The 450,363-nt window shown below is 73.5% G+C and carries 395 protein-coding genes and 12 pseudogenes (2 of these 407 only partly in view); 192 read left to right on the top strand and 215 right to left on the bottom strand.

Annotation, left to right across the window (positions count from 1 at the left end; all coding sequences use genetic code 11):
* Positions 1-340, bottom strand: the 5' portion of a protein-coding gene (locus ACFQZ6_RS03015) for a TetR/AcrR family transcriptional regulator (protein WP_381604782.1). 338 nt of this gene lie to the left of the window's left edge; the window shows 340 of its 678 coding nt (coding positions 1-340); it begins with the start codon at positions 338-340; its stop codon lies beyond the left edge, outside the window.
* A 260-nt stretch (positions 341-600) separates the two neighbouring features.
* Between ACFQZ6_RS03015 and ACFQZ6_RS03010 the strand changes: the two are divergent.
* Positions 601-1,928 (top strand): annotated as a pseudogene (locus tag ACFQZ6_RS03010) (MFS transporter).
* An 80-nt stretch (positions 1,929-2,008) separates the two neighbouring features.
* Here ACFQZ6_RS03010 and ACFQZ6_RS03005 read toward each other — a convergent pair.
* The 4 genes and pseudogenes from ACFQZ6_RS03005 to ACFQZ6_RS02990 form a co-directional block, all read right to left on the bottom strand.
* Positions 2,009-2,491, bottom strand: a pseudogene (locus ACFQZ6_RS03005) (proton-conducting transporter transmembrane domain-containing protein); the annotation flags it as partial.
* Positions 2,398-2,715, bottom strand: coding sequence for a hypothetical protein (locus tag ACFQZ6_RS03000; RefSeq protein ID WP_381618906.1), 318 nt, complete (start codon positions 2,713-2,715; stop codon positions 2,398-2,400). The pseudogene ACFQZ6_RS03005 and the gene ACFQZ6_RS03000, both read right to left, overlap by 94 nt.
* Positions 2,712-2,849, bottom strand: coding sequence for a hypothetical protein (locus tag ACFQZ6_RS02995; protein ID WP_381604781.1), 138 nt, complete (start codon positions 2,847-2,849; stop codon positions 2,712-2,714). Before ACFQZ6_RS02995 ends, ACFQZ6_RS03000 begins: the two co-directional genes overlap by 4 nt.
* Positions 2,850-3,209: 360 nt before the next feature.
* Entirely contained in the window at positions 3,210-3,617 is a 408-nt protein-coding gene (locus tag ACFQZ6_RS02990) for an arsenate reductase ArsC (RefSeq protein ID WP_381604780.1), read from the bottom strand.
* A 63-nt stretch (positions 3,618-3,680) separates the two neighbouring features.
* Between ACFQZ6_RS02990 and ACFQZ6_RS02985 the strand changes: the two genes are divergently transcribed.
* The 4 genes from ACFQZ6_RS02985 (at position 3,681) to ACFQZ6_RS02970 (ending at position 7,233) form a co-directional block, all read left to right on the top strand.
* Positions 3,681-3,989 (top strand): ArsR/SmtB family transcription factor, encoded by a 309-nt coding sequence (locus tag ACFQZ6_RS02985; RefSeq protein WP_381604779.1) that lies wholly within the window; start codon positions 3,681-3,683, stop codon positions 3,987-3,989.
* A 37-nt stretch (positions 3,990-4,026) separates the two neighbouring features.
* A complete protein-coding gene (locus ACFQZ6_RS02980) occupies positions 4,027-4,794 on the top strand; it encodes an aquaporin (protein ID WP_381604778.1) in 768 nt (255 codons plus the stop codon).
* A 116-nt stretch (positions 4,795-4,910) separates the two neighbouring features.
* Positions 4,911-5,783, top strand: coding sequence for a trypsin-like serine protease (locus ACFQZ6_RS02975; RefSeq protein WP_381604777.1), 873 nt, complete (start codon positions 4,911-4,913; stop codon positions 5,781-5,783).
* 298 nt (positions 5,784-6,081) lie between these two features.
* Positions 6,082-7,233, top strand: coding sequence for a serine/threonine-protein kinase (locus tag ACFQZ6_RS02970; protein ID WP_381604776.1), 1,152 nt, complete (start codon positions 6,082-6,084; stop codon positions 7,231-7,233).
* Positions 7,234-7,243: 10 nt separating this feature from the next.
* On the opposite strand, the gene ACFQZ6_RS02965 is transcribed toward ACFQZ6_RS02970, so the two are convergent.
* On the bottom strand, positions 7,244-7,564 hold the full coding sequence (locus ACFQZ6_RS02965; protein ID WP_381604775.1) for a DUF2795 domain-containing protein: 321 nt from the start codon (positions 7,562-7,564) through the stop codon (positions 7,244-7,246).
* Between the two features lie 211 nt (positions 7,565-7,775).
* Here ACFQZ6_RS02965 and ACFQZ6_RS02960 point away from each other — a divergent pair, with 211 nt between their 5' ends.
* Positions 7,776-8,177 carry an SseB family protein gene (locus ACFQZ6_RS02960; protein ID WP_381604774.1) on the top strand — a complete coding sequence of 134 codons (402 nt, stop codon included), beginning with the start codon at positions 7,776-7,778 and terminating at the stop codon, positions 8,175-8,177.
* A gap of 113 nt (positions 8,178-8,290) precedes the next feature.
* Here ACFQZ6_RS02960 and ACFQZ6_RS02955 read toward each other — a convergent pair whose 3' ends face one another.
* The 6 genes from ACFQZ6_RS02955 to ACFQZ6_RS02930 form a co-directional block, all read right to left on the bottom strand.
* Complete coding sequence (locus tag ACFQZ6_RS02955) at positions 8,291-8,692, bottom strand: MarR family winged helix-turn-helix transcriptional regulator (protein WP_381604773.1); 402 nt, start codon at positions 8,690-8,692, stop codon at positions 8,291-8,293.
* 43 nt (positions 8,693-8,735) lie between these two features.
* On the bottom strand, positions 8,736-9,083 hold the full coding sequence (locus ACFQZ6_RS02950) for a VOC family protein (protein ID WP_381604772.1): 348 nt from the start codon (positions 9,081-9,083) through the stop codon (positions 8,736-8,738).
* A gap of 133 nt (positions 9,084-9,216) precedes the next feature.
* On the bottom strand, positions 9,217-10,251 hold the full coding sequence (locus ACFQZ6_RS02945) for a LacI family DNA-binding transcriptional regulator (RefSeq protein ID WP_381604771.1): 1,035 nt from the start codon (positions 10,249-10,251) through the stop codon (positions 9,217-9,219).
* The gene (locus ACFQZ6_RS02940; protein WP_381604770.1) at positions 10,248-11,153 is read right to left on the bottom strand and encodes a carbohydrate ABC transporter permease; all 906 of its coding nucleotides are present in this window, start codon (positions 11,151-11,153) and stop codon (positions 10,248-10,250) included. Before ACFQZ6_RS02940 ends, ACFQZ6_RS02945 begins: the two co-directional genes overlap by 4 nt.
* Positions 11,150-12,076 carry a carbohydrate ABC transporter permease gene (locus tag ACFQZ6_RS02935; protein ID WP_381604769.1) on the bottom strand — a complete coding sequence of 309 codons (927 nt, stop codon included), beginning with the start codon at positions 12,074-12,076 and terminating at the stop codon, positions 11,150-11,152. The genes ACFQZ6_RS02940 and ACFQZ6_RS02935 overlap by 4 nt, the downstream gene beginning before the upstream one ends.
* A complete protein-coding gene (locus tag ACFQZ6_RS02930; protein WP_381604768.1) occupies positions 12,073-13,392 on the bottom strand; it encodes an ABC transporter substrate-binding protein in 1,320 nt (439 codons plus the stop codon). Before ACFQZ6_RS02930 ends, ACFQZ6_RS02935 begins: the two co-directional genes overlap by 4 nt.
* Positions 13,393-13,577: 185 nt before the next feature.
* Between ACFQZ6_RS02930 and ACFQZ6_RS02925 the strand changes: the two genes are divergently transcribed.
* From ACFQZ6_RS02925 to ACFQZ6_RS02880, 10 genes are all read left to right on the top strand, one after another.
* Positions 13,578-15,599, top strand: coding sequence for a beta-galactosidase (locus ACFQZ6_RS02925; RefSeq protein ID WP_381604767.1), 2,022 nt, complete (start codon positions 13,578-13,580; stop codon positions 15,597-15,599).
* Positions 15,600-15,748: 149 nt separating this feature from the next.
* A complete protein-coding gene (locus ACFQZ6_RS02920) occupies positions 15,749-17,308 on the top strand; it encodes a glycoside hydrolase family 53 protein (RefSeq protein ID WP_381618022.1) in 1,560 nt (519 codons plus the stop codon).
* Between the two features lie 140 nt (positions 17,309-17,448).
* Positions 17,449-17,736, top strand: a complete 288-nt coding sequence (locus tag ACFQZ6_RS02915) for an ArsR family transcriptional regulator (RefSeq protein WP_381604766.1) — start codon at positions 17,449-17,451, stop codon at positions 17,734-17,736.
* A gap of 232 nt (positions 17,737-17,968) precedes the next feature.
* Positions 17,969-18,430: a fluoride efflux transporter CrcB gene (crcB, locus tag ACFQZ6_RS02910; RefSeq protein WP_381604765.1), complete on the top strand. Its 462-nt coding sequence runs from the start codon at positions 17,969-17,971 to the stop codon at positions 18,428-18,430.
* On the top strand, positions 18,427-18,774 hold the full coding sequence (locus ACFQZ6_RS02905) for a DUF190 domain-containing protein (RefSeq protein ID WP_381604764.1): 348 nt from the start codon (positions 18,427-18,429) through the stop codon (positions 18,772-18,774). The genes crcB (ACFQZ6_RS02910) and ACFQZ6_RS02905 overlap by 4 nt, the downstream gene beginning before the upstream one ends.
* Positions 18,771-19,145, top strand: coding sequence for a fluoride efflux transporter CrcB (gene crcB / locus ACFQZ6_RS02900; protein ID WP_381604763.1), 375 nt, complete (start codon positions 18,771-18,773; stop codon positions 19,143-19,145). Before ACFQZ6_RS02905 ends, crcB (ACFQZ6_RS02900) begins: the two co-directional genes overlap by 4 nt.
* A 146-nt stretch (positions 19,146-19,291) precedes the next feature.
* Entirely contained in the window at positions 19,292-20,014 is a 723-nt protein-coding gene (locus ACFQZ6_RS02895) for a FadR/GntR family transcriptional regulator (protein ID WP_381604762.1), read from the top strand.
* Between the two features lie 63 nt (positions 20,015-20,077).
* On the top strand, positions 20,078-21,094 hold the full coding sequence (locus tag ACFQZ6_RS02890) for an asparaginase (RefSeq protein WP_381604761.1): 1,017 nt from the start codon (positions 20,078-20,080) through the stop codon (positions 21,092-21,094).
* Positions 21,095-21,254: 160 nt separating this feature from the next.
* A complete protein-coding gene (mptB, locus tag ACFQZ6_RS02885) occupies positions 21,255-22,649 on the top strand; it encodes a polyprenol phosphomannose-dependent alpha 1,6 mannosyltransferase MptB (protein ID WP_381604760.1) in 1,395 nt (464 codons plus the stop codon).
* Positions 22,646-24,016: a glycosyltransferase 87 family protein gene (locus ACFQZ6_RS02880; RefSeq protein WP_381618019.1), complete on the top strand. Its 1,371-nt coding sequence runs from the start codon at positions 22,646-22,648 to the stop codon at positions 24,014-24,016. Before mptB ends, ACFQZ6_RS02880 begins: the two co-directional genes overlap by 4 nt.
* A 35-nt stretch (positions 24,017-24,051) precedes the next feature.
* Here the strand turns inward: ACFQZ6_RS02880 and ACFQZ6_RS02875 are convergent.
* The 3 genes and pseudogenes from ACFQZ6_RS02875 to ACFQZ6_RS02865 form a co-directional block, all read right to left on the bottom strand.
* A pseudogene (locus ACFQZ6_RS02875) lies at positions 24,052-24,933 on the bottom strand (D-alanyl-D-alanine carboxypeptidase family protein); the annotation flags it as partial.
* 95 nt (positions 24,934-25,028) lie between these two features.
* Positions 25,029-26,171: a transcription termination factor Rho gene (gene rho, locus ACFQZ6_RS02870; RefSeq protein ID WP_381604759.1), complete on the bottom strand. Its 1,143-nt coding sequence runs from the start codon at positions 26,169-26,171 to the stop codon at positions 25,029-25,031.
* A 279-nt stretch (positions 26,172-26,450) separates the two neighbouring features.
* The gene (locus ACFQZ6_RS02865; RefSeq protein WP_381604758.1) at positions 26,451-27,281 is read right to left on the bottom strand and encodes a class I SAM-dependent methyltransferase; all 831 of its coding nucleotides are present in this window, start codon (positions 27,279-27,281) and stop codon (positions 26,451-26,453) included.
* Positions 27,282-27,484: 203 nt separating this feature from the next.
* Between ACFQZ6_RS02865 and ACFQZ6_RS02860 the strand changes: the two genes are divergently transcribed.
* Positions 27,485-28,018, top strand: coding sequence for a GNAT family N-acetyltransferase (locus tag ACFQZ6_RS02860; protein WP_381604757.1), 534 nt, complete (start codon positions 27,485-27,487; stop codon positions 28,016-28,018).
* Here the strand turns inward: ACFQZ6_RS02860 and ACFQZ6_RS02855 are convergent.
* Positions 27,985-28,407, bottom strand: coding sequence for a nuclear transport factor 2 family protein (locus tag ACFQZ6_RS02855; RefSeq protein ID WP_381604756.1), 423 nt, complete (start codon positions 28,405-28,407; stop codon positions 27,985-27,987). The genes ACFQZ6_RS02860 and ACFQZ6_RS02855 overlap by 34 nt on opposite strands.
* Positions 28,408-28,503: 96 nt before the next feature.
* Here ACFQZ6_RS02855 and ACFQZ6_RS02850 point away from each other — a divergent pair, with 96 nt between their 5' ends.
* Positions 28,504-29,259, top strand: a complete 756-nt coding sequence (locus ACFQZ6_RS02850) for a class I SAM-dependent methyltransferase (RefSeq protein WP_381604755.1) — start codon at positions 28,504-28,506, stop codon at positions 29,257-29,259.
* On the opposite strand, the gene ACFQZ6_RS02845 is transcribed toward ACFQZ6_RS02850, so the two are convergent.
* The 6 genes from ACFQZ6_RS02845 to ACFQZ6_RS02820 all read right to left on the bottom strand — a co-directional run bounded on the left by ACFQZ6_RS02845 (position 29,237) and on the right by ACFQZ6_RS02820 (position 34,645).
* Entirely contained in the window at positions 29,237-29,992 is a 756-nt protein-coding gene (locus ACFQZ6_RS02845; protein ID WP_381604754.1) for a GntR family transcriptional regulator, read from the bottom strand. The genes ACFQZ6_RS02850 and ACFQZ6_RS02845 overlap by 23 nt on opposite strands.
* Before the next feature lie 162 nt (positions 29,993-30,154).
* Positions 30,155-31,324 (bottom strand): serine hydrolase domain-containing protein, encoded by a 1,170-nt coding sequence (locus tag ACFQZ6_RS02840; protein ID WP_381604753.1) that lies wholly within the window; start codon positions 31,322-31,324, stop codon positions 30,155-30,157.
* A 132-nt stretch (positions 31,325-31,456) separates the two neighbouring features.
* Positions 31,457-32,425, bottom strand: coding sequence for an acetylxylan esterase (locus ACFQZ6_RS02835; RefSeq protein ID WP_381604752.1), 969 nt, complete (start codon positions 32,423-32,425; stop codon positions 31,457-31,459).
* Between the two features lie 116 nt (positions 32,426-32,541).
* Positions 32,542-33,129 (bottom strand): Rv1733c family protein, encoded by a 588-nt coding sequence (locus ACFQZ6_RS02830; protein ID WP_381604751.1) that lies wholly within the window; start codon positions 33,127-33,129, stop codon positions 32,542-32,544.
* Between the two features lie 150 nt (positions 33,130-33,279).
* Positions 33,280-34,053: a ferredoxin reductase gene (locus ACFQZ6_RS02825; RefSeq protein ID WP_381604750.1), complete on the bottom strand. Its 774-nt coding sequence runs from the start codon at positions 34,051-34,053 to the stop codon at positions 33,280-33,282.
* Positions 34,040-34,645 (bottom strand): sulfite oxidase-like oxidoreductase, encoded by a 606-nt coding sequence (locus tag ACFQZ6_RS02820; protein ID WP_381604749.1) that lies wholly within the window; start codon positions 34,643-34,645, stop codon positions 34,040-34,042. The genes ACFQZ6_RS02825 and ACFQZ6_RS02820 overlap by 14 nt, the downstream gene beginning before the upstream one ends.
* A gap of 285 nt (positions 34,646-34,930) precedes the next feature.
* On the opposite strand from ACFQZ6_RS02820, the gene ACFQZ6_RS02815 reads away from it, so the two are divergent.
* A complete protein-coding gene (locus ACFQZ6_RS02815; RefSeq protein ID WP_381604748.1) occupies positions 34,931-35,725 on the top strand; it encodes a putative protein N(5)-glutamine methyltransferase in 795 nt (264 codons plus the stop codon).
* A gap of 162 nt (positions 35,726-35,887) precedes the next feature.
* Here the strand turns inward: ACFQZ6_RS02815 and ACFQZ6_RS02810 are convergent, their stop codons facing one another.
* Positions 35,888-37,873 carry a SpoIIE family protein phosphatase gene (locus tag ACFQZ6_RS02810; protein ID WP_381618016.1) on the bottom strand — a complete coding sequence of 662 codons (1,986 nt, stop codon included), beginning with the start codon at positions 37,871-37,873 and terminating at the stop codon, positions 35,888-35,890.
* Between the two features lie 508 nt (positions 37,874-38,381).
* Here ACFQZ6_RS02810 and ACFQZ6_RS02805 point away from each other — a divergent pair.
* From ACFQZ6_RS02805 to ACFQZ6_RS02790, 4 genes are all read left to right on the top strand, one after another.
* Positions 38,382-39,257, top strand: coding sequence for a hypothetical protein (locus tag ACFQZ6_RS02805; RefSeq protein ID WP_381604747.1), 876 nt, complete (start codon positions 38,382-38,384; stop codon positions 39,255-39,257).
* Positions 39,258-39,389: 132 nt separating this feature from the next.
* The gene (locus tag ACFQZ6_RS02800) at positions 39,390-39,779 is read left to right on the top strand and encodes a hypothetical protein (RefSeq protein WP_381618013.1); all 390 of its coding nucleotides are present in this window, start codon (positions 39,390-39,392) and stop codon (positions 39,777-39,779) included.
* A gap of 91 nt (positions 39,780-39,870) precedes the next feature.
* On the top strand, positions 39,871-41,886 hold the full coding sequence (locus ACFQZ6_RS02795) for an FAD-dependent oxidoreductase (RefSeq protein ID WP_381604746.1): 2,016 nt from the start codon (positions 39,871-39,873) through the stop codon (positions 41,884-41,886).
* Between the two features lie 22 nt (positions 41,887-41,908).
* Positions 41,909-42,451: a PadR family transcriptional regulator gene (locus tag ACFQZ6_RS02790; protein WP_381604745.1), complete on the top strand. Its 543-nt coding sequence runs from the start codon at positions 41,909-41,911 to the stop codon at positions 42,449-42,451.
* A 7-nt stretch (positions 42,452-42,458) separates the two neighbouring features.
* Here ACFQZ6_RS02790 and ACFQZ6_RS02785 read toward each other — a convergent pair whose 3' ends face one another.
* Both ACFQZ6_RS02785 and ACFQZ6_RS02780 read right to left on the bottom strand, forming a co-directional pair.
* Positions 42,459-43,004, bottom strand: a complete 546-nt coding sequence (locus tag ACFQZ6_RS02785) for a hypothetical protein (RefSeq protein WP_381604744.1) — start codon at positions 43,002-43,004, stop codon at positions 42,459-42,461.
* A 194-nt stretch (positions 43,005-43,198) separates the two neighbouring features.
* Positions 43,199-44,176 carry a fibronectin type III domain-containing protein gene (locus ACFQZ6_RS02780; protein ID WP_381604743.1) on the bottom strand — a complete coding sequence of 326 codons (978 nt, stop codon included), beginning with the start codon at positions 44,174-44,176 and terminating at the stop codon, positions 43,199-43,201.
* A gap of 391 nt (positions 44,177-44,567) precedes the next feature.
* Here ACFQZ6_RS02780 and ACFQZ6_RS02775 point away from each other — a divergent pair, with 391 nt between their 5' ends.
* On the top strand, positions 44,568-45,323 hold the full coding sequence (locus ACFQZ6_RS02775) for a glycoside hydrolase family 75 protein (protein WP_381604742.1): 756 nt from the start codon (positions 44,568-44,570) through the stop codon (positions 45,321-45,323).
* Positions 45,324-45,446: 123 nt separating this feature from the next.
* Here ACFQZ6_RS02775 and ACFQZ6_RS02770 read toward each other — a convergent pair whose 3' ends face one another.
* From ACFQZ6_RS02770 to ACFQZ6_RS02750, 5 genes are all read right to left on the bottom strand, one after another.
* Positions 45,447-45,857: a PTS-dependent dihydroxyacetone kinase phosphotransferase subunit DhaM gene (locus ACFQZ6_RS02770; protein ID WP_381604741.1), complete on the bottom strand. Its 411-nt coding sequence runs from the start codon at positions 45,855-45,857 to the stop codon at positions 45,447-45,449.
* Positions 45,850-46,458, bottom strand: coding sequence for a dihydroxyacetone kinase subunit DhaL (gene dhaL, locus ACFQZ6_RS02765; protein ID WP_381604740.1), 609 nt, complete (start codon positions 46,456-46,458; stop codon positions 45,850-45,852). Before dhaL ends, ACFQZ6_RS02770 begins: the two co-directional genes overlap by 8 nt.
* A gap of 46 nt (positions 46,459-46,504) precedes the next feature.
* A complete protein-coding gene (gene dhaK, locus ACFQZ6_RS02760; RefSeq protein ID WP_381604739.1) occupies positions 46,505-47,497 on the bottom strand; it encodes a dihydroxyacetone kinase subunit DhaK in 993 nt (330 codons plus the stop codon).
* Positions 47,498-47,933: 436 nt separating this feature from the next.
* Entirely contained in the window at positions 47,934-50,243 is a 2,310-nt protein-coding gene (locus tag ACFQZ6_RS02755) for a beta-L-arabinofuranosidase domain-containing protein (RefSeq protein WP_381604738.1), read from the bottom strand.
* 69 nt (positions 50,244-50,312) lie between these two features.
* Entirely contained in the window at positions 50,313-50,567 is a 255-nt protein-coding gene (locus tag ACFQZ6_RS02750; protein WP_381604737.1) for an AbfB domain-containing protein, read from the bottom strand.
* Positions 50,568-51,278: 711 nt separating this feature from the next.
* Between ACFQZ6_RS02750 and ACFQZ6_RS02745 the strand changes: the two genes are divergently transcribed.
* The 4 genes from ACFQZ6_RS02745 to ACFQZ6_RS02730 all read left to right on the top strand — a co-directional run bounded on the left by ACFQZ6_RS02745 (position 51,279) and on the right by ACFQZ6_RS02730 (position 57,596).
* Positions 51,279-52,664: a cellulase family glycosylhydrolase gene (locus ACFQZ6_RS02745; protein WP_381604736.1), complete on the top strand. Its 1,386-nt coding sequence runs from the start codon at positions 51,279-51,281 to the stop codon at positions 52,662-52,664.
* Positions 52,665-52,927: 263 nt separating this feature from the next.
* Positions 52,928-53,995, top strand: coding sequence for a cellulose-binding domain-containing protein (locus tag ACFQZ6_RS02740; protein WP_381618010.1), 1,068 nt, complete (start codon positions 52,928-52,930; stop codon positions 53,993-53,995).
* 256 nt (positions 53,996-54,251) lie between these two features.
* Complete coding sequence (locus tag ACFQZ6_RS02735; protein WP_381604735.1) at positions 54,252-55,676, top strand: non-reducing end alpha-L-arabinofuranosidase family hydrolase; 1,425 nt, start codon at positions 54,252-54,254, stop codon at positions 55,674-55,676.
* Positions 55,677-55,772: 96 nt separating this feature from the next.
* On the top strand, positions 55,773-57,596 hold the full coding sequence (locus tag ACFQZ6_RS02730) for an ABC transporter ATP-binding protein (protein WP_381604734.1): 1,824 nt from the start codon (positions 55,773-55,775) through the stop codon (positions 57,594-57,596).
* A gap of 62 nt (positions 57,597-57,658) precedes the next feature.
* Here the strand turns inward: ACFQZ6_RS02730 and ACFQZ6_RS02725 are convergent, their stop codons facing one another.
* A complete protein-coding gene (locus ACFQZ6_RS02725; protein ID WP_381604733.1) occupies positions 57,659-58,684 on the bottom strand; it encodes a LacI family DNA-binding transcriptional regulator in 1,026 nt (341 codons plus the stop codon).
* A gap of 224 nt (positions 58,685-58,908) precedes the next feature.
* Here ACFQZ6_RS02725 and ACFQZ6_RS02720 point away from each other — a divergent pair, with 224 nt between their 5' ends.
* The 5 genes from ACFQZ6_RS02720 (at position 58,909) to ACFQZ6_RS02700 (ending at position 65,954) form a co-directional block, all read left to right on the top strand.
* Positions 58,909-60,270, top strand: a complete 1,362-nt coding sequence (locus tag ACFQZ6_RS02720; protein WP_381604732.1) for an ABC transporter substrate-binding protein — start codon at positions 58,909-58,911, stop codon at positions 60,268-60,270.
* On the top strand, positions 60,267-61,193 hold the full coding sequence (locus ACFQZ6_RS02715; protein ID WP_381604731.1) for a carbohydrate ABC transporter permease: 927 nt from the start codon (positions 60,267-60,269) through the stop codon (positions 61,191-61,193). The genes ACFQZ6_RS02720 and ACFQZ6_RS02715 overlap by 4 nt, the downstream gene beginning before the upstream one ends.
* Before the next feature lie 3 nt (positions 61,194-61,196).
* Entirely contained in the window at positions 61,197-62,060 is an 864-nt protein-coding gene (locus tag ACFQZ6_RS02710) for a carbohydrate ABC transporter permease (RefSeq protein ID WP_381604730.1), read from the top strand.
* 105 nt (positions 62,061-62,165) lie between these two features.
* On the top strand, positions 62,166-64,250 hold the full coding sequence (locus ACFQZ6_RS02705; protein WP_381604729.1) for a glycoside hydrolase family 2 protein: 2,085 nt from the start codon (positions 62,166-62,168) through the stop codon (positions 64,248-64,250).
* Positions 64,251-64,292: 42 nt separating this feature from the next.
* On the top strand, positions 64,293-65,954 hold the full coding sequence (locus ACFQZ6_RS02700; protein WP_381604728.1) for a ricin-type beta-trefoil lectin domain protein: 1,662 nt from the start codon (positions 64,293-64,295) through the stop codon (positions 65,952-65,954).
* A 16-nt stretch (positions 65,955-65,970) separates the two neighbouring features.
* Here the strand turns inward: ACFQZ6_RS02700 and ACFQZ6_RS02695 are convergent, their stop codons facing one another.
* A complete protein-coding gene (locus ACFQZ6_RS02695; RefSeq protein ID WP_381604727.1) occupies positions 65,971-66,816 on the bottom strand; it encodes an MmyB family transcriptional regulator in 846 nt (281 codons plus the stop codon).
* 173 nt (positions 66,817-66,989) lie between these two features.
* Between ACFQZ6_RS02695 and ACFQZ6_RS02690 the strand changes: the two genes are divergently transcribed.
* On the top strand, positions 66,990-67,778 hold the full coding sequence (locus ACFQZ6_RS02690; protein ID WP_381604726.1) for an SDR family NAD(P)-dependent oxidoreductase: 789 nt from the start codon (positions 66,990-66,992) through the stop codon (positions 67,776-67,778).
* Between the two features lie 61 nt (positions 67,779-67,839).
* Here the strand turns inward: ACFQZ6_RS02690 and ACFQZ6_RS02685 are convergent, their stop codons facing one another.
* From ACFQZ6_RS02685 to ACFQZ6_RS02675, 3 genes are all read right to left on the bottom strand, one after another.
* Positions 67,840-68,907 carry a DUF1996 domain-containing protein gene (locus ACFQZ6_RS02685; protein WP_381604725.1) on the bottom strand — a complete coding sequence of 356 codons (1,068 nt, stop codon included), beginning with the start codon at positions 68,905-68,907 and terminating at the stop codon, positions 67,840-67,842.
* A 35-nt stretch (positions 68,908-68,942) separates the two neighbouring features.
* The gene (locus ACFQZ6_RS02680; protein ID WP_381604724.1) at positions 68,943-69,443 is read right to left on the bottom strand and encodes a discoidin domain-containing protein; all 501 of its coding nucleotides are present in this window, start codon (positions 69,441-69,443) and stop codon (positions 68,943-68,945) included.
* A 120-nt stretch (positions 69,444-69,563) separates the two neighbouring features.
* Positions 69,564-71,762, bottom strand: a complete 2,199-nt coding sequence (locus ACFQZ6_RS02675) for a discoidin domain-containing protein (RefSeq protein WP_381604723.1) — start codon at positions 71,760-71,762, stop codon at positions 69,564-69,566.
* A 147-nt stretch (positions 71,763-71,909) separates the two neighbouring features.
* Here ACFQZ6_RS02675 and ACFQZ6_RS02670 point away from each other — a divergent pair, with 147 nt between their 5' ends.
* Entirely contained in the window at positions 71,910-72,929 is a 1,020-nt protein-coding gene (locus ACFQZ6_RS02670; RefSeq protein WP_381604722.1) for a LacI family DNA-binding transcriptional regulator, read from the top strand.
* A 286-nt stretch (positions 72,930-73,215) separates the two neighbouring features.
* Here ACFQZ6_RS02670 and ACFQZ6_RS02665 read toward each other — a convergent pair whose 3' ends face one another.
* Complete coding sequence (locus ACFQZ6_RS02665; RefSeq protein WP_381604721.1) at positions 73,216-74,112, bottom strand: NAD(P)H-binding protein; 897 nt, start codon at positions 74,110-74,112, stop codon at positions 73,216-73,218.
* 68 nt (positions 74,113-74,180) lie between these two features.
* Between ACFQZ6_RS02665 and ACFQZ6_RS02660 the strand changes: the two genes are divergently transcribed.
* Complete coding sequence (locus tag ACFQZ6_RS02660; protein ID WP_381604720.1) at positions 74,181-74,990, top strand: LysR family transcriptional regulator; 810 nt, start codon at positions 74,181-74,183, stop codon at positions 74,988-74,990.
* A gap of 387 nt (positions 74,991-75,377) precedes the next feature.
* Here the strand turns inward: ACFQZ6_RS02660 and ACFQZ6_RS02655 are convergent, their stop codons facing one another.
* The gene (locus tag ACFQZ6_RS02655; RefSeq protein ID WP_381604719.1) at positions 75,378-76,166 is read right to left on the bottom strand and encodes a DUF2249 domain-containing protein; all 789 of its coding nucleotides are present in this window, start codon (positions 76,164-76,166) and stop codon (positions 75,378-75,380) included.
* Positions 76,167-76,265: 99 nt separating this feature from the next.
* On the opposite strand from ACFQZ6_RS02655, the gene ACFQZ6_RS02650 reads away from it, so the two are divergent.
* From ACFQZ6_RS02650 to ACFQZ6_RS02635, 4 genes are all read left to right on the top strand, one after another.
* Positions 76,266-76,976, top strand: a complete 711-nt coding sequence (locus tag ACFQZ6_RS02650; protein WP_381604718.1) for a helix-turn-helix transcriptional regulator — start codon at positions 76,266-76,268, stop codon at positions 76,974-76,976.
* Positions 76,973-78,313 (top strand): hypothetical protein, encoded by a 1,341-nt coding sequence (locus ACFQZ6_RS02645; protein ID WP_381604717.1) that lies wholly within the window; start codon positions 76,973-76,975, stop codon positions 78,311-78,313. The genes ACFQZ6_RS02650 and ACFQZ6_RS02645 overlap by 4 nt, the downstream gene beginning before the upstream one ends.
* Positions 78,310-80,997 carry a multicopper oxidase domain-containing protein gene (locus ACFQZ6_RS02640; RefSeq protein ID WP_381604716.1) on the top strand — a complete coding sequence of 896 codons (2,688 nt, stop codon included), beginning with the start codon at positions 78,310-78,312 and terminating at the stop codon, positions 80,995-80,997. The genes ACFQZ6_RS02645 and ACFQZ6_RS02640 overlap by 4 nt, the downstream gene beginning before the upstream one ends.
* A gap of 74 nt (positions 80,998-81,071) precedes the next feature.
* On the top strand, positions 81,072-81,458 hold the full coding sequence (locus tag ACFQZ6_RS02635) for a putative zinc-binding protein (protein WP_381604715.1): 387 nt from the start codon (positions 81,072-81,074) through the stop codon (positions 81,456-81,458).
* 91 nt (positions 81,459-81,549) lie between these two features.
* Here the strand turns inward: ACFQZ6_RS02635 and ACFQZ6_RS02630 are convergent, their stop codons facing one another.
* Positions 81,550-82,749 carry a globin domain-containing protein gene (locus ACFQZ6_RS02630; protein WP_381604714.1) on the bottom strand — a complete coding sequence of 400 codons (1,200 nt, stop codon included), beginning with the start codon at positions 82,747-82,749 and terminating at the stop codon, positions 81,550-81,552.
* 297 nt (positions 82,750-83,046) lie between these two features.
* Here ACFQZ6_RS02630 and ACFQZ6_RS02625 point away from each other — a divergent pair, with 297 nt between their 5' ends.
* A complete protein-coding gene (locus tag ACFQZ6_RS02625) occupies positions 83,047-84,663 on the top strand; it encodes a right-handed parallel beta-helix repeat-containing protein (protein WP_381604713.1) in 1,617 nt (538 codons plus the stop codon).
* A 34-nt stretch (positions 84,664-84,697) separates the two neighbouring features.
* Positions 84,698-85,360 (top strand): dienelactone hydrolase family protein, encoded by a 663-nt coding sequence (locus ACFQZ6_RS02620; protein ID WP_381604712.1) that lies wholly within the window; start codon positions 84,698-84,700, stop codon positions 85,358-85,360.
* Positions 85,361-85,365: 5 nt separating this feature from the next.
* Here the strand turns inward: ACFQZ6_RS02620 and ACFQZ6_RS02615 are convergent, their stop codons facing one another.
* The 4 genes from ACFQZ6_RS02615 to ACFQZ6_RS02600 all read right to left on the bottom strand — a co-directional run bounded on the left by ACFQZ6_RS02615 (position 85,366) and on the right by ACFQZ6_RS02600 (position 89,861).
* Positions 85,366-86,826 (bottom strand): FAD-dependent oxidoreductase, encoded by a 1,461-nt coding sequence (locus ACFQZ6_RS02615; RefSeq protein ID WP_381604711.1) that lies wholly within the window; start codon positions 86,824-86,826, stop codon positions 85,366-85,368.
* A gap of 79 nt (positions 86,827-86,905) precedes the next feature.
* Positions 86,906-88,147 (bottom strand): polysaccharide pyruvyl transferase family protein, encoded by a 1,242-nt coding sequence (locus tag ACFQZ6_RS02610; protein ID WP_381604710.1) that lies wholly within the window; start codon positions 88,145-88,147, stop codon positions 86,906-86,908.
* Between the two features lie 97 nt (positions 88,148-88,244).
* The gene (locus tag ACFQZ6_RS02605; protein WP_381604709.1) at positions 88,245-88,697 is read right to left on the bottom strand and encodes a YbhB/YbcL family Raf kinase inhibitor-like protein; all 453 of its coding nucleotides are present in this window, start codon (positions 88,695-88,697) and stop codon (positions 88,245-88,247) included.
* A 33-nt stretch (positions 88,698-88,730) separates the two neighbouring features.
* A complete protein-coding gene (locus ACFQZ6_RS02600; RefSeq protein WP_381604708.1) occupies positions 88,731-89,861 on the bottom strand; it encodes a CapA family protein in 1,131 nt (376 codons plus the stop codon).
* Positions 89,862-90,261: 400 nt separating this feature from the next.
* Here ACFQZ6_RS02600 and ACFQZ6_RS02595 point away from each other — a divergent pair, with 400 nt between their 5' ends.
* The 6 genes from ACFQZ6_RS02595 to ctaF all read left to right on the top strand — a co-directional run bounded on the left by ACFQZ6_RS02595 (position 90,262) and on the right by ctaF (position 97,265).
* Positions 90,262-91,281 (top strand): ATP-grasp domain-containing protein, encoded by a 1,020-nt coding sequence (locus ACFQZ6_RS02595; protein ID WP_381604707.1) that lies wholly within the window; start codon positions 90,262-90,264, stop codon positions 91,279-91,281.
* A gap of 10 nt (positions 91,282-91,291) precedes the next feature.
* Complete coding sequence (locus ACFQZ6_RS02590) at positions 91,292-91,693, top strand: luciferase domain-containing protein (RefSeq protein ID WP_381604706.1); 402 nt, start codon at positions 91,292-91,294, stop codon at positions 91,691-91,693.
* Between the two features lie 149 nt (positions 91,694-91,842).
* Positions 91,843-94,212: a glycoside hydrolase family 65 protein gene (locus ACFQZ6_RS02585; RefSeq protein WP_381604705.1), complete on the top strand. Its 2,370-nt coding sequence runs from the start codon at positions 91,843-91,845 to the stop codon at positions 94,210-94,212.
* Positions 94,213-94,237: 25 nt separating this feature from the next.
* On the top strand, positions 94,238-95,155 hold the full coding sequence (locus ACFQZ6_RS02580; protein WP_381604704.1) for an NAD(P)-dependent oxidoreductase: 918 nt from the start codon (positions 94,238-94,240) through the stop codon (positions 95,153-95,155).
* 59 nt (positions 95,156-95,214) lie between these two features.
* Positions 95,215-96,825, top strand: a complete 1,611-nt coding sequence (ctaD, locus tag ACFQZ6_RS02575) for an aa3-type cytochrome oxidase subunit I (RefSeq protein WP_449334070.1) — start codon at positions 95,215-95,217, stop codon at positions 96,823-96,825.
* On the top strand, positions 96,825-97,265 hold the full coding sequence (gene ctaF, locus ACFQZ6_RS02570) for an aa3-type cytochrome oxidase subunit IV (RefSeq protein ID WP_381604703.1): 441 nt from the start codon (positions 96,825-96,827) through the stop codon (positions 97,263-97,265). The genes ctaD and ctaF overlap by 1 nt, the downstream gene beginning before the upstream one ends.
* Here ctaF and qcrB read toward each other — a convergent pair.
* From qcrB to ACFQZ6_RS02545, 5 genes are all read right to left on the bottom strand, one after another.
* Positions 97,214-98,746 (bottom strand): cytochrome bc1 complex cytochrome b subunit, encoded by a 1,533-nt coding sequence (gene qcrB, locus ACFQZ6_RS02565; protein ID WP_381604702.1) that lies wholly within the window; start codon positions 98,744-98,746, stop codon positions 97,214-97,216. The two genes, ctaF and qcrB, sit on opposite strands and share 52 nt — an antisense overlap.
* Before the next feature lie 57 nt (positions 98,747-98,803).
* Entirely contained in the window at positions 98,804-99,154 is a 351-nt protein-coding gene (locus tag ACFQZ6_RS02560; RefSeq protein WP_381604701.1) for a hypothetical protein, read from the bottom strand.
* 48 nt (positions 99,155-99,202) lie between these two features.
* Positions 99,203-99,553, bottom strand: a complete 351-nt coding sequence (locus ACFQZ6_RS02555; RefSeq protein ID WP_381604700.1) for a DUF6479 family protein — start codon at positions 99,551-99,553, stop codon at positions 99,203-99,205.
* A 37-nt stretch (positions 99,554-99,590) separates the two neighbouring features.
* Complete coding sequence (locus tag ACFQZ6_RS02550) at positions 99,591-99,995, bottom strand: ChaB family protein (protein WP_381604699.1); 405 nt, start codon at positions 99,993-99,995, stop codon at positions 99,591-99,593.
* Positions 99,996-100,067: 72 nt separating this feature from the next.
* On the bottom strand, positions 100,068-100,547 hold the full coding sequence (locus tag ACFQZ6_RS02545) for a hypothetical protein (protein ID WP_381604698.1): 480 nt from the start codon (positions 100,545-100,547) through the stop codon (positions 100,068-100,070).
* Positions 100,548-100,705: 158 nt separating this feature from the next.
* Here ACFQZ6_RS02545 and ACFQZ6_RS02540 point away from each other — a divergent pair, with 158 nt between their 5' ends.
* The 6 genes and pseudogenes from ACFQZ6_RS02540 to ACFQZ6_RS02515 all read left to right on the top strand — a co-directional run bounded on the left by ACFQZ6_RS02540 (position 100,706) and on the right by ACFQZ6_RS02515 (position 106,543).
* Positions 100,706-101,077 (top strand): ferredoxin, encoded by a 372-nt coding sequence (locus ACFQZ6_RS02540; RefSeq protein WP_381604697.1) that lies wholly within the window; start codon positions 100,706-100,708, stop codon positions 101,075-101,077.
* Positions 101,078-101,112: 35 nt separating this feature from the next.
* Positions 101,113-101,316 (top strand): annotated as a pseudogene (locus ACFQZ6_RS02535) (acyl-CoA dehydrogenase family protein); the annotation flags it as partial.
* 58 nt (positions 101,317-101,374) lie between these two features.
* Positions 101,375-102,319, top strand: coding sequence for an oxygenase MpaB family protein (locus ACFQZ6_RS02530; protein ID WP_381604696.1), 945 nt, complete (start codon positions 101,375-101,377; stop codon positions 102,317-102,319).
* On the top strand, positions 102,301-104,613 hold the full coding sequence (locus ACFQZ6_RS02525) for a serine/threonine-protein kinase (RefSeq protein WP_381604695.1): 2,313 nt from the start codon (positions 102,301-102,303) through the stop codon (positions 104,611-104,613). Before ACFQZ6_RS02530 ends, ACFQZ6_RS02525 begins: the two co-directional genes overlap by 19 nt.
* A 59-nt stretch (positions 104,614-104,672) precedes the next feature.
* Positions 104,673-106,241, top strand: coding sequence for a phytoene desaturase family protein (locus ACFQZ6_RS02520; RefSeq protein WP_381604694.1), 1,569 nt, complete (start codon positions 104,673-104,675; stop codon positions 106,239-106,241).
* A 110-nt stretch (positions 106,242-106,351) separates the two neighbouring features.
* Entirely contained in the window at positions 106,352-106,543 is a 192-nt protein-coding gene (locus ACFQZ6_RS02515; RefSeq protein ID WP_381604693.1) for a DUF2795 domain-containing protein, read from the top strand.
* Positions 106,544-106,614: 71 nt separating this feature from the next.
* On the opposite strand, the gene ACFQZ6_RS02510 is transcribed toward ACFQZ6_RS02515, so the two are convergent.
* Positions 106,615-107,412 carry an SDR family NAD(P)-dependent oxidoreductase gene (locus tag ACFQZ6_RS02510; RefSeq protein WP_381604692.1) on the bottom strand — a complete coding sequence of 266 codons (798 nt, stop codon included), beginning with the start codon at positions 107,410-107,412 and terminating at the stop codon, positions 106,615-106,617.
* Positions 107,413-107,499: 87 nt separating this feature from the next.
* Between ACFQZ6_RS02510 and ACFQZ6_RS02505 the strand changes: the two genes are divergently transcribed.
* Positions 107,500-108,354, top strand: coding sequence for a helix-turn-helix transcriptional regulator (locus ACFQZ6_RS02505; RefSeq protein WP_381604691.1), 855 nt, complete (start codon positions 107,500-107,502; stop codon positions 108,352-108,354).
* A gap of 69 nt (positions 108,355-108,423) precedes the next feature.
* Here the strand turns inward: ACFQZ6_RS02505 and ACFQZ6_RS02500 are convergent, their stop codons facing one another.
* Complete coding sequence (locus ACFQZ6_RS02500) at positions 108,424-110,172, bottom strand: serine hydrolase (protein ID WP_381604690.1); 1,749 nt, start codon at positions 110,170-110,172, stop codon at positions 108,424-108,426.
* Between the two features lie 176 nt (positions 110,173-110,348).
* Between ACFQZ6_RS02500 and ACFQZ6_RS02495 the strand changes: the two are divergent.
* Positions 110,349-110,555 (top strand): annotated as a pseudogene (locus ACFQZ6_RS02495) (acyl-CoA synthetase); the annotation flags it as partial.
* A gap of 6 nt (positions 110,556-110,561) precedes the next feature.
* On the opposite strand, the gene ACFQZ6_RS02490 reads toward ACFQZ6_RS02495, so the two are convergent.
* On the bottom strand, positions 110,562-112,973 hold the full coding sequence (locus ACFQZ6_RS02490; protein ID WP_381604689.1) for a penicillin acylase family protein: 2,412 nt from the start codon (positions 112,971-112,973) through the stop codon (positions 110,562-110,564).
* Between the two features lie 112 nt (positions 112,974-113,085).
* Between ACFQZ6_RS02490 and ACFQZ6_RS02485 the strand changes: the two genes are divergently transcribed.
* Genes ACFQZ6_RS02485 through ACFQZ6_RS02475 form a run of 3 tightly spaced genes read left to right on the top strand, consistent with a single transcriptional unit; the run spans position 113,086 to position 117,880 of the window.
* Positions 113,086-114,588, top strand: a complete 1,503-nt coding sequence (locus ACFQZ6_RS02485; RefSeq protein WP_381604688.1) for an acyl-CoA synthetase — start codon at positions 113,086-113,088, stop codon at positions 114,586-114,588.
* Positions 114,589-114,623: 35 nt separating this feature from the next.
* Complete coding sequence (locus ACFQZ6_RS02480; protein ID WP_381604687.1) at positions 114,624-115,634, top strand: trypsin-like serine peptidase; 1,011 nt, start codon at positions 114,624-114,626, stop codon at positions 115,632-115,634.
* A complete protein-coding gene (locus ACFQZ6_RS02475; RefSeq protein ID WP_381604686.1) occupies positions 115,631-117,880 on the top strand; it encodes a TCP-1/cpn60 chaperonin family protein in 2,250 nt (749 codons plus the stop codon). Before ACFQZ6_RS02480 ends, ACFQZ6_RS02475 begins: the two co-directional genes overlap by 4 nt.
* On the opposite strand, the gene ACFQZ6_RS02470 is transcribed toward ACFQZ6_RS02475, so the two are convergent.
* On the bottom strand, positions 117,862-120,246 hold the full coding sequence (locus ACFQZ6_RS02470) for a hypothetical protein (RefSeq protein ID WP_381604685.1): 2,385 nt from the start codon (positions 120,244-120,246) through the stop codon (positions 117,862-117,864). The two genes, ACFQZ6_RS02475 and ACFQZ6_RS02470, sit on opposite strands and share 19 nt — an antisense overlap.
* Positions 120,247-120,373: 127 nt before the next feature.
* Here ACFQZ6_RS02470 and ACFQZ6_RS02465 point away from each other — a divergent pair, with 127 nt between their 5' ends.
* A complete protein-coding gene (locus ACFQZ6_RS02465) occupies positions 120,374-121,627 on the top strand; it encodes a hypothetical protein (RefSeq protein WP_381604684.1) in 1,254 nt (417 codons plus the stop codon).
* Here the strand turns inward: ACFQZ6_RS02465 and ACFQZ6_RS02460 are convergent.
* Both ACFQZ6_RS02460 and paaK read right to left on the bottom strand, forming a co-directional pair.
* Entirely contained in the window at positions 121,601-121,771 is a 171-nt protein-coding gene (locus tag ACFQZ6_RS02460) for a hypothetical protein (RefSeq protein WP_381604683.1), read from the bottom strand. The two genes, ACFQZ6_RS02465 and ACFQZ6_RS02460, sit on opposite strands and share 27 nt — an antisense overlap.
* Before the next feature lie 26 nt (positions 121,772-121,797).
* Complete coding sequence (gene paaK / locus ACFQZ6_RS02455; protein ID WP_381604682.1) at positions 121,798-123,093, bottom strand: phenylacetate--CoA ligase PaaK; 1,296 nt, start codon at positions 123,091-123,093, stop codon at positions 121,798-121,800.
* A gap of 192 nt (positions 123,094-123,285) precedes the next feature.
* Between paaK and ACFQZ6_RS02450 the strand changes: the two genes are divergently transcribed.
* From ACFQZ6_RS02450 to ACFQZ6_RS02435, 4 genes are all read left to right on the top strand, one after another.
* Complete coding sequence (locus tag ACFQZ6_RS02450) at positions 123,286-124,167, top strand: alpha/beta fold hydrolase (protein WP_381604681.1); 882 nt, start codon at positions 123,286-123,288, stop codon at positions 124,165-124,167.
* A gap of 145 nt (positions 124,168-124,312) precedes the next feature.
* Complete coding sequence (locus ACFQZ6_RS02445; RefSeq protein ID WP_360223179.1) at positions 124,313-124,555, top strand: DUF397 domain-containing protein; 243 nt, start codon at positions 124,313-124,315, stop codon at positions 124,553-124,555.
* 128 nt (positions 124,556-124,683) lie between these two features.
* On the top strand, positions 124,684-125,586 hold the full coding sequence (locus tag ACFQZ6_RS02440; protein ID WP_381604680.1) for a universal stress protein: 903 nt from the start codon (positions 124,684-124,686) through the stop codon (positions 125,584-125,586).
* 38 nt (positions 125,587-125,624) lie between these two features.
* Positions 125,625-126,122 carry a hypothetical protein gene (locus tag ACFQZ6_RS02435; RefSeq protein WP_381604679.1) on the top strand — a complete coding sequence of 166 codons (498 nt, stop codon included), beginning with the start codon at positions 125,625-125,627 and terminating at the stop codon, positions 126,120-126,122.
* Between the two features lie 7 nt (positions 126,123-126,129).
* Here the strand turns inward: ACFQZ6_RS02435 and ACFQZ6_RS02430 are convergent, their stop codons facing one another.
* Together ACFQZ6_RS02430 and ACFQZ6_RS02425 are read right to left on the bottom strand one after the other, a co-directional pair.
* On the bottom strand, positions 126,130-128,043 hold the full coding sequence (locus tag ACFQZ6_RS02430; RefSeq protein ID WP_381618004.1) for an N-acetylmuramoyl-L-alanine amidase: 1,914 nt from the start codon (positions 128,041-128,043) through the stop codon (positions 126,130-126,132).
* A gap of 310 nt (positions 128,044-128,353) precedes the next feature.
* On the bottom strand, positions 128,354-129,526 hold the full coding sequence (locus ACFQZ6_RS02425; protein ID WP_381604678.1) for an aminoglycoside phosphotransferase family protein: 1,173 nt from the start codon (positions 129,524-129,526) through the stop codon (positions 128,354-128,356).
* A gap of 245 nt (positions 129,527-129,771) precedes the next feature.
* Here ACFQZ6_RS02425 and ACFQZ6_RS02420 point away from each other — a divergent pair, with 245 nt between their 5' ends.
* Entirely contained in the window at positions 129,772-131,265 is a 1,494-nt protein-coding gene (locus ACFQZ6_RS02420; protein WP_381604677.1) for a DNA-binding protein NsdB, read from the top strand.
* A gap of 48 nt (positions 131,266-131,313) precedes the next feature.
* Here ACFQZ6_RS02420 and ACFQZ6_RS02415 read toward each other — a convergent pair whose 3' ends face one another.
* From ACFQZ6_RS02415 to ACFQZ6_RS02400, 4 genes are all read right to left on the bottom strand, one after another.
* Positions 131,314-132,705, bottom strand: a complete 1,392-nt coding sequence (locus ACFQZ6_RS02415) for a PP2C family protein-serine/threonine phosphatase (RefSeq protein WP_381604676.1) — start codon at positions 132,703-132,705, stop codon at positions 131,314-131,316.
* 264 nt (positions 132,706-132,969) lie between these two features.
* Positions 132,970-133,998, bottom strand: coding sequence for a Gfo/Idh/MocA family protein (locus ACFQZ6_RS02410; protein WP_381604675.1), 1,029 nt, complete (start codon positions 133,996-133,998; stop codon positions 132,970-132,972).
* A gap of 61 nt (positions 133,999-134,059) precedes the next feature.
* On the bottom strand, positions 134,060-135,154 hold the full coding sequence (locus ACFQZ6_RS02405) for a baeRF3 domain-containing protein (RefSeq protein ID WP_381604674.1): 1,095 nt from the start codon (positions 135,152-135,154) through the stop codon (positions 134,060-134,062).
* Between the two features lie 76 nt (positions 135,155-135,230).
* Positions 135,231-136,838: an alpha/beta hydrolase gene (locus ACFQZ6_RS02400; protein ID WP_381604673.1), complete on the bottom strand. Its 1,608-nt coding sequence runs from the start codon at positions 136,836-136,838 to the stop codon at positions 135,231-135,233.
* Positions 136,839-137,094: 256 nt separating this feature from the next.
* Between ACFQZ6_RS02400 and ACFQZ6_RS02395 the strand changes: the two genes are divergently transcribed.
* Positions 137,095-137,847: a chaplin gene (locus ACFQZ6_RS02395; RefSeq protein WP_381604672.1), complete on the top strand. Its 753-nt coding sequence runs from the start codon at positions 137,095-137,097 to the stop codon at positions 137,845-137,847.
* 16 nt (positions 137,848-137,863) lie between these two features.
* Here the strand turns inward: ACFQZ6_RS02395 and ACFQZ6_RS02390 are convergent, their stop codons facing one another.
* Positions 137,864-138,610 (bottom strand): class I SAM-dependent methyltransferase, encoded by a 747-nt coding sequence (locus ACFQZ6_RS02390; protein ID WP_381604671.1) that lies wholly within the window; start codon positions 138,608-138,610, stop codon positions 137,864-137,866.
* Between the two features lie 403 nt (positions 138,611-139,013).
* Positions 139,014-143,336, bottom strand: a complete 4,323-nt coding sequence (locus ACFQZ6_RS02385; RefSeq protein WP_381604670.1) for an aminotransferase class I/II-fold pyridoxal phosphate-dependent enzyme — start codon at positions 143,334-143,336, stop codon at positions 139,014-139,016.
* A 151-nt stretch (positions 143,337-143,487) separates the two neighbouring features.
* Here ACFQZ6_RS02385 and ACFQZ6_RS02380 point away from each other — a divergent pair, with 151 nt between their 5' ends.
* Complete coding sequence (locus tag ACFQZ6_RS02380; RefSeq protein WP_381604669.1) at positions 143,488-144,279, top strand: GNAT family N-acetyltransferase; 792 nt, start codon at positions 143,488-143,490, stop codon at positions 144,277-144,279.
* 22 nt (positions 144,280-144,301) lie between these two features.
* Here the strand turns inward: ACFQZ6_RS02380 and ACFQZ6_RS02375 are convergent, their stop codons facing one another.
* The 3 genes from ACFQZ6_RS02375 to ACFQZ6_RS02365 form a co-directional block, all read right to left on the bottom strand.
* On the bottom strand, positions 144,302-144,565 hold the full coding sequence (locus tag ACFQZ6_RS02375; RefSeq protein WP_381604668.1) for a GlsB/YeaQ/YmgE family stress response membrane protein: 264 nt from the start codon (positions 144,563-144,565) through the stop codon (positions 144,302-144,304).
* Positions 144,566-144,715: 150 nt separating this feature from the next.
* Positions 144,716-145,156, bottom strand: coding sequence for an SPW repeat protein (locus ACFQZ6_RS02370; RefSeq protein ID WP_381604667.1), 441 nt, complete (start codon positions 145,154-145,156; stop codon positions 144,716-144,718).
* A 187-nt stretch (positions 145,157-145,343) separates the two neighbouring features.
* Positions 145,344-145,919, bottom strand: coding sequence for a sigma-70 family RNA polymerase sigma factor (locus tag ACFQZ6_RS02365; RefSeq protein ID WP_381604666.1), 576 nt, complete (start codon positions 145,917-145,919; stop codon positions 145,344-145,346).
* Between the two features lie 134 nt (positions 145,920-146,053).
* On the opposite strand from ACFQZ6_RS02365, the gene ACFQZ6_RS02360 reads away from it, so the two are divergent.
* Positions 146,054-147,040, top strand: a complete 987-nt coding sequence (locus ACFQZ6_RS02360; protein WP_381604665.1) for a MerR family transcriptional regulator — start codon at positions 146,054-146,056, stop codon at positions 147,038-147,040.
* 7 nt (positions 147,041-147,047) lie between these two features.
* Here ACFQZ6_RS02360 and ACFQZ6_RS02355 read toward each other — a convergent pair whose 3' ends face one another.
* Together ACFQZ6_RS02355 and ACFQZ6_RS02350 are read right to left on the bottom strand one after the other, a co-directional pair.
* Positions 147,048-148,424: a cryptochrome/photolyase family protein gene (locus ACFQZ6_RS02355; RefSeq protein WP_381604664.1), complete on the bottom strand. Its 1,377-nt coding sequence runs from the start codon at positions 148,422-148,424 to the stop codon at positions 147,048-147,050.
* A gap of 97 nt (positions 148,425-148,521) precedes the next feature.
* Positions 148,522-150,051, bottom strand: a complete 1,530-nt coding sequence (locus tag ACFQZ6_RS02350) for an SDR family oxidoreductase (RefSeq protein ID WP_381604663.1) — start codon at positions 150,049-150,051, stop codon at positions 148,522-148,524.
* Between the two features lie 111 nt (positions 150,052-150,162).
* Here ACFQZ6_RS02350 and ACFQZ6_RS02345 point away from each other — a divergent pair, with 111 nt between their 5' ends.
* From ACFQZ6_RS02345 to ACFQZ6_RS02335, 3 genes are all read left to right on the top strand, one after another.
* On the top strand, positions 150,163-150,606 hold the full coding sequence (locus ACFQZ6_RS02345; protein WP_381604662.1) for a MarR family winged helix-turn-helix transcriptional regulator: 444 nt from the start codon (positions 150,163-150,165) through the stop codon (positions 150,604-150,606).
* 144 nt (positions 150,607-150,750) lie between these two features.
* On the top strand, positions 150,751-152,850 hold the full coding sequence (locus tag ACFQZ6_RS02340) for an MMPL family transporter (protein WP_381604661.1): 2,100 nt from the start codon (positions 150,751-150,753) through the stop codon (positions 152,848-152,850).
* Positions 152,851-152,907: 57 nt separating this feature from the next.
* Positions 152,908-153,102 (top strand): hypothetical protein, encoded by a 195-nt coding sequence (locus tag ACFQZ6_RS02335; protein WP_381604660.1) that lies wholly within the window; start codon positions 152,908-152,910, stop codon positions 153,100-153,102.
* Positions 153,103-153,114: 12 nt separating this feature from the next.
* Here ACFQZ6_RS02335 and ACFQZ6_RS02330 read toward each other — a convergent pair whose 3' ends face one another.
* Genes ACFQZ6_RS02330 through ACFQZ6_RS02305 form a run of 6 tightly spaced genes read right to left on the bottom strand, consistent with a single transcriptional unit; the run spans position 153,115 to position 161,632 of the window.
* Positions 153,115-154,305 (bottom strand): fumarylacetoacetate hydrolase family protein, encoded by a 1,191-nt coding sequence (locus ACFQZ6_RS02330; protein ID WP_381604659.1) that lies wholly within the window; start codon positions 154,303-154,305, stop codon positions 153,115-153,117.
* A gap of 32 nt (positions 154,306-154,337) precedes the next feature.
* Entirely contained in the window at positions 154,338-156,074 is a 1,737-nt protein-coding gene (locus ACFQZ6_RS02325) for an IlvD/Edd family dehydratase (protein WP_381604658.1), read from the bottom strand.
* Between the two features lie 34 nt (positions 156,075-156,108).
* Positions 156,109-158,484: a beta-xylosidase/alpha-l-arabinosidase gene (locus ACFQZ6_RS02320; RefSeq protein ID WP_381604657.1), complete on the bottom strand. Its 2,376-nt coding sequence runs from the start codon at positions 158,482-158,484 to the stop codon at positions 156,109-156,111.
* Positions 158,485-158,518: 34 nt separating this feature from the next.
* Positions 158,519-159,415 (bottom strand): carbohydrate ABC transporter permease, encoded by an 897-nt coding sequence (locus ACFQZ6_RS02315; RefSeq protein WP_381604656.1) that lies wholly within the window; start codon positions 159,413-159,415, stop codon positions 158,519-158,521.
* A gap of 1 nt (position 159,416) precedes the next feature.
* Positions 159,417-160,319 carry a carbohydrate ABC transporter permease gene (locus ACFQZ6_RS02310; RefSeq protein ID WP_381604655.1) on the bottom strand — a complete coding sequence of 301 codons (903 nt, stop codon included), beginning with the start codon at positions 160,317-160,319 and terminating at the stop codon, positions 159,417-159,419.
* Positions 160,316-161,632 carry an extracellular solute-binding protein gene (locus ACFQZ6_RS02305; RefSeq protein WP_381604654.1) on the bottom strand — a complete coding sequence of 439 codons (1,317 nt, stop codon included), beginning with the start codon at positions 161,630-161,632 and terminating at the stop codon, positions 160,316-160,318. Before ACFQZ6_RS02305 ends, ACFQZ6_RS02310 begins: the two co-directional genes overlap by 4 nt.
* A gap of 278 nt (positions 161,633-161,910) precedes the next feature.
* On the opposite strand from ACFQZ6_RS02305, the gene ACFQZ6_RS02300 reads away from it, so the two are divergent.
* On the top strand, positions 161,911-162,921 hold the full coding sequence (locus ACFQZ6_RS02300) for a LacI family DNA-binding transcriptional regulator (protein ID WP_381604653.1): 1,011 nt from the start codon (positions 161,911-161,913) through the stop codon (positions 162,919-162,921).
* A gap of 130 nt (positions 162,922-163,051) precedes the next feature.
* Here ACFQZ6_RS02300 and ACFQZ6_RS02295 read toward each other — a convergent pair whose 3' ends face one another.
* Positions 163,052-163,765 (bottom strand): SDR family oxidoreductase, encoded by a 714-nt coding sequence (locus ACFQZ6_RS02295; protein ID WP_381604652.1) that lies wholly within the window; start codon positions 163,763-163,765, stop codon positions 163,052-163,054.
* 142 nt (positions 163,766-163,907) lie between these two features.
* Here ACFQZ6_RS02295 and ACFQZ6_RS02290 point away from each other — a divergent pair, with 142 nt between their 5' ends.
* Positions 163,908-164,816 carry a helix-turn-helix transcriptional regulator gene (locus ACFQZ6_RS02290; RefSeq protein ID WP_381604651.1) on the top strand — a complete coding sequence of 303 codons (909 nt, stop codon included), beginning with the start codon at positions 163,908-163,910 and terminating at the stop codon, positions 164,814-164,816.
* Between the two features lie 28 nt (positions 164,817-164,844).
* Here ACFQZ6_RS02290 and ACFQZ6_RS02285 read toward each other — a convergent pair whose 3' ends face one another.
* Positions 164,845-165,120, bottom strand: a complete 276-nt coding sequence (locus ACFQZ6_RS02285; protein WP_381604650.1) for a hypothetical protein — start codon at positions 165,118-165,120, stop codon at positions 164,845-164,847.
* Positions 165,121-165,370: 250 nt separating this feature from the next.
* Between ACFQZ6_RS02285 and ACFQZ6_RS02280 the strand changes: the two genes are divergently transcribed.
* Together ACFQZ6_RS02280 and ACFQZ6_RS02275 are read left to right on the top strand one after the other, a co-directional pair.
* On the top strand, positions 165,371-165,766 hold the full coding sequence (locus ACFQZ6_RS02280; RefSeq protein WP_381604649.1) for a VOC family protein: 396 nt from the start codon (positions 165,371-165,373) through the stop codon (positions 165,764-165,766).
* A 40-nt stretch (positions 165,767-165,806) separates the two neighbouring features.
* Positions 165,807-166,925, top strand: a complete 1,119-nt coding sequence (locus tag ACFQZ6_RS02275; RefSeq protein WP_381604648.1) for an adenosine deaminase — start codon at positions 165,807-165,809, stop codon at positions 166,923-166,925.
* Here the strand turns inward: ACFQZ6_RS02275 and ACFQZ6_RS02270 are convergent.
* Positions 166,907-167,422, bottom strand: coding sequence for a mycothiol transferase (locus ACFQZ6_RS02270; protein ID WP_381604647.1), 516 nt, complete (start codon positions 167,420-167,422; stop codon positions 166,907-166,909). The two genes, ACFQZ6_RS02275 and ACFQZ6_RS02270, sit on opposite strands and share 19 nt — an antisense overlap.
* A gap of 27 nt (positions 167,423-167,449) precedes the next feature.
* Positions 167,450-168,340, bottom strand: coding sequence for a LysR substrate-binding domain-containing protein (locus tag ACFQZ6_RS02265; RefSeq protein ID WP_381604646.1), 891 nt, complete (start codon positions 168,338-168,340; stop codon positions 167,450-167,452).
* Between the two features lie 118 nt (positions 168,341-168,458).
* Here ACFQZ6_RS02265 and mgrA point away from each other — a divergent pair, with 118 nt between their 5' ends.
* From mgrA to ACFQZ6_RS02240, 5 genes are all read left to right on the top strand, one after another.
* Positions 168,459-169,451 (top strand): L-glyceraldehyde 3-phosphate reductase, encoded by a 993-nt coding sequence (gene mgrA, locus ACFQZ6_RS02260; protein WP_381618001.1) that lies wholly within the window; start codon positions 168,459-168,461, stop codon positions 169,449-169,451.
* Between the two features lie 234 nt (positions 169,452-169,685).
* A complete protein-coding gene (locus ACFQZ6_RS02255) occupies positions 169,686-170,096 on the top strand; it encodes a hypothetical protein (RefSeq protein WP_381604645.1) in 411 nt (136 codons plus the stop codon).
* A gap of 123 nt (positions 170,097-170,219) precedes the next feature.
* Positions 170,220-172,556 (top strand): ABC transporter ATP-binding protein/permease, encoded by a 2,337-nt coding sequence (locus ACFQZ6_RS02250; protein WP_381604644.1) that lies wholly within the window; start codon positions 170,220-170,222, stop codon positions 172,554-172,556.
* 9 nt (positions 172,557-172,565) lie between these two features.
* Positions 172,566-173,360: a hypothetical protein gene (locus tag ACFQZ6_RS02245; RefSeq protein WP_381604643.1), complete on the top strand. Its 795-nt coding sequence runs from the start codon at positions 172,566-172,568 to the stop codon at positions 173,358-173,360.
* Entirely contained in the window at positions 173,360-174,334 is a 975-nt protein-coding gene (locus ACFQZ6_RS02240) for a serine/threonine-protein kinase (protein ID WP_381604642.1), read from the top strand. The genes ACFQZ6_RS02245 and ACFQZ6_RS02240 overlap by 1 nt, the downstream gene beginning before the upstream one ends.
* A 9-nt stretch (positions 174,335-174,343) precedes the next feature.
* Here the strand turns inward: ACFQZ6_RS02240 and ACFQZ6_RS02235 are convergent, their stop codons facing one another.
* Positions 174,344-175,615 (bottom strand): streptophobe family protein, encoded by a 1,272-nt coding sequence (locus tag ACFQZ6_RS02235; protein ID WP_381604641.1) that lies wholly within the window; start codon positions 175,613-175,615, stop codon positions 174,344-174,346.
* 153 nt (positions 175,616-175,768) lie between these two features.
* Between ACFQZ6_RS02235 and ACFQZ6_RS02230 the strand changes: the two genes are divergently transcribed.
* Both ACFQZ6_RS02230 and ACFQZ6_RS02225 read left to right on the top strand, forming a co-directional pair.
* Positions 175,769-176,950, top strand: a complete 1,182-nt coding sequence (locus tag ACFQZ6_RS02230; protein ID WP_381604640.1) for a DUF6777 domain-containing protein — start codon at positions 175,769-175,771, stop codon at positions 176,948-176,950.
* A gap of 131 nt (positions 176,951-177,081) precedes the next feature.
* Positions 177,082-177,546, top strand: coding sequence for an ATP-binding protein (locus ACFQZ6_RS02225; RefSeq protein WP_381604639.1), 465 nt, complete (start codon positions 177,082-177,084; stop codon positions 177,544-177,546).
* A gap of 15 nt (positions 177,547-177,561) precedes the next feature.
* Here ACFQZ6_RS02225 and ACFQZ6_RS02220 read toward each other — a convergent pair whose 3' ends face one another.
* Positions 177,562-178,449, bottom strand: a complete 888-nt coding sequence (locus tag ACFQZ6_RS02220; RefSeq protein ID WP_381604638.1) for an RNA polymerase sigma factor SigF — start codon at positions 178,447-178,449, stop codon at positions 177,562-177,564.
* A gap of 334 nt (positions 178,450-178,783) precedes the next feature.
* Here ACFQZ6_RS02220 and ACFQZ6_RS02215 point away from each other — a divergent pair, with 334 nt between their 5' ends.
* Entirely contained in the window at positions 178,784-179,257 is a 474-nt protein-coding gene (locus tag ACFQZ6_RS02215; RefSeq protein ID WP_381617998.1) for a helix-turn-helix domain-containing protein, read from the top strand.
* A 30-nt stretch (positions 179,258-179,287) separates the two neighbouring features.
* Here ACFQZ6_RS02215 and ACFQZ6_RS02210 read toward each other — a convergent pair whose 3' ends face one another.
* Positions 179,288-179,890 carry a ClpP family protease gene (locus ACFQZ6_RS02210; protein ID WP_381604637.1) on the bottom strand — a complete coding sequence of 201 codons (603 nt, stop codon included), beginning with the start codon at positions 179,888-179,890 and terminating at the stop codon, positions 179,288-179,290.
* A gap of 2 nt (positions 179,891-179,892) precedes the next feature.
* Positions 179,893-180,546, bottom strand: a complete 654-nt coding sequence (locus tag ACFQZ6_RS02205; RefSeq protein ID WP_381604636.1) for an ATP-dependent Clp protease proteolytic subunit — start codon at positions 180,544-180,546, stop codon at positions 179,893-179,895.
* A gap of 221 nt (positions 180,547-180,767) precedes the next feature.
* Here ACFQZ6_RS02205 and ACFQZ6_RS02200 point away from each other — a divergent pair, with 221 nt between their 5' ends.
* Entirely contained in the window at positions 180,768-181,250 is a 483-nt protein-coding gene (locus tag ACFQZ6_RS02200; protein WP_381604635.1) for a VOC family protein, read from the top strand.
* A 35-nt stretch (positions 181,251-181,285) separates the two neighbouring features.
* Here ACFQZ6_RS02200 and ACFQZ6_RS02195 read toward each other — a convergent pair whose 3' ends face one another.
* From ACFQZ6_RS02195 to ACFQZ6_RS02185, 3 genes are all read right to left on the bottom strand, one after another.
* Positions 181,286-182,416: a hypothetical protein gene (locus ACFQZ6_RS02195; RefSeq protein WP_381604634.1), complete on the bottom strand. Its 1,131-nt coding sequence runs from the start codon at positions 182,414-182,416 to the stop codon at positions 181,286-181,288.
* Positions 182,413-183,561, bottom strand: a complete 1,149-nt coding sequence (locus ACFQZ6_RS02190; RefSeq protein ID WP_381604633.1) for a hypothetical protein — start codon at positions 183,559-183,561, stop codon at positions 182,413-182,415. The genes ACFQZ6_RS02195 and ACFQZ6_RS02190 overlap by 4 nt, the downstream gene beginning before the upstream one ends.
* Before the next feature lie 138 nt (positions 183,562-183,699).
* Positions 183,700-184,428 carry an SDR family oxidoreductase gene (locus ACFQZ6_RS02185; protein ID WP_381604632.1) on the bottom strand — a complete coding sequence of 243 codons (729 nt, stop codon included), beginning with the start codon at positions 184,426-184,428 and terminating at the stop codon, positions 183,700-183,702.
* Positions 184,429-184,503: 75 nt separating this feature from the next.
* Here ACFQZ6_RS02185 and ACFQZ6_RS02180 point away from each other — a divergent pair, with 75 nt between their 5' ends.
* Complete coding sequence (locus ACFQZ6_RS02180; RefSeq protein WP_381604631.1) at positions 184,504-184,887, top strand: MerR family transcriptional regulator; 384 nt, start codon at positions 184,504-184,506, stop codon at positions 184,885-184,887.
* A 95-nt stretch (positions 184,888-184,982) separates the two neighbouring features.
* Here the strand turns inward: ACFQZ6_RS02180 and ACFQZ6_RS02175 are convergent, their stop codons facing one another.
* A complete protein-coding gene (locus ACFQZ6_RS02175) occupies positions 184,983-185,438 on the bottom strand; it encodes an NUDIX hydrolase (protein ID WP_381604630.1) in 456 nt (151 codons plus the stop codon).
* An 81-nt stretch (positions 185,439-185,519) separates the two neighbouring features.
* Here ACFQZ6_RS02175 and ACFQZ6_RS02170 point away from each other — a divergent pair, with 81 nt between their 5' ends.
* The gene (locus ACFQZ6_RS02170) at positions 185,520-185,999 is read left to right on the top strand and encodes an HIT family protein (protein WP_381604629.1); all 480 of its coding nucleotides are present in this window, start codon (positions 185,520-185,522) and stop codon (positions 185,997-185,999) included.
* 61 nt (positions 186,000-186,060) lie between these two features.
* Here ACFQZ6_RS02170 and ACFQZ6_RS02165 read toward each other — a convergent pair whose 3' ends face one another.
* From ACFQZ6_RS02165 to ACFQZ6_RS02155, 3 genes are all read right to left on the bottom strand, one after another.
* Positions 186,061-186,966 carry an alpha/beta fold hydrolase gene (locus tag ACFQZ6_RS02165; RefSeq protein ID WP_381604628.1) on the bottom strand — a complete coding sequence of 302 codons (906 nt, stop codon included), beginning with the start codon at positions 186,964-186,966 and terminating at the stop codon, positions 186,061-186,063.
* Between the two features lie 35 nt (positions 186,967-187,001).
* On the bottom strand, positions 187,002-188,267 hold the full coding sequence (locus ACFQZ6_RS02160; protein WP_381604627.1) for an FUSC family protein: 1,266 nt from the start codon (positions 188,265-188,267) through the stop codon (positions 187,002-187,004).
* 114 nt (positions 188,268-188,381) lie between these two features.
* On the bottom strand, positions 188,382-191,345 hold the full coding sequence (locus tag ACFQZ6_RS02155; protein ID WP_381604626.1) for an AAA family ATPase: 2,964 nt from the start codon (positions 191,343-191,345) through the stop codon (positions 188,382-188,384).
* A gap of 190 nt (positions 191,346-191,535) precedes the next feature.
* On the opposite strand from ACFQZ6_RS02155, the gene ACFQZ6_RS02150 reads away from it, so the two are divergent.
* The 3 genes from ACFQZ6_RS02150 to ACFQZ6_RS02140 all read left to right on the top strand — a co-directional run bounded on the left by ACFQZ6_RS02150 (position 191,536) and on the right by ACFQZ6_RS02140 (position 194,420).
* Complete coding sequence (locus tag ACFQZ6_RS02150; RefSeq protein ID WP_381604625.1) at positions 191,536-192,450, top strand: MBL fold metallo-hydrolase; 915 nt, start codon at positions 191,536-191,538, stop codon at positions 192,448-192,450.
* 22 nt (positions 192,451-192,472) lie between these two features.
* The gene (locus ACFQZ6_RS02145; protein WP_381604624.1) at positions 192,473-193,972 is read left to right on the top strand and encodes a carboxylesterase/lipase family protein; all 1,500 of its coding nucleotides are present in this window, start codon (positions 192,473-192,475) and stop codon (positions 193,970-193,972) included.
* Between the two features lie 61 nt (positions 193,973-194,033).
* A complete protein-coding gene (locus ACFQZ6_RS02140) occupies positions 194,034-194,420 on the top strand; it encodes a RidA family protein (RefSeq protein ID WP_381604623.1) in 387 nt (128 codons plus the stop codon).
* Positions 194,421-194,732: 312 nt separating this feature from the next.
* Here the strand turns inward: ACFQZ6_RS02140 and ACFQZ6_RS02135 are convergent, their stop codons facing one another.
* On the bottom strand, positions 194,733-195,113 hold the full coding sequence (locus ACFQZ6_RS02135; protein WP_381604622.1) for a winged helix-turn-helix transcriptional regulator: 381 nt from the start codon (positions 195,111-195,113) through the stop codon (positions 194,733-194,735).
* Between the two features lie 90 nt (positions 195,114-195,203).
* On the opposite strand from ACFQZ6_RS02135, the gene ACFQZ6_RS02130 reads away from it, so the two are divergent.
* Together ACFQZ6_RS02130 and ACFQZ6_RS02125 are read left to right on the top strand one after the other, a co-directional pair.
* The gene (locus ACFQZ6_RS02130; RefSeq protein ID WP_381604621.1) at positions 195,204-196,133 is read left to right on the top strand and encodes an NADP-dependent oxidoreductase; all 930 of its coding nucleotides are present in this window, start codon (positions 195,204-195,206) and stop codon (positions 196,131-196,133) included.
* Positions 196,134-196,308: 175 nt separating this feature from the next.
* Positions 196,309-196,689, top strand: coding sequence for an SH3 domain-containing protein (locus ACFQZ6_RS02125; protein ID WP_381604620.1), 381 nt, complete (start codon positions 196,309-196,311; stop codon positions 196,687-196,689).
* 86 nt (positions 196,690-196,775) lie between these two features.
* On the opposite strand, the pseudogene ACFQZ6_RS02120 reads toward ACFQZ6_RS02125, so the two are convergent.
* A pseudogene (locus ACFQZ6_RS02120) lies at positions 196,776-197,003 on the bottom strand (SAM-dependent methyltransferase); the annotation flags it as partial.
* A 324-nt stretch (positions 197,004-197,327) separates the two neighbouring features.
* Between ACFQZ6_RS02120 and ACFQZ6_RS02115 the strand changes: the two are divergent.
* The 5 genes from ACFQZ6_RS02115 to ACFQZ6_RS02095 all read left to right on the top strand — a co-directional run bounded on the left by ACFQZ6_RS02115 (position 197,328) and on the right by ACFQZ6_RS02095 (position 201,888).
* Complete coding sequence (locus ACFQZ6_RS02115) at positions 197,328-198,128, top strand: VOC family protein (protein ID WP_381604619.1); 801 nt, start codon at positions 197,328-197,330, stop codon at positions 198,126-198,128.
* 32 nt (positions 198,129-198,160) lie between these two features.
* Positions 198,161-198,889, top strand: a complete 729-nt coding sequence (locus ACFQZ6_RS02110) for a ribonuclease H family protein (RefSeq protein ID WP_381604618.1) — start codon at positions 198,161-198,163, stop codon at positions 198,887-198,889.
* A 176-nt stretch (positions 198,890-199,065) separates the two neighbouring features.
* Complete coding sequence (locus ACFQZ6_RS02105; protein ID WP_381604617.1) at positions 199,066-200,313, top strand: FAD-dependent monooxygenase; 1,248 nt, start codon at positions 199,066-199,068, stop codon at positions 200,311-200,313.
* 4 nt (positions 200,314-200,317) lie between these two features.
* On the top strand, positions 200,318-201,301 hold the full coding sequence (locus ACFQZ6_RS02100) for an aldo/keto reductase (RefSeq protein WP_381604616.1): 984 nt from the start codon (positions 200,318-200,320) through the stop codon (positions 201,299-201,301).
* 89 nt (positions 201,302-201,390) lie between these two features.
* Complete coding sequence (locus ACFQZ6_RS02095; RefSeq protein ID WP_381604615.1) at positions 201,391-201,888, top strand: DUF6328 family protein; 498 nt, start codon at positions 201,391-201,393, stop codon at positions 201,886-201,888.
* 35 nt (positions 201,889-201,923) lie between these two features.
* Here the strand turns inward: ACFQZ6_RS02095 and ACFQZ6_RS02090 are convergent, their stop codons facing one another.
* The 9 genes from ACFQZ6_RS02090 to ACFQZ6_RS02050 form a co-directional block, all read right to left on the bottom strand.
* Complete coding sequence (locus ACFQZ6_RS02090) at positions 201,924-202,349, bottom strand: SsgA family sporulation/cell division regulator (protein WP_381617995.1); 426 nt, start codon at positions 202,347-202,349, stop codon at positions 201,924-201,926.
* A 75-nt stretch (positions 202,350-202,424) separates the two neighbouring features.
* Positions 202,425-203,411 (bottom strand): LLM class F420-dependent oxidoreductase, encoded by a 987-nt coding sequence (locus tag ACFQZ6_RS02085; RefSeq protein WP_381604614.1) that lies wholly within the window; start codon positions 203,409-203,411, stop codon positions 202,425-202,427.
* A 40-nt stretch (positions 203,412-203,451) separates the two neighbouring features.
* On the bottom strand, positions 203,452-205,080 hold the full coding sequence (locus tag ACFQZ6_RS02080; RefSeq protein ID WP_381604613.1) for a serine/threonine-protein kinase: 1,629 nt from the start codon (positions 205,078-205,080) through the stop codon (positions 203,452-203,454).
* 128 nt (positions 205,081-205,208) lie between these two features.
* Positions 205,209-206,171: a threonine/serine dehydratase gene (locus ACFQZ6_RS02075; protein ID WP_381604612.1), complete on the bottom strand. Its 963-nt coding sequence runs from the start codon at positions 206,169-206,171 to the stop codon at positions 205,209-205,211.
* Positions 206,172-206,214: 43 nt separating this feature from the next.
* Positions 206,215-206,892: an AIM24 family protein gene (locus ACFQZ6_RS02070; RefSeq protein WP_381604611.1), complete on the bottom strand. Its 678-nt coding sequence runs from the start codon at positions 206,890-206,892 to the stop codon at positions 206,215-206,217.
* Between the two features lie 97 nt (positions 206,893-206,989).
* Complete coding sequence (locus ACFQZ6_RS02065; protein WP_381604610.1) at positions 206,990-208,333, bottom strand: CAP domain-containing protein; 1,344 nt, start codon at positions 208,331-208,333, stop codon at positions 206,990-206,992.
* Between the two features lie 115 nt (positions 208,334-208,448).
* Entirely contained in the window at positions 208,449-208,808 is a 360-nt protein-coding gene (locus tag ACFQZ6_RS02060) for a UBP-type zinc finger domain-containing protein (protein ID WP_381604609.1), read from the bottom strand.
* Complete coding sequence (locus ACFQZ6_RS02055) at positions 208,805-210,295, bottom strand: ATP-binding protein (RefSeq protein ID WP_381604608.1); 1,491 nt, start codon at positions 210,293-210,295, stop codon at positions 208,805-208,807. Before ACFQZ6_RS02055 ends, ACFQZ6_RS02060 begins: the two co-directional genes overlap by 4 nt.
* Positions 210,292-211,968: an FAD-dependent oxidoreductase gene (locus ACFQZ6_RS02050; RefSeq protein WP_381604607.1), complete on the bottom strand. Its 1,677-nt coding sequence runs from the start codon at positions 211,966-211,968 to the stop codon at positions 210,292-210,294. Before ACFQZ6_RS02050 ends, ACFQZ6_RS02055 begins: the two co-directional genes overlap by 4 nt.
* A 165-nt stretch (positions 211,969-212,133) precedes the next feature.
* Between ACFQZ6_RS02050 and ACFQZ6_RS02045 the strand changes: the two genes are divergently transcribed.
* Entirely contained in the window at positions 212,134-213,009 is an 876-nt protein-coding gene (locus ACFQZ6_RS02045; protein WP_381604606.1) for a universal stress protein, read from the top strand.
* A gap of 10 nt (positions 213,010-213,019) precedes the next feature.
* Here ACFQZ6_RS02045 and ACFQZ6_RS02040 read toward each other — a convergent pair whose 3' ends face one another.
* The 3 genes from ACFQZ6_RS02040 to ACFQZ6_RS02030 all read right to left on the bottom strand — a co-directional run bounded on the left by ACFQZ6_RS02040 (position 213,020) and on the right by ACFQZ6_RS02030 (position 215,704).
* Complete coding sequence (locus ACFQZ6_RS02040) at positions 213,020-214,240, bottom strand: DUF4032 domain-containing protein (protein ID WP_381604605.1); 1,221 nt, start codon at positions 214,238-214,240, stop codon at positions 213,020-213,022.
* Positions 214,241-214,249: 9 nt separating this feature from the next.
* Positions 214,250-214,996, bottom strand: a complete 747-nt coding sequence (locus tag ACFQZ6_RS02035) for an MBL fold metallo-hydrolase (RefSeq protein WP_381604604.1) — start codon at positions 214,994-214,996, stop codon at positions 214,250-214,252.
* A gap of 78 nt (positions 214,997-215,074) precedes the next feature.
* Positions 215,075-215,704, bottom strand: coding sequence for an alpha-ketoglutarate-dependent dioxygenase AlkB (locus ACFQZ6_RS02030; protein ID WP_381604603.1), 630 nt, complete (start codon positions 215,702-215,704; stop codon positions 215,075-215,077).
* 114 nt (positions 215,705-215,818) lie between these two features.
* Here ACFQZ6_RS02030 and ACFQZ6_RS02025 point away from each other — a divergent pair, with 114 nt between their 5' ends.
* Both ACFQZ6_RS02025 and ACFQZ6_RS02020 read left to right on the top strand, forming a co-directional pair.
* On the top strand, positions 215,819-216,457 hold the full coding sequence (locus tag ACFQZ6_RS02025) for a TetR/AcrR family transcriptional regulator (RefSeq protein ID WP_381604602.1): 639 nt from the start codon (positions 215,819-215,821) through the stop codon (positions 216,455-216,457).
* 48 nt (positions 216,458-216,505) lie between these two features.
* Positions 216,506-218,179 carry an FAD-binding dehydrogenase gene (locus ACFQZ6_RS02020; protein ID WP_381604601.1) on the top strand — a complete coding sequence of 558 codons (1,674 nt, stop codon included), beginning with the start codon at positions 216,506-216,508 and terminating at the stop codon, positions 218,177-218,179.
* A 37-nt stretch (positions 218,180-218,216) separates the two neighbouring features.
* Here the strand turns inward: ACFQZ6_RS02020 and ACFQZ6_RS02015 are convergent, their stop codons facing one another.
* Complete coding sequence (locus ACFQZ6_RS02015; protein ID WP_381604600.1) at positions 218,217-218,567, bottom strand: DUF488 domain-containing protein; 351 nt, start codon at positions 218,565-218,567, stop codon at positions 218,217-218,219.
* A 101-nt stretch (positions 218,568-218,668) separates the two neighbouring features.
* On the opposite strand from ACFQZ6_RS02015, the gene ACFQZ6_RS02010 reads away from it, so the two are divergent.
* Positions 218,669-219,118 (top strand): DUF6098 family protein, encoded by a 450-nt coding sequence (locus ACFQZ6_RS02010; RefSeq protein ID WP_381604599.1) that lies wholly within the window; start codon positions 218,669-218,671, stop codon positions 219,116-219,118.
* Positions 219,119-219,137: 19 nt separating this feature from the next.
* On the opposite strand, the gene ACFQZ6_RS02005 is transcribed toward ACFQZ6_RS02010, so the two are convergent.
* The 3 genes from ACFQZ6_RS02005 to ACFQZ6_RS01995 all read right to left on the bottom strand — a co-directional run bounded on the left by ACFQZ6_RS02005 (position 219,138) and on the right by ACFQZ6_RS01995 (position 223,730).
* Positions 219,138-221,207 (bottom strand): hypothetical protein, encoded by a 2,070-nt coding sequence (locus ACFQZ6_RS02005; protein ID WP_381604598.1) that lies wholly within the window; start codon positions 221,205-221,207, stop codon positions 219,138-219,140.
* A gap of 96 nt (positions 221,208-221,303) precedes the next feature.
* Positions 221,304-222,518, bottom strand: a complete 1,215-nt coding sequence (locus ACFQZ6_RS02000) for a metallophosphoesterase (protein ID WP_381604597.1) — start codon at positions 222,516-222,518, stop codon at positions 221,304-221,306.
* A gap of 306 nt (positions 222,519-222,824) precedes the next feature.
* Positions 222,825-223,730 (bottom strand): LysR family transcriptional regulator ArgP, encoded by a 906-nt coding sequence (locus ACFQZ6_RS01995; protein ID WP_381604596.1) that lies wholly within the window; start codon positions 223,728-223,730, stop codon positions 222,825-222,827.
* A 101-nt stretch (positions 223,731-223,831) separates the two neighbouring features.
* Here ACFQZ6_RS01995 and ACFQZ6_RS01990 point away from each other — a divergent pair, with 101 nt between their 5' ends.
* Positions 223,832-224,443, top strand: coding sequence for a LysE/ArgO family amino acid transporter (locus tag ACFQZ6_RS01990; protein WP_381604595.1), 612 nt, complete (start codon positions 223,832-223,834; stop codon positions 224,441-224,443).
* Between the two features lie 19 nt (positions 224,444-224,462).
* On the opposite strand, the gene ACFQZ6_RS01985 is transcribed toward ACFQZ6_RS01990, so the two are convergent.
* Together ACFQZ6_RS01985 and ACFQZ6_RS01980 are read right to left on the bottom strand one after the other, a co-directional pair.
* Positions 224,463-224,918, bottom strand: a complete 456-nt coding sequence (locus ACFQZ6_RS01985) for a cyclic nucleotide-binding domain-containing protein (protein WP_381604594.1) — start codon at positions 224,916-224,918, stop codon at positions 224,463-224,465.
* A gap of 283 nt (positions 224,919-225,201) precedes the next feature.
* Positions 225,202-225,420, bottom strand: a complete 219-nt coding sequence (locus tag ACFQZ6_RS01980; RefSeq protein WP_381604593.1) for a 3-deoxy-D-manno-octulosonic acid transferase — start codon at positions 225,418-225,420, stop codon at positions 225,202-225,204.
* A gap of 143 nt (positions 225,421-225,563) precedes the next feature.
* Here ACFQZ6_RS01980 and ACFQZ6_RS01975 point away from each other — a divergent pair, with 143 nt between their 5' ends.
* Both ACFQZ6_RS01975 and ACFQZ6_RS01970 read left to right on the top strand, forming a co-directional pair.
* Entirely contained in the window at positions 225,564-226,004 is a 441-nt protein-coding gene (locus tag ACFQZ6_RS01975; RefSeq protein WP_381604592.1) for an ATP-binding protein, read from the top strand.
* A 250-nt stretch (positions 226,005-226,254) separates the two neighbouring features.
* Positions 226,255-227,088 carry an RNA polymerase sigma factor SigF gene (locus ACFQZ6_RS01970; RefSeq protein ID WP_381604591.1) on the top strand — a complete coding sequence of 278 codons (834 nt, stop codon included), beginning with the start codon at positions 226,255-226,257 and terminating at the stop codon, positions 227,086-227,088.
* A gap of 85 nt (positions 227,089-227,173) precedes the next feature.
* Here ACFQZ6_RS01970 and ACFQZ6_RS01965 read toward each other — a convergent pair whose 3' ends face one another.
* The 4 genes from ACFQZ6_RS01965 to ACFQZ6_RS01950 form a co-directional block, all read right to left on the bottom strand.
* Positions 227,174-228,550: an NAD(P)/FAD-dependent oxidoreductase gene (locus tag ACFQZ6_RS01965; RefSeq protein ID WP_381604590.1), complete on the bottom strand. Its 1,377-nt coding sequence runs from the start codon at positions 228,548-228,550 to the stop codon at positions 227,174-227,176.
* Between the two features lie 82 nt (positions 228,551-228,632).
* Positions 228,633-229,034 (bottom strand): STAS domain-containing protein, encoded by a 402-nt coding sequence (locus ACFQZ6_RS01960; RefSeq protein WP_381604589.1) that lies wholly within the window; start codon positions 229,032-229,034, stop codon positions 228,633-228,635.
* A 107-nt stretch (positions 229,035-229,141) separates the two neighbouring features.
* Complete coding sequence (locus tag ACFQZ6_RS01955) at positions 229,142-229,576, bottom strand: ATP-binding protein (protein WP_381604588.1); 435 nt, start codon at positions 229,574-229,576, stop codon at positions 229,142-229,144.
* 160 nt (positions 229,577-229,736) lie between these two features.
* Positions 229,737-231,644 (bottom strand): AMP-dependent synthetase/ligase, encoded by a 1,908-nt coding sequence (locus ACFQZ6_RS01950; RefSeq protein WP_381604587.1) that lies wholly within the window; start codon positions 231,642-231,644, stop codon positions 229,737-229,739.
* 165 nt (positions 231,645-231,809) lie between these two features.
* On the opposite strand from ACFQZ6_RS01950, the gene ACFQZ6_RS01945 reads away from it, so the two are divergent.
* Entirely contained in the window at positions 231,810-232,043 is a 234-nt protein-coding gene (locus ACFQZ6_RS01945; RefSeq protein WP_381604586.1) for a DUF6480 family protein, read from the top strand.
* Positions 232,044-232,088: 45 nt separating this feature from the next.
* Here the strand turns inward: ACFQZ6_RS01945 and ACFQZ6_RS01940 are convergent, their stop codons facing one another.
* From ACFQZ6_RS01940 to ACFQZ6_RS01915, 6 genes are all read right to left on the bottom strand, one after another.
* Positions 232,089-233,177, bottom strand: a complete 1,089-nt coding sequence (locus ACFQZ6_RS01940) for a glutamate--cysteine ligase 2 (protein ID WP_381604585.1) — start codon at positions 233,175-233,177, stop codon at positions 232,089-232,091.
* A 50-nt stretch (positions 233,178-233,227) separates the two neighbouring features.
* Positions 233,228-235,453, bottom strand: a complete 2,226-nt coding sequence (glgB, locus tag ACFQZ6_RS01935) for a 1,4-alpha-glucan branching enzyme (RefSeq protein WP_381604584.1) — start codon at positions 235,451-235,453, stop codon at positions 233,228-233,230.
* Between the two features lie 4 nt (positions 235,454-235,457).
* Positions 235,458-236,888, bottom strand: a complete 1,431-nt coding sequence (locus ACFQZ6_RS01930; protein ID WP_381604583.1) for a maltokinase N-terminal cap-like domain-containing protein — start codon at positions 236,886-236,888, stop codon at positions 235,458-235,460.
* A 28-nt stretch (positions 236,889-236,916) separates the two neighbouring features.
* Entirely contained in the window at positions 236,917-238,635 is a 1,719-nt protein-coding gene (treS, locus tag ACFQZ6_RS01925; RefSeq protein WP_381604582.1) for a maltose alpha-D-glucosyltransferase, read from the bottom strand.
* On the bottom strand, positions 238,632-240,629 hold the full coding sequence (locus ACFQZ6_RS01920; protein ID WP_381604581.1) for an alpha-1,4-glucan--maltose-1-phosphate maltosyltransferase: 1,998 nt from the start codon (positions 240,627-240,629) through the stop codon (positions 238,632-238,634). Before ACFQZ6_RS01920 ends, treS begins: the two co-directional genes overlap by 4 nt.
* 70 nt (positions 240,630-240,699) lie before the next feature.
* Positions 240,700-240,996, bottom strand: coding sequence for a DUF5133 domain-containing protein (locus tag ACFQZ6_RS01915; protein ID WP_381604580.1), 297 nt, complete (start codon positions 240,994-240,996; stop codon positions 240,700-240,702).
* Between the two features lie 239 nt (positions 240,997-241,235).
* Here ACFQZ6_RS01915 and ACFQZ6_RS01910 point away from each other — a divergent pair, with 239 nt between their 5' ends.
* Both ACFQZ6_RS01910 and glgX read left to right on the top strand, forming a co-directional pair.
* Positions 241,236-241,781, top strand: coding sequence for a pep a2 (locus tag ACFQZ6_RS01910; protein WP_381604579.1), 546 nt, complete (start codon positions 241,236-241,238; stop codon positions 241,779-241,781).
* Positions 241,778-243,922 carry a glycogen debranching protein GlgX gene (gene glgX / locus ACFQZ6_RS01905; protein WP_381604578.1) on the top strand — a complete coding sequence of 715 codons (2,145 nt, stop codon included), beginning with the start codon at positions 241,778-241,780 and terminating at the stop codon, positions 243,920-243,922. The genes ACFQZ6_RS01910 and glgX overlap by 4 nt, the downstream gene beginning before the upstream one ends.
* A gap of 42 nt (positions 243,923-243,964) precedes the next feature.
* Here the strand turns inward: glgX and ACFQZ6_RS01900 are convergent, their stop codons facing one another.
* The gene (locus tag ACFQZ6_RS01900; RefSeq protein WP_381604577.1) at positions 243,965-244,768 is read right to left on the bottom strand and encodes a VOC family protein; all 804 of its coding nucleotides are present in this window, start codon (positions 244,766-244,768) and stop codon (positions 243,965-243,967) included.
* Positions 244,769-244,894: 126 nt separating this feature from the next.
* Between ACFQZ6_RS01900 and ACFQZ6_RS01895 the strand changes: the two genes are divergently transcribed.
* Entirely contained in the window at positions 244,895-245,224 is a 330-nt protein-coding gene (locus ACFQZ6_RS01895; protein WP_381604576.1) for an ANTAR domain-containing protein, read from the top strand.
* 51 nt (positions 245,225-245,275) lie between these two features.
* Here the strand turns inward: ACFQZ6_RS01895 and ACFQZ6_RS01890 are convergent, their stop codons facing one another.
* Positions 245,276-246,094 (bottom strand): SigB/SigF/SigG family RNA polymerase sigma factor, encoded by an 819-nt coding sequence (locus ACFQZ6_RS01890; protein ID WP_381604575.1) that lies wholly within the window; start codon positions 246,092-246,094, stop codon positions 245,276-245,278.
* A 396-nt stretch (positions 246,095-246,490) separates the two neighbouring features.
* On the opposite strand from ACFQZ6_RS01890, the gene ACFQZ6_RS01885 reads away from it, so the two are divergent.
* On the top strand, positions 246,491-247,012 hold the full coding sequence (locus ACFQZ6_RS01885; protein ID WP_381604574.1) for a hypothetical protein: 522 nt from the start codon (positions 246,491-246,493) through the stop codon (positions 247,010-247,012).
* A gap of 6 nt (positions 247,013-247,018) precedes the next feature.
* Here ACFQZ6_RS01885 and ACFQZ6_RS01880 read toward each other — a convergent pair whose 3' ends face one another.
* Positions 247,019-247,492, bottom strand: coding sequence for an MSMEG_6728 family protein (locus tag ACFQZ6_RS01880; RefSeq protein WP_381604573.1), 474 nt, complete (start codon positions 247,490-247,492; stop codon positions 247,019-247,021).
* A gap of 146 nt (positions 247,493-247,638) precedes the next feature.
* Here ACFQZ6_RS01880 and ACFQZ6_RS01875 point away from each other — a divergent pair.
* Both ACFQZ6_RS01875 and ACFQZ6_RS01870 read left to right on the top strand, forming a co-directional pair.
* Positions 247,639-250,103, top strand: a pseudogene (locus ACFQZ6_RS01875) (molybdopterin oxidoreductase family protein).
* Positions 250,100-250,582: a hypothetical protein gene (locus ACFQZ6_RS01870; protein WP_381604572.1), complete on the top strand. Its 483-nt coding sequence runs from the start codon at positions 250,100-250,102 to the stop codon at positions 250,580-250,582. Before ACFQZ6_RS01875 ends, ACFQZ6_RS01870 begins: the two are co-directional and overlap by 4 nt.
* Here the strand turns inward: ACFQZ6_RS01870 and ACFQZ6_RS01865 are convergent.
* The 6 genes from ACFQZ6_RS01865 to ACFQZ6_RS01840 form a co-directional block, all read right to left on the bottom strand.
* Complete coding sequence (locus ACFQZ6_RS01865; protein WP_381604571.1) at positions 250,548-251,453, bottom strand: SDR family oxidoreductase; 906 nt, start codon at positions 251,451-251,453, stop codon at positions 250,548-250,550. The genes ACFQZ6_RS01870 and ACFQZ6_RS01865 overlap by 35 nt on opposite strands.
* Before the next feature lie 58 nt (positions 251,454-251,511).
* Positions 251,512-253,131 carry a phytoene desaturase family protein gene (locus ACFQZ6_RS01860; protein ID WP_381604570.1) on the bottom strand — a complete coding sequence of 540 codons (1,620 nt, stop codon included), beginning with the start codon at positions 253,129-253,131 and terminating at the stop codon, positions 251,512-251,514.
* Positions 253,124-253,624 carry an SRPBCC family protein gene (locus tag ACFQZ6_RS01855; RefSeq protein ID WP_381617993.1) on the bottom strand — a complete coding sequence of 167 codons (501 nt, stop codon included), beginning with the start codon at positions 253,622-253,624 and terminating at the stop codon, positions 253,124-253,126. The genes ACFQZ6_RS01860 and ACFQZ6_RS01855 overlap by 8 nt, the downstream gene beginning before the upstream one ends.
* Before the next feature lie 106 nt (positions 253,625-253,730).
* Complete coding sequence (gene hemC / locus ACFQZ6_RS01850) at positions 253,731-254,666, bottom strand: hydroxymethylbilane synthase (RefSeq protein WP_381604569.1); 936 nt, start codon at positions 254,664-254,666, stop codon at positions 253,731-253,733.
* 61 nt (positions 254,667-254,727) lie between these two features.
* The gene (locus ACFQZ6_RS01845) at positions 254,728-255,501 is read right to left on the bottom strand and encodes an NPP1 family protein (RefSeq protein ID WP_381604568.1); all 774 of its coding nucleotides are present in this window, start codon (positions 255,499-255,501) and stop codon (positions 254,728-254,730) included.
* A gap of 166 nt (positions 255,502-255,667) precedes the next feature.
* On the bottom strand, positions 255,668-256,648 hold the full coding sequence (locus ACFQZ6_RS01840; RefSeq protein ID WP_381604567.1) for an ATP-dependent DNA ligase: 981 nt from the start codon (positions 256,646-256,648) through the stop codon (positions 255,668-255,670).
* Between the two features lie 93 nt (positions 256,649-256,741).
* Between ACFQZ6_RS01840 and ACFQZ6_RS01835 the strand changes: the two are divergent.
* Positions 256,742-257,067 (top strand): annotated as a pseudogene (locus ACFQZ6_RS01835) (MarR family winged helix-turn-helix transcriptional regulator); the annotation flags it as partial.
* A gap of 87 nt (positions 257,068-257,154) precedes the next feature.
* A complete protein-coding gene (locus ACFQZ6_RS01830) occupies positions 257,155-257,541 on the top strand; it encodes a DoxX family protein (protein WP_381617990.1) in 387 nt (128 codons plus the stop codon).
* A gap of 89 nt (positions 257,542-257,630) precedes the next feature.
* Here ACFQZ6_RS01830 and ACFQZ6_RS01825 read toward each other — a convergent pair whose 3' ends face one another.
* Together ACFQZ6_RS01825 and ACFQZ6_RS01820 are read right to left on the bottom strand one after the other, a co-directional pair.
* Positions 257,631-259,298, bottom strand: coding sequence for a SpoIIE family protein phosphatase (locus ACFQZ6_RS01825; protein ID WP_381604566.1), 1,668 nt, complete (start codon positions 259,296-259,298; stop codon positions 257,631-257,633).
* Positions 259,299-259,462: 164 nt separating this feature from the next.
* Positions 259,463-260,068: a DNA polymerase ligase N-terminal domain-containing protein gene (locus ACFQZ6_RS01820; RefSeq protein ID WP_381604565.1), complete on the bottom strand. Its 606-nt coding sequence runs from the start codon at positions 260,066-260,068 to the stop codon at positions 259,463-259,465.
* A 140-nt stretch (positions 260,069-260,208) separates the two neighbouring features.
* On the opposite strand from ACFQZ6_RS01820, the gene ACFQZ6_RS01815 reads away from it, so the two are divergent.
* Positions 260,209-261,189: a TauD/TfdA dioxygenase family protein gene (locus ACFQZ6_RS01815; RefSeq protein WP_381604564.1), complete on the top strand. Its 981-nt coding sequence runs from the start codon at positions 260,209-260,211 to the stop codon at positions 261,187-261,189.
* Positions 261,190-261,267: 78 nt separating this feature from the next.
* Here the strand turns inward: ACFQZ6_RS01815 and ACFQZ6_RS01810 are convergent, their stop codons facing one another.
* Both ACFQZ6_RS01810 and ACFQZ6_RS01805 read right to left on the bottom strand, forming a co-directional pair.
* A complete protein-coding gene (locus ACFQZ6_RS01810) occupies positions 261,268-262,467 on the bottom strand; it encodes a glycoside hydrolase family 64 protein (RefSeq protein ID WP_381604563.1) in 1,200 nt (399 codons plus the stop codon).
* A 211-nt stretch (positions 262,468-262,678) separates the two neighbouring features.
* The gene (locus ACFQZ6_RS01805; RefSeq protein ID WP_381604562.1) at positions 262,679-263,299 is read right to left on the bottom strand and encodes an L-threonylcarbamoyladenylate synthase; all 621 of its coding nucleotides are present in this window, start codon (positions 263,297-263,299) and stop codon (positions 262,679-262,681) included.
* 123 nt (positions 263,300-263,422) lie between these two features.
* Between ACFQZ6_RS01805 and ACFQZ6_RS01800 the strand changes: the two genes are divergently transcribed.
* The 3 genes from ACFQZ6_RS01800 to ACFQZ6_RS01790 all read left to right on the top strand — a co-directional run bounded on the left by ACFQZ6_RS01800 (position 263,423) and on the right by ACFQZ6_RS01790 (position 267,248).
* Entirely contained in the window at positions 263,423-263,896 is a 474-nt protein-coding gene (locus ACFQZ6_RS01800; RefSeq protein ID WP_381604561.1) for a MarR family winged helix-turn-helix transcriptional regulator, read from the top strand.
* Positions 263,897-263,963: 67 nt separating this feature from the next.
* Positions 263,964-265,550: an MFS transporter gene (locus ACFQZ6_RS01795; RefSeq protein WP_381604560.1), complete on the top strand. Its 1,587-nt coding sequence runs from the start codon at positions 263,964-263,966 to the stop codon at positions 265,548-265,550.
* Positions 265,551-265,685: 135 nt separating this feature from the next.
* Complete coding sequence (locus tag ACFQZ6_RS01790) at positions 265,686-267,248, top strand: helix-turn-helix domain-containing protein (RefSeq protein WP_381604559.1); 1,563 nt, start codon at positions 265,686-265,688, stop codon at positions 267,246-267,248.
* 138 nt (positions 267,249-267,386) lie between these two features.
* On the opposite strand, the gene ACFQZ6_RS01785 is transcribed toward ACFQZ6_RS01790, so the two are convergent.
* Entirely contained in the window at positions 267,387-267,881 is a 495-nt protein-coding gene (locus ACFQZ6_RS01785; RefSeq protein WP_381604558.1) for a hypothetical protein, read from the bottom strand.
* 233 nt (positions 267,882-268,114) lie between these two features.
* On the opposite strand from ACFQZ6_RS01785, the gene ACFQZ6_RS01780 reads away from it, so the two are divergent.
* Complete coding sequence (locus tag ACFQZ6_RS01780) at positions 268,115-268,351, top strand: hypothetical protein (protein ID WP_381604557.1); 237 nt, start codon at positions 268,115-268,117, stop codon at positions 268,349-268,351.
* A 57-nt stretch (positions 268,352-268,408) separates the two neighbouring features.
* Here ACFQZ6_RS01780 and ACFQZ6_RS01775 read toward each other — a convergent pair whose 3' ends face one another.
* The 3 genes and pseudogenes from ACFQZ6_RS01775 to ACFQZ6_RS01765 form a co-directional block, all read right to left on the bottom strand.
* Entirely contained in the window at positions 268,409-269,290 is an 882-nt protein-coding gene (locus ACFQZ6_RS01775; RefSeq protein WP_381604556.1) for a fructosamine kinase family protein, read from the bottom strand.
* Positions 269,291-269,483: 193 nt separating this feature from the next.
* Complete coding sequence (locus ACFQZ6_RS01770; RefSeq protein ID WP_381604555.1) at positions 269,484-272,216, bottom strand: SpoIIE family protein phosphatase; 2,733 nt, start codon at positions 272,214-272,216, stop codon at positions 269,484-269,486.
* Positions 272,217-272,305: 89 nt separating this feature from the next.
* Positions 272,306-274,827 (bottom strand): annotated as a pseudogene (locus ACFQZ6_RS01765) (SpoIIE family protein phosphatase).
* A gap of 174 nt (positions 274,828-275,001) precedes the next feature.
* On the opposite strand from ACFQZ6_RS01765, the gene ACFQZ6_RS01760 reads away from it, so the two are divergent.
* From ACFQZ6_RS01760 to ACFQZ6_RS01750, 3 genes are all read left to right on the top strand, one after another.
* Positions 275,002-276,531: an FAD-dependent oxidoreductase gene (locus ACFQZ6_RS01760; protein ID WP_381604554.1), complete on the top strand. Its 1,530-nt coding sequence runs from the start codon at positions 275,002-275,004 to the stop codon at positions 276,529-276,531.
* Between the two features lie 135 nt (positions 276,532-276,666).
* Positions 276,667-276,849, top strand: a complete 183-nt coding sequence (locus tag ACFQZ6_RS01755; RefSeq protein WP_381604553.1) for a hypothetical protein — start codon at positions 276,667-276,669, stop codon at positions 276,847-276,849.
* 42 nt (positions 276,850-276,891) lie between these two features.
* Positions 276,892-277,754 (top strand): IS5 family transposase gene (locus tag ACFQZ6_RS01750; RefSeq protein WP_381604552.1). Its coding sequence is split into 2 segments (ribosomal slippage): positions 276,892-277,261 and positions 277,261-277,754, totalling 864 coding nucleotides; the frame shifts between segments, so codons are not numbered across the junction.
* 89 nt (positions 277,755-277,843) lie between these two features.
* Here the strand turns inward: ACFQZ6_RS01750 and ACFQZ6_RS01745 are convergent.
* Positions 277,844-278,491 carry a TetR/AcrR family transcriptional regulator gene (locus tag ACFQZ6_RS01745; protein ID WP_381617987.1) on the bottom strand — a complete coding sequence of 216 codons (648 nt, stop codon included), beginning with the start codon at positions 278,489-278,491 and terminating at the stop codon, positions 277,844-277,846.
* Positions 278,492-278,712: 221 nt separating this feature from the next.
* Between ACFQZ6_RS01745 and ACFQZ6_RS01740 the strand changes: the two genes are divergently transcribed.
* Positions 278,713-280,173: an MFS transporter gene (locus ACFQZ6_RS01740; protein ID WP_381604551.1), complete on the top strand. Its 1,461-nt coding sequence runs from the start codon at positions 278,713-278,715 to the stop codon at positions 280,171-280,173.
* Between the two features lie 23 nt (positions 280,174-280,196).
* On the opposite strand, the gene ACFQZ6_RS01735 is transcribed toward ACFQZ6_RS01740, so the two are convergent.
* Complete coding sequence (locus ACFQZ6_RS01735; protein WP_381604550.1) at positions 280,197-281,126, bottom strand: GNAT family N-acetyltransferase; 930 nt, start codon at positions 281,124-281,126, stop codon at positions 280,197-280,199.
* An 87-nt stretch (positions 281,127-281,213) separates the two neighbouring features.
* The gene (locus ACFQZ6_RS01730) at positions 281,214-281,951 is read right to left on the bottom strand and encodes a D-Ala-D-Ala carboxypeptidase family metallohydrolase (protein ID WP_381604549.1); all 738 of its coding nucleotides are present in this window, start codon (positions 281,949-281,951) and stop codon (positions 281,214-281,216) included.
* A 366-nt stretch (positions 281,952-282,317) separates the two neighbouring features.
* Between ACFQZ6_RS01730 and ACFQZ6_RS01725 the strand changes: the two genes are divergently transcribed.
* The 3 genes from ACFQZ6_RS01725 (at position 282,318) to ACFQZ6_RS01715 (ending at position 285,148) form a co-directional block, all read left to right on the top strand.
* Entirely contained in the window at positions 282,318-282,848 is a 531-nt protein-coding gene (locus tag ACFQZ6_RS01725) for a hypothetical protein (protein ID WP_381604548.1), read from the top strand.
* A 162-nt stretch (positions 282,849-283,010) separates the two neighbouring features.
* Complete coding sequence (locus ACFQZ6_RS01720; protein WP_381604547.1) at positions 283,011-284,111, top strand: NAD-dependent epimerase/dehydratase family protein; 1,101 nt, start codon at positions 283,011-283,013, stop codon at positions 284,109-284,111.
* Positions 284,099-285,148, top strand: coding sequence for a glycosyltransferase family 9 protein (locus ACFQZ6_RS01715; protein WP_381604546.1), 1,050 nt, complete (start codon positions 284,099-284,101; stop codon positions 285,146-285,148). Before ACFQZ6_RS01720 ends, ACFQZ6_RS01715 begins: the two co-directional genes overlap by 13 nt.
* Before the next feature lie 3 nt (positions 285,149-285,151).
* Here ACFQZ6_RS01715 and ACFQZ6_RS01710 read toward each other — a convergent pair whose 3' ends face one another.
* Positions 285,152-286,396 carry an MFS transporter gene (locus tag ACFQZ6_RS01710; RefSeq protein ID WP_381604545.1) on the bottom strand — a complete coding sequence of 415 codons (1,245 nt, stop codon included), beginning with the start codon at positions 286,394-286,396 and terminating at the stop codon, positions 285,152-285,154.
* 410 nt (positions 286,397-286,806) lie between these two features.
* A complete protein-coding gene (locus ACFQZ6_RS01705) occupies positions 286,807-287,370 on the bottom strand; it encodes a hemerythrin domain-containing protein (RefSeq protein ID WP_381604544.1) in 564 nt (187 codons plus the stop codon).
* Positions 287,371-287,568: 198 nt separating this feature from the next.
* On the opposite strand from ACFQZ6_RS01705, the gene ACFQZ6_RS01700 reads away from it, so the two are divergent.
* Positions 287,569-288,870 carry a phytase gene (locus tag ACFQZ6_RS01700; RefSeq protein ID WP_381604543.1) on the top strand — a complete coding sequence of 434 codons (1,302 nt, stop codon included), beginning with the start codon at positions 287,569-287,571 and terminating at the stop codon, positions 288,868-288,870.
* 9 nt (positions 288,871-288,879) lie between these two features.
* Here the strand turns inward: ACFQZ6_RS01700 and ACFQZ6_RS01695 are convergent, their stop codons facing one another.
* Positions 288,880-289,629 (bottom strand): carbonic anhydrase, encoded by a 750-nt coding sequence (locus ACFQZ6_RS01695; RefSeq protein WP_381604542.1) that lies wholly within the window; start codon positions 289,627-289,629, stop codon positions 288,880-288,882.
* Between the two features lie 146 nt (positions 289,630-289,775).
* On the opposite strand from ACFQZ6_RS01695, the gene ACFQZ6_RS01690 reads away from it, so the two are divergent.
* Both ACFQZ6_RS01690 and htpG read left to right on the top strand, forming a co-directional pair.
* Complete coding sequence (locus ACFQZ6_RS01690) at positions 289,776-291,452, top strand: tetratricopeptide repeat protein (protein ID WP_381604541.1); 1,677 nt, start codon at positions 289,776-289,778, stop codon at positions 291,450-291,452.
* Positions 291,453-291,505: 53 nt separating this feature from the next.
* Positions 291,506-293,401, top strand: coding sequence for a molecular chaperone HtpG (gene htpG / locus ACFQZ6_RS01685; RefSeq protein WP_381604540.1), 1,896 nt, complete (start codon positions 291,506-291,508; stop codon positions 293,399-293,401).
* 52 nt (positions 293,402-293,453) lie between these two features.
* Here htpG and ppk2 read toward each other — a convergent pair whose 3' ends face one another.
* Positions 293,454-294,257, bottom strand: coding sequence for a polyphosphate kinase 2 (ppk2, locus tag ACFQZ6_RS01680; RefSeq protein WP_381604539.1), 804 nt, complete (start codon positions 294,255-294,257; stop codon positions 293,454-293,456).
* 148 nt (positions 294,258-294,405) lie between these two features.
* Between ppk2 and ACFQZ6_RS01675 the strand changes: the two genes are divergently transcribed.
* From ACFQZ6_RS01675 to ACFQZ6_RS01645, 7 genes are all read left to right on the top strand, one after another.
* Entirely contained in the window at positions 294,406-294,813 is a 408-nt protein-coding gene (locus tag ACFQZ6_RS01675; RefSeq protein ID WP_381604538.1) for a four-helix bundle copper-binding protein, read from the top strand.
* Between the two features lie 62 nt (positions 294,814-294,875).
* The gene (gene proP / locus ACFQZ6_RS01670) at positions 294,876-296,390 is read left to right on the top strand and encodes a glycine betaine/L-proline transporter ProP (RefSeq protein ID WP_381604537.1); all 1,515 of its coding nucleotides are present in this window, start codon (positions 294,876-294,878) and stop codon (positions 296,388-296,390) included.
* Between the two features lie 119 nt (positions 296,391-296,509).
* Positions 296,510-296,698 carry a hypothetical protein gene (locus tag ACFQZ6_RS01665; protein ID WP_381604536.1) on the top strand — a complete coding sequence of 63 codons (189 nt, stop codon included), beginning with the start codon at positions 296,510-296,512 and terminating at the stop codon, positions 296,696-296,698.
* A 21-nt stretch (positions 296,699-296,719) separates the two neighbouring features.
* Positions 296,720-297,433, top strand: a complete 714-nt coding sequence (locus ACFQZ6_RS01660; protein WP_381604535.1) for a hypothetical protein — start codon at positions 296,720-296,722, stop codon at positions 297,431-297,433.
* Positions 297,430-298,428 carry a DUF6895 family protein gene (locus tag ACFQZ6_RS01655; protein ID WP_381604534.1) on the top strand — a complete coding sequence of 333 codons (999 nt, stop codon included), beginning with the start codon at positions 297,430-297,432 and terminating at the stop codon, positions 298,426-298,428. Before ACFQZ6_RS01660 ends, ACFQZ6_RS01655 begins: the two co-directional genes overlap by 4 nt.
* A complete protein-coding gene (locus ACFQZ6_RS01650; RefSeq protein ID WP_381604533.1) occupies positions 298,425-299,345 on the top strand; it encodes a DUF6895 family protein in 921 nt (306 codons plus the stop codon). The genes ACFQZ6_RS01655 and ACFQZ6_RS01650 overlap by 4 nt, the downstream gene beginning before the upstream one ends.
* A complete protein-coding gene (locus ACFQZ6_RS01645; protein ID WP_381604532.1) occupies positions 299,342-300,418 on the top strand; it encodes a serine hydrolase domain-containing protein in 1,077 nt (358 codons plus the stop codon). Before ACFQZ6_RS01650 ends, ACFQZ6_RS01645 begins: the two co-directional genes overlap by 4 nt.
* Before the next feature lie 27 nt (positions 300,419-300,445).
* Here ACFQZ6_RS01645 and ACFQZ6_RS01640 read toward each other — a convergent pair whose 3' ends face one another.
* A complete protein-coding gene (locus ACFQZ6_RS01640) occupies positions 300,446-301,834 on the bottom strand; it encodes an alpha-lytic protease prodomain-containing protein (RefSeq protein ID WP_381604531.1) in 1,389 nt (462 codons plus the stop codon).
* A gap of 166 nt (positions 301,835-302,000) precedes the next feature.
* Positions 302,001-303,227: a saccharopine dehydrogenase family protein gene (locus ACFQZ6_RS01635; protein WP_381604530.1), complete on the bottom strand. Its 1,227-nt coding sequence runs from the start codon at positions 303,225-303,227 to the stop codon at positions 302,001-302,003.
* Between the two features lie 132 nt (positions 303,228-303,359).
* Between ACFQZ6_RS01635 and ACFQZ6_RS01630 the strand changes: the two genes are divergently transcribed.
* The 3 genes from ACFQZ6_RS01630 (at position 303,360) to ACFQZ6_RS01620 (ending at position 308,025) form a co-directional block, all read left to right on the top strand.
* On the top strand, positions 303,360-304,085 hold the full coding sequence (locus ACFQZ6_RS01630) for a TetR/AcrR family transcriptional regulator (protein ID WP_381604529.1): 726 nt from the start codon (positions 303,360-303,362) through the stop codon (positions 304,083-304,085).
* A 94-nt stretch (positions 304,086-304,179) separates the two neighbouring features.
* Positions 304,180-307,191 carry a glycosyl hydrolase gene (locus ACFQZ6_RS01625; protein ID WP_381604528.1) on the top strand — a complete coding sequence of 1,004 codons (3,012 nt, stop codon included), beginning with the start codon at positions 304,180-304,182 and terminating at the stop codon, positions 307,189-307,191.
* Between the two features lie 192 nt (positions 307,192-307,383).
* Positions 307,384-308,025, top strand: a complete 642-nt coding sequence (locus ACFQZ6_RS01620) for a class I SAM-dependent methyltransferase (protein WP_381604527.1) — start codon at positions 307,384-307,386, stop codon at positions 308,023-308,025.
* A gap of 81 nt (positions 308,026-308,106) precedes the next feature.
* Here the strand turns inward: ACFQZ6_RS01620 and ACFQZ6_RS01615 are convergent, their stop codons facing one another.
* On the bottom strand, positions 308,107-308,571 hold the full coding sequence (locus ACFQZ6_RS01615) for an SRPBCC family protein (protein WP_381604526.1): 465 nt from the start codon (positions 308,569-308,571) through the stop codon (positions 308,107-308,109).
* 147 nt (positions 308,572-308,718) lie between these two features.
* On the opposite strand from ACFQZ6_RS01615, the gene ACFQZ6_RS01610 reads away from it, so the two are divergent.
* From ACFQZ6_RS01610 to ACFQZ6_RS01600, 3 genes are all read left to right on the top strand, one after another.
* On the top strand, positions 308,719-310,380 hold the full coding sequence (locus ACFQZ6_RS01610) for a catalase (RefSeq protein ID WP_381604525.1): 1,662 nt from the start codon (positions 308,719-308,721) through the stop codon (positions 310,378-310,380).
* A gap of 90 nt (positions 310,381-310,470) precedes the next feature.
* Positions 310,471-311,916, top strand: coding sequence for a glyceraldehyde-3-phosphate dehydrogenase (locus tag ACFQZ6_RS01605; protein ID WP_381604524.1), 1,446 nt, complete (start codon positions 310,471-310,473; stop codon positions 311,914-311,916).
* 117 nt (positions 311,917-312,033) lie between these two features.
* Positions 312,034-312,243 carry a hypothetical protein gene (locus ACFQZ6_RS01600; protein ID WP_381604523.1) on the top strand — a complete coding sequence of 70 codons (210 nt, stop codon included), beginning with the start codon at positions 312,034-312,036 and terminating at the stop codon, positions 312,241-312,243.
* Positions 312,244-312,265: 22 nt separating this feature from the next.
* Here ACFQZ6_RS01600 and ACFQZ6_RS01595 read toward each other — a convergent pair whose 3' ends face one another.
* Positions 312,266-313,459, bottom strand: a complete 1,194-nt coding sequence (locus tag ACFQZ6_RS01595; protein ID WP_381604522.1) for a cytochrome P450 — start codon at positions 313,457-313,459, stop codon at positions 312,266-312,268.
* A gap of 233 nt (positions 313,460-313,692) precedes the next feature.
* On the opposite strand from ACFQZ6_RS01595, the gene ACFQZ6_RS01590 reads away from it, so the two are divergent.
* From ACFQZ6_RS01590 to ACFQZ6_RS01565, 6 genes are all read left to right on the top strand, one after another.
* The gene (locus ACFQZ6_RS01590) at positions 313,693-317,607 is read left to right on the top strand and encodes a metallophosphoesterase (protein WP_381604521.1); all 3,915 of its coding nucleotides are present in this window, start codon (positions 313,693-313,695) and stop codon (positions 317,605-317,607) included.
* Positions 317,608-317,713: 106 nt separating this feature from the next.
* Positions 317,714-318,847: a HupE/UreJ family protein gene (locus tag ACFQZ6_RS01585; protein WP_381604520.1), complete on the top strand. Its 1,134-nt coding sequence runs from the start codon at positions 317,714-317,716 to the stop codon at positions 318,845-318,847.
* A gap of 53 nt (positions 318,848-318,900) precedes the next feature.
* Positions 318,901-319,731: a PP2C family protein-serine/threonine phosphatase gene (locus ACFQZ6_RS01580; RefSeq protein ID WP_381604519.1), complete on the top strand. Its 831-nt coding sequence runs from the start codon at positions 318,901-318,903 to the stop codon at positions 319,729-319,731.
* A 357-nt stretch (positions 319,732-320,088) separates the two neighbouring features.
* On the top strand, positions 320,089-321,159 hold the full coding sequence (locus ACFQZ6_RS01575; protein ID WP_381604518.1) for an MASE1 domain-containing protein: 1,071 nt from the start codon (positions 320,089-320,091) through the stop codon (positions 321,157-321,159).
* Positions 321,156-321,383: a hypervirulence associated TUDOR domain-containing protein gene (locus ACFQZ6_RS01570; protein WP_381604517.1), complete on the top strand. Its 228-nt coding sequence runs from the start codon at positions 321,156-321,158 to the stop codon at positions 321,381-321,383. Before ACFQZ6_RS01575 ends, ACFQZ6_RS01570 begins: the two co-directional genes overlap by 4 nt.
* Before the next feature lie 6 nt (positions 321,384-321,389).
* Complete coding sequence (locus ACFQZ6_RS01565) at positions 321,390-321,731, top strand: DUF3140 domain-containing protein (RefSeq protein ID WP_381604516.1); 342 nt, start codon at positions 321,390-321,392, stop codon at positions 321,729-321,731.
* 162 nt (positions 321,732-321,893) lie between these two features.
* On the opposite strand, the gene ACFQZ6_RS01560 is transcribed toward ACFQZ6_RS01565, so the two are convergent.
* The 4 genes from ACFQZ6_RS01560 to ACFQZ6_RS01545 all read right to left on the bottom strand — a co-directional run bounded on the left by ACFQZ6_RS01560 (position 321,894) and on the right by ACFQZ6_RS01545 (position 326,580).
* Positions 321,894-323,096: a cysteine desulfurase-like protein gene (locus tag ACFQZ6_RS01560; protein ID WP_381604515.1), complete on the bottom strand. Its 1,203-nt coding sequence runs from the start codon at positions 323,094-323,096 to the stop codon at positions 321,894-321,896.
* A 120-nt stretch (positions 323,097-323,216) separates the two neighbouring features.
* Positions 323,217-323,696, bottom strand: a complete 480-nt coding sequence (locus ACFQZ6_RS01555; protein ID WP_381604514.1) for an ATP-binding protein — start codon at positions 323,694-323,696, stop codon at positions 323,217-323,219.
* Between the two features lie 107 nt (positions 323,697-323,803).
* Entirely contained in the window at positions 323,804-324,991 is a 1,188-nt protein-coding gene (locus ACFQZ6_RS01550) for a PP2C family protein-serine/threonine phosphatase (RefSeq protein WP_381617984.1), read from the bottom strand.
* A gap of 23 nt (positions 324,992-325,014) precedes the next feature.
* The gene (locus ACFQZ6_RS01545; protein WP_381604513.1) at positions 325,015-326,580 is read right to left on the bottom strand and encodes a sensor histidine kinase; all 1,566 of its coding nucleotides are present in this window, start codon (positions 326,578-326,580) and stop codon (positions 325,015-325,017) included.
* A 157-nt stretch (positions 326,581-326,737) separates the two neighbouring features.
* On the opposite strand from ACFQZ6_RS01545, the gene ACFQZ6_RS01540 reads away from it, so the two are divergent.
* The 3 genes from ACFQZ6_RS01540 to ACFQZ6_RS01530 all read left to right on the top strand — a co-directional run bounded on the left by ACFQZ6_RS01540 (position 326,738) and on the right by ACFQZ6_RS01530 (position 327,863).
* Positions 326,738-327,073: a hypothetical protein gene (locus ACFQZ6_RS01540; protein ID WP_381604512.1), complete on the top strand. Its 336-nt coding sequence runs from the start codon at positions 326,738-326,740 to the stop codon at positions 327,071-327,073.
* Positions 327,070-327,507, top strand: coding sequence for a response regulator (locus ACFQZ6_RS01535; protein WP_381604511.1), 438 nt, complete (start codon positions 327,070-327,072; stop codon positions 327,505-327,507). The genes ACFQZ6_RS01540 and ACFQZ6_RS01535 overlap by 4 nt, the downstream gene beginning before the upstream one ends.
* Positions 327,508-327,674: 167 nt before the next feature.
* Positions 327,675-327,863 carry a hypothetical protein gene (locus ACFQZ6_RS01530; protein WP_381604510.1) on the top strand — a complete coding sequence of 63 codons (189 nt, stop codon included), beginning with the start codon at positions 327,675-327,677 and terminating at the stop codon, positions 327,861-327,863.
* 90 nt (positions 327,864-327,953) lie between these two features.
* On the opposite strand, the gene ACFQZ6_RS01525 is transcribed toward ACFQZ6_RS01530, so the two are convergent.
* The 3 genes from ACFQZ6_RS01525 to crtI are packed head-to-tail and all read right to left on the bottom strand — an operon-like array spanning position 327,954 to position 331,500.
* Positions 327,954-328,958: a DUF5914 domain-containing protein gene (locus ACFQZ6_RS01525; protein ID WP_381604509.1), complete on the bottom strand. Its 1,005-nt coding sequence runs from the start codon at positions 328,956-328,958 to the stop codon at positions 327,954-327,956.
* Positions 328,955-329,974 carry a phytoene/squalene synthase family protein gene (locus tag ACFQZ6_RS01520; protein ID WP_381604508.1) on the bottom strand — a complete coding sequence of 340 codons (1,020 nt, stop codon included), beginning with the start codon at positions 329,972-329,974 and terminating at the stop codon, positions 328,955-328,957. Before ACFQZ6_RS01520 ends, ACFQZ6_RS01525 begins: the two co-directional genes overlap by 4 nt.
* Positions 329,971-331,500: a phytoene desaturase family protein gene (gene crtI, locus ACFQZ6_RS01515; RefSeq protein WP_381604507.1), complete on the bottom strand. Its 1,530-nt coding sequence runs from the start codon at positions 331,498-331,500 to the stop codon at positions 329,971-329,973. The genes ACFQZ6_RS01520 and crtI overlap by 4 nt, the downstream gene beginning before the upstream one ends.
* A gap of 373 nt (positions 331,501-331,873) precedes the next feature.
* Between crtI and ACFQZ6_RS01510 the strand changes: the two genes are divergently transcribed.
* Genes ACFQZ6_RS01510 through ACFQZ6_RS01500 form a run of 3 tightly spaced genes read left to right on the top strand, consistent with a single transcriptional unit; the run spans position 331,874 to position 335,402 of the window.
* Positions 331,874-333,070 (top strand): lycopene cyclase family protein, encoded by a 1,197-nt coding sequence (locus ACFQZ6_RS01510; RefSeq protein WP_381604506.1) that lies wholly within the window; start codon positions 331,874-331,876, stop codon positions 333,068-333,070.
* Positions 333,071-333,114: 44 nt separating this feature from the next.
* Complete coding sequence (locus tag ACFQZ6_RS01505) at positions 333,115-333,840, top strand: class I SAM-dependent methyltransferase (RefSeq protein WP_381604505.1); 726 nt, start codon at positions 333,115-333,117, stop codon at positions 333,838-333,840.
* A complete protein-coding gene (locus ACFQZ6_RS01500) occupies positions 333,837-335,402 on the top strand; it encodes an FAD-dependent oxidoreductase (RefSeq protein WP_381604504.1) in 1,566 nt (521 codons plus the stop codon). Before ACFQZ6_RS01505 ends, ACFQZ6_RS01500 begins: the two co-directional genes overlap by 4 nt.
* A 36-nt stretch (positions 335,403-335,438) precedes the next feature.
* Here ACFQZ6_RS01500 and ACFQZ6_RS01495 read toward each other — a convergent pair whose 3' ends face one another.
* Positions 335,439-336,479 (bottom strand): NAD(P)-dependent alcohol dehydrogenase, encoded by a 1,041-nt coding sequence (locus ACFQZ6_RS01495; protein WP_381604503.1) that lies wholly within the window; start codon positions 336,477-336,479, stop codon positions 335,439-335,441.
* 149 nt (positions 336,480-336,628) lie between these two features.
* On the opposite strand from ACFQZ6_RS01495, the gene ACFQZ6_RS01490 reads away from it, so the two are divergent.
* Complete coding sequence (locus tag ACFQZ6_RS01490; protein WP_381604502.1) at positions 336,629-337,069, top strand: hypothetical protein; 441 nt, start codon at positions 336,629-336,631, stop codon at positions 337,067-337,069.
* On the opposite strand, the gene ACFQZ6_RS01485 is transcribed toward ACFQZ6_RS01490, so the two are convergent.
* From ACFQZ6_RS01485 to ACFQZ6_RS01470, 4 genes are all read right to left on the bottom strand, one after another.
* Positions 337,070-337,978, bottom strand: a complete 909-nt coding sequence (locus tag ACFQZ6_RS01485; RefSeq protein WP_381617982.1) for an endonuclease/exonuclease/phosphatase family protein — start codon at positions 337,976-337,978, stop codon at positions 337,070-337,072.
* Between the two features lie 123 nt (positions 337,979-338,101).
* Positions 338,102-340,186, bottom strand: a complete 2,085-nt coding sequence (locus ACFQZ6_RS01480) for an MMPL family transporter (protein WP_381604501.1) — start codon at positions 340,184-340,186, stop codon at positions 338,102-338,104.
* Positions 340,187-340,407: 221 nt separating this feature from the next.
* Complete coding sequence (locus tag ACFQZ6_RS01475) at positions 340,408-340,722, bottom strand: hypothetical protein (protein ID WP_381604500.1); 315 nt, start codon at positions 340,720-340,722, stop codon at positions 340,408-340,410.
* Positions 340,719-341,069 (bottom strand): ArsR/SmtB family transcription factor, encoded by a 351-nt coding sequence (locus ACFQZ6_RS01470; protein ID WP_381604499.1) that lies wholly within the window; start codon positions 341,067-341,069, stop codon positions 340,719-340,721. Before ACFQZ6_RS01470 ends, ACFQZ6_RS01475 begins: the two co-directional genes overlap by 4 nt.
* 270 nt (positions 341,070-341,339) lie before the next feature.
* Here ACFQZ6_RS01470 and ACFQZ6_RS01465 point away from each other — a divergent pair, with 270 nt between their 5' ends.
* Positions 341,340-344,096: a helix-turn-helix transcriptional regulator gene (locus ACFQZ6_RS01465; protein WP_381604498.1), complete on the top strand. Its 2,757-nt coding sequence runs from the start codon at positions 341,340-341,342 to the stop codon at positions 344,094-344,096.
* 69 nt (positions 344,097-344,165) lie between these two features.
* Positions 344,166-344,900: a class I SAM-dependent DNA methyltransferase gene (locus tag ACFQZ6_RS01460; RefSeq protein WP_381604497.1), complete on the top strand. Its 735-nt coding sequence runs from the start codon at positions 344,166-344,168 to the stop codon at positions 344,898-344,900.
* Between the two features lie 18 nt (positions 344,901-344,918).
* Here the strand turns inward: ACFQZ6_RS01460 and ACFQZ6_RS01455 are convergent, their stop codons facing one another.
* Positions 344,919-345,317 carry a hypothetical protein gene (locus tag ACFQZ6_RS01455; protein ID WP_381604496.1) on the bottom strand — a complete coding sequence of 133 codons (399 nt, stop codon included), beginning with the start codon at positions 345,315-345,317 and terminating at the stop codon, positions 344,919-344,921.
* 263 nt (positions 345,318-345,580) lie between these two features.
* Between ACFQZ6_RS01455 and ACFQZ6_RS01450 the strand changes: the two genes are divergently transcribed.
* The 5 genes from ACFQZ6_RS01450 (at position 345,581) to ACFQZ6_RS01430 (ending at position 351,248) form a co-directional block, all read left to right on the top strand.
* Positions 345,581-346,099 (top strand): (2Fe-2S)-binding protein, encoded by a 519-nt coding sequence (locus tag ACFQZ6_RS01450; protein WP_381604495.1) that lies wholly within the window; start codon positions 345,581-345,583, stop codon positions 346,097-346,099.
* Positions 346,100-346,101: 2 nt separating this feature from the next.
* Complete coding sequence (locus tag ACFQZ6_RS01445) at positions 346,102-347,091, top strand: FAD binding domain-containing protein (RefSeq protein WP_381604494.1); 990 nt, start codon at positions 346,102-346,104, stop codon at positions 347,089-347,091.
* Positions 347,088-349,298 (top strand): xanthine dehydrogenase family protein molybdopterin-binding subunit, encoded by a 2,211-nt coding sequence (locus ACFQZ6_RS01440; RefSeq protein WP_381604493.1) that lies wholly within the window; start codon positions 347,088-347,090, stop codon positions 349,296-349,298. Before ACFQZ6_RS01445 ends, ACFQZ6_RS01440 begins: the two co-directional genes overlap by 4 nt.
* Before the next feature lie 120 nt (positions 349,299-349,418).
* Positions 349,419-350,603 (top strand): XdhC family protein, encoded by a 1,185-nt coding sequence (locus ACFQZ6_RS01435; protein WP_381604492.1) that lies wholly within the window; start codon positions 349,419-349,421, stop codon positions 350,601-350,603.
* Between the two features lie 9 nt (positions 350,604-350,612).
* Entirely contained in the window at positions 350,613-351,248 is a 636-nt protein-coding gene (locus tag ACFQZ6_RS01430) for a TetR/AcrR family transcriptional regulator (RefSeq protein WP_381604491.1), read from the top strand.
* On the opposite strand, the gene ACFQZ6_RS01425 is transcribed toward ACFQZ6_RS01430, so the two are convergent.
* The 3 genes from ACFQZ6_RS01425 to ACFQZ6_RS01415 all read right to left on the bottom strand — a co-directional run bounded on the left by ACFQZ6_RS01425 (position 351,221) and on the right by ACFQZ6_RS01415 (position 354,086).
* A complete protein-coding gene (locus tag ACFQZ6_RS01425; protein WP_381604490.1) occupies positions 351,221-351,826 on the bottom strand; it encodes a hypothetical protein in 606 nt (201 codons plus the stop codon). The two genes, ACFQZ6_RS01430 and ACFQZ6_RS01425, sit on opposite strands and share 28 nt — an antisense overlap.
* Entirely contained in the window at positions 351,823-353,262 is a 1,440-nt protein-coding gene (locus tag ACFQZ6_RS01420) for a sensor histidine kinase (protein WP_381617979.1), read from the bottom strand. Before ACFQZ6_RS01420 ends, ACFQZ6_RS01425 begins: the two co-directional genes overlap by 4 nt.
* Before the next feature lie 122 nt (positions 353,263-353,384).
* Positions 353,385-354,086 (bottom strand): response regulator, encoded by a 702-nt coding sequence (locus ACFQZ6_RS01415; protein ID WP_381604489.1) that lies wholly within the window; start codon positions 354,084-354,086, stop codon positions 353,385-353,387.
* 140 nt (positions 354,087-354,226) lie between these two features.
* Here ACFQZ6_RS01415 and ACFQZ6_RS01410 point away from each other — a divergent pair, with 140 nt between their 5' ends.
* Positions 354,227-355,117 carry a DUF3152 domain-containing protein gene (locus ACFQZ6_RS01410; RefSeq protein WP_381604488.1) on the top strand — a complete coding sequence of 297 codons (891 nt, stop codon included), beginning with the start codon at positions 354,227-354,229 and terminating at the stop codon, positions 355,115-355,117.
* 4 nt (positions 355,118-355,121) lie between these two features.
* Here ACFQZ6_RS01410 and ACFQZ6_RS01405 read toward each other — a convergent pair whose 3' ends face one another.
* The 6 genes from ACFQZ6_RS01405 to ACFQZ6_RS01380 all read right to left on the bottom strand — a co-directional run bounded on the left by ACFQZ6_RS01405 (position 355,122) and on the right by ACFQZ6_RS01380 (position 362,144).
* Positions 355,122-355,838: an FAD binding domain-containing protein gene (locus ACFQZ6_RS01405; RefSeq protein WP_381604487.1), complete on the bottom strand. Its 717-nt coding sequence runs from the start codon at positions 355,836-355,838 to the stop codon at positions 355,122-355,124.
* 220 nt (positions 355,839-356,058) lie between these two features.
* Positions 356,059-357,483, bottom strand: a complete 1,425-nt coding sequence (locus ACFQZ6_RS01400; RefSeq protein WP_381604486.1) for a cellulose binding domain-containing protein — start codon at positions 357,481-357,483, stop codon at positions 356,059-356,061.
* A gap of 13 nt (positions 357,484-357,496) precedes the next feature.
* Positions 357,497-359,077: a beta-N-acetylhexosaminidase gene (locus tag ACFQZ6_RS01395; RefSeq protein ID WP_381604485.1), complete on the bottom strand. Its 1,581-nt coding sequence runs from the start codon at positions 359,075-359,077 to the stop codon at positions 357,497-357,499.
* A 42-nt stretch (positions 359,078-359,119) separates the two neighbouring features.
* Positions 359,120-359,971, bottom strand: a complete 852-nt coding sequence (locus ACFQZ6_RS01390) for a carbohydrate ABC transporter permease (protein WP_381604484.1) — start codon at positions 359,969-359,971, stop codon at positions 359,120-359,122.
* Positions 359,968-360,912, bottom strand: a complete 945-nt coding sequence (locus ACFQZ6_RS01385) for a carbohydrate ABC transporter permease (RefSeq protein ID WP_381604483.1) — start codon at positions 360,910-360,912, stop codon at positions 359,968-359,970. The genes ACFQZ6_RS01390 and ACFQZ6_RS01385 overlap by 4 nt, the downstream gene beginning before the upstream one ends.
* A 2-nt stretch (positions 360,913-360,914) precedes the next feature.
* A complete protein-coding gene (locus ACFQZ6_RS01380) occupies positions 360,915-362,144 on the bottom strand; it encodes an extracellular solute-binding protein (RefSeq protein ID WP_381617977.1) in 1,230 nt (409 codons plus the stop codon).
* Between the two features lie 303 nt (positions 362,145-362,447).
* On the opposite strand from ACFQZ6_RS01380, the gene ACFQZ6_RS01375 reads away from it, so the two are divergent.
* The 3 genes from ACFQZ6_RS01375 (at position 362,448) to ACFQZ6_RS01365 (ending at position 365,204) form a co-directional block, all read left to right on the top strand.
* A complete protein-coding gene (locus tag ACFQZ6_RS01375) occupies positions 362,448-363,293 on the top strand; it encodes a GntR family transcriptional regulator (protein ID WP_381604482.1) in 846 nt (281 codons plus the stop codon).
* A gap of 85 nt (positions 363,294-363,378) precedes the next feature.
* Positions 363,379-364,614 (top strand): cytochrome P450, encoded by a 1,236-nt coding sequence (locus ACFQZ6_RS01370; protein WP_381604481.1) that lies wholly within the window; start codon positions 363,379-363,381, stop codon positions 364,612-364,614.
* 452 nt (positions 364,615-365,066) lie between these two features.
* Entirely contained in the window at positions 365,067-365,204 is a 138-nt protein-coding gene (locus tag ACFQZ6_RS01365; protein ID WP_381604480.1) for a hypothetical protein, read from the top strand.
* Positions 365,205-365,342: 138 nt separating this feature from the next.
* Here the strand turns inward: ACFQZ6_RS01365 and ACFQZ6_RS01360 are convergent, their stop codons facing one another.
* From ACFQZ6_RS01360 to ACFQZ6_RS01340, 5 genes are all read right to left on the bottom strand, one after another.
* Entirely contained in the window at positions 365,343-366,131 is a 789-nt protein-coding gene (locus tag ACFQZ6_RS01360; RefSeq protein WP_381604479.1) for a lasso peptide biosynthesis B2 protein, read from the bottom strand.
* Positions 366,128-368,005 carry an albusnodin/ikarugamycin family macrolactam cyclase gene (locus tag ACFQZ6_RS01355; protein WP_381604478.1) on the bottom strand — a complete coding sequence of 626 codons (1,878 nt, stop codon included), beginning with the start codon at positions 368,003-368,005 and terminating at the stop codon, positions 366,128-366,130. Before ACFQZ6_RS01355 ends, ACFQZ6_RS01360 begins: the two co-directional genes overlap by 4 nt.
* Positions 368,006-368,022: 17 nt before the next feature.
* Positions 368,023-368,235: a lasso RiPP family leader peptide-containing protein gene (locus tag ACFQZ6_RS01350; protein WP_381604477.1), complete on the bottom strand. Its 213-nt coding sequence runs from the start codon at positions 368,233-368,235 to the stop codon at positions 368,023-368,025.
* Between the two features lie 258 nt (positions 368,236-368,493).
* The gene (locus ACFQZ6_RS01345; protein WP_381604476.1) at positions 368,494-369,711 is read right to left on the bottom strand and encodes an ROK family transcriptional regulator; all 1,218 of its coding nucleotides are present in this window, start codon (positions 369,709-369,711) and stop codon (positions 368,494-368,496) included.
* Positions 369,712-369,908: 197 nt separating this feature from the next.
* A complete protein-coding gene (locus ACFQZ6_RS01340; protein ID WP_381604475.1) occupies positions 369,909-370,502 on the bottom strand; it encodes a TetR/AcrR family transcriptional regulator in 594 nt (197 codons plus the stop codon).
* 155 nt (positions 370,503-370,657) lie between these two features.
* Between ACFQZ6_RS01340 and ACFQZ6_RS01335 the strand changes: the two genes are divergently transcribed.
* Positions 370,658-371,674 (top strand): aldo/keto reductase, encoded by a 1,017-nt coding sequence (locus ACFQZ6_RS01335; RefSeq protein WP_381604474.1) that lies wholly within the window; start codon positions 370,658-370,660, stop codon positions 371,672-371,674.
* Between the two features lie 7 nt (positions 371,675-371,681).
* On the opposite strand, the gene helR is transcribed toward ACFQZ6_RS01335, so the two are convergent.
* From helR to ACFQZ6_RS01315, 4 genes are all read right to left on the bottom strand, one after another.
* Positions 371,682-373,835 (bottom strand): RNA polymerase recycling motor ATPase HelR, encoded by a 2,154-nt coding sequence (helR, locus tag ACFQZ6_RS01330; RefSeq protein ID WP_381604473.1) that lies wholly within the window; start codon positions 373,833-373,835, stop codon positions 371,682-371,684.
* Between the two features lie 150 nt (positions 373,836-373,985).
* Positions 373,986-374,819 carry a glutaminyl-peptide cyclotransferase gene (locus tag ACFQZ6_RS01325; protein ID WP_381604472.1) on the bottom strand — a complete coding sequence of 278 codons (834 nt, stop codon included), beginning with the start codon at positions 374,817-374,819 and terminating at the stop codon, positions 373,986-373,988.
* A gap of 32 nt (positions 374,820-374,851) precedes the next feature.
* Positions 374,852-375,475: a dihydrofolate reductase family protein gene (locus ACFQZ6_RS01320; RefSeq protein ID WP_381604471.1), complete on the bottom strand. Its 624-nt coding sequence runs from the start codon at positions 375,473-375,475 to the stop codon at positions 374,852-374,854.
* Positions 375,476-375,552: 77 nt separating this feature from the next.
* Positions 375,553-377,829, bottom strand: coding sequence for an LLM class flavin-dependent oxidoreductase (locus ACFQZ6_RS01315; protein WP_381604470.1), 2,277 nt, complete (start codon positions 377,827-377,829; stop codon positions 375,553-375,555).
* 159 nt (positions 377,830-377,988) lie between these two features.
* Between ACFQZ6_RS01315 and ACFQZ6_RS01310 the strand changes: the two genes are divergently transcribed.
* From ACFQZ6_RS01310 to ACFQZ6_RS01300, 3 genes and pseudogenes are all read left to right on the top strand, one after another.
* Positions 377,989-378,594 carry a MarR family winged helix-turn-helix transcriptional regulator gene (locus ACFQZ6_RS01310; RefSeq protein ID WP_381604469.1) on the top strand — a complete coding sequence of 202 codons (606 nt, stop codon included), beginning with the start codon at positions 377,989-377,991 and terminating at the stop codon, positions 378,592-378,594.
* 209 nt (positions 378,595-378,803) lie between these two features.
* Positions 378,804-380,699 (top strand): LamG-like jellyroll fold domain-containing protein, encoded by a 1,896-nt coding sequence (locus tag ACFQZ6_RS01305; RefSeq protein ID WP_381604468.1) that lies wholly within the window; start codon positions 378,804-378,806, stop codon positions 380,697-380,699.
* 81 nt (positions 380,700-380,780) lie between these two features.
* Positions 380,781-385,088 (top strand): annotated as a pseudogene (locus ACFQZ6_RS01300) (GH92 family glycosyl hydrolase).
* A 56-nt stretch (positions 385,089-385,144) separates the two neighbouring features.
* On the opposite strand, the gene ACFQZ6_RS01295 reads toward ACFQZ6_RS01300, so the two are convergent.
* Positions 385,145-385,645, bottom strand: a complete 501-nt coding sequence (locus ACFQZ6_RS01295; protein ID WP_381604467.1) for a molybdenum cofactor biosysynthesis protein — start codon at positions 385,643-385,645, stop codon at positions 385,145-385,147.
* A gap of 54 nt (positions 385,646-385,699) precedes the next feature.
* Positions 385,700-386,374 carry a Type 1 glutamine amidotransferase-like domain-containing protein gene (locus ACFQZ6_RS01290; protein WP_381604466.1) on the bottom strand — a complete coding sequence of 225 codons (675 nt, stop codon included), beginning with the start codon at positions 386,372-386,374 and terminating at the stop codon, positions 385,700-385,702.
* A gap of 241 nt (positions 386,375-386,615) precedes the next feature.
* Here ACFQZ6_RS01290 and ACFQZ6_RS01285 point away from each other — a divergent pair, with 241 nt between their 5' ends.
* Positions 386,616-387,428 (top strand): class II aldolase/adducin family protein, encoded by an 813-nt coding sequence (locus tag ACFQZ6_RS01285; protein WP_381604465.1) that lies wholly within the window; start codon positions 386,616-386,618, stop codon positions 387,426-387,428.
* 87 nt (positions 387,429-387,515) lie between these two features.
* The gene (locus tag ACFQZ6_RS01280) at positions 387,516-388,349 is read left to right on the top strand and encodes a hypothetical protein (protein ID WP_381604464.1); all 834 of its coding nucleotides are present in this window, start codon (positions 387,516-387,518) and stop codon (positions 388,347-388,349) included.
* A gap of 30 nt (positions 388,350-388,379) precedes the next feature.
* Here ACFQZ6_RS01280 and ACFQZ6_RS01275 read toward each other — a convergent pair whose 3' ends face one another.
* Positions 388,380-389,231 carry a LysR family transcriptional regulator gene (locus tag ACFQZ6_RS01275; protein ID WP_381604463.1) on the bottom strand — a complete coding sequence of 284 codons (852 nt, stop codon included), beginning with the start codon at positions 389,229-389,231 and terminating at the stop codon, positions 388,380-388,382.
* Positions 389,232-389,312: 81 nt separating this feature from the next.
* On the opposite strand from ACFQZ6_RS01275, the gene ACFQZ6_RS01270 reads away from it, so the two are divergent.
* Complete coding sequence (locus ACFQZ6_RS01270) at positions 389,313-389,807, top strand: cupin domain-containing protein (RefSeq protein WP_381604462.1); 495 nt, start codon at positions 389,313-389,315, stop codon at positions 389,805-389,807.
* A gap of 126 nt (positions 389,808-389,933) precedes the next feature.
* On the opposite strand, the gene ACFQZ6_RS01265 is transcribed toward ACFQZ6_RS01270, so the two are convergent.
* The 5 genes from ACFQZ6_RS01265 to ACFQZ6_RS01245 form a co-directional block, all read right to left on the bottom strand.
* On the bottom strand, positions 389,934-390,470 hold the full coding sequence (locus ACFQZ6_RS01265; protein ID WP_381604461.1) for a DUF4240 domain-containing protein: 537 nt from the start codon (positions 390,468-390,470) through the stop codon (positions 389,934-389,936).
* A gap of 260 nt (positions 390,471-390,730) precedes the next feature.
* The gene (locus ACFQZ6_RS01260; protein ID WP_381604460.1) at positions 390,731-391,171 is read right to left on the bottom strand and encodes an SRPBCC family protein; all 441 of its coding nucleotides are present in this window, start codon (positions 391,169-391,171) and stop codon (positions 390,731-390,733) included.
* A gap of 30 nt (positions 391,172-391,201) precedes the next feature.
* Positions 391,202-391,567: an ArsR/SmtB family transcription factor gene (locus ACFQZ6_RS01255; protein ID WP_381604459.1), complete on the bottom strand. Its 366-nt coding sequence runs from the start codon at positions 391,565-391,567 to the stop codon at positions 391,202-391,204.
* Positions 391,564-392,034, bottom strand: coding sequence for an SRPBCC family protein (locus ACFQZ6_RS01250; RefSeq protein ID WP_381604458.1), 471 nt, complete (start codon positions 392,032-392,034; stop codon positions 391,564-391,566). The genes ACFQZ6_RS01255 and ACFQZ6_RS01250 overlap by 4 nt, the downstream gene beginning before the upstream one ends.
* A gap of 80 nt (positions 392,035-392,114) precedes the next feature.
* The gene (locus ACFQZ6_RS01245; RefSeq protein WP_381604457.1) at positions 392,115-393,068 is read right to left on the bottom strand and encodes a helix-turn-helix domain-containing protein; all 954 of its coding nucleotides are present in this window, start codon (positions 393,066-393,068) and stop codon (positions 392,115-392,117) included.
* Between the two features lie 98 nt (positions 393,069-393,166).
* Here ACFQZ6_RS01245 and ACFQZ6_RS01240 point away from each other — a divergent pair, with 98 nt between their 5' ends.
* A complete protein-coding gene (locus ACFQZ6_RS01240; RefSeq protein WP_381604456.1) occupies positions 393,167-394,198 on the top strand; it encodes a saccharopine dehydrogenase family protein in 1,032 nt (343 codons plus the stop codon).
* 61 nt (positions 394,199-394,259) lie between these two features.
* On the opposite strand, the gene ACFQZ6_RS01235 is transcribed toward ACFQZ6_RS01240, so the two are convergent.
* Positions 394,260-395,606: a cytochrome P450 gene (locus ACFQZ6_RS01235; RefSeq protein WP_381604455.1), complete on the bottom strand. Its 1,347-nt coding sequence runs from the start codon at positions 395,604-395,606 to the stop codon at positions 394,260-394,262.
* A 216-nt stretch (positions 395,607-395,822) separates the two neighbouring features.
* Positions 395,823-397,205: a macro domain-containing protein gene (locus tag ACFQZ6_RS01230; RefSeq protein ID WP_381604454.1), complete on the bottom strand. Its 1,383-nt coding sequence runs from the start codon at positions 397,203-397,205 to the stop codon at positions 395,823-395,825.
* A 92-nt stretch (positions 397,206-397,297) separates the two neighbouring features.
* Between ACFQZ6_RS01230 and ACFQZ6_RS01225 the strand changes: the two genes are divergently transcribed.
* The gene (locus tag ACFQZ6_RS01225) at positions 397,298-398,227 is read left to right on the top strand and encodes a macro domain-containing protein (RefSeq protein ID WP_381604453.1); all 930 of its coding nucleotides are present in this window, start codon (positions 397,298-397,300) and stop codon (positions 398,225-398,227) included.
* 481 nt (positions 398,228-398,708) lie between these two features.
* Here the strand turns inward: ACFQZ6_RS01225 and ACFQZ6_RS01220 are convergent, their stop codons facing one another.
* Genes ACFQZ6_RS01220 through ACFQZ6_RS01210 form a run of 3 tightly spaced genes read right to left on the bottom strand, consistent with a single transcriptional unit; the run spans position 398,709 to position 401,673 of the window.
* A complete protein-coding gene (locus ACFQZ6_RS01220) occupies positions 398,709-399,464 on the bottom strand; it encodes a TIR domain-containing protein (protein WP_381604452.1) in 756 nt (251 codons plus the stop codon).
* On the bottom strand, positions 399,461-401,014 hold the full coding sequence (locus ACFQZ6_RS01215; RefSeq protein ID WP_381604451.1) for a hypothetical protein: 1,554 nt from the start codon (positions 401,012-401,014) through the stop codon (positions 399,461-399,463). The genes ACFQZ6_RS01220 and ACFQZ6_RS01215 overlap by 4 nt, the downstream gene beginning before the upstream one ends.
* 8 nt (positions 401,015-401,022) lie before the next feature.
* Positions 401,023-401,673, bottom strand: coding sequence for a hypothetical protein (locus ACFQZ6_RS01210; RefSeq protein ID WP_381604450.1), 651 nt, complete (start codon positions 401,671-401,673; stop codon positions 401,023-401,025).
* A 346-nt stretch (positions 401,674-402,019) separates the two neighbouring features.
* On the opposite strand from ACFQZ6_RS01210, the pseudogene ACFQZ6_RS01205 reads away from it, so the two are divergent.
* The 3 genes and pseudogenes from ACFQZ6_RS01205 to ACFQZ6_RS01195 form a co-directional block, all read left to right on the top strand.
* Positions 402,020-402,608 (top strand): annotated as a pseudogene (locus tag ACFQZ6_RS01205) (MFS transporter); the annotation flags it as partial.
* A 91-nt stretch (positions 402,609-402,699) separates the two neighbouring features.
* Positions 402,700-403,482 carry a hypothetical protein gene (locus ACFQZ6_RS01200; protein WP_381617974.1) on the top strand — a complete coding sequence of 261 codons (783 nt, stop codon included), beginning with the start codon at positions 402,700-402,702 and terminating at the stop codon, positions 403,480-403,482.
* A gap of 231 nt (positions 403,483-403,713) precedes the next feature.
* On the top strand, positions 403,714-404,937 hold the full coding sequence (locus tag ACFQZ6_RS01195; RefSeq protein WP_381617972.1) for a hypothetical protein: 1,224 nt from the start codon (positions 403,714-403,716) through the stop codon (positions 404,935-404,937).
* Between the two features lie 273 nt (positions 404,938-405,210).
* Here ACFQZ6_RS01195 and ACFQZ6_RS01190 read toward each other — a convergent pair whose 3' ends face one another.
* The 3 genes from ACFQZ6_RS01190 to ACFQZ6_RS01180 form a co-directional block, all read right to left on the bottom strand.
* Positions 405,211-406,053: a DUF1206 domain-containing protein gene (locus ACFQZ6_RS01190; protein WP_381604449.1), complete on the bottom strand. Its 843-nt coding sequence runs from the start codon at positions 406,051-406,053 to the stop codon at positions 405,211-405,213.
* Positions 406,054-406,299: 246 nt separating this feature from the next.
* Positions 406,300-406,842 carry an FAD-dependent monooxygenase gene (locus tag ACFQZ6_RS01185; RefSeq protein ID WP_381604448.1) on the bottom strand — a complete coding sequence of 181 codons (543 nt, stop codon included), beginning with the start codon at positions 406,840-406,842 and terminating at the stop codon, positions 406,300-406,302.
* A gap of 36 nt (positions 406,843-406,878) precedes the next feature.
* Positions 406,879-407,736 (bottom strand): alpha/beta fold hydrolase, encoded by an 858-nt coding sequence (locus ACFQZ6_RS01180; protein ID WP_381604447.1) that lies wholly within the window; start codon positions 407,734-407,736, stop codon positions 406,879-406,881.
* Between the two features lie 76 nt (positions 407,737-407,812).
* On the opposite strand from ACFQZ6_RS01180, the gene ACFQZ6_RS01175 reads away from it, so the two are divergent.
* Positions 407,813-408,733 carry an AraC family transcriptional regulator gene (locus ACFQZ6_RS01175; protein WP_381604446.1) on the top strand — a complete coding sequence of 307 codons (921 nt, stop codon included), beginning with the start codon at positions 407,813-407,815 and terminating at the stop codon, positions 408,731-408,733.
* Between the two features lie 28 nt (positions 408,734-408,761).
* On the opposite strand, the gene ACFQZ6_RS01170 is transcribed toward ACFQZ6_RS01175, so the two are convergent.
* The 4 genes from ACFQZ6_RS01170 to ACFQZ6_RS01155 form a co-directional block, all read right to left on the bottom strand.
* Positions 408,762-409,640 carry a GNAT family N-acetyltransferase gene (locus ACFQZ6_RS01170; protein WP_381604445.1) on the bottom strand — a complete coding sequence of 293 codons (879 nt, stop codon included), beginning with the start codon at positions 409,638-409,640 and terminating at the stop codon, positions 408,762-408,764.
* 190 nt (positions 409,641-409,830) lie between these two features.
* Positions 409,831-410,424, bottom strand: coding sequence for a TetR/AcrR family transcriptional regulator (locus ACFQZ6_RS01165; protein ID WP_381604444.1), 594 nt, complete (start codon positions 410,422-410,424; stop codon positions 409,831-409,833).
* Between the two features lie 61 nt (positions 410,425-410,485).
* Positions 410,486-411,871: an amidase gene (locus ACFQZ6_RS01160; RefSeq protein ID WP_381604443.1), complete on the bottom strand. Its 1,386-nt coding sequence runs from the start codon at positions 411,869-411,871 to the stop codon at positions 410,486-410,488.
* Positions 411,858-412,073 carry a hypothetical protein gene (locus ACFQZ6_RS01155; RefSeq protein ID WP_381604442.1) on the bottom strand — a complete coding sequence of 72 codons (216 nt, stop codon included), beginning with the start codon at positions 412,071-412,073 and terminating at the stop codon, positions 411,858-411,860. The genes ACFQZ6_RS01160 and ACFQZ6_RS01155 overlap by 14 nt, the downstream gene beginning before the upstream one ends.
* A gap of 101 nt (positions 412,074-412,174) precedes the next feature.
* Here ACFQZ6_RS01155 and ACFQZ6_RS01150 point away from each other — a divergent pair, with 101 nt between their 5' ends.
* The 3 genes from ACFQZ6_RS01150 to ACFQZ6_RS01140 all read left to right on the top strand — a co-directional run bounded on the left by ACFQZ6_RS01150 (position 412,175) and on the right by ACFQZ6_RS01140 (position 415,168).
* Complete coding sequence (locus ACFQZ6_RS01150) at positions 412,175-413,482, top strand: MFS transporter (RefSeq protein ID WP_381604441.1); 1,308 nt, start codon at positions 412,175-412,177, stop codon at positions 413,480-413,482.
* Positions 413,466-414,389: an MBL fold metallo-hydrolase gene (locus ACFQZ6_RS01145; RefSeq protein WP_381604440.1), complete on the top strand. Its 924-nt coding sequence runs from the start codon at positions 413,466-413,468 to the stop codon at positions 414,387-414,389. Before ACFQZ6_RS01150 ends, ACFQZ6_RS01145 begins: the two co-directional genes overlap by 17 nt.
* Positions 414,390-414,526: 137 nt before the next feature.
* Positions 414,527-415,168: a carbonic anhydrase gene (locus ACFQZ6_RS01140; protein ID WP_381604439.1), complete on the top strand. Its 642-nt coding sequence runs from the start codon at positions 414,527-414,529 to the stop codon at positions 415,166-415,168.
* 60 nt (positions 415,169-415,228) lie between these two features.
* Here ACFQZ6_RS01140 and ACFQZ6_RS01135 read toward each other — a convergent pair whose 3' ends face one another.
* A complete protein-coding gene (locus ACFQZ6_RS01135; protein WP_381604438.1) occupies positions 415,229-416,215 on the bottom strand; it encodes an L-threonylcarbamoyladenylate synthase in 987 nt (328 codons plus the stop codon).
* Between the two features lie 121 nt (positions 416,216-416,336).
* Positions 416,337-417,890 (bottom strand): FG-GAP-like repeat-containing protein, encoded by a 1,554-nt coding sequence (locus ACFQZ6_RS01130; RefSeq protein ID WP_381604437.1) that lies wholly within the window; start codon positions 417,888-417,890, stop codon positions 416,337-416,339.
* Between the two features lie 487 nt (positions 417,891-418,377).
* Between ACFQZ6_RS01130 and ACFQZ6_RS01125 the strand changes: the two genes are divergently transcribed.
* Both ACFQZ6_RS01125 and ACFQZ6_RS01120 read left to right on the top strand, forming a co-directional pair.
* The gene (locus tag ACFQZ6_RS01125; RefSeq protein ID WP_381604436.1) at positions 418,378-419,262 is read left to right on the top strand and encodes a glycoside hydrolase family 19 protein; all 885 of its coding nucleotides are present in this window, start codon (positions 418,378-418,380) and stop codon (positions 419,260-419,262) included.
* A gap of 386 nt (positions 419,263-419,648) precedes the next feature.
* Positions 419,649-419,861, top strand: coding sequence for a hypothetical protein (locus tag ACFQZ6_RS01120; protein ID WP_381604435.1), 213 nt, complete (start codon positions 419,649-419,651; stop codon positions 419,859-419,861).
* Positions 419,862-419,963: 102 nt separating this feature from the next.
* On the opposite strand, the gene ACFQZ6_RS01115 is transcribed toward ACFQZ6_RS01120, so the two are convergent.
* Together ACFQZ6_RS01115 and ACFQZ6_RS01110 are read right to left on the bottom strand one after the other, a co-directional pair.
* A complete protein-coding gene (locus ACFQZ6_RS01115; protein ID WP_381604434.1) occupies positions 419,964-420,671 on the bottom strand; it encodes a S1 family peptidase in 708 nt (235 codons plus the stop codon).
* A 239-nt stretch (positions 420,672-420,910) separates the two neighbouring features.
* Positions 420,911-421,861, bottom strand: a complete 951-nt coding sequence (locus ACFQZ6_RS01110; RefSeq protein ID WP_381604433.1) for an NAD(P)-dependent oxidoreductase — start codon at positions 421,859-421,861, stop codon at positions 420,911-420,913.
* 138 nt (positions 421,862-421,999) lie between these two features.
* Between ACFQZ6_RS01110 and ACFQZ6_RS01105 the strand changes: the two genes are divergently transcribed.
* Positions 422,000-422,617, top strand: coding sequence for a TetR/AcrR family transcriptional regulator (locus ACFQZ6_RS01105; protein WP_381604432.1), 618 nt, complete (start codon positions 422,000-422,002; stop codon positions 422,615-422,617).
* A gap of 138 nt (positions 422,618-422,755) precedes the next feature.
* Here ACFQZ6_RS01105 and ACFQZ6_RS01100 read toward each other — a convergent pair whose 3' ends face one another.
* Positions 422,756-423,268, bottom strand: a complete 513-nt coding sequence (locus tag ACFQZ6_RS01100) for a hypothetical protein (RefSeq protein ID WP_381604431.1) — start codon at positions 423,266-423,268, stop codon at positions 422,756-422,758.
* 558 nt (positions 423,269-423,826) lie between these two features.
* On the opposite strand from ACFQZ6_RS01100, the gene ACFQZ6_RS01095 reads away from it, so the two are divergent.
* Both ACFQZ6_RS01095 and ACFQZ6_RS01090 read left to right on the top strand, forming a co-directional pair.
* Positions 423,827-424,708, top strand: coding sequence for a sigma-70 family RNA polymerase sigma factor (locus ACFQZ6_RS01095; RefSeq protein WP_381604430.1), 882 nt, complete (start codon positions 423,827-423,829; stop codon positions 424,706-424,708).
* A 91-nt stretch (positions 424,709-424,799) separates the two neighbouring features.
* On the top strand, positions 424,800-425,270 hold the full coding sequence (locus ACFQZ6_RS01090) for a carboxymuconolactone decarboxylase family protein (protein WP_381604429.1): 471 nt from the start codon (positions 424,800-424,802) through the stop codon (positions 425,268-425,270).
* Between the two features lie 217 nt (positions 425,271-425,487).
* On the opposite strand, the gene ACFQZ6_RS01085 is transcribed toward ACFQZ6_RS01090, so the two are convergent.
* Entirely contained in the window at positions 425,488-426,501 is a 1,014-nt protein-coding gene (locus ACFQZ6_RS01085) for a LacI family DNA-binding transcriptional regulator (RefSeq protein WP_381604428.1), read from the bottom strand.
* 207 nt (positions 426,502-426,708) lie between these two features.
* Between ACFQZ6_RS01085 and ACFQZ6_RS01080 the strand changes: the two genes are divergently transcribed.
* Positions 426,709-427,674 (top strand): glycoside hydrolase family 6 protein, encoded by a 966-nt coding sequence (locus ACFQZ6_RS01080; RefSeq protein ID WP_381604427.1) that lies wholly within the window; start codon positions 426,709-426,711, stop codon positions 427,672-427,674.
* A gap of 146 nt (positions 427,675-427,820) precedes the next feature.
* Here the strand turns inward: ACFQZ6_RS01080 and ACFQZ6_RS01075 are convergent, their stop codons facing one another.
* The 4 genes and pseudogenes from ACFQZ6_RS01075 to ACFQZ6_RS01060 all read right to left on the bottom strand — a co-directional run bounded on the left by ACFQZ6_RS01075 (position 427,821) and on the right by ACFQZ6_RS01060 (position 431,077).
* Positions 427,821-428,108, bottom strand: a complete 288-nt coding sequence (locus ACFQZ6_RS01075) for a DUF6510 family protein (protein ID WP_381604426.1) — start codon at positions 428,106-428,108, stop codon at positions 427,821-427,823.
* A gap of 224 nt (positions 428,109-428,332) precedes the next feature.
* Positions 428,333-428,413: pseudogene (locus ACFQZ6_RS01070) on the bottom strand (molybdopterin-dependent oxidoreductase); the annotation flags it as partial.
* Between the two features lie 237 nt (positions 428,414-428,650).
* Positions 428,651-429,628, bottom strand: coding sequence for an alpha/beta hydrolase (locus ACFQZ6_RS01065; RefSeq protein ID WP_381604425.1), 978 nt, complete (start codon positions 429,626-429,628; stop codon positions 428,651-428,653).
* Between the two features lie 489 nt (positions 429,629-430,117).
* The gene (locus ACFQZ6_RS01060) at positions 430,118-431,077 is read right to left on the bottom strand and encodes a quinone oxidoreductase family protein (protein ID WP_381604424.1); all 960 of its coding nucleotides are present in this window, start codon (positions 431,075-431,077) and stop codon (positions 430,118-430,120) included.
* Between the two features lie 143 nt (positions 431,078-431,220).
* Here ACFQZ6_RS01060 and ACFQZ6_RS01055 point away from each other — a divergent pair, with 143 nt between their 5' ends.
* Positions 431,221-431,841 (top strand): TetR/AcrR family transcriptional regulator, encoded by a 621-nt coding sequence (locus ACFQZ6_RS01055; RefSeq protein ID WP_381604423.1) that lies wholly within the window; start codon positions 431,221-431,223, stop codon positions 431,839-431,841.
* Between the two features lie 27 nt (positions 431,842-431,868).
* On the opposite strand, the gene ACFQZ6_RS01050 is transcribed toward ACFQZ6_RS01055, so the two are convergent.
* On the bottom strand, positions 431,869-432,555 hold the full coding sequence (locus tag ACFQZ6_RS01050; protein ID WP_381604422.1) for a response regulator: 687 nt from the start codon (positions 432,553-432,555) through the stop codon (positions 431,869-431,871).
* Positions 432,527-433,834: a sensor histidine kinase gene (locus ACFQZ6_RS01045; RefSeq protein WP_381604421.1), complete on the bottom strand. Its 1,308-nt coding sequence runs from the start codon at positions 433,832-433,834 to the stop codon at positions 432,527-432,529. The genes ACFQZ6_RS01050 and ACFQZ6_RS01045 overlap by 29 nt, the downstream gene beginning before the upstream one ends.
* 276 nt (positions 433,835-434,110) lie before the next feature.
* On the opposite strand from ACFQZ6_RS01045, the gene ACFQZ6_RS01040 reads away from it, so the two are divergent.
* Positions 434,111-434,899 (top strand): ABC transporter ATP-binding protein, encoded by a 789-nt coding sequence (locus ACFQZ6_RS01040; protein ID WP_381604420.1) that lies wholly within the window; start codon positions 434,111-434,113, stop codon positions 434,897-434,899.
* Entirely contained in the window at positions 434,899-437,463 is a 2,565-nt protein-coding gene (locus tag ACFQZ6_RS01035) for an FtsX-like permease family protein (RefSeq protein ID WP_381604419.1), read from the top strand. The genes ACFQZ6_RS01040 and ACFQZ6_RS01035 overlap by 1 nt, the downstream gene beginning before the upstream one ends.
* 129 nt (positions 437,464-437,592) lie before the next feature.
* On the opposite strand, the gene ACFQZ6_RS01030 is transcribed toward ACFQZ6_RS01035, so the two are convergent.
* Both ACFQZ6_RS01030 and ACFQZ6_RS01025 read right to left on the bottom strand, forming a co-directional pair.
* Complete coding sequence (locus ACFQZ6_RS01030) at positions 437,593-438,351, bottom strand: RICIN domain-containing protein (protein WP_381604418.1); 759 nt, start codon at positions 438,349-438,351, stop codon at positions 437,593-437,595.
* A 356-nt stretch (positions 438,352-438,707) separates the two neighbouring features.
* Positions 438,708-440,102: an amidohydrolase family protein gene (locus tag ACFQZ6_RS01025; RefSeq protein WP_381604417.1), complete on the bottom strand. Its 1,395-nt coding sequence runs from the start codon at positions 440,100-440,102 to the stop codon at positions 438,708-438,710.
* Positions 440,103-440,474: 372 nt separating this feature from the next.
* Between ACFQZ6_RS01025 and ACFQZ6_RS01020 the strand changes: the two genes are divergently transcribed.
* Complete coding sequence (locus tag ACFQZ6_RS01020) at positions 440,475-441,902, top strand: FAD-dependent oxidoreductase (RefSeq protein WP_381604416.1); 1,428 nt, start codon at positions 440,475-440,477, stop codon at positions 441,900-441,902.
* Between the two features lie 153 nt (positions 441,903-442,055).
* Here the strand turns inward: ACFQZ6_RS01020 and ACFQZ6_RS01015 are convergent, their stop codons facing one another.
* Positions 442,056-442,832: an SDR family oxidoreductase gene (locus tag ACFQZ6_RS01015; RefSeq protein WP_381604415.1), complete on the bottom strand. Its 777-nt coding sequence runs from the start codon at positions 442,830-442,832 to the stop codon at positions 442,056-442,058.
* Positions 442,833-442,884: 52 nt separating this feature from the next.
* The gene (locus ACFQZ6_RS01010) at positions 442,885-443,721 is read right to left on the bottom strand and encodes an SDR family NAD(P)-dependent oxidoreductase (protein WP_381604414.1); all 837 of its coding nucleotides are present in this window, start codon (positions 443,719-443,721) and stop codon (positions 442,885-442,887) included.
* A gap of 169 nt (positions 443,722-443,890) precedes the next feature.
* On the opposite strand from ACFQZ6_RS01010, the gene ACFQZ6_RS01005 reads away from it, so the two are divergent.
* On the top strand, positions 443,891-444,361 hold the full coding sequence (locus tag ACFQZ6_RS01005; RefSeq protein ID WP_381604413.1) for a MarR family winged helix-turn-helix transcriptional regulator: 471 nt from the start codon (positions 443,891-443,893) through the stop codon (positions 444,359-444,361).
* Between the two features lie 23 nt (positions 444,362-444,384).
* Here ACFQZ6_RS01005 and ACFQZ6_RS01000 read toward each other — a convergent pair whose 3' ends face one another.
* Complete coding sequence (locus ACFQZ6_RS01000) at positions 444,385-445,260, bottom strand: helix-turn-helix transcriptional regulator (protein ID WP_381604412.1); 876 nt, start codon at positions 445,258-445,260, stop codon at positions 444,385-444,387.
* Positions 445,261-445,487: 227 nt separating this feature from the next.
* On the opposite strand from ACFQZ6_RS01000, the gene ACFQZ6_RS00995 reads away from it, so the two are divergent.
* Positions 445,488-446,504 carry an NADP-dependent oxidoreductase gene (locus ACFQZ6_RS00995; protein ID WP_381604411.1) on the top strand — a complete coding sequence of 339 codons (1,017 nt, stop codon included), beginning with the start codon at positions 445,488-445,490 and terminating at the stop codon, positions 446,502-446,504.
* A gap of 32 nt (positions 446,505-446,536) precedes the next feature.
* Here ACFQZ6_RS00995 and ACFQZ6_RS00990 read toward each other — a convergent pair whose 3' ends face one another.
* Both ACFQZ6_RS00990 and ACFQZ6_RS00985 read right to left on the bottom strand, forming a co-directional pair.
* The gene (locus tag ACFQZ6_RS00990) at positions 446,537-449,851 is read right to left on the bottom strand and encodes a family 78 glycoside hydrolase catalytic domain (RefSeq protein WP_449334069.1); all 3,315 of its coding nucleotides are present in this window, start codon (positions 449,849-449,851) and stop codon (positions 446,537-446,539) included.
* Between the two features lie 274 nt (positions 449,852-450,125).
* Positions 450,126-450,363 carry the 3' portion of a S8 family peptidase gene (locus tag ACFQZ6_RS00985; protein WP_381604409.1) on the bottom strand. 3,068 nt of this gene lie beyond the right edge of the window, so 238 of the gene's 3,306 nt are visible here — the last part of the coding sequence; its start codon lies beyond the right edge, outside the window; it ends in the stop codon at positions 450,126-450,128.

Here is a 450,363-nt window from a genome sequence, read left to right as displayed (position 1 = left end):
CGTCCTCGTCGTCCCGGACGGCGTGCACCCAGGAGCGGGCGGCCTCCAGAAGGGCCGCGCGCAGGTCCTCGGCGTCGGGGAGCCGCTCCAGGGCGGCCGACGACTCCCCGGCGAGGGGCTCGTCGAGGGCGCCCGCGATGACCGCCGAGAACAGCGCCTCCTTGCTGCCGAAGTGGTTGTAGACGGTCACCTTGGACACGCCCGCGGCGGTGGCGATGGCGTCCATGCCGACGCCGAACCCGGCGCGCAGGAACTGCTCCCGGGCGGCCCGGACGATGGCCCGTCGCTTCTGTTCGGCACGGGGGCCGCTGGGCGGGGGTTTGGGGGTGTCCACGCTCATGGGGGCGAGGCTAGCAGCCGACTGAACTGTACCGTTGAGTTCAACTGTACTGTGCCGTACAGTTCAGTTCTGTCGACCTGCCTTGTCCCTTTTGCCGAGGACCCGCCATGACCCAGCCCGATTCCCCCGCCCACTCCCACGCTCACGCTCACGCCGCCCACCCGCACGGGCATCCCGCCCACCCGCACGGGCATCCCGCCCCGCCGCCGCCCGACCCGCGCCGCTGGGCGGCCCTCGCGCTGCTCTGCGTCGCCCAGTTCATGCTGATCCTCGACGTGACCGTCATCAACGTCGCGCTGCCCGACATGGCCGCCGACCTGGACCTCGGCCGTACCACCCTGACCTGGGCCGTCACCGCGTACACCCTCTGCTTCGGCGGGCTGATGCTGCTCGGCGGGCGGCTCGCCGACGCCCTCGGCGCCCGCCGCACGCTGGGCGCCGGGCTCGCCGTGTTCACCGCGGCCTCCCTGGTGACGGGGCTGGCGCAGGGCGCGCCCGCGCTGCTCGGCGGGCGCATCGCCCAGGGCGTCGGCGCCGCGCTGCTCTCCCCGGCCGCGCTGTCCCTGGTCACCACCGCCTTCCACGGCGCCGAACGCACCCGGGCGCTCGGCGTCTGGGCCGCCCTCGGCGGCAGCGGCGCGGCGGCCGGGGTGCTGCTCGGCGGCGCGCTCACCGAGGGCCCCGGCTGGCGGTGGGTGTTCTACGTCAACGTGCCCGTCGGCCTCGCCGTCCTGGCCGCGCTGCCCGCCCTGGTCCCGGCCCGTCCGCCGCGCCCCGCCCGCCTCGACGTCCCCGGCGCGCTGCTGGTCACCTCGGGCACGGCCGCGCTGATCTACGGCCTGGTCGAGGCCGGTGACTCCGGCTGGACCGGCCCCGGCACGCTGCTGCCGCTGGGCGCCGCCGTCGTGCTGTACGCCGTCTTCGGCGCCGTGGAGCGCACCAGCCGGGCCCGCTGATGGACCTCAGGATGTTCACGCGGCGGCCGGTGCAGGCGGGCGCGTTCCTGATGCTGGTCGCCACCGCGCTGCTCATCGCCTTCTTCTTCCTCGGCTCGGTCTACCTCCAGCACGCCCGCGGCTTCGGACCGCTGGAGACCGGCCTGGTCTTCCTGCCCGTGGCCGTCGCCACCGGCCTCGGCGCCCACCTCGGCTCCCGGCTCGTCGGCACGCTCGGCAGCCGTCCGACCGCGGTCGCGGGCCTGCTGGTCGCCGCCGCGGGCTGCGCCCCGCTGACCCGGCTCTCCGACACCGGCAGCGTCTACGCCGTGCTGCTGCCCGGCTTCGCGGTCGCCTCGCTCGGCATCGGCGCGGTCTTCGTCACCGCGACCACCACCGCGCTCGCCCTGGTCGACCACGGGGAGGCGGGCCTCGCCTCCGGAGTCGTCAACACCTTCCACGAGGTGGGCGGTTCGATCGGCGTGGCGGTGGTCTCCACGGTCGCCGCGACCGGCATCGACCAGGGCACGGCGGGCGGCTTCACCGACGCCTTCACCCTGTGCGCGGGGGCGGCGGCCGTCGCCGCGGTCGCCTCCCTGGCGGTCGTACCGAAGGGGAAGCCGCAGCCGACCGGGGGGCCGCACGTGCACTGACGGACGCCGGGGCGCTGATCGGCTGTCTGGGCGGGGCGCCGGTCGGCCGCCTGGGTGGTGCGCGGTCGGCCGCCTGGGGGTGCCCCGGTCAGCAGGATTCCCGGCACGGCCAGCGCGATCGCGACCGGCCGGGGCCCCAGGCTCCCGGCGAGGATCTGGAACTCCGCGATGAACCCGGAGAACCCGGGCAGCCCCAGCGACGCGAACGCCGCGACCCCCGTGCACGCGGCGAGCACCGGCGCCCGCCCGGCGCCCCCGGAGTAGGCGGCCATGTCGTAGGTGCGGCCCCGTTCGTACAGCGCCCCGGCGAGCAGGAACAGCGCCCCGGTGAGCAGACCGTGACTGACCATCTGCACCACGGAGCCGGTCAGCGCGAGCTGCCGCGCCGCGTCCCGCCCGCCGCCGACGGACCCGGCGGCGCCCACGGCCAGCGCGACGTACCCCATGTGGTTGACCGAGGTGTAGGCGATCATCCGCTTGAAGTCGCCCTGCGCGAGCGCCACCAGCGCCCCGTACAGCACGGAGACCACCCCGACCGCCACGAAGACCAGGGCGTACGCGCGCCGTGGTGGCTCACGCCCGCGCTGGGAATCCAGCGGGCCCGGGTCTCGTACTGAAGACCGTCCTCGTAGCCCGCCCACACGGCGACGGCGAGTCCCAGCTCGACGGCGGCGACCGCCACCCAGGCCCAGCCAAACAGCCCACGCGGCGCCGTGCCCGGCACGCACAGCAGCAGCGCGGCGGCGACGGTCGGCAGCAGGACGAGGACGGTGAGCACGGCGGTCACCTCACCAGGACGAGGACGACGGCGAGCACGGTGAACGCCGCGACCGCCTGGGCGAGGTACTGGTGCAGTTGCCCGGTCTGCGGGCGCCGCGCCCACCGCCCGAGCGCCCCGGCGGCCGACGCGACCCCCTCCACGGCCCCGTCGACGACGCCCCGCTCGGCACGCCGGTCGGTCCGCGCGGCGAGCCCGACGACGTGCTCCCGGTGACGACCAGCAGGCTGGCGGCGGCGGGCGTCTGGGCCAGCGGCCAGCCGGGGTGCCGCAGTTCGGCCTCGGCGGCCAGCCGCACGGCGGTCGCCCCGGGCAGCGGCACGAGCAGGACGGCCGGGCGGGCCAGGACCGTACGCCACAGGGCGGACCTCAGGCCCATCGGAACGCCCCCTCACGCCAGGCGTACAGGAGCGCGACGCCCCCACGGTCACGCCCAGGAGGACCGCTACCGGCTGCCCTCCGCTCATCGGGCCATGGTCCCGCCGGACCCGGGTCACGGCGGGTCAGGCGCGCGGGGCGATCTCCTCGATCAGGCCCTCGACGAGCTTTTTGATCTCGTCCCGGATGGGGCGCACCGCCGCCACGCCCTGACCGGCCGGGTCGTCGAGCCGCCAGTCCAGGTAGCGCTTGCCGGGGAAGACCGGGCAGGTGTCGCCGCAGCCCATGGTGACGCAGACGTCCGACTCCCGTACGGCGTCCACGGTGAGCAGCTTCGGGACCTCGGCGGAGATGTCGACGCCGACCTCGCGCATCGCCTCCACCGCGGCCGGGTTGACCTCGGCGCCGGGCGCGGAGCCCGCCGAGCGGACCTCGACGCGGTCCCCGGCGAGATGGGTGAGCCAGGCCGCGGCCATCTGGGAGCGGCCCGCGTTGTGGACGCAGACGAACAGCACGGAGGGCTTGTCGGGCATCGGGGTCTCTCTCGTCTCACGGCTCGCTGGTGTCAGCCGCCACTGATATGACAGTATCAGCGCATGATGACGTCAGTCGACACTGACCTGGTCCGGGTGCTGGCCGACCCGCTCAGGCTCCGTATCGTGACCCTGCTCGCCCGGGAGACGCTCTGCACCACCCACCTGGTGACGGAGACCGGCGCCCGGCAGACCAACCTCTCCAACCACCTGAGAGTGCTGCGCGAGGCCGGGGTGGTCGAGACGGAGCCGTGCGGCCGGTACACGTACTACCGGCTCCGCCCGGAGGTCATCGCCTCGCTCGCCGGTCAGTTCGCCGCACTGGCCGAGTCCGCCCGCACCGCCGCGGGCAACAAGCGGTCCTGCCCCTGATCCGCCGGGTACGGCGGCCATCCCCGAGGAGTCATCGTTGAGCGTCACCGAGGAGACCGCCGGGCAGCCCGCGGCACCGGCCGCCGAGTCCCACCCCGCCCCGCCGCCCGGCGCGACCCCGGCGCCCGCGCCCCTCGCCGCCCGCGCCGCCGCCGAACTGGTGGGCACCGCCGCGCTCGTGGCGGTGGTGGTCGGCTCCGGCGCGCAGGCCACCGGGCTGACCGACGACGTGGCGGTGCAACTGCTGGCCAACTCGCTGGCCACGGTGTTCGGGCTCGGCGTCCTGATCACGCTGTTCGGCCCGGTCTCCGGGGCGCACTTCAACCCCGCCGTCACGGTGGCCGAGTGGTGGACCGCCCGCCGTGGCGGCGCCGGGATCGGCCCGCGCGAGGTGGCCGCCTACGTCGCCGCGCAGACCGTGGGCGCGATCGCGGGCGCCGTGCTGGCGAACGCCATGTTCGGGGAGCCGCTGGTCGCCTGGTCCACGCACGACCGCTCGGCGGGACGGCTGCTGCTCGGTGAGGTGGTCGCCACCGCGGGACTCGTCCTGCTCGTCTTCGGGCTGGCCCGCACCGACCGGCTGCGGTTCGCCCCGGCCGCCGTCGCCTCGTACATCGGCGCCGCCTACTGGTTCACGTCCTCCACCTCGTTCGCCAACCCCGCCGTGACCGTCGGGCGCGCCTTCAGCGACACCTTCGCGGGGATCGCCCCGGCGTCCGTGCCCGGGTTCGTCGCGACGCAGGCGGTGGGCGCGGTGGCCGGGCTCGCGCTGGTGTCGGTGGTCTTCAGGACCGCGCGCCGTTGAGGGGTGTGGGCGACGGATCGGGCGGCGACCCCTTGCCGTAGATCATTCCAGGCGCTTCACTTGGCGCACCTCCCACAGGAGAACACCCCGATCCACCAGCAGAAGGGTCCGTTCTTTTGTCAGCCATACGCGCCACCGCCGTCACCGCGGCGGCAGCCGCGGCCGTGCTCGCCACCGCGCTGCCGTCCTCGGCCGTCAACTCCTACAACGCGACGCCCGCCCCGGAACGCACCGAGGTCGGCGCGCTCATCGCCACCTGGGACAACGACGGCGATCCCGCGACCCCGGACCGGGTCGACTGGGTGTGCTCCGGCACCATGATCGACGCCGACACCTTCCTGACCGCCGCGCACTGCACCACCGACTGGCCGGACAACGTCCGGTTCTACGTGTCGCTCGACCAGGACGTGCAGTCCGGGCTCGACGCCGCCGCCGGACGCCACCCGGGCGACCCCGCCGCCCAGGCCCGCGCCGTCGCCGTCGAGGGCACCGCCCACAGCCACCCCGACTACCCGGGTCCGGCCTCCGACACCCGGGACATCTCGGTCGTCGAACTGCCCGCCGCCCAGGTCGCCGCGCGCTGGAGCTTCACCCCGGCCACCCTGCCCACCGCGGGCCAGCTCGGCGCCCTCGGCCCGCGCGGCCTCAACTCCACGGACTGGTTCGTCGCGGGCTACGGCACCCAGGAGGCCGCCCGCGGCCCCGGCGGCCACACCCACCCCGGCGGCGGCGTCCGCATGAAGGCGCCCGTCACCTTCGACGCCCTCAACAACGCCTGGGTGCGGCTGGCGATGACCGCCCCGCAGGGCAACGGCGGCGCCTGCTACGGCGACTCCGGCGGCCCCAACTTCGCGGTCCTCGACGGGCGTACCGTGCTCGCCGCCACCACCATCACCGGCGACTCCCCGTGCTACGCCACCAATGTGACGTACCGCCTGGACACCCCCGGCGCCCGCGCGTTCCTGGCGCCGTACACGCAACTGCCGTAACACAGGCTCTCGTCCAGCACGGATTGTCGTTCCGCGAGGGGCCGCCGTGGTCCGGAAACCGTCGGCCCGACGGGGTCCGGACCACGGGCGGGGTTTGCGCGGCGCCGGGTGTGACACCCGTATCTGCCGGTGCGCTGTACCGGGTGGGCCCGTGACCACGGTCCCGCGGGGCCCGCGTCCTCCCTCCCAGCGGGTCCTCCCGCACGGGGTGGGCAGGGGACAACCCCCCTCGTCCGCCTGCCCATCCCGCGCGCCCCGACGCCGTCCGCACGGCTTCAGGAACGAGGTGGGTGTACGCGTGCTCGTGGCGAAGCGGTACCACTTGGACCGGGCGCTGGGACGCGGCGCGATGGGGGAGGTGTGGGGCGCCACCGACCAGGTCCTGGGGCGGCCCGTCGCCGTGAAGCTGCTCTCCCCGGAGGGCACCGCGGAGGCCGACGCCAAGGACGCCGAACGGTTCCGCCTTGAGGCGCAGACGGCGGCCCGGGTCAGCCATCCCAACCTGGTGCGCGTCTACGACGTCGGCTCCCACCAGGGACAGCCGTACCTGGTCATGGAACTCGTCGACGGGCGCAGCCTCGCCCAGGAACGCGACGAGCGCACCGTCCTCGCCCCCGAGGAGGCCGCGGACATCGCCGCGCAGATGGCCGCCGGGCTGGCCGCCGCGCACCGGGGGCAGGTCGTCCACCGGGACATCAAGCCCGGCAACGTCATGCTCACGTCCGACCACACCGTGAAGATCACGGACTTCGGGATAGCCCGCTTCACCGACACCGCCGCCCGCACCCTCACCGCCACCGGCAAGATCATCGGCTCCGCGGCCTATCTGGCGCCGGAACGCGCCGTGGGCGGCCCCAGCAGGCCCGCCTCGGACGTGTACGCGCTCGGCTGTGTGCTGTACGAGCTGCTCACCGGGCGTCCGCCGTTCGTCGGGACGTCCCTGGCGGTGGTGCAGCAGCACGTCGAGGCTGATCCCGTGCCGCCCGGCGAGATGCGCCCCGGGATCGGCGGCCCGCTCGCCGACTACGTGCTGCGGCTGCTGGCCAAGGACCCCGAGGCGCGGCCCACGGCGGAGGAGGCGGCGGCGTGGCTGGCCGCCCTGCGGCACGGCGCACCTGATGGCCTCGCGCAGGAGACGACGGCCGTCCTGCCCCGGCCGGGGCCGCCCGCCCCGACCGCCGTGCTGTCGGCGCCGGTGCCAGCGGCCCGCCCGGCCCGGCTGGCCCGGCCGCTGAAGGGCGTCGCCGGTCTCGCCGGTGCCGCGGTGCTGACGGCGGGCCTCGCCCTGGGCGCCTCGTTCGCCACCGGCGACGCCCCCGACACCCCGCACGCCCCGCCCTCGACCTCGGAACCGACGCCGAAGGACGACCACAAGGGCGGCGAGCGCTCCCGTCAGGACGGGGGCGGCAAGGGCAAGGGCGACCAGGGCAAGGGCAGGGCCGGGGACTGAGGGGGACCGTCTAGCGGTCCAGTTCGTCCTGTACCGGTGGCTTCGGCGCGTCCCGCAGGTGCTGGGACTGGCCGGGCCTGCCGCCCTTGCGGGCCTGCTCGGCGCGCTGCGCCTCGCTCAGGTGGAGGTCGGAGTCGGGGTCGACACGCACCGACCGGGCGACCTCCTCCCGGTTGGCGTACGACTCCCGCGGCATCCCGCGCAGCGCCGCGACGACGTCCTGCGGGGCACCGGCCCGCTTGGCCGCGTCGATCAGGTCGTCCTTGCCCGCGGGGAAGTCGGCGTCCTTGACGGCGTTCACGACGTCCCGGGCACTCGTCGTGCGGTCCATGAGTGCCACCTCCTGTCTCTCGGGTCACTCCTCCCCGGGTAACCACCCGCGCCCCGCCCTCACGGCGCCCCCCGTCCGCGGACGGCACGATTGCCCGGCGTGGGACGAGAGGATTGCCCGGCGTGCGACCGGGTACGCGTCGGGCACCGCACCGGGCGGCGATCTTCGCCCGCGCGGTGGCCGTACGACCGCCACGAGCAGGGAACCCACCATGGAGACACCCGCGAACGACCCGCACGCCACCCCGGCCCAGCAGGCGCTGGACGCGCTGGTCGTCAACACCGAGGACCAGGAGGCGCTGGACACGCTCGCGAGCAGCGAGGTGCTGGTGCCGGTGCCCGACGACATCGGTGACGAGGACGCCGCCGACCCGACCGCCGTGGCGCTGCCGGTCCTCGAACAGCCGGGCGGCGAGCCCGTGGTGCCGGTGTTCACCTCGGAGCCGGAGATGGCCGAGCTGCTGCCGTTCGTCTCCCGCTACCGCATGGTGCCGCTGGGCGCGCTCGCCTCGCAGTGGCCCTCCGACGACCTGTCCCTCACCATCGACGCCAGCTCGGCGCACGGTCTGACCCTCACGTCGGAGGGCGTGCGCAATCTGCTGGCGCGACCGTGAGAGGTTCTAACGGGCGCGAACGCATCTAATAGACGCAATCCTAAGAGCCTCTAACAGGTGCGACCGTCTCTAACAAGCGCGACCCTGAGAGCCTCTAACAGGCGTGAGAAGACCTAGGGTGCGGGCCGCTCGCCGAGCATCCGTTCCAGTACCGCCCGCTGCACCGGCAGCGCCTCGGCGTGCAGAGCCCGCCCCTTGTCGGTCGGCCGTACCCACACGCCGCGCCGGTCGTCGGCGCAGACGGAGCGCTCGACGAGGCCCTCCTTCTCCAGACGGCCGATGAGCCGGGACAGCGCGCTCTGGCTCAGATGGACCCGCCCGACCAGGTTCTGCACCCGGCACTGGCTCTCGTCGTCCGGGGCCTCCGTGGTGAGCGCGTCGAGCACCTCGAAGTCGCTGGTGCCGATGCCGTACGGATGCAGGGCCCGGTCGATCTCGGCCACGGTGCGCGCGTGCACGCCGAGGATCTCCCGCCACCGTTGCGCAAGGCCCGCGTCGGCCGTTTTCGCTGCCATACCCGCACGGTAACACCGATTCCACTAATCGTTGAGCGTGCAACTACTGTGGGTTCTGCGTCAGTCCCACCAGGTTGCCGTCGGCGTCCTTGACGAAGGCGATCAGCTTGCCGCCGCCCACGTCCCGCACGTCCTGCACGGGCTCCGCCCCGGCGGCCAGCAGCGCGGCGAGGCTCTCCCGGATGTCGGCCACCGGCCAGTACGGCACCGGGCCGGTCATGCCCTTGGCGTGCCCGTTGGGGTCGAGCCCGACGTCCTGCCCGCCGACCCGGAAGCCGACGTAGTAGGACTCGTCCGCGTAAGGCTCGACCCCCAGCAGCGCGCTGAACAGCGCCTTCGCGCGGTCCAGGTCCTTGACGGGGTAGATGATGGCGTTCGCGGCCTCGGTCATGGCGTACTCCTCAGGTAGGAGAAGGTGAGCTGCCCGGCGCGTTCCTCGCGCCGGTGACCTCACGCTAGGCCGGGGCGGCGGGGGCCGGCTTCTCGAATCCTGACCGGTTGCCGTACCGCCGACGGGGCACCCCTCAGGTCGACTCCCGCACCACCAGCTCCGTCGGCAGGATCACCGCCGCCTGGTCCTCGCCGCCCATCTGGGCGATCAGCACCCGCACCATCTCGGCGCTGATGCGGTCCCACGGCTGCCGGATGGTCGTCAGCTCGGGGCTGGCGGAGACCGCGGCGGGGGAGTCGTCGAAGCCGCCCACCGCGACGTCCTCCGGCACCCGCCGCCCCGCCCGCTGGAGCGCCGCCAGCACGCCCTGCGCCATCAGGTCGGAGGCGACGAACACCGCGTCCACGTCCGGCGCCCGCTCCAGCAGCCGCTCCGCCCCCGCCTCCCCGCTGGCCCTGCTGTAGTCACCGGGGACGACGAGCCGCTCGTCGGCCTCGATGCCCGCCTCCGCGAGCACCTCCCGGTACCCGGCGAGGCGCTCCACACCGCCCGGCGTGTCCAGCGGCCCGGTGACCACGCCGATCCGGCGCCGCCCCAGCGACAGCAGGTGCCGCACCATGTCCCGGGCCCCGTCCCGGTCGTCGGCGGCGACATAGCTGACCTTGGAACCGAGCCCGATCGGCTTGCCGCACGCCACCAGCGGCACCCCCGCCTCGCGCAGTTCCTGCGCCACCGGATCGCCGGAGTGGCTGGAGACCAGCAGCACCCCGTCGACGTGCCCGGCGGTGATGTACCGGGTGATGCGCCGCCGCTCGTCCTCCGTGCCCGCCAGCATCAGCAGCAGCGCGATGTCGTGCGCGGCCAGCGCCTGGGTGCAGCCGCGCAGCAGCACGTTGAAGTTGGGGTCCTCGAAGAACCGCTCCTGCGGCTCGGTGAGCAGGAAGCCCACCGAGTCGCTGCGCCCGGTGATCAGCGAGCGGGCGTGCCGGTTGACGACGTAACCCGTCTTGCGGATGGCCGCGTTGACCGCTTCCTGCGCGGCCGGGCTGACGTAGTGGCCGCCGTTGAGGACCCTGGAGACGGTGCCGCGCGAGACGCCCGCCTCGCGCGCCACGTCATGGATCGTCGGCGGTCTGCGCCGACCCCCCGTGGTGTTGCTCATGGTCATGACTTTACGGCCCCGGAGAGCAGGTCCAGGCTCCAGAACCGTTGCACGACCAGGAAGAGCGCGACCAGCGGCAGCACCGCGAGGAACGCCCCCGTGATCACCAGCGTGTACAGCGCGGGCGTGTTCGCGCCCTGTTCGAGCAGGGTGTGCAGACCCAGGGTGATCGGGAACTTCTCGTCGTCGCTGAGCATGATGTACGGCAGCAGGAAGTTGTTCCAGACCGCCACGAACTGGAACAGGAACACCGTCACCAGACCCGGGACCATCATCGGGAGCGCGATCCGGGTGAAGATCCGCCACTCGCCCGCCCCGTCCATCCGCCCGGCCTCCACCACGTCGGCGGGCACGGCGGCGGCGGCGTAGATCCGTGACAGGTAGACGCCGTACGGCGACAGGATCTGCGGCAGCAGCACCGACAGGTAGGAGTCCGTGAGGTCCGCCTTCGCCAGCAGCAGGTACTGCGGGATGGCGAGGATCACCGGCGGCATCAGCACCCCGGCCAGCAGCACGTTGAACATCGCCTCCCGGCCGCGGAACCGGTAGGTCGCCAGCGCGTACCCGCTGACCGCCGACACGACCGTGGACAGCAGTGCGCCGAGTCCGGCGTAGAGGGCGGAGTTGCCCATCCACTGCCAGTACACGCCGTCGCGGTAGGCGTTGAGGTCCGTGAGGTTCTCGGTGAAGCCGCTGCCCGGCAGGAACGTGAACGTGGAGAACAGCTCGCTGCCCGACTTGGTGGACGCGATCACCACCCACGCCACCGGGAGCAGGCAGTACAGCGCGCCCAGCAGCAGCGTGAGGGTGGGGACCAGCGCGACGCGGCGGCGTGGCGGCGGCCCCTGGGCGGTGCCCGGGGTGGTACCGGCGGCCGGGGCGGCCTTGCGGACGGCGACGGAACTCATCGCGTGGCCTCCTGCCTGTTGCGGCGGTTCGCGGCCCGCAGGAAGCCGAAGGACAGCACCAGCGTGACCAGCGCGATCAGCGTCGCCTGCGCCGCGGCGGCGTAGATGTCACCCTTGCCGAAGGCGTCCTGGTACACCTTCATCAGCGGACTCCAGGTGGTGGACACCGAGTTGGTGAGCGGTTTGAGGGTGGTCGGCTCGCTGAACACCTGGAGCGTCGCGATGATCGAGAAGAAGAAGGTCAGCACCAGCGACGGCGCCACCATCGGGATCTTGATCCGCAGCGCGATCTGGGTCGGTGTGGCACCGTCCAGCTTCGCCGCCTCGTACACCTCGACCGGGATGGCCTGGAGCGAGGTGTAGATGACGATCATGTTGAAGCCGGTGCCGCCCCACACCGCGATGTTCGACAGCGCGAGGTACAGCGGCCCGCCGTCCAGCAGGTCCGGCTGCGGCAGCCCCAGCTTGTCCAGCACGAAGTAGAACGGGCTGACGTCCGGCAGGTACAGGAAGCCCCACAGCAGCGCCGCCACCACCCCGGGGATGGCGTACGGCAGGAAGATCGCGAGCCGCGTGAACGGCGCGAGGCGGACCCGGTCGGAGTCCAGCATCAGCGCGAACAGCAGGGCCAGACCGAGCATGACGGGGACGACGACGCAGCCGTACCCGAGCACGCGCAGCGCCCCGTCAAGGAGTTCGCTGTCCCCGAAGGCGTCGGTGTAGTTCTGGAACCCCGCCCAGACCTCGCGGCGCGCGCCCGATCCGAGGCCGAGCCCGGACACCTTCACCTTTCGGAAGCTGAGCCAGACCGCGTAGCCGATGGGGAGCGCGAAGAAGAGGAGGAACAGGAGCGTCGCCGGGAGGAGGAAGGCGTACGGGGCCCCCTTGACCCCGTACGACCTCCGGGTGGCCGCGGTTCTCACTCCGCGACCTCGAAGCCCTGCTTCTTCAGGTCGGCGACCGTGTCCTCCTGCATGGTGTCGAGGGCGGCGGTGAAGTCGGACTTGTTCTTCGCGGCGGCGCCGAACGCGTCCTTGAAGGTGGTGTAGGCGACGTTCACGTTGGGGCCCCAGGCGGAGGGCGCGGTGGTCTTCGCGATCTCGGCGGCCTTGGTGTAGAAGTCCGACTGGTTGGAGAAGTACTCGGGCGGCGTGGTGAAGGCGCCGCTGAGCTGCGCGGACGTGGAGGCCGGGTAGATGCCGCTCTCCTTGGCGAGGGCGTTGAGGGCGTCGCCGTCGGTGTTCAGCCAGGTGGCGAACTCGGCGGCGGCGTCCTGGTGCCCCGAGTCGGTGGTGACGGCGGTGGAGGAGCCGCCCCAACTGCCGGTGACGTCCTCGCTGGTGGACCACTGGGGGAGCGGGGCCATGGCCCACTTGTTCTTGGTGTCCGGCGCGGCGGTGGTGAGGGTGCCGGGCGCCCAGACCGCGCTGACCCAGGCGATCTGCTGGCCCGTGTTGAGCGCCTTGTTCCAGGCCGGGGTGTACATCGGCTGGTTGTCGATGGCGCCCTCCTCGACCAGGCCGCCCCAGAAGTCGGCGACCTTCTTCGTCGCCGCGTCGTTGATGCCGACCTTCCACTTCTCGCCCTCGGTGGTCCACCACCTGGCGCCCGCCTGCTGGGCGAGGCCCGCGAAGAGGCCGGAGTCGTTGGCGGAGAACGTGGTCAGGTCCTTTTCGGGGGCCTTCTTCTTCAGCGCGCGGGCGGTCTGCGCGAACTCCTCCCAGGTGGTGGGGACCTTCAGGCCGTACTCGTCGAACAGGTCCGCGCGGTAGTAGAACATCATCGGCCCGATGTCCTGCGGCACCGCGTAGACCGCGTCCGTGCCCAGTGTGGTCTGCTGCCAGACGCCCTCCGCGAACTTGCCCTTGGCGTCCCCGACCTGGTCGGCTATGTCGGCGAGGGCGTCGTTGCTGACCAGGGTGGGCAGCGCCTGGTACTCCGCCTGCACGAGGTCGGGCGCCTTGCCCGCCTTGTGCGCGGTGAGGATCTTGGTGACGAGGGTGTCGCCGGACGCCTGCTTCTTCACCGTGACGGTGATCTGCCGCTCCTTGCCGGGTCCCTTGTTCCACAGGTCGACGACCTTGTCCATCCCGGGCGTCCAGGTCCAGTACGTCAGCGAGACGGGACCGGACTGGGCGTCGCCGTCGTCGTCGGACGAGCCGCACGCGGTGAGGGCGGTGGCGCCGAGGGCGACGGCGACGGACATGGTCACGAGGCGACGGCGCGTCGTGTTGGGCATGGATCTCTCCCCTGGCCTGGGGCCCTCCGCCTGCTGCGGGGGCCTGCCATGCTTCTGTGAGCGTTCACAGTAGAGAAACATCCCGGACACTTGTCAATGGTTGTTGCTGTGCGGTTATGTTGGCATCGCACGGCCGCCGCTGTGTGTGCACGTTCCCAAATGATCGAATTAATCGGGAGAGATCCATGCCGGAGACCACGCCCCAGGGCCTGACGAGGCTCGCCTTCGGTGGGGACTACAACCCCGAGCAGTGGCCGGAAAGCGTCTGGCGGGAGGACGTCCGGCTGATGCGGGAGGCCGGGGTCTCGATGGTGAGCGTCGGGATCTTCTCCTGGGCGCTCCTCGAACCGGAGCCCGGGAGGTACGACTTCGGCTGGCTCGACCGCGTCCTCGACCTGCTCCACGAGAACGGCGTCCGCGTCGACCTCGGCACCCCCACCGTCGTACCGCCCGCGTGGTTCTACCGCGCCCACCCCGACGCCCTGCCCGTCGCCGCCGACGGCACCCGCCTCGCCTTCGGCTCGCGCGGGGCGATCTGCCACAGCAACGCCGACTACCGCGCCGCCGCCGCGCACATCACCACCCGGCTCGCCGAGCGCTACGCCGACCACCCGGCGCTCGCGATGTGGCACGTCCACAACGAGTACGGCGTCCCCGTCTCCGCCTGCTACTGCGACTCCTGCGCCGCCCACTTCCGCCGCTGGTTGACCACCGTGTACGGCGGTGTCGACGCGGTCAACGACGCATGGGGGACCGCCTTCTGGGGCCAGCGCTACTCAACTCTTGACGAGATCAACCCGCCCCGGCTGGCCCCGACCGTCGGCAACCCCGCCCAGACGCTGGACTACCGCAGGTTCGCCGACGCGACCATGCGCGAGAACTTCCTGGCGGAGCGGGACATCCTGCACCGGCTCTCCCCGGGCGTCCCGGTCACCACCAACTTCATGACCGCCCTCAGCCAGTGCGACTCCGTCGACTACTGGGCCTGGGGCCGCGAGGTCGACCTCGTCACCAACGACCACTACCTGATCACCGACGGCCGCCGCACCCACGTCAACCTCGCCATGGCCGCCGACCTCACCCGCTCCGTCGCGGGCGGCGCGCCCTGGCTGCTCCTCGAACACTCCACCTCGGGCGTCAACTGGCAGCCCCGCAACCCGGCCAAGGCGCCCGGACAGATGGCCCGCAACTCCCTCGCCCACGTGGCGCGCGGCTCCGACGGCGCCATGTTCTTCCAGTGGCGGCAGTCCCGGCGCGGCGCCGAGAAGTTCCACTCCGCGATGGTCCCGCACGGCGGCACCGACACGCGCGTGTGGCGCGAGGTCGTCGCACTCGGCGCCGCCCTGGAATCGTTGAACGAGATCCGCGGCACCCGCACCGTCGCCGACGCGGCCCTGCTGTGGGACTGGCACTCCTGGTGGGCGCAGTCCCTGGACTGGCGGCCCAGCGAGGACGCCGACGCCCGCGAACGCGCCGACACCTTCTACGAGGCCCTCTACGACCGCCACCTCACCGTCGACTTCGCCCACCCGGAAGCCGACCTGTCGGCCTATCCCCTTGTCGTCGTCCCCGCCCTGTACCTGATGACGGAGGCGGCCGGTGCCAACCTGAAGCGGTACGTCGAGGGCGGCGGCACGCTCGTGGTGTCGTACTTCTCCGGCATCGTCGACGAGCACGACGCCGTGCACGAGGGCGCCTACCCGGGCGCGCTGCGGGACGTCCTCGGGCTCACCGTCGAGGAGTTCTCGCCGCTGCTCGCCGGGGAGCGGGTGCGGCTGACCGGGCCGGACGGCGCCGAGCTGGACGCCGACGTGTGGACGGAGTTCGTGGTGCCGCGCGGCGCCGAGACCGTGTGGACCTACGCCGACGGACTCACCGCGGGCCGCCCCGCCGTCACCCGGCACCGCCTCGGCGACGGCACCGCCTGGTACGTCTCCACCCGCCTCGGCACCGAGGGCCTCGACGCCGTGCTCGCCCTCGCCGGGGCGGACGCGCGCATCGCCCCGCGCGCCGACCTGCCGCGGGACGTGGAGGTCGTGCGCCGCGCGGGGGAGCAGGGCAGCTACCTGTTCGCCCTCAACCACACCGCCGTCGACGCGAAGGTGCCGCTGGACGGGTCCGGCACCGAACTGCTGACGGGAGAGCGCGCCGCGGGCCGCCTGGCGGTCCCCGCGGGAGCCGTACGGGTCGTGCGACTCGACGGCTGAGCCGACTCCCCTCCGCCCGTGCGAGCCGTGCGAGCCGCGGGCGGAGGGGCCGCCTCCGTCACCCGTGCGCCGCCCCCTGCCAGGGGCCGCGCCCCGGAACGTGACGGAGGTCCTTCATCCCCACCACGTCGAAGGGACGACGGACGATGATGTTCCATCCCAGACGCACACTCAAGGCCCTGCTGCCGCCCCTCGCGGCCGGGCTCGCCCTCACCGCCCTGCCCGCGCAGAGCGCCCAGGCCGCCAGCACCCTCACCAACGGCGGCTTCGAGGCCGACGGCACGGGCGCCGCCGTACCCAGCGGCTGGTCCGAGTACGGCTCGACGGCGGCCTCCTACACCGAGGCCGGTGGCCACAGCGGCGGGTACCGGCTCAGCCACTGGTCGTCGTCCGCCTACAAGGTGGAGACCTACCAGTACCTGTCCGGGCTGGCCAACGGCAGCTACCAGCTGACCGCGTGGGTCCGCTCCGGCGGCGGCCAGAACGCCGCGTACATAGCGCTGAAGAACTGCGGCGGCGCGGAACAGCGCACGGACCTGCCGGTCTCCTCGACGGGGTGGATCCGTATCGTCGTGCCGGTCAATGTCACCGGCAACCAGTGCACCATCAGCGTCAACAGTGACGCGAACGCGGGCAACTGGATCAATGTTGACGACCTGACCCTCACATCCGGTTCGTCAAGTACAGCGATCAAGGGTGCCGACATCTCCTCACTCGCCAAGAGCGAGGCCAAGGGCGGCGTCTACCGCACCGCCTCCGGCACCGCGGGCGACGCCCTCACCATCCTGCGCTCCGCCGGGATGAACTACGCGCGCCTGAAGGTCTGGGTGAACCCCGCCGACGGCTACAACAACAAGGCGCGCGTGCTGGCCGTCGCCAAGCGCGTCAAGGCGCAGGGCATGAAGCTCCTGGTCGACTTCCACTACTCCGACACCTGGGCCGACCCCGGCACCCAGACCAAGCCCGCCGCCTGGGCAGGCCACTCCTACGGCCAGCTCAAGACGGACGTGTACAACCACACGTACGACGTGCTGAACGCGCTGAAGGCGCAGGGCACCACCGCCGACATGGTGCAGGTCGGCAACGAGATCAACGGCGGCATGTTGTGGAGCGAGGGCTCCACCGACAACTGGACCCAGCTCGCCGGGCTGCTCAACTCCGGCTACGACGCCGTCAAGGCGGTCAGCCCCGCCACCACCGTCGCGCTGCACCTGGCCAAGGGCGGCGACCTCGCCGGAACCCGCTGGTGGTTCGACAACGCGGTGGCCAAGGGCGTCAGGTTCGACGTCATCGGGCTGTCGTACTACGGCTACTGGCACGGCACCCTGTCCGACTTCCAGACCACCCTGGACGACGCCGCCACCCGCTACGGCAGGCCCGTCTACGTCGCCGAGACGGCCTACCCGTTCCGGCTGGACAGCGAGGACGCGCTGGAGAACATCATCGACGTCAGCGGCGAACTGGTCCCCGGCTACCCCGCCAGCACGGCCGGGCAGACCCGCTGGATGAACGACGTCACCAGCATCGTCGAGGCCGTCCCGAACGGCCGCGGCCTGGGCGTCTTCTACTGGGAGGCCACCTGGACCGCCGTCAACGGCAACGGCTGGGACCCCGCCGACCCCGGCTCCGGCAACGGCTGGGAGAACCAGGCGCTGTTCGGGTACGACGACCGGGCGCTCCCGGCGATGGCGTGGTTCCGCCACCGCTGACCCCACCCAGCGGATGACGGCCCGCGCGTCAAGAGCCCGTCCGGTCCCGGACAAGGACCCCCGAGTCCGGGACACGGGGGTCTGCCGGGCGGCACAGTGGGAAGCCGTCTATGCAGAGCCGGACCGAGAGGGACGACGAGATGCTGAGGACTCCCGTCACTGGCGTGCGCCTGGACATCCTGGAGTGGCTGAAGGACCCGGCCGCCCACTTCCCCGCCCCACGGCACGCGGATCCCGTCACGGACGGCGTCACCGCCGCCGCGGTCGCCGCCCGGCTCGGCGTCCCCCGCCCCGTCGCGGAGCGCCACCTCGCCCTCCTCACGGCGATCGGCGTCCTGCGCACCAAGCGGATCCGGCGCCGTACGCACTACCGCCGCGACGAGGTCCGCATCGCCGAGGTCGCCCGGATGTTCGAGAAGGGGTGGTGAACGCGAGGATCGGGAGCCTGCCCGGGAGGGCGGTTCACCGACAGGCGCCGGGGCGGGCCCTCCCGAAGTGACCGTTCCCCGGGCCCGGAGTTACGCTGTTGCCCGGCCGCGATCACCCGCGCGGCGCGGCGGTGGGGCCCGCCGTACCCGAACCGCGGCACCGGTGCCGCCAACGGTCCCTCCCGCGACGACAGGCGCCCGTCCGGGCCCGGCGAGGAGGAGACGTACGACGATGACCGCCCCCGAGGCCGACAGCCTCCCCCTGGACCGCCGCCCCGCACGCGGGTCGGCCCGGCGCGCACAGCTCCCCGTCGTCGCGGTCGTCGCGCTCGGCGGCGGCGCGGGCGCGGCGGCCCGCTACGCGATGACCCTGCGCTGGCCCGCCGACCCGGGCGGCTTCCCCTGGGCCGTCTTCTGGGCCAACGCCGTCGGCTGCGCCGTCATCGGCGTGTTCCTGGTGGCCGTCACCGAGGGCCGCCCCGCCCACCCGCTGCTGCGGCCCTTCTTCGGCACCGGCGTCCTCGGCGGCTTCACCACCTTCTCCACCTACGCCGTCGGCATCCACGACCTGCTGGACGCGGGCCGCCCCGGCACCGCCCTCGCCTACCTCGCCGCCACCCTCCTCACGGCGCTCACGGCGGTGTGGCTCACGGCGACGGCGGCCCGCCGCGTCCTGACCCGGAGGCGGCGATGACCCGGCTGACCGGGCGCGCCCTGCGCCTGACCGTCCTCGTCGGTGAGAACGACATCTGGCACCACCGGCCGCTGTACTCCGAGATCGTGCACCGCGCGCGGGAGGCCGGACTCGCGGGCGCCAGCGTCTTCCGGGGCGTGGAGGGCTTCGGCGCGTCCTCCCTGATCCACACCTCCCGGCTGCTGTCCCTCAGCGAGGACCTGCCGGTGGCCGTGGTGATCGTCGACACCGAGGAGCGGGTACGGGCGTTCCTGCCACGGCTCGACGAACTCGTCACCGAGGGCCTGGTCACCCTCGACGCGTGCGAGGTCATCCGGTACGTGGGCCGTGAGGGCGCCGGGTGAACTGGTTCCTCGTCGTCGCGGGCGGCATGGTCGGCGCCCCGCTGCGCTATCTGACCGACCGCGCGGTGCAATCCCGGCACGACTCCGTCTTCCCGTGGGGCACCCTCACCGTCAACGTCGTCGGCAGCCTGCTCCTCGGCCTCCTCACCGGCGCCGCCGTCGCCGGAGCCGCCGACTCCCACCTGCTGCTGTTCCTCGGCACGGGGCTGTGCGGCGCCCTGACGACGTACTCGACCTTCTCCTACGAGACCCTGCGGCTCGCCGAGTCCGGCGCCCGGCTGTACGCCGCCGCGAACGCGCTGGTGAGCGTGGCGGCGGCGCTGGGCGCGGCGTTCGCGGGGGTGGCGGTGGCGCGGGCGGTGTGGGGCTGACCCCGGGCGGTGTGGGGCTGGCACCGGGCGGTGTGGGGCTGACCCCGGGCGGTGTGGGGGTCACACCGGGCCGTGTGGGGCTGACCCCGGGCCCCCGCACGATCCGTTCTTGACACCGCACCGACCAGCGCCGCACCATCGCTCCCGTGAACCTGTCAGACAGCCAGACAGCCGCCGCGCAGGGGGCCGCCCCGGCGCCGCCGCGTCGCGTCAGCGCGATGGAGGCCGTGCTCGCGCACCTGCGCGGCGCGATAGAGCGCGGTGAGTACGAGATCGGGGACAAGCTGCCCTCCGAGGCGGAGCTGTGCCGCACCCTGGAGGTCTCCCGGCCCGTGCTGCGGGAGGCCCTGCGCGCGCTCCAGACCATGGGGCTGACCGTCTCCAGGACCGGCAAGGGCACCTTCGTCGTCGCCGCCACGGTCGAGGACCCGACCTTCGGCGACTACGCGGCCAGCGACCTGCTGGAGGTCCGCCGCCACGTGGAGATCCCCGTCGCCGGGTACGCGGCGGCCCGCCGCACCCCGGAGGACCTGGACCACCTCGCCCACCTGCTGGACCGGATGGAACGGGAGACCGACACCACGGCCTGGGTCGCCATGGACACCCTCTTCCACCTCGCCGTGGCCGAGGCGGCCCAGAACCCCGTCTTCCGCCGGGTCATCGAGGAGATCCGGGACGCGCTGGCCCGCCAGTCGGCGTTCCTCAACCAGCTCGGCGGCCGACGCGAGCAGTCCAACCGCGAGCACCGCGCCATCGTCGAGGCGCTGACCGACGGCAGCGAACAGGACGCGCGGGACGCCATGGCCCACCACATCGACCGCGTCGAGACCACCCTCACCGCCATCGTGCGCGCCACGGGCACCGACTGAACCACCAGTCGCCCCCGTCACCCTTCACCCTTCACCACCCGTCGAAGACAGAAACAGGCACTGATGCACCACATCTCCGCCGCGGCGGCACCCCCCGTCCGCGAACCCCGCCACGCCCCCGTCGCCCACCTGATACGCGGCGGGGTCGTCGAGGGCGTCCACTACGGCTCCGTCGTCGTCCTCGGCGCCGACGGCCGGACCGAGTTCCAGCTCGGCGACACCGACGCCGCGTGCTACCCGCGCTCGGCGCTCAAGCCCGTGCAGGCCGTCGCCATGGTCCGCGCCGGTCTCCCGCTCGACGGCGCGCTGCTGTCGCTCGCCGCCGCCAGCCACTCCGGCGAGGAGCGCCACCTCACCGGCGCCCGCCGCATCCTCGAACTCGCCGGGCTCACCGAGGCCGACCTGCGCAACGTGCCCGACCTGCCGCTGGACCCGGAGGTCCGGGACGGCTGGGTCCGCGCGGGCCGGGCACCCTCCCGGCTCGCCCAGAACTGCTCCGGCAAGCACGCCGCGATGCTGCACACCGCCCGCCTCAACGGCTGGACCCTCGACGACTACCTCGACCCCGCGCACCCCCTCCAGCGGGCCGTCGCGGAGACCGTCGAGGACCTCACCGGGCAGCGCGTCGCCCACGTCACCGTCGACGGCTGCGGCGCCCCGCTGTTCGCCGTCTCCCTGACCGGGCTGGCCCGCGCCGCCGCCCGGCTCACCACCGCCGCGCCGGGCACTCCCGAGGCACGGGTCGCCGACGCGGTGCGCGCCCACGCCGAGATGGCCTCCGGCGCCGGGCGCGACGTCGCCGCGCTGATGCGGGCCGTGCCGGGACTGCTAGCCAAGGACGGCTACGAGGGCGTCCAGGTCGCCGCGCTGCCCGACGGCCGGGCCGTCGCCGTGAAGATCGCCGACGGTGCCCGCCGGGCCCGCGTCCCCGTCACCGCCGCCGCCCTCGCCCTCGCCGGGGTCGACCCGGACCTCCTCACCCCGTTCACCGGCGAGACGGTCCTCGGCGGCGGCGCACCAGTGGGCACGGTCCGCGCGGCCCCCGCCCTCACCGGCGCACCGGTCGCGGCGTCGGCCTGAACGAGTCCCGCCCAGCGGGAGGGGCCGCCTCACGGACTCCGGGGGGGGTCCCACAGGCCCCTCCCCGCGATCACACGTCCGACACGCAGCCGCTCCCGCCCGGCGACCCCGCCGTCGCTTTCCGGCCACCCGTCCTCGCCACGCTGGCCGGGTGCTGGCCATGGCCCCTCCCGTCGACCTCCGCCGCTGCCAGGTGCTCGGCCTGGCCGGAACCGCCGTCCTCGCGGCGGGCGGTGAGACCGCCGGAGCCCTGCCCGCGCGCGAGCTGCTGGCGCCGTCCTCCGCCGGGGCCGCGCTCGGCCTGGTCGGCGTGTACTTCGGCGTCGTCCTGCTGATCGCCGCCTGGGCGCTGCTCGGCCGTCTGCTGCGCGGCCCCGAACCGCCCTCCCCGCGCGCGCTGCTGCTGGTGCTCGCGCTGTGGGCGGCCCCGCTGCTGCTCGCGCCGCCGCTGTTCAGCCGCGACGTGTACAGCTACCTCGCGCAGGGCGCCATGGTGGACGCCCGGCTCGACGTCTACACCTACGGCCCGTCCCACCTCGGCGGCCCGCTCGCCGACGAGGTCGCCCCGCTGTGGCAGCACACGGCGGCCCCCTACGGCCCGGTCTTCCTCACCGCCGCCGCCGCGCTGTCCGCGCTCACCAGCGGCGAACTCCCCGCGGGCCTGCTCGGGATGCGGCTGCTCGCGCTGCTCGGCGTGGCGCTGATGGCCGTAGCCCTGCCCCGGCTCGCCCGGCACACCGGCGCCGACCCGGCCGCCGCGCTGTGGCTCGGCGCCCTGAACCCGCTGGTGCTGCTGCACCTGGTCGCCGGTGCGCACAACGACGCGCTGATGCTGGGCCTGCTCGGCCTCGGACTGGTCGCCGCGCTCGGCCGCTGGCCCGCCCTGGGCGCCGTACTCGTCACCCTCGCCGCGCTGGTGAAGGCGCCCGCCGCGCTGGGCCTGGCCGCGGTCGTCGTCCTCCAACGGCGCGCGGGCCGCCGTCCCGCGCGGGCGGTGCTGTCGACCGCCGGCGCCGCCGCCGTCACCACGGTCGCCGCGACCGCCGCCGCGGGCACCGGCTACGGCTGGATCGCCGCCCTCGACACCCCCGTCTCCCCGCAGAACTGGGCCCTCACCAGCCTCCTCGGCCGCGCCACCCGCGCCCTGCTGGAACACCTCGGCAGCGATCTCGCGCCGCTCGCCGTGCCCGCCTGGCACGCCCTCGGCCTCGCCCTGACCGCCGGTCTGCTCGTCGCCATCTGGTGGCGGTTCAGGCCGAGCCCGGTCTACGCGCTCGGCCTGAGCCTGGCCGCGGTGGCCGCCCTCGGCCCTGCGATCCGCCCCTGGTACGCGCTGTGGGGCCTGTTCCTCATTGCCGCCGCCGCGCCCGACTCCGCGCCGCGCCACCGCCTCACCGCCGTCCCGTGCGTGCTCGCGCTGGCCGCGCTGCCCAGCGGTGGTCCGGCCCACACGGGACAGCTCGTCCTCGCCGTCTCCGGCGGGGTGCTCGCCGTGGTCGTCCTGTGGCAGGCCCACCAGGCGGCCAGCGCGCCGGTGCTGGGCCGTACCGCGTGACCGGCGCCCGCAGGCCGCCGCGCACCGACCGCGGACGGCTGCTCCTCGTCCTCGCGCTCGCCGCCGCCGTGACCGCGTTCACCGCGACCGTGCCGCTCCTGCGGGACTGGTTCGACCTGCGCGTCTACCACGGCAGCGTCGACCACTGGCTGCGCCGGGGAGGCGCCCTGTACGACTACCGGGTGCCGGGGACGCCGTACGGCTTCACCTACCCGCCGTTCGCCGCCGTCGCCATGTCCCCGATGGCCCTCGTCGGGCTGCCCGTCGCCATCGCGCTCACCCTGCTGCTCGACCTGGCCGCCCTCGCCGTGGCCGTGCACGTGCTGACCGAGGGGGCGTGGCGGCGGTACGGCTGGTACGGCTGCGCCCTGGGCTGCTGTCTGCTCGCGCTGTACGAACCCCTGCGCGACACCCTCAGCTTCGGCCAGGTCAACCTGCTGCTGCTGGCCCTCGTCCTGGCCGACGCCCGGCTGCTCGGCACCGGCCGGGACCGCTGGGCGGGCGCGGGCATCGGACTCGCGGCGGCGGTCAAGCTGACGCCCCTGGTCTTCGTCGGCCTGCTGCTGCTCGCCCGGCGCTGGCGGGCGGCGGCCAACGCCACCGCGGTCACCGTCGCGGCGACCGCGTGCGCGGCGCTGGTCGCGCCCGACGCCTCCCGCTCCTACTGGACGCACGCCCTGTGGGACACCTCCCGCGTCGGCCGCCTGGACTACGTCTCCAACCAGTCGGCGCAGGGCGTCCTCGCCCGGCTGGCGGAAGGCGAGCCGAGCCGCGCGCTGTGGGCGGTCGCCGTCCTCGGCGTGCTGGCCGGGTGGGCGTGGCGGGCCCGGCGGGCGGCGGCGGCCGGTGACTGGCAGGGGGCGTTCGCGCTGACCGGGCTGACGGCCTGCCTGGTCAGCCCGGTCACCTGGGTGCACCACCTCGTCTGGCTGCTCCCGTCGTTCGCGGTCCTGCTGCGCGCCGGACGCGTCCGGGTCGCGGGCGCGCTGTACGCGGTGCTGTGTACGAGCGTGGTGTGGCTGTGGGCTGACGACGCCTCCGGCATCGACGGCTTCCTCGGCTCCAACGCCTACGCCTGGATCACCCTGGGCCTGCTGCTGTGGCTGCCGGTGCGTCAGACGGACGTCCAACGGCGCGTCAGGAGCCGTAGCGCCAGCGCCATGGCGGCGCCGCCCACCGCCGCAGCGCCCGCGATCGCCGCCGTCTCCGGCCAGCCGGGCCCGGCGTCCGACGCGGCGGCGGCCACGGGTGTCGCCGCGGGGCCGGGCAGCGCCCTGGCGCGTGGCGGCACCGCGAGCGAACCCACCGGCAGCACCCGCCCGACGGCGCCGAACCCCCAGTCGAGCAGCGCGCGGGCCTCCTCGTAGACGGCGTGCGGGCCGCCCGCCCGCGGGTTCATCACGGTGACGACCAGCGTGCGACCGGCGCGCCGCGCGGCGGCGATCAGGGTGTGCCCCGCCTTGCTGGTGTAGCCGTTCTTCACCCCGACGAGCCCCGGGTAGCGGGCCACGCCGTCGGCCCCGGTCAGCAGCCGGTTGGTGTTCCTGATGGGGTACGGCCGTCCGTCGCGCCCCGGGAAGCGGGCCGTCACGGTGGCGCAGTACCGCGCGAAGTCGGCGTTGCGCAGCCCCGCCCGGCCGAACACCGCGAGGTCGTACGCCGACGACACCTGGCCCGGCGCGTCATAGCCGTCCGGTGACACCACGCGCGTGTCCCGCGCCCCCAGCGACCGCGCCCTGGCCTGCATCCGCGCCGCCGTACCGCGCCAGCCGCCGGTCATCCCGGCCAGCACGTGCACGGCGTCGTTGCCGGAGCTGAGGAAGACACCGCGCCACAGGTCCGCCACCCGGTAGGCGTGCCCCTCGGTGACCCCGACCAGGCTGCTGCCCGCGCCGATCCCCTTCAGCTCCCCGGCGCGCACGGTGTGCCGCACGCCGCCGGGCAGCACCGGCAGCACGGTCAGCGCGAACAGCGTCTTCAGGGTGCTGGCGGGCGGCAGCGCGCGGTGGGCGTCCCGGGCGGCGAGGACGGCGCCGCTGTCGGCGTCGGCCACCACCCAGGACAGCGCCGACACCCGGGGCAGCGGGCGCACCCCGGCGGGCGCCCGTACCTGGGGGCCGGGGCGCAGCAGTGGGTCCGGGCGCGGTGCCGTGCTCCGTGGGCCGTCGGTCGGGCCGGGGTCGGCGCCGCCCGGGGTGCCCGCCGCGTGCGGCGCGATCCCCAGCACGCCCGTCGCGCAGAGCGCGCAGGTGGCCGCGACCGCCCGGAAAGAGAATCTGATCATCATATGAGCAACGTAGGAACGGTCCCGTCCCGCTCCTTGCTGGCCGGGCCGGGGACCCGGCGCGAGCACCCGGATGGCGGTCCGGCGGCGGGCGGTCAGCCGCTGGGCAGCGTCGGCTGGACGCGCCGCAGGAAGGTGGCGTTGTCCGGGGTCTCCCGCATCCGCTTGAGCAGCGTCTCCACGGGGGCGTCGCCGTCCCGGGGCGTCAGCGCGCGGCGCAGCCCGCGTACGGCGGTGGACTCGGCGGGGGAGAGCAGGAGTTCCTCGCGGCGGGTGCCGGACGCGGCGATGTCGACGGCGGGGAAGACCCGGCGGGAGGCGAGTTCGCGGCTCAGGCGCAGCTCCATGTTGCCGGTGCCCTTCAGCTCCTCGAAGAAGAACTCGTCGGCGCGGGAGCCGGTTTCGACCAGCGCGGTGGCGAGGATCGTCAGCGAGCCGCCCTCCTCGGCGAGCCGCGCGGCGCCGAACCACCGCTTGGGTCCCTGGAGCGCGGCGGCGTCGACACCGCCGCTGAGGGTGCGGCCACCGGAGCCCGCCGCGTTGTTGTGGGCCCTGCACAGCCGGGTGAGGGAGTCGAGCAGGATGACGACGTCCTCACCGGCCTCGACGAGCCGCTTGGCCCGCTCGACGACCAGCTCGGCCAGCGCGATGTGCTGCCTGGGCGTCCGGTCGAAGGTCGAGGCGTACACCTCGCCGCGCACCGAGCGCCGCATGTCGGTGACCTCCTCGGGCCGTTCGTCGAGCAGCACCACCATCAGACGGCACTCGGGGTGGTTCCCGGCGACGGCGGCGGCGAGCTGCTGGAGCAGCACGGTCTTGCCGGTCTTGGGCGGGGCGACGACCAGGCCGCGCTGGCCCTTGCCGACCGGGGCGAGCAGGTCGGTGACGCGCCCGGTCAGCCCGGACGCGGGGTGTTCGAGCCGCAGCCGCTCACGCGGGTGCAGCGGGGTGAGGTCGTGGAAGTGCCGCCTGCCGCGCAGCGCGTCGGGGGTGCGGCCGTTGACGCGGGCGACGCCGGTCAGTTCCCGCCGCTCGCCGCGGACGGCCTCGACGAGGTCGCCCTTGCGCAGCCCGTGACGGCGGATCAGCGCGGCGGAGAGCTGCGGGTCGTCGGGGGACGGGTGCAGGCTCACGGGCCGCAGTCGGCCGCCCTTCCCGCCCGCGTCGACGTCGAGGACGCCGGTGACGATCCGGGTGGACTGCTGTTGCCCCACGGGGGGTTCGAGGGTGGTGGTCATGCGGTGGGTCCTTTCACGGACGGAAGCAGGGAGGTCGTACGGACGAGACGCGGAGAAGGAAGGGGAAGGCCGCGACGAGCGGAGGGCCCAGGGGCACGCCTCCGGGCGGCGGGAACACCACCTCGGACACGCCGTCGACGTGGAGGAGGCGAGGTGCGAAAAGCCGGTACGCCCGGCCGGAGAAACAGCGGGCGGTTCGGCTGGAGGAGAGGAGAACACGCACCGGCGCCGGAGAGCCGGGCGCCAGACAGGTGCTTTCAGCACCGTACCACGCGGGACTCAGCGTTCGGCGAGGAGTCCGTACAGCAACGGGATACGGGGCTCGGGGAGCCGCCACCAGCCGGACGGCGTACGGACCATCTGCGGCCAGCGCGGCCACGGCAGTTCGTCGCTCTCCCGCAGGGAGCGCACGGTGAGTCCCGCCGCCGTCAACGCGCCGAGGACCTCTCCTATTCCGTGCATCCACTCGTAGCTGTCGGTGGCGCCCTCGACGGCCGGGCCGTCGGTGTAGGTGTGGGTGCCGTCCCGGTGCACGGGCCCGGCCCCGCCCAGGTAGTCGTGGCGCAGCAACAGTTCGGGACCCTCGCCGGGGCCGGGCTTGGGGCCCAGCGCGTTCAGCAGGGGGTGGAACTCGACGACGTACAGCAGGCCCCCGGGCCGCAGCAGCCGGGCCACCACGTCGGCCCAGCGGTCCAGGTCCGGCAGGTAGCACAGGGCGCCCTTGCCGGTGTAGACGACGTCGAAGCGCCGCCCGCCGAGCGCCCGCACGGCGTCGTACACGTTGGCCCGCACGTAGTCGACGTCGACGCCCGCGCGGGCCGCGACCCCGGTCGCGGCGGCGACGGACGCCGCCGAGAAGTCGAGGCCGACGGCGCGGGCGCCGCGCCGCGCGAAGGCGATGGTCTCGGTGCCCAGGTGGCACTGGAGGTGGAGCACGTCCCGTCCGGAGACCTCGCCCAGGTCCCGCCACTCCCAGGGCGCGAACCAGCGGGACGGGTCAGGGTCGCCGTCCAGTCCGTAGAAGCGGCTGGCCAGGTGGACGGGGGTGCGGGCGTCCCAGTTCGCCTGGTTGGCCCGCATCAGCCGGTCGTCCCGCTCGTCGCTGGTCATGGGGACATCCAAGCGCACCCGCGCCCGGTCGCGCCGGGAAGGGAACGGATCCGGCCGGTGTTGCACGAACAGGACACCGACTGCACGCAACCCGCCCCCGGCGGCCCGATCCGGGGCCGTGCCCGAACGGCGCACGGTACGACCTGACACCGTAGGGACGGCTCCGCTCCCGCCGTCCGGCACCCACCCAGGAGAGACGCGGCATGGACATGCCTTTGACCACCGAACGGCTCGTGATCCGCGACTGGAGACTCGACGACGCCGACGCCGCCCTGGAGATCTACGGCTCCCCGGACGTCGCGCACTGGCTCACCCCCGCGATGGAGCGGGTCCGGGACGCCGACGCCATGCGCGCGGTGCTCCAGGCGTGGCAGGAGTGCCAGCCCAACCTGCCCCCGCCCCGGGGCCGCTGGGCGATCGAACGGCGCGCGGACGGCGCGGTCGTCGGCGGCCTCGGCATCCGGCTGCTGCCGCCGTACGAGGACGACCTGGAACTGAGCTGGCAGCTCGCCCCGAGCGCCTGGGGCCAGGGGTACGCCGTGGAGGGCGCCCGCGCGCTGGTCGAGTGGGCGTTCACCCACGACACCGACGAGCTGTTCGCCGTCGCCCGCCCCGCCAACCAGCGGGCCGTCGCCACCGCCAAGCGGCTCGGGATGCAGTGGGTCGGTGAGACCGCCAAGTACTACGACCTGCGCCTCCAGGTCTACCGCGTCCGCCCCGCCGACCTGGTCTCCTGACCGGCCTGCGCCTGCCGGGCGATCGCGTCGAACCGCGCGCCCATGGCCGCCGCCAGCGCCTGCGCGCCCGACAGCGGGCGGACCATCACGGTGAGGGCGTCGATCAGACCGTCCTCACCGACGTGGAGGAAGTCGCAGCCCTCGATCTCCCGGTCGCCGACCCGCGCGGTGAACACCAGCGCGTGGTCGCGGCCGTCACCGCCCTCCAGTTCGCGCGCGTACCGGAAGTCCTCGAAGACCTCGATGACCTCGCGCAGGATCGCCGCCGTCATCGCCTTGCCGGTGTACGGCTTGAACACGACCGGGCTGCTGAAGACGACGTCCTCGGCCAGCAGCGCCTCCACGGCGTCCAGGTCCCGCTTCTCGACGGCCTCACGGAAGGCTCGCATCGCCACCCCCACAGTTGGATAGTCAATTTGGTGAATAGGTGCGGATGACAGTAGCCAGCCTTCGGGGGGCTGTCCAGATGCCGTAGGGTGACGCCGGTGTTCAGCCCCGAAGGTCCCACGCTCCGTGAACTCGCGGTGCAGGCGCTGTCCTCCGTCGAGCGCGGCTACGACCTGCTCGCGCCCAAGTTCGACCACACGCCCTTCCGTACGCCGGACGCGGTGCTCGACGCCGTCGCGGCGGCCCTCGGGCGCCTCGGGCCCTTCGACGCGGGCCTCGACCTGTGCTGTGGGACGGGCGCCGGGCTGCGCGCGCTCGCCCCGGTGTGCCGGGAGCGGATCACCGGCGTCGACTTCAGCGCGGGGATGCTCGACGTCGCCCGGGAGCGGACGCCCGACGAGGCCGACGGGCCGCGCGTGTCCTGGGTGCGGGCGGACGCGCGGGCGCTGCCGTTCGGGCCCGCCTTCGACCTGGTCGTCAGCTTCGGGGCGTTCGGGCACTTCCTGCCCCGGGAGCTGCCGGGACTGTTCACCGGGGTCCGCTCCGTGCTGCGGCCCGGCGGCACCTTCGCCTTCCCCGTGGTCGCGCCGCCCGGCCCCGCGTCGCCCGCCTACTGGATGCTGCTGGGCTTCGACGCGGCGATGCGGGTGCGCAACGCCGTGTGGCGGCCCCCGTTCGTCATGTACTACCGCGCCTTCCGCCTCGCTGACGTCCTGCGGGAACTCCGGGCCGCCGGGTTCCGTACCGAGCTGTACGCCCTGCCCGAGTTCGGGCGGCGGCGCGACGGGAGCCCGCGGGTGCGCCTGGTCGCCGCCCGCGGGCTCGCCGGGGTCAGCCAGCGGCGGGCTGGGTGAACTCGTAGACCAGCGTGTCCTGTCGGGCGTCCACGACCAGCTCGGTGATCTCCAGGGGGCGCGCGTACTGGTCGTGCACCAGCCGGGTCACCCGCACCGAGGGCCGGTCCGGGAGGCGGGTGATGGCGTCCCGGTGGTGCAGGGCCAGGCCCGCCCTGCGCATCCAGTCGTAGGCCCGGCCGAGTTGGGCCGCCGCGGTGCCGTCGGCGCGCTCGCGGTACCGGCCCAGCTCGTCGACCTCGGCCAGCGCCACCGCCGAGAACGACGTCACCGCGGTGCGCAGTCCCGTGCCGTCGGCCGCGAAGGACTCGTAGTGGTGCATCAGCGTCGGCCGGTGCGGGGCCAGGCCCAGCGCCGTCGCGTGCTCGACCGGGGGCGCCTGCCAGGTGACGGTGGACCGGTCGACGGCGGCCGGGTCGGCGGCGCGGGCGCCCACCGGGAAGGTGAGCGGGGAGAGGTGCTCCACGGGCGGTCCGGGCAGCGCGGCGTGGCTGCCGCGCCGGTCGGTGGCGACCAGGCCGCCTCTGCGCAGCAGCTCCAGCGCCTGGCGGACGGTGTCCCGGCTGACGCCGAAGCGCTCGGCCAACCGCCGCTCGCCCGGCAGCCGTTCGCCGGGCGGCACACTGCCGTCGCGCAGCCCGTCGAGCAGCTCCGAGGCGACCTGCCGGTACCGGGGCCGCAGTCGCGGGGGTTCCTCGTCGAGAGGGTGGTCGTGCGGGGTGGTGCGGGCCATGCCGCGCCTCCTGTTGGTGACGTGCCGTAGCCGTGCGGGCTCATTGCGCCACCAGATCTAGCATTGGTCTAAACCACTTGGGAAGGGCGGTCCGGCGATACGGCCGAAACCGGACGGCGCGGCGGGCCGTCGCTGGCTCCCACAAGGGCGCCCCCCCGCCGCTCACAGGGCGGCGTACACCGCCTCCACCAGCGCCATCTTCCGCGGGTCGTCGGCGATGTGCGGGCCCATCCGGTTCATCACATAGCCCAGCGACACCCCCGCGTCCGGGTCCGCGAGACCGCAGGAACCGCCGAAGCCGTCGTGGCCGAACGCCCTCGGGTTGGGCCCGTAGCCGCCGCGCGGCCCGCTCAGCCACACCCCGAGCCCCAGCTCCGTGTCGGCGCCGAGCCCCGCCCCGAGCACCAGGTCGCGGCAGCTTCCCTGCCCCTCGCGCGCCCGCTCGACGGCCTCCGGGGACAGCACCCGGTGGCCACGGTAGGAGCCCCGCCCGGCGAAGATCCCGTACAGCGCGGCGACGGCCCGCGCGGTGCCGTGCCCGTTGGCGGCGGGTATCTCCGCGGACCGCCACTCGGGCGTGCCCGTCTCCGCCGCGCCGACCACGGGGTTGGCGATCGCGGCGAGGACCAGCGGGGGCAGCCCCGGGGAGGCGTCGGGGCGTTCGCCCGAGGCCGGGGGCGCCGCCTGGACCAGTTCCGCCGCCCGGTCCCACTCCGTCTTCGGCAGCCCCACGGTGAAGTCGATGCCGAGCGGTCCGGTCACCTCGCGCTCCAGGAAGGCGCCGGGCCGCAGCCCGCTGACCCGGCGCACCACCTCGCCGACGAGGTGGCCGTAGGTCAACGCGTGGTAGCCGGACCGGGTGCCCGGCTCCCACCAGGGCTCGGTCGCGGCGAGCCGGGCCGTCGTCAGCTCCCAGTCGCACAGCTCCTCGAAGGAGTGCCGCTCACGCAGGCCCGCCAGGCCCGCCCGGTGCGACAGCAGGTGGCGTACCAGGACGTCCTCCTTGCCCGCCGCGGCGAATTCCGGCCAGTACGCGGCCACTGGGGCGTCGAGATCGAGCAGCCCCCGGTCCGCGAGGAGGTGCGCGCACAGCGCCACCGGGCCCTTCGTCGTCGACCACACGTTGACGAGCGTGTCCCGCTCCCAGGGGCGGGTGCGCGCCGCGTCCGCCCAGCCGCCCCACAGGTCGACCACCGTCTCGCCGCCGACCGTGACGGCGACGGCGGCGCCCAGCTCACCCCGGTCCCGGAAGTTCTCCTCGAACGCCGTGCGCACCGCCGCGAAACGGGGGTCGCAGTGACCGTGCACGGCCTCGGCTGCGGACTCGGACATGGGCCCTCCCTGGGTCGGCGGAAAGCCCGGACGCGACACCGCGACCCGGGCTCCCCAGAACGTACCGACTGGTCGGACTGGAGGGAAGGGGTGGTCAGCCGCCCGGCGGTCCCGCCCCCGCTTTCCGCCCGCTCAGCCGTGCGAACGCAGCCAGCGCAGCTTGGCCGCCTCGTGGTAGGCCCCGCCGCCCTCGTGGTCGTTGAACTCGTACACCTCGATCGCGCGGTCCTCGTGCGCCCAGGCGTTGAACGCCGCGAACACCGTCGACGGCGGGCAGGTCTGGTCCTCCAGGGCCACCGAGAACAGCGTCGGCGCCTGCGCGCGGGCGGCGAAGTGCACGCCGTCGAAGTACGACAGGGTGCGCCGGACGTCGTCCGCCCGGCCGCGGTGGATCTTCAGGTAGCGGCCGATCTCGCGGTACGGGTCGCGGTCGGTGAGCGTCGTCGCGCGCGGGAAGTCGCACAGGAACGGCACGTCGGGCGCGGCGCCGACCAGGTCGGGGACCAGGCCCGCGACCGCGATGGTGATGCCGCCGCCCTGGCTGCCGCCCGTCACCACGGTCCGGGACGCGTCCGTCAGCGGGTGCGAGCGGGCCGCCTCCACCGCGCGCACGGCGTCCGTGAACACCCGCCGGTAGTAGTAGTTCTCCGGCGCGTCGATCCCCCGCGTCATGAACCCCGGGTGGGAGGGCGCCGCGCCCGCCGGGTCGGGGGTGTCGCCGCCCGCGCCCCAGGCGCTGCCCTGGCCGCGGGTGTCCATCAGGAAGTGCGCCCGCCCGGCGGACGCCCACAGCAGGTGCTCGTGCGGGAGGCCGCGTCCGCCGCCGTAGCCGACGTACTCCACCAGCAGGGGAAGCGGTTCCCGTGCGGCGGCGGGCAGGGTCAGCCAGCCCTTCACCGGGTGCCCGCCGAACCCGGCGAACGTCACGTCGTGGACCTCGACCGTGGACAGCCCCGTGTCGACCGGCTCGAACCGTGCGTCCAGGTCGAACTCGCGCGCCTCGGCCAGGGTCTTCGCCCAGAAGACGTCGAAGTCGTCGGGCTCGGTGGAGTCGCTCCGGTACTCGCGGAGCTCCTCGATCGGTAGGTCGAACAGGGCCATGAATGACCGCCTTTGTGCTGGTGCCGGTGGTGATCACACCGTACGTGGCCGCACCCGCCGATCGCCAGAGTCAGGCGTAGAAAGCGCTGTCATCGCGCAGGGTGTGACACGGTCGCTCACACCCCCCGGCGCGTCCACTCCGGCTCGGTGCGCGCCCACTCCCGCTCCCACTCGGCCAGCCGCCGCCGGGTGGCGGCCCGGCGCATCGCCGCGTGCCCGAGGAGGACGACGGCGACGGCGCCGCCCGTGGCGCACACGCCCATCGCGAACGCGTGCTCCCGGACCGCGGAGCCGTCCGGCGGCGGGGGCACGGGACGGCTGCGCGCGTCGACCCAGAGCGGCACCGTGTCCCCGGCGCGGGTGCCGCCGGGAACCCGCGCGGTGGCCGTACGCGGCTGCCCGCCTGGCCGCTCCACCCAGCGCACCGTCGCCCGGAACGCGTCCTCCCCACCGCCCTCCGCCGTCCCCAGCGACCGCGTGGCCCGGCCGACCACCTCCGCGTCGACCTGCCGCCGCTCGGCGCGCAGCGCCGCCGCCGCGGCCCGCGCCTCGCCGTGCGCCCACCGGGCCGCCGCCAGCCCCGCCAGCGGCGCGCCCACCAGCAGCAGGACGACGACCGCCAGCACCGTCCACGCCTCGACGACGTCCGACCTGCGACGCAGCGGGTTGCGGCGCCACCGCCAGCCCCGCACCTGGGTCCGCATGTCCGCCTCCGCGCGGTGTGTACGCGTGGAATTCCTACCCCGCTCGCGTACCCCGTGCGGCGCACCTCGCTCACGGTGACGGCGACCGGAGCGGGACCGGCCCGCGGGACGGCCGAACCGACCCGCGGGACGGCCGGGGGCGTCCTCGGATCAGCCGAAGCGTTCGATCCGGATGCGGTCCACCGGCTGCCCGGCCGCGACCAGCAGCCGGGAGGCGTGCTCCGCGAACCCGTTGGAGCCGCACACGTACGCCTCCCAGCCGCCCGCCGGGCGCTTGGCCAGCAGCGGCGCGAGGTGGGCCGCGGACAGACGGCCCACCGGCACGCCCTCGGGCGCGGTGCGGGTGAACACCGGCGTCGTCTCCGGGCCGTACTCGCGCGCGTAGATCAGGTCCTCGGGGCCGCGCGCCGACACCAGCAGCCGCAGCGGCACGGTGAGGCCGCGCGCCCGGTGGTGGCGCACCATCGACATCAGCGGTACGACGCCGGAACCCGCGCCGAGCAGCAGCGCGGGGCGGTCGCCGGGCCAGGCGAAGAAGCCGCTCACCGGGCCGCGCACCTCCACCTGGTCCCCGGGACGGGCCTCGGTGTGGAACCAGCCCGACACCTCGCCGCCCGCGACGTGGTCGAGGGTCAGCTCCACGTGCCCGGAGCCGTCGTCCGCGGAGGCGATGGAGTAGTGCCGCTGGGCGGTGTAGCCGTCGGCGGCGGTCAGCCGCAGCATCAGGTGCTGGCCCGGCACGTGCCCCGGCCAGCCGGGCACCGCGAACCGGAAGGTGGCCGCGCGCGGCGTCTCCCGGCGGACCTCGGTGAGGGTCGCCGTCCGCCAGTGGGCCGCGGCGGGCGCGGTCACCTCGATCCGGCCGGGCACGGCGAACCGCGCGGGCGGCGCGAACGCGGGGGCCGTGGCGTCAGTCGCCCGCATAGCGCTGCTCCTCCCAGGGGTTGCCGCGGTGGTGGTAGCCGTTCTTCTCCCAGAAGCCGGGCTCGTCGTGGTCGAGGAGGCGCAGGCCCGCGATCCACTTGGCGCTCTTCCAGAAGTACAGGTGCGGCACCAGCAGCCGCGCCGGGCCGCCGTGCTCGGCGGGCAGCGGCTGGCCGTCGTACTCCCAGGCGATCCAGGCGCGTCCGCCGGTCAGGTCGGCGAGCGGGAGGTTGGTGGTGTACCCGGTGTGCGACCAGGCGACGGCGTGCGTGGCGGTCGGCAGCGGGCGCGCCGCGGCCAGGAACGCGTCCAGGGAGACGCCGCCGAAGCGCACCCCGAACTTCGACCAGCTCGTCACGCAGTGGATGTCGCCCTCGTACGCCGACCGGGGCAGCGCGTGGGCCTGCGCCCAGTCCCAGGTGCGGGGCGCCTCGACGAGGCCGTCGACGCGGAAGGTCCACTCCTCGGGCGTCAGCTCGGGCGTGACCTCCGCGGACAGGACGGGCCAGTCGTCGCCCGCGTCGTACTGCCCGGGCGGCAGCCCCGGGTTGGGGACGCGCGGGCGCCCGGTGAAGCCTCGGGTGACGTTCATACGGGTGGTGCCTCCAGGCCGTCGTACGGCGGCCCGACTCTCGGTGCGGTGGGTGGTGACGCGGGTTCTTGCAGGTTCAACCGTACGGGGCCGGGGGTGGCGCGCGGAAACCACCTGCGGTGTTCGAGCGGTGGGGGTACAGTGACGCCCGGCCGGGGCGGTCCCGGCGCTGACCTTTGGAGGTGAGACCCATTACCGCTGTATCGGCTCGGGCCCTCTCACCTCGTCCCCGGCGGTAGCCGGATCCGAGAGCGCCCTTCGGCACCCGAAAGGCCACCGGCTCCCATGCCCGTCCCACCTCGTTCCCCCTCCCACTCTCCTGCCTCCGTCGTGGCCGCGCTGCGCGCCGCGGGCTGCGTCTTCGCCGAGGAGGAGGCCGAACTGCTGCTCGCCGCCGCCCGCACCCCGGACGAGCTGACGTCCCTGGTGGACCGGCGCGCCCGCGGCCTGCCCCTCGAACACGTGCTGGGCTGGGCCGGATTCCGCGGTCTGCGGATCGCCGTCGAACCGGGCGTGTTCGTACCCCGGCGGCGCACCGAGTTCCTCGTCGAGCAGGCCCTCGCGCAGGCCCCGGACGCGTCCGTCGTCGTCGACCTGTGCTGCGGCTCCGGCGCGGTCGGCGCGGCCCTCGCGGACGCCCTCGGCCGGGTCGAGCTGCACGCCGCCGACATCGACCCGGCGGCCGTGCGCTGCGCGCGGCGCAACATCGCCGGCTACGGCGGTCAGGTCCATGAGGGCGACCTGTTCGCCGCGCTTCCCGACGGGCTGCGCGGGCGCGTCGGCCTGCTCGCCGCGAACGTGCCGTACGTCCCCAGCGGCGAGGTCGGCCGACTGCCCGCCGAGGCCCGCGACCACGAGCCGCTGACCGCCCTGGACGGCGGCGCGGACGGCCTCGACGTGCTGCGCCGGGTCGCGGCCGGGGCGGCGCGGTGGCTGGCGCCCGGCGGCTGCGTGCTGGTCGAGACGAGCGGACGCCAGGCACCGGAGGCCGTACGGATCTTCGCCGCGGCGGGGCTCTCCGCGCGGGTCGCCGTCTCGGAGGAGTGGAGCGCGCACGTGGTGATCGGGACGTGTGCCTAGGGGCGGGTGCGTCTGAGAGGTGCGTGCGGGTGAGGGGTGCGTGTGGCTGAGGGCCGTATGCGGCTGAGGGATGCGTGCGTCTGAGGGCCGTATGCGTCTGAGGGCCGCGTGCGTCTGGGCGGCGCCTGTGTCTGGGCGGCGCCTGCGTCGGAGAGGCGCCGCTCAGGTTCCCGCGCGGGCGATGAGCACTGCCACGTCGTCGTGGTTGTCGGGGTGGTGCAGGGTGCGCAGCAGCAGGTCGCAGACGTCGTCTAGGGCGCGGGTGGGGTCGGACAGCAGCCCCAGCAGGGTGTCGAGCCGTTCGTCGAGGGAGTGGCAGCGGGTCTCCACCAGACCGTCGGTGTAGAGCACCAGCTCGTCGCCGGGCGCGAAGTCGAACGCGGTCGTGCCGAACGGGACGCCCCCGACGCCGAGCGGCGCCCCGGTCGGCAGGTCGAGCAGCTCCGGCGCGTGTCCGGGCCGGACCAGGGCGGGCGGCAGGTGCCCGGCGTTGGCGATGCGGAGCTGCCGCAGCGCGGGGTCGTGGACGGCGTAGAGGCAGGTGGCGATGGAGTGGTCGAGGTCGGAGGTGATGCGGTCCAGGTGCTCCAGGAGCCGGGCCGGGTCGAGGTTGAGGGAGGCCAGCGTGTTGGTGGCGGTGCGCAGCCGCCCCATGGTCGCGGCGGCGCCGATGCCGCTGCCCATCACGTCGCCCACGACCAGCGCGGTCCGGCCGCCGTCCAGCTCGATCACGTCGAACCAGTCGCCGCCGACCTCGGTGGTGGCCCCGGCGGGCTGGTAGCGCGAGGCGACCTCCAGGCCGCCCACGACCGGCGGATGGCTGGGCAGCAGGCTGCGCTGGAGGGTCAGGGCGGTGTCGCGGGCGTTCTGGTACCAGCGGGCGTTGTCGATCTGCACCGCCGCGCGGGACGCCAGCTCCCGGGCGAGCAGCACGTCGTCGCGGCTGAACGGCAGCGGGTTGCGGGTGCGGGTCAGGTCCAGGGCGCCCAGCACCTCGCCGCGGGCGATCAGCGGGACGGCGAGGTAGGAGTGCACGCCCGCCCGCGCGAGCAGCTCGGCCGCCTCGGGGGAGTGGGCGATGCGGGCGAGGTCCTCGGCGCCCACCCGGGCCACCAGGACCGGCTCCCCGGTGCGCACGCACTCGGTGACCAGCCGGTCGGCGTCGTAGCGGGCGATCTGGCCGGGCGGGTCGGCCGCGCCCAGCACCTCCGAGGCGTGGTCGGCGTGGATCGCCATGGCCCGGAACACCGCCCCCTCGGCCGGGCCGAGGCTGCTGCTACGGCCCTCCAGCACCGCGTCCAGCAGGTCCACGGCGGCCACGTCCGCCAGCTCCGGCACCGCCACGCTGGCCAGTTCGGCCGCGGTGCGCTCCAGGTCCAGGGTGGTGCCGATGCGGGCGGAGGCGTCCGCGACGAGGGCGAGACGGCGCCGCGCGGCCTCCGCCTCCACGCTCGCCCGGTGCTGCTCGGTGACGTCCACCACCGACACCGCGACGCCCAGCACGGTGCCGTAGGCGTCCTCCAGGCGGTACAGGGAGGTCTGCCAGGCGTGGTCGTGGTCGGGGTCGGCGGGGGTGCGCCCGGCCACGGGCTGGTCGACGAGCGGGCGGCCGGTGTCGAGGACCTCGCGGGCCGCGTCCTCCAGCGGACCGGTGTCCAGCAGCGGCAGCACCTCGTGGACCCGGCGGCCGGTGTGCTCCTCGGCCGGGAGGCCGTTGATCCGCTCCAGCGCCGGGTTGACCGACACGAACCGCAGACCGGTGTCGAGCAGGGCCAGCCCGATCGGCGACTGGGACACCATCCCGGTGGACAGCGCCACGTCCCGGTCAAGGCGCCGTACGGTCTCCTGGTCGGCGGCGAGCATCAGGGCGTAGATCTCGCCCCGGTCGTCCAGCAGCCGCATGTTGCGGAACTCCACCAACCGGGTGGAGCCGTCCTTGTGCCGGACGGGGAACGCCCCGGCCCAGCCCTGGCCGGTGGACATGACGTCGGCGAAGAGCTTGGTGACCAGATCCCGGTGCTGCTCGTGCACCATCAGCCGGGCGGCGTAGCGGCCGAGCGCCTCCCGCGCGGGGTAGCCGAAGAGGTCGTCGGCCTGCGGGCTCCACAGCACGATGCGGCCCTTGGCGTCCAGGACCACCGAGGCCATGCCCAGCACGTCGAGCAGCCCACTAGGCCGCGCGGGCTGCTCGACGTGCGGTCCGTTCGCCTGCGCGGGCTGCTCGACGTGCGGTCCGTTCGCCTGCGCGGGCTGCTCGACGTGCGGTCCGTTCGCCTGCGCGGGCTGCTCGACGTGCCGCCCGTTCGGCCGCGCGGGCCCGTGGACCGGCCCGTCGTTCCCGGCCACTGGTGGCCCGGCTGAACCCATTCCACGCACCGCCCTTGTCCGTCCGCCCCGGCACGCCGGGCGCCGTGTCGCTTTCTGCCAGTTGTATCGCGCTCAACGAGCTCTTTCAGGCCACTTCCGCTCACTTCCACCATCCCTCAACACGGCGGTGTCCGTCGGGATATGTCCGGGGGAGGGGTGACGCCGCCGCGGCGCGCGGGTGTCACCGAACGGACCGTTTCCGTTCCCCGGTTGGTCTGTACATGACTAAGAACTCGGGCCAGACTGACGGCCGACCGCCTCCCGCCCCCACCCAAGGAGCCGATCCGCCATGCCCCCGCGCGCCCGGAAACGTTGTCATCCGGCCCTGACCGGCCTCGTCGCCCTGGCGGCCACCGCCGCCGTCCTGTCCGCCGCCCCGCCCGCCACGGCCGCCGACACCTGGACCGAGGTCGGCTCCGACCGGGCCGACCCGCTCACCGAGAGCCAGGGCCTCACCTCCGTGGAGGTCCCGGCCGGGAGCCCCAACCGCTACACCGGCATCGGCACCATCCCCGTAGGGGTGAGCGTCCGGGGCTGGAACCACGTGGGCGACCCCGACGCCTCCTACGACGGCCACTACGTCGAGCCGTACCAGCGGGACTCCGGCACCACCAAGATGTTCCGGGTGCAGGCGCCCGGCGGCGGCTGGTCGGAGTACGTCCACACGCTCGGCGCCGGTGAGGCGCTGAACAACTCCTGGGTGGCGATCGCGCCCGAGGGCCAGTGGATGCTGGCGGGGGAGTGGGGCACGATGACCCGGCTCCAGGTCTTCCCCACCCCGGGCGTCAACCCGGCCACCTCGCCCTCCGCCGACCTGCCGCAGGTGTCCTCCGTCCGCCTCGACCGGCCCGTGCGCGACGTCCAGGGCTGCGACTTCTCCGGGCCCACCACCCTGCTGTGCTCCTCCGACGACCCCGCGGGCGACCTCTTCGGCATCACCAAGCCGCTGCTCCAGATCGACCTGTCCGCCGCGCCGGGCACCGCCGACGTGACCGGACGCGTCACCGCGCTGCGCCAGCTCCCGCTGCGCAGCGGCTGCTCCGGCGGCTTCGAGACGGAGGGCGTCGACTACGACCGCCGTACCGGCACCCTGCGGGTGATCGTGATGTCGCCGGGGTTCTGCCTGCTGACCGACAGCAAGACCTACCGGTTCACCCGGGGCTGACGCGCGGAGCTGTACATCCCGGAATGTGGTGGTTTTCTGGGAGTGCGGCACGGTGCGGAGTGCGTGCGGTGCCGCCGGGAACCCGTGCGGTACCGCGGCACGGCCACGAGAGGAGCGTTCACGATGGACCAGATGGACACGCGCGACACCACGGGCGGCGGGCGACCGCACCACCCCGAGTCCGTCTCCGTCGAGATCAGCGGATGCAGCAAGGAGGACGCCCGGATCGTCTTCGACACCCTCTGCGCCTGCTTCGCCTCCGACCGGTGCGACGACGACGTGCCGCGGGAGTGGTCCGAGACCCGCCCCACCGTCTGGCTGGGCACCTTCGACGTCTCCGACCCGCACGAGGGCGCCCGCCCGGCCCGGCTGCACGCCTCCGTGGACGCCGACGCGCACGGCGGCTACTGGGCGATCGACCGCTTCCGCACCACCCTCGACTCCCTGTTCCGGGTGCAGGACCTCAGCACCGCCTCCGGCGACCAGGAGCGCGAACTGCACGTACGCCTGGAGAGTGGCTGACGGCACAGGGGTCCCGTTGTGCAACTAGTTGCATAAACCGTGCGCGGTCCTCTACAACTACGGAGGTACGACACCGCGCACGGAGGGCCCCATGAGCCGTTACCCGCACCTGCTGAGCCCGCTCGACCTGGGCTTCACCACCCTGCCCAACCGCGTGCTCATGGGCTCCATGCACGTCGGCCTGGAGGAGGCCGAGCGCGGCTTCGAGCGGATGGCGGAGTTCTACGCCGCCCGGGCCCGCGGCGGCGTCGGCCTCATCGTCACCGGCGGCATCGCCCCCAACGACGAGGGGCGCCCCTACGAGGGCGGCGCCAAGCTCACCACCGAGGCGGAGGCCGACCAGCACCGCACCGTCACCGACGCCGTGCACGCCGCGGGTGGCCGGATCGCGCTGCAGATCCTGCACTTCGGCCGCTACGCCTACCACGCCGACCTGGTCGCCCCGAGCCCCCTCAAGGCCCCGATCAGCCCGCACACCCCGCGCGCCCTCACCGACGCCGAGGTCGAGCGGACCATCGACGACTACGCCCGCGCCGCCCGCCTCGCCCGCCGCGCCGGGTACGACGGCGTGGAGATCATGGGCTCCGAGGGCTACCTCATCAACGAGTTCACCGCCGCCCCGACCAACCAGCGCACCGACCGCTGGGGCGGCTCGTACGAGAACCGGACGCGCTTCCCCGTCGAGATCGTCCGCCGGGTGCGCGAGGCCGTCGGCGAGGACTTCATCGTCGTCTACCGGCTGTCGATGCTCGACCTCGTCCCCGGCGGCTCGACGCTGGACGAGGTGATCACCCTCGCCAAGGCCGTCGAGGCGGCCGGTGCCACGATCATCAACACCGGCATCGGCTGGCACGAGGCCCGCATCCCCACCATCGCCACCTCGGTGCCGCGCGGCGCCTACACCTGGGTCACCAGGCGGCTGATGGGCGAGGTGTCGGTGCCGCTGGTCACCACCAACCGCATCAACACCCCCGAACTCGCCGAGGAACTGCTCGCGGACGGCTGCGCGGACATGGTCTCCATGGCCCGCCCGATGCTCGCCGACCCCGACTTCGTCGCCAAGGCCGCCGCCGGGCGCCCCGAGGCCATCAACACCTGCATCGGCTGCAACCAGGCGTGCCTGGACCACACCTTCAGCGGCCAGATCACCTCCTGCCTGGTCAACCCGCGCGCCTGCCACGAGACCGAGCTGGTGCTGAGCCCCACCCGGCGGCGCAAGAAGGTCGCCGTCGTCGGCGCGGGCCCCGCGGGCCTGGCGTGCGCCGTCAGCGCCGCCGAGCGCGGCCACGAGGTCACCCTCTACGACGCCGCGGCCGAGATCGGCGGCCAGCTCAACGTCGCCCGCAAGGTCCCCGGCAAGCAGGAGTTCGACGAGACGCTGCGCTACTTCCGCCACCGGCTCGACGAGCAGGGCGTGGACGTGCGCCTGAACACCTGGGTGACCGCCGCCGACCTGACCGGCCACGACGAGGTCGTCGTCGCCACCGGCGTCACCCCCCGCGTCCCCGACATCCCCGGCGTCGACCACCCCAGCGTCCTCGGCTACCTGGACGTCCTGCGCGACGGCGCCCCCGTCGGCCACCGGGTCGCCGTCCTCGGCGCGGGCGGCATCGGCTTCGACGTCGCCGAGTACCTCACCGACAGCGGCGACAAGGCGCACGAGGACCCGGCGACGTACTTCCGGCAGTGGGGCGTCGACATGGACTACACGGCACCCGGTGGCCTCACCGCCCCCGAGCGCCCCGCCGCGCCGCGCACCGTCCACCTGCTCCAGCGCAAGACCAGCAAGGTCGGCGCGGGCCTCGGCAAGACCACCGGCTGGATCCACCGCACCGAACTCAGGCACCGCGGCGTCACCATGGTCCCGGGCGTGCGCTACGACCGCATCGACGACGCCGGACTGCACGTCACCGTCGGCGGCCAGAGCACGGTTCTGGAGGTCGACACCATCGTGCTGTGCACCGGCCAGGAACCCCGCCGCGACCTCTACGAGGAGCTGCTCGCGGCCGGGCGTAGGGCGCACCTCATCGGGGGCGCCGACGTGGCCGCCGAACTCGACGCCAAGCGGGCCGTCAAGCAGGGCACGGAGGTCGCGGCGACCCTGTGAGGGCCGTCCCTAGGATGACCCCATGTCACTCCCGCACGCGATCCTCACCGCCCTGCTCGAGAAGCCGTCCTCGGGGCTGGAGCTGACCCGCCGGTTCGACCGGTCGATCGGCTACTTCTGGTCGGCGACGCACCAGCAGATCTACCGCGAGCTGGGACGACTGGAGACCGAGGGGCTGATCCGGGCGCTGCCCGCCGAACAGCCCGCCCGCGGGCAGAAGAAGGCTTACGAGGTGCTGCCCGCGGGCCGCGCCGAACTGGCCCGCTGGACCGCCGCCCCCCAGGACCCCAAGCCGCTCCGCGACGCCCTGCTGCTGCGGCTGCGCGCCGCGGCGGTGGTCGGCACGGCGGGCATCGAGGCCGACCTGCGCCGCCATCTGGACCTGCACCAGGCGCAGTTGGCGGAGTACGAGGAGATCGAGCGGCGCGACTTCCCGCCCGGCCGGGACAGCCCCGAGGACCGGCTGCGCCACCTGGTGCTGCGCGCGGGCATCGACCTGGAGACCTTCTGGACCCGCTGGCTCAGCCGCGCCCTGGAGGACTTCGCCGAGGTGCCGGGCGACTAGGACGCGTTCACAGCCGGTACGGCTTGGAGGCGCGGCGGCGCAGGAACCAGGCCGCGGCCCCGCCGCCGACCGCCACCAGGACGCCGCCCGCCACCAGGGTGACGGTGCCGTAGTCCCGGGTGGTGCCGCCGACGCCGCCCATCACCCCGCGTGAGGGCGAGGCGGTCGCGGTGGGGGTCGGGCTGCTGGTGGGCGGCGCGGAGACGATCACCGACTGGCTGCCCGCGGTGGTGTTGTTGGAGCACATCACGATGACCGTGTACGTGCCCGGACCCACGTTGGACCAGGCGGCCGACTGGAGCGCGCTGGTCCCCGACAGGGAGACCTGGCGGCCCTGGGAGAAGTTCGCCTGGCTGCTGTTGAGCAGGGAGGCCGTGCCCCAGCTCCCGTTGACCTGGGTGCAGGTGCTGGTGGTCACCGACACCGTGGTGCCGCTGGTGCTGACCGAGATGCCGGAGACGGCGGCGGTCGGCCCGGCGGCCAGCGCGAGCGGCAGCGCGGCGGCGGCTGCCACGGTCAGGCCGGAGCGGGTGAGTGGCGTGAAGGTTCGCATGGGAGTGTCCTCCGGCGGCACGGTTGGCGGTACATCCCTTGCGCCGCCGAGATCGGGGAACGCCCGTGCTGCCTCAGGGGCAGCCAACGCGCCCGCGACCCGTCCCGCACCCGGACGGCGACCGGGCAGGTGACGCATTCCTCCGTACGGCGGCCGGGAGTTGCCGGAACCACCGGGAGGTGATCCGCGCCCGGTCAGCCCCCGGTGGTCACCGTGCGCTCCGCCGAGTAGCCGCCCCAGGTGCCGTCCGGCAGCTTGGCCCGGATCCGCACCCGGTGCGTCACCCCGTCCTCCTCCCCGGCGTAGAAGCCGTACGTCGCCTTCGCGCTCGGCGCGGTCCCGCCGAAGACGAGCGAGGTGGCCGTGCGTCCGTCCAGTTGGACCTCGTACTCGGTGATCACCCCGTCCGCGCGGGGCGGCACCCAGGTCAGCTCGATGTGCCAGGCGCCGTCCACCCGCCGGGTCGACGCGCGGAACGCGGTGGGCGCGGTGGAGCGGCCGTCGTCGGCGCCCGGCGCGGTGGTCAGCCGGACCACGGCGGACGCGGGCGAGACGTTGTCGGCCGCGTCCCGGGCCCGGACGGTGAAGGCGTACCGGGTGCCGGGCCGCAGCCCCGTCACCACGGTCGCGGTCTGCCCGCCGCCCACGCTGTGGATCTTGGTGTCGCCCTGGAAGACGTCGTACGACACCACGCCCCGGTCGTCCTTCGACGCCGTCCAGGACAGTTGGGCGGCCCGGGCTCCCGCCGCCCGGCCGGTGAGCGAGCCGGGCCGGGTGGGCGCGGAGCCGTCCGCCGTGACCGCCGCGGGCGTGGTCGCCCTGACCTCCCGGCTGCGCGGCCCGAGCCGCCCCTCGGCGTCCCGGGCGCGCACGGTGAAGACGTAGGTGGTGCCGGGGGCCAGCCGGGTGACGTCGGTCATGTGCTCGGTGGCGGGCACCTCGTCGACCTTGGTGCCGCCGCGGTACACCTCGTACCCGGCGACGCCCGGCCGCGCGCTGACGGCGTTCCACATGACGTGCACGCTGGTCGCGCTGCCCGCCTCGGCGGTCACCCCGGTGGGCGCGCCGGGCGGCCGTTCGCCCGTGTCGCCGGAGCCGCCGCCCCAGGCGCAGGAGGCGACCAGCAGCAGGGTGCCGCAGACCACGAACGGAGGAACACCAGCGTGTCGCACGACTCTGCCTCCCGGGGCGTACTGACCGGCAATGGTCCGGACCAATAGCGTGCGCTAATGACGCGACCACATCAAGAGGGCGGGGTTTCCGAGCACCCCCGGGCGTTACGTATGCTGAGACCTCTCGCGGTGCGAACTTCTCAAGAGGGCTGGGGAGTTCGCGCCCGAAGGCGCGGACCGCTGTCGTCGCTGATGCCGCGCCGACACGGGCGGCCGGGCGGCCGGAGCCTGACTCGGGCTCAGGCGCCCGGCCCCTGTGCGCGGTTCACCCGCCGGGCGTGTCGGTGACGGCGCACGCTCGTGGCGACCCGCGATCGGTGGCTTCGCGGGCGGATCGACGACAGATTGGGCCGGGTGACCGTCACTGTCCCCGGCGGAAGGTTTCCTCATCGTGCGTGTCCAGTCGCTGACGCTGGCCGCGGCAAGCGCCGCCCTCCTCGCCCCGGCGGCGCTGCCCGCCCCCGTCGACACGGCCCACCGTCCGCGCCGGGCCCCGGTCGTCGGGGACGCGGTGGTCCAGGGCGCGGTGGTCCGGGACGCGGGCGGGGTCGGTGCGGCGGAGCTGCTGGCCCGGTTGCGCCACTGCGACCAGATCTCCCACGGCCGGTACCGCACCGACGCCGGTGCGCCCAGGACCGTTCCCGTCTGCGGCACCCCGGACGCCGTGTTCTGGAAGGCGGACCTGGACATCGACTGCGACGGCGCCCCCGGACGCCGCTGCAACAGCCGCACCGACCCGTACTTCTCCGACACCACCGCCTTCGCCGGGTCCAACGGCCGCCCGCTGGACGCCGAACGCCTGCCGTACGTGGTCGTGCCGGTGCCCAGCGAGACGTGGGACTACCGGGCCCACGGCGTGCGCGGCGGCTCCGTCGCGGCCGTCGTCTACCGCGACCGGGTGCGCTACGCGGTCGTCGGCGACACCGGGCCGCGGGACATCATCGGGGAGGCGTCGTACGCCGCCGCCCGCGCCCTCGGCATCCGCCCCGACCCGCACGGCGGCGGCACGGGCTCCGGTGTCACGTACATCGTCTTCAAGGACTCCCGTGTCTCACCCATCGACGACGAGGAGGCGGCGGTGCGGGAGGGGGAGCGCCTCGCCCGCGCGTTCGTAGGGGCGCGGGCGGCTGCCGTCAGCGGCGGCTGAGGCGCGGTCAGTCGGCCGACCCCGACCCCGCACAGGCGACGGCCGAGCGGGCCGAGCCGACGGTGTCCGTCGGCTCGGCCTCAGCGCTCGCGGCGCCGGGGACTGACCTTAAGGGAGGGAGCTTCAGACCTTCCGGTAGGTGTACGCGTCCGACGCCGCCGCGGCCACCGCGTCCAGGTCCGCGCCGGTGGCCGCGGTGACCACCGCGGCGACGGCGCCCTCGACGAACGGGGCGTCGACGAGCCGGGTGCCCTCGGGCAGCTCGTCGCCCTCGGCGAGCAGGGCCTTGACCGTCAGGACGGCGCTGCCCAGGTCGGCCAGGACGGCCACCCCGGCACCGCGGTCCACGGACGCGGCAGCGGCGGCGACCAGTTCGGAACTGGTGCCCAGCCCGCCGCCCTCGGTGCCGCCCGCCACGGCCAGTGGCACCACCGCGCCGCCGCCCGACAGCCCGCGCGCCAACTCGGCGACGGACGCGGCCACCTCCGCGCTGTGCGACACGAGCACGATCCCGACCAGCTCGCCGTCACTCATCGCCGCCCCCCGCGGCCCGCTCCAGCCCGGCGACGAGCAGCGCGGCCGAGGTGGCGCCGGGGTCCTGGTGCCCGATGCTCCGCTCACCGAGGTAACTCGCCCTGCCCTTGCGGGCCTGCAACGGCGTCGTCGCCTCCGCGCCCTGCTCGGCGGCGACCCGGGCCGCCGCGAACGACTCGCCCAGCGCGTCCACCGCGGGCACCAGCGCGTCGATCATCGTCTTGTCACCCGGCGCGGCCCCACCGAGCTGCATCACGGCGTCCACGCCGGTCCGCAGCGCCTGCGCGAACTGCTCCTCGCTGACCTCGGCGGCGTCCCCGAGCGCCTTGCCCGTACGGCGCAGCAGGGTGCCGTACAACGGCCCGGACGCGCCCCCCACGGTGGAGATCAGTTGGCGCCCGGCGAGCACGAGAACGGCGCCCGGCGTGTCGGGGCCGTCCTTCTCGACCGCCGCGACGACGGCGGCGAACCCGCGTTGCAGATTGCTGCCGTGGTCGGCGTCCCCGATGGGGGAGTCGAGGGCGGTGAGCCGCTCCGCCTCACGGTCGACGGACGCGGCGGTCGCCGTCATCCAACGGCGGAAGAAATCGGCGTCGAGCACTGGATCTCCTTGCGTGATAGGTACGTTGCCCGCTCTGCCCGGCGCGTCACATGCCCCAGCGCAGGCCCGCCGTGCGCACCGGCGCGTCCCACAGCCGCAGCAGCTCCTCGTCGATCTGGCAGAGGGTGACGGAGGCGCCCGCCATGTCGAGGGAGGTGACGTAGTTCCCGACGAGCGTGCGGGCGACGGCGACGCCGCGCTCGGTGAGCACCCGCTGCACCTCGGCGTTGAAGCCGTACAGCTCAAGCAGTGGCGTGGCGCCCATGCCGTTGACGAGGACGAGCACGGGATTGCGCGGATCAAGATCCTCCAGTACCGCGTTGACGGCGAAGTCGGCGATCTCCCCGGAGGTCATCATCGGCCGCCGCTCCCGCCCCGGCTCACCGTGGATGCCGATGCCCAACTCCAGCTCGCCCGGCGGCAGATCGAAGGTCGGAGACCCCTTGGCGGGCGTGGTGCACGCGCTCAGCGCCACCCCGAAGCTCCGGGAACGCTCGTTGACCTGCCGCGCGATCGCCTCCACCCGCTCCAGCGGCTGGCCCTCCTCGGCCGCCGCGCCCGCGATCTTCTCCACGAACAGCGTCGCACCGGTGCCGCGCCGCCCGGCGGTGTAGAGGCTGTCGGTCACCGCGACGTCGTCGTTGACGAGCACCTTGGCGATCTGGATGCCCTCGTCCTCGGCCAGCTCGGCGGCCATGTCGAAGTTGAGCACGTCCCCGGTGTAGTTCTTCACGACGAACAGCACCCCGGCCCCGCTGTCCACCGCCGCGGCGGCCCGCACCATCTGGTCGGGCACCGGCGAGGTGAACACCTCACCCGGACACGCCGCCGACAGCATCCCCGGCCCCACGAACCCCCCGTGCAACGGCTCGTGCCCCGACCCCCCGCCCGACACCAGCGCGACCTTCCCGGCGACGGGCGCGTCCCGCCGCACGATCACCCGGTTCTCCACGTCCACGGTCAACTCGGGATGCGCCGCCGCCATCCCCCGCAGGGCGTCCGCGACCACTGTCTCGGGGACGTTGATGAGCATCTTCATGGGTACCTCCTGAAGAGATCGGCAGGCGTGCCTATGACCTGTATCTGCCGAGGCCAGAGCACATATGGCCAGGGGTGGATCTTGGCGGTCCGTCGCGGTCCGAGGCAACTTCTGACAGTAGTGACGCTGACCTGATGCTGAGTTCGTGGACGGCCCGTCAGGTCCGGGCGGCTGGTCGGTTGTGGGGCGAGTGCGACTCCTGTTGAGGCCAGTATCGGCCGTGCGACAGCGAAGGTCACGTCGGCCGCGGACTGGGTAGCCGGGACGGCCGCAGAGGATCGACAGCCGGAGTCTTCCGGGGGCGGCGTATTCGTCACCGGGCCGACGGCGCGCAGCCAGCGATCACGGGCCCGATGACCCACCGCAGCGCGGCGCCGTGTCGACCACATCGCGCACTGGTCGACACGGCGCCGCGGACGCCCACACCAAGCCCGCGTCAGGCCCTCACGATGCGCCACCGGTTGTCGGCGGTGCCGTTGTCCGAGTCCTGGACCGCGAACGCGCCCACAGCGGTGGAGTTGTTCGCGATGGCGAGCAGCTTGCCGCTGTGCGCGTTGCGGATCTTGTAGGTTCCGTCTCCCTGGTCGAGCAGCGTCCACCGGTGGTCCGCGGTGCCGTTGTCCGACCACTGCAGGACGGTCGCGCCGTCGGTCGTGGACATGTCCTGGACGCCGAGTACCTTGCCGCTGTGGGCGTTGCGGAAGCGGACCGCGTTTCCGTCGGTGATCATCTGCCAGTTGTGGTCCGCGGTGCCTGAGTCGTACCACTGCAGAGCGCGGCCACCGTCGGCGGTCGACATGTCCTGGATGCCCAGGACGAGACCGCTGCCCGCGTTGGCGAGACGGACGGTGCCGCCGCCGGTGTTCCAGTAGACGGTGTAGTTGTGGCCGTGCGCGTCGTGGAACGGGCCCAGGCTGACGGGCGAGCCGTTGGCGGTGGCGGTGAAGGCGAGCGAGCTGCTGCTGGTCCGGGTGATCGAGGACGTGTTCAGCGACGGGAGCGAGCTGAGCGTGGAGTCGCCGTAGTTGCCGGACAGGACCACCGGGCCGTAGGTGATCGCGGCGACGTCCGGGTTGTCGTTGGCCGCTCGCATGACGATCCGCATGGGCAGGCGGACGGTGACCGTGTCACCGGAGGTCCACGAGCGGCTCAGCGTGGCGTACGCGCCGGGCGTGGTGGTGAGGTTCTGCACCGTGCCGTTGACGCTGACAGTCGCCCCGGTGGTCCAGCCCGGGATGCGGATGCGCATTGCCCACGTTCCGCTGACGTTGCCGGTGACCTGCAAGGTCGTGGTGTCACTGTTCGGGTACGACGTGGTCTGGGTGACCGTGATGCCGCGCTCCGACCAGTTGAGCACCGAGGGTACGAACAGGTTCACGATCAGCGTGTTGTCGCTGCGGAAGTAGATGGAGTCCATCAGCCGGGTGTGCATCTCCAGGCCCGTGCCCTGGCAGCACCAGAACGTGCCGTAGTCGGTGCTCCAGGTGCCGCCGCCCCACGCCGGGCCCACACCGCGTCGGCCGCCCGGGTTGAGCGGGGTGAAGTAGGTGACGTGGCCGTGGCTGTCGGCCGGGTTCTGCTGGCCGATCATCTGGTTCAGCCACGCCCGCTCGTAGTAGTCGAACAGCTCGGCCCGGCTGGGCTCCAGCGCGAACAACTCCCGGGTCAGGCTGAGCATGTTGAAGGTGTTGCAGCTTTCGCACGTGTCCCGGCTCAGGTAGCCGGAGATGGCGTTCGGAGCGCGGAAGTGCTCTGCCTGGCTGTTGCCGCCGATGGCATAGGTGTGCGTGCCGACGCAGATGTTCCAGGCGTTGGTGGCGATGTCCCGGTAGCGGGTCGTGCCGGTGGCCTTGTACTCCCGGGCGGCCCCGATCCACTTGGGTACCTGCGTGTTGGCGTGCAGTCCGTTGAGCTGGTCCTGGTTGGCCGCCAGGGGGTCGAACACCGCGGCGTGGTCGAACCGCCGGGCGACGGTGAGCCACCGCGCGTCGCCTGTCTGCTGGTAGAGATCGGTCAGCACGGCGTTCATGCCGCCGAACTCGGTGCCCAGCATGGCCTGCATCTGCTGGCTGCTCAGGCGGCCGGTGCGCCAGTCGACCCACCCCGCCAGAGCGAGCAGCACGTCCCGGGCCTGGCTGCTGCCGATGTGGCGCCATACGTCCAGCAGGCCCGCGAGGGTCTTGTGGATGGTGTAGTACGGCACGTTGCCGTTACTCAGGGTCCGCTGCTCCAGAGCGGTGAAGTCGGACTCCGGGTAGCCGGAGAGGTAGCCGGTGTTGAAACCGGCGGCGCTGTTGTTGCCCTGGCACTTGGCCAGCTCCGTGACCATGTAGTTCGCCTTGTCCCGGCAGAGGGTGTCCCCGGTCACGGCGTACAGCTGGGCCCATGCCGTGAGGAAGTGCCCCTGGGCGTGGGTGCGGAAGGGGAAGTTCGGCGCGTCCCAACCGCCGTTGGTCGCCGCTCCGTTGGTCGACAGCCGGTGGTTGGCGCGGAAGTTGTACAGCAGGCGGTCGACATCGACGAACCGCAGGTAGTTCCGCGTACGGTTCTGGTTGTCGAGCCACCGGCTCGCGGTGAGCTGGACCTGGCCGAGTGTGAAGGGGTGCGCGGAGACCCCGATGTCGGCCCTCGCGGGTGGGACGGCCGCGTAGGCGGGGGACGCGCCGATGAAGGAGCCGGTGGCAGAGGCGGCGGCGGTGGCCCCGGCTGCTTGAAGGAGGCGCCGTCTGCTGACGGAGGAGGACATCTTGCACCCTTTCGTGACGAGAGAGGGGCCGTCGAAGCTGCCCGAGGGGTGACAGACCGTAACTGTGTCTCACTGGGTGGAGAAGGTGGCGTCGGCCCGGTTGGGCGCCGTGCCGAGCGGCTGGACGTGCGGCAGGTAGTCGTAGTGCCGGAGGCAGCGGCCGGGGAGGCGGTGCGACTCGTACGAGACGCCGACGGAGTCGGAGATGTCCCGTCGTTCTTCTCCGCCACACCGCTTGGCATCCGCGCTCTGTAGAGGTTGGTGCCCCGACCGACGGCCGGGTCGTGCTGCGCGGACCGTTCGACGGCCGAGCGCGAGTCTCACGGAGCACCTCCTCCGGACCGGTATTTCGAACGTCGTTCGCAAACTCGGCCAGAACATAGGTCCTGCACCTGCTCGGGTCAACGCTTCTGTCACAGAAGGCGGCCGGAGGTCTTGAAGGCGATGGTCCTGGCGTCCGGCACCGGCCGGTGGGTGTGTCAACGCAGCCTGATTCGGTATCCCGCACGGCTCTGACGGCGACAACCCGCAGCCGCCCGTTCCGCAGGGCGTCGAGCGCCGCGGGGGCGTCTTCGCAGCCGAACTCCGCCACCGACAGTGCCAGCTCCCCCTCGGAGAGCCGCCGGACACCTCGCGGGCCCGGGGCGTCCACGTTCCTGCGGATGTGGTGCACCGGGTTGGCGGTCACCCCCGAAGGCGCGGGGACGACAACTGCCGCTGACGGCAGCCTCGACCTTGCGGCAACGAAGGTCACGCGGCGGGTGTCGGGGGCAGTTCGAGCCACCGAAGACGGACCCCTCCTCCCGGGTCCTCATGACTCGGCACGTGACACTCGTCAGCCGGGCTCATGGTGGTGGAGCCACGTCGGCGAGCCACTTCAGCGGACCGGACCGGACCGCTCCCGGCGCCCCCCGACTGTCGAACGCGTCCGTCGAATGCCTATACGCGCCTCCGCTTACCGGTGTACGGTCTCGGACCGATAGGCGCTTGGGAGCGCTCCCATTACGTGTTTCCGCACAGCACGAGGAGGAACGCTTGAAACGCTTGCTGGCTTCACTGGCGACCGCCGTGACCGCTCTCGGTCTGACGGCCCTGGTCAGCCCCCAAGCGGCGGCCGCCACCGGTTGCCGTGTCGACTACACCGTCACCAGCCAGTGGCAGGGCGGTTTCCAGGCCGGGGTCAAGGTCACCAACCTGGGTGACCCCGTCTCCGGGTGGACGCTGAAGATCGCCATGCCCGACTCCGGGCAGAAGCTCGTCCAGGGCTGGAACGCCACCTGGTCGCAGTCCGGCGCCACGGTCAGCGCCGCCAACGTCGACTGGAACCGCTCGCTCGCCACGGGCGCGTCCGCCGACCTGGGCTTCGTCGGCTCCTTCACGGGGTCCAACCCGAAGCCCACGTCCTTCACCCTCAACGGCGTGGCCTGCACGGGCTCCGTCACCGACCCGCCCACCGACCCCCCGACCGACCCGCCCACGAACGGCACCCCCGTGGGGATCAACGGGCAGTTGAAGGTCTGCGGGGTGAACCTGTGCAACCAGTACGGGCGCCCCATCCAACTGCGCGGCATGAGCACGCACGGCATCCAGTGGTTCAGCCAGTGCTACAACAACGCCTCCCTGGACGCGCTGGCCCGGGACTGGAAGTCGGACCTGCTCCGCATCGCCATGTACGTGCAGGAGCAGGGCTATGAGACCAACCCGGCCGGGTTCACCAGCCGGGTGAACAGCCTGGTCGACATGGCCGAGGCGCGCGGCATGTACGCGGTCATCGACTTCCACACCCTGACGCCGGGCGACCCGAACTACAACCTCGACCGCGCCAAGACGTTCTTCCAGTCCGTCGCCACCCGCAACGCCGCCAAGAAGAACGTGATCTACGAGATCGCCAACGAGCCCAACGGCGTGAGCTGGACGGCCATCAAGAACTACGCCGAGCAGGTCATCCCGGTGATCCGCGCCGCCGACCCGGACGCCGTGGTCATCGTCGGCACCCGCGGCTGGTCCTCGCTGGGCGTCTCCGACGGCTCCAACGAGAGCGAGATCGTCAACAACCCGGTGAACGCGACCAACATCATGTACGCGTTCCACTTCTACGCCGCGAGCCACACGGACACCTACCGCGCCACGGTGAGCCGGGCGGCCTCCCGACTGCCGCTGTTCGTCTCGGAGTTCGGCACGGTGACCTACACCGGCGGCGGCGCGGTGGACCGGGCGAGCAGCAACGCGTGGCTTGACCTGCTCGACCAGCTCAAGATCAGCTACGCGAACTGGACGTACTCCGACGCCAACGAGGGCAGCGCGGCGTTCAAGCCGGGCACCTGCGACGGCACGGACTACAGCAGCAGCGGCGTGCTCACCGAGTCCGGCGCCCTGATCAAGAGCCGGATCAGCACGGCGGACAACTTCCCCACCGGCTGACCGTACGACGGGGATCCGGCCGCTGACGGATCCCCGTACCCACCCCCAAACTGGGAGCGCTCCCAAAATCGCGCCAAATCCCTCCCAGCTCCAGGCGCTTCACGCATTCCACGCATTTCACGCACCTCACCTCACCCCCGCCACCACCCCCCACCCCGGAGGTACACGTGAGCGTCCCCCTCCCGTCTCTCCCACGGTTACTGACCAGGCCCTGGACGGCGATCCTGACCGCCGCCGTACTGCTGGTGTCCGGGCTCACCGCGATGTCCGCGAGCGGCGCGGAGTCCGGCTGCCGGGTCGACTACACCGTGAACCAGTGGACCGGCGGCTACACCGCCCAGGTCAAGGTCACCAACCTCGGCGCGGCGATCAGCGGCTGGCGGCTGACCTGGACCTACACCGGCGACCAGAAGGTCACGTCGGCGTGGAACGCGCGCGTCACCCAGACCGGCGCCGCCGTGGTCGCCGTGGACGCCGGTTGGAACGGCGCGCTGGCGACCGGCGGCACCGCCGAGTTCGGCCTCCAGGGCAGCTGGGGGTCGGCCAACCCCGCGCCGACCGACTTCGCCCTCAACGGCGTGTCCTGCGGCGACACCACCACCCCGCCGACCGACCCGCCGCCCACGACCCCGCCGCCGAGCGCGGAGTGCGGCACCGCGGTGATCTGCTCGGACTTCGAGGAGCAGACCGGCACGGCCCCCTCGGGCGCCTGGCGGGTCACCGCACCCGACTGCCAGGGCACCGGCACCGCGGCCGTGGACACCTCGGTCGCGCACAGCGGCGCCAAGTCGCTGCGGATCGACGGCCGGGCGGGCTACTGCAACCACGCCTTCGTCGCCTCCACCGCGGACCTTTCCTCGGTCGGCCCGGTGCTGCACGTCCGCATGTGGGTCCGGCACACCACCGCGCTCCCGGCCGCCCATGTCACCTTCGTCTCGATGCCCGACTCCTCCCAGAACGGGCGCACCCTGCGCGTCGGCGGCCAGAACGGCGCCCTCCAGTGGAACCGGGAGGTCGACGACGCCACGCTGCCCGAGCAGAGCCCGTCCGGTGTGGCGCTGAGCAGGCCGCTGCCCACGGGGAGTTGGCAGTGCCTGCGGTTCGCGATCGACACGACGGCCCCGGCGCTCGACACCTGGCTCGGTGACGAGCAGGTCCCCGGTCTGCACGCCGACGGCGTCCCCACCCACGACATCGACCAGCAGTGGCTCGCCCGCACCACCCCGCCCCGCCCGACGGCCCTCCGGCTGGGCTGGGAGAGCTACGGCACGGGCGACGACACCCTGTGGTTCGACGACGTGGCGGTGGGCTCGTCCCCCATCGGCTGCTGACCGGCCGCCCGGCCTCAGGCGCCCGGGGGAGACGCTGCACCACCGTCCCCCGGGTGCCGCTCGCCCTTCGCTCACTCCGGTCGAATGTTTCGAAGTGAACGGCGAATTCTGCGAGAAATCTTGACGCCGTTCACTGGCTCCCTATCATCCAGACTGCTCGATACTCCGACTCATGTTCGACATGCCGAACGGACATGGGTGGGCTGCGCCACCCGCACCGCAGGACACCCCACAAGTCAAGGATGACGAGGTCCCCATGCTCGAACGAAACCCAAGCCGCAGACACTGGCCCACGGTGCTCGCCACCGTCGTCGCGGCCCTGAGCGCGCTGGCGGCGATGCTCGTCGCCACCTCCCCGGCCCAGGCGGCTTCCATCGGCGCCCTGCGCGGCGTCGGTTCCGGCAAGTGCCTCGACGTGTCGAACGCAAGCCAGGCCGACGGGGCGGCCGTCCAGATCTGGGACTGCTCCGGCGGCTCCAACCAGCAGTGGACGGCGACGGACAGCGGCCAGCTGACCGTGTACGGCAACAAGTGCCTGGACGTTCCGGGCCACGCCACCACGGCCGGTACCAAACTGCAGATCTGGACCTGCTCCGGCGGCGCCAACCAGCGCTGGCGGTTGAACTCCGACGGCACGATCGTCGGCGAGGAGTCCGGGCTCTGCCTGGACGTCACGGGCGCCGCCACGGCCAACGGCACGACGGTGGGGATCTGGACGTGCAACGGCGGCTCCAACCAGAAGTGGACCGGCCTGACCGGGACCCCGCCGGACGGCACGTGCGCGCTGCCGTCGAGCTACCGTTGGTCGTCGACCGGTGTGCTGGCGCAGCCCAAGAACGGGTGGGTCGCGCTGAAGGACTTCACCAACGTCGTCCACAACGGCAAGCACCTCGTCTACGGGACGAACGTGGCAGGGTCGTCCTACGGCTCGATGGTGTTCGGTCCCTTCACCAACTGGTCGGACATGGCCGCCACCAGCCAGGTGGGGATGAACCAGGCGGCGGTCGCGCCCACGCTGTTCTACTTCGCGCCGAAGAACATCTGGGTGCTGGCGTACCAGTGGGGCGCGTGGCCGTTCATCTACCGCACGTCGAGCGACCCGACCAACCCCAACGGCTGGTCCGCGCCGCAGCCGCTGTTCACCGGGAGCATCCCCAACTCCGGCACCGGCCCCATCGACCAGACCCTGATCGCCGACGGGCAGAACATGTACCTGTTCTTCGCCGGTGACAACGGCAGGATCTACCGGGCGTCCATGCCGATCGGAAACTTCCCCGGCAATTTCGGGACGTCGTACACCACGATCATGACCGACTCGACGAACAACCTCTTCGAGGCGGTGCAGGTCTACAAGGTCCAGGGGCAGAACCAGTACCTGATGATCGTCGAGGCGATCGGCGCGAACGGGCGCTACTTCCGCTCGTTCACCTCCTCCAGCCTCAGCGGCACCTGGACCCCGCAGGCCGCCAGCGAGAGCAACCCCTTCGCGGGCAAGGCCAACAGCGGCGCCACCTGGACCAACGACATCAGCCACGGCGACCTGGTCCGCAACAACCCCGACCAGACCATGACCATCGACCCCTGCAACCTCCAGTTCCTCTACCAGGGCAAGTCGCCCAGCTCGGGCGGCCCCTACGACCAGCTACCGTGGCGGCCGGGCGTGCTCACCCTGCAACGCTGACCGATACCGACCGGTTCTCGTCACTCCGCGGTAATTGCCTGGACTGAGGTGCTCCGCGGCGGCCAGACTTCCCCTCTCCGAACCTTCGGGAGAGTGATGGGAACACCGGACACACGAGGACCGACCCCGGGCAGGAGCGCGGTCGTACTGGCACTGCGCCGGTACGGCCGCGAACTGCTGCGCCTGCGCCTGCTCGCCCTGCCCGCGATGCTGTTACCGGCCCTGGGCAACATCGGCCTCCGCTACGTCGCCCCCCTGCTGATCGCCAAACTCGCGGGCCAGGCCGCCGACGACGGCGGTCTCACCCTCGGCTCCGCACTGCCGTACGTCCTGGGCTTCACCGCGACCCTGCTGCTCGCCGAGGTGGTGTGGCGGATCGGGCTGCACTGCCTCAACCGGGTCGACGCCCTGGGCATAGAGCACCTCTACGTCAGCGGCATGGACGAACTCCTCGCCAAGGACGCGGCGTTCTTCCACGACAACTTCGCGGGCTCCCTGACCAAACGGGTGCTCAGCTTCGGCAAGCGCTTCGAGGACTTCGTCGACACGGTGACGTACCGGGTGGTGGGGAGCCTCGTCCCCCTCGCCTTCGGCGCCGTGGTGCTGTGGAGCTACCAGCCGATGCTCGTCGTCGGACTGTTCGTGATGATCGCGCTGACCGTGCTGGCGGCGACCCCGCTGGTCCGCCGCAGACAGCGGCTCGTCAACGACCGTGAGGCGGCGATCGCCCGGGTCTCCGGCCACGTCGCCGACAGCCTGACGAACATGGAGACCATCCGGGCGTTCGCCGCCGAGCCCCGGGAGGCCGACGAGCACCGCCGCCGGGTCGCGGACTTCCGGCGCCTGGCGCTGCGGTCCTGGGACTACGGCAACCTCCGCGTGGACGTCCTGGTCGCGCCGATGTCCGTGGCCACCAACGTGCTGGGCCTGCTGCTCGCCGTCGCCCTCGGCGGCCCGGGCCAGGGCGTCGAGGAGATCGTCGTCGCCTTCACCTACTACTCCAACGCCACCCAGATCATGTTCGAGTTCAACCAGATCTACCGGCGGCTGGAAAGCTCGATGACCGAGGCGGCACAGTTCACGGAGCTGCTCCTCGACCCGCCCACCGTGCTCGACCCGGCCGAGCCCGAACCGCTCGCGCCACGGCACACCGGCATCCGCTTCGAGGCGGTGACCTTCGCCCACCCCGGTGCGCCGCCGATCTTCCACGGGCTCGACCTGGACGTGCCCGCGGGCGCGCGGATCGGGCTGGTCGGCAGGTCAGGCGGCGGCAAGACCACGCTCACCCGCCTCCTGCTGCGGATGTCGGACCTCGACGCCGGACGCGTCCTGATCGGCGGTCAGGACATCAGCCGACTGCGCCAGGCCGACCTGCGCTCCCTGATCGCCTACGTCCCGCAGGAACCCGCCATGTTCCACCGCAGCCTGCGCGACAACATCGCCTTCGCCCGGCCCGACGCCACCGACGACGAGATCCTGGCGGCGGCGCGGGCCGCGCACGTCACGGAGTTCGCCGAGCAGCTCCCCGACGGCTTCGCCACCCTGGTGGGGGAGCGGGGCGTCAAACTCTCCGGCGGCCAGCGCCAGCGCGTCGCCCTCGCCCGGGCCATCCTGCGGGACGCGCCCGTCCTGCTGCTCGACGAGGCGACCAGCGCCCTGGACTCCGAGAGCGAGATCCTCGTCCAGGAAGCCCTGTGGCGGCTGATGGAAGGCCGTACCGCCCTCGTCGTCGCCCACCGCCTGAGCACCGTCGCGGGCATGGACCGCCTCGTCGTCCTCGACCACGGCACCGTCGTCGAGCAGGGCAGCCACGGGGAACTCCTCGCGGCGGACGGCGCCTACGCCAAGCTGTGGCAGCACCAGTCGGGCGGGTTCCTCGGCGAAAGTGCCGACGGATCGGTTCCGGTGCGGACGGCGTGACCCAGGGCGGGGCCGGAAACCCCCGGCCCCGCTCACCCCCGCCCGCGCGCCCCCGGCCCCGCTCACTCCGCCCGCGTGCTCCCCGCCGTGCTGTCCCGGCACAGCAGCCGGTACGGCGCCCTCGTGTCCGTCGGCGGCGGTGCCGTGCCCTCGATGAGGGCGACGAGGGTGCTGACCGCGGTGCGGGCGATGGCCGTCTTGTCGGGGGCGATGGTGGTGAGCGTGGGGGAGCTGTACTCGCCCTCCTGGATGCCGTCGACGCCGATCACGGCGACGTCCTCGGGGACCCGGAGCCCGGCCTTGGTCAGCGCGTGCATGGCGCCGATGGCGAGCAGGTCGTTGTAGCAGAAGACGGCGTCGGGCGGCTCCGGCAGGGCGAGGAGCTGGCGCATCGCCTGGGCGCCGAGGTGGCGGTGGAAGCGGGGGGTCGGGACGACGAGGCCGTCGTCCACCGGCAGCCCCGCGTGCTCCAGGGCCTGGCGGTAGCCGATGGTCCGCAACTGCGCGGTCTCGCCGGTGCTGTAGGGCTGGTCACCGATGGCGGCGATGCGCCGCCGCCCCAGGGCGACCAGGTGGGCGGTGGCCTCCCGGGCCGCGGCCACGTTGTCGATGGCCACGTGGTGGAAGTCGCCGTTGAAGATGTGCTCGCCGAGCAGCACGACGGGCACCCGGTTGGTCCGCTCGCGCAGTTCGTCCACGGAGAGGGACAGCGGGCTCAGCAGCAGCCCGTCGAACATCGTCGCCCGTGACTCACGGCCGAGCAGCTCCCGTTCCCGCGCGCCGTCGCCGTCGGTCTGGTCGAGCATCACGACGTACCCGTGCGCGCGGGCCGCGGTGATGACCTCGCGGGCCAGCTCCGCGAAGTAGGGCACGTCCAGCTCGGGTACCACGAAGGCGAGCATCCCCGTCCGGCCCCGGCGCAGGTTGCGGGCGACCAGGTTGGGCCGGTAGTCCAGCTCCTCCAGGGCCGCCTCCACCCGGGTCCGCAGCTCCTCGGAGACGGGCACGGACGCGTTGACCACGTTGGAGACCGTGCGGATGGAGACTCCCGCGCGTCTGGCGACGTCGCGGAGGGTCGCGCCAGCCATCCAGGTGCCCCTTTCTGTAGGTTCCGCCGGTTCCGCCGGTGTCCTTGTCTGCCGCCGGTGCCCTCGGGTCCGGACCGCCGGGCCGTTCCGGCAGACCGTCGAAGTTCCCGGCGACCAAATGCTACCCGGGTATTGCATCGTTGCAAAAGGCGTCGCATCATCTCTGCATCGTTGCAATCGGGAGAGGCGTGCGAGCCGCGTCCGCCTCTGAAGGAGCCGCGCTCATGTCCAGACCATCCGTTCCGCGCCGCAGTGTCCTGCGGGGCGCCCTGGGCGTCGGCGCCCTCGCCGCCGGCGTCGGCCCGCTCGCCGCCTGCGCCCCCGGCTCGACCGGGGCCGAGCCGCCCAAGCTCTCCGGGACCGCGGGCCCCTCGGCCAAGGGCGAGATCACCATCTGGAACCGCTCCGGCGACCTGTTCAAGGTCTTCGACGCGGCCATCGACGAGTTCCGCAAGGCGTACCCCGGCATCAAGGTGAACCACCAGGCCGTCGACATCGACGCCAAGCTCGCCAACACCCTGATCACCGGCGCCGACCTGCCGGACGGCAGCTTCTGGGACGACGCCAAGATCGGCAGCCAGGCCGAGCACCTCTACGACCTGACGGACCTCATCGAGCCGTACCGGGCGCGGACGTCGCCGTACAAGCTGTCGGTCAACACCGTCGACGGCCGGATCTACGGCGTCCCCTGGGACCTCGACCCCGGACTGCTCTGGTACCGGGAGGACCTCCTGGAGGACGCCGGGGTCGACCCGGCGGGCCTCACCACCTACGACGACCTGCTGGACGCGGCGCGGGCGCTGAAGGAGAAGAACCCCGAGGCGGGCCCCATCCACCTGGACAAGGACCCCTTCCTCGGCCAGCTCTGGCTGGAGATGCTGGCCAACCAGCAGGGCACCAGCCTCGCCGACGCCGAGGGCCGGGTGCGCCTGGACTCCAAGGAGTACCGGACCATCCTCACCTGGGTCCGCTCGGCGGTCGACGAGGACCTCGTCACCCACGCCGAGTACCTCAAGCAGGCGGACCTCGCCGCGCTGGAGGACGGCCGCCAGGCGCTCGTCCCCTGGGCGGTGTGGTGGTCGTTCGCGCCCCAGCAGCTCCTGAAGAAGACCAAGGGCAAGTGGCGGGCCGCCCCCCTGCCCGCCTGGACGCCCGGCGGGCCGCGCAGCGGCGCCATGGGCGGCAGCAGCTTCATCATCCCGGCCAAGGCGAAGAACCCCGAACTGGCCTGGCTGCTCTATGAGTTCCTCTGCTTCAAGGAGCCCGGCTACAGCGCCGTGTACGGGCCCGGCAGCGTCTACCCGGGCGGCCTGAACACCTCGGTGCCCAGCTACACGCCCGCCCGCAGGCCCGACACCCCGCTGTTCGAGCCGGTGGCGGCGCTCGGCGGGCAGGACCTGTGGAAGGTCGCCGTGGACGCCGCCGCCAGCATCCCGGCCGCCGCGCCGATCCCGGCCTGGTGGGCCAAGTCGGTCGACTACCTGGGCAACGACCTCCAGCGGCTGATGGAAGGGGACATGACCCCGGACGACGTCATCGACGACGCCACCCGCAAGATCCAGCGCAACCTGGTGGACCGCGCGTGACCCCGGCGACCCTCACCCCCCTGCCCCGCACCGAACACCGGGCCCCCGCGCCCCGGCGCGCCCGGCGTCGGCTGTTCCTCACCCCGTACGTGTTCGTCGCGCCGTTCTTCGTCGTCTTCGCCGCGTTCGGCCTGTACCCGCTCGTCTTCGCGCTGCAACTGAGCTTCACCGACTGGAAGGGCGCGGGCGAGGCCCACTTCATCGGCCTGGAGAACTACACCTACCTGCTCACCAGCCCCGAGTTCTGGTCGTCCCTGGGCAACAGCGCGGTGATGTGGCTGCTGATCGTGCCCGTGCAGGTCGTCGGCGGTCTCGCCGCCGCCGTGCTGCTCGCCAACGCCCGGCTGCGGCTGCGCGGGATGTTCCGGGTGGCGTTCATCGCGCCGTTCGTGACCCCGCTGGTGGCGATGGCCCAGGTGTGGATCGTCGTCTTCGACACCGACTACGGGCTGGTCAACCACCTGTTCGGCCTGGTGGGCCTGCCCGAGGTCGAGTGGCTGACCTCCACCACCTGGGCCAAGCCCACCCTCGCGCTGCTCTTCCTGTGGAAGACCACCGGGTTCGCGATCATCATCCTGCTCGCCGGACTCCAGGCCGTGCCCGCCGACGTGTACGAGGCCGCCGCGCTCGACGGGGCCTCACGGCGCCGCCAGTTCTGGTCGCTGACGCTGCCGCTGGTCCGCCGCAGCATCGCCTTCCTGGTCGTCGTCCAGACCCTCGCGGTGTTCCAGATGTTCGCCGAGCCCTTCGTCGTCACCCAGGGCGGGCCCTACGGCTCCACCACCACCGGCGGCCTCTACCTCTACCACCACATCACGGCGTCCGACCTCGGGACCGGCGCGGCCAACTCCTTCCTGCTCGTCCTGCTGGTGTTCGCCCTGTCCCTGCTGTCCGTGCGCCTGCTGCGCTCCCGAGACGAGTGACCCATGAAGCGCAAGAGCCTCTCCCAGCCCCGCCCCGGGCCCTTCCAGTACGTCGTCCTCGCCGGGCTCTCCGTCCTGTTCGTCTACCCCATCTGGTGGGCCGTCAGCTCCTCGCTGAAGCCCGCCAACGAGATCGTCCGCGCCCCGCTGTCGTTCTCGCCCGGCTCGGCCACCCTCGACAACTACCGGGCGATGTTCGACGACGTGCCGATCGGCACCGGGTTCCTCAACACCGTGCTGGTCGTCGCCGTCAAGGGCGCGATGACCATGTTCTTCTGCCCGCTGGCGGGCTACGCCTTCGCCAAGTACCGCTTCGTGGGTCGGAACCTGCTCTTCGGCGTCCTCATGCTCACCCTGATGCTGCCGACGCTGGTCCTGATCATCCCGCTGCTCCTTGAGATGAGCCAGCTCGGCTGGGTCAACACCTACCAGGCGCTCATCCTGCCCGGCAGCATCGACGCCTTCAGCATCTTCTGGATGCGGCAGACCATCGCCGCCGTCCCCGACGAACTCCTCGACGCCGGACGCATGGACGGCGCCAGCGAGTTCGGGATCTTCGCCCGGATCGTGGTGCCGGTGATCCGGCCGGGCCTCGCCGCGCTCGGCGTGCTCACCGCGATGAACGTCTACAACGACTTCGTCTGGCCCGTCGTCGCCGTCAACGACGAGAGCCACCAGACCCTCCAGGTCGTCCTCTCCACCCTCGCGCAGAACGTCACCGGCAACCGCATCGGCGCCGACTTCGGCACCGTCTGGGGCGAACTGCTGGCCGCCGGCAGCATCGCGATGCTGCCCGTGCTGCTGGTGTTCATCCTGCTCCAGCGCCACTTCATCAACGGCATCCTCGCGGGCAGCGTCAAGGGCTGACCACCCCCCGTCTCAAAGGGCTGACCACCCCCCGTCTCAAAGGGCTGACCACCCACCCCCGTCCCACCTCGTCTTCCCCAGTTCACGATCGGAGCACCCACACCCATGCCCACCCCCCGCCCCGAGTACCCGCACCCGCACTTCGACCGCTCGCACGCCTGGCTCACCCTCAACGGCACCTGGGACTTCCGCGCCGACCCCACCGCCCAGCACACCGAGGCCACCGCCGACGGCTACGACCAGCGGATCACCGTGCCCTTCGCCTGGGAGACGCCCGCCTCCGGCATCGCCGCCCACTGGCTCCAGACGGCCTGGTACCGCCGCACCTTCACCGTGCCGCCCGCCTGGCAGGGCCAGCGCGTCGTGGTGAACTTCGGCGCCGTCCACCACGAGGCCGCCGTCTGGGTCAACGGCGTCGAGGTGGCCCGCCACGAGGGCGGCTACACCCCGTTCGCCGCCGACGTGACCGACGCCCTGCGCCCCACCGGCGAGCAGCTCCTCGTCGTCCGGGTGCACGCCCCCGCCGACAAGCGGGACATCGTGCACGGCAAGCAGCGCAGTATGCCCCGCGACGACTACGACGGCGTCTGCTTCACCCCGTCCTCCGGGATCTGGCAGAGCGTCTGGCTCACCGCGCGCCCCGCCACCCACCTCACCGCCCTGCGGCTGCGCCCCACCGGGGACCTCACCGGCATCGCGGTCGAGGCCACCGTACGCGGCCCGCACGCCGACACCGCCCGGCTGAGCCTGCGGGTGCGCGGAGAGGCCGACCCGGTCCTCCTGGACGTCGGCCCCGACGGGACGGCGAGCGCCGAACTTCCCCTCGCGGCGCCCCGGTTGTGGTCACCGGAGGACCCGCACCTCTACCACGTCGACGCCGAACTCGTCAGCGCCGACGGCCGCGACCACGTCACCTCCTACACCGGGCTCCGCTCGATCACCGTCGACGGCGAGGCGCTGTACCTCAACGGGCGCCGCCTGTTCGTCCGCGGGGTCCTGGACCAGGGCTACTGGCCCGACACCGGCATCACCGCGCCCGACGACGCCGCCCTGCGCCGCGACCTGGAACTGGCCGCGGAGGCGGGCTACAACCTCGTACGCAAGCACCTGAAGCTGGAGGACCCGCGCTTCGTCCTGCACGCCGACACCCTCGGCATGTTGCTGTGGGCCGAGCCCGCCTCGCCGGGACGGTTCTCACCGGAGTCCACCAGCCGGTTCGCCGACCAGATCGAACCGATGGTGGAACGCGACGGCAACTCCCCGGCCATCGTCATCTGGGGCCTCTACAACGAGGAGTGGGGCCTGGACTGGGACATCCCCGGCGACCCCGCCAAGCAGCGCGCCACCGCCGACGCCTACGACCGGCTCAAGGCCCTCGACCCCACCCGCCCCGCCGTAGACAACTCCGGTTGGACGCACGTCAAGACGGACCTGCTCGACTGGCACTACTACGACGAGAGCGCCGCGTCCTGGGCCACCACCGTGACCGACCTCCTCAACGGCGACCGGGACGACTTCCCCGTCCGGCTCGGCCCCGACTACCTCGTCCACAAGAAGCTCGCCGTGCCGGGACAGCCGCTGCGCGGCCTGCCCAACCTCAACAGCGAGTACGGCGGCGGCTTCACCGGCCTGGAACGCGCCTGGCACCTGCGCTGGCAGACCCAGGAACTGCGCCGCCACGACCGGCTCGCCGGATACGTCTACACCGAGCTGTACGACATCGAGCACGAGAGCGCCGGACTGCTCGACTTCCACCGCCGCGCCAAGGACCTCGCGGGCGTCGACCCCGCCCACGTCAACGCGCCCACCACGCTCGTCCTCGACGTCACCCCCGTCGCCCCCGGCCGCGACCTGCTCACCGCCACCCGGGACCTCACCGTCGACGTGCGCGTCTCCCACCACGGCACGGAACCCGTCGCGGGCGCCCTGCACACCGTCTGGACCCCCGTGTACGCGGCCACCCCCGGCTCACCCGGCGTCCCCGTGCCCGGCTGCCGCGCCGAGGCCAAGCCGTACGTCCTCGGGGAGCCCGTCACCGTGCCCGCCACCCTGCCCGAGGGCTGGACCAGCGGGCGGCTGCACCTCGCCCTGGTGACCGCGGGCACCGTCGTCGCCCGCACCGCGCTCGACGTAGACACCCGCACCGCCCCGCACATCGGCGACGACCCGCTGGCCCGCCGAGCCGACTGACCCCGCACCACCCGACACCCCACCCCGCGAAGGAGCCGCCCCGTGCCCCCGAACCCACCACGGCGCATACCGACCGCCGTACTCGGCGTGCTGACGCTGCTGGCCGCCCTGCTCTCCCTGTGGGCCACGCCCGCGTCCGCCGCGCCCGCCGGACAGGTCCTCGCCTCCCCGGACCTCGCCGCCTACCCGCAGGGCGACAACAGCTACCCCCGCGCCATCCGCCTCGACCACGACGGCTCGGCGGGCCGGACCATGCTGGCCACGTTCGCCCGCCGCAACCAGAACGGCGCCAACGCGCTCCCCGTCTACCGCAGCACCAACGGCGGCCAGAGCTGGAGCGCCACCCCCATCTCCACGATCACCTCCCACACCGCGGGCTGGGACCTGGAGGCACCCGTCCTGTACGAGGTGCCCCGCACCGCCAACGGCCTGAACGTCGGTGACCTGCTCGCCGCGGGCACCGCCTGGGACGCCGGGAACTACACCGCCCAGAAGATCGAGGTCTTCAAGAGCACCGACCACGGCCAGAGCTGGCAGTACCTGTCCAACTGCACCCAGACCAGTGGCCTGCCCAACACCATCGGCCACGGCATTTGGGAACCCTGGTTCACGCTCGCCCCCAACAACACGCTCGCCTGCTTCATCTCCGACGAACGGCCCGCGAACACCGCCACCAACAACCAGGTCATCGGCCACTACACGTCCACCAACGGTGGCCAGAGCTGGAGCGCCAACCTCACCCAGGACGTCGCCTTCCCCGCCGACAACCTGGCCCGCCCCGGCATGTCCATCATCGTCCCGCTGCCCGACGGCCGCTTCATGATGGCGTACGAGCTGTGCCGCGACGCCACCGACGCCGACCACGCCTGCGAGGTGTACACCAAGACCAGCCCGGACGGCCTCAACTGGGCGCCCACGGACGGGCGGGGCACCCTCGTGCAGACCAGCGACGGCCGACAGCTCCTGCACACCCCCTACCTGGCGTGGCAGCCGGGCGGCGGCCCCAACGGCACCCTGCTGATGTCCGGGCAGCGCGTCGTCACCGGCCCCACCGGCAACAAGGCCGTCATGGCGGAGTCCGGCACGGTCGTCCTCGCCAACACCGGCCTCGGCACCGGCGAGTGGACCGAGATCGAGGCCCCCGTCCAGACCGCCCCGACCGGCGGCTACAACCCCGGCGAACCCTCCTGCCCCGGCTACAGCTCACCCATCACCCCGCGCGCCGACGGCACCAGCTTCCTGTACCTGAGCGCGACCTGGCTCGGCACCGGCAACCAGTGCCAGATCCGCTTCGGCACCGGCAGCCTCGGCGGCCCGGTCGGCCAGGTCACCACGCCGTGGGTCGCGGGCAAGTGCCTCGACGTCGACACCAACACCAGCGGCAACGGCCGCGCCGCCCAGCTCTGGGACTGCGGTACGGCGACGGGGCAGCGCTGGTCCGTCGCCCCGGACGGCACGCTGCGGGCGTTCGGCCGCTGCCTGGACATCGACGGCAACGGCACCGCCAACTTCACCAAGGTGCAGCTCTGGGAGTGCAACGGCGCGGGCGGCCAGCAGTGGCGGCGGCAGGCCGACGGCTCGCTGCGCAACCCGCAGTCCGGGCGCTGCCTGGACATCCCGCAGGGCGCCACCGCCAACGGCACGAAACTGCAGATCTACGACTGCAACGGCCTCGGCACCCAGAAGTGGAACCTGCCCGCGTGAGGTCCGCGGTCGGCGCTCAGCGCGCCGACCGCAGGTCCTGACTGCCGAGCACGGTCAGCAGTTCCAGTTTCTCCCCCGCCCCGGTCCCCGGGGCGGGGGAGAACCACAGCAGCCGCTGACGGCCGTCCTCGCTGAAGAGGTTGAGGCAGTTCACCTCCAGGACGCCCAGCGTGGGGTGGACGATCCGCTTGCGGTCGGAGCGCCTGACCGCCACCTCACGCTCCGCCCACAGCCGCACGAAGTCGTCGCTGCACCGCTCCAGCTCCGCCACCAGCCGTGACGAGTCCGGGTCGCGGGGGCCGCGCCGGGCGACCGCCGCCCGCAGGTCGGCGACGAACGCCCGGGAGTGGTGGTCGTGGTCGGCCTCCGGGTACAGCTCGCGGGCCGCCGGGTCGGTGAACCACTGGTAGACGTAGCTGGCCTGCGGCCCGGTCGCCGCCCGCGCCCGGCCGAGCAGGGCGACGGCGAGCCGGTTCTGCACCAGCGTGACGTGCAGGTCCGTGATCACCTGCGCCGGAGTGGTGGTGAGCCGGTCGAGCAGGTCGAGCATCCCCGGGTGGACGTGCGCGGCCGGGCCTCCCGCGGGCGGCAGCGGCCGGTCCGCGAGGTAGAAGATGTGGTCCCGTTCGTCGCCCGTGAGCCGCAGGGCGCGGGCGAGCGCCGCGAGCATCTGCTCCGACGGCTGCGCCTCACCCCGCTCGATCTCGATGTAGTAGTCCGTGGAGGCACCGGCGAGCATGGCGACCTCGTCGCGGCGCAGCCCGGGGACACGGCGCCGGGGACCGGCGGACAGACCGACGTCGGAAGGGCGCACCCGGTCACGCCGTGACTTCAGGAAGGCACCCAGCTCGGGGAGGTTCACCCTGCCAGTCTCCGTGACCGGGCGGGCCGCAGCCAGGGGATGTCACCCCCACCCTCCTCATCCAGGGGTCGCCGACCCCCGGGTGAGCTGCCACTGGTTGCCCCGCGCCGCGCCGAGCAAGGTGGAGGCCAGGACACGAAGGAACCCACGGCAGAAGGAACCCGAGGCACACCATGCCCACCTCCCCGAAGAAGATCGCCCTGGTCACGGGCGGTAACCGCGGTCTCGGCCGCTCCGTCGTCGAGGCGCTCGCCGCCGACGGCGTCGATGTCGTCCTCACCTACCGCTCCCACGAGGACGAGGCCAAGCAGGTCGTCGACGCGGTGGCCGACCTCGGCGGCAGGGCGGAGGCGATCCGGCTCGACGTCAGCGAGACGGCCGCCTACGCCCCGTTCACCGACATCCTCCGCGAGACGCTGCGCGCCGGGTGGGGCCGCGACAGCTTCGACATCCTGGTCAACAACGCCGGGATCTCCGGCCACACCGTCCTCGGCGGCACCGACGAGGAGACGATCGACCTGCTCTTCGCCGTCCACTACAAGGGCGTCTACCTGCTCACCCAGGCCCTCGCCACGGCGCCCGAGGGCACCGCGCCGCTGCTGGCCGACGGCGGCCGGATCGTCAACGTCTCCTCCGGGCTGGCCCGGTTCGTCACCATGCCCTACGCCGTCTACGGCTCCATGAAGGGCGCGGTCGAGGTGCTGACCCGCTACTGGGCGCTCGAACTCGGCAAGCGCGGCATCAGCGTCAACACCATCGCCCCGGGGCCGGTCGCCACGGACTTCGCCGACGGCTACCTCCGCGCCAGTGAGGAGGCGCAGCGGCACATGACCGGCCTGACGGCCCTCGGCCGGATCGCGCAGGCCGACGACATCGGCCCCGCCGTCGCCGCCCTGGTGCGCGACGGCACCGCCTGGATCACCGGCCAGCGCATCGAGGCCAGCGGCGGCTTCCGCCTCTGACGCCTCGCTGACGCCCTGGCGAGGGCGGTCGTGCCCGCCGCCCTCGCCGGGGCGGGACCGGTCAGGGCAGCCGGTAGTCGGCGTTCAGGACGGCGCCGCGCTCGGGGTGGTTCTGGTCGTAGCCGCGCGCGTCGCACTGGAGGCCGCCCACCACGCAGTGGTCGACCATGGCCTTCAGGGTGCGTTCCTCCCAGGCGTTGAAGAAGTCGTAGTGGAACGAGTAGCCGCGCCCGCTGGCCAGCCGGACCTGTGACATGTCACCGTCCACCGGGAAGGCCATCTTGAACTCGATCATCGGCAGGGCCACCGGATGGCTGGCCGGGCAGACGTCGTCGTTCGTGCCGGGCTTCACCAGCGGGTAGGCCATGTGGCTCTGGTGGTCCGGGGTGTCCAGGTACCGGCCGTCCCAGCAACTGGGCGCCTGCATCCGGATGTTGAGCTGGGTCCCGGCCGGACAGGTGCCCTGCGGGAAGTCGACGTTCTTGAAGCTGTCGCCGCACTCCCAGCCCTCCACCCAGCCGGGGTGGTCCCGGAACTGCTCCGCGCTCTGCGTCGGGCTGCCGACCACGAACCGCAGCCCCTTGGGGAAGGGCCGCACGCTGGTGTAGTCGGTCACCCCCGACTTGTAGTAGATGACCTGCGGCCCGACCGGAAGCACCTTCTGGTCCCCCTTGAACAGCGACGGCATCCAGTACGCCGAGCCGTCCGCGGGCGCCTTGCAGGTGGTCGCGCCGCCGTAGAGCGAGCCGGTGGTGCTGTGCGCGTTCGTCGAGGTGTTGCCCATGAAGGTGTGGTCGTGGGACCTGCCCGGCTGCCCGGGGTAGACGATCGGGTCGTCCGGGGCGGTGTGCGTCACCGCGCAGTTGGCCTGGAACTCGTGGAAGTACGCGGGCGGCGGCACCTTCTCGGACGGTGTCACACCGGTGACGGGCGGCTCGACGGGGAGGTACCCGTCCCCGTCCGGGTCGTCGGCCGACGCCTGCGTCGACACGGGCATCGTGTGCCCGGCGTGGGCGGCGGTGGTGGCGGTGGCGTCCGGCGCGTGGGCCGTGAGGCCGAGCGCCAGGCCGCTGGCCGCGAGGGCGCAGCCAAGGAGTAACGCCGGGAGCTGTTTCGGACGTGAGCGCATGGGGGTCACCTGCCAGGGAAAGGGCGGACGGGCCGTCAGGCGTAGACGCCGAACTCGTACAGCGAGTAGCCGTAGCCCGTGCCGCGTGCGGTGAGGTGCAGACGTACGTGGCGGGCGGTCGCCGAGACGTTGATCGTGTCGACGTCGCCGTCACCGGTCGTGGTGGAGTGGATGGTGCGCCAGGTGGTGCCGTCGTCGGACACCCACACCTCGTAGGCCCTGGCGTAGGCGGACTCCCAGGTGAGCACCACCCGGCTGAGGTCGCGGCGCTCACCGAGGTCGACCTGGAGCCATTCGGCGTCGCGCCACTGGCTGGCCCAGCGGGTGCCGGTGAGGTTGCCGTCGACGGCGGCGGCGGAGAAGGCGTCGCCCTCCTGGCTGGAGGCGGTGGCCCGCCTGCCCTGCGACAGCAGCGACTCGGCGGCGTCGGCGGGCGCGGTGGTGAGGGTGAGGCAGGAGGCGAGCAGGGCGCCGAACGTGAGGGCGGCGGCCGTGCGGCGGACGCGCCGGGGTGGGGGAGTGGGGGACCGGGACATGGCGGCTCCTGGAGGGAGTGGGGGGAACCGAACCGACGGGTGGGGTGCCCCAGGCCGGGGCCGGTGGGAGGAAGGCTCGCTCCCGGCCCGGGGCGTCAGCGCGCGGTCAGTCGCCGGGTCTCAGGGGTACGAGACCACGGTGGACGGCACGGTCGAGGTGCCGCCCGGGACGGTGGACGCGCCGGTGTCGTTGATGACGTGGGCGTAGTGCCCCTGGCCACCGAGCGAGACGGTGAGCAGGCTGTGGAACCGCACCCCCGACTTCACGGGGGCCTTGAAGCCGTGGTCCTGGATGATCGTCGGGTCCACGTTGTAGTTGCAGTACGAGCCGAGCCCCCACGCCTCGTGGGTGTTGACCGAGTCGTCGACCCGGTAGGCGGCGTACCCGCGCGTGGAACCGTTCTGGATCGCGGCCTGGTTGGGCGCGTCGTACGCCTTCTCGTTCTGGTAGAAGATCGTCCGGCCGCGCTCGCCGTACCACTCGACGTCGTACTTGTTGAAGTGCTCGACGAAGAGCCCGGTGGCCAGCACGTCGTCGCCGTTGACGCGGACGCCGTAGTCGGCCCGGTTGGTCTCCCAGCCGACGCCCGTGCCGTGGTCGGCGCGCCACACCCAGGTGTGGTCGATGATCACGTCGTCGCTGTTGACGACGATGCTGGTGGTCGCCTTGCCCGCGCCCGCGCCGCCGACGCGGACGTAGACGTCCTGCACGGTGGTGGGGTTCGCGGCGTGGTCGGCCGACGCGCCCGCCGCGCCGACCTCGAGCAGCGTCGGGGAGTTGACCGGACCGGCGTCGATGAGGAACCCGGCGAGGCGGACGCCGTCGACGTCGGCGACCCGCATCGCGGTGACGCCGTTGTCCGGGATGATCGTCGCCAGGCCGAGGCCCAGGACGATGGTGCCCGCGCGGTTGATCTCGATGGTGCGGTCCACGTGGTAGACGCCCGGCGTGAACAGCAGGTGCAGGCCCTGGGCGACGGCCGCGTTCATGGTGGCCGCCGACGTGCCCGGCTTGACGACGTAGAACTGGCTCAGCGGGATCGACTGGCCCTGCGGGGTGCCGCTCTCCCAGGTGGTGCCGCGCGCGTTGGTGCGCTTGGCCGGGGCGAAGACCTTGTACTGGCCGCCGTCCAGGTACAGGAACGGCTTCTCACGGGAGATCGGGGTGGTGTCGAGGGTGGTGTAGCGCGGCTCGGGGAAGCTGGTGGCGGGGGCGCCGTTGACACCGGAGAAGACCTGGTTCCACACGGAGTTGGACCAGCCGCCGATGCTGCTGTCGCGCGTGTACCACTGCTGCTGCGAGTAGTTGCCGACCTGGCCGTCGATCTTGCTGTCCGCGATGTAGCCGCCGCTGGCCCAGCCGTAGCCGTTCGGGGCGAGGTTGAGGCCGCCCCTGACGTGCATCCGCCGGAACGACGCCGCCTGGGAGACCGCCCACCGGTTGGTGCCGTTGACCGGGTTGAGGGAGAGGTTCTCGGCGGAGCGCCAGAAGTTCTGCGTGGCGTTGCCGTTGAACCAGCCCGCGTCCACGGTCACGTCGCCGTTGATCGCGGTGTCGTCGGGGCGCAGGCCCAGGCCGGCGATCTGGGTGTAGAAGCCGATCTGCGCGTTGAGCCCGCTGTAGGTGCCGGGCTTGAACAGGAAGGCGTGCCGACCGCTGCCGAACTGCGCCGACTCCTGCTGCTGGAACACCTCGTCCAGCTTGGCCTGGATGCCGGGCGTGGACGGGTCGAAGACGTGCACGTTCGGGCCGAGGTCGCCGCCGCCGGGGAGCTGGGGGCCGCCGCCGTCGGTGGTGCCGTAGACCTGGAACTCCCAGAGCGAGTAGCCCCAGCCGGTGGCCCGGGTCACGCCCTGCATCCGTACGTGGCGGGCGGTCCCGGAGACGGTGAGCGTCTCGGTGCCGCCGGTGCTGGTCGTCGTCGAGTACGCCGTGGACCAGTCGGTGCCGTTGGCGGAGGTCTCGATGCGGTACGCCTTCGCGTACGCGGCCTCCCAGCGCAGCACGACCTGGCTGAGCTGGGCCTGGGTGCCCAGGTCGACCTGGAGCCACTGGGCGTCGGAGAACGCGCTCGACCAGCGGGTGCCGAGGTCGCCGTCGACGGCGGCGGTCGCCGGGGTGCCGCCGTTCTCCTGGCTGGAGGCGGTGACCTGCTTGCCCTGCGAGAGCAGCACCGGGGCGGCGTGCGCGGCCTGCGCGGGCACCAGGGCGAGCAGGGCGCCCAGGAGGGCCGTGGTGACGAGGCCGACGAGACCTCGGCGGGTGGCCGTCGGGGGGCGTCTGTGGGGAGGCGCGGCCGAGGAGGGGCCGAAGGGCATGGGGAGGCTCCTTAACGAGCGGGTAACGGGAGAGCGCTCTCCAGACCTTGCCCCCTGGGTAATCGGGCGGTCAAGAATCCGGACGGACTTTTCTTTCATCTTTGTTTAAGATCAGCGACTTCTCCGGGCTCATCTAGGGTTCCGGGTATGACCAGAAGGGATCCGACGCTGGAGGACGTCGCGCGGGAGGCGGGGGTGTCGCGGGCCACGGTCTCGCGGGTCGTGAACGGCGTGCGGAACGTGGACCCCGGCATCCAGGAGACCGTGCGGCGGGCGATCGAGCGGACGGGGTACCGGCCCAACCGGGCGGCACGGTTCCTGGTGACCCACCGGACGGAGACCGTCGCGCTGGTCATCTCCGGGACGGGGGACGCGTTCGCCGCGCGGGTCTTCGCCGACCCGTTCTTCGGCCGGGTCGTCAGTGGGGCCCTGGAGTACCTGCGGGCGCACGCCAAGCACCCGGTGATCCTGGTCGCGGAGTCCGTCGAGGCCCGTGAGCAGGTCGTCGACTATCTGAGCAAGGGCACCGCGGACGGCTGTCTGGTGGTGACCATGCAGGCGGGCGACCCGCTGCCGACGATGCTGACCGCCGCCAAGATCCCGACGGTGCTGTTCGGCCGCCCGGAGCCGGGCCTCGCGGTCAGCCACGTCGACCTCGCCCAGGCGGAGGGGGCGCGGCTGGCCGCCGAGCGGTTGGTGGCCCGCGGGTGCCGTCGTGTCGCCACGATCCACGGTCCCCGGGCGCTCCCGGCGGCCCGCGACCGGCTCACCGGCTTCCGCGCCGCCCTCGCCGCGGCCGGGATCGCCGACGTCCCGGCCGCCGAGGGCACCTTCACCGTGGAAAGCGGCGCCGCCGCCATGCGCCAGCTCCTTGCCGCGCACCCGGGGCTGGACGGGGTGTTCGCCGCCAACGACCTGATGGCGCAGGGCGCCTGCCAGTACCTGCGGGAGCGGGGGAGACGGGTGCCGGAGGACGTCGCCGTGGTCGGCTTCGACGACTCCAGCGTGGCGGCGGCCTGCCACCCGCCGCTGACCACGGTGCGGCAGCCGGTGGAGCGGATGGCCGCGGAGATGGCCCGGCTGCTGTCGGAGCACATCCAAGGGGCGCGCACGGAACCGGCCGCGGTGCTCTTCGAACCGGAGCTGGTGGTGCGCGAGTCGGCGTGAACCGCGCGGCGCGCCCGGGGGTCGTCGGGTGCGGTCAGGTGCGCCTGGATGCGCCTGGGTGCGCCCGGGCACGGTCGGCCGTCGTTCGTGGAGCTGTCCCGTCACCGTCCGGGGCGTGTCGGCCGGTCCGGGCGCCGGTCCGTCATTGTCTGGGACGTGTCGGCCGGTCCGGGCGCTGCTCCGTCATCGTCTGGGGCGTGTGGGCCGGTCCGGGCGCCGGTCCGTCGTCGTTCGGGGCGCGGTGCCCGCGCGGCGGGGCGGGCGGGGAGCGGGTGTCCTCGCGGGTTCACGCCCGGGCCGCGGGCGCCAGCACCTCCTCGCACCAGGCGCGGAACGTCGTCGGGCTCGCGGCGCTCGGGGTGCGCGGTACGCCGTTGTCCAGGCCCTCGTTCTTGGCGCGCATCATGTCGACGTAGCCGTCCGCGAACGCCTCCCCGGTGCCGTGGGCGACGAGCGCGGCGCGGAAGTCGTCGAGGGACCGCCGCTCGTAGCGGACCGGGCGGCCGAGCACGTCCGACATGATCCGCGCCATGTCGGTGGGGGAGAGGTCCTCGGGGCCGAGCACCGGCACCTCGCCGGTGCCCGTCCAGGAGCGGTCGAGCAGCAGGTCGGCGGCGGCCCGGGCGATGTCGCGGGTGGCGGCCTGGGGCGCGGCGTGGTCCGGGTCGAGGGTGTCGGTGAAGACGCCGTCGTCGCGGATCGACGCCACCTGCCGCAGCACGTTGTCCATGAAGCTCGGGTTCGCGAGCGCCCGGTAGGCCACGCCCGTGCTGGCGATCAGGTCGTCCATGGCCAGCGAGGCGGTGACGAGTCCGGCGCGGTCGGCGACGGGCGTGCCCCGGCCGAGCGCCGAGACGCCGACGACGTGCCCGACCCGGTGGGCCGTGAACGCCTTCGCGGCGGCCTGGGTGAACCCGACGTACGCGCTGTCCAGGCTCGGTGCCCGCCGGTCCGGCGGGACCAGCCAGAACACGGCGTCCGCGGCGGCGAAGGCGCGGTCGACGACCTCGGCGTCGGCGTGCGACCCGGTGACGACGTCGACGCGTTCGCGGACGTGGGCGGGGAGTCTTGCGGGGTCGCGCACGATGACGCGCAGTTCCTCGCCGTGCGCGGGGGCGTCGTCGAGCAGGATGTCCAGGACCTGGCCACCGATCTGGCCGGTGGGTGCCGTAATCACGATCATGCTTCGAGTCTCGGCGCGGGCGCCGCGCGGCGTCCAATACCCTTCCCGCCGATTGATACCTTGGAGGCATGGATCTCGATCTGCGCAAGCTCCGCTACTTCGTCGCGGTGGCCGAGCACCGGCACTTCGGGCGGGCGGCCGAACAGCTCTACATCGCCCAGCCGGTGCTCAGCCGTCAGATCAGCGCCTTCGAGAGGGAGTTGGAGTGCGCGCTGCTCGTGCGCACCACCCGCAGCGTGGAGCTGACCGACGCCGGGAAGCAGCTCTACGAGGAGGCGCAGGGCATCCTCGCCTCCGTCACCGCGGCGGTGCAGCGCGTGCACGACGCCGACCGGGGCGCCCAGCGGCTCGTGGTCGCCTTCTCACCGGGGCTGCACGTGTCGGACGCGCTCCGGGCGTTCACGGCGCGCCATCCCGACGTCGAGACCGATGTCGTACCGGCGCGCTGGTGGGAGCAGGACGCGCCGCTCAGGGACGGCCGGGCCCAGGTCGGGTACCTGCGGCGCCCGTTCGACGACACGGGGCTGCGCGTCATCCCGATCAGCCGGGAGCCCCGGGTCGCCTGCGTGCCCGTGGCGCACCCGCTGGCGGCCCGCGCCGAGCTGACCTCCGCGGACCTGGACGGGCAGCGGATGCTGGACGTGCCGCGGCGGCGGACGTCGTCCCTGGAGGAGAAGTTCGAGCTGGTCGCCTCCGGGCACGGCATCGCGCTGGTCCCGCTGAGCGTGGCGCGCTCCTACTCCCGGCCCGACCTCGTCCACGTCCCCGTCACGGACGCCCCGCGGGCGGAGGCGTGCCTCGCCGTCCTCGCGGACCGGCGACAGAAGCTGCTGCGCGACTTCCTGGAGGTCGCCACCGAGGCCCTGCGGCACGGCTGACCGGGGGCGGCGGTACGGCCGTTCGGCCCCGTGCGCCCCTCGGGGCGGGGGCCAAGGGGCACTGCCGGGTGGGCCGTTCGGCCCAGGCGGGGGGCGGGGCGGCCCGGGGATGCTGGTCCACGACCGGCCGGGGGCGCCACGGACCGTCGCGTCCTGCCACTCGGCCCCGCCTTCGCGCGGCCACGAGCCACGGCGGGCGCGGCGTGCCCCGGACCGGTCACCATCCGGTCTGTCCCAGCCGTTGCGCCGGATGCCGTCCGTCCGCCGCGTCCCGGCGACGGCGTCCCGCCACCCGCTGGCAGGCGGGGTGCGCCGGTCGTCCCAGGGCGCGGCGGACGAGCGGGTGACCGTGCACGGCCACCCGCCCTCGCTCCGGTGCCGACCCGCTCAGCGGTGGGTCAGCAGCAGGCGCCAGGCCTCCGGTCCGCGCTCCAGGTACTCCACCGCGAACGCGCCGGGGTGCCGGTCCTCGATCTGGGCCAGCAGGGGCAGCGGGTCGTGCGGCGCCACGAGCGTCATCGCCGCGCCGGACGGTACGGCGGCCACCGCGCCGAACACCGTGGCGTGGCGCAGCGAGTGGGGGATGTCCCGGACGTCGAGTTCGGGCACCTCCGTGTCGTCCGAGCCGCCGCAGCCGCAGGTGCCGCCGCACCCGCCGCCGGACGCGGGCGTCGCGTCCGCCGTGCCGTGGTCGTGCCCGAGGAGGTCGTGCATCCCCGCGAGCAGCCCGGCGAGGGAGATGTCCGGGGCACCGGCGAGCAGCGGCAGGACCAGGGTGTTCTCCTTCTCCAGGTGCTCCTCGAACAGCACCTGGAGCGCCCGGCCCTCGGCCGCCGCGCGCACGGCGTCGCCACCGGCGCGCAGCGCGTCGACGAGCGCGACGAGCCTGCGGTGCTCGGCGATCATGCCCTCGACCAGGAGCCGGGCCTCGGGGAGGGCGCGGGCGGCGGGGTAGAGGGTGCCCTCCTCGGCGGTGGCGTGCGGCACGAGGTCCCGGTCGCAGAAGTCGACCAGCCCCGCGCGCACCCCGTCGGCCGCGGCCGGGTCCCGCTCCGCGGCGGCGACCAGCATGGCGACCCGCCCGGCCAGTTCACCGGCGAGCTGGGTGTGGTGCGCCTCGACGGCCTCGGCCGCCGCGGCGTCCTGGGGGTCCGAGGCGAGGGTGAGCGTGCTCATGACGGTTTCCTTCCGGCGATCGGCGGCCCGTCCCGGTCGGTCGGGGCTCGGCGGCCCGTTCCGGTGGGTCGGGGCCGATGCCTGGAATATAGTACGGACATGACCGTGGAAAATACCGGCCCACTTCCCGGCAGCGGATCGGCACGGGCGCCGCTGTCGCGCCAGCGCGGCGGCGTCCTGCGCCAACTGCGCCACCAGTCCGCCCCCGTGACGGCCAGCGCCCTGGGCAAGGTGTGCGGGCTGCACGTCAACACCGTCCGCGAGCACCTGGACGCCCTGGTGGACGACGGTCTCGCCGTCCGCGAGCGGTCCCCGGCCGCCGGGCGCGGCCGACCCGCCTGGCGGTACCGGGCGCGGCTGCCGCAGGAGTCCCCGGCCCGGGAGTACGCCGGTCTCGCGGCGGTGCTGGCCGCCCAGATCGCGGACTCCAGCGACCGGCCCCGCGAGGACGCCCTCGCGGCCGGTGCGCGCTGGGGGCGGGTGCTGACGGCGGACCGGGAGCCGGTGGCCGACGCCGAGGAGGCGCGTCGGCGGCTGGTGGACCTGCTCACGGAGATCGGCTTCGCACCGGAGACGGACGCCGGGGCCCGCCGGGTACGGCTGCGGCGCTGCCCGTTCGTGGAGACGGCGCGCGAGTACCCGGGCGTCATCTGCGGCGTCCACGAGGGGTTGGCCCGAGCCGGGCTCGCGGCGCTCGGGGAGACGCCCCAGGGGGTTGAGTTGCTCCCGTTCGCCGAGCCGGACGCGTGTCTGCTGCACCTGGGCACCGGGGCTGACGCGGGCGGCGACCGCGGCGGGAGTGACCGGTGACCGCCGCCGCCCGGCGCGTCGGCGCGCGGCGGGTGCCGTTGCTGCTGGCCGCCGGTCTGTGTCTGCTCGCCGGTCTCGACGCGGCGCTCGGCCTGCTCGGGCTCCCCGCCCCGGTCACCAGCGACCGCCTCCCCACGGTGCACGGCGTGCTGCTGGTCCTCGGGTTCGTCGGCACGCTGGTGGCGCTGGAACGCGCGGTGGCCCTGGGCGGACGCTGGCCCTACCTGGCCCCCGCGTTCCTCGGCGCCGGGGGCCTCGCCCTGCTCACGCCGCTCGACCTGGTCGTGGGGCGGCTGGCGCTGGTCGCGGGGTGCGGTGTGCTCGTCGCCCTGTACGTCCGCTTCTGGCGGCGGCAGCCGAGCGCCGCCCTCGTCGCCCAGGGCGCGGGCGCGGTGTCGGCGCTCGGTGCGGCGCTGCTGTGGCTCGGCGGCCTGGACATACCCCGGGCGCTGCCCTGGCTGGCCGCGTTCCTGGTGCTGACCATCGCGGGCGAACGGCTGGAACTCGCCCGGGTCGGCGCCCTCGCGCCCCGGGCCGAACCGCTCTTCCTGGGCGTCGTCGGCGCCGTCCTCGGCGGTGTCGTCACCACGCTGCTCTGGCCGCCGACCGGCAGCCTCCTCCTCGGCGCCGCGCTGCTCGCCCTGGTCGCCTGGCTCGCCGTCCACGACGTCGCCCGCCGACTGCTGCGCACCACCGGTCTGCCCCGCTTCACCGCCGCCTGTCTGCTCGGCGGCTACGGCTGGCTGGGGCTCGCCGGGCTGCTGTGGCTGCTGGACGGGCCGGTCACCGACGGCCCCCGCTACGACGCGGTGGTGCACGCCGTCTTCCTGGGGTTCGTGATGTCGATGATCCTGGCCCACGCGCCGGTGATCCTCCCGGCCGTACTGCGCCGCCCGCTGCCGTACCACCCGGCCCTGGCGGTCGCGGCCTGGCTGCTGCACCTCTCCCTCGCCCTGCGGGTGCTGGTCGGTGACCTCCGCGACCTCACCTGGGCGTGGCGGCTCGGCGGGGCGCTCAACATCGCCGCGGTGCTGCTGTTCGTGCTGTCGGCGGCGTCGTCGTCGGCGCTCGCGACCCGACGTGCGACCGCGCCCCGGAGTGCGACCGCGCCCCGGCGTGCCACCGAGCCCCGGCGCACCGCGACGACCGGACACCCCGCGACGACCCGGCACGTCCCCGCCCCCGCGACCGTCCCCGCCCCCGCGACCACCTTCGCCCCCGCGACCGCCTCCGCCCCGGCAACGGAATCCGCCCCGGCGACCGCCTCCGCCCGCGCGACCACGCCCGCACCCGCCCCCGACACGGACGCCCCCGACCACCCCAGGAACCCCCGGTGACCCTCCACCTGTCCCCGCCCCCCGAGCGCGCGCCCGCCCCGGCGCCGCCCCGTCGCTCCGCCCGGACCCGCTGGCACCTTGGCGTCAACGCGATCGTGGCCCTCTGGCTCGCCCTGTTCGCGGCGGTCGCGACCGGTCACCACTTCCTGCCGCACGCTTACTGGCTGCTCGTCCACACCCTGCTGCTCGGCGCCGTCACCAACGCCGTCGTCATCTGGTCGGGCCACTTCGCCGCGTCCGTGCTCCGCCTGCCGGAGGCCAACCGGGGCGCCCCCGCCGCGCTGCGCCTGGCCGCCCTCAACGCGGGCGCCGTCGCCGTGATCGGCGGCCTGGTCACCGGCCGCTGGCCCGTCGTCCTCGTCGGCGGCTGCCTGGTCGGCGGCGCGGTCCTCGCGCACGCCGTCTGGCTGGTGCGCCTGCTGCGCCGCGCCCTGCCCAGCCGGTTCGCCATGACCGTCCGCTACTACGTCGCCGCCTCCGCGCTGCTCCCCGCCGGAGCCGCGCTCGGCGTCCTCATGGCCCGCGGCGACCTCGCCGGTGACCTATCCGACCGGCTGCTGATCGCCCACGAGGTGATCAACCTGCTCGGCTGGGTCGGCCTCACGGTGGCCGGAACGCTGATCACCCTCTGGCCGACGATGCTGCGCACCCGCGTGGCGGACGGCGCCGAACGCGCCGGGCGCCGCGCCCTGCCCGTCCTGCTCGGCGGGCTCACCGCCACCGTCGCCGCCGCCCTGCTCGCCCCGCCCCCGCTGGCCGCCCCCGGCGTCGCCGTCTACGCCGTCGGCCTGGCGGTCGCCGCCCGGCCCTGGTGGCGCGCCGCCCGCGGCAAGGCGCCGCGGTCCTTCGCCGCCTGGTCGGTGGCCGCGGGCTGCCTCTGGCTCGCCGCCTCCCTGACCGCGCTGGCGGGCATCCTGGCGTCCACGGCCTCCTGGACGACGGTGACCGAGCGCACGGCCGCGCTGACCGCGCCGCTCGCCGCCGGGTGGATCGCCCAGGTGCTGCTGGGCGCGCTCAGCTTCCTCGTGCCCGTGGTCCTCGGCGGCGGGCCGAGCGCCGTACGCGCCGCCACCGCGGGGCTCGAACGCGGCTGGCCCGCGCGGCTGGCCGTCACCAACGCCGCGCTGCTGCTGTGCGTGCTCCCGGTGCCGTCCACCGTGCGCGTGGTCTGCTCGCTGCTGTTGCTGGCGGTGCTCGTCCTGTTCCTCTTCCTGCTGGTGCGGGTCGTGGTCAGGGGCGTACGGCGGCGGCGCGGGACGGCGGCCCCGGCGCCCGAGGCGGTCGGTCCGGCCGCGGGGACACCGGTCTTCGCCCGGCACCAGGTGCTCGGCGGGGCCGCCCTCGGGCTCGCGGTCGTGGTGCTGGCGGTGGCGGGAGGCGGTGCGCTGGACGTCCGGTCGCTGCCGATGACGGAGCGGTCGGCCGCCACCCGGGCCGACGGCACGGGCGAGGTGCGCCCGACCGGCCACACCACCAGGGTGCGGGTGTCGGTGCGCGCCATGCGCTTCACCCCGGCCGCCGTCGACGTGCCCGCGGGCGACCGTCTGGTGCTCGACGTGCGCAACACCGGCACGGACACCCACGACCTGGTGCTGGAGACCGGCGCCCGCACCGACCGGCTCAGGCCGGGCGACCGCGCGACGCTGGACGCCGGGGTCGTCGGCCGGGACCTGTCGGGCTGGTGCTCGGTCGCCGGGCACCGGCAGATGGGCATGACCTTCCAGGTCCGCGTCACCGGCGTCAGCACCGGTGCTGCCGCCAGCGCCCACGACCACACCGGGGACGGCACCTCCGCCGCCGACGCGTACGACCCCATGGCCGCGCCCGCCGACGGCTTCACGGCCCGCGACGCCGCCCTCCCGCCCGTCGCCGACACGACAGGCCCCCAGACGCACCGCAGGACCCTCACCGTCAAGGAGACGAAGCGCGAGGTCGCCCCCGGCGTACGGCAGACCCTGTGGACGTTCGACGGGACGGCCCCCGGGCCCGTGCTGCGCGGGCGCGTCGGTGACACCTTCGAGATCACCCTCGTCAACGACGGCTCGATCGGCCACTCCGTCGACTTCCACGCCGGGTCGCTCGCCCCCGACGGGCCGATGCGCACCATCCAGCCCGGCGAGACACTGACGTACCGCTTCACGGCCACCCGCAGCGGCGTGTGGATGTACCACTGCTCGACCATGCCGATGTCCCTGCACATCGCCAACGGCATGTTCGGCGCGGTGGTCATCGACCCGCCCGGCCTGCCCGAGGTGGACCGCGAGTACGTGCTCGTCCAGTCCGAGTTCTACCTCGGCGAGCGGGACGGGACGGCCGACGCCGACAAGGTGAGGGCCAGGGAACCCGACATCGTCGCCTTCAACGGGTACGCCAGCCAGTACGACCACGACCCGCTGACGGCACGGACCGGCGACCGGGTGCGGATCTGGGTGCTGGCGGCCGGACCGAACCTGCCCAGCGCCTTCCACGTCGTCGGCGGCCAGTTCGACACCGTCTTCCGCGAGGGCGCCTACGACCTGCGGCCCGGTGGCGCGACGAGCGGCGGCGCGCAGGTCCTCGCCCTCGCCCCCGCCGCGGGCGGCTTCGTCGAACTGACCCTCCCGGAGGCGGGCGACTACCCCTTCGTCACCCACGCCATGACCGACGCGGAACGCGGCGCCCACGGCGTCCTCCGCGTGCGCTGACCCCTGCTCACTGACCCCTGCTCACTGACCCCTGCTCACTGACCACTGATCACTGACCGCTGTAGTGAGGCCCCATGAAACGCCGCCGTGACCTGCCGCTCGTCTACTCCTGCTCGGGGTGTTCGAGCGCGGCCCAGATGACCAACTGGATCGCCGTCCAGCTCGACCGGCGCGGCATCGCCGAGATGTCGTGCATAGCGGGCGTCGGCGGGGACGTGCCGAGCCTCGTCCGCAAGGCCAGGAGCGACCGGCCCGTCGTGGCCGTCGACGGCTGCGTCCTCCAGTGCGCCCGCAACTGCCTCGCCCGGCACGGTGTCACCCCCGCGGTGCACCACCTGCTCAGCGACGACGGCGTGCGCAAGCGGCTGGGCGAGGACTTCGACCCGCGGCAGGCGGAGGAGGTGCTCGACGGTCTGATCACCCGGATCACCGAGGCGACGGGCCAGCTCCCGCCCCCGTAGCGGACGGAACGGCCGAGGCCGCCCCAGCGTGCGCTGGGGCGGCCTCGGGGGGCGCGCGGTGGTGGTCGGTCACCGCGCTCCGGTCAGCCGGTCAGGACGCGTCGGGCAGCCACAGGTCAGGTCCGAACACCTCGTAGCGGATCGAGCGGGCCGGGACGCCGCGCTCCAGGAGGGCGGAGCGGACCCCCCGCATGAACGGCAGCGGGCCGCACAGGTAGACGGTCGCGTCGGCCGGGATGTGCACGCCCGCCAGGTCCATCAGGCCGATGCGGGCGTCGGGATCGCCGTCGGGACGCTCGTACCAGAACTCCGCGGTCGCCTCGGGCAGGGCGTCGACCAGTTCCCGGGTCTCGGCGCGCAGCGCGTGCTCGGCGGGCGCCGAGTCGGCGTGCAGCACCAGCACCGGGCGGGTGGAGCCGGTGGCGGCGAGCTGGGCGAGCATCCCGACCATGGGCGTGCAGCCGATGCCCGCGGAGGCGAGGATCAGCGGGGTGTCGGCGTCGTCGAGGACGATGTCGCCGCACGGCGTGGACAGCGTCAGCTCGTCCCCGACGCGCACGGTGGCGTGCAGCAGGTTGGACACCTCGCCGTCGGGGGCGCCGTCGGTGCCCGCGACCCGCTTGACGGTGATCCGGCGCAGCTCGCCGCCGGGGTCGGAGGACAGGCTGTACTGCCGTACCTGGCGCACCCCGTCCGCCATCGGCAGGCGGACGCTGACGTACTGCCCGGCGCGGGCGGCCGGAGCGGGCTCCCCGTCGGCGGGGCGTACGACGAGGGAGACCACGTCGGGCGTCTCCTCCCGGCGCTCGACCACGGTCCAGGGCCGCCAGATGTCGCCCGCCTCAAGACCGGCCTCCTGGTAGAGGCGGGCCTCCATGGCGATCAGCGCACCGGCCATCAGCCAGTACACCTCGTCCCAGGCGGCGGCCACCTCGGGGGTGACCGCGTCGCCCAGCACCTCGGCTATCGCGCCGAACAGGTACTTGTGGACGATCGTGTACTGGTCGTCGGTGACGCCGACCGCGATGTGCTTGTGGGCGATGCGGGCGAGCAGGGCGTCCGGGCGGGCGTCGGGGTCGGCGAGCAGCGCGGTCGCGAAGCCCGCGATGGAACCGGCGAGGGCCTGGCGCTGGGCGCCGCTGGCCTGGTTGCCGCGGTTGAACATGCCGTCCAGCAGCTCGGGGTGAGCCTGGAACATCGCGCCGTAGAACCGGGCGGTGATCTCGTCGAGGGCTCCGCCCACGGCGGGCAGGGTGGCCCGGACGACGGCGGCGGACTCTGGGGACAGCATGAAGCCTCCTGAGTGGTGCGGGAAGAGGGGGTGAAGCGCCGCTCGATCGGAGGCGGCCCGCTCCTGTATAGCAACCGCAAAAGCCGCATTCCGGCCGGTCAGGGGCCTGGGCGGGGATCAGGGACCAATGGCCCCATGGATCGGGACCAGGGTCCCGGGCGGGGTCCCGGCGACGGTGCCCGAACGGCCCCGCGGAGGTGCCCGAGGGTCCGTGCCGCGGCCGACGGCCCGCGGATTCACCGGCCGCGCCGCGGGGCACCCGGTGCCCAGGACGGTGTGCGGAAAAGGAGCGGCCAGATGTCCTTCCCGTTGACGGCTGACGCCCGTGAGCACGGACTGACCGGGGACGGCACCACCAACGACCAGCCCGCGCTCGCGAAGCTCGTCGACACCGCGGGCGCCGCCTGCGCGGCGGACGGACGGCCCCGTGTCATCCACGTGCCGCCCGGCCGGTACGTCATCCAGGACGAGCCCGTCCTCTGGTGCAGCGGAGTCTCCCTGGTCGGCGCGGGCCGCGGCGCCACCTGCTTCGTCCTCGCCAATCCGAACAACCCCGCGCAGCCGGTGCCGCTGGCCTGGTTCACCAGCCAGCACCACGGCGCGAGCCGCGAGAACCACCTCGCCGACGTCACCTTCGCCCACTTCGAGATCGACGGCTCGGGCGTGTGGACCAACGAGTACGACCCGCTCGCCAAGGGCCTCGGCCTCCAGTACGTGCTGCGGGGCCGCTTCACCGACCTGCACATCCACGACACCGCCGCCACCGGGTTCGGCTGCGACTTCCTCCAGGACACCGTCGTCGAGGGCGTGCTCGCCGCCCGCTGCGGACGGCAGGACCCCGGCGACAAGATGGGCGGCGCCGGGATCGGCATCGGCGTCGGCGGCTGGGGCAGCGTCGAACGGCTGACGATCACCTCGTGCACCGCCGTCGGCAACGGCACCAACGGCATCTTCGTCGAACTCCAGCAGGAGGAGTGGCCGCCGCCGCGCGGCATCCGCGTCACCGCCTGCCACGCCGAGGACAACCGCTTCGGCATCTCCGACTGGGGCGCCGACGGGCTGCTCGTCACCTCCTCGACGATGCTCTCCAACCACGAGGCCGGGTTCGACGTGTCCTCGCAGGGCACGGCGGGCGTCGGCGGGCGCGGCGGCATCGTCACCGGCTGCGTCATCGACGGCAACGTCCGCGACGGCGTCGGCCTCGGCAACACCCCCGGCCCCTACGCGCTGCGCGGCAACCGCATCAGCAACAACGGGCGGTACGGCTACTGGCAGCACAACCTCAAGGGCGGCGACCAGGAACCCGCCACCGACGTCGTGCTGGAGTCCAACGACATCCGCGACAACGCCCGTGACGGCGTCCGGATCGACGCCGGGATGCGGGAGGCCGCCATCCTCGGCAACCGCTTCCGCAACAACGGCCGCGCCCACGCACCGGCCACCGCGGGCGGCGGCGACGGCGTGCGCTACGGAAGCCTCTCCCTCACCGACGACACCGCCCACTGGCGCCCCGACGGCCACCGCGGCAAACGGCTCACCCTCGGCGACGGCCGGACGGCCATGGTCACCTTCAACACCGAGACGCGGCTCGCCCTCGCGCCCTGGCGGCCCGGCGCGGGCACCGCCTGGCCGGACGGCGTCCCCGCGCCGGGCACCGCCTACCGACTGCCGGACCCGGCCGACCCCGGCGCCGGACTCACCATCGCCGCCGAGCTGACCGGTGGCGAGGCGCACGGCAACCGGATGTGGGACGACCAGGACGACCCGACCCAGGCCCACGGCCTGTGGATCACCGCCGAGGGCGGCTGGCGCGGCGGCCGGGTCACCGGCAACGACTTCGGCGGGGACGCCGGGTCGGCGACCCGCCTCGACACCCCGCCCGAGGGCGGCCGGTGGCGCGACAACGACCCCTGAGGCGCCGGATCGCGGGCAGGAGGAGCTGACGGCGATGATCTCCGAGATGGTGCGGATTCCCGTACCCACCGACGACGTGGACCTGGCGGGGGACCTGGTGGTGCCGGACGGGGCGCGGGCGGTGGTGCTGTTCGCGCACGGCAGCGGCAGCTCACGGCACAGCCCCCGCAACCGGATGGTCGCCGCCGCGCTGCGGGACGGCGCGTTCGGGACGCTGCTGATGGACCTGCTCAGCGAGCCGGAGGAGCGCCAGGACGCGGTGACCGGTCGGCACCGCTTCGACATCCCGCTGCTCGGCCGCCGCCTCGTCGCCGCCGTCGACTGGCTCGGCGCCGAGGAGCGGACCCGGCGCCTGCCCGTCGCGCTGTTCGGCGCCAGCACCGGCGCCGCGGCGGCCCTGGTGTGCGCCGCCGCACGGCCGGACGCGGTCCGTGCCGTGGTGTCCCGGGGCGGTCGGCCCGATCTGGCGGACGACGCGCTGGACGCCGTACGGGCGCCGGTGCTGCTGATCGTCGGCGGCCGCGACCGCGAGGTGCTGCGCCTCAACGAGGAGGCCGCCCGTCGGCTGTCCGCGCCGCACACCCTCACCGTCGTACCCGGCGCCACCCACCTGTTCGAGGAGCCCGGCGCGCTGGAGGAGGTCGCCGCGACCGCCCGTGACTGGTGCGACGGACACCTGCGCGCCCTCGGCCGCTGACCCCCTCAGTGCCGCGGGACCGGGTCCGTCTCGCTGGCGCTGGTGTCGAGGCGCAGGTGGGCGCCCTGACGCAGGAGTTCGTCCTGGACGAGGGTGGGCGCAAGGTCGCGCGGGGTGGACCCGGCGCGCACCGCCAGCGCGGCGCACGCGCCCGCCGCCTGCCCGGTCGCCATCGCGATCGGCATCACGCGGTACGACGAGTGGGCCACGTGCGTGCCCGAGATGCAACGGCCCGCCACCAGCAGCCGGTTGGTGTCCCTGGGCAGCAGGCAGCGCAGCGGGATGTCGTACCAGCCCCCGGTCGGCACCCGCTTCAGGACGGTGCCGGAGCCCTTCGGGTTGTGGATGTCCACCGGGTAGGCGCCGTGCGCGACCGCGTCCGGGAAGTGCCGGGCGGCGAGGATGTCATGGCCGGTGAGCTGGTAGTCGCCGAGGATGCGCCGGGTCTCGCGCACCCCGATCTGGGTGCCGCTCTGCGCGACGTACGCCTCCTCGAAGCCGGGCACGTGGCTGCGCAGGAAGCGGTCGATCTGCTCCAGTTGGCGGCGGGCGGTCCACTCCGCGCGGGTCAGGTCCCACACGTCGGTGCCGAGCGCGCGGGTCACCCGGGTGCTGTTGACGGCCAGTTCGCGGGGGTGCGGGGTGCCGAAGAAGAGGATGTCCTCGCGCGGCAGCCGCAGCTCGCCCGCGCTGGTCGCCCGCTCCACCAGGTCCCACAGGCCGTGCACGCCCCGCCACTGGTCGGGGTGGGCACGCACGTACGCGGCGAAGTCCGGGCGCAGGAAGTCCACCACCCGGAACATCAGCGTCATGGGCTGCACCAGTCCGTCCTCCGGCCGCCCCACCTCGTACGGCGCCCCGCACGCCGCCGCCACGTCCCCGTCGCCGGTGCCGTCGACGACGACGTCCGCGTCGATGACGACGGGACCCGACTTGCCCTCGAACACCACCCGCCAGCCGTCGTCCAGGGGCAGCGCGGCCGAGGCGAAGGAGTGCAGCAGGATCTTCACCCCCGCCTCGTCCAGCAGGTCGAGCAGGACCAGCTTGAACAGCTCCGGGTCGAACGGCACCGTGTACCCGGTCTGGAGCGACGGCGGAATGGAACCGCCGCGCTCGGCCAGCCGGTCCAGGAGCCGCCACAGCACCCCGGCGACCATCGGCTCGCCCTCGCCGTGGTCGGTGGGCAGCAGCCGGGTGGTGTCGCCGTCCTCGGTGAACGCGGCCTGCCGGTGCTCGTTGTGGAACGACATCAGCGGCATGACGAGCGCCACGGTGGCGTTGCCGCCGAAGAACCCGTACCGCTCCACCAGCACCACCTCGGCGCCCGCGTCCGCCGCGGCCAGGGCCGCCGCGCAGCCCGCCGGGCCGCCGCCGACGACCAGGACCTCGGTCCGGCCGCCGTGCAGGGCGCTGCGCGGCGGCAGGGTCACGGTGCGCGGCTGCGCGGGCTTCTCCAGGACGGGCATCGCCTCTTCCCTTCCGCGGGCGTCGGTGTGGTGGTCCGCGTTCCGTCGCGGCCTGCGGCGTCCGGCCTTCCGGCGCCCGTCAGGCCCCGGCGGGCCGCTCCAGACCCGCCGGGCCCGCCCCGGCGGCCAGGCCCAGCTCCGAGCGGGCGGGCTCCCGCCGCGGCTCGGGGTCGGGGACCAGTTCGTCGAGCAGGGTGCCGACCCGCACACAGGTCGTCTGGGCGAGCGAGCGCAGCGCCTGGACGCGTGGCTGGAGCTCGGCGCGCCGCCGCGGGTACTCGTCCCACAGCCGGTCCACCTCCGCCAGCAGCAGCCCGGCCTGCTCCCGCGCCACCCCGACCAGCGCCGGGGCGCCGGTCCGCCGCGCGAAGTCGAAGACCTTCCCGGCGTACGGCAGCGGCAGCACCGGCAGCCCGGAGACCGCCGCGAAGATCAGGAAGTGCAGCCGCATCCCCACCGCCAGGTCCAGGTGGCGCATGAAGCCGAGCACCTGCCCGGGGCTGTAGTGCTCGTTCAGGATGCGCCCGCGGTCCGGCGCGGTCATGTGGGACAGCACCGCGTGCGCGTGCCGTACGTCGGCCCGCTCCATCGGCATGAACACCACATGCGCGTCCAGGCGCCCCACCAGGAAGTCGGCGACGTCGGCGAGCAGCGCGTGGTAGTCGCCCTCGTCGAGCTTCTCCGCGGCCCGGCCCGGCTCCCGCACCGACATCCCCACCAGCCGGGTGCCGGTGGGCACGCCCTCGTTCTGCATCATCCGGTCGGTGAACGGCTCCGGCTCCAGCAGCAGCGCCGGGTCGGCGGTGACGGTGACCTCCCGCTCCAGGCCGACCTCCTCCAGGACCAGCCGGGACTCCTCGTCGCGCACCACCACGTCGTCCATCCGGGCCAGCACGGTGCGCACCGCCTCCCGGTCGTCCGGCTCGCGCAGCGGACCGGCGCCGACGGCGTAGGCGAAGGTGGGGACGCCGCGTTCCTGCGCGGCCCGCACCAGCTTGAGGTAGCGGCGCGCCTCACCGTCGTAGAGGGTGCCGCCGCCGCCGAGCACCAGCAGGTCCAAGCCGGACAGCGCGTCCAGCAGGCCCTTCTGCGGCACGCCCTCCCAGTCCACGACCGCGTCGGCCTCCGGCTGGTGGTCACGGGTGTGCGCGGCGTTCCGGCTGAACACCACGAGCCGGGCCTGCGGGCGGTGGGCCCGCAGACAGTCGAGCACACAGGTCAGGATGGCCTCGTCGCCGATGTTGAAACCGCCGTACGAGCCGAGTACGCCGATGCTCGGCCTGGACGGTCCGGGCAGCGGGTGCGATGTCGTGCTGGTCATCCGTGGGCTCCCGTCACGTCGCGGTCAGATGGGCGTGGCAGTCGTCCAGCCCGGGTTGCCGGGACCGTCCCGGCGGAAACACTCCTCCGGTGGGTCGTCAGCGGTGGTAGAGGCCGACGAGGGTGCCGTCGGCGAGGGCCGCCTGCTCCACGGCCTGGTGCACCTGTTCGGCGCTGGGGCTGTCGGGCAGCACACAGGGCTCCCTGAGGGCGTAGAGGCGGAAGTAGTAGTGGTGCGCCTCGTCGCCGGGTGGCGGGTGCGGGCCGCCCCAGCCGGGGCGTCCGTAGCCGTTGGTGAGTTCGGTGCCGCCGGGCGGGGGCGTCCCCGCGTCGGTGCCGCCGCTGTGCGGGTCGACGCCCACGACGACCCAGTGCACGAAGGTCCCGGACGGGGCGTCGGGGTCCTCGCACAGCAGGACCAGTTCGCTGGCGTCGTCCGGGACGCCGGACCACGCCAGCGGCGGGGAGACGTTCTCCCCTTCGAGGGCGTAGCGGCGCGGGACGGGCGCGTGGTCGGTGAACGCGCTGCTCCTGAGTTCGATGCCGGACATGCGCCCCGGAGTACCCCCGCCGGGCCCGCGCAATCACGGCGGAACTGATCCTTCCGCGGCGGGCCGGGCCAGCCGCAGCGCACCCCCAGCGGCGGCCGGAAAGCGCAGGTCACCGCTGATCCGGCCGAGGGTCGCGGCCAGCCAGGCCCGCTCCTCGGCCGCCGCCGTCCACAGCCGCAGCCGCCGCGCCCTGAGCGGCACCAGGCGCAGTCCGGCGAGCCGTCCGGTCCCGGCCTCCAGGGAGACCAGGTAGGCCAGCCGGAGGTCGTCGCGGTACTCCTCGTAGCCGCTGATCCCCTCGTAATCATCGATGAAGTCACCGCAGCCGTGCAGGACCAGCCGGTCGCGGTACACCTCGACGGGGCGCGGGTGGTGCGAGGAGTGCCCGTGGACGACGTCCGCGCCGCCGTCCACCAGGGCGTGCGCGAAGCGCACCTGCTCCCGGGGGACGCGGTAGCCCCAGTTCGAGCCCCAGTGCACGGACACGACGACGAGGTCACCGGGCCGCCGTACGTCCCGTATCCGCGCCACCGCCGCGGCGGCCCCGGCCGGGGAGAGCCACGGCAGGTACGCCACCCCGGAGCGCCGCGCGGTCGCGGCCCAGCCGGGCGGGACGCCGCCGCACGCCGCGCCGAGCGCGAACACCAGCAGGCGTCCGTCGCCGCGCAGGGGCAGCACGGCGGGCGCGTACGCCTCCTCGGCGGTACGGCCCGCGCCCGCCGTGCGCAGTCCGGCGCCGGTGAGCGTGTCGAGGGTCTCCGCGAGCCCGGCGCGGCCGAAGTCCAGGACGTGGTTGTTGGCCAGCACGCACACGTCCGGGCGGGCCACCGTCAGGGCGGGCAGGTTGGCCGGGTGCATCCGGTAGTGCACCGCCTTGCCGGGCGCGAAGTCGTCTCCGCGGGTGACGGCGGTCTCCAGGTTCACGATCCGGGCGTCCGGCGCGGCCTCCGCCAGCACCGCCAGCGCCGCGCCCCACGGCCAGGACGGCGGGACCGGGGCGGGCACCGGCCCGTTCACCGCCTCCGCCAGCCGGACGTACTCCCGCGCGTCCGCGACGTACGCCTCCCGCAGGGTGGGGTCACCCGGGTGCGCGAGGACCTGGTCCACGCCCCGCCCGAGCATCACGTCACCGCAGAGGAACAGCGTCACGACGCCGTCAGGCATACGTTCAGCGTAGTGGCGGCGGGTGCGCGCACGGGTGGCCGAAGACGGACGGCGCACGGACGGGGGCGGCGGCGCAGAGCCGGGAGCGGGCGGAGCCGCGGAACCCGGGTGCGTGCGCCCTGGTACGGCCTGACACGGGGCGCCTACAGTGTGGCGCCCGGCCCCGCCCCCGCACCACCGCCGGGCACGCCGCACCACTCCGCGCGGCACCACGCGCCCGGCACCGCCCCGCACCACCCGCCCGGCACGCCGCACCGCCCCCCGAACCACCCACCGGAACCGCCCCCACCCGCCCGGCAGGCGCCCCACCGCCCCGCGAACCCCGTCCGTCAGCTCGCCCAGGGCCGTGTCGCCCCGCGCGCACGGTGCCCGGGTGTGGCGTGAAACGTTGGAGGCTGCTGTGCCCCGACCCCGTATCGCCCTGATCACCGACCCCACGTCGCCGGAAGGCTGCGCGGAGTACCTCGCGCGGGCCGTGGAGGCGCTCACCGGCGCCCCGCCCGTCCGCGTCGACGCCCGGCACTTCGCCACCGGCGGCACCGGCCAGGGCGTCCACGACGACGGCCGCTTACGGCTGCGCGTACCCGAGGACGGCCTGGACCTCGTACCGGACGTCGTCGTGCTCTACGAGATACCCCCGCACCGCCGCCGCTCCCTCGCCGCCTTCCAACAGCTCCTTGAGCGGTCCGGCACGGTCACCCTCGGCACCGGACCCGCCGCCTGGCGGGCGGCGACCGAGAAGGACCTCACCGTCGCCCGCTTCCGCCGCGACGGCGTCGCCCACATGGAGACCGTCGTCCTGTCCCGCCCGAGCGCCGCCGAGGCCGCCGCCGCCTTCGACCGGCTCGGCCGGGACACCTGGGCCCGCCCCGTCATCGGCACCGGCGGCGGCGACACCTTCCACGTCACCACCCCCGAAGCCCTCGCCCGCGCCGCCGACTTCTACGCCCGCCGCGGCACCGACTGGCTGCTCTCCCGCGACGCCGGGAACACCACCGCCGACGGCCTGCGCCACCAGTTCCGCGTCTTCGTCCTGCACGGCCGCGTCCTGCACGCCCGCGAGCACCTCCAGGCCGAACCCGACACCCCCTGCAACACCTGCCAGGGCGCCGTCCCCGTCTTCATCGACCCCGACGACCTCCCGCCCCGCCTCGCCGAACTGGCCGTCGCCGCCACCGCGTCGGTCGGTCTGCCGTTCGCCGGGGTCGATCTGGCGATCGAGAACGGCGGAGTCGTCTTCGAGGTCAACGTCCAGCCCGCGTTCGTCGAAGGAGAGCTGGAAAAGGCCGCCGTTCCCTACGTCCAGGCCCACCTCGACGCCCTCGCCGCCCGCCACCCGAGCACCGTCACGCACGGTGAGCAACCGCACGCATGGGTTACAGAACGCTCAACCTCTGGTGTCGGAGGGGTAATCAGGTGACGATGGGCCCATGACTTTGGCCCAGCGCGCCCTGGAGCGACTTCAGGCCTGGCCCGACCTCACGGCCGGGCCCGCCAGTTGCGGCACCGGGCGGGCGATCAGTTCCCCGCGCAGCGAGATCGCCCACTTCCACTCGGACCACGATGTGGACCTGCACCTCACCAGCCGGGCCATCCGGCGGTTCTCCCACGACCTCAGGGAGTCGACGGCCATCCGCCTGGTGCCCGGCTCCCGGTGGGTGACCGTCCACCTCGACTGCGAGACCGACGTCGACCTGCTGATGAGCCTGGTCAGCATGGCCCTGAAGGCGCACCAGAGCCCCGTCCCCGAACCGGCCGACGGCGGCACGCCCCTCGGCTGCAACTTCCACCGCGTCACGGTCCTGCCCCGCGACCCGGCCACCGCCCCCTGACCCGCGCCCCCGCGAAGCGCCCCCATCCACCCGAGTGACCGGCGTGGACCGCGTCGCCGTGCCCGTCCGCGGGGAGAGACTGCCTGACGGACGGTGCCGACCGTGCCGTACGGGTACTCGGGCGGCCGTGTGCGGGAGGAGCTTTCGAGGTGACGGGATGGACCTGGGAGTACGAGGGTTACGAGCCCACGGACGCGCGCCTGCGGGAGTCGCTGTGCACGCTCGGCAACGGCTACTTCGCCACCCGCGGCGCGCTCCCCGAGTGCGTCGCGGACGACGTCCACTACCCCGGCACCTATGTGGCGGGCTGCTACAACCGGCTCACCTCCGACGTGTCGGGCCGCCAGGTCGAGAACGAGGACCTGGTCAACGTGCCCAACTGGCTGCCGCTGCGGTTCCGGATGCACGGCCGCTCCTGGCTCACCCCCGACACCGCGACCGTCGTGGAGCACCGGGAGATCCTGCACCTGTCGTCGGGCCTGCTGGAGCGACTGACCCGCTACGGCCTCGGTGACGACACCACCCTGACCGTGCGCCAACTGCGCCTGGTCCACATGGCCGACCCGCACCTGGCCGCCCTGCGCACCGAGTTCACCCTCGACGGCGGCTCCGGCGAACTGCACGTGGAGGCCGCCCTCGACGGCGGCGTCACCAACGCGGGCGTCCCCCGCTACCGCGACCTGGACGGCCGCCACCTCACCCACGTGCACACCGGCACCGCCGCCCCCGACACCACCTGGCTGCGCTGCCGCACCCGCACCTCGGACATCCGCATCGGCATGGCGTCCCGGCTGACCTGCGACGCGCCCGTCACCATCCGGCACGCCGTACCGCGCACCGTGCAGCTCACCCGCCTCGGCCTCGCGCCCGGCCGCACCGTCACCGTCGACAAGACCGTCGCCCTGCACACCTCACGCGACCGGGCCATCAGCGACCCCCTGCACGCCGCCGTCGACCGGGTCGGCCGCGCCCCCGGCTTCGACGCGCTGCTCGCCGCCCACCGCACCGCCTGGGCGCAGCTCTGGCGGCGCGCCAGCATCGACGTACCCGGCGAGGCGGGCCGCATCCTGCGCCTGCACCTCTTCCACGTCCTGCAGACCCTCTCCCCGAACACCGCCGACCTCGACGTGGGCGTCCCGGCGCGCGGCCTGCACGGCGAGGCGTACCGCGGGCACGTCTTCTGGGACGAGCTGTTCGTGCTGCCGTACCTCAACCTGCACTTCCCCGAGGTCTCCCGCGCCCTGCTCCAGTACCGGCACCGGCGGCTGGAGAAGGCGTGCGCCGCCGCCCGGGACGCGGGCCGCCGGGGCGCGATGTACCCCTGGCAGAGCGGCAGCGACGGCCGGGAGGAGACCCAGCAACTGCACCTCAACCCGCGCTCCGGCCGCTGGCTGCCCGACCACACCCACCTCCAGTACCACGTGGGCTCCGCCATCGCCTACAACGTCTGGCAGTACAGCGAGGCCAGCGGCGACGCCGACTTCCTGCACAGCAAGGGCGCCGAGATGCTGCTCCAGATCGCCCGCTTCTGGGCGGACGCGGCGACCTGGGACGAACAACTGGGCCGCCACCGCATCCGGGGCGTCCTCGGCCCCGACGAGTACCACGACGCCTACCCGGACGCCACCACACCCGGCCTCGACGACAACGCGTACACCAACGTCACCGCCGCCTGGGTGCTCTCCCGCACCCTGGAACTGCTGGCGGCGCTCCCGGAGCCCCGCCGCCGCGAACTCACCGAGCGCACCGCCCTGGAGGACGGCGAGCTGGAGCAGTGGGACGAGATCTCCCGCACCCTGCACGTCCCCTTCCACCAGGGCGTCATCAGCCAGTTCGAGGGCTACGGCGACCTCGCCGAACTCGACTGGCACGGCTACCGCAGGAACTACGGCGACATCCGCCGCCTGGACCGGATCCTGGAGGCCGAGGGCGACACCGTCAACCGCTACCAGGCGTCCAAACAGGCCGACGTGCTGATGCTCGGCTACCTGTTCTCACCCACCGAACTGCGCGCCCTCTTCCACCGGCTCGGACTGCGCCTCGACGACGACACCTGGCGCCGTACCGTCGACTACTACCTGCACCGCACCAGCCACGGCTCCACCCTCAGCGGACTGGTCCACGGCTGGATCCTGGCCCGCGCCCGGCGCGCCGAGGCGTGGCAGTTCTGCCAGGAGGCGCTGCGCGGCGACATCGCCGACATCCAGGGCGGCACCACGGGGGAGGGCATCCACCTGGGCGCCATGGCGGGCACCCTGGACCTGGTGCAGCGCGGGCTGACCGGCCTGGAGACCCGGCAGGGCGCCCTCTGGCTCGATCCCGTGCCGCTGCCCGAGCTGTCCTCCTACGGCTTCTCCCTGCGCTACCAGGGCAACTGGGGCGTCCGGCTGCGGCTGCGCCGCCGCCATCTGGAGATCACCGTGCCGTCCTCCGACGCCGACCCGATCGACGTCCGCCTGCCGGACCGCACGGTCCGCCTCCAGCCGGGGGAGATCGCGCGCCTTATGCTCCCGGACTGAGCCCACCCAGAAGGAAGTTGACGCGATGACAGCCAAGCTCACCGTGACCGTCCTGGGCACCGGCATCATGGGTGCCGCGATGGCCCGCAACCTCGCCCGGGCCGGACACGCCGTCCGCGTCTGGAACCGCACCCGCGACAAGGCCGAGCCCCTCACCGCCGACGGCGCGCACCTCGCCGACACCCCCGCCGACGCGGTCGAGGGCGCCGACGCCGTGCTGACCATCCTGTACGACGGCGCCGCCGCCCTCGACGTGATACGGCAGGCGGCGCCCGCGCTGCGCCCCGGCACCGCCTGGATCCAGTCGACGACCGCGGGCCTGGACGCCACCGCCGACCTCGCCGCCTTCGCCGCGGAACACGGACTGCTCTTCTACGACGCCCCCGTGCTGGGCACCCGGCAGCCCGCCGAGGCCGGGCAGCTCACCGTGCTGGCCGCCGGTCCCGCCACGGGCCGCGACACGGTCACGCCGGTCTTCGACGCGGTGGGCGCCCGGACCGTGTGGACCGGCGAGGACGGCGCCGCCGCGACCGCGACCGGGCTCAAGCTCGTCGCCAACAGTTGGGTCATCGCCGCCACCAACGCCGCCGGGGAGGCCCTCGCCCTCGCCGGGGCGCTCGGCGTGGACCCCCGGGGGTTCCTCGACGTCATCGCGGGCGGCCCGCTCGACATGGGCTACCTGCGCGCCAAGGCCGCCCTCGTCCTGGAGGAGCGGCTCACCCCGCCCCAGTTCGCCGTCGGCACCGCCGCCAAGGACGCCCGGCTGATCGTCGAGGCGGGACAGCGGCACGGGCTGCGCCTGGACGTCGCCGCCGCGGGCGCCGACCGCCTCGCCCGCGCCGCCGAGCGGGGCCACGCCGACGAGGACATGGCCGCCGCGTACTTCGCCAGCTTCGAGCCCGGCCGGACGCCCGGCCGGGGAGAGGGTCAGGCGGGCGGCTGAGTGCCGACCGGCCGCGTCGTGCGCCTTCGCGGCCGGGAACATCTGGCACGCTGGGCCAGGTGCTGCTGCGGTGGACGACGACGACCGACCACAAGGTGATCGGCAACCTCTATCTCACCACGTCCTTCGGCTTCTTCCTGCTCGGCGGGGTGCTGGCCCTGCTGATGCGGGCCGAAATCGCCCGCCCCGGGCTCCAGATCGTCAGCTCCGACCAGTACAACCAGCTCTTCACGATCCACGGCACCATCATGATGCTGCTGTTCGCGACCCCTCTGTTCGCCGGGTTCGCCAACGCGATCATGCCGCTCCAGATCGGCGCCCCGGACGTGGCGTTCCCCCGGCTGAACGCGCTGTCGTACTGGCTGTACCTGTTCGGCGGGCTGATGGTGGTCTCCGGGTTCCTGGTGCCCGGGGGAGCGGCGGACTTCGGCTGGTTCGCCTACGCGCCCCTCAACAGCGAGGTCCGCAGCCCCGGCGCGGGCGGCGACCTGTGGACCATGGGCCTGGTGGTGACCGGCGTGAGCACCACGCTGGGCGCCGTCAACTTCACCACCACCATCCTCTGTCTGCGGGCCCCCGGCATGACCATGTTCCGGATGCCGCTGTTCACCTGGAACACGCTGTTCACCTCGATCCTGATCCTGCCCGCGTTCCCGGTGCTCACCGCCGCGCTGCTCGCCCTGGCGGCGGACCGCAAGTTCGGCGCGCACGTCTACGACGCGGCCAGCGGCGGGGCGCTGCTGTGGCAGCACCTGTTCTGGTTCTTCGGCCACCCCGAGGTCTACATCGTGGCGCTGCCGTTCTTCGGGATCGTCTCCGAGATCATCCCGGTGTTCAGCCGCAAACCCCTGTTCGGCTACCTGTCGCTGATCGGCGCGACCATCGCGATCACCATGCTCTCCGCGGTGGTGTGGGCGCACCACATGTTCGCCACCGGCGCGGTGCTGCTGCCGTTCTTCTCGTTGATGTCGTTCCTCATCGCCGTCCCGACCGGCGTGAAGTTCTTCAACTGGATCGGCACCATGGTCAAGGGCTCGCTGTCGTTCGAGACCCCGATGCTGTGGGCGTGCGGCTTCCTGGTGACGTTCCTGCTGGGCGGCATGAGCGGGGTGCTCATCGCCTCCCCGCCACTGGACTTCCACCTCACCGACAGCTACTTCATCGTCGCCCACCTGCACTACGTGCTGTTCGGCACCGTCGTCTTCGCGATGTTCGGCGGCTTCTACTTCTGGTGGCCCAAACTGACGGGACGGATGCTCGACGAACGCCTCGGCAGGATCCAGTTCTGGACGCTCTTCGTGGGCTTCCAGACCACGTTCCTCGTCCAGCACTGGCTGGGCCAGGGCGGGATGCCCCGCCGGTACGCCGACTACCTCGCCACCGACGGCTTCACGGTGCTCAACACCGTCAGCACCATCGGCGCGTTCCTGCTCGGCCTGTCCACACTGCCGTTCCTCTACAACGTCTGGCGCACCGCCCACCACGGCCGCCGCGTCGAGGGCGACGACCCCTGGGGCTACGGCCGCTCCCTGGAGTGGGCCACCTCCTGCCCGCCGCCCCGGCACAACTTCCACGCCCTGCCCCGCATCCGCTCCGACTCCCCGGCGTTCGACCTGCACCACCCGGGCGTCACCGGGACCAGCCCCGAGACGGAGAAGGTGACCACCTGATGCGGACCGAGGCCTGGCTGTTCACCGGGGTGGCCGCCTTCTTCGCCGGGACCGCGCTCGGCTACGGCTGGTGGTCCGCGGAGCCCGCCGGGACGGCGGTGCTGTGCGTCGCCTTCCTGATGGCCGCCCTGGTGACGTTCTTCCTGTTCGTGCAGTACCGCAAGCACGGCCCCCGCGCCCAGGACCGGCGCGGCGCCGAGGTCGTGGACAGCGCGGGCCCGGTGGACTTCTTCCCGCCGCACAGCCCCTGGCCGGTCACGGTCGCCCTGGGCGCCGTCGTGATCGCCCTCGGCGTCGTCTACGGGCTGTGGCTGGCGCTGCTCGGCCTGGGCGTGCTGGGCCTCGGCGTGTTCGGCATGGTCTTCCAGTACGCCGGTCGCACCCCGGGTCAGTCCTCCGGGGATGCGTCCCCCCGCGCGGGCGGACGCGCCACCTCGTAGCTCTCCGGGGTGCGGCCCGCCACGCCGGACGCCCGCAGCACGTACCGGCGCTCCTCGTCGAGCGGCTCGTGCCGGGCGGCGTAGCCGCCCGCGAGCGTCTGCCGGACCTCGCCCGTCTCCTCGCCCTCGGTGAGCCGCACCCGGTCCGCCTCCCGCAGCGCCCGGCACAGGTGCCGGGTGACGAGGAAGGCCAGCGGCGGCAGCAGTACCAGGGCGGTGCGGAAGATCCAGGTCAGGGCGTTCACCGAGATGTGGAAGGCGTGCGCGACGACGTCGTTGCCGCCCGCCGCCAGCAGCACCGCGTAGGCGCTGACCGCGGCCACCCCGAGCCCGGTGCGGACGGGCCGGTCGCGCGGCCGGTCGCACAGATGGTGCTCCTCGCGGTCCCTGGTGACCCACCGCTCGACGAACGGATACGCGTACAGCGCCGCGAACAGCACACCGGGCAGCACCACCGCGGGCAGCAGCACGTTCCACATCACGGTGTGCCCGGCCACCGTCGTCTCCCACGGCGGCACCAGGCGCAGCGCGCCCTCCAGGAAACCGACGTACCAGTCCGGCTGCGAGCCGGTCGACACCACGTCCGGGCGGTACGGGCCGTACGCCCACACCGGGTTGACCTGCGCCACGCCCGCGAGCAGCGCCAGCAGCCCGGACACGGCCAGCGTCAGGCCACCGGAACTCGCGACGAACTGCGGCACCATCGGCTTGCCGACCACGTTGCGGTTGGTCCGGCCGCGGCCCGCCCACTGGGTGTGCTTGAGGGAGAAGACGAGGATCAGGTGCACCGAGACCAGCGCCAGCAGCAGCCCCGGCAGCAGCAGGACGTGCAGCCCGTACAGCCGGGGGATCAGGTCCTCGCCGGGGAACTGGCCGCCGAAGGCGAACAGGGCGGCGTACGTCCCCACCACCGGGATCGACAGCATGATCCCCTGCGCGATCCGCAGGCCGGTGCCCGACAGCAGGTCGTCGGGGAGGGAGTAACCGGCGAAGCCCTCGGCGAGCGCCAGCAGGAACAGCGTCACCCCGATCGTCCAGTTGGCCTCGCGGGGGCGGCGGAAGGCGCCGGTGAAGAAGATCCGCAGCAGGTGCGCGCCGATCGCGGCGAGGAACACCAGCGCCGCCCAGTGGTGGAGCTGCCGCATCAGCAGCCCGCCGCGCACGTCGAAGCTGACGTGCAGCGTCGAGCGGTACGCCTCCGACATCGTCACCCCGGCCAGCGGCCGGTAGGACCCGTCGTAGACCACCGGTGTCATCGACGGGTGGAAGAAGAACGTCAGCCACACCCCGGTCAGCGACAGGACGACGAAGCTGTAGAGCGCCAGCTCGCCGAGGAGGAACGACCAGTGGTCGGGGAACGCCTTGCGCAGCAGCCGCCCGCCCGCGTACACGGGCAGCCGCGCGTCCAGGGCGTCGACCGCGCGTCCCGACGCACGACGGACCCGGGCGCTCGCCCGGGTCCGCTTCCTCCGCAACAACACGGCGCATGGGTTCCCCTCTCCGAAACCGGGGGAAACCGGCTGGCCGCGAATGAACCCCTACGTACGGTCACCCTTCGGCTTGCCCCGCTGGTCCGGGGTGCCGTGCGGCGGCGGACTCATCGGCTGCGGGGAGGTCGCCGGGGAGACGGGGGAGCCGCCGCGGCGCGCGCCCGTCTCGGGGCGCAGCGCCCCCGGGTCACCCGACGTCGGCTCGGCGCCCGACCGCAACTGCTCCAGGCGTGAGTGCAGCAGTTCGGTCACCGGCCGCCGGTCGGCGTGCGTCCGCTCGTAGGCCAGGACCTCCTCCACCTGCTCGGTGCTCAGCGAGCGCACTCGGCTCTCCAGACCGCCGATGGGCAGGTGGTCGTAGTCGGGCAGGGGCAGGGTGCTGCGGCCGGGGTCGGCCATCGGTCTCACTTCCCTCCGGTGTTCTCGCTCACCTCGGGGCCACGGCCGTCAGCCGTTGCCCCACGAGCCGCTGTGGCCCTCGCGCCAGCGCGGACGGCTCTTGGAGTCGCTGTGCCGGGTCGGATTGTTGCCCGAGGCGGGCATGTCGTGCGGCAGCGTCACCCCGCCGCCGTTCGGCATCTCCGAGGGCTCCCGCATCTCCTGGACCTCGCGGACGGCGCCGCCGTCCGGCAGGTGCGGCTGCTCCTCGGGCCGGGGCGGCGGCGGCTCGTTGCGCCGCACGCGGATGCCGTACAGGAAGGCGCCGATCAGCAGCGCCACCACGACCACGCCGATCAGCAGCGGTCCGAGGGCGAGTGCGCCGCTGGACTCTGCCAGTTCCATCGCTGCGGTACTCATGGCTCGCGAGTACCCCCTTGCCTCACCGCGAACCGGATCATCCCTCGCGGGACTGCCGGGTCCGCGAACGGTTGGCCTTGCGGATCGCGTCCAGCAGCTCACCCTTCGACATCCGGGACCTGCCCTCGATGTCCAGGCGCCGCGCGACGCCGTAGAGGTGCTCCTTGGAGGCGCTCTCGTCCACGCCCTCGCCGCTGCGCCCGCCGCGCTGGCGGGGCCGCGCCGACCGCGGGTCCGAGGGGCCCTTGCGGCCGCCCTCCTTGCGTTCCCAGTGGTCGCCGACCTTCTCGTGCGTGTGCTTCAGCGCGCCGTACGCGACCCGGTGGGCGCGCTCACCCTCACCGTACTGCTCCACGGCCGAGTCGTGCGCCTTGATCCAGGTCCGCTGGGCGTCCCGCGCCGAGCGCTCCAGGGTCGACGGAAGCTCCTGCCGTCCGGGCACCTCGCCCCACCTCCTTCACGCCGGGTCCGTCTGCGGCCCCGGGTGCCCGTGCCCCGGCCCGGAAAACGAGCCTCACCGCCCGGCGGCACCCCTCGATATCGCCAGGTCCGAGCGCGCCGCCTGGTGCAGCACGTTGAGCGCCTCGACGAGCGGCACGGTGCGCAGCTCGGCCAGGCCGCTGGCGGGGTCCCGGGTGGCCCGCAGCAGTTCCCAGGTGCGCTGGTTGACGGTGTGGGCGGCGGTGGCGGCCCGCTCGTCGCCCAGCAGGACGAAGGTCTCGAAGAGGACCGAGCGCCGGTTCTCGCTGCTCTCCATCTCCCGCAGCGCGTCGGTGGCGTCCCCGCCCTGGTCGCGGGCCCGCCCGGCCTCCATGGCGGCCCGCTGGATCTCCTTGACGCATGTCACGTACGCGATGTACGTGTCCAGCTTCCGCTCGTCCCACCGGGTGGCCAACTCCCGGCGGAACCTGGCCCGTTCGGCGACCGCCGTGGCGCAGTACGACGTCAGGGCGCCGATGAGGACGCCGACCAGGGTGACGATCTGGGTGGCCATGACAGAGAAACGTACCCGTGGGCGCGGACCGGGCAGGCGGCGGGAGCCGTACGGGATCGGCGGGGGACACCGTGCGGATTCGGCGGGGGACCCCATACGGATTCGGCGGGGGGACACCGTGCGGGTTTGGCGGGGGGCACCCCGGCTACCCGACTTCCGTGACTTCGTCGACCCAGCAGGAGCTGTTCCGGTTCCTGGAGGATCGTTTCGCCTGCGCCCAGGCGTGCACGGAATGTGCGCGGGCGTGCGCGGTGCGCGCGAGCCTCGTGGACCCGGACGGCACCGAGGAGCAGGAACTCGTACGACGCAAGGGCATCATGTGCGCGGAGGTGTGCGACGCCACCTGCCGGGTGCTCTCCGAGCAGAACCTCCTGGACGAGGACGACATCCGCGTCCAGGTGCGGTGGTGCCGGACGGTGTGCCTGGAGTCGGCGCACGTCTTCGACCGCCACCCGGGCGCCGAGGACACCGCCGAGATGTGCCGGACGTGCGCACGGGCGTGCACGGACTTCCTCGCCACCCTGGACTGAGCGGCACGCGCGTCCTCCCCGGCGAGATCGGCTTCGCCACCGACCTCGCCGCGCTGAAGGCCCGCACCGCGCGCGAGGGCGACTTCTACGTCGTCAACGGCCACAAGATCTGGACCACCAACGGCGACACCGTCGACTGGATCTGGCCCGCCGTGCGCACCGGCCCCGACGCCCCCGCCCACCGCGGCATCACCATGCTCCTGGTGCCGACCTCCGACCCCGGCTACTCCTGCACCGTGTCCTCGCCGCCGTGGTGCGCCCCTGGTGTCAACTGACGAGCCTGGTCACACTGCCGTTATGAAGGCCCATGACCTTGAAGCTGATCCTGGACTGTTCGGGCCAGGCTCTGTTACCTGGCAGGTGCACGGGGACCCGATGATGTGGGTTGCCGGGGTTCGTGCTCTCTATCTTCAGGCGTTGCATCCGCGTGCCGTGCGTGGGGTGATGCAGAACTCCGACTTTCGGCGGGACGCCTGGGGGAGGCTGATGCGTACCGCCGATTTCGTCGGGACCACTACCTACGGCACCAGCGAGGCCGCCGAGCGGGCCGGGGCGCGGGTGCGGAAGATCCATCGGCTGCTGGGGGCCGTCGACCCGGAGACCGGGGAGCGGTACGGGATCGACGAACCCGCGTTGTTGCTGTGGGTGCACTGTGCCGAGGTCGACTCCTATCTGCACGTGCTGCGCCGTTCCGGCTACCCGCTCGGCGATGACGCCGCTGACCGCTACCTCGCCGAGCAGCGCGTCAGCGCCCGGCTCGTCGGGCTCAGGCCGGACGACGTGCCGGGGGACCGGGCCGCCATGGACGCCTACTTCGAGGCGGCCGTGCCCGAGCTGGCCGCCGGGGCGGAGGCGCGGGAGGTCGACGCCTTCCTGCGGCGCCCGCCCATCCATCCGCTGCTCGTCCCGGCCCGGGAGCTGCTCTGGCGCCGGGTGGCCCGGCTGGCGTACGACTCCCTCCCGCCGTACGCCCACGCGTTGTACGGGCGGGCCGCACCCGACCCCGACAGCGTCTCCCGTCGGCTGCGCCGCGCCGGTGCCGTGCTGCGCGCGATACCCGATCGGCTGCGCTGGCAGCTTCCGCCCAAGCACATCCTGCGGGCGATGGCGCGGCTCGGACCCGGCGCCCGCCCCGCGCCGTACAAAGTCGGACCACCTGTCGCCATACTGGACGGGCCAGGGGAGGGCAGTGAGCACATCGACAACGGGGGCGACGGCGGGAGATGGCGGAGTCCAGGCTGATCCAGGGCAGGTACCAACTGCTCGAGGTGATCGGACGCGGGGGGATGGGGGAGGTGTGGCGGGCGCGGGACGAGTCGCTCGGGCGGCAGGTCGCCGTGAAGTGCCTCAAGGCCCACGGCCCGCACCACGACCAGTCGTTCACCCGGGTGCTGCGCGAGCGGTTCCGCCGGGAGGCGCGGGTGGCCGCCGCGCTCCAGCACCGCGGGGTGACCGTGGTGCACGACTTCGGGGAGTCCGAGGGGGTGCTCTTCCTCGTCATGGAGCTCCTCCAGGGCCGTAATCTCAGCCAGGTGCTGGAGGACAACAAGCAGCACCCGCTGCCCGTGTCCGACGTCGTCGACATCGCCGAACAGGTGGCCGACGCCCTCGCCTACACGCACCAGCAGGGCATCGTGCACCGCGACCTGAAACCGGCGAACATCGTCCGGCTCACCGACGGCACCGCGAAGATCTGCGACTTCGGCATCGCCCGGCTCGGCGCCGACATCGGGTTCACCTCCCGGCTCACCGGCACCGGCGTCGCCATGGGCACCCCGCACTACATGTCCCCGGAGCAGATCGGCGGGGACGAGGTCGACCAGCGCAGCGACCTGTACTCGCTGGGGTGCGTGCTGTACGAACTCGCCACCGGGGTGCCGCCGTTCGACCTCGAGGACGCCTGGTCGATCCTGATCGGCCACCGCGACACCCCGCCCCGGCCGCCGCGCGAGCACCGTCCCGAACTCCCCGGCTATCTGGAGCGGCTCATCCTCGACCTGCTCGCCAAGGCACCCGAGGAGCGCCCGCGCGACGCCCGCGAGCTGGTCGACCGGATCAGCGCCGCCCGCTTCGCGGCCAGCACCGCGACCGTCGCGGAGGGGGCGGGCGGTTCCGCCGTCCTGGCGGGCCGTGAGTCCGAGGTGTCCCACCGGCCGCCCGCGGTGGACCGCGATCCCCGGCTGCCGTCCTGGACGCGCGGGATGACCACCGGGCACAAGGCCGCGGGTGCCGGTCCGCGGGACACGCCGCCGCACGGGGTCGCCGGGCTGTCCGCCGCGTGGACCGCCGTACCGTCGTCCTCCGAGTCCTCCGAGTCCTCCGGCCCAGTCCCCGACCCCGACTCCGACCCCGACTCCGACGTCGTCGAGGAGCCCGCGCCCGTCCCGTCGCGCAGCGTGGTCGACGCGCTGGCCGGGCGGCACAACGCGGCGCTCAGTCTGGGGCGCCTCGGGCGCTGGGCCGAGGCGGGGGAGGTGCACCGGGCGGTCGCCGCCGAGCGGGAGCGGCTGCTCGGGGCCGACCATCCCGACACCCTCGCCAGCCGGTACGAGATCGCCTTCACCCTCAGCCGCACCGGCCGCCCCGACGACGCCCTGCGCGAGTACACCCACGTCGCCCGCGTCCGCGAACGCGTCCTCGGCGCCGACCACCCGGACACCCTCGCCGCCCGCCAGGAGACGGCGTACGCGCTCGGGCAGATGGGCCGACCCTTCGAGGCGCACCAGGAGTACACGGCGGTGCTCGCCGCCCGGGAGCGCACCATGGGCGCGGACCACCCCGACACCCTGCGCTGCCGCCACAACCTCGCCTTCAACCTCGGCAGGCTGGGCCGCCCGGAGGACTCCTACCGGATGGCCGCCGAGGTGGCCGCCGCCCGCGCCCGGGTGCTCGGCCCGGACCACCCCGACACCCTCGTCACCCGCTACGAGGTCGCCTACGCGCTCGGCCAGCTCGGCCGCTGGTCGGAGGCCCTGCGCTGCTACCAGGAGGTCGCGGACGGCCGGGCCCGCGCCCTGGGCCCCGACCACCCCGACACCTTCGCCGCCCGCCACGAGACCGGCATCTGCCTGGGCAGGCTCGGCCGGGGCGCGGAGGCGCTGAAGGTGTACGAGGACCTCGTCGGCGACCGCTCGCGGGTGCACGGTGCCACCCACCCCGAGACGCTGCGCGCCCGGCACGGCCTCGGCGTCAGCCTCGGTCGGCTCGGCCGCTGGGAGGAGGCCCTCGCGGAGTCCCGCGACCTGTGCGCCCTGCGGGAACGGGTGCTCGGCGCCGACCACCCGGACACCCTGGTCAGCCGACGGGAGATCGCCGTCGCCCTGGGCTGGCTCGGCCGCTGGCCCGACGCGCTCACGGAGTACCGCGCGGTGGCCGCCGCCCGCGAACGCGTCCTCGGCGCCGACCACCCCGACACCCTCGCCAGCCGCAACGACGAGGCGCACTGCCTGGAGCAGCTCGGGCGGGGCGCCGAGGCGGGGGAGGTGTACCGCAGGGTGGCGGTGCTGCGGCAGCGGCAGGCGGCGGGCGGCCACTGAGGCCGACGGCGTGCGGCCGTCGTCTGGCCGGTGTGGATCATCCCGTGTTACCAAGGACCATGACCGCACCCCAGCCCTCCGGCGCCTACGACGCCGTCATCGTCGGCGGCGGCCACAACGGTCTGGTCGCCGCCGCCTACCTGGCCCGCGCCGGGCGGTCGGTGCTGCTCCTGGAGCGGCTCGGCCACACCGGCGGCGCCGCCGTCTCCAGCCGCCCCTTCACGGGCGTCGACGCCCGGCTGTCGCGCTACTCCTACCTGGTCAGCCTGTTGCCGCGGAAGATCGTCCGGGATCTCGGGCTGAGCTTCACCCTGCGCACCCGCACGATCTCCTCGTACACCCCCGTCGAGCGCGCCGGGCGGGCCACCGGGCTGCTGGTCGGCGGCGGTGCGGCGCGCACCCGGGAGGCGTTCGCGCGGCTGACCGGCTCGGAGCGCGAGTACACGGCCTGGCGGCGGCTGTACGGCATGACCGGGCGGGTCGCGGAGCGGGTGTTCCCGACCCTCACCGAGCCGCTGCCCACCCGGGACGAGCTGCGCCGCCGTGTCGACGACGAGGACGCCTGGCGGACGCTGTTCGAGGAGCCCATCGGCGTCGCGATCGAGGAGGGCTTCGCGGACGACGTGGTGCGCGGCGTGGTCCTCACGGACGCGCTCATCGGCACCTTCGCCGACGCCCACGACCCGTCCCTGAAGCAGAACCGCTGCTTCCTCTACCACGTGATCGGCGGCGGCACCGGCGCCTGGGACGTCCCCGTCGGCGGCATGGGCGCCCTCACCGGCGCGCTCGCGGACGCCGCGCGGGCGGCGGGCGCCGTGCTCGCCACCGGCCACGAGGCGGTCCGCGTCGACAGCGGCGGGCGCACCGCCGAGGTCACCTACCGCACCGCCGACGGCGAGGGCGTGGCCACCGCCCGGCACGTCCTGGTCGGCGCCTCCCCCCGGGAGCTGGCCGCGCTCACCGGCGACACCCCGCCCGAGCCCGCCGAGGGCGCGCAGCTCAAGGTGAACATGCTGCTCAAGCGGCTGCCGCGGCTCCGGGACCGCTCCGTCGACCCGCGGGAGGCGTTCGCGGGCACCTTCCACATCGCGGAGGGCTACGAGCAGCTCGCCACGGCGCACGCCGAGGCCGCGGCCGGTGAACTGCCCACCGCGCCGCCCTCCGAGATCTACTGCCACTCGCTCACGGACCCCTCGATCCTCGGCCCGGAGCTGGCCGAGCGCGGCTACCAGACGCTCACCCTGTTCGGGCTGCACACCCCCGCCCGGCTGTTCCGGCACCGCCACGACACCGTCCGTGACGAGCTGCTGGCGCGCACCCTCGCCCAGCTCGACGCGCACCTCACCACACCGATCGCGGACTGCCTCGCCACCGACGCCGAGGGCAGGCCCTGCATCGAGGTGAAGACGCCGGTGGACCTGGAGCGCGACCTGGGGCTGCCCGGCGGCAACATCTTCCACCGCGAGCTGAGCTGGCCGTACGCCCAGGAGGGCACCGGGCGCTGGGGGGTGGAGACCCGGTACCCGGGCGTGCTGCTGTGCGGGGCGGGCGCGGTGCGCGGCGGCGGGGTGAGCGGGGTTCCCGGGCACAACGCGGCGATGGCGGTGCTGGAGGACGGCGGGCGCTGACCACCCGGCATGGCGACCGGCCCTCGTGGGTACCGGGAAAAGGCCCGTAAATCCGCACAAAGCGGTCGCGGTGTGTGCGCCGTGACCGTGGCTCCCCACGGGAGGTTCCCATGGCCGACCTCAGCCCCATCGATCTCCAGAAGGCGCTCAGCGGCATGGAGTACCCGGCGGACAAGAAGTCGCTCGTCGACTGCGCCCGCCGCAACCACGCCGACGAGAAGGTGGTCAGCGAACTCGACCACCTGAAGCGGAACAGCTTCGACGGGCCCAACGAGGTGCAGAAGGCCGTCTTCAGCGAGTGACCCACGGGACGCGGAACGGGCCGGGGCACCCTGGGTGTCCCGGCCCGCCCACGCCCTGCGGGGCCACGCGGTCACGCGGTCATGCCGCCGTCCACCGCCAGCACCGCCCCGGTGACGAAGGACGCGCGGTCGCTCAGCAGCCAGGCCGCGGCCTCCGCGACCTCCTCGGGCCGGGCCGCCCGGCGCAGCGGGGCCTGGGCGGCGAACTGGTCGATGACGCCCGGCGTGCGCTCGTCCCACTCGTACATCATCTCGGTCAGCGTGGCGCCCGGCGCGATCGCGTTGACCCTGATGCCCTCCGGACCGTACGTCGCGGCGGCCGAGGCGGTGAGGCTGTTGACGCCCCGCTTCGCCGCGCCGTACGCGGGCAGCAGCGGGTTGGCCCGCAGGCTGCCGACGCTGGAGGTGTTGACGATCGCCCCGCGCCCCGCGGTGCGGCGGATCGCATCGACCTCCGCCTTCATGGCGAGCCAGGGGCCGCGCAGGTTGACGGCGTACACGTGGTCGAAGTCGGCGTCCGGCATCCCGTCCAGCGGGCCGGGCTCCTGGGCCGTCGCGCCGTTGTTGAAGGCGACGTCGAGACGGCCGTACGACTCGACCGTCCGCTCGACGGCCGCCCGGACGCTCGCCGCGTCAGCGAGGTCGCACACGGTGTGGTCGGCGGTGCCGCCCGCCGCGCGGATCTCCTCGGCGACCGCCTTGAGCTGCGCCTCCGTGCGCGCCGCGAGCAGCACCGTCGCGCCCTCCCGGGCGAACAGCCGGGCCGCGGCGGCGCCGATGCCCCGACCGGCGCCGGTGACGAAGGCGACCTTCCCGGCGAGCAGCCCGGCGGGGGTGGGGGTGGGTGTGGTGTCCGTGGTGTGGTTCATGCCGTCGAGCCTGCGCCCCGCCCGGTTCCGCATCCAGGCACCGGCGGTACCTGGCTGGGCCGTCCGGCGGGCGCGCACACTGGGGGCGTGGACCGACGAGAACTGGCCGACTTCCTGCGCAGCCGACGCGAGCGCCTCACCCCGGCCGACGTGGGCCTGCCCGCGGGGCGGCGGCGCCGCACCCCCGGCCTGCGCCGCGAGGAGGTGGCGCGACTGGCGTTCATCTCCACCGAGTACTACACCCGCCTCGAACAGGCCCGCGCCCCCCGCCCGTCCCGTGAGGTGCTCTCGGGCCTGACCCGCGCGCTGCGCCTGACGGACGCCGAACGCGACCACCTGCACCATCTCGCCGGGGCCCCGCCCGGACCGCCGCCCGGCCCGTCCCGTGAGGTGCGGCAGAGCATCGTCGACCTGTTGCGCCGGCTGCCGCAGGCCGCCGCGATCGTCCTCTCCGCGACCCATGAGGTGCTCGCCTGGAACGACCTGGCCGCCGCCCTGATGGAGGACTTCTCCGCGCTGCCCCGCCGCGACCGCAACCTGATCCGGCGTGTCTTCCTCAGCCCCCGCGACCCGCACGGGCAGCCGCTGTACGGGGTCTCCGACACGGCGGAGTTCGCGCGGACGGCGGCCCTGGACCTGCGGGCCGCCGCCGCCCGCTACCCCGGCGACCCCGAGGTGACCGAGCTGGTCGCGGAACTCCTCGCGGGCAGCGCCGAGTTCGCCGAGCTGTGGGCCGCCCATGACGTGGTCGCCACGTCCACCCTCCGCAAGACCTTCCACCACCCGCTGGTCGGCCCCGTCACCGTCAACTGCGACGTCCTGGACATCGCGGACCGCGACCAGCGGGTGGTGATCTACACCGCCGTCCCCGGCAGTCCCGCCGAGGAGGCGCTGCGGCTGCTGTCGGTCATCGGCACCCAGCGGCTCGACGTCCCCGGCTGACGAGCCGCCCCGCCCGCTGGCGGGGCACCCCTGCCCGCCGACAAGGCGCCGCCGCCCGCCAACGCCGGCTCAGTCCCCGGACGGCGTCCACCCCACCGCCGCCAGTCGCGCCGCGTCCCGTGGGCGTGCCTCGTCGAAGAGGACGGCGTCCCCCGCCGCCACCCGCAGCCCGTCGACGTACGCGCCCCGGCCGACGTAGAGCCGGTCGGTCGTGTACCGCCAGCGCAGGGTGAGCGCGCGGGCGGCGGGCAGGTCGGCGGTGAGCCGGTGCCAGACCCGTCCCGACCAGCCGGTGACCGACCCCGAGGGGTGCTCCTCGCCCGCCGCCGTGAAGGGCACCGGCAGCCAGTTCTCGCCGTCGTCGGTGGACGCCTCCAGCGTCAGCGGGTCGGCGCCGGGCTCGGTGTCCCACCACAGCGCGCAGCGCAGCCGGGCGCCCCCGGCCGAGGTGTCGAGCGCGGGCAGCGTCAGCGTCGCGGTGGCGCCGCTCGCCATCCCGGAGAACCAGGCGCTACGGCCGTACACCGGACGCACCGGCACCGCCCGCGCCAACTGGTTGGCCGTGGCCACCCGGGGCGCCGACCCCGACCGCCAACTGCGCACGGGGTGCACCGAGTTGCCGAGCACGACGAGGAAGGAGTCGGTGCTGGGGTCCAGCACGAGGGAGGTGCCCGTGAAGCCGGTGTGCCCGGCGGTGTGCGGGGTGGCCATCGCGCCCATGTACCAGTGCTGGTACAGCTCGAAGCCGAGGCCGTGCTCGTCGCCGGGGAAGTCGGTGTTGAAGTCGGTGAACATCAGCTCCACCGACTCCTCCCGCAGGACGCGCGCCCCGTCGTACACGCCGCCGTTGAGCAGTGTCCGCCCGAGCACGGCGAGGTCCCAGGCGGTGGAGAACACCCCGGCGTGGCCCGCGACGCCGCCCAGGCTGAAGGCGTTCTCGTCGTGCACCTCGCCCCACACCAGGCCGCGGTCCAGGCCGGACCAGGGCTGCCGGGCGTCCTCCGTCGCGGCGATCCTCGGCTTCCAGGACGCGGGCGGGTTGTAGCGGGTGTGGCGCATCCCCAGCGGGCCGGTGATCTCGTCGTGCAGCAGGGCGTCCAGCGGGCGGCCGGTGATCCGCTCCAGGACGAGCTGGAGCGTGATCAGGTTCAGGTCGGAGTAGAGGTAGCGGGTGCCGGGCGGGTTGAGCGGCGCCTCGTTCCAGATGCGGGCCAGCTTCTCCTCGTACGTCGGCGCGGTGTAGAGCGGGATCCAGGAGCGCAGCCCCGAGGTGTGCGTCAGCAACTGGCGGACGGTGATGTCCTGCTTGCCCGCCGCCGCGAACTCCGGCAGGTACGAGCCGACCGCGCCCTGGAGCTCCAGCGCGCCCCGCTCGATCTGCTGCACGGCGAGGATCGAGGTGAACAGCTTGGAGACCGACGCCAGGTCGAAGACGGTGTCCTTCGCCATCGGAATCTGCTCGGCGGCCGGGAACTCCACGCCGGTGTCGGTCTCCTCGTCGTACGCCGCGTAGCGCACCGCCGTCCCGATCGGCTGGTGCAGGGCGACGGTGGAGCCGCGCCCGGCGAGCAGCACGGCGCCCGCGTACCAGGGGTGCCTGGGGGAGGGGCCGAGGAACGCCTCGGCGTCGGCGACGAGTTGACGCAGCGGGGCGGCGAGCAGTCCGGCCTCTTCCGGGGTGCCGGGGCGCAGGGTGCCGTGGCGCGAGGAGGCGGACGCCGGGCCCGCGGGGAGCGGGGCCAGGGTGAGCGCGCCGCCCAGGGCCAGCGCGCCGCGGTTCAGTTGACGTCGGGTCAGGCCACGTCTGGTGTCGGTCATCGAGGGTCGTCCTCCCGCAGCGCCTGAAAGTATCTTTCCGGGATCACCTTGCGCGGTGAAACTTTCGTGTCAGACGGGGAGCGTGTCAACCAGGCGTTCGCCATCGGTCATCTGACGGGCTGTCAGCGAACCTCTTCCCCCTCCCGGAGCGAACCGGCATCCTGCGCCCGTGCAGACGGGCGGTCGTCGAGGCCGCGCCGGGCGAGGAACCCGGCGACGCCCTCGCCGCCGCGCTCCTCGCCCACCGCGCCGCACGCCTCGCGGGCCACAAGCGGCCCCGCAGCGTCGACTTCGTCACCGAGGTGCCCCGCGACCCCAACGGCAAGCTGTACAAGCGGCGGCTGCGGGACCCGTACTGGGCGGGCCGCACCCGCCCCCCGTGAGCGTGCCTACCGCTCGCGCACCCGGACCACCTCAAGCGCGGGCGACGCCATGATGTCCTTCTCGCAGAACCGGGAGGCCACCCACTTCTCCGTCGAGAACAGCCGGGTCTGGTCGCGGTAGTGGGCCGAGCCCGGGTCCGAGGACTGGGAGTACGTCAGCAGGGTGCGGGCCACGACCGGGCAGCCGCCGCCGTCCCAGCCGACGGCCTGGATGTAGCTCGACCCGGTCGTCACCTCCGTGTAGCCGCCGTGCGCCGGGTCCCAGACCGGCTCCACCTTGTTCCACACGCCCAGCGACTCGGTGCCGCCGGGTACGGCGACGCGCTCGCCGCCGCGCACCACGAACTGGTGCTCCCCGAGCCGGGAGTCCAGCGCGATGCCCGCCGCCCGCAGCTCCGCCACGGTGTCCGCGAGCGCCGTGGCGAACCCGGCGACCGAGGTGTCCAGCGTGTTCGGGGTGGCCACCGGGTCGGACGCGGAGAACGGCACCTTCCACAGCCGCTCCCCGGGCACCGACGCCGTCAGCTTCCGCCAGAACCGGTCGAACAGCAGCGCACCCCGGCTGTCCGTGTCCGTCGTCCGGTCCCAGTCCGCGAGGACCGGACAGGCCGCCGACACGTCGACGACCGTGCCGTCACTGCCCGTCGCCGTCCCGCCGGGCAGCGCCGCGCAGGCCCGCGCCACGTCAGCCGCGGCCAGGTCGCCCGCGGGCACCCGGTTGGCGAACTGCTGGCCCTGGAGGTCCCGTACGGTCAGTCGGCCGCGGTCCGCCAGCGCCGCCACGTCCTCCAGCGCGCCGCGCGTGCGCATACTGCGCTGCGTGCCCACGTTGCCGAAGACCCGCTCGTACCCGGTGAGCGGCCGGTCCGCGTTGGCCAGCCAGGCGCTGTCGTTGGAGTTCTCCACGTACTCCTGGTCCGTCAGCGTCGGCATCCGCGCGGGCCCGAAGATCCCCGCCTCCACGGCGTCCGCGTCCCGGCCGAGCGAACAGTCACCCCGGGAGCCGTCCAGGACCGCCACCCCGGACGCCGGGTACGTGGCCCGGCCCAGCGGGGTGGAGCAGCGCCGCGCCAGCTCGTCGGTGACGCGGGGCAGCACCTGCGACTGGGTGAACAGGGTGTGCCCCCGGGAGTCCGCGGCGATGGTGTTCACCCACGGCAGCCCCTGCGTCCGCGCCAGCGCCCGCCGCACGTCCGCCGTACCGCGGGCCCGCGAGAAGCCGAGCGCGGTGTCGGAGGCGCGCAGGTTGGTGGCGTTCGGGTCGTTCAGGGCGTACGCCGTCGTCGCCGTCCACGGCAGCGGCAGCGCGGCGCCGAGGGAGGTGACGACCGGCCCGTACCGCGTCCACCACTGGGTGCGCGTCACCCGCTCGCCGCCGCCGACCGCGACACTGACCGTGCGCTTCGTCATCCGCTCCGACCTGCCGTCGACGAGGTACGCCGTCGGGTCGGCCGGGTCGAGGGTGAGCTGGTGGACGCTGAACGGCACTCCGGTGGCGACGGTGTGGCTCCACGCCACGTGCGCGTTGTGGCCGATGGACACCGTGGCGGAGCCGAGCAGCGAACCGCCCGCCACGTTCAGCTCGCCGGGGATGGTCTGCTGCGACTGCCAGAACCGGCGGCCACCCTGCCAGGGGTAGTGCGGGTTGCCCAGCAGCAGTCCGCGCCCGTTCGCGGTGGTGCCGCCGCTGAACGCGACCGCGTTGGACCCCATGTCGGCGGCGTCCGAGGCGAACAGCTCACGCGCGGCACGGGCCGCGTCGGCGGGGTCCACGGACCCGGCCGTCGCCGACGTGGGCGGCTGGGCGGCGGTGATGCCGTCCACCGCCCGCCCCTGTCCGCCGAGCACGGCGAGCGCGTACCCGCGCACGGCCACGTCCAGGGCGGTGATGGGCCGCACCCAGTCGGCGCCCGCGCAGGCGGGGTCGGTGACCCGGTGCTGCCGCAGCCAGGCGTTGTACCCGGCGGCGAAGCCCCGCATCAGCTCCTTCGACTCCCGGCTGGGCCCGGCCGGTGCGGGCCGCGCGAGCAGCCGCTCCACGGTGCCCGCGTCCCGCACGCCCTGGAAGTACAGGTCGCTCGTCAGGTTCCGGGAGGCCGAGGAGAGCGAGAAGTCGGGCGCCGCGTCGGGCCCGAAGTACCGGGAGCGCTCGCCGCGCACGGTCACGAAACCGTCGGCGAGCACGCACACCTGGTCGGCGGCCTGCGCCCACCCCGTGCCGAAGCCGAGGTCGGCGTAGCCACGCGCGACGATGTGCGGGACGCCGTACTCGGTGTACCGCACGACGGCCGACAGACCGCCGTGCGTGGGGTGTTGTTCCTGGCGGTCGTGGCGATCGGCCGCCGCGGCGGGCAGCGTGGTCGCGGCGGTGAGCACGGCGACGGCCGTGACCACGAGCCGTCTCAGACGGGCGCGCATCGTGCCTCCCAACGTCATCGGGGGAAGGAGCGGTTGAGCGTACCAGCGGGTATGTCGCGTGGTGGCGCGCCGGTATTGACCTGCCCGGCCCGCGAACCGAGGATCATCTCCCATGACGCCCCGACACGGCAGCACGGTTGACGGGGTGCTGCGGCGCAGCGCCCGCCGCACCCCGGCACGCGTCGCGGTGGAGTACCGCGACCGCGTCTGGACCTACCAGGAACTCGACGAGGCGGTCTCCCGCGCGGCGGCCCTGCTGCTGGCCGAGGGCCTCACGCCCGGCGACCGCGTCGCCGCCTACGGCCACAACTCCGACGCCTACCTGATCGCGTTCCTGGCGTGCGCCCGCGCGGGCCTGGTGCACGTCCCCGTCAACCAGAACCTCACCGGAGACGACCTCGCCTACCTCGTCGGCCAGTCCGGCAGCGCCCTGGTCCTCACCGACCCGGACCTCGCCGCACGGCTCCCGGACGGCGTACGGACGCTGCCGCTGCGGGACGCCGACGGCTCGCTCCTGGCCCGGCTGCCGCAGTCACCGCCGTACGACGGCCCCGAACCGCGCACCGAGGACCTCGTCCAACTGCTCTACACCTCCGGTACGACGGCCCTGCCGAAGGGCGCGATGATGACGCACCGAGCGCTGGTGCACGAGTACCTGAGCGCGATCACCGCCCTCGACCTCAGCGCGGGCGACCGCCCGGCGCACTCGCTGCCGCTGTACCACTCGGCCCAGATGCACGTGTTCCTGCTGCCGTACCTGGCGATCGGGGCGACCAACGTCATCCTCGACGCCCCGGACGGCGACCGGCTCTTCGACCTGGTCGAACAGGGCCGCGCGGACAGCCTCTTCGCCCCGCCGACGGTGTGGATCGGCCTGGCGAACCGCCCCGACTTCGCCACCCGGGACCTGTCCGGCCTGCGCAAGGCGTACTACGGCGCGTCGATCATGCCGGTGCCGGTCCTGGAGCGGCTGCGCGCCCGACTGCCGCGGCTCGCGTTCTACAACTGCTTCGGGCAGAGCGAGATCGGCCCGCTGGCCACGGTCCTCGGCCCCGACGAGCACGAGGGCCGCATGGACTCCTGCGGGCGGCCTGTCCTGTTCGTCGACGCGCGCGTGGTCGACGACAAGGGCGCGGACGTCCCCGACGGCACCCCCGGCGAGATCGTCTACCGCTCCCCGCAACTGTGCGAGGGGTACTGGGACAAGCCCGAGGAGACCGCCGAGGCGTTCCGGGACGGCTGGTTCCACTCCGGTGACCTCGCCGTCCGCGACGCCGACGGCTACCTCACGATCGTCGACCGGGTGAAGGACGTCATCAACTCCGGTGGCGTCCTGGTTGCCTCCCGCCAGGTCGAGGACGCCCTCTACACCCACGACGCCGTAGCCGAGGCCGCCGTCGTCGGGCTGCCCGACCCCAAGTGGATCGAGGTGGTGACCGCGTTCGTCGTCCCCCGCGGCGAGGTGACGGAGGCCGAACTGATCGCCCACGCCCGCGAGCGGCTGACCCCCTTCAAGGCCCCGAAACGCGTCGAGTTCGTCACCGAACTGCCCCGCAACGCCAGCGGGAAGATCCTCAAGCGGGAACTGCGGGACGGGTCCTCCCGTTCCCAGTAGCGTGCGGGTCCAACTCTCTCTTCGAGGAGCTGGGCATGGACTACACGCAGATCTTCGCCGACCCGGAAGTCCGGGAGGAGTTCCTCGACCGCTTCGAGGAGATCAGGGGCGCGGTCGAGGCGAGGGGCGGCCTGGAGAGCGTGGGGGCCCTGGAGGGCGTCCTCGACGTGGACCGCGCCGCCGACGCCGTCAAGCGGATGAACGAGGGCAGTTGGGACGGCGACGACGGCGGTCTGGAGGCGATCATCCGTCAGTTCGGGCGCCCGGTCTACCTGGTCCGGGACAACACCGTCGCCGGACGTCCGGACACCTTCGACGACGACCCGGAGAGCGAGGTGGTCGCCGCCCGGGTGCAGGCGGCCCGGCACACCCTGGGCCGGGTTCTCCCCAGCGTCGGCCGGATCGACCTGTACGACCACGCCCTCGCCTGGGCGGGCACCGGCTGGCTGGTGGCCGAGGGGCTGGTCGTCACCAACCGCCACGTGGCCGTGAAGTTCGCCGAACGGCTCCGTGACGGCTTCGGGTTCCGCACGATCTCCGAGCGCGAGGTGCGCGCGGAGGTGGACTGGTACCACGAGTACCGGCGCACACGACGGTCCCGCTTCAAGGTGACGGAGGTGGTGTGGATCGAACCGGACCGCTCCGTCCGCGACGTCGCCCTGCTGCGGATCGCCCCCGTCGGTGAGGACGGCGAGCCCCGGCCCAGGCCCATTCCGCTGGCGACGGACCGTGACCTCACCGTCGGCCGGTGGGTCGCGGTGATCGGCTACCCCGGCCACGACGGACGCGACCCCCATGACCGGGAGCGCATCTTCGACGGCGTCTACGAGCACAAGCGGGTCGCCCCCGGCTGTCTGACCGGCGCCGAGCGCGGCAGATGGGTCCACCACGACGCGACGACCCTCCGGGGCAACTCCGGGTCCGCGGTCGTCGACCTCGCCACCGGACGGGCGGTGGCCCTGCACTTCCAGGGCTGGCCCGGGCAGCGCAACTTCGCCGTGCGCGCCTCGGACGTGGCCCGGCTGGTCCGTCAGCACGCCTCGTGACGTCCGCGGCACCCGCGCCCGACGGGGGACTTGAGGCCGTCACCCGCCCGACCGCGGGGATGCAGTCCGTCCAGGACTCCCAGGCGGTCCTCGCCGCCGCCGCACGGCGTGTCGCCCGGCTGGAGCGCGACGGCGCGCTGGTGGCCACCGGGTTCCTCGTCGGCCCGGCCCTGCTGCTCACGGCCGGGCACGCGGTACGGCTGGACCTCGGGGCGTCGGGCGCCGCGCCGGTCGCCGGGATGGTCGCCGTCTTCGACCACCGGGACGGCACGGGCCTGCCCCCGGCCGAGGGCGGCGTCCGCGTCCCGCTCGTCGAACTGCTCGACTCCAGCCCGCCCGCCACCGACGACCCCGAGGCGCCCGGCGTGCCCAGGGTGCCGGACGGACTGGACTTCGCCCTGGTCCGGCTCGCCCGGCACCCGCGGGACACCGACCGGCCGAGGGACCACTACCTCCTGCTCCCCGAGGAGTACGCCTTCGGCAGCGGCGTGCTGCACGTCTTCCACCACTCCCAGCGGCGTGCCCCGGACCACGCGCAGACCACGTACGACCGCCGCACCGCCGACGGCCGCCGGGTCAGGTACCGGGGCACGAACACCCTCCAGGGCTCGTCGGGCGGGCCCGTGGTCAGCGACGGCGGCGCCCTCGTGGCCCTGCACCACGGGCACCGCACCACCGTGAACGAAGGCGTCCCCACCCGGCTCATCGCCGAGCGCGTCCTGGCCGGACCGCACGCCGCGCTCCTGCGCGGCACCTTCGCCCCGCCGCCGACCCGCCCCGCCAGCACGGGGGTCACGGCGATCGGCCGGGCGATGGGCGCCCTGCTCGGGCCCTGGCGCGCGTACACGACGGTGTACGGCCCGGCGGGCGAGCCGGTGCGGGTGGCGACCGCCCGTGCCGTGGCCGAACACTTCCGGCACTCCGAGCCGCCCGTCGACCTCGTCATCGAGGCCGCCCGTGCGATGGACGTCCGGGTGGGGGACGGGGCGGTCACCGCGGCGGTGCTGGCCGCGGCCCTGATCCGGGAGGCGGACGCGCGGTGCGCGGCGGGCGCCGCTCCCGGCGAGGTCGCCCGGGGCGCCGCCGCGGCGCTCCAGCGGGCCCGCGCCGGACTGGCCCGGCTCGCCCGGCCCTGCGCGCACCCGGGAGCCGTCGCCCGTGCGGCGACCGCCGACCGGCGCCTGGCCGACGCGGTGACGGAGGCCGCGCTGCTGGCCGGTCCGGACGGCGTCCTGCTCTGCGAGCCCGGCGCCACCCGGGACACCGAGGCGCCCGTCCAGCGCCCGGGGGTGCGGCTGCCCGCCGGACACGCCCTGCCGTTCACCGCGGACGCCCCCGGCACCGACCCTTGGACGCGCCGGACGCGGCTCGTGCGGCCCTACGTGCTGCTGCTCGGCCCGGCGACGGGCGACGGTGAGGCGTTCCGCAGGCTGCGGGGCCGGATCGGCACCGAGGGCGGATCGCTGCTGGTCCTCGCCGCGGCCGACCCCGCCGACCCGCGCGGCGCGCTGCTGCGGGGGCTGGGCGACCCGGCCGACGGGCCGGTCCCCACGGTCGTCCGGATCGACGCCGCGCCCGGTCCGCACGGCCACCGGCTGCGGTCGCTCGCCCTGCTGACCGGTGCCACGGCGCTCACCGAGGACTCCGGGCTGCTGCCGGGCACCGCCTGGTTCGACGTGCTGGGGCGCGCCGACCTCGCGGTGGTCTCCGACGCGGACACCGTGCTGGTCGGCGGCGCCCACGATCCGGCGGCCCGGCGCCGGTGGATCGCGTCGGCCCGCGCCCGGCGCGCCCTGGCCGACTCCGACGCCGAGCGCGCCGCACTGGACGAACAGCTCGCCTGGCTGACCTCCCGGTCGGTGACCCTGCCGGTCGGCGCGGACACGGCGGCCGAACTGCCCCGCCGTACGGCGCTCGCGGAGCGCGCCGCCCGGTCCGCTCGCGCCGCGCTGCGCTCGGGCACCCTCCCCGGCGGCGGACTGGCGCTGCTGCGCGCCCGCGCCGCGCTGCCCCCGGGCCCGACCGACCCCGGTACGGACGCCGTACGCGCCGCGCTCGGCGAGCCCCACCGGCTGCTGACCGGCACCGCGCCGCCCGCCGTGGAACCGCCGTCCGGGGCCTGGGACGAGGACGCCCCCGACGCGCCCCAAGACGCCGCCGACGGGCCCGAGGACGCCGCCGAAGTCGTCCTCGGTGCCCTCGACGCGGCGTCGGCCGCCCTGGCCGCCTACCTCCGCACCGTCTGACCGCGCGTCCGGCTCAGGTGGTCCTGCACGTCCTTGTGCCGGAACTGGTAGACGCCGCCCGTCTGCCGCAGCGCCGACACCCGGTGCGCGTGCTCCAGGAACCCCATGAGGTCGCGCGGCAGGTCGCCGCGGAGCCACAGCCAGCAGCGCGCGACCACGTACCGGGGCCAGGTGCGCACGGCCAGCGGCACCCAGAGGGCCACGACGACCAGGAGGGCGGCGCCCTCGACGACCCGGCCCGCTCCCTCCGCGTCGGCCGCCATGATCCGCGCCATGGCCAGACCCAGCAGCGCGGCGATCGCCACCGCCCACCCGGCGACCAGCCTGCGGTCCCCGCGCAGCAGGACGTGCGGGGACGTGGAGTCGTCGGCGGGCGCGGGCGCCTGGAGCCACTTCAGGAACCCCGACAGGGCGCCCAGCACCGCGCACACCAGGGCGAACGCGAGGGACGAGGCCACCACGTAGGTGCCCCGGTTCAGCTCCTCCCAGTTGCTGGCGGCAGGGGAGGAGGCGGCCCGCAGCACCGCCCAGAACAGCAGGCCGAGGACGGCCCCGGCAGCCGCGCCGGTCCCGGCCCCGCCCCGCACCCGCCGCCAGAACCCGGTGCCGCGCCGGAACCAGCGCGGTCCGCGCACCGGCCCGCCCGCGCCGAGCATCCCGGCGGGGACCCCGAAGAGCAGGCCGAAGACCAGCCCGCCCAGCAGCCCGGCGGCGGGCCCGTCCTGGAGGGCGGCCAGCACGCTGAGCACCCCGCCCATCGGACCGGCGACCGCGAGCGCCGTCGACAGCCGCTCGAAGCGCGCCTCGCCCCGCCGCCCCCGCTCGGGGTCCTCCGACGAGGTCAGGCGGTGCAGCGCCCGGTCCAGCCAGGACCCGACCCGCTCCGGCCCCAGCCAGGACACCAGCGTCCCGGTGGCCAGCCCCGCCAGGCCCAACTGGACGGCGGCCAGCACGCCGTCGCGGGCACCGACGGCGGAGGCCGTGGTGACCCCTCCGGCCACCGCCGCGAGCAGCCCGAGGAGCACCCCGTAGACGGCGTGGTGGACCGCGTCGGTCAGCTCCCACCAGGCCAGTTCGGTCCGGTCGGTGCGTTCCAGGTGACGGGCGAGGAAGGCGAGGTGGCGGCGGGCGTCCGGCCAGCTTTCCGGGGTGAGCCGGTGGTCGAAGAGGACCCGGACCGCGTTGTCCAGGACCGCCGCCCTGACCTGGCCGGGGTCGGACCGCAGGAGCTGCCCGAAGGAGGCGTCCGCGTCGGGGTGGCCGTACAGGTCGGTGAAGAGGGCCGCCGTCAGCGGCGAGGTCAGCGCCTCGCCGAGCGCGGCCAGCAGTTCGGGGCTGGCCTGCCGGGCCGGGCCGGACGGCTCCCCCGCGGCCTCCACCTGGGCCGCCCAGCGCTTCGTCAGCGCCGTGTCGCCCCACCGCCCGGACGCCGCCCCGAGCAGCGACCAGCTCGGCGCGGTGACCGGCTCGCCCCGCAGGCGCGCCGTACGCACCTCGTCCTCCAGCACGCCCCAGCCGTGCTCAAGGCGGCCCAGCAGGTCCGCCCAGTCCGCGTGCGCCGGGCCACCCCGGCCGAGGCTGTCCCGCAGATAGGCCAGCACGTGCGGGAAGGCCAGCTCGCGCGCCTCGGTGACCGACGCCCGGTACAGCACCGGACCGGCGGCGAGGGCCCGCTCGTACTCCTCGGTGCGGCAGGCCAGGATCACCGGCAGGCCGGACGAGAACGCCCGCTGGACACGGGTCAGCACCCGCGCCAGCCGCCGCCGCGGGATCTCGTCGAGGCCGTCGAGGCAGGGCAGCACGTGGCCGCCGCGCAGCAGGTCCCCGGCGACCTCCGCCGACCCGACGCCGGGGTACTCGGCGGCCAGCCGCTGCGCCAGCCAGTCCAGCAGGTCGCGGCGCGGGTCGTAGGAACCCAGCGTGAACAGCACGGGCACGGGGCCGGGGCCCGCCTCGTCCTCCGGTGCCCGGCACAGCTCCAGCAGCATCAGCAGCAGCAGGGTCGACTTGCCGGAACCGGCCGGGCCGATCACCACCAGCCGCCGCGGCACCAGAGCCGTGAACGACTCGACCAGCCCGGCCACGTCCGCCGTGCTGCCGGTGAGCCCCCGGGTGGTGCCGTCCGACAGCTCGGGCGGGGCGGGCGCCCACTGCGTGTGCAGCAGCCGGGGCTGCCGCACGTCGGGGGTCAGGCCGCGCTTCTCCGCCTCCGCGGCCCAGTCGCGCAGCACAGTGCCCCGCAGCCGCTCCAGCACCTCCGCGCGCCGCCGCGGATCGAGCGGCGCGACCGCCGCGCGACGGCGCCGCCGCGCCAGCAGCCAGGCACCCCCGGCACCGAGGAACAGCAGGACGAACAGCAGGGCCATGTCCGCCAGTGCCTTTCGACGTGGGTCCGTCCCGCTGTCGGTACCGCGCGGACGTGTCCCGCACACTACTGACACCGGCGGGACTTGTCCGTCCGTGGTGAGCCAATGAGGAAGGCGGGTACGGCAGTTGACTGACGGGCTGGAGGACGCGACAGGGGTACGGCAGGCGGTCTCCGTGGTGGTGCCGCTGGCGGTGGCGGGCGAACCGGACTGGGCGCGCGGGCCGTTGCCGTGGGGGCACGAGCGCCCGGCGTGGGACGCGGCACGCCGCGGCGGCTACTTCGCGCCCGCGGTGGCGCGGGTCCTGTACGGCGGCAGGTGGCACCGGACGCTGTCCGTGACCGAGGGCCCGCTCACCCTGGTCGGCCTGGAGGTGCTGCGGGTGGCGACGCCCCGGGACCCCCGGCAGGCCCTCGGCGTGCTGCACTTCGATGTCGAAGGGCCGCACCTGCTGGCGGTGCTGCGGGCGATCGGGCACCGGCCCGGGGCGCTCCCCGACCCGCTGACCGGCGCCCTGGACCCGGCCGCCCTGTTCGCCGGGGTGGCCGACGCGGCGCCGCCGACCACGCCGTTCGCGCTGGCCCGGCCGTACACCGTGGCGTTCCTCACGCCCGACGCCACCCACACCGCCGCCCTCCGCCGCGACGACGGCGACCTGCCCGGCACCGCGGACCGCTGGCTGCGCGCGCTGGCCCTGCGGGCGGCCCAGGCCGACATACCGCCACCGCCGGAGCGGATGGCGCGGGTCGCCGAGGAGGCGGTGCGGATGTCCGCCGACTGGAGCGCCCTCGTCGGCCGCCACGGCGCGGCCTTCCTGGGGCACCGCCCGGACGGCGGCGACGGCGACTTCTACGGGGCGGCGCTGGAGCGGGCCCGCACCGTGCACCTGGACGCCCTGCTGTTCGGCATGGTGCAGCGCGACCACCTCGCCGCCCTCAGCGAGGGGCTGTCCACCCTCTTCGTCGACTCCACCGGCCTGGCGCGGCGGGTGGCCGCGCTGGAGCAGCACATCGCGGTCTTCCGCAGCACCTACTGGCGGCGCCACCAGACCGCGCACGGTCCCGCCGACGGTCTGCTGCGCGCCTTCCAGACGCAGAACCGGCTGCCGGAGCTGTTCGCGGACGTCGTCGCGGAGGCCGCCGACTACAGCCGGATCGTGCAGGCCCGGGAGAACCAGCAGATCGCCGGCGCCCTCGGCGTGCTGACCGTGCTGGGCCTGCCGCTCGGCACCGCCCTGTCCGTGCTCCAGGTGCTCGGCGACGACGACCCCTGGCACCTGCTGCTCGCCCTCGGCCTCGCCTGCGCGGCCACCGCCGCCGCCCTCACCACCCCCTACGGACGGCTGGTCCTCGCCTCACTGCGGTCCGGTCCGCGCGGCTGAGCCGGTCAGCGCGGGCGGCGGTCCGGCGGCTGGTCCGGTCAGCGCGGGCGGCGGTCCGGCGGCTGGTCCGGTCAGCGCGGGCGGCGGTCCGGCGGCTGGTCCGGTCAGCGCGGGCGGGGGTGCGGCGGCTGGTCCGGTCAGCACTGGCGGGGGTCCCGTGGCTGGTCCGGTCAGCGTGGGCGCAGGTCCACGATCCGGCGGATCTTGCCCACGGACCGCTCCAGCGACTCCGGTTCGACGATCTCCACCGTGACGGACACGCCGATGCCGTCCTTCACCGCCGCGGCGATGGCGCGCGCTGCGGCGTCCCGGACCTCCGGCGTGGCGTCGGGCCGGGCCTCCGCGCGCACGGTGAGCGCGTCGAGGCGGCCCTCGCGGGTCAGCCGTAGCTGGAAGTGCGGCGCCACGCCCGGCGTGCGCAGCACGATCTCCTCGATCTGGGTCGGGAACAGGTTCACCCCGCGCAGGATCACCAGGTCGTCGCTGCGTCCGGTGACCTTCTCCATGCGGCGGAACACCCGGGCCGTGCCGGGCAGCAGCCGGGTCAGGTCCCGGGTGCGGTACCGGATGACCGGCATGGCCTCCTTGGTGAGCGAGGTGAAGACGAGTTCGCCGCGCTCCCCGTCCGGCAGCACCTCACCGGTGATCGGGTCGACGACCTCGGGGTAGAAGTGGTCCTCGTGGACGTGCAGGCCGTCCTTGGTCTCCACGCACTCCTGCGCGACCCCCGGCCCCATCACCTCCGACAGCCCGTAGATGTCGACCGCGTCGATCGCGAACCGCTCCTCGATCTCCCGCCGCATCGCCTCCGTCCACGGCTCCGCGCCGAAGATCCCCACCCGCAGCGAGGTGCCGCGCGGATCGACGCCCTGCCGCTCGAACTCGTCCAGGAGGGTCAGCATGTACGACGGCGTCACCATGATGACGTCCGGGCGCAGGTCCTGGATCAGCCGCACCTGACGGGACGTCATCCCACCGGACGCCGGGACGACCGTACAGCCGAGCCGTTCGGCGCCGTAGTGCGCGCCGAGCCCGCCGGTGAACAGGCCGTAGCCGTACGCCACGTGCACGGTGTCCCCCGGCCGCCCGCCCGCCGCCCTGATCGACCGCGCCACCACGTCGGCCCACGTCGACAGGTCGCCGTCGGTGTACCCGACGACCGTGGGGCGTCCCGTCGTACCGCTGGAGGCGTGGATGCGCCGGACGCGCTCCCGGGGCACGGCGAACATCCCGTACGGGTAGGTCTCCCGCAGGTCCGCCTTGGTGGTGAAGGGGAAGCGGGCGAGGTCGGCGAGGGAGCGGCAGTCGTCGGGGCCCACCCCGGCCTTGTCGAACGCCGCGCGGTAGAACGGCACGTTCGTGTACGCGTGCCGCAGCGTGGCCCGCAGCCGCGCCAACTGCAGCGCCCGCAGCTCCGGCCCGTCGAGCCGTTCCCCCGCGTCCAGCAGCCCGCTCGCGTCCGCCATGGACACACCCACCTTCGCCCTCGTCGACCGCGCCGTGATCCAGGCGACCGATCATTCGGTCGTGCGCTTATGGATCAGTAATCCAGCCGTTCCCCGGCGCGGGCAAGGGTCGGGGCCGCACTTTCTGCGACGCCACCCGGGCCCCGGGGAACTGGGTTGCGGCGGGCGCGGGGCGGCGGTGAGGATCGCGGGATGCCTGCCTTCACCGCACCCGACGGAACCCAGCTCGCCTACCACCTCCGCGGTACCGGCGCCCCCCTCGTGGTACTGCCCGGCGGGCCCATGCGGGCCAGCGGGTACCTCGGTGACCTGGGCGGCCTCGCCGCGCACCGGCGGTTGGTCCTGCTCGACCTGCGCGGCACCGGCCACTCCGCGGTGCCGCACGACCCGGCGACGTACCGGTGCGACCGGCTGGTGGACGACGTGGAGGCGCTGCGGGTCCACCTCGGCCTGGAGCGGATGGACGTCCTCGCGCACTCGGCGGGCGGCAGCCTGGCCATGCTGTACGCCGCCCGGTACCCCCACCGGGTGGCCCGGCTGGCGCTGATCACCGCGACGCCGTGGGCGCTGGACATGCCCGCGACGACGGAGCACCGGCTCGCCGCCGCCCGGCTCCGGGAGGGCGAGCCGTGGTTCGCCGACGCGTTCCCGGCGTTCCGCGCCTGGCTGGAGGACGGCGGCGACTTCGACCCGGCGTTCATCCCCTTCTTCTACGGCCGCTGGGACGCGGGCGCCGCCGCCCACGCGGACCGCGAGGACGAGGAGTTCAACGACGAGGCCGCCGAGCGGTACGGCGCCGACGGCGCCTACGACCCGCCCGCCACCCGCGCCGCCCTGGCCGCGCTGACCGCACCGGTGCTGCTCCTCGCGGGCGAACTGGACGGCGGCCCCCGGCCCGAGCTGGCCCGCCGTGCCGCCGAGGTGTTCCCGAACGCCGAGGTCGCCGTGCAGCCCGGCGCCGGTCACTACCCGTGGGTCGACGACCCGGAGTGGTTCACGGCCCACGTCAGCGCGTTCCTGGTCACCATGTCCGGCGGGTGGTCTCCACCGACCCCCTCGGCGCCTTTGCCATGATCCGCTTCGCCGAGGCCGCCCTCCCGTGTGGCTCGTGGGAAGCCGTCCACCGGACTGACGAAAGGCACCCCTCACGTGGCCTGTCCGCCGTGGGACCCGATCGCTAGGCTGGCCCGCGGACGACGGATTCGGGAGGAGCACGGACGTGGCCGAGAGCACCATCCAGCAGCAGCCGTTCACCGGCTGGGACAAGCCGGAGCTGGACCTGACCAACGCCCAGTGGCAGTCCAGCAGCCGTGGCCTGGGGGATGTCCAGATCGCCTTTGTCGAGGGGTTCATCGCCATGCGCAACAGCGGCCGCCCGGAGAGCCCGTCGCTGATCTTCACGCCCGCGGAGTGGGGCGCGTTCGTCTCGGGGGCCAGGGAAGGGGAGTTCGACCTCACCTGAGTTCGACGACCCCACCTGAGCACGCCACGGCGTGAATTTCCGGACACGCGACCCCGGACACAGGGGGAGCGGGCCCGGCCTGAGCGAGGCTGGCCCGAGGAAGGTCGCACTCCGGAGGTGAGGAACCCATGAGCGCTCTGCCGGTCATCGCGGCGGTCGACGGCTCGGACGACAGCCTGCGCGCCCTGGACTGGGCGCTGGGCGCCGCCCGCGGACGCGGGGCACCGCTGCGGGTGGCGCACGTGCGGCAGTACGCCCCGTGGGCGCAGGTCGGCGAGGTCGCCGCGCTGCCCGACCCGGCCGACGACCCGGTCCTCGCGCAGGCCCGCGCCCACCTGGCGGGCCGCACCGACCCGGCCGACGTGGAGTACGTCGGCCTGGAGGGCGCCCCCGGGCCCCTGCTGTCGGAACTCGGCGCCGACGCCGGGCTGCTGGTCCTCGGCTCCCGGGGCCGCGGCGGCTTCACCAGCCTGCTGCTCGGCTCCAGCAGCCTCACCGTCGCCCGGGACGCCGAGTGCCCGGTCGTCGTCGTGCCCCGGCCCGGCCGCGAGGTCCCCGACGCCCCGCCGGTCGCGCCCGGCCCCCGGGTGGTCGTCGGCCTCAACACCGACAGCCCCGACGACGCCCTGCTCGACTTCGCCTTCACCGAGGCCGCGCTGCGCGACGCCCGCCTGCACGTGGTCGCCGCCTACCCCTGGCCGGTGCAGATCTGGGCGGGCGCGGCGGGCGAGCTGGTCCCGACCGGCGTCGACCAGGACGCCGTGGAGAACGAGACCCGCACCCTCACCGACGGCTTCCTCGCCCCGCACCGCGCCCGCCACCCCGAGGTGACCGTGGAGCCCGTCGCCGCCCCCGGCGACGCCGCCGGACAACTCGTCGCGGCCTCCCCGGGCGCCGAGCTGACCGTCGTCGGCCGCCACCGCCGCCGTCTGCTGGCCCCCGCCCGCATGATGGGCAGCGTCACCCACGCCGTGCTGCTGCACGCCGCCAGCCCCGTCGCCGTGGTGCCCCCATCCCCGCCCCAGGAGTGAGGTGACGCGGGACACGCCCGGCCACGTACCATGGCGGCATGTCGTTCCTCCGCCGCCGCAGCGCCACGCCCGCCGGGCCCGACTTCGACGTACTGGCCATGGACCCGGGTGACTGGCCCGGCAACCTCGGCGCCGGGCTGCTGCCCGCCCCCGACGGCACCTGCCAGGGCGTCTTCCTGCGCTACGACCTGTTCGGCGGGCGCGGCCCCGCGATGATCATCGGCAACCTCCCCGAGGGCTCCCCGGCCCGCGAGGTCGCCGACGACGAGATCCCCTTCGAGGTGGCCCAACTGCTGATCGCGCTGGAGAACGACGAGGAGGTCACCGTCGTCGGCACCGAGGACGTGCCGGTGATGCAGGGCGACAACCTCCTCATCGTGCGCCGGGTGAAGCTCTCCGAGAGCCGGATCTCCTGCGTCCAGTTCGACCGCAGCGACAACGTCCTGGTCACCATCGCCGCCTGGGACCGCCCCATCACCGACGACCTCTACGCCCTGCTGAAGCCGCTCCCGGCGGAGCTGTTCCAGCAGGGCTGAGGCCCGGCTACGACCAGGACGGCACCGCCGTCACGTCCGCGGCGCGGACGAACGCCACCCGGTGGCCGTACTGGATCTCGTAGTACAGGTCGGACCCGCGCACCACCCGGTGCCCGGCGGGGTCGAAGGTGACCGCGTAGTAGTACTCGCCGGGCACCTTCGCCCCGACCACGTACCGCTGGCCCGCGGGCAGCCGGTACGGCAGCGGCGACACCGACTGCACCGGCACGCCCTCCGGGTACGCGCCCGCCTCCGGGTAGGCGCGGCCGTAGACCGGGATCGTGTCGCGGCCCTCCTTCGGCGTGACGACCAGGCCCTTCGCGGAGACCGCCACCGGCTGCGCGGCCGGGTTGTGGAACCACGCCTTCTGCCCGAGGAACCAGATCGCCGTCCAGTCACCCTCGCGCCCCGCGACCGCGTACTGCTGGCCGGTGGAGACCCGTGAGCCGATGTCGTTGACGCCGGTCGTCGAGCCGGAGCCGTCCGGGCGCAGCCCGATGTCCTTGATCAGCGGGTAGTCCGTGCCCGGCCCGGAGTACAGGCGTACGGCGCTCGACCCGTGCGCCGCGCACGGCTCGCCCCGGGTGACGCAACCGGTGAACTCCGGCTGGTGGGCGGCGTACTCCGGCAGGATCGTCACCAGACCGCCGGACGGGCCCGCCGTCGCCTCGAACGGGCGGCCGAGCAGCTCGAAGTAGTGCCGCCAGTCCCAGTACGGGCCCGGGTCGGTGTGCATCCCGGGCACCGTGCCGGAGGTCGGTCCCGGCACCGTGTCGTGGCCGAGGACGTGCTGCCGGTCCAGCGGGATGCCGTACTTCTTCGCCAGGTACTTCACCAGCCGCGCCGACGACCGGTACATCGCCTCCGTGTACCAGGCGTCCGGGTTGGTCAGGAAGCCCTCGTGCTCCAGGCCGATCGACTTGGCGTTGACGTACCAGTTCCCCGCGTGCCAGGCGACGTCCTCCGCCTTGACGTGCTGGGCGATGTGCCCGTCCGTGGAGCGCAGGGAGTAGTTCCAGGAGACGTACGTCGGGTCCTGCACCAGGTTCAGTACGCCCTCCCAGGCGCCCTCGGTGTCATGGACGACGATGTACTGGATGCGCTGCGACGCCGGGCGGTCGCCCAGGTCGTGGTTGCCGTAGTCGCCGTCGCCGAACTCCTCGTAGGGCGCCGGGATCCACTCGCAGGACACCGACGCCGGGCACTCGGTGCCCTCGGCGGCGGCCGTGCGCAGGCCCGCCCGCCGCACCTGCGAGGTCTCCGGGGCGACGGTGGGCCGCGCGGGCAGGGTGACCCGCTGGCCGGAGTCCGTGACGCGGCGGGCGCCGTCGCGGATGACGTCGTACACGTCGTCGGCGTACGCCGCCGCGGTCGCCTGGTCGTCGGCGCCGGAGAACCGGGCCACCGCCCCGTACCAGTCCGCCGGGTCCGCGCTCAGCGGCTCGCCCAGCTCCCGCTGGGCCGCGGCCAGCAGCGCCGCGCCGCCCGCCACGTTGGCCGCCGGGTCGGTGCGCAGCTCCGCCGCGCTGAGCCCGGTCAGCTCGGCCGCCTTCGGCAGGGTGCGCAGCCGCGCGGGCAGCGCCACGCCGTCCAGCGACGGCTCCGCGTCCGGCAGCAGCGCCGGGCGGGCGTCGTCGCCGCGCGGGTCCTCCGTGCCCTCGGCGTGGTGCGGGGCACCGGCGAGCGCGGTTCGGGCGTCGGTGAGGTGCATCGGGCCGTAGCCGCCCGTCACGCTCGGCGCCCCGGCGTGCGCGTCCCAGCGGGACTGCAGGTAGGAGACGCCGAGCAGCACGCTCTGCGGCACCCGGTACTCGGCCGCCGCCGCGGCGAACGCGGACTGGAGCCCGGACGGCGCCGGGCGCGCGGCGTCGGGGGCGGGGGCGGCGGCCAGCAGGGGCAGCAGCAGCGCCCCGCAGGCCATGGCCTGGGCGGCTCTCGTCAGGGGCTTGGGGACGGATCCTCGCAACGCGGTCTCCTGGTGGGGCTGGGGGGCGATGAGCCGTGCGGGGCCGGGCGTGTCAGTGGTACCCGGTCTCCGACGATCCGTCAATCATGCCCATGCGCCCGCGATTTCCCATGTCAGCGCGGGTCACCAGGAGTTTCGCGGTGGGGGCGCCACGGCCTGCGGGGCGTCACTGGAGTAGACCAGTGGCCGCCGCCGACCGGGCACGGAAAACGACGAGGCCCGCGGTGCGTCCCTGTCCCAGGCGCACCGCGGGCCGTCATCCCCTTCAGCGAGTCCCGACCGCCGCCCGTACCGCTCGTCGGGCTAGCTGGCAGTCGTCGTGCAGCCGCCTGAGCAACAGCCGCTGTTCCTCGCCGGACGGCGCAGCACCCGGGGGGGCCACTCCCGGTGCCGCCGGGGTCGTGTCGTGCATCGATCGCTGCACGGCCGTCTCGTAGGTCCGGATTTCGCGGGTCAGTACCAGCATCAGGTTTACCAGGAAAGCGTCCCGGGAGGCAGGCCCCTCGGACTGGGCGATATGGCTGATGTGCCGTCGTGCCCCCGGTGCGTCGCCCAGTACCGCCCAGAGCGTAGCCAGGTCGTACCCCGGCAGGTACCAGCCCGCGTGCTCCCAGTCCACCAGCACCGGACCGGCCGGGGACAGCAGCATGTTGGACAGCAGCGCGTCCCCGTGGCAGAACTGGCCCATGCCGTGCCGCCCCGCCGTCTGCGCGATGCCGTGCAGCAGCTTCTGCAGGTCGCCCAGGTCACGGTCGGTGAGCAGGCCCAGTTCGTGGTAGCGGGCGATCCGGGCCGCGTACTCCAGCGGGGCGTCGAAGGTGCCCGCCGGGGGCCGCCAGGAGTTCACCCGGCAGATCGCGCCCAGTACCGCCCGGACGTCGGCGCGCGGCGGCGCCTCGGCCGGATGCCGGTGCAGCGCCGCCACCCGGCCCGGCATCCGCTCGATCACCAGGGTGCAGTTGTCCGGGTCCGCCGCGATCAGCCGGGGCACCCGCACGGGCGGGCGGTGCCGGACGAACGAGCGGTACGCAGCTATCTCGTGCCGGAGCCGCTCCGCCCAGACCGGCGACTGGTCCAGTAAGCACTTGGCGACGGCCGTGCTCCGCCCGGTGGTGCCCACCAGCAGCACGGACCGGCCGCTGCGGCGCAGCACCTGCACCGGGGAGAACTCCGGGCAGATCCGGTGCACCGAGGCGATCGCCGTACGCAGTTGGGCGCCCTGTGGGCCGGACAGGTCGAGCCGCCCGCTGAGCGGCTGCGCGCCCGGCGCCGCGCCGCGCCGCGCCCGGCCCAGCGCGGGGGCCGCGGGTCGCGCCGGGGCGAGATAGGGGCCGCCGCCCGTCAGGGGAGCCTCCCCCGTCCGCGGGGTGGCGGGAGCCGGGGGGCGCGGGCGCAGCGACCGGGGCGGGGCGGACACGGAGGACGATGCTGCGTACATGGGCGATACAGATCCCTTCGTGTGCCTGCGGTGCCTGCCGTAAGTCAGTGCGTCACCCGCCCCGGCCGCCGTGGCGCACCCTGGGGAATGCCCCTCGGCGACCGGGTCGGGGTGGCGCTTTCCTACCTGACACCCGATGCCCGGTGGCACACCATCTGGCGCACCCTGGCGAACCCTGGCGAATAGTCGCTAGGCAACTGTTGCGCGGCTACTGTCAACTCCAGCCGAGAACCTGGGGGCTTGACGTGAGCGGACAACCCAACACCCGCCTTGCGGACCTGTTCGGCCTGGCCGGTTGGTCCAAGGGAGAGCTGGCGAGGCTGGTCAACCGGCAGGCGGCGGCCATGGGCCACCCCCAACTGGCGACCGACACCTCGCGGGTGCGGCGGTGGATCGACATGGGAGAGATCCCGCGCGATCCCGTGCCGCGGGTGCTGGCGGCCCTGTTCACCGAGCGTCTCGGCCGTGTCGTGACCATTGAGGACCTCGGTCTGGTTCGGCACGGGCGCGCGGGGAAACGGCAGGGCGGCGGGAGCGTGGAGCATCCCGACGGTGTGCCGTGGGCGCCCGAGCGGACCGCCGCGGTCCTCACCGAATTCACGGGAATGGACCTCATGCTCAATCGACGCGGCTTGGTGGGCGCGGGTGCCGTGCTCGCCGCGGGATCCGCACTCAGCAGCGCCATGCACGACTGGCTGCGCACCGACCCCTCGCTGGCTGCCGACGCTCCCCGTCTCGACGACCCCCTGCACGCCGACCCCGCTGGGTTCGACCGCTATGAGGCCGCCCCCATCGGGTCGCAGGAGATCGAGGAACTGGAGCGCTCGGTGGAGGTGTTCCGCGCCTGGGACGCCGCCCGCGGCGGCGGGCTCCAACGCAAGGCGGTCGTGGGCCAGCTCAACGAGGTGGGCGGGATGCTCGCCTACCACCACCCCGACCATCTCCAGCGGCGCCTGTGGGGCGTCGCCGCCAACCTCGCCGTCCTCGCGGGCTGGATGTCGCACGACGTCGGCCTGGAGCCCACGGCCCAGAAGTACTTCGTGATCGCCGCCCATGCCGCGCGGGAGGGCGGCGACCGGCCCCGGGCGGGGGAGGCGCTCTCCCGCGCGGCCCGCCAGATGGTGCACCTGGGCCGCCCCGACGACGCCATGGACCTGATGAAGCTCGCCATGTCCGGCTCCGGCGAGGAGGTGCTGCCGCGCACCCGGGCGATGTTCCACACCATCGAGGCGTGGGCGCAGGCGTCTATGGGCAAGGGGCAGGCGATGCGGCGCACCCTGGGGCAGGCGGAGGACCTCTTCGTCTCCGACCGCGGGGACGTCGAACCACCGGACTGGATGCAACTGTTCGACGAGGCGGACCTGTACGGAATGCAGGCCCTGTCCTACCGCACGCTGGCGGAGTTCGACCCGGGCGCCGCCGTCCACGCCCAGCACTACGCGGAGAAGGCGCTCGCCCTGCGCAACGACGGGCGGGAGCGGTCGAAGATCTTCGACCACCTCTCCATGGCCTCCGCCTGCTTCATCGCGGACGAGCCCGAGCAGGCGGACCGCTACGCCCGGCTGGCCCTGATGTCGATGGGCTCGAACTCCTCGCGCCGCACCTGGGACCGGCTGCGGCAGATGTACCGCCTCACCGCGCAGTACTCCGAGTACCCGAGGATCGAGCAGCTCCGCGAGGAGATCAGGCTGGCGCTGCCCAAGCCGCGCGAGAGGGGCGGCAGCGGCGCGCAGGTGTGAGACCGGGCGCGTGAGCGGGTCCCTGCCCGGTGTCCTGAGCGGGTGTCCCTAGCCGGTCACCCTGACGGCGAGCACACAGGCGTCGTCCTCGCGTTCGGTGGCTCCGAACTCCGTCACGACCGTCGCCACGCAGTCCTGCGCGGTGGGCGCCGCGCTGAGCCGTGGGGCCAGGTCGAGGAGGCGGTCGGCCGCCGTCGCCGCGCCGTGCCCCGGCACCAGTCCGTCGGTGTGCAGCAGGAGCAGGTCGCCCACGTCGAGGGTGACTTCGGCCTGGCCGTACTCGGCTCCGGAGGTGGCGCCGAGCAGGACGCCCGGTGGTGCGCCCAGTCGGCGCCCCGTCCCGTCGCGGAACAGCAGCGGGGCGGGGTGTCCGGCCTGCGCCCACACCAGGGTGCGGGTGCCGGGCCGGTAGCGGCAGCAGACGGCGCTGCCGAGGGCGGGCTGCACGGTGGTGTCGAGGAGCTGGTTGAGCCCGCCGAGCAGCGCGCCCGGCTCGGTGCCCGCCATCGCCATCCCGCGTACGGCGCCCAGCAGCATCGCCATGCCGGAGGTGACGGCGACGCCGTGCCCGGTGAGGTCGCCGACGCTCAGTAACGTGTCACCGTCGGGCAGTTCGAGCGCGTCGTACCAGTCGCCGCCGATCAGCGCGCCGCTCGCGGCGGGCAGGTAGCGGGCCGCCAGCTCCAGGTGCGGGGGGCCCTGGTGCGGGAGCCGCAGGGAGCCGTGCCACGTGGGCAGCACGGCCTCCTGCAACTCGACCGCGATCCGGTGCTCGGTCTGCGTGTCTTGCCGGTGGCGCCGGAGCGAGTCACGGGTCTCGCTCACCACGCGCTGGCTGCGCCGCAGTTCGCTCACGTCCCGCAGCACCGCCCACATGGAGATGGTGCCGCCGTCGGTGCCGAGCACGGGTTCGCCCATCATGTGCACGGTGCGGACCGCGCCGTCGGGCCGGACGATCCGGAACTCGCCGTCGATGCGCCGGGCGTCGACGAGGCAGTCGGTGACCATCGTGGTCAGCTTGGGCCGGTCCTCGGCCAGTACCAGCGAGGGCAGTTCGTCGAGGGTGAGCGGGGCCGAGTGGGGGTCGCGGCCGAGGATGTCGTACAGCTCGGCGGACCAGTCGGCCTGGTCGGTGAGCAGGTGCCACTCCGCGCTGCCGACCCGGCTGAGCAGAGAGCCGTCGCGCGGGGCGGGCGGCGCGGGCGGGGGGCCGTCCCTGAGCTGGGCCAGGTGTTCGTCGAGGTCGTTGAGCTGGTGCAGCGCCAGCTCGCACAGGGCGCGCTGCCAGCGGTCCCGCGGGTCCGTGCCGTCGCCCTGGGTGTCCCTCCGTACGGCGTCCACCTCGCCCTTGAGCCGCCGCGTCTGCGTGATCAGCGCGTCCACCGGGCCGCGTCCGGGCGGCTGGGCGGCGGGGCGGTCCGCGGAGAGGTGGGACGGCATGACGCACTCCGATGAGGGACGGTACGGCCAAGGCGGACGAAGGGACCGTTAACGACTGTCGCACAGCCCGCGACGCCCTGTAAGGGATTTGGCAACACACGATCCGGTGGTGCTTCTGGCATATGCCACAGTCCTCCCGGGGCGGTCGTGACACATCCCGGGAGCGCTCCGCCGCATCGCTCAAATTCCTTGTGTAGTACGGGACTTGACGGATCGTCGGAAGACCCTCAAAGCACCCATCCGGGTGTTCGACGGCCCTTTGTTCTACGGGTTGTCAGGGGTGTAGTAGAGCCCCGGGCGGGGCGCCAGTTCGACGGTGGTCCGGGTGCCCGTCTCCTGGGCGCGGACGCCCGCCTCGGCGACCACGGAGGCCGCGTAGCCGTCCCAGGCGCTGGGGCCGGTGACGCGGCCCTGCCGCACGGCGTCCACCCACGCCCGCACCTCACGGTCGTAGGCGTCCGCGAACCGCACCAGGTAGTCCTGCGGCACCTCCTCGCGCGCGCCGCCGTCCGCCGTGACGAGCATGGTGTGCTCCGCGCCGATCCGGGCGCTGCCCGCCTCGCAGACCGCCTCGCAGCGCACCTGGTAGCCGAAGCCGCAGTTGACGAAGACCTCCACGTCGACCAGGGCGCCCGCCGCCGTCTCCAGGAGCACGAACTGCGGGTCGAGCAGCCCGTCCGGGGCGCCCGAGGACGGCCGGGGCCGCAGCACCGTCACCGCGGTCAGCTCCTGGCCGAGCAGCCAGCGGACCGCGTCGATCTCGTGCGCCACCGAGCTGTCGACCAGCATCGCGGAGGTGAAGCCGGGCGGCGAGGAGACGTTGCGGTGCACGCAGTGCAGCATCAGCACCCGCCCCAGACGGCCGCTGTCCAGCAGCGCCTTCAGCTTGCGGTACTCGGCGTCGTAGCGGCGCATGAACCCGATCTGGGCCAGTCGGCGGCCGAGCCGCGCCTCCGCCTCCACCACCCGCAGCGCCCCCGCCGCGTCCGGCACCATCGGCTTCTCGCACAGCACCGGCAGCCCCCGCGCGAACGCCGCGAGCAGCGCCTCCTCGTGCGCCGGGCCGGGCGAGGCGACCAGGACGGCGCCCACCCCCGGCGCGTCCAGCGCGGCGGCCACCTCGGTGTGCACCGACACGCCCTCGATCCCGGCCACCGCCTCCTTGGCCCGCTCGGCGTCCGGATCGGCCACGGCGGCGACCCGCGCGCCGCTCACCACCCGGTCCAGGCGCCGTATGTGGTCGGCACCCATGTGCCCGGCACCCAGCACCGCAACGCCCACCACATCACCCACGTGCGCACTCCCTCGTCGCCGGTCGTCCCGGGACAGCGTAGGCACACGGGGGCGGGCCCCGTCAGTAGCGCAGCACCCCGGCGATGCGGTCGGCGTCGTCCAACATGCCGTCCGGTACGAAGCGGACGTCGGCGCCGGTCTCCAGGCACTGCTCGACGATCTCGTCCACGATGTCCACGCGGGCGTCGAGGTCACCGCTGTCGGCCGGGACCAGATGGCCGCCGTCGTCGCGTACCGTCGCGCGGTAGTTCTCCTCGACGGCGAGCAGCCGCACCCGCGCCTGGAGGGCGTTCTGCCAGACCTCGTCGAGACCGGCCGCGAACTCCTTGCGGCCCCGCGCCCTGACGAGTTCCTCGGCCACCGTGTCGGCGCTGAGCCGGGCCTCCGCCTCAAGCAGCGGCCGGACCGCCTTCCACACCGCCTCGTGGCTGCCGTGCGCCAGCCCGCCGTGCCGCACCTGGGCGGCGTGCCGGGTGGCGCCGCCGATCTCGTCGAGCAGCGACAGCGCCGCCTGCTCGCCGGTGACGAACAGCGGCCGGGGGTCCTGGCGCAGGACGGCGGCCATCGCGGTGTCCGCGTCGCGCAGGAAGTGCTTGGTGTCCTCGTCGCGGAACGCGCTCGGCGTGTCGCCGATCCGCTCCTGGCGCTCGGGGTCGAAGTTCCGGGTGTCCCGGGTCATCGGGAAGCCGCCGGTGTGCTCCTCGGTCACCCGGTCCACGCCGCCGCTCCACAGGGTGACCCGGTCGGAGGCGACCGACATGACCCAGAACGGCCGTTCGGAGGCGTGCGCGGAGACGAGGTTGCGGGTCAGGAAGGTGTCCGAGAGCACCACCCGCTCCGGCACCGGGCGGGCCAGGGACCACACCTGGTGCTCACCGGGCGCGGCGAAGATCACCAGACCGTCCTCGGCGTGGGCGAGGTCGACCTCGGCGAGCGCCCGGTCGAGGTGCTCCTCGACGTCGGTGCGGCGCTCCCGGGTGACCGCCGGGTCCTGTTCCAACTGCCGTTTGGCCTCGGCGACGACGTTGCGCAGCCGGACCGCGTCCTGGTGGTTGTCCGGCTCGCGCCGGTGCGTCGGGGTCAGCACGGACACCGCGGGGTAGGGGCGCGGGCGGCGCAGCTCGGCGAGGGTCGCGGGACTGAGTGCGTGCTCCATGACAGCACCATAGGTCCGATGTGGCGGCGGGGCACGTGGGGCGGCCCGCCGCGGGCGGAGGCGGGCGCCGGGCCGTTCAGTCGTCGTCCTCGGCGCCGCAGGAACTGCCGTCGGGCGGCAGGGTGCCGTACAGCAGGAAGTCGTCGACCTTGCGGTGCACGCACGCGGAGGAGCCGTAGCCGGTGTGCCCCTCGCCCCGGTTGTCGAGCACCACCGCCGAGGGGCCGAGCCGTTTCGCGGTCTGCTCGGTCCACCGGTACGGCGTCGCGGGGTCGCCGCGGGTGCCGACCAGCAGCATCTTCGGCGCGTCGACGTCCCGGACCCGCTCGCGGATGAAGGGGGTGCCCTTGGGGCGGCCGTAGCACATCAGCACCTGGGTGAGCCGGTACCGGCCGAACACCGGTGACGCCCGCTCGTACCGGGCGCGCAGTCTGCGCAGCTCGCGGGTGATCTGCCCGGCGGTGGGGCGGTCGGGGTCGTCGGCGCAGTTCACCGCCATCAGCGCGGCCGGGAGGTTGTCCAGCGGGACGTCCTCCTCGTCGGCGAGCCCGCCGTCCCGCCCCGGCCGGGGGCCGATCCGCACCGGCAGCGCGAAGCCGCCGGTGGTGAACGCCTCCACGCCACGGGTGTCGCCGTCCTCCACCAGCAGGGCCAGCGCCCGCTGGAGCGTGGGCCACAGGTCCTTGCTGTAGAGCGCCTGTCCGATGGCGCCGACCAGGTCCTGGCCGGAGAACGTGCCGCCGAAGGCGGTCGGCACCGGGTCCTCGTCGAGGGAGCGGACCAGCCGGACGACCTCCTCGCGGCCCGCCCGCGGATCCTGCCCGAACGGGCAACCGATGTCCCGCGCGCACCAGTCGACGAAGTCCCGCAGCGCCCGGTGCTGTCCCTCGGCGCCCGCGACGCCCTGCTCGGCGAGCGGCTCGGTCAGGGTGTCCACGCCGTCCAGCGCCAACCGGCCCACCCGGTCGGGGAACCGGGCCGCGTACACCGCGCCGAGCCGGGTCCCGTAGGAGAAGCCCAGGTAGTTGAGCTTGTCGTCGCCGAGCGCCTGGCGGATGACGTCGAGGTCCTGGGCGACGTCGACCGTGCCCATGTGCCGCAGGACGGGGCCGGAGTGCCGGGCGCACTGGGCGGCGGTCGAGCGCAACTCCCGCAGCGCGGCGAGGGGGTCGCGCAGCATGTCGTCGGTGTCGTCCGGGGCGTCCGCGTCGTCCGAGTCATCGGGGGCTTCCGTGTCGAGGAAGCCGTCGCCGCAGCTCACCGGGGAGGACCTGCCGATGCCGCGCGGGTCGAAGCTGACCACGTCGTAGCCGTCGGTCAGCTCCATGAAGTCCGCGCCGTCCGCGGCGAGTCCGGCGACGCCCGAACCGCCGGGGCCGCCGAAGTTCAGCACCACCGAGCCGCGCCGGTCGCCGGTGGCGCGGTAGCGGGCGAGGGCGAGCCGGAGGGTTCCGGCGCCGGGCCTGGCGTAGTCGAGGGGGACGGTGACCTTGCCGCACTGGAGGTCCTTCGGCGCCTCCGGGCCTTCGCACGCGGACCACTTGACCCGCTGGCGGTAGAACCGGGACAGGTCCGCCCCGTCGTCGTCCTCGGCCGCCGTCGGTACCGCCGCGCCCAGCAGGGCGAGGGCGAGCGCCGGTATCAGCGGGCCGCGCCGCAGCGCGGTGCGCGTCGAGCGATGCATGTGGTGCCTCCAGGGACGCGGGCGGGGCCCTCGCTCACCATAAGGGCCCCCCGGAAGGCACGCCTCCGGACGAGCGGGCCCGGCAGCCGCGGGGCGCTCCGCCGTTCATGTCCCGTTCGGCGGCTTTTGCTGTTGGTTCGATAACCGTGCCACTCGATGGGGTGAAAGGCCGATAAGCCATAACTCTGATGGTTTAGCCGCGTTCTTTCCGGTACGGGCGACCGCCCGTGTCCCAGGTCTGGAAGGCAGGGATCCCATGAGACGGGTTACCCGAAACGGTGTGATCGCCGTCGCCGCCGCATCCGGCGCGATGGCCGTGGCATTCCCGGCGTACGCCGACTCCGCGGCGGACGGAGCCGCCGTGGGCTCGCCCGGGGTGGTCTCCGGCAACACCGTCCAACTCCCGGTGCACGTGCCGGTGAACGTGTGCGGGAACACCGTGAACGTGGTGGGGCTGCTCAACCCCGCCGCGGGCAACCGCTGCGCCAACGAGGGCGGCGCGGAGCGAGGCGGCGGAGGAGCCGCCGGGGGTGGCGCGGGGGGCGGCGCGGGGGGCGGCGCCGAGGGAGGTGCCGGGGGAAATGCCGCGCACCACCCGTCCGCCGGGGCGTCCGCCCACGGGCACGAGGAGGACGCGCCGGGGCTGGTCTCCGGCAACGGCGTCCACCTGCCGGTCCACCTCCCGGTGAACGTCAGTGGCAACACCGTGAGCGTGGTCGGCGTCGGCAACCCGGCGTTCGGCAACACCGCGGAGAACACCTCCCAGCCCCCGCCGAAGCAGCCCACCCGCCCCGAGCGGCCCACGCGTCCGCACCCCGCCGAGCCGCCGCGCACCCGCCCGGTGCCGCCCCCGGCGGCGCACACCGCCAGCCCGCCGCCGCCCGCCGCCGACGCCGCCCTCGCCGACACCGGCGCCGACGGCACCCTGCCCGCGGCCCTCGCCGGTACGGTGCTGGTGCTGGGCGGGGCGGCGCTGGTACGCCGGTCCCGGGCGCGCGCGCCGCGCTGACCCGGTGGCGCGGGCCTCACCGGGGCCGGGGCGGTGGGGCAGCGCGCCCGGTCAGCAGCACCATGCCGGTGTCGCCGTAGTCCGGCAGGGTCGGGTCGGCGTCGATCCGGGTGACCGCGAGGTCCCGGGTCAGCGGCGCGAACACCGCCCGCACGGTCCCCGCGTCCACCGGGCAGCCCGGCCAGCGGGACGCGGGGCCGATCCGGTAGGTCGGCATGTTCTCCATGAACGCGGCGACCAGGTACCCGCCCGGCGCCACACAGCGGGCGAACAGGCGGCAGAACGCGGCGAACTCGGCGCGGTCCTCCGTGGCGCCCTCGGCGACGAAGTGCATGGACGCCAGGTCGTAGCCGCCCGCGGGCAGCTCCCGCACGTCGGCGTGGACGACGTCCACCCGGGCAAGGGCCCGCGCCAGCGTCGCGGGCACCCGCGGGTCGAGGCGCCGGGCCAGCGCGTGGAACGGCAGCCAGCTCGGGTCCGGCCCGTGGTCGATCTGCCGCCGCAGATAGGCCACGTTGCCGGACCCGGCCTCCACCGCGTCGAGTCGGCGGCACACCGCCGAGGCGCAGACCAGCGGGTACAGGTTGGGTCCCGCGCCGAACTCCACGCCCCGCGCGAGACCGTCGGCCGGAAGGCCGCGGTAGAACCCCGCGTGGTGGGCGATGACCGCCGCGTCGGCGGGGTGCACCGCACGGTAGTTCTCGGCGAGGTAGTCCGCGATCGGCCAGCGATCCCAGTCCACGTCGTCGTTACGCGTCGGCACCGCAGCCGCACCTCCCCGACCGACCGGGGAGGGCCGACCGCTCCCACCGCGGCGGGAAGCGCGCGGCGAGCCCGGCGAGGGTGGTCTTGCGCTGGGCCCCGTTCCGTCCGGGTCGTCGTTGGGCGTCGGCGCCCCCGCCGCGCCTCCCTGGCCGACCGGGGAGGGCCGACCGCTCCTGCCACGGCGGGAAGCGCGCGGCGAGCCCGGCGAGGGTGGTGTTGCGCCGGGCCCCGTCCCGTTCGGGCCGTCGTTGGGCGTCGGCGCCTCCGCCGCGCCTCCCTGGCCGACCGGGGAGGGCTGACCGCTCTCGCCACGGCGGGAAGCGCGCGGCGAGCCCGGCGAGGGTGGTGTTGCACCGAGCCCCGTTCCGTTCGGGTCGTCGTTGCGCGTCGGCATCAGCGGCTCACCTTCCCGGGTGCGCCGGGAGGGGTGACCGCTTGCGGCGCAGGGGGAAGCGGGTCGCGAGCCCGGTCAGTGTGGCGTTGAGCCGGTCGATGTCGTCGTCGGAGTTGAGCGCCGTGATCTGCAAGCGGAACCCCACCCGGTCCCGCGGTACGAGGGGGTAGGGGGCCAGCGTCACATAGACGCCCTCCCGCCACAGGAACGCGGCCACCGCGTCCAGGTCGGCGGGGTCGGCCAGCGGGACCTCGATGATCGGCAGCCGGTCCCGGTTGACGGTGGCCACGCCCAGCGCGTCGAGCTGGTCGAGGACCCGGACCGTCTTGCGGTACAGGTCGGCCCGCAACGCGTCCCCGCGGCGGTCGTTGACGTCGAGACCGGCCCGCGCCGTCGCCAGGGACGCGGTGGGCGACGGCCCCGAGTACAGATAGGGCCCGGCGGACGTCTTCAGCCGGTTCTTCAGCGCGGTCGGCGGCGCCAGGAACGCCAGCAGCGACGAGTACGCCTTGGAGAACCCGCCGACCAGCACGATCCCGTCGTACGACTCCCCGGTGTGCCGCACCACGGAGTTGCCGCGCGAACCGTACGGGCACGGCTCGCCCGGGCCGCGCTGCCCGAGCACGCCGAAGCCGTGCGCGTCGTCGACGTACAGCGTGGCGCCCCGGCGTCGGCACACCGCCGCCAGCGTGGGCAGGTCGGGGACGTTGCCGCTCATGCTGTCCACGCCGTCCAGGCAGACCAGCCGCGGTCCGACGGTCGGGGCCGAGGCGAGCGCCGCGTCCAGTTCGGCGGGCCGCCCGGCGCGGAAGCGGCGCAGGGTGGCGCCCTGGCCGCGGGCGGCGACGCAGCCGTCGTACACCGTCTTGTGCGCGGTCGCCTCCACGAAGACCTGGCCCTGGCCCGCGAGGACCGGGATCACCGAGGCGTGCACCAGGGTGATCGTCGGCAGCAGCAGGGTGTCCTCGGCGCCGAGCAGCGCGGCGAGGCGCTCCTCCAGCTCCGGGTAGAGCCGGGGGCTGCCCAGCAGCCGCGACCAGCTCGGGTGGGTGCCCCAGCGGCGGACGGCGGGCTCCACCGCGGCGATGATCTCCGGGTCCCAGTCGAAGCCGAGGTAGTTGCAGGAGGCGTAGTCGACCAGCCAGTGGTCGCCGCTGCGCACGTGCCGTCCGCGCACCTCGTCCAGGACCGCGTCGCTCATCGGGCTGGACCGGCGCAGCCGCTCCAGGTCCCGGCCGCGCTCCCGGGGCGGCACGGGGGAGGGCGTGCGCCGCACCTCGCGGTGGACGGCCGCCGGGGTGCCGGACGGGCGGCGCAGCACCCGCTCGCCGTGCGCCACCGTCATCGGCCGCGCGAACAGGTAGCCCTGCCCGAACCGGCAGCCCATGCCCGCGAGGAGGTCCCGCTGCCCGGTCTCCTCGACGCCCTCGGCGATCACCTCGAGTCCCAGGGTGTCCGCGATCCGCACGATGCCCTCGACCAGCGCCATCTGCCGCGCGTCGCGGGTGAGGTCGTCGATGAAGCTCTTGTCGATCTTCAGTACGTCGAGCGGGAAGTCCCGCAGGTAGCGCAGCGAGGAGAAGCCGGTGCCGAAGTCGTCGACGGCGATCCGCACCCCGCGCTCCTTCAGGGCGTGCAGCACCGACTGGACCTGCGCGTCATGGCGCAGCAGCACCGTCTCGGTCAGCTCCAACTGGAGCGTGCCCGGCGCCAGGCCCGGGGTGCGCAGCGCCCGGTCGACCTCGTCGAGGAAGCCGCTGTCCCGGAACTGCCGCGCGGAGACGTTGACGCTGACGTACGGCGGTCCGCGGTGCCTGCGCAGCCGCTGGAGCCCGGCGATGTCGTGCGCGGCGTGCTGGAGCACCCAGGAGCCCAGCGGGGTGATCTGCCCGGTCTCCTCGGCCAGCGAGATGAACTGCTCGGGGCTGACCGGATGGTGTGGGGCGCCCGGCCAGCGCACCAGCGCCTCGAAGCCGACGACCTCACCGGCGGTGAAGTCCACGACCGGCTGGTAGCGCAGCGCGAGTTCCTGCCCGGCGACCGCGCGGGCCAGCCTGTTCTGCAGGTCGTGCCGCTCGACCACGCGGGTGCGCAGGCGCGGCTGGAAGCGCCGCCACTGCCGCTTGCCCGCCGTCTTCGCCGCGTACAGCGCGAGGTCGGCGTGGCTGAGCAGTTCCTCGGCGTCGGCGCTGTCGCGGGCGGTGGCCACCCCGACGCTCGCGGAGACCGTCACCGTCTCCTCGGCCAGCACGAAGGGGCGGCTGAGCATCCGCACCACCTGCGCGGCGAGCAGTTCGGCGTCCAGCGGCTCGCGGGCGTCCTCCAGCAGTACCGCGAACTCGTCGCCGCCGAGCCGGGCGGCGGTGTCCGTGCGGCGCAGCGTCTCGCGGAGCCGGTCGCCCACGGCCACCAGCAGCCGGTCTCCGACGGAGTGGCCGACCGTGTCGTTGACGAGTTTGAAGTCGTCCAGGTCGATGAAGAGCAGACAGGTCAGCGACGCCTCGCGGCGCCCGCGCAGCAGGGCGCGCTGGATCCGCTCCAGGAGCAGGGTGCGGTTGGGCAGCCCGGTCAGCGCGTCGTGGAAGGCCCGCTGGGTCAGCTCGTGCTCCAGGCGCCGCTGTTCGGTCACGTCCCGCAGGGTCACCACGAGACCGGCGACGGTCCGCTCGGCCCGGAAGTCGCTGCACCGCGCCTCCACCTCCACCCGGCCGTCGCCGCGCCGCACCCACCAGTGGTCGTGGCCGGAGCCCGGCCCGCCCTCCCGGACCGCCGCCAACTGCCGGGCCGCGCGCCGCCGGTCGCGGAGGTCGAGCAGCTCCGGCAGGGCCGCGCCGACGAGGTCCGCGGTGCCGAACACGGAGGCCGCGGACGGGCTGGCGTACCGGATGGTGTCGTCGTCCTCGACGATGAGGATGACGTCGGAGGCGTTGCGGACCAGGGTGCGGAAGTACGCCTCGCTCTCCCGGCGGATGACCTCCTTGCGCAGGGTGACGCGCTCCCTGGCCAGTCCGGCGTGCGAGGTGAGGATCTCCAGCGAGGGCAGCGTCTCGGCGAGGGCCCGCTCCGGACCGGCGACCAGCAGCACCCCGGGGACCTGGCTGGCCGGTCGGTCGGGCCGGGTCATCGGGCAGACGGCGACGCGCTCGGGACCGCCCAGCTCGGAGGCGAGGTCCGGGCCGAGCCGGGCCGCGTCCAGCAGGCCCGGATGCCGCGTGGGCAGCCCGGCGGCGCGCTCGGCGGACAGCAGCAGGGTGCGGTGCGGCACGGCGGGGCCGAGCAGCCGGGCCACCGTCGACTCGCAGGCGCGGGTGACCTCCTGGTGCCGGACGGCGGCGACCAGCGAGGCGGCGGCCGTGCGCAGCGCGTACTCCCGGGCGACCGCCCCGCGGTGGGCCACGACCATGCTTGCGAGCCGCAGGATGACCAGCAGGAACAGCACCCCGGAGAACGCGGCGATCACGGCGGCGTCATGGGCGGCGGACCCGGTGAGACCCTCGTACAGCAGGATCGCGGGTGCGATGCAGGTGACCACGGCGAGCACCACCAGCCGCCGGGGCCGGGGCAGCAGCGAGTGCCGCCGTGGCGCGGCGGCGGTGAGCTGCACCATGGACGGGTGCAGGGCGGCCAGGCCCCACGCCGTGTAGAAGACGATCCACCCGGCGTCCAGCAGTGTGCCCGCCTGCCACAGGGAGTTCATCTGGAGGATGCCGTAGGCGATGTCGAAGCCGAGCAGCGTCGCCGTGCCGGTCACCAGCAGCCGCACCGAACGGTTGGACCCGGGCAGCCCGCTCGGCGTCAGCAGCCGGGCGAGCAGCGCCAGCACCAGGACGTCGCCGAGCGGGTAGGCGATGCTGATGGCGCGCTGCTGCCAGGTCAGCCCGGCCACCACCGACAGCGGTTGCACCAGGTACACCCACACCGGCAGTGCGAGCCCCGCGGTGACGATCGCGGCGTCCAGCAGGCCGGGCAGGTCATGGCTGGACCAGCGGCACCGCACCAGCCCGTACAGCCCGGCCGCGAAGAGCGGATAGGTGGCGAGGTAGCAGGCGTCCGCGAGGGACGGGAACGGGTTGGAGGCGTCGAAGTACTCCTCCAGCACGTTGTAGTACGTGTCTCCGGCGATGAACGTCAGCAGCCCGGCGGCCAGCAGCCACCAGGGCCAGGCGTGCGCGGGCCGGTGCAGCCGGGTGCCGGTGAGGACGGCCGCGGCGCCCGCGACGCCGATGGCCGCCCACACGGGGGTGCGGGCCGCGGGGACCGTCATGTAGACGGCGGTGGCGACCGCGACGAGTGCGAGGTACGCGGCCGTCAGCCGACGTGCCGACAGCACGAGCAAGTGCCTCCGCGCCGGGGGGAGGAGACCGGGCTGGCCACCTGGTCCGGGGACTTTCCGATCGTAGGCACCGGCGGTCGGCGGGTGCATCTCAGCAGGTCGGAAAAGGCGTTGCCGCGCGGCCGGGGCGGATGGTGGGGTGGCCGCCATGGACGACACCGCCGCGGTACTCGCCCGCTACGACCGTGAGATGCGCGAGAGCGCCCGCCCCGACGGCCCCGGCGCCCGCGTCGAACGGGCGGGCCGGGTGGTCCGGCAGGTCGCCCCCGCGCACGGCTGGAACGGCGTGCTGTGGTCAGGACTCGACCCGCACAGCGCGGACGCCGACGTGGACGCGGTGATCGCCGAGCAGGTCGCCCGGTACACCGCGCTCGGCCACGGCTTCGAGTGGAAGCTGTACGGCCATGACCGGCCCGCCGGTCTCGCGCGGCGGCTGCGCGCCGCCGGGTTCACCCCCGAGCCCGCGGAGACGCTGCTGGTCGCCGAGACCGGCGACGTCCCGCTGGACGCCGAGCCGCCCGCCGGGGTCCGGGTCGTGGCGGTGGCGGACGCGGCGGGCGTCGACCTGGTCACGCGGGTGCACGAGCGGGCGTTCGGCACGGACGGCGCCGCGCTGCGGCAACAGATGCTGGACCGGCTGGCGGCCGACCCGGAGGGCCTGCTCGCCGTGGTCGCCCTCGCCGGGGACGAGCCGGTCAGCGCCGCCCGCATGGAACTGGTGCCGGGCACCCCGTTCGCCGGGCTGTGGGGCGGCGGCACGGTCGAGGGCTGGCGGGGCCGCGGTCTGTACCGGGCGCTGGTCGCCCACCGGGCGCGGATCGCCGCCGACCGCGGCTACCGCTACCTCCAGGTCGACGCCTCCGACCAGAGCCGCCCCGTCCTGGAGCGCCTCGGCTTCGTGCCGCTGACCACGACCACGCCCTACGTGTACGAGCGGTGACGCCGGGCGCGGTCGTGGACCGTCAGCGGCGTGCCTTGGAGCGGTCCAGCGCGGCGACGCCGAGTGCGGCGAGGCCGATCTGGATCAGCCACTCGACCCAGTCCACGCCCTTGGTGTCGGCCACGTCGAAGGCGTTCGCGAGCGCCGAGCCGATGAGCGCCGCGACGATGCCGACGGCGATGGTCCACAGGACCCCTATGCGCTGGCGCCCCGGGACGACGAGCCGTCCCAGCACACCGATGATGATGCCGATGATGATGGCACTGATGATTCCCGAGATCTCCATTTCCGTCCCTCTTCGTCAGAGCCCTCCCTGACAAGCGGATGCCCCCGGGAGGCGGAGACAGTCCACCGGGGTGCCCGACGTGAGGGGGAGCCGGAACGGCCGGTCCATCGGCGCCCGCGGACCGGCCGTTCCGGTGGTGCGTCCGTTCTCCTACGCCCTCGGGGCGCTCTTCGCCGCCGTGGCGGCGCACATCAGGCCCAGGACCACGGCGAGGGCGCCGATGACGATGTTGTTCCACACGACGCCCGCGTCCGGGCTGTCGCCGACGATCCACGGCGAGACGATCATCCACACGCCGATGGCGCAGGTGGCCCAGCTCAGGCCGTACATGCGCTCCGGGGTGGAGGTGAAGCCCAGCGCCAGCAGGCCGATCGCGATGCCCATGATCAGGTTGTGCGGTACGAGCGCGGGCTGGCTGGTCGTGTAGTGGACGATCCACGGGGACACGGCGCAGTACAGACCGAGCAGGAACACCGGTCCGTCCACGAGCGCCACGTCACGGCCGCCGAGGACACGGGCGTACCTGGCGCGCATCTCGGAGGCGTCGGGGTGGGTGGTGATGTCACCTCTGGTGGGCGAGACGTTGGCCATGACTCGTCTCCTTCGACTGGCAGGCCGACCGCGTCTGGTGCGGTGTGCGGCGCGCGCCGCGCAGGTTCATTTTGCGCTTATTCGGTCCTTATGTGTAGAGGTCAGGTGTATGAGGTCAAACATGACTGTGGTCAGACATGAGAAACCCCCAGGGGCGCCGACTCCCCCGGGGGCCGTTCCGTGGGGCCTACGGGTACGCCTCGCCCTCCAGGTGCTGGCGCAGCCGGTGCAGTCCCCGGCGGGCGTGGCTCTTGACCGTGCCCAGCGGCCAGCCGGTGCGCTCCGCGATCTGGGTCTGGCTCAGGTCCTCGTAGAACGCCAGCCGCAGCACCCGCTGTTGCGGTGACGGCAGCCTGGCCAGCTCCTGCCGGACCAGCACCCGGTCGAGGGCGGCCTCGGGCAGCGCGGCGGGGGCGTCGGCGGGCGGCAGGAGCGAGCCCGCCGAGGCGATCAGGTCCAGGCGCCGGGTGCGCGCGGCGAGCGCGTCGGCGATCCTGCGCCGGGTGATCCCGACGATCCAGGCGCCGAGGTGACCGCGCTCGGGGTGGTAGGTGTGCCGCCCGCGCCACACGCCGAGGAAGACCTGCTGGGTGACGTCCTCGGCCTCCCTGGCGTCCCCCAGGGTGCGCCGGGCCAGCGAGTGCACCAGCGGTGACCAGCGCCGGTAGGCGGCGGCCAGACACGCCTCGTCGCCCGCGACCAGGCCCCGCGCCAGCTCCTCGTCGGCGGCCTCGGGCCGGGTGGTGCGCGCGGGTGGGCTCATGACGGCGGCTCCTCACCTCAGGTTGCGGGGGTGCCGGTGTGCCCCCGTGCCGTCATCGTCGGAGCGTGGCCGCGGAGCCCTCAACTTGCGTCGATTCTGCGTCGGATCACCGCTCGCCGCCCTATAGTCGGCGCATGTCCGAGCCCCCGTCGGAGTCCCCGGGAACCCCGGTGCCCCCCGGTGGTCTGACCACCGGCGCCGTGGCCCGCCGACTCGGCGTCTCCCCGACCACCCTGCGCTCCTGGGACCGCCGCTACGGCATCGGCCCCGCCGTGCGCGCCGACGGCCGCCACCGGCGCTGGACGCCCGCGGACGTGGCCGTGCTGGAGACCATGTGCAAGCTGACGTCGGCGGGCGTGCCGCCCGGCGAGGCGGCCAGGGCGGCCCGGGACGGCGGCGCCGCCACGGTCACCGCGGAGCGGCCGGTGCGCACGGAACCGTCCGCCCGCTCCGGGGCCGCGGGCACGCTGCCCCTCGGTGACGTCCGCCAGGAGTGCCGCGGCCTCGCCCGCGCCGCCGTCCGGCTCGACGCCCCCGCCGTGGAGGAGCAGTTGACGGCGGCCGTCGAGGAGCACGGCCTCACCGTGGCCTGGCAGGAGGTGATGGTGCCGACCCTGCACGCGGTGGGCCGCAAGTGGGCCTCGTCCGGCGACCGTTACGTGGAGGTCGAGCACCTGCTGTCCTGGCACGTCTCCACCACCCTGCGGCGGCACACCCCGCCCCCCGTCCAGCAGGACGGCGGCGCCCCGGCGGCCGGGCCCGTGCTGCTGGCCTGCGTCCCCGGCGAACAGCACACCCTGCCGCTGGAGGCGCTCAACGCCGCCCTCGGCCAGCGGGGCACGGCCACCCGGATGTTCGGCGCCGCCGTGCCCGCGGAGGCGCTCACCGCGGCGGTGCGCAGGCTCGGCCCGGCCGCCGTGGTGCTGTGGGCGCAGGCCCGCTCCAGCGCGAGCGTGCCGCTGGCCCGGCACGTCGCCGGGACCCGGTGGGGCGTCAAGGGCGCCCGCAGGCAACCGGCGGTGGTGCTGGCCGGGCCCGGCTGGGCCGGACGCTCCACGCGCGGGATGCTCCGGCCGACGAGCCTGCCGGAAGCGCTCGACACCCTGTCCGCACTGCCGTGACCCCGCCTCACGTACGGCGGTCGCGGGCCCGCCGGAACCGGTCGAGGCCCTCGGCCAGCTCCACCACCGGGTCCGGGTAGTCGAGCGCGGCCCGGTCGAGCCCCCGCAGCTTCCACGGCTCGTGCGCCGCCGCGCCCGCCAGCGCGCCGAGTTCGGGCACCCAGCGCCGTACGTACGCCCCGTCGGGGTCGTAGCGCCTGCCCTGGGCGACCGGGTTCAGCACCCGGTTGGGGCGGGTGTCGGTGCCGGTTCCCGCCGCCCACTGCCAGTTGAGCTGGTTGTTGGCGAGGTCGCCGTCGACGAGGAGGTCGAGGAAGTGCCGGGCGCCCACCCGCCAGTCGACGTACAGCGTCTTGGTGAGGAAGCTCGCGGTGAGCAGTCGGCCCCGGTTGTGCATCCAGCCCTCGTGGCGCAGTTGCCGCATCGCCGCGTCGACCACCGGGTAGCCGGTACGGCCCTCCCGCCACGCCTCGATGTCGTCGCGCGCGGCGCGCTCGGAGCGCCAGCGGTCGTGCCGGGTGCGGTAGTCGGCGCTGGCGGCGTCCTGCCGGGCGGCGAGCACCTGCCGGTGGAAGTCGCGCCAGGCGAGCTGCCGTACGAACGCCTCCGCGCCGGGGCCGCCCGCGCGGCGTGCCCGGTGCACGAGTTCGACGGGGGAGAGGGTGCCGAAGTGCAGGTGCGGGGAGAGCCGGGAGGTGGCGTCGCCGGACAGGTCGTCGTGGCGGTCCTCGTACGCGTGCACCCCCGAGCGCAGCCAGGCCGCCAGCCGCTTGCGGCCCGCGGTCTCGCCCCCGGCGGGCAGCGCGGGGGACAGCCCGGACAGGTCCGCCCGGGACGGCAGCCGCCCGGAGCCGACGTGCTCGGGGACCCGGACACGCCGGGGCGCGCCGAAGGTGTCCCGCAGCCCCTGCTCCGACCAGCGGCGGAAGTACGGCGTGAAGACCGCGAAGTGGTCGGAGGCGGCCGGGGTCAGCTCCCCGGGCGGGACGACCGTGGTCACCGTGTCGTGGACCAGCAGCCGCCGCCCCCGCGCCTCCAGCGCCCGCCGCAGCCGCGCCTCCCGGTGCCGCGCGTACGCGCTCACGTCGGCCGCCATGTGCACCTCGTCGGCGTCCGCCTCGGTGACCGTCCGGCACACCTCCTCGACCACGTCGCCCTCGCGCACCACGAGCCTGCCGCCACGCTCCCGCAGTCCCGCGTCGAGGTCGGCGAGGCAGTCGGCGAGGAACGCCAGCCGGTTGGGCGCCGCGAACCCGGCCCCGTCCACCGCCGCGTCCCGCACGAACAACGGCACCACCTCCCGCGAACCGTCCAGAGCGGCCCGCAGCGGCGGATGGTCGTGCAGCCGCAGATCGGCGGTGAACAGGACGACGGAGACGTTCACGACGCGGACTCCACGGTGGACGGTGAGGGGACGTGGCGGATCGGGGAGCGGGGCGTGCCCCCTCGGGGGGCGTGGCCCGACTCGGCGGTGGTGGGGTTCATGGTGTGGGCTCCACCGCGGGCGGGGACGGGATGCGGTGGGCGGCCGCGGCGCGGGCGATGTTGCGGGCCATGCCGCCGAAGACCAGGGCGTGGAAGGGGGAGACGCCCCACCAGTAGGCGTGGCCGAACAGGCCGCGCGGGTGGAACAGCGCCCGTTGCCGGTAGCGGCTGCGGCCGTCGCCGTCGGGCTCGGCGTACATCTCCAGCCAGGCCAGGCCCGGCAGCCGCATCTCCGCGCGCAGCCGCAGCAGACGGCCCGGCTCGATCTCCTCCACCCGCCAGAAGTCCAGCGAGTCACCGACCCGCAGCCGCTGCGCGTCCCGGCGCCCCCGGCGCAGTCCGACGCCGCCGACCAGCCGGTCAAGCCAGCCGCGCGCCGCCCACGCGAGCGGGAAGGAGTACCAGCCGTTCTCCCCGCCGATGCCCTCGATCACCCGCCACAGCGCCTCCGCCGACGCGGGCACCGCCAGCTCGCGCCGGTCGGTGTAGAGGCTGCCGCCCGCCCAGTCCGGGTCGGTGGGCAGCGGGTCGCTGGGCGCGCCGGGAACGGCCGCGTTGGACCAGCGGGTGGTGACCTGCGCGTCCCGCACCCGTTGCAGGGCGAGCCGCACCGCCTCGTCGAAGCCGAGCGGGTGGCCGGGCGGGTCCGGCACGTACCGCGCGAGGTCGTGCTCGTGGCAGACCACCTCGTGCCGCAGCGACTCCGCGAGCGGCCGGGCGATCGACGCGGGCACCGGCGTCACCAGCCCCACCCAGTGGCTGGACAGACCGGGCGTCAGCAGCGGCACCGGCACCACGATCCGCCGCCCGAGCCCGGCGACCCGGGCGTAGCGGAGCATCATGTCCCGGTACGTCAGCACCTCAGGGCCGCCGACGTCGAAGACCCGGCTGACCTCCGCGGGCAGCTCCGCGCAGCCGACCAGGGCGCGCAGCACGTCCCGTACGGCGACCGGCTGGATGCGGGTGTGCACCCAGCTCGGGGTGACCATCACGGGCAGCCGCTCGGTGAGGTAGCGCAGCATCTCGAAGGAGGCCGAGCCGGAGCCGATGATGACGGCGGCCCGCAGCACGGCGGTGGGCACCCCGGAGTCCAGCAGGATCCGCCCGACCTCGGCCCGCGACCGCAGGTGCGGCGAAAGTTCACCCTCCGGGATCCCGGCGGGGGTGAGACCGCCGAGGTAGACGATCCGCCGTACGCCCGCGATCCGCGCCGCCGTCGCGAAGATCCGCGCCGCCCGCCGGTCGGTGTCCTCGAAGCCCTGGCCGGTGCCCAGCGCGTGCACCAGGTAGTACGCCACGTCGACGCCCTCCATGGCCGCCGCGACGGACTCCTGGTCGGTGACGTCCCCGCGCACCACCTCCACCTCGCCCGCCCAGGGCTGGTCGCGCAGCTTGCCGGGGGAGCGGGCGAGGCAGCGCACCCGGTGCCCGGCCCCGAGCAGCTCCGGTACGAGCCTGCCGCCGATGTACCCGGTGGCGCCGGTCACGAGCGAGCGCGGTCCCTGCGGCGGATCCTCGGCGTTCATCGGCTGTCGGTCCCTTCGTGCGGATCGTTCGCGGATCACTTCCCCACGGGAGGCGATGTCGGATGCGTGCCCGCCGACGGTTCCCCTGTCGCGCTTCTATAGGCTGAACGCGTGGCCGACCTCCAGTCCTTCGCCGTCCAGTTGCGGCGGCTCAACGGCGAGATCAACCGTCTGGTGCAGGGTTTCGCGGGCGACCAGGGGCTGCACCCCACCGACGTGCACGCCCTCGCCGCGATCCTCGACGCCGACGAGCCGATGACGCCGGGACGGCTGCGCGAGCACCTCGGCCTCACCTCGGGGGCGGTTACGGCGTGCGTGGACCGGCTGGAGCGGGCGGGGCACATCCGGCGCGTCCGGGAGAGCGCCGACCGCCGCGTCGTCCACCTGCACTACGCCGCCGACGCCCGCCCGGCCGCCCGGACGTACTTCCGGCCGCTGGCCGCGGCGACCCAGGCGGCCACCGACCGCTTCACCGAGGAGGAACTGGCGGTGGCGCTGCGCTTCCTCGCGGACCTGAACGAGGAACTCGCGTCGGTGCGGCCCCACGGTCGCTGACCACCGCATCCGGGGACCGGTGCGCGGCGGAAGAAGGGGTGTGACCTACGATCACCGCGGCGGATAGATAGCTCAATGATTGAGATACTTTTTCGTTGAGTTATCGTCCGACGTGCCGATCACCCACCCCGGACCCGGAGAACCATGACGCCCCCCAGTCCCCGACGCGCACGCCTGCTCGTCCCCCTGCTGCTCCTCGCCGTCTGGCTCGGCATCGGCGGGGCCCTCGGCCCCTTCGCCGGACGGCTCGGCGAGGTCGCCACCAACGACCAGGCCGCCTTCCTGCCGCGCAGCGCCGAGTCCACCGAGGTCGTCACCGCCCAGCGCGCGTTCCGTCAGGACGAGACGCTGCCCGCCGTCGTCGTCTGGACCGACCCCGCCGGGGCCGACGTCGGGGACCGGCGGGCCGCCGCGAGCGAGGCGCTGGCCGCGCTCACCGACGCCCCCGGCGTCACCGGCACCGTGTCCCCGGCCCTGCTCTCCGAGGACGGCAAGGCCCTCCAGGGCGTCGTCCCGCTCCGGCCCGACCTCGGTGACCAGCTCACCGACGCCCTCGACCGGGTCCGCACCGGCGCCGAGGCCGTGCCCGGCACCACGGTCCACCTCGCCGGACCGGCCGCCAGCCAGGCCGACCTCTCCGACGCCTTCGCCGGGATCGACGGACTGCTGCTCGCCGTCGCCCTGATCACCGTGCTGGCGATCCTGCTGCTCGTCTACCGCAGCGTGCTGCTGCCCCTGGTGATCATCCTCGGCGCGGTGTTCGCCCTCGCCCTCGCCTGCGCCGTCACCTACGCCCTCGCCGACCACGACCTGGTGCGCGTCGACGGCCAGGTCCAGGGCATCCTGTCCATCCTCGTCATCGGCGCCGCCACCGACTACGCGCTGCTGCTCACCGCCCGCCACCGCGAGGAACTCGCCACCCGCCCCGACCGGTTCGCCGCCGTCACCGCCGCGCTGCGGCGGTCCTGGGGCGCCGTCGTGGCCAGCGCCGCCACCGTCGCCCTCGGCCTGCTCGCGCTGCTGCTCAGCGACCTGACGAACAACCGGGCGCTCGGACCGGTCGGCGCGATAGGCATCGCCTGCGCCGTGCTCAGCACCCTGACCTTCCTGCCCGCCGTGCTGGTCCTCCTCGGCCGTGCCGCCTACTGGCCCGCCCGGCCGCACCCGGACGCCGACGCGCGCGGCACCGGTGCCGGGGTGTGGCAGCGGGTCGCCGCCCTGGTCGACCGGGCGCCCCGCCGCGTGTGGGCGGTGGCTCTGGCGGGACTCCTCGCGTGCGCCGCGTTCGCCCCCGCGCTCACCTCCAAGGGCGTGCCGCTGGACGAGACGTTCGTCAACGACGCCCCCTCCGTCGCCGCGCAGCGCACCCTCGGGGAGCACTTCCCCGGCGGCTCGGGCAACCCGGCCGTGGTCGTCGCGGACGCCGACCGGCTCACCGAGGTCGTCGCCGCCGCCCGCGCCACCGACGGCGTCGCCTCCGCCGCGCCGGTCGCGGAGGGCGGCCGTCCCGGCGGTGCCCCGCTGGTCGTCGACGGGCGGGTACGGGTCGACGTCACCCTGCGCGCCGCCGCCGACAGCGACGCCGCCAAGGACACCGTCGCCCGGCTGCGCACCGCCCTGCACGCGGTGCCGGACGCCGACGCCCTCGTCGGCGGCTACACGGCACAGCAGTACGACACCCTGCGCACCGCCGAACGGGACCGGACCCTCATCGTGCCGGTGGTGCTCGCGGTCATCCTCGCCGTACTGACGCTGCTGCTGCGGTCCCTGCTGATGCCGGTGCTGCTGGTGGCGACCGTGGCGCTCAACTTCTTCGCCACGCTCGGCGTCTCCGCCCTGGTCTTCGAGCACGTCCTCGGCTTCACCGGCACCGATCCGTCCGTGCCGCTGTACGGGTTCGTCTTCCTGGTCGCCCTCGGCGTCGACTACAACATCTTCCTGATGTCCCGGGTCCGCGAGGAGTCGCTGCGGCTCGGGGTGCGCCGGGGCGTGCTGCGCGGGCTGACCGCTACCGGCGGGGTGATCACCTCGGCCGGGGTGGTCCTCGCCGCGACCTTCGCCGCGCTCGGGGTGATCCCGCTGGCCTTCCTGGCGCAGATCGCCTTCATCGTCGCCTTCGGGGTGCTCCTGGACACGCTCGTCGTCCGCTCGCTGCTGGTGCCCGCGCTGGTGCGGGACATCGGGCGGCTGTCCTGGTGGCCGGGGCGGCTGAGCCGCGCCGACGGAACACCCCGGGCCGATTGACATGACCGCTTCGGTTCCGGGCAGGCGAAAGGACAGGGATCCCGTCGACCCGATGCGATGACAGAGCTGGAGGTGGCTGCCGCCATGGGCGCGAAGGTGTTGGAGCGGTTTCCCGCAGGGGCTCCCCGAGGATCGTGGCCCGCGGAGGAGTACGCGGCACGGCGCCGCGCGCAGGGCGAGCCCGCGACCGTCGTCATGGACCTGAAGTCCGACGCGTTCCTCGTGGTCGTCCGCACCCGCGACGACGACTGAGCCGACGACGCGTCACAGCACGCCCCGCCGGGCCAGGTTGCGCAGCAGCGCGCGCACGCCGTACGACCACGGCTCCGCCCGCTCACTGGCCACCACGGTGTTGACCAGAGTGCCGAGCGGCGGGCTGGAGATCCGTACGACGTCCCCGTGCTCGTGGGTGAAGCCCGCGCCCGGCGCGTGCCGGTCCTCGGTCGGCGCGAACAGGGTGCCGGTGAACAGCACGAACCCGTCCGGGTACTGGTGGTGCGCGCCGTACGTCGCGGCCACCAGGTCCAGCACGTCGCGGCTGATCTCCCGCATCGAGCTGCCGCCCTGGAGGACGTAGCCGTCCGCGCCCTCGACGCGGAGTTCGATGTCGAGGGCGCGGACGGCGTCCAGGCCGAACCCGTCGTCGAGGAGCCGGACGAACGGTCCGATGGCGCACGAGGCGTTGTTGTCCTTGGCGCGGCCGAGCAGCAGCGCGCTGCGCCCCTCCACGTCGCGCAGGTTGACGTCGTTGCCGAGGGTGGCGCCGCGCACCCGCCCCCGTGAGTCGACGACGAGGACGGCCTCGGGCTCCGGGTTGTTCCACACCGAGTCGGCGAGCACGCCGACGTCGGCCCCGGTGCCGACCGCGGAGAGCACCGGGGCCTTGGTGAACACCTCCGGGTCAGGACCGATGCCGACCTCCAGGTACGGCGACCACAGGCCCTCGGCGACCAGCAGCTCCTTGACCTTGCCCGCCTCCGCCGACCCGGGCCGCAGCCCGTCGAGCGCACCGCCCACCGCCGCGCGGACCCGCTCCCGTACCTCGGCGGCCCGCCCGGGGTCACCGCCCGCGCGCTCCTCGATGACGCGCTCCAGCAGGCTCCGGGCGAAGGTGACGCCCGCCGCCTTGATCACCTGGAGGTCGACGGGGGCGAGCAGCCGCGGGAGGTCACGGCGGCCGGTGGCGCCCGCGTCCAGCAGCTCCGCCAGGGACCAGACCCGGCCACCGACGGCCTCGCGGACCACCGTGGCGGCGTCGTCGCGTTCCAGCAGGTCGGAGACGGTGGGCGCGACGGCGGTCAGGTCGACGACCCGCTCGCCGCGCACCGCCGCGACACACGGGCCGTCCCACTCCGGTTCGTGGACGCGGGCGACGAGGAGGGCCCGGTCGGCGTCGTCCGGGAGGACGGAACCGGGCGTGAGGACGGGGCGGGGGCGGGAGGCTGCCGATTTCACGCTGGTGGTCTCCGGGGTGGGGGAGTGGGGGCTCAGTGGGAGTCGCGGGGGACGTCGTGGCCGCGGCTGCCGCGCAGGAAGTCGAAGTCGGCTCCCCGGTCGGCCTGTTCGACGTGGGCGGTGTAGAGCCAGGTGTAGCCGCCGGTGTACCGGGGTTCGGGCGCCCGCCACTCCTCGCGGCGCCGCTGGAGTTCCGCGTCGGGCACGTCCAGGCGCAGCGTGCGGTGCGGTACGTCGAGGACGATCGGGTCGCCGTCCCGCACCAGGGCGAGCGGCCCGCCGACGGCGGCCTCCGGGGCCACGTGCAGCACCACGGTGCCGTAGCCAGTGCCGCTCATCCGGCCGTCGCAGATCCGCACCATGTCCGTCACGCCCGCCTTGAGCAGCCTGGTCGGCAGCGGCACGTTGGCGACCTCGGGCATCCCCGGGTACCCGCGGGGTCCGGCGTTGCGGATGACGAGGACGGTGTTCTCGTCGACGTCGAGGTCCGGGTCGTCGGCGACCGCGTGGTACGCCTCCGGGGAGTCGAAGACCCGGGCGGGGCCGCGGTGGGTGAGCAGGTGCGGTGACGCGGCCGACTGCTTGAGCACCGCCCCGTCGGGGCACAGGTTGCCGCGCAGCACGGCGGTACCGGTTCCGGCCGGTTGGAAGGGGGCGTCCAGGCCAGTGATGACGTCCGGGTTGACGCGTTCGGCGTCCGCGACGTCCTCCGCGACGCGGCGGCCGGTGACGGTGATCCTCTCGCCGTGCAGCAGCCCGCCGCGGAGCAGTTCGGCCTGGACGGCGGGCAGCCCGCCCGCGTAGCAGAAGTCCTCCATCAGGTACCGGCCGCTGGGCATCAGGTTGACCAGCGTCGGCACCGCGCGGGCCAGCTCGTCGAAGTCCTCCGGGCCCAGGTCGACCCCGACGCGTCCGGCGAGCGCGGTGAGGTGGATGATCGCGTTGGTGGAGCCGCCGATGGCCGCGTTGACCCGAATGGCGTCCTCGAACGCCTCCCGGGTCAGGATCCGCGAGGGGCGCAGCTCCTCCTCCACCATCCGTACGACGCGCTGCCCCGCCGCCTGCGCGGTCTCCATCCGCCGCATGTCGACGGCGGGCCAGGCCGCCGAGCCGGGCAGCTGCATCCCGAGCGCCTCGGCCAGGCACGCCATGGTGGAGGCGGTGCCCATCGTCATGCAGTGGCCGTGCGAACGCGCCATGCAGCCCTCGGCGAAGAAGCACTCCTCCGGCGTCATCCGCCCGGTCTTCAGGTCCTCCTCGAACTTCCACACATGGGTGCCCGAACCGACGTCCTGGCCGCGGTACTTGCCGTTCAGCATCGGTCCGCCGGTGACCATCACGGTGGGCAGGTCGACGCTGGCGGCGCCCATCAGCATCGCGGGCGTCGTCTTGTCACAGCCGGAGAGCAGTACGACGCCGTCGAGCGGGTTGGCCCGGATCAGCTCCTCGACCTCCATGGCCATGAGGTTGCGGTACAGCATCGCGGTGGGGCGCATCAGCGTCTCGCCGGTGGCCATGGTCGGGAACAGCAGCGGGAAGCCGCCCGCCTGCCACACCCCGCGCTTGACCGCCTCGGCGACCTCGGTCAGATGGACGTTGCACGGGGCGAGTTCTGAGGCGCTGGTCGCGATGCCGATGACGGGACGCCCGTCGAACACCTCGTGGCCGAAGCCCTGGCTGCGCATCCAGGAGCGGTACACCATCCCGCCGCGGCCCGCCGCGCCGAACCACGCCTGACTGCGGCGGCCCGTCTTCTCCATGTCCGTCATGTTGCCTGCTCCCCTGGCTCGCACACCCGGCGACTCACTCCTTGACCTGCTGTTCGAACGTGGCCTGGAAGCGCCGGGTGTGGTCCACCCGGCGCACGGGCCCGGTCAGCGTGACCCTGGCCGTCAGCCGTGGCGCGGCGCTGGAGGCGGCCAGCCGCAGCTCCAGTGCGCCGGGTTCGACGACGCGTCGGCCCTCGCGCCCGGTGAAGGAGGCCACGTCGGCCGGGACCGTGACCCGCACGCGGCGGGCCTCGCCCGGCGCCAGCTCCACCCGGGTGTAGCCGACGAGGCGCTGCACCGGCTGGACGACGGAGGCGACCGGGTCGTGCAGATAGAGCTGGACGACCTCGGTCCCGGCCCGCCCACCGGTGTTGCGGACGGTGAGGGCGAGGGTGAACTCGCCGTCGGTCGGGGCCTCCTGGGCGTCCACGGCCAGGTCGGTCCAGTCGAAGCGGGTGTAGGACAGCCCGTGGCCGAAGGCGAACGCCGGGGTCGGGTCGACGTTGGACACGCCGCTGGCGTGCGCGAGCCGCGCGCCGAGATAGGTGGTCGGCTGCGATCCCGGCCCGCGCGGCACGCTGACGGGGAGCCGTCCGGAGGGGTTGACCCGGCCGCTGAGCACCCCGGCGATCGCGTGGGTGCCCTCCTCGCCGGGGAAGAAGGTCTGCACGATCGCGGCGGACTCGGCCACGGCCCGGCCGATCGCGTACGGCCGCCCGGCGAGCAGCACGGTGACCACGGGCGTCCCCGTGTCGAGCACGGCGTCGAGGAGCTGCTGCTGTGCGCCGGGCAGGACCAGCGTCTCGGCGTCGCACCCCTCGCCGCTGGTGCCCCGCCCGAAGAGCCCGGCGCGGTCACCGAGCACCACCACGGCGACGTCGGCCCCGCCCGCCGCCCCGGCGGCCTCGGGGATGCCGGAGAGGTCCCCGTCGTCGACGCCGGTGCCGCGGACGACCGTGAGTGTGGCGTCGGGGAACTCGGCGGTGAGCGTGTCGCGCAGGGTGGGCAGTGCGATGCCGAGCGGGGTGCCGGGATGGCGGACGCCGATGTGCTGCGGGAAGGAGTAGCAGCCGAGGACCGCGGTCGGCTCGGCCGCGTTGGGCCCGATCAGGGCGATGCGGCGCGGCCGGGTGAGGGGCAGGGTGCCGTCGTTGCTGAGCAGGACGGCGGCCTTCTCGGCGATCTCCCGGGCGAGTTCGCGGTTCTCGGGCCGGTCGAGGTCGACCGTGCCGCGCAGGGCGTCCGGGTCGTCGGGGTCCGCGCCGTCGAGCGCGGTCGGCAGGGGGTTCCAGCCGGGGTCGAGCAGCCCGAGCGCCGCCTTCTGGAGGAGGACGTGGCGTACGGCGCGGTCGACGAGCTTCTCCGGCACCCGGCCCTCGGTGACGGCCTGGACGAGGGGGTCGCCGTAGGTCTTGACGTTGGGCAGCTCGACGTCGACGCCCGCCGCGAGCGCGAGGCCAGCGGCGTCGGCCCAGTCGGCGGCGACGCCGTGCAGGGTGCGCAGGAAGGCGATGGCGAAGTAGTCCGCGACGACCGTGCCGTCGAACCCCCAGGTGTCGCGGAGCAGCCCGGTCAGCAACCGCTCGTCGGCGGCGGCGGGGATGCCGTCGGTGTCGGTGTAGGCGTGCATCACGGCCTGGGCGCCGCCCTCGCGGACGGCCATCTCGAACGGCGGCAGCAGCACGTCCGCCCGCTCCCGGGGCCCCATCGGGGCGGGCGCGAGGTTGCGTCCGGCGCGGGAGGCGGAGTAGCCGACGAAGTGCTTCAGGGTGGCGAGCACCCCGGCCGACTGGATGCCCCGCACGTACGCCGTGCCGAGGGTGCCGACGAGGACGGGGTCCTCCCCGACGGTCTCCTCCACCCGGCCCCAGCGAGGGTCGCGTACGACGTCCAGGACGGGCGCGAGGCCCTGGTGGACGCCGACGGAGCGCATGTCACGGCCGATCGCGGCGGCCATCCGGTACACCGCGTCCGGGTCGAAGGTGGCGCCCCAGGACAGCGGGACGGGGTAGGCGGTGGCGCCCCAGGCGGCGAACCCGGCCAGGCACTCGTCGTGGGCGACGGCCGGGATGCCGAAGCGGTTGGCGGCGGCGATCCGGGCCTGGGTGCGGGCCAGCGAGAGCGTGCCCACCGCCGGGTCGACGGGGACGGTGCCGAACGGCCGGGTCAACTGCCCAAGGCCGCTGGGCAGCAGGGCGTCGAGGTCGACGGCCTCCTCCATCTCGTGCTGGTGCGGGGCGACCTCGCCGCCCTCGTCGGAGGCGCCCGCCCACACCCCGTACAGCTGGGCGGTCTTCTCCCGGAGGGTCATCGCGGCGACCAGGGCGTCGACCCGGGTGGCGGCGGGCAGGGCGGGGTCGTTCCAGAGGGGGGCTTCGGGGGTGGGCTCTGCGGCCACGTTGGCGGTCACTTTCCTCCCTGACCCGGCGATCCCGGGATGGCGGTCACCGGCTGAACCCGGCGGTCAGGCCGCTGAGCAGCTGGCGGCGGCCGAACGCGTACAGGACCAGGATCGGCAGCGTGGTGAGGACGACGGCGGCGAGCACGGCGGGGACGTTGACGCCGTACTGGCCCTGGAAGGTCCACAGGGCGAGCGGCAGGGTCCGGCGCTCGGGGCTCTGGGTGAGGACCAGCGGCAGCAGGAACCCGTTCCAGATGGTCAGCGCGTTGAAGATGGACACGGTGAGGATGGCCGGTCGGGTCAGCGGGGCCGCAAGCCGCCACAGGGTCGTCCACTCGGTGGCGCCGTCGACCCGCATCGAGTCGAAGAGTTCCTTGGGCACGTCGCGGATGAAGTTGGCGAGGATCAGCACGGACAGCGGGATGGCGAAGGCGGCCGACGGCAGGACCAGCGCCAGCAGGCTGTCGTACAGGTGCAGCTTGATGATGATCAGGTCGAGCGGGATCACCGTCGCCTGGAGCGGGATCGCGAGGCCCATCAGGAACAGCCCGTTCATCCGGCGCAGGATCTGCATCCGCCAGCCGCGGACGATGGCGTAGGCGGCCATGAAGGAGAACACGACCGCGGGGACCACGGCGCCGACGGTGACGACGACGCTGTTGACGAAGTAGCGCACGAAGTCGGACTCGATGACCAGTTGGTAGTTGTCGAGCGTGGGGTCGCCTGGCGGTACCAGCGGGTTGCTGGAGTAGTAGTTGCTCTGCATTTTGAGGCTGGTGATGACGGTCCAGTACAGGGGTACGGCGACGACGACGAGCCAGAGCCATCCGGCCAGCCCGCCGAACCAGTTGCGGCGGCGGGCCGCCGGGCGGGAGGAGTCCCGCCGCTCGCGGTGCGGGGCCTTCCGCGGCCGTTGCCGCTTGGTCAGCGTGGTGGTCACGTCAGGCCCCCTCGAGTTGGCTGTCACCGGCGTCCCGGCCGCCGATCCGGCGCAGCAGCAGGGCGAGGGCGAGGCCCACCAGGACGAGGATGACCGCGATGGCGCTGGCCGGGCCCATCAGGTCGGCCTGGAAGCCCCGCTTGTACATGTCCAGCGCGAGGACCCGGGTGGCGTCCCCGGGACCGCCCTCGGTGAGCACGAAGATGAGGTCGAAGAAGGTCAGCGAGCCGACCACCATCAGCGTGGACGAGGTGATGATCGTGTACTTCAGCTGCGGCAGCGTGATGCTGAAGAACTGCCGCACCCGCCCGGCGCCGTCCAACTGCGCCGCCTCGTACAGGGACGCCGGGATCTGCTGGACGCCGCCCTGGTAGATCAGCGCGTGGAACGGGATGAACTGCCAGGAGACGGCGAAGACGACGACCCCGAAGGCGAGCCAGGGCCGCCCCAGCCAGTCCTTGCTGAGCGCGTCGATCCTCAGTCCGGCGCCGAGCCCGAAGTTGGGGTCGAGCAGGGCCTTGTACGCGATCGCGATCGCCGCGGAGCTGAGCAGCAGCGGCACGAAGTAGATCACGCTGAGGACGGCGCGGTAGCGCTGGCGGCCCGCGAGGAACGTACCGAGCAGGATGCTCGCCGGGGTCTGCACGGCCCAGGACACGGCCATCACCAGGAACGTGACCCACAGCGCGTGCGGCAGCCCGGGGTCGGAGAGCACCTCACGCCAACTGGTCAGCCCGGAGGGGTGGATGTCGCCGATCCCGTCCCAGGTGGTGAAGCTCAGGACGAAGACACCGACGAGCGGGATCACGGCGAAGCAGACGAAGACCAGCAGCGCCGGTACCGCGAGCCACGGCAGGACACTGCGCGGCTCGCGGCGCGGCGGATGGCCGGTGAGCGCGCTCATTTGCCGATGACCCCGTTGAGCTTGGCGGCGAACTGCTCTGGTGAGATCGACAGTTGGAACAGCTTGGCGATGTTGTCCAGCAGCGTCTCGGCGGCCGTCGGGCTGAGCGCCTGGTCCCAGGACTGCTGGAACGTCTTGGCGTTGCTGGCGATGTCGTAGGTGAGCTGGAGGAAGTCGGCGCTGTCCGAGGCGGCCAGCAGCTTCTCCGTGCCGAGCCGGACGGGCACCGACCCGTTGTCGATCCACCGCTTCACCTCGTCGTCCTGGAGGACGCCGGTGGCGAAGAAGTCCTTGGCGACCTCCTTCTCCTTGGCGCTGGCCTTCGAGGAGATGGACAGGTACTGGGCGGGGTTGCCGACGCCGTTGCCCGGGTCGCCCTTGCCGCCGTCGACGGGCGGGAAGTTCATGAAGCCCAGCTTGCCGCTGGAGACGAAGTCACCACCGTCGGCCTTCTGGATGCCGTACGACCACGCGCCGTGCAGCATCATCGCGGCCCTGCCGGTGTACAGCAGCGCCTGGTCGGCGTTGGTGTCCGCGGCGATCGACGAGAAGCCCTTGACGAAGCCGTCGGCCTTGACTAGGTCCTGCACCCGGGTCAGGGCGGTGAGGGCGTCCGGGTGGGACCAGGCGTCCTTCTCGCCCTCGATGACGGCCTGGAACACCTCGGGACCGCCGATGCGGTCGAACAGGAACTCCAGCCACATCATGTTCGTCCACCGGGACTGCCCGCCCAGGGAGAACGGCGCGATGCCCTCGGCGTTGAACCTCGGCACCAGCGCCATGATGTCGTCCCAGGACTCCGGCGGCTTGGCGCCGACCTGGTCGAAGACCTCCTTGTTGTAGAAGAGGACGATCGGCTGCACGTTCTCGCACGGCATCGCGTAGATCTTCCCGTCGACGGTCGCCGCGCCGAACGAGGCGGGGAGGAGCCGGTCCTTGACCTCGGAGTGCTGCTCGAACCACGGGGTGAGGTCCTCGACCTGGTCGGCCTCCACGTAGGAGCGCAGCGTGCCGCCGCCCCAGCCCCAGATGATGGTGGGCGCCTTGCCCGCGCCGAGGGCCGTCTTGATCTTCGTCTTGTAGGCGTCGTTCTGGAAGGTGGTGTCCTTGATCTGCGTCTTCGGGTTGGCCTTGTTGAACGCGTCCACCGCGCTGGCCCGGACGCCTTCCTGCGGCTGCCCCTGGAGGTACCAGTAGGTGGCTCCGCCGCCGCCCTCGCTGGGGCCGGACGAGCCGCACGCCGACAGCGCGGCGGAGAGCGGCACGGCGGCGGCCATGCCGAGGAGGGTACGGCGAGAAAGGGAGGTCTCCATGTCTGTTCTCCGTACTCGAGCGCCACGGGCGGCTCGTGAGTCGTGAGGGGTGATGAAAACGTTTCGAAACGTTTCGAGATCGAGCCCGTAAGAGCCCGCTCATGGAGCATGTCCGAGCAAGTTAGATTTCGCGCTGAGCCGGTGTCAAGACGCGTGCGTGGGTGTCCTGCGCGGCGATCACCTGCGTAATCTCAGGGCAGTGCGGGTATCGAGAAGTTCTGTCGGTTACCGAAACCTTTCGGAGATCGGGCGCCGAACAGAGGAACTGGGAGGAACCGATGCCACCGAACGCCAGGCGCACCACCTTGGCGGACATCGCCCAAGCGGCCGGGGTCTCCGTCGCCACCGTGTCCAAGGTGGTCAACGGCCGCGGGGAAGTGGCCCCGCGGACCCGTGCCCGGGTGCAGGCACTGCTCGACCAGCACGACTACCTCGCGCCCGTGGTCCGCCACACCGAGGCACCGGGCGGCCCGACGATCGAGGTGCAGTTCAAGGGCGGCCTTAAGTCGTACGTGGCCGAGACCCTGGAGGGCATCATGGACTCCGCCGCGCGGGCCGGGGCCGCGGTGGCGGTCAGCAAGGCGTCCGGCGCCCCGCACTGGGCCCGTGACCTGGCCGCGGCCGGGCGCCGGGCCGTCATCGCGGTCACCAGCGTGTACACCGCGGCACACCTGCGGGAGCTGGCGCGGGCCGGGCTGCCGCTGGTCGTCCTCGACCCGCTGCACCTGCCGGACAGGCGGGTCAACAGCGTCGGGGCGACCAACTTCGCCGGTGGCCTGGCCGCGACCCGGCACCTGCTCGCCCTCGGCCACCGCCGGATCGCCTACCTCGGCGGACCGGCGTCGGCCGTCTGCAACCAGGCCCGCCTGCACGGCTACCGCGCCGCCATGGAGGCCGAAGGGGTACCGGTCCCCGACGGCTACGTCCTCCCCGGGGAGTTCACGTACGACACCGGCCTGCGCGGCGCCGCGGCGCTGCTGGACGCGGCGGAGCCGCCGACGGCGGTCTTCTCCGGCAACGACGAGATCGCCCTCGGCGTCATCGAGGCCGCCCGCGCCCGGGGGCTGCGCGTCCCCCAGGACCTGAGCGTGGTCGGCTTCGACGACACGGACCTCGCCCGGATGGCCTCACCGCCCCTGACCACGGTGCGCCAGCCGCTACGGGAGATGGGCGGCGCCGCCCTGCGCACCGCCCTGCGGCTGGCCAACGGCGAGAAGGTCGAGTCCCACCACGTCGAACTCGCCACCGAACTCGTCGTCCGCACCTCGACGGCCCCGCCCGGAGGCTGACCCGGGGGCGGCACGGGCTACTCGCCGCCGTCCCCACCGCCGCTCACGTCACTGTCCCGGCTCCGGGAGGGAACGACAATGGACAGCACCGTGCTGGTGTCCCGTCGACCGTATGGCGCCGCTGCCGAGGTCAGACCGGCTGGCCGAGCGGCCGGACCGTCAGGGTGTTGAGGTCGACGCCCGCTGGCTGGTCGAGGGCGAAGCAGACGGCCTCGGCGACGGGCTGGGGCGGCAGGGCGAACGGGGGAGCACCGGCGTCCTGCCAGAAGGGCGTGTCGATCATGCCGGGGTTGACGAGGGTGACGCCGACGCCGCGGGAGGTGGCGTGCAGACGGAGGTTCTCGGCGAGCCCGGTGACCGCCCACTTGGTCGCCGAGTACAGGTTGGCGGGGGCGTTCTTCAGCCCGGCGACGCTGCCGACGAGCACCAGCCGCCCGCCGGTGGCCTCCAGGTGGGGCAGGGCGGCGTGCGCCAGCAGGGCGGGGCCGAGGACGTTGGTGAGGACCATCGGCGCCCACAGCTCCGGGTCGCCCGCCCCGATCGTCGCGCCCTGGGTGCGGGGTGAGTCGGCGGACATGAAACCGGCGTTGGCCACCGCCGCGTGCAGCGCCCCGAAGTGCTCCACGGTCCGGGCGACGGCGGTCCGCGTCGCCTGCCAGTCCGCCGCGTCCGCGAGGAGGCCCAGCAGCCGGTCGGGCTGGTCGGCCGTGTCGAGGAACGCCTTGAGCCTCGTCTCGTCGCGGCCGGTGACGGCCACCCGGTGGCCGCGGTCGAGCAGCGTCCGCGCGGTGTGGGCGCCGATCCCGCTGGTCGCTCCGGTGATCAGTACGGTCTCGCTGGTCATGGTCCTGCTCCTCAGCGCGGGTCATGTCCGTTCGGGCTGTCGAGGCCACGAAACCGGCGTCGGCGCGGGCGGAGAAGGCCGCGTTCATGGGGGGTACAAGCTCGACCTCCCTGCCCGGCGGCCCCTGGCTACGCTGGACGGCATGGCTCCCTCATCCGGCGACGACACCGGCCACCGCTCCGACATCCGGGGCTTCCTCGCCAGCCGCCGCGCCCGGCTCTCCCCGGAGCAGGTCGGCCTGCCCACCAGCGGCCGACGCCGGGTCCCGGGCCTGCGGCGCGAGGAGGTCGCCGTACTCGCCGGGGTGAGCACCGAGTGGTACACGCGGCTGGAGAAGGGCCACATCAACGGTGTCTCCGAGGACGTCCTCGACGCGGTCGGGCGGGCCCTGCGCCTGGACGAGGACGAGCGCGCCTACCTGTTCGACCTCGCGCGGGCGGCCCGCCCCACGCGCGGTACGCCGCCCCGCCGCAAGGACGCCGACGTCCCGCCGTCCGTCCAGTGGATGCTCGACGGCATGACGATGGCCCCCGCCTTCGTCCGCGGCGGCCGGATGGAGATCGTCGTGAGCAACCCGCTCTGCCGGGCCCTGTACGCGCCGATGTTCGCCAGCGCCACCAGCGACGAGCGGGGCCGCGCCAGCTTCCCCCGCTACTTCTTCCTCGACCCCGGCTCGCGTGACTTCTTCGTCGACTGGGAGGCCGGGGCGCGGATCAGCGTCGCGCTGCTGCGCGCGGCGGCCGGGCGTGACCCCCGCGACCGCGCCCTGCGCGAACTCATCGGCGAACTGTCCACGCTCAGCCCCGAGTTCCGCACCATGTGGGCCCAGCACGACGTCCGCGTCCACCACCACGGCGTCAAGCGGCTGCGGCACCCCGAGGTCGGCGTCGTGGAGCTGACCTACCGCTCCATGAACCTGCCGGAGTCCGGCCGGGCGGTGCACGACCTGACCGTCTACACCGCGGCGCCCGGCAGCCCCGCCGAGGACCGGCTCCGCCTCCTCGCGAGCTGGGCGGCGACGCGGCCCGCCCCGGCCACGGAGTCCACCTGACGGTGTCACCAGGGGGGCGCGTCCCCGGTCACACCGTCCACGCCCCCTCCCGCATCAGGAACCGCCCCCGCATCTCCCGCTCCCCCCGGTACGCCTGCACCGTGCGCGGACGCACCCGGAAGAAGGCGTACGACGCGCCGTCCCCGCGCGGGTCCCAGCCGTACTTCGCACGCAGCGCCCCCGCCACCGCCTCCGGCGCCTCCGCCGCGGTGAAGGTGTCCGCCTCCCCGTCGACGAGGAGGACGTCCCGGGTACTGGGGAAGGCGACACGCGCCCGGCCGCCGTCGCGGAGGTCGCCGCGCACCCCCGCGGAGCGCAAGCGACGGGTACTGGACCGGCTGGAAGGGGAGCGGCACATCTGGGTGGCCACGGCGGACGGCGCCGGGGTGCCGTGCGTGGTCGCGCTCTGGTTCGTCTGGGACGGGCGGGCGCTGTGGGTGTCCACTCGGCTGACGAACCCCCACCGGCCGCAACCCGGCGTGCGGCGAACGACTGGCACACCGTGCGTTTTACGTATAACCTCTCCCGTCAACCACCCGCCCAGGAAGGCGCCGATGAGACGCATCGCCCTGGTCGCCCTCGTCGTCGACGACTACGACGAGGCGATCCGCTTCTACACCGACGCCCTCGGCTTCCGTCTCGCCGAGGACGCCCCGCGCCCCGACGGCTCCCGCTGGGTCGTGGTGGAGGCGGGGCCGCCGGACGCGGGCACCGCCCTGCTGCTGGCCCGCGCCAAGGGCGACGCCCAGCGCGCCCGCGTCGGCGACCAGACCGGCGGCCGGGTCGGCTTCTTCCTGCACACCGACGACTTCGCCCGCGACCACGCCCGGATGCTCGCCGCGGGCGTGACCTTCCTAGAAGCGCCGCGGCACGAGCCGTACGGCACCGTCGCCGTCTTCCAGGACCTGTACGGCAACCGCTGGGACCTGCTCCAGCCCGCCACCGCCTGAAACAACCCCGAACCACCCGAAAGCCGGAGAACCGCACACCATGAAAGCTACGCGCGTAGACACCTCCGTCGTAGACGCCCCCGTCGCCGACGCCCTCACCGCCGCCACCCTCCGCCGCCTCCCCAAGGCCGTCCTGCACGACCACCTCGACGGCGGCCTGCGCCCCGCGACCGTCGTGGAGCTCGCGGCCGAGGTCGGGCACGCCCTGCCCACCACCGACCCGGACGAGCTGGCCGCCTGGTACTACGACGCCGCCAACTCCGGCGACCTGGTCCGCTACATCGCCACCTTCGAGCACACCCTCGCCGTGATGCAGACCCGCGAGGGCCTGCTGCGCACCGCCGAGGAGTACGTCCTCGACCTGGCCGCCGACGGTGTCGTCTACGGCGAGGTCCGCTACGCGCCCGAGCTGATGCTGAAGGGCGGGCTGACCCTGCCCGAGGTCGTCGAGACCGTCCAGGAGGGGCTGGCCGCGGGCATGGCGAAGGCCGCTGCGGCCGGGACGCCGGTGCGCGTGGGCACCCTGCTGTGCGGGATGCGGATGTTCGACCGGGTCAGGGAGGCCGCCGACCTCGCGGTGGCCTTCCGGGACGCCGGGGTCGTCGGCTTCGACATCGCGGGCGCCGAGGACGGCTTCCCGCCCGCCGACCACCTCGCCGCCTTCGAGTACCTGCGCCGCGAGAACGTGCCGTTCACCATCCACGCGGGCGAGGCGCACGGCCTGCCCAGCATCCACCAGGCGCTCCAGGTGTGCGGCGCCCAGCGCATCGGGCACGGCGTGCGCATCACCGACGACATCCCCGACCTCGCCACCGGCAAGCTCGGCCGTCTCGCGGGCTGGGTCCGGGACCGCCGGATCGCGCTGGAGATGTGCCCCACCTCCAACCTCCAGACCGGCGCCGCCACCTCCATCGCCGAGCACCCGATCACCGCGCTGAAGGACCTCGGCTTCCGGGTCACCCTCAACACCGACAACCGGCTGGTGTCCGGCACCACCATGACCCGCGAGATGACGCTGCTGGTGGAGGAGGCGGGCTGGACCCTCGACGACCTGCGCACGGTCACCGTGAACGCCCTCAAGAGCGCCTTCATCCCGTTCGACGAGCGCAACGCGCTGATCGAGGACGTCGTCCTGCCGGGTTACGCGTCCGCGTCCTGAAGCAGTCCGCGCAGGTAGGCGGCCTGTCCGACGTGCTGGAGGTCGTCGGACAGGACGCTCACCAGCCGTACGCCCAGTGTGACCGGCGGGTCCCAGTTCTCGTCGACGACCCGCTCCAGGTCCTTGGCGGTCAGCCCGCGCAGCGCGCCGAGGGTCTGCTCGTGCACGGCGTCGTAGTAGCCGGTGAGCAGGTCGCCGGAGTCGACGCGGACCTTGGCGACCCGGGCGGCGCTGTGGCCGTAGCCGGTGTCCTCGCGGGGCAGGTCGAGGTTGAAGCGCTTCTGCCAGTCCTGGGCGAGCCAGACCTGGTCGAGCCCGAAGGCGTCGGCGACGTGGTCGTCCTGGACCCGGGTGAGGTGCCAGACCAGCCAGGTGACGGAGTTGCTGTCGGGGGAGGGGCGGGTGTTGAGGGCGTCGGGCTCCAGGCCCTCGACGACCGCGTGGACTTCTTCCTGGATGCGGGAGTACGCCTCGATGAGGATGTCCTTGACATGCATGGCTCCACCATCGCGCATCCCCGCCCGTCACGCGTCCTCGGACTCCGCCGCCAGCAGCGCCATCAGCGCCCGCGCCGCCGGACTGGTGTCCCGCGGCGGCGGCAGCAGCGCCGCCGTCTGGTACACGGTCTCGTCGGTGCCCTTCACCGGCAGCGCGGTCAGCGAGGCCCGCTTGCGCCGGAAGTGCCGGGGCACGACGGCGACCCCGAGGTTCTCGTCGACCAGGTCGAGCAGGCTGTGCACGTCGTTCACCTCCAGGGCGACGGTCCGGCGCACGCCCGCCGCGTCGAACGCGGCGTCGGTGATGCGGCGCGGCCCCCAGTCGGGGTGGAAGTCGACGAACACCTCGCCCCCGAGGTCCTCGGGGGTGACGGCGGCGCCCGCGCGGGCCAGTCGGTGACTGGGGTGGCACAGCACGGTCATCGGCTCACTGGTCAGCGGTACGGAGCACAGTTGGTCGGGGTCGCCGGGACCGGGTACCGCGAACGCCAGGTCCAGGCGTCCGGCCGCGACCTCCTCCGCCAGCGCCGCGGAGCCCGCCTGCCGCAGCCGGATCTCCACGTCGGGGTGGCGGCGCCGGAACGCCGCCAGCAGCCGGGGTGCGTCGACGCCCGCGATGCACTGCTCGGTGCCCAGGGAGAGCGTGCCCCGCAGCACCCCCTGCACCGCGGCCACCGCCTCGTGCGCCGCCCGCACCTGCGCCAGGATCCGCTCCGCCTCCGCCAGCAGCGCCCGCCCCGCCTCGGTCAGCGTCACCCGGCGGGTGGTCCGGGTGAACAGCGGCGTCCGCAGCTCGCGCTCCAGCGACCGGATGGAGGCCGACAGGCCCGACTGGGAGACCATCAGGCGTTCGGCGGCCCGGGTGAAGTGCTGGTCCTCGGCGACCGCGACGAAGTGCTGGAGGTGGCGCAGTTCCATGATTGAGAAGCGTATCCGCTGAATTCCATCGGATTCTCCTGTTGGACTGCTGCCCGGCGCCGGGCGAGAGTAGGACTCCCGACACTGGGACGGACCTGACGGAACCATGGGAGCCGCGTTGTACACCGCACACCCCGACCGCTACACGGACATGCCCTACCGGCGCACCGGACGCAGCGGACTGAAGCTGCCCGCGCTGTCGCTCGGGCTGTGGCACAACTTCGGGCCCGACCGTCCGGTGGAGACCCAGCGGGCCATCCTGCGCCGCGCCTTCGACCTCGGCGTCACCCACTTCGACCTCGCCAACAACTACGGCCCGCCGCCCGGCGCCGCCGAGTCCGCCTTCGGCGAGGCGCTGGCGGCCGACTTCGCGCCGTACCGGGACGAGATGATCATCTCGACCAAGGCGGGCTACCTGATGTGGCCGGGCCCGTACGGCGAGTGGGGCTCGCGCAAGTACCTGCTCTCCTCCCTCGACCAGAGCCTGAAGCGGATGGGCCTGGACTACGTCGACGTCTTCTACTCGCACCGCCCCGACCCGGAGACTCCGCTGGAGGAGACGATGGGCGCCCTGCACTCCGCCGTGCAGCAGGGCAAGGCGCTCTACGTGGGCGTCTCCAACTACTCCGCGGAGCAGACCCGGGAGGCCGCCCGCATCCTGGGCGAGCTGGGCACCCCGCTCCTCATCCACCAGCCGCGCTACTCGATGCTGGACCGCCGCCCGGAGGACGAGGGCCTGCTGGACGCGCTCGACGAACTCCAGACCGGCTCCATCGCCTACTCCCCGCTGGAGCAGGGCCTGCTCACCGGCCGCTACCTCGACGGCATCCCGGAGGACTCCCGGGCGGCCAGCGACAGCCCCTTCCTCAACCGGGACGCGCTGACCGAGGACCTGGTGGGCCAGCTCCGCGCCCTGGACGACATCGCCAAGTCCCGCGGCCAGTCGCTGGCCCAGATGGCGCTGGCCTGGGTGCTGCGCGGCGGCCGGGTGACCTCCGCCCTGGTCGGCGCGAGCAGCCCGCGGCAGCTTGAGGACAGCGTCGCCGCCATCCGCAACCTGGACTTCGACGCGGAGGAACTGGCTCGGATCGACGCGGTCATCGGCCGCTGAACCACCACGCGACCACCCCGACGGAGCGTCGCCGACCACCGCTTCCGGTGGCGTCGGCGGCGCTCCGTCCCTTTCCGGCCAACCGGCCCCCGGTATATGCCAGGAGAGTGGCCGGAATGGCGTGGTGACACTGGTTCAAGAGTGAAGATACTCAACGTCAGGGACAGCTCACGCACAGGAGCCGTAGGGAAGAGGGAACCACCCGCAGCGACTGACGCATCGGGGGAGGCGAACGTGCACGACGAATTCCTGTGCCACGTCACCGCTTACGGCATCTGTGACGGGCGCCGCATCGGCGTACCGTTAGGCACCTACCGGGCGCCCACCCTGGCGCTCGCCCTGTGGTGGCTGCGCGACCGCGCCATCTGGATCGCGGAGCGGCTCGATCCGCACCCGGAGCGGGAGCTGTTCCCGCCGGGCGCCCTGGTCCCGGTCGCCGCCAGCGTCGCCGACGTCCCCGCACTGCTGCGCGCCTGGAGCGCCGACGTGGCCCAGCAGGAGCTGGTCGCCGACGAGTTGGCGGCCGGACGGCTGGTACGGATCGCCACCAGCGACGACACCACCGAGTACGAACTCCTCGCGGAGTCGGTGGACGCGCTGCGGATGCAGCGCACCATCCCGGCGCTGGTGATGCCGGTCGGCTGAGCCCGGCCCCCGGAATGCCGGTCGGCTGAGTCTGGCCCCGGAATGCCGGTCGGCTGAGCCCGGTGCTGGTGGGGCAATCGGGTGACCGGGCAGCCAAGAGGACAAATCGGTAGAATTCCAGGCATGGCGAAGCCCGCCGGTACGACGGCACCCGAACTCGTCCTGGAGACCGATACGGGCGCGACGGTGATCACCCCCACCCGCGACTACCACGTCGGTCGTGACCCCCTCAGCGACATCGTCCTCGACGACGCCCGGGTCTCCTGGCACCACGCGGTGCTCCGGCCCGAGGGCGACCACTGGACGCTGGCCGACGAGCACAGTACGAACGGCACCTACGCAGACGGCCACCGCGTCGACGCCTCGGGCGTCGGCCCGGGCAGCGTGATCCGCTTCGGCAACGCCACCGACGGCCCGCGCGCCGTCCTGCTCGGACCCGCCGCGCCCTCGGCGGAACGCCCCTCCGCGGTCCACGAGCCCGCCCTCACCCACACCTTCCGCAGACCCACCAGCGTCCGCCCGCTGCCCACCCGCACCATCCGCATCGGCCGCGGCCCGGACAACGACCTGGTCGTGGACGACCTGATCGTCTCCCGCCACCACGCCGAACTGCACACCCACCCCGACGGCACCTACGAGATCGTCGACCTCGGCAGCCACAACGGCACCTACCTCAACGGCCTGCGGGTCGAGGAGCACGCCGTCGTCCGGCAGGGCGACATCGTCGGCGTCGGCCACTCCGACTTCTGCCTCGTCGGCGACCAGCTCCAGGAGTACGTCGACACCGGCGAGGTCTCCCTCGACGTGCAGGACCTCACCGTCGCCGTCGAACGCGGCGACAAGGTCCTCCTCGACCACGTGTCGTTCCCGGTGGGGGAGAAGTGCCTGCTCGCCGTGGTCGGACCGAGCGGCGCGGGCAAGTCCACCCTGCTCAACGCCCTCACCGGACAGCGCCCCGCCGACCACGGCACCGTCCTGTACGACGGCCGCGACCTCTACCACGACTACGCCGAGCTGCGGCAGCGCATCGGCCTCGTCCCCCAGGACGACATCCTGCACGCCCAGCTCACCGTCCACGCCGCCCTGTCCTACGCCGCCGAACTGCGCTTCCCGCAGGACACCGCCAAGGCCGAGCGCCGGGACCGCGTGGACGAGGTGATCCGCGAACTCGGCCTCGAACAGCGCGCCCGGCAGCCCGTGCACAGCCTCTCCGGCGGCCAGCGCAAACGCGTCAGCGTCGCCCTGGAACTGCTGACGAAGCCGTCCCTGCTCTTCCTGGACGAGCCGACGTCCGGACTCGACCCCGGCATGGACCGCTCCGTGATGCACATGCTGCGCGGCCTCGCCGACGACGGCCGCACCGTCATCGTCGTCACCCACAGCGTCCTCAGCCTCGACGTCTGCGACCGGCTCCTCGTCCTCGCGCCCGGCGGCAAGGTCGCCTACTACGGCCCGCCCGACGACGCCCTGACCTTCTTCGGCTTCACCCAGTGGCCGGAGGCGTTCGAGGCGTTCGAGCACGACCAGGACCGGGACTGGGCCGGGCAGTACCGCGACTCGCCGCAGCACCGCAAGTACGTCACCGCCTCCGCGCAGCCCCAGGTCCCCCGCGAGGGCCCCGTCCTCGTCGGCCCGCCGCCCCGGCCGCGCGGCTGGACCGGCCAACTGCGCACCCTGGTGCGCCGGTACACCGCCGCGCTCAGCGCCGACCGTACCTTCCTCGCCATCATGGTCGCCCTGCCCTTCGTGATGGGCGCCATGGCCCGCGCCCTCGCGGGCGGCGAACTGACCCGGCGTACGGCGATGAACGCGCTGCTCATCCTCTGCGTCGGCGGCGTGCTCACCGGCGCGGCCAACGCGGTGCGCGAGATCGTCAAGGAACGGGTGATCTACCAGCGCGAACGCGCCGTCGGCCTGTCCAGATCGGCGTACCTGATGTCCAAGGTGGTCGTGCTCGGCACGGTCACCGTGCTCCAGGCGGTCGTGCTCACCCTGGTCGCGCTGCTCGGCGTCGACCTCAACGCGCCCGGCGGCGAGGGCGTGGTGATGCCGCCCCTTGTCGAGATCACCGTCGCGGTCGCCCTGCTCGCCTTCACGGCCATGATGCTCGGGCTGCTCATCTCCGCGCTGGTGCGCAAGGAGGAGGTGACGATGCCGCTGCTGGTGCTGCTCGCCATCGTGCAGGTGGTGTTCTGCGGCGCGCTGCTGCCCCTGGACGGCGTGCCGGGGCTCCAGCAACTGGCCTGGCTGGTGCCCTCGCGGTGGGCGCTCGGCGCGATGGCGGGCACGATCGACATCGCCCGGATCGTGCCGACCGACATCACCGACGACCCGGTGTTCCGGCACGCCACGGACGTGTGGCTGCTCAACGTCGGGATGCTCGTCGCGCTGTCGGTGGCCTTCGGCCTCGTGGTGGCCCGGCTGCTGCGCCGCCAGGAACCCCACGTCATGCGGAAGTAGCCGATGCCGATGAGCACCCCCGGATTCCGGCCCACGCACGTCGTCCCCCGGGACGGTCTGCCCGCCTGGGAGGCCCCCGACCCGGCCCGGCCCACCGTCTCCCTGGACCCCCTGCTGCCGGTCGTCCTGGCCGAGCGGCGCGGTGACTGGGGGCGGATCGAGTGCGCCAACGGCTGGTCCGCGTGGGTCGACGGCCGCTGTCTGGTCGCCGTACCCGACGATCCGCCCACGACCGGCGGTCCGCTCGCCGCGAGCGCCGACCCGCGGCCCCTGCTCGCCCGCGCCGAACAGGCCCTGGCCGGGTACCGGGCCGCGGTGGAGGACCTCGCGGCGGGCCGCCTGGACGGCGAGTCCTTCCAGCACCGCACCAGCGGCCTGCGCCTCGGCGTGGTGGCCGACGGGGAGTCCCTGTGGCTCTACGACGGCGACGAGAGCCGCTGGCTCTACACCGACGGCACCCGCCTGAACACGTACGCCACGGACGACTCCCCGCACACGACCGCACGGCCTACACCCACGCCCGCCCACCCCCCGCCCGCCTCCGCCCACCCCCCGCCCGCCTCCGCACAGCCCGCACCCGCCTCCGCGCAGCCGCAACCGACCAGGGTGGAGCCCGCACCCGTTTCCACGGAGCCGCCGCCGACCACGGTGGAGCCCGCACCCGCCGTCGAGCCCTCGCTCACCACTGCGGAGCCGCCGCCCACGACCGTGGACCCCGCACCCACCACCGCCCAGCCCCCGCACGCCCCCGACGACCCCGGCTACGCCCCCACCCGCATCGTGGGCCCCGACGGTGAGCGGTGATGGCGACGGCCGAGCCGGGCCCCGTCGCCGGGCGGCCGACGGATCTCGTGGGCCGTCAGGTCGCCGGTTACCGGATCGAGGAGGAGATCGGCCACGGCGGCATGGCCGTCGTCTACCGCGCCCGCGACCTGCGTCTGGACCGCACCGTCGCGCTGAAGCTGCTCGCCCCGGAACTCGCCCGCAACACCACCTTCCGGCTGCGCTTCACCCGCGAGTCGCGGGTCGCCGCCGCGCTGGACCACCCGCACATCGTGCCGGTCTTCGAGGCGGGCGAGACGGAGGGCCTGCTCTACATCGCCATGCGCTACGTGCCCGGCAGCGACCTGCGCCACCTCCTCGACCGCGACGGCCCGCTGCCGCCCGGCACCGCCCTGCGTATCGCCGCCCAGATCGCCTCCGCGCTCGACGCCGCCCACGAACACGGCCTCGTGCACCGCGACGTCAAACCGGGCAACGTCCTGGTGGCCCGCGGCACCGACAGCGACCACCCCGAGCACGTCTACCTCACCGACTTCGGCCTGACCAAGAAGTCCCTGTCGCTGACCGGCCTCACCACCGTCGGCCAGTTCGTCGGCACCCTCGACTACGTCGCCCCCGAGCAGATCTCCGGCCGCCCCGTCGACGGCCGCTGCGACGTCTACGCCCTCGCCTGCGTCGTCCACGAACTCCTCACCGGCCACCCGCCCTTCCGCCGCGACGACGACATGGCCTTGCTCTGGGCCCACCAGTACGACGACCCGCCCCCGCTGACCGCCGCCCGCCCCGACCTGCCCGCCGCCGTCGACGCCGTCCTCGCCCGCGCCCTGGCCAAGACCCCCGACGACCGGTACGACTCCTGCCTCGCCTTCGTCACCGCGCTGCGCGACGCCGCCCGCTCCGCCCCGCGTCCCGCCAGCCACCCCCCGACCCAGCTCGACTCCGGCCCCGTACCCCCGCGCTGGGCGGAGCCGGTGTTCCGGCGGCGCGCGTACTGACCCCGGACGTCAGGGACGCCCGGGCACCTCGCCCCGGCGGCGGCCCAGCGCCCTGGCCAGGAGGGCGCCGAGGAAGCCGGTCACCAGGCCCCACACCAGGGCGAGCCCCAGCGCCGACCACAGGCGGGGCCGCAGGAACAGGTCACCGGCGAGCCCGCCGCCCAGGTCGCCGATGCCGAGGACGGACAGGCCGTAGTGCGCGGAGATGCGGCAGACCAGGCAGACCATCAGCACCGTCAGCGCCAGCGCGACCGCCATCTGGAGCGCGTGCTGCCAGGGCCGGATCCGGGCCGGTGAGCGCGCCGCCATCAGGAACGCCGCCGCCAGCAGCAGCACCGCGTCCGCGACCAGCAGCCACCACACCCGGCCGTCGTGGTCGGAGAGCGTGCCCAGGTTGAGTTCCGCGATGTCCGGCACCCGCAGCACCTGGTCGAGCAGATGGGGCATCGGCAGCCCGAACGGCCCCTCCACCCGCCCGTTCCAGGTCGCGCCGAGCCCGATCGTCAGCGCCAGCCACACCAGGTTCGGCAGCCCCAGCAGGATCACCGCGAACGTCTCGGCCGCATGGCCGCGCGTCGCCGCGACCACCAGCCCGATGACGACACCCAGCACCACGTAGGCGAGCAGCAGCGCCACCATGGCGTACGCGGCCGGGCGCACCCACTCCTCGAACCGCAGCAGCCGCGGCGGCAGCGGGGTACGGGAGACCAGCAGCGCCAGCGCCAGCACCCCCGCCAGCCACAGCAGCCCGAACAGCAGCGTCACCGGCACATCGGTGGTGAACCCGACCTCGGGCCGGATCCCGAACAGGTCACCGAGGTCACCGAGGGACTCCTCACCGAGGTCGATCTGGAAGGTCTGCCGCGCGGCCAGTGCCAGCGCCAGCACCCCCAGCAGCCACAGCACCGCGATCCGGCCCGCCCACCCGGCCAGCTCCCCGGTGCCCGCGACCGCCCGGTGCCGCAGCGGCCGGACGAAACCGGCGGCGATCACCAGCGCGCCGGTCAGGGCCACGGACAGCGGCAGCACGGTCAGCCCCGCGTCGGTGCCCGCGATCCCCCCGGCGTCCCCGGACAGCTCCACGCTGCCGCCGACGGCGGTGACCACCGTCGCCGCGACCACCCGGGGGAACGCCCCGTCCGGCAGGTCCGTCGCGCCCGCCGCCCACAGCCCGAGCGCGGCGACCACCCCCATGGCGAGCAGTCCCGCCAGCGTGGTGAGGAGGGCCTCGGCCCAGCCGTGCCGGGCCACGGCCTGGTCGGAAGGGGTTCGCGCGATCACGGTTGCCACGCTAGGCAGGCTCCGCCCACTCCGCCCGCCGGGAGGTCCGTCCGCGTCGGCTTGCGGGCGGCACGGCACCGGGGCAGACAATGGACTGGAGGGGGTGGGGGTTGGTCCGGGGCCCTGGGCCCCCCGTCGGGAAGAAGTAGCTGAGTGAGCGTCGAACCGCCGTCGTCCGGCCGCCCCACAGGCCCGCCCTCCGGTCCGCTGTCCGGCGGCTCCTCCGCGCAGCCGCCCTCCGGACCCCCCACCCCGCCACCGGGCGGCGGCTCCAGCACCCCGCAGCCGCCCGAACCCGGGCCGGGACGCCCGTGGTGGCGCTCCGTGCCCCGGGTCGCCGCCATCACCGCCGCGGTGGTGGCCGCCGTGATCATCGCCGTCGTCCTCACCCGTCCGGGCGGCGGCTCCGGCGGCGGCTCGGGCAGCGCCACCGGCGGCGAGGGCGAGGTCTTCCTCCAGGCGGCGGGCAAGTCGGGCCCCGACCCGTTCACCGACTCCAGCGCCACGGACAGCTCCGCGCCGCCCGTCACCCCGTCCGCCACCACCGAGTCCGCCCCGGCCAACACCGTGCGGGGCGTCGACGGCGACGCCCCCGGCCTGTACGGCGGCACCCGGGACACCACCAGTTGCGACGTGGAGAAACAGATCAAGTTCCTCCAGAAGGACGAGGCGCGGAACCGGGCCTTCGCCGGGGTCGCCGGGGTGAAGCCCACCGAGGTCCCCGACTACCTGCGCTCCCTCACCCCCGTACAACTGCGCATGGACACCCGCGTCACCAACCACGGCTACCAGGACGGCAAGGCCACCAGCTACCAGGCCGTCCTCCAGACCGGCACCGCGGTCCTCGTCAACGACCGCGGCCTGCCCCGGGTGCGCTGCGCCTGCGGCAACCCGCTCACCGATCCGGTCCCGCAGAAGACCACCCCGAAGACGACCGGCGACTCCTGGCCGTCGTACCGGTCCTCGAACGTGGTCGTGGTGGAGCCCGCGGCCAAGCCCGTCGAGGCCTTCACGCTGTACGACCCCGACAGCGGCGACTGGTTCAAGCGCCACAAGGGAGACACCGGCGCCAAGGACCGGCCGACCCAGCCGCCGAAGGACGCGGCCACCCCGTCGACCACCCCCACCACCCCCACCGCGCCGCCGACGGCCCCGCCGACCACCCCGACCGGGCCGGGGACCCCGGAGACCTCCGAGGAACCGGTGCCGCCGGAGAACACGCCGGAGGAGCCGTCGCCGGACACCGAGACGCCCACCACCTCGGGGTCCACGCCCGAAGCGCCCGACACCCCCGACACCCCGGAGACGCCGACGACCGCCGACCCGGGAGTGTGACGACCGCGTCACCCGGGCCTGGACTGGGTGGCGCGACTCGGGGTATGCGGACTGGTGCAACATCGTCCGGCGAGTCCGGAATCTCCGAACACCACCCTGAACGCTTCGCAAGCTCCGAAGAGAGAACACGCATGATCGACCACCGGGACGGGGCAGTGGTACCGACTGGGTTCGACGTGCCGGTGGAACCACTGTGGCGCGCGGCGCACTTCACCGGTGAGACCGGCAGCATCGCCGAGGCACGCGCGTTCGCCGCGCTCTTCCTCGAACAGCTCAGAACGGAGTGGTGCGCCGAGATAGGTGAGCGCTGCGAGGGCTCCGCGCTGCTCGTGGTGAGCGAGCTGGTCACCAACGCCGACCGGCACAGCAACGGCCCGTACATCCTGGAGCTGGAGGGCACCGACAGCGCGGTGGCGGTGTCGGTGTACGACAGCAGCGACGCGGTGCCGCTGCGCTACCCGCGCGACCCCGAGCGCATCGGACGGCACGGCCTGGAGATCGTGCACGCGGTGGCCGAGGAGGTCGCCGTCGAGCGCGTGCCGGTCGGCAAGCGCGTGCGCGCGGTGCTGCGGCTCGACGGCGACCAGGTCCCGTAGGACCGTGGACCTCGGTCAGGCGCAGCCCAGTTCGCCGAGCATCCCCTCGCGCAGCCGGACGATGATCCGCTTCAGCAGCCGGGAGACGTGCATCTGGGAGCAGCCGAGCTGCTCACCGATCTCGGCCTGGGTGGCCTCCTCCACGAACCTCATGTGCAGGATCCGCCGGTCCCGTTCGTCGAGTTCGGCCATCAGCGGGGCGAGGGACTGGAAGTCCTCCACCAGCCGCAGCCCGTGCTCCTCCACCCCGATGAAGTCCGCGAGGACCGCCTCGCCGGACTCGGGGCCGTCGCCGGTGAGGGCGGCGTCCAGGGACGAGGAGTTGTAGCCGTTGGCGGCGATCTGCGCCTCGACGACCTCGTCCTCGGAGATGTTCATCAGCGTGGCCAGTTCGGCCACCGTCGGCTCCCGGTCCAGTCTGCTGGCCAGCTCCTCGCGCGCCTTGGCCAGCTCCACCCGCAGCTCCTGGAGGCGGCGCGGCACGTGCACCGCCCAGGTGGTGTCACGGAAGAATCGTTTGATCTCGCCGACGATGTACGGCAGCGCGAAGGAGGTGAACTCGACCTCGCGTGCCAGTTCGAACCGGTCGATGGCCTTGATCAGGCCGATCATGCCGGTCTGGACGATGTCCTCCATGTCGTCGCCGCGGCCCCGGAACCGTCCGGCGGCGAACCGCACCAGCGACACGTTCATCTCGATCAGCGTGTTGCGGGCGTACTGGTACTCGTGCGTGCCCTCCTCCAGCTCCGCCAGCCGACGGAAGAACTGGCGGGACAGCTCCCGGGCGTCGCGCGGCGCGATCGACCTCGGGTCCACGACCTCCGGCACCGCTGCCTCCCCCACCCTGCCCTCGGCACCGTTCTGCTCGAACTTCGCCTCCGACCGGATCACGGCGGTGTCCATTGGCTCTCCCAGGAAAGTCATGGTTCGACGTCTGCCCCTTCTGCGGGCTCGACTGCGTACGGGACCAGCGGCGCTGGTCCGGACCCCAGGTACCCGGGTCCGGCCGACCTATGCACCGCGGCCCACGAACACCGCGCCGAGCCCACCCGCGGGTTCGCTCCCTCCGGATACCCGGGGTCGCGGGGCACATGCGGTCGGTGCGCGCGGTTGGCGGAAATTCCCCGCACCGGGCGGCGCGGCGTCCAGCGCCCCGGCCCCGGATTCCACCGAGGGCGGAACGCCGTACCCTTCCCGTGCCGCCCAGGACTCCTAGGCTGAGAGGGTGAGCAACCAGGTGAGCGGCCCCACGCCGAACGAAGCCCGCGTCATTCCCCTGCGCCCGCGTCCGCTACGCCCCAGATCCGGGCGTCCGCAGCCCGCGCGACCAGAGCCCCTACGCCCGGAGTCCGCCCGCCCCGAGCCGGTGGGACCGGACCAGGTACGCCGACCGGACGCCGAACGCGAACCGCTCTGGCGGGACCTGGTCGGTGACGTACTGCGCCGCGAGCGGCTGGCCCAGGAGCGCACGCTCAAGGACGTCGCCGACACGGCCCGGATCTCCATGCCGTACCTGTCGGAGGTGGAGCGGGGCCTCAAGGAAGCCTCCTCGGAGGTCCTCGCGGCCGCCGCCCACGCCCTCGGCCTGACCCTCGGCGACCTGCTGACCCTGGCGCACGGGGAACTGACCCGCGTCACCAGCGCCACCCAGGTCGGCCGGGGCCGCGGTCCGGGCGGCTCGCCGTACGGCGGTCTCTGCCTGGCGGCCTGACCCGGGAGCCGACGTCTCGTTCCGGCCGTCTCAGACGGACACGAGGCGTCGGCTCAGCACCTCGTCCGCCAGCCCGTACGCCACCGCCTCGGGCGCGGTGAAGACCTTGTCGCGGTCCATGTCGGCGCGCAGCGTGGCGATGTCGTGGTGGGTGTGGCGGGCGAGCACCTCCTCCACCTGGGCGCGGATGCGCACCATCTCCTTGGCCTGGAGCGCCAGGTCGGAGATCATGCCCCGCTGCCCGCCGGACGCGGGCTGGCCGAGCAGCACCCGCGCGTGCTCCAGCACGAACCGGCGTCCCGGGTCCCCGCCCGCCAGCAGCACGGCCGCCGTGGAGGCCGCCTGGCCGACGCAGAACGTCGAGATCGGGGCCTGGACGAACGTCATCGTGTCGTAGATCGCCATCAGCGAGGTGAACGAGCCACCCGGCGAGTTGAGGTAGATCGCGATCTCCTGCTCCGGCGCCGACGACTCCAGGTGGAGCAGTTGCGCGATAACGACGTTGGCGACGCCGTCGTCGATCTCGGTGCCGAGGAAGATGATCCGCTCCGACAGCAGACGGCTGAAGACGTCGTAGGACCGCTCGCCCTGCGGGGTGCGCTCGACGACGTTCGGAATCGTGTACGTCCCCATGGTCACAGTCCTATCCGTCGTCGGGCGGCGGCCGGGCGCACGTCGGCGAGCGACTCGACGACGTGGTCGACCATGCCGTACTGCTTGGCCTCCTCGGCGGTGAACCAGCGGTCGCGGTCGCCGTCGCGGGCGATGGTCTCCGGGGTCTGCCCGGTGTGCTCGGCGGTGAGCCGTTCCATGGTGCGCTTGGTGAAGTCCAGGTGGTCCGCCTGGATCTCGATGTCCGCGGTGGTGCCGCCGATGCCCGCGGACGGCTGGTGCATCATGATGCGCGCGTGCGGCAGCGCGAACCGCTTCCCCGCGGTGCCGACGCTGAGCAGGAACTGCCCCATGCTGGCCGCGAACCCCATGGCGAGCGTGGCCACGTCGTTGGGGATCAGCCGCATGATGTCGTAGATCGCCAGGCCCGCGTGGACGGAGCCGCCCGGGCTGTTGATGAACAGGCTGATGTCGGTGCGCGGGTCCTCCGCCGACAGGATCAGCAACTGGCTGCACACCCGGTTGGCGGAGACCTCGTCGACCTGGGTGCCCAGCAGCACGATCCGCTGGCCGAGGAGTTGGGCGGCGAGCTGGTCGTCGTAGGGGGTGGGAGGGGTGTCGCCCTCCGCGGCTCGGGGCAGCAGCCCTCGCAGCGGGCCCGTGGTGAGTGGAGACATCGGAAGTAGCTCCTAGTCGTGGTTGCCGTAGCGGTCGCGGTCGCTTGGGTTGTCGCCGTCGTGAACCGCGGTCGATCCCCACTGTGGGCCGGGAGCGGGGGCCGCCGGGGATTTCTAGGCCCGTGGCAGATTCGCCGGTGGCAGACCGATGAGTTCGGGGTGCGGCGCCGGTCCTACAGATGACCGTGTTCGACAGCGCCGCATCCCAGGAGGGACCACCCATGAGCCGCGACGGATTCACCACCTGCCTCTGGTTCGACGGACAGGCCGAGGAGGCCGCCGAGTTCTACGTCTCCGTCTTCAAGAACTCCAGCGTCGAGCGGGTCGCCCACTACCCCGAGGGCGCGCCGGGCCCGGCCGGGGGCGTGATGACCGTGGAGTTCACCGCCAACGGCCACCGGTTCGTCGCGCTCAACGGCGGACCGCAGTTCACCTTCAACGAGGCGATCTCCTTCCAGGTCTTCTGCGACGACCAGGAGGAGGTCGACCACTACTGGTCCCGGCTGACCGAGGGCGGCGGCGAGCCCGGCCCGTGCGGCTGGCTCAAGGACCGGTTCGGGGTGTCCTGGCAGATCATCCCGGAGCGGCTGCCCGCCCTCGTCGGTGACCCCGACCCGCAGAAGGCCGCCCGCGCCACCCAGGCGATGCTCTCGATGGGCAAGCTCGACATCGCCGCCCTGGAGAAGGCGCACGCGGGCGAGTGAGCCGCCCGTCGCGGCCCGGGGCGACCGCGCGGAGGTCAGCGGCCGCCGCCCGGCCGGGGCAGGGTCAGCTTGAGCGGGCCGCAGCCGAGGCGGGCGGCTTCGGCCTCGACGTAGCGGGGGAAGAGGGTGCGCAGGTCCGCGCTCGTCTCGGCGTCGTGGGCCTGGACGAGGAACACCGTCGGCCCCGCCGGGCACTGGGTGCGGAAGACACCGAGGTTGGGGCCGATCCCGCCGAGGCCGACGGGGGAGCGCACCCGGTCGCCCGTGTGCAGGGCCGTCCTCATGAAGACCGCGGCCAGTCGGGGGTCCTCCACGGTCATCAGGCGCTGCCTGGGCCGTGAACCGGCGATGTCCCGGTCGCAGGTGCGCACCGGGCCGCGCCCGCTGGTGATCAGGGCGGACCCGTACGGCGTGCGCTTCCCACCCAGGCTCAGCCCCGGGATGCCGCAGAGCGCGTCCGGTTCCTCCGTGGTGGTGTGCTGGGCGGCCTCCGGGAGGCGCTCGACGGGATCGGCGATGGTTCCGGCGCAGCCCAGGTCCGCGCTGACCTCGTTGACGAGTTTCACGACCATGCGGGCCATGGCGTCCCGCTGTTCGGCGCGCGGCGCCTCGTCGCTGATCCACCTGCCCTGGGCGATGTCCACGACGGTCGGTCCGTCGAAGTCGTCGGGGCGGCCCAGGCAGTCGTCCGGGAGCGCGAGCCAGGCGCGGTTGTCCGCGGCCATGCCCAGAAGGCCACCGCCGAGCGGGGTGAGACGGGCGGCGAGGAACTGGTCGGCCCACGTGCCGTCGTAGCCGCCCTCGGAGTCCAGCCGGTGCACCCGGGCGGTGAGCGCCCAGCCGTCGCCGTCGCTGTTCGTCAGCAGGCAGTTTCCGACGGGGCCGCTCAGGGGGTCACCGTGCAGTACGGGCGCCTCGACCGCCCTGACGCCCTCCGGCTCGCGGAAGAGGGGAGCGAGGTCGTCGCGGGACAGCGCGCCCCAGCACATCTCGTCCGACGCGAACGGCCCGGTCTGCGTCCGCCACGCCGTGCCGCCGACGCCGAGCAGCACCCCGGCGAGCCCCGCGGCGAGCACCGGCCGGACCCGGCCGCGCAGCAGTCGGCGCCAGTGCCACCAGCGTTTGGGCAGCTCGTCGCGCTGCGGATCGTCCGCGGTGCTGCTCACCGGGCGGCTCCCTCGGAGGCGTGGGGGGCGGCGGGCGCTATGGCCGCGCAGCCCAGACGGGCGGCGGTGGCGTTGGCGAAGGCGGCGAGGTGGCCGGGGTTGACGGAGACGCCCATCAGGAAGGTGGCGGGCCGACCGGCGCACTCGGCCCGCACGATCGCGTGCTCCTCACCGAAGGTGCCCGTTCCGCGCCAGCCGCGGCCAGCGGGGCGGGTTCCCGTGATGCCGTCGAACACCGCGGCCAGCCGGGGATGCGCGACCATCGCCAGCTCCAGGTACGGCGCGCCGTCCTCTGTGCCGCGGACGCCGCACGTGTGAAGGTCGCGGGTGACCGCGCCGATCTGGTACTCGACCTCCTCCGTCTCGGGGTGCAGGCCGCGGATGCCGCAGACCTCCTCCGAGGTGCTGTGGACGCGCTCCGGTTCGCCCGGCAGGCCGTACACCGGCGAGCTGACCTCCAGCGGCTCGTCCGGGGCGCAACCGGCCGCCGCCATCCCCTGGTTGGCCGCCGCGACGAGCAGCACCGCCGCCTGCCGGGCACCGCCCAGGGAGGGCGGATCGTTCCGGACGTACGAGACGCCGCTGGCGTACGTGCCGGACGCGCGCAGGGTCACGACGGTCGGACGGCCGTCCGCGGCGTCGCAGGACTTGGGCAGCACCAGCAGGCCACCGCGCTCGCTCACCGTGCCCGGCAGGCCGTCCGGGAGCGGGACCGAGTCGCCGCCTAGGAAACCGCCCTGGACCATCGCGAGCCGGTCCTCCGCGGCCTTGGGGACCGGTCGGTACTCGACGGCCACCCGCTGGTCGTAGGAGACCTGGTCGCCGTCGTAGCCGCCGCGACCGCCATGGGCGAGGTCGATCTGGCACCGCCCGGTCGGCCGCTCGCGGGTGGGCGCCGTCTCCTCGACGGCCCGTGACCAGTCGTCATCGCCGCCGAGGAAGCCGGGCCCGCCGCCCTCCTCCCACGCACCCCAGCAGTACCGGTCCTTGGGCCACGGCCAGGTGTCCGCCGCCCGCGTGCCGAGCCCGGCACCCGCGACCGCGAGCACCAGCGCGGCCACCAGCAACAACCACCCGCGCCCGCCGCGCGGCAACGCCCGGCGTAACCGAGCGGGCACCGCGGACGCCGTCTTCGTCCCACTCACCCTGATCCCCCTCCGGCGCAGGAGTGTATTCCAACCCCTTTCAGGCACCGGTGCGGATACGAGGAGGCGGACCTCGTTGGGATGACGGGCAGCGGCGTGGTCGACACCGGTCACCGCGACGGACGGCCGCGGGGCCGCTCAGGCCGCCGTCAGGGCCGCCAGGGCGCGGTCCATCGCGGCGTTGAACTCCTCCGGCGTCAGCGGCAGCCGGGACTTGACGTCGCGGCTCCACTGGTCGGCGAGGACCTCGGCTGCGCCCGCCTCGACACCGTCGAGCGCGGCGTCGGCCAGGTCGGACGGCGCGAGCTTGGCGACCGGCCAGGCCGCGGCCATGTCGGTGTCGGCCAGGCCCAGGTGCACGGCCGTCACCAGCGTGCGCTGCCCCGCCAGTTCCAGGCGGACGTTGTTGGTCATGGCCCACGCGGCGGCCTTGGACAGGTGGTAGGCGCCCGCGCCCTGGCCGCCGAACCACGACATGGCGGACAGGACGTTCACGATGGCGCCCCCGCCGTTCCGGGCGAGCACCGGCGCGAACTCGCGCACCATGTGCAGGTGGCCGAGCACGTTGGTGTCCAGCTCGCGCCGCACCGCGTCCAGCGAACCGGTCACCAGGTCGGTCCCGGTCTGGATCCCGGCGTTGTTGACGAGCAGCGAGACGTCGTCGGCGGCCTCGGCCGCCGCTCTCACGGACGCGGGGTCGGCGATGTCGAGCGCCAGCACCTCGGCCCCGGGCAGGTCCACGGTTTCCGGTCGGCGGGCGGTCGCGTAGACCTTGCGGGCGCCCCGCTCCAGCAGGCGCTGGGCGAAGGCGCGGCCCAGGCCACGGTTGGCTCCGGTGACGAGGGCGACTGAGTCGTTGATCTCCATGCCGGTTACGCTAGAACCTGACGTTGACGTCAGAGGCAAGTGCTGGTCGACAGGATCGCAGTGAGGGGAGTCACCATGGCCGTCCCGGGGACCGAGCCCACCACCGAGCGGCTGATCCGCATCGGGGAGGTGGCGCGGGGCGCCGGTGTCTCGGTGCGCGCCGTGCGCTACTACGAGCAGCAAGGGCTGCTCCCCGCGGAGCGCAGCCCGTCCGGCCAGCGCCTCTACCGGCAGTCCGCCGTCGAACTGGTCCGCTTCTTCCAGCAGATGTACGCCGCCGGTCTGACCAGCCGACGGATCGCGGAACTCCTCCCGTGCTGGGACTCCGGCCACACCGACGCCGAGCAACGAGCCATGCTGCACGCCGAACGCGCCCGCATCCAGGCCAAGGTCAACGACCTCCAGGCCGCCCTGGACCGCCTCGACGAGGTCATCAGGATCACGGACACCCATCCGTAGGCGCCACCTGCCAGCCGAGCCAGCCGTGCCAGGAGTGTCGACCACCGGGGCCGCGGGCCCACCCGGCCCTGGACGCGATCCGGGGACCTCGGTACTCAACGAGGGGTGGTGAGCGCCGCCTTCGCCCGGTCCAGCATACGAAGCGCGTCGGCAGCCGCGGGCGACAGCACGCTGTCACCCCGCAGGTCAGCCAGGGGCACCCATGCCACTGCCTCGGTGGAACCGTCAACCTCGATCATCGTGGGCACTCCGTCTTTGACGGCCGCGGCGTAGAACAGTGCCGTCAAGCTCCAACGCACACCATCTCGCTGGGCCACGTAGGTCCGCGCGTCGAGCAGGCAGGCGTCGGTCAGTCGAAGGCCCGTCTCCTCCAGCAGCTCACGGGCCAGCGCCTCGGCGGGCTGCTCGCCCGGGTCGATGCCCCCGCCGGGCAGGTGCCACAGACCCGGCATGAAGACCGGCGAAGCGTCCGACAGCCTGGCCAGCAGCAGCCGATCACCTTCCGCGACGATCGCATAAGCCGATATGCGGGTCCTCACCAGGCCACCCATGCGTTCCCCCTCGCCACGCAACGCCTTCCGAGCGGAACCCTAGCGCCACCTGTGCAGGCGACCCGAGGCTAAGGTCGTGCCATGACCGGCAATTGGCGGATGGACCGGATCGGAGCTGCTCTGCGGGGTGAGAATCCGACCATGCTGCGACAGCTCGGGTCTGGGTTCGCGGTGATCGGCGACGTTCAGTTCCTGCCCGGGTACTCAGTTCTCCTTGTGGACAAGCCGGGAGTTGAACGGCTGTCTGACCTGCCGCGGGCCAAGCGGCTCTCCTTTCTCTCCGATATGGACCAACTCGGAGAAGCGGTTGAACGCGTCTGTCGGCGCCTGGACCCAGCCTTTCGCCGGGTCAACCTGGAGATTCTCGGCAACACGGACCCATTCCTCCATGCCCATGTCTGGCCGCGGTACGAATGGGAGCCGGGTGAGTTGGTGGGCAAGCCGGTGTGGCTGTATCCACGTGACCGGTGGAGCGACGGGCAGTTCACGCTCGGCCCGCAGCACGATGTGCTGAGGGAGGCCATCGGCAGCGAACTGGACCACTTGCGCTCGATGGACTGACGGCGTGACGGGCCCTATCTCACGGAGGCCATCGTCTTGGCGGTGGCCGGTGGCCGGGCCATCAGGTCGCTGCTGTCGCCACCAGGCGGGCTGGGGGTACGGGCTCCAGTCGGTGTAGTGCGGGGTGGTTCTCAAGGGGCTCGTCGGTCATGAACCGGGCCAGTACGTCGCTGAAGTCGCGTGGGCGTTCGAGGTGTACCACGTGGCCGCTGCCCCGGAGCAGGGCGAGCACCGCACCGGGGATGCTGGCGGCGACGGTCCGTGCGCCCTCGGGTGGGCACAGTCGGTCGTGTTCGCCGCTGAGGCACAGGGCCCGTACCCCGTGGATGCCGTCCGGGTCGCCGAACGGATGCCGCAGCAGCCGGTCGTTGGCCGCGATGTACCGCGGGATCTCCACCGGTCCGGCGGCCGACAGCACGCGGTGCAGCACCTTGGCCGCCGTGTGCGGGTGGGCCGCCAGGCACGTCGGCTCGGTGCACACCAGGAGCTCCACCGCCCGGTGGGCGAACTCCTGCGTGTCCCCGGCCCGCAGCAGCTCACTGAGGTGCGCGATGGCCGCGCGCGCGTCCTCCGGGACGGCCGGGGTGGAGCCCACGAGCGCCAGCCTGGCCACCCGTCCGGCGTGGCGCTGCGCGTACCGGTAGGCGATCGCCGTGCCGTAGGACACGGCGATGATGTTGACCCGGTCCAGGGCGAGATCGTCCAGCAGGTGGCTCAGGGCGTCGCCCATGAAGTCGAAGCCGTACTCCTCGGGCAGGTCGTCGGCGGTGCCCAGCCCCGGCAGCTCGACGCTGACCACGGTGGACGCGGCCACCCACGGGCCCTCGGACCGGCGGTTGGAGTGCATGTTCTGGTAGGCGCCCCCCAGTACGACGATCGGTTCGGTGCGCGGATGTGGCTGCTCCACGATCCGGCAACCGAAGCCGAAGCCCCCGTAGTTCACTTCTCGGACCGACTCGACCGGCATGGACAACCTCGTCACTTCCCTGTGCTCGCACGCGTTCAAGCAGAGCAACGACCTACCGCCGGGGCGGTCACCGCCCTCCCGGCCCGCACGTCGCAGGTGCCGAGGAGCGCGGCGAGGGCCCCGCATCCGGCTCCCAGCGCTGTCTCCTGCACGCGCAGGGAGAGGAGGAGGGGGGAGAGGGTGCCCAGGAGCGCCAGCACCATGCAGAGGGAGCCGGTGAGGAAGAAGGTCACCGCCCAGTAGTGGCTTGACGGCGTGGAGAACACCCCGAAGACGCAGGCCAGGAGGAAGGCCAGACCCAGGAACCTGCTGTGCCCGGCCGCCAGGGCCGCGAGCCCGTACCCGAACGGCACGCCCGCCACGGTGCCGACCAGCCGTCGGCCGCTCTGCCGCACGACGTCGCCGGTGTGCTCGGCGTTGACGAAGACGACCCAGGCCGTGACCACGGCCCAGTACCACAGGTGCGGGGAGATCAGGTGCCCGCCGAGCATGGCCAGCGCGGCGGCGGCGGTCACCTGCCACGCCTGTCGTGTCGTGCACCGCGACGAGGGCACGGACCGGGGGTGCGTGGACCGGCGGCGCGTGCTGGGGGCTTCGTCGAGGAAGTCCCGTAGCAGCCGCTCGGAGCTCCTCAGACTCTTGAGACGTCGTTCGAGGCGCCTCTCCGTACGCCGCCGCCGTCGCCGTGTGTCATGCGGGCTGACGGCCCGTAGGTCCGCCGTCGCCCGCTGGGCGTCCCGCAGACGCACCTCGAACGCCGCACCGAGGCGCGTCAGGATGCCGTACGACGTCACGGGCACCAGGACGAGGCGGGTGAGGGTGGCCGCGGTGAAGGAGACGGCCAGCGCGACGGCTAGCTGGGGTAGCTGACCGGCGCTGACGGCGGCGAACTGGGTCAGGAAGTAGGCCATGAAGGCGTAGATCCCCAGGTCCTGGCCGCGGCGCCCGAAGCGGCGGACGTAGACGGCGGCGAAGATCAGCGGCAGGAAGGCCAGGCGGGAGGCGAGCGCGTAGGGCGCCAGCAGTCCTCCGGCGGTCAGCGCGGCGAGGGCCACGGGTGCCCCGGCGAGCAGGGTGCGCAACTGGTTGCGGGGGTGCGGGTCGCTGCTCGCCAGCGAGGTGACCACCGCCATGAAGCCGCCGCCCAGGACGACGACGGCGGGCTCACCCAGCGCGGTCAGCGCCGCCAGGGTGAGCGTGAGGCCGAGGACGGCCCGCAGCCCGGCGGCCATGCGCAGCAGCCCCGGATCGGCGGCGGTGAGACGGGCCCGGAACGACGACTCGGTCTTCGCGGTCACCATCGCCTGTCCGAATCCCGCCCTCACCCGGTCCGCTTTCATCGTGCTGCCAGTCTGGTTCGGCGGGTTGCCGCGCGGTATCCGTCAGCTGACTGCTTCGGCCGCCCGGGGCGGGCTTCAGCCCTGACGGCCCTCGGGGGCCAGGGCGCCTTCGACGAGGTCGCGCAGTTGGGAGCGGGCGGTGATGCCGAGTCTGGGGAAGCTGCGGTAGAGGTGCGAGCCGACCGTGCGCGGGGAGAGGAACAGTCTCTCCCCGATCTCCCGGTTGGTCAGCCCACGAGCGGCGAGCCGGATGATCTGCTGCTGTTGCGGGGAGAGTTCGGCGAGCGCGTCGGGAGCGGAGTCCGTGACGTCGAGCCCCGCGGCGCGCGCCTCGGTCCGGGCACGCTCGATCCACGGGCGGGCACCCAGCCGCCGGAACGTGTCCAGCGCCTCGGCGAGTGGCGCCCGCGCCTCGGCGATGCGCCGACGGCGACGCAGCCACTCGGCGAGGTCCAGCAGGGCCAGGGCGCGTTCGAAGGGCCAGTGCTCCAGTACGGGATCGGCCAGGGCGGCCCGGAAGTGCGGCTCGGCGCGGTCGGCGTCGGCCAGCAGACCGCGGGCCCGCTCGATCAGCGCGCGCAGTCGGGGCGAGGCGTTGTGGGCGAGGGCGCGCGCCGAACGCTCCACGATCGCGGCGGCCCGGTCACGGTGGCCGCTGCGGACCGCCGCGGCGGCCAGGTCCGCGAGGGCCGGGTAGGACGCGTGGTAGTGCACGGGCGCGCCGTCCGCCGTGAAGACGGCGCGGAGTTGGTCGTACGCCGTCTCGTGCGCGCCTTCCGCCAGGGCCGCGACGCCGAGTGCGCGACGGGCGTAGACCGCCACCGAGCGGCTCTCCAGCGGGTCGATGAGGGCCAGCGCCTCCGCCGCCCGGGCACGCGCCCCGGCCGTGTCGCCCTGGTAGGCCAGCACGGTGGCGTCCACGGCCGTGGCACACGCCACGGCGTGGTCGAGCCCGGCCGTCGCGCCGAGCGCGCCGCTGCGGGCGCAGGATTCCCGGGCGCGCCCCCATCGTCCCAGTTCCACGTAGGTCCAGGCGGCGGCGCCGCCGAGCCCGTCCGGCAGCGGGCCGCGCAGCCCCCAGCGGTCGAACGCCTCGTCGAAGGCGCGGGCGGCCCGCGGGGTCTCGTCCAGCAGCCAGGCCATGACCGCGAAGGCGGTGAGCCGGTCGGGTCGCCGTCGCGCCTCGGCGGCGACCCGTGGCAGCAGGGAGAGCAGTGCGGCCCTGTTGGCGAAGGGGTCGGACACGGCCCGCACCCAAGCGCGCAGCCATGCCTGGGCCGCGTCGTCCTGCGGGAGGCGGTCCAGGACGGCCTCGACACGCTGCCGCTGGGTGTCCTCCGCGCAGTAGAAGCGGACCACGGCGGCGCCCGCCAGGAGGTCGAGAGCGGTGGGGGACCGGTGCCGGTCGGCCGCCAACTCCTCGGCCGCGTCCGCCAGCCGGGCGAAGACCACGGGGTGGCGGGCGGTCAGCACGGCCAGCCGTCCCACCTGCGCGGCGGCCTCGGCGAGGAGCGCGGGGTCGTCGGTACGCGCGCGTGCCGCGGCGGCCAGTTCCTCCACCCAGGCGAGGTCACCGGTGAGTACGGCCTGCGCGGCGGCGGCGACCAGCAGCCGGGCACCGTCCTCGCGACGCGGTGCCAGGTCAGCGGCGCGGTGCAGGGCCGTCGCCGCCGCCGCGTGGCCGCCACGGCGCCGGGCCCGCTCGGCGGTCCGCTCCAGCTCCGCCGACACGGCCGCGTCCGGGGCGGTGGCCGCGGCGGCGAGGTGCCAGGCGCGCCGGTCCGGCACGGCACGCAGCAGCTCGGCGAGCGCGAGGTGGGCGGCGCGCCGGGCGTCGGGGGCGGCGGCGTGGTAGACGGCGGACCGGATCAAGGGGTGGCTGAAGCGCGGGAGCCCGTGGCCGGTCCGCCGGATCAGCCCGGCCTGTTCGGCGGGCGGCCAGACATCACCTTCGGTGTACGACACCGGGCCCGGAACGGCGCTCGCGGAGTCGGCGCTCATCGACAGTGAGGTCGAACCTGCGGACGTGGAGTCGGCCGTGCCTGGTAGCTGGGACGGGGTGGTGGGCGCGGGGCCCGCGATACCCGGCAGCAGGCCCAGACCGCCCATCGCCGCCGAGTCCGCCGATTCCGCAGTATCCGCGAAGTCCGCGTTGTCCACGGCGGCCAGGAGCAGCAGGGCGCGTGTGGTGGCGGCCGGGAGGCCGGGCAGGCGGGCCGCGAAGACGCGTTCGAGGTGTTCGGGGAGGGGGAGCGGCCCCGCGGGCGGCTGCCCGGTGGCCGCCGCGTCGGGTGCGGTGGCCGCCCTGGTCAGTTCGGTCAGCGCCAGCGGATTGCCCTCGGCCTGCGCGAGGATACGCGTCCGCGTCCGACCGGCCGGGTGCCCCGGCTGCCGGTCGAGCAACCGGTTCGCCGCGGAGTCGTCGAGCGGACCGACGGTGAGGGTCGGCAGGTGCCGGTCGAAGCCGGGGAGACGGTCGCCGGGCCGGGCCGCGATCAGCGTCGTGACCGGTTCGCCCGCCAGCCGCCGGACAGCGAAGGCGAGTACGTCAAGGGAGGCCCGGTCGAACCACTGCGCGTCGTCCAGGACGACGAGGACCGGCCCCCGTTCCGCCACCGCGGACAGCAGACTCATGACGGCGACCCCGACGAGCATGAGGTCGGGTTCCTCCGAGGCCGTACCGGCGCCGAAGGCGCTGTGCAACGCCGCCCGCTGCCGCTCGGGCAGTTCGCCCACCTCAGCCGACACCGGCCGCAGCAGCAGGTGCAGGGCGGAGAAGGCCAGGTCCGCCTCCGACTCGCTGCCCTCGGCGCGCAGGACGCGCGTGCCGTGGGTCTCGGCCCGGTGCGCCGCGCGGTCCAGCAGGGCGCTTTTCCCCACTCCCACCTCCCCGCGGAGAACAAGAACCTGGTCCGCCGACGCCGCCGCGTCCACCGCGCGAAAAAGGCGCGCCAGTTCCGCGTCCCGGCCGATGAGATTCGCTTCGCCGCCCGACTCCTCTCCCGCGACCGCTCGGGGGCCGCCTGCCTGCTCATCCACCGGGTGTCTCCAGGAATCGGGAATCGTGGTTCGTCAAGCGGAGCCGCTGCCTGCCCTGCCCCCACCAGGCTACAAGCGGCCTGGCCTGCGACCTGATGCCGGTGGACGGGTGCAGTCACGTGACTGATACCGCCCCCGCCGCACCGCTCGTAGCGTGACCGAGGAGTCGCCGTACACCCGATGGAGAATCATGGAACAGATCAAACTCGGCAATGTCACGATCACTCGCGTCTGGGAATACTACGGCTCGGTCGACATGACACCCGACACGTTCTTCCCGGAAAGCTCGAAGGAAACCTGGGAAGCCGCCGAGCCATGGCTCGCTCCGCATTTCCTGGACGCGGAAACCAATATCGTGAATTCCGCGATCCAGACCTGGCTGCTGCGCAGTGAGGGCAGGACCATCCTCGTCGACACGGGCGTGGGCAACCACAAGGAGCGCCCGTACGCGCCGGTCTGGAGCCATCTGAACACGGACTTCCTCGCCAACCTCGCCCGCGCCGGTGTCGCGCCCGAGGACGTGGACATCGTCGTCAACACGCATCTCCACATCGACCACGTCGGCTGGAACACCTACCTGGACGGGCGGCGGTGGGTGCCCACCTTCCCCAACGCCACGTACCTGATGCCCAAGGACGACTTCGACTTCTGGAACCCCGAGAACGGCCACAAGCCGTTGCTCGGCCGTGGCAACCAGAACGTCTTCGAGGACAGTGTGGCCCCGGTCCACCAGGCCGGTCAGACACTGCTGTGGGAGCGGAGCCACCAGATCGACTCCGCCCTGCGCCTGGACGCGGCCCCCGGCCACACCCCCGGCTCCTCCGTGCTGACCCTCACCTCCGGAACGGACCGCGCGGTGTTCGTCGGCGACATGCTGCACAGCCCGGTGCAGATCGTCGAACCGGACGCCAACAGTTGCTTCTGCGAGGACCCCGCGGGCGCCCGCGCCACCCGCCGCAAGGTGCTGGGCTGGGCGGCCGACAACAACGCCCTCGTGATCCCCGCGCACCTGGGCGGCCACGGCGCCGCCGAGGTCGTACGCCAGGGCGGCACGTTCGCCATCAAGGGCTGGGCTCCCTTCAGCCCGTACACCGAGCAGGGCTGACGCCCGCGGAGAGACACGAACCATGAGCCACCACCCCGAACCCGTCGTGACCACCACGCGCGGAGCCGTCCGCGGTCTGCGCCAGGACGACAGCACCACCGCCTTCCTGAACATTCCCTACGCCGCCCCGCCGCACGGCGCCGACCGGTTCGCGCCGCCCCGGCCGCACGCCCCCTGGGACGGTGTCCGGGACGCCACCCTGCCGGGGCCCACCGCACCGCAGTCCGAGCGCAGGCTCGGCAGCGTGGACATGACCCCCTACTTCGGCACCGGCTGGAGCCGCGGTGCGGACTACCTCACCGTCAACGTGTGGGCCCCCGCGGGCGCGGGGGACGGCCTGCCCGTCATGGTCTTCGTGCACGGCGGCGGCTTCGTCGCCGGATCGACCCGCTCCGCCCTGTACGACGGTTCCGCCTTCGCCCGCGACGGCGTCGTCCTCGTCACCCTCAACTACCGGCTCGGCATCGCCGGTTTCCTCGACCTGCCCGGTGCGCCCGCCAACCGCGGCCTGCTCGACGTGGTCGCCGCCCTGCGCTGGGTGCGGGAGAACATCGCCGCGTTCGGCGGTGACCCCGACGCGGTCACCCTCTTCGGCCAGTCGGCCGGGGCGACCATCGTCGGCGGCGTCCTCGCCACGCCGGACGCCACCGGCCTGTTCCGCCGGGCGGTCATCCAGAGCGGCAGCGGCCTCGGGGCGTTCACGTCCGAGCAGGCCGCCCGTGTCACCAGGGCCGCCGCCGAGGCGCTGGGCGTCAGGCCGCACGCCGACGCCTTCGCCGACATCCCCGACGAACGCCTCGTCGAGGCCGCCTCCGGGCTCGCGGGCATCGACCTGCGCACCGGCACCCACCACGACCCGCTGCTCGGCCTCAGCCCGTTCAGCCTGGTCCTGGACACCCAGCCCGCCGCCTCCGTCGCCGCCGGACCCGGCGCCGACATCGACCTGCTCATCGGCACCAACACCGAGGAGGGGAACCTCTACCTGGTCCCGGTCGACAAGTACGCCACCTCCACCGCCGCCGACGTCGACGACGTGGCGACGCGTGCGCACCCGGACCCGGCGAGGCTCGTCGGGACGTACCGCGCCACCCGACCCGAGGCGTCCCCCGGCGAACTGCGCTCCGCCATCCTGGGCGACGCGCTGTTCGGCGCGGGCAGTTGGGCGCTGGCCGACGCGCACGCCGCCCACCCCGGGTCCACCACCTTCGCCTACGAGTTCGCTTGGCGCTCCCCGGCGCTCGACGGAGACCTCGGCGCCACCCACGCCGTGGAACTCCCGTTCGTCTTCGACCTCGCGCACCTGCCCCAGCTCCAGGGCCCGGCCGCCCTGCTCGGCCCCGACAAGCCCCCCGCGCCGCTGGCCACCCGCGTGCACGACACCTGGGTCCGCTTCGCCACGACCGGCCACCCCGGCTGGGACCCCTACGACACCGAGCGGCGCGCCACGCTGCACATCGACGCCGACACCGAGTGGACCCAGGTCGACGACCCCCGGGACGAGGAACGACGCGCCTGGACCTGAACCGCGCCCACCCCTTCCCGCCGCCCCAGCATCACCCCGTACGACCCGAGGACACGCCACCATGACCAGAACCGTCATCACGACCGAGCACGCGCCCACCCTGCCCGGCGCCCCGCTCTCCCAGGGCATCCGCAAGGGCCCCTTCCTCCAGGTCTCCGGGCAGCTCCCGCTCGACCCGGACACCGGCGCTGTCGTCGGGACCACGGTCGCCGAGCAGACCGCACAGACCCTGCGCAACGTCACCGCCGTACTCAAGGCGGGCGGCGCGGCCCTGGAGGACGTCATCATGCTCCGCGTCCACCTCACCGACCCGGCCCACCTGGCCGAGATGAACGACGCGTACGCGACGGCCGTCAGCGAACCGTTCCCCGCCCGCACCACCGTCTACATGCCGCTTCCGCCAGGGCTCCTCGTGGAGATCGACGCCTTGGCCGTGCTGGACGACTGAGCGCCCGCACCACGGGGTGGGTCATCTGCCAGGGGCGTGCGGTGAGGGTCGCGCCAGCGGCCCTGCTGGGCGCGGTGCGTGCCGGGCCGGGACGCCCATCGCCGCCTTCGGCACCCCATCCGGTACGCCGCGTCCGCCCCCAGGTGCCACACCTCCGTCGTGCCCTGCCCATGCGCTGGACGGGGCCTTCAAACAGGCGAACAAGATGACGAGACCCACGCCGTGCTGTGGTTCCGGACGGCACTCTGACCGACCTCACCGGGACCGCCACGGACCCCTCTTCCGCCTGATACTCTCCGGCGCCCTCTGGACTCACGAGACACCAGGCCCGCGAGCCGGATCGGCGTCGAGCGCGTCGAGCACCGCGTCGCCGTTCGCCCTCGCCCACTCGGTCAGCGTGTGGATCGGGTCGATCAGCGTCGCCCCGAGCGGCGTGAGTTCGTACTCGACGCGGGGCGGCACGCCGGCGTAGGCGTGGCGGTGGATGAGTCCGTGCGCCTGGAGCCGTCGGAGCGTCTGGGTGAGCATCTTGCGGGAGATGCCGCCGATCAGGTCGATCAGCTCGCCATGGCGCACCGGTCCCCTGCTGAGGCCGTAGAGCACGACCACCGTCCACTTGTCGGCGATCAGCTCGACCGCCAGACGCGCCGGACAGTCGGCGAGAAAGGGATCGCCGGGACCGAAACCGCTCATCCGCCCAAGGTACCCGCGCCGTGGGAACCCGCCGGTACCTATCGGGTTCATAGCCTGGCTTCCCTCCCCTTCCGAAGAGCCAGGAGAGTCATGCGAGTCATCACCCAGGAAACGCTCGGCGGTCCCGAGGTGCTCACCATCGTGGACGCGCCCGAGCCGCAGCCCCTTCCGGGCGAGGTCCTCGTCCGCGTCAAGGCGATCGGGCTGAACCCGCTGGAGGCGCGTCTGCGCGCCGGTGAGTTCCCGCTGATCGGCCAGCCGCCGTTCGTCCTCGGCTGGGACATCAGCGGCGTGGTCGAAAGGGCGCCGCAGACGTGGCGGTTCAGGCCCGGCGACGAGGTGTTCGGGATGCCGATGTTCCCCCGGGCGGCGAGCGCGTACGCCGAGGTCGTGTCAGCGCCAGCGATGCACCTGGCGCACAAGCCCGCCTCGCTCTCGCACGTCGAGGCGTCGGCGCTGCCGATCGTCGGGCTGACGGCGTGGCAGGGCCTCGTCGACCTCGGCGGCGTGACCGAGGGCGACCGTGTCCTGGTCCACGGCGGTGGTGGCGGGGTCGGCCATGTCGCGATCCAGCTCGCGAAGGCGCTCGGCGCGTACGTGATCGCGACCGCCAGCGGGAGCAAGCGGACGTTCGTCGAGGGGTTCGGCGCCGACGAGGTGATCGACTACACGGCGGTCGACTTCACCGAGGCGGTCCGCGACATCGACGTCGTGCTCGACACGATCGGTGGCGACACCGTCGAGCGGTCGCTCCACGTGCTCCGCCGAGGCGGTCACCTGGTGACGGCGGTCGCCGAGGGGGATTCGCGGCTCATCGCCAGGTACGAGGCGGCCGGTATGCGCTTCAGCGGCATCGCGGTCGACCAGGACCCGGTCGCCCTGCGAGGTCTCGCCGGACTCGTCGAACAGGGCAGGCTCCGCGTCCACGTGCAGGAAACGTTCCCGTTCGAGCGCGTCGCCGACGCGCACCGGCTACTCGACAGCGGTCACCTCCAGGGCAAGCTCGTCCTCACGGTCTGATCCCGTCGTGGGGCCGTCCTGTACTCGGCTCGCACTGTCCGCTGGCCGTACGGCCGCGGCAACGTTTCGAGGATTTTGGAAAGGCTGTCCACGGCACCCCACCCCTGGTGACACTGGCGGCAGGAGGGAGGTCGCCGACTCGGGCCTCCCGGAACCCATCAGGGGGAATCAGAAGATGCGCAGGACGACTTCGCGCCCGCTGACCAAGATCATGATCACGGCCGCGGTGGGCGTGATGGCCGCCGCGGGTACGGCGGCTCCGGCCTCCGCGGCGGAAGCTCCACAGGCCGACCGGACGAACGTGAGTGCCGCCTTCGAGACGGTCACCACCTGGGTCCAGGGCAACGTGCGCACGGGGCCGTCGACGGACTACGGCATCGCCTACACCGTCGCGGCGAACCAGAACCTCACCGCCGTGTGCTGGCTCGAGGGCGGCATGGTCTCCGCCAACGGCTACACCCACAACAAGTGGGTGTACCTCCTGGACGGCAACTACATCTGGGGCGGCCTGCTCAAGGGCAACGAGGTGGGCAACGTGGGCTCGCTCTGCTGGTGACCAAACGGCCGCTTCCGCACGCGTCGCGGGAGCGGCCGTCGCTGCTCGGCGGGCCGCTGTCCTGCCGCCCGCCGAACGGCGTCCGGTTCCTCGATGCCGGTGGTCAGGTGGTCGGCTTCCTTGCGGAGTTCCCAGTAGGGGATGGTCGCCTGGGTGAGGTCCTGTACGTGGACCGGGACCAGGCGGTTGCGGGACAGCGCACGGAAGTACGCGGAGCGTGGGTGGATGTCGCAGATGTAGTGGGCGTTGATCAGGGACACCTCGCGGGACGCCTGGCCGTAGGTGTCGTTGTGGCAGCCGGTGATCACCACGTGGGGGTGGCGGGCTTCCCGCGGTGACTGGCCCGCGCGGTGTCCGGGCGTGCCGGGGTGCGCGGGCGGACCGTGGTCGTGGTGGTGGGGGAGAGGGGTCGGTCGGTGCGAGCGGCGGCCGGGGAGGCGCGGCGGTGGCCCGGTGGGGGGTCGGGGCAACGGCCGGAGCGGCGGTGGGCGGGGCGCGCGGGCGGAGGGCAGCGGCTACCCCCTGGCCCCTCGGCCGATACCCGCCTGAGAGGGGTCCCGCGTTCGGCGCGCGGCCCGGCCCTCGGATGGCTAGCGTGAGGATGCGGACAGACCACCGATGGGAAGAGGGCCGCAGCCATGGCCGTACAACCCGAGGGAACCCCCTGTTGGGCCGACGCGATGTTCAGCGACGTGGAGGGGGCGAAGACCTTCTACGGCGACGTCCTCGGCTGGACCTTCGGCGAGGCGTCGACGGAGTTCGGCAACTACACGGAGGCCCGCGCCGACGGCAAGGCCGCCGCGGCGGTCGTACCGCCGATGCCCGGCCAGGAGGGCCAGTCCCAGTGGTGCCTGTACTTCGCCGCCGAGGACGCCGCCGCCACCGCCAGTCGCATCCGTGAGCACGGTGGCGAGGTGCTGATGGAGCCGATGCGGGTCGGTGAGTTCGGCACCATGTGCCTGGCCCGCGACCCCAGCGGCGTCGTCTTCGGCGTCTGGCAGGCGGGCAGCCACGAGGGCTTCGAAGCGTCGCCGGGCCAGCACGGCGCGTTCGCCTGGGCCGAGGTCTTCACGCGTGAGCCGGAGAAGTCCGACGCGTTCTTCCCGGCCGTCTTCGGCTACCGCGCCAAGCAGTTGCAGGACGACGCGGTCGACTTCCGGGTCTTCGACCTCGGCGCGGACCCCGTCCTCGGCCGGATGCGGATGACGGAGGAGTTCCCGCCCGAGGTGCCGCCGTACATCAACGTCTACTTCGGCGTCGACGACTGCGACGGTGCCGTCTCCCGCGCCACCAAGCTCGGCGCCACGCTCCGGTTCGGGCCGGTCGACACCCCCTTCGGACGGTTCGCCGCGCTCACCGACCCGCAGGGCGCCAACTTCTCGGTGATCGACACCTCCACCACCGCGGGCGAGCCCCCGCGGGCCACCGACGTGTCCTGACCTCGGCGTCCTGGCCCCAGGGCCGCCGTGGCATGATCGGACCCATGCGTGAACGTGTGGTGGCCGCGTGCGACGGGGCTTCGAAGGGAAACCCGGGACCGGCGGGCTGGGCCTGGGTCGTCGCGGACGAGACGGAGACCCCGGCCCGCTGGGAGGCCGGGGCGCTCGGCAGGAACACCAACAACGTCGCCGAACTCACCGCTTTGGAGCGGCTGTTGACGGCGACCGACCCCGCGGTGCCGCTGGAGGTCCGGATGGACTCCCAGTACGCGATGAAGGCGGTCACCACCTGGCTGCCGAACTGGAAGCGCAACGGCTGGCGCACCGCCGCCGGGAAGCCGGTCGCCAACCAGGAACTCGTCGTCCGCATCGACGAACTCCTCGGCGGGCGTGACGTGGAGTTCCGCTACGTCCCCGCCCACCAGGTCGACGGCGACCGGCTGAACGACTTCGCCGACCGCGCCGCCAGCCAGGCCGCCGTGGCCCAGCAGCCCGCGGGCAGCGCCCTCGGCTCCCCGGAGCCGCCGCCCGCCCCGGACGCCCCGCCCGCCAAGGCCCCGCGCCGCAAGCCCACGGGCGCCGCCAGCCAGCCCAGGCGCGGCGGCGCCGACGCGGCCAAGCGTGGCGGTTCCACCCGCACGATCAAGGCGAAGTTCCCCGGCCGCTGCGTCTGCGGACGCTCCTACGCGGCGGGCGAGCCCATCGCCAAGAACGACCAGGGCTGGGGCCACCCGGAGTGCCGTATCGCCGCGGCCGGATAGCGAGTCCGCCGCGGCCGGATAGCGAGTGCGCCGCGGCCGGGTAGCGAGTCCGCCGCGGCCGGGTAGCGAGTCCGCCGCGGCCTGACAACGAGTCGCGTCGCGCCGCTCCGGCTGTCGCCGACCCCATGGCTGCTACCGTGCGTCACGAAACGATTCCGGCGAGTGACGAACAAGGGGTGCGCGTGAAGGTCGCCTGCGTCGGCGGCGGGCCCGCCAGCCTGTACCTGTCGATCCTGCTGAAGCTCCAGAACCCGTCCCACGACATCACCGTCCACGAACGCGACCCGGAGGGCTCCACCTACGGCTGGGGCGTCACCTACTGGCGCGGACTCCTCGACACCCTCCGCACCCACGACCCCGAGTCGGCGCGCGCCGTCGCCGCCAGCTCGCTGAGCTGGACCGAGGGCGTCGCACACGTCCGCGGCCACACCGTCCGGCACCCCGGCGACCAGGGCTTCGGCATCGGACGCCACCGCCTCCTGGAGATCCTCGCGGCCCGCGCCAGCTCCCTCGGCGTACGCCTGGAGTACGGCCAGGAGATCACCGCCGACGACCCGCCCGGGTGGGCCGACCTGGTGGTGGCGGGCGACGGCGTCCGCAGCGCCCTGCGCGGCCGCCACGCCGACCACTTCGGCACCCGCGTCAGCACCGGCCGCAACCCCTACGTCTGGCTCGGCACCAGCAAGGTCTTCGACGCCTTCACCTTCGCCTTCACCGAGACCGCGCACGGCTGGATCTGGTGCTACGGCTATCCGTACGGCCCCGACCGCAGCACCTGCGTCGTCGAGTGCGACCCCGCCACCTGGACCGGGCTCGGCCTGGACCGCGCGGGGGAGGCCGACGGGCTCGCCCTGCTGGAGGGCCTCTTCGCCGACGTCCTCGACGGCCACCGGCTGATCGCCCGCCCGTCCGCCGACGGCCCCGCCCAGCAGTGGCTCACCTTCCGCACCCTGACCAACCGCACCTGGCACCGCGGCAACCTCGTCCTCGTCGGGGACGCCGCCCACACCACCCACTACTCCATCGGCGCCGGGACGCGCCTCGCCCTGGAGGACGCCATCGCCCTCGCCGCCGCCCTGCGCGAGCACCGCGCGCTGCCGGACGCCCTCGCCCACTACGAGCGGCACCGCAAGGCGGCCCTCCTGCCCGCGCAGAGCGCCGCCCGCTACAGCGCCCGCTGGTACGAGGAGCTGCCGCGCTACATCGGCCTGCCGCCCGAGGAGATGTTCGCGCTGCTCGGCCAGCGCCACTCGCCCCTGCTGCCGCACCTGCCGCCCCGGCTGTACCACCGGCTCGACCGCGCCGCCGGGCGGCTGACCGCCGTACACCGCCTCAAGCGCCGCCTCGGCCCGGCCCTCGCCCGCACCCTGCACGCGCGAACCCTGTCCTCCCGGGAGCGCTCCCATGACCGGATGGCAGACTGACGCCATGGAAGAACGCGCAATGAACAGGCTGGGCCAGCAGGTCTCCGTCGTCGGGCTCGGCACCTGGCAGCTCGGCGCCGACTGGGGCGACGTCGACGAGAAGGAGGCCCTCGCGGTCCTGGAGGCGGCGGCCGAGTCGGGAGTGACCTTCTTCGACACCGCCGACGTCTACGGCGACGGACGCAGCGAGCAGACCATCGCGGCGTTCCTGCGCTCCCGCCCCGACCTGCGGATGCTGGTCGCCACCAAGATGGGCCGCCGGGTCGACCAGCTCCCCGAGAACTACGTCCTGGACAACTTCCGCGCCTGGAACGACCGCTCCCGGCGCAACCTCGGCGTGGACCGCATCGACCTGGTGCAGTTGCACTGCCCGCCCACCCCCGTCTACTCCACCGACGAGGTCTTCGACGCCCTCGACACCCTGGTCGAGGAGGAGCGGATCGCCGCCTACGGCGTCAGCGTGGAGACCTGCGAGGAGGCGCTGACCGCGATCGCCCGGCCGCACGTGGCCAGCGTGCAGATCATCCTCAACCCGTTCCGGATGAAGCCGCTGCGCGAGGTCCTCCCGGCCGCCGCCGAGGCGGGCGTCGGCATCATCGCCCGGGTGCCGCTCGCCTCCGGACTGCTGTCCGGCAAGTACACCAAGGACACCGTCTTCGCCGCCAACGACCACCGCACCTACAACCGGCACGGTGAGGCGTTCGACCAGGGCGAGACCTTCTCCGGCGTCGACTTCGCCACCGGTGTGGAGGCCGCCGCCGAGTTCGCCGCCCTCGCCCCCGAGGGCTACACGCCCGCCCAGCTCGCGCTGCGCTGGATCATCCAGCAGCCCGGGGTCACCACCGTCATCCCCGGCGCCCGCTCACCCGAGCAGGCCCGCGCCAACGCCGCCGCCGCGGCGCTGCCCGCGCTCTCCCCCGAGACGCTGACGGCGATCGGGGACCTGTACGACCGGCGGATCCGGGAGCAGGTCGAGCACCGCTGGTAGCCGCTGACAGGCCCGGTTGACACAAATCCCCTCGCCGGGGAACCCGCTGTGACAGAAGACCTGAGGTCGGCTCGCACCGGGAGGACACCGTGGCCGTCACGGACGACAACGTCAGTCGGAGCAGGGGGCGCAACGAGACGGAGGAGGAGAGGGCCGACCGGATGTGGCAGGAGCTGATCCAGGAGGTGCGGGTCGCTCAGATGGGTGTGCAGATCCTGTTCGGCTTTCTCCTCACCGTGGTGTTCACCCCTACCTACCGCCAGCTCACCGACTCCGACCAGGCGATCTACATCGTGACCGTGATGCTGGGCGCCGCCGCGACCGGGGCGCTGATAGGCCCCGTGTCGCTGCACCGCATCGTCTCCGGCCGCCGGGTGAAGCCGCAGGCGGTACGGCTGGCCTCCCGGCTCACCCACGTGGGCCTGGTACTGCTGCTGGCCACCATGACCTGCTCCCTGCTGCTCATCCTGCGGGTGGCCACCCACAACCCGTACGTGCCGTGGCTGGTCAGCGGCGTACTGCTCTGGTACCTGGTGTGCTGGTACGCGCTGCCGCTGTGGACGCGGCACCGGCACACCAGCCGCTGACCCGGTGGGACCAGCCGCTGACCCGGCGGTCCGGGTCAGCCGTCGGTGATGACCTCCGCCAGGAAGTCGTCCACGTGGACCCGCTCGCTGCCCGGGGCGACCACGTCGTAGGTCTTGCGCAGGAACGCGGCGACGGCCGGTGCCCAGGCGTACACCACCGCGTGGTGCCGGGCACCGTCCGGGTGGCTGTCGCCGAAGAACTCCATCCGCAGCTCCTCCCACCGGCTGCTGCCCGTGGGGCTGAACCGCACGTCGCCCACCCCGACCGGGCCGCGCAGCCCGTCGGAGAGCATCTGCCGGTCCAGCCGCCACCGGGCGAGCACCCGGCCGTCATGGCTGAACACGGCGGTGACGGCGAACGGGTCGGCCGCGTCGTAGCTGAGGTGGGTCAGCACCGGGAAGCGGTGCGTGCCGCCCGTCTGGAGCTGCATGACCAGGGTCTGGTGCACGAGGGGATTCACCACGGGGCCCTTTCTGGGTGCGGACGCGGAGCCGGGACACTCCCCTTCGGGTAACCCGCCTCGGCCACACGATGCTCAGCCGCCCGGGTGATGGCCGAACGCGTCCCGCAGCGCGGGCAGCAGCGTGTCCTTCGACCACTCCAGGAACGGCTCCTGCGCGTCCCCGCCGATCTGCACGAGCGCGATCTCGGTGAAACCGGCCTCGGCGTAGGGCCGTACCGCCTCGACGAAGTCGTCCGGGTCGGCCCCGCACGGGATGGACGCGGCGACGTCGTCCGGGGTGACGAACTGGGTGGCGGCGTCGAAGGCGTCCGGGTGCGGCAGCTCCGAGTTGACCTTCCAGCCGCTGCCGAACCAGCGGAACTGGTCGTGCGCCCGCTTCGCCGCCGCGTCCCGGTCGGTGTCGTAGCTGACCGGCAGCTGGCCCACCCGCGGCTTGCCCGCGCCGCCGTGCCGGTCGAAGGAGTCGAGCAGCTCGGGCTTCGGCTCGGTGGCGATGACCAGGTCCGCCAGCCTGCCCGCGAGCGCGCAGGACTGCTCGCCGGAGACGGCGACACCGATCGGCGGCGGCTCGTCGGGCACGTCCCACAGCCGGGCCGACTCCACGTCGAAGTGCGGGCCGCGATGGTTGACGTGACCTCCCTGGAAGAGGTCGCGGATGATCCCGACCGCCTCCTCCAGCATCTCGTGGCGTACGTCGACCGACGGCCAGCCGCCGCCGGTCACGTGCTCGTTGAGGTTCTCGCCGGAGCCGAGGCCGAGCCGGAACCGCCCCTCGGACAGCAACTGCACCGTCGCCGCCTTCTGCGCCACCACCGCCGGGTGGTAGCGGAAGGTCGGGCAGGTCACGTAGGTCATCAGCGGGATGCGGCGGGTCGCCTGCGCGGCGGCGCCGAGCACGCTCCACGCGTACGGCGAGTGGCCCTGCGAACGCAGCCAGGGGAAGTAGTGGTCGGAGGTCACGGAGAAGTCGAAGCCCGCCTCCTCCGCCCCCACGACATGGTCGACCAGCTCACGGGGGCCAGCCTGCTCGGTCATCATCGTGTATCCGATTTGCACCATGTGCGGCGAGTCCCCCGGGGGCCGCAGGGGGAAACGGCCGTCAGCGGGAGACCCCCCGGAAGGTGCGCAGGAAGGCGTCGAGCGCCTGCCGGTTGGCGGTGGCGCCGAAGTCGTCGGCGGGTGTCGTCCAGCGCAGCGAGAAGCCCCGGCCCTCCCCGACGAGGAAGCCGCGGCCGAAGGTGCGCAGGGTGCCGCCGCGGGCCCTGGCGAGCCACTCGAAGTCGGCGGCCCGGCGGCCCTGGTACGTCGTCGCCCGGATGTCCCCGATCCGCCGGAAGCCCCCGGCGCGCCTGAGGCCCGGCTCGACGTCCTCCCGCCAGACGGCCACCGGGTCCGGGCCGACGCGCTCGCTGTAGGTCACGGTCAGGGTGCGCGGATCGCCCGGCGCGCCGAGCACCACGCGGTAGGCGAGCCCCGGCACGCGCGTGGTGCGCACCGGCCCCCAGCCCTCGGGCAGGGCGACGGAGAACCCCTCCGGCGCGTCGTAGCGGCGGAAGCCGAGCGGCAGCGCGGAGGGCTTGGACGGGGGCGCGGAGGGGGTCGACGTCGGAGTGGGCGACGGGGTGGGGGTAGGGGCGGGGGCGGATGTGGGCGTGGCGGACCGGGACACCGAAGGGGTGGACGACGGGGGTGGCGGGGTGCGCGTGGGGGAGGCGGACGGCTCCGGGCGGGTGCTCGCGGCGGTGTCCTCGGCGCGGGTGAGCTGGTGGGTGGTGACGAGGACGGCGACCGCGACGCCGACCACCGCCAGCGTCGTCCCGGCGACCAGGGCCCGGCGGCTCCAGCCCCGCCCGCCCTGGTGGGCGCGGTGTGACCGGGGCGCGGGTACGGCGGGCGGCGCGGCCTCGGCGTCCTCGCGCAGCACCCGGGTCAGCGCCTCCCGGACCACCGGCCGGGTCAGCCGCTCCCTGCCGTCCTTGCGCAGCAGTCCCTGCACGACCCGGGTGAGCGGACCGGCCCGCAGCGGGGTGCGCAGCGGCAGCCGGTCCACGCCCTTGAGGGTGCTCTCGAACCGCCCCCGCTCCCGGAACGGCGGACGCCCCTCCACCACCGTGTAGAGGATCGCGCCCAGCGCCCACAGATCCGCCGCGGGCCCGACCCGCTCGTCCCGGGCCTGCTCGGGGGAGGCGTACGACGGTGCCGTCAGCCGGGGCGCGAGGGTGGCGCCCGCGAGACCGAAGCCGCAGACGACGACCGGGCCCCGCTCGGGCACCAGCACCTGGCCGGGGCTGAGTTCCCCGTGGGTGACGCCCGCCCCGTGCGCGGCCTCCAGCACCTCCAGCAGTTCGAGCCCGATCCGCGCCGCCCGCGCGTGGGGGAACGCGCCCTGGGCCGCGAGGAGTTCACCGAGCGGCGTTCCGGTGACCCAGTCGGTGACGATCCACAGCGCCTCCGGCTCCGCGACCGCGTCCAGGACGGCGGCGACCCGGCCGGGGCAGCTCAGCGCCATCGCCGCGGAGGTGCGCCGCACCCGGCCGACGGCGAGGCGCGCCGCGTCCGCGCCGGTGTCCGGTGGCAGTCCGACACGGGTCAGCAGACAGGGGCGCCCGGAGCGGGTGTCCTCGCCGGACCAGCACACGCGGTTGGTCTCGCCGTGGACGACCTCCAGCAGCCGGTACCGCCCGGCGACCGACTCGTCCCCGGTGACGTGCGCCTCGCCCATGGTCATCCCTCGCTGCACCCCGGCCTCACCCTTTTCCCAGTGGTACGAGGAGGGCGTGGCCGGGCGTTCAACAGGACGGCGTCTTTGCGAGCAAGTGCCTCTGCTGGACGCCCTCTTGACGGAACATCAACGCATTACGGGCGCAGTCCGAACCGTTCCGACCAGTCCTGGACGTCGGCGGTCGTGGCGTTGCCGCCGCACACCACCAGACCGAGCCGGGCCTCCGGGCCGACCCGCTCCAGCACGCGCCGGGCGGCGGGCAGCAGGCACCCCGCGGCCGGTTCCGCCCACACCTTCGCGTGCTCGGCGAGGTCCAGACAGCCCCGTACCGCCTCCCGGTCCGGGACCACCAGCACCTCGGTGACCAGCTCGGAGACATGGTCGTACGTAAGCTGGGAGACCGTCGGCGCGCTGAGCGTGGTGACGACCGACGACAGCGGCACCGGCAGCGGACCGCCCGCCGCCAGCGCCCGCGACATCGCCTCCGCGCCCTCGGTCTCCACGCCCCAGACCCGCACCCCCGGACGCCGGATCCGCAGCGCCGCCGCTACCCCGGCGATCAGCCCGCCGCCCCCGATGCTGACCAGGACGTCGGTCACCTCGTCGGCGTCGTCGGCGAACTCCAGGCCCACCGTGCCCTGCCCGGCGATCACCACCGGGTCGTCGAAGGGGTGCACGAGCGTGAGCCCCTCGTCGCGCAACCGCCCCACCAGCGCGAACGCCTCGTCCATGCCGTCCGTCAGCCGGACCGAGGCGCCCGCGTCCCGGGCGATCTCGACGGACCGGGCGGGCGCCGTCCGCGGCATGACCACCGTCGCCTTCACATCCAGCGCGGCCGACATCACCGCCAGCGCGACGCCGTGGTTGCCCCCGCTGACCGCCACCACCCCGGCCGCCCGCTCGGCCTCGCTCAGCGACAGCAGCTTGGCCGTCGCGCCGCGCGCCTTGAACGAACCGGTGCGCTGGAGCAGCTCCAGCTTGGTGGTGACGGGGACGCCGAGCAGCGCGGACAGACCGGGGCTGGGCAGGGTGGGGGTGCGGACCACGTGTCCGGCGATCCGCTCGGCGGCGGCCTCGATCTCCGCGATGCCTATCACAGGCTGTTCACCTTCCCGTTCAGCTTTTCGTTCAGCTTTTCGTTCAGCGCTGCTGAGGGGTGTGCGGCTTGGCCTCGCTCGGCCGGACCACCACGTACCCCTGGCCCTGGAGCATGAGCTGTACGGCTTCCCCGGAGCCGCCGCGCAGCATCGAGCCGATGGACTGCGAGCGGTGCAGCGAGGTCTGGAGCCCCGCCGTCCAGCCGACGACGGCGTCCGTGTCGACGTACACCGGGTACTGCGGGGACACCGGGATGACCAGGGGCGTGCCCTCGCACACCAGCCCCAGTCTGCCCTGTCCGGAGAAGACGCTGTTGAACAGCCCCCCGCCGGTGATCCCGGCACCCTTCACGGTGGCGATCCGGTACGACAGCGTGGCGTCGAAGCACAGCACGTTGCGGCCGTTGACGGTGAACTCGTCACCCGCCTCCACCTCGACGATGAAACAGTTCTGGGCCTCCTGCGCGAACCACGCCTCGCCCTGCCCGCGCACCGCCATCAACGGCAGGCCCTCACCGGTGACCGCCCGCTTGAGCATCCCGCCCACGCCCTGGCCCTTGCGCTCGAACTGGAGGTTGCCGCGGAACGCGATCATCGCGCCCTGGCGGGCGAGCATCTCCCCGTTCACGGCGTACTTGACGCACTTGGAGTTCTCGATGGTCATGCCCGGCGCCGTGGCGAACTGGGCCATGTGCTCACTGGAGAAAAGGTCACCCTTCATGGGTGCATCCTGTCGCGGAGGGTTCCCTTCCGCCAAGATCAGTCCGAGATCAGTCCCAGATCAGTCCGCTGTCGGTCAGATCGAGGTTCCGCTGGGGTCAGGCGCCGAAGAGCTGCGTCCAGTACGTGCCCGCCCGGCCGCCGCCCGCGAAACCTATCCCGATGTGGGTGAAGGCGGGCTTGAGGATGTTGGCGCGGTGGCCGGGACTGTTCATCCAGCCGGTCACCACCTCGGTGGGGGAGCGCTGGCCGCAGGCGATGTTCTCCCCGATGGTGCGCCGCGGGGAGCCCGCGGCGGCGGCCCGGTCCCAGGGGTGGCTGCCGTCGGGGGAGGTGTGGGAGTAGAAGTCCCGGGCCACCATGTCGGCGCTGTGCGCCTGCGCGGCGGCCGTCAGCAGCGGGTCCACGGTGAGCGGACGCAGCCCGGCGCGGCTCCGCTCGGCGTTGGTCAGGTCGACGACCCGGCCCGCCGTGCGCTCCAGCTCGGCCGGGGTCAGGGGGCGCGCCCACAGGGCCGTCCAGTACGTGTCCCCGGAGCGGTTCTCCGCGGCGCGGCCCAGCGCGGCGTGGGTGAACGCCGGGTCGTGCAGGGTGCGCCGGGCGTGGTCGGCGCCCAGGCAGTACTCGACGAACTCGGCGGGGGTGCGCGGGCCGGAGACCAGGTGCTCGCCGACGGTGAGGTACGCGAACCCGGCCGCCGTGACCCGCCGGTACACGGAGATGCCGTCGTGGCCCTCGACGCCGAGCCGCCCGGCCGCCGCCATCGCCCCGGCGTGCTCCCGGGCCGCCGTGGCGAGCCGCGCGTCCAGCACGACGGGCGGTGAACCGGCGCGGGCGCGCGCGGCGTTGACCAGACCGAGGAACCCGTCGGGGTCGCCGCCGGGGCTCTGGCCCACGGGGGAGAGGGGCCCGGCGAGGGTGCCGGGGCCGCGACTCGGACCGTCCGGTGCGGGGTCGCCGTCGTCGTCCACCACGTCCACCCCGAAGTCCCGCGCCAGCCCCGCGAGGCCGTCCGCGTACCCCTGGCCGAGGGCGCGCAGCTTCCACTGGTCGGCGCGGCGGTAGACCTCCGCGAGCAGCAACACCGTCTCCCGGTCCGGGCGGGGCGGCGCGAACCGGGCGACCGGGGCGCCGCGGGCGCCGGTGACGTGCAGGACGGGCGCGGGCAGGGCGCCCAGCGCGGTGCCGGGGTCGGCGGGGCTGACGACGACGGTGACCCGGGTGGCCCCGGCGCGCAGCCGGGTCGGCTCGACGGTGAGGGTGTCGCCGTCCAGCCGGGCGCCGGGTGCGGCGGGCTGGTTGTAGAACACGAAGTCGGCGTCGCCGCCGACCTTGCCGCCGTCGTCCGTGATCAGCGCGGACACGTCGAACGGGCCGGGCACCCGCAGCGTCACGGCGCCACCGGGCAGGGGCAGGTTGCCCCCGGGAACCAACTCGCTCATCGCGCCGCCCTGGTGTCGTCGTCCGGGCCCAACGGATCCGCCCGGACAACGTCTACCAGGGCACGGGGGTTCCCCGCACCACCCCGCTCAACTCAGGCGCACGGGCCCGCCCACTTCAGCGCAGCGCCTCCGCCCAGTCCGCGGGCACCCGCCCGGCCGGGCCCGGCGCGGGCTGGTTCTCGGGGCGGCTCACCGGCGGGGCCAGGTCGGGACCGGACTCGTACAGCTCGTTCTTCTCGAAGTCCCAGAACCAGCCCTCGCCGGGCTCGTAGCTGCGCATCACCGGATGCCCGGTGGCCCGGTAGTGGGCGGAGGCGTGCTGCGCGGGGGAGGAGTCGCAGCAGCCGATGTGGCCGCAGGCCGCGCACCGGCGCAGGTGGAACCACCAGCCGCCGTCGGCGTCGCACTCGACGCAGCCGCTCCCGCTGGGCGGCACGCTGGGGTCGATCGCCTCGGCTCCGTGATCAGTCGTCATACCGGTTCCTCGCGCCTTTCGTCGTCGGTCGGTTCCGCGGTGTCCGGCGTGTCGCCGTCCGCGGCGGTGAGCGGAAGCAGCACCTGGAAGCGCGTGTCGCCGGGTTCGGACTCCACCTGGAGACTGCCGTGGTGCTTGTTGACGATGATCCGCCAGGAGATGTCCAGACCGAGCCCCGTGCCCTGCCCCACCGGCTTGGTGGTGAAGAACGGGTCGAAGATCCGGGACCGGATCTCCGGCGCCACCCCGCAGCCGGTGTCGCGGAACTCCACCAGCAGCCGGTCGTGGTCGAGCGCCGTCCGCACGGTCAGCGTGCCCTCGCCGCCGACGCTGTTGATGGCGGCGACCGCGTTGTCGATCAGGTTCGTCCACACCTGGTTCAGCTCCGCCGGGTACGCCGGGACGTTCGGCAGCGTGCGGTCGTACTCCTTGACGACCTTGATCCGCTTGCCGATCTTGGCGGAGAGCATCAGCAGGGTGCTGTCGATGAGTTCGTGGACGTCGGCCATCCGGTAGGGCGCCCGGTCGAGCTGGGAGTACTGCTTGGCGGCGTCCACGAGCTGGGAGATGCGGGTGGTGGAGTCGGCGATCTCGTCCATCAACAGCTCGGTCTCGACCGTGTAGTTGAGCCAGCCGATCGCGCCCGGCAGCACCGCCGGGTCCACCGCCGCCGCGACCTGGTCGAGCCAGTCCAGGTCGAGCCCGGCCTGCACGAAGGTCGGCGCGAGCCGCCAGCCGTCCGGGATGCCGTGGTCGTCGAGCCAGTCGCTGACCGCGTCCTCCCGGTCGGACGCCTCCAGCGGGCTGAGCACCGGCGCCTTCGCGACCCGCTCCGCGGTGCGCTCCTGGATCTCGATGAGGTTCGCCAGCGCCTCCCGCGGATACGGCCCCGCCGAGATCACGCTCAGCTTGTGCCGCATCTTCGCGACCCGCTCCCGCAGCGTCGCCGTGGCCCGCACCGCCGCCGCGGCCGGGTTGTTCAGCTCGTGGGTGAGCCCCGCCGACAGTGAGCCGAGCGCCAGCAGCCGCTCCCGCTGCCCGATCACCCGCTGGGTGCTCTTCGAACCGAAGAACAGCCCCTCCAGCAGGTGCACCGCCATCGGGAACCACTCCTGCATGATCGCCGCGAAGGTGTCGGCGGGCAGCACGAAGAACCGCGTCGGCTCCGTGACGTGCATCGAGCCGTTGTAGACCTGCCGTACCCGGTCCCCGATGTACGCCTGCATGGCGCCCCCGTACACCCCGCGCTGCGAGGTACGGGACACCTCGACGTCGTCGCCGCCGACCCTGCGGTACAGCACGACCGTTCCTTCGAGCATGACGTAGAAGCAGGTCGCCGGGTCACCCTCGACGTACACCGGGCCCGGCTCGAACCTCTCCACCCGGCCCTCGGCGCACAGCCGCCCCAACTGCTCGGGACTGAGCTTCTCGAACAGGAACAGCGAGCCGATCTCCTGCGGGCTGCACGGCAGCGGCTGCCCGCTCACGACTGCTCCAGGTAGCGGTGGACGAGCATCACGGCCATGGCTCCCTCTCCGACGGCGGACGCGACCCGCTTGGCGGACTCGGCGCGGGCGTCGCCCGCCACGAACACGCCCGGGATGTTGGTCTCCAGGTGGTACGGCGGCCGGTCCAGCTCCCAGCCCGCGGGCGGCCGACCGTCCGGGGTCAGGTCGGGCCCGGCCAGGATGAAGCCGCGCTCGTCGCGCAGCACCGTGCCGTCCAGCCAGTCGGTCAGCGGGGCGGCGCCGATGAAGACGAAACACCACTGCGCGTCGACGAGTTCGGTGTGCCCGGTGCCGACGTCGCGCAGGGTCAGTTGCTCCAGGTGGTCCGAGCCGTGCGCCGCGTCCACCACGGTCGAGCAGCGCACCGAGATGTTGGGCGACTCACCGATCTGCTCGATCAGGTAGTGCGACATCGACGCCGCAAGCGACTCCCCGCGCACCAGCAGCGTCACCGACTTGGCGCCCCGGGACAGGTACATCGCCGCCTGGCCCGCCGAGTTGGCGCCGCCGACGATGTACACGTCCTGGCCCTGGCAGGAGGGCGCCTCGGTCAGCGAGGAGCCGTAGAAGACGCCGCAGCCGGTGAGTTCGGTGGCGCCGGGGGCGTCGAGCTGCCGGTAGGACACGCCGGTCGCGAGGATCACACTGTGCGCGGCGACCGCCGAGCCGTCGCTGAAGTGCACGATCCGCGCGGAGCCGCTCACCTCCAGACCGGTCACCTCGCGCGCCGTGAGGATCTCCGCGCCGAACTTCGTCGCCTGCCGCCGCGCCCGGTCGGTGAGCTGCGCGCCGGACACGCCGTCGGGGAAGCCGAGGTAGTTCTCGATCCGGGAGCTCTGCCCGGCCTGCCCACCGGTCGCCGACCGCTCCACCAGCACCGTGCGCAGCCCCTCCGAGGCCCCGTACACCGCCGCGCCGAGCCCGGCCGGGCCGCCGCCGATGACGACCAGGTCGTAGAAGTCGGCCGTCGGCGTGGTCGCCAGGCCCACCTCGGCGGCCAGCTCCGGCGGCTCCGGCTCGACCAGCGGCCTGCCGTCGGGGGTGATCACCAGCGGCAGCCGCCGCTCGTCCGCGCCCGCCGCCGCCAGCAGGCGCCGCCCCTCCGGCTCGTCGGAGGAGTACCAGCGGTACGGCACCTGGTTGCGGGCCAGGAACTCGCGCACCTCCGAGGACCGCGCGGACCAGCGGTGCCCGACCACCTTGGTCGCCGGGACCGGCCGGTAGTCGCTGCTGCGCCACGCCTGGAGCAGGTCGTCCAGGACCGGGTACAGCTTCTCCTCGGGCGGGTCCCACGGCTTGAGCAGGTAGTGGTCGAGGTCGACGACGTTGATCGCGTCGATCGCCGCGTTGGTGTCCGCGTACGCGGTCAGCAGCACCCGCCGGGCGCCCGGGTAGACGTCCAGCGCCTGCTCCAGGAACTCGATGCCGTTCATCTGCGGCATCCGGTAGTCGGCGAGGATCACCGCCACCAGGTCACCGCGGAGCTTCAGCTCCCGCAGCGCGTCGAGCGCCGACTCGCCGGACTCCGCGCGCACGATGCGGTACGACTCGCCGTAGCGGCGCCGCAGGTCACGGGCGACGGCCCGGGAGACCCCGGGATCATCGTCAACGGTCATGATGACGGTCCGCGCCGTGTCGGCGGCCTGTGCCATACGTCTCCCACCCCGGGCGTTCGGATGTTCCCGCTCATCGTATGTTCGATCGCCCCCGCGCGCTCAGGAAAAGCCCGCCGGGCGAACTCCCCGCGCGGGCGCCCTCCCACCCGTAGGGAAGACTGGTCCCGTACGGCACTTGAGCACACGAGGAGGCACCCGGAGATGACGCGCCCGATCACGGCAGGCGTGGACGGCACGGAGGAGAGCCACGCCGCGCTCGCCTGGGCGGCCCGCGAGGCCGTGCGCCGCGGGGCACCGCTGCGGGTGGTGCACGCCTGGCGGTACGAGCCCGGCGAGGGCCTCGACGCGCAGGGCCGGGACGACCAGGAGCGGTGGGTGCGGGACGCGGTCGGGCAGGCCGTGCGCGAGGTCCGCGAACGGCACACCGGACTCGAGGTGTCCGCCGACGTCGTCGAGGGCGGCGCGGTGGAGACGCTGCTCGCCGCGGCGGCCGACGCCGGGACGCTGGTGCTCGGCTCGCGCGGGCACGGGCGGCTCGTCGGCTTCCTGCTCGGCTCCGTCGGCCAGCAGGTGATCGCGGAGGCGGCGTGCCCCGTGGTGCTGGTGCGCTCCGGCGAGAGCACGGCGGGCGAGGTGGCCGCCCGGGAGGTCGTCGTCGGCCAGGAGGGCGGCCCCGAGGACAGCGCCGACGCGCTGCGGTTCGCCTTCGAGACGGCCGCCGCCCGGCAGGCCCCGGTGCGCGCCGTACGGGCCTGGACGCTGCCGCCGGTGTTCGCCTACAGCCCCGCCTCGCTGAAGCTCCTCGACGACGCCGGGGGCCCGGAGCCGTACGAGAAGAAGGCCCTCGCCGCCGCCCTGGAGCCGTGGCGCGCCCGCTTCCCCGACGTGCGCGTCGTGGAGCACGTGGAGATGGGCAGCGCGGGCCAGGTGCTGCTGTCGGTCGCCGGGCGCGCCCAGCTCATGGTCGTCGGCCGCCGCGCGCGCCGGACCGCCGTGGGCGCCCGGATCGGCTCGGTCGCCCACGGGGTGCTGCACCACGCGGAGTGCCCGGTGGCGGTGGTGCCGCACCAGCAGTAGGCGACCGCCGTCACTCCGGTTCGGCGGACTCCAGCGTCTCCCGGGCGCGCGGCAGGATGTTCTCGATGTAGTCCTTCACCGCCGTGTCGAGACCTATGTCGTGCTGCGCGCGCTCGGAGAGGTACCAGCGGTGTTCGAGGAGCTGGTGGTAGATCTCCGCCTGGTCCATCGACCCGCGCAGCTCCACGGGCACCGCGCGCACGGTCGGCCGGAACACCTGCCGCACCCAGCGGTGCGCGAGCACCTCCGGGCGGGCCTCGGTGGAGTCCTCCTGGGTGGCCATCCAGCTCTCCAGGTCGCTCAGCAGCCGCCGCGCCTGGTTCTCCTCGGTGTCCAGTCCCGTCAGCCGCAGCAACTGCCGCTGGTGGTGCCCGGCGTCGACGACCTTGGGCACGAAGGTGACCGTGTCGCCGTTGGAGGAGCTCTCGATCTGCATCTCGGCCACGTCGAAGCCGAGGTCGTTGAGCCTGCGGATGCGGCGCTCGATGTAGTGGTACTTGCCCGCCGGGTAGACGGAGGTGCGGGTCAGCTCCCGCCACAGCCCGTGGTAGCGCGCGCAGATCTCCTGCCCGAACTCGATCGGGTCCACCGACGGGTGCAGCGCGCCGGACGCCTCCAGGTCCAGCAGCTCCCCGCTGATGTTGACGCGGGCGAGGTCGAGGTCGTAGTCGCGCTGGCCGTCGCTGAGCCGGGGGTGCAGGTCGCCGGTCTCGGCGTCCACGAGGTAGGCGGCGAAGGCGCCCGCGTCGCGCCGGAAGAGGGTGTTGGACAGCGAGCAGTCGCCCCAGGCGAACCCCGTCAGGTGCAGCCGGACCAGCAGCACCGCGAGGGCGTCCATCAGCCGGTGCATGGTGGCGGGCCGCATCGTCGTCTCGAACATCGACCGGTACGGCATCGAACCGCCCAGGTGCCGGGTGACCAGCACCGGCTCCAGCGGCTCCCCGGCGGCGTCCACGCGCCCGGTGACCACGGCGAGCGGGTCCACCGCGGGGATGCCGAGCCGGTCCAGGTCGCGCAGCAGCTCGTACTCGCGCAGCGCCGGGCGCTCGGCGAGTTCCTTGACGGCGATCACCTCGTCGCCCGCGCGGGCGTAGCGCACCACGTGCCGGGAGATGCCGCGCGGCAGCGGCACGAGGTACTCCTCGGGCCACTCCTCCAGCGGGACCTGCCAGGGCAGGGCGAGCAGGAGCGCGGGGTGCTCCGGATTGGTGGCGCTGATCTGCAAAGCCATGGCCGAACCCTAAGCCGCCCGCTCCCGGGCCCGACGGGCGGCGTCGCGTACGGGGCCGTGGTGCGCGGGGCCGTGACCCGGCAGCAGGACGTCGGCGTCCAGGGCCTCGAACGCGGCCAGTGAGGCGACGGCCCGCGTGCGCTCGTGGTGGAACATGTCGGGCAGGAGCTGGGGCCCCGTGATCCGCGCGGTGGCGTGCCCGCTGACCAGGGCGTCGCCGGAGATCACCACGCCGGTCGCGGGCAGGTGGAAGGCGCAGTGGCCGAGCGTGTGCCCCGGCGTCGGCACCGGCACCGGGCGGCCGGGCAGGTCCAGCGCGCCGGGCGCCGGGAACGGCTCCGGGGCGGTGACCGGCACGTGCCGGGTGCCACCGGAGCGCAGCGCGTGCACCGCCCACGGCAGCACACCCGGCCGCCAGCCGTTGGCCAGCACCTGCCCGACGGACACCTGGTGCAGGAAGTCCCGGCGGGCGTGCGGCACCTCGGCCTCGTGCAGGTACACCGGCGTGCCGTGCGCGGCGCGCAGGTACTCGGCCGAGCCCAGGTGGTCGTTGTGCGCGTGCGTGACCAGCACCGCCGCGACCGCCTCCGGTGCACCGCCCACCTGCGTGAGCGAGTCGAGCAGCAGCGCCCGGTCCCCGGGGTAGCCGGTGTCGACCAGCGTGACCGCGTCCCCCTCGCTGAGGATGACCCAGTTGGTGTTGCTGCCGTGCACCAGATAGGTGCCGTCGGCGACCTGCCGCACATCCGCCCGCATCGCTGGCCCCGCCCGCTGAGTTGCCCGTTCCGACGCAGGACAGCAAACCAGATCGGCGGCCGCGCCGTGAGCCCGGCCTCAGCGCACCCCGTGCGGCCGGAACTGCACGCTGACCCTGCCGCCCGAGACCCGGGCCGACTTGGGCACGCAGTGCTCCCAGGTGCGCTGGCAGGAGCCGCCCATCACGATCAGGTCGCCGTGGCCCAGCGGGCGGCGTACGGTGCCGCCACCGCCGTGCAGGGGGCGCAGCAGCAGGTCGCGGGGGGTGCCCAGGGAGAGGATGGCGACCATGGTGTCCTCGCGGGCGCCCCGGCCGATCCGGTCGCCGTGCCAGGCGACGCTGTCCCGGCCGTCGCGGTAGTAGCACAGGCCCGCGGTGGTGAACGGCTCGCCCAGCTCCCCGGCGTAGTGCGCGGTGAGCGCCTCGCGCGCCTCGGTCAGGACGGTGTGCGGCAGCGGGTGGCCCGCGCCGTAGAACGCCAGCAGCCGGGGGACGTCGACGACCTGGTCGTACATCGTGCGGCGCTCGGCGCGCCACGGCACGTCGGCCACCAGGTGGGCGAACAGGGCGTCCGCGCCGCTCAGCCAGCCGGGCAGGACGTCGATCCAGGCGCCCCCGTCCAGCTCGGTGCGGCGGATTCCGTCGAGGGGGCCGAGCCGCGGCTGGTCGGTCTGGTCGAAGAGGGAGCCCTGGAGGTGCACGGTCATGGCACCAGCGTACCCGGTAATCGAACGCGGGTTCGGTAAGGAGAGGGGGTGCTCCCTCTTTGAATACGTTCATGTATCGGATACGTTGCCGTATCGAACGAGGGAGGCGAGCGCATGGCGGCGCGGCGCACGGTCGGGCGGGTGACCAGGCGGCGGGTCCGTACCCGGGCCAACCTGCTGGACGCCGCGTTCGCCGTGTTCGCGGCCAAGGGGTTCGGACGGGTCTCCATCGAGGAGGTCTGCGAGGCGGCGGGCTACAGCCGGGGTGCCTTCTACTCCAACTTCGCCAGCCTCGACGAACTGTTCTTCGCGCTCTACCGGCAGCGCGCCGACCTGATCGCCGAGCAGGTCGCCGGGGCGCTCGCCCTCGACGGCCCCGACCTGGACGTGGCGTCCTCCGTCGACCGGGTCACCGAGGTGCTGCTGCTCGACGTGGACTGGCTGCTGGTCAAGACGGACTTCCTGGTGCACGCCGCCCGGGACCCGGCCGTCGCCGCCACCCTCCTCGAACACCGCGAGCGGCTGCGGCGGGCCATCGCCGACCGGCTCGGCCGGGCCGCCGCGTTCGGGGCGCCGCCCGCCGTGCTCGGCGGCACGGACGGCGCCGCCTGGGCGGTCGTCGCCGCGTACGACGGCGTCACCACCCAGCTCCTGCTGGACAAGGACGTCGAGCGCGCCCGCGCCTGGCTCAAGCAACTGCTCACCGCCCTGCTGACCGACGGCAGCGGTGCCCCCGGACAAACCCCCGGATAAGACCCGGTAAGACCCGGATAAGACCCGGATAAGAAAGGGAACGGTCGCATGGACGCGGACGTCATCGTCGTCGGAGCGGGCCTCGCGGGACTGGTCGCGGCGCACGAGCTCACCAGCCGTGGCAGGAAGGTCGCCCTCGTCGACCAGGAGAACGCCGCCAACCTCGGCGGACAGGCGTTCTGGTCCTTCGGCGGGCTGTTCCTCGTCGACTCCCCGGAACAGCGCCGCCTCGGCGTCAAGGACTCCCTCGACCTCGCCTGGAGCGACTGGCAGGGCAGCGCCCAGTTCGACCGCGTCGACGACGAGGACTCCTGGGCGGTGCGCTGGGCGCGCGCCTACGTCGAGTGGGCGGCCGGGGAGAAGCGGTCCTGGCTCGTCGGACACGGCATCAAGCTGCTGCCCACCGTCGGCTGGGCCGAGCGCGGCGACCTGCGCGCCGACGGCCACGGCAACTCGGTGCCCCGCTTCCACATCGCCTGGGGCACCGGCACCGGCGTCGTCGAACCGTTCGCCGCCTACGCCGAGCAGGCCGCCCGCGACGGACTGCTCACCTTCCACCACCGCCACCGCGTCGACGAACTCCTCGTCGCCGACGGCACCGCCCGTGGCGTGCGCGGCACCCTCCTCGCCCCCGACGACGCGCCCCGCGGCGTCGCCTCCAGCCGCGAGGCGGTCGGCGACTTCGAACTGACCGCCCAGGCGGTGATCGTCACCTCCGGCGGCATCGGCGCCAACCACGACATCGTCCGCCGCTACTGGCCCGCACGCCTCGGCACCCCGCCCGCCGAGATGGTCACCGGCGTCCCCGCCTACGTCGACGGGAGGATGCTCGACATCAGCGCCGAGGCGGGCGTCCGGCTGGTCAACCGCGACCGCATGTGGCACTACACCGAGGGCGTCCAGAACTGGGACCCCGTCTGGCCCGGCCACGGCATCCGGATCCTGCCCGGCCCGTCCCCGCTCTGGTTCGACGCCCTCGGCCGCCGCCTGCCCGACCCCTGCCTGCCCGGCTACGACACCCTCAGCACCCTGCGGCACCTGCGCACCACCGAGGACATCGCGGAGTACGACCACTCCTGGTTCATCGTCACCCGGAAGATCATCGAGAAGGAGTTCGCGCTGTCGGGCTCCGAGCAGAACCCCGACATCACCGCCAAGGACCGCGCCGCGGTGCTGCGCGACCGGCTGCTCGGCAAGGGCGCGCCCGCCCCGGTGCGGGCGTTCGTGCGGCACGGCGCGGACTTCGTGGTCGCCGACACCCTCGAACAGCTCGTGGAGAAGATGAACGGCCTGACCGGCAAGGCGCTCCTCGACCCCGCCGAGATCCGCCGCCAGGTGGCCGCCCGCGACGCCCAACTGGCCAACCCGTACGCCAAGGACTCCCAGGTCCAGGGCATCCGCAACGCCCGCCGCTACATCGGTGACCGGCTCGGCCGGGTCGCCACCCCGCACCGGTTCCTCGACCCGGAGGCGGGACCACTGATCGGTGTCAAGCTGCACGTCCTCACCCGCAAGACCCTCGGCGGCATCCAGACCGACCTGGACTCCCGCGCCCTCGGCGCCGACGGCACCCCCGTCGACGGGCTGTACGCCGCGGGCGAGGTCGCCGGGTTCGGCGGCGGCGGGGTGCACGGGTACAACGCCCTGGAGGGCACGTTCCTCGGCGGCTGCCTGTTCTCGGGGCGGGCGGCGGGCCGGGCGGCGGCGGAACAGACGGGTTGACGAGGCCGGGGCAGGGGCCGGGGCGCGGCAAGGGGCGTCACGTCGCCAGGAGCCGCGCCAGCACCGCCGCGTGGCTGCGCTCCGGGGTCTTCGACGCGGTCAGCAGCGTCACCGTGCCCGCGCGGGCCGACTCACGCAGCCCGGCGAGGGCCTCGGCGGCCTCGTCGGCGTCCAGCTCCGCCTCGTAGCGCTCGCTGAACTCCTCGTACGACCCCTCGTCCGCGTGGTACCAGCGGCGCAGCTCGGTGGACGGGGTGACGGCCTTGGGCCACTCGTCCACCCGGGCCGCGTCCTTCGCCAGGCCGCGCGGCCAGAGCCGGTCGACCAGGACGCGCGTGCCGTCACCGGGTTCCGGCGGTTCGTAGATCCGGCGTACACGGACGCTCACGGCGGTGCCCCTTCCGTCACGGTTCTCGTGGGCTTCCCCAGGCTTTCCCCCTGGGGCTGACGGGTACCCCGTTGCCCTGACGGGACGAGGGAGGTCACGGGATGAGCGGTTGGGAGGATCTGCCGGTCGTGGACACGCTCGGTGAGCTGGCCCGGCTCGTGGAGCGCCACCAGGGCCTGTACGTCCGCTGGTCGCGCGGCCCCGAGGCCGACCTGGCCGCCGTGTCGAGCACCGACGACCTCACCGGCGTGGCCATGCCGGGCCTGTCCGCGAACCCGCTCGACGTCGAGGCGTGGTGGCGGGACCGGTCCGTCGGCCTGTGGGTGGCCCGGCGCCTGCACGACTACTCCCACCTCCCGCGCGAGAAGGGCCCCGGGGTGCGGCCCTGGGTCCTCAAGGGCCGCGAGACCGGGCGGGGCCCCGACAACGAGCCCCTGGTGGTGGAGGTCAGACCGCTGTGCCGCCTGGAGCCCCGGGTGATCGAGGAGGCCCGCGCCGCGGTGGCCCGCCAGGAGAACGACTGGGGGCCACTGCGCCGCGGCGGGAGCTGACCGCGCGGGGTCACCACGGTCAGCTCGTGGGCCCGCTCGCCAGGTCCTCCAGGTCCGTCAGCCCGTCCAGGACGGCGCGGCCCGCCCGTTCCACCGGCTCCAGACGGGTCACCAGCTCCCGGCTGGAGGCCATGTCCGGCGCGCTGATCCGCTCCTCTATCTGCTGGAGCGCGCCGCGCAGCCGCTGCCGGTGCTCGTCCACGTGGACGGCGACGGCGTCGGCGAGCAGTTGCCCCTGCTCCCGGGCCACCCGGGTGAAGTCGGCGCGCGCCTGTTCCGCCTGCTGGTCGAGCTGCCCACGGCGCTCGTCGCGGGCCCGCTCCAGGACCGACTTGCGCTCCTTGAGGGCCTTGGCCCCGGCCGCCGCCGTCAGTCCCGCGGCCACGACCGTCCCGACGGGGAACGCGATGCTGGCGAGGGACAGACTGGTCATCATCCACACCGCGCCCCCGGCGACCGACCCGGCGACGCTGACCGCCGCGGCGGTGGCCTGGACCATGCCGTAGAAGTCCAGCCGGTGCTGGTCGTCCAGCGGGGTCAGCAGGCTGCCCGGGTCCAGGGCGGCCGGCTCGACGAGGTGCGAGGTGCTCTCCTCGCCGCCCAGCTCCAGCCGCAGCAGCGCGCGGGCCCGGCCGTCCAGCTCCGTCAGGTCCCGCTCCCACAGCGTGGCCGGGCCGTGCGGCGCGTTCATCCACTCGGTGAACAGCCGGGTCTGCCGCAGCCTGATGTCGGCCAGGTGGTCGAGGCCGAGGTCGCCGGAGTCGATGACGTCGTCCAGCTCCCGGTGGAAGAGTTCCGCGAGGTCGCCGAAGCCCTGCTCGGCGGCGCGCAGCCGGCGGTTGGTCTCCTCGGTCAGCTCGGCGCGGATCCGCTCCGCGGACTGCTCGGTGTCGGTCAGCCGCTGCCGCAGCCCCGCCCGCTCGGACGTCAGCTCCTCCACGGACACCTGGTGGGTGGCGAGGACGTCCGCGACGGCCCGGTGCCGTCGGCGGACGAGGCGTCGGGCCTCGCCCGCGATCCGGCCCAGGTGGTTCTGGCCCGCCCCGTTGTTGATCAGCTCGGTGAGCTGGTCGCGCAGCGCGTCCATCCTGCTGTTGCCGCGGTTGCGCTGTGCGGCCCGCGTGCTGCCCTCCGCCTCGTCGAGCGCGGCCTGCGCCTCCCAGGCCGGGGACACCGCCAGGAACCCGTTGCCGATGAAGGCGTTCCCGTCGCCCGCCGACTCCGGGAAGCGTTCCCGCAGGTAGGCGTTGTTGGTCTCCAGGGCCGACCGCCAGGCCGGGCGGTTGTCGTTGCCGAGCTGGTTGGCCCGGTCGATGCCGGTCAGCACCCACAGCACCGGCTTGCCCGTCTGGAGGTGGTGGTTGTACAGGTCGGTGACCAGCCCGAGTTCGTTGGCGGTCAGGGTCGCCGTCCCCTGGGTGACGTACAGGAAGCAGTCCGCCTCGGCCCACGCCTTGCGCATGATGTTCTCGTAGGCCGGATTGGGTGACTCGGCGCCGGGCAGGTCGAAGAACTTGGCGGGCAGCACCGCGTCCTCGATGAGCAGTTCGAGCTGCTCCACGTCCCGTTGGTAGTGCTCCGGGAGCCGGTTCGCCAGGTCGCCGTCGGCGGCGCCGTACGCCGCGATCACCCCCGGCGGCAGGTCGCGGCCGATCTCCACCCAGCCCGCCTCGGGCCGGTCGGTGAACCGCACCCGCAGCAGCCCGCGGCCCGTCGCGGGCTGGTCGGGGTCCGCGGGGACCGGGGTCACCGTCGACGGGCAGACCGTGGTCGGGGTGGGCGAGGACGGCAGGATGCCGATGTACTTCTCGGTGAACCCGCCGTCCTGCTGCTCGAACCGCACGTACCGCAGGCCCTTCTGCAGCCCGCTGATCAGGAAGCTCTTCCCGGACGACTGACGGCCGAGCAGCCCCACGTTGAGCAGGGACGACAGGGCACGGCCGCGCTGGCTGCGCAGGTGCCGCACCTGCTCGTCGATCTCCCCGGCGTCGACCGCGAGGGCCGGGATGTCCGGCAGTTCCCTGAGCCAGTCCTCGGATCGGCTGAGCAGCAACAGGAGGTCTTCGCGGATCTCGTCGACGGTCGCCATGCGGGTATGGATACACCAACGGCTGATCTACGGGTACGAGTTGGCGCGAAGTGTCAGTTCAGGAACGTTTCGCTGAGGTGTCGGGGTGGTTGTTGGTCATGCGGGCGGGTGCGGGGAGCGGAGCACGAGCAGGGTGATCTCGCTGGGGGCGAAGACGCGGAACGGCGGCCCCCAGAAGCCGGTGCCGCGACTGGTGTAGAGGAGGGTGCGGGCGCCGTGGCGGCTCAGGCCCGCGACGACGGGCTGGTCGATGCCGACCAGGTGGTGGAAGGGCCAGATCTGGCCGCCGTGGGTGTGGCCGGAGAGCTGGAGATCGATGCCAGCGGCTGCCGCCCGGTCGACGAACTTGGGCTGGTGCGCCAGCAGCAGGACCGGCAGGTCGGGGTCCGCGCCGTCCAGGGCTCCGGCTAGGTGGGCCCGGTGGCCCGCCAGGCCGGAGGACTCGGCGGTCACGTCGTCCACGCCAGCCACTACGAGGGTGTCGCCCCCTTGTTCGAGCAGCAGATGGCGGTTGCGCAGCGGCTTCCACCCCAGCTCGTCCATCAGGTCGACCCAGCCCTGGGCCTCGCTGTAGTACTCGTGGTTGCCGGTGACGTACACCCGGGCCCGGGTCGCCCGCACGGTACCGAGCGGGGCGGCCTGGGCGCGGCGGCGTTCGGCCGTGCCGTCCGCGATGTCGCCGGTGTGGCAGACCAGGTCGGCATCCAGGGTGTTCACCGTCTCGCACACCCGTGCCGACCAGCGGGCCCGATCGATGGGGCCGTAGTGGGTGTCGGTGATGAGCACGACGCGGAGGCCGTCCAGCCCTGCACCCAGCCGGGGGAGCCGCACGTCGAGTCGGCGCACGCGCGGCACCCGACGGGCCTCGGCGTGGCCCCAGCCGAGCAGGACGGCGGTGACGCCGAGCACGGCCCAGGTGACGGTGCGGGCCCGGTCCTGGCCCTCGCCGACGTCGGCCCCGGCCAGGGCGGGCCGCAGCAGGACAGCGAGCAGCAGGGACCAGGTGAACAGGACCCAACTGACGCCCAGCAGCGTGTCACCGACGATCGCCGCGCCGTCCTGCTGGCGCCGACCGTGCCCGCGCACCATCGCGAGCGGCATGGATATCAGGCCGAGGGCGAACAGGGCGGTGCCGACCAGTGTGACCGGCGGCGGCCAGTGCTGGCCGGTGTGCAGGAGCACCCAGCAGGGCACGGCCCACAGCAGGACGGGGGCGACCAGGGGGAGGTAGCGCACCAGGCGGAGCAGTCGGCTCCTCCGAGTGGCTCGCGCCGCACCCTCGACGGGCCGGATGTCACTCGTATCGGTCACGCTTCGCCTCCCTGACCAGGCTGCCGTCCCACGCACTGTATGCGCCCCTGTTTGCGGTAGGCGTCCAGGACGTCCTGGCGGAGCAGGAAGCCGCAGCCCGCGGACTCCGGCCGCAGGCGCAGTTGGGCCTCGTCGACACCCAGGTCGGCCGCGGTGCCGCCAGGTGTACGTGTGCTACGGCAGGCCGCTGGCCATGGTCGTGTCGTGAGTCCGTGTCCACGCGCGTTCCTGCTCGGCGACCGCCGTGCGCAGTTGGGCGACGCCCCCTACCAGGGAGACGAGTTGGCGCAAGCTCCCCAGGCCGGTTCACCTCGGGGCGCGCAGGGACTCGGTGGCCTGTGTGGTCACCGCCTCGGCCAGTACCGCGAGGGCGGGGGAGTGGAGGCGCCACTGTTGCCAGTACAGGGGGCAGTCCACCGCGTGGTCGGGGGCGAAGGTCATCACGCGTCCGGCGCGTAGCAGGGGTTCGGCCTGGGCCTCGGGGAGCATTCCCCAGCCCATGCCGGAGGCGACGGCCTCCGCGAAGCCCTCCGAGGTGGGCACGTAGTGCCGTCGGGTACTCGCGGCGGCGCGTCCGTGGGTGAGGCGGCGTACGAAGCCGTCCTGGAAGTCGTCCCGCTGGTCGAAGACCACCACCGGTGCCGTCAGGAGCGCCTCCGCCAGGGCGCCGGTCAGATGCCGGGCGGCGTAGTCCGGGTTGGCCACCGGCAGGTAGCGCATCCGCCCCAGCGCCCGCACCGAGCAGCCCGGCACCGGGTCGGGCGAGGAGGTCACCGCGGCCATCACCACGCCCTCGCGCAGCAGTGTCGCCGTGTGGTCCTCGTCCTCGCGGCGCAGTTCGAAGGTGAGCGGCGGCTCCTCGGGGACGCGCCGCAGGGCGCCGAGGAACCAGGTCGCCAGCGAGTCCGCGTTCACCGCCACCGACAGCCGGGTGGGCTCCCCGGCGCCGCTCAGCCCCAGCTCGGCGTGCGCGTCGCGCTCCAGCCGGGCCAGTTGCCGGGCGAGCCGCACCAGCACCTCGCCGGACTCGGTGGGCCGCACCGGCTTGGTGCGCAGCAGCAGCACCCGGCCGGTGCGCTGCTCCAGCGCCTTCACCCGCTGGCTGACCGCGGACGGCGTCACGTGCAGCGCCGTGGCCGCCGCCTCGAAGGTGCCCTCGTCGATCACGGCGAGCAGGGTGCGCACCTGGTCGAGGGGGAGTTCCTCGGTCATCGGACGCCCTCCGGCAGCGCTCGAACCCATCTTCAGGAGCGCTAATGATAGGTAAGAATCCTTAGCTGTACTTCCTCCGGACGGTTGCCTAGCGTCAGCACATGCCCAACGCCCTGACCGCCGCAGCCGCCGGATTCGGTACCGGACTCTCCCTCATCGTCGCCATCGGCGCGCAGAACGCCTTCGTCCTGCGCCAGGGGATACGCCGCCAGGCCGTCCTGCCGGTCGTGGTGATCTGCGCCCTGTCCGACGCCGTACTCATCGCCCTCGGGGTCGCGGGGATCGGGGCGGTGGTCGTGGCCTGGCCCGCGGCGCTGACCGTGGTCGCCTGGACCGGCGGCGCCTTCCTGCTCTGCTACGGCGCCCTCGCCGCCCGCCGAGTGCTGCGGCCCGGCGCGCTGCGGGCGGACGGTGCCGCCGCCACCTCCACGCGCCGGGCGGTGCTCACCTGTCTGGCGCTGACCTGGCTCAACCCGCACGTGTACCTGGACACGGTGTTCCTGCTCGGCTCGGTCGCCGCCGACCGGGGCGACCTGCGCTGGACCTTCGGGCTCGGCGCCGCGCTGGCCAGCCTGTGCTGGTTCGCCGCGCTCGGCTTCGGCGGGCGGCTGCTCGGCCGCTGGCTGGCCCGGCCCGCGGCCTGGCGGGTGCTGGACGCCCTGGTCGCCGCGACGATGCTCACCCTCGGCGCCATGCTGATCGCGGGCGCCTGACGCACGCCCCGGCGACCGGTCAGAGGACGCCGCGCCGGGGTGCCGCGTAGCGCTCCATGAGCTGGCCGCGGGTCATCTCCAGGCGGTGGGCGAGGATCTCGGCGACGGTGCGCACCAGCAGGAACCCGAGGCGGGGCTCCTCCTCGCAGAGCGCGAGCACCGCGTGCGCGTCGAACTCGTAGGCCCGTACGGGACTGAACGCCTCGGCGCCGAAGTCCCAGCGGTACGGCGGGAACAGCCAGGACCAGCCCAGCAGGTCGCCCGCGCCGAGGCTGGCGACGGTCACCCGCTGGAGCGCTGTCACGCGCTGGTCGAGGGAGACCGCGCCGGAGCGGATCACCCAGAACCGGTCGGCGGTGCCGTCCGCCTCGAAGATGCGGGCGTCCTCCGCGAAGGACACCTCGCGGCCCAGGTCCATCAGGCGCTGCCGCTGCGGCGGGGGGAGGGCGGTGAGCAGTTTCGTCGCTTTGGTCATGGCGCGGGGCTCCTCACCAGCGAAGGATTCCGTGCGGTGGATTCCGTGGGGTCGCTATGCCCCATTGGAGCCTCCCGCGGGCCGTCGCGCATCCGGCGGGGCAGGCTGTCGGGGAAGGCTTTCCGGAAAGGGAGAAGCCCTGGCTGGACGGGGGAAGCCAGCCAGGGCCGCACTAGCGGCGCGGAGGAGGAGGGGGATCCATCGACTCCGTCGCCAGCTATGAATGAACAATAAACCATCTTCCGTGCTTGTATGCCATCGGAACCGGGTTACGTGACCCGATTCACTTCACGGCGTGCTTCCCGGGCGTCAGGATCTCGTCCAGCACCCGTACCACCGCCTCATAGGCCAGCACCCGCACCGCGGCCTGCTGGGCCTCGCCCGGATCGGTCGACCCGAGCGTGTCACGCCGCTCCCGCCAGCTCCGCTCCTCGTCCCGTGCGCAGGCCCTGGCCCGCTGGAGCCGACGCAGCAGTTCGTCTGAGTCCACGACATCGGTCATACCGTCCGCGTACCCCGCCGACGCCCTTCAATGGCGGCCATCCAGCGGTCGGCTGGCCGTCGTCCGCGCATGTTTGGTACGGCCGCGGAGGGTGAGCCGAACAAGGGAGACAGGACGGGAGAGACGAGTCAGGGAGCGAGAGGATGTCCGCGCAGCACTGGACCGACGAGCCCCGGGCCGAGCCGCACTCAGGCCCCGGAGCCGACGACGCCTGCCGCCCTGCCGACGTCCGCACCGCCGTACGGTGCGCCGTCGCCTGCCGGTGCCGGGACACGGGCACCCCCTGCGACGAGGACGCCCTCTCCGACGCGCTCCTCGTGGCCTCCGAGCTGACCACCAACGCCATCCTGCACGGCGGCGGCGTCACCGGCGTGGACGTCGACGTCGACGAGCACGACGTCCGGGTCTCGGTCAGCGACCGCAGCGACCGGCTGCCGGTGCTGACCCCCGCGCTCGACGACGGCGGGCGGCGCCGCAGCGGCGGACGCGGCTGGCCCATCGTCTGCCGACTGGCGCGCGCCGTGAACGTCTGCGAACTCCCCTCCGGCGGCAAGCGGATCACCGCCGTCGTCCCGGTCTTCTGACCCGGCGCGCGGACGCCCGGCGCGGGGCCCCGGCGCGACGCCGTGAGGACGGGTGGATTCCGATTTCCGCGGGCTTTGCCCGGCGACCGTGTTTGATCTCGTGGGGGAGGGGCAGACGCAGTTTCGTGCTTCGGACCGGAGGCGCGCCGGCGGGGAGCGGTATGACCGCTCCGGACCCCAGGCGATCCGGACGGCATCTCCTCCCCGCGGACATTCCCTGAGACGACACCACGTTCAGGAGCGAATCCGCATGGTCACCGACATGTCGACAAGCCGACCCAGCACGCTCGTCCACCCGGGTTCCGCACCCCGGCGGCAGCACGACGACGCCCCCGACACCGCGGCCCGGTTCAGCAGGCTGGCCGCCCTGGACGACGGGCCGGAACGCGACGCGCTCCGCGACGAACTCGTCGAGGCGTGGCTTCCCATGGCCCACCGCATCGCGAGCCGCTTCCGCGACCGCGGCGAATCCGTCGAGGACCTGCGCCAGGTCGCGGCGCTCGGTCTGGTCAAGGCGATCGACCGCTACGACCCCTCCCGCGGCGCCTTCGAGAGCTACGCCGTGCCCACCATCACCGGCGAGGTCAAGCGGCACTTCAGGGACCGCATGTGGGCCCTGAGGGTGCCGCGCCGGGTGCAGGAGCTGCGCAACAAGGTGCGGGTCGCCCGCCGCGACCTCACCCAGAACCCCGGCAGCCCCGAACCGACGGTGGCCGACCTCGCGGAGTACACCGGGCTCACCGAGGACGAGGTCAGCACCGGACTGGAGGCCCTGGACAGCTTCAGCACCCTCTCCCTGGACGCCGAGCTGTCCACCGACGACGACGGCTACAGCCTCGCCGACACCCTCGGCGGCCCCGACTCCTCGTACGACACCGTCGTGGACCGCGAGTCCGCCAAGGAGGGGCTGCGGCGGCTGCCCGAACGGGAGCGGGCCATCCTCTACATGCGGTTCTTCGAGGACATGACCCAGAGCCGGATCGCCGACCAGCTCGGCATCTCGCAGATGCACGTCTCCCGGCTCATCAGCCGTAGCTGCGCCCGCGTCCGCGCCGAGGCCATGGGCACCCACCGGGCCGCCTGAGGCGGCTCACCGCGAAACAGCAGCGCCCCCGTAAGACCCGGACGGGTCTTACGGGGGCGCTGCTGTTTCGCGCGTGGCGGGCGGCTCAGTCCTCCCCGCGCGACACCCGCCCCACGTGCTCCGCGACCTCCTCCGGGGTCATGTACGCGTCCGTGTACTCGAAGTCCTTCAGCTTGGCGGGCTTGCGGGCCTGGAAGCCGGTGCGGACGAAATCGTCGCCCGCGACGGCGTTGAGCGCCCAGTTGGTCGCCACCCGCGTCTTCGCCACGTTGGTGCGCAGCGCCGACCAGTGGTACCCACGGGCGACCACCTGCGCGGGCAGCCCCCGCAGCTCCACGCCGAGCGGCTTGGACACCGCGTCCCGGCCGCCGAGGTCCACCACCAGACCCAGGTCCCGGTGGTGGTACGGCCGCCTGGGCTGGCCGCGCAGGGTGGCGAGGACGTTGTCGGCGACCAGCTTGCCCTGCCGGGTCGCGTGCTGCGCGGTCGGCGGGCAGACGGCGCCCTCCTCGTCCTTGTCGAGGTCCGGCACCGCGGCGGCGTCCCCGAGCGCGAACACCCCGTCGTGGCCCGGCAGGCACATCTCCGGGGTGACCGCGAGCCGTCCGCGCACGGTCTCCGCGCCCAGCGTGCCGATCAGCGGGCTCGCCACCACCCCGGCGGTCCAGATCAGGGTGTGGGTGGGCACCACCCGGCCGTCGGTGAAGGTGACCTCCTCCGGGCCCGCCTTCTCGATGGACACCCCGAGGGAGATCTCGATGCCCCGGCGGCGCAGGATCTCCTGGGCGCTGGCGCCCAGCTTCTCGCCCAGCTCCGGCATCAGCTTCGGCGCGATGTCGATCAGGTGCCACTTGATCAGCCCCGGGTCGAGCCGCGGGTAGCGCCGTACCGCGTTGTACGTCAGCCGGTGCAGACAGGCCGCCGTCTCGGTGCCCGCGTAGCCGCCGCCGACCACCACGAACTGCAGCCGGGACGCCCGCTCGGCCGGGTCCTGGCTGGCGTCGGCCAGGTCGAGCTGGGAGATGACGTGGTCGCGGATGTAGGCGGCCTCGGCGAGCGTCTTCAGGCCGAAGGCGTTGTCGGTGAGGCCGGGGATGTCGAAGGTGCGGGTGACGCTGCCGGGCGCCAGCACGATGTAGTCGTAGGGCTCGTCGACGATCCGGTCGGTGATCGTGCGGATCACGCACACCTTGGCCTTCAGGTCCACGCCGATCGCGCCGCCCGGGATGATCCGGGTGCGGTACCGGTGGCTGCGGCGCAGCGACAGCGCGATCGACTGCGGGGTGAGCACCCCGGAGGCGACCTGGGGCAGCAGCGGCAGATAGAGCTGGTAGGCGACCGGCGTCACCAAGGTCACATCGGCCTCGTTGGGCGCGAGTCGGCGCTCAAGACGACGGACGCACTCCACTCCGGCGAAGCCTGCGCCCACCACCAGGATCCTGGGTCGTGTCACGGTGTCCATCCCTTCTGCGGCTCCAGACCGATCCCATCCCGCCCGGCGCCGCTCCGCCAGTCGGACGCGGCAGCCAGACGAACCGGCACGGTCAGGTCTCCGGCGTGAACACCTCGGGCTCGGCCCCGGCGTGCCCGTCGATGACGGCGAGGGCCTCCTCGACGTCCGCCGAGATCGGCACGGTGATGCTGACGCCCGTCAGCTCCAGCACCCGGCGTACGGCCGGGGCGGGGTCGATGACCTGGACGACGCCGTCCAGACGGCGGGTCTCCTGGTACACCCGCAGGATGATGTTCATGCCGGACGAGTCCATGAACGGGACCTCGGAGAGGTCCAGCAGGAAGTGCCGCCGCCCGTGGTGCAACTGGTTGGCCAACTGGGCCTGGAACTCGGTGGCGGTGTCCACGTCCAGGTGGCCCGCCACCTTCACCAGGGCGACGTCGTCACGGGGCAGGGTGACCTCGACGGACAGCGGGTTCTCGGCCAGGGTCACGGGGTACCTCCCGGGTCGGTAAGGATGCGGACTGCGCCTCCGCATACCCCCGATTGCGCCACGTATCCGGCTCAACCGCCACGCAAGTCAACTGTCGGGGGCTGTCGTCACCACGGGAGGAACGCGTGGACGTCCTTGCCGTCCGTGTGCGTGACCACGCTGACCTGGTCGCAGAGGGTGTGCACCAGGTGCCAGCCGATGCCGCCTCCGCCGTGGCCCGGGTCGAACGGGCGTGGCCGGGGCACCGTCGTGCTGGTGTCGTGCAGGGTGACGTGCACCCCGTCGAACGTGCGGCGCAGCAGCAGCCGGAACGGGCCCGGCGCGAACTGCACCGCGTTCGCCGCCAGCTCGTCCACCACCAGCAGGATGTCGTGCCAGCACTCCGGCGCCGCGGGCGGCGCCACCCGCGCCAGCTCGCGCAGGAAGCGCTCCGCGGCAAGCCGCGCGCCCGTCACGTCCTGTGGCTCTCCCGCGAACGTGGCGGTGCGGCTCGGAATACCCTGCGCGGCCAGTGTGTCGTCCCAACGCGGCTCGGTTGACATCTCACCTTCCGGCTCACCGATGGCGGGGCCGCACGGTCCGGCGTACCGTCGGCGCGGCGGCTCCCACCTGATCTTCTGTGGCGCCACTGACGCGAGTTCCCGATGGCGCGCGGGCTACGCGTCCCCCGCTCGCCGGAGCGCGCCCCCGCACGCCCGGCGCTCAGCGGAACACGTCGTCCGGATCGTCCCAGAACGCCGGGTCCTCCGGGGGCGCGGCGAGCCGGGTCGGACGGGACCGGGACTCGTACATGGCGTCGATCTCGTCCGCGTAGTGCCGCACGATAGCGTCCCGGCGCAGTTTCATCGACGGTGTGAGCAGACCGCTCGCCACGTCGAACGGGGCGGGCAGCACCCGGAACACCCGGATGGACTCCTGCCGCGACACCACGCTGTTCGCCATCGCCACGGCCCGCGCGATCTCCTCCCGCAGCGCGTTCTCCTCCCGCGCCTCCCGGCTCGGCGCGTCGCCCGGCAGCGCCAGCGCCGCCCGCCAGTGCGCCAGGAACTCCGGGTCCAGGGTGAGCAGCGCCCCCACACAGGGACGGTTGTCCCCCACCACCACCGCCTGGTGCACCAGCGGGTGCATCCGCAGCCGCTGCTCCAGCGCGGCCGGGGCGACGCTCTTGCCGCTGCTGGTGATGATGATGTCCTTCTTGCGGCCGGTGATCGCCAGATAGCCCTCCTCGTCCAGCCGCCCCAGGTCCCCGGTGGCCAGCCAGCCGTCGCGCAGCGCCGCCCGGGTCGCCGCGTCGTCGCCGATGTAGCCCTGGAACACCGACGGGCCGCGCACCAGCACCTCCCCGTCCGCCGCCACCCGCAGCTCCATGCCGGGCAGCACCTGGCCCACCGTCCCCGACTTCTCCCGGCCCAGCGGCTGCATGGTGACCCCGCCGCAGGTCTCCGTCAGGCCGTAGCCGTCGTGCACGTAGATGCCGATGCCCTCGTAGAACAGGGACAGCTCGCGGTTGAGCGGGGAGCCGCCCGAGGTGGCCCGGCGCACCCGGCCGCCGAGCGCGTCCCGCAGCCGCCGGTACACCGTCCGCTCGTACAGGGCGTGCTGCACCCGCAGCTCCAGACCGGGCCCGGTGCCCCGGCCCAGCCGCTGCCGCTCGGTGGCCGCCGCGAACGCCCGCGCCGTCTCGGCGGCCCGCTCGAACAGGGCGCCGCGCCCGGCCTGCTGCGCGGTGCGCAGGAAGTTCTTGTAGAGCTTCTCGAAGACGGACGGCACCCCGTAGAAGTACGTCGGCCGGAAGCTGCGCAGCGCCGCCGACAGGGACTGGTCGCCCAGGTCCGGTTCGTGGCCCATCAGCAGCCCGCCGCGTACGCACAGCCCCTGGATCATCAGGCCGTACACGTGGGAGAACGGCAGGAACGCCAGCACCGCGCCCTGCTCGCCCGGCGCCGCCGCGGTGTGGCCCCACCCGGCGAGCAGGGTGTCGCAGACGGTCGCCAGACCGCGGTGGCTCAGCGCGCAGCCCAGCGGACGGCCCGAGGTGCCGGAGGTGTAGGCGATGACGGCGGTGGAGTCCGGCAGCACGATCCTGCGCAGCGACTCCACGGTGGCGATCGGCACGTACTCGCCCCGGCCGACCAGGTGGTCCAGGGCGCCCGCGTCCAGTTGCCACACGTGCCGCAGCCGCGGCAGCCCGTCACAGACCGAGCCGACCGTCATCGCCGCGTGCTCGTCCTCCACGACGACACCCACGCAGGCCGCGTCCCGCAGGATCCACTCGACCTGCTCGCGCGAGGACGTCGGGTAGATGGGGACGACCTCGGCGCCGACCGCCCACAGCGCGTAGCTCAGGAGCGTCCACTCGTACCGGGTACGGGCCATCACCGCCACCCGCATCCCCGGGGTGATCCCCGACGCGATCAGCCCCTTCGCCAGGTCCACCACCTGGTCGCGCAGCTCTACGGCGGTGATCTCCTCCCAGGCCGTCGCCCCCGGGTACGGGCGGCGGGCGAGTACGGGCAGGGTCGGGTTGCGTGCCGCCGTCTGGAAGACGCTGTCGGCGAGCCCACAGGTCAGCGGCGTGACGGCCGGGGGAGCGAGGGCGAAGTCGCTCATGCGCTGCTCCTGAGGGTACGGGCTGTGACGGCGCCGACGAGCAGAGTCATCGGCGCTGCTCGAATCTAGTCGAGCCGGGACCGGATGGTGACCGGATCCGAGAAGTGCTCCCCATTGGTGATCGGCGGGCCGGTGAGGCGGGCCGGATCGGGGGACTCGGGGCACATGACGCACATCAGTCCAGACCCCGAACCCGAGCGCTCCACCGGCCTGGAGCCGGGCGGCTCGGTCCCCCCGGGCGAGACCCCGCCGGCGGAGAGCAGCCTGCCCGAGGCGGGCCCGCGGGAGACCCACAACCCGACCAAGGGCTGGGCCAAGGGCCCGCTCACGCTGATCCTCGTCCTGGTGGTGCTGGTCGCGGCCTTCTTCCTGGCGTACGGCATCTCGCTGATGCTCTGAGCCGGGCGGAGCCGCACCCGAGCCCCCCGGGCCGGTCCCGGAACGTCACTCCTGGGTGTGCCGCACACACTCCACGACGACGTCCCGCAGGCTCTCCGTGCGCTCCAGCAACTCGCGCTGCACCCGCGCGCCGTTGCCCCGGCGCAGCAGCTCCGCGCAGCCCGCGCGGGCCCGGTCCAGGTCGCCGCTGTCGGCGAGCGCCTCCGCGGCGTGGTCCACCAGGTCCCGCACCACCTGGGCGGCGGGCGCGGGCCGCATGGTCGCCGGGTGCAGCAGCTCCCCGGTCAGCCCGGAGCGGGCGGCCCGCCAGTCGGCCAGCCTCAGCAGGCTGACGCTGTGGTCCACCGGCGCCCGCCCCGCCCGCCACTCCCGCGCCGCGGTCTCCACCAGCCCCCGGGCGAGCGTGGCGACCAGCACCGCGGTGGAGGCGTGCAGACAGACGTCCGCCACCCTTATCTCCACCGTCGGGTAGCGCCGGGACAGCCGGGCGTCGAAGTAGACCATCGCGTCGTCGAGGATGGTCCCGGTGGCCAGCATGTCCGCGACCCGGCGCTCGTACTCCGCCGCCGAGCCGAAGACCTCCGTCGGCCCGGCCGACGGCCAGCGCTGCCACACCCGGCTGCGGTAACTGCTGTAACTGGTGTCCTTGCCCTGCCAGAACGGCGAGTTCGCGCTCAGCGCCGCCAGCACCGCCAGCCAGGGCCGCACCCGGTCGACGACCGCGACGCCCTCCTCGTCCGACTCCACGGCGACGTGCACATGGCAGCCACAGACGAGCTGCTCATGGGTGGCGATGCCGTACTCGTCGGCCATCCACTGGTAGCGGCGGCCCGCGCCGACCGCCGGGCTGACCGGCAGCGGCGAGGTGGCGAGCGCGGCGACCGCGCAGCCGATCTCCCCGGCGTGCCGGGCCGCCTCCGCACGGCAGCGGACGATCTCCGCGCCCAGGTCCGCCATCTCCGACTGCGGATGCGTGGCGAACTCCACCATCTGCTCGTGCAGTTCCTTCTCGAACACCTCCTGGCCCGCGTCCTCGTGCGAGGCGCGGGCCAGGACGGCGGCGGACCGGGCCTGTGGCTCTCCGGTCTCAGGGTTGACCAGGAGGAGTTCCTCCTCCACTCCGACGGTGCGCATCTTCTCCGAATGCCCCGGGAGGCTGTTCGAACACCTGCCGGTACGCGTGGCTACACCGGCTCCAGCCACACCGTCGCCAGCGGCGGCAGCGTCAGGGCGAGGCTCACCGGACGGCCGTGCCACCCGGTCGGCTCCGGCTTGAGCGGGCCCGGGTTGGTCACGTCACCGCCGCCGTAGCGGGCGGCGTCGGTGTTCAGCGTCTCCTGCCAGGCGGGCACGTCGTCCGGGACGCCGAGCCGGTAGTCGTGCCGGACGACGGGGGAGAAGTTGGACACCGCGAGCAGCGGGCGGCCCGCTGCGTCGTAACGCAGGAACGCGAAGACGTTGTCGTCGGCGGCGTCGCACTCCACCCACTGGAAGCCCTCGGGCCGGGTGTCGCGCTCCCACAGCGCCGGGGTCGCCCGGTACCGGGTGTTGAGGTCCCGCACCAGCTCCCGCACCGCCTCGTGGTCGCCGCGGGCCACGTACCCGGGGTCCAGCAGCCACCACTCCGGGCCGTGCTCCTCGGAGAACTCCCCGCCCTGCGCGAACTCCTGCCCCATGAACAGCAACTGCTTGCCGGGGTGCGCCCACATGTAGCCCAGGTAGGCGCGGTGGTTGGCGCGCCGCTGCCACCAGTCGCCGGGCATCTTGCTGACCAGCGCCTGCTTGCCGTGCACGACCTCGTCGTGGGAGATCGGCAGCACGTAGTTCTCGCTGTAGGCGTAGATCATCGAGAACGTCATCTCGTGGTGGTGGTACTTGCGGTGCACCGGCTCCTTGGCCATGTACTCCAGGGAGTCGTGCATCCAGCCCATGTTCCACTTCAGCCCGAACCCGAGCCCGCCGTGCTCGGTCGGCCTGGTCACCCCGCCCCACGCGGTGGACTCCTCGGCGATCGTCACCACGCCCGGCGCCCGCCGGTACACGGTGGCGTTCATCTCCTGGAGGAACCGCATCGCCGCCAGGTCCTCCCGGCCGCCGTACTCGTTCGCCGCCCACTGCCCGTCCTCGCGCGAGTAGTCGAGGTACAGCATCGAGGCGACCGCGTCGACGCGCAGCCCGTCGATGTGGAACTCCTCGCACCAGTACACGGCGTTCGCGACGAGGAAGTTGCGCACCTCGGTCCGCCCGAGGTCGAACTCGTACGTCCCCCAGTCCGGGTGCTCCGCGCGCCGGGAGTCCCCGGGCTCGTACAGCGGGTCCCCGTCGTAGCGGGCCAGCGCCCAGTCGTCCTTCGGGAAGTGCGCCGGTACCCAGTCCATGATCACGCCGATGCCCTCCTGGTGGAGGCGGTCGACGAGGTACCGGAAGTCGTCCGGGGAGCCGAGGCGCGCGGTCGGCGCGTAGAAGCCGGTGACCTGGTAGCCCCAGGAGCCGCCGAAGGGGTGCTCGGCGACCGGCATCAGCTCCACGTGCGTGAACCCGAGGTCCTTGACGTACCGCGGCAGCTCCTCGGCCAGCTCCCGGTAGCCGAGCCCCGGCCGCCAGGACGGCAGGTGCACCTCGTACACCGAGAACGGCGCCTCGTGCACCGGCCGGTCCGCGCGGTGCGCCATCCACTCCGCGTCGCCCCACTCGTGGTGGGACGCCGTCACCACCGACGCCGTGTCCGGCGGGGCCTCGGTGCGCCGCGCCATCGGGTCGATCTTCAGGAACCGGTGGCCGTGGCGGGAGTGGATCTCGAACTTGTACCGCGTGCCCTCCCCGACCCCGGGCAGGAACAGCTCCCACACCCCACAGGCGCCCATCGAGCGCATCGGGAACGCCGTACCGTCCCAGTGGCAGAAGTCGGCGGCGACCCGCACGCCCCGCGCGTTCGGCGCCCACACCGTGAACCGGGTGCCGGTCACGCCCTGGTGCGTCATCGGCTCCGCGCCGAGCGCCTTCCACAGCTCCTCGTGCCGCCCCTCCCGGATCAGGTGCAGGTCCAGCTCACCGATCGCGGGCAGGAAGCGGTACGGGTCGTGCACCTCGTGCTCGTCGTCGCCGTACCGCACCACCAGCGTGTACGCCGGGATCTCCGGCAGCGGCAGGACGGCGGAGAACAGCCCGTCGCCCTCCGAGACCAGCGGTGTCCGCTCGCCGTCCACGACGACGCTCACGGCGTCGGCGAACGGGCGCAGCGTCCGCACCGCGATCCCGCCGGGCACCGGGTGGGCGCCGAGCAGCGCGTGCGGGTCGTGGTGGGCGCCCGCCAGCAGGCGCCCGCGGTCCACCGCGTCCAGCGGCGGGGCGGCCCCGGTGACCTGGGGCGCGGAGGGCTCGGGGATCAGGGTGTCGTCGCGCAGAGCCACGGCGTCAGTCTCCTCTCACGGCGAGTCGTTGGATCGCCGCCATCGGTACGGGGAGCCAGTCCGGGCGGTGCCTGGCTTCGTAGAGCACTTCGTAGACGGCACGGTCGGTCTCGTAGGCGCGGAGCAGACCGTGCTTGGCACGTGGGTCCCACCCGGCGCGGGCGGCGTAGCCCGCGCAGTAGGCCTCGCGGCAGCGGCGCGCCCACTCCGGGCGCCAGGGGCGGCGCTGGCGGGCGGCGTAGTCGAAGGAGCGCAACATGCCCGCGATGTCCCGGACGGGGGAGTGGGCGCTGCGCCGTTCGGCGAGCGGCCGGGACGGCTCGCCCTCGAAGTCGATGACGAACCAGTCCCGCCCGGCCCGCAGCACCTGTCCGAGGTGCAGGTCGCCGTGGATGCGCTGCGCGGGCGGCCCCGGGTCGCAGGCCGTCAGCGCGCTGAACGCGCCGCGCAGCCCCGGCACGTACGGCCCCAGCGCGGGCACCGCCTGCGCGGCGGCGTCGAGCCGCTCGGCCATCGCCGCCGCCGTCCGGCCCGTCTCCCCGCGGCCCCCGGCCGGGAACGCCGCGGCGAGCGCGACGTGCACGTCGGCGGTGGCCCGGCCCAGCTCGTGGGCCTGCGCGGTGAAGTCGTCGCCGGTGGCCAGGGCGTGCAGGGCCAGCGTCCAGCCGTCGGAGGCGGCGGGCAGGAACGGCTGGAGCACGCCGAGGGTGGCCTCCTGCGGCTGCGTGGTGCGGAACCAGGCGACCGGCGCCGGGACCCGGCCGCAGCCCTGCGCGGCCAGCGCGACCGGCACCTCCAGGTCGGGGTTGACCCCGGGCTGGATGCGACGGAACACCTTCAGGATGAACTCGTCGCCGTACACCAGCGAGGAGTTCGACTGCTCGGCGTCCAGCAGCCGGGGCGCGAGCCCCGCGGGCACCGGCTTGTCCGGGTCGGCCTCGAAGCGCAGCGGGCCCAGCGTGCCGGGGTGCCGCAGCCGCTCCAGGAGCAGATGGGCCGAGCGCGGGTCCTGGAAGGCGTCGTAGACCGCCATCCCGGCCAGCGGACCGACGTCCGCCCTGCCGATCAGGGCCCGGCCGAGGCGGGGCGACAGGTGCTGCTGGATGCCGATGAGGAGCTGGTAGCAGTCACCGGCCGGGGGAGTGCCGCCGGGCGCGGGAACGCCGCCCGCCGGACCCGCGTGGCCGCCCGGGTTCCCGGACAGCACGCCGGTGGGATCGGCGTGCGTGCCGGTGTGGCCGGTGTGCACCAGCAGGTGCAGACACCCCGGGTACAGCTCGGTCATGGACAGCAGACGCAGGTCCGTGACCGGCCGGTGCTTCCCGGCGAACCAGCGCTGGTGCGGCAGCCAGTCCCTGAGCAGTTCGCCCAGCGAGGCCAGCCGCTGCTGCCCCGCGCCGGTGCTGCTCGGTTGCAGGGATGCGGTCTTCGCCATGGTCACGCGTCCTTTCCTCGGCGCACGCTCACAGTCGGCGGCCGATGCGGGATGCGACTCGGACGAGCCGGAACCAGTAGAAGCCGTGGCCCCCGAGGGTCAGCAGGTACGGCAGTTCGCCGATGGCGGGGAACCGCACCCCGCCGAACAGCTCGACCGGGTGGCGTCCGGCGAACTCCCGCAGGTCCAGCTCGGTCGGCTGGGCGAAGCGGGCGAAGTTGTTCACACAGAGCACCAGGTCGTCCTCGTACTCCCTGAGGAAGGCGAGGACCGCCGGGTTGGAGGACTGCAGCTCCGTGTAGGAGCCGAGCCCGAAGGCGGGGTTCTGCTTGCGGATCTCGATCATCCGGCGGGTCCAGTGCAGCAGCGACGACGGCGACGCCATCGACGCCTCGACGTTGGTGACCTGGTAGCCGTAGACCGGGTCCATGATCGTGGGCAGGGACAGTCGGCCCGGATCGCAGGTGGAGAAGCCCGCGTTGCGGTCCGGGGTCCACTGCATGGGCGTGCGGACCGCGTCGCGGTCACCGAGCCAGATGTTGTCGCCCATGCCGATCTCGTCGCCGTAGTACAGGATCGGTGAGCCCGGCAGCGACAGCAGCAGCGCGGAGAACAGTTCGATGGTGTGCCGGTCGTTGTCCAGGAGGGGGGCGAGCCTGCGGCGGATGCCGATGTTGGCGCGCATCCGCGGGTCCTTGGCGTACTCCGCGTACATGTAGTCGCGCTCTTCGTCGGTGACCATTTCGAGGGTCAGCTCGTCGTGGTTGCGCAGGAAGATGCCCCACTGGCAGCCCGAGGGGATCGCCGGGGTCTTGGCGAGGATCTCCGAGACGGGGTAGCGGGACTCGCGGCGCACGGCCATGAAGATGCGCGGCATGACGGGGAAGTGGAACGCCATGTGGCACTCGTCGCCGCCGGAGGCGTAGTCCCCGAAGTAGTCGACGACGTCCTCGGGCCACTGGTTGGCCTCGGCCAGCAGCACCGTGTCCGGGTACATCGCGTCGATCTCGCGGCGGACGCGCTTGAGGAAGCCGTGGGTGGCGGGGAGGTTCTCGCAGTTGGTGCCCTCCTCCGCGTACAGGTAGGGCACCGCGTCGAGGCGGAAGCCGTCCACACCGAGGTCGAGCCAGAACCGCAGGGCGGCCAGCATCTCCTCCTGCACGGCCGGGTTCTCGTAGTTGAGGTCCGGCTGGTGGGAGAAGAACCGGTGGAAGAAGTACTGCTTGCGCACCGGGTCGAAGGTCCAGTTGGAGGTCTCGGTGTCGACGAAGATGATCCGGGCGTCCTGGTACTGCTTGTCGTCGTCCGCCCACATGTAGAAGTCGCCGTAGGGGCCGTCCGGGTCCTTGCGGGACTCCTGGAACCACGGGTGCTGGTCGCTGGTGTGGTTCATGACGAAGTCGATGATCACGCGCATCCCGCGCTGGTGCGCGGAGTCCACGAACTCGACGAAGTCGGCCAGGTCACCGAACTCCGGCAGGACGGCGGTGTAGTCGGAGACGTCGTAGCCGCCGTCCCGCAGCGGGGACTTGAAGAACGGCGGCAGCCAGAGGCAGTCCACGCCCAGCCACTGGAGGTAGTCCAGCTTCGAGGTCAGGCCCTTCAGGTCTCCGACGCCGTCGCCGTTGCTGTCCTGGAAGGAGCGGACCAGGACCTCGTAGAAGACGGCTCGTTTGAACCAGTCCGGGTCGCGGTCCTTGGCGGGGGTGTCCTCGAAGGTGTCCGGGACCGGCTTGTTCACCGTCATGACGCCGCCCCGCTCCCGAACCGCCGCGCCGCTGGCCGGACCCGGAAGACGTGGGCGGGAGCCCGGCCGGGCTCCAGACGCACGTAGTTGCTGTCGCCCCACCGGTAGGCGTCGCCGGTGAGTTCGTCGTGTACGGCCAGGGGGGAGTGCCAGTCCAGGCCGAGCTGCGGCATGTCCAACGAGACCGTGGCCTCCTGCGTGTGGTGGGGATCGAGGTTGGCGACCACCAGGACCGTGTCGTCGCCGGTGCGCTTGCTGTAGGCGATCACCGCGTCGTTGTCGGTGCCGTGGAAGCGCAGGTTGCGCAGCTCGTGGAGCGCCGGGTGGGCGCGCCGGATGGTGTTGAGCTGGGTGATCAGGGGGGCGATGCTGCGGCCCTCGCGTTCGGCCGCCGCCCAGTCGCGGGGCCTGAGCTGGTACTTCTCCGAGTCGAGGTACTCCTCGCTGCCCTCCTTGAGCGGGGTGTTCTCACACAGCTCGTAACCCGAGTACACCCCCCAGGTGGGCGACAGGGTCGCGGCGAGGACGGCGCGCACCTCGAACGCGGGCCGTCCGCCGTGCTGGAGGTAGGCGTGCAGGATGTCGGGGGTGTTGACGAAGAAGTTCGGCCGCATATAGGCCGCCGCCTCACCCGACAGCTCCGTCAGGTACTCCGTCAGCTCCTGCTTGCTGTTGCGCCAGGTGAAGTACGTGTACGACTGCTGGAACCCGATCTGCGCCAGGGTGTGCATCATCGCCGGACGGGTGAACGCCTCCGCCAGGAAGATCACGTCCGGGTCACTGCGGCCGATGTCCGCCAGCACCCGCTCCCAGAACACCACCGGCTTGGTGTGCGGATTGTCCACCCGGAAGATGCGCACCCCCAGCCCCATCCACAGCCGCAGGATGCGCAGCGTCTCCGCGACCAGACCGTCCATGTCCGCGTCGAACGCGATCGGGTAGATGTCCTGGTACTTCTTCGGCGGGTTCTCCGCGTACGCGATCGTCCCGTCGGGGCGGTGGTGGAACCACTCCGGATGTTTCTCCACCCACGGATGGTCCGGCGAGCACTGCAACGCGAAGTCCAGCGCCACCTCCAGACCGTGCTCACCCGCCCGCTGAACGAACCAGGCGAAGTCCTCCATCGTGCCCAGCCGCGGGTGCACGGCGTCATGGCCGCCCTCGGGCGAGCCGATCGCCCACGGCACACCGACGTCGTCCGGACCGGGGGAGAGGGTGTTGTTGCGGCCCTTGCGGAACGTCGTACCGATCGGATGGACCGGCGGCAGGTACACGACGTCGAAACCCATCGCGGCGATCGCGGGCAACCGCCGCGCCGCCGTACGGAACGTACCGTGCGGCTCCTCGGCCGTGCCCTCGGAACGCGGGAAGAACTCGTACCACGCGCCGTACAACGCCCGCTCCCGCTCCACCAGCAGCGGCATCTCCGCCGAACGGGTCACCAGGTCCCGCAGCGGATAGCGGGCCAGGACCGCGTCCACCTCCGGCGTCAGCCCCGCCGCCAGACGGGTGGCGACGGGCAGCGTGTCGTCGCGGAGGACGCGGACCGCGGCCAGCAGGGTCGCGCGGGCCGTCTTGTCCTTCTTCGGCACGTTGGCCGCCGCCCGCTCGTACAGTTCGGCGCCCTCCTCCAGGACCAGCCCGGTGTCGATGCCCGCCGGAACCTTGATGCGCGCGGCGTGCCGCCAGGTGCCGACGGGATCGCTCCACGCCTCCACGGCGTACGTCCAGCGGCCCACCGCGGTCGGGGTCACCTCGGCGCCCCAGCGGTCGGTGCCGGGGGCGAGTTCCCGCATCGGCGTCCAGGGGCCCGGCCGCCCCTCGGGGTCCTTGAGTACGACGTTGGCGGCGACGGCGTCGTGCCCCTCGCGGAACACGGTCGCGGTCACCTGGAACGTCTCACCCGCGACTGCCTTGGCCGGGCGTCTGCCGCACTCCACCGCCGGGTGGACGTCCCGTACCGGGATGCGGCCGATGGCCGGGTTCGCGCTCATGGGTCTCACCTCCGCCGTACTGGAAGCCGGGCCTGGTGGCCCGGCTGGGGGGTCCTGCGCCGGAAAGGGGCTACCTTCCCGCCGGAGCACACCGGTCCGACGGAGGTCCCCGCCGGACGGCGCCGCTGGCGCGGGACCGCGCGTACTGTTCGTCCGAACAGGTGACGGCGGGGCCCCGCAGATACCGCTCGGCCGCGTCGGCGGCCTCCCGGGCACAGCGCTTTCCCATCAGCACGCACAGCGTGTAGCCCGAGTCCTCGAAGGTGGCCCGCACCGTGTGGTCGGTGGGCGCCGCGAGCATCACGCGCTCCCAGGCCCGGTACCGCCGTAGCTGCCGGGCGACCTCGGATCTGGCGGGTAGCAGCATGGTGCCCTCTCATCGTCGTAACGGGTCCGTGCCGTGACGTAACTTCACTCATGGTGCACGTACGACGACCCAGCGTCTTGTTAGAGCTTCAATCACCTCAGTCGTGTCTCGTGTTGCACGAATGGACTAGCACCCCCAGTGTGGAGCTGACTCAGAAGCGATCGGTGCTCACGCTTCGTGTTCGGGGGCGACCCGCGAGGGCGAGGGAGCGAGAGCCTCGCCGGTGAGGAGCCACGACGATGAAGACCGCAGTGCCCTGCTACTACCACCTCGATGTGGAAGTCAGCCCGGAACGGGTCGGACAGGTCAGGCGCATCCTGGCCGCACACCTCCGGTACTGGGATCTGGACACGCTCATCGAACCCGTCTGCCGCAGCACGGACCTGCTGCTCACGGCCATCGACGAGCACGCCACCGACAAGAACACCTCCATCGAGATGTGGTGGAACGGCCAGCACCTGATCACCGCCATCGGTGAGAACGACTGCGACCTGCGCCCCGACCAGGACCTGCGGTCCTGTCTGGAGCGCATCGCCGCCACCAGCGACGGCTGGGGCTGCTGCGCCACCGACACCGGCAGCAAGGTCATCTGGTTCTCCCAGCGGGCCCGCGCCGGGGAACGCGTCCCGCTGGTGCCCACCGCACCCGCGCCCAGCCTGCGCGAGACGCTCCAGGTGCCCCGCGAGGTGCCGGTCACGGCGCTCCTCGCCGGACCGGCGAGCACGACGGGCGGCGTGCTGGCGGGCGAACGGCCCCCGATCGGCGTACTGGAGGACGAGCGGTGACCGCGCGACGCGAGCCGCGGGAGCGGGTGCCCGCCTGGAGCGGGCACCCCTACCCGATGGGTGCCGCCTTCGACGGCAAGGGAACCAACTTCGCCCTGTTCAGCGAGGTCGCCGAGCGCGTCGAGCTGATCCTCGTCGACGCCGACGGCAGGCACCGCCCTGTGCCGCTGACCGAGGTCGACGGCTTCGTGTGGCACTGCTACCTGCCCGACGTCGGACCGGGGCAGCGCTACGGCTACCGGGTGCACGGCCCCTGGCAGCCCGAGCTGGGCCACCGGTGCAACCCGGCGAAGCTGCTGCTCGACCCGTACGCCACCGCGGTGTGCGGGCAGATCGACAACCACCCCTCCCTCTACGAGCGTTCCGCGACCGGCGCCGACCCGGGCGACAGCGCCGGGCACACCATGCTCGGCGTGGTCGCGGACCCGACCTTCGACTGGGGCGACGACCGCCCGCCCCGGCGCCCGTACGCCGACACGGTGATCTACGAGGCGCACGTCAAGGGCCTGACCCGCACCCACCCGGAGGTGCCGCCCGAGCTGCGCGGCACCTACGCGGGCCTGGCGCACCCCGCGGTGATCGAGCACCTGACCGGGCTCGGCGTGACCGCGGTGGAGCTGATGCCGGTGCACCAGTTCGTGCAGGACGGCGTCCTGACGGACCGCGGCCTGTCCAACTACTGGGGCTACAACACCATCGGCTTCTTCGCCCCGCACAACGCCTACGCCGCGCACGGCAGTTGCGGCGAACAGGTCGCCGAGTTCAAGGCGATGGTGAAGGCGCTGCACGCGGCCGGGCTCGAAGTGATCCTCGACGTGGTCTACAACCACACCGCCGAGGGCAACGAGATGGGGCCCACGCTGTCCTTCCGCGGCATCGACAACGCCTCCTACTACCGGCTCGTCGACGGCGACTGGAAGCACTACTACGACACCACCGGCACCGGCAACAGCCTGCTGATGCGGCACCCCTACGTGCTCCAGCTCATCATGGACTCGCTGCGGTACTGGGTGACCGAGATGCACGTCGACGGCTTCCGCTTCGACCTCGCGGCCACCCTGGCGCGGCAGTTCCACGAGGTGGACCGGCTGTCGGCGTTCTTCGACCTGATCCAGCAGGACCCGGTGATCAGCCGCGTCAAGCTGATCGCGGAACCCTGGGACGTCGGTGAGGGCGGCTACCAGGTGGGCAACTTCCCGCCGCTGTGGTCGGAGTGGAACGGCAAGTACCGCGACACCGTACGGGACTTCTGGCGCGGCGGGGAGCACACCCTGGGGGAGTTCGCGTCCCGGCTGACCGGCTCCTCCGACCTGTACCAGCACAGCAGGCGCCGCCCGCGCGCCAGCGTCAACTTCGTCACCGCGCACGACGGGTTCACCCTGCGCGACCTGGTCTCGTACAACGACAAGCACAACGAGGCCAACGGCGAGGACAACCAGGACGGCGACAACGACAACCGGTCCTGGAACTGCGGCGCCGAGGGCGACACCCGCGACCCCGCGGTGCTGGAGTTGCGCGCCCGCCAGCAGCGCAACTTCCTCGCCACCCTGCTGCTGTCCCAGGGCATCCCGATGCTCAGCCACGGCGACGAACTGGGCCGCACCCAGCGCGGCAACAACAACGCCTACTGCCAGGACAACGAGACCTCCTGGGTCGACTGGCGGCTCGGCGACGAGCAGCGCGCGCTGCTGGACTTCACCCGGACCGTCATCGGGCTGCGCGCCGCCCACCCGGTGCTGCGGCGCCGCCGCTTCTTCCGCGGCGAGACCGCCACCCACGCCGGGCAGCCGCTGCCCGACCTGGTGTGGCTGCTGCCGTCCGGGCAGGAGATGGCCGACGAGGACTGGGACCGCTCCGACGCGCACAGCGTCGGCGTCTTCCTCAACGGCGACGCCATCGCCGAACGCGACCCCTACGGGCGGCCCGTGGTCGATGACTCCTTCCTGCTGCTGCTCAACGGCTACTGGGAGCCGGTCGACTTCCGGCTCCCCGGCGTCACCTACGGGGAGCGCTGGACGGCCCTGCTGGACACCGCGGACCCCCAGGGCACCCCGGACGAGACCGAGCACAAGGCGGGCACCTGGACGACCGTGGAGGCGCGCAGCCTGGTGCTGCTCACCCGGCCGTCCCGCGCCACCTGACGCGGCCGGAACCGGCCGGACGCGGCGGACCCGCTGCTCAGCTCAGCGGGTCCGCCGCGACGTCACCGTGAACTGGGCGCCGTCCGCGTCGCGCAGCACCGCTTCGTCGGCGCCCTCCCGCAGCACGCTGCCGCCGTGCAGCTCCGCCGCCCGCGCGCACGCGCCCACGTCGGCGACGGCGAAGTGGACCTGCCAGTGCGGCCGGATCGTCGGGTCGGGCGCCGACTCCACCGCCCCCGACTCGATCCGGGCCACGATGTCCCCGCCGCTGCGCAGCAGCACCTCGTCACCCGCGTAGTCGACCTCGCAGCAGCCCGGCTTGGCCGACGCCCAGTCCAGGACCTGGCCGTAGAAGATGGCCGCGTCGAAGGCGTCTCGGGTGTGCAGCCGGACGAAGGCGGGGGCGGCCCGCCGCCAGGTCTCCCAGTTGCTGGGCAGGTCGCCCTCCCAGACGCCGAACGTGGCGCCGTCCCGGTCGGCCAGCAGCGCGCCGCGCCCCGGCTGGAAGGAGATCGGCCCGACGGCCGACGTACCGCCGCGCTCCTGCACCCGGGCGACCGCCACGTCCGCGCTGGACACCGCGAAGTACGGCGTCCAGGCCACGGCCATCTGCCACATCCCGGCCATCGCGGCGATCCCGGCGACCGGGGCGCCGTCCGCGAGCGCCACCCGGAAGCGTTCGCCGAGGCGGGCCTGCCGCCACGTCCAGCCCAGCACCGCCGTGTAGAACTCCTCGGTGGCCTTCAGGTCCCTGCTGGTCAGGCTCACCCAGCAGGGGGCACCGAACACGGAGTGCGTGGAGACGGCCTCCGTGGTGCCCGTGGCGGGTGTGGTGTCATGGTTCATGGCAGTCGTCCTGGTCTCGTCGTCCGGCGGCCACCGGTTCTCCCCTCAAGTGTCCAACCGGAACCCGTGCGGGCGCCTGTCGAGTACCCCGGTGGCGGGGAGCACTCCCCGTGGCACGATGGACGGGTGGCAGCACCGCGGGAACCAGCGGACGAGACGGACCGCATCTTCGAGCTCCAGGAGCAGGTGGACCAGCTCAAGGAGGCCGTCACCTCGCACGCCGTCGTGGACCAGGCGATCGGCATGGTCGTCGCCCTGGCGCGGGTCACCCCTGACCAGGGGTGGGCGGTGCTGAAGGAGGTCTCCCAGCACACCAACACCAAGCTGCGCGGCGTCGCGGAGCTGATCGTGGTGTGGGGGCGCAGCGGGGTGATGCCCGCGGAGATCCGCGCCGAGCTGGAGGCCGCGCTCGACCGGCACGGTCCGACGCAGATCCCGGGCTCCACCACCGACTGACCTCTTCCCCCGCTCGATTCCCACGGTTGCCGGGCTCAACGAGCGGGAGGCTCAACGGTTCTCGGGTCCGTCGCCGTTCTCGCCGTTATCGGCGAGCAGTTCCTCGCGCAGCCGGGCGAAGCAGCCGCTGAGCAGCCGGGAGACGTGCATCTGGGAGATGCCGAGCTGCTCCGCGATCCCGCTCTGCGTCATGCCCTGGAAGAAGCGCAGGTAGAGGATGGTCCGCTCGCGCTCCGGCAGCGTCTGCAGGCACGGGCGTACGGCGACCCGGTCGACGACGACGTCGAAGCGCGGGTCGGGGCCGCCGATGGCGTCGCCCAGCGCGTAGCCGTCGGTGCCCGGCATCTCGGCCTCCAGGGACAGCGCGGAGAAGCACTCCAGCGCCTCGGTGCCGACGCGCACCTCCTCCTCGGTGAGCTGCGCGTGCTCGGCGATCTCCGCGGTGGTGGGGGCGCGGCCCGGTGTGGTCTGCGCCAGCTCCTTCGCCGAGCGGCGGACGCGGTTGCGCAGGTCCTGGACCCGGCGTGGGACGTGCAGGGTCCACATGTGGTCGCGGAAGTGGCGCTTGATCTCGCCGGTGACGGTCGGGACGGCGTACGCCTCGAAGGCGCGCCCGCGGCCGGGGTCGTAGTGGTCGACCGCCTTGACCAGCCCGAGCGCGGCGACCTGGTACAGGTCCTCCAGGGCCTCGCCCCGGCCGCGGAAGCGGACGGCGATCCGCTCCGCCATCGGGAGCCAGGCGCGGACCACCTCGTCCCGCAGGGCCCGGCGCTCGGGGCCGTCGGGGAGCCGCTGGAGCCGTTCGAAGGACTCGGCGGTGTCGGGGGCGTCGTCGTGCGGATGCTGCCTGGTGCTGGTGGCCGCGCGCATACCGCGCACCTCCTCAGCAGTGCCGGGTGGACGGACACCGAGGGAAGCGGGGGGCTCGGACGGGTCGGTCCGAAACACCCGTTCCCGCGGACGTGCCTCCGGTCCGAAGCACTGAAGTGCCCTTTCCCGGCTCGCGCCCCCACGAAACAAATCCGGAAATATGGTGACAAGGCGCGTTCGACGCGTGGCCGTGCGTGGAGGGCCGGTCCCTGGACACCGGACGTGATGTACGGCACGCCCGCGACCGGGCCGCCGCCCCGCTCCCGGCGATTCCCGCAGCGCAGCGCTTGATCAGCGATCAACGCCGCGAAAACGCCGATCACCGCGCATTCCGCTCGTTTGACAGTGCGCCGAGCCCCTGGATAGGAAGCAGCGTCCGGAGTCGAGAGGTGCAGGGTGTACGAGCCGAACGTGGTGGGGGACTGGCAGGAGTACGACGAACACGCCGGTCTGCGGGTCCGCGTCCACCGCCTGGAGCGGTCCGAGCCGCCACGCGGACGGGACGACGCCGCCGAGGGGCTGACGTACTTCTGTCTGCGGGTGACCGTCGAGAACCGCGGCACCCGGCACTTGGGCATCCACCTGGAGGACGGCCAGATCGACGTGCGGGTCGGCCCGGACGGCGAGAGCGCCTTCGTCGACTGGCGCAACTCGCAGTTCATCGAGGGCTACGACGTCTACCCGCTGCGCCGGGCCACCGCGGTGCTCTACGGCGCCGCGCCGGAGGCCGCGCTCGGCCAGGTGGACGTGCAGATCCAGTTGCGCGTCGACGAGGAGTGGACCGGGCGCGCGCTCTGGTCGGGCGGCGTCGGACTGGCCGAGCAGTCCGGCTGCGCCGCGCCGGGGGCGGCCCGCGACGGCATCGCCCACGAGGTGAGCGCCTTCCTGCGCGAGCAGGCGGAGGACGGCGCCGCCTGACGCGGCTCAGGCCCCGCCCTCCCGGTCCGACGACGGCCACACGTACGGCAGGTCGTCGGGAACGCCGGGGAACAGCCCGGCGTACGCCTCCCGGTCCTTGCGGACCAGCGCCGACCGGTGGCTGAGGTGGAAGGCGTCGTCACCGAGCCAGGGCGGCAGCTCCCCGGCCCGCGCCAGCTCCTCCTGCTCCCGCACCGGCGCGCCGGGACGGGACGCGGCGAGCCCGGCGACGAGGGAGGCGGCGCAGCCGTCCTGGTGGCCGCGCTCCCGCCACACCCGGCAGATCTCCAGCCCGTACCGGACGAGCGCCTCCTCGTAGCCCGCCCACATCCGCACCGCCGGGTGCCTGCGCCAGCCGTACCCGGGCACGGTCAGCCCGCGCAGCACCTGGAGCGCCTCGACCCGCTGCTTGCCCAGCCGACGCCGGTCCAGGACGAGCGCCGACTCGCGGAAGCCGGGGTGGGGGAGGAACGTCTGCATCCTGGTCCTGCTCCGTTCAGCGGCCACGGCTCGACGGGGGAACTCGGGGCCATGCTTCCCCCGTCCCCACCCGTCGGCAACCGGGGGTGTGGGACGGGCGGAGGGCGGTACAGGGAGGGGGCAGACACCGCACAGGGAGGCAGTCGATGGCACAGTCGGACCGCATCGCCGAACCCTGGGGGAGCCGCACCCCGTACGGCGCCGGGGAGCGCTGGCCGGTGCGTGTCGACGCGTACCTCCAGGAAGGCGTCGACGAGCGGGACGTCGACCGCTGGGCGCAGTCGGCGTCGCTGCTGCACTCCAACGGGGACGCGATGGACATCGCGGTCAAGGACGGACGGATCGTCGGTGTCCGCGGCCGGGCCGTCGACCGTGTCAACCACGGGCGGCTCGATCCGAAGGACCTGTTCGCCTGGCAGGCCAACGCCTCGCCCGACCGGCTGACGGAGCCGCTGGTGCGGGAGGGCGGGCGGCTGGTGCCGACGTCGTGGGACGCGGCGATGGACCGCGTCGTCGCCCGCACCCGGGAACTGCTGGACGAGCAGGGCCCCAGCGCGACCGGCTTCTACACGACCGGCCAGTTGTTCCTGGAGGAGTACTACACCCTCGCGGTCATCGCCCGCGGCGGGCTCGGCACCCACCACGTCGACGGCAACACCCGCCTGTGCACGGCCACCGCCGCGTCCGCGCTCAAGGAGTCCTTCGCCTGCGACGGGCAGCCCGGCTCCTACACCGACGTCGACCACGCGGACGCCATCGCCCTGTTCGGGCACAACATGGCCGAGACGCAGGGGGTGCTGTGGTCGCGGGTCCTGGACCGGCTGGCCGGGCCCCAGCCTCCCGCGCTCGTGTGCGTCGACCCGCGCACGACGCCCGTCGCCCGCGCCGCGACGGTGCACCTCGCGCCCCGCCCGGGGACCAACGTGGCACTCATGAACGCCCTGCTGCACGAGGTCATCGCCCACGGCTGGGTCGACCACGGCTACGTCCGGGAGCACACCGTCGGCTTCGAGGAACTCGCCGAGCGGGTGAAGGATTACCCCCCGGAACGCGCCGCCGAGATCTGCGACGTCCCCGCCGAGGACGTCCGCAGGGCCGCGCGCGTCCTCGGCACCAGCGAACGGCTGCTGTCCACCGTCCTCCAGGGCTTCTACCAGTCCCACCAGGCGACAGCCGCCGCCGTCCAGGTCAACAACCTGCACCTGGTGCGCGGGATGCTCGGCAGGCCCGGGTGCGGCGTCCTCCAGATGAACGGACAGCCCACCGCGCAGAACACCCGCGAGTGCGGCGCCGACGGGGACCTCCCGGGCTTCCGCAACTGGAACAACCCGGCACACGTCGAGGACCTGGCCCGGGTGTGGAACGTCGACCCGGCGCGGATTCCGCACTACGCGCCGCCCACGCACCTCATGCAGATGATGCGGTACGCCGAGGAGGGCTCCCTGCGGCTGCTGTGGATCAGCGGCACCAACCCGGCCGTGTCCCTGCCCGAACTGCGCCGCGTGCGCTCCGTCCTGGCGCAGCGGCGGCTCTTCGTCGTCGTCCAGGACCTGTTCCTGACGGAGACGGCCCAACTGGCGGACGTGGTGCTCCCGGCGGCCACCTGGGGTGAGAAGACCGGCACCCTCACCAACGCCGACCGCACCGTCCACCTGTCCGAGAAGGCCGTGGAACCACCCGGCCAGGCCCGCGCGGACCTGGACATATTCCTGGACTACGCGCGCCGCATGGACCTGCGCGACAAGGACGGCGCCCCCCTCGTCAAGTGGCACGACCCGGAGTCGGCGTTCGAGGCGTGGAAGGAGTGCTCGCGAGGCCGTCCGTGCGACTACTCCGGCATCACCTACGCCAGGCTGCGCGGCGGCAGCGGCATCCAGTGGCCCTGCGACGAGGAGCACCCCGACGGCACCGAGCGGCTCTACGCCGACGGCACGTTCTTCGCGGCGCCGGAGCAGTGCGAGAGCTACGGCCGCGACCTGGTGACCGGGTCCCGGTGGAGCCGACCGAGTACCGGGCCCTCAACCCGTCCGGCAAGGCGGTGATCAAGTCGGCGGGCTTCCTGCCGCCGCACGAGCCGCCCGACGACGACCACCCCTTCGTCCTGATCACGGGCCGCACCCTCTACCACTTCCACACCCGCACCAAGACCGCCCGCGCGCCGCAGCTCCAGGACGCGGCCCCCGAGGTCTGGGTGGAGATCTCCCCCGGCGACGCCGCCGCCCTCGGCATCGGTGAGGGAGACCTCGTCGAGGTGACGACGCCACGCGGCTCGGTCCGCGCCGCGGCCCGCGTCAGCGCCATCCGCGACGGGGTGGTGTTCCTGCCGTTCCACTACGGCTACTGGGACCGCCCCTCCGGCAGCGCGCCGGACGGCGACGGCCGCGCCGCCAACGAACTCACCCTCACCGACTGGGACCCGGCGTCCAAACAGCCGCTCTTCAAGACGGCGGCGGCCCGCGTCAGCCGCCTGCGGCCGGGCCAGCACCCGGCCCCCGCCCCGACCACCACGGCGTCCGCCCCCTCGGCCGCGGACGTCCCGGCCACCCGCGGCGGTCCCGCGGGCCGGGCCAGCGAGGCACCGCACGACCCCACCGGCGGAGGTACGCGATGAGGATCGGACTGGCCCTGCGCGCCCTGCACCACGACGAGAACGCCCTCGCCACCGAGCTGTTCCACGTCTCCCAACGGCACGGAACCGACCACGACATCCACTACCTCGCCCGTGACCTGGCGGGCTGGTCGCAGCGGCACGTCCGCGAGATCGCCGACTTCGGCCCCCGCTACGGCGTCACCCTCGACCCCGCACCAGCCACCGAGCCCACGCTCACCGGCCGACTGCGGGAGAAGTCCAGCGAACTCGTCGGCCGCCGCGGCGAGGCCGCCCTGCTCGTCCTGCGCGATCTGCGGAAGGTCTACACCGAGGCGTCCGGAGTCTCCGTCGACTGGGAGATGCTCGCCCAGGCCGCCCAAGCCGTTCGGGACACCGACCTGCTGGCTCTGTCCCAGCGCTGCCACCCCGACACCCTGCGGCAGTTGCGCTGGGCCAACGCCAGGATCAAGGAGTCCGCCCCGCAGATCCTGGTGAGCTGACGCCGCGCGCACGGTGGTCAGCCCGGCCGCCCGCGCCGAGCGGGCCGGTCGAGCCCAGGGCGCCCCCGGCCTCCAGGCGGGGCAGGTGCCGTCGGGCGACCCGCAGGGCGACGGGCGGCACCGCGCCGCGCCCCGCCTGGAGGAGGCGCAGCCAGCGCGGCACGTACACGGCGGTGCTGCGCTGCTCCATGGCGCTGACCAACCGGTCGGCGGCCGTGTCCGCGGACCGGGCGCGGCGCGCTGGCGCGGGCAGGTGGGCGCGCACCTCGCGCAGGACCGCGTGCCGGTCGGCGTCCCGGATCATGTCGGTGTCGATCCAGTTGAGGTAGGCGATGCCCACGGCGACCCCGTGGTGGGCGACCTCCGCGCGCAGCGCGTGGGTGAACGCCTCCACGCCCGCCTTCGAGGCGCAGTAGGCGCTCATCATCGGGACGGCGCCCAGTGCGGCCAGCGAGGCGATCTGGAGGTGGTAGCCCGCGGTGCGGCGCAGGTCGGGCAGGAAGGCGCGGGCCGTGTGGGCGCTGCCGGTCAGGTTCACCTCGACGACCCGGGCCCACTCGTCGGGGTCCGACGTGGCGAAGGGTCCGCCCAGCGCGATCCCGGCGTTGGCGACCACGACCGACGGCGGTCCGAGCCGCTCGCGCACCTCGTGGGCGGCGCCGTCCAGCGCTGCCGGGTCGGTGACGTCGGTCTCGATCGCGACGGCGGAGGTCGGCAGGGCCGCCGCCACCTCGTCAAGGAGCGGCTTCTCATGGCCGAGCAGGGCGAGCCGCGCCCCCCGCAGGGCGCTCGCGCGGGCCAGGGCGGCGCCCACTCCGCGCGCCGCGCCGGTGACCACCACGGTGCGGTTCCTCAGCGGGCTGTCCGTCACGGGCCGCTCCGCTCCGCCGGGGGACGCGGGGGACGCGGGGGACACGGGAACGCGGGGGTCATGCGCGGTCGCCCGTGCGGTCGCGGCCGGTGAGGGCGCGCTGCACCCGGGTGAGACCGGCCCACCGGTGCTGGCGCAGCGCGGCGCGCGCGGCGTTGGCACCCGGCGCGCCGTGCACACCGCCGCCCGGGTGGGCCGCCGCGGAGGCGAGGAAGAGCCCGGCGACCGGGGTCTCCGGCCGCCCGGTGCCGGGCACGGGCCGGAAGACGAGCTGCTGGTGCAGGGCGGCGGTGCCCCCGTTGATGGCGCCGTCCGCAAGGTTGGCGTTCAGGCCCTGGAGCGTCGGCGGGGCCAGCACGCGGCGGGCCCGGATCAGCGCCCGGAAGCCGGGGGCGAACCGCTCCACCTGGCGCTCGACCCGGTCGGCCATGAGTTCCCGGTCCCGCGCGTCCCAGGCGCCGGTGATCCCCTCCTCGCCCGCGTCGCCCCGGATGTCGTGCGGGACGTGGGTGTAGGCCCAGGCGGACTCGGTGCCGCGGGGTGAGCGGGAGGGGTCCGTGGTCGTCATCTGGCCCAGCAGCGAGAAGGGGCGGTCGGGGACCAGCCGCATGGCGATCTGGGCGGCGAACCGGGTCAGCTCGTCGACGCCGTCGGCCAGGTGCACCGTGCCAGCACCGGCCGCCGCCGCGCAGCTCCAGGGCACCGGCCCGTCCAGTGCCCAGTCCACCTTGAAGGTGGCGAAGTCCCACTGGAAGCGGCGCAGGTCGGCGAGGACCTGCCCGGGCAGGTGCTCGGGCGCGACGAGCTGGCCGTAGAGCGCGGGCGCCGACACGTCCGCGAGGACGGCGCGGTGCGCGGTGACCGTCTCGCCCCCGGCCGTGCGCACGCCCACCGCGCGCCCGTCGCGGACCACGATCCGCTCCACCCGCCGCCCGCAGCGCAGGGTGCCGCCGCGGGCCTCCAGCCGGTGGACCAGGGCCGCGGTGAGGGCCCCGGAGCCGCCGACCGGCGAGGGGAAGCCGTAGGTCTGGCCGAGCATCGACATCAGCCAGCCGAAGCCGCCGCTCCCGGCCGCCTCGGGCGCGAGGTCGGCGTGCAGCGCGTTGCCCGCGAGCAGCAGTCTGCCGCCCTCGCCGCGGAACTCCTCCTCGCCCATCCTGCGCACCGGCAGCACCAGGGTGCGGGCCAGTCTCAGGCCGCCCCCGCCGCGCAGCCGCAGGGCCAGCCGGGCGCCCGCCCGGACCGGCGGGAAGGGCGTGAAGAGGGCGTCGAGGATGTCGGACCGGTAGCGTTCCCACACCGCGTGCAGCCGGTCCCAGGCGGCGCCGTCGCCGGGCGCGAAGGCGTCCAGGGAGGCGGCGGTGGTGCCCGGGTCGCGGTCGAGGACGGCACAGGTGCCGTCGGTCAGCGGGTGGGCGAGGACGTGCGGGGCGTGCGCCCAGCGCAGTCCGTGGTCCCCCAGCCGCAGCGCCGCCAGCACCGGGGAGGCGGCGGCCAGCGGGTAGAAGGAGCTGAACAGGTCGTTGACGAAGCCGGGGGCCACCTCGCCGTCGTGGCGGACGGCGCCGCCCGGCTCGGGCTGCTCCTCCAGGACCTCGACGCTCCACCCGGCGTCCGCCAGCAGGTTGGCCGCCACCAGCCCGTTGGGGCCGGACCCGACGACCACCGCGTCAGGCACGGCCGGTCCCCGTTCCCCACTCCACGGCGCCCTCGGTGTCCGCCGGGTCGGGACGGCACCCGTCGCCCGCCTCGCAGAGCTTGGCGAGCCGGTCGAGCATCGCCCGGTGCCGCACCTGGATCAGCGCCTCGACGCCCACGTTGTGCAGCAGCCCACCGGGGCCGCGCAGCGGGTGCTCGTCCACGATGACCAGGCACTGTTCGCCCCAGGGGCGCAGCTCGATGGCGATGCGGGCGGTGCCGAGGCGGCCCGCCTTGGCCTCGATCTCCAGCACGGAGCCCGGTTCACAGCGCCTGACCACGGACTCGTTGCGCAGTCGGACGGGCCCGAGCCGGACCTGGTAGACGATCGTCGCGCCGACCTCGGGCCAGTGCCCGGCCTCGGGGGTGACGTTCGATGGCCCCACCACCCACTCCACGTACCGGCCGCCGTCCGCCAGGACGGCCCACACCGCCTCCGGGGTGGCCTGTATCAGTCGATGCCGTACCGCCACGAGTTCCTCCCGTACCAGGTGAGACGTCACCGCACGCACGGGGTTCCCCGTTGGCGGCGGACCAACCGGACGGGACGGCGGACCGTGGCCGCTGTCGCGGCCGGGGTCAGTGCGGGATGCCGTCGATGATGTCGCGGGCGCCCTGGCGCAGCAGGGAGACGGCGACCGACGTGCCGAGCGTCGCCGGGTCGAGGCGGCCCGCCCACTCGTGGGCGTTCAGCCGGGTCTTGCCGTCCGGGGTGAACACGCAGGCGCGCAGCGACAGCTCACCCCCGCGGTCCACGCGCGCGTACCCGGCGATCGGGCTGTTGCAGTGTCCTTGCAGCACATGCAGGAACATCCGCTCGGCGGCGGCCTCCCGGTGGGTGTCCGGATCGCCGAGCGCGCTGACGGCGTCGATCAGGGCGGTGTCGTCCTCCCGGCACTGCAGGGCCAGGATGCCCGCGCCGATCGGCGGCATCATCGTCTCGGGGGAGAGCACCTCGCTGATCACGTCGCGGCGGCCGATGCGCTCCAGGCCGGAGACGGCGAGCAGCAGCGCGTCCGCCTCACCGGCGGCCAGCTTGGCGAGGCGCCGGTTGGCGTTGCCGCGGAACGGCACGCAGGTCAGGTGCGGGTGGGTGGCGGCGAGCTGGGCGACGCGGCGCACCGACGAGGTGCCGACGCGGGTCCCCGGCGGCAGCTCGTCGAGGGTGAGCCCGCCGGGGTGCACCAGCGCGTCGCGGATGTCGTCCCGGGCGAGGAACGCGGCGAACACCGTGCCCGCGGGCAGCGGCCGGTCCGCGGGCACGTCCTTGACGCAGTGCACCGCCAGGTCGGCGTCCCCGGCGAGCAGCGCCGCGTCGACCTCCTTGGTGAACGCGCCCTTGCCCTCGACCTGCGACAGGTCGCCCAGCCACTTGTCGCCGGTGGTCCTCACCGGCACGACCTCGGTCCGCACACCGGGATGGAGCGCGGCCAACTCGGCCCGAACGCGCTCCACTTGGGCGAGCGCCATGGGGGAGTCACGGGACACGACACGGATCAGCTCGGGAACTGACATGCCGGACACCATAGCCCCATCCCGCCCCCGCGGGGTCCCCAGGGGCGGGACGCCCCCGGTGTCACGCGTACGGGTCGAAGGGGATGCCCGAGGGCTTCGCGGACGCGAGGTGGGAGGCGAAGCTGGCGTCCTTCAGGCCGAAGTGGGCGCTGCCGAAGTCGTAGGCGGACAGCTTCTCCCTGACGCCCGCCGGGTAGCCGTTCCAGCCGACCAGCGGCGGGTACTGCCAGGTGCCCTTGTGGTTCTCCGGCGGCTCGTCGCCCGAGTTGGCGGCGCGGAAGCAGTGGGTGCCGATGCCGTCCTTGTGGTAGACGACCTTGGCGTGGGTGCCGTCCCACCGTATCTGGGAGCGGTCGTGGACGGTGAACGAGCCGTGGTTGGACGTCGACACGTACTGGGCGACGCCGTCCCGCACCCACACCACGACGTGCTCCCAGTCGTGCCGGTGCCCGCCGAGGCTGGTGCCGGGCAGCGCCTGGTCCTTCTCGAAGTAGGAGGCGTACACGTACCCGCACCAGCCGTTGTTGCACTTGTAGCGCGAGTACCCGTTGGTGTTGTCGAGGTCGGAGGCGTCCCGGCAGTTGCCGTTCAGGGCTCCGGTCGGGTTCAGACCGCCGTTGACCGTGCCGTCGGCGCTGATGGCGGGGGTGGCGTAGCAGCCGTCGGTGTCGTAGTCGTAGGCGGGCTGGAAGGTGCGCTCGGCGGCCTCGGCGTTGGCGGGCAGCGCCGGGGGCGGGGCGGCGAACGCGACGGCGGGGAAGGCGATGACGAGGGCGGCGGCACCGCCCAGCCCGGTGAGCCATCTGCGGCGAAGGAGCGCGGACTTCAGGGACACTGTGTCCTCCTCAGGACCCGGTGCAGCCCAACGGCTGTGGGGGGATGGGGAGTTCAGCTTCGCCGATCTTCGGGGGCGGGCCAAGGGGTCACGGGCGTACCCGTGGTGAAGCGCAGCCCAATACTTTCCTGCTCAACCGCTTCTTCGCCGGTCGATTGACGGCACGTCAGACCAGATCGCCGGGAATGTCCGCCGCCGACTCCTCCGGCGCGAGGTCCGGCCGCAGCCGCAGCCAGGACGGCTGCCGCAGCATCCCGGCCCGGGTCCGGGTGGCGAACCGGACCTCGCCCACCAGCCTTGGCCGCACCCAGCGCGCGCCCGGTACCCTCGGCACCGGTGCGAAGGGGCATACGGTGGTCTCGTCGGCCCGCAGCAGCGCGGCCAGCTCGGTCCGCTCGGCGTCGCTCCAGCCGGTGCCCACGCTGCCGACGTACCTGAGCCGCCCCGCGGCGCGCTGGCCGACCAGCACGGCCCCGGGCAGGCCCGTGAGCCGCCCCTTGCCGGGCAGCCAGCCGCCGAGGACGACGTCCACGCCCTGCATGTTGCGGATCTTGATCCAGGCCCGGGAGCGTACCCCGGGCTCGTACGGCGAGTCCAGCCGCTTGCAGACCAGCCCCTCAAGGCCGTGCTCCCGGGTCGCGCGCAGCGCCGCCTCGCCGTGCCCGGTGATCGCGGCCGGGGTCGACCAGGACGGCCCCGCGAGACCGAGCCCTTCCAGCAGTTCCCGGCGCCGCGCGTACGGCTGCCGCAGCAGTGGGCGCCCCGCGAGGTACGGCACGTCGAACAGCACCAGGTGCACGGGCACCTCGGCCGCCCTGCGCGCCGCCCGGCCGGGGGAGTGCGCCAGCCCCATCCGGGACTGGAGCAACTGGAAGTCGCCGCGCCCGTGTTCGTCCAGCGCCACCACCTCGCCGTCCAGCACCGCCGGGATGTCCCCGAGCGCGGCGCCGAGCGGGCGCAGCTCCGGGTAGGCGGCGGTGATGTCCTCCCCCGACCGGGCGCGCAGGACCAGGGTGCCGTCCCCGGCGAGGTACACGATCACCCGCTGGCCGTCCTGCTTGGTCTCGTACGCCCACCGGGCGTCCTGCGCGGCGGGTGGCAGGGAACCGGGGGTGGCGAGCATGGGCGCGATCAGCGGCAGGGTCACGGCTGAAGGTGTCGACACCCCGGCGGCCCGCCACGCGGTCCGTCCGCGCCGTTCCCCCCATCGGAGGATGCGGGACGCAGCCCGGCGGCGGGGCGGGGACAGATCGCGGACACGGAGCCCCAGTGCCCGGGGAGCGGGCCCACCGGCTCGGCGTGGAGGCGTCCCATGTGACCCGTACGGTGCAGCAGTTGCACAAGGCCGGGTACGTCCGCCGGGTCCCCGACCCCGAGGACCGCCCCGCCCAGCGCATCGAGCTGACCGCCGAGGGGCGCGGCGCCATCGACCGCGTCCGCGCCGTGGGCTCCCGGGGTATGCGGCTCGCCCTGGCGCACTGGACCCCCGAGGAACCGCGCCAGCTCGCCACCCTCTTCCACCGCATGGTCGACGACTTCGTCGCCCACGCCGCCGACGAGGGGACCGGGCACCGGGTCGCCGTCTGGGCCCCTCCCACGGGCCCCGCGCTACCTGCGAGTAATATCGCCGGGCAGGTCACCAGAGGAGGCACCGTGTCCCGGTCCGAACGCTCACCGCTGCTGCTCGCCGGTCTGCTGGCCACCGCGGGCGTGGCGCACTTCGCCGCCCCGCGCCAGTTCGACGCGATCGTCCCGCGCGCCCTCCCCGGTTCACCCCGCACCTGGACGTACGTCAGCGGTGCCGCCGAACTCGCCCTCGCCGCCGGGATCGCGCTGCCCCGCACCCGACGGGCCGCCGCGCTCGCGTCGGCCGCGTTCTTCGTCGGCGTCTTCCCCGCCAACGTGAAGATGGCCGTCGACTGGCGGCACCGCCCGACCCCGCAGAAGGCCACCGCCGTCGCCCGGCTGCCGCTGCAGGTGCCGCTGGTGCTCTGGGCGCGCGGCGTGGCGAAGGCCGCCGGGGAAGCGCCCGGCGCCTGAGGGGCCGTCCCCGCCCCGCGGCTCACGCGCGGCCGGTCACGGCAATCCCGACGGGGGACGCGGCGTGGCCGGGCCGACGGGCCGGTCCCTCACCGCGTGTCGCGGTCGTCCTCCGGTGTGCGCAGCGCCAGGACCGCCACGTCGTCGTCGTTGTCCGGTGGACGCGTCCGGGCCAGCAACTCGTCGGTGAAGGACTCCAGCGGCCGGTGCGCGAGCGAGGCGGCGTTGCGGCTCAGGCGCCCCAGGCCCGCCTCGATCGACTCGCCGGGCACCTCGATGAGGCCGTCGGTGTAGAGCAGCAGGGTCGACCTCGGCGGCAGCAGCGCCGTGGCGTCGGGGCGGGGCAGCAGCGCCCCGGAGCAGAGCAGGATGCTGTGGCCGTCCTCAAGGTAGGTGGCCAGCCCGTCCCGGGTGACCAGCAGCGGCGGGGGATGCCCGGCGTTGGTCCACGACAGCTCCCACCCGGCGCTCCCCGCCCGGGTCACCCGCGCGAAGATCATCGTGGCCATGTCGATCTCCGCCAGTTCCATCGCCGCCTGGTCCAGCCACTCCACGATCTTGCTGGGCGGCTGCTGCTGCGACCAGGCGTAGGCGCGCAGCATGTTGCGGAGCTGCGCCATGTCGGCGGCGGCCTCCAGGTCATGGCCCACGACGTCGCCGATGGCGAGGGCCGTCGCCCCGTCGGGGAGCTGGAAGGCGTCGTACCAGTCGCCGCCGACCTGGGAGGCGTCGGGCGCCGAGACGTACCGCACGGTCATCTCCAGGTCGGGCACCTCGGGCAACTGCGGCAGCAGATGGCGCTGCATCGTCTCGGCCACCTTCCGCTGCCGCTCGTACAGCCGCACGTTGTCGAGCGCGATGCCGAGGCGTCGGCAGATGTCCTCCAGCAACGGCAGGTCCTCGCCGGTGAACGGGTCCGGGCGGTCCGACCGGCCGAGGGTGAGCGCGCCCATCACCTCCCGCAGGCCACGGATCGGGCCGACCGCCGCGGAGTGGATGCCCGTGGCCGCGAACAGCCTGCGCTGCTCGACCGCCATGCCGGAGGCGAGCGGTCCCTGGTACATCTCCGGGCTGGCCAGCGTGGACGCCGCGCCGCGCAGGGCGCGCGCCACCGGCAGCTCGGAGTCCCCGGGGATCGGCGGCATCGGGCCCTGGAGGTCCCGGTGGTGCACCAGCGCGCCGTCGCTGACGGTGAGCACCGCCGCGCGCCGCACCTCCTCGTTCTCGGTGATCAGGTCGATGACGGCCCAGTCCGCCAGCCGCGGCACCACGAGGGCGACCAGCCGCCGCATCGCCTCCTCGCCGTCCATGGTGGAGGTCAGCTGGGTGGTCAGCTCCGCCAGCAGGGCGAGGCGCTCCAGTTCGGGAAGGGGCCCGCCCCGCCGTCGCTCCTCGCCGAGGTCGGCCTCGCGGGTCTGGAACACCACCAGCGTCGATGTCACCGTGCCCTCCGCCACGTACGGGGCGACCAGCCAGCCGACGGGCAGCAGGGTGCCGTCGCCCCGCTCGAACCAGACGTCGGTGCCCAGTTCGACGCGACCGGCCAGCCCCGCCCGGCGGACCTGGCACTGGGCCCGGGGCACCGGGTTGCCGCACCGGTCGCGGTGCAGCGCCTCGTGCGCGTCGAGCCCGAGCAGATCCTCGGCGGTGCGTCGCAGCAGGTGTTCCGCCGCGCGGTTGATCCCGGTGACGCAGCCCCGTTCGTCCACGACGTAGGCGGCGGCTGGCAACGCGTGCAGCACCGCCAGGGCCGTCACGACCCCGCCCGGGTCCCTGCAGGGCCCTCTGGCCTCGTGACCTGTCACCGTCTCGCCCTCACGTTCGGAGGCGCCGGGCGCGGACCGGCGCCCGCGGGCCCCGGGTGCCCCCGCGCGGTGCTCCGCACACCCCGGCCCGGTGGCCGGGAGGCCGCGCCCCGGGGTCAGGAGGCCGCCGCCTCCTGTGCCGCCCGCACCTGCGCGAGCGTACGGCCGCTGCGCGCCGAACGGGCCCGGCGCGGGTCCGGCGTACCGCCGTGTCCGCCTCCCCGGCCCGCCTTCACCAGCAGCCACGCGTCGTCGTCCGCGCCCCGGAACCGGGTGAGCGCGTACTCGCCGCGCAGCTTCGCGCCGGACAGCCGGAACGTGGCGTGCCCGCGCTCCAGCGACTCGGCGAAGTCCACCGGACGCCCCCGGCGGTCATGGCTGAGCGGCTCGTAGGTGCCGTGGTCCCACACGATCACCGTGCCGCCGCCGTACTCCCCGCGCGGGATGACGCCCTCGAACTCCTCGTACTCCAGCGGATGGTCCTCCGTCGGCACCGCGAGCCGCTTGTCCCGGGGGTCCGCCGACGGGCCCTTCGGCACGGACCAGGACTTCAGGACGTCGTCCACCTGGAGCCGGAAGTCGAAGTGCAGGGTGCTCGCGTCATGGATCTGCACCACGAACCGGGGCCGCTCGCCCTCGTCCCCGGGCCGCCCCTCGGGCTCGCGCGTCCGCCCAAAGTCCCGCTTGCCGCGGTACTCCCGCAGCCGGTCACTCCCACCCACCTCCGGCTCCTTCCCGTACGCCAGCACGGCTCCCCCCGGGTACCCCGGGCAGCGGCAGGTCAAGACCCCGCTGTCGCCAGGCGCGCCGGGCGCTGCCACGATCAGCGGTGGTACCGGCACCGACGACCAGCGGAGCGCGTATGACGACGGACGAGACCACGGTGGACGACGGGACGGCGGCGCGGGCCGCGGGGATCGAGGTGCGTCCGGTCGCCGGGCACATCGGCGCCGAGATCACCGGCGTCGACCTCGCCGCGGACCTGGACGACGCCCAGGTGGCCGCCGTCCGGGCGGCGGTGCTGCGCTGGAAGGTGGTGTTCTTCCGCGGCCAGCGCCTGGACCACGCCGCCCATGTGCGGTTCGCCCGCCGCTTCGGCGACCCGGTGGTGCTGCCGCGCCGCGGCTCGGCCTCACCGCCCGGCGTGCCGGAGGTGGAGACCACCGCCGACCGGTTCGAACTGGGCGGACGGTACGGCATGGAGCACGAGGAGTGGCTGCGGCGGCGCCGCCACACCCTGCTGCGCGGCTGGCACTGCGACCACGGCGCCCGCGTGGACCCGCCCGCCGCGACGATCCTGCGCGCCGAGACGGTTCCGCCCTACGGCGGCGACACCACCTGGTCCAACCTGGCCGCCGCGTACGCCGGGCTCTCCGCGCCGGTGCGCGACTTCGTCGCCGGGCTGCGCGCCGAGCACCGGCTCGGCGTCGGCTACCAGGCGCGCCCCGGCGACGACGCCTATGTGCGGCACCTGCTGGACCACCAGGTCGCCACCCTGCACCCGCTGGTGCGGGTGCACCCGGAGACCGGCGAGCGCGTGCTGTTCGTCAACGGCTACTACGTGGAGCGGATCGACGGCCTCTCCCGCCCGGAGAGCCAGGCCGTCCTGGACATGCTGATCGAGCAGGCGGTACGGCCCGAGTACACCGTCCGGTTCCGCTGGGAGCCCGGCAGCGTGGCCTTCTGGGACAACCGCGCCACCATCCACCTCGCGCCGAGCGACAACGCCCACCTCGGCCACCCGCGCGTGATGCACCGCGTGATGCTCGCCGGGGACGTCCCCGTCGGGCCGGACGGGCGGGCGTCGCAGCCGCTGGTCGGGAGCGAGCCGGGGCGCTGGTGACGGCGCGCACGTGACGGGGCCGGAACGCGTGCCGTGGGGTGCGGGCGCACGCGTTCCGGCCCCTGGCGGCCGTCCGGGTCAGTCGAACGGGTCCAGCGTGAGGTACGCCTGGCGCGGGTTGCCGTCGTGCACGAGGGACTCGTGGTTGCCGACGTCGTCGAAGGCGAAGGCGTACGCCTTGCCGTCGGCCATCCGGTCGTGGATGAGCCGGGCGTAGTGGTTGGTCACCGCGTCCTGGTAGAAGCCCGCCGCCGAGGTGTCGGGCTGGTTGGGGTTGGTGAGCAGCGTGGAGCGGTTGAAGCCCGCGCACAGGGTGCGCGAGATCGGGCCGCGCACCTGGTCGTTGGGGGCGTCGAGCAGCCGGTGGCAGCCGAACACGCTGGGCGCGTCGGGCTTCTGGAAGCTGGTGACGACCGCGCCGGAGGAGTTGGTGAAGTTCATGACGCCGCCGGAGACCCGCCCGTAGTACCTGATGTCTGGCCGGTCGCCGAACGGGGTCACCGTCAGCGTGGTCGTCGCGTACTTCTGCCAGACCCGGTTGACGTAGTCGTCCAGGACGGCGGCCGGGAGCGCCCCGGTCTCCAGGCCGTACGCCGGGGAGAGGGCGCGCAGCACGGTGCCGTCGGAGCGGGTCTGCACCAGCCCCGCCCAGCCGCCCGGCTGGGCCCGCAGCCCGTTCAGGACGGCGCGGTAGCCGCCCGCCTTGAGCCGCCCGGTGCTCACCGTGGTGCCGTCGGCGCGCTGCACGCCGACCGCGTACGGCGCGGAGAACATGTCGACCTGGGTGCTGTTGAGCCACAGGCCGGAGTCGTTGAGGGTGTACTCCGACCAGTTGAAGAGGATGTTCCGGTTGGGGTCGCCGGGGTTCTGCACGGCGGGCTGCACCAGACCGCCCGTCGCGAGTCTGAAGTCCAGCTTCTGGCCGTACGAGAAGTAGATGCGGCCGGAGAGCTTGGGGATGCGGATGGTCTTGGTCTGCCCCGCGGCGGGCCCGGGGATGGCCGCGTCCGGCGCGGGCACCGGCGGGTTGCCCCCGGCGGGCCAGGCGTGGAAGGCGCCGCTGGCGTCGGCCCAGCCCTGCTGACCGGTCGTCAGGGAGGTGCCCAGGACGTAGACGTGGACCGCGTCACCGCGGCCGGAGTTGTTGGTCAACTGGAGCGGGATGGAGTCCGGCACCGCGGCCTGCGCGGCGGGACCTGAGCCGAGGGTGAGGGCCGCGCCGAGCAGGGTGGCCGCGGTGGCCATCGTCAGCAGGCGGCGGGTGAGGCGTACGAGCACTCTCTGCACCTCCGTGCGGGTGTACGTGTGGGGGGAGTTGGCCGGATGGGGGGTTGGTCCGTACCAGTCGTGAGAGCGCTCTCAAGAATCCCGCCGGGACGCGTGCATGTCAATGGAGTGGTCGGCGTGTGGCGTGCTCGCCTCGCCCGGAGGCGGTACGACGGGAGGTCGGTCGTGGGCACCGGGCGGGCGATCGCGGTCGGGGTGCCCCCTACTCGAAGCGCGTGACGTCCCCCGCGCCGCGGCGGATGATCTCCGCCTCGCCCCCCGAGAAGTCGATCACCGTCGTCGGTTCGGTGCCGCAGTCGCCGGAGTCCACCACGCCGTCCAGGACGTGGTCGAGCCGGTCCTTGATCTCCCAGCCCTGGGTCAGCGGCTCCTCCTCGTCGGGCAGCAGCAGGGTGCTGGACAGCAGCGGCTCACCGAGGGCGTGCAGCAGGGACTGGGTGACGACGTGGTCGGGGATGCGCACGCCGACGGTCTTCTTCTTCGGGTGCTGGAGCATCCGCGGCACCTCCTTCGTCGCCGGGAGGATGAAGGTGTAGCTGCCCGGCGTGGACGCCTTGATCGCGCGGAACACGTCGTTGTCCACCCGTACGAACTGGCCCAGTTGCGCGAAGTCCTGGCACACCAGCGTGAAGTGGTGCCGGTCGTCCAGGTGCCGGATCGACCGGATCCGCTCCACGCCGTCACGGCTGCCGATGCGGCAGCCCAGCGCGTAGCAGGAGTCCGTCGGGTAGGCGATCAGCGCGTCCGCGCGGATGCTGTCGGCGATCTGCGCGATGGTGCGCGGCTGGGGGTTGTCGGGGTGCACGTCGTAGTACTTCGCCATCCGCCGAGCTTATGCCGGGCGCCCGGGCGGGGCGCGCGCGGACCGGGCCGGGGGAGGGGAGTGGGTTGGGTATGAGGGCATACCTTTTTGACATGGGTATGGCTCTATACCTATTCTCGCGTCATGCCCGAGTCCAGCGCGCCCCGAAGGGACGTCGCCCGCACAGCCTCCGAGCTGGCGGCCGTCCTGCCCGCGCTGCACCGGGCCCTCGACCGGCGGGTCGCCGGGGACTACCCGCACCCCAAGCCGCCCGAGGGGCAGCTCGCGCTGCTGCGGTTCGTCCAGCGGCACGAGGGCGCCACCGTGCGCCAGGCCGCCGAGGCACTGCTGATGAAGCCGAACAACGTCAGCGCGCTGGTCTCCCAGCTCACCGACCAGCACCTGCTGGAGCGCCGTCAGGACAGCGCTGACAAGCGCGTCGCGCACCTGTACCTGACGCCGACCTCGCGGCGCCGCCTGGCCGAGGTCCGTGAGCTGCAGGTCGCGCACCTCAGCGAGGCGCTGCGGTCCCTGACCGAGGGCGAGCTGGACGCCCTCGGCTCCGTGCTGGGCGCGCTCACCTCACTCACGCGCGGGCTGCGGGCCCCGGGCCACTGAGCCCTGTCCGCAGGAGCCCCTGGTATCCCCCGCAACTCAGCTCATCTTCCGAAGAGAAGGCATCCCCATGTCGTCCACGCTCGTGGATCCCTCCGGCGCGCCCGCACGTCCCGACGCGCGTCCGCCCGCCTCCGGCCGTCGCCGGTCCAACCCCTGGCTGACGCTGTGCGCGGTCGCGTTCGGCCTGTTCATGGTGCAGCTCGACGGGTCCGTCGTGGCCATCGCCAACCCCGCCATCGGCGTGGACCTCAACGCGTCCACCGCGCAGCTCCAGTGGGTCACCAACGCCTACCTGCTGGCCCTCGCCGCCACCCTCATCCTCGGCGGCAAGCTCGGCGACCGCTTCGGCCGCCGCACCTTCTACCTGGTCGGCGTCGCCGGGTTCGCGCTCTCCTCGGTCGCCATCGGGCTCGCCGGGTCGATCGACGGCGTCATCCTCTTCCGCGCCCTCCAGGGCGTCTTCGGCGGTCTGCTGATGCCCAACACCCTCGGGCTGCTGCGGGCGGTGTTCCCGCCGCGGAGGTTCGCCATGGCGGTCGGCATCTGGGCGATGGTCTCCGCCGTCTCCACCGCGCTCGGCCCCATCGTCGGCGGACTCCTCGTCGAGCACGTCGACTGGGAGTCGGTGTTCTTCGTCAACCTGCCCATCGGGGTCGTCGCGTTCGCCTTCAGCGCCCTGGTGCTGCCCCAGTCGAAGAACCCCACCGGACGCCACCGCTTCGACGTCCCCGGCGTGCTGCTGCTCGCGCTCGGACTGCTCGCCACCGTCTTCGGCGTCGTCAAGGGCGAGACCTGGGGCTGGGCCTCCGGCGGCACCTGGGGCGCCATCCTGCTGGGCGTGCTGGTGCTGGCCGTCTTCGGCTGGTACGAGACCCGGATCGCGCACCCGCTGCTGCCGATGCGGCTGTTCCGCAGCTCCGCGCTGACCGTCGGCGCCATCGTCACCGCGCTGAACTTCTTCGTCATGCTCGGCGCGATCTTCTTCGTCATGCTGTACCTCCAGAACGTCCGCGGCTTCACGCCCGTCGAGGCGGGCGTGCGCACCCTGCCGCTCAGCCTGGCCTCGCTGGTCGCCTCCCCGCTGGGCGCGGCCCTCACCCAGCGGTTCGGCGCCCGCACGGTCATGCCGCTGGGCATGGCGCTCCAGGGCGCCGCCTGCTTCGGGATGCTGACCTGGTCCACCGACTCCGCCTACGCCACCATGTGGCCGCCGTTCATCGCGCTCGGCCTCGGCGTCGGCATGGTGATGGCCGCCTCCTCCGACGCCATCGTGGGCAACGCGCCGGTGCGGGACGGCGGTGTGGCGGGCGGCCTGCAGGCCACCACCCTCCAGATCGGCGGCGCGCTCGGCACCTCCGTGCTGGTCTCCGTGATCAGCGCCCGGGTCGGCGCCACGCTCGGCGGCGAACTGTCCGCCGCGGGCGTCCCCGACGGCGTGGCGGCCCGGCTCGCGGAGGCCAAGGACGCGGTGGCGATGGGCATCGCGCCGGTCGACGGCTCCCTGCCCGCCCCGCTGCGCGCCGCCGTCGTCGAGGGCAGCGGCCAGGCGTTCATGAACGGGATGCACGCGGCCCTCGTCGTCACCGGCGTCCTCTGCCTCGTCGGCGCCGCCCTCGCCGCCGTCGGCATCCGCACCCGCGCCACGGCTCACTGAGCGACGGCGGCGGGACCCGGCACCCACGCCGGGCCCCGTCGCCCCCGCCCCGCGCGACCGGGGGCGTCGTCGGTGCGGTGGGGTAACGTCCCGCGTGGTGTACCGGAGCCGGACGCGGAATGAGGAGAAGGTGACATGGTCGGCGCAGAGGATGGGGCCGTCCCGGACGGCGCCCACCCGGGGCCGCGGCCGACCTGGGCGGAGGAACTCCTCGACCACCTGCGGCCCACCTCCCGCGACGTGCACCGGGTCGTCACCTGGCTCGCGCACACCGCGGGCGCGGAGGTCTCCCTCACCGACGACACCGGCACCCTGATCGCGGGCACCGCGATGCCGCTGGACGAGGACCTCGTCGCCGACCTCACCTCCGGCCGCATCGCGGCGGCGGCCTGGGCCGCGGAGGGCTGCCAACTGCGCCTGGTCAGGGTGGAGCTGCCGCCCCCGGCCGCCTCAGGCGTGCTGGCCGTCGCCCGCCCCGGCCCCTTCGACCGCCGCACCGCCGAGATGGTCGGCCACGCCGCGGGCGTCATCGACGTTTTGCTGCGCGCCCACGAGACCACCGCCACCGGGCACCGGCTCGAACGGGCCGCCGCCGACCTGCGGCTGGCCATCCTCCAGTTGCTGATGGTCGAGGACACCGTCTCGGCCCGCCGGGTCGCCGCCGGGCTCTGGCCGGGCCTGCTGGACACCGACACCGCCAGCGTCCACGTCGTCGAGAGCGACCCCGGCGACCGGGACCGGCTCGCCGCGGAGTGCCTCGACGCGATCGGGGAGCGCGCCCTGGTGGTGCGCTGCCCCGCCATGGACCAGCACGTGATCATCCTGACCCCCGGCGAGACGGAGACCGGCGCGCTGCGCGACCTGGTGCGCCAGCGCCCGCACACCTTCCTCGGCGGCAGCGCCCGCCAGCGCCTCGCCCAGACCGCCACCGCCTACGGACAGGCCGTCAGCGCCCTCGCCGTCGCCCGCTTCCGCCCCGACAAGGCCGCGGTGTACGCCGAGCGCAGCCACCCCGAACGCCTGATGGACCCCGCCGCGCTGCGCGCCTGGACGGCCCACGTCCTGCGCCCGCTGGACAGCCTGCCGCACCACACCCGCGCCGAGCTGCTCGCCACCACCCGCCTGGGGCTGGAGTTCACGGCGGTGAGCACCGCGAAGATCCTGGGCGTCAGCCGCAACACCGTACGGGCCCGGATGGAGCGCGTGGAGGCGCTGATCGGCGCCGACTTCTCCGACCTCACCGCCCGCGCCGCCGTCCACCTCGCCGTGAACACCGAGGCCGGGCTGGACGCCGTACCGGACGACGGCGGCGCCCCGGCCGCGCCCGGGCTCGGCGAGCTGCTGGCCGGGCCCGCCGTGCGTGCCTGGGCGGCCGGGCTGCTGGGCCGCCTGGACCACGACGGCCGCGATCTGCGCCGGACGCTGAGCGGCTGGATCGCCGCCGGGGGCAACGCCGAACGCGCCGCGCAGATGCTCGGCGTGCACGCCCAGACGGTGCGTGAGCACGTCCGCAGCGCCGAACCGGTCCTCGAACGCCAACTGCTGACCTCCGGGGCCGACCTCTACGAGACCGTGCTGGCCCATCTGGCCCTGGGCGCCGTGCCGGGCCCCGGCCTGTGCGAACGGGAGGCGGGGCGCCGATCAGGGCACGAAGCGGGCGCCGAACCCGGCAATCCGGACTCGGCTGTGCACGATTGAGCCATCCGCGGGCGGAAGCGGGCACCGCGACGATTCACAAGCGCCGCGTTTCCCACGTAAGTTCGATGAGCACGCGGGGGCACGACCGGCACGGGGGACCGGTCGCGCCCCCGGTCCGCGGTCCGGCCCGGGCCAGCCTCACGGCAGATCGGGACCGGTGACCCGTTCCGCCCCGCGCACCGGCTCCAGCACGGCGAGCGTGCCGTTGGCCTGCCGCAGCGCCAGTTCCAGGGTGACGGGGGCGTGCAGCGCGCCCGAGCCGTCCGGCGGGATCACCCACTCCAGGAAGCGGGCGGGCCGGTACGGCGGCGGCACCGCCACCCAGGCGCCGCGGCTCGCGTGGCGCAGTCCGGCGCCGATCCAGCGGCTGCCGCGGTCCGGTGGCAGGAAGAACCCGACCCGGTGGGCCGCCGTGTCCACCAGCGTCGGCCCCGGCACCGGCAGCGAGGGCCGCCACAGCATGTCCAGGGCGAGCAGTCCCAGCCGGTCGGGCACGCTCACCAGATCCCAGTAGCGGCCCGCCTGGAGCAGGGCGACGCCCTCGCCCTGGTCCCAGCCCCGTTTGCACACCCGGGGGTTCGGGGCCGCGGCGGCGAGCCACTCCACGCCGCGCGTCCACACTGCGTTACTCATGATCGACTCCGGCCTGCCGTCCGATACGGTCCTCGGCTCCCCGCGCTGGCCCCCGCGTGCTCGTAGATATTTCTACGCCGGGCGGTGGCGCGGAAGGGGTGGCGCGGCCTGGCGCTTTGCCGGAGCGTTCCTGCGCCGTGGGCGCGTTCGACGCCGCTGTGTGTGTGCGAGGAGCACGGGTACCCGGGCGGCGTCGCGAACCCCAGAGCGAACCCAACGCCAAGGAGGCCCGTATGACCAGCCAGACGGAGACCGGCGGCGTCACCGGTACCCGCGACAAGGACTACAACCTGATCTGGTACGTGGAGTCCTGCCTGAACAACGCGCTGCGTCTGGAGCAGTACATCGAGGACGCCGAGCGCGCCAAGGACTCCGAGGTCGCGGAGCTGTTCCGCAAGGCCCAGGCCGACAGCCGCAAGGGCGCCGAACTGGGCAAGGGACTCCTCCGCGCACGCCTCAACGGCGGCTGAGACCGCCCGGCACGTCGGCATCCGGCCCTGGCCCCGGGAACGACGGACGGGGGTTCGTCACCGGGCCAGGGCCGCTCGTGCCGCGTCGGCGGCCTGGCGTCCGTAGCCGCCGCCGAAGAGCACCGCGTGGACCAGCAGCGGGAAGAGCTGGTGGACGCCCACGCGCTGGCGCCAGCCGTCCGCGAGCGGGCGGACCTCCTCGTAGCCCGCGACGATCCGGTCCAGGTGCGGGCAGCCGAACAGCCGCAGCATCGCCAGGTCGGTCTCCCGGTGCCCGCCGTGCGCCGCCGGGTCGATCAGCCGGACCCGGCCGTCGACGGCCCACAGCACGTTGCCGTTCCACAGGTCGCCGTGCAGCCGCGCGGGCGGCTCCGACGGCCCGGCCAGCTCCGGCAGCCGCGCGCACACCTCCTCGATTACGCCCGCGTCGGCGGACCGCACCGCGGCCGCGTCGACCGCCCGGCGCAGATACGGCAGCACCCGGTGCCCGGCGTACCAGTCGGCCCACGCCGTGTCCGCCGTACCCGGCTCGTTGCGCATCGGCGCGCGCCCGATGTACGCGTCCACGCTCCCGCCGGGCGGCCCGGCGCCGAACGCGGGCGCGCCCGCCGCGTGCAGCGCGGCCAGCTCCCGCCCGAACCGCACCGCCGCCGCCCCGTCGGGCGTCCCGGTCGGCACCCGCTCGGTCACCAGCCAGTCCGCGTCCCAGCCGTACACCTCGGGCACCCGCACCGCGTCCGCGTCCCGCAGCCACGCCAGGCCCGTCGCCTCGGCCCGCACGGCGCCGGGCGCGTCCCCGCGCTTGACCACGGCCACCCGCCCGTCATCGAGCCCGGCCTCCAGCACGGCACCCGACAGCCCCCGCCGCCACTCCACGCGCCGCCCGGTGAGCCGCGCCACGGCGTCCACCGCCGCCTCGGCCGCCCGCTCCGCCGTCATGACCGCAGACCCCCAGCTCCGTCACAGCTCCACACGCCGCCCAAGCGTAGGCCCGCCGCCGCCCCGGAGTGACCGCTCTCCGACAGCTCCCCACCTCGCCCTGGCGTCGACGGCCGCCCGGGAGTGACCGCTCGTCGACAGCCCCCCGCCCTGCCCCGGCGTAGGCCCGCCGCCCGGGAGGACGCCGATGACCTCACGGCAGGGGCTGCTCCGCCCAGATCACCTTGCCGCCCGGGAGGTAGCGGGTGCCCCAGCGTTCCGCGAGCTGGGCGACCAGGAACAGGCCGCGCCCGCCCTCGTCCGTCATCGCCGCGTACCGCAGGTGCGGGGCGGTGCTGCTGCCGTCGGAGACCTCGCAGATCAGGGCGCGGTCCCGCAGGACGCGGACGCGGATGGGCGGGCCGCCGTAGCGGATGGCGTTGGTGACCAGCTCGCTCAGGATGAGTTCGGTGGTGAACGCCGCCTCGTCCAGGCCCCATTCCGTGAGCTGGCGGGTGACCGCGGCCCGTACCTCCCCGACGGCCGCCGGGTCGGGCGGCACCTCGTAGTGCGCGACCTGGCCGGGGCCGAGCGCCCGGGTACGGGCCACGATCAGGGCGATGTCGTCGCTGGGCCGGGCGGGCAGCCGGGCGTCCACCACCGCCCGGCAGGTGTCCTCCGGCGACGGCCCCGCCTCCTCCAGCGCGGCGCGCAGCAGGTCGAGGCCCTCGTCGATGTCCCGGGTACGGTCCTCCACCAGCCCGTCCGTGTACAGCACCAGCCTGCTGCCCTCGGCCAGCTCCACCTCCGCCGTCTCGAACGGCAGCCCGCCCAGGCCCAGCGGGGGACCGGCGGGCACCTGGAGGAAGTCCACCGAGCCGTCCGGGCGGACCAGCGCGGGCGGCGGATGACCGGCACGGGCCAGCGTGCAGCGCCGCGAGGCCGGGTCGTACACCGCGTACAGGCACGTCGCGCCCGTCACCGGCGCGCTGCCGCCCTCCGCCGTCTCGTGCTGGTCGATCCTGGCCACCATGTCGTCGAGGAGCGCGAGCAGTTCGTCGGGCGCGAGATCCAGGGCGGAGAAGTTGTGCACGGCGGTCCGCAGCCGCCCCATCGTGGCCGCCGCGTGCAGCCCGTGCCCGACGACGTCGCCCACCACCAGCGCGACCCGCGTCCCCGACAGCGGCAGTACGTCGAACCAGTCACCGCCGACGCCCGCCTGCGCGGGCAGGTACCGGTAGGCGATCTCCAGGGCGTTCTGCTCGGGCAGGCTGCGCGGCAGCAGACTGCGCTGCAACGTCACCGCCATGGTGTGCTCGCGCGTGTAGCGGCGGGCGTTGTCGATGGAGACCGCGGCCCGCGCCACCAGCTCCTCCGCCAGCTCCATGTCCTCCGCGTCGAACGGCTCCGGCTTCTGCGCCCGCCAGAAGTTCACCAGCCCGAGGACCAGCGAGCCCACCCGCAGCGGCGCGGTGATCAGCGAGTGGACGCCGTGCTCCATCACCCGGGCGGTGCGCCGCGGGTGCTGCGCCTGCCAGCCCGTCGCCGCCCGCAGGTCCGGCTCCAGCACGGACTGGCCGGTGAGCAGGCTGCGCGCCTGCGGGGAGGTGGGGATGAAGTCGATCCGCTCGCCCACCGGGTACAGCGGCACGTCCGCCCGCACCCCGCTGAACGCGGCCCGCCGCAGCTCCGTCCCCGGCTCCGGGGTGTCACCGCCGAGGACGGCGTCGAAGAGGTCCACGGTGACGTAGTCCGCGAACCGGGGCACCACCAGCTCCGCCAGCTCCTCCGCGGTCCGGGTGACGTCCAGGCTGGTGCCGATGCCCACCCCGGCGGCGTACAGCATGTCCAGGCGCTCCCGGGCCACCTCCGCCCGGCCGGACAGGGCGCGCAGCTCGGTGGAGTCGCGGAGGGTGGCGACGCTGCCGGGCGGGCCGCCGCGCAGGTCCGTCGGCCGCTGGTTGATCGCCAGCAGCCGGTCACCCACCAGGTGCACCTCGTCCGTCGCGACCCGCCCCGAGTCCAGCAGCGCGGCGGTGTCCGGATCGAGGCCGAGGTCGCGCACGTGCCGTCCCTCGGCGTCGGCGGGCAGGTCGAGCAGGCGCTGCGCCTCGTCGTTGGCGAGCAGCAGGTCGCCCCCGCCGCCCACGATGATCACGCCCTCCCGGACGGCGTGCAGCACCGCGTCGTGGTGCTCGTACATCCGGGTCATCTCGCGCGGGCCGAGGCCGTGGGTCTGCCGCAGCAGCCGCTTGCTGACCAGCGCCGTACCGCCCAGCGCCACCGCCAGCGCCGCCGCGGCGGCGCCCAGCACCAGCGGTAGCTGCCGGTCCGCCGTACTGCCGACGTGCTCGGTGGTGATCCCGGACGACACCAGCCCCACCACCGTGCCGTCCGGCGCCTCGACCGGCACCACCGCCTGCACCAGCCGCCCGATCGTCCCGTCGACCTCCTCGGTGAAGGACCGCCCCTGAAGCGCGGGCTCGATCGTGCCCACGAACTTCTTCCCGATCCGGTCCGGCTTGGGATGGGTGTAGCGGATCCCGTCGGTGTTGAGTACGACGATGAAGTCCACCTTCGCCGCCTCGCGCGCCGCCTCCGCGCGCGGCTGGAGCACGGCGGTCGGGTCCGGCGAGGCCAGCGCCGCCCGGATGCCCGGCGCGTTCGCGAAGGTCTCCGCGACCGCCAGCGAACGGTTGCGGGCCTCCTGGGTGCTGTCGACGCGTCCCTGGAGCACCAGCGCCACCACCGCGGCGGCCACCAGCACCAGCACGATCACCACGTGCAGCACGAACACCTGCCCGGCGAGGCTGCGCCCGCTCAGCGCGGGCCGCAGCCCCGTGCCGGGACCCCGCGGCCCGCCGCCCCGGCGGGCGCGGCGCCGGGCGCGCTCCTCTCCGGGGCGGGGCGACGTCCGAGTTCCGGAGCGACCCAATAGCCGGACCACGTGCCCATGTCTACCTTCCCGGGCCGTATGAGGCGAGAGCGGTCACCCGTGGTGACCTGTCACCCGCGTCGCGCACGGGGGCGCACGGGTCAGCGCGCGGGGCCGGTGCGCAGGGCGGCGAGCAGCAGCGCGACGTCGTCGGGCCGGTCCACGGCGTGCCGGGCGCCGTGGTGAGCCGGTCCGCGACCCGGGCCAGCGACCGGCCGCCCGGCAGCGCCACCGGCGCGCCCGCCCTGGCCAGCGCCGCCCGCAGCGCGGCGATCCCGTCGTCGATGTCGGCGCCGGGCCGCTCCACCAGACCGTCGGTGTACAGCGCCAGCAGCGAGCCGGGCGCCATCCGCAGCTCGGCCACCGGGTACCGGGCGTGCGGATCGACGCCCAGCACCACCCCGCCGGGAATGTCCACCACCCGCGTGCGGCCGTCCGGGCGACGCAGCAGCGGCGGCGGGTGCCCGGCGCGGGCCAGCAGCGCCAGCCCCGACACCGGGTCGAGGCGCACGTAGCAACAGCTCGCGAACTGGCCGGGGTCAAGGTCGACGAGGAGCCGGTTGGTGCCGTCCAGGACCTCGTCGGGGGACCGGTCGTCCAGCGCGAACGCCCGCACCGCGCTGCGGAGCTGCCCCATCGTCGCCGCCGCCTGCACCCCGTGCCCCTGCACGTCCCCGATGACCAGCGCGAGGCCGTCACCCGCCTCGACGACGTCGTACCAGTCACCGCCGACGTCCATGCCCTCGGTGCCCGGCAGATACCGGCCCGCGGTCTCCACCAGCGGGTGCGTGGGCAGCCGCCGGGGGAGCAGCGCCCGCTGCAGCCCACGCGCCAGCGCCGCCTCCGTCTCGTACCGCTGCGCCTTCTCCATGGCGTGCGCGATCAGTCCCGCCAGCGCGGTGAGCACGGTGCGCTCCTCGCTGCTGAAGCTGCGCGGCCGGTCGAAGCCGAGGATGCAGGAGCCGACCGGCCGCCCCGAGGCGATCAGCGGCAGGAAGGCGCGGGCGCCGCACGGGGCGTCCAGCGGGATGCCGGGATAGGCGGCCGACAGCTCCCCCATGGTGTCGAAGAACAGCGGCTGGCCGGTGGTCAGCGTCTCCACGCCGGGCAGGTGGGCGTCCAGGGCGACGCCCTCGAAGGGGCTGAGGAACCCGTCCGGGAAGCCGGTCTCCCAGGCCAGGTACAGGTGCCGGTCGTGGAGCAGGTAGATGGCGAGGCGACGGCCGCCGAACGCGGGCAGCAGTTCCTGCATCACCACCGCCGACACCTGCCGGGCGGTGACCGCCTCGGACAGCGCGATCGCCAGCACGATGGGCCGGTACGCCGGGTTCATGGACGTGACGTCGGGGGGTGGTGCGTCCGTGGCGGCGGCACTTGTCTCCACGGCGGGCTGGTCGCCGTCGCGGTGCCGGGCCGGGGCGACGGTGCAGACCAGCAGGTCGGGGCCGGGGTGGACGGACAGCGCGAGCCAGTCGCCCTCGTACGCGTACGACTCCGGCGGCTCGGCGTGCCGCTCCGGGCCCGGTCGGCTGACGTGGAACTCCACCGGGTCGGGGGACAGCAGCGCGGCCCGCAGGTGGTCCTCGCAGGCGGGCTGCGCGAGCCAGGGCACGCCCTCCCACAGCGGCGCGCCGACGAGGTCCGCACGCGGGCGGCCGAACAGCCGGGCGGCGCGCGGATTGGCGTACACGACCACGCCGAGCCGGTCCAGGCAGAACACCCCGTGCGGCATCCGGTCGGCCGCCGCCTCCGCCACCGACCCCGGCGTCTCCAGCACGACGCCGCTGACGGGACGCCCGCCGCCCGGGTGGGTGGCGTCCTCGGCCCACAGTGCCACCAGCCGCGGCGCCCCGCTCGGCGCCCGGAGCGGGAGGTGGGGGCCGGGCGGGCCGCCGTGGGACGCGGCGCGCAGGGCCGAGAGGAGGCGGTCCGGGTCGTGCGGGGCGAGCGCCTCGGCGAGGGTCCGGGCGGTGTCGAGGGACCCGGCGCCGGACGGGCCGAGCAGGGCGCGCAGGCCGTCGTCGGCGGTGACGGTGTCGGTGGCCGGGTGCCAGCGGAAGCGTCCGGCGCGCCGGGCACCGGGGGCGGGATCGGGCGGCCGTACGCCCAGCGGCTCGTCGTCCCAGGTCAGCGGCGTACCGTCGGCCTCCAGACGGCGCAGGTCGGTGGCGAGGGACTCGGCGACGCGGGTGAGCCGCTCACGCTCGGGCAGCATCTCGGGGACGTCCGAGGCGGACGGGCGCAGCACGGTGAGCACCCCGAGGGTCTCCGCCGCGTCGGCGACCGGCACGAAGACCGCCCCGATCGGCAGCGGCAGCCCGGCCGCGAACTGCGGGTAGCGGCGCATCGCCTGGGTGGTGTTCGGCAGCACCACCTGGACGCCGAGCCGGTAGACGTCCGCCACCGGGAAGCGCCGGTCGATGTGCAGCCGCCACCACGGCCGGAACAGCGGCCCCGGCAGCCCCGCGAGGACCGCGAGCCGCAGCTCACCGGGGGTCGAGCAGGGCAGGTACACCCCGCAGACCCGGCCCTCGGTCGCACCGAGCGCCGCCACCGCGGCCCGCGTCAGCGCCTTCGCCAACCGCCCCGGCGTCCCGTTGCCGTCCTCGGCCCTCCCGGTCATCGTCCACCTGTTCCGCGCGCCGTCGCACCGGCGACACAGCCAGGATGCGCCCGTACGACCCCTGCCCGCACCCCGTGGCCGGGCGTGCCGCGTGGGGCGCGGGGGACGGGAGCGGCTGCGCCGAACGGCCCACGGACCGGGTAGACCCGCACCGGCGCGGGAACCCGGGGCGGTATGGACCAGCAGGCAGCGACCCTCCGTTCGTACTGGATCGACACCGTGCCGCCCGGCGACCCCGCGCCGCCCCCGGACGGCGACCTCACCGTGGACGTCGCGGTCATCGGCGCCGGGATCGCCGGACTGAGCACGGCGTGGGAGCTGGTGAGGCGGGGGCGGGGCGTGGCCGTCCTGGAGGCGGACCGGATCGCGGCCGGGGTCACGGGTCACACCACCGCCAAGCTCAGCGCGCAGCACACCCTGATCTACGACCGGCTGCGCCGCACCCGGGGTGCGGACGGGGCCCGGCTGTACGCCCGCTCCCAGACGGAGGCGATCCGGCACGCCGCGCAGACCGCCGCCGAACTCGGCATCGACTGCGACTGGGAGGACACCGACGCGTACACGTTCGCCCAGGACCCCGCCCACGTCCCCGCGCTGCGCGCCGAGGCGACGGCGGCCCGGGAGGCGGGGCTGCCCGCCGAGTTCGTCACCGAGACGGCGCTGCCGTTCCCCGTCGCGGGCGCGGTGCGGGTGGCGGAGCAGGCGCAGTTCCACCCGCGCAAGTACCTGCTGGGCCTCGCGGACGGCATCCGGCGGCTGGGCGGCGAGCTGTACGAGGGGACGCGGGTCGTCGGTCTGAAGGAGGGCGAGCCCTGCGAGCTGACCACCGAGGCGGGCACCCGGATCACCGCCGACGCCGTGGTCGTCGCCACCCACTACCCCGTCTTCGACCGGGCGCTGCTGTTCACCCGGCTCTCCCCGCGCCGCGAACTGGTGGTGGCGGCGCCCCTCGACGCGGCCCGCGCGCCCGACGGCATGTACATCACGCCCGAGGAGAACACCCGCTCGGTGCGCACCGCGCCCCACGGGGACGGTGAGCGGCTGCTGATCGTGACCGGCGAGCACTTCACGCCGGGGGCGGGCGGGGACACCGAGGAGCGGTTCGAGCGGCTCGCACGGTGGGCGGGGCGGCACTTCGGCGAGCTGACGTTCACGCACCGCTGGGCCACCCAGGACAACGACTCCACCGACTCCGTGCCGCTCGTCGGCCCGCTGCACCCCGGCAGCCGCCACGTGCAGGTGGCGACCGGCTTCGGCGGCTGGGGCCTGAGCGGCGGCATCATGGCGGGCCGACTGCTCTGCGACCGGATCACCGGCCGGGAGTCGCCGTGGAGCGAGCTGTACGACCCGCGCCGCATCGCCTCCGTGGTGCGCGAGGCACCGGCGTTCCTCAAACAGCAGGCCGACGTCGCGCGGCACTTCGTCGGCGACCGGCTGCCCGGCACCACCCGGCCGTCGCCCGACGACCTCGCCCCCGGCGACGGCGCCGTCATGCACGTCGGCGGCCACCGGTGCGCGGTGCACCGCGACACGGACGGCACCCTGCGCGCCGTGTCCGCCCGCTGCACCCACCTGGGGTGCGTGGTGGCGTTCAACCGCGCCGAGCAGGCGTGGGAGTGCCCGTGCCACGGCTCCCGCTTCGCGCCCGACGGCAGCGTCCTGCAAGGACCCGCCGTGCGGCCCCTGGAGCAACGGGACATCTGAGCCGGGTGGTGTACGGCGTTTGCGGAGCCGTCTGCCGGAGACCCGTCCAGGGCGACACGACCGATGCGCCCGCGCGGCCACCGCGCACCTGCCGGACCCGCCGACCGGGCGCGCGCGGAAGGAAGATGAGCCCCCGTGACCACGCACGCCAGCGACCAGCCCACCGTCCGCCCCCCGGAGACCGGCTGGACCACCGCCCGCCGCCTCCGCCGCAAGGACGGCACCCCACGGACCTGGCTCCCCGCCGTCGCCCCCCAGGACACCTCGGACCCCCGCCCCGAGGACCGGGACGGCAACATCGTGCGGGGCGAGGACTAGGGGCTGTCTTCAAAGATCATCTGGGTGGTAGATCATGGTGTTGTGGTACGTCGTCATGAACTCACCGACCGGGAGTGGGAGTTGCTCGCTCCGCTGATACCCCGGGCCGCGACGGGGCGGCCTCGAGTGGAGGACCGGCAGGTCATCAACGGGATGGTCTACAAGATCCGCACCGGGATCTCCTGGCGTGACCTGCCGGAACGCTACGGGCCGTGGAAGACCGTCTACACCCGCTTCCGCCGCTACGCCCTGGACGGGGTGTTCACCCGGGCTCTGCAGCAGATCCAGGCCCAGGCGGACGCGGCCGGCGACATCGACTGGCTGGTCCAGATCGACTCCACCATCGTCCGCGCTCACCAGCACGCCGCCGCCACGGGCCGAAAAGGGGGCGGCACCAGCAGGACGAACCGGACGATCACGCCCTCGGCCGATCCCGCGGCGGACTGACCACCAAAGTCCACCTCGCCTGCGACGGCAAGGGCCGCCCGCTCGCGATCCTGGTGACGCCCGGCCAACGCCACGACAGTGTCTGTGCACGCCCTCTGCTGGAACGGATCCGTGTTCCCCGCACCGGCCTGGGCCGGCCTCGGTGCAGGCCCGACCAGGTCATCGCAGACAAGGCTTACAGCTCCCGCAGCTTCCGCGCCTACCTGCGAAAACGCGGCATTGCGCACACCATTCCGGAGAAAACCGACCAGCGACGGCACCGGCTGAGGCGCGGTTGCCAAGGCGGCCGACCGCCAGGGTTCGACCGGGAGACCTACCGGCGGCGCAACGTGATCGAGCGCTGCTTCAACCGGCTCAAGGGCTTCCGCGGCATCGCCACCCGATACGACAAGACCGCCACCTCCTACGAAGCGGCGGTCACCCTCGCATCGCTCCTACTCTGGGCAAGATCCGTTTGAAGACGGACCCTAGTAGACGGCTCGCACCTGGAAGACCGGCTGCCCGGGCAGTCGGGACGGCCCGTCCCGCAGGCGCGGGGCGGGCCGAGTCAGTTCTCTGACTGGAGGCGCAGGCCCGCCAGGGTCAGGTCCAGGGCGGCGAGGAACTGGTCGCGGTCGTCGTGGGTGGCGAACTCGTCGGCGATCTGGCGGACGAAGGGGAACTCGTCGGCGTCGAGTGACCGCCAGGCCTCCGCGAAGCGGCCGAGGTGCTCGTCGCGGTCCACCTCGCCGTCGAGGAGTTCCTGGGGGAGCTCCGCGCCCAGGTCGGCGGCGGTGCCGACCACGACGCTCGTGATCGCGGAGACGGCGTGGAACCGCTGGCGCGGGGTGAGGTCGAGGCGCAGCGTCTGGCGGCCGAGCCGCTCGTACAGCCGTAGTGAGTTGCCCTGGACGTCGGTGTTGCGCATGAAGTACGCGGACAGCCACGGCCGGTCCACGATCGCGTCGAACAGGGCGACGGCCATCGCGCGGAGGTCGGCGATGGGGTCGTCGCTGTCCGGCTGCTGCTCCACGGCGGCCAGCACCCCGCCGATCGCGTGGTCGGTGGCGCGGTCGAGCAGCTCGTCCTTGTTCTGGACGTACCAGTAGATCGTGCCGACGCCCGTGCCGAGCCGGGCGGCGAGCGCGCGGAAGGTCAGCGCGGACCCCCCGGCCTCGTCGAGCACGGCCACGGCGGCGTCGAGGACGGCCTCCATGGAGTGCGAGGCGCGTCGGCGGCCCCGGGACGGGCCCGCGGCGGCGGAGCGTGTCGGCGGCGGTGTCATGCCCTCCATCCAAGCACAGCTTGCCTCCCTATCGAACATGGTTCTATGGTAGAACCTCGTTCCATCATGGAACTGTGTTCGATAGTCGAACGGCGTTCGTCGCCCGATGGCGTCCCACGTTCAGCGTTCGGCGTTCAGAAAGGAGGCCGGTCATGACCACCACCACCGGCACCGCGCCCGCCGCCACCCGTACCTACGGATCACTGCGGGCGGCGTGGCTACCGCTGGCCGCGCTCTGCCTGGCCTTCTTCGTCGAGATGGTCGACAACACCCTGCTCTCGATCGCGCTGCCCACCATCGGCCGCGACCTCGGCGGCACCACCACCGCCCTGCAATGGGTCACCGGCGCCTACTCGCTGACGTTCGGCGGCCTGCTGCTCACCGCGGGCTCCCTGGCCGACCGCCTCGGACGCCGACGCGTCCTGCTCGTCGGCCTCGCCGTCTTCGGCCTGCTGAGCCTGACCGTCGTCGCCGTCGACTCCGCCGGGCAGCTCATCGCCCTGCGGGCCGCACTCGGCGTCGCCGCCGCGGCCATGGCCCCCATCACCAACTCGCTCGTCTTCCGCCTCTTCGACGACCAGGCGCTGCGGATGCGCGCGATGACCCTGATGATCGTCGTCGGCATGTCCGGGTTCATCCTCGGCCCACTGCTCGGCGGCACCGCGCTCGCCCACGTCGGCTGGCAGTGGCTCCTGCTGATCAACGCGCCGATCGCCCTGCTCGCGGGCATCGGCGTGCGGCTCGGCGTCGCGCCCGACCGGCGCGAGGATCTCACCGACGACCGGCTCGACCTGCCCGGCGCCGTCCTGAGCGTGCTCACCATCGGTCTCGCCTGCTACGCGCTGACCAGCGGCGTCGAGCACGGCTGGCTCGCCACCGCCACGCTCGCCTCGGTCCTGGGCGCCGTGGCCGCGGGCCTCGCCTTCGTGGGGCACGAGCAGCGCAGCGCGGCCCCCATGCTGGACCTCAAGGTCTTCTCCCACGGCACCGTGCGCGGCGCCGCCCTCGCACAGATCGGCACGTCCGTCGCGATGGCCGGGGTGATGTTCGGGCTGATCCTCCACTTCCAGTACGCCTACGGGTGGAGCCCCGTGCGCGCCGGACTGGCCAACCTGCCGCTCATCGTGACCATGATCGCGGCGACCCCGCTCTCGGAGTGGCTCGCCAAGAGGTACGGCCACCGCGTCGCCTGCCTCGTCGGCGCAGCCTGCCTCACCGTGGCGCTGGTCGGCCTCGCCTGGGGCGTCGACCGCGGGTACGCCGCCATCGCGGTCTGCATGGTCGTGATGACCGTCGGACTGCGCACGGTCATGACCATCTGCGCCATCGCCCTGGTCGAGGCGATGCCCGCCAACCGCACCTCGATCGGCACCGCGCTCAACGACACCGCCCAGGAGGTCGGGACCAGCGTCGGCACCGCCGTCGTCGGCACCCTGATCGCCGCACTGGTCACCACCCGGCTGCCCGCGGGCGTGTGGAGCGGCGACCTCGTGCACTCCTTCTTCCACGGCGAACGCGTCACCTACGCCGTGCTCGCCGTGCTCGTCGGCCTGATCGCCACGGGCGGCGCGCTCACCCTCACCGACTCGCACGCCACCGAGGAGCACTCCTGAGGCGGACGGGCGCCGGAGTCGGGTCAGCCGTGCAGAACGACCTCCCAGGTGTCGACGGCGTAGTGGACCGTCATGCCATTGCGGCCGTAGAGCTGGGGCGCGCCGGTGGAGTTGGCGGTGTCGACGCCGAGCCCGACGGTGTCCCGGCCGCGGGCGGCGAACTCCGCGAAGGCGTGCTCCAGGAGCAGGCCACCGAGACCCCGGCCACGGGCGGGGGACAGGACGCCGAGGCTGCGGATCCACCCCATGGACTCGCGGTCGTTGCGTGAGAAGAGGAAGCCGACGTCACCGAGGTCGTCGGTGGACACGATCCACGCCAGCGACCAGTCGGCGCGCTCCGCGCCGATGTCGTGCAGCCACTGGGTGTACGAGCGCGGCTGGAAGTCGAAGTGCTCGGCGAAACTGGCCTGGTACAGCTCGTGCAGGCGGAGCCGGTCCGCCTCCTCGGCGCACGACCGGAGGCGCACCCCGGCGGGCGGCGTCGGCGCCACGTCCGTCGCGGGGTCGAGGGGCCGCCGCAGCACGTGGTAGCGCCGTACGGTGGACCAGCCGCGCTTCTCGATCAGCGCGGTGTCCAGCGTGGGCTCGACGTTGAGGTGGAGGTGGACCACCGCGCGGGAGGCGCCGTTCTCCCGGGCCTTCTCGACGGCCCTGGCCTCCATGTCGTCCAACAGCAGTTCGCCCGCCCGCTGGTGGTCGGGGAGCACGTAGTGGTCGACGTCTATGCGCTCGCCGCCGGACTCGTCCCACAGCAGCCCGTAGGCCACCAGGCGGTCCCCGTCGAAGGCGAGCCACGAGTCGCGCTCCAGGTCGGTCTCAGGGTTCTTCAAGTCCCTCTCGACCGTGTGTGGATCGGTCTCGGGGTGGCCGATCTCGATGCGGTCGACCTCGTTGAGCAGTTCGGTGATGGCGGGCGCGTCGTTCAGTGAGGCGGGCCGCGTGCGGTAGGACATGCAGGTCAGGGTCCGGGGCGCCCGGCGGTTCCCGCAACGGGTTTTCCGCCGGACGCCCCGCCCCGACCGGTGTGCCGGGCGGCTGTGTCAGACCCCGCAGGACGGCGCGGACCAGTACTGGCTGGACCGGTGGTCGACGTGCGTGTGGTCGTTGTGGTCCGGGTAGCCCGGGCCGAGGATCCCCCGGAACCCGTGGTAGCGGGCCTGCTTGGCCATGGTGCACAGGGAGTGCGAACCGGCGCCGAGGTCGGCCGCGTCGCCGTACAGGTGGCGGCTGCTGCTGGAGCCGCCCACCGCCGAGTTGCAGGAGTACGAGCGGAAGCCGCTGGTCACCCGGATCGGGGCGTCGCCGAGCGCGTGCCGCATGGCCTCCAGCTTCCACATCGTGCGCAGCGCGTTCGACTTGGCGGTCGCCGCGCTCACCGCTCCGCCGGACCAGGTGCTGTTGCACTGGTTCAGCTCGCTGTAGGAGAAGTGGATCGGCGTGCAGTCGTCGTCCTGGAGCGCGTACAGCTTGTTGTAGGTGTTGGGGCCGGCGACGCCGTCCGCGACCAGGCCGTACGCCGACTGGAAGCGCTTCAGGGCGGCGGCGGTGGCCGGTCCGAAGGACCCGTCGACGGCCAGGACGGAGCCGTAGCCGGGGTAGCCGCCGAGGCGGATCTGGAGCTGGCTGACGTCGGAGCCGGAGGCGCCCTGGGACAGGGTGCGGCTCCAGGTGTAGCAGCCGTCGGCGTGCGCGGTGCCGGTGGTGGCGACGGTTCCCACCACCACACCGGACGTGATCATGACAAATGCGGCGATCAGTCGGGCGATGCGTCTGAGCATGGGGTCTCCAGGCCGAAAGGGACGGATCGGATGGTCTGGTGCCGTGCGGGACGTGCGGTGTGACGCGCGTCAACCATGGAATGTGCCCGTCCATGTGACGCGCGTCAACCATGGAGTAGGCAGTGGCGGCGCGCAAGAGCACTAGGGGGCGGGGACCGGGTGCCACTAGCGCGGCCCGCACCAGGCTCCACCGCGCTTCCACCGCGCGCTTCCACCGCGCTCCGGCGCGCTCCACGGTGGGACAGCTCCCGTCGTGTGGCCCAGGCCACGGACCGGAGGCGGTCCCGGTCATATCAACCGCCGTCCGCCGCGGGTTACCGTCGACACCCAGCCCCGTTCCCCCGCACGCAACCGGACGGCCCGCCCGTGCTCGCAGACCTCTCCCCGCTGATCGCCGCCACCACCTACTGGCTGACCCGTGCCTACCCGGCCTCCGGCGGGGCCCTGGCCGCCGCGCTCTGTGAGGCGCAGGCCCGGCAGGCGGTGACGGTCGCCGCGTGGCTGCGCTACCCGACGCCCACCGACGCGGCCCTGGTCGGCATCGCGGGCCCCGGCGGCTCCGCCCGCCTGGACTGGGTCACCGGCGCCGACGCCACCGGGTACGACACCGCCGCCGACGACCACGCCTGGCGCACCTGGGTCGACGAGGCCGTGGCAAGCTGGGCGGCCTGTCTGCTGACCGACCCCGAGCTGGCCGCGCGGGCGGTCGCCGCCCTCACCGACGGCGGCCAGCTCGCGGGCGCGCCCGTGGAGTTCCGGCGGCTGCTGGCCCCCGACGACCACGACCGCGGGGCGGCGGCGCTGCTGCGCCACCCCGACCTCCTCGCCCCGGTCGCCACGCTGCACCAGCCCCAGCTCCTGGAGCGCCTGCGGCCGGGACCCGCCCTCATCGCCTGAGCCCTGGGCCCTGAGTGAGCCCTGAGCCCTGAGCCCTGGAACCCTGACGCACGCCTGACTGACGCCTGACCCCTGAGCCCCAGCAGCCGTCAGAGCATGAAAGCCGCCCCGCTGGTTACCCGTGAGCGTCGTCCGGGAACCGGCGGGAAGGCAGGTCGGTCGATGATGCCGATGACGACGTTCACCCCCAGCTCAGGCCGGCGGCTCCCCTGGCAGCGGGCCCTGGTCACCGGCGGCGCGGGCTACCTCGGCTCGCACCTGTGCACCCGGCTGCTGCGTTCGGGAGTCGAAGTCGACTGCCTGGACGACCTCACCACCGGGCGCCCCGGCAACGTCGAGCACCTCGCCGGACAGCCCGGCTTCCGCTTCCTGCACCTCGACATCGCGGACCCGCGCTGCGCGGACGCCGCCAGCGGCCCCTACGACCTCGTCCTGCACCTCGCCGGGCCCGGCGCCCCCGCGGACTGCCGACGCCGCCCCCTGAAGGCCCTGGACACCGCCGGGCTCGGCACCCGCACCGCGCTCACCCTGGCCGACCGGGACGGCGCCCGCTTCCTGCTCGCCTCCTCGGCCGAGGCCAGCGAGGGTCACGGGGACGGCCGCCCGGCGACGCCCTGGTCCGACGGCTGGGCCGACGGTTCCGGCGCGGCGGCGGACGAGGCGCGGGACCCGGTCAGCCCCGTGCACGCCTACGCCGAGGCCGCCCGGTTCGCCGAGGCCCTCGTCACCGCTCACGCGGGGGCCCGCGGCAGCGACGCCGGGATCGTGCGGGTCTACCCGTCGTACGGACCCCGGATGCGCACCGACGACGGCCGCGTGGTGTCCGCGTTCCTCGACCACGCGCTGGCCGGGGCGCCGCTGACCGTCCCCGGCGACGGCGGCCGCCCGCTGTCCCTGTGCTACGCCGACGACACCGCCGAGGGCGTCCTGCTGGTGGCCGCGGGCCGTTCGGTACGACCCGTCGACATCGGCGGCGACCCCGGGCCGACCGTCGCCGAGGTGGCCCGCGCGGTGCTCGAACTGACCGGCTCGCACGCGCCGCTGGAGTTCACCGACGCGCCGCCCGGCCCGGTCGCGGGGCGTCTCGACGGACGGCCGGACGGACGCGGGCCCGACACCGGCTTCGCCCGCGAACTGTTCGGCTGGGTGCCCAAGGTGTCCTGGCGGGAGGGCCTGGCCCGGACCGTCGCCGCCGTCCGCGGCTGCCCCGAGCCCGCGCCGGTGACGGCCTCCGGGTACGGCGGCGGGGGGTGGCCGCGGTGAAGGCCGTCGTCGTCCGCCCGGACGGGTTCGGTGGCGTCCTGCTGTCCGGGCCCGCCGTCCGCGCCCTGGCCACCCACGCCTCCCGGGTGACCCTGCTGTGCGCCTCGCCGGGCGCCCCCGCCGCGGGGCTCCTGCCGCACGTCGACGACGTGGTGGTGTGGGACGGCCCCTGGGAGCCGGGCGACGCGGGGGGCACCGGCCAGCTCGTACGGCGGCTGCGCGCGGAGTCGTACGACGTCGGGCTGGTCCTCACCCCGGACGGGCACAGCCCGCTGCCCGCCGCCCGGCTGCTGCGCGCGGCGGACGTGCGCCGCATCGGCGCCGACTGCCCCGGGGACGACGGCCACCTCGCCTACGACGGCCACCTCGCCTACGACGGTCACCTCGCCTACGACGGTCACCCCGCCTACGACGGTCACCTCGCCCGAGACGGTCACCCTGCCCACGGCGGCCCCGCCGCCCCCGACCGTGAGCGACGCCCCCTCGACCTCCTGCACCGGCGCCCGCCCCACCAGCCCGAAGCGCAGGCCGCGCTGGACACCGCCGTCGCGATGGGGTTCGGGCCGCGCACCGGTGACGACGGGCGGCTGCGGGTGCTCCCGGCGCCCGACACCACGGGCCTCACCGGCAACGGCCCGTACCTCGTCGTCCACCCCGCGGGGCTCGCCGCGGACGCGGACCGCTGTGCGCGGGCGGTGGAGCTGCTCGCCGACGCCGGTCACCGCGTCGTCGTCACCGGCGACCCCGCCGACGAGGCCCTCACCCGGCGCGTCGGCGGCGCCACCGCCGTGCACCTCGGCGGCCGGACCACGCCCCGCCAACTGACCGGCGTCCTGCGCGCCGCCGACGCCGTGGTCACCGCCGACCCGGCCGCCGCCCAGCTCGCCGCCGCCGTCGCGACCCCCGTCGTGTCGCTGACCGGCGCCTGGACGCCGTACAAGGTGCCCGCGATCCTCCTCGACGGTTCCGCGTCGGCGCCCTTCACGCCCGAGGACGTGCCGCGGGCCGTGCGCAAGCTGCTGGCGTCCGGCGGGTGAGCCTCAGGCCGCCGTGCCCAGCACCGCGGGGGCGGGCGCGTGGTGCTCCTCCGGCTGGAGGACGACCGTCGGCGCGGTGCGGCGGCGACGGTGCGCGAGGTGGCCGGAGGCGATGGAGCAGGCGATGATCAGCCCACCGGCGACCAGGGCGCCGCGCGCACCGGCCAGCTCCATCAGCAGACCGAGGGCGGGCGGACCGCCCAGGCTCCACACGGTGCCGACGCTGCCCCACACGCCGAGCACCCGGCCCCGCAGGTGGGACGGCGGGTCGGTCTGGAGGACGGCCGTCCCGGCGGTGTCGGAGACGGACTCCACGATTGCCATGGGCAGGACCAGGACCAGCAGCACCGCGAGCGACGGCGACAGCCCGGCGGCCACCTGGAGCAGCCCGCCCGTCGCCGCGAGCGTGCCCACCAGCCGTACGGAGGGCCTGCGCAGCCGCGCGCCGAGCACCGCGCCGACGATGCCGCCCACCGCGAGCACCGTGGAGACCGTGCCGAACGCCCCGGCGCCGCCCGCGAGCGGCCCGGTGACCAGGACGGCGAGCGTGAGGGCGTAGTTCCGGCCGAAGACCGCGCTCACCCCGGTGACGGCGGCCAGCGCGAGCAGCCGGGGCCGCCGCACGAAGAAGGACAGCCCCTCGCGCACCGCCTCGCGCTGGGGCACGCGCTCCGCCGTGACCGGCACCGCCCGCACCGCGCCGTACGCGGGCTTCAGGAACGGGATCACGGCGGCGACGAAGAGGAACGACAGGCCGTTGGCCGCGTACGCCGAGGCCGTGCCGAGCAGGCCGACCGTCACTCCGGCGAGCGCCGCACCCACGAGCCGTCCCGCGTTGTGCACCAGCGCGCCCACGCCGATCGCGGACGGTACGTCCTCCGGTGGCACGAGGTCGTTGCCGAGGAGGGCGCACGCCGGTCCGTCGACGGTGGCGACGACGCCGGTGACGGCGGCCAGCGTCATCAGCGTGGCCATGTTGAGCTGGTCGAGGGCGACCAGGGTCGCGGTGACGAAGGCGATTCCGCCGAGCGCGGCCTGGCTGACGGTCGCCGTCAGCTTGCGCGGGAAGCGGTCGACCGCCGCGCCGCCCACCACGCTGACCAGCAGCGCGGGCGCCGCTTGCACGGACATGGACAGGCCGGTCGCGGCGGCGGACCCGGTGATCTGGAGGACCAGCAGGTTCTGCACCGTGAGCTGCATCCACGTACCGGCGTTCGACACGAAGTTGGCGACGGACCACCAGCGCATACTGCGGTACCGCAGCGATCGCCAGGGGGAGCGGGACGCGCCGGGGGCGGGCGCGGGGGAGGGCGAGGAAGACACAGGCGTACTCGGAGTTTCCGGGGGCTCGGACGGTGAGGTCGTCGGGCACGGGAACCGCCGGGCTGCGCTGCGCGGGCGATCCGAAGGGGTGCCGGGTCACGGCGCGGACCATCGTGACAGAAGCGGGGGGCGAGTCGACGTGAGCGGTGTGCGGACGCTGCGGCGGGGGTCGTCAACGCCCCGGTGGTCAGGGGTACTTGCGTCCGTGAGTGCCGTTCCTCACAGGGGTCGTCGGCCCTCCGGGGCGGACGTGACGGCCGCCACCCCGGGCACGGACAGGGCCCGCCGTGGGTACGGCGGGCCCGGGTCGTCCGGTGGTGTTCGGCTCGCTGTGCTCAGGCCTTCTTGCCGCGGCCGGTCAGCGCGTCGCGCATCCGGTCCACCAGTCCGGCGCCGGGGGCGAGCAGCTTGTTCGCCGGGGGCTTGTCCGGGGCGGACGGGTGCGGACGGGTCGGGGCCGTCTTCTTCGCCTGCCGGACCTTGTCGCCCAGCTCGTCGAGCGTCTCGGCCGAGCAGGCCGCCCGCAGCGACGGGAAGAGGTTCTCCTCCTCGTCGGCCACGTGCGAGCGGATCTCGGTCATCAACATGCCCATGAGCCGGTCGAACTCCGGATCGTCCGCCGCGCGGCCCTCCAGGTCCTTCATGATCCGCTCGGCCTTGGAGTGGTCCTCGATCTCCCGGTCCGCGATCGCGTCCCCGTCCGGCACGTGCTGGCGCACCGCCGGGTAGAGGTACGCCTCCTCGGCGACGGAGTGCCGAACCAGTTCGATGGTCGCCTGGTCGGCGAGCAGCTTGCGGTTGGCGTCGCCGGGCGGCAGCGCCTCGATCCGGCCGAACATCTCCTCGACCTCGCGGTGGTCCGTCACCAGTTCGTCGATCACGTTCCCGCCGTGACCCATGTCCTTCACCTCCAGGCAGACTGCGGCGGCTCCGACGCGGACCCGCCACGGCCCCCGGGTGCCCCTGGCCCCGCGCACGTAACGCCCCCAGACTCCCGCCATGTGATGTTCATGCCATGGTCGCCTGGGCGTTGGCCCGCCCGACGCGGTGCCGCGCGAGGCTGCCCCCGCACCCGATCATGGACGAAGGAGCCCTCCGTGCCCGAACCCCGCATCCGCCGGTCCAACGCCCTGCTGGTGACGGCCACCCTGGCGGCGTTCACCGTGACGCTGCCCGCCCAGGCGTCCGCGGCGCACGGCCTGCCCACGGTCCAGCCGAAGGCGGAGACCGCGGCGCTCCACGACGACGAGGCGGGCGGCAACGCGGACGCCGACGACCCGGCGATCTGGCGCAACGCCGCCGACCCGGACCGCAGCCTCGTCGTCGCCACCGCCAAGGAGGGCGGGCTGCGCGTCTACGACCTGGCCGCCAGGGAGGTCCAGGCCCTCCCCGCCCCGGCCGGACCGACGCCCGACGACGCCCCCGGCCGCTTCAACAACGTCGACCTGGTGCACGGGCTGAGGCTGGCCACCGGCCGCGCCGACCTCGCGGTGACCAGCGACCGCGGCAACGACCGGCTGCGCTTCTACCGCATCGACCCCGACCGCCGCGGCGGCCCGCTCGTCGACGTCACCGACCCGGCCGTACCGCCCGTCTTCTCCGCCGACCAGGAGGAGATCAACGACCAGCGCACCGCCTACGGCCTCGCCACCTACACCGACCGCGCCACCGGCCGCGCCTACGCGCTGGTCAGCCGCCGCGAGACCAGCACCGTCGCCCTGCTCGAACTGCTCCCCGGCCGCTCGGGCACCGTCAGCTACCGCACCGTGCGCACCCTGGACCTGCCGACCGCCTTCCGGCTGCCCGACGGCACCTCCTGGACGCCGTGCCTGGAGCCGGGCGAGCTGCCCCAGGTCGAGGGCATGGTCGTCGACCCCGCGAACGGCGTGCTGTACGCCGGTCAGGAGGACGTCGGCATCTGGCGGCTGCGGGCCGACCTGACCGGCACCCCGCAGCTCGTCGACAAGGTCCGTGAGTACGGTGTCCCCGGCACCTACGACGAGGAGACCGAGGAGTGCGCGGCGGGCGCCGACCCGGGCTTCGGCGGCACGCACATCGCCGCCGACGTCGAGGGCCTCACCCTGATCCCGCAGTCCCGCGGCGACGGCTACCTCGTCGCCTCCAGCCAGGGCGACAACACCTTCGCCGCCTACGACCGGGAGACCGGCGAGGGCAACGAGTACGAGGGCGGCTTCCGCGTCACCGCCGCCTCGGCGCGGCTGGACGGCTCCGAGGAGTGCGACGGCGCCGCCGCCCTGAACGCCCCGCTCGGCCGCCGCTACCCGCACGGCCTGCTGGTCGTGCAGGACGGCGACGACACCCCGGGCTCCGGTGAGCGCACGGCGACCGGCTTCAAGTTCGTCGACCTCGGCGACGTACTGGAGGCCCTGGACGACTGACCGGCGCCGTCAGTCGAGGCGGTGGACCAACTGGCTCGTCAGCTCGTAGCGGGCGCCCACGACGGCGAGCTGGCCCGACGCCATCCGGGCGGCGAGGTCCGGCTCCGCCGCGAGCCGGGCCCGCACGAGCCGCACGTTGGCGTCGATCGTGGCGTCCACCCGGGCGTCGCCCGCCAGGGAGTGGTCGATGGCCGGGGCTATCTGGTTGGCCAGGTACTGGATGTGCGTGGGCAGCGGCTCGCCCGACTCCTCCGCCGCCACCGCCGCGCGCACCGCGCCGCACGACTGGTGCCCGAGCACCAGCACCAGCGGCGCCGACAGCTCCAGCACGCCGTACGCGACGCTGCCGAGCACCGCCTCGTCCAGCACCTGGCCCGCGCTGCGCACGGTGAGCAGGTCGCCGAGGCCCTGGTCGAAGACCAGCTCCGGCGGGACCCGGGAGTCGACGCAGCCGAGGATGACGGCGAACGGCCGCTGCCCCGACGTCAGGGCCCGCCGGACCGCGGGCGTCTCGTCGGGGTGCCGTTCGCGGTAGGTGCGCCAGCGCCGGTTGCCCGCGGCCAGCTCCCACCACGCCTGGGCCGGGGTGGCGGGCCGGGGGCGCACGGCGGGTGCGGTGGTCGCCGGGGCGGCGGGGGCCGCGGCGCCGGTCGCCCCGACGCGCAGCAGGGCACGTCGACGCGAGCTGACGCGCTGGGGGAGACGGGGCCGGGGGCCGCGCGGGGGCACGTACACCCGGGCCGGGTTTCGATTGCTCATGTTTCGGAGTATGGCCGGTTCTGGGCTATTCGCGATCATTGGAAGCGCGGTAGCGGACGGTCCCGAGGCGATCACGTACCGTGCGGGTCCCGCTTGTTAGGGTCACCCAGCGCAAGGACAGACCCGCCGTCCGACCGGGAGGCCGCGTGGACAGGGACACGGACTACTACGACCTGGGTACCCACACCCGCCCGGTGACGACCACGTCCGCCGAGGCCCAGCGCTGGTTCGACCGCGGACTGGTGTGGACGTACGCCTTCCACCACGAGGAGGCCGTCTCCTGCTTCGAGGCCGCGGCCGCCGCCGACCCCGACTGCGCGATGGCCCAGTGGGGCATCGCCTACGCCCTCGGCCCCAACTACAACAAGCCCTGGGAGGCGTTCGACGAGCGGGAGCTGACCCGCGCCGTCGACCGCACCCACGCCGCCGTCGAACACGCCCACCGCCTGGCCGCCGCGCACGCCACCCCCGTCGAACGCGCCCTGATCTCCGCCCTGCGCGCCCGCTACCCGCGCCCCGACCCCGTCGCCGACTGCTCGGTGTGGAACGAGCCCTACGCCGACGCCCTGCGCACCGCCTACGACCTCGCCCCCGACGACCCGGACGTGGCCGCCCTCTACGCCGACGCGCTGATGAACCTCACGCCCTGGCAGCTGTGGGACATCACCACCGGCGAACCCGCCCCCGGCTCCCGCACGGTCGAGGCCCAGGCGGTCCTGGACCGCGCCCTCGCCACCGACGCCGGGGCCCGCCACCCCGGCGTCCTGCACCTGTACGTCCACCTCATGGAGATGTCGTCCGCCCCCGAGCGGGCCCTCACCGTCGCCGACCGGCTGCGCGACCTCGTCCCCGACGCTGGCCACCTGCGGCACATGCCCTCCCACCTCGACGTCCTCTGCGGTGACTACCGGCGGGTGGTCGCGGGCAACAGCGACGCCATCGCCGCCGACGAGAAGTACCGCGAGCGGGCCGGGGCGATGAACTTCTACACCCTGTACCGGGTCCACAACCACCACTTCAAGATCTACGGCGCGATGTTCCTCGGCCAGTCCCGCACCGCCCTGGAGGCCGCCGACGCGCTGGAGGCGGCCATCCCGGAGGAGCTGCTGCGGGTGCAGAGCCCGCCGATGGCGGACTGGCTGGAGAGCTTCGTCGCCATGCGCGTCCACGTGCTGGTCCGCTTCGGCCGCTGGGCGGAGATCCTCGACCTGCCGCTGCCCACCGACCCGGAGCTGTACCGCGTCACCACCGCCATGCTCCGCTACGGCCGCGGCGTCGCCCTCTCCGCCACCGGCAGGACCGACGAGGCCGAGGCCGAACGCGCCCTGTTCCGCGAGGCCGTCGCCCAGGTCCCCGAGTCCCGCACCCTGTTCAACAACCGCAGCGTCGACATCCTCGCCGTCGCCGCCGCCATGCTCGACGGCGAACTCGCCTACCGCAAGGGCGAGTACGACACCGCCTTCGCCGCCCTCGCGCGCTCCGTCGAACTGGACGACAGCCTCCCCTACGACGAACCCTGGGGCTGGATGCAGCCCACCCGGCACGCCTACGGCGCCCTCCTGCTCGAACAGGGCCGCGTCGCCGAGGCGGAGGCCGTCTACCGCGCCGACCTCGGCCTCGACGACAGCCTGCCGCGCGCCCTCCAGCACCCCGGCAACGTCTGGTCCCTGCACGGCTTCCACGAGTGCCTGCACCGCCAGGGACGCGCGGCCGAGGCGCGGATCATCGCCCAGCAACTGAAGATCGCCGCCGCCCTCGCGGACGTGCCCGTCCAGGCGTCCTGCTTCTGCCGCGGCGCCACCGCACCCGGCGCCACCTCCTAACATGGGGTGGCCCAACTCCCGCGACACTGTGACCAGTGAGGTACTCGCGAACCATGTCGACCCAGACGTTTGAGTTCCAAGTCGAGGCCCGTCAGCTCCTCCAGTTGATGATCCACTCGATCTACTCGAACCGGGACGTGTTCCTGCGCGAACTCGTCTCCAACGCCTCCGACGCGCTGGACAAGCTGCGCATCGCCGCCCTGCGGGACGACTCCCTCGACGCCGACGTCTCCGATCTGCACATCCTGATCGAGACCGACCCCGAAGCGCGCACCCTGACCGTGCGGGACAACGGCATCGGGATGTCGTACGACGAAGTCTCCGAACTCATCGGCACCATCGCCAACTCGGGCACCGCGAAGCTGCTGGCGGAGCTGCGCGAGGCGAAGGACGGCGCCGGTGCGGAGGGCCTGATCGGGCAGTTCGGCGTCGGCTTCTACTCCAGCTTCATGGTGGCCGACGAGGTCACCCTGGTCACCCGGCGCGCCGGGGAGGGCGGCGGCACCCGCTGGACCTCCCGCGGCGAGGGCACGTACACGCTGGAACGGCTCGACGAGGACGCCCCGCAGGGCACCGCCGTCACCCTCCACCTCAAGCCCGCCGACCCCGACGACCAACTGCACGACTACACCGCCGAGTGGAAGCTCCGGGAGATCGTCAAGCGGTACTCCGACTTCATCACCTGGCCCGTCCGGCTCGCCCCCGCCGACGGCGACGGGGACGGCGAGGCGGCGGCGCTGAACTCGATGAAGGCGCTGTGGGCGCGCCCGCGCGAGGAGGTGTCCGACGACGAGTACCACGAGCTCTACAAGCACATCAGCCACGACTGGCGCGACCCGCTGGAGACCATCCGCCTCCAGGCCGAGGGCACCTTCGAGTACCAGGCGCTGCTGTTCCTGCCCGCGCACGCCCCGCACGACCTGTTCACCCGCGACCACAAGCGGGGCGTGCAACTGTACGTGAAGCGGGTGTTCATCATGGACGACTGCGAGGCGCTGCTCCCGTCGTACCTGCGCTTCGTCAAGGGCGTCGTCGACGCCGCCGACCTCTCCCTGAACGTGTCCCGGGAGATCCTCCAGCAGGACCGGCAGATCCAGCGGATGAACCGGCGGCTGGCGAAGAAGGTCCTCGCCTCCGTGAAGGACCTGCGGACCGCCGACCCGGAGCGCTACGCCACCTTCTGGAAGGAGTTCGGCGCCGTGGTGAAGGAGGGCCTGGTCACCGACCCCGACAACCGCGACGCCATCCTCGCCGCCGCCACCTTCGCCACCACCCACGACGAGGACGCGCCGACCACGCTGAAGGACTACGTGGAGCGGATGGGGGAGGGGCAGTCGGACATCTACTTCATGACCGGCGAGTCCCGGCAGGCCATCGAGAACTCCCCGCACATGGAGGCGTTCCGCGCCAAGGGCGTCGAGGTGCTGCTGCTCACCGACCCCGTCGACGAGGTGTGGGTCGACGCGGTCGGCACGTTCGACGGCAAGCCGCTGCGCTCGGTCGCCAAGGGCGAGATCGACCTCGGGGACGGCGCGGGCGACACCTCCGACGCCGAGCGGGAGAAGCTCGACGAGGAGTACGCCGCCGTCCTCGGCTGGCTGAGCGAGCGGCTGGCCGACGACGTCAAGGAGGTGCGCCTGTCGTCGCGGCTGACGGTCTCCCCGGCCTGTGTCGTCTCCGACGCGGACGACATCACCCCGGCGCTGGAGAACATGTACCGCGCGATGGGCCAGGAGGTGCCGGCGACCAAGCGCATCCTGGAGCTGAACCCCGGGCACCCGCTGGTGCGGGGGCTGAAGGAGGCGTACACCGGGCGGGAGGACCACGCAGGGCTCGCGGAGACCGCGGAACTCCTGCACGGCCTCGCGGTGCTCGCCGAGGGCGGTCAGCCCAAGGACCCCGCCCGCTTCGTGAAGCTGATGGCGGACCGGCTGGAGCGCGCCCTGTAGCGGCGGCAGGGGCACCCGGGCCGGGTCCGGGTGCCCCTCGCCCGTGCGCGGCTCAGAGCGTGGCGGCGTGGTCGGGCACGTAGGTCTGGAGGTCGCGCGGGGTGCGCTGGTAGCCCTTCGACGGCGGGCGCTCCGGCAGTTCTAGGACCGGCGGCGCCACGTCCTGGTACGGCACCGAGTCCAGCAGGTGGGCGATCATGTTCAGCCGCGCACGGCGCTTGTCGTCGCTCTCGACGACGTACCACGGCGCCTCGGCGATGTCGGTGTGCACCAGCATCTCGTCCTTGGCGCGGGAGTAGTCCTCCCAGCGGGTGAGCGACTCCAGGTCCATCGGGGAGAGCTTCCAGCGCCGCAGCGGGTCCTCCAAGCGGCGCCGGAACCGCTCCTGCTGCGCGGCGTCGCTCACCGAGAACCAGTACTTGCGCAGCAGGATGCCGTCCTCCACCAGCATCCGCTCGAAGATCGGGCACTGCCGCAGGAACAGCTTGTACTCCTCCGGCGTGCAGAAGCCCATCACGTGCTCGACCCCGGCCCGGTTGTACCAGCTCCGGTCGAACAGCACGATCTCCCCGGCGGCGGGCAACTGCCCGACGTACCGCTGGAAGTACCACTGCGTGCGCTCGCGCTCGGTCGGCTTCGGCAGCGCCGCGATCCGCGCCACGCGCGGGTTCAGGTGCTCCGTGACCCGCTTGATCGTGCCGCCCTTGCCCGCCGCGTCCCGCCCCTCGAAGACGACCACCAGCCGGGCGCCCTCCGCCCGCACCCACTCCTGGAGCTTCACCAGCTCCGTCTGAAGGCGCAGCAGTTCCTTCTCGTACGTCCTGCGCGGTACCCGCGCCGCCTGCTCCTCGGCCATGCCGCCCGCCCTCACCCCTGCCGATGTCGAACAACTGAACGTCACGCTACTTTCCAGCGCCCCCGCGCGCACGCCCTGCCCCGGGTTTGTGGTCCGGCGCGCTGGCTAGTCGCAAGGGCATCCGAAGGCGAACGCAAGGAGGCCCGTGATGACCACGGTCAAGGACATGCTCGCGACCTACCCGGCCGATCTCGGCGGTGTCGACCGCGAGAAGCTCACCCGCTGCATCGAGGAGTGCCTCGCCTGCGCCCAGGCGTGCACGGCGTGCGCGGACGCCTGTCTGTCGGAGGGCATGGTCGGCGACCTGACCAAGTGCATCCGCACCGACATGGACTGCGCCGACATCTGCGACACCACCGCCTCGGTGCTGTCCCGGCACACCGGCTACGACGCCAACGTCACCCGCGCGGTCCTACGGGCCTGCGCCACCGCCTGCAAGGCGTGCGCGGACGAGTGCGCCACCCACGCCGACCAGCACGAGCACTGCCGCCTGTGCGCCGAGGCGTGCCGCCGGTGTGAGCAGGCGTGCGACGACCTGCTCGCCGCGCTCGGCTGAGGCAGGATCGGCCTGAGGGCAGACCAGGACACCGGCCGAGGAGGAGAGAGGAACGCGCCGCTGTGGCGACCGAGGAGCTTGACCCCGCCGAACCCCGCATCCCCGTCCACCCCGACGCGGTCAAACGCCACCGGACCCTGTTCCGGGCCGCCCGGCGGCGCAGGAACCCACCCCTGCGCCGCACCGACATCACGGTCACCGACGAGGCGGCCGTGCACCGCGCGGTGAAGGCGGCCTCCCTCGGCAACGCCATGGAGTGGTTCGACTTCGGCATCTACAGCTACCTCGCCGTCACCATCGGCCATGTCTTCTTCCCGTCCGGGAACGACACGGTGCAACTGATCTCGTCGTTCGCGACCTTCGCCGTGTCGTTCCTGGTGCGTCCGCTCGGCGGGATGGTCTTCGGCCCGCTGGGCGACCGGATCGGCCGCAAGAAGGTGCTCGCCACCACCATGATCATGATGGCCCTCGCCACCTTCGCGATCGGCCTCATCCCGTCGTACGCCGCGATCGGCTTCTGGGCGCCGGTGCTGCTCATCGTCTTCCGGCTGGTGCAGGGGTTCTCCACCGGCGGGGAGTACGGCGGCGCGTCCACCTTCATCGCCGAGTACGCCCCCGACCGGCGCCGCGGGTTCTTCGGCAGCTTCCTCGAACTGGGCACCCTCGCCGGGTACGTCGGCGCGGCGGGCCTGGTGACGCTGCTGACCTCCCTGCTGGGCGGCGACGGCATGGAGTCCTGGGGCTGGCGGGTGCCGTTCCTGGTCGCCGGGCCGATCGGGGCCGTCGGGCTGTACCTGCGGCTGAGGCTGGACGAGACGCCCGCCTTCCAGAAGCTGGAGGACGAGTCCGCGCACCAGGCCAGCGAGGCCGCCTCCGCCGTGGAGACCACCGCGCGCGGGGACCTCGCGAAGATCTTCCGCGAGCAGTGGCCGACCCTGGTGCTGTGCGTCTGCCTGGTCGGCGCCTACAACGTCACCGACTACATGTTCCTGTCGTACATGCCGACCTACCTGTCCGACGAGATGGGCTACTCCGAGGCGCACGGGCTGCTGCTCCTGATCGGCACCATGGTGGTGCTGATGCTGGTCATCAACCAGGTGGGCCGGATCTCCGACCGCCACGGCCGCAAGCCGGTCCTGATGACCGGGATGCTCGGCTTCCTGCTCCTGTCGGCCCCGGCGTTCCTGCTGGTCCAGCAGGGCAGCCTGGTGGCGGTCAGCGCGGGGATGCTGATGCTCGGGCTGTCCCTGGTGTGCATGTTGGGCACCATGTCCGCGGCGCTCCCGGCGCTGTTCCCCACCCAGGTCCGCTACGGCGGCCTGTCCATCGGCTACAACCTCTCCGCCTCCCTGTTCGGCGGCACCACCCCGCTGGTGATCACGGCGCTGATCTCGGTCACCGGCAGCGACATGATGCCCGCCTACTACGCCATGGCGGCGGCCCTCGTCGGGGTGGTCGCGGTCGCGTGCATGGAGGAGACCGCCCAGCGGCCCCTGGCCGGGTCCCCGCCGTCCGTCTCCACCCCCGAGGAGGCGGCCGAGCTGGTGGAGAGCCGGGCTCCGGTGCCGAGGTTCTGAACCAGGGATTCAATTGTTGAAGGAGTGAACCAAGAGAATTATGTGACTGATTGCATGTTGCGTCCGTTATGGGGCACTTGCGAAGTGACGAACCGGACCACACAAGGGAGATGGAGCGTATGACTTACACCGAGCACATCACCGAAGAGACCACCGGCATCGACACCACCGAGCTGGAGGCGGCACTGGACCCGGCCGAGGCCGACGGGGTGTTCCGCGACAGCCGCGAGTGCGCCGCGCTCGCCCTGCAGTCCGGGTCGAACTCCCTGCTGCTCTCCCCGCCGACCCCGCGCCCGAAGAAGGGCTGACGGACCGACGGGAGAGATCAGATGGCAGAGTCGAGTACTTCGGCCCTCCTCCAGGGCACGGTGCTGGACCTCGCGACCGACGTGGTCTCCGCTCTCCGGAGCGGAGACCACGCACGAGCGGGCAGCACCCCGCCACCCCCCGGCGGCGCCAGCGAGGCCCTGGCCCGCGCTGCGGTCCGCGTGCTGGGAGCCGACACCCTGCTCCCCAGCGTGCTGCTGCCGCTGCCGCCCGACCCCGCCCGGCTCACCCTCTTCGAACAGGCCGTGGCCGCCCATCCGCCGGGCGCCGACGCCGCCCCCACCGTCGTGTGGAGCCACTGGGCGATGACCCGCACCCTGCGCCGCCTCGGCCGCTCCCCGGACGGCACCGACGGCGCCGTGGACCGGGAACCGGACGCGTCCTGGCTCGCCGACGCGACCTGGCAGCACCTCACCCACCAGCTCGCCGTGCTCGCGCCGCTCGCCCTGCCCGGCGAGGACTGCGCCGTCGCCCGCGCCGCCCGCCGCCGACCGGTCGACGTCGCCCGCGGCTTCGTCCGCGCCGTACGCCGCCGCGACTGGCGGCAGGCCGCAGGTGCCGGGCGCTGGCTCACCCTCCTGGACGGCGTGCCGGACACCCTCGGCCTCGCCGCCGGGCTGGACTTCGTACGGCTGATGGGCGGTGACGACCCGCGCGTCGCCCTGCAACTGGAGGCGGCACGGCTGCTGCACGTCCCCGCGGGGGTGCTGCGGTGACGGCCGGGTCCGCGGGGAGGGCACGGGAGCTGGCCCGGACCGCGCTGGCCTGGGTCGACGCGCACCGCGACCGGTTCGCCCTCGACGACGACGCGCTCGCCGTCGACGGCCAGGTCAACCGGAGCTGGAAGCCGCTGGGCGAGCTGGCCCAGGTCTGCGCCACCGTCACCGCCCGCACCGCACCACCGGACCCCCTGCACCTCCGCGCCGCCGACCTGCTCGACCACGCCTGGCGGCAGACCGGCGAGGGCGAGCTGTTCCGCCGTATGCAGACCCTGGAACCCTTCGCCACCTACCCGCTTGAGGTGTACGCCGCCTTCGCCTCCGCCGGCTACCGGCACCCCGGCTACGAGCGGGCCGCCGCCGTGGTGGCGCGCACCCGGGGCTGGCGGCTCACCGAGCAGTACCCGACCCGGCGCCTCGGCGTCCTGAACGCCGAACGGCGCAGCGGCATCCGCCCGCACGAGCGCACCCCACGGGCGCTGGACCGCACCTGGCTGGGCGGGCTGCCGGAACCGTGGACCTTCGAACGCGCCTCCGGGTACGCCCTCACCCACGTCGTCTTCCACCTCACCGACTGGGGCCGCACCCCCGACGGCGTGCCCGCCCGCCTCGCGGACTACCTGCGGCACTGGCTGCCGCCCTGGCTCGACACCTACCTGGACGCCCGCATGTGGGACCTCGGCTGCGAACTGCTGGCCGTCGCCGCGAGCCTGCCCCGGCCACCCGCGCCGCACCTGCTCGCGGACGCCTGGGAGCGGCTGGCGGCGGCCCGGCGCCCCTCCGGCGCGCTCCCGGAGGAGGGCGGCCCGGACGGTGCCTGGCCCGGTGCCACCGGCGAGGAGTTCGCCGACTGCTACCACTCCACGCTGATGGCCCTGTTCGCGGCGGTGCTGACCCTCGCCCGCCCGGTCCACGACGGCGCACCGCACCACGCGGCGCCCTCCCTGACGGCCGTGCCCGGCGGGTACGGCGGACAAGGAGCGCTGGGATGACCGACCCCCGTCTGATCCACCACGTCGGCGCCAGGGCCATGGAGTGGCTGTGGGCGCACCGCGACGGCTTCCGCCTCCAGCCCGACGTCGACCCCAAAGTGGGCTTCCTGGAGCGCTTCAAGCCCATCGGTGAACTCGCCCTCATCTGCACGGTCCTCTTCCGCGAGGGCGTCGCCGGGTCCCGGCAGGCGCAACTCGCCCGCCAACTCCTCGACCACACCTGGCGCGAGACCCTCGACGGCGGCCGGATGCTGGTGCGCGGACAGCGCACCGAGCCGTTCTCGACCATCCCGTTCGAGGTGTACCTGCCGTTCAGGGAGCTGGGCTACAGCCAGCCCGAGGTGGAGCGCGCCACCGTCCTCAACCACCGTCTGGACAGTTGGGCCAGGTTCCCGGTGACCCCGACCCGCCGCCTCGGCCTCTCCGCCTTCCAGCGCCGCTTCGGCCTCACCCCGCACCCGCCCGAGGCCCCCCTCACCGACACCACCTGGCTGGCCGCCACCCCGGAACCGTGGACCGTCGAGGGCCACACCGCCTACGACGTCACCCACACCGTCTTCCACCTCACCGACTGGGGCGAGCGCCCCGACGGCCTGCCCCCGCGCATCGCCGACTACCTCGCGCTGTGGCTGCCGGTGTGGACCGACGACTGGCTGGACCTGCGGCGCTGGGACCTGCTCGGCGAACTCCTCGCCGTCGACGCCTGCCTGCCGCGCCCCGCCCTCGACGAACACGCCTGGACCGGCTTCGCCGCCGCGCAGCAGCCGGACGGCGCCATGCCCGCCGTCCGCGACATGCCGGACGGCGACCCCGACGAGGTCTTCGACATCGTGTACCACCCGACCCTGGTCGCCGCCTTCGCCTCGGTCCTGGCCACCTCACGCGTCCTCAGCGCGCTGGTGCCCGCGGCGTCATGACGGTCGAACGACGGCCCTGGCCGGGCGCGCGCGACGCCGACGCCGCCCCCTCGCGCGCGCACGAGCCCGACCCCGCCGACCTGCGCCGTCGGCTGGCGGCGGCCGTCGACGCCTCCGACGCCCCGGACGCCGTCTTCGCGCTGTCCCGGTACGGGCACCGTCTCGTCCACACCGGCGGCACCGCCCCACCGCCCGCCACGGACCGCACCGTCGCGCGCTACGAGATCGGGTCGGCCACCAAGGCGTTCACCGGCCTGCTGCTGGCCCAGCTCATCCAGCGCGGCGAGCTGACCGGCGGCGAGAGCGCCGCCGTCTGCCTGGACGGCGACCGGCGGCCAGGACCGCACCCGGTCACGCTGGCCCACCTGGTCACCCACACCGCCGGACTGCCCGCCCTGCCCCGCGACTTCCCCCTGCGGGCCCTGCCCGCCTGGCGCACCAACCCCTACGGGCGCTACCCCGCCGCCCGCGTCGTCGACGCCTTCCTGCGGCGCCGCCCACGGCGCCGCCCCGGCACCCGCTGGCACTACTCCAACTTCGGCGTCGCCGTCCTCGGCCACGCCGTCGCCAGCGCCACCGGAACCCCCTGGGAAGACCTGGTCGCCCGGCACCTGCTCGGCCCGCTCGGCCTGACCGGCACCACCCTGCGCGCGGGGCACCCCGGGACCGACGCCGTGGGACACGGCAAGGACGGCCACACCCCCGTACCGCCGTTCGACGCGGGCGGCTTCCAGGCGGCCGGAGCCGTCCGGGCCACCCCCGACGACCTGCTGACCTTTCTCGAAGCCCACCTAGACCCCGGCGCCACCCCGCTGACGGACGCGCTGGCCGCGGTGCGCGTGCCCGTGCTGCGCCGCGGGCTCGGGCACCGGCACGTGCACACGGTGGCCTGGTTCCGGCACCCCACGGACGGCGGCCCGATGTACTTCCACAGCGGCGCCACGCTCGGACAACAGGCGTTCCTCGGCTTCCGCCCCGACACCGGCACCGCCCTGGCCGCCGTGTGCACCCGGCGCTTCCGCGCCCGCGACCCCTTCATCGCCGCGGCGTACGCGCTGCTGTACGAGCAGTAGCGCGCACGCCGCCGACGAGCCCGGTCGCTACACCCGCTGCCACAGCGCCGGGGTGCCCTCCGGCGACCAGCCGCCCTGCGCCTGGTGCGGCTGGAGGCACTGGTAGCGCACGCCCGCGTGGACGACCGTGGCCCCCGCCTCGTACACCCGCCCCGCGGCCCACGCGCCCGCCGCGCTGTTGTCCTGCGCCGCGGGCACCTGGGCGGTCCCGGACGCCGTCTTCAGCATCAGCCCGAAGTCGCTGAGGATCGGGTTGACCGGCTGGAAGAACGTCGTCCCGCCGGTCGTGCAGTCACCGAGCCCGCCCGAGGTGACGCCCTGCGCCTGCGCCCCGGACACGTACGGGCCGCCGGAGTCGCCGCGCTCGGCGCACACCGTGGTCTGCGTCAGGCCGTTCACCGTGCCCTCCGCGTAGCTGACGCTGGCGTCGTGCTGCTCGATCGTGCCGCACCGCCACCCCGTGGTCGAGCCCGAGCGGCACACCGACGCCCCCACCAGCGCCTCCACCGACCCGCCGACCTGCACCTTCTTGCCGTCCTCGCCCTTGACGTCGGCCGTGGCGGTCCACTCGGCGTTCACGCCCACCCACGACATGTCCTTGCCCGGGAACGTGGACGCCTGGAAGGTCCCCTGCGCGGCCTTGTCGTACCCGGTGGTCTTCGCGCCCGCCTTGCCGCAGTGGCCCGCGCTGACGAAGCCCTGCTGCTCGCCCTTGGTGACGGAGAAGCCGATGGAGCAGCGGGCGGTGTCGTCGATGTAGTAGGCGTCGCCGCCGACGAGGTCCGCCATCAGCCGGGGCCGCTGCGCCGAGACCCGTACGGCGACCCCGCTGCCCTGGACGCCCGCGGCCTTCACGAACGCGTTCGCCGCCGCCCGGTCGGCCGCCTGCACCACGACCCGGTTGCCCGGTACGTCGACGTACCAGACCGGGGTGCGGTCCGTCGCGGCGTCGTCGGCGACGGCGTCCAGCTTCTCCCGTACCGCGCGCAGTTCGCTGAGCGGCCTCTCCACCACCGTGGCGGTGGCGCCCTGCGCCTCGATCGCGGCGACGTCGGCGGTGTCGGTGGTCGCCACGTGCAGCTCGGCGGAGGTCGTGCCGCGCAGCCAGGCCCCGGCGAACCGCTCACCGAGGGCGTTGCGCAGCAGGCCCGCCCGGGTGCCCGCCTCCGCCTCGTTGACCAGCCGCCGGGCCGCCTGGGCCGGGGTCAGGCCGAGGTCGCGCTGCAGGGCGCGCAGCAGGGGCGCCGAGGGCCGGTCGGCGCCCAGTGTCCGGGCGGCGCCGGGCGGAGCGCCGGGCGCGGGCGGCGGTCCGGCCGCCGCCGTGGCCGGGCCGGACGCTGCGATGACGAGGGCACCGAGGGTGCCGACTGCGGCCAGGGCGGCGCGGTGCCCGCCCGGTGCGTGTCTGCCGACCATGCGTGGGACCTCCTTGTACGGGGTGGGGTGCGGCGAAGCCCTAGCCGCAAAGCCCGTCCGGGAAGCCCACGGCGGCCGTCATTCGCGCGATGGGGGACCGCCGGGGTGTCATGTGGAGTACGGGACACCCCGACCGGCGCGCGCCACCGGCGCCGCTCCCCTGGTCTCAGCGCTCCTCGCGCAGCCCCCACGGCGACCCGTACGCGCCGAGCAGGTCGAGGAACGGGCGCGGCGGGAGGGCCTCCGGGCCGAGGACGCCCCGGCCGGACCAGACGCCGGTGGCCAGCAGTTCCAGGGCGATGACCGGGTTGACCGCCGTCTGCCAGACGACGGCCTGTGAACCGTATTCACGCATCGACCACTGGTTGTCGACCACGTGGTACAGGTACACCTCGCGCGGCGCCCCGTCCTTGCTGCCCCTCACCCAGGTACCGGCGCAGGTCTTGCCGGTCATCCGCTCCCCGAGCGTGGCGGGGTCCGGCAGGCAGGCGGCGACCACGTCACGCGGGGAGACCCGCACCGGCCGCCCGTCCCCGCCGGGCACGGTCACCGGGGCGGTGGCGGCCAGGCCCAGTTCGTGGAGGGTCTTCAGCCGGGCGATGAAGTCGGCGCCGAGCCCGTACTTGAAGGTGACCCGGCGGGCGTCCACCCAGCGGGGCACCAACAGCACCTCCTCGTGCTCGACGTTCACGCACTCCACCGGGCCGATGCCCGCGGGGAAGTCGAACACCTCCGGCTCGCTGAACAGGTCCGTGGTGAACCAGCCGCGGTCCTTCTCGTAGACCACCGGCGGGTTGAGGCACTCCTCCAGCGTGGTCCAGATGCTGAACGACGGGGCGAACTCGTAGCCCTCCACCGTGAGGTTCGCGCCGTCGCGGACGCCGATCTCCTCGATGTCGTCGAAGAGTTCGTCGGCCGCGTACCGCGCGAACACGTCCGACAGGCCCGGCTCCACGCCCATGCCCACCAGCGCCAGCCGGTCCGCCTCCTCCCAGCGCCCGGCCAGCGCGAACTGCTCGTCACCGAGCTTCACCCCGCACTCCTCGTACGGGCGCGAGGCGTGCGGCACGGACAGCGACATCGCCATGTCCAGGTAGTGCGCCCCGGCCGCCAGCGCCGCCCGGAACAGCGGCATCACGAACCTCGGGTCGGTGGCGTTGAGCAGCACGTCGCACCGCTCGTCGGCCAGCGCCCGGCGCACCGCCTCCTCGTCCGAGGCGTCAAGGCGCCGTGCGCTGAACCGGTCACCCCGCTCCCCGAGCGCCGCGAGCGCGGCCTCGGCGCGGCCGAGGTCGTAGTCGGCGATGACCATGTGGGTGAGGAAGTCGCGGCGGGCGGCGATCCGGGTGACGGCCGTGCCGACACCGCCCGCGCCAACGAGCAGGACTCGCATGTCACAGCACCTTTCCGCCGGAGGCGGGCGCCTCCGGACCAGGCCGATGCAACAAGACGCCGGAAGGTAAGGTCAACCCTGTTGGCATAAGGGCACAGGGCCAGGACGGCGGACGGCGAGGAGGCGACCGGGATGGCGAAGCAGGTGGTGGGGGAGGGCGCGCGACGGCGGCGGCGGCCGACCCGCGGCGGCACCGTGCTCTCCGAGGAACTGATCGTGCGGACCGCCCTGCGCGTCCTGCGCGAGCACGGCGGCGCCGGACTGACGGCCCGTCGCCTCGGCGCCGCGCTCGGCGCCGACCCGAGCACGCTCTACCGCTACTTCGCCGGTATGGACGACCTGACCCGGGCCATCGGGGACGAGCTGATGGGCCGTGCGCTCGCCGACTGGACGGCCACCGGGGAGTGGCGCGCCGACCTGCGCGCCCTGGGTCTCGCGATCCACGCCGCCTACCTCGCCCACCCGCAGGCGGCCGTCCTCACCGCCAGCCGGGTCAGCGGGCGGCCCCGGGAGATCGCGGTGGACGAGACCATCCTCGGCATCCTGCGCGGCGCCGGGCTGCCCGACCCGGTCGCGGTCGGCGTCTACCACGTGTTCATCGACCAGAGCCTGGCCTTCGCCGCGCTCGACGCCGGGGCGCTCACCCTGGCGGGGGAGGCCCGCGCCCGGGACGAGGAGATGTGGGCCTCCACGTACGCCCGGCTGCCCGCCGAGACCCACCCCAACATCGCCGCCACGGCACCCCTGTTGACCCGTCGGATGCCGCTCAGCGCCTACCCGGCGGCGCTGGAGATGCTCCTCGATCACACGGCGGCGGAGCTGTCCCGCGCCGGAAAGCGGCACGTGCAGGGATCTTGACCCTGTCCGAGGCCCAGGCTTAACGTTCCGTCGCTTGATGGCGATTGAAACGATTCAATCACCCGCGCCACGACACGTCACCTGGGGCACACCCATGCATGAACACCTCTCGCAGCGTCGCGGGACGACCCGCCGTACGGTCCTCGCCGCCGGACTGTCCGTCGGAGCCGCCTCGGTCCTCCTCTCCGCGGCGCCCGGCGCCCTCGCGGCCCCCACCGCCACCACCGGCCAGGGACCGGCCGCCGACTGGTTCGCCGACCCGCCGCGGTCCGTGCGCCCCAGGTTCCGCTGGTGGTGGCCGGACGGGCTGGTCGACCCCGACGAGATCGCCCGCGAGATCGACCAGATCGCCGACGCCGGTTTCGGCGGCATGGAGATCGCCGCGGTCCACCACAGCATCCGCGACAAGTCCGTCCTCGACTCCCAGGGCCACGGCTGGGGCAGCCGCCCCTGGCGCGACGGCGTCGAGGCCGCCCTGCGCCGCGCCGCCCGCCGTGGCGTCACCGTCGACCTCACCCTCGGCCCGAGCTGGCCGGTCGCGGTCCCCGGCGTCGTACCCGACGACGAGGAGGCCGCCCAGGAGCTGATGTACGGCCGGGTGTCCGTGGCCCCGGGCGCCACCTACGACGGCCCCGTCCCGCCGCCCGCGCACGCCCCCGCCCCCGGCGTCACCCGGCAGCGCCTCCTCGCCGTGCAGGCCGCCCGCGTCGACACCGCGCACTCCACCCGCAAGGAGACCGGGCTCGACGCCGCCAGCGTGCGCGACCTCACCGCCACCGTCACCGACGCCACCCTGACCTGGACGGCACCCGCCGACGGCGACTGGGTCCTCCTCGCCTACTGGCGGCGCGGTTCCGCCCAGCAGCCCGAGTCCGGCCCGCACTCCTCGCCCGCCGCCTACGTCGTCGACCACCTCAGCCCCGCCGGTACCGAGGCCGTCACCCGCTACTGGGAGCGGGAACTGCTCACCCCCGCCCTGCGCCAACTGCTGCGCGCCGCGGGCGGCGCCTTCTTCGAGGACTCCGTCGAACTGGAGACCGACGGCCTGAACTGGACCGCCGCGCTCCCCGAGGCGTTCGAGAAGCGCACCGGCCGCCCCCTGCTGCCGTACCTGCCCGTCCTCGTCCTGGACAACAGCAACCAGGTCTTCGCCTACGAGGCCCAGCTCACCCGGCAGATCCGCAAGGACTTCTGGGACACCGTCTCCGACCTGTTCAACCGCCACCACATCCGCGCCCTGCGCGACTGGGCGCACTCCCTCGGTATGGCGCTGCGCTCCCAGCCCTACGGCCTCCAGACCGACGCCATCGCCTCCGCCGCCCTGCTCGACGTCCCCGAGGGCGAGTCCCTCGGCTTCAAGAACCTCGACGACTACCGCTGCCTCGCCGGTGGCCGGGACATGGCGGGCCACACCGTGCTGTCCTGCGAGGCGGGCGCGTACAACGGGTCGGCGTACGGCACCACCTGGGACCGCTTCCTGCGCACCATGGGCGGCGCCTACGCGGCCGGGGTCAACCAGACCGTCCTGCACGGCTTCTCCTACGCCACCGCCCCGGGCGTCGCCTGGCCCGGCTTCGCCGCCTTCAGCCCCTACAACGGCGCCCCCGGCTACGGCGAGTCCTGGGGCCCGCGCCAGCCCACCTGGGGCCACGTGCCGGACATCGCGGACTACCTCGGCCGGGTGCACCAGGTGCTCCAGACCGGCACCGTCCGCGCCGACGTCGCCGTCTTCCGGCAGACCGGCTACTCCGCGACCGGCATCGGCGCCTCCTGGTTCACCTCGACCGGCGTCCCGCTCGGCTGGACCCACCAGTTCCTCAGCGGCCCGCTGCTCGACCTGCCCGCCGCGACCGTCTCCGACCGCCGCCTGGCACCCGACGGGCCCGCCTACAAGGCCCTGTTCGTCGAGGGTGACTTCTTCTACGGCTCCACGCCCACGCTCGCCCTCGCCGACGCCCGCAAGATCCTCGCGCTCGCGGAGGCGGGGCTGCCGGTCGTGCTGCTCGGCGCCTTCGGCCAGGCGCTGACGCCCGGCGTGCCCGGCAGCGGGGACACGGAGCGGCTGCGCGCCGTGCTCGACCGGCTGCTGGCCCTGCCGCACGTCGAGCGCGTCACCGACAAGACCGCCGTGGGCGACGCCCTCGCCCGCCTCGGCGTCACCCCGGACGTGCGGCACGCCACCGCGTCCACCCTGCTCAACGCCCACCGCGCCACCCCCGAGGCCGACTTCTACTACCTCGTCAACGGCAAGCACGCCGAGACCGTCAAGCCGCCCGTCGCCGCCATCGACCACGACGTCACCCTGCGCCGCACCGGGCGCGGCGCCGCGGTGCCGTACCTGCTCGACCCGTGGACCGGGGACGCCGTCCGGATCGCCCGGTACACCCGCGACGGCGACGAGTTCACCGTGCGCGTCGCCCTCCAGCCGGGCCAGGCGACGATCGTCGCGCTCGGTCGGCCGGGGCTGTTCGGGGACCGGCACGGCGCCCGGCCGCACGCCGTGGCCACCGACGCCGAACAGGTGCTGTTCACCTCGCGCGGCCTGACCCTGCGCGCCACCACCGGCGGCACCTACACGACCCGGCTCTCCGACGGGGACACGGTCACCACGACCGTCGGCCCGGTGCCGCAGCCGGTCACCCCGGACCGCTGGGAGCTGGAGGCCGAGGACTGGCTGCCCGGCGCGAGCGCCACCCGCACCGAGCGCGTCCTGCGCACCCTGACGCTCGACGCCCTGCTGCCCTGGTCCCGCGTCCCCGAGCTGGCCGACAGCGCGGGCGTGGGCCGCTACCGCACCACCGTCCACCTGCCCGCCGACTGGGACGCCTCGCACGGCGCCCTGCTGGAACTCGGGCGGGTCAGCGACACCTGCCGGGTGACCGTCAACGGCACCCGGCTGGCGCCCGTGGACCGCATCCGCCCCGTCGTCGACCTCGGCGCCAGCCTGCGCGGCGGCGCCAACGTCATCGAGGTGGAGGTCGCGGTGCCGCTCGTCAACCGGCTCCGGGTCGCCCAGCCCGCCGTCTTCGGCACCGTGGCGCGGCAGGACCACGGCCTGGTGGGGCCGGTGCGCCTGGTGCCGTACCGGCAGGCGGTGGTGAGCTGAGCTGACGGTACGCCAAGGGGTGGGCGGTGTGCGTGCCGCCCACCCCTTGGCCCTTGGATTACGCCACCTCCTGCTGGCCGGGTTCGGACCGCGTCGGTTTGCCGAATCCGCAAGATGATTCGCCATTTCCACGTGCCCGGAGGGACGCTGTGCCCGAGACCACCCGCGCACCCCGCGTCACGAGGAGCTGCCATGTCCGACGCCCATCTCACCGAGCCCGCCGCCGCGTTCTGGGAGGCCCGTTACCGTGACTCCGGGCGGGTCTGGAGCGGACGGCCCAACGAACTGCTGGTGCGGGAGGCGTCCGCACTCACGCCCGGTACGGCCCTCGACCTGGGCTGCGGCGAGGGCGGCGACGCCGTCTGGCTGGCGTCGCGGGGCTGGCGGGTCACCGGCGTGGACATCTCCGCCACGGCACTGGAGCGGGCCGCCGGGCACGCCGTGGAGGCGGGCGTCGCCGAGCGGGTGAGCTGGGAGCGGCACACCCTGGGGGAGTCCTTCCCGGAGGGCCGTTTCGACCTGGTCAGCGCCAACTACCTCCAGTCGCCGGTGCCGCTTGACCAGCGGGCGATCCTGCGGCGCGCCGCCGCCGCCGTCGCCGAGGGCGGCACCCTGCTGGTCGTGATGCACGCCGCCTGGCCCTCCTGGCAGACCGAGCCGCCGTTCCCGGCGGAGTTCCCCACCCTGGACGGCCTCCTCGCGGAACTGGCCCTGCCGGAGGCCGGGTGGACCGTCGACACCCGGGAGACGGTCCGCAGGCCGAGCACCTCCCCGGACGGCGTCGAGGGCCACCGCGACGACCACGTGTGGCGCCTGCGCCGTACGGAGGTGTGACCCCGTAGACACATGCGCGGCGCCCCGCACCAGGTGCGGGGCGCCGCGCTGTGAGCGGACGGACGAGCGGGCGGGCCGGTCTCAGGCGGGGCCCGGCTTGATCCGGCCGCGCCAGGCGCCGGACTCGCCGCCGCGCTCCTCGACGTACTCCTTGAAGCGCCGCATGTCGCCCTTGATCCGCCGGTCGATGGTGCCCGTCATGGCCCCGACCTTGTCGACGGCGCCACTGGGCTCCACTTCCATCACCAGCTCCACGCGCGTGTGCGTGTCGTCCACGCGCTCGAAGCGGACCATGCCCTTCTGCCGGGTGTCACCGGAGGTGGTCCGCCAGGTGATCCGCTCGTCGGGCAACTGGTCGACGATCTCGGTGTCGAACTCCCGCCGTACCCCGCCGATCTTCGTGGTCCAGTGGTTGTGGCGGTCGTCGAGCTGCCTGACCTCCTCGACGCCCTCCATGAAGTTCGGGAACTCCTCGAACTGGGTCCACTGGTCGTAGGCGGTACGGACCGGGACGCCGACCTCGACCGTTTCCTTCACCGTGCTCATCACAGCCTCCTCACTGATGGACCTCGGCACAGGACGGCGGGTACCCGGCAGACCGCGCGGCTCACCCCGCGGGACGCGGTGTGATCGCGGACCGTGGCCGCCCGGGTCACGATGGACTCACCCCTCACGAACCAGGAGCCCCCCACGATGACGGACGTTTCCAGTCAGGGTCCCCCGCAGGGCGACGACCGCGAGGTCCTCACCAACCGCCAGGGCCACCCCGTCCACGACAACCAGAACCAGCGGACCGTCGGCGCCCGGGGCCCGGCGACCCTGGAGAACTACCAGTTCCTGGAGAAGATCAGCCACTTCGACCGGGAGCGCATCCCCGAGCGGGTGGTGCACGCGCGGGGCGTGACGGCGTACGGCTACTTCGAGGCGTACGGCGCCTGGGGCGAGGAGCCCATCGACCGGTACACCCGCGCCAAGCTGTTCCAGGAGCGCGGCAAGCGCACCGACGTCGCCGTGCGCTTCTCCACGGTCATCGGCGGCCGGGACTCCTCCGAGGCCGCCCGTGACCCGCGCGGGTTCGCGGTGAAGTTCTACACCGAGGACGGCAACTGGGACCTCGTCGGCAACAACCTGGGCGTCTTCTTCATCCGGGACGCCATCAAGTTCCCCGACGTCATCCACGCCCTCAAGCCCGACCCGGTCACCTTCGAGCAGCAGCCGCGCCGCATCTTCGACTTCATGTCGCAGACGCCGGAGTCCATGCACATGCTGGTCAACCTGTTCAGCCCGCGCGGCATCCCCGCCGACTACCGCCATATGCAGGGCTTCGGCGTCAACACCTACAAGTGGGTGAACGCGGCCGGGGAGACCAAGCTGGTCAAGTACCACTGGATGCCCAAGGCGGGCGTGCGCTCCATGACCGCGGAGGACGCCGCCAACGTGCAGGCGGACGGCCTCGGCCACGCCACCAAGGACCTGTACGAGGCGGTCGCCCGCGGTGACCACCCCGAGTGGGAGCTGCTCGTCCAGATGATGGACGACCACGACCACCCGGAGCTGGACTTCGACCCGCTGGACGACACCAAGACCTGGCCCGAGCAGGACTTCCCGCCCCGGCCGGTGGGCCGGATGGTGCTGGACCGGATGCCGGAGAACTACTTCGCGGAGAACGAGCAGATCTCCTTCGGCACCGGCGTCCTCGTCGACGGACTGGACTTCTCCGACGACAAGATGCTGGTGGGCCGCACCTTCTCCTACAGCGACACCCAGCGCTACCGGGTCGGCCCCAACTACCTCCAGCTCCCGGTCAACATGCCCAAGCACGCCGCGGTGCGCACCAACCAGCGCGACGGGCAGATGACGTACCACGTCGACAGCGCCGGAGCGGCGGACCCGGTCGTCAACTACGAGCCGTCGGTCATCGGCGGGCTGCGCGAGGCGCCCTACCCGACCCACGACGAGCAGGGCCCGGAGATCCGCGGCCGTCTCACCCGCAAGCGCATCCCACGCGCCAACGACTACCAGCAGGCCGGTCAGCGCTACCTGCTGATGGAGCAGTGGGAGCGCGACGACCTGGTGCACAACTTCGTCACCCTGCTCGCGCAGTGCGACCGGCCGGTGCGGGAACGCATGGTGTGGCACTTCCTGCTGGTCGAGAACGACCTCGGGCTGCGGGTCGGCGAAGGGCTCGGCATCGGCCCCGAGGACGTCACCGGTCTTGAGCCGCTGCCGGGCCAGGACCTCACCGACGAGGACCGCGAGCGCCTCGCCCACCTCGGCAAGAACCCGCCGCGCGACGTGACCGGGCTGACCATGACCCACTGCGTCCCCGACGAGCGGCACGTCGTCACCCGCTGACCAGGCGAAAGTCCCCGATCCGAGCCCCGTGCAAGATCAAAGAACCGGAGGGTTAGCATATGAGCGCCACCTAGCTCGAAAGAGAAACACGTGACTGTCAACGAGGACTCGTTCACCAACTGGAAGAACCGCGAGGAGATCGCGGAGTCGATGATCCCGATCATCGGGAAGCTGCACCGGGAGCGGGACGTCACGGTCCTGCTGCACAGCCGCTCCCTGGTGAACAAGTCAGTGGTCAGCATCCTCAAGACCCACCGGTTCGCCCGGCAGATCGCCGGTGCGGAACTCACGGTCACCGACACCATGCCGTTCCTGAAGGCCCTCACCACGCTCGACCTCGGCCCGTCCCAGATCGACCTCGGGATGCTCGCCACCACCTACCGCGCCGACGACCGCGGCCTGACGGTCGAGGAGTTCACCGCCGACGCGGTCGCCGGGGCCACCGGCGCCAACAAGATCGAGCGCGGTGAGGGCCGGGACGTCGTCCTCTACGGCTTCGGCCGCATCGGCCGCCTCGTCGCCCGGCTGCTGATCGAGAAGTCCGGCTCCGGCAACGGGCTGCGGCTGCGCGCCATCGTGGTCCGCGGGGGTGGCGAGCAGGACATCGTCAAGCGGGCCTCGCTGCTGCGCCGCGACTCCATCCACGGCCAGTTCCAGGGCACGATCACCGTCGACGAGGCGAACAGCACGATCGTCGCCAACGGCAACGAGATCAAGGTGATCTACGCCAACGACCCCAGCGAGGTCGACTACACGGCGTACGGCATCAAGAACGCCATCCTCATCGACAACACCGGCAAGTGGCGCGACCGCGAGGGCCTCTCCCAGCACCTGCGCCCCGGCGTCGACAAGGTCGTCCTGACCGCCCCCGGCAAGGGCGACGTCCCCAACATCGTGCACGGCGTCAACCACGACACCCTCAAGCCCGACGAGCGCGTGCTGTCCTGCGCGTCCTGCACCACCAACGCGATCGTGCCGCCGCTGAAGGCGATGGACGACGAGTTCGGCGTCGTCCGTGGCCACGTGGAGACCGTCCACTCGTTCACCAACGACCAGAACCTGCTGGACAACTACCACAAGGCCGACCGCAGGGGCCGCTCCGCGCCGCTGAACATGGTCATCACCGAGACCGGCGCCGCCTCCGCCGTCGCCAAGGCGCTGCCCGACCTCAAGGCGAGGATCACCGGCAGCTCGATCCGCGTCCCCGTCCCGGACGTCTCGATCGCGATCCTCAACCTCCAGCTCGCCCGGGAGACCACCCGCGAGGAGGTCCTCGACCACCTCCGCGAGGTGTCCCTGACCTCCCCCCTGAAGCGCCAGATCGACTTCATCACCGCCCCCGACGCGGTCTCCAGCGACTTCATCGGCTCCCGGCACGCCTCGATCGTCGACGCCGGGGCCACCAAGGTCGAGGGCGACAACGCCATCCTCTACCTCTGGTACGACAACGAGTTCGGCTACTCCTGCCAGGTCATCCGCGTCGTCCAGCACGTCTCCGGCGTCGAGTACCCGACGTACCCGGCACCGCTCGCCTGACCCGGCCCGCGCGACCCGGCATCCCGCCGGGTTGCGCGCCCGCCGCGGGGGCGGACGATGGAAGCGGGGCCGCACCCGTGCGCGCCCCGCGCCACCCACGCCCCCCACGGAGGTGCCATGGCCAGGGACGACAACCGCGACATGGAGCGTTCCATGGACCGTCCGGAGGAAGACCGTTCCGTGGACAAGTGGGCGGACCGGCTGATGAGCGGCGGCGGGTCCATGGACCGCGCGCAGGCCCGCCAGTTCGTCCGCAACGTCTACGAGGCCGCCCAGCGCGACCTCACCGAGCGGGACTCCCAGGCGGAGTACGAGCGCGAGGAGTAGCGGCCCGCGTCACGCCCCGCGGTCACGCCCGGCCGACCGCGACGGTCAGCCCCCGCAGCTCGTAGCCCCCGATGTCCGGCTTGAAGGAGACCCGCGGCGCACCGGTCATCCGCACACCGTCCAGCGCGAACAGACGGCTCAGGAACACGTCCGCCTCCAGGACCGCCACCCCGGCCCCGGGGCAGCGGTGCGCCCCGTCCCCGAAGGACAGCCCCGCCGCCGACGGACCGAGCCCCGGCGCACGCCCCGGGCGGACGCGGTACGGCTCCTCGCCCACGGCCTCCGGGTCGGTGTTGGCGTCGTCGACGAACAGCTCGATCAGCTCACCCGGCTCCACCAGCCGCGGCCCGGACGGCGTCCGCAGGGTCAGCGGGGCCGTCGTACGGCGGCGCAGCCGGGCGACCACCGGCTCAAGCCGCAGGATCTCCCGGAGCAGCTCCAGCCGCTCCGGCTCCCCGGCCGCCCGGTACCGCTCCCGCAGCTCCGCGTCCGTGAACAGGTGCCACGCCGCCACGCAGATGAACTCCCGGGTGGTGATCATGCCCGCCGCCGCGAAGGTGAGGCACTCGCCCAGGATCTCGGCGTGCGAGCAGCCCTCCGCCAGCAGGTGCCCGATCAGGTCGTCGTGCGCCCGGCGCCGGTGCGCGCGGATGGCGGGCCGCACGTCGGCGAGGTAGATGCGCAGCCAGTTGGTGTTCTGCCGCACCAGCCAGTACAGCCCCCGCACGCTGGTCAGCCCCGGGGTGCCGAACTCCTCCGGGAAGAACGCCTCAAGGCGCGCCCGCATCCCCGGACGGCTGTGGCGCAGCCCGACGATGTGGCAGGCCACCTCGATCGCCATCTGGAAGCTGAGGTCGGGCAGATGGGCCTCGCCCGCCTCCCGTAGGAGCGCGAGCTGCTCGTCGGCGATCCGCTCCATGACGTCGCGGTAGTGCTCGTCCACCCGGCGCGGGGTGAAGAAGCGCGCGGTCTGCCGCCGTTGCTCCCGGTGTCCTGGCCCGTCCTGGTAGAGCACCGGGCGCCGCACGCGCGGTGGCAGCTTCTCCACGGTCTCGATGCCGAGCCCCGCCTGCACGGTGCCGGTGCCGCGCAGCACGGCACGGGCGGCGTCGTAGCCGTGCACCTCCCAGGAGCCGTCGGCCCCCTGACGCACCGGGCAGCCGGGGTGGCCGCCCGCCCTGTGGATCTTCCGCGCCGAATCCCTCACGTCCGTCACCGGCCTCGCCCCCACGCCTCGCGCGCCCCGCCCCACAGGCAGTCGCCAACTGATCGTTCACCGCTCATCCAGCCCCGTTCACCTGTCCTGCCCAGGATTCGCCATGGGCATGTCGCGCACCGTCCGGCAGCGCCCCTCCAGCACGCGGCGATCAGAAGGGACGGCTGCCGATGCGGCCACGACAGGGGCGAAGACGTCCGGGCGGCAGAGCACACCGACAGCGGATCCTGGGCGTGGCGCTCACCGCGCTGCTCCTGGTGGGCGTGGGCGTGACCCAGGCGCACGCCGGGACCGACTCCCCGGACCCCGCCCGCAAGGGCGGCGAGCCCGCCGCCGGGACCAGCCTGCCGACGCTCACCCCCGAGGACGGCGCCTACCTCGAAGGCACCAGGAAGGCCGTCGCCACCCCGACGCTGGCCGGTGACTCCGTCACCCGCCTCACGGTCGACGGCACCGCGCTGCCCGCCGAGCGCACGACCGGCGTCTCCCGGCTCCGCTTCGACGTCGGCTCCAACTCGACCGAGGCCCGCTACGGCAACCACGTCATCGTCAACGGCGACTACCGGGCCGACATCGGTGACCTCGCGGGCGAGCGCGGCACCCTGGAGATCCCCAACGACAAGCTCCGCCAGGGCGAGAACACCGTCGAGATCGTCGCGGGCGCCGTCGACAGCTCCTGCGGCACCAACTACGACGACTTCGTCCTCTCCGACATCACCCTGGAGCTGCTCGGCGAGATCGCCGACGGTGAGGAGAACGAGTACACGTACTCCTTCGGCGACGGAAGCTGCGGCACCAACACCTCCCTGCTGAAGCGGGCCACGCTCACCTTCTTCGTGCTGTCCGACCCGCGGGGCAGCACGGGCCTGACCGCCGACCTCGACACCACCAAGCTGGCCAACGGCAAGCACGCGCTGACCGCCACCACCACCTCCGGCAGGACCGTCACCCACTCCGTGACCGTCAACAACGCCCCGCCCGGCGCCCCGCGCCTGACGCCCGTCGACGGCACCCTGGCCAAGGGCGGGCAGCCGGTCTTCGCGAGCCTGCCCGCGGGCGGTGACGGCGGTGTGGAGTCGCTGACCGCCGACGGCCGCGAGCCCGTCACCCGCGCCCACCTCGGCAACGGCGCGGCCACGTTCTCCTTCGACGTCGGCGCCAACTCCCTCGACGACCGCTACGACAACCACCTGCTCGTCAACGGCAAGCGCATCGACCTCGGCGGCACCTGGGTCAGCCAGCGCGTCGACATCGCCGTCCCGGCGCGGTTCCTGGTGCCCGGCGACAACGTCGTCACCCTCGTCTCCAGCCCCTACCAGGAGAGCTGCGGACCCAACCGCGACGACTTCGACCTGTCGAACATCGCCCTCGCCCTCGACGGCGCCACCGTCACCGGCCACGACATCGCGGACTCCTACGCGATGGGCGACGGGAGCTGCGGCTCCAGCACCACCCGGCTGCGCGAGGCGGAGCTGCGCTTCACCGTCGACGCCCCGGCCGTGCACGTCTCCGACACCCTCGGCTCCGGCACCGCCACCCTCGGCTTCACGGTGGGCGGCAACTCCATCGAGGCCCGCTACGGCAACCACGTCCTGGTCAACGGACAGAAGCGGGTCCTGGACAGCGACTTCGTCAGCGAGCGCGTCGGGCTGACCTTCCCCAACGAGTGGCTGGTCCCCGGCTGGAACACCATCGACCTCGTCGCCGGGACGTTCCCGACCTCCTGCGGCGACAACCGCGACGACTTCGCCGTCTCCGACCTCACCCTCACCCCGGCGCGGGGCACGGCCGAGGGCCGGATGCTCAAGGGCTCCTACAGCCTCGGCGACGGCAACTGCGGCAGCAACGTCAACCCGCTCACCGAGATCGACCTGGAGTTCTACGTCGACGGCCCGGCGCAGGGCCTGCGCGCCGACCTCGACACCCCGGAGATGAAGGACGGCGACCACACCCTCGCCGCCACCTCCCGCTCCGGGAAGACCGCGACCCGCCTCCTGGTGACCGACAACTCGGCGCCCCGGATCGCCGTCAGCACCCCCGCCCCGGGCCAGCGGCTCACCGCGTCGGTCGTCCTGGACCTGCGCCTGGCGGACCCCTCCGGCGTGGTGGACGGCCCGCACGTCAAGCTCGACGGCGAGACCGTCCCGCTCGGCACCGCCGTGGGCCCCGGCCTCTCCGCCGGTCCGCACACCCTCGCCGTCACCGGCACCGACGGCCTCGGCAACACCGGCACCCGCGAGGTGAGGTTCACCTCCGCCGGTATCCCGGACACCCCCGCCGACCTCGCCCCGGCGTCCGGCACCCGGGACGCGGACCGCAGCCCCACCCTGTCCGCGAAGGTCTCCGAACCCGACGGCGGCACCGTCACCGCCACCTTCTCCGAGGCGGAGATCCTCACCCCGAACCAGGCGTACCAGGGCACGTCGCAGGGCCTGCCGACCACCCTCAGGGTGCCCGGCGAGAAGAAGGCCAGGACCGACGGCCTCGCCCCCGCCGACGGCAGGTCGCTCGCCGCGCCCGCCGCCGAGGACGTCACCTACCAGCGCTTCGACGTGCCGGTGAAGGGCCACGTCGACACGCCCGTGCTGCGCTGGGAGGGCGTCATCGACCCGGAGCGGCTGGTCGCGCTGCGGGTGTGGAACACCGCCACCCGCACCTGGGACGTCCTCACCAGCGCCCGTGGCGCCGTCGCGGGCGACACCGTCCTGACCTCGGTCGTCGACCGCCGGTACGTCGACCGGCAGCAGGTCCACGTCATGGTCACCGGTGAGGACCCGTTCGCCGACGACATCGGCGCCGGGGACCCGGACGGCTTCGCGGACCCGGACGCGTACGACTTCTCCCTCGTCCACTTCACCGACACCCAGTACCTGTCCGAGGGCGCGGTCGAGCAGGAGACGGCCGCGGAGCGGGCGGTCTGGGAGCGGGCCTACGGCGACACCACCCGCTGGATCGCCGCCAACAAGGACAAGCGGAAGATCGCGTACGTCGCCCACACCGGCGACATCATCGAGAACAACATCCGCAAGCCCGCCGACGAGGCCGCCCAGCGCCAGGCCGTGGGGGAGATGGAGGTCTCCTCGCGGCAGCAGCGGATCCTCGACGACGCGGGCGTCCCCAACGGGGTGATCGCGGGCAACCACGACAACCAGTCCGGCACGGAGACCGGCCCCGACGCCCTCTACAACCGGTACTACGGCCCCGACCGCTACCAGGCGCTCTCCCAGGGCTGGGAGCACGCCGAGTACGGCGGCCCGTGGCGCGCGGGCGACAACCAGAACCACTACGACCTGTTCTCCGCGGGCGGCGTCGACTTCGTCGTCGTCGGACTGTCGTACGGCGTCACGCGCGAGGAGGCCGAGTGGGCGGACTCCGTCTTCAAGCGGTTCCCCGACCGCAACGGCATCCTGCTCTCGCACGACTACCTCGCGCCGAGCGGCGACCCGGACGGGCGCGGCGCCGCGTTCTCCGCGCCGGACGGCTCGATGCTGTTCAAGACGGTCGTCCAGGACAACCCCAACGTGTTCCTGATCCTCGCCGGTCACGAGCACGGCGTTGGCACCAACGTGAAGCCGAAGGTCGGGGAGATCGAGCACGGCGTCGTCGAACTCCTCGCGGACTACCAGTTCTACACGGTCTCCGCGGACCGCCTCGGCCTCACCGAGATCGGCGGCTACCAGCCCGACGACCAGCTCCAGTTCGGCGCGAGCTTCTTCCGGATGCTCCAGTTCGACGTCGACCGGGCCGAGCTGACGGTGGACACCTACTCGCCCCTGCTCGACGAGTTCGGCGCCACCGAGTACGACACCAGCCACCGCTACGACGGCACCGAGGACAACATGGTCCTCCCCGTCGACCTCTCCACCCGCACCACGGCGTTCCGCACCGACGCGCTCGCCCTGTACGACCCGGTCAGCGTCATCGGCCGGGACCGGGCGCCGTCCGGCGGGACCGCCTCGGTGACCTGGAAGGGGCTCAAGCCGGACACCGCGCACGCCTGGTTCGTCACGGCGCGCTCCGCGGGCGGCGGCGTCACCGCCTCCGAGCCGAGCGTCTTCGTCACCAAGGACGCGCACGGCCGTCCCGGCACCTGGGCGCCGGACGACCCCGTCCGCCCCTGGTTCGGTCCGCTGGCCGACCCGCGCTGACCGGCCGCGACCCGACCGGCCACCCAGCCGCCCGCCGCCGAGGACCCGACCGGTCCGGGGCGGCGGGCGGACCCCGTCCCCCGCCGAGGAACCGGAACCCCACCCCATGGCCGCACCACCTCGCCCCTCCGCCGCCCTCACCGCCCTGCTCGCCGCGCTGGCCGCGGTCCTCGCCCTGCCCGTCCCGGCCGCCGCCCACGACACCACCTCCACCGCCTACGCCGACGTACGCGGTAGCGGTGGGCACCTGGAAGCGGTCCTCGACCTGGAGTACGACCTGCTGATGAAGTCGGCGTGGCTGTACGCCGAGGCGTACGACGCCGAGGGCCGTGCCGAGCAGCGCCGCCAACTGAGGCTCAACGCCGACGCGGTCACCGCCTACGTCACCGACCGGTTCGCGGTCGGCCGCGAGGGCGGCGCCGACTGCGCGCCCCGCCCGGTCGGCGACGCCGACGTCCACGAGCGCGGTGACCGGCCCTTCGCCGTGCTCACCCTGGCCTACGACTGCCCCGGGGCCGCCGACGGCCCGTACCGCGTCTCCAGCGCGCTCTTCCCCGACGCCGAGACGTTCGTCCACGGCACCCGGACGATCGTCCACTACGACGTGGACGGCCAGCGCGGCTCGCGGGTGCTCACGGCCGGGGAGCCGACCCTGACGACCGGCGGCGCGGGGGAGTCCCGCCAGGTGGCGGAGTTCTTCCGGGTCGGCGCGGAGCACCTGCTGTTCGGTCCGGACCACCTGCTGTTCCTGCTGGCGCTGCTGCTCGGCACCCGCGGGCTGCGGGAGGTCGTCCGCACCGCGACCGCGTTCACCGCCGCGCACAGCGTGACCTTCCTGCTGGCGGCCACCGGGCTGGTGAGCGTGCCCACGGGCGTCGTCGAGCCGGTGATCGCGGCCTCCATCGCCGTGGTGGCGGTGGCGGGACCGCTGACCCGCGAGCGCCGGGGCGGCGACCGCTGGCGCCTTCCGGCCGCGTTCGGGTTCGGGCTGGTGCACGGGCTGGGCTTCGCCGGGTCGCTCGGCATCGACGAGAGCCGCTCCTGGGAACTGCTGCTGTCGCTGCTGAGCTTCAACCTCGGCGTCGAGGCCATGCAGCTCGTCCTGATCGCCGTGGCCTTCTGGCCGCTGCGGCTGCTGCGGGGCACCTCCGCCCAGCGCTGGGCGCTGCCCGCGCTGACCGTGCCCGTCGTGCTCGTCAGCCTCTACTGGTGCTGGGACCGGACCGTCGTGGCCCTGTAAAGTACAAAACGCCCTATTTATCCCATAACGGATGTCTTCCGTCGGAGTGATGGATGTTCCGCAGGCGCCCGCACCAGGACGGCGACGAGCTGCTCGCCCGGCTGGGCTCGCTCACGTCGCTGGCGCGCGAGCGCGCGGAGTTCCAGCGCTCCCAGGTCGAACTGGCGATCGCCCTGCAACGCGAGATGCTCCCGGCCGACCTGCCCGCCGCGCCGGGCCTGCGGCTGGCCGCCCGGTACGTGCCCGCCTGCTACGGCCTCAACGTCGGCGGCGACTGGTACGACGCCTTCCGGCTCCCCGACGGCCGTATCGGCCTGTCCATAGGCGACGTCCAGGGCCACAACATCGAGGCCGCGGCCTTCATGGGGCAGGTGCGCGTCGGGCTGCGGGCCCTGGCCTCCGTCACCAGCGACCCCGGCGACCTGCTCGCCGTCACCAACGACCTGCTGATGACCCTCGGCACCGACCTCTTCGCCACCTGCACCTTCATGCGCCTGGACCCGGCCACCGGCCTGCTGGAGAGCGCCCGCGCGGGACACATCCCCTGCGTGTGGGCCACGGCGGACGGCAGGTCCGGCATCACCGACGACGAGGGCGGGCCCCCGCTCGGCCTGCAGGAGGGCATGACGTACCCCGTCTTCCGGCACCGGATCACCCTCGGCGGGGTCTTCGTGCTGGTCACGGACGGCGTGGTGGAGGGGCCCTCCCTCGACGTCGACGAAGGGCTCCACCAGACCGTCCGCCTCGCGGGCATCGCCGCGGTCGCCGGTCTGGACGCCGGAGCCCTCGCCGCCGCCGTCATCAAGGGCGCGGAACGCGTCGGCCACGAGGACGACGCCGCGGTACTCGTCGTCCGCCACGACGGCCCGGCGAACGCGGCGTAGGCCGTCCCGGCGGATCAGACGCCGGTGACGCTCGGCGTCCCCCGCGCGTGCCGGTGGGCGCGGGCCTGAGCCGGGCGAGGCGCGTGCGGGGCGCGCCGGGCCCGGCGTCCGTGGCCGAATCCGACGTCCGCCACCGGCTCCACCGGACGGGCCCCGACCGCCCCGAGCAGCCTGACCGCTTGACCGCCCCGGGCCGCCGCGGTCGCACTGGCCAGCTTGACCGCCCTGGTCGCCCCAGACCAACCCCCACCGTCCCGGACCGCCCTGGTCGCCCCGGTCGCCCCCCACCCCCGCAGTCAGCCATTGGGCGTCACCGGCGGGCCGTTCGCCTCGCCGGGGTGGGGGGATCGGTGTCTGATGGCTGCTGTGGTGGCAACGCGGGATTCGCGCCGGGCGTTCACGACCGGCCTCCAGGCGCTGGCCGTCGCCGGGTGCTACTACGCGGCGGGACGGCTCGGCCTCCTGCGGCAGCTCGCCGTCGAGGGCGCCGTGTTCACCCCCATCTGGCCCGCCACCGGCGTCGCCCTGGGCGCCCTGCTGATCCTCGGCCCACGCTGCTGGCCCGGCATCGCCCTTGGCGCCTTCCTCGTCATCCTCTCCCTCACCGGCCTGGACATCCACCCCACCGCCCTGATCACCGTGGCGGGCAACACCGCCGCGCCCGTCTTCTCCTACCTGCTGCTGCGCCGGGTGGGATTCCGCCCCGAACTGGAGCGGCTGCGCGACGGCATCTCCCTGGTCGTCCTGGGCGCCCTGGTCGGCACCCTGGTGAGCGCCACCACCGGGGTCAGCACCCTCGTCCTCACCGACGATCTGGAGGCCAGCGCCTTCGGCACCGTCTGGTTCGCCTGGTGGGTCGGCGACGCCATGGGCGTGCTGATCATCACCCCGCTCGTCCTCGTCGTGGCCGTGACCCGCCCGCGCCCGACCCTGCGCCCCAACCTGCACCGCTGGCCCGAGGCCGCCGCCCTGCTCGTCGCCACCCTCGTGATCGTGCCGCTGGCCACCCGCAGCTCGGTCAGCGTGCTGTTCCTGGTCTGCCCCCTGCTGATCTGGGCCGCCCTGAGCTTCCAGGTCGCGGGCAGCATGTTGTGCGCCCTGTTCACCTCCGTCATGGCCACCGTCGCGGCGACCGACGGGGTCGGCCCCTTCCAGGGGCTCACCCATGTGGAGGTCATGAGCAAGCTCCAGGCGTTCAACGGCAGCATGGCCCTCACCGCGCTGCTGCTCTCCGCCGTGATCACCGAGCAGCGCAACACCCGGCGCTCCGTGGAACGCGCCTGCCAGGAACTGGTCGAGGTCCTGGAGTACCTCACCACCAGCGAGCCCCAGGCCCGCTGGCCGCCCCCCGGCACCGACTTCCCCGAGATCCCCCACCTCCCCGAGAAACCCCCGAGACCGGCCGACCCCCATGGAGGCCCCGCATGACCAAGCAGCGCAAGCAGAAGAAGGAACTCCGCAAGGGCGACAAGGTCGCCTGGAGCACCCACGGCACCGAGACCCGCGGCACCGTCGAGAAGAAGATCACCGAACGGACGAAGGCCGCGGGCCGCACCGTCGACGCCGCACCCGACGACCCGCAGTACGAGGTGCGCAGCGAAAAGTCAGGCAAGTCCGCCGTCCACAAGCCCTCCGCGCTGCGGAAGAAGTGACCCGCCATGACCGACGACGACCACCAGCGCACCTGGGACGACTTCCGCGACCTGGTCAACATGAAGCCGTCCGACCTGGAGCAGTGGCTCGACACCGACGAGTCACGGGCCGCCGGTCAGCACCGGGACGGCGGTGAGTCGACCGGACACGCCTCCGGCCGCCGCGTCCTCGCCATCCTGCGCGCCAGGAAGTCCGACCTGTCCGACGACGACTACGACCACATGCGCAAGGTCGTCGGCTACGTCCGCCGCCACCTCGCCCAACGGCCCTCCGGGGACGTACGGGACTCCCGGTGGCGCCACTCGCTGATGAACTGGGGCCACGATCCGCTCGTGGAGAAGTCATAGGGACCCCGGGCCCGGTGGCCGCATCCGGTACCGCCCCCGCGCCGGAAGTGCGGGGCGAGGGCGGTTCCGGCGCACGGCCCGGGTGCGGGCCGCCGGGTCCCCCGGTGCCGGTGTCCCTCCGTCGTCCCCTCCGGCGGAGGGCCACCCGCGCCGGGCCCTCGCTCAGCGCAGGACGTCGGCGAGCGCGGCCAGCAGCCGGTCGCACTCCTCCTCGGTGGTGTACGGCGCGGGCCCGACGCGCAGCCCGCCCGCGGCGCCCAGCCCCAGGTGGCGGGAGGCCTCCAGCGCGTAGAAGGAGCCCGCCGGGGCGTGCACCCCGCGCTCGGCCAGCCGCCGGGAGACCTCGGCGGCGCTCTGCCCGTCCACCGTGACCAGCAGCGTCGAGGTGCGCCGGGCGGCCCGGGAGCGCACGGTCACCGCGGGCAGGGCCGCGAGCCCCGCCTCAAGACGGTCCCGCAGCGCCCGCTCGTGCCCGGCCAGCGCCGCGAACGACGCCTCAAGACGCGCCCGGCGGCTGCCGGTCGCCGCGTCGTCGAGCCCGGCGAGGAAGTCGACCGCGGCGTGCGCGCCCGCCAGCAGCTCGTAGGGGAGCGTGCCCAGCTCGAACCGCTCCGGGACCTCGTCGGTGGACGGCAGCAGCTTGTCCGGCCGCAGCGTCCGGAGGAACTCCGGCCGGGCCGCCAGCACCCCGAGGTGCGGGCCGAGGAACTTGTACGGCGAGCAGACCAGCGTGTCCGCGCCCAGCGCCGCCAGGTCCACCGCCGTATGCGCCGCGTGGTGCACCGCGTCGACGTGCAGCAGCGCGTCCACGCCGCGCACCAGCTCCGCGATCTTCGGCAGGTCGGGCCGGGTGCCGATCAGGTTGGACGCCGCGGTCACCGCGACCAGCCGGGTGCGCGGGGAGAGCGCCGCCGCGACGTGGTCGGCGGTCAGCTCACCGCTGACCGGGTCGAAGTCGGCGTACCGGACGGTCGCGCCGACCGCCTCGGCCGCCTGCGCCCAGGGCCGGATGTTCGCGTCGTGGTCGAGCCGGGTGACGACCACCTCGTCCCCCGGCCCCCACGTCTTGGCCAGGGCGCGCGCCAGGTCGTAGGTGAGCTGGGTGGCGCTGCGGCCGAAGACGATGCCGCCCGGGTCGCCCGCCACGAGGTCCGCCAGCGCGGCCCGCGCCCCGGCGACCACCGCCTCCGCGTTGCGCTCGCCCGGACTGAGCGGCCCCCGGTTGGCCAGCGGGGCGCGCAGGGTGTCCGCGATGGCGTCGATGACCGGCAGCGGCATCTGGGTGCCGCCCGGGGCGTCGAAGCGGGCGGAGTCCGGGGTGAGGCCGGGTATCGCGGCGCGGACCGCGTGGACGTCGTAGGCCATGTGCGTGCTCCAGGGGATCGGCCGGGGCGGGGCGCACGGCGCCACGGCCGCGCGGAGCACGACGGTATCCGGTGCCCTGAGCGGGGCGGACGGCGGTACCGCCCCTGCCCGCCCGGCCGGTCAGCGGCGGGTGATCCGCTCCCCGGCGGTGAGGTCGAGGCGGGCGACGACCTGCTTCCCGCCCTCGAACGGGACGACGTCCAGTTCCCGGCTGCACATCTCCACCAGGCGCAGGCCGTGGCCGCCCACGCGCGCCGGGTCGGGCGGCTGGACGCGGGGCGGCTCGGGCGAGGTGTCCCAGACGGCGATGGTCAGCTCGGTGCCGTCCTCCGACACGCCCAGCCGCAGCCCGCAGCCGCCGGGCGTGTGCCGGAGGGCGTTGACGAGGAGTTCGTTGGCGACGAGCTGGGCGTCCAGCTCGGCGAGGGGGCTGACCGGGACGCCGGTGGTGGCGGACGCCCTGGCGAGGAAGGTCCGAACGGCCCGCCGCGCGTCGGCGGCGCGTCCCGCGCCCGGGCTCCAGGTGGCTCGGTAGCGCAGGGCGGCGGATTCGTTCGACTCGTGTCCCTCGGCCGCCTGTGGCCCAAGCGGGATGACCATAAACCGCACCTTTTTGCATCGCAGGGGCAGTGCTCGTGAAGCGCGTATGCAGTCTCCGTTACCCCGTTTCCGCTCGCGTACCGCTCCTGAATCCGGGCGACGCCCGCTCACGCCGTCCAGTCGAGCCGCAGCACCGCGAGGTCGTCGGTGTGCCGCTCGGCGTTCTTCGCGCGGACGGTGTCGAGTACGGCGTTCAGGTGCTGGCCCGGGTCGGGGTCGCGGGTCTTCTCCAGGACCCGCAGCAGCCCGTCGACGCCCAGCCGGGCGTCCGCGCCCCGGCGGCCCCCGCCCCCGCCGTCCGGACCGTCGCCCGGCTCGTCGCCGTACCCCTCGATCAGGCCGTCCGTGTACGCGATCAGCGCGCCGCTGCGGGGCAGGGACACGGTGGTGGCGGGCCACTTGCCGAGCCCGGGGACTATCCCGAGCGCCACGCCGTGCGCGGCGGACACGGGGTGGGCGCCGTCGGAGGTGAGCAGCACCGGCTCGTGGTGGCCGACCAGGTGCAGGGTCATGGTGGCCGACTCCGGGTCGAGCGCGATCATGGTGCAGGTGGTGAACAGGTCACTGCCCGAGCGCTCGGCGATGTGTATCCGCTCCAGCAGGTGCAGCAGCTCGTGGCCGCGGTGCCCGCCGAGGGTCAGCGTCCGCCAGGCGATCCGCAGGCAGACGCCGAGCGCCGCCGCGTCCGGCCCGTGCCCGCTGACGTCGCCGATGATGGCGTGCACGATGCCGTCCGGGGTCTGCACCACGTCGAGGAAGTCCCCGCCGAGCAGCGCCTGCGCCCGCCCGGGGAAGTAGCGGCTGGTCGCGGTGACCGACCCGGACGACAGGATCGGCTCCGGCAGCAGCCCGCGTTCCAGGCGGGCGTTCTCCGCGGCGCGCAACCGGCCGAGCTGGAGGGCGGCGCTCGCGCGTTCGGCCCGCTTGCGCTGCACGGCGTAGCGGACGGCGCGCTGCAGCAGCTCCGGCTCGACCTTGCCCTTGACGAGGTAGTCCTGCGCCCCGGCGGCCAGCGCGTCCACCCCGGCCCGGGACTCCGCGAGCCCGGTCAGCACGATGATCGCGGTGTCGGTGTCGGCGTCCTGGACGGCGGCGACCGTGCTCAGCCCGGAGACGTCGGGCAGGTGCAGGTCGAGCAGCACGCAGTCGTACGCCGCCTCGGCCAGCGCCCGGCGGGCCTCGGCGGCGGTGCGGCGGCGGGCCAGGGAGTGCCGCAGGTCGGTGTCGCGGAGCAGTTCCGTCACCAGCAGGGCGTCGCCGTCGTCGTCCTCCACCAGCAGGATGCGGAACGGCATCTCGTAGTCGATCGCCGGTTCTCTCACGACAGCTCCCCTTCGTGGGCGTCGGCGGCGGGGAGGGTGAACACGATCCGGGTGCCGGGGGAGTGCTCGGGGTCGACGGTGATGGTCCCGCCGTGGAACTCGACCACCTTCTTGCACATCGCCAGGCCGATGCCGGTGCCCGGGTAGGCGTCGCGGGTGTGCAGCCGCTGGAAGAGGACGAACACCTTCTCCTGGAACTCCGGCTCGATGCCTATGCCGTTGTCGGTCACCGCGAACTCCCACACATCACCGTTACGTTCTACGCCCACCCGGACCCGCGGTGGCCGGTCGGGAGCGCGGAACTTCACGGAGTTCGACAGCAGGTTCTGCCAGAGGATGCCGAGCTGGGTCGGATCGCCGAGGACGGTGGGCAGCGGCTCGCTGGTGATCTCGGCGCCGCTCTCCTCGATGGACACGCTCAGGGTGTCCAGCGTGCGGTCCAGCACCTGGGTGAGGTCGACGGCCGTGTGGTCGTTGTGGACCCGGCCGACGCGGGAGAAGGCGAGCAGGTCGTTGATGAGGACCTGCATCCGGTTGGCGCCGTCGACGGCGAAGTCGATGTACTGGTCGGCCCGTTCGTCGAGCTGCCCGCCGTAGCGCCGCTGGAGGAGCTGGGTGAAGCTGGACACCTTGCGCAGCGGCTCCTGGAGGTCGTGGGAGGCCACGTAGGCGAACTGCTCCAGCTCGGTGTTGCTGCGCTTCAGTTCCGCGGCCTGCTCGTCCAGCAGCCGCCGCGCCTCCTCGCTGTACTCCAGCTCCTGCAGCAGACGGCGGCGCATCGCCTCCACGTCCGCGAAGAGCTGCCGCAGGTCCGCGGGTCCGGTGCCGTCGAGGGGCCGGTCGAAGCGTCCGCTGGCCACCTCGCGGGCGGACCGGCCGAGCTGGGCGAGCGGGGTGGTCACCCCGCGCCGCAGGCCCTCGAAGACCAGCCCGGCGACCAGCAGGATCACGGACCCGATCACCGCGAGGCTCACGTTCCGCAGCCGGGTGGACCGCCGCAGCTCGGCGACCGCGTCGGCGTTCTCCGCGCTGAGGTGCCGCTGCTGCCGGGCCGTCGCCTGGCGCACGGCGTCGAAGACGCGCTTGCCGTCGTCGGCCCGCTCCGCCGTCACCGCGACGGCCCGCCCCTCCGCTGCCGCGGCGACGGGCCGCGCGAAGCGCTCCTGCCAGCGCTCGGCGAGCCGTTCCACGGTGGCGAGGTCCGCGCGGCCCCGGCTGTCGCCGCGCAGCAGCTCCCGCAGCCGCGCGACCGCGGCCCGCTCGTCCGCCATGCCCTCGGTGTACGGCTGGAGGAAGGAGCGCTCACCGGTCAGGCCGTATCCGCGCACCCCGGTCTCCTGGCTGACCAGCGCCGACTCCAGCCGGACGGCCTGGTCGAGGGCGGGGGAACGGTAGCGGACCAGCTCGTCCGTCACGTGCGAGGTGCGGACGATGGCCCACACCCCCAGCGAGCCGAGCACGGTCAGCACGGCGAGGGTGACGGCGACCCCCGTCCGCAGCCAGCGCCGGGTCGTCCAGTGCGACCTTCCCGTACGCGGGCCGGTCGGACGCTCCTTCGTCACGGTCAGTGCACTCCTTGTACTTCGGTGCCGCACCGGGGCGGTACGGCGTGACCACCGTAATCGGTGGGTGACAACGGCTGTTGTCAGGGATGACCGTGCCCTCTAGGGTGGGGTACATGCACGTCCCCCACTCCTTCCTGCGGATGACGCTCAGCGGATGACCGACGGGGAGATGACCGACCGCGTGGCCGCGGCGGTGGACGAGCTGGCCCACCGGCTCGTCCACGACCTCGCCCACCCCTCGGGCGACGGCGCGCTGGACGCGCGCTGGCAGGCGCTGGCCCGCCTGCGGGTGCTCGTACAAGTGGAGCGGGCCGTACACGACCTGGAGCAGGGCGCCGCCCGCGCCGCCGCCGTCGCGGGCGCCGGTTACCCCGAGATCGGCCGGGCGGCCAGCATGACGCGCCAGGGCGCCCGCCGCCGCTGGCCCGGCCTCACCCGTGCCATGCCCGGCCTCCCTCCCCGACCGTCACCCCGGAGTTCACGACCATGACCGTTCCCCCCGCCTCCGCCCGCCCCTACGACGTCCTGCTGGTGGAGGACGACGTCGCCGACGCCATGCTCATCCAGGACGCGCTGCTGGGCCGCGGCGCGCGCAACCTCGCCCAGGTCTCCGACGGGGTGGAGGCGCTGGAGTACCTCCGGGAACCGGCCAACCCGCGCCCCGACCTGATCGTGCTCGACCTCAACATGCCCCGGATGAACGGGCGCGAGTTCCTCGCCGTCGTCAAGGAGGACGCCGACCTGCGCACGATCCCCGTGGTCGTGCTCACCACCTCCGCGGCCCCCGACGACGTCTCCGGCGCCTACCGGCACCACGCCAACGCGTACGTCACCAAGCCGGTCAACCTGGAGGAGTTCGAGGCGGCGGTGCGCAGCATCGACACCTTCTACCTCGACATCGCGGTGAAGCCGCCCCGGCCCTGACGCCCGCGCGCGCGTATGACGCGACGGACCAGTCCCCGCAACGGGGACTGGTCCGTCCGTGCGGTGATGTCCCCCGAACGGTCCGCCCGGCGCGAAGCGCGGCCGGGTCTGGGGTCCCCTGGCAGTGACAGGACCGAATCGGCAGACAGGGGAGTGCCGTGTACGAAATGCACATAGGTCCGGGAACCGCGGACGGTGAACTGGTGTGGCACCTGGTGCCGCCCCACGACGCCAAGACCCTGTGCGGGGCGCGGGTCAGCGGATCACCGGGAGCCGCAGCGAACTCGACCGACCGGCACTGCGCCCCGTGCATGGTCCGGTTCCAGCAGGCGATGGAGGCCGCCAGCGCCAAGTGACCGCCCCACGGGCGGCCCTGCCGATCAGAGGCAGGACGCTCGGCCAGGCCGCCGCCAGCCTGGCCGCCCGCACCGCCTGGCCGGGGTTCCTCAGCCGGGGAAGCGGCCCGTGGAGCGCAGGAGCCAGCGGCGCTCCGCGTACGCCAGGTCGTCCCGCCACAGGCGCCCCGCCGCGGCCCGCACCAGGGGCCGCAGCAGTGGTGCCGCCCGGCGGGCGACCGCGAACCCGCGCCGGTCCGAGGCGGCCACCACCGCCTCGACGACCGCCGTGCGCGGGCGGCCCCGCTCGTCCGCGCCGAGCGGCGTGGCATGGGTCTCCACGACGGAACCCCGCCCCTCGCCCTCGACCACCCGCATCACCACCGTACGGGGCTCGGGCGCCGTGAACACGGCCCGCACCGGCACCACCAGCCGCCCGGCCACCTTGAACGACACCTCCACGGTGAACCCGTCGCCGCCGTCCGACTCCGCCCCCTCGGTCACCGTCAGGTCGACGAAGGAGTGCGGGTGGAACCAGGCCCCGTGCCAGGGGTCGAGACGGTTGGCGACCACGTCCTCGGGCTCGCACGTCCCGACCCCGACGTACACCGCGGACAGCGCGCCCGCGAGCGCCGGGCGCGGCGGCACCACCGGCGCGTCGAGCGGGGGTTCACCGCCGACCTCGTCGAGGCGGACCCACACCAGCACACCGTCGTCGTACACCGGATACGGCTCCCAGCCCGCGAACGGCTTCCCGTCCAGGGCGAGTCCGTGCCAGTGGCACACCAGCGTGCCGCAGCGCACGGGACTGTCCCGCAGCGGCGCCCCCAGATGCGGGCAACCGCCGGGACCGGCCACCGGCCGCCCGTCGGCGCGGCGCCAGACCACCACCTCACGGTCCGTGACGGTCCGCGCGAGCGGGCGCCCGGCTTCGAGGTCGCGGCTGGCGCCGACGACGTACCAGTTGCCGGAGGGCCGGGCCCGCGCCCGCTTCACCGCCCCGGCGATCACGGCGGGCCGCGCCTCCCGCCAGGTGGGGCGCTGCCGCTCCCACGGCACGGGGCGGCGCCGCAGGGAGAGCGGGAAGCGGTACCCGCCCGGCGTACGGGGGTTCACGCGACCTCCCCGTGCCGCCGGGTCAGCGGGACGGCCCGGGGCCGGGCGCGCAGCCGTGCCGCGGCCACCCGGGCGGCCCCGTCCGCGGCGACCACCGCCCGGCGCCGCCGCGGCACCACGACCCTGCGGTGCAGCACCGGGTAACCGGCGTCCGCCACGGCGTCCAGGATGCCGCCGTACAGCACGTACGCGGCGCGGATGCAGGGCCGCGCCACCGGGTCGAGCATCGCCAGGCCCGGCGCCGCCTCCCGGTACACGCCCCGGGTCAGCGCCTCGAACTCCCGCAGCGCGGCGGTGATACGGCGGTCCGCGCGGCCGGTGTCGCGGCTCCAGCGCAGCAGCGGCCGGTGCACCCCGTGCGCGGCGAGCAGGTCGGCGGGCAGGTAGACGCGGCCCCGGTCGAGGTCCTCGCCCACGTCCCGCAGGAAGTTGCTCAACTGGAAGGCGACGCCGAGCGCGGCGGCGTGCGGCGCGGCCTCCGCGCGCGGCACCACCGTGCCCAGCACCGGCAGCATCTGCAGGCCGATCACCGCGGCGGAGCCGTGCACGTAGCCGCGCAGGTCGGCGTAGGACGGATAGTCCGTCACCACCAGGTCCGCCCGCATCGACGCCATGAAGTCGGCGAAGTGCGCGTGCTCGATGCCGTACCGGCGGGCGGTGTCGGCGAGCGCCCGCACCACCGGGCCCTCGCCGTGCGCCGTACGGCGGCCCGCCGGGGCCACGGGCTCCTCCTCGCGCCCCGCGCGCAGCCCCCGCTCCAGCCGCGTGTGCAGCGCGGACAGCGCGGCCACGCGCTCGGCGGGCCGGAAGCCGGGATCGAGGGAGTCGACGATGTCGTCCGCCCAGCGGGCGAAGCCGTACAGGGCGTGCACGGCGGGCCTGCGGGCGACCGGCAGCAGCCGGGTGGCGAGGAAGTACGTCCTGCCGTGCCGGGCGTTGAGGGCGCGGCAGAACCGGTAGTCCGCCCGCAGCGCCGGGTCGGTGATGCCCGCCGCGTCCAGCTCCCGCGCGGTCATGCGGCGGCTCCCCGGGCGAGGGCCCGCGCGGTCCGGCGCGCCCGGGGCACGCCGGTGACGCGGGCGGCGGCCAGCTTCCCGGACACCAGCACCGTCGGCACCCCCACCCCCGGTGTCGTACCGCACCCGGCGAGGACGGCGTTCTCGGTGCCGCGCACCAGGTTGCGGGGCCGGAACGGGCCCGTCTGGGCGGAGGTGTGGGCCGCCGAGAACGGCGTACCGGCGGCGTGCCCCTGGGCCGCCCAGTCGGCCGGGGTGACCAGGCACTCCGCCTCGACCGCGGCGCCGACGCCGTCCAGGCCGCGCCGCTCCAGGTGCCCGAGCAGCTCGTCCCGGTAGCGGGGGCCGAGCGCGGCCCAGTCGGCGGCGCCGGGGCCGACGTCGGTGTTGGGGCACGGCGCGAGGACGTAGTGCAGGTGGCGGCCCGGGGGAGCGAGGTCCGGGTCGGTCGCGGTGGGCCGGGTGATCAGCAGGGAGGGGTCGCTCATCAGCCGCCCGGCGCGCGTCAGTTCACGGAACGTGCCGCGCCAGGCCGCCCCGAACGACAGCGTGTGGTGGCCGAGGTGCGGCCAGGTGCGGTCCGTGCCGAGGTGCAGCACCACCGCGGACGGCGCGTGCCGCAGCGCCAGCGGACGGCGCGGCGCCCCGCCAAGCAGCCGGTAGGCGACCGGCAGGTCCGGGGTGAGGACCACGGCGTCGCACGGCACCCGGTCCCGGTCGGTGACCACGGCCGTGATCCGCGCTCCGGACCGCTCAAGCCGCGTCACCCGCTCACCGAACCGCAGCTCCGCGCCCGCGTCGGCGGCGGCGTCCGCCATCGCCCGCGGCAGCGCGTGCATCCCGCCGCGCGGGAAGTACACCCCGGCCACGGTGTCCATGTAGGCGATCACCGCGTACGCCGCCAGCGCCCGCTCCGGCGGCACCCCGGCGTACAGCGCCTGGAAGGAGAACACCCGCCGCAGCCGCTCGTCCCGCAGGAACCGCCCGATCCGGGCGTCCAGGCGGCCGAACCCGCCGAGCGCCGCCAGCCGGGCCAGGTCGGCGCCGACGATGTCGAACGGCGAGTCGAAGTTGGCGTCGATGAAGCGGCGCATCTGGGCCCGGTACAGCCGCTCCAGCCAGCCGCGCAGCCGCAGGTACCCGGCGGCCTCCCCGGCCCCGGCGAACCGCTCCACCTCGGCGGCCATCGCGTCGGCGTCGGTGTGCACGTCCAGCGCGCCGCCGTCCGCGAAGCGGGCCCGGTAGGCCGGGCGCAGCCCGATCAGCTCCACCCGCGCCCGCAGGCTGTCGCCCACCGCGGCGAACGCCTCCTCCGCGAGGTGGGGCATGGTCAGCACCGTCGGCCCGGTGTCGACCCGGTACCCGCCGAGGTCCAGCCGCCCGGCGCGGCCCCCGGGCAGCGCCTCCCGCTCGACGACGGTCACCCGGCGCCCCGCGCCCAGCAGGTGCAGCGCCGCCGACAGCCCGGCGAGCCCGGCACCCACCACCACGACGTGGTCCGTACGCCCCGGCACCGCCCGCGTCACCCCCGCACCTCCCCGGCACCGGGCCCTGCGGTCGGGGCATTCGGCCGCGCCCGTCCGGGGGAACCCGGCGGCGCCGCCGGGCACGGGACGGGCGGCACCTGGGCCACGGGGTCGGCCTTCCCCTGGGTGGGGCGCATCCGGCATCCTCTCGTCGGGCTCGCGGACGGCACGGTCCGCCACGCCTTTCGGCGGTCACGCCGCGCACGGATGCGATCCGCGGCGGACGTCCGCGCCGTCCCTTTCCTTCCATGGCCAGCCCCTTCCATCGCGGCGCCGGGCGCGCGTCGCCCGTACGGGTGAGCCGCATCCGAAGGGGGACCCGGCCAGGAATGCTCACCGGAGGGACCCGGGAGCCAGGAGGGAGGCAACTGCCGTGGTCGACGCGGACGTCGCCATCGTCGGCGCGGGAGCCGCCGGGCTGTCCCTCGCGCACCGCCTCGCCGCACCGGCCGCCACCGGCACCCGGCGCCTGAAGGTGGTGCTGCTGGACGCCCCGCCCGGCCCGCTGCGCCCACCGACGCGCACCTGGTGCTACTGGGAACGCGGCCGGGGCCGCTTCGACGCCGCGGTCACGGCGACCTGGGAACGCCTGCGGGTGCGCCCCGCCACCGGCCCGCCGGTCGTCGGCGGCATCGCGCCGCTGCGCTACAAGATGATCCGGTCCGACGACTTCGAGTACCTCGTCGCCCACGACCTGGCGCGCGGCACCGGCGTCCGCCGCGTCCAGGGCACCGTCGACACCGTCGAGGACGTGGCCCAGGGCGCCCGCGTCCACTGGCACGACACCGCCGGACACCCCCACGCCCTGCACGCCCGCTGGGTGTTCGACTCCCGCCCCCTGGGCAGCCTCCCGGCCGCCCGCACCACCCTGCTCCAGCACTTCCACGGCTGGTTCGTCCGCACCGCCCGCCCCGTCTTCACCCCCGACACCGCCGACCTGATGGACTTCCGCACCCCGCAGCCCGCCCACGGCCTGTCCTTCGGGTACGTGCTGCCCCGGGGACGCCACGAGGCGCTGGTGGAGTACACCGAGTTCTCCGCCCGCCCCCTCACCCCCGACGCCTACGACAAGGCCGTACGGCACTACGCCCACGACGTCCTGCGCCTCGGGGACCTGGAGGTGGTCGCCACCGAGACCGGCGTCATCCCGATGACGGACGCGCGGCTGCCCCGGCAGGTCGGTGCGTCCGTGTTCCGCATCGGCGCCGCGGGCGGCGCCACCCGCCCCTCGACCGGCTACACCTTCGCCGGGCTGCAACGCCAGACCCGCGCGGTCGCGGACGCCCTGCGCCGGGGCCGCCGCCCGCTGCCCCCGCCCGCCCACTCCGCCCGCGCCCGCGCCATGGACGCGGTCCTGCTGCGCGCCCTGGACAGCGGCCTCGTCGACGGACCCGCCCTGTTCACCCGCCTGTTCACCCGGGTCCCGCCCCCACGGCTGCTGCGCTTCCTGGACGGCGGCACCACCCTGCCCCAGGACCTCGCCATCGGCCTGCGCGCCCCGGTCGGCCCGATGCTCCGCGCGGCGGCCCAGGTACCCCGCCTGCCCCGCCGCCCCTTCGACGGCTGCTGACCCGGCCTGACTTCCGGAGACCCGACGACCCCGCTGGAGACTTCATGACGCTGCTGCGCGACGAACACCTCGCCGCCGCCTTCGACCACGCCGCCCGCGGCTACGACCTGCTCACCGCCGCCAGCCCCGGCTACCACGCCCACCTGCGCCGCTCGGCGCGCAGGCTCGGGCTGCCCCGGTACGGCGAGGGCCTGCGCGTCCTCGACCTCGGCTGCGGCACCGGCGCCTCCACCGCCGCCCTCGCGGAGGTGCTGCCCGGCGCCCGGATCACCGCCGTGGACGCCTCCGCGGGCATGTTGGAGCGGGCGGCGGCCAAACGCTGGCCGGACGGCGTGGACTTCGTGCACGCCCCGGCCGAAGGGCTCGCCGACGCCAGCGTGAACGGGCCGTTCGACGCGGTCTTCGCCGCCTACCTCTTCCGCAACGTCAGCGACCCCGACGCCGTCCTCGCCACCGTGCGCGACGTGCTCGCCCCGGACGGCAGACTCGGCGTGCACGAGTACACCCTCAGCGGCCGTCGCGCCGACCGCGCCGTGTGGACGGCCGTCTGCCGGGGCCTCGTCCAGCCCGTCGCCACCGTCCTCGGCGACGGCCAGCTCTACCGCTACCTGTGGCGCAGCGTCGTCGACTTCGACACCGCCGACGCCTTCGCGGACCGGCTGCGCGCCGCGGGCTTCGAGCACGTCCGCACGCTCCCGCTGCCCGGCTGGGAGACCGGCATCACCCACACCTTCGTCGCCCGCCGCGCCCGGCCGGAGGCCGCCGAGTGAACCGGCCCCCGCAGCCCGCGCGCCGGGGCCGCGACCGACGGGCCCGCGTCCTGCTCCCGCCGCCCGGCGCCCCGCGCGTCACCGCCGACCCGCCGCCCGCCGTCGCCGTCGTCGGCGGGGGCATCGCCGGGCTCGCCGCGGCGACCGCGCTCGCCGAACGCGGTGTCGCCGTGACGCTGTACGAGCGTGAACCGTGGCTCGGCGGGCGGGTCGCGGGCTGGCCGACCGTCCTCGCGGACGGCACCGGGGTGACGATGAGCCGCGGCTTCCACGCCTTCTTCCGCCAGTACTACAACCTGCGCGGACTGCTACGCCGTACCGATCCCGGCCTGGACCGCCTCACCGGCCTGCCCGACTACCCGCTGCGCCACAGCGACGGCCCGCGCGACAGCTTCCGCCGGGTGCCGCGCACCCCGCCGCTCAGCGCCCTCGGCTTCGCCGCCCTCAGCCCCTCCTTCGGCGCGCGCGACCTGCCCGGCCTGGACCCGATCGCCGCGCTGCCGCTGCTCGACGTCCGGGTCCCCGAGGTGTACGACCGCCTCGACGACACCAGCGCCCATGACTTCCTCGACGCCGTGGGCTTCCCGGACCGGGCCCGCCACCTGGCGTTCGAGGTGTTCTCCCGCAGCTTCTTCGCCGACCCCCGGCACCTGTCGGCGGCCGAGATGGCGCTGATGTTCCACATCTACTTCCTCGGCTCCGCCGAGGGCCTGCTCTTCGACGTCCCCCACGCCCCCTTCCCCCGCGCCCTGTGGGAACCGCTCGCCGCCTACCTGCGCGGACACCGCGCCGACCTGCGCACCGGCACCGCCGTCGAGGCCGTCACCCCCACCCCCGACGGCGGCCACACCGTCGCCACCGCCGACGACGAACGGCGCTACGACGCCGTCGTGCTCGCCCTGGACACCGCGGGCCTGCGCGCCCTGGTCGCCCGCTCCGGCCAACTGGCCGACCGCGCCTGGCGGGAGGGCGTCGCCCGGCTGCGCACCGCGCCGCCGTTCCTCGTCACCCGGCTCTGGCTGGACCGGCCCGTCGCACCGGAGCGGCCCGGTTTCCTGGGCACCAGCGGCTACGGCGGCCTGGACAACGTCAGCGTGCTGGAGCGCTGGGAGGACGAGGCGGCCGGGTGGGCGCGGCGCACCGGCGGCTCCGTCGTCGAACTGCACGCCTACGCCGTGCCGTTGACCCGTCGCCGGGAGGAGGCGGAGCGGGACCTGCTGCGCCAACTGCACCGGATCTGGCCGGAGACCCGGGCGGCGAAGGTCGTCGACGCCCGCCACGAATGGCGCGCCGACTGCCCGCTGTTCCCGGTCGGCGGCTACCTGTCCCGGCCGACCGTGCACACCCCGCACCCCGGGCTCGTCGTCGCGGGCGACCTGGTGCGCACCGGGCTGCCCGTGGCGCTGATGGAGCGCGCGGCGACCTCCGGGTTCCTGGCCGCCAACCGGCTGCTGGACCGCTGGGGCGTACGCGGCCAGACCCTGTGGACCGTCCCGGACCGCGGACGCCACGCCCCGCTCCGCGCGCTGGCGGGCTGGGCGGCCCGCCGGGAAGCGGTGTAGGGCCTTCGGCGTGGGGCTGGGCCGCGCCCTCCCCGGTCAGCCGTTCGGCAGGATCACCGCGCGGCCCTCGACCTTCCCGGCGTGCAGGCGCTCGTAGGCGAGCGGGGCCTCGTCCAGGGAGTACGTCTCGGTGTGCACGGACACCGCACCGGCGCGGGCCAGCGCCAGCACCTCGATCAGCTCGCCGCGGCTGCCCCAGTAGGGGGCGTTCACGGACACCTCGAACGGCAGTCGGCCGAACCCGACCGGCAGGGCCGCGCCGCCGATGCCGACGATGCTGATGTCGCCCTCGACCGCCGCGACCGCGCCCGCCGTGGCCACGGTGGGCTCCACGCCGACGAAGTCGAAGACGGCCTCGGCGCCCAGACCGCCCGTCAGCTCCCGTACCGCGTCCGCCGCCCGGGCGTCGGACAGCACCGTCTCGTGGGCGCCCACCGTCCGGGCGAGCCGCAGCTTGTCCTCGGAGACGTCGAGCGCGATGACGCGGGCCGGGGTCAGCGCCCGCAGCAGTTGGATGGCCACGTGCCCGAGCCCGCCGGTGCCGATGACGACGGCCGTGGACCCCGGCACCAGCTTGACCAGGGACCGCTTGATCGCGTGGTACGGCGTCAGCCCCGCGTCGGTGAGCGGTACGGCGGCGACGGGGTCGAGGCCCGCCAGCGGCACCAGGTGCCGTACGTCGTCGACGAGCAGGTACTCGGCCATCGAGCCGGGGGCGCCCAGTCCGGGCGGGCGGATGTTCAGCTCCTCGGCGCGCAGGCAGTAGTTCTCCTTGCCCTCGGCGCACTTGGCGCAGGTACCGCACCCCCAGGGCCCGTACACCGCCACGGCGTCCCCCTCGGCGATGCCGCGCACCCCGGCGCCCAGGGCGGCGACGGTGCCGACGCCCTCGTGGCCGAGGGTGAGGGGGAGCGGGTAGGGGAAGCCCTCGGCGGGCCAGCTCATCACCGCGATGTCGGAGTGGCACACCCCCGCCGCGGTGACCTTGAGCAGGACCTGCCCCGGGCCCGGCTCCGGGTCGGGGACGGTCACGACCTCGGGGGCGGCGCCGATGGTGCGGTACTGCAGTGCCTTCATGTCCGGACTCCTTCGGCCGTGCGGGGGGATGCGGGTCCGCCGGAACACCTCCCTCAGTGTGGCCGGAAACCGCCGGTGTGGCCTGTTGTGTCCCGTGGGGCCGTCCGTGGCGGAGGGCTACTGGATCTTGGCTCGCTATGCTTCCTGGCATGTCTTCGCCAACGCCGCCCGTCGCCCCCGCCCCGTCCGCCCCCGCCGCGCCGTCGCGCCGACCCCGGCCCGTCGTGGCCGTGGCCGTCGCCGTGGGCCTGCTGCTGGGCGGCGGCGGGGTCGGTGTGGCCTGGGCGCTCAGCGGCGAGGACACCGCGACCGGCGGTGCCGCGGCCGACGCGCGCGCCGCCTGCCAGGCGCTGGACGGCTTCGAGGAGTCGGACTACACGGTTGACGGGGCCCGGGGTGAGATCGCGGTGAACCGTTTCGCCGCCGCCACGGTCCTGTCGGCCGCGGCGGCGGCCGGGGACCCGGAGTACAAGCCGCTCGCCCAGGCCCTGCGCGAGGCGCGCGACCGGCACGCCCAGACCTTCGACCTGGCCGACGCCACGGTGCGGAAGCCGCTCCGCACCGCCCGCGACCTCTGCGCCGACCTGTGACTACCCGCCGAGCCTGACCCGGGCGGCCACCGGCAGGTGGTCGCTGCCGGTCGCGGGCAGGGTACGCACGTGGCGGACCGTCGCCGCGCGGGCCATCACCTGGTCGATCCGGGCCACGGGGAAGGCCCCGGGGAAACTGAACGCGAACCCCCGCTCCGCCGTGTTCAGCCGGGCGGTCAGCGGGCGCAGGCCGCGGTCGTCGACGGTGCCGTTGAGGTCGCCCAGGAGGACCACCGCCCGCACCGGCTCGGCGGCGACGGCCCGCCCCAGCAGCCCGGCGCTCTCGTCGCGCCAGCCGGAGGCGAGACCGCTCGCCCGGACCCGGGCCGACGGCAGGTGCGCGACGTACGCGGCGACGTCGCCGTAGGGGGTGGCGGCCACGGCGCGCAGGCCGCGCTGCCACGGCTCGGTGATGCCCGCGGGCTTGATGTCCAGGTGCCGGGCGCCGGTGAGCGGGTACTTCGACCAGAGGCCGACGGTACCGCGCACCACGTGGTGCGGGAAGCGGGCGGCGAGTGTCTCCTCGTAGACCGGCAGCGCCGTGGGCAGCAGTTCCTGGAGGGCGATGAGGTCCGGGTCGGCGGCGGCGAGGGCGCGGGCCGTGCCCGCCGGGTCGGGGTTCACGTCGCTGACGTTGTGCTGGACGACGACCAGCTCGCGCGGGCCCGGTTCCGGCGCGGGCAGCAGCAGGGCGCCGAAGTGGTGCGTCCACGCCGCGACCGGCAGCAGCAGCGCCAGCAGCGCGGCGGCCGACCGGTACAGCAGGGCGAGCCCGACCAGTACGGCGGCCAGCAGGCCCAGCCAGGGCAGGAAGACCTCCAGCAGACTGCCGAGGCGGCCGACCCGGTTGGGCACCAGCCGGTGCCCGGCCAGCAGCAGCGCCGTCAGCGCGGCGGCGCCGGTGAGCAGCGCCGTCGGCCGTCGTCCCACGGCCGCCCACCGGCGGTTCGTACCGGGTTCCCTTGATCGAATTCGTCCCACGGTCCAGGGACGAGCGGCGGTGGGGCGACGGTTCCGCCGCCCCACCCCCGGTCAGGGACGGGAGGCGGCGCCCAGCGCCCGGAAGTGGCGGCCCGGCCACCAGAACCGGCGGCCCAGGTCCAGGGCGAGCGCCGGGACCAGGACCGTCCGCACGAGGAACGTGTCCAGCAGCACGCCGATGCCGACCAGGACGCCCATCTGGGCCATGGTCACCAGCGGCAGCCCGGCGAACACGGCGAACGTGGCGGCGAGCACCACACCGGCCGAGGTGATCACGCCCCCGGTGCTGGTCAGCCCCTCCAGGACGCCCCGGGCGTGGCCGAGGCGGGCGGTCTCCTCCCGGACCCGGTGCATCAGGAAGATGTTGTAGTCGATGCCGAGCGCGACCAGGAACACGAAGCCCAGCAGCGGCAGCGACCAGTCGACGCCCGCGAAGTCCAGGACGTGCTCGAAGAGCAGGTTCGCCGCGCCGAGGGCCGCCAGGTACGACAGCACCACCGTCGCCAGCAGCACCAGCGGCCCGATCAGCGCCCGCAGCAGCAGCACCAGGACACCGAGGACCACCAGGAGCACGACCGGCACGACCACGCGCAGATCGCGGTCGGTGGCCCGCTGGGTGTCCAGCGTCTCCGCGGTGGTGCCGCCGACCAGGGCGTCCGCGCCGTCCACCGCGTGGACGGCGTCCCGCAGCCGGTCGACGGTGTGCTGGGCGGCGTCGCTGTCCGGGGCGCTGGCCAGCACCACCGACAGGGCCACGAGCCGCCCGTCCGCGGTCCGGTCGGCGTCCGCCGCCACCCGGGCCACCCCGTCGACCCCGGCCGCCGCCCGCCGTACCTCGGCGGCCCGGTCGGCGCGGGCGACGACGGTCGCCGGGTCGGAGGCGCCCGACGGGTAGTGCGCCGAGATCCGCTGCTGCGCGACGACCGACTCGGGCTCGTCGTGGAACATCTCCGCCTGGGTCAGCCCCATCGAGATCCCCGCCGTGCTCAGCGCCAGCACCCCCGTCACGGCCACCGACATCAGCCACGACCAGCGCGGACGCCCCGCCACCGCGGCCCCGACCCGCTGCCAGACCGTACGGTGCTCCCGGCCGGGCGTGCCGTACCGCGGCACGAACGGCCAGAACACCCAGCGCCCGCAGACCACGAGCAGCGCGGGCAGCACCGTGACCATCGCGAGGTAGGCACACACCACCCCGATCGCGCCCACCAGCCCCAGTGAGCGCGAGGAGTTGACGTCGGCGAGGGCCAGACAGCACAGGCCCACGGCGATCGTCGCGGCCGACGCCAGGACCGCCGGGCCGGAGCGGTGCAGCGCGATCCGCATCGCCTCGTGGCGGTCGGCGTGCCGGTGCAGCTCCTCGCGGTAGCGGGCGATCAGCAGCAGCGCGTAGTCCGTGCCGACCCCGAACACCAGGACCATCAGCACGCCCGAACTCTGCGGGTTGACCGGCAGCCCGGCGTGGCGCGCCAGCAGATAGGCGCAGACCTGGGTGAGGACCGCCGCGAAGCCGACCGACAGCAGCGGCAGCAGCCACAGCAGCGGGCTGCGGTAGGTGATCAGCAGCAGTACGGCCACGACGAGGCCGGTGGCGAGCATCAGGGTGGTGTCCAGGCTGTCGAAGACCGCGACCTGGTCGGTGAGGGACCCGGCCGGTCCGCCGACGGCGACGGACGTGCCCGGCGGCGCGTTCGCCCCGGCGGCCTCGCGCAGCTCGTCGACGTCGCCGGTGAGGTCGTCCTCGGTGTCGAGCGGCACCACCGTCAGCCAGGCCTCGCCGTCGTCGGACGGCACCGGCGCCGCCACCCGCTGCCCGGGCGCGGCGAACCGGGCGAGGGCGGTCCGCTCCGCCGCGGCGGTCGCCGCCGCGCCGTCGCCGGTGTAGACGACCACGGCGGGCAGCACGGTGTCCGTGCGGAACTGCTCCAACTGGGTGTTGACCCGCGCGGACTCGGCGCCCCGGGGCAGGAAGGCGTTGGCGGACGTGTCCTCGACGTCGCCGAGCTTCCCGGCCAGCGGGCCGAGGGCGACGGCCAGGACCAGCCAGGCCGCCAGGACCAGCCAGCCACGGCGGGGGTGCCCCCAGCCGCGGCGTGCGCCCGGGGACCGGGCGGCGCGCTTCAGCAGCGCAGACATGAGTAGTCTCCTTGCGTGGGAAAGAGCGCCCCCGCCCGGCCGGAGACGGCCTGGCGCACGGGCGCACGGGATCCGCGCCACGGCGTGTGAGGTGTGACGACCTGCCGTGGCATGGCGGACGGATGGGTCCGGGGTGCGTTCTTCCTCGGTACGGCCGGGAGTTGCCGCTCCCGGCCGTACGCTCCCGCACGGCCCGGCGATTTCGGTCGCGCGTAGTGGCGCTACTCGATCTCGCGCATCATCTTCTCCATGGAGCCGACCGCGAGCCGGGTCTGCGTCAGCTCGTCCAGCAGTTGCCGCTGCTCGTCGACCGTCCGCCGCTGCAACTCCACGGTGTCCTCCAGCAGACGCGCGTACCGCTCGGCCAGCTCCTGGTACTGCCGGTCACGGGCGGCCAGCATCCGGGCGCGCCAGGTGGCGGCGACCTGCCAGACGATCACGATCAACAGGCTGAACATCCCGGCCGCGCCGACGGCCCCGACGACGAAGCCGAGTTCCTCGGCTCCGGCGGCGACGGTCACGACTTCCTCATTCACTTCGCCTCTTCTTTCTCTGGTTTCTCCGGCAGGGGGAGTGTCGCGGCGGCCCTGGCGACGACGCCGGGCGTCAACTCGTAGAAGAACGGGGCCACGTCGAAGAACCGCATCAGCTTGCCGTCCTCCGCGGCCTCAAGGGTGCCGACGATCAGTCCGGCCGCCTCCAGGCGCTGGAGGTGCATGTGCAGCAGCGGGCGGCTCATGCCGATCTCGCGTGCCAGCGCGCTGACGTAGTTCCGCCGCTCCAGCAGCGCCGCGACGATCCGCATCCGGTGTGCGTTGCCGAGCGCGGAGAGCACCCTGAGCAGTTCCTCGCCCGTTGGCGCCGGGGGCGGGACCTCGGGCATCGCGGCCCCTTTCCGTCGTACCTGTAAGAAAACCCTGACAGTACCGGGAGGACCTGTCAAAGATTCCTGACACATATCAGGGTCGGGTGGGGGACACCTCAGGGTCGGGTCGGGGTCGGCGTGCGAGATCGGGCGGACCCGCCCGCGGGGCGGCGGCTAGACTCCGGGACAGCTCGTTGGACGCCGTGTCCAACCGTCCGGCGACAGGAGGTCAGGCATGGCCAGTCGTGGTGGTGGCAAGCGCGGACCGAGCCAGAGACCCGCCGAGCGGTGACACCGTCACCCGTGCCGGGCCGCCGCCGGGAGTGCGAGCGGCTGGCGGAACTGCTCGACGCCGTGCGGGGCGGCGAGAGCCGGGCCCTGGTGCTGCGGGGCGAACCAGGCGTGGGCAAGACGACGTTGCTCGCCCACCTGGTGGAGCGGGCCCGCGGCTTCCAGCTCGTCCGCGTCACGAGCGTCCAGTCCGAGATGGAGCTGGCGTTCGCCGGACTCCACCAGGTGTGCACCCCCTTCATGGACCGGCTCGCGCGCCTGCCCGCCGCCCAGCGCGACGCGGTCAGCGGAGCGCTTGGGCTCGGGTCGCGGCGCGCGCCCGACGGCCTGCACGTCGCCCTGGGCGTGCTCGGCCTGCTCGCCGAGGCCGCCCGGGACCGGCCCCTGCTGTGCGTCGTCGACGACGCGCAGTGGCTCGACCGGGCCTCCATGCAGAGCCTGTCCTTCGCCGCCCGCCGACTGCACGCGGAGTCGGTGGCCATCGTCTTCGCCGTCCGTACGGAGGACGACGCCCCGCCCACCGGCGCCGAACCCGTCGGCCTGCCCGAACTGCCCGTCCAGGGCCTGCCCGACGCCGACGCCCGGGCGCTGCTGCGCTCCGTGCTCCCCGGCCCCTGGGACGAGCACGTGCTCGGCCGGGTCGTCGCCGAGACCCGCGGCAACCCGCTGGCCCTGCGGGAACTGCCCAGGACCTCCACCCAGGTGGAGCTGGCCGGTGGCTTCGGCCTGCCCAGCACCCGGCCCGTGACCGCCCGCATCCAGGAGGCGTACCAGCGGCGGATCGCCGGACTGCCACCGGAGTCACGGCGGTTACTGCTGGTGGCGGCGGCCGACCCGACCGGCGAACCGGCACTGCTGTGGCTGGCCGCCGGACGGCTCGGCATCGACCTCGAAGCCGCCGCGCCCGCGGTCGCCTCCGGCCTGATCGAGATCGGCGACCTGGCCAGGTTCCGCCACCCGATGGTCCGCTCCGCCGTCTACTGGGCGGCCTCCACCGACGACCGGCGCCGCACCCACCGCGCCCTCGCGGACGTGACCGACCCGGCGACCGACCCCGACCATCGCGCCTGGCACGCGGCACACGGCGCGCCCGGCCCCGACGAACAGGTCGCGGCGGAACTCGAACACCGCGCCGGACAGGCCCGCACCCGCGGCGGCGTCGCCGCGGCCGCCGCCTTCATGGCCCGCGCGGTGGAACTCACCCCCGACCCCGCCCGCCGCCAGGAACGCGCCCTCGCCGCCGCGCGGGCCACCCACGAGGCGGGCAACCCCGAGACCGCCCTGCGCCTGCTGTCCATCGCCGAGGCGGGCCCCCTCGGCGGCCGACGCCGCGGCGAGGTGGACCTCGTCCGCGCCCGCGTCGCGTTCACCACCCACCGCGGCAGCGAGGCCCCCGTCCTGCTGCTCAAGGCCGCCAGTCAACTCGCCCCCCACGACGCCGCCCTCGCCCGCCGGACCTACCTGGAGGTCATCGACGCGGCCGTCTTCGCCGGACCGCACGCCTACGGCAGCGGCCAGTTCGAGGCCGCCACCGCCGCCCGCGCCCTGCCCGCCCCGCACACCCCCCGCCCGACCGACCTCCTGCTCGACGGGCTCGCCCGCCGCGTCATCGACGGCCACACCGCCGCCGTACCCGCCCTGCGCGCCGCCCTCGCCGCCTTCCGCCAGCCGGACACCGACCCCGAGGATGCGCTGCGCTGGCTCTGGATGATCTGCGTGACCGCCGTGGGACTGTGGGACCACGAGACCCTCGCCCTCCTCGCCGACCGCTACCTGCGGCTCATCCGGGAGAGCGGCCAGGCCATGGGCCTCCCCCTGGCGCTCACCATGCGCTGCGTCGTCCACGTCCTCGACGGCGAACTCGCCCAGGCCGCCGCGCTCGCGGACGAGGTGGAGACCGTCTCCGAGGCCGTCGGTATCGCCGCCCCGCTCTACGCCGCGCTCTTCGTCACCGCCTGGCGGGGCCGCGAGGCGGAGTGCGTGGACCTCGGCCGCCGCGCCGACGAGGGCGCCGTCCGGCGCGGCGAGGGCGTCGGCCCCGTGGTCAGCGGCTGGGCCAGGGCCGTCCTCTACAACAGCCTCGGCCGGTACCAGGAGGCCGCGGACGCCGCGCACGCCGCCTTCCGGGACTACCGCCTGCTGGAGATGGGCATCCCGGTCTGGTCCCTCGTCGAGTACATCGAGGCGACCGCCCGGGGCGGCGCGCCCGACGACGCCCGCGACGCCCTGCGCCGCCTCACCGAGCTGACCAGGGCCAGCGGCTCCGACTGGGCCCTGGGCATCGAGTCCCGCTGCCGCGCGCTCGTGACCGACGGGGCGGACGCCGAGGCCGCGTACACCGAGGCCGTGCACCGGCTCGGCCGCACCCGGCTGCGCGGTGAACTGGCCCGCGCCCACCTCCTCTACGGGGAGTGGCTGCGCCGCCAGCGCCGCCGCTCGGCCGCCCGCGAGCACCTGCGCACCGCCCACGACCTGTTCGCCGCCCTGGGCATGGACGGCTTCGCGCATCGCGCCACCCGCGAACTCGCCGCCACCGGCGAGAACGTCCACCAGCGCGTCGTCGACGCCAGCAGCGACCTCACCCCGCAGGAGAACCAGATCGTCCGCCTCGTCCGCGAGGGCCTGACCAACCCCGAGATCGGCGCCCGCCTCTTCATCAGCCCCCGCACGGTCGAATGGCACCTACGGAAGATCTTCACCAAGCTCGGCGTCACCTCCCGCAGACAGCTCCACCTCCCGGCGCCGCAGGAGTGACCGCCGCGCGGCGAGCGGCCGGAGAAACCCGGTGGACACCGCGGGGTGCCAGCCGCGAGCGTGGGCGGAATGCAGCAGGAGAAGATCTGGGACGCCGACGCCGCCCAGCGCTATGACACACCCGGCTCCGGAATGTTCGCCCCCGAGGTGCTGGAACCGGCCGTGGACCGGCTCGCCCGGCTCGCGGGCGGCGGAGCGGCGCTCGAATTCGCCATCGGGACCGGCCGGGTGGCCGTCCCCCTCGCGGAGCGGGGGGTACCCGTCACCGGCATCGAGCTGTCGCTGCCGATGGTGGAGCGACTGCGCGCCAAGGCCGACGAGGCGACGATCCCCGTGGTCATCGGGGACATGGCGACCACCACCGCCCCGGGGGAGTACACCCTCGTCTACCTCGTGTACAACACGATCTCCAACCTGCTCACCCAGGAGGAGCAGGTGCGGTGCTTCCGCAACGCGGCCCGCCACCTCACCCCGGGCGGCCGGTTCGTCATCGAACTCTGGGTGCCCGAACTGCGCAAGCTCCCGCCGGGCCAGACGGCCACCGTCTGGAACTCCGAACCCGGCTACATCGGGCTGGACACCTACGACGTCCTGCACCAGCACGTCGTCTCGCACCACTTCCACTTCGACGAGACCGAGCAGGCGCGGCTGTTCCGCAGCCCCCACCGCTACATCTGGCCAGCCGAACTCGACCTCATGGCCCAGCTGGCCGGTTTCGAGCTGGAGAGCAGGCACGCGGACTGGTCAGGCGCCGAGTTCACCGCGGAGTCCCGCTCCCACGTCTCCGTCTACCGGCTCCCCTGACGTCGCCGGGGGCGGGGGTCAGCAGGTCGCGGGCCGGGTCTCGCCAGGGGCGAAGGCGTCCCGGACCCGGGTGTCCGGTGGGCCGACTTCGGCGCACAGGGCCTCGTACGGGTCGGTGAGGGGCGCGGTCGGGACGCGGCGTACGACGGCGTCGTAGGTCCCGGTCAGCAGTTCGCTCCCCGTGCGGCTGAAGGCCAGGGTCGCGGGCGCGGCGCCGACGGGGACGGGGACGCCCACCGGCCGGTGGGTGGCGGTGTCCCGGAACTCGATGTGGCGCTTGGTCGCCAGCGCCAGGACGCTGCCCGTGGGGGCGACCGTGACCGCAGCGGTGGTCGCGCCGTCGCTGATCTCGACGGGGCTGCCGACCGGGCGTCCCGTGGTGGCGTCCCAACCGCGCAGCAGGGCGTCGCCGGTCACCGTGACCAGCTCCGTCCCGTCCGCGGTGAAGGCAACCGCCCGGACCAGGCGGGTCGCGCCGACGGAGTTGCCGACGACCGTCAGCGGCTCTCGCGGGTGGCAGTTGCGCTCCCGGTGCGACAGGACCGCCCACCCCAGGGACCCGACCAGGGATCCACCCGGGTGTGACCCGTGTCCCCGCCAGGGATAGTCGGTACGGCCGACCCCAAGCGCGTACCCGATGCTCCCGGACCCCGAGTCCCGCCACCCAGAATCGAGGCGCCATGCAGCAGGCAGAACCCGAGACCCGCCCCACCGGCCAGTCACCGCCCGAGCCGCCGCACGTCACCCTCACCCTGCGCGTCAACGGCACCCCGCACACCCTCCGGATCGACGCGCGCGTCACCCTCCTCGACGCGTTGCGCGACCACCTCGGCCTCACCGGCGCCAAGAAGGGGTGCGACCAGGGGGCCTGCGGTGCCTGCACGGTGATGGCCGACGGCAGGCGGGTGGTGTCGTGCCTCGCGCTGGCCGCCCAGTACGAGGGACGGGACATCACCACCGTGGAGGGCCTCGCCACCGACGGTACGCCGCACCCCGTGCAGGAGGCGTTCGCCCGGCACGACGCCTTCCAGTGCGGCTACTGCACCCCGGGCCAGGTCATGTCCGCCGTCTGCCTCATCGCGGAGGGCCGGGCGGGCACCGAGGAGGACATCCGCGAGTTCATGAGCGGCAACCTCTGCCGCTGCGGCGCCTATCCGAACATCCGCGCGGCCATCCGCGACGTCACGGCGGAGCGTTGATCATGCAGCCCTTCGAATACACCCGCGCCACCGCGGCCGACCAGGCCGTGGCCGTGGTGAGCGCCGACCCGGGGACCTCCTTCCTCGCCGGTGGCACCACCCAGCTCGACCTCATGAAGGACGGCGTGCTCCGCCCGGAGCGCCTCGTCGACATCACCGGCCTCCCGCTCGGCGGCATCACCCACACCGGCTCCGCCGTCCGCGTCGGCGCCCTGACCACGATGGAGGAGCTCGCGGCGGACGGCCCCCTGCGCGAGCGGCTCCCCTTCGTCCGCGAGTCCCTGCTGCTCGGCGCCTCCACCCAACTGCGCAACATGGCCACCATCGGCGGCAACCTGCTCCAGCGCGCCCGGTGCCGGTACTTCCGCGACCCGTCCGTGCCCGCCTGCAACAAGCGCGCCCCCGGCTCCGGCTGCGCCGCCATCGACGGCATTCACCGGATGCACGCGATCCTGGGCACCAGCGACCACTGCATCGCCCTGCACGCCTCCGACGTCGCCGTACCCCTGGTCGCGCTCGACGCGGTCGTGCACATCCAGGGCATGGACGGCACCCGCTCGGTCCCGCTCACCGGGTTCCACCTGCCGCCGGGCGACACCCCGCACGTGGAGAACGTGCTGCGGCACGGCGAGCTGATCACCGCCGTCGAGATCCCGCTGCTGCCGGAGGGCACCAGGTCGCACTACCTCAAGGTCCGCGACCGGGTGTCGTACGAGTTCGCCCTGACCTCCGCCGGAGTGGCGCTGCTCGTGGACGACGGCGTCATCCGGGAGGCCAGGACCGCGCTCGGCGGCGTCGGCACCGTGCCGTGGCGGTGCCGGGGCGCGGAGGACGTCCTGCGCGGCGCCCCGCCCACCGCGGACACCTTCCGTGCGGCGGCCGAGGCGGCGCTCGAAGGCGCCCGGCCGCTGCCCGGGACCGCGTTCAAGGTGGAACTGGCCAGGCGCACCCTGGTGCGCGCCCTCGAAACCGTGGCGGGAGCGTCGGCATGACCACTCTGGAAACCGGCCGGATCGTCGGCGCGGGCCTCGACCGCGTGGACGCCCCGCTGAAGGTGAGCGGAGCGGCCCCCTACCCCAACGACTTCGCCGTCCCCGGCATGGTCCACGCCGCCCTGGTCGGCAGCACCGTCGCCGCCGGGCGGATCACCGCCATCGACACCACCGAGGCGCTCGCCGCGCCCGGCGTGCTCGACGTCATCACGCACCTGAACGCCCCACGACTGGAACGCGGCCCCATGACGCTGCTGGGCGGCTCCCCGCCCGCGCCGCTGCGGGACGACCGCGTCCTCCACCACGGCCAGCACATCGGCGTCGTCGTCGCCGAGAGCGCCGAACAGGCCCGGCACGCGGCCTCCCTCGTCCGCGTCACGTACGAGACGTCCAAGGCCGTACTCGACGTCGACGACCCCCGCGCCGAGATCCTGGACAACCCCTGGGGCCTGGACACCGAACGGGGCGACGTGACCGCCGGGTTCGCGCGGGCGGACGTCGTCGTCGACGAGCGGTACACCACCCCCGACAACACCAACAACCCCCTCGGCCTGATGGCCACCCTCGCCCACTGGCAGGGCGACGGCCTCACCGTGCACGACTCCACCCAGTGGCCGCACAACGTGCGCACCACCCTCGCCACGGTCTTCCAGGTCCCCGAGAGCGGCATCCGCGTCCTCGCCCCCTTCGTCGGCGGCGGCTTCGGCGCGGGCCTGCGGGTCTGGTCGCACGTCATCCTCACCGTGCTGGCCGCCCGCCGGGTCGGGCGCCCCGTCAAACTGGTGCTCACCCGCCCCGAGATGTTCTCCTCCGTGGGCCACCGGCCCAACAGCGTGCAGCGGATCAGGATCGGCGCCACCCGCGACGGCGACCTCGTCGCCATCGAGCACCACGGCATGTCGTCGGTCGCGATGGAGGACGACGACTACGAGCCCGTCTCCTTCGGCTCCGCCGTCGCCTACGACTGCCCCCACGTGCTCACCCGGGACCGGCAGGCCCGCCTCAACATCCCCTGCCCCGGTTCCATGCGGGCCCCGGCCGAGGGGCAGGGCAACTTCGCCCTGGAGTCCGCCATCGACGAGGTGGCGTACGCGATCGGCATGGACCCGCTGGAGTTCCGGCTGCGCAACTACGCCGAGGAGCACCCGCTGCTCGGGCTGCCCTGGTCGAGCAAGGCGCTGCGGGAGTGCTACACCCAGGGCGCCGAACGGTTCGGCTGGGCGCGCCGCACCCCCGGCACCGGCTCCATGCGGGACGGCCGCTGGCTGGTGGGCTACGGCATGGCCGGGGTGTCGTACCCCTTCTACCAGGTGCCCTGCCAGGCCCGCGCCTCGCTGCGCCGGGACGGCTCGGCGTACGTGCGCAGCGCCGCCACCGACATCGGTACGGGCACGTACACGGTGATGACACAGCTCGCGGCGGAGCTGCTCGGCCTCGACGTGGGCCGGGTCCGCTTCGACCTCGGCGACTCGGACATGCCGTACGCGCCGCAGGCCGGTGGGTCCGGGCTGACCGGGGCGCTGGCCAACGCCGTGCACGGCGCGTGCCGACGGCTGGTGCAGGAGTTCCTCGACGTCGTTGCCGGTGACGAGGCGTCCCCGCTGCGCGGCGCCCTGCTCGACGACGTGACCGTCACCGACGGGCGCGTCCACCGGGTCGGGGACGTGGCGGCGGGGGAGTCGTACGGGGAGATCCTGGCCCGGCACGGTCTGGAGGAACTCAGCGCCGACGGCCGCAGCACGCCGCCGCGGTCGGAGGAGCTGGGCATGGCCGTCGCGGGCGCGTTCGGGGCGAAGTTCGTCGAGGTGCGGATCGACCCGGAGCTGGGACTGCTGCGGGTGGCGCGGGTGGTGTCCGCGATCGACGGCGGACGCATCCTCAACGAGAAGACCGCGGGCAGCCAGATCATCGGCGGCACGGTCGGCGGCATCAGCCAGGCCCTGTTCGAGGAGACCGCCACCGACGCGGGCACCGGGCGGATCGCCAACGCCACCTTCGGCGACTACCTGATGCCGGTGAACGCGGACGTCCCCGACATGGAGGTCATCTTCTGCGGCGGGCCCGACCGGGCCACCGCGGTCGGCACCAAGGGCGTCGGCGAGGTCGGACTCGTCGGTCTGGCCGCGGCCATCGGCAACGCCGTCCACCACGCCACCGGACGCCGTCTGCGGTCGCTGCCGTTCACCATCGACCAGTTGATGCTCTGAGGGGCCCCGCGCGTGAGCGCCCCCGACACGACCGTGGCGCTGACCGACCCTTCCGGCACCGCCTCGCCGCCCGCACCTCCGCTCTGCTCCGCCGCGCCGAGACCGCCCCACAGGAGAGACATGCTGGACATCGCTGAGGACCTGCACCGGTGGGTCGAGCAGGGGCATGACTTCGCCGTCGCCACCGTGACCGCGGTCACCGGCAGCGCGCCCCGGGGACCCGGCGCCGCGCTCGCCGTCCACCGCGACGGAACCGCCGTCGGGTCGGTCTCCGGCGGGTGTGTGGAGGGCGCGGTGTACGACCTGTGCCAACAGGCCCTGGACGACGGCCGACCCGTCGTCCAGCGCTTCGGCTACGGCGACGAGGACGCCTTCGCCGTGGGGCTGACCTGCGGCGGTGTGCTCGACGTGCTGGTCACCCCGGCGCGTGCCGGGGACGCCGGACGGGACCTGCTCGCCGCCGCGCTGCGGGCCGTGCGCGCGGGGGAGACGGTGGCGCTGGCGCGCGTGGCCGACGGTCCCGCCGAACTGCTGGGCCGCGGGCTGCTGGTCGCGGCGGACGGCTCCTGGCGGGGCACGCTGGGCGACGCGCCGGGCCTGGCGCGTACGGTGGCGGCGGAGGCGCGGGCCCTGCTGGAGGTGGGCCGCACCGGGACGGTCGTGGTGGGCGCGGACGGCTCCCACTGCCACCAGCCGCTGACGGTGCTGGTCGAGTCCGCCGCGCCGCGCCCCCGGCTGATCGTGTTCGGCGCGATCGACTTCGCGGCGGCGCTGGTACGGCTCGGCGGGTTCCTCGGCTACCACGTCACCGTCTGCGACGCGCGCCCCGTGTTCGCCACCCGGGCCCGTTTCCCGGACGCGGACGAGGTGGTCGCCGACTGGCCGCACCGCTACCTGGAGACCACCCGCGTCGACCACCGCACGGTGCTGTGCGTCCTCACCCACGACGCCAAGTTCGACGTACCGCTGCTCACGCGCGCGCTGCGGCTGCCGGTCGGGTACGTCGGGGCCATGGGGTCCCGGCGCACCCACGAGGACCGGCTGCGGCGGCTGCGGGAGGCCGGTGCGACGGACCGCGAACTGGCGCGGCTGCGCTCACCGATCGGCCTGGACCTGGGCGCCCGCACCCCCGAGCAGACCGCGCTGTCCATCGCGGCCGAGTTCGTCGCGCACCGCCACGGCGGCTCGGGCCTGCCCCTCACGTCCACCCGCACGCCGATCCACCGCGACCCCGCCGAAACGCTCCCCGAGCCCCCGACGCCCCCACTGACGCGCGCCAACACCCCCCTCTTACCGCTTCCTTAGGATGCTCGCATGGCTTCCACCACTCGACGCCCCTCCAGCGCGGCCGACCGAAGGGCCGTACTGGAGAGACGGATCTCGTCCGTGATCGAGGACCGTCTGCGCCGGGGCGCCAGCTACACCGAGCTGAGCGTGGGGCAGATCGCGCACGCCGCGGGGATCTCCCGGTCGACGTTCTACCTCTACTTCCGGGACAAGACCGACGTCCTCCTCCGCCTCAGCGACTCCCTCAGGAAGAAGGGCTACGAGATCGCCGCGTCCTGGCGGCCCACCGGACCCGGCGGCGGCCTCGACGGCCTGGCCCGCACCTACGAGCGGGTCCTGCGGCACTACCGCGCCCACGTGGCCGTGCTGACGGCGGTCAACGAGGTCGCCGCCTACGACCCCCTGGTGCACGACGCGTGGCTCGCGGCCGAGGACCGCTGCGTCGACGACCTCGTCACGGTCCTGGAGGAGGAGCGGCGCGCCGGACGCACACCGACGAGCGTCGACCCCACCCGCACCGCCCGCCTGATCGTGCACGGCAGCGACCAGGCCCTCACCCGCCAGGCCGCCCACGGCGACGCCACCGACGACCCCGCCGTCGCCACGGACCTGGCCCGCACCTACTGGTACGGCGTCTACCGCCGCCCCGGCGAGGGCGGCTGACTGCGGGTCAGGGGCGGGCTCGGGCACCGGGGGCTTCGGTGGGTGGTGCGGTGGTCGTTCGGGGTGGTGAGGGTGATCGGCAGGGGGGCGGCGTCGGGGGCGGCGGTGTGGAGGGCGTCCGTGGCGGTGCACAGGAGCTGGGACGCCGCGAGGTCGGTCAGTTTGCCCGTCGCCGGGGACAGGGCGATGGAGACGCGGTCGGTGGCCGTCGTCACCGTCAGGAGTTCCGCCGCGGGCTCCGCCTGTCCGGGGGCCCCGGTGGGCGCCACCGCCGAGGTCGGCAGGGCGGCCGGGATGGCCGCGGTGGGCGCGAGGGCCGTGGTGAGGCCCTTGCGGCGCTCCTGCGCGGTGGGGCCCCGCAGCAGTGCCTCCAGCGCCGCCTCCACGGTGACCGGCGCGGCGATGCGGCGCGGGACGGTGACCAGGGTGCCGTCCGCCACGAGGTACACCCGTACCGTCGGCACGACGCCGCTGGCGGGCACGCCCGCCTCCACCACGCCGGTCGTCGGGATGCCGCAGGAAGTGGCGGCGCACAGGGCGGCAGCCAGGAGCGCGGCCCGGCGGGGGCGGAGGGTCATGAGCGGGGCTCCCCGGTCGTCGGCGTCGGGTCCAGGGGGAGTACGACGGTGAAGACGGCGCCGCCCTCGGGGCGGTTGGCCGCGTGGACGGTGCCGCCGTGCACCCACACGTTCTCCGCGGCGATGGCGAGGCCGAGACCGCTGCCCTCGGTGCGGGTGCGGGCCGTGTCCGACTTGTAGAACCGCTCGAAGACATGCGGCAGCACGTCGCCGGGGATGCCCGCCCCGCTGTCCAGCACCTCGATGACCGCCCGCCGCGCCCCGCCCGCCCGCTCACCCTCGTACAGGCGCAGCCGGACCGGCCGCGCGCCGTGTCGCAGCGCGTTGCCGACCAGGTTGGCGACCACGACGTCAAGGCGGCGCGGGTCGACCCGGCCGCGCAGCGCGTCGGGCGGCGGCAGCTCGCAGTCGACGACGTCGCTCCAGGCGCGGGCGGCGAGGGTGCGCCGCAGCGACTCGGCGAGGTCGATCTCGTCCAGGTGCAGCACCGCCGCGCCCGCGTCGAAGCGGGAGATCTCCATCAGGTCGTCCACGAGCCGGGTCAGCTTCACCGTCTCCTCGCTGATCAGCCGGACGGCGGTGGCGGTGTCCGGGTCGAGTCCGGCGGCGTCCTCGTCGAGCACGTCGGTGACCGCCGACATCGCCGCCAGCGGCGTCCGCAGCTCGTGCGAGACGTCCGCCGCGAACCGGCGCGCCCGCGCCTCCATGCCGCGCAGCTCCGCGACGGACTTCTCCAGCGCCGCCGCCGTCTCGTTGAACGTGTGCGACAGATCGGCCAGTTCGTCCGAGCCGTTGACCGCGAGCCGGGTGTCAAGGCGCCCCTCGGCGATGCTGCGGGTCGCCCGCCGCAGCGCCCGCACCGGCCGCAGCACCCCGCGCGCGGCGAGCAGCGCCAGCAGCACGGCGAGGGCCAGCGCGGGCACGGCGGCCCGCTCCACCGCGCTGACCAGGGCGTCGACGTACGCCTGTTCCGTGGTCTGCGGCACCGTCAGGAACACCCGCACCCCCGAGGGCGTCCCGGTCTGCGCGCCGGGCCCGGCGAAGGTGATCGACATGCCGACCACGAGCGAGGTGTGGTCGCCGCTGCTGACCCGCTGGAAGACGGTGGCCACGCTGGAGTCCACGGCCCGCCGCACGGCGGGTGTCAGCTCCGGGAAGGGGTCGCCGGGGCGGGAGGTGGCGCTCAGCTCGCCGTAGGTGGCCAGCACCCGCCACGTCCCCGACGGGTCGGCGTGCGCGACGCCCTCCGCGAACCGCGCCAGCTCGGCCTCGTCGGGCGGGAAGCCGAGGTCGGGGGCGAGGCGGCCGACCTGGGTGCGCAGCAGGGTGATCACCGTGTCCTGGCTCTGCTGGAGCACCCCGGTGCGCGCCTCCCGGAAGGTCAGCGCGCCCGTGGTGGTGGCGGTGACCGCGGCGACCAGCGCGAACGCCACCACCAGCCGGATGCGCAGACCGCGCGGCTGGGGGAGCCGGACCCGGGCCGCCCGCAGCGGGCCCGCGAGCGCCTCCGTCACCCGGCCAGCGAGCACGTTCCGCCCCGGAGCCGCGGGCACGTTCCTCACCGGGCCGCGAACCGGTAGCCGAAGCCGCGCACGGTCTGGATGTAGCGGGGGTCGCGCGGTGGTTCGCCCATCTTGGCGCGCAGCCGCTTGACGCAGGCGTCCACCAGCCGGGCGTCCCCGTGGTAGCTGTGCTCCCAGACCGCCTCCAGCAACTGCTGGCGGCTGAACACCTGGCCGGGCGAGACCGACAGCGTCAGCAGCAGCCGCAGTTCGGAGGGGGCGAGGGCGATCGGCTCGCCGCGCAGCGCGACGGAGAGCCCGGCGCGGTCGATGGACAGCTCGCCGTAGGTGTCGATCTTCGGTATGCCAGCCCGGCCGCCCCCGGCCGCCCCGCCGCCCGCCCGGCGCAGCACCGCGCGGATCCGCGCCTCAAGCACCCTGGCCTGCACGGGCTTGACCACGTAGTCGTCGGCCCCCGACTCCAGCCCGACGACGATGTCCTCGTCCTCGCCCCGCGCGGTCGCCATGATGATCGGCAGCGTCTGGTCGAGGGCGCGGATGCCGCGGCACACGTCGAGACCGGGCATCCCGGGCAGCATCAGGTCTAGCACCACGACGTCCGGCCGGAAGGTGCGCACCCGCTCCAGACCGGCCTCCCCGGTCTCGACGGCGGCGACCTCGTGGCCCTGACGGCGCAGGGCGAGCGCGACCCCTTCCCGCACGGCCCGGTCGTCCTCGATCAGCAAAACGCGTGGCATGGGCCCAGTATCACCAGGTCAGCGGCGGACCCAGCGGTTTTGTTACCGGATGATCACATAAACCTCCACCGCCAGCTCCGTTATCGGTTCGTTATCGTCCGCGCCAGGTCCGATCACATGACGATCACAGCCTGGCCATCATGAGCACCCACAAAGCGCCCCCCGCCCGTGGCCGTCGTAGGAGCGGCGGCCCCGCACCCGCCCCCGTCCGGGACGCCTCCGCACGCCATGCCGCCACGCGCGGGCGGAGACTGCCGCTGTGGGGCGGCGTGGCCGCGCTGACCGTCCTGAGCGCCGCGGGCCTGGCCGCGGTCGCCTGGACCCCCTCCGACCCGGACACCCCCCGCGCCGAGTCCCCCGCCCCGCCGGAGCGGCAGCGCGACCGGACCACCCCCACCGCCTCCCGCGACGACGACCCCTCCCCGTCCGCCAGCCCCTCCGACACCGCGCCCGCCGAGTCCGACATCCCCCGCACCGGCCCCGGCACCTTCACCACCGCCCCCGGCACCAGCGCCAAGGTCGGCACCGGAACCGCCCTGCGCTACCGCGTCGACGTGGAGGACGGCCTCGACCTGTCCGCCACCGACGCCGCCGGACAGATCGAGCGCATCCTGGCCGACCGGCGCGGCTGGACGGCCGACGGCCACTCGGCGTTCCAGCGGGTCGCGGACGGTCCCACCGACTTCGTCGTCCGCATCGCGACCCCCGGGACCGTGGACGACATCTGCGGACAGTACGGCCTCGACACCGGCGGCGAGGTCAACTGCAACGTCGGTGACGACGTGATGGTCAACCTCAAGCGCTGGCTGCTCGCCACCCCCGTCTACGCCGACGACGTCCCCGCCTACCGCGCCCTGATCATCAACCACGAGGTCGGCCACTTCCTCGGCCACGGCCACGTCACCTGCCCCGGCGAGGGGCAGCCCGCGCCCGCGATGATGCAGCAGATCAAGGGAATGCACGGCTGCGCGCCCAACGTCTGGCCCTACGACGAACACGGCAACTACCTCACGGGCCCCGCCGTGCCCTGAGCGGTCAGCCGTCGCCGTCCACCAGACCGGCGACCTGTGACCGCACGACCTCCCAGGCCGCGGGCGGTGCCTCGCCGAGGGCCGTGCCCCGCAGCTCGTCGAGGGCCGCCTCGGCACCCGCGGCCACGTCCGCGCCGCCGCTGAGCACCTCGTAGCCGTCGCGTACGGCGACCCGCAGCCGGTCGCCCGTGCCGTTCCCGGCGTGCCGCGCCGAGGCCACCACGAGCGGCGGCGGCCCGCCCGGCTCGCCGGGCAGCTTGCGGTAGGCGGAGGCGACCGGCGTCCGCCACCGCAGGCCGAGCAGCACCGGGCGCTTGGCCACCACCTCGGCGAGGTCGGCCTCCTGCACGCCGTCGGCCTCCAGCACCGTCGCGCGGGCGTCCAGGGCGAGCGCCGCGGGCAGCAGACAGCGCAGCGTGCTGCCGACCAGGTTGCCCCCCACCGTCGCCGCCCGGCGCACGGCACCGGTGCCCACGCCCCCGGCGGCCAGCCGGAGCACGTCCGGCACCCGGTCGTCGATCCGGTGCAGCGGCACGGCCCCGCCGACGGCCTCCGGCTCCAGCACGCCCGCCTCCGGCAACTCCCGCAGCGACATGGCCAGTGCGGGGAAGCCGTCCCGCTGCCAGGTGGCCCACACGAGGGTCGCCCCGCCAACGGGTATCGCCCCCTCGGCCAGGCACTCCTGCGCTTCGGACACGGACGTGGGCAGACGCAACAGCACGGCGGCCACCTGCCTTTCGGTGCGGCGGGACGTTTCGGCACGGCGGGACGAGGGGCGCGCGACCCCTCCGAAGGGCGCGCGGCCCCTCCAACGGGCGGGCGGCCCCTCGGTCAACCGCCCGCCGACAGGGGAGTCTCACCGCCCGCCGGGGGGGCGCGTGCAGGGCTCACGCAAGCACGCCCCGCACGCGCGCCGCCACAGACCCGGCCCGGTGACCAGGTCAGACGGCGGGTACCTCGTCCACGAACGACGTGCCCGCACCGCGGTACCCGGCGACCTTCGCGGCCACCTGCGCCGGGGTGAGGACCTGGTCCTTCACGTGCAGGACGTAGTCCACGCCCTGGTCGTAGGCGCGCGCCGTCGTCGACGTCTGGCCGTTCAGGTCGATCAGCCACTGGTTGAAGTTGATCGACATCGGCCGCTCCGGCAGGTACGCGGCGTCATGGGTGCCGAAGTGCTGCCCGTCGACGTAGTAGGTGATGGCGCTGTTGTCGATGGTCACCACCAGGTCGTGCCAGCCGGTGAAGCTCCGCCTGCTCTCGGTGTGCTGGTTGACGGCCTGCCAGGGGTCGGGGTTGTAGGTCTCCCAGGAGGTCGTGTAGAGGATGTTGGACGGCTCGCCCCAGCCGCCGTTGGGCAGGTACTCGAAGTCGTACTCGGCGTAGTCGTCCGCCATCGGCGCCTTGAGGTCGTTGATGGTGAAGAACGTCTGCACGACGTGGTCGCCGTCCGGGCCGTACTTGGGCGCGTCGGGGAACCGGACGCGGGCGGCGTAGGTGCCGTTCTTGAACTTCGTCGCCTTGGTGAGGACCTCGGTGTGCCGGGTGGAGGCGCCCGTGCCCGCGGTGGAGGTCTCCAGGTTCATCACCGAGTTGCCCCCCTCGGTGGTGAAGGTGACCTTGGACGGGTCCCAGGTCGCGCCGGGCACGCCCGGGCCGCCCGCGTTGGCGCGGATGTTCCAGCCGTGCGCGGAGACGGCCGGGTCGGTGTGGGAGGTGTAGCCGAAGTCGTCGAACAGGGTCTGGCCGCCGCCCGGCGGGTCCGTGGGGTCGGTCGGATCGGTCGGGTCGTTGCCCGCGGGCGCCGTGCCCCACACGGTGGCCCCGGCGAGCTGGGCGGTGACCTTGTTCCAGTCGGCGTACGACGTCTGGGCGCCGTTGAAGGAGTAGTCGTCGCTCTGCCGCAGGGTCTGCCAACTGGACTGGTAGAAGCGCAACTGCATGTCACCGGTGTCGGTGCCCGGCGCCAGCGACCCGGCGGCCGAGGTGAAGCCGATCTCCAGGTAGCGGTCGGCGGTCGCGGTCGGGTTGCTCAGCGTGCCGAACGTGCCGGTGATGGCGGCGCAGCCGCGCACCGCCCAGGAGCAGGCGAAGCGGTAGCTGGCGCCGGGCGCGTCGGCCTTGAAGTAGTACCGGACCTTCACCTGGCTCAACTGCACCGGGGCGGTGCCGGTGTTGCGGACCTTGAGCCAGGGTTCGCTCTGGTCGGCGGTGGCGCCGCTGGCGCTGGTGCGGTACTGCACGGCCAGTGTGCCGTCGGCGGCGGCAGCGGTGCCGGACGGCAGCGCGAAGAGGGCGGCGCTGCCGAGGAGGGCCGTGAGGGCCAGGGCGGAACGGGCGCGCGGTCCGGTCGGACGGGTTCTCATCCGCGGGTTCCTTTCACTTCGGGGGGAGGGCTCCCGCTCGCTGTTCGCTGCGGGAGGGTCGTGGGGGAGTGACCGAGTGCGGGACGCCGAGCGCGTCGAGGCGCCCCCGGTGCCCGGCCAGCCGGGCGCCGAAGTCGTCCCAGTCGGCCGTGGGGTGCCAGACCCGCTCGGCGAGGGCGCACAGCCGGGGGAAGGCGAGGTACTCCAGGTGCGCGGCCGTGCGGACGAACTCCGTCCACAACTGGCCCTGCGCGCCGAGGATCCGCGCCTCCGCGGAAGCGTCCGGGGGCGCGAGGCCGAGGCCGTACACCGTGCGCAGGTCGACGACCTGGCCGGGCTGGGCGGGCGGCTCCAGCGGGCCGGTGGAGCGCGCGTAGTCGAGGTAGGTGGTGCGGTGGTCGGCGTACACCACCTCGTGCCCGCGCCGGGCGGCGGCCCAGGCGTGCGCGGGGTCGCGCCAGCTCATCACCGTGCACTCGGGTGGCAGTGTGGTGTCGGTCTCGGCCCAGGCGACCGGCCGTCGGCCCGCCCGGACGACGTGGTCGGCGATCCGCGCCAGGAACCAGCCGTGCAGTTCGTGCGGTCCGGACAGCCCCTCGCGGAAGGCGCGGGCGATCGCGGCGGGGCTGCGCTCCCACTCCGTGGTGGGGCACTCGTCGCCGCCGATGTGGACGTACGGCGAGGGGAAGATGTCCGTCACCTCGTCCAGGACGGTGCGGAAGAAGTCCAGGACGTGGTCGCCGACGCCGAGCACGTTCTCGCACACGCCCCAGCTCGTCCACACGTCGAGCTGGCGGGCGGGGTCGTTGCCGAGTTCGGGGTGGGCGGCCAGCGCGGCGCGGACGTGGCCGGGCAGGGAGATCTCCGGCAGTACGGTGACGCCGCGCCGGGCCGCGTAGCCGACCAGCTCCGTCAGTTCGGCCCGGGTGTAGGAGCCGCCGTGCGGGCGCCCGTCGAAGCGGTCGCTGCCCGCGGGCCCGCACATCGACTCGGTCCGGTGTCCGCCGACCTCGGTGAGCCGGGGGTAGGCGGCGACGGGCATCCGCCAGCCCTGGTCGTCGGTGAGGTGCAGGTGCAGCACGTTGAGCTTGTGCAGGGCCAGCAGGTCGACGTAGCGGCGCAGGTAGGAGGCGGGCTGGAAGTGCCGGGCGACGTCGAGCATGGCGCCGCGCCACGGGTACCGGGGCCGGTCCGTGATCTCCACGCCGGGCAGTTCCCAGCGGTCGGCGGGGTGCCGGGGCCCGGCGGACAGCGCCCGGTGGGGGAGGAGCTGACGGAGGGTCTGGACGCCGTACAGCAGGCCCGCCGGGCGTGCCGCGCGCAGCAGCACCCGGTCGGCGGCGACGGTGAGGGCGTACCCCTCGTCGCCGAGCCGGGGGCCGAGGGCGCTGTCGAGGGCGAGGACGAGGGTGCCGTCGTCGGCGTGGCGGAGCGGGAGCCCGAGGTAGCTGCGCAGCAGGGCGGCGGCCGGTTCCGTGCCCGGCGTGGTGCGCAGCCGGGTGGTGGCGTCGAGGCGGAAGCGGCCGGGGCGGCGGCGCAGTTCGCGGGGGCGGGGGACGAGGGCGAGGTCGGGTGCGGGTCGTGGCAGGTCCACAGAGGGTCTCCGGGGTATCCGTGCGGTCGGCGGACGCGGGTGTCAGCCCTTGACGCCTCCGGACGCCAGCCCAGCCGTCACATGGCGCTGGAGCAGCAGGAAGACGATCAGCGCGGGCAGCGCGAAGAGCGTGGAGGCGGCCATGGTGGCGCCCCAGTCGGTGCCGAACGTGGACTGGAAGGACGACAGCCAGACGGGCAGCGTGCGGCTGTCCTGCTGCTTGATGATGAGGAAGTTGGCGTAGGTGAACTCGTTCCAGGCGGTGATGAACCCGAACAGCGAGGTGGCCATGAGGCCGGGCGCCAGCAGCGGGAACGCCACCCTGCGGAAGGCGCCGAGCCGGGTGCAGCCGTCGACCTGCGCCGCCTCCTCCAGCTCGGGCGGGATACCCGCGATGAAGCCGCGCAGCACCACCACGGTGAACGGCAGTGTGATCATGAAGTAGACCAGGGTGAGCGTCGGCAGCCGGTCGAGCATCCCGGTGTCCCGGGAGATGATGTAGATCGGGATGATCAGCGACTCCCAGGGCGCCATCTGCGCGATGAACACCGCGAGCATGAACTGCCGTCGGCCCCGCCAGCGCAGCCGCGCCACCGCGTAGGCGGCGCCGAGGGCGACGACGAGCGAGAGCAGTACGGCGCTGAGCGTGACGAGGGCGCTGTTGCGCCAGAACAGCGCGAACCCGTCGGCGCCGACCGCCCTGCGGAAGTGGTCGACCGTCCACTCCTCGGGGAGGAGGCGCGGGTTCTCGGACTGGATGTCCCGGGACGGCTTGAACGCGGTCGCCACCATCCAGAACACCGGGAACAGGCAGATCGCCACGGTCACGGCGGCGGCCAGGTTCAGCGGCAGCCGACGCGCGGCCCGGCGCAGTGGGCGCGTCGAGGTGGTCACGGGCGCTCGCCCTCCTGACGGAACAACTGGCGGAAGTAGACGACGAGGACGCCGCTCATCAGCAGCACCGTCAGCATCGAGGCGGCCGAGCCGAGGTCGTAGCGCTGCTCGGCGAGTGCCGTCTGCACGGCGTACACCGGCAGGATCGTGGTGGCGTCGCTGGGGCCGCCGCGGGTCATCACCCAGATCTGCACGAACGCCTTGAACGTCCAGATCACCTCAAGGGACAGCACCAGCATGAAGATCGGCTGGACCAGCGGGAAGGTCACCGAGCGGAACACCCGCGCCGCCCCCGCGCCGTCGATCCGCGCCGACTCGTACAGCTCCACGGGGACGGTGGTCAGCGCCGAGTACAGGGTGATCGCGGCGAACGGCACCGACTGCCAGACGACCAGCGCGACGACGATGCCGAAGGCGGCGCCGCCGTGCGCGAACCACGGGTACTCCTCGAACGAGCCGAACCCGAGCCCGGTGAGCACCTCGTTGACGATCCCGAACCGGGAGTGGAACAGCCACTGGAAGACGGTCGTGGCGGCCACCACCGGCACCGCCCACACCAGCACCAGCGAGCTGAGCACGACCGTGCGGGCGAATCTGCCGAGCCGCTCGACCATCAGCGCGACCAGCGTGGACAGCACCATGATGAGCACCACGTTGACCGCCATGAACACGAACGTGCGCCGCACCACCGCCCAGAAGCGCGGGTCGGACAGCAGCGTCCGGTAGTTGCGCAGCCCCACGAAGTCGGCGTCACCCAGGATGAGCTGCCGCAGCCGGAAGTCCTGGAAGGAGATCAGCACGGCCCTGGCCAGCGGGTACAGCAGCAGGTAGAGCATCCCGAGGACCGCGGGCGCGACCAGGACGTACGGCCAGGGGGAGACCCGGCGGCGCGGGCGGGACCGCGCCACGGTCTCCGGGAGCTTCTCGGCGACCGAGACCATGGTCAGGAACCGCTGTTGAGGGTGGTGGTGATGGTGCGGGACGCCTTGGCCGCCTCGGACTTCGCGTCCCGGCCGGTGAGGACGGCCGTCATGTACTCCTTGATCGGGTTCTTCGCCTCGACGGCCGCCCACTCGGGCGTGTTGGGCGTGGCGTGGCCGTTCGCGGCGCCGACCGCCATCGCCGCGGCGCCGGGGTCGGCGGCGACGGCACCGGCGAGGGTGGTCTTGTTGGGCACGTAGCTCATGGCGACGGCGAGCTTCTTCTGCCAGGTGTCGCCGGTGAGTTCCCCGATGAAGGTGAGCGCCTCGTCCTGGTGCGCGGCGACGGCCGGTACGACGAGGTCGGAGCCGCCGGTGAAGACGGCGCCCGGGGTCGCCGCGGTCTTGCCGGGGATCGGGAAGAAGCCCAGCCTGCCCTCCAGTTCGGGGTTGTTCTGCACGACGACGCCCGCGCCGCCCGGCGTGGAGATGATCTGCGCGACCTCGCCCTTGGCCATCACCTCGGCCTGCGGCGGCTGGGCCTCGTCGGAGTCCTTGGGCCCGTCGCCGAGCGCCTGGAGGCGCTGGTAGAAGGCCATCGCCCGCAGCGCCTCGGGGCTGTCGAGCCCGCCGCGCCACTCGCCGTCGGACGCCCGTACGGCGAGGTCGCCGCCCTCGTCCCAGATGAACCCGGCGAGGGTGTACCAGTTCTGTCCGGGGAGGTAGATGCCCTGCGTGCCGTCCTGGTTCAGCTTGCGGGTGGCGGCGATCCACTGCTCGCGCGTCCTGATCCGTTCGGCGTCCACCCCGGCCTTCTCGAAGAGGTCGGTGCGGTAGACGACGACGCGGTTGGCCGCGTAGTAGGGGATGCCGTACTGCCTGCCGTCGTGAGCGCCGGGTTCCGCGAGGCCCTTCAGCCAGTCGTCGCCGCCGAGCGCGGCGACCTGGTCGGTGAGGTCGGTCAGTCCGCCGCTCTGCGCGTACTGGGCGACCTGGGTGTTGCCGACCTCGATGACGTCCGGGGCGTCGTTGCTGGCCAGGGCGGCGGTGACCTTCTCGCCGATGCCCTCCCACTCCTGGATCTGGATCCTGACGTCGATCTCCGGGTGGGCCTTCTCGAAGCCCGTCTCGAACTCCTCCTGGAACGCGGCCGAGACGCTGTCGCGCATCAGCCACACGTCGAGCGCGGTCCTCCCGCCCGCGGTGCCCCCCGGCTCGTCGCCGGAGGAGCAGGCGGTGAGACCCGAGGCCATGAGCAGGGCGGCGAGCAGCGCGCGGGAGTGGGCTTTCACGGTTCACCTCTGGGATACCTGGGGACGCGGAACCTCTTGGTTGACCAGTTGGCCGCCAAGGGCTTACCAGTTGATGTCGGATGAAGGTGGCATAGACCAATCGCGGCGTCAACCCTCCCTGTGGACAGGGAATTTCGCGGAGGGTGGCGGAGAAGATGCCGGAGTGTGAACTAGACTCTGCTGACCAGCAGACCAGTTGCGGTCAGGGCCATATCAGTGCCGCGCGTACCGCCCGCCGCCCCGACGACGAACGAGAGCCCCTGCATGGAGATCGACGCCACCGCCTCCGGCGCGGTACTCAAACGCGAGCGCGTCCGGGACGCGGTCCTCCAGCTCATCGAGGCCCGGCGCCCCGGCGACGCCATCCCCTCCGAGCGCGCGCTCTGCGCCCAACTCGGCGTCTCCCGGCCCACCCTGCGCGCCGCCGTGGACGAACTGGTCGCCGCCGGACTCCTGGTGCGCGAACACGGCCGGGGCATGTTCGTCGCCGCCGAGAAGATCACCCAGGAACTGGCCCCCGACGCCCACGCCTTCAGCCTCCCCCGGGCCAGCGGCGCCTGGACCAGCCGACTGCTGGAGTTCCGCACCCTCCCCGCGGGCGCCCGGGTGGGCCGCAAGCTCCGCATCTCACCCGCCGCGGAGATCCGCTACGTCGCCCGGCTCCGGCTGGTGGACGGCTCGCCCATCGCCATCGAGCACCTGCACGTCCCGGCCGCCCTGCTGCCCGACCTGACCAGTGCGGAGTTCGAGCAGGGCGACCTGTACGAGCACCTCCAGGACCGGCACGGCGTCCAGGTCAGCGAGGCCGTCCAGTCGATCGAGCCCACCGTCGTCACCCGCGCCGAGGCCGACCTGCTCGACGTGCCGGAACTGTCCCCGGCGCTGCTCTTCGAGCGCCTCACCTCCGACACCCACGACCGCCCGGTGGAGTACGTCCACTCCCTCTACCGGGGCGACCGCTACCGCATCGTCTCCCGGCTGGCGCTCGGCCCGCGCACCCGCCCGGCCACCCCGGGCGAGGGCCACCATCCCGGCATCCCGCCCGGTGACCTGGCCCATGGCGACCCGGTCACGTTCTCCGCGCGGGGGGTGGTGCAGGACGGGCCGTGAGGTGACGCCGGGCGCCCGCTGTCGGTCGGGTGACGCCGGGCACTTACCGCCGGTCAGGGCGGCGGGACCGTGTTAGCGTCCGGCCGTGATCATCCCGGACCTGTTCGGTGACGCCTTCGTCCGCGACCCCTACCCGTGGCTGGACGCGCTGCGCGTCGAGGCGCCGGTCCACCACGACCCCGGCACCGGGCTGTGGCTGGTCAGCCGCCACCAGGACATCCGCCGCGTCCTGCTCGACCCCGACGCCTTCCGCCCCGACAACGCCCAGGACGCCGTCACCCCCCTGCCCGTGCCGGTCCTGCGGGTACTGGCCCGGGTCGGCCTGCGCATCGCGCCCGCGCTCGCCAACAACGGCACCGACAGCCACGCCGGACTGCGCCGACTGGTCAACCGCTTCTTCCACGCCGGACGCGTCGCCACCGCCGTACCGGTCATCGAACGCACCGCCGACCACCTGCTCGCCCCGGCACCGGACCACCTCGCCTCCGGCCGCCCCTACGACCTCTTCACGGCCTACGCCCAGCGGCTGCCCTGCCGTGTGCTGCTGGAACTGCTCGGCATCGGGGGCGTCGACGAGGCGCGGCTGATCCGCTGGAGCGACGCCGCGCTGGAACTGTTCTGGGGCAGGCCCTCGCTGGAGCGCCAACTCCAACTGGCGGAACTGGTCGGCGAGTTCCACCAGTGGCTGACCGTCACCGTGCGCGACGGCTCGGCCGCCGCCGACTCCTTCCTCGGCGCCCTCGCCCGGCACCGCCTGCCCGACGGCACGCCCCTGCCCGCCGAGACGGCGGTCGGCGCCTGCTTCTTCGTCTTCATCGCCGGTCAGTCCACCACCGGCCAGCTCATCGCCACCGTGCTGCGCCGCGCGCTGGAGGAACCCGGCCTCTGGCAGCGCGCCACCCACCCGGAGACGGCCGGGGCCTGGGTGGAGGAGGTACTGCGCCGCGAACCCCCGGTCACGACCTGGCGCAGGACCACGGCACGCCCGGTGCGCCTCGGCGGCGTCGACCTGCCCGCGGGCGCACCACTGCTCCTCCTGCTCCTGGGCAGCGGCTCCGACCCGGAGGTCTTCCCGGACCCGGAGCGGATGTGCCCGCACCGGCCGAACATCCGCCAGCACCTGGCCTTCGGCGCGGGCCGCCACCGCTGCCCCGGCGCGGCCCTGGCCCGCACGGAGGCGACGGTGGCCCTGCGCAAGGCCGCCCACCACCTCCCCCACCTCCACCTCACCCCCGACGTCCCGACCACCCCTATGCTCGGCCTGCTGTCCTTCCGGGCACCGCTGAGCGTGACCGTACGGCGGACCGCCCTGCCTGTGTGATATCGGTCACATTCAGGGGGCTGGCGTCCCTCGCCCCCGTGGCGGCAGGAGGCCGACTGTCAGGCCGTCCGGCGCCCAATCGGACCGGGCGGCGGGCGGCAACCGCCCGTTCACCTTCGATTCGTACGAGCGACACCCTCCCCGCGCCGCGGGGGCGGCGGCCCGCCGCTGTCCCGGCGCACTCCGGTCAGGGACTCCCGGTGATCACGCCGGACAATGAACGGCACCTCCGGAGAGCGTTTTCAAAATGGGGTTCTCCACGCCATCGCCCCCCAGTTCCCGCCGCACCTCTTTGAATTGAAAAATCCGCTCCGCGGGTCGGGGTCCCACCGTGTCGCACGACCAGAACTCCAGCGCCGCCATAGGCCGTTGCCTTATGCGCGGGCGCGGAGAACACTGGAATTCGCACCCGCAGAGGGAGGGAGGTGAAAGACATGGGTATGGAAATGACGATGACCACCCGCTGTGCCATCTCCGTGGAGTGGCACCAGGTGCGAGTGGTCATCGTCGTCATCCTCGTGGTCCTGGGCGTGCTGACGCGGGACCAGACCGGGACGACACTGATCGACCCGCTTCTCCAGGTCATGTGAGGAAGTCGTGATCCCTCACGGGGCGGCTACCGGAAACCGGGGGCCGCCCTTCTCCTTTTCAGGCTAGCGCACCCCGGAACCGACGAGTAGGGAATTGCTCGTGCCGTGCTGGAGCTGCGAATTGAAGACCTGGCGGGATCACACGGAGAGAATTCTTCGAAACGCGGCACCGCCGTATTCATCCGGAGCCCCGACCGGTACGCCCTCCGCCTCCGTCCAGGCATGGAACCGGTAGGGATCGACCGCCGCGCCGAGACACCACACCACGCGTCGTCTGGTGAAGGCCAGGACCACGAGCGTGGCCAGCGACAACTCCAGACAGGCGGCGCGCCCCGGATAGAGCACCGCGGCCCGCCGGACCGCTTCCAGGGCGGCTGTCGCCTGCGACCGGGTCGCCTCCGCGCGGCACCACCTGCCCTCGGTCCACCCCACCACACGCACCAGGGCCCGGAACGGCACGCGGATCAGCAGGAGCGCGACCAGCAGGCCGAGCCCGCCGAGCACCGTGCCGCACACGTCGCGCACCGCGCGGGCCCCGCCCGACCAGGCCCCGTCCGACGGTGCGCCGCCCGGCCAGGCCCGGACGGCCGCCATGGGCACCTCGGCGCCGACAGGCGCGGTGTCCGGCCCCGGAACACCGGCAGCGCCGCTCTTCAGGCTGCCCACGGTCAGCAGCCCCCGGCTTGTGAGCTCGTCGAAGAGCCGCCGGGCGTCGTCGCGGAGCGTTTCGTGGTAGGGCGCCGGGTAGCGGTCCGCCATCACCCGCACCCCGGAGTCGAAGTCCTGACCGCGCCGCCACTCCTGCCACAGCGTCCACGCCGCGGAGTTCATCGCGAAGCAGTGACCGGAGCGGACGTCGAGCAGCACACTGCCGCCGTGCGGGACATGGCTCTCCCACACATGGTCGGGCACGCTCATCATCGTCATGAGGTCTCCTCGTCCCCGTTACGGGTGCGCAGCCACACGTCCACGCCCAGCAGGCGGTTGAGCGCGGGAAACGGCGCGGCGAGCCCGGCCGCCGCCTGGTCGAGCGAGGCGATGACCCGGGACGGCTCCACGACGCCGAGGTCGGCGAGCGGCGTCCGGGCGAGCCGTGCCCTGAGGTCCGCGGCCGACCGGCGGACACCGAGGTAGTCCTCGGCGGCGTAGTCGCCCTTGGTACGCCGCCGCAGCACGGGGGCGGCGACCAGACCGGCGAGCGCGGCGCCGAGCAGCGGCTTGACGGTGAACGGGTCGGCCTTCTCCGGCACCGGCAGGCTCAGACAGGCGCGGACCACCCGCCCGTCGAGGAAGGGGGCTTGCGGCCACACCCCGAACTCCCGTCCCAACTCCACCAACTGGCCGTGCGTCACCGCCGAGTTGTGGAGTTCCGCGAGGACCGCCCGGGTGCCCGGCGTCAGCCCCGTCGGGTGGCGGCGCTCGGCCTCCGCCCGCTCCCGCGCCAGCCCGGCGAGTTCCCGGCGCGCCCGGGTGGTCAGCCAGGCGGCCTCCGGCCCGGGGGGCGGCCACCAGCTGATGGCGTCCGGCCACCGCACCGGGCGTGCCAGCGGGTTCTCCAGCCGCGCCGCCAGCTCCCGCAGCGCCCTGTCCATCGGGGTGTGCGCCAGGCGCAGCGCCCGGAGGGCGACACCTCCCGGGGAGACACGGCGCAGTCGGCCCAGGGCGTGCGCGTCGCGCAGGAGCCGACGCGGCCCGGCCGAGGCGGCCAGGTCACCGAGGGCGGCGGGGGGTGTGGCGAGCAGCGCGTCACCGCCTTCGCCCGTGAGGTGCGCCCTGCCGCCCGCGTGCGCGATGTGCGCGAGGCGCAGCCGCTGCCGCAGCACGGTGGCGGTGGCCGGGTCGGGCTGGTCGGGTGCTCCGCGCGTCTCCATCCGGCGATAGGGCAGCGACGTGCCGTCGCCCCGCGTGACGTGGAGCCGGACGCCGGGCGACGCCTCGGCGTACCGCAGGGCGTGGTCCAGGTCGCCCGCCGAGGCGTCGGGGTGGTGGTAGACGAACGCGTCGAGTCCGTCGGGGGTCTGGGCGGCGGCGAGCAGGGCCAGCGAGGTCGAGTCCATTCCTCCGCTGAGGTCGGAGGTGACCCGGCCCTGGCCACGGGCGCGCAGTGCGACGGCCTCCGTCAGGGCGTCCCTGAGCCGGAGCGCCGCCTCGTCGAACCGGACCCCGTCGACCGGGCCCGGCCTCGTGTACGTCCAGCGGGTGACGGTGCCGTCCGCAGCGACGCGCAGCGCCTGTCCCGGCTCCAGCCGCCGTACTCCGGCGAACGCGGTCCGGCCCTCCACGAGTTCCGGCACCGAGGGACAGACGACGTGCGCGGCCAGCGCCAGCGTGTCCGCGGCGCCTCCCGTCCGCGCGAGGTCGGCCACCGCCGCGGCCCGCGTGGACACGACGGTACGCCCGTCGCGGTGGGCGTAGTGGAGCGGGAACTGGCCCGCGGGGTCGGTGTACGCGGTGAGGTGGCCGCTGTCCTCCGCGACCAGGAGCAGATAGGCGCCGGGCCACCGCGTCAGTCTCTCCCACCGGCCGTCCCGGACCGACCGTTCCAGGTCTTCCCGCATTCGCCGGGGGCTGGCCAGGCACTGTCCCACGGCGAGCAGTCGGGTGCGCCCGCACTCGGTGACGGTCAGCTCACCGTCGTACCAGGAGCCCCAGGACCACAGCCGGTCGTCCGCGGACCACACCCGGTCGGCGGGCTCGGGCGGCAAGGGGCCGGTGGGTGGCAGGAAGGCGGCGATCGCGGGCCCTCGGGGAAGACGGCCGGACCGGGCTGCCGGGGCGGTGGCGTGGGAGGGGGCGGGCATGAGGGCCACGACGGGCTCTACCAGTAGTACTGGGCATTGGCGTCCGCGCTGCCGCTGGGCGAACTCCCCAGGGTGACCTCTCGGACATGGCCGAGGTCGACCAGCGACGGTGCCTCATAGGGAACCGGGTCACCGGGGGAGGGGGAGTCCGACCCCGGGCAGGGTTGCTCCGCGCTCCTCCGCCCGCGCACGAACCGGTCGTACAGGAATGTGGTCAATGTGGCATCCATCATCGGGCCGCCTCAACGTCATGGGCACGACTGCCTTGGGAAATTCGAAAGCCGAGAGACCGTCAGGATAGCGACTGCTCTCTGCGGGCAGGTCGCGAATCGGAAAGGCGTCGGCGACGTGGTAAGGGCAATCGGTACGCGTCCCACCATGAGCCGGTGATCGCTGTTGATGAAGGATAATCACTCATTCGAAGAGAAACGGGGATTCCCCGTCGGTCCCTCCATCTCTTTGAAGAGCGAAGGGGCGAAAACGGGGACTCAGTCGTCGACCGCCCCCGTGGCGGGCGCGTTCTCCCTGCCGCGTAAGCCGAGGACGAAAGCGCCCTGCGCCTCCGCCCTGGTGCCCAGCTCGCTCCGGGTGAGGGCGAAGCCGTTGCCTTCGGCGACCGCGCCGGGGAGGGCGAAGCGGTGCAGAGTCTCCCGGCAGCCTTCCAGCAGGAGGTCGCACTCGGCCAACTGGCCGCCGACCACCACGAGGTCGGGGTTGATGAGGTTGCACAACTGGGCGAGGGACCGGCCCAGCGTGCGCCCGGCGTCATGGACGACCCGCATACAGACGGCGTCGCCCTCCCTGGCCGCCCGGATCACGTCCTCCAACTGCTCGAAGGCCGCGGCGCTGGTCCGGTGGCGGGCGGCACGGGCCTGGGCGATGAGCGGCTCGGCGCCGATCACCGTCTCCAGGCAGCCGCGCCCGCCGCACTGGCACACGGCGCCGTTCGGGTCGACGGTGAGGTGTCCGATCTCCCCGGCCATGCCACCGCCCCCGCGCAGCACGCTGTTGTGGACGATGATCCCGGCCCCGACACCTGTGGACGCCTTCACGTAGACGACGGTCTCCGCGTGTTCCCTGGTCCCGTAGGTCTGCTCCGCCAGCGCGCCGAGGTTGGCGTCGTTGTCGATCATGGCGGGCACTCCGAGGAACGCCTGGAGGTCCTTCGCCGGATCGTCACCCGGCCGCCAGGGGTGGAGGAAGGGCGGGGTGAACGCTCCGGTGCGCGGGTTGATCATCCGGGGTACGGCGATGCCGAGCGAGAACACGTCGTGGCGCCGACGGCCCGTCTCCTCGACGGCGTCGACGATCAGCTCCTTGACGACGGGCAGGGCCCGTTGCCAGCCCCGGCTGACGCCTTCCGCGTTGACGCGGACGGCCACCTCGTCGAAGTCCTTGTCGAGCCTGCGGGCGACGACGGTGACGTGGTTGAAGCCCAGATGGACGCCCACGCCCACCTCGTCGACGGGGGCCAGCCCCACCTTCCCGCCGCGACCCAGCCCTTCGGCCCTGGTGCCCTGGGTGAGCCCGGCCCGGTCGAGTTCCTTCATCGCGGTGGAGACGGTGGCCTGCGACAGGAGGGTGCGCCGTGCGATGCCGACCTGGGTGTCCGCCTTGATCGCGACGGCCAGGAAGACCTTCCTGCGATTGACCCCCCGCGTGGCCGTCGCCGGGAACTGGTCGAAGAAATCACGGACGTCGGTCATCGAGCCCCCCGATCACTGCTCGCCCCCGCAAAGCCTTGTCGGCTGATGCGCACCGTAGCACCTGGATCTTCGATTCGAACGTGGCGTGACTTCGATTAAGTCCCCGCTCTGCGGGGCCGCTAGAACTCCGACGTGGGAATGCGGCAATCACAAGGAATCAAAATTGACCGAAAACGAAAGTCGCGCGCTGGCGGCCGTCACCCCGCTGGCCGCCCCAGTCCCGCGACGAGGAGGCCGACGAGGCGGCGGGCGTCGTAGTCGGGGTCGTTCTCCGCGCCGACGCAGAGGTTGCCGACGCCGCGCATGAGTTCGTAGGCGCGCAGACCGGGGCGGATCTCGCCGGAGGCCGTCGCCGCGTCCAGGAGCTGGGTGCAGACGGGGACCAGGCGGTCGAGGAAGTAGGCGTGCAGGGCGTCGAAGCCCGTGCTGTCGGACTGGAGTACGGCGGCCAGGCCGTGCTTGGTGACCAGGAAGTCGACGAACTGGTCGATCCACCGGCCCAGCGCGGCGTACGGCGTCGCGCTGGACGCCAGCAGCTCCGGACCGGCCTCGGCGCAGGCGTCCACCTGGTGCCGGTAGACGGCGATGATCAGGTCCGCCCGGGTCGGGAAGTGGCGGTAGATCGTGCCGAGCCCGACGCCCGCCTCGGCCGCGATCGCGCGCACCGGCGCGTCCACGCCCGAGGTGACGAAGACCGCCGCCGCCGCGTCGAGCAGCGCCTTCTTGTTGCGCTGGGCGTCCTTCCGGGTGGACCGGGCCGCGCGCCCCGCGTCCTCGTCGCGCTCGCTCACCGCGTTCGTGCCTCCATCCGTGCGCCGATCCCCCTTGCCAAAGTGGAACGCTGTTCCGTATCGTTCCGGAACGTGGTTCCGGTTGCCCATCATGCCAGAGCGGCGGGTCCGGCGACCAATCCCACCCGTTCCATGACCCTCCGAGGAGTTCCGTCATGCAGTACCGCACCCTGGGGCGCACCGGCGTCCAGGTCAGCGCCCTCGCGCTCGGCGCGATGAACTTCGGCCAGATCGGCCGCACCACCCAGGACGAGGCCACCGCCATCGTCGACGCCGCCCTGGAGAGCGGCGTGAACCTCATCGACACCGCCGACTGGTACGGCCACGGCGAGTCCGAGGAGATGGTCGGCAAGGCCATCGCGGGCCGCCGCGACGACATCGTGCTGGCCACGAAGGCCACCATGCCGATGGGCGAGCGCAACCGCCAGGGCGGCTCGCGCCGCTGGATCGTCACCGCGCTGGACGACAGCCTGCGCCGCCTCGGCGTCGACCACGTCGACCTCTACCAGATGCACCGCTGGGACCCGACCACCAGCGACGAGGAGACCCTCTCCGCCCTCACCGACCTCCAGCGCGCGGGCAAGATCCGCTACTTCGGCTCCTCCACCTTCCCCGCCTACCGCATCGTGCAGGCCCAGTGGGCCGCCCGCGAGCACCACCTGAGCCGGTACGTCACCGAACAGCCCAGCTACTCCATCCTCCAGCGCGGCATCGAGGCCCACGTCCTGCCCGTGACCCAGGAGTACGGGCTCGGCGTGCTGGCCTGGAGCCCGCTGGCGTCGGGCTGGCTGTCCGGCGCGGTGCGCAGGGGCCGGGACATCACCACCCACCGCTCGGGCCTCCTGCCCGAACGCTTCGACACCTCCCTGCCCGCCAACCAGGCCCGGCTCGACGCGGTCGAGCGGCTCGCCGGGGTCGCGGACGCGGCGGGGCTGACGATGATCCAGCTCGCGCTCGGCTTCGTCACCGCGCACCCCGGCGTCACCAGCGCCCTCATCGGCCCCCGCACCCCGGACCACCTGCGGACGCAGCTCGCCGCCGCGGACACCGTGCTCCCCGCCGACGTGCTCGACGCGATCGACGAGATCGTGGCCCCCGGCACCGACCTTGCCGCGCACGAGAAGTTCGACACCCCGCCCGCCCTGCTCGACCCGGCGCTGCGCCGCCGCTGACGCCGGGTCAGGAGCCGGTGAGGACGACGAGCCGCTGGGTCGCCCGGGTCATCGCCACATAGCGGTCCACCGCACCCTCGACACCCGCCCCGAACCCCTCCGGGTCGACGAGGACGACGAGGTCGAACTCCAGCCCCTTCGACAGCTCCGGCGTCAGCGACCGGACCCGGGCCGTCGGCCGGAACGCGGGGTCCCCGATGACGCAGGCGACACCGTCGGCGTGCGCGGCGAGCCAGTCGTCGAGGACCGGCCCCAGGTCGGAGACGACGCCGTGCGTGACGGGGACGCCGCTGGCGCGCACGGAGACCGGCACGTTGGCGTCCGGGAGCGCGGCCCGGATCACCGGCTCGGCCTCGGCCATGATCTCCTTCGGGGTGCGGTAGTTGAGGGTCAGGGAGGCCACCGTGACCCGGTCGAGCCCGATCCGCTCCAGCCGCTCCCGCCAGGACTCGGTGAACCCGTGCCGGGCCTGGGCGCGGTCCCCGACGATGGTGAAGCTCCGGGACGGGCAGCGCAGCAGCAGCATCTGCCACTCCGCGTCGGTCAGCTCCTGCGCCTCGTCCACCACGATGTGCGCGAACGGACCCGCGAGCCGGTCCACGCCGGTGCCCGGCAGCGCCGTCTCGTCGATCAGGGTGTCCTGGAGGTCCCGGCCGCGCAGCATCGTCACCGCGCCCTCCCCGTCGTCGTCGGCGGCGAGCACGGTGTCGATGACGTCCGCCATCCTGGCCCGCTCGGCCGCCACGGCGGCGTCGCGCCCGCGCCTGCGCGCCGCCGCTCGTGGGTCACCGAGCCGCTGCCGGGCCGCGTCCAGCAGCGGCAGGTCGGACACCGTCCACGCCTGGGGCGCGTCCCGGCGCTGGAGCGCGCGCACCTGCTCGGGGGTGAGCCAGGGCGCGCACAGCCTGAGGTACGCGGGCACCGACCACAGGTCCCCGACCACGTCGGCCGGGTCCAGCATCGGCCAGGCGCGGTGCAGGGCGTCGACCAGCTCCCGGTCGTTGCGCACCGACCTGTCGAACAGCTCCGGCGGGACGTCCTCGCCGCGGTGCTTGTCGCGCAGGATGGAGACCAGTTCCGCCCAGACCAGCTCGCGCGCCTCGTTGTGCGGGGTGCCGGGGCCCGGCGCCCGGAACGCCTCCGCCCAGTCGTCGGCGCTGAGCCAGACGTCGGACCAGTCCGTCGTCACCGTCATGCCCTCGGCGGGCGGCTCCTCGTAGAACCTGACGGCGGTCTCGACGGCCCGCACCATGTCCACCGACGACTTCAGCCGCGCCACCTCCGGGTCGGCCTCGGGCACCGCGTCCTCCCCCTCGGCGACGAGGTCCCGCAGGACGCACGTCCGCACGCCCTCCTCGCCCAGGCTGGGCAGCACGTCGGCGACGTAGTCCAGGTACGGCCGGTGCGGGCCGACGAACAGCACACCGCCCCGGCGCTGCCCGAGCCGCGGGTCGGAGTACAGCAGGTACGCCGAGCGGTGCAGGGCGACGACGGTCTTGCCGGTGCCGGGCCCGCCGTCGACGACGAGGGCGCCGCGCGACCCGGCGCGGATGACGGCGTCCTGGTCGGCCTGGATCGTGGCCAGCACGTCCCGCATCCGCGCCGAACGGCTGCCGCCCAGGCTGGCGACGAACGCCGACTGATCGTCCAGCGCGGCGTGCCCGCGCAGGCCCTCGGCGGTGAACACCTCGTCCCAGTAGTCGCTGACCAGGCCGCCGCTCCAGCGGTACCTGCGGCGGCTGACCAGGCCCATCGGGTTGGCGTGCGTGGCCGCGAAGAACGGCTCGGCGGCGGGGGAGCGCCAGTCGACGAGGAGCCTGCGCCCCTCGCTGTCGGTGAGACCGAGCCGCCCGACGTAGACGGGCTCGGGGTCGTCCGCGGTGACGACGCGGCCGAGGCACAGGTCGAGGCCGAAGCGGCGCAGCGTGCGCAGCCGCGCGGTCAGCCGGTGGATCTCCACGTCCCGCTCCAGCGCCTCCCGGCCGACGCCACCGGGCGCCCGGCGCCGCTCGGCGAGCTGGTCGGACAGCTCGGCGACGGACTGCTCCAGGCTCCGCGCCACGGCCGCGAAGTGCCGCTCGTCCTGGGCGATCAGCGCGGGGTCGGCCTTGGCGGCGAGCCGGTCGGGCAGGTCGAAGGCGCTGACGGTCAGGGGGTTCACGATGATGGGGGCTCCGATCTGAGACCACGAAGAGGGGCGGGTTTCCCGCTCAGGTCGGTGATTGTGCGGCACCGACGGGGCCTTGCCGCAAGGCCCCCCGTGCGCTATAAGTTGAGAGTGGCAAGGAGTCCGGGTACTCCTTGCCTTCGTTCATTCCGGGCCGTTTCCGCCCTCCGCCGCCGCCGCGTCGAAGCGCACGCGGAACATCTTCGGCCAGTTCTTCCCGGTCAGCCAGAACTCCTCCCCGCCGGGCAGGGCCGCGATCCCGTTGAGCACCCCGGCCCCGGCACGCTCCCCGGGCTCCAGCAGCCCCGAGGCGTCGATGTCGCCGGTCACCCGTCCGCTGTCCGCGTCGACACGGACGATCCGCTGCCGCTCGAAGACGTTGGCGTACACGCTGTCGCCCACGCACTCCAACTCGTTCAGTGACCGCACCGGACCCCCGCCCGGCATGATGACGCGCACCCGTCCCGTCACCGCCAGGGACTCCGGGTCCCGGTACGTCAGCCACGCGGAACCGTCACTGGTCACCACCCGCCCGCGTCCCGCCTGGTAGCAGATCCCCCAGCCCTCGCCGGGGTAGCGGACCCGCCGGATCTCCCGCAGGGTCCGCGCGTCACGCTCGACGGCGACCCCGTTGCGCCAGGTGAGCTGCCACACCCCGCGCCCCACGACGGTCAGCCCCTCGCCGAAGAACCCCGGGGGCAGACGCACCCGTACCGCCGGGTCCTTCCCCGGCGCGCCGACCGTGACCGTCGACTTCCCGAACCTCCCGGTGCTCTCGTACAACCGGCCCCCGCGCACCTCAAGCCCCTGCGTGTACGCCCCCGGGTCATGCGGCAGCACCTCCAGCACCCGCGCCCGCAGCCGTACGGCACCACCGGAGCCGTCCGGCTCCCGGCCGCCCACGGCGAGGGCGGCGGCCACGAGGACGCCGGACACCACGGCGACGACGGCGGAACCGCGGAGGACAGGGGCGCGCATGGCGCCCACCGTGACAGCGCGGCCCCGTCCTGTCATGTGCGACGCGCGGGCCCGCCCTCGTACCGCGGGCGACCGGTGGTGCGGTACGTCCCCATCGTCAGCCCCTTGGCCGTGGACCGCAGGTCGGTCAGCTCCAGTCCGTAGTCCGGTCCCTCGCCGGGGAAGAGCCGGGTGCCCTGGCCGACGACCACGGGGTAGGTGATCAGCACCAACCCGTCGACCAGCCGGTGCCCGAGCAGCCAGCGGACCAGGGTGCCGCTGCCCCACACCTGCAGCTCACCGCCCGGCTCGGCCCGCAGCCGCTCGACGCCGCCCGCGACATCGCCGGACAGGACGGTCGTGCGCGCCCAGCGCGGATCGGTGAGCGTGGTCGAGACGACGTACTTGGGCCGGGTGTTCAGCGTCTCCCCGACGGGGTTCCCGGGGTCCGTGCCCGCACCCCAGGAGCCCGCGAAGATCTCGTAGGTCCGCCGACCGAGCAGGAACGCGTCGGCGCGCTGGAAGGCGGCGGTGATGAACCCGGAGGCTTCGTCGTCGAGCAGCGGCGGCGCCCACCCGAAGCGCTCGAAGCCCCCGTCGCCCTCCTCGCCCGCGATGTGCCGGTGGCCCTGGATCACTCCGTCGACGGAGACGTTCGCGACGATCGTCAGTCTCATGGTCAGATCCTCCGCGACCCCGCCGTCCGGCGCAGCCGTTCCGCGTCCTCGCTCCACCGTGGGGGCGCCCCGGGCGGTCATCCCGCCGTCGCCGGGGGGATGTTGAAGTTGCGGTCGAAGACCTCGTCGGGGTCCCACTGCGCCTTCAGGGTGCGCAGCCGGGTCAGGACCGGCTCCGGGAAGGCGTCGAGCAGCCGGGCGGGGTCGGTGTCCGTCTCGAAGCTGAGGTACATGCCGTTCAGGTGCGGGTACAGCCGGGCCCAGTGGGCGTTCATCCGGGTCACCCACTCCGGGGCGGTCGCGGCGAGCACCGAGAAGTGCTGGGTGCGGTGCGACCAGGCCATGGCGTCGGCGGGCACGTCGTGCACCGCGCCGCCCAGCGAACGGAACTGCATGATCAGCACGTCACCCGACTTCATCGTCTCCTCGACGATCTCGGCGGCCTCCCGCGTGAGGTGCTCCAGCAGCCCGCTGCGGGTGTCCTCAAGGCCCGCGCCCTGGTGCGTGTGCCCGGTCGGCGCGACGACCGCGTGGTACGGGACGAGCCGCGCCTGCTGGTCCAGGACGGGCCCGGCGTTCAGGAACGGGGTGAAGGCCCGCTGTGCGCCCTCCACGTCGTCACCGGCGTACACCAGCGTGACCCGGGCGGTGACCGGTCCGCCGCGCCGGGCGGGGAACAGGGACATGAAGCTGGTGAGTTCCCGCGGGGCGGCCTCCACCAGGCGCCCCCACTCCACCAGGAAGTCCGCCGTGTCGGTGGCGTCCACGACCAGCGTGGCGTAGGCGACGTCCTCCACGTCGTACGCCTGGAGTTCGAAGGCCGTCACGACGCCGAAGTTGCCGCCCGCGCCGCGGACCGCCCAGAACAGGTCGGGATGGTGCTCGGCGTCCACGCGCAGCACCCGGCCGTCGGCGACGACCATCTCCACCGCCGTGACATGGTCGATCGTCAGGCCGTACTTGCGGACCAGCAGGCCGACGCCACCGGCCGTGGCCAGGCCGCCCACCCCGACGTCGCCGTAGTCGCCCGAACTCATCGCCAGCCCGTAGGGCGCCAGCGCGCGGGCGACCTCGCCCCAGCGCGCGCCGGGCTCGATCCGGACGCGGCCGGACGCCCGGTCGAGCACCTCCACGGCGTTCATCCTCGACAGGTCGATGACGACACCGCCGTCGTTGGTCGACCGGCCGCTGACGCCGTGGCCGCCGCTGCGCACCGCGACGTCGGCGCGCTGCTCGCGGGCGTAGGCGAGCGCGGCCACGACGTCGTCGGTGTTCTCGGCGCGGATGACCAGCGCGGGGGAGCCGGTGCGGGTGTAGGTGTGCCGTACGCCGTCGTAGGCCCGGTCGCCCGGTTCGACGGCCTTGCTGGCGAGGGACGCGGGGAGGGCGTCGTAGTCGAGGGTGTCGTGCCGTCTGGCGAGCACGGTGGCCGGGCGGGCGGGCGCGGTGCTCGTCCCGGCCGTCGCCCGCTCGCGTGCCACCGCCTCGCGCAGGGCGGGGGCGACCTCCTCGCCGAAGGTGCGGATCAGCCTCGGGTCGTCGCGGCCGATGAAGAAGCCGGAGAAGCCCTCCTCCAGGACGAACGGGAGCAGGTCCTCCACCCACTGCTCCGGGGGTCCTTGGAGAAGGCCCCGGCGGGTGGCGGAGAAGTCCACGGTGAAGAGGTTGAGCAGCCGCCGGATCTCGCGCGGATCACGTCCCGCCGCTGTCGCCGCCTCGTCGATGATCTTGTTCGCCTCGGTCATGCCGGGCGTCTGGATGTACTCCAGCGTCGGCAGCCAGGCGTCGGCCTTGCGCCCGGTCAGCCGGAGCATCCGCGGCTTGTAGGCGCCGAGCCAGATCCCGATGTCGTGCGCCGGGCGCGGGCCGCGCCGCATCGACGGGACCTTGTGGTACGTGCCGTCGAAGCGCAGCGGGCCGGGCTGGTCGACGTCCCAGACGCCGCGCAGGAGGTCGATCGCCTCGTCCAGGGCGCCGATGCCCTGTCCGGTCGTCAGGTCCCGGCCGCCCATGCCGCGTACGGCGTCCAGGAAGGCGCCCGCGCCGAGGCCGAGTTCGAACCGGCCCCCGGAGAGCAGGTCGAGGCTGGCCGCCTGCCGGGCCAGCACCGCCGGGGGACGCAGGGGCAGGTTGGTCACGTTCGCCGCGACGCGGACGCGCTCGGTGCGCGCGGCGACCCAGGCCAGCAGGGTGTAGGTGTCCAGGAAGTCGGCCTGGTAGGGGTGGTCCTGGAAGGTGACGGCGTCGAGCTGGGCCGCCTCCGTGAGTTCCGCCAGTGCCACGACCCGCTGGGGGTCGTGCGCGGCGGGGGTGAGGAAGGTGCCGAGCAGGAGTTCGTGACCGTAGTCGGGCATCGAGGTTCCTTGATCGCGGATTGCTTTGCTGAGCCATTCATCTGCTCAGCAGATGGTTGTTCTTGCAACACGTCTGCTTCGCGGGCTATTCCGGGATACCCGGCAGGGCGCTGGCCTGCGTAAACGGGGTTTCCGGCCGGGTGTCGTAGGGTGGCCCGCGTGACCTCGAAACGTGCGGACGGCGCGCCGGGCGGGCCAGCGGCCAGGCCCCCGCTGATGGACGACGTCTTCGGCTACGCGATCGGTGTGCTCTTCCGCGCCTACGCGCGCGCGGTCGAGGCGGCCGTCGCGGACCTGCCCGGCGGGCCGCGCGGCTACTTCATCCTGACGGCCGCGGTCCGCGGTGAGGCGGGCAGCCAGCGGTCCCTCGCCGACGGCATGGGCATCGACCGCACCGTCATGACGTACCTCCTCGACGACCTGGAGGCGGCCGGTCTCGTCGAGCGCAAGCCGGACCCCGCCGACCGCAGGAGTCGGCACGTCCTCGCCACCCCCCGCGGCACGGAACTCTGGGGCGAACTGAGCGCCCGGGTCGAGCGGGTCGAGGGGGAGTTCCTCGCCGCCGTGCCGGAGAAGTCGCGGAAGGTGTTCGTCGACGTGCTGTTCACGGTGGCGCGGGAAGCGGACGCCGTGGAGCGCGAACTGACCGGACGGCCGGAGACGGGCGGGACCGGCACCGGCCCCGGCACCGGCACCGGCCCAGGCACCGGTACCGTGCGGCCCGCCCGCGGAGCGCGTCGCGGGCGGGGGCGGCCTCGCGTCTGAGCCGGGGTGCCCCCGCGTCTGAGCTGGGATGGCCTCGCGCCTGAGCCGGGGCGCCCCCGCGTCTGAGCCCGGACGGCGGCCCAGCGGTCCCAGTTGGCGCACCCGCCCCACACGGGGCGCCGTGCGTTCAGCGCCGCTTCTCCCCACGCTTGCCACCGACACTCACGATCCTCGCTGACGGGGGACAGGCCCCCACCACGGGAGATCGCATGAGCAACCCCAACAACCCACATTCGTCAACGCCCGGCCGCCGCAGACTCCTTCAGGCCGCGGTCACCGTCCCCGCCGTCGGCGCCGCCGTCTCCGCGCTCGGTGCCGGTACGGCGGTCAGCGCCGCGCCCCTCGCCGGGACCGCCGCCCCAGGCGGGCGTTTCGACGCCGAGTCGCCGCGCTTCGCCCTGGCGGTGCTGCCCGACACGCAGTACCTCTTCGACGCCGACAGCGCCGACCCGGAGCCGCTGCGGGCGACGTTCCGCTACCTCGTCGCCGAGCGGCGGGAGGCCAACATCGCCTTCATGACGCACCTGGGCGACGTCACGGAACACGGCACCGAGGACGAGATAGAACTCGCCGCCGACACCTTCCGCACCCTGCACGGCAAGGTCCCCTACAGCGTCCTCGCGGGCAACCATGACATCTCCTCCGGCACCGACGACCAGCGCGGCGACACCGCCTACCTGCGGGCGTTCGGGCCCCGGCGGTTCAGCGGGATGCCGACCTTCGGCGGGGCCTCGCCGGACGGCTACAACAGCTACCACGTGCTGACGGCGGCGGGCCGCGACTGGCTCGTCCTCGCGCTCGACTGGCGGGCCTCGGACAAGGGCCTGGCCTGGGCGCAGGACGTCCTCGACCGCCACCCCACCCTCCCCGCCGTTCTCACCACCCATGACCTCGCCTGGGCCGACGACGACGGCGAGGCCCACCTGTCCGGCAACGGACAGCGGCTGTGGGACCGGCTCATCCGTGGCAACGACCAGATCTTCCTCGCGCTCGGCGGACACTACTGGCCGCCCGGCCGGACCGTGCTCACCAACGACGCGGGCCACGACGTCCACGTCCACATCACCAACTACCAGGACCGCTACTACGGCGGCGCCGGAATGATCCGCCTCTACGCCTTCGACCTCGCCCGCGACACGATCGACGTGCAGACCTTCGCCCCCTGGTTCCTCGCCCGGGACCCCGCCAGGCGGACCCCGCTGGAGGAGGAGACCATCGAACTCACCGGTCCCACTGACCGCTTCAGCCTCGCCGTCCCCTTCGCCGAACGGTTCCAGGGCTTCGCCCCCGTCACCGCGCCCAGGCCGCGCCCCGCGCACCGGGTGATGCCGCGCGGCACCGTCGCCTACTGGCGCTTCGACGCCGACGGCCTGTCCGGCGCCGGACGTCCCGGTGCCGCCGTGTCGCCGGGGACGGTCGCCCGCGACCTGTCGGGCAACGGCAACGACCTCACCGTACGGCTGCTGCACAGCAGTGCCGCGGACGTGCTGACCTGGTCCGGCGACCACCACACCGACCAGCCCGCCCACGCCAGCCTGCGCTTCGACGGCGGCAAGCAGCCCGACCGGGGCGCGGTGCTCACCACGAAGGCCGACGCACCCCTGAACAGCCTCAAGTTCCGCCGCGGCTTCACCATCGAGACGTTCGTCAAGCTGCCCGACCCCTACGAGGGCGACCACGCCTGGATGGGCATCCTCAGTTGGGAGGGCCGCAACGGCGACGCCGGGAAGACCACCGGCTGGTCGCCGGACGAGCCCACGTGCAGCCTCAACGTCACCCCGGAGCGGTTCCTCCAGTTCGTCCTCTACCCGGACGTACAGGACGCCGACCCCACCTCGTGGAGCCACGCGCTGCCGGTGGGCCGGTGGACCCACATCGCCGTCGTCAACGACGGCCGCCGCACGGTGATGTACGTGGACGGCTCGAAGATCGCCCGCAACCCGTCCCAGCCCGCCACCGGCATCGAGACCCTCGGCAAGCCGTTCGTCATCGGCGGCACCCAGTTCGCCGAGCGGTTCGGGCAGGGCTTCTACGGCTGGATCGGCGACACCCGCCTCGTCGACCGGGCGCTGAGCCCGAAGGAGTTCATGCTCCTCGCCGACTAGGGGAGGATCACGAACAGCGCGCAAGAGCAGCACTTCTGACGGCAGATCAGCAACCCGACCCCGAAAGGCACCGCATCCCCGATGTGGACACCACTCGCCCCGCCCAGACCCTCCCGCCCCTCCGGCCCCTCGTACAGACACCGCCGCGTCACCGCGCTCGCCCTCGCCCTCAGCGCCCTGGCCGTCGCCCCGGCCCCCGCGCAGGCGGCCGAGACGGTCTCCCGGATCAGCGCGTTCGACGCCGTGGACCCGTTCATCGGCACCCAGCTCGACACCACCCAGAACAAGGGCAACAGCGCCTACGGCAACACCTGGCCCGGCGCCACCGTCCCGTTCGGCATGGTGCAGTCCAGCCCCACCACCTACCGCTTCGGCGACGGTGACCAGAAGGGCGGCTACGAGTACACCGCCGACCGCATCCGCGGCTTCGGCATGACCCGGCTGTCCGGCACCGGCTGCGAGGGCCGCTTCAGCGGCTTCGACTTCCCCGTGCTGCCCTACACCGGCGACCTGCCCGACGGTGCCCTGCCCACCAGCCCGGCCAGCGGCATCACCGACTACTACCTCGGCTTCGACCACGCCCGCGAGAAGGCGGAACCCGGGTACTACTCCGTCGGCCTCGACAACGATGTCAATGTGCGGCTGACCGCCACCACCCGCACCGCCGTGAGCAGCTACGACTTCCCCGACAAGGGCACCTCCACGCTGATCCTCGACACCGCCGGGTCCAACAACCGGGTCTTCGGCAGCGAGGTCACCGTCAAGGGCGACACCGTCGAGGGCTGGGTCGAGGCCGCGTCCGTCTGCGACGAGGGCGGACGCTACCGCGCCCACTTCTCCGCCACCTTCGACCAGCCCATCCGCGCCCACGGCACCTGGGAGGGCGGCACCGTCACACCCGGCGCGTCCACCGCCCGCGCGGGCCAGACCAGGCACGGCGCCGGTACCTACCTCGTCTTCGACCAGGGCGCCAAGGTGACCGCCACCGTCGGCCTGAGCTACGTCAGCACCGCCAACGCCGCCCGCAACGCCGCCCAGGAGGTCGGCCGACGCGACTTCGGCGCCGTACGCGCCGCCGCCGAGCGGACCTGGCGGGCGGCCCTGGACACCGTACGGACCAAGGGCGGCACCCGCGACGAGCGGACCACGTTCTACACGGCGCTCTACCACGCCCTGCTGCACCCGAACGTCTTCGACGACGTCAACGGCGAGTACCAGGGCTACGACGGCGCGGTGCACAAGGTCGCCAAGGGCCGCCACCACTACGTCACCTACGCCGGATGGGACTCCTACCGCAGCCAGGCGCAGTTGGTGGCGCTGCTGTTCCCGGGGGTCGGCAGCGACATCAACCAGTCCATCGTCGACATGGTCGGACAGACCGGGAAGTGGCCCAACTGGCCACACCTCAACCAGCCCCAGCAGAAGATGAGCGGCGACTCCCTGCAGTCCCTGCTGGCCTCCGTCGACGCCTTCGGCAGCACCGACTACGACCGGCGGGCCGCCCTCGCGTCGATGAAGGCCACCCAGACGCTCCCCGCCGACGGCACCCTGCGCCGCCACGCCTACCAGTACACGAGCGTCGGCTTCATCGAGAACCGCAAGGGCGACTCCGCCACCTCCAAGACGCTCGAGTACGCCATCGACGACTTCGGCATCGCGCAGCTCGCCCGGCGCCTCGGTGACAGCGCCGCCTACGACCGGTTCATGGGCCGCGCGCAGAACTGGCAGAACGTCTTCGACGCCGAGTCCCTGCACATCCGGCCCCGGGACCGCAACGGCTTCGACCGCGGCTTCGACCTCGGGGAGCGCGGCGACCAGTTCGAGCAGGCCACCGGCTACCAGTACGGCTGGATGGTCCCGCACAACATGGGCACGCTGATCGAGAAGCGCGGCGGCGTCAAGGCGGCCACGGCCGCGCTCGACGAACACCTCGCCGCCCTGGACGCCGGTGTCTACGGCACCCGCGGCGCCTACCTCAGCAACCAGCCCAGCTTCAGCGCCCCGTACGCCTACCACTGGCTGCGCCAGCCGCACCGCACCACGGAGGTGCTGCGCCGCGCCTCCGCCGAGCTGTACGGCACCGGCCCGAAGGGCCTGCCCGGCAACGACGACCTCGGCTCGCTCAGCGCCTGGTACGTCTGGGCCAACATGGGCCTCTACCCCGCCGTCTACGGCACCGCGAACCTCCTCGTCAGCGGCCCCGCGTTCGACGAGGTCGTGATCGACAGCGCGGGCAGCCACCGCAGGGTGGAGATCAAGGCGCCGGGCGCTTCGCGTAAGCCCTACATCACGGCCATGACGGTCAACGGCAAGCAGGTCACCCGCTCCTGGCTGCCCGAGGACTTCGCCCGCGAGGGCGGCAGGATCAAGCTCACGATGGCGTCGACCCCGGGCACCTGGGGCACCAGGTCCGCCGACGTGCCCCCGTCGTACACGGACGGCGGCGACGCCCGCAACAACACCGGCACCACCCCCAACGGCGCGGGCGACACGGGCTCGCTCGACCTGAGCGACAACTCCCTGTCCCGTGAGCGGCTCGCGGAGGCGGGCGCCGCACCGGGCGCGGAACTGCCGCTCGGTGACACCGGCGTCCGCTTCACCTGGCCCGACACCGCGCCGGGCGAGCCGGACAACTGGATACCGCACGGCCAGCGCGTCGACATGGGCGGCGCCCGCGCCACCGGCGTCTCCTTCCTCGGCCTGGCCACCAACGGCCCCGCATCCGGGACCGCGGTCGTCGAGTACACCGACGGCTCCACCCAGGACGTCGGCGTGTAGTTCACCGACTGGACCCCGGGCACGAACTACCAGTTCGGCAACCAGCCCCTGGTCACCACCACCGGACGCAACCGCGCCGCGGGCGGCTCCGACACCGTACAGACCAAGGTCTTCGGTACGGTGCCACGGCTGCTCGACCCCGCCAAGCGCGTCGCCGCGGTGATCCTGCCGCAGGGCACCGACCGCGGCGTCATGCACGTCTTCGACGTCGCGCTCACCACCAAGCGGGACCTGGACGTCCCCGGCACGACCCCCGAGCGGATCGTCCTCACCCCCACCGGCACCCCGCACCAGTCCCAGGCGGTGACCTGGCGCACCGGCGCCCCGGTCACGGCGGGCGAGGCACGCGTACGCCCCGTCGGCACCACCACCTGGCGCACCGTCACCGCGCGCGGCAACGAGGAGTTGGTCAGCGCCGGTGTCCCGACCCGCACCCACTCCGCCGTCCTCACCGGACTGCGCCCCGGCACGGCGTACGAGTACCAGGTCGGCACCGGCGACTGGTTCAGCCCCACCCACACCTTCACCACGGCCGAACGGCCCGGCGAGGACTTCACGTTCCTGTACTTCGGCGACGCGCAGAACGACCTGTCCGCGAAGTGGGCCCCCGTGGTCAGGCAGGCGTACGAGCGCTACCCGGACGCCGTGGGCAGCGTGAACGCCGGTGACCTCGTCAACTCCGGCGGCAACGACGGCGAATGGCGCGACTGGTTCGGCGCCATGGACGGCTACCGCCAGACCACCAACGTCATCGCCGCGCCCGGCAACCACGAGTACGCGGGCGACACGTTCCTCCGCACCTGGAGGTCCACCTTCGAGTTCCCGGCCAACGGCCCCCGCGCGACCGGCGGTGCCACGGCCGACACCCCCGCCGAACGCCAGCGCGCCGCTTACGAAGAGCACATGGCGAAGGCCCTGGCGGAGACCGCCTACTACACCGACTACCAGGGGGTGCGGTTCATCACCCTCAACGCCAGCACGGGCGACGCCCGTTCCCTGATGACCCCCGCCTACCTGCCCGCGTGCAGCCAGGACTGCCCCGACCCCGAGAAGCTGTGGCTCGGCCTCCAGGCCCGCTGGCTGGACGAGATCCTCGCCGACAACCCCAACAAGTGGGCCGTCGCCGTCTTCCACCAGCCGGTGTTCTCCGCCGCCGAGGGCCGCGACGAGAAGCCGGTCCGCGACGCCTGGCTGCCGGTCTTCCAGCGCAACGACATCGACCTGGTGCTGATGGGCCACGACCACGTCTACTCCCGCGGCTACGCCAACGAGAACGCCACCGCCACCCCCGGCGTGACCACGGGCCCGGTCTACACCGTCACCGTCTCCGGCCCCAAGTACTACGAACTCGCCCCCGAGTCCGACAGCGTCTGGCGGCGCAACGGCGCCACGGAGGTGGTCCGCGCCGGACACACCTCCACGTTCCAGGGCATCAAGGTCACCGACCACCAACTGCGCTACGAGGCCGTGGTCGCCGCGAAGTGGGACGACAGGTCGACCACCGACAAGGAGGTGGGCGAGGTCCTGGACGCCTTCACCATCACCAAGTACGACGACGGCACCAGGTACGTCACCGAGGACGGCGTCCCGGTGCCACCGCACGACCGCTGAACGCCCCGTAGGGCGCCCCGCTTTCCGGGCGCCCTACGCCCGGCGCCGGTCCGCCCTCACGCCGACGCACCCTCGACGACCTCGAAGCGGGCCTCCCCGACGGCGAGGACCCCGTCACTGAGGGGAGTGCACCGCACACCGCCACCGTCCCGCATCGCCCGGTGCGCGCCCGGCCCGACGGTGACGTCCATCCACGCGCACGGCCGCGCCGGACGGTTGACCCGGAACACCACCGGCCCCTGCCCGCAGTCCAGGGATACCGTCGCCCCCACGTAGGAGTCGATGTCCACGCCCTTGAGCAGGACGTTGCGGCGGGTGTGCCGCAGGTCGACGGACGGCGCGATGTCCACGGGCAGGTTCTCGGCGGACATGAGGGTCACCGCCGCGTTGCGGTGCGCGGGTCGGCCGTAGTACCGGTCCCCGACCAGCCCCAACCCCCGCCGCACCTCCACCCGCTGGACACGCTCGTCCTCCGGCCCCGCGGCGGGCCCGTCCGCGGGCCGCCCAGCGAGCCGGTGCGCGGGCGACACCAGTAGTTGCAGCACCTCGACGATCATGCGTTTCCCCGTACGGTCCGGTCGGTGGCCCGAGTCTGCCACGCCGACGCCGGATCAGGTCACCGGATGGAAGCGCCACCGGCCTTCAGTGATGACGTCCACCTCGCCGTCCCTGACCCGAACGGCCGTGTCGTCGTCGACGAAGTAGATCGGGAAGTCCGCCCGCGCGGCGATGCGGTCCGCCCAGGCGTCGTCCCGCTCGGGGAAGGACGGCGAGTACAGGTGGGGCTTGAGGTACCAGTCGAAGAGGCCGAACGGCGGCTTGAGGGTCGTGGCGCCGAGCACGTGCAGGTCCTTGGTGTCGCCGATGACGTCGGCGGAGGCTTCGGTGAGGTGACGGCTGAAGATCATGGACCCGGCGCTGACCCCCACGTAGACCCGGTCCCGCAGCGCCTCCAGGAAGCCGTCCGCCAGCCCGTTGCCGGTGATGCTGCGCGCGAGGTGGTACTGGTTGCCGCCCTCGACGTAGATGACGTCGGCGTGGAGCAGCCGGTCGAGGACCAGTCGCCGGGGCAGGCCGTTCAGCCCCAGGACGTCGAACTCCCGCCAGCCGAGCCCGTACAGCCGGTTCATGTCCTCGACGAACCACCCGTGGTCCCCGGGCTCGGCAACGGAGGCCGTGGGAACGTACACGACGTTCGCCGCGCCGAACGGCTTGCCCAGCATGTCCCGTAGCGCGTCCCGCAGGGTGTCGTTGCGCAGGCCGCTCGCCGTCAGCAGAAAGTTCATCGGGCGAGCCAAGCAGGGTTGACGGGCGCACGCAAACGAGCCCGGGCGAGCCGCCGCTGCCACGGGCCCAGCCGGGCCGCCGCTGTCAAGGACCGGCCGTCGCCCAACATCGGGACGTCCGTCCGCACGCCACCCCGCCTCCTCAGCAGTAGGGTGTGAGCGACTGAAACGATTCAATGCGGCGGTGCGGCGGTGCGGCGACAGGAGGCCGTACCGTCCCTCCCGCCAGGAAGGCCCCGCCATGCCCGTCCCTCCATCCGTCCCCGCCCTCCTCAAGGAGATGGGCGGGGCCGGTGCCCGCCTCGACACCCTGCACGCCTGCGAGGCGGGGGCCGGGAACATCTCCGTCGCCCTGCCGACCCCTGCCGACCTCGGCGAGACGTTCCCGCACACGCGGGCGTTCGATCTGCCCGCCGCCACCCCCGCGCTCGCCGGATGGACGGTCCTGGTCACCGGATCGGGCCAGCGGCTCCGCGACATCGCCGCCGCGCCGACCGCGGCCGTGGCCGCCGTGAGCATCGACACCGACGGTACGGCGCTGCTCCGGTACGCCGACGACCGGGCGTGGGCCCGGCCGACCAGCGAGTTCAACTCCCACCTCGCGGTCCACGACGACCACGTCGGCCGCCGCGGCCTGACCGGCCCGCACTGCGTGGTGCACGCCCAGCCGCCGTACCTGGTCGCCCTCAGCCACCACGGCCCCGCCGACTCGGCCAGGTTCTCCCGGCGGATCCTGCGCTGGGAACCGGAGACGGTGGTCCAGCTCCCCGAGGGCGTCGGCTTCCTGGACTTCATGGTCCCCGGCTCCCGGCAGCTCCAGGATGCCTCGGTCGCCGGGCTGCGGGAGGCCCGTATCGTCATCTGGGCCAAGCACGGCCTGCTGGCCCGCTCCGACGACGGCCCTCTCAAGGCCGTAGACCTCATCGAGTACGCCGAGACCGGCGCGATGTACGAGGCCCTCAACGCCCAGACCGGTTCCCCCGGCGAGGGCCTGTCCGACGACGAACTGCGCGCCGTCATCAAGGCGTTCGACGTCAGGACAACGCTGTACTGACCCCCTGACCCCCTGACACCTGCGGGCGCGGAGGAGCCGCTGGCCCCATGATCAGCCCCCGCACGCGGTTCGCTACGATCCCCGCACATGACCATACGGGGATGGCGACTGGGTGTCGTAGCGGTGCTGGCGGCACTCTGTGTCTCGGGCACGGGCCGACCGGCAATCATTCGTACGGCGTCCGACCTCGGCCCCCTCCCGGCCGACCGCTACGCCTACACACCGCGGGACTACCAGCGATCGCGGCAGGCGACGGCGCTGCTGGTCCGGCAGTGCATGGCGGAGCACGGCCACCCGGACTTCCCGCTCGACCCCCGCTACCCCAGTGATCCCGTCACCGCCGTCGCGGTCGGCACCGACTACGGCGTCCTGGACCTCGCCGCCGCCCGCCGCTGGGGTTACGGCTGGGACCCCGCGCAGTCCCCGGTCGCGCGGCCGAAGGGCCGCCGGATGACGAACGCCGAGTACGCGGACTTCCCGGACTGCGGCGCGGAGTCGAACCGGCGGCTGCTGCGCGGTATCGACGTCGAACGGGACTGGCTCTACGCAAGCAAACGGTCGATCGAGGTCGACGAGGCCGTCAAGCGGGACCCGCGCCTGCGTGCCGCGTGGGAGGTGTGGTCCCGCTGCATGGCGGAACAGGGCTTCACGCGCTATCCCGACCCCGTCGCCGCGTACACGGACCGCGCCTGGCGGCGGGGCAGCGACGGCAACACCCGGCACACGTCGCGGGAGCGGGCCACCGCCGCCGCGGACGTCACCTGCAAGCGCCGCCACCACACGGCCGAAGCCTGGCACGCCGTCCGGGCGCGGAAACAGGCCGCGGACATCTCCCGGCACCGCGACCGCTACGCCGCCGGACTCACGGCGCTGCACACGTACCGGGCCACCATCACCGAGGTGCTGCGCACCCTCGGCTGACGGGCACCGCACGCCCCGAAGGCGCGGTGCTCAGCGCCGGTACGCGGCCGTCGCGATCTCGACGAAGGACCGGATCAAGGGGTTGGTGTCCCCTTCGTTCCACACCGCCACCACGCGGCTCGGCGCCATGTCGGTCAGCGGCACCACGGCCAGCTCCGCGGGCAGGTCGTGGCCGAGCGGGGCGAGGCCGACCGTGCCGTTCCACAGCACGGCCTGCAGGCATTCCTGGACGGCGCGGACCACCGGCCCCTCGCGCGGCCCGCCGCCGTTCCAGTACGACTGCCAGAGGGGGTCGGTGCCTTCGGGGAACTGGAACCAGCGGCGGTCGCTCAGCTCGGCAAGCCGCAGCCGGTCGTGGCGGGCCAGCGGATCGTCGGCGCGCAGCACCACCCCGACCGGATCGGTCCGCAGCCCACGCACCGTCAGGGCGGTCTCGTCGAACGGCGCCCGGGTCAGGGCGACGTCGACCAGCCCGGCGCGCAGCCCGCACGTGGGGTCGGTCAGATCGGTGTCGCGGACGTGGATGTCGACGCCGGGGTGGCTCCGGCGGTAGGCGGCGGCCAGCCGGGACACTCCGGGGTCGGTGCCGTCGCCCAGGAGGCCGACGGTGAGGACGGCGGCGCTGGCCGCCGCACGCACGCGTACCCGGACGCGGTCGGCATGACCGAGCAGGGCCCGCGCCTCGTCGAGCAGGACGGCGCCCACCGGGGTGAGCGTGACGCCGAGAGGGGAGCGGACGAACAGCGAAGCCCCGACCTCGGACTCCAACCGCCTGATCGCCCGGCTCAACGGCGGCTGGCTCATGTGCAGTCGGGTGGCGGCCCGGCCGAAGTGGAGTTCCTCGGCGACCGCCACGAAGTAGCGCAAGGTCCGTAGCTCCACGCTGCAACGATACCCACGGGGTATCGGCGCCGCGGAACGGGTCTTGGACACGGCCAGGCCGTCGGCGGTGCACTGGTGCGCATGACCGAACAAGCACAGACCGGCCAGTCGCGGCCCGCCCCCGCCGTATCGGTGGTGGGTCCCGACGGCGGCGAGACGATCGTCCTGGGCACGACACGGATGCGCGTTCTGGAGGACGGCAGCCACACCGCCCACCGCCTCGCGATCGCCGAGTCCGTCCTCGCCCCGCACACCCAGGGACCACCGCAGCACCGCCACGGCCAGCACGACGAGGGCTTCTACGTCCTCTCCGGCACCGTACGCTTCACCGTCGGTGACGAGAGCTACGACGCCACCCCGGGCACGTTGGTGATGGTCCCGCCCGGCACCCCGCACACCTTCGCCAACCCGACCGACCAACCCGCCCGCCTACTCAGCACCTTCACCCCCGACCTGTACGTGCAGTACTTCCGCGACCTCCAGGACATACTCGCCACCGGCCAGCCCCTGACACCACAGGCCAACATCAAGACGATGAGCCACTACGCGACCGAGCCCGCCACCGACCCCACCTGAGGCCGCTGGGAGGGACGGCCCGGCCGGTGGCCCATGAACGGGAACCAGAACATTGCCTATTGGGTGCGTGGCCTGGCAGGCGATCTGGGCCGTGTTCGACCTCGTCCGGTGACTGTGGGCTTTCCCTCACTCCAGATAGAGGGCTGCCAGGCGGGGCAGTCGGCGAGTCATCTCGTCGTGGTCATTGAAATCGAAATTCCAGGTGGGATCCAGCTCCGGGTAGCGGATGGTGGGTGGGCTCGCGGGAGGCTCATCACCGGTAGCCGAGATGTGTGCGTTCCACGCGATGCCCAACATGTCCTCACCCTCCAGGTCGACGCCTCTGGCTGCCAAGGCTTGAACAACGGGCAGTGCTGCAAGGGCGTCGGGGTCCGCGACTACACGCTCGAAGACCTCACGGCCCTGGGCGATCAGCCAGCCGCGGAAGTAGTCGAAGCCGTCGTCAGAGCACCCACCGTTGGCGATGTAAGCCGCTGCCCACAGCGGATTGGTGTAGGAGTCAACCATCAGGTCCCACAGCGCCTGTTCAGCGGCGACGATCTCCTCGACCGGGCGGGACGCCAGCAGCGAGGTTGCCTCGCGAGCGACCGCCTCGCCTTCGGTGGGGTCGGTTGCTTGATTGCGGGCTGCCTCAATGAGTTCCCAAAACTGCTGCTTGTTCATGGAGCCAGAGCCTGCCACCTGGGACTGACATCGGACTGGTCGCGGGGTCCGCAGGGGCCGCGGCGGCGCTGTGGCTGGTGCCTTCCGCGCGCAGGGCCGTGCCGTGGTGGTGGATCGTCCCGGCACTGCGGCTGGGCGGTGCAGCAGGAGTGCGGTGGGCCATCGGCGGTTAGACCCGGCTCGCTTCTGAGGCGATGCCAGGCGCTGCCGGTGGTCGAGCAGCGGCAGCGCAGCCTGCGGCGCACCGCCCAGGCCCCTCCCTAATGCCAGTTGCTGATCATGACGTCGTGCGGTGCGGGCTCTCCCTGCCCCGTTTCGATGAGCTTCTTCAGGCTCATCAGGAAGGTCGCCCACTTGGTGGTGCAGTGGTGCATGAACTCGCCGGGCTCCTTCCAGCCCTCGTGTCGGAAGAGCACGATCGTGAAGTCGTCCTCCTGCTTCAGCAGGAAGTGGACCGTCGTGCCGAGCCACTCCTCGGGACCGTCGACGACCTCCCAGACCACCCGCTCGCCCGGCTGTGCCTCAAGGACCTTCATGTCGAACCCGCCGGGCGCGAAGCGGAACCGGAGCACGCCTCCGACGTCCGGGTCGCCGTCCGTGTCCTTGGTCCACCAGGCCGCCAGTCCGTCGACCGTGGTCAGGGCGGTGTAGACGGCGTCGGGGGAGCCTATGACTCCGACCCTGTGCAGGATGTCCACCATCTCGGTATCTCCTTCTCGAAGTGTGCGTGGTCAGGTGTCCTGTGCGCTTGCCTGGGGCGGCTCGTGGCGCTCGCGTTCGATCGCCTCGGCGATCCGCTTGATGCGCCGCAGTCGGGCGTCCCAGCTCGCCCCCACCGACGCCAGTTGCGCGGTCGCGCGGGCGAGCTGGGCCTCGTCCACCTCGTACCGGCGCTCGCGCCCGGACGGAGTGACGTGCACCAGTCCGGCCCGCTGGAGCACGCCCAGGTGCTTGGCGACCGCCTGCCGGGTGACCGGCAGTTGCTCGCTCAGCGTGGTCGCGGTGCGGGCGCCGCCCGTCAGCAGCAGGTCGAGCATCCGGCGCCGCGTGGGGTCGCCCACCGCCGACCAGAGGTCGTCGTCGACGGGGGTGCTCATCGCGTCGACGCCAGCCGGGCGGCGTAGGCGAGGAGGCGGGGCAGGAAGTGGTCCCAGCCGGTGACGTGGTCGCGGTACTGCTCCTCGAGCACGGCCGCCTCCCAGCCCTTCTCCCGGAACCCCGTCTCGGTGAAGCGCAGCAGCGTGCCCGTGCCGGAGGGCAGGAGGTCGAAGGTGACCAACAGGGAATTGGACGGCGCCGCCGTCTCACCCTCGTCGTACACCCAGCGGAAGGAGAACCGCCGGGGCGGGTCGGCCTCCACCACCGTCACCGGTACCTCGGTCGCCTCGGGCGACGTCTTGTCGCCGAAGACGATGTGCCCGCTGGCACCGGGCACCGGCTCCAGCTCGGCCTCGTCCGGCCACCACTCCCGCAGGTGCTCGGGCCTGCTGACGACCTCGTAGACCACCTCCGGCGCCGCCTCGATGTGCAGCTCCCGCTCGATGCTGCCGTACTCCGTCGGCACTCCGCCCACCCACTCTCTCGCAACCTTTGGTTGCGTATTACCTTAGGTCTCTCCTCTCGTATGTGCAACCTTTAGTTGCGTTAGGGGTGGGCGGTCGGGCGTGCGCTGAAGGTGCGGCGGTAGGTGTCCGGCGGCACGCCGACCGTACGGTTGAAGTGGCGGCGCAGGGTCGTGGCGGTGCCCATGCCCGTGGCCGCCGCGATGACGTCGACACCGGCGTCACTGGTCTCCAGCAACTCCTGGGCCCGGCGTATGCGCTGCGTCAGCAGCCACCGCAGCGGCGTGGTGCCCGTCACCGCCCGGAAGTGACGGCCCAGGTGACGTGAGCTCATGCCCGCCTGCCGGGCCAGGTCCTCCACCGTCAGCGGCTGGTCAAGCCGTTGCAGCACCCACGGGAAGAGCGCGTCGAGCGGATGGCTGGCCGGGGCGGGCACCGGCGTGGTGACGAACTGCGCCTGCCCGCCGTCCCGGTGCGGCGGCACCACCAGACGACGGGCGACGGCGTTGGCGACCGCCGAACCATGGTCGAGACGGACGAGGTGCAGGCACAGATCCATCGCGGCGGCCTTGCCCGCCGAGGTGAGCACACGGCCGTTGTCCACGTACAGGACGTCCCCGTCCACCGTCACCCGCGGGTACCGGTCGGCCAGCGCCCGGGTGTGCGCCCAGTGGGTCGTGGCCCGCCGCCCGTCCAGCAGACCGGCGGCGGCCAGGACGAACGCCCCCGTGCACAGGGAGACCACCCGTGCCCCCGCCTCATGGGCCGCCCGCACCGCGTCGACGAGGTCGGCGGGCGGCTCCGCGTCGACATCCGCCCACCCCGGGACGATCACCGTCCCAGCCCGCGCGAGCCGCTCCAGGCCATGGTCGGGCTCCACCCGGAACCGGCCGACCCGCACCGCCTCCGCGCCGCAGAGGACGAGGTCGTACCAGGGGACCGTCACCCCGTCCGGAGCGGAGCCGAACACCTCGTGGGCGATGGACAGTTCGAAGTGCAGCATCCCGTCGGTGACGGCCAGCGCGACAGTGTTCACGTCCGGAATTGTACGGGTCGTGTCGTTCCGGACACTGGCCCGCGTACCGCCCCCTCACCAGGATGAGAGCACTGGATCACCGAGCAGGGGAGTAGGCCATGGAACCGAAGCGCACAGTGGCGGTGTTCGGCGCGTACGGGCACACCGGGCGCTTCGTCGTGACGGAACTGGTCAAGCGTGGGTTCCTCCCCGTTCTGTCCGGCCGCGACGCCCGCAAGCTGGAGGAACTGGCGGCGACCCACCCCCAGCTCCCCGTCCGCCCGGCGTCGGTCGACGACCCGGCCTCGCTCGACCACGCGCTCACCGGCGCCGACGCGGTCGTGAACTGCGCGGGTCCCTTCGCCACGACCGCGGCGCCCGTGATCGACGCCGCCCTGCGCGCGGGGATCGCGTACGTGGACGTGGCGGCCGAGATCGAGGCCAACGCCGACACCTTCACGCACTTCGCCGACCGCGCCCGCGCCGCCGGAACCCTGGTCGTACCCGCGATGGCCTTCTACGGCGGCCTCGGCGACCTCCTGGCCACCGCCGCACTGGGCGACGACACCGCGGCCGACGAGGCACACATCGCCTACGGGCTGAGCGACTGGCACCCGACCGCCGGAACACGCGCCGCGGGCCAGGTCTCCCACCAGCGGCGCGGCGGCCGACGCGTCCGCTACACCAACGGACGGCTGCAGTACCACGGCGACGACCTGACCACCCTCACCTGGCCCTTCCCGGCGCCCCTGGGCCCCCGCCCGGTCATCGGGGAGTTCACGATGGCCGACGTCGTCACCCTCCCCAGCCACCTCACCATCCCCGAGGTACGCACCTACATGAGCGTCGAAGCGGCCACGGACCTGTCCGCCCCCGACACCCCGGCACCGGTCGCCGCCGACGACCACGGGCGCTCCGCGCAGACCTTCCTCGTCGACGTCGTCGTACGCCGCGGCGCCACCGAGCGACGCGTCACGGCGCGGGGCCAGGACATCTACGCCGTCACGGCACCGCTCGTGGCGGAGGCGGTCGACCGCATCCTCACCGGCCGCACCAGAACCGTCGGCGTCGCCTCCGCGGGGGCGGCCTTCGACGCGGCGGAGTTCCTCGCCGCGCTGGAGCCGCACATCACCCTGGAGACACGTCCGTAGCGGTGCCCCGATACTGCTGCCGTGCCCCGCCAGGCTCCCCGAAAAGGCACAGGGGCGACGTTCACCGGCCGCGCGGGGTCAAGGTGAGGCCGAGGCGATCACACGGCGGCAGGGCCACGGCCAGCCGCGGGCGCGGATCGCCGTACACCCGTACGTCGTAGCGGCTCAGCACGGTGGCCAGGACGAGCACCGACTCCAGGGCGAAGAACGCCTGGCCCACACACTGGTGGGCGCCGTCCCCGAAGGGCAGGTACGCCATCGGGTGCCGCGCGCGTACGGCGGGCTTGTCGAACCGGCGGGGATCGAACCGCAGCGGGTCGGGCCAGAACTCGGCGAGCCGGTGGGTGAGGTACGGCGAGAGGACCAGCGTGGTCCCGGCCGGTACCGGCACCCCACCGACCTGGTCGTCCTTCCGGGCCACCCGGGGGACGGCCCACGCCATCGAGTACAGCCGCATCACCTCCGCCATCACCTGCTGGGTGAAGACCAGTTCCCGCGCGTGCTCCGGCCGTGGCGGCCCGCCCGCCAGCACCTGGTCGGCCTCCCGGCGGACCTCGGCCATGACCGCCGGATGCCGGGCCAGCACCGCCCAGGCCCAGGTGAGCGTGAGGGCGCTGGACTCCGAACCGGCCACGAACAAGGCCACGATGTCCTGGCTCACGTGCTCGTCGCTCAGCGGCTGGCCGTCGGCGCCGCGCCCCCGCAGCAGGCCGCTCATCAGGTCCGTGCCGCCCCTGTCCTCGCGGCGGGCGGCGTCGATGACGGGCAGCAGCGTCCGGTTGATGGCGCGGGTCGCCCGCAGGAACGCCCGGTCCCCGGGCAGCGGCACGCGGTGCGGGACGAAGGGCATCGCCATGCGCCACAGCAGCGCGTCCAGCGCCGTGGCCACGTCCGCGCCCAGCCGGTCGCACTGCTCCACCCCGATACGGGAGCCGAAGAAGACGGGGTTGATGACCCGGTGCACCAGGCGGGTCATCCCCGCCACCGCGTCCACTGGCCGCTGCCCCGCCCGGCTGGCGAGTTCCTCCACCGCCTGGTCGATGGAGGCGGCCATGCCCGCCCCGGACCGGCGCAGGTACCCGCCCGACATCCCCTGGCACAGGATGTCCCGGCTGGCCAGCCACCCCGGCCCCTCGCCAGCGATGCCCCTGCCCGTCAGCCGTCCCAGGGCGTCCCACAGGGCGGCCCCGCGCACGTAGTTCCGCACGCCGTCCCGCAGCACGTACCGCAGGTGATCGGGGTGCGTGACCAGCAACGGGCGGAACGGCCCGAGTTCCAGCCGCACGACCGCTCCCCGCGCCCGCTCGCCGACCTCTTCCACCAGCCCGAGGGGGCCTCCTCGCGCCAGCCCGGCCAGGACGCGACGGAGAGGCACGGCCTCCACACGGTCGACGAGGGACACGGGCATCACGGCCGCCTTCCGGTCACGGAACCTGTTCTTTTCGGGGCGATTCGGGAGCCTAGGAGCGCAGCCGCTTCCCGGGAAACGACCTGGCCGCGTGTGCGGCAAAAGACAGCCGGAAGCGTGTCGGAAGCGCTCCGGAAGTGGTCCCGAAGCCCGCCGGAACCCCTTCGCCGCTGGCAGCGGAAGCGGCGGTTCGGGTCCGATGGGCGCATGACGACGTCAAGGGGTACCGCGCGTCACGGCACCGGTTCCGGGTACGCCGGGCAGGGAACGCAGCAGCCCGCCGACGGCCGCCAGGTCCGTCCGCGCGAGATCCTCGGGACGGATGACCACGCGGAGTTCGGGGGCGGTGGTCGGTTCCCGGCGGGCGTACGCGGCGAAGCTCTCTATGATCATGAACAGCAGCTCCGTACGGTCGAGTTCGACGACCCGCGCGAGTCCCGTGCCGACCAGCGGCATGGCCACCGGCTTGTACATGCCGTACCGGGCGACCGACCGCCACAGACTGTCGAGGCTGGCCCGCAGGTCCTCCGGCGCGGAACGGGCCACCAGGTCGTTGCCGAGCCGGGAGTAGGCGACGGCGAACACCCGGCGCCCGTCGACCACCAGGGGGACCGTGGTGCCCAGAGGGTAGCGGACGCGTCGGCCGCGGGGCTTGTCCTGGGGCCGCTCGGTGCTGGCGGGCGTGACGGAGCGCAGACCCGCCTGGAGCCGGTCGTCCAGGAGCTTGCGCTCGCCGTTGAACAGGCGGCCCACCAACTGGCCCTGGACACTGTCCCGGCTGATCACCAGGTCCTGCTCGGTGGCGGTGTCGAAGGTGTCGGTGAAGCCGACCACCAGGTTGGCGTCGTCCTGCGCGAACAGGTCACCGCGGACCACGACCAGGTCGCCGCCGGAACCGGTGATCGGCTGGCGCAGCAGTTCCTGGCCGTGCCGCTCCCGCAGCCGCGCGCGCAGCGTCTGGAGCATCCCGGCGACCTCCGGGTCGTCCGGCCGCTCCAGCGTCAGACGCTCGGCCACCGGTACCGCGAGGTCGTAGCGGCCCAGTTCGGTGTGGGCGGTGATCAGGTGCCGCCGGGCCGTCTCGTGCAGCGCCGTGAGCCGCCGCACCAGGGGCTGGGCGAACGGCTCGTCGCTCAGGTCGGCCAGCGGGCGGCCGGTCACCAGGTCCAGCGCGGTCATCAGTTGGTGCGCCGCCGACGCTGGCGCCGCGAACAGGGCCGAGCCGACGAGTTCGGAGAACTCCGCGCAGTCCAGTTCGTCACGGCCGAGGACCAGCCGGTACGCCGTCTCGGGGGTCGGGGCCGCCAGCAACTGCTCGGTGCGCAGCACCCGCTGGCCGGTGCCGTCGCGTGCCGGGTCCAGCGCGCGGCGCAGTTCGAGCACCCGCTTCTGCACCTCGTTGCGGGCGCGACCGGCCTGACCCGGACCGGTGTGCGCGGCGCCCCACACATCCTCGTAGAGCCGCCGGACCGGCACCGGATCGCCTTCGGCGGCCACCAGCCGCAGGAGTAATCGCTTGGTCAGCGGGGTCAGGCGGCCCGGCTCACCGTCGACCTCCACTCTGGTCCGTCCCAGGACACAGACCCGGATACGTGTCATGACACGTGGTCTCCACTCGCTCCGCGCTCCCCCCTGTCCCCTGACCGCGGGAGCAGCCTCGGCAGCGTACCAAGCGGGCATTTGGGGGAGTTGTGCTTTTCAGGGGTTTCCCGGGCCGGGCGCCCGGCCCGAGCCGGATACGGCGTTCGCGGGGGCGGCTGTCGGGCGGCGCCCGGGGGCGGCGGGCGTTCGTGGGCAGCGCCATGGCCGCGTTCGGCGGGGTGTCGGCGGTCGTGCAGTTCGTCGGCCAGCTCTTCCCGCAGGCACTGGATCCCGCGCCGGTGCTCGGTGGCTCCGTCCTGCTCTGCGTGGCCTGGGCGGTGGCCCGCGGCAGGCGGCCCGTGGCCGTGGCGCAGGACTTCAGGCGCCCGAACATGACGGTGTCGGTGGGGTGCGGCGACCTCTTCGAGGAGCGGGCGCACCTGGTCGTCGGCTTCAGCGACACCTTCGACACGGACGTGCGCGACGGCGTCGTCATCAGTGGCGGCAGCGTGCAGGGCCAGTTGCTGCACCGCCGCTACGACGGTGACACCGCTCGCCTGGACGGTGAGCTGGGGGCGGCGCTGCGCCCCGTGCCGCCGCTCGCCCGCGAGACCCGCGAGGACAAGCCGCACGGCAAGCTGGACCGCTATCCCGTGGGCACGGTCGCGGTGCTCGGGACCCGGCCACGGCTGGTGTTCGCGGTCGCCTACAGTCGGATCGGCAACGACCTCGTCGCCCGGTCCAGCACGGAGGAGCTGTGGCTGAGCCTGAACCGGGTGTGGGACGCCGTCCACCGGTACGGGCAGTTGGACCGGGTCGCGCTGCCACTGCTCGGGTCGGGACTGTCCCGGCTGCACGGGCTGGACGAGGAGAGCCTCCTGCGGCTGATCCTGCTGTCCTTCATCACCCGATCGAGGGAACGGGTGATCTGCCGGGAACTGCGGATCGTGCTGCGACCGGCCGAGGCGGAACGCGTCGACATGACCGAGGTCGCCGCGTTCCTCAGGGTGCTGGCGGCGGACTGCGGGCCTGCGCGGTGAGCGGCACCGCGCGGGGGAGTGGCCCGCTGGACCGCCCGCCGGGCCGGGCTTGCCCGCTGCCACTCCGGCGGTCAGGGGGCACGCGACCGCCCACGGGGCTTGCCGGGCAGTCGTGCCTGCCGCCCCGTGGCTGCCGGGGCCGGGCTTGCCCGCTGCCACTCCGGCGGTCAGGGGGCACGCGACCGCCCACGGGGCTTGCCGGGCAGTCGTGCCTGCCGCCCCGTGGCTGCCGGGGCCGGGCTTGCCCGCTGCCACTCCGGCGGTCAGGGGAGCACGCGACCGCCCGCTGGGCCTGCCCGGCAGGCGTCCCCGCCGCCACCCGGCAGCCGTCCCCCACCCCACCGGCCAGGGGGGCACGCACGCCGCCGCCCCCGAGGCGGGCCCGCACGTGCTCCGGCCCGCCCCGGGGGCGGTTGTGCCGTCCCCCCAGACGGCACGCGAACCGCCGCGCCGCACGGCCCGGCGGTGGTCGGCAAGGGCCTCAGGGCCGCCGCTGATAGGCGCTCAGGTGCCGGAACGGCCAGGTCTGACGCCAGTCGGAGCCGGTGTCGTTGACCGCGCACCCGGCCTGCTTCAGCCGCTCCACCACCCTGCCCAGCGCGGTCTCGGAGCCGTCGAAGCGGATCACGTTGCGGCCCGCGATGTCCGCGATCGGGCGCAGCGAACCGATCTCGACGATCAGCGTGCGCTCGGGGTAGGCCATCAGCACCATGCCCAGCTCGATCAGCACGTTCGGCCGGGGCTGCCCGACGGGCTGGGTCTCGTAGGACGGCTCGTTCGGGCCGTACAGGTCGGGGTGGAGCGTGACGATGTCGTCCGGGGTGAGCAGCACCAGCGCGGCCTGCGCCTGCGCCGGGGCGGCGGCGACCACGTCGCCGAGGAACGGGGCCGTCTGGCCGGTCGCGCCGACCAGGTCCTCCCATTCCTTGGGCCGCAGATCGAGTCGGCGCAGCAGCTCGAACATCTCGCGGCGGGCCTGCTCGTCACGGCCGTGTACGACGAAGACACTGCGCGCCACGCTGGAGGCGTCCGCCCGACCCGCCCGGCCCATGGCGCCCGCCTGCCCGCGCCCGGCCGCCCCGTCGCCGGAGGCAGGGGAGGGCACGACGGGGGAGTGGTCGCCGAAGGACTGGGTCCCGCTGTTGCCGACGCTCTGCGTCCCGCCGAGGTTGGTGTTGCCGCCACCCCCGAAGGTGACGTGGTCGAAGGAGTTGTCGCGGAACTCGTGGCCGCTCATGCGGGACGCCTCTCTCGGGTGATGCCGGAGTTGTTGCCGAAGGTCTGGTTGCCGCGGTTGCCGACGCTCTGCGTGCCGCCGAAGTTGTTGTTGCTGTTCGCGCCGAAGTTCTGCTGGAGGATGTTGGTCTGGTTGGCCTCGTGCTCGCGGGTGTCGACGTCGTGGTCGTGGAGGAAGTCACCGATGATCTGCAGCAGATGGCGCTCGACGATCTGGGTGTACTTGCGGGCGTCGCTCTCCTGGAAGAAGTGGTGGAACACGTTGGGCGTGGCCAGCTCCCGCACGCTCGCCCGGGCCCCGCAGTCGACCACCTGGTGGGCGTAGCGGCCCAGCCCGAACTCGCTGTGGTCGGTGGGCTGGGCGACCTCCACCTTGACGGTGTCCGAACCCACCTTCCGCGGCAGCCGCTCCTTGAGCGGGTTGAACGCCAGCCCCAGCAGCTCACCGGGCGCGCTGCGCACCACGTGCCAGGCGATACGGCACATCAGCGCGCCGTCGATCCGCTCGGGCAGCCGGTCCACCAGCCGGAAGCTCTGCGTGATCGGCGCCAGTACGTACGTGTAGAACTCGGTGTGCAAGGTGGTGCCCTTGATGTCGAACCCGACGAACACCGTGGTCACCAGCTCCTGCTGCCAGGCGCCGATCCGCACACACAGGTACTCGCGCCCGGCGTCGTAGTCCTCCCGCCAGTGCTCGTCCGGCCCGTCGAAGTCCTCCGGCTCGCCCGTGTCGAGGAACCGTTCGGCCTTGGTGAACCGGCGGCGTTCCACGGACAGCAACTGGACGCGGTCGGCCGGGCGGGGCGTCTCCTTCAGCTCCTTGAGCATCCGCTGCTGCACCCGGTCGGTGATGTCGGCGGCCGTGAACGGCACGATCGCCCGCCGCCGCACCTCCCCGCCCCCGGACGCGTCGTCGGCCGAGCCGTTCTGCCGGGGCAGCGGCAGGCCGCCCTCGAACAGCGCCTGCCCGAAGGGGTTGGCGGGCTTCTCCGGTACGCCGATCAGCAGCTCCGCGTTCGACCAGCTACGCCATAGCTGTCCCGCGCCGACGAAAGGCTTGTAGCCGCCGTAGTAGACCGTGTCGGAGTTCTGCTCGGCGGAGATCTTCCTGACGATCGCCGACGTGAGGTGCCGGGACCTCGGGTAGCCCGCGCCGAAACCGGGGCGATCCTGCGGCGGGGCGAGGTGCCTGGTGAGCATCCGCAGCACCGCCAGGCGGCGCAGGAACATGGTGGCCCAGGCGAGCCAGCCGAACAGCAGCGAGGCGACCAGGAAGTCCAGCAGCCCGGTGACCGAGCCCGTCAGGATGAGGACGGCGCCGCCCGCCAGCGTCAGCACCTGCTGGCGGCGCAGACCGGCGGCGGCGAGCGCGTGGGCGAGCACGGGCACCGCGTCGTAGCCGTAGGAAGGCGCCACCACCCGGTAGCGGTGGGTCAGCAGTTCCCGGATGACCGCCTTGCGGTAGAGCGGGTCGAGATAGGTACCGGCGCACAGCAGCCGGGTGGCGTTGCTCGTCGCGTCGGGCGGCGGCGGGGAGTTGTCTGCGGTCATGGGGTCGGTCACTGCCTCTCGGTGACGTCCGCGGCGGTGATGACGCCGTCCCGAACCGTGTAGGAGCCGTCGAACACCTTCTGCGTGCCGTCCGACTCCCGCGAGGTGACGGTGGCGAAGACCAGGTCGCCCTCGACGCCGTCGACGGTGACGGCGACGGCGGCCGTGGTAGTGAAGCCGTCGCTGAAGGACTCGAAGTCGGCGGCGAGGTTCTGCCCGCCGAGCTGCCAGGCGGTGGTGTAGTCACCGCCGTCGATCGCGGCGAAGTAGGCCATCACGGTCTGCGCGTTCGGGTCGTCGGCGTACTCCTCGCCGGTCGCCGTGTCCGGGTCGGTGGGCTCGTCGGTGGGCTCCTGGGTGCCGTAGAAGTCCGTCGGCTCGTCGGTGACGCCGTCGGACCAGGAGGGGATGTCACCGGCGTCGCCCGGCGCACCGTCCGGGACGCCGCCGAACGGCGAGTCGCCGCTCCAGTAGTCGGAGCCCGCGGAGGAGCCGTCGCCCTCGCCGCTCGCCCGGTAAGCGACCGCCAGTACGACGATCAGGACGAGCGGCACACCGATGATGATCAGCGCGTTGTTGCGTATCCGGCCGGGTTCGAGGGTGAGAGCCGGAGCGGCGTAGGACCGCGCGGGGCTCCCCGGTACTCGTGTCGTACTCATCTGTCACCTAACTGCTTCCGGCGCCGATCACGGAACCGGTCGGCCCGCGGCGGGCCGGGGTGCTGTGTGCGTGGCCCGATCGGACCAGCGACCCCGCTTCCGACACCAGCTCCCACCGCTTCCGAGCCACTTCCGATCGACTTCGGACGGGGCGCCGCGGCTGCGGGTGGAGCTTCCCCCGGGCCGATCCCCACCGCTCCGGTGATGTCGCGGACCTGCCAGCCCTTACGCAGGGCGCCTGTTGGACTGATGCCGCAACGACAGGCTCCTCGCAGACCCCTCGCAGACCCCTCGCAGGCTCACAGGCCGTCAGGATGGAATTCACGGCCTCGGCTGGCCGTGGTCTCGGTTGATGCTGTGCGTGTTCATGCTTCTGCTGGCCGTGGCGAACTTCCTGGCCGCGGCGGCACCGGACTACTGGCTCGTCCTCGTCTCCCGCGTTCTGGTCGGCGTCGTCATCGGCGGCTTCTGGTCGATCGGCGCCGGTCTGGCCGAGCGCCTGGTGCCGGCGGAGTCGGTCGGCCGGGCCACGGCAGTGATCTTCTCGACGGTACCGCTGGGCTCGGTGCTCGGTGTACCGGTCGGCACCCTCGTTGGTGACCTGGCGGGCTGGCGCACGGCGTTCGTCGTCATGGGCGCTCTCACCGTCGGCGTACTGGTCATACGGAGCAGTCCCTGTCTCCTCCCAGGCATGGTTCGCCAAGGCATCCCCCGCTGCGCCTGAGGCGGCCTCGGTGCTGTTCACCGCCTCCTTCCAGGCGACGATCTCGCTCGGCGCACTGGTCGGCGGCGTGATCGTGGACCAGACCTCTCCGTCCGCCGTCATGCTGCTCGGCGGCATCACCGCCGCGCTCACGATCGTGGCGGTGTGGCCGCGCAGTCCCCGCTCACCCGCCCAGCCAGTGGCTTGGGCCACCTGCTCCGAAGGGCAGTGAGGAACATCCTGGGCAGGCTAGGCTGCGGTCCTTCGGCGGATAGGGGCATGGCGTGCGGCGGCAGCGGGGGATATGGGGAGTCGTGCTCGGCATGGCCCTGGTGGCCGTCGCTGGCTGCGGTTCCGAGACCGCCGAGACCGCCGGGACCGCAGAGACCGCCGGGACCGGTGAGGAGGCGGCAGGTACGGCCACGGCCGCCGCCTGGACGCTGGCCGCTCCGATCGCCATCGACGGCGTCCGTACCGCCGACGGCGGCCGGTCTCTGGTGGTCGACGCCGAAGTGCCCGACGGGGCAGGCGAGTGCGTGCGCGACCTGCGCGGTGAACTCGAGACCGTCGAGCACGGCACGGTCTACGCGAAGGTCACGTACGAGACCCGTGCCCAGGACCAGGGCTCTGGCTGCACCGGCACGCGGCGGGTCCAAGCGACGGTGAAGCTGGGCGAGCCCCTGGGCTCCCGCAGGGTCATGGTGAACAGCATGGAGGTGTACACCCCCGTCGGTGCCACCCCACCCGCCTTGCGGGAGTGCGGTGAGAACGGCTGCGATCCCACGCCACCGCGCTGTACTGACTCCTCGTACCAGCAGGCGGTCAACGACACGGACATCCCCCGGCACACGAGTTGGGAGGAGCGCGGCTGCGACGACACGTGGCTGGTGCTGGACCTGTCGACCCGGATGGGGCCGGTGTGCGGCGATGTCGGCGACGGGTGCTCCTCCTCGGCTGTCTCCCAGCGCTGGTTCTACCGGGCCGGACCCTCGGGCTGGCGGCCGGTAGCCACGAACGGCGACGCAGGGTGCGCCGGAATCCACAACGTCCTGCCGGAACTTCCCGAGCGTCTCTGCGCGTCGCTGCCGCGACTCGACCACGGCTGATCCCTCAACGCCTTGGTCCGGGCGGGGGAACCGTTCACGGTCCTATCGCTTGAGCCCGAGGGGGCACGCGGGGCCGGGCACCACTCCGCTCAACCCCAAGGCCCCTGTGGGCAGTCGGCGGCACTTGGGCACACCCGGCTCGCCGCGCACCGGGCGTCGCCCGCGCGCTTCTCCGGCCCCGCGATAATCGACTTGAGCCGCAACCGGGCGGACGGGCAGGCTTGCGCGGTGATGGTCGAGCTGTCCCCCGGTTACCTGGACTGGGACGATGTCAACCCTGCCCGGCATTTCTTCGACAGCGCGTCGGCACCGCAGGTGGTGCGGACACTCGGGCCCGCCCGGAGGGTGCCCAGCCGCCCCGACCTCCCCTTCAGCGATCCGGCGATGAGCGCTTGGAGCTGGGAGGAGGGACGGCCCTGGGCCGACGCCATGTCACACGCCCTCGTCAAGCGCTACGGCCGCTGGGCCGTGGGCTGGCGCTGGGCACACGACGAGGGCGACTTCGATGGAGGCCCGGTCGGGAACTGGTGCTGTCCGCGGGACTCGATCACCACTCCCGAGGAGACGCTCACCCGGGTCGTCGCGGCGTTGGGCGAGTGGCGCGCGTGGCTGGAGAGCCTCGCCGGGTGGTTCGACGCCTACCCGTTGGACCTGGCCGACGTGGAGGACCAACGAATCCTCTGGGAGTGCGCCGCCCGGAACCTGATCCTGCAGGTGACCGACCGCACCGGCTGCGGCAGCGGCTGGTACGGGCACTGCCATCAGGTGCTCACCTGGTTCCTCAGCCACTGGGGCGTCGACGCCGACCTCGCGCAGGAACTGGTCGACGAGGCGATCGGCGGACGGTTCGCCAGTTGGACCGGCCCCGACCCGCTGCTGGTCGACGACGTCGCGGAGCGCCTCGCGCTGTCGCTGCGGCCGGATGAAGGCGCACAACCCGCCGCGCCCGTACCGGACCATCTCGCACGCTGGCTCGCGGTGCGCGCGACCGTGGCCTGGCAGGATGCCCCGGACAGCGAAGGGGACGAACCGGTGGTCCCGTCGCGTGACGGCGCGGCGGAGGACATACGAGCCTTCGACGGCGCCGTGGACTGTGGACCGCTGGTGGTTGGCCTGGCCGCCGCCTTGCGGAGGGCTGAGGATCGTGAAGCTATGCGCGATGTCCGGGGTGGGGACGCGGACGAAGCCGACGATGCGGGGGCTGAACGTCAGCTCGCACTGGTCGCCGAGGGCCGAGCGCACGCCCGCTGCCACGTCGGCGTCCGGCTCACCGAACACTTCGAAGCGTTCCACTCGGCAGTGCTTCATCACCTCCTGGATGTACGGGTCCGCCAGCTCCCAGTGAACGCGGACCGCGTCGGAGTCCTGATAGAGCTGGAAGCTGTGGGCCAGCATTCGTTCCTCGTCAATGAAGCTCTCCACCATCAACTGCGGCCCGTGCTGCGCTGCGAATGACACTGCCTGGACGATGGCGTCGCGGAACTCCTCCAAGTGGCCGTCGGTGATGCGCATGGTGTTGTGGAAAAGGAGCGTCGTCGAGTCGTGAGCGGTCATGACTCGACTCTCCTTCCTCAACCCCGGTTGAGGTCAAGCGTGGATCGTGTCGGGTCACGTCCGCTGGAGTGTTACCTCGACGGCTACTTGGCGATCTCGTCGGGAGACACCGGCGGCCACCGTGAGATCCGGCGGCAGCACCGCACAGCCGAGGTCGGCCGCCGGGGCGGGTCGTCACACCCGGCGCCAGCGTGCCATGGCGAAGGAGAACAGACCGAACAGTACGAGGCCGACGGCCACGGCCACCAGCAGCCACGGGCCAGCCTGGGTGGTGGCGAACGAACGCAGGGTGTCGTCGAAACCCTTCGCCTTGCCCGGTCGGGCCTCGGCCGCGGCACGGACGACGAAGGCACCGACGGCGGCGAACACGATTCCCCTCGCCACGCCCCCGCCCACCCCGCACACGTTCGTGACCCGCCATGCCCAGCGGGGCATCTGCCCGCCCCGCAGGTGCTTGCGGTAGCGGCGGGTGACGGCGCGGCCCGCCATCCACAGGCCCGCGCCGACGGCGACCACACCGGCCGCGCCGACGATCCACTGACCCGCGGGCAGCTCCAGGGCCCGCGCTGTCACGTCCCGGGACTGCTGGTCGCCGGAGCCGCTGGCCGACGACGAGGACCCGCTGGCCATCGCCAGCACGGAGGCCGCGATGAACCCGTAGAACAGCGCGCGGGCCCCGGAGAGCAGCCGCTTGCTCGTCTTGCGGCCGTCGGGCCCGGACGCTCCGAACAGGGCCTCCGTCAGCCGCCAGAGCGCCATCCCCGCCAAGCCGACACCGACGGCCCACAACAGCACCGATCCGAAGGGGCGGTCGGCGAGCTCGGAGAGCGCCCCTCCTCGGTCGGCCTGCTCCCTGGTGCCGTCGAGGGCGATCCGCAGGGCGATGACGCCGACCAGTCCGTAGATGACGCCGCGAGCGGCCAGTCCCCAGCGCGCCGCCGCTTCGACGACCTGGCTGTCGGCCGCCTTCCGTGCCCCGGCCCGTCCGCGGGGGAGCAGCGTGGTCGATGAGTTCACGGTCCACCTCCGCGCATCGGATGCCCTGGTTGGCCGCGCGAAAACGGCGGCCGACCTTCGGGCCGCTGCGCTGAGCGGCAATCCGGCCTGACCGCCCGCGTCGGCTGGCGCCCGCCCCACCGACGGACCGGTGGTTCAGGTGGAGGGCGGAGGACGGGGCCGCCCGCGCTCCGAGAAAGGCGATCCGGTGGGCCGCGCAGGCCGCCCGACACGCAACTCGGCATCGGCGCGGGGCGGATGATGACCTCATGGCCCCCCACTGGTCCGCGCTGTCAAGGCCTTGAAGCGGGGCTCGTCGCCGAAGACGGGACGACGCACGTTCGAGTGCAGCCCGTCCGCTCCGACGACGAGGTCGAAGCGGCGCGGCGCCGCGTTCTCGAACCGCACCTCGCCGTCGGGCGGGAGCGCGGTGATCGAGTCGCCGAAGACGTATTCGACGTCGTCGCGCGTGGCGTCGTGGTAGATCTCGCTCAGGTCGTCGCGCATGATCTCGACGTGCCGGTCGGAGGCGGCGCTGAAGATCCTGGAGAGGTCTACCCGGACGGGACGCCGTGCCTTCTCCCGGTAGACGGTCATCCGGTCGGTGCCGGTGGCTCGCTCCTCGATGCGCGGAAGTACGCCCATCTTCTCCGAGATGTTCATCGCGGGCCGGAACAGGTCGACCGCGTGGCCGCCGGTCCTGCGCAGGGTCGGCGCGCGCTCGACGACGGTGACGGCGAAGCCGTGTCTGGTGAGCCAGTACGCCAGCACCGGACCGGCGACGCTGGCGCCGGAGATGAGAATCCGCATGGCACCCCTCCTTGTCCTTCAGGTCATTCAGGTCAGTCAGTCCACGCGTGCGGCGTGGGCCGTGGTGAAGGCCAGCAGGGGGATGGCGGTCCGCGGGGGATCCTCGAGTAGGGGTGAGTGTCCGAGACCGGGCAGCAACTCGACCTTCGCGCCCGGGACGAGGCGGTAGTCGGCGGCGGAGGAGGATCGCCACCGGCGGTCTTCCTCGCCGAAGATCACCAACAGTGGCTTGCCGAGGGCCGCCAGCCGGTCCGGGAGGGCCTGCCGCTCCAGGTAGTCGCGGGTGGCCTGCATCGTCCTGGTGAGTGTGTGGTGGGTCATGCAGCGCACCTCGTCCAGAAGCTCCGAGGGGATCTGGTAGCCGGGTCGGCTGACACCAGTGCTCGCGAAGTGGCGGATCTGCTCGTCGGTCGGCGGCCACCGCGCGAGTCCGATCGCGTCGGTCCGCGGTGCGATGAAGGCGTCCAGACGGGGCCCGGTGTTGATGAGCACGAGCGCGGTCACCAGGTCGGCCCGCTGTTCGGCGAGGGCGGTGGCGACCGCGCCGCCGCTGGAGTGGCCGACGACCACGGCCCGCTCGACGCCGAGCCGGTCCAGCACCGCGCCAGCCCGGCGCGCCTGGTCCGGGAGCGCGTAGCCGCGGTCGGTCGGTTTGGCCGACCGGCCGTGCCCGAGCAGGTCGATCCGGATGACACGGTGGGACCCGGACAGCAGCGGAACCAGCGGGTTCCACGAGCGGGTCGAGGACGCGGACCCGTGGATGAGCAGGAGCGCGGGCGCGTCGCGAGGGCCGTCCTGGCATACGTGGATGTCCCCGTCGTCCAGCGACAGGATCGAACTCCCGGTGGTCTCGGTGTCGCCGTTCACGGGCGGTCCGCCGTCGGAAACAGTCATGAGCCCACTGTCGCCGCCGGTGCCCACCGACGGATTGGATGAATGTTCCCTTCGTCGGCTCACCTAGCATGGGGCGGTGCGGACTTTCATGCATGGGGCGGCCGTATGGGACGTCGCGTGCCCGCGGCAGCCCAGCCAGGTGGCCGGTCTCACCATGGCCGGGTTCCGTGTCCGTGACCTGGACGCGCTCCGGATGGTCCCGCACCCGGCCGTGACCCTGCTCCTGGAGTTCGGCCCCGGCGCGCCCGTCCTTGACTGTGCCGGTGGGCGGCAACAGCGGGGAAGCATCGTCGCCGGGCCCGGGTTCGGGTCCGGAGGCGCGGTCCGGGCGCGAGGGGAGAACGTCGAGTGTGTTCAGGTACGGCTGTCCCCGGTGATCGCACGCGCGGTTCTGGGCGCCTCTCCCGCCGACCTCGACGGCGCCGTCGTGTCGCTGGGCGACCTGTGGGGCCGGGAGGCGTCCCGGATCCGCGAGCAACTCGGCGAGGTCCCTTCGTGGCAGGGGCGCTTCGCGTTGACGGACGCGCTGCTCGCCCGCCGGTACGAGGTGGGGGCGCGGGTGGACCCGGAGGTGGCCTGGGCCTGGCACCGAATCGTCCGCAGCCGGGGCATGACCCGCGTCGACGGACTCGCCGCCGAGGTCGGATGGAGCCGTAAGCGGCTGTGGTCCAGGTTCCGGTCGCAGCTCGGTCTGCCGCCCAAGCGCGCCGTGAGGCTGGTCCGTTTCGACCACGCCGCCCACCGCCTGGTCGCGGGGGGAAGCGCGGCCGAGGTCGCGGCCGAAACCGGCTATGCCGACCAGTCCCACCTGCATCGGGACGTCATGACGTTCACCGGGGCGACCCCCGCGACCGTGGCCGACGAACCGTTTCTCGCCGTTGACGACCTCGCGTGGCCCAGCCGCCACGGGACCACCGCGTGGACGAGCAAGGCCACGGCGAACGGGAGCCGCCGCCGCGTCCCCGGCTCCCGCCCGCGGACAGGCCGGGCGGGGTGATGCCCTGGTCCGGCCCGTCCGCTCTCCGCTAGAGGTCGAGCTGGTACTGGTGTGTCGTGTGCGTGGGTGTGTAGCCCAGACCGTCGTTGATCCGCCGCATGTGCGCGTTGCTGTCGGCGGTGTCGGTCAGGAGGCCATCGAGGTCCGGGTAGTCCCTGTGGGCCTGTCGGATCGACTCGGCCTTCATCCACTGGCCGAGGCCGTGTCCACGGTGCTCCGGCAGCACACCGGTGCCGTAGTGCTGGCCGTCGCCTGTGCCGTCGCCGGGGATGACGAGTTCGGTGAAGCCAGCGATCGAGCCGGTGGATGTGTCGATGGCGACGACGGTGTGCAGGTGGTCGCCGCGCTGTTCGACTGCCTTCGCCGCGGCCCGCACGCGGTCCACGTCCCAGCCCACGGTGCCGTACTCGGCGTCGTCCATGGGCATGTCGTCCATGGCGCGGCGTGAGGCGGCGAACGTCCGGGCGAGGTCGTCGGGGACGGTTCCCCGCCATGACGTCAGCCGGTAGCCGGGATGCGGACGCTCGACGATCCCAGCGAGGAGGGCGGTATCCACCTCGGCCATCGCCAGGCGGGTGTACCTGAGGGTGAGGACCTTCCGGAAGCCGCGCGCTGACAGGAAGTGGTCGCCGGGCGATCCGGCTTCCGCGTGCGCGACGACACGGCGTCGGGCGTTGTCCCGGGCGGTGGCCAGGGCAGCGTCGAGGAGCCGGGAGCCGACGCCCTTGCGGCGCTCCGCGGGATGGACACGGAGGTCGAGTTCGGCGAGGTGTTCCTGGCCGCCGTCGAGAAGGCGCAGGAAGGCCGTCCCGGCAGGGATGGAGTCCGCGTCCGACGCCAGCCAGGCGAGGCGCTGGCCGTGCGGGCCGTGAGCGGGGTCGGTCAGTGGGGTGATGCGAAGGGACAAGACGTCTCCGTCGTGAGGAGGTGGCAAAGGTCAGTACGCGAGCTCAACACCTGGGCACTCCTGCGCATGTGCTCCACACCTCCTCGTCGACGGCGCCGCCCCGCACCAACGCAGGCGGCTGGGTGAACTTAGCTGGCTGACTGCTCCTGGGCAACGGGTTATCAGCCTGGCCCGCACTACGACCGCGCGGTCAGCGTGGTTGCAGCGCCGCGGTCTCCCCGGCCGTGGCCTCGCCCAGGAGGCCGCCGACCAGGTGCCGGGCGTACGCCGGGTCCATGAGTCCCGGGCGGAAGAGGATGCGGTACATCATCGGCGCGACGACGCGGTCGATGACCGTCTCGGTGTCGGGGACGGGCTCCCCACGGGCCGCCGCCCGGTCGAGGATGACGTCGATCTGCTCGGCCGCGTACGCCGAGCACTGCCCGGCGTTGGTGCCTTCGGGGTCGCCGAGCAGGGCGTCGCGGATGTAGGCGCGGCCCGGGGGAGAGGACATCTCCTCCAGGAACTGCTCGGCCCAGACCGTCAGGTCCGCGGTGAGGCCGCCCCGGTCGTCCGGTGGCGTCTCGGGGCGCAGGCGCTCCACCGCCACGTCGGACAGCAGTTCCTGGAGGTCGCCCCAGCGGCGGTAGACGGTGGACGGGGTGACTCCGGCGCGGGCCGCGACCAGGGGCACGGTCAGTGCCTCACGGCCGACCTCCGCCGTCAGTTCGCGGACCGCGGTGTGCACCGACTGCTGCACCCGGGCGCTGCGCCCCCCGGGGCGCACCATCGGCTTACGGCTCATGCCACCACCTTAAAGCAAAGACATTGCGTCTAGCGGTGTGCCGCCGGGTCCCACCCCGTGGTCAGGCCGCCGCCGCGCCGTGCTCCGGCGACACCGGCCGCCGTACGGGCTGCGCCCGCTCGTAGGCCATGCCCGCCCGCAGCAGCACGTCCTCGCCGAGCGGCCGGCCCAGCAACTGCATGGCGATGGGCATCCCGTCACCGTCCTGGCCCACGGGCAGGGACAGCGACGGCAGCCCCGTGATGTTGGCCGGGGCGGACAGGCGTACGTAGGCGTCGGAGACGCTCTCCACGGTGCCGTCGGCCCAGGTGAGGCTCTCCCGCCCGGCCGGTACCGCGGTCACCGGCACCGAGGGCGCGGCGATGACGTCGACGTTGGCCAGCGTGCGGGCCCACTCCCGGCGCATCAGGGTGCGCGCCCGCTGCGCCCGCAGGTAGTCCCCGGCGGGCATCAGTTCCCCGGCCTCCAGCAGGACGCGCACGTCGGCCTGGTAGAGGTCGGGCACGGCCCGCAGCGTCCGCTCGTGGTAGGCGGTGGCCTCCGGGACCATCAGGCCCCACTGGGTCGCCTGGATGTAGCGGGTCATCGGGATCTCCACCTCGGTGGTGACCGCGCCCAGCTCCTCAAGCCGTGCGATGGCGCGCCGCACCGCGGCCTCCACCTGGGGGTCGACCCGCTCGAAGTAGTAGTTGCGCGGTACGCCGACCCGCAGCCCGCGCAGCTCGTCCAGCCCGGCGCCGGTCTCCGCCGCCACGCGCGCGTCGCGGCCCGCCAGCACCGGCAGCACCAGCGCCGCGTCGCGCACCGTGCGGGTGAGCGGGCCGACGTGGTCCAGCGACCAGGACAGCGAGGTCACCCCGTCCCGGGGGACCAGGTCGTACGTCGGCTTCAGCCCGACGACGCCGTTCAGTGCCGCGGGCACGCGGATGGAGCCACCGGTGTCCGTGCCCAGGGCGAACACCGCCGCCCCCGCGGCCACGGCCACCGCCGAGCCCCCGCTCGACCCCCCGGCGACGCGCTCCGGCCGCCAGGCGTTGCGGGTCTGCGGGGTGGTCAGCCCGTAGGCGAACTCATGGGTGTGCGTCTTGCCCACGAGCACCGCCCCGGCGGCGGCCAGCCGGGCGTGGACGGCGCTGTCGGCGGCGGCGAGGTGACCGGCGCGCACGGCGGAGCTGGCGGTCGTCGCCTCGCCCGCGACGTCGATCAGGTCCTTCAGGCCCATGGGGACGCCGTGCAGCGGCCCGCGGTGGCGACCGGCGGCGATCTCCCGCTCGGCCTCGCGCGCCGCTTCCCGGGCCCGCCGCGCGGTCACCGTCACGAAGGCCCCGAGGTGCGGCTCCACCTCCTCGACGCGCTCCAGCACCGAGTCCACCAGCTCGACGGGGGACAGCAGCCGCTGCCGTACCGCGTCCGCGGCCTCGGACAGGGACATCTCATACGGCCGCACGGTGCCGCTCCTTCCCGGCCTGGAAGGCCGCCGCGGGCGGGACGTCGCCGAAGTCCAGCTCGCGCAGGACCGAGACCACGGAGTGGATGTACTCGGCGGTGGCCGCCACGAGGGTGTGGCGGTCGGCGCCCAGCGGCAGGCCGCAGCGGGCCGCCCAGCGGGCGGCCTCGGGCGGGGCGAGTTCCGGAAGTGATGAGGACACGGGGACTCCCGACGTAAAAGCTAACGGTTTGCTTTAGCTGACGGTAGGGCCTACGGTTCCTTAACGCAAACCCATTGCTTTTAGCTCCTGGGAGGAGTCCCATGCCCAGCGCCTCACCAGGCGCCGCCGCGCCCGACCCCCGGTGCGCGACCCACCCCCGTCCCCACCCCCGTCCCCACCCCGCTCCCTGCGACCGCCCCGCGACCCGACCATCCCCCCGCGCCTCCGCCGCCTTCGCCCTGGACGCCTCCGTCCTGGTCACCCTGCTCGCCGCGTCCAGCGCGCCCACCCCGCTCTACCCCCGCTACCAGGAACAGTGGGACCTGTCCGCGCTCACCGTGACCGTCGTCTTCAGCGCCTACGCCCTCGCCCTGCTGCTGGCCCTGCTGACCACCGGGGCGCTCTCCGACCACCTGGGGCGCCGCCCCGTACTCGTGACCGCGCTGGCCGCCGAGACCCTCGCCATGCTGCTGCTCGCCACGGCTGACGGGCCCGACGCCCTGATCGCCGCCCGAATCCTCCAGGGCGTGGCCACCGGCACCGCGACGAGCGCGGCGGGCGCCGCCCTGCTGGACCTCACCGACCCCACCCGCCCCCGGCGCTCCGCGCTCGCCAACACCATCGCCCCGGTGGCGGGCATGGCGGCCGGAGTGCTGCTCTCCACCCTGCTGACCCGCTTCGCACCCGCCCCGACCGTCACCGTGTACCTGTTGCTGGCGGCGGTCTTCACCGGCCAGGCGGTGGCCGTGGCCCGCGCCCCCGAGACGGCCGACCGCAGGCACGGCGCCTGGCGCTCCCTGCGCCCCCACCTCGCCGTACCGCCGTCCGCCCGCCGCACCCTGCTGCGCGCGGGCCCCGCGGTGGCCGCCGTCTGGGCCCTCGGCGGCTTCCACTCCTCCCTCGGCCCGGCCCTCGTCCGAGCCATCGCCCCGCACACCGCGCCCGCCGCCAGCGGCCTGCCGCTGTTCACCCTCACCGCCACGGCGGCCCTCACGACCCTCGCCCTGCGCCGCACCGCGCCGCGCACCACCCTGGAGGTCGGCTGCGCCACGGTCGTACCGGCCGCGGCCCTGACCCTCTACGCCACCCACGGCGCAGGCCTGCCCGCGCTGTGCGGCGGCGCGGCGCTCGCGGGCGCCGCCTTCGGCGCGGTCACCCAAGGCGGACTCCGCCTGACCCTCGCCGCGCTGCCCGGCCACGGGCGCACCGGCACCCTCGCGGCGTACCAGGTGCTCTGCTACCTCTCCATGAGCCTGCCCGCCGTCGCCGCGGGCGCCGCCACCGTGCACCACGGCCTCACCGCCGTCGCCCACGCCCACGCCACGAGCACCGCGGTGCTCGCTGCCCTCAGCCTCCCCCTCCTGCACCGGACCACGAAGGAGACCAAGGACCATGACCACGGCCACTGACCCCCACACCCTCCCCTCCTGGACCGTCGGCGGCATCACCGTCCACCGCGTCGACGAACTGCCCCTGCCCCCCGCCACCGGCCCCTGGCTGCTGCCCGACGCCACCCCCCAGCTCGTCACCGAGGAGGCGTGGCTGCGCCCCCACTTCGCCGACGCCGACGGCGTGCTGCGCATCGACAGCCACAGCTTCGCGTTCTCCACCGGCGGACTGCGCGTCGTGGTCGACACCGGCATCGGCAACGGCAAGCAGCGCGCCAACCCGGCCTGGCACGACCTGGACACCGGCTACCTGGACCGGCTGACCGCCGCCGGTTTCCCCCCGGACAGCGTCGACCTGGTGCTCCTCACCCACCTGCACACCGACCACGTCGGCTGGAACACCCGCGCGGAGGGCGGCCGTTGGGTGCCCACCTTCCCCCGGGCCCGCTACCTCGTCTCCCGCGTGGAGCGGGACTTCTGGGCGGCGTACGACATGGACGAACCGCGTCGGCAGATGTTCCGTGACTCCGTCGACCCGGTGGCCGAGGCGGGGCTCCTCGACGTCGTCGACGTCGGGGACGACGGCGCCCAGGTCGCCCCCGGCGTGTGGCTGCTGCCCACACCCGGTCACACCCCCGGGCACCTGGCCGTCCGGGTCGACGGCGGCAACGGGGCCTCGGCACTGATCAGCGGCGACTGCGTGCACCACCCCGTGCAGTTCGCGCACCCCGCCATCGGCAGTTGCGTCGACATCGACCCGCCCCTCGCCGAGCGGAGCCGCCGCACGCTGCTCGCCTCCCTCGCCGACACCGACACCCTGCTGATGGGCACGCACTTCGCACCGCCCACCGCGGGGCGCGTGGTGACGCGGGGCGGCGCGTACCGGCTCTCGCCGGTCGGCCCGGATCACCGTACGAACGCGACGTGACCGTGTCCGCCGGAGTGCTGAGGCGCCCGGCGCGTGGGGGTGCCGCCTGCGCCGGTCAGCGCCCGAACCGGCAGACGTGGGTGGGGACCGGACCCCCAGGCGGTGTCACAGCGGGTGCTGCCTCGTAAGCTGCGGCCATGGCAGAGATCCAGACTCCGACGCCCCGCGACGCCTTCGAGTTGCTGCTGGCCGGTAACCAGCGCTTCGTGTCAGGAACCCCCGAGCATCCGAATCAGGATGCCGCCCGCCGTGCCGAGACGGCGCCGTCCCAGCAGCCCTTCGCCGTGCTGTTCGGGTGCTCCGACTCACGACTGGCCGCCGAGATCATCTTCGACCGGGGACTGGGGGACCTGTTCGTCGTGCGGACGGCAGGCCATGTGGCGGGCACGGAGGTGCTCGGTTCCATCGAGTTCGGTGTGGGAGTCCTCAACGCGCCGCTGGTCGTCGTCCTCGGCCACGACTCGTGCGGTGCCGTCGCGGCGGCCCGCTCCGCCCTGGAGGACGGCAAGACGCCCGGCGGCTTCGTCCGTGACGTGGTCGAGCGGGTGACCCCGAGTGTGCTGGCGGCCCGCGCCGACGGACGGGACACGGCCGACGAGATCCTGGCCGAGCACATCGAGAACACGGTGGACCTGCTGCTCGACCGCTCCCGCCTGCTGGCCGAGCGGGTGGCCGCCGGTCGCCTCGGCGTGGTCGGGCTGTCCTACCGCCTGGCCGACGGCAGCGCCCGGCTCGTCGCCTCCCGTGGCCTGGACGCGGCGGTCCCCACCGCGTCCTGACCACCCTGCTCACGGAGCCGACCGCGCCCCCGGCCGCCGGGCCGGGGGCGTCACTGCTGGTTACGCGGTGAGCCGGGGCCCTGCCGCGCGGCGGAGGCGGTTGGCGATCGCGAGCCCCAGCCCCTCCTCCGTCGGCAGCGAGGCGACGATGAGGTCGCAGCCCTGCCGGTCGAGTTCGCGCAGGTGCCGGTACAGCTCGCGCGCGTAGGCCGCCATCGACGGGGGGACCGTCACCACGGCGTGCGCCCGCACGGGAGCGTCGGCGAACGCTGCGGGCAGGAAGACGCCCACCTTGTGCCCCTGCTCCCGCGCGCGTTCCGCTTCGGCGACGACCCTCTCCGGCTCCACGAGCACGACCCGCGCGCGCGGCGCGTAGTGGGACGGATGCTGCCCCGGCACCCGGACGCGGCTGGTCGCGGGCACCGCGAGCGGACACCCCAGTACCGCTTCGAGGTCCTCACGCGTCACCCCGCCGGGCCGCAGGATGCTCGGCGTCCCGCCCGTCACGTCGACGATGGTCGACTCGACACCGACCTGGCAGGGGCCGCCGTCCAGCACGAAGTCGACCGCGTCCCCCAGCTCAGCCCGGACATCGTCCGCGGTCGTGGGGCTGACCTGTCCGAAGCGGTTGGCGGACGGCGCCGTGACCCCGCCGCCGAAGGCCGACAGCAGCGCGAGCGCGACCGGGTGGCGGGGCACGCGCACGGCCACCGTCTCAAGGCCGCCGGTCGCTTCCAGGGGCACCCGGTCACCGCGCCGCAGGACCAGCGTGAGGGGCCCGGGCCAGAGGTGCTCGGCCAGCAGGCGCGCCGCTGGCGGTACGTCCTGGACCCAGTCGTCCAACTGCTGCGCGCCCCCGATGTGGACGATCAGCGGATGCGTGGGCGGGCGTCCCTTGACCTGGAAGATCCGCGAGACGCTGACGGGGTCCTCGGCGTTGGCGCCCAGTCCGTAGACGGTCTCGGTGGGGAGGGCGACCAGGCCGCCAGCGCGCAGCACACCGGCTGCCTTCTCGATCTCCATCGGTGTTGCTGTCACCCGCACCATCCTAGGAGAGCGCCTGAGCCCCGCGGCGAGGGCCTCCCCGTCGGCCCTCTCGCTCGACACGACACCGCCGGGCCCAGGTCGGCAGACCCGGGCCCGGCGGTGGTCGCTGGCGGGCGGACGGCTACAGGACCGCCCGGTACCCCTGCCAGTTGGTGGCGATCTTCACCCGTCCGGCGAAGGAGCCCTTGCCGTTGCCGCTCTGCCGGTACAGGTTGCCGCTGGTGTCGCGGCAGACGAGGTCCGCCTTGCCGTCGCCGGTGATGTCGCCCACGCCGACGACGGCGTTGTACGACGTGCCCCAGTCGTCGAAGACCTTCGTGCGGGCGGTGAACTTCCCGCCGCCCGTGCCGTCGTAGCGCCACAGCTCGTTCGAGGTGTCCTGGGCCAGCAGATCGCCGATCCCGTCGCCGTTGAGGTCACCGGCGCCGATGATCTTCTTGTACTTCTTCCAGTTGTCGTAGAGCTTCACCCGCGCCGCCAGTTTCCCGTCGCTGGTGCCCTTGTGCAGGTACACCGCGCCGGTGCTGGAGTTGCGGGTGATCAGGTCGGCCCGCCCGTCGCCGGTGAGGTCGCCGGGTGAGGTGAGCAGGTCGTACTGGTTCCAGCCGGTGCCGAGGGAGACGTACGGCGTCGACGGGGTGACCGCCTTGCCGCAGCCCGGCCGGTACGCCCGCAGGGCGCCGCTGGACGTGCGCACCAGGACGTCGTTGCACCGGTCGCCGTTGACGTCCCCGAACGGAACCGCCTTGATGGAGGTCGGCCAGCCCGAGCCGCTGGTCTTGCCGGAGAAGGTCCCCGTACCGGTTCCGTGGTGGAAGGTGAGCGCACCGCTGGAGTTCAGCGTCAGCAGGTCGCCGCGGCCGTCCGGCACGGAACCGGCCCCGACGTGGTCGCGGGCCGCCGCCGTGATGACGCGTGCGGTGGACTCCGCCGTCGTGCTCCGCCAGCCGCTCTTCACCGCGGTGACGGCCACGCTCAGCTTCTTGCCGCGCAGCGCGGCGGGCACGACGTACGTGGCACCGGTGGCCCCGGAGACCGCCTGGCCGTCCGCCTTCCACTGGTAGGTGTACGAGTCCGCGCTCGGCGTCCAGGCTCCGGGCCCGGCGGTGAGCTTCGCGCCGACCCGGGCGGGGCCGGTGACGGTGGGCTGCCCGGTGTTGCGCAGCGGTGCCGGGGTGACGGTGAAGGTGCCGCGCGCGTACTCCCAGTTGATGTGGGTGATGACGCTGAGGTTCCAGTCGCCCGGCGCCAGCCCCGTCAGGTCCAGCACGGCCTTCATCGACTTCCGGTCGGCGGCCACCGAGGTGGTGGTCGACTCGACCGTGGTGCCGGACCTGGTGATCCGCACCTTGTCGTCCTCGTGCAGGGCGGTGCCCGTCAGGGTCACGGTGACCTGGGTGCCGCTGGCGCCGCTGGCCAGGGTGACGGTGCCGACGCTGGGCTTCTCGGTGCCGCAGATCGAGAACGTGCAGACCAGTTCGGCCTTGTACGTGGTCTGCGAAGCCTTCTCCGGCAGGCCGACGACCAGGATGCTCGGGGTGACAGCCGTCGTGTACGGCTCGTTCAGGTAGCACTCGTAGCCGGTGGGGATGAACAGCGCGCAGTTGTTGTCCAGGCTGGCGTCGTACAGCGCGGGCACGGCCGTCTGGGTGCCGCCCACGGTGTCGCTGACCACGAAGTCGAAGTGGTCCCGGTATCGAAGCGCATGGTCACACGCTCGTACGCGATGCCGTGCACTGCATCACGGTTCACCAGGCCGAGACCGAACTGCGGCCAAGCTGAGCACCTCACAGGCTGCTTGGGCGGGCCTGGGCGGGAGCGCGACCCCTACACCAGCAGGTGGCGTCCCGCCACCTGCGGATCGGCCTGTCCTTGTCTTCGTCTTCGTCGCTCAGTGCGAGCGGCGCGACGGCGAACCGGGCCGCCGCCGGTTTCGCCGGGGCCGCCGACTGAGACGTCCCGGGGTAACAGGCCGGATGGACGCGGGCGTTGACTGGTCTAAACCCTTGACTGGTACATACCAATGCGGGAGTGTGGCACCACCACCCCCCACCACGGCCGCCCCCCCCACGCCGCAGCCGGGCCATCCGGTGCGTTCGCGCGGGGTCGAGGCCCGCCCCGGCCCCGCACGGGTGCGGCCGTGCCCCGCGAAGGAGTCGACCATGCCCCGACGCCGTACCGCCGCCGTCCTCGCCGCGCTCGCCCTCGGTGCCAGCACCCCGGTGCTGCTGCCCGCCTCCGGCGCCTCCGCCGCCACGTGCTCCAGCTATCCCGCCTGGGCCGCCGGACGGTCGTACAACACGGGCGACATCGTGCGCTACACCGACGGCAAGGCCTACATCGCCGAGCACGCCAACCCGGGCTACGACCCCACCATCAGCACCTGGTACTGGGACCCCTACCCCTGCGACTCCGGCACCCCGGTCGGCAGCTTCGTGGTGACCGAGGCGCAGTTCAACCAGATGTTCCCGAACCGGAACTCGTTCTACACCTACAGCGGCCTCACCGCGGCGCTCAGCGCGTACCCCGGCTTCGCCAACACCGGCAGCGACACCGTGAAGAAGCAGGAGGCCGCCGCCTTCCTCGCCAACGTCAGCCACGAGACCGGCGGTCTGGTGCACATCGTCGAGCAGAACACCGCCAACTACCCGCACTACTGCGACTGGAGCCAGCCCTACGGCTGTCCGGCCGGGCAGGCCGCCTACTACGGGCGCGGCCCGATCCAGCTCAGCTGGAACTTCAACTACAAGGCGGCAGGCGACGCGTTGGGCCTGCCGCTGCTCACCAACCCGTGGCTGGTGCAGAACGACGCCTCCGTCGCCTGGAAGACCGGCCTGTGGTACTGGAACACCCAGACCGGCCCTGGCACCATGACCCCCCACAACGCCATGGTGAACGGCGCGGGCTTCGGCCAGACCATCCGCAGCATCAACGGCTCCCTGGAGTGCGACGGCCGCAACCCGGCCCAGGTCCAGAGCCGCGTCTCCACCTACCAGCGCTTCACCCAGATCCTCGGCGTGGCGCCGGGCGGCAACCTGTACTGCTGACGAGGGGGAGGGGCCCGGGGTCGAACGACCCACGCCCCCTCCCGCCTCAGAAACCGCCCGCGCATCTCGCGCTCACCTCGGTAGACCCGCAGGGTGCGCGGGCGGATCCGGGAGAAGGCGTCACGGAGGTGCTGTCGCGCGTCCATCACGGCCGGGGGCGTGTCGTCCCGGCCGCTCCTGCCTACTCCCCACACACCCCTCGCACCGCCTTCTGACCGCTGGCGGAGTCGGCCGGGCTCGGCAATGTCGCGAACTTGACTCCCCACGCCCCCTGTCCCAGCGACCGGTCGGACGCGCCCCCGGGAACTGATCAAGCCCGGCCGACGGCCTGACGGGCTCAGCACCGCATCCAGGCGCCCGCCCGCAGAATCCCGTCGATCACCACCTTGTACGGACCCCACGCCGACGGCCATGGCGACAGCGGCTCGCGCGGGGTGGCGGAGGGGCGCCGCCTGCTGATGCTGGACGAGCCGCTGTGCCAGCGCAGTTGGAACGCCGACCGGTTCTTCCCGATGCTCCCGGGCACGGCGGAGCTGACTCGCGTACTGCCCCCCGACGAAGTCCAGACCTGGTTCACCCACACCTGCTGGACATCCTGACAACTCGGTCTGGCCTTCGTCGGGACACGCGGGCTCTCGCCCTGAGTCACAACAGCGAATGCGCCGCGTGGGAGTGTCGCGTGGTCGGTCGGCTCGGCTGGCTCAGTAGACGCTCAGGCCGTACGCCGACAGCCACTCGACCACCGGCTGGTAGTAGGTGAAGCCTCCCGAGCTGCAGTTCCCGCTGCTGCCGACGATGATGCCGAGAGCGGTGCCGCCTGAGAAGGCCGGGCCGCCGCTGTCTCCGGGCTCTGAGCAGATGTTCGACCGGAACAGCCCGTATACGGTTCCTCCGCCGTAGTTGATGGTGAGGTTCACGGCCTGGACGGTCCCGCAGCGGTACCCGGTGGTCCGTCCGACGTGGCAGACGGACTGCCCGACGGCGGGGTTCGCCGCGTTGGTGATGTCGCGGGTACCGGCGCCCAGCGAGACCTCGCCCGGGTAGGAGACTGCCGTGTTGGTGTACCGGATGCTCGCGTAGTCGTTGCCCGGGAAGCTCACGCCCGCGGTGACGCCGACGACGATGGTCAGGGCGGGGTCGGCGTACCAGGTCTGGGCGCCCTGGGCACACCGGCCGGAGACGAGTGCGTACAGCGTGGTGCCGGAGCGGGCGTTGAAGCCCACGGTGCAGCGGGTGGTGGTGCTGTAGAGGGTGTCGCCCCCGCGCACCGCGATGGCCGCCTGTCGCCCCGCTCGCTGGTCGGCATGTGCAGCCGATCCGACGGTGGCGGACCAGCCCAGGAGCAACGCCAGTACGACGATGGCCCGGAGGATGGTTCGGAGGGGTCTGTCGGAACTCACCGTGCTCACGCTGGCCTCCTACGTCATGTACCTGCCATTGTGGGTCTCCTCGGCCCGTATGGTCAGGCCGAAAGCCGCCAACCACAAGGTCGCGGCGGCGGCGAACCCGGGTGGCCGCGGTGCTGCCTGGAGCCAGTCACCGGGCCTTCCAGCCGGACAAGGTCATCAACGGCGTGAGCTAGCCATACAGGCTCCGTTGCAGGAACTCGACCCCAGAGGCCACTGGTCGGCCAGTCCTGCCAACGGCGCTACGTGGCAGGGCCGTCGGCGTGGGCAGGCGTCGCTCTGCCCGGCCGCCTCCCGCGGATCCCGCCGGGTGCCGGTTCTTCACCGTCGGTGCGGGCCTCCAGGGCCCGCAGGACGGCCACCATGTCCTCGTGGCCGTGTCCCCGCGCCACCGTCTCGCCGAAGAGGGTGTGGCAGACGTCGAGGAGCGGGGAGGCGGCGCCCGCCTTGCGGGCGGCTTCGGCGATCAGCCGGTTGTTGTTGAGGACGTCCGCGGCGGCTGCCTGGACGGCGAAGTCACGGGACAGCAGCTTGGGCGTCTTCATCCGGGATACGGAGCTGGCCATCGGACTCGCGTCCAGGACCTCTCGGAGCAGGCGCTGGTCGAGTCCGTGCCGACCGGCGAAGTGGAACGCCTCGGCGAGGCCGGTCACCTGGGTGATCAGGAACAGGTTGACGGTGAGCTTCAGCAGCAAGGCGTTCGGGACGGGACCGCAGTCGAACGTCTGGCGGCACATGGGGGCGAGCAGTGGCCGTACGGCGGCCACGGCCTCCTCGTCACCGGCCAGCATCGCCACCAACTCCCCCTGTTCCGCCGGGACCCGGGAACCGGAGACCGGCGCCTCGGCGTACCGTCCGCCCGCGGCCCGGATGTCGTCCTGGAGGCTGCCGGAGTACTCCGGCGAGGTCGTCCCCATGTGGACCACGGTGCGTCCGGCGACGAGGGCGGCGAACCGCGGGGTCCCCCGGCCCAGCACCGCGTCGACCGCCCCCTCGTCGGCCAGCATGAGGAACACGACGTCGGCCCGCGCGAAGACCTCGGCGGGATGGTCCGCGACCTCGGCACCGGCCGCACGCAGGGACGCGCACCGGCTCGGCGTGCGGTTCCATACGACGAGGTCGGTCCCGGCGCGAGCCAGGTTGAGGGCCATGGGCTGCCCCATGACCCCGAGTCCGATGAACCCCACGGGCACGATGCACCGCCGTTCCCGGCCCGCTGGAGCGGAACCGCCGTCGCAACCGCTTATGACAGCGGTCATAGTAGCCGCTGCTATGACCGCGGTCATAGAGTGGCGGCGAAGTGCTCGCACAACCCAGTCCCGGAGGCCGAGATGACAGCGCCGCAGGCGTCCGCACGCGGACCACGCGAGCGGATGGTCTTCAGCGCGGCCCAGTTGATCCGGCGCGACGGGGTCGCCGCGACGGGGATGCGCGAGGTCGCGGCCCATGCGCAGGCGCCGCGCGGCTCGCTCCAGCACTACTTCCCGGGAGGCAAGGAACAACTGGTCAACGAGGCCGTGGGCTGGGCGGGCCGGTACGCGGCCAACCGCGTGGCCCGCTTCCTCGCCGCCCTGCCCGAGCCGACCCCCGCCGGGCTGTTCGCCGAGATGGTGCGCCAGTGGACCGACGAGTACGCCTCCGTCGGCTTCGCGGGCGGATGCCCGGTGGCCGCCGCGACGGTGGACTGCGCGGAGTCCACCGCCTCCACGCGTAAGGCCGCGGCTGCCGCGTTCTCTGTCTGGACCGACCCGGTGGCCGGGGCCCTGGCGGGCATGGGCGTGCCGCGGGCGCGAGCCGAGTCGCTCGCGACGCTCATGATCAGCGCTCTGGAGGGCGCCCTCCTCATCGCCCGCGCCGAGCGGGACGTACGCGCCCTGACGACCGTGGTCCAGGAACTCGGACCGCTGCTCGACGCCGCCGTCGAGGACGCCGCGCGCAAGGTGCGGTGACTCGCGCGCGTACGCCACCGGCACCGGCACCGACAGCGGCACCAGCACCGGCGCGCAGATGAGGCGCCCCGCTCACCGGGACGCCCGCTCAGGGCAGCGGTGCGCCATGGGCCGCGATCCACGGCGCGGTGGAGTGGATCAGTCGGCACCGCGGTGCTCTGGAGGAGGCGCTGCTGCGGTAGCGCGCGTTCCGAGAAGGACCAGCAGGGAGGTGACGGTCAGGAAGACACCGGCCACCAGACCGCAGAGGCGGGCGTCCACGACGCTGAGCGCGGCGCCCGCGGCCAGCATCGACAGGATCTGGCCGGCGTTGCCGACGGCCGCACAAGCCGACCCCGTGGCGAGCAGGGTACCGGCCGCCCCCAGGCCGGGGGCCTGACTGGCGAGTGCGTAGAGGGCACCCTCGGCGACATAGCAGCCAGCGGCCAGTCGTGGGCCGTGGGAGGCGGCTGCGGCCGTCCCCGTGCGGGCGAGCAGGCCCCCGATGACGTACCCGGTGCCGAGCGAGCCGTAAAGAACGCCGACGCCGACCTGGCCCGCGCCGAAGGTCTGGAAGGCGTACACGGTGAGGAGCACACTGAGCGCTCCTCCCGCGACCGGCCACAGCGCACACAGGGTCAGCGCGCCCAGCAGCGTTGGACGTTCCCGCACCAGCCGCAGCGCGGGCCCCAGGCCCGTCGGCCCACCGCGCGCTCGTCCGCCCGGTCGCAGCGTGAGCGTGGCGAGGAACAGCGCGGAGACGAGGAAGGACGCGCCGTTGAGCAGGCCACGCCGTTCGCGCTCTCGTCCAGGCCGTTGGCCCAGGTGAGCCGGGAGCGGTCGACGACCGTGGGCATACCCGCCGCGCGCGCCGGTGCGAAGACGGCGGAGAACGTCTCCGGGCGATCGGCACCCCATGGACGAGCGGCTCCAGGCCAGGGTACTGGGCCGCGTAGTACGCCATGGTGAGCTGATCGGGTCCATAGCGCTCGGCCAGCACCCGGGCGAGCGAGCACGTCGTAGTTGGACCGTCCGCTCGGCCTCGCCGTGGAGTCAGCCAGTTGTGGCGGCTCAGGGCGCTGCTCGTGAGGGGCGGACCCGGCGCCCTGGACGTCGGCTGGGGCAGCGGCAACTTCGCCGCGTCTCCAGCGGGATGCGTGTCGAACTGTTACCTCGGCGCCCCCGGGCTCGTCATGATCATGACGGTGTTCACGCGAGGAAGGTAACCACATGACCGGACCAGGTCCGACCGAAGTACTGGCGGGAGCCTTCGAGGAGCAGCGTGGGCGACTGGTGGCGGTCGCCCACCGGATGCTCGGGTCGCGGGCGGACGCCGAGGACGCGGTGCAGGAGGTGTGGATCCGGCTGGCGCGGCAGGACGCGGCGGCCATCGACAACCTGGCTGGCTGGCTGACCACCGTGGTCGGCCGGGTCTGCCTCGACGTACTGCGGTCGCGCAAGACCCGGGCCGTGCTGTCGTACGAGGACCGGCTGCCCGAGCTGGTGGTGACCGTGGACGACGGGACGGCACCCGAGGACGACGCGGTGCTCGCCGAATCGGTCGGGCTGGCACTGCTGGTGGTACTCGACACCCTCACCCCCGCCGAGCGGCTGGCGTTCGTCCTGCATGACATGTTCGCGGTGCCCTTCGCCGAGATCGGCGAGATCGTCGGGCGGTCCACCGACGCGACCAAGATGCTCGCCAGCCGGGCCCGCCGGAAGGTGCGGGGCACATCGCCGCCGGAGGAGGAGCCGCGGCGTCGACGCGCCGTGGTCGACGCGTTTCTCGCCGCGGCACGCGACGGGGACTTCGAAGGGCTCGTACGGCTGCTCGATCCACAGGTGACCTGGCGCACGTACCACCCGCAGGGTGTGATGACCACGGTCGGGGCGGCCGAGGTGGCCGGTCCGATCCTGCTCGGTATGCGGTCGATGACCTCGGTGCTCCCGGTCCTGCTCAACGGCGAGCCCGGGTTCGTGGCCTGGGGTGCGAAGGACAAGGTGCTCGGCGTGGTGGGGTGCACCGTGGTCGACGGCCGGATCGTCGAACTCCTGACCGTCAGCGACCGCAAGCGCCTCGATGCGATGGGTCTGCCCGAGCGACCCCAGTAGCGCAGGTCGAGCGCCAGCGCGGCGTTGTTACGTCCTGGCGGAGGGCTTCGTCGTAGGGGTGCAAGCATCCGAAGACGAAGGAGAGACCGAGATGGAACCCCGGACCAACTGGATGGCCAACGAGGTCGCGTCGAAGTGGGCCAAGCACATCATCTCGTCGAACAAGGCCATCACCGACTCGGCGCTGCCGAAGGCGGTGCAGGAACTGGTGAAGATCCGCGCCAGCCAGATCAACGGCTGCGGCGCCTGCCTCGACATGCACACCAAGGACGCCGCGGCCGCCGGTGAGAGCATGGTGCGGATCAACCTGGTCGGGGCATGGCGGGAGACCACCGTCTACACCGAGGCGGAGCGGGCGGCGCTGGAGCTCACCGACCAGGGCACCCGCCTCGCCGACTCCGGCGGCGTCACCGACGAGGCGTGGGCGAACGCGGCGAAGCACTACGACGACGACCAGCTCATGGCTCTGGTGGCGCTGATCGGCACGATCAACGCCTTCAACCGGCTGAACGTGATCACGCGGATGCCCGGAGGGGAGTACCAGCCCGGTCAGTTCCTCTGACGCGGACCCTCCCCCCCTCAGGCGCTCGGGCGGACGCGGGACGAGACCGGGCTCGCCCGGGGCCGCCACCTCGGACCTCGGCCAGAGACAACACTCGTGGACACCGCACTGTGGGGCCTCACCGGCCTGGTGACCGCCGTCCACCTGTCCTCCGGCTTCGGGAAGCTGTTCGTCCCACGGGAGGAGAGGGCCGCGAGGGCCGATTCCGTGCGCGCGGTCAGGCGCTGGCCCGGATGGTCAGGCGGGTGGGGAGGAGCAGCGGGGTGGGGTCCTGCCCGTTGACGAGCGCGACGAGCATACGCGCCATCTCCCGCCCCAGGGCCTCTATGGGCTGATGGACGGTGGTGAGCGGCGGATCGGCGACCTGGGCGACCGCCAGGTCGTCGAAGCCGACCACGGCGACGTCGCCGGGGACCCGTCGCCCGGCCTCCCGCAAGGTGCGCACCGCTCCCACCGCCATGTTGTCGTTGGCGGCGAACACCCCGTCCACGTCGGGGTGCTCGGCCAGCAGCGCGGCCATGGCGGCGGCGCCGCTGGGCTCGGTGAAGTCCCCCTCCAACGGCGGGAACGGATCGAGACCGGCGCCCAGCATGGCGTCGCGGTAGCCGCGGTACCGGGCGCGCCCGGCCTCGGTGTCCAGACGCCCGCAGATCACGGCCACGCGCCTCCGGCCGAGTGAGACCAGATGCTCGGTCGCCTCGCGCGCTCCGCCGACGTTGTCCACGTCCACGTACCACCGGGGGGCCGAACCGACCGGGCGCCCGCCGAACACGACCGGCATCTGGGCCTCGTCGGCCATCCGGGTCAGCGGATCGTCCTCGCGCAGCGCCATCAGCATGACACCGTCCGCGCCCCTGGACCGCACGAGTTCCTCGACCCGCTTGCGGCCCCGGTCGGAAGCGGCCAGGCACAGCATCAGATGCAGGTCCGCCTCGTCCAGGGCGGCCGACGCCCCGACGATCACCCGAGCGAAGAACGGGTCGGCGAAGATGGACGGGTCCTCTCCCGAGACGACCAGGGCGGCGGCTCCCGTCTGCCGGGTGGCCAGCGCGCGGGCCGTCGGATTGGGGACGTAACCGAGTTGCCGCACGGCCCGTTCGACGGCCTCGCGCTTGGCCCGGCTGACGTACGGGGCGTTGTTGAGGGCGCGGGAGGCCACGGAGCGGGAGACACCGGCGCGTTCGGCCACCTCGTCGAGCGTCGGACGCCGACGCGGCGCTGCTTCTGCCATGGCCCGGGAGTCTTTCACAGGCGCGGAGCGCTCAGAGACGCAGATATGGGAGCGCTTCCAGTCTCGCGGTCCACGGGACCCACGTAACCCTGTGAAAGTCGCACAGCGCGCCGACTATTGACAGCTCAATCACCCGCCCAGACGATTGGGACCGCTTCCAGTGGGAGCGCTCCCAAAGTACACGTCCTCTGAAACCGAGGTACTGTCTTGAGCCGCAGACTCCGCACCCTGATGGCAGCGCTCTGTGCTCTGCCGCTGGCGTTCGCCGCCGCACCGTCCGCCCACGCGGCCGACCCCACCACCATGACCAACGGGTTCTACGTGGACCCCAACTCAAGCGCGAGGCGGTGGGTGGCCGCCAACCCCGGCGACGGCCGGGCCGCCGCGATCAACGCCTCCATCGCCAACACGCCGATGGCCCGCTGGTTCGGCTCCTGGAGCGGCACCATCGGCACCGCGACAGGTGCCTACGTCGGAGCGGCGGACTACCAGGACAAGCTGCCCATCCTCGTCGCCTACAACATCTACAACCGTGACTACTGCGGCGGCCACTCCGCTGGCGGAGCCGCCTCGCCGTCCGCCTACGCCAGCTGGATCGCCCAGTTCGCCGGAGGCATCGCGGCCCGCCCGGCCATCGTCGTCCTCGAACCGGACTCCCTCGGAGACTACGGCTGCATGACCCAGGCCCAGATAGACGAACGCGAGGCCATGCTCGCTGGTGCCCTCGCCGAGTTCAACCGCCAGGCCCCCAACACCTGGGTCTACATGGACGCTGGCAACCCGCGCTGGGCCGACGCGGCGACCATGGCCCGACGCCTCCACGAAGCGGGCCTCCGCCAGGCTCACGGCTTCTCGCTCAACGTCTCCAACTACTTCACCACCGCCGAGAACACCGCCTACGGCAACGCCGTCAACAACGAACTGGCCGCCCGCTACGGCTACACCAAGCCGTTCGTCGTGGACACCAGCCGCAACGGCAACGGCTCCAACGGCCAGTGGTGCAACCCCTCCGGCCGCCGCATCGGCACGCCCACCCGGACGGGTGGAGGCGCGGAGATGCTCCTGTGGATCAAGACCCCCGGCGAGTCCGACGGCAACTGCGGTGTCGGAACCGGCTCCACGGCCGGGCAGTTCCTCCCCGAGGTCGCCTACAAGATGATCTACGGCTACTGATCCAGGACTCCCGCCCACCACTCCGGCGACCGGCAGCCCGCCGGGGTGGTGCGGCTGGCCGTTCCAGGTGGGCACGGTGAACTCGTGCACGCTGCGCGACCCGTGTGCCCAGCAAGCCTGCGCCGAGCCGGTTCCCGCTCCGGCTCCTACGACGGGGACGCGGGCAGCTCGAAGCGGAACGCGCCCTGGCCGGTGCCGAGCCGGAGGCGGAGGCGGTCCGGGTGGGTGACGACGCGCAGGGCGAGCTGCGCGCAGCCCGGACAGCGGCCAGTGAGGCCGGGTTCGGGGCCGTGGACGTGCAACTGGCCGACCGAGGAAGCGGCGTCGCGGTCCGGGCATGTCCACCAGGCCGTGGTGGGGTCGAGCGCGAAGTCCTGGGCGAGCGGGTCGGTAAGGCAGTTGCCGTGGAGGTGGTGGGCAGGTCGCTGGTTCACGGTGGTGTCCCTCGGTCGCGGGGGAGGAGGGCGTCCGGTGTGCGCGGCTCAGCCGAGACGTTCGGTGCGGGTGGAGCCCGGCAGGCGTCCGCGGGACTGGACGAGGGCGGTGGCGTGCTCGACGAAGCCGGTCGGCCCGCAGACGTCTGCGCCTCCCGCGCGGTCAGCCGTGCCCGGCGCCAGCCGACGGCGGAACCGCGGCCGGTGGTGGGGGGCGCTCTCGCGTCGCTCCAGTGGCGCTGCTCGCGCCAGGGGTCGCCGTACGCGTGGTAGCCAGCCCGCTCCCAGAAGCCCGGCTCGTCGTCGTTGGAGTTCGCCCACCCGCTCTCCCCGCACCACGGCGGTACCGCCCGGCTGCTGATCCGGCACCTGTACTTCTCCAAGTCCGCCACATGGGTGCCCCGTTTCACGGTCATCGTGTCTCCTTGACGGCCTGACCGGTAAGGACGGGCGCCGGGACGGAGCCAGCGCGCCGACCCCCGGAGGCGCGGGGCGACCCCCGCCCCCGGCCGGTGGATCAGTCGGCCGGGGGCGGGGTGCGGTTAGCCGTCGTGCAGGGCCGTGCGCAGTGCGTCGATGGCGAGTTTGCGCGCGACGTTCGCCGCGCGGGTGTCGCGGAGGCTGTCCAGGAGCAGGAAGTCGTGGACCATGCCAGCGACGCGGACCGAGGTGACGTCGACGCCCGCCTCGCGGAGCCTGTTGGCGTACTTCTCGCCCTCGTCGCGCAGGACGTCCGCCTCGTCGGTGATGACCAGGGTCGTGGGCAGGCCCCTGAGCTGGTCGAGAGTCGACCGCAGCGGAGACGCGTAGTGCTGCATCCGCTCCTCGGGATCGGTGGTGTACGCGTCCCAGAACCACTTCATGCCGTCGCGCGTGAGGTAGTAGCCCTCGGCGAACTGCAGGTACGACGGCGTGTCGAAGTCGGCGTCGGTCACCGGGTAGAGCAGGACCTGGGCCTTCAGGTCGAGGCCGTCTTCGCGCTCCTTGTTCATCAGCGCGAAGACGGCGGACATGCACCCGCCGACGGACTCGCCGGTGACCGCCACGCGCGAAGTGTCCATGTCGTGGTCGGCGCCGTTCTTCCGCACCCACTGGCCCACCGCGTAGTTCTGCTCCACCTGCGTGGGGTACTTCGCCTCCGGCGCCCGGTCGTACACCGGGAAGACGCCCACCGCGCCCGCGCCGACGACGAGTTCGCGGAAGAGGCGGTCATGAGTTTTGTCGTCGCCGAAGACCCATCCGGCGCCGTGGATGTAGAAGACCACGGGCAGCGGACCTGTGGCGCCCTTCGGGCGGATGATGCGGGTGCGGACCGTACCCCAATCGCCCGCGTCCACCTCCACCCACTCCTCGTCGACCTCCGGACGCGGCACTCCCTCGCCACTCTGCAGGCCCAGCAGGATGTCGCGGCCCTGCTCCGGGGGAACCTCGTAGATCCGCGGGTGAGGGTCGGTGGCCTCGGCCAGTTCCTTCGCGGCCGGTTCGAGATAGGGCGTGACGGGCGGGGGAAGCTGCGTCATTCTGCTCTCCAGACGTGTGTGGCCCCGGGGACGGGGCACGGTCCCCCCTGGCGATCTCCCCGGGATTCATGGTGCCCGCTGTGGGCGGCGGCGCAAGCCGACGTCCGGTCCGGGGAGACGGTGGCGGAGACGAGGCGTCCGTCCCCGAGTGCGGACGCCTGGTCTTCGCGGTACCGAAGGTCATGCGCGAGCGGGGCGCGTCTCAGTGGGCGGTCCACCGGCCCCCGGCCGTGTGCGCGGCATGGGCCGACGGCATCGACGGGGCGACAGCTATGGGCCCGCGCCGGGTCGAAACGGTCGAGGTCCATCACCCTTCGTCCAGACGGCAGCGGAGTCCCCGACGAGTTCGGCCGGTCCGTCCTCGCTGGCGCACCACGGGACACGGGCAGCCCACGACAAGACCGTCTTCGGAAGGATGGCTGCCCCGGCGTCGACGGCGTGCTCGACCACCGCGAGCACCGAGTCGCCGGGAAGTCGGTGGCGGGTGTGTCACAGGAGGATGACGGTGCGCTCGCCGGGTGCGTCCTGGTGGGTCCAGGCCGCCTCGACCTGGTCGAGCGGGAACGGGTGCGGGCGCACCGCCATGCCGTTCGCGGCGATCGCGGCGACGAGTTCGGTGAACTCCCGCCGCATGACCCGCGTGTCCACCGAGCCGAAGCCGCTGCCCAGGACGCGGAAGGCGTTGGAGCGCAGGGCGTGCCCTGACAGGGTGATCGCGTCTCCGCCCGTGCCGCCGATCTGCACCCAGTCGAGCAGGCGGGTGTGCTGGGTACGTGCTCCGAGGACGGCGCGCATCGCGAGTTCGGTGGGCGGCCCCCACACGTAGTCGAGGACCACGTCGACCTCTGCCGCGGCCTCGGCGAGCGCGGCCGTGGTGGCGTCGTCGTCGGGGACGAGCCGGACTACGGCGTCCGCGCCTTGGCCCGTGAGTTCGTCGAGGCGGGTGCGGTTGCGTCCGGCGGCGATCACCCGCGCCGCGCCGAGGTGCTTGGCGACCTTGACGGCCATCGAGCCCGCGTTGCCGGTGGCGCCGTGCACCAGGACCGACTGCCCCGCCCGGAACGGGACGCGCGTGCGCAGCGCGGTCCATGAGGACAGGGCGGGGTTCATGGTGGCGGCCAGGAGTGCGGGATCGGTTCCGTCCGGGACCGGGACGACGGCGCCCGGATCGATGGCGATGCGCTCGGCCAGGGTGCCAGCGCCCATGACCATGACGTAGCCGAGGCTGCCGTCCGCCCGGCGGACGACGGCGTCGGCACCCGCCAGGGCGGGCAGTGTCCTGGGACTGGTGTAGTGCTTGCCAGCGGCGATGCCGCGGGTGGCGGGGTGCACACCGACGGCGAGGACGTCCACCAGTTCCTGACCGGGGGCGGCCTCGGGGGCGGGGACGGAGCGGAAGTGCGGCGGCTCGTCGAAGGACTCCACGAGCGCGGCATTGATCAAGGACATGGGCGTTTCCTCCGTGTGGCACACGGCACCGATAAGATACTGCGCCGTTTCTTGTGGTTCCGAGCGTACGGACGCAAGTTAAGATACGCAAGCGAATCTAAAAGGGCGAAGAAATCTCATGAAAATGGACATAGGGGGTCGCGGTGAGTGAGCGGCGCACGGAGAGCACTCCCACCCGGCGCAGGGGCGCCACCCTGGAGAACGCGATCACCGATGCCGCCTGGGAGGTGCTGGTCGAACTGGGCTACAGCGGCTTCACCTACGAGGCCATCGCAGCACGCGCCGGAACCAGCAAGCCGGTGCTCTACCGGCGCTGGCCGCAGCGTGAGGACCTCCTCATCGCCACACTCACCCGGCACTGGCGTCCCCTGGACATCCCCGACACCGGCAGCCTCCGGCAAGACGCCCTCACCCTCCTGCGCACGGTCAACGCCGAGCGGGCCCGTACGGTGATACTCCTGCGCGTCCAGTTGGCGGACTACTTCCGCGAGACCGGCACCAACTTCGGCGACCTGCGCAGCCGCCTGCGCCCCGGGGACCAGAGGCCCCCCTTCGCGACGCTCGTCGACCGCGCCGTCGAGCGCGGCGAGCTGACGGACGTACCGCGTTCCGATCGCGTGGTGAACTTGCCCTTCGACCTGGTGCGCCACGACATGCTGATGGCCATGGCCGAGGTGCCGGACGAGAACATCGTCGAGATCGTGGACACGGTGTGGCTCCCGCTGCTCGGCGTCTCACCCCACGGCACGCGAGCAGGACAGTGAGCGGGCGGCTCGGGCGCTGCTCCGCCGTCAGGACGGTTCGGGCGGGTTGATGGTGCGGGGGGTCACCAGGCCGGTGTCGTAGGCGAGGATGACCGCCTGTACCCGGTCCCGCAGGTGGAATTTCTCAAGGATGTGGGCGATGTGGGTCTTCACCGTCGTCTCGCCGATCTTCAGCTCCGCGGCGATCTCCGCGTTGGACAGTCCACGGGCGAGAGTGCGCAGGACGTCCAACTCGCGGCCGGTCAGGGTGTCCAGGCGCGGTGGGACGGCGGGCGGGGTCTCGGAGGGCAGGCGGGCGAAGCGGTCGAGCAGGCGGCGGGTGACGCGCGGTGCGAGCACGGCCTCGCCCGCGGTCACCGTGCGGATGGCCGCCACCAGGGAGTCGGCCGGACCGTCCTTGACGAGGAAGCTGCTCGCGCCCGCGCGCAGGGCGTCGACGACGTGCTCGTCCAGGTCGAACGTGGTGAGGATGATGACCCGGCTGGGCAGCCCGCTCCCGGCGATCAGGCGGGTCGCCTCGACGCCGTCCATGCCGGGCATCCGGATGTCCATGAGGACGACGTCGGGTGACAGCCTCCGGGTCTCCTCGACGGCCTGCTGACCGTCGGCCGCCTCACCCACGACGTCGATGTCCGGCTCGGCCTCGAGGATGTACCGGAAACCGGTGCGGATCATCGGCTGGTCGTCAGCCAGCAGGACGCTGATGGACCCCATGGTGTGCGGTTCCTCCGGTGTTCGTGGTGCCGTCCGGCTCGGGCAGGTGAAGGACGGCGTGCACGCAGTATCCGCCGCCGGGCCGCGGGCCGGTGTGGAGGGTGCCGCCCGTCGCGGCGATCCGCTCCCTCATGCCCAGCAGACCATGACCGGGACCGCCGGGGGACACGGGCGCCCGGACCGCCGGGGCCGGGCCCGCGCCGACCGGGCCGTCGTCGCAGACGCGGACGTGCAGCCGCTCGGGTTCCTCGTCCCACAGCAGCCGCACCCGGGTACGGGTCGCGCCAGCGTGCTTGACCGTGTTGGTCAGCGCCTCCTGCACGATGCGGTACACCGTCAGGTGGTACCCCGCGGGCAGCTCGACCGGCGTGCCGGACACCTCGTAGTCCGCCCGAAGACCCGTGGCGCGCACGGCGTCGAGGAGGGCGGGCAGGGCGTCGATGGTCGGCTGCGGAGGCTCCTTGGACGGTGCCGCCCCGGTGTCCTCGTCGGTGCGCAGGACGTCCAGCAGGCGGCGCAGCTCGGTGACGGTGGCCCGGCCCGTCTGCTCGACGGTGGCGTGCAGTTCGTGGGCCTTGTCGGGGGAGCGGTCCTGGACGCGGTCGGCCGCGATGGTCTGCACGACCATGAGGCTCACGTTGTGGGCCACGATGTCGTGCAGTTCGCGGGCGATCCGGGCCCGCTCCCGCATCACCGCGGCCCGCGCGTTGGCGGCCTGTTCGCGCTCCAGGGCGGCGGCGCGCCGCATCGCCTCGTCCCGTACGGCCGCCCGCGCCCGGGAGAGCCGACCCAGCGCCCAGGCCGCCAGCAGGAGCACGGCGTCGGTGAGCAGGGCGGCGAGCCGGTGCCCCGCCGGGGCGAGGACGGCCTCCGCCACGGCGCTCGACGGGATGAACACGGCGGCCACGAAGGTCGTCACCCGCGGCGCGCAGCGTACGGCGGTGAGGAACACGGCAGCCGCGAGGGCCAGGTACGTGGGCCCGATCGAGGTGCCGTCGGGCCCGGCGAGCTGGGGGACGTAGGAGAGGTGCTGGAGCGTGCCGGACGCGACGGCCATCACCAGCAGGCTCGCCAGCGGCACCATGCGGTGCACGGCGAGGGGGAGGGTCGACAGCAGCGCCAGCGCGAGCCACCAGCCGTCCGGCGACCGCAGGTCCGCCCCTCCGGGCGGGACCGCCGCGGGCAGGGCCAGGCACGTGGCCGCCGTGAGGACGGCCAGCGCCCCATCCGTCACCGCGCCCGGCACCGGGCGGCTCGCGAAGGACCCCCACACTCTCATGTCCGCAACCCTAAAGCCGCCGCTCATCAGTGCTCACCTCCTCAGGTGGGAACCACGGGGGCGGGCTTCCTCCTCCGGGTCCTCCTCCCCAAGGAGGAGACGCCGTTCCCGGCGAGGTGCTGGATGCCGTCGGCTCTCCTTCGGCCGGAGGAGGCCCGAACCCCTCTCACCCGGCAGGCGGAGCGGCCGGTTCGGCGTGCGGGCGGAGGCTGGGGGCGTCGCGACCCGGTGCACTGGAAGGACCCCAACATCCTCCCCTCGACGTGAGGTTCCACCATGTTCCGAGTGCGCGGCCGGGAACCGGTTCCCGGCGATCCGATCGGCATCGATCCCACCCGCGCGGCCGTACGGCTGACCCAGGTGACCAAGGAGTACGGCCGCGGGCCCGCCAAGGTCACCGCACTCGACGACGTCAGCATCGGCGTCGCCGCTGGCAGCTTCACCGCCGTCATGGGCCCCTCCGGGTCGGGCAAGAGCACCTTCCTGCACTGCGCCGCCGGGCTTGACCGGCCGACGTCCGGCACCGTGCGGCTCGGCGGGCAGGACCTCGGCGAGCTGAACGAAACCCAGCTCACCCGCTTCCGACGGACCCGCATCGGCTTCGTCTTCCAGGCCTTCAACCTGCTGCCCTCCCTCACCGTCGAGCAGAACATCACCCTGCCGCTGCGCCTCGCCGACGCGGGCACCGACCACGACACCGTGCACGGCGTCACCGCCGCGGTCGGACTCACGGGCCTGCTCGGCCGCCGCCCCGCTGAGCTGTCCGGCGGACAGCAGCAACGGGTCGCCATCGCCCGCGCCCTCATCACCCGCCCCGAGGTGATCTTCGCGGACGAGCCGACCGGCGCCCTCGACCCCGACACCGCCGAGGACATCCTCGCGCTGCTCCGGCGGGCCGTCACCGACCTGCACCAGACCGTCGTGATGGTCACCCATGACCCGGCGGCGGCGCAGCACACCGACCAGGTCGTCCTGCTGGCCTCCGGACGCGTGGTCAGCCGCGTGGACGCGCCCTCCGTCCCGCGCATCAAGGACGCCATGGCCCGACTGCGGAGGACCCGCTGATGCTGCGCATCGCCCTCGCCACCCTGCGCACCCGCGCCGGAGCCTTCGCGGCCACCTTCACCGCGCTCCTCCTGGGAGCGGCCGTGATCAGCGCCTGCGGGATCCTCCTGGAATCGGGGCTGCGTTCGGCCGTTCCACCCGAGCGGTACGCCAAGGCCCCCGTCATCGTCGCTGGCGGACAGGACGTCGACCTCCAGGTGAAGTCCGCCGACGGATCCTCCTACCGAAGCTCCCAGCCCCTGTCGGAACGGCCACGGCTCGACGCCTCCCTGGCCGCCGACCTCGCCGCGGTGGACGGGGTCGCCTCCGTCGTGCCCGACCGCGCCACCACCGTCCGCCTGCTCGCCGGGGAACGGACCGTCACCGGCGCCAACGGCGCCGTACCGCGGGCGCACACCTGGCAGAGCCGGGCACTGGGCGGCTTCGCCCTCACCGAGGGCCACGGCCCCCGGGGCACCCGCGAGGTCGTCCTGGACGGCGACCTCGCGGCCCGCGCCGGGGTGCGCACCGGTGACAGCGTCCGGCTGATGGCCTCCTCCGCCCCGCTCACCTTCCGGGTGGCCGGACTGGTGGCCCTCGACGGGGACCGCTCGCCCCGGCAGGCGGTGGTGTTCGCCTCCGCCGCCGCGCTGGAACGGCTCGCGCCCCGTTCCGGCGCCAGCGTCGACGCCTTCGGCGTCCTCACCCGGCCGGGCGCCGACACCTCCGAGGTGGCGTCGGCGGTCGAACGGGTGCTGGCAGGGCGTCAGGCCGCGGTGTACACCGGCGACGACCGGGGGAAGGCGGAGTTCACCGACATCGCCGTGGGCGCCGCCAACCTGGTCCAGCTCTCCACCGCCATCGGCGGGAACGTCCTGCTGGTGGCCGTGTTCGTGCTGTGCGCCACCACCGCCCTCGCCGTCCGCCACCGCCGCCGCGAGATGGCTCTGCTGCGCGCGATCGGCACCACCCCCGGCCAGCTCCGCCGCATGATCGCGGCGGAGTCCGCGGCCGCCGCTCTGGTCGCGGGCGTGCTCGGCTGCCCGCTCGGCATGGGCGTCGTCCACTGGCTCAGCGGCCAGTTCGCCGGACGCGGCCTGGTCCCGCCGGACTTCCGGCCGGTCGTGGGCCCGCTTCCCTTCCTGGCCGCGGTGGCCGCCACCGTCCTGACCGCGGTGGTCTCCGCCCTGGTCGCGGCCCGCGGCGCGACGCGTGTCCGCCCGACCGAGGCGTTGCGGGAGGCGTCGGCCGAACCCGCCCGGCTCGGCCGCGGACGGCTGGTCACCGGCGGTGTCCTGCTCGTGCTGGCGGTGTCCGTGCTCGGGCTGGGCCTCGGTTACCGCACCGACTTCATGACCCTGGTCGGACTGGCCAACTCCCTGGTCCTGGTGCTCGTCATCGCCGCCGCCGTCCTCGGCCCGCTCGTCACCCGGGCCGCGATGGCGCTGCTGTCGCCCCTCCTGGGCCGCACGGGCGTCACCGGCTGGCTCGCCGCGGCCAACTCCCGCGCCCGCGCCGCCCGGACCGCCGCCGCCGTCACCCCGCTGCTGCTGGCGGTGTCCTTCGCCGCGACGGTCGTCTTCACCCAGACCACCCAGCTCCAGCAGGCCGCGGACGACATCCGCACCGGCACGCTCGCCAACCACGTCATCGACGCCCCCCAGGGCATGTCACCCCACCTCGCCGAGCGCGCCGCGCACCTGCCCGGGGTGACGGCCGCCACCGGTGTCGTACGCTCCAAGGCCATCGGCGTGGGCAGCCTGCTGGGTGAGGAGGAGACCGTCTCCCTGAGCGCCCAGGGCCTCAAGCCCTCCGCCCTGGCCGACACCGTCGACCTGGACGTCCGGGAGGGAGAGCTGTCCGCCCTGGGCCCCGACACCGTGGCCGTCAGTACGACGGCGGCCTCCTGGCTGGGACTCGGCGTCGGAGACCGGGCGCGGCTCCACCTCGGGGACGGCACGCCCTTCACCGGCGAGGTCGTCGCCGTCTACGGACGCGGACTCGGCTTCGCCGACCTCACCTTCGAACACGACCTGCTGCTGGCCCACACCACCGCGCACGCCGACCAGTCGGTGCTGATCCGCTCGGCGCCGGACGCCGCGCCCCGACTCCGCGAGCTGGCCGCCGGTTACCCCGGCACCACCGTGCGCGGCACGCTCGCCGCCGACGCCCACATCGCCGAGCAGCGGGCGCTGGCCTGGGTGAACTACGTCGTCGTCGGCGTCATCATCGCCTACACCGCCCTCACGGTCGTCAACACCCAGGCGATGAACACGGCGACGCGCAGGCGGGAGTTCGCGCTGTTGCGACTGACCGGCACGACCCGGTCCCAGGTGCTGGGCATGATGCGGCGCGAGAGCGTCACGGTCGCCGCCGTCGGGGGAGTCCTGGGCACCCTGCTGTCGGTGCCGCCGCTGGCCCTGGTCGCCCTGGCGCTCACCGGCACTCCCGTGCCGACCGTGCCGGTGCTGGGCTGGCTCACGATCGTCGGATCGACGGCGCTGCTGGCGGTGGCGGGAGCGATGCTGCCGACCCGGCTGATGCTCCGGGCCCCGGCGGTGGAGGCGATCGGCGCCAAGGAGTGACGGCCGCACCGGAAGCGGGGCGGCGTCCGAAGGATGGGACGGTCTCAGGATGTGACAGAGCTGGCGCTTCCCCGGGGCGGCGTGCCCTGCTCGGCACCCCGGGAAGCGCCGTAGCGTCCAGCAGGCCCCTCAGGCCGTGGTCCACTGTTGGTTGTCGCGGCCGTTGCACTCCCACAGCACGACCTCGGTGCCCGACGCCCCACCGAAGAGGTCCAGGCACTTGCCGGACGCCACCGACAGCAGGCTGCCCGACGAGAGGGTGAAGAGCTGTCCCGGCAGGCCGGAGCACCCCGACATCACCACCGGCGTCCGGTCGGCGTTCCGGCCGTCGGGCACCGTCGCACACAGGTCACCCGAGCGCAGGTTCCCGTCCGCCAGTACCCACTTCTGGGCGGGGGAGGAGACACACGGGCTGACCACCAGGCCGCCCCGCTGAGCGGTCAGGCATCCGCCCGACGCGGCCACGCGCAGGAGGGTGGCCGCCGAAGCGACCGCCCCTTCCGCGGGCCGCGTCGCTGTCGGGGCCGCCGACGCGGTGGGCGTGACCGACTGCTGCGACGGCGAGGCGGCAGCGGACTCAGGGCGGCTGCCGCGGGCCGTGTCCGTCGTCGCGGCGGCCGGCTCCCGTGACGCCTGAGGGGCGCCACTGGTGGCGGACTCTCCCGCTCCCGCGTCCTGGTGCGTGCCGACCTGCGGACGGTCTGTGTCCTGGGGAGCGGCATGGGGATCGCCGTCGCCGACGGCTGCGGTGATCACCAGAGCCGTCGCCATGCCGATGCAGACCGCTCCGGCGACCGTCAGCACCCCGGGGCGAGCCAGGGCCCAGCGCAGCGCGGCAGCGACCCGGTGGCGTGGCGACGCCACCCGCCCGGCCCCGGGCGACGGCATGTCCGCTTGGTCCGCCCCCTCCTGCTCTTCCGTCGGGGTGGATCGGTGGGCTGCCGCGGCACGAGCCAGGGCGGCGCGCGCGACGGCTGCCTTGGCGGGGTCCAGCCGTGTCGACGCGGACTCCCGGGCGGTTCGACCGCTCGCTGAACCTGACTGAGTGGGCTCACGCTTGTCCAACATGACGTGCGAGGTGCTTTCGTGTCGGTGACTGTCATACCGCCGGTGACAACGCCCCCTGCGACCCCAGCCGACTGCCGTCAGGCCGGGGCGCAGGGGGCGATGGGCGCCACGTCAGTGTGATCCGGGCCGCTCCGATCACGCATCGGTGAGCAGCACCTACGTCGGACTCACGTCGATCAGGAGGCGTTGGCCATGATGTGGTCGCGGGAGGCCGCGACCTCACCGCGCAGCGCCTCGATGTCGACGTCGAGCAGTTGGCCGTTCCACTTGCGGACCTGCCCGGCGACGAAGACCGTGTCGATGTTGCGGGCGTCCGAGCCGAGGACCACGGTGCCCACCGCGTCGTTGAGCGGCATGTTGTTGACGTCCTCGGCACGGATGACCAGCAGGTCGGCCTGCTTGCCCACCGTGATCGAGCCCGTCACGTCCCCCAACCCGTTGGTGCGGGCCCCCTGGAGGGTCGCGAAGTCCAGCACGTCGTGCACGCCGATCCGGGACGGCTCCCGCTCGGTTCCGTACACGGCGTTGACCGCCCGCATACGCTGGATGGCGTGCAGGGCCCGCATCTGCGTGAACATGTCGCTGGCCAGCGCCACCTCCACGTCGATGCTCAGGCCGGGACGCACGCCGACGGCGAGGGCCTCGTCCACCGCCGGGATCGCGCTCTCCAGACCGATCTGCGCGTCGGACGTGGGCGCCAGGGCGACCGTCGTTCCGGTGGCGCCGATCGCCTGCCACGCCTCGCCGGTCAGGCCGGTGGAGTGGATGAGTGTGACGTCGGGACCCAGCAGGCCCGCCTCTTCCCAGGTCAGGATGGACTGGGAGGAAGCCGGACCGAAAACGGCGTCCACGCTCACCCCGACCCCCAACTCCGCCGCCGTACGGGCCAGTTCGGGTCCGTACGCCAGGGCGGGTCCGGCGATCTCGTCGGTGGCCAGACAGGCCAGCCGGAACGTCAGCAGCGGGCTGCCGTACTGGTCCCGCAGACGAGCCACATCGGTCGGCCACTGCTTGTCCCAGTCCCCGAAGTGCGGTGCCATGGCGGCGTGCACCCCGCGGATGCCGGTGTCCAGCAGCGCCTGCACCGCCGCGTCGGAGTGCTCGGCGGTACGGGAGTTGTGGGAGAAGTCCAGCATGGTGGTGACACCACCGTCCAGCGCCGTCAACGCCGCCAGCTTGGTGCCGACATACATGTCGACGGGCCGGTACACCGGTGCGATGCCCAGCAGCGTGCTGGTGACGTACCCGGCGAGGTCGTCGACGTCCGGCATGATCCGCCGTAGCTGCGCCTCCCAGGCGTGCCGGTGGGTGTCGACGAAACCCGGGGCGACGACGCAGCCGGACGCGTCGATGACCACCGCGTCGGCGATGGAGCCCCGCGCTCTCAGGTCCGGTCCCACGGCGGCGATCACGTTGCCCTGTATGAGCACGTCACCCTTGTCCAGGACACCGATGGCGGGATCCATGGAGACCACCGTGGCACCGGTCAGCAGGACCCGGCGATCGGGAGCGTCAGCGTCCTGGCGCAGTTGGGCGAGCAGCGACTGACGAGTGGCGTCGTCGAGGTACATGTGCGGCCTCCCATACCGAAGGGGGTGAGGCGCCCGCTGTGCGCGGGCCGATGACACCCGCACTCTCCGTCGCCGTCGACCTGCCAACCAGACCGGCGTTTTCCTGGGTGTACCGCACCCAGGAAGGGCGCCAGCGACGTGCTTGGCCCTCTGCCACCGGCTCGCTCGCGACCGCGCGCCGTCCGACGGACGAGAGCCTCTCGACAGCGCATGGACGGGGTCCCCGTCTGGCTTAGGCGATGTTTGCCGAGGTCTCACGCCGCCTCCCCGGTCAGACTCGTGGTGGGGAGGTGATGCCGGAGCAACGGGACCTGGCGTCACCAGGCGGGGGCGGCACTTTCCGCCCCCGCCACAAAGCGAAAGGTTTGCCCAGTGGCACGCATCGCCGTGATCGGCGCAGGCATCACCGGCATGGCTGTGGCGCTCTTTCTGGCGCGCGGCAATCACGAAGTCACCCTGTGCGAACGGGAGGAGCGCTCGGTCACCGGCCGCATCGACGAGGACTTCTTCGCCTGGCAGCGGCCCCGCGCACCCCAGGCGATACAGCCGCACGCGCTGCTCAGCCCGGCTCGTGAGGTCCTGCGGGCCGAGGCGCCCGATGTCTACGACCATCTGCGGCGGTTGGGCGCCTGGGAGCAGCACGAACTCGACTGGTTCGACCCGCGCCCCGCCTATCGCGCGGGCGACGAGCACCTGGTGCTCGTCCGCACACGGCGCGTCCTGCTGGAGACCGCCCTGCGCTCAGCAGTGGACTCCCAGCGCAACGTGCGCCTCCCGCAAGGCGCCCGGGTGCGTGGGCTGCGAACCCGGCGCGCCCCCGGTCAGCCACCTCAGGTAACGGGAGTCACGCTCGCGGGCGGTCAGTTGGACGCCGACCTGGTCGTGGACGCGGCAGGACGACGCTCGCCCGTCGGAGGCTGGCTGGACGCCCTTGACGCGCGGCCGCCGACGAGCGAGCGGCACCGCGTCGGCATGGCCTATGCCTGCCGCTGGTACCGCATGTCTCCGGGCACGCGACCCGCCAGCCGCACTCCCTACACCTCGGCCTCTCCCTACGCGTTGAGCATCGCGTTCCCCTCGGACAACGATCTGCTGGGCGTGGCACTGGTGTGCCCCACCAACGACCCCACGCTGCCCGCCCTGAAAGATCCCGACGTCTTCGACGCCCTCGCCGCCCTGTTCCCGTCCTCGGGGACCTGGCTCGCCGAGGGCGCCAAGCCGATGGACGGCGTGCACATCATGGCTGGCCTCGACAACCAGTGGAGCCCCACCGCGGACGAGCGAGGCCCCCACGTCACCGGTCTCGTCCGGGCGGGCGACGCCCTCGTCCACACGAACCCCACGCTCACCCAGGGCATAACCCTCGGGCTCTGGGCCGCTCAGCGGATCGCGGCCACCGCGGATGCCGTGGCCTACCCCCACGTCTACGCGGACGCCTACGGCCGCTGGGCCGAGCGCGTCCTCAAACCCTGGTACGACGTTCAGGTAACCGCCGACCGAGACACTCAGGCGCGGCTCTCAGGGGCCGCGACCCCACCGGTGGACGACGACGAAGGCCGACTGAAGGCGGCACGCTTCGCCTGCGCGCTCGATGATCCCGTGGTCATGCGCGCCTGGGCACGCGCCCGCCACATGCTGGCCAAGCCCGAGGAGGCGTTCGGCACCGACGAGGTACGTGGGCGTGTGACGCGGTGGCTCGCGGCACGGTCCGGCACGCTTCCGCGTCCGACCGGGCCGTCCAGGGAGGAGTGGGAGAAGATCGTCCGCGATCGGAGCCGTCCTCGCCCGCAGGGGTTCTGACGACGTCTGAGCGACCATGGGCAACGGGCTGCCCGTGGGCTCGGACGTGTCGTGTGCTGACAGGGCTGTGGCCTGTAGCGGGGCGGTCGGCACGCCTGTGCGGGGGAGAAGCGGCACTGGCTGTTCTCCCCCGCCCCACCGTGCGGCGTGGGCTCAGATCGCCTGGGCGGTGGGCAGGATGGTGATCTCGGTGAGGTTCACATGGCGGGGCACGGCGGCCATGAAGGCCACGGTCTCGGCCACGTCGGCGCCCTGGAGGACGTCGATGTCGTGGATGAGGTCGGCCATGAGCTTGGACGCGTCCGGGTCGGTCACGTGGTCGGGCAGCTCGGTGTCGACCATGCCGGGCTCGATGGTGGCGACGCGGACCATCTTGCGGCCCAGCTCGACGCGGAGCAGCCGGGTGAGGTGGCTGATGTACGCCTTGGTGCCCGAGTAGATCGAGAACTTCTCCAGGATCCTGGTGGCCGCGATCGAGGACGTGTTGATCAGGTCCGCGGGCCTGCCGTGCGCGGCTGCCTCGGTGAGGTGGGGGAGGAAGGCGGCGATGACGTTCATCAGGCCGGTGATGTTGAGGTCGATCTGGCGCTGCCAGTCGTCGACCTTCAGTTCCTCGATGCCCGAGATGAGCTGGACACCCGCGTTGTTGAACACCAGGTCGGCCGTGCCGAAGCGGTCGGCGACCTCGACCGCGGCGGCTTGGACGGCCTCGCGGTCCGTGACGTCGACGGGGAGGGCGAGGGCGGTACCGCCGTCGGCCTCGATGTCCTTGACGACGCTTTCCAGGCGCTCCCTGCGTCGGGCGAGGGCGACCACGGAGGCTCCGAGTTCGGCCAGGCGTACGGCGGTGGCGGCGCCCATCCCGCTTGAGGCGCCGGAGACCACGGCGACGCGACCGGCCAGGGGGGTTCCGGTGAGCAGGGCAGACATAAGAGAACCTCGTTCCTAGGTGTTGAGGGGCTGTGCCGTGGGCTCAGGCAGATCAGGCGTCGTCGTGAGCGGTGGCGGCGGACTTCTCCCGCCACGGCTCCAGGTCGTCGCGGATCTGCTGGAGCTTGACCTCGAGGCGCTCCAGCGTGTCGCGGCCCAGGTACAGGTGGGTGGGGAGCTTCTCCGTCGAGGTGACCTCCACGATCAGGGCGGCGCCCTTGACCGGGTCGCCGAGCTGGGCGTGGTTGGCCTTGTCGATCCAGTCCAGCGTCACGTGCGCGGGGGTGCCGTCGTAGTCGGCGATGCGGTGCGCGGCGACCGACAGGGAGCTGGAGTCGAGGAAGTCGGTGCGGAAGACCCCCGGTTCGACCACCATCGACTGGATGCCGAACGGGGCCATCTCCACCGAGAGCGCCTCGCTGATGCCGGCCACGGCGAACTTCGAGGCCGAGTACAGGCTGACGCCGGGCTCACCCTCGAAGCCGGAGCGGGAGCCGATGTGCACCAGCTTGCCCGAGCCCTGCCCGCGCATGACGGGAAGGACGGCACGCGTGACGTTGATCAGGCCGAACACGTTCAGGTCGAAGAGCGAACGGGCCTCAGCGTCGGTGATCTCCTCCAGCGCGCCGAGCAGGCCGCGCCCGGCGTTGTTGACCAGGACGTCGATCCCGCCGAACCTGTCGACGGCCGCCGCCACGGCGTGCGGGATGCTGTCGTTGTCCGTGACGTCGAGGGTGACGGGGAGGACGTTGTCCGCATCCTTCAGGTCGGCGGGGATTCGCTCCGGATCGCGGACGGCGACGACCACGTCGTTTCCGTTCGCCAGCGCGGAGCGGGCGATTTCCGCGCCGATTCCGCGGGAGGCGCCGGTGACGAACCATGTAGCCATGAGAAACCTCTCTCGTTGCTTCCCCGTCGCCGGGGTTTCCTGCTTGCGGATTCGAGAGTGCTCCTCGGCCGAGGCCGTATGAAGGCCGCGCTCTTCCTGGGTGTTTTATTCCTGGGAAGAAGCCGACCGGTAATTCGGTGACGCGTCAACAACCTGCTAGGATGGCGGCATGTCTGAACCGCGATGGCTGACCCCCGAAGAAGCCGAGGTCTGGGCGACGTACCGCCTCCTGCGCCGCGAGCTGCAACGGGCGCAGGACCAGCAGCTTCAGCAGGACTCGGGTCTTTCGGCGGCGGACTACGCGCTCCTCGCCCCGCTGTCGGAGTCGGGCGACGGAGTGATGCGTGCCCGAGACCTCGGCAACGAGGTCGGGTGGGAGCGCAGTCGTCTGTCCCACCAGATCAGCCGCATGGAGAAGCGCGGCCTGGTGATGCGGGAGGCTTGTGCCGACGACGCGCGCGGCTCGATGGTGCGCTTGACGGAACACGGGAAATCCGTCATCGAGGCGGCCGCGCCGGGGCACGTGGAAACGGTGAGGCGCCTTTTCTTCGACCCCCTCACGCCCGCTGAGGCTGAATTCTTGGGGAAGGTGTTGGAGAAGATTCTGGGCGCTATCCGATCGAGTGCCGAAGAAAGCTGACCCGCCGGGGAAGTCAGGGACTGTCAGTTGTCCGGCGCGGGCGCCCGCTGCGGGGGTGCGCTGGTCGCGCTGAGGGATTCCAGCAGTGCCAGTGCGTCAGCCGAGGGGGACATCGGTTCGGCCTGTAGAACGATCAGTTGCTGACCTGGGGCGCTACGGATGGTGAGGGCCTCGTGCCGCAGCTCCAGGTCCCCGACCGCCGAGTGGTGGATCCGTTTGACCTCGTACGGCGGCACCCAGGTGTGCTTCCGTGCCCACAGAGTGCGGAATTCGCCACTGCGGACGGAGAGTTCCCCTACCAGTTCGAGGATGCGGGGGTCGTCCGGCGTGCTCGCGGCGGTGTGCTGCAGATCCGCGACGGCCCGGAGCTTGGCCCGTTCAGGGCTGCGGTAGAAGGCCCTGGCCGCCGGATCCAGGAACAGCATCCGCAGGACGTTGTCCTGCTGTGCGAAGTCGGCGTAGAGGGTGTCGGCGAGGCGGTTGGCCGCCAGGATGTCCTGGGCGTGGCCGATGATGAAGGCCGGGGTCCTGGTCCAGGTCTCGATGAGCTGCCGCAGGTGCGGCTGGACGCGCTCCACGCGGGCGGGAGCCTTCGTCCGCCGGGTCGCGGGCCGCGCCAGCCGGTACAGCTTGAGGACGTCCTCCTCGCTCAACTGGAGGACCCGCGCCACGGCGTCCAGGACGCGCCGCGAGGGCGCGAGTTCGCGACCCTGCTCCAGCCGCGTGTAGTAGCTCGAACTGACACCCGCGGCAGCGGCCACCTCGTCGCGTCGCAGACCGGGCACCCGTCGTCGGCCGGTGCTGGGCAGGCCCGCGTCCGTGGGGCTGAGGCGTTCCCGGCGGGCGCGGAGAAACTGACCCAGCCCTTCAACCGTGTCAGGGTGCGCGTCGTTGTCCATGCCTCCGAGGCTAGGGCGAATGGGCCTCGGAGGGATCGGCGGACGGTGGGTGCGTCACACCCAGGACCGGAGGTCCCCGGAACCCGGCAGCGGGACACGTCGGTGACGCGAAGGGGTGCCGGGCCCGCTGGCGAGGGTGCCGCACACGATGAGTTGTTGATGCATCAACAATCGGGTAGGGTGGCGTCCCTGGACCCGCGCACCGCGCGTCGATCAAGGAGGCGGTCATGCCCCGAGCAGTGAAGTTCTCGCGATACGGCGGTCCGGAAGTGCTGGAGATCGTTCAGGTGCCGCGGCCGACGCCTGGTCCGGGTGAGGTCCTGGTGCGGGTGGTGGTCGCCCCCGTCAACCCGGGCGAGGCAGGCATCCGGCAGGGCGTGTTCGCGGACATCTGGCCAGCGTCCTTCCCCGAGGGGCAGGGGAACGACTTCGCCGGGTGGGTCGCCGCCCTGGGCGAGGGCGTCGTCGGCTTCGCCGTCGGCGACGAGGTCATCGGCTACCTGCCCCGCGCCGCGCAGGCGGACTATGTCGTCTCGCCAGCGAACCTGCTGGCCGCCAAGCCCACGGAGGTCAGCTGGGAGATGGCCGCCCCGCTGTCCGCGGTCGGGGTGACCGCCTGGGCCGCGGTCAACGCCGTCGACGTCGGGGCCACCGACACCGTCGTCGTCTCGGCAGCCGCCGGCGGGGTCGGCTCCCTCGCGGCTCAACTAGCCCGCCTGCGCGGCGCGACCGTCATCGGCACCGCGGGACCGCACAACGCCGATTTCCTGCGCTCCCTCGGTGTGGTCCCCGTCCAGCACGGACCTGGCCTCGTCGACCGGCTGCGTGCCGCCGCGCCGGGCGGGATCGACGCCTTCATCGACACCTTCGGCCAGGGCAACGTCGCCGCGGCCATCGCCCTCGGCGTCGCCCCGGCCCGCGTCAACACCATCGCCGACGGCCGTGCCGTCGCCCGCTACGGCGTACACAGCCAAGCCCAGGAGGACGCGTTCTCCCCGCGACTCGTCGCCGAACTGGCCACCCTCGTCGCCGAGAAGCGCCTGACTGTTCCGATCAGCGCGGTCTATCCCCTGGAACAGGTGCAGGACGCCTACCGGCAGGTCCAGCAACGCCACACCCGAGGCAAGATCGTGCTCAGCCTCGTGCCCGAGGAGGACCGTGCCGCCCTGGCCGCGCGACTGCGCGCGGACGCCGCCCCCAGCACAGCCTCCGGCGGAAGTGAGCCCGTGCTGGGAAGCGGGTGAAGGCGGCGATGCCGCACCGCGTCAGGCCACCGTCAGAGGCTCCCCGCCCCGCCGTCAGGGTGCCGTTCGCCCCCTGTGGTGAAGTGCCATGCTCCGTGGGTGACCTGGTAGACGGCGTAGCCGGGTTCCGTGCGCAGGTGGCGGGCGCCGTCCGGTGCCCTCACCTCGTCGTGGCCGGAGGTGGGCACGTGCACCTCCGCGACGGCGCCCACCGGCACCCGCACGTCGATCCGGAAGACCTCCTCCCGCTGGGACCAGGCGACGCTGGCGGTTCCCCGTACGGTGCGGATGGAGGTCCGTGCCCAGTCGACGCCGGTCCGGGCGTCGGGCCGTACGGTGAACGTGGCGTACCCGGCGTCGCCGGGGCGCAGCCCCGCGACGTTCTCGTACAGCCACTGGGCCACGGTGCCCTGGAAGTAGTGGTCCCGGGAGCGGGAGTCGAGCGGCCACATCTCCCACATGGTGTCCGCGCCGTTGGCGTGCCAGTAGCCCCAGCCGGGATAGGTGCGCTGGGTCGCGACGGCGTGGGCCAGGTCCGGCCTGCCCTCCTGGCACAGCACGCGCAGCAGCACGCTGGTGCCCAGCGCACCGGTGTTGAGGTGGTTGCCGCGGTCCTCGACGTCCCGTACGAGGCTGGCGAAGACCGAGGCGCGGGCGTGGTCCGGTACGAGGCCGAAGGCGAGGGGGATGGCGTTGCTGGTCTGCCGGTAGCCGGGGTCCCTGGCCGTGCGGTAGTGGCCGTCCGGGCCCAGGAACTCCGCGTTGAGGGCGTCCTTCAGCCGTGCGGCGGCCTGCCGGTAGCGGGTCGACGCGTCGTCGGCGCCCAGGACCTCGCCCATCTCGGCCGTGTGCAGCAGCGCCCGGTAGAGGTAGGCGGTGGCGGTCAGCCGGGTGTCCTCGGGCGGGTTGCCCCCGTAGCCGGGCGGCAGGTAGTCGCCCAGGGCGGTGACGGCGAGGCCGTCGCGCAGCCGGGACAGCTCCCAGTCCAGGTAGCGGGTGAGCGTCGTCCAGTGCTCGCGTGCCGCCCGCTCGTCGCCGTACACCCGGTACAGCTCCCGGACGACGAACGGGTACACGGTGGTCCACTCCGGAGAGGGCCCCAGGTCGCCGTAACCCCAACCGCCGCTCGGCACGATGACCGGCAACTGGCCGCCGTCCGTCTGGCTGTCGGCGAGGTCCCCGAGCCACTTCGAGAGCATACGGCGCATGTCGAAGGCGTAGGTCATCACGGGGGCGCCGAGCTGGGCGTCGCCGGTCCAGCCGTTCTTCTCGTACATGGGGGTGTCGGTGGGGATGCCGTGCATGTTGTTGAGGACGGTGCGCCGCATCGCCTGGTCGAGCCACTCGTAGAAGGGCTCCGAGCAGGTGAAGGCGCTGACCTCCTCCAGCGGGGTGTGGATCAACCGACCGGTGATCTGCCGTGGTTCGGGGGCGGCGGGCAGGCCGCTGATCTGGACGTAGCGGAAGCCCTTGTACGAAAAGGACGGCTCCCAGCTCTCCTCCGGGCGACCGGCGCAGATGTACTCGTCGTGCTGGAAGCGCCCGGGAACGTGCGAGGTCTCGGCCGACACGCTCCCGTCGTCCTTCAGCTTCTCGCCGTAGGTGAGCCGCACACGGGTGCCCGCGGGGGCGTTCGCCACGGTGATCCGGACCCATCCGGCCATGGTCCGGCCCATGTCCACCAGGTGCACGCCGGGGGCGAGTTCGCTGATCCTCTCGGGCTGGAATGAGTCGATGACCTCGATGCCGTCGTGCGGCTGCGCGCGCAGGCGGCCCTTGGGTCCGTTCTGGACCGTCGCCGGTCGCCAGGAGGAGTCGTCGAAGCCGGGCCGGGTCCATGCGCCCGGTTCGCGTCGCGCGTCGTAGGTCTCCCCGGCGTAGAGCGAGTTGGAGAGAGTGGGGCCTTCGGTGATGCGCCAGCGGTCGTCGGTGACGAGCGCGGTGCGGGTCCCGTCGGGGTGGTCGATCTCGAGCCGGGCGATCAGGCGCGGTTCGGAGTGCCAGGGTGTGCGGTGCCAGTTCCAGACGTTCGGGGTCGTCATGCCGAAGAAGCCGCGCCCCAGCGTGACGCCGATCGCGTTGCCGCCCCGGCGCAGCAGCTCGGTGACGTCGTGGACGGCGTACAGCACGGTCTCGTCGTAGTCGGTGAACCCGGGATCGAGAACCTGCCGTCCCACCCGCTGGCCGTTGATCTCCGCCTCGTAGTAGGCGAGGCCGCTGATGTAGAGGCGGGCCCGGCTGATCCGGCGCGGCACTTCGAACTCCCTGCGGAGCAGCGGCGCGGGCTGTTCCGGCAGGCTGACGCTCACGCCGGTGCCCCACGGGCCCTGCCCGTAGGGGGCGAGCACCACCGCCGGTGACCAGGAGGAGTCGTCGAAGTCGGGCTCCCGCCAGCCCTGTTGCTCGGTGTCGGCGGTACGCCATCCGGCGTCGGTGCGGAGTTCGTGGGTGCGCCCCGACGACGTCCGCACGAGCAGTCGCAGCAGGAGCCCCGCCGGGTTGACCGAGGCGCCCGCGCGGTTGGTGGCCGCGACGGCGAGCACCACACCGGTGCTGGCCTCGACGCCCGCCCTGACCTGTTCGGTGACGTCGGCCGTCCGGCCGGTCCGCCAGCCGTCCTGCTGCTGCGGGGCGTCAAGAACCTGACGGCCGTTGAGGTGGAGGGTGAAGTCGTCGTCCGCGGTCGCCACGAGCGTCGCCGCGACGACCTCGTCGTCCTGGGGTATGTCGAGGCGGCTGCGGAACCACCGGGTGCCCGCGGGGGCGTTCTGGGTGCTCGCTCCGGGGGCCCAGATCCACGAGGCGCCGGTGAAGTCGAGGGGGGTGGGAGTGTCCGCGCCGATCCACCGGGCGTCCCACTGCGTGGGGGACAACGTTGTCTCAAACCATTGCGGCGCACTCCAGGCCGAGGCTCTGTCGCGCTCGTCCCAGACTCTGACCCGCCAGGAGTACCGGGTACGGGGCTCGAGTGCCGGACCGTCGTAGGGCACGCCGCCCGCTCCCTGCGCACTGAGCACCTTCCCCGAGTCCCAGACGAGGGGCCCGCTCCGCCCTCCGTGCCCGTCGCCCCTCACCTGGACGCGGTAGGCGGTCTGCCGCGCGCCGCTGCCGGGGGACGCCGACTCCCAGGCCAGCCGGGGACGGGCGACGTCGGTTCCCAGGACGTTCGGCCTGCCCTCGACGGTCGTGCGGGTCACTCGAAGGCCGTGAGCCCTCCCGGCGCTCCCGGGCGGGGTGGCCGGGGGGGTCGCTGCCGCTGAAGTGGCGGCGGACAGGGCGGAGAGTCCGGCTCCCACGGTCCCTGCGGTGGCGTACAGGAAGGTCCTGCGGTTCCAGCTTCCGGGCATGTCGACTCCCTTGCTCGGTGTGAGAGGGCAGAGGGGGTTGAATCGATTCAAGAGGCTGGTGTTGATCCTATGGGCCCGTCCCGTTCGACTACAAGGGTCGTGCAGCGGGGCAGTTGGGGGAGCGCGTCTGATCCAGGGCCCACCCGCACCGGTTGCCGTGGAGGGCCACCAACGGTGCGGGTGGGCTGGTCGCTTCCGGCCGAAGCGCCGACCGGTCAGCGCAGGAGGTAGGCGTGCTCGACGGTCTGCGTCAGCGTGTTGCCGTGCGCGTCGGTCAGCCGGGCCGCAAGGACACGGAGCCAGCGCCCCGCGGATGGTCCAGGACCAGATGTCCGTCACCGGAGTCCGCCGCTGACCGCCAGGTGCGCGCCTCGTCGTAGGACACCTCGAACCGCAAGACCGCTGCACCGTCCGGTGCCGAGGCGCCCTCGACGGTGTACGGCACCTTGAACCGGGTCCCTCCCGGAGCCTGGCCGTCCGCCGACAACCGGGGGGAGAAGCGGACCACGGAC

Origin of the sequence: Streptomyces flavalbus (genome assembly GCF_042674625.1) — a bacterium.
In the GTDB taxonomy this organism is placed as follows: Bacteria; Actinomycetota; Actinomycetes; order Streptomycetales; family Streptomycetaceae; genus Streptomyces; species Streptomyces flavalbus.
The sequence above is the reverse complement of the archived record's forward strand: the minus strand, read 5'-3'. Positions and strand labels throughout refer to the sequence as shown.

What these genes read in the sequence shown, in the direction of transcription:
- ACFQZ6_RS02060 (WP_381604609.1), bottom strand. Translation starts at nt 208,808, where the DNA reads ATGACGACTGATCACGGAGCCGAGGCGATCGACCCCAGCGTGCCGCCC.
- ACFQZ6_RS01795 (WP_381604560.1), top strand. Translation starts at nt 263,964, where the DNA reads ATGTCGTCCACGCTCGTGGATCCCTCCGGCGCGCCCGCACGTCCCGAC.
- ACFQZ6_RS02435 (WP_381604679.1), top strand. Translation starts at nt 125,625, where the DNA reads ATGTCGTTCCTCCGCCGCCGCAGCGCCACGCCCGCCGGGCCCGACTTC.
- ACFQZ6_RS02310 (WP_381604655.1), bottom strand. Translation starts at nt 160,319, where the DNA reads ATGAGCGCGCTCACCGGCCATCCGCCGCGCCGCGAGCCGCGCAGTGTC.
- ACFQZ6_RS01005 (WP_381604413.1), top strand. Translation starts at nt 443,891, where the DNA reads ATGTCTGAACCGCGATGGCTGACCCCCGAAGAAGCCGAGGTCTGGGCG.
- ACFQZ6_RS02920 (WP_381618022.1), top strand. Translation starts at nt 15,749, where the DNA reads ATGTTCCATCCCAGACGCACACTCAAGGCCCTGCTGCCGCCCCTCGCG.
- ACFQZ6_RS01530 (WP_381604510.1), top strand. Translation starts at nt 327,675, where the DNA reads ATGCACATAGGTCCGGGAACCGCGGACGGTGAACTGGTGTGGCACCTG.
- ACFQZ6_RS02085 (WP_381604614.1), bottom strand. Translation starts at nt 203,411, where the DNA reads ATGGTGCAAATCGGATACACGATGATGACCGAGCAGGCTGGCCCCCGT.
- ACFQZ6_RS01200 (WP_381617974.1), top strand. Translation starts at nt 402,700, where the DNA reads ATGGCCCTGGTGGCCGTCGCTGGCTGCGGTTCCGAGACCGCCGAGACC.
- ACFQZ6_RS01790 (WP_381604559.1), top strand. Translation starts at nt 265,686, where the DNA reads ATGGTCGGCGCAGAGGATGGGGCCGTCCCGGACGGCGCCCACCCGGGG.
- ACFQZ6_RS02635 (WP_381604715.1), top strand. Translation starts at nt 81,072, where the DNA reads ATGAAACGCCGCCGTGACCTGCCGCTCGTCTACTCCTGCTCGGGGTGT.
- ACFQZ6_RS02025 (WP_381604602.1), top strand. Translation starts at nt 215,819, where the DNA reads ATGGCGGCGCGGCGCACGGTCGGGCGGGTGACCAGGCGGCGGGTCCGT.
- ACFQZ6_RS02655 (WP_381604719.1), bottom strand. Translation starts at nt 76,166, where the DNA reads ATGAGCACGCTCACCCTCGCCTCGGACCCCCAGGACGCCGCGGCGGCC.
- ACFQZ6_RS01520 (WP_381604508.1), bottom strand. Translation starts at nt 329,974, where the DNA reads ATGACCGCGCGGGAGCTGGACGCGGCGGGCATCACCGACCCGGCGCTG.
- ACFQZ6_RS01105 (WP_381604432.1), top strand. Translation starts at nt 422,000, where the DNA reads ATGACAGCGCCGCAGGCGTCCGCACGCGGACCACGCGAGCGGATGGTC.
- ACFQZ6_RS02790 (WP_381604745.1), top strand. Translation starts at nt 41,909, where the DNA reads ATGTCACTCCCGCACGCGATCCTCACCGCCCTGCTCGAGAAGCCGTCC.
- ACFQZ6_RS02080 (WP_381604613.1), bottom strand. Translation starts at nt 205,080, where the DNA reads ATGACCATGGGCGAGGCGCACGTCACCGGGGACGAGTCGGTCGCCGGG.
- ACFQZ6_RS02490 (WP_381604689.1), bottom strand. Translation starts at nt 112,973, where the DNA reads ATGCGCGCCCGTCTGAGACGGCTCGTGGTCACGGCCGTCGCCGTGCTC.
- ACFQZ6_RS01335 (WP_381604474.1), top strand. Translation starts at nt 370,658, where the DNA reads ATGCAGTACCGCACCCTGGGGCGCACCGGCGTCCAGGTCAGCGCCCTC.
- ACFQZ6_RS02340 (WP_381604661.1), top strand. Translation starts at nt 150,751, where the DNA reads ATGACGCCCCCCAGTCCCCGACGCGCACGCCTGCTCGTCCCCCTGCTG.
- ACFQZ6_RS01240 (WP_381604456.1), top strand. Translation starts at nt 393,167, where the DNA reads ATGGAACCGAAGCGCACAGTGGCGGTGTTCGGCGCGTACGGGCACACC.
- ACFQZ6_RS02815 (WP_381604748.1), top strand. Translation starts at nt 34,931, where the DNA reads ATGCCCGTCCCACCTCGTTCCCCCTCCCACTCTCCTGCCTCCGTCGTG.
- ACFQZ6_RS01815 (WP_381604564.1), top strand. Translation starts at nt 260,209, where the DNA reads ATGACGACGGACGAGACCACGGTGGACGACGGGACGGCGGCGCGGGCC.
- ACFQZ6_RS01745 (WP_381617987.1), bottom strand. Translation starts at nt 278,491, where the DNA reads ATGGAGGCCGTCCTCGACGCCGCCGTGGCCGTGCTCGACGAGGCCGGG.
- ACFQZ6_RS02335 (WP_381604660.1), top strand. Translation starts at nt 152,908, where the DNA reads ATGACAGAGCTGGAGGTGGCTGCCGCCATGGGCGCGAAGGTGTTGGAG.
- ACFQZ6_RS02615 (WP_381604711.1), bottom strand. Translation starts at nt 86,826, where the DNA reads ATGCCCGTCCTGGAGAAGCCCGCGCAGCCGCGCACCGTGACCCTGCCG.
- ACFQZ6_RS02110 (WP_381604618.1), top strand. Translation starts at nt 198,161, where the DNA reads ATGATCGGACCCATGCGTGAACGTGTGGTGGCCGCGTGCGACGGGGCT.
- ACFQZ6_RS01540 (WP_381604512.1), top strand. Translation starts at nt 326,738, where the DNA reads ATGACCGACGGGGAGATGACCGACCGCGTGGCCGCGGCGGTGGACGAG.
- ACFQZ6_RS02845 (WP_381604754.1), bottom strand. Translation starts at nt 29,992, where the DNA reads ATGGCCCGCACCACCCCGCACGACCACCCTCTCGACGAGGAACCCCCG.
- ACFQZ6_RS01325 (WP_381604472.1), bottom strand. Translation starts at nt 374,819, where the DNA reads ATGCGCGCCCCTGTCCTCCGCGGTTCCGCCGTCGTCGCCGTGGTGTCC.
- ACFQZ6_RS02530 (WP_381604696.1), top strand. Translation starts at nt 101,375, where the DNA reads ATGAAGGCCCATGACCTTGAAGCTGATCCTGGACTGTTCGGGCCAGGC.
- ACFQZ6_RS01290 (WP_381604466.1), bottom strand. Translation starts at nt 386,374, where the DNA reads ATGAACTTTCTGCTGACGGCGAGCGGCCTGCGCAACGACACCCTGCGG.
- ACFQZ6_RS01025 (WP_381604417.1), bottom strand. Translation starts at nt 440,102, where the DNA reads ATGTACCTCGACGACGCCACTCGTCAGTCGCTGCTCGCCCAACTGCGC.
- ACFQZ6_RS02220 (WP_381604638.1), bottom strand. Translation starts at nt 178,449, where the DNA reads ATGGACACCGCCGTGATCCGGTCGGAGGCGAAGTTCGAGCAGAACGGT.
- ACFQZ6_RS01035 (WP_381604419.1), top strand. Translation starts at nt 434,899, where the DNA reads ATGCTGCGCATCGCCCTCGCCACCCTGCGCACCCGCGCCGGAGCCTTC.
- ACFQZ6_RS02100 (WP_381604616.1), top strand. Translation starts at nt 200,318, where the DNA reads ATGGAAGAACGCGCAATGAACAGGCTGGGCCAGCAGGTCTCCGTCGTC.
- ACFQZ6_RS01625 (WP_381604528.1), top strand. Translation starts at nt 304,180, where the DNA reads ATGCATGAACACCTCTCGCAGCGTCGCGGGACGACCCGCCGTACGGTC.
- ACFQZ6_RS02430 (WP_381618004.1), bottom strand. Translation starts at nt 128,043, where the DNA reads ATGGCCTGCGGGGCGCTGCTGCTGCCCCTGCTGGCCGCCGCCCCCGCC.
- ACFQZ6_RS02515 (WP_381604693.1), top strand. Translation starts at nt 106,352, where the DNA reads ATGGCCGACCTCAGCCCCATCGATCTCCAGAAGGCGCTCAGCGGCATG.
- ACFQZ6_RS02710 (WP_381604730.1), top strand. Translation starts at nt 61,197, where the DNA reads ATGAAGCGCAAGAGCCTCTCCCAGCCCCGCCCCGGGCCCTTCCAGTAC.
- ACFQZ6_RS02810 (WP_381618016.1), bottom strand. Translation starts at nt 37,873, where the DNA reads ATGGCCTCGGTGGTCCTGGACGCCAAGGGCCGCATCGTGCTGTGGAGC.
- ACFQZ6_RS01990 (WP_381604595.1), top strand. Translation starts at nt 223,832, where the DNA reads ATGCCCAACGCCCTGACCGCCGCAGCCGCCGGATTCGGTACCGGACTC.
- ACFQZ6_RS01955 (WP_381604588.1), bottom strand. Translation starts at nt 229,576, where the DNA reads ATGTCAACCGAGCCGCGTTGGGACGACACACTGGCCGCGCAGGGTATT.
- ACFQZ6_RS02965 (WP_381604775.1), bottom strand. Translation starts at nt 7,564, where the DNA reads ATGGACCGCACGACGAGTGCCCGGGACGTCGTGAACGCCGTCAAGGAC.
- ACFQZ6_RS01445 (WP_381604494.1), top strand. Translation starts at nt 346,102, where the DNA reads ATGCAGCCCTTCGAATACACCCGCGCCACCGCGGCCGACCAGGCCGTG.
- ACFQZ6_RS01135 (WP_381604438.1), bottom strand. Translation starts at nt 416,215, where the DNA reads ATGGTGCGGGTGACAGCAACACCGATGGAGATCGAGAAGGCAGCCGGT.
- ACFQZ6_RS02740 (WP_381618010.1), top strand. Translation starts at nt 52,928, where the DNA reads ATGTCCGCGAGCGGCGCGGAGTCCGGCTGCCGGGTCGACTACACCGTG.
- ACFQZ6_RS01945 (WP_381604586.1), top strand. Translation starts at nt 231,810, where the DNA reads ATGACGCACATCAGTCCAGACCCCGAACCCGAGCGCTCCACCGGCCTG.
- ACFQZ6_RS02680 (WP_381604724.1), bottom strand. Translation starts at nt 69,443, where the DNA reads ATGTCCCGGTCCCCCACTCCCCCACCCCGGCGCGTCCGCCGCACGGCC.
- ACFQZ6_RS01265 (WP_381604461.1), bottom strand. Translation starts at nt 390,470, where the DNA reads ATGAACAAGCAGCAGTTTTGGGAACTCATTGAGGCAGCCCGCAATCAA.
- ACFQZ6_RS02405 (WP_381604674.1), bottom strand. Translation starts at nt 135,154, where the DNA reads ATGGAGCACGCACTCAGTCCCGCGACCCTCGCCGAGCTGCGCCGCCCG.
- ACFQZ6_RS01650 (WP_381604533.1), top strand. Translation starts at nt 298,425, where the DNA reads ATGACCGACCCCCGTCTGATCCACCACGTCGGCGCCAGGGCCATGGAG.
- ACFQZ6_RS01270 (WP_381604462.1), top strand. Translation starts at nt 389,313, where the DNA reads ATGACCGAACAAGCACAGACCGGCCAGTCGCGGCCCGCCCCCGCCGTA.
- ACFQZ6_RS02690 (WP_381604726.1), top strand. Translation starts at nt 66,990, where the DNA reads ATGCCCACCTCCCCGAAGAAGATCGCCCTGGTCACGGGCGGTAACCGC.
- ACFQZ6_RS02145 (WP_381604624.1), top strand. Translation starts at nt 192,473, where the DNA reads ATGAGCCACCACCCCGAACCCGTCGTGACCACCACGCGCGGAGCCGTC.
- ACFQZ6_RS02685 (WP_381604725.1), bottom strand. Translation starts at nt 68,907, where the DNA reads ATGCGCTCACGTCCGAAACAGCTCCCGGCGTTACTCCTTGGCTGCGCC.
- ACFQZ6_RS01995 (WP_381604596.1), bottom strand. Translation starts at nt 223,730, where the DNA reads ATGACCGAGGAACTCCCCCTCGACCAGGTGCGCACCCTGCTCGCCGTG.
- ACFQZ6_RS02210 (WP_381604637.1), bottom strand. Translation starts at nt 179,890, where the DNA reads ATGGGGACGTACACGATTCCGAACGTCGTCGAGCGCACCCCGCAGGGC.
- ACFQZ6_RS01705 (WP_381604544.1), bottom strand. Translation starts at nt 287,370, where the DNA reads ATGGGTCACGGCGGGAACGTGATCGACGAACTGGTGACGGACCACCGC.
- ACFQZ6_RS01640 (WP_381604531.1), bottom strand. Translation starts at nt 301,834, where the DNA reads ATGGTCGGCAGACACGCACCGGGCGGGCACCGCGCCGCCCTGGCCGCA.
- ACFQZ6_RS01375 (WP_381604482.1), top strand. Translation starts at nt 362,448, where the DNA reads ATGGAGATCGACGCCACCGCCTCCGGCGCGGTACTCAAACGCGAGCGC.
- ACFQZ6_RS01975 (WP_381604592.1), top strand. Translation starts at nt 225,564, where the DNA reads ATGTCCGCGCAGCACTGGACCGACGAGCCCCGGGCCGAGCCGCACTCA.
- ACFQZ6_RS01315 (WP_381604470.1), bottom strand. Translation starts at nt 377,829, where the DNA reads ATGCCCGACTACGGTCACGAACTCCTGCTCGGCACCTTCCTCACCCCC.
- ACFQZ6_RS02240 (WP_381604642.1), top strand. Translation starts at nt 173,360, where the DNA reads ATGGCGACGGCCGAGCCGGGCCCCGTCGCCGGGCGGCCGACGGATCTC.
- ACFQZ6_RS02175 (WP_381604630.1), bottom strand. Translation starts at nt 185,438, where the DNA reads ATGGGTGGCCTGGTGAGGACCCGCATATCGGCTTATGCGATCGTCGCG.
- ACFQZ6_RS02290 (WP_381604651.1), top strand. Translation starts at nt 163,908, where the DNA reads ATGGCTCCCTCATCCGGCGACGACACCGGCCACCGCTCCGACATCCGG.
- ACFQZ6_RS01915 (WP_381604580.1), bottom strand. Translation starts at nt 240,996, where the DNA reads ATGCTGCTACCCGCCAGATCCGAGGTCGCCCGGCAGCTACGGCGGTAC.
- ACFQZ6_RS02620 (WP_381604712.1), top strand. Translation starts at nt 84,698, where the DNA reads ATGATCTCCGAGATGGTGCGGATTCCCGTACCCACCGACGACGTGGAC.
- ACFQZ6_RS02020 (WP_381604601.1), top strand. Translation starts at nt 216,506, where the DNA reads ATGGACGCGGACGTCATCGTCGTCGGAGCGGGCCTCGCGGGACTGGTC.
- ACFQZ6_RS02890 (WP_381604761.1), top strand. Translation starts at nt 20,078, where the DNA reads ATGCACCACATCTCCGCCGCGGCGGCACCCCCCGTCCGCGAACCCCGC.
- ACFQZ6_RS01285 (WP_381604465.1), top strand. Translation starts at nt 386,616, where the DNA reads ATGCCCGTCCCTCCATCCGTCCCCGCCCTCCTCAAGGAGATGGGCGGG.
- ACFQZ6_RS02925 (WP_381604767.1), top strand. Translation starts at nt 13,578, where the DNA reads ATGCCGGAGACCACGCCCCAGGGCCTGACGAGGCTCGCCTTCGGTGGG.
- ACFQZ6_RS02930 (WP_381604768.1), bottom strand. Translation starts at nt 13,392, where the DNA reads ATGCCCAACACGACGCGCCGTCGCCTCGTGACCATGTCCGTCGCCGTC.
- ACFQZ6_RS02005 (WP_381604598.1), bottom strand. Translation starts at nt 221,207, where the DNA reads ATGGCGACCGTCGACGAGATCCGCGAAGACCTCCTGTTGCTGCTCAGC.
- ACFQZ6_RS02580 (WP_381604704.1), top strand. Translation starts at nt 94,238, where the DNA reads ATGACAGCCAAGCTCACCGTGACCGTCCTGGGCACCGGCATCATGGGT.
- ACFQZ6_RS01580 (WP_381604519.1), top strand. Translation starts at nt 318,901, where the DNA reads ATGTTCCGCAGGCGCCCGCACCAGGACGGCGACGAGCTGCTCGCCCGG.
- ACFQZ6_RS02250 (WP_381604644.1), top strand. Translation starts at nt 170,220, where the DNA reads ATGGCGAAGCCCGCCGGTACGACGGCACCCGAACTCGTCCTGGAGACC.
- ACFQZ6_RS01150 (WP_381604441.1), top strand. Translation starts at nt 412,175, where the DNA reads ATGCCCAGCGCCTCACCAGGCGCCGCCGCGCCCGACCCCCGGTGCGCG.
- ACFQZ6_RS01065 (WP_381604425.1), bottom strand. Translation starts at nt 429,628, where the DNA reads ATGACGCAGCTTCCCCCGCCCGTCACGCCCTATCTCGAACCGGCCGCG.
- ACFQZ6_RS01095 (WP_381604430.1), top strand. Translation starts at nt 423,827, where the DNA reads ATGACCGGACCAGGTCCGACCGAAGTACTGGCGGGAGCCTTCGAGGAG.
- ACFQZ6_RS02130 (WP_381604621.1), top strand. Translation starts at nt 195,204, where the DNA reads ATGCGAGTCATCACCCAGGAAACGCTCGGCGGTCCCGAGGTGCTCACC.
- ACFQZ6_RS02955 (WP_381604773.1), bottom strand. Translation starts at nt 8,692, where the DNA reads ATGGCAGCGAAAACGGCCGACGCGGGCCTTGCGCAACGGTGGCGGGAG.
- ACFQZ6_RS01900 (WP_381604577.1), bottom strand. Translation starts at nt 244,768, where the DNA reads ATGAACCATGACACCACACCCGCCACGGGCACCACGGAGGCCGTCTCC.
- ACFQZ6_RS02400 (WP_381604673.1), bottom strand. Translation starts at nt 136,838, where the DNA reads ATGCATCGCTCGACGCGCACCGCGCTGCGGCGCGGCCCGCTGATACCG.
- ACFQZ6_RS02990 (WP_381604780.1), bottom strand. Translation starts at nt 3,617, where the DNA reads ATGCCCGACAAGCCCTCCGTGCTGTTCGTCTGCGTCCACAACGCGGGC.
- ACFQZ6_RS01785 (WP_381604558.1), bottom strand. Translation starts at nt 267,881, where the DNA reads ATGAGTAACGCAGTGTGGACGCGCGGCGTGGAGTGGCTCGCCGCCGCG.
- ACFQZ6_RS02725 (WP_381604733.1), bottom strand. Translation starts at nt 58,684, where the DNA reads ATGGCTGGCGCGACCCTCCGCGACGTCGCCAGACGCGCGGGAGTCTCC.
- ACFQZ6_RS01635 (WP_381604530.1), bottom strand. Translation starts at nt 303,227, where the DNA reads ATGCGAGTCCTGCTCGTTGGCGCGGGCGGTGTCGGCACGGCCGTCACC.
- ACFQZ6_RS00995 (WP_381604411.1), top strand. Translation starts at nt 445,488, where the DNA reads ATGCCCCGAGCAGTGAAGTTCTCGCGATACGGCGGTCCGGAAGTGCTG.
- htpG (WP_381604540.1), top strand. Translation starts at nt 291,506, where the DNA reads ATGTCGACCCAGACGTTTGAGTTCCAAGTCGAGGCCCGTCAGCTCCTC.
- ACFQZ6_RS00990 (WP_449334069.1), bottom strand. Translation starts at nt 449,851, where the DNA reads ATGCCCGGAAGCTGGAACCGCAGGACCTTCCTGTACGCCACCGCAGGG.
- ACFQZ6_RS01535 (WP_381604511.1), top strand. Translation starts at nt 327,070, where the DNA reads ATGACCGTTCCCCCCGCCTCCGCCCGCCCCTACGACGTCCTGCTGGTG.
- ACFQZ6_RS01720 (WP_381604547.1), top strand. Translation starts at nt 283,011, where the DNA reads ATGATGCCGATGACGACGTTCACCCCCAGCTCAGGCCGGCGGCTCCCC.
- ACFQZ6_RS01050 (WP_381604422.1), bottom strand. Translation starts at nt 432,555, where the DNA reads ATGGGGTCCATCAGCGTCCTGCTGGCTGACGACCAGCCGATGATCCGC.
- ACFQZ6_RS02605 (WP_381604709.1), bottom strand. Translation starts at nt 88,697, where the DNA reads ATGTCCGGCATCGAACTCAGGAGCAGCGCGTTCACCGACCACGCGCCC.
- ACFQZ6_RS01550 (WP_381617984.1), bottom strand. Translation starts at nt 324,991, where the DNA reads ATGCCGTTCCGCATCCTGCTGGTGGAGGACGACGACGGCGACGCCCTG.
- ACFQZ6_RS01740 (WP_381604551.1), top strand. Translation starts at nt 278,713, where the DNA reads ATGACCACCACCACCGGCACCGCGCCCGCCGCCACCCGTACCTACGGA.
- ctaF (WP_381604703.1), top strand. Translation starts at nt 96,825, where the DNA reads ATGCGGACCGAGGCCTGGCTGTTCACCGGGGTGGCCGCCTTCTTCGCC.
- ACFQZ6_RS02270 (WP_381604647.1), bottom strand. Translation starts at nt 167,422, where the DNA reads ATGCATGTCAAGGACATCCTCATCGAGGCGTACTCCCGCATCCAGGAA.
- ACFQZ6_RS02590 (WP_381604706.1), top strand. Translation starts at nt 91,292, where the DNA reads ATGACTTTGGCCCAGCGCGCCCTGGAGCGACTTCAGGCCTGGCCCGAC.
- ACFQZ6_RS02670 (WP_381604722.1), top strand. Translation starts at nt 71,910, where the DNA reads ATGACCAGAAGGGATCCGACGCTGGAGGACGTCGCGCGGGAGGCGGGG.
- ACFQZ6_RS01910 (WP_381604579.1), top strand. Translation starts at nt 241,236, where the DNA reads ATGAAGACCGCAGTGCCCTGCTACTACCACCTCGATGTGGAAGTCAGC.
- ACFQZ6_RS02940 (WP_381604770.1), bottom strand. Translation starts at nt 11,153, where the DNA reads ATGAGTTCCGTCGCCGTCCGCAAGGCCGCCCCGGCCGCCGGTACCACC.
- ACFQZ6_RS02325 (WP_381604658.1), bottom strand. Translation starts at nt 156,074, where the DNA reads ATGACGGACATGGAGAAGACGGGCCGCCGCAGTCAGGCGTGGTTCGGC.
- ACFQZ6_RS02200 (WP_381604635.1), top strand. Translation starts at nt 180,768, where the DNA reads ATGAGCCGCGACGGATTCACCACCTGCCTCTGGTTCGACGGACAGGCC.
- ACFQZ6_RS01380 (WP_381617977.1), bottom strand. Translation starts at nt 362,144, where the DNA reads ATGGCCTCGGGTCTCACCGCCTGCTCCTCCGGCGACGAGCCGGGGGGC.
- ACFQZ6_RS02560 (WP_381604701.1), bottom strand. Translation starts at nt 99,154, where the DNA reads ATGGCCGACCCCGGCCGCAGCACCCTGCCCCTGCCCGACTACGACCAC.
- ACFQZ6_RS01470 (WP_381604499.1), bottom strand. Translation starts at nt 341,069, where the DNA reads ATGCCCGAGGTCCCGCCCCCGGCGCCAACGGGCGAGGAACTGCTCAGG.
- ACFQZ6_RS01930 (WP_381604583.1), bottom strand. Translation starts at nt 236,888, where the DNA reads ATGGCGAAGACCGCATCCCTGCAACCGAGCAGCACCGGCGCGGGGCAG.
- ACFQZ6_RS02040 (WP_381604605.1), bottom strand. Translation starts at nt 214,240, where the DNA reads ATGGCTTTGCAGATCAGCGCCACCAATCCGGAGCACCCCGCGCTCCTG.
- ACFQZ6_RS02360 (WP_381604665.1), top strand. Translation starts at nt 146,054, where the DNA reads ATGTCCGAGCCCCCGTCGGAGTCCCCGGGAACCCCGGTGCCCCCCGGT.
- ACFQZ6_RS02295 (WP_381604652.1), bottom strand. Translation starts at nt 163,765, where the DNA reads ATGACCAGCGAGACCGTACTGATCACCGGAGCGACCAGCGGGATCGGC.
- ACFQZ6_RS02705 (WP_381604729.1), top strand. Translation starts at nt 62,166, where the DNA reads ATGCCCACCCCCCGCCCCGAGTACCCGCACCCGCACTTCGACCGCTCG.
- ACFQZ6_RS01735 (WP_381604550.1), bottom strand. Translation starts at nt 281,126, where the DNA reads ATGTCCTACCGCACGCGGCCCGCCTCACTGAACGACGCGCCCGCCATC.
- ACFQZ6_RS01950 (WP_381604587.1), bottom strand. Translation starts at nt 231,644, where the DNA reads ATGAGCGACTTCGCCCTCGCTCCCCCGGCCGTCACGCCGCTGACCTGT.
- ACFQZ6_RS01775 (WP_381604556.1), bottom strand. Translation starts at nt 269,290, where the DNA reads ATGACGGCGGAGCGGGCGGCCGAGGCGGCGGTGGACGCCGTGGCGCGG.
- ACFQZ6_RS01965 (WP_381604590.1), bottom strand. Translation starts at nt 228,550, where the DNA reads ATGGACACCGTGACACGACCCAGGATCCTGGTGGTGGGCGCAGGCTTC.
- ACFQZ6_RS01780 (WP_381604557.1), top strand. Translation starts at nt 268,115, where the DNA reads ATGACCAGCCAGACGGAGACCGGCGGCGTCACCGGTACCCGCGACAAG.
- ACFQZ6_RS02500 (WP_381604690.1), bottom strand. Translation starts at nt 110,172, where the DNA reads ATGACCGACACCAGACGTGGCCTGACCCGACGTCAACTGAACCGCGGC.
- ACFQZ6_RS02065 (WP_381604610.1), bottom strand. Translation starts at nt 208,333, where the DNA reads ATGAGCGAGTTGGTTCCCGGGGGCAACCTGCCCCTGCCCGGTGGCGCC.
- ACFQZ6_RS01660 (WP_381604535.1), top strand. Translation starts at nt 296,720, where the DNA reads ATGGCAGAGTCGAGTACTTCGGCCCTCCTCCAGGGCACGGTGCTGGAC.
- ACFQZ6_RS02165 (WP_381604628.1), bottom strand. Translation starts at nt 186,966, where the DNA reads ATGCCGGTCGAGTCGGTCCGAGAAGTGAACTACGGGGGCTTCGGCTTC.
- ACFQZ6_RS02160 (WP_381604627.1), bottom strand. Translation starts at nt 188,267, where the DNA reads ATGGTGACCGCGAAGACCGAGTCGTCGTTCCGGGCCCGTCTCACCGCC.
- ACFQZ6_RS02665 (WP_381604721.1), bottom strand. Translation starts at nt 74,112, where the DNA reads ATGATCGTGATTACGGCACCCACCGGCCAGATCGGTGGCCAGGTCCTG.
- ACFQZ6_RS01010 (WP_381604414.1), bottom strand. Translation starts at nt 443,721, where the DNA reads ATGGCTACATGGTTCGTCACCGGCGCCTCCCGCGGAATCGGCGCGGAA.
- ACFQZ6_RS02480 (WP_381604687.1), top strand. Translation starts at nt 114,624, where the DNA reads ATGGACTACACGCAGATCTTCGCCGACCCGGAAGTCCGGGAGGAGTTC.
- ACFQZ6_RS01880 (WP_381604573.1), bottom strand. Translation starts at nt 247,492, where the DNA reads ATGCAGACGTTCCTCCCCCACCCCGGCTTCCGCGAGTCGGCGCTCGTC.
- ACFQZ6_RS02675 (WP_381604723.1), bottom strand. Translation starts at nt 71,762, where the DNA reads ATGCCCTTCGGCCCCTCCTCGGCCGCGCCTCCCCACAGACGCCCCCCG.
- ACFQZ6_RS02010 (WP_381604599.1), top strand. Translation starts at nt 218,669, where the DNA reads ATGAGCGGTTGGGAGGATCTGCCGGTCGTGGACACGCTCGGTGAGCTG.
- ppk2 (WP_381604539.1), bottom strand. Translation starts at nt 294,257, where the DNA reads ATGGCCGAGGAGCAGGCGGCGCGGGTACCGCGCAGGACGTACGAGAAG.
- ACFQZ6_RS01235 (WP_381604455.1), bottom strand. Translation starts at nt 395,606, where the DNA reads ATGCCCGTGTCCCTCGTCGACCGTGTGGAGGCCGTGCCTCTCCGTCGC.
- ACFQZ6_RS01030 (WP_381604418.1), bottom strand. Translation starts at nt 438,351, where the DNA reads ATGCCGTCGCCCGGGGCCGGGCGGGTGGCGTCGCCACGCCACCGGGTC.
- ACFQZ6_RS01045 (WP_381604421.1), bottom strand. Translation starts at nt 433,834, where the DNA reads ATGAGAGTGTGGGGGTCCTTCGCGAGCCGCCCGGTGCCGGGCGCGGTG.
- ACFQZ6_RS02305 (WP_381604654.1), bottom strand. Translation starts at nt 161,632, where the DNA reads ATGGAGACCTCCCTTTCTCGCCGTACCCTCCTCGGCATGGCCGCCGCC.
- ACFQZ6_RS02180 (WP_381604631.1), top strand. Translation starts at nt 184,504, where the DNA reads ATGGCCGTCCCGGGGACCGAGCCCACCACCGAGCGGCTGATCCGCATC.
- ACFQZ6_RS01920 (WP_381604581.1), bottom strand. Translation starts at nt 240,629, where the DNA reads ATGAGCGCGAACCCGGCCATCGGCCGCATCCCGGTACGGGACGTCCAC.
- ACFQZ6_RS01630 (WP_381604529.1), top strand. Translation starts at nt 303,360, where the DNA reads ATGGCGAAGCAGGTGGTGGGGGAGGGCGCGCGACGGCGGCGGCGGCCG.
- ACFQZ6_RS01645 (WP_381604532.1), top strand. Translation starts at nt 299,342, where the DNA reads ATGACGGTCGAACGACGGCCCTGGCCGGGCGCGCGCGACGCCGACGCC.
- ACFQZ6_RS02625 (WP_381604713.1), top strand. Translation starts at nt 83,047, where the DNA reads ATGTCCTTCCCGTTGACGGCTGACGCCCGTGAGCACGGACTGACCGGG.
- ACFQZ6_RS02825 (WP_381604750.1), bottom strand. Translation starts at nt 34,053, where the DNA reads ATGCGGGCGACTGACGCCACGGCCCCCGCGTTCGCGCCGCCCGCGCGG.
- ACFQZ6_RS02125 (WP_381604620.1), top strand. Translation starts at nt 196,309, where the DNA reads ATGCGCAGGACGACTTCGCGCCCGCTGACCAAGATCATGATCACGGCC.
- ACFQZ6_RS01495 (WP_381604503.1), bottom strand. Translation starts at nt 336,479, where the DNA reads ATGAAGGCACTGCAGTACCGCACCATCGGCGCCGCCCCCGAGGTCGTG.
- ACFQZ6_RS01565 (WP_381604516.1), top strand. Translation starts at nt 321,390, where the DNA reads ATGACCGACGACGACCACCAGCGCACCTGGGACGACTTCCGCGACCTG.
- ACFQZ6_RS02440 (WP_381604680.1), top strand. Translation starts at nt 124,684, where the DNA reads ATGAGCGCTCTGCCGGTCATCGCGGCGGTCGACGGCTCGGACGACAGC.
- ACFQZ6_RS01480 (WP_381604501.1), bottom strand. Translation starts at nt 340,186, where the DNA reads ATGTCTGCGCTGCTGAAGCGCGCCGCCCGGTCCCCGGGCGCACGCCGC.
- ACFQZ6_RS01620 (WP_381604527.1), top strand. Translation starts at nt 307,384, where the DNA reads ATGTCCGACGCCCATCTCACCGAGCCCGCCGCCGCGTTCTGGGAGGCC.
- ACFQZ6_RS02070 (WP_381604611.1), bottom strand. Translation starts at nt 206,892, where the DNA reads ATGAAGGGTGACCTTTTCTCCAGTGAGCACATGGCCCAGTTCGCCACG.
- ACFQZ6_RS02820 (WP_381604749.1), bottom strand. Translation starts at nt 34,645, where the DNA reads ATGAACGTCACCCGAGGCTTCACCGGGCGCCCGCGCGTCCCCAACCCG.
- ACFQZ6_RS02660 (WP_381604720.1), top strand. Translation starts at nt 74,181, where the DNA reads ATGGATCTCGATCTGCGCAAGCTCCGCTACTTCGTCGCGGTGGCCGAG.
- rho (WP_381604759.1), bottom strand. Translation starts at nt 26,171, where the DNA reads ATGACCACCACCCTCGAACCCCCCGTGGGGCAACAGCAGTCCACCCGG.
- ACFQZ6_RS01435 (WP_381604492.1), top strand. Translation starts at nt 349,419, where the DNA reads ATGCTGGACATCGCTGAGGACCTGCACCGGTGGGTCGAGCAGGGGCAT.
- ACFQZ6_RS02485 (WP_381604688.1), top strand. Translation starts at nt 113,086, where the DNA reads ATGACGCCCCGACACGGCAGCACGGTTGACGGGGTGCTGCGGCGCAGC.
- ACFQZ6_RS02365 (WP_381604666.1), bottom strand. Translation starts at nt 145,919, where the DNA reads ATGAGCCCACCCGCGCGCACCACCCGGCCCGAGGCCGCCGACGAGGAG.
- ACFQZ6_RS02555 (WP_381604700.1), bottom strand. Translation starts at nt 99,553, where the DNA reads ATGAGTACCGCAGCGATGGAACTGGCAGAGTCCAGCGGCGCACTCGCC.
- ACFQZ6_RS01360 (WP_381604479.1), bottom strand. Translation starts at nt 366,131, where the DNA reads ATGACGATGATGAGCGTGCCCGACCATGTGTGGGAGAGCCATGTCCCG.
- ACFQZ6_RS01320 (WP_381604471.1), bottom strand. Translation starts at nt 375,475, where the DNA reads ATGAGACTGACGATCGTCGCGAACGTCTCCGTCGACGGAGTGATCCAG.
- ACFQZ6_RS02415 (WP_381604676.1), bottom strand. Translation starts at nt 132,705, where the DNA reads ATGCCGTCCCACCTCTCCGCGGACCGCCCCGCCGCCCAGCCGCCCGGA.
- ACFQZ6_RS01440 (WP_381604493.1), top strand. Translation starts at nt 347,088, where the DNA reads ATGACCACTCTGGAAACCGGCCGGATCGTCGGCGCGGGCCTCGACCGC.
- ACFQZ6_RS02915 (WP_381604766.1), top strand. Translation starts at nt 17,449, where the DNA reads ATGCTGAGGACTCCCGTCACTGGCGTGCGCCTGGACATCCTGGAGTGG.
- ACFQZ6_RS01600 (WP_381604523.1), top strand. Translation starts at nt 312,034, where the DNA reads ATGGCCAGGGACGACAACCGCGACATGGAGCGTTCCATGGACCGTCCG.
- ACFQZ6_RS02610 (WP_381604710.1), bottom strand. Translation starts at nt 88,147, where the DNA reads ATGACCAGCACGACATCGCACCCGCTGCCCGGACCGTCCAGGCCGAGC.
- ACFQZ6_RS02450 (WP_381604681.1), top strand. Translation starts at nt 123,286, where the DNA reads ATGCCTGCCTTCACCGCACCCGACGGAACCCAGCTCGCCTACCACCTC.
- ACFQZ6_RS01490 (WP_381604502.1), top strand. Translation starts at nt 336,629, where the DNA reads ATGTCTTCGCCAACGCCGCCCGTCGCCCCCGCCCCGTCCGCCCCCGCC.
- ACFQZ6_RS01585 (WP_381604520.1), top strand. Translation starts at nt 317,714, where the DNA reads ATGGCCGCACCACCTCGCCCCTCCGCCGCCCTCACCGCCCTGCTCGCC.
- ACFQZ6_RS02835 (WP_381604752.1), bottom strand. Translation starts at nt 32,425, where the DNA reads ATGGCCCTGTTCGACCTACCGATCGAGGAGCTCCGCGAGTACCGGAGC.
- ACFQZ6_RS02170 (WP_381604629.1), top strand. Translation starts at nt 185,520, where the DNA reads ATGACCGGCAATTGGCGGATGGACCGGATCGGAGCTGCTCTGCGGGGT.
- mptB (WP_381604760.1), top strand. Translation starts at nt 21,255, where the DNA reads ATGGCCCCTCCCGTCGACCTCCGCCGCTGCCAGGTGCTCGGCCTGGCC.
- ACFQZ6_RS02350 (WP_381604663.1), bottom strand. Translation starts at nt 150,051, where the DNA reads ATGAACGCCGAGGATCCGCCGCAGGGACCGCGCTCGCTCGTGACCGGC.
- ACFQZ6_RS01015 (WP_381604415.1), bottom strand. Translation starts at nt 442,832, where the DNA reads ATGTCTGCCCTGCTCACCGGAACCCCCCTGGCCGGTCGCGTCGCCGTG.
- ACFQZ6_RS01970 (WP_381604591.1), top strand. Translation starts at nt 226,255, where the DNA reads ATGGTCACCGACATGTCGACAAGCCGACCCAGCACGCTCGTCCACCCG.
- ACFQZ6_RS01280 (WP_381604464.1), top strand. Translation starts at nt 387,516, where the DNA reads ATGACCATACGGGGATGGCGACTGGGTGTCGTAGCGGTGCTGGCGGCA.
- ACFQZ6_RS02140 (WP_381604623.1), top strand. Translation starts at nt 194,034, where the DNA reads ATGACCAGAACCGTCATCACGACCGAGCACGCGCCCACCCTGCCCGGC.
- ACFQZ6_RS01570 (WP_381604517.1), top strand. Translation starts at nt 321,156, where the DNA reads ATGACCAAGCAGCGCAAGCAGAAGAAGGAACTCCGCAAGGGCGACAAG.
- ACFQZ6_RS01450 (WP_381604495.1), top strand. Translation starts at nt 345,581, where the DNA reads ATGCAGCAGGCAGAACCCGAGACCCGCCCCACCGGCCAGTCACCGCCC.
- paaK (WP_381604682.1), bottom strand. Translation starts at nt 123,093, where the DNA reads ATGGCGGACGCGAGCGGGCTGCTGGACGCGGGGGAACGGCTCGACGGG.
- ACFQZ6_RS01560 (WP_381604515.1), bottom strand. Translation starts at nt 323,096, where the DNA reads ATGGCCTACGACGTCCACGCGGTCCGCGCCGCGATACCCGGCCTCACC.
- ACFQZ6_RS02720 (WP_381604732.1), top strand. Translation starts at nt 58,909, where the DNA reads ATGTCCAGACCATCCGTTCCGCGCCGCAGTGTCCTGCGGGGCGCCCTG.
- ACFQZ6_RS01090 (WP_381604429.1), top strand. Translation starts at nt 424,800, where the DNA reads ATGGAACCCCGGACCAACTGGATGGCCAACGAGGTCGCGTCGAAGTGG.
- ACFQZ6_RS02370 (WP_381604667.1), bottom strand. Translation starts at nt 145,156, where the DNA reads ATGGCCAACGTCTCGCCCACCAGAGGTGACATCACCACCCACCCCGAC.
- ACFQZ6_RS01255 (WP_381604459.1), bottom strand. Translation starts at nt 391,567, where the DNA reads ATGAGCACCCCCGTCGACGACGACCTCTGGTCGGCGGTGGGCGACCCC.
- ACFQZ6_RS02545 (WP_381604698.1), bottom strand. Translation starts at nt 100,547, where the DNA reads ATGGCCACCCAGATCGTCACCCTGGTCGGCGTCCTCATCGGCGCCCTG.
- treS (WP_381604582.1), bottom strand. Translation starts at nt 238,635, where the DNA reads ATGACGGTGAACAAGCCGGTCCCGGACACCTTCGAGGACACCCCCGCC.
- ACFQZ6_RS02770 (WP_381604741.1), bottom strand. Translation starts at nt 45,857, where the DNA reads ATGAGTGACGGCGAGCTGGTCGGGATCGTGCTCGTGTCGCACAGCGCG.
- ACFQZ6_RS01260 (WP_381604460.1), bottom strand. Translation starts at nt 391,171, where the DNA reads ATGGTGGACATCCTGCACAGGGTCGGAGTCATAGGCTCCCCCGACGCC.
- ACFQZ6_RS02800 (WP_381618013.1), top strand. Translation starts at nt 39,390, where the DNA reads ATGGACACGCGCGACACCACGGGCGGCGGGCGACCGCACCACCCCGAG.
- ACFQZ6_RS01140 (WP_381604439.1), top strand. Translation starts at nt 414,527, where the DNA reads ATGGCAGAGATCCAGACTCCGACGCCCCGCGACGCCTTCGAGTTGCTG.
- ACFQZ6_RS02225 (WP_381604639.1), top strand. Translation starts at nt 177,082, where the DNA reads ATGATCGACCACCGGGACGGGGCAGTGGTACCGACTGGGTTCGACGTG.
- ACFQZ6_RS01180 (WP_381604447.1), bottom strand. Translation starts at nt 407,736, where the DNA reads ATGACTGTTTCCGACGGCGGACCGCCCGTGAACGGCGACACCGAGACC.
- ACFQZ6_RS02205 (WP_381604636.1), bottom strand. Translation starts at nt 180,546, where the DNA reads ATGTCTCCACTCACCACGGGCCCGCTGCGAGGGCTGCTGCCCCGAGCC.
- ACFQZ6_RS01730 (WP_381604549.1), bottom strand. Translation starts at nt 281,951, where the DNA reads ATGCTCAGACGCATCGCCCGACTGATCGCCGCATTTGTCATGATCACG.
- ACFQZ6_RS01675 (WP_381604538.1), top strand. Translation starts at nt 294,406, where the DNA reads ATGACCACGGTCAAGGACATGCTCGCGACCTACCCGGCCGATCTCGGC.
- ACFQZ6_RS01760 (WP_381604554.1), top strand. Translation starts at nt 275,002, where the DNA reads ATGGACCAGCAGGCAGCGACCCTCCGTTCGTACTGGATCGACACCGTG.
- ACFQZ6_RS01295 (WP_381604467.1), bottom strand. Translation starts at nt 385,645, where the DNA reads ATGATCGTCGAGGTGCTGCAACTACTGGTGTCGCCCGCGCACCGGCTC.
- ACFQZ6_RS01385 (WP_381604483.1), bottom strand. Translation starts at nt 360,912, where the DNA reads ATGGTCTCGGTCGCCGAGAAGCTCCCGGAGACCGTGGCGCGGTCCCGC.
- ACFQZ6_RS01610 (WP_381604525.1), top strand. Translation starts at nt 308,719, where the DNA reads ATGACGGACGTTTCCAGTCAGGGTCCCCCGCAGGGCGACGACCGCGAG.
- ACFQZ6_RS02470 (WP_381604685.1), bottom strand. Translation starts at nt 120,246, where the DNA reads ATGGCCCTGCTGTTCGTCCTGCTGTTCCTCGGTGCCGGGGGTGCCTGG.
- ACFQZ6_RS02510 (WP_381604692.1), bottom strand. Translation starts at nt 107,412, where the DNA reads ATGAACCACACCACGGACACCACACCCACCCCCACCCCCGCCGGGCTG.
- ACFQZ6_RS02045 (WP_381604606.1), top strand. Translation starts at nt 212,134, where the DNA reads ATGACGCGCCCGATCACGGCAGGCGTGGACGGCACGGAGGAGAGCCAC.
- ACFQZ6_RS01215 (WP_381604451.1), bottom strand. Translation starts at nt 401,014, where the DNA reads ATGACCGCAGACAACTCCCCGCCGCCGCCCGACGCGACGAGCAACGCC.
- ACFQZ6_RS01305 (WP_381604468.1), top strand. Translation starts at nt 378,804, where the DNA reads ATGAGCAACCCCAACAACCCACATTCGTCAACGCCCGGCCGCCGCAGA.
- ACFQZ6_RS01800 (WP_381604561.1), top strand. Translation starts at nt 263,423, where the DNA reads ATGCCCGAGTCCAGCGCGCCCCGAAGGGACGTCGCCCGCACAGCCTCC.
- ACFQZ6_RS02050 (WP_381604607.1), bottom strand. Translation starts at nt 211,968, where the DNA reads ATGGCACAGGCCGCCGACACGGCGCGGACCGTCATCATGACCGTTGAC.
- ACFQZ6_RS01000 (WP_381604412.1), bottom strand. Translation starts at nt 445,260, where the DNA reads ATGGACAACGACGCGCACCCTGACACGGTTGAAGGGCTGGGTCAGTTT.
- ACFQZ6_RS02855 (WP_381604756.1), bottom strand. Translation starts at nt 28,407, where the DNA reads ATGCGAGCCTTCCGTGAGGCCGTCGAGAAGCGGGACCTGGACGCCGTG.
- ACFQZ6_RS01345 (WP_381604476.1), bottom strand. Translation starts at nt 369,711, where the DNA reads ATGACCGACGTCCGTGATTTCTTCGACCAGTTCCCGGCGACGGCCACG.
- ACFQZ6_RS01430 (WP_381604491.1), top strand. Translation starts at nt 350,613, where the DNA reads ATGGCTTCCACCACTCGACGCCCCTCCAGCGCGGCCGACCGAAGGGCC.
- ACFQZ6_RS02275 (WP_381604648.1), top strand. Translation starts at nt 165,807, where the DNA reads ATGAAAGCTACGCGCGTAGACACCTCCGTCGTAGACGCCCCCGTCGCC.
- ACFQZ6_RS02630 (WP_381604714.1), bottom strand. Translation starts at nt 82,749, where the DNA reads ATGCTGTCCCCAGAGTCCGCCGCCGTCGTCCGGGCCACCCTGCCCGCC.
- ACFQZ6_RS01185 (WP_381604448.1), bottom strand. Translation starts at nt 406,842, where the DNA reads ATGCGGATTCTCATCTCCGGCGCCAGCGTCGCCGGTCCGGTGCTGGCG.
- ACFQZ6_RS01350 (WP_381604477.1), bottom strand. Translation starts at nt 368,235, where the DNA reads ATGGATGCCACATTGACCACATTCCTGTACGACCGGTTCGTGCGCGGG.
- ACFQZ6_RS02730 (WP_381604734.1), top strand. Translation starts at nt 55,773, where the DNA reads ATGGGAACACCGGACACACGAGGACCGACCCCGGGCAGGAGCGCGGTC.
- ACFQZ6_RS02795 (WP_381604746.1), top strand. Translation starts at nt 39,871, where the DNA reads ATGAGCCGTTACCCGCACCTGCTGAGCCCGCTCGACCTGGGCTTCACC.
- ACFQZ6_RS02785 (WP_381604744.1), bottom strand. Translation starts at nt 43,004, where the DNA reads ATGCGAACCTTCACGCCACTCACCCGCTCCGGCCTGACCGTGGCAGCC.
- ACFQZ6_RS01555 (WP_381604514.1), bottom strand. Translation starts at nt 323,696, where the DNA reads ATGGTCATCCCGCTTGGGCCACAGGCGGCCGAGGGACACGAGTCGAAC.
- ACFQZ6_RS02185 (WP_381604632.1), bottom strand. Translation starts at nt 184,428, where the DNA reads ATGGAGATCAACGACTCAGTCGCCCTCGTCACCGGAGCCAACCGTGGC.
- ACFQZ6_RS01710 (WP_381604545.1), bottom strand. Translation starts at nt 286,396, where the DNA reads ATGCGCTGGTGGTCCGTCGCCAACTTCGTGTCGAACGCCGGTACGTGG.
- hemC (WP_381604569.1), bottom strand. Translation starts at nt 254,666, where the DNA reads ATGTCAGTTCCCGAGCTGATCCGTGTCGTGTCCCGTGACTCCCCCATG.
- ACFQZ6_RS01210 (WP_381604450.1), bottom strand. Translation starts at nt 401,673, where the DNA reads ATGAGTACGACACGAGTACCGGGGAGCCCCGCGCGGTCCTACGCCGCT.
- ACFQZ6_RS01355 (WP_381604478.1), bottom strand. Translation starts at nt 368,005, where the DNA reads ATGCCCGCCCCCTCCCACGCCACCGCCCCGGCAGCCCGGTCCGGCCGT.
- ACFQZ6_RS02950 (WP_381604772.1), bottom strand. Translation starts at nt 9,083, where the DNA reads ATGACCGAGGCCGCGAACGCCATCATCTACCCCGTCAAGGACCTGGAC.
- ACFQZ6_RS01575 (WP_381604518.1), top strand. Translation starts at nt 320,089, where the DNA reads ATGGCTGCTGTGGTGGCAACGCGGGATTCGCGCCGGGCGTTCACGACC.
- ACFQZ6_RS02380 (WP_381604669.1), top strand. Translation starts at nt 143,488, where the DNA reads ATGGACGACACCGCCGCGGTACTCGCCCGCTACGACCGTGAGATGCGC.
- ACFQZ6_RS02135 (WP_381604622.1), bottom strand. Translation starts at nt 195,113, where the DNA reads ATGAGCGGTTTCGGTCCCGGCGATCCCTTTCTCGCCGACTGTCCGGCG.
- ACFQZ6_RS01460 (WP_381604497.1), top strand. Translation starts at nt 344,166, where the DNA reads ATGCAGCAGGAGAAGATCTGGGACGCCGACGCCGCCCAGCGCTATGAC.
- ACFQZ6_RS02960 (WP_381604774.1), top strand. Translation starts at nt 7,776, where the DNA reads ATGGAGACACCCGCGAACGACCCGCACGCCACCCCGGCCCAGCAGGCG.
- ACFQZ6_RS01230 (WP_381604454.1), bottom strand. Translation starts at nt 397,205, where the DNA reads ATGACACGTATCCGGGTCTGTGTCCTGGGACGGACCAGAGTGGAGGTC.
- ACFQZ6_RS02395 (WP_381604672.1), top strand. Translation starts at nt 137,095, where the DNA reads ATGAGACGGGTTACCCGAAACGGTGTGATCGCCGTCGCCGCCGCATCC.
- ACFQZ6_RS02735 (WP_381604735.1), top strand. Translation starts at nt 54,252, where the DNA reads ATGCTCGAACGAAACCCAAGCCGCAGACACTGGCCCACGGTGCTCGCC.
- ACFQZ6_RS01695 (WP_381604542.1), bottom strand. Translation starts at nt 289,629, where the DNA reads ATGAGCAATCGAAACCCGGCCCGGGTGTACGTGCCCCCGCGCGGCCCC.
- ACFQZ6_RS01410 (WP_381604488.1), top strand. Translation starts at nt 354,227, where the DNA reads ATGAGCACCCACAAAGCGCCCCCCGCCCGTGGCCGTCGTAGGAGCGGC.
- ACFQZ6_RS02115 (WP_381604619.1), top strand. Translation starts at nt 197,328, where the DNA reads ATGGCCGTACAACCCGAGGGAACCCCCTGTTGGGCCGACGCGATGTTC.
- ACFQZ6_RS02650 (WP_381604718.1), top strand. Translation starts at nt 76,266, where the DNA reads ATGACCGTGGAAAATACCGGCCCACTTCCCGGCAGCGGATCGGCACGG.
- ACFQZ6_RS01980 (WP_381604593.1), bottom strand. Translation starts at nt 225,420, where the DNA reads ATGACCGATGTCGTGGACTCAGACGAACTGCTGCGTCGGCTCCAGCGG.
- ACFQZ6_RS02830 (WP_381604751.1), bottom strand. Translation starts at nt 33,129, where the DNA reads ATGCGGACCCAGGTGCGGGGCTGGCGGTGGCGCCGCAACCCGCTGCGT.
- ACFQZ6_RS02265 (WP_381604646.1), bottom strand. Translation starts at nt 168,340, where the DNA reads ATGGAACTGCGCCACCTCCAGCACTTCGTCGCGGTCGCCGAGGACCAG.
- ACFQZ6_RS01400 (WP_381604486.1), bottom strand. Translation starts at nt 357,483, where the DNA reads ATGAGAACCCGTCCGACCGGACCGCGCGCCCGTTCCGCCCTGGCCCTC.
- ACFQZ6_RS01220 (WP_381604452.1), bottom strand. Translation starts at nt 399,464, where the DNA reads ATGAGCGGCCACGAGTTCCGCGACAACTCCTTCGACCACGTCACCTTC.
- ACFQZ6_RS02035 (WP_381604604.1), bottom strand. Translation starts at nt 214,996, where the DNA reads ATGCGGGCGGATGTGCGGCAGGTCGCCGACGGCACCTATCTGGTGCAC.
- ACFQZ6_RS02280 (WP_381604649.1), top strand. Translation starts at nt 165,371, where the DNA reads ATGAGACGCATCGCCCTGGTCGCCCTCGTCGTCGACGACTACGACGAG.
- ACFQZ6_RS02300 (WP_381604653.1), top strand. Translation starts at nt 161,911, where the DNA reads ATGCCACCGAACGCCAGGCGCACCACCTTGGCGGACATCGCCCAAGCG.
- ACFQZ6_RS01890 (WP_381604575.1), bottom strand. Translation starts at nt 246,094, where the DNA reads ATGCGCGCGGCCACCAGCACCAGGCAGCATCCGCACGACGACGCCCCC.
- ACFQZ6_RS01425 (WP_381604490.1), bottom strand. Translation starts at nt 351,826, where the DNA reads ATGACCCTCCGCCCCCGCCGGGCCGCGCTCCTGGCTGCCGCCCTGTGC.
- ACFQZ6_RS02985 (WP_381604779.1), top strand. Translation starts at nt 3,681, where the DNA reads ATGATGACGTCAGTCGACACTGACCTGGTCCGGGTGCTGGCCGACCCG.
- dhaK (WP_381604739.1), bottom strand. Translation starts at nt 47,497, where the DNA reads ATGAAGATGCTCATCAACGTCCCCGAGACAGTGGTCGCGGACGCCCTG.
- ACFQZ6_RS01505 (WP_381604505.1), top strand. Translation starts at nt 333,115, where the DNA reads ATGACGCTGCTGCGCGACGAACACCTCGCCGCCGCCTTCGACCACGCC.
- ACFQZ6_RS01615 (WP_381604526.1), bottom strand. Translation starts at nt 308,571, where the DNA reads ATGAGCACGGTGAAGGAAACGGTCGAGGTCGGCGTCCCGGTCCGTACC.
- crcB (WP_381604765.1), top strand. Translation starts at nt 17,969, where the DNA reads ATGACCGCCCCCGAGGCCGACAGCCTCCCCCTGGACCGCCGCCCCGCA.
- ACFQZ6_RS01060 (WP_381604424.1), bottom strand. Translation starts at nt 431,077, where the DNA reads ATGTCCTTGATCAATGCCGCGCTCGTGGAGTCCTTCGACGAGCCGCCG.
- ACFQZ6_RS01870 (WP_381604572.1), top strand. Translation starts at nt 250,100, where the DNA reads ATGAGGATCGGACTGGCCCTGCGCGCCCTGCACCACGACGAGAACGCC.
- ACFQZ6_RS01415 (WP_381604489.1), bottom strand. Translation starts at nt 354,086, where the DNA reads ATGCCACGCGTTTTGCTGATCGAGGACGACCGGGCCGTGCGGGAAGGG.
- ACFQZ6_RS02755 (WP_381604738.1), bottom strand. Translation starts at nt 50,243, where the DNA reads ATGTCCTCCTCCGTCAGCAGACGGCGCCTCCTTCAAGCAGCCGGGGCC.
- ACFQZ6_RS01125 (WP_381604436.1), top strand. Translation starts at nt 418,378, where the DNA reads ATGCCCCGACGCCGTACCGCCGCCGTCCTCGCCGCGCTCGCCCTCGGT.
- ACFQZ6_RS02520 (WP_381604694.1), top strand. Translation starts at nt 104,673, where the DNA reads ATGACCGCACCCCAGCCCTCCGGCGCCTACGACGCCGTCATCGTCGGC.
- ACFQZ6_RS02860 (WP_381604757.1), top strand. Translation starts at nt 27,485, where the DNA reads ATGGACATGCCTTTGACCACCGAACGGCTCGTGATCCGCGACTGGAGA.
- ACFQZ6_RS02030 (WP_381604603.1), bottom strand. Translation starts at nt 215,704, where the DNA reads ATGACCGTGCACCTCCAGGGCTCCCTCTTCGACCAGACCGACCAGCCG.
- ACFQZ6_RS01165 (WP_381604444.1), bottom strand. Translation starts at nt 410,424, where the DNA reads ATGAGCCGTAAGCCGATGGTGCGCCCCGGGGGGCGCAGCGCCCGGGTG.
- ACFQZ6_RS01365 (WP_381604480.1), top strand. Translation starts at nt 365,067, where the DNA reads ATGACCACCCGCTGTGCCATCTCCGTGGAGTGGCACCAGGTGCGAGTG.
- ACFQZ6_RS02425 (WP_381604678.1), bottom strand. Translation starts at nt 129,526, where the DNA reads ATGTACGCAGCATCGTCCTCCGTGTCCGCCCCGCCCCGGTCGCTGCGC.
- ACFQZ6_RS02245 (WP_381604643.1), top strand. Translation starts at nt 172,566, where the DNA reads ATGAGCACCCCCGGATTCCGGCCCACGCACGTCGTCCCCCGGGACGGT.
- ACFQZ6_RS02840 (WP_381604753.1), bottom strand. Translation starts at nt 31,324, where the DNA reads ATGTCCGAGTCCGCAGCCGAGGCCGTGCACGGTCACTGCGACCCCCGT.
- ACFQZ6_RS01805 (WP_381604562.1), bottom strand. Translation starts at nt 263,299, where the DNA reads ATGGCGAAGTACTACGACGTGCACCCCGACAACCCCCAGCCGCGCACC.
- ACFQZ6_RS01665 (WP_381604536.1), top strand. Translation starts at nt 296,510, where the DNA reads ATGACTTACACCGAGCACATCACCGAAGAGACCACCGGCATCGACACC.
- ACFQZ6_RS02805 (WP_381604747.1), top strand. Translation starts at nt 38,382, where the DNA reads ATGCCCCCGCGCGCCCGGAAACGTTGTCATCCGGCCCTGACCGGCCTC.
- ACFQZ6_RS02375 (WP_381604668.1), bottom strand. Translation starts at nt 144,565, where the DNA reads ATGGAGATCTCGGGAATCATCAGTGCCATCATCATCGGCATCATCATC.
- ACFQZ6_RS01985 (WP_381604594.1), bottom strand. Translation starts at nt 224,918, where the DNA reads ATGACCAAAGCGACGAAACTGCTCACCGCCCTCCCCCCGCCGCAGCGG.
- ACFQZ6_RS02865 (WP_381604758.1), bottom strand. Translation starts at nt 27,281, where the DNA reads ATGACCAGCGACGAGCGGGACGACCGGCTGATGCGGGCCAACCAGGCG.
- ACFQZ6_RS01940 (WP_381604585.1), bottom strand. Translation starts at nt 233,177, where the DNA reads ATGCGCACCGTCGGAGTGGAGGAGGAACTCCTCCTGGTCAACCCTGAG.
- ACFQZ6_RS02945 (WP_381604771.1), bottom strand. Translation starts at nt 10,251, where the DNA reads ATGACCATGAGCAACACCACGGGGGGTCGGCGCAGACCGCCGACGATC.
- ACFQZ6_RS02525 (WP_381604695.1), top strand. Translation starts at nt 102,301, where the DNA reads ATGGCGGAGTCCAGGCTGATCCAGGGCAGGTACCAACTGCTCGAGGTG.
- ACFQZ6_RS01145 (WP_381604440.1), top strand. Translation starts at nt 413,466, where the DNA reads ATGACCACGGCCACTGACCCCCACACCCTCCCCTCCTGGACCGTCGGC.
- ACFQZ6_RS02600 (WP_381604708.1), bottom strand. Translation starts at nt 89,861, where the DNA reads ATGCCTGACGGCGTCGTGACGCTGTTCCTCTGCGGTGACGTGATGCTC.
- ACFQZ6_RS02150 (WP_381604625.1), top strand. Translation starts at nt 191,536, where the DNA reads ATGGAACAGATCAAACTCGGCAATGTCACGATCACTCGCGTCTGGGAA.
- ACFQZ6_RS01195 (WP_381617972.1), top strand. Translation starts at nt 403,714, where the DNA reads ATGGTCGAGCTGTCCCCCGGTTACCTGGACTGGGACGATGTCAACCCT.
- ACFQZ6_RS01085 (WP_381604428.1), bottom strand. Translation starts at nt 426,501, where the DNA reads ATGGCAGAAGCAGCGCCGCGTCGGCGTCCGACGCTCGACGAGGTGGCC.
- ACFQZ6_RS02905 (WP_381604764.1), top strand. Translation starts at nt 18,427, where the DNA reads ATGACCCGGCTGACCGGGCGCGCCCTGCGCCTGACCGTCCTCGTCGGT.
- ACFQZ6_RS01040 (WP_381604420.1), top strand. Translation starts at nt 434,111, where the DNA reads ATGTTCCGAGTGCGCGGCCGGGAACCGGTTCCCGGCGATCCGATCGGC.